Raw genomic sequence first — 451,241 nt, forward strand, 5'->3', positions numbered from 1 at the left:
CGCGGCGGTAGGGAGGGGCGAGTTTGTTTCTGTTTTGTTTAACAGGTACCCTAAATCTTCGTAACTCATGGTGCGACGGCTGGTTTGCGCTAGCTAGAAGCACCGCGTTTTACGTTGGAGACGTGCCAGAGCGGCCGAATGGGGCTCACTGCTAATGAGTTGCCCTCTTAACGGAGGGCCGGAGGTTCAAATCCTCTCGTCTCCGCCATATTTCCGCCCGCGTTCCGAGTTAAATCTCCCTCGGTCCGCGGGCGTTTTTGGCTTTGTTCTGGCCTTATCCCGGCGGATTGCGAATCTGCGCGAGCAGAGTATAAGTAGTGTAATGACAAAATCCGGGCGCTTAGACAAAAACGCATCCACAGTATCGGAGGCGAATGCCTCGGAGTACCCGGCCGGGCAGGATCCCGCCCGGTGGCGCGTGCTCATCGTCCTGCTCGTCGCGATCTTTATGTCGCTGATTAGCGTGTCCATCGTCAACGTGGCCCTGCCGTCCATCCAGGCCGGCCTAGACGCCAGCGACTCCGACGTGCAGTGGGTGCTGTCCGGTTACGCGCTCACCTTCGGCGTGGTGCTGGTGGCCGCTGGGCGCGCCGGGGACTTGGTGGGCCGCGGCGGCATCTTCCTCGTCGGTATCGCTATCTACACCCTGGCTAGTGCCTCCGCCGGTTTCGCGCCGAACGCCGAGTCGCTGAACCTGTCCCGCTTCATCCAGGGCATTGGCGCGGGCCTGCTCAACCCGCAGGGCGTGGGCATGATCCAGCAGTACTTCCGCGGTGCGGAACGCGGCCGGGCCTTCGGCTATTTCGGCTCCACCGTGGGCGTGGCGGTGGCCATCGGGCCGGTGCTGGGCGGCTTCCTCATCCGCATCGGCGGCCCGGACCTAGGCTGGCGCCTGACCATGCTGGTCAATTTCCCGATCGGGCTGTTGGCCATCGTTTTAGGCCTGATGTGGTTCCCGCGCCCGCTGTTTTCCAGGGTGCGCGACAGCGCCGGGGAGAAGGTCGGCGCCTGGCAGGCGTTTAAGTCCCTGGACCCGGTCGGCGCGCTGCTGCTGGGGCTGGCGGTGCTGTGCGTGCTCTTCCCGTTCGTGGAATCTTCGGGCTCGCGGTGGGTCTGGGCCCTCCTGCCCGCCGGGGCGGTCTGCGTGGCCATCTGGGTGGCCTGGGAGCGCCACCACAAGTCCACCGGCCACGAGCCGATGGTGGACCTGGGCATCTTCCAGACCTTTACCTTCCGCAACGGGACCATCATCGCCACGCTGTGGTTCATGGGCATTACTAGCATCTGGGTGCTGGTCGCGCTGTATTTCCAGAACGGGCTGGGCTATTCCGCGCTGGTGGCCGGCTGCGTGGGCCTGCCCTCGGCGCTGCTGAACTCCGTGACCGCCACCCTCGCCGGCAAGAGCGTCTCGGTCTACGGGCGCCGCGTGGTGATTATCGGCATGCTGACCACGCTCTTCGGACTGGTGGCGACCATCGTGGTGATTTGGGGGACCACGCACTGGTCCGTCAGCGAGTGGTGGCTGGTGCTCACCCTGTGCTTCGTCGGCGCCGGCCAGGGCGCGGTGGTCTCCCCGAACCAGACGCTGACGCTGGCCGAGGTGCCCGCCAACTACGCCGGCTCCTCCGGCGCGGTCATGCAGACCGGGCAGCGGATCGGCACCGCGGTCGGGCTGGCGGTGACCACCGCCATCGTCTTCGCCACCCTGGGCAACACCGACGCCGATTGGCCCGGGGCCATCATCATGGGCTTCGCCATGATTACCGCGGTCTGCCTGGCGGCCCTGGGCTTCGGCGTGGCCGACCGGGTGGGGCGCCGGCGCTAGGACCACTTGGGCCGGGGCGCGACCCAGCGGTCCAGCTTTGCGAAGAGCTCCTCGGCGGTGTCCGCCACGATGAGGCTGTCCCGGTCGGTGGCGCGCACCAGGCCTTGCTCCACTAGGTGGTCCAGCAGGTCCACCAGTGGGGCCCAGAAGGCCGCGCCGAACAGGGCCAGGGGCGTGGCGTGCAGGCCCAGCTGCTGGCGGGTCCAGACGTCGAAGAACTCGTCCAGGGTCCCGGCGCCGCCCGGCAGCGCCACGCAGGCCTCGGCCAGCTCGCTCATGCGCTGCTTGCGCTGGTGTATGGTCTCTACCACCTCCAGCCGGTCAAGGCCCGGGTGGGCGATCTCGCCGTCCACCAGGTGCTGGGGAATGACCCCGGTGATGGGCGCGCCGGCGGCGTGGGCGGCGTCCGCCACCGCGCCCATCAGCCCGACCTTGCCGCCGCCGTAGATAAGGCGCACCCCGTGCGCGCCCAGCGCGGTGCCCAGCTCCCGCGCCAGCTCCAGGTTGTGCGGGTCCGTGCCGGTGCTCGCCCCCGTATACACCGCAATGGAGCGTGGGGCCGTTCTCGCCGCCAGCGCCGGGAAGACCTCCTCGGCCAGCAACGGGGCGAGCGGCTTTTGTGGCGCGTGCGGGTTGACCCAGGCCAGCTCGGCGATCTCGTGGCTGGCCTGGGCGGAGACCTCGTAGGGGTAGCTAAAGACCGTGGCGGACACGGCGTGCCCGGCCTCGTTGGCCGCCGGGGCGTCAAACGTGCCGAGCTCCTTTAACGCCGCGCCGGCAAGTTCCACGCCCAGCTCCTCGGCCACCTCGCGCACCGCTGCCGCCCGGGCGTTTTCGCCCGGCTCCGGCTTCCCACCGGGGAACTGGAAGAGTTTGGTGCCGGCCTTGCGGGCGGTGAGCACTTCGCCGGTGCGGTTGCGGAAAATGACGGCGCTGACGTTAATGGTCGGAGTGGGCATGGGCTACAGGCTACACCGCGCCCGCCGGCGGTTAGGCCGGTTGACGCGGTGGGCAGGCGGGAAAATAGACGGTGCTTACTCGGAGGAGATCATCACCTTCATTGCCTGGGTCTCATCCGCGTGGGCGAAGGTCTCCCAGGCCTTTTCCAGCTCGGCGAAGGTGAAGTGGTGGGTGGCCAGTTCCTTCATCGGGATCTGGGTGTTGCTAACCGCCTTGAGCAGCATCTCCGTGGAATCCGCCTTCACCAGTCCGGTGGTGATGGTCAGGTTCTTGATCCACAGGTCGTTCAGGCGGAAGTCGACCGGCTGGCCGTGCACGCCTACCACGGCGATGTGCCCGCCGGGCTTGACGATTTCCTGGCAGGTATCCCAGGTGGCGGGCAGGCCGACGGCCTCGATGGCGGCATCCGCCAGGCGGCCCTCCGTGATGCGGGCGATGGCCTCCTTGGCGTCTTCCTCTGCCGGGTTGACCACGTGGGTGGCGCCGACCTTCTGGGCCAGCTCCAGGCGGGTGGTGTTCATATCCACCACGGTGATGGTGGCCGGGGAGTAGAGCTGCGCGGTAATCAGCGCGCCCATCCCGACCGGGCCGGCGCCCACGATGACGACGTCGTCGCCGGGCTTGACGTCGCTGGACTGCACGCCGATCTCGTGACCGGTGGGCAGCGCGTCGGAGAGGAAGACGGCGATGTCGGTGTCCAGTTCTGCGGGCAGCTTGTACAGCGAGTTATCCGCAAACGGGGTGCGCACGTACTCGGCCAGCGTGCCGTCTATCATGTAGCCCATGATCCAGGAGCCGCCGCCGGTGCAGTGGGCGTAGAGCTGCTTCTGGCAGTTTGGGCAGGAGCCGCAGCGGGATACGCACGAGATGATGACGCGGTCGCCCGGTTGGAAGTTGGTGACGTTGGCGCCGACCTCCTCCACGACGCCGATGCCCTCGTGGCCCAGGATGCGGCCGTTCCACTCGCCGGTCTTTTCCCGGGCGGTGGCCTCGATCTCCGGGTTCTTGCCGTGGGAGATACCCAGGTCGGTGCCGCAGATGGTGGTCTTTTCAATGCGGATGATGGCGTCCGTCGGGTCAATGATCTGCGGCTTCGGGCGCTGTTCGAAGCGGACGTCGTTCGGGCCGTAATAGGTGGCGGCAAGCATGGTGGACATAGGCGGGTTCTCCTCGGTGCGTGTCGGTTGGGATACCCCACAATTTTACCGCGGTACCGGCTTCTTTTCTCCTGCGTACAGCATGAAAATGAGCTTCAATAAACCGGCTGTAGGAAAGGCTGGCGGGCCGCCGGAAGTGTCCGTTGCCCAAATTCCGCACTTTGGGTTTATTCTTAGCAAGGCACGCCGGGAACCCCGGCACCGAACCAACGTCAATCAGTGTGGATATCAAGGGAGGTGGCGGGCATGAGCAACTCGGTAGACGAGGCCATCGATCGGCTAGAGGATTTGCTGCGGACCGAAGGGGAAATCGATCCGAAAGCGGCGCCGGACATGCAAAGGCTCCTGGACACGCCTCCCATCCAGGACATCGTGGCGCTGGTCGAGCGCCAGAACAACGTCCGCGCGGCCGTGGTGCTGCGCCTGTTGCCGCGGGACAAGTCCATCGAGGTCTTCGACGCGCTGGACTCCGCGCACCAGGCCGATATCATCGACGAGCTGGGCAACGCCGACGTCTACGCCTTCTTCGACGAGCTCGACCCGGACGACCGAGTCTCCCTGCTGGACGAGCTGCCCGCCGAGATCGCCGATCGCCTGCTGCGCTCGCTGGACAAGACCGAGCGGGATGTCACGGGCGTCGTGCTGGGCTACCCGAAGGGTTCGGTCGGCCGCCGCATGTCCCCGGAGGTCCCGGAGATCTACCGGGAGATGACCGTGGATGAGGCGTTGGCCAAGCTGCGCGCTACTGCCGATGGCGTCGAGACCATCTACACCCTGCCGGTCACCCGCAAGGACCGCCGCCTGGTCGGCGTGGTCAGCTTCCGCGAGCTCTTCATGGCCCGTGGCAACCGCATGGTCGAGGACCTGATGCGCGAGCCGGTCTTCGCCTACGCCTACGACGACGCGGAGGAAACCGCCCGCTGGTTTTTGCCCCTGGACTTGCTGGCGATGCCGATCGTCGACGAATCCAAGCGCCTGGTCGGCCTGCTGACGTGGGACGACGCCACGGACATCGTGGAGGAAGAGGACTCCGAGGATTCCGCCCGCGCCGGTGGTACGGAGGCCCTGCAGCAGCCGTATATGTCCACCCCGCTGCTGAAGCTGGTGCGCTCGCGCATTGTCTGGCTGTTGGTGCTAGCGGTCTCCGCCCTGCTGACCGTCCAGGTGCTCGACGCCTTCGAGGAGACCCTCGCGGCCGCCGTGGTGCTCAGCCTGTTCATCCCGCTGCTGACCGGTACCGGCGGCAATACCGGCAACCAGGCCGCCACCACCGTCACCCGCGCGCTGGCGCTGGGCGACGTGCGAAAAAAGGACATCCTGGCGGTGATGTGGCGGGAGCTGCGCGTGGGGATGCTGCTCGGCGCGGTGCTCGGCCTGCTCGGCGTCGGCCTGGCTACGCTGGCCTACGGCTTCGACATCGGCCTGGTCATCGGGATCACGCTGTTCTTGGTCTGTTCCATGTCCGCCACGGTGGGTGGGATGATGCCGATCCTGGCCAAGGCCGTGGGCGCGGACCCGGCGGTCTTTTCCAACCCGTTCATTTCCACCTTCTGCGACGCCACCGGCCTCATCATCTACTTCTTCATCGCCAAGGCTGTCCTGGGTATTTAGGGGCCGGGGGAGTCCCCGGGCGTAAACGGGTGTCTGGGTGGCCCCGCGCGGGCCGTTTTCGGGGGTGGCCAAGCGGCCGGGTTGTGGCATATGTGACACAAGTTTTGTAAAGTTCCCCACATTAGGCAACAAAGTGTTGTTTGTTTCCTTACCCCATATGCGCACAGCTAGGCGCTAAATCGCAGAGGCGCTACCTCACCTAGGCGCTATATCTCAGTCTCACAGATTGGTGTTCCCCATGACAACTCCACAGACTCACGAGTCGACCGCCCACCCAGAAGGCGAAGAGGACAAAGGCGTTAAGAAGGGTGAACTGCGCCGCCAGCTCATCGGGATCGTCGGCGGCCTCGCGCTCGCCATCATCGTCTTCTTCATCTTCCCGGCCAGCTCGGTGGAGACCGTGATGAACTCCAGCGGCGCGGATCCGGACGCGGAGTACAGCCACCTGGCCCTGCGCACTGTCGCGGCGGTGACCATCCTGATGGGCGCCTGGTGGATGACCGAGGCCCTGCCGCTGGCCGCGACCGCGCTCATCCCGCTGGCCATCTTCCCGCTGGCCGGGGTCGGTGAGATTTCCGACGTGTCCTCGCCGTACGCCTCGTCCACCATCTTCCTGTTCTTGGGCGGCTTCCTCGTCGCGCTGTCGCTGCAGCGCTGGAACGTCCACCGACGCATGGCGCTGATGGTGGTCAAGCTGGTGGGCACCTCGCCCAAACGCCTCATCCTGGGCTTCATGATCTCCACCGGCTTTTTGTCCATGTGGGTCTCCAACACCGCGACCGCGGTGGTCATGCTGCCCATCGGCATGTCCGTGCTGCAGCTGACCGCCGACACGGTGGGCGGCATGAAGAACCAGAAGCGGTTCGCCACCGCCCTGATGCTGGCGATTGCCTACTCGGCCTCTATCGGTTCCCTGGGTACCCTCATCGGTACCCCGCCGAACCTGCTGCTGGCTGGTTACATGAAGGAAACCCACGGCATTGAGATCGGCTTCGCCCAGTGGATGCTGGTCGGCATGCCGGTGGCCATCATCTTCACCTTCCTGGCCTGGGTCGTGCTGATTACCGTCTTCCCGCCGGAGATGAAACAGATCCCGGGCGGCAAGGAGCTCATCGACCAGGAGATCAAGGACATGGGCCCGTGGACCGCCCCGCAGATCCGCGTCGCCATCATCTTCTCGCTGGCCGCCATCTCCTGGGTCTTCGTCCCGCTGCTCATCAACTGGCAGGGCTGGGGGGTCGGCTACGACGACGCCATCGTCGGCATCATCGCCGGCCTGCTGCTCTTCCTGCTGCCCGCCGACAGCAAGAACGGCGTGCGCCTGCTGGACTGGAAGACCGCCAACGAGCTGCCCTGGGATGTGCTCCTGCTCTTCGGTGGCGGACTGTCGCTGTCCGCCATGTTCACCCAGTCCGGGCTGTCCCTGTGGGTCGGTGAGATGGCCAAGGGCCTGCAGGTCCTGCCGCTGTTCCTCCTCGTGGCCGCCGTCGCCGCGCTGGTGCTGGTGCTCACCGAGTTCACCTCGAACACCGCCACCGCCGCGACCTTCCTGCCGATTATGGGCGGCGTCGCCGTCGGTATCGGCCTGACCGACGCGGCCGCCATCAACGTGATGATCCTGACCGTCCCGGTCGCGCTTGTGGCCACTTGTGCCTTTATGATGCCGGTGGCCACCCCGCCGAACGCCATCGCCTACGGCTCCGGCTACGTCACCATCGGCGAGATGATCAAGGGCGGCCTCTGGCTCAACGTCATCGCCTTGGTCCTGGCGACCCTGGCGACCTATTTCATCGCCGTCCCCGTCTTCGGGATGGTCTTGTAAAAATCCGCCTTAAGAAACGCCGGTTTATACGCAATAAGCTGGCGTTTTGGTACTCGCCCAAAGGGCGGGTATAGTAATTCTTCGTTGCCGAGAGAACAGGAGTTCTTCGAGTTCAGCGACATGCGCCCGTGGCTCAACGGATAGAGCATCTGACTACGGATCAGAAGGTTGGGGGTTCGAATCCCTCCGGGCGCACAAACACGAAGCCCCTGGCTGCGAAAGCGGCTAGGGGCTTTAGCTATGCGCGGGTTGGTTTAGCGGTAGACCATGCCACCGTCGGTCAGGATGGCCTGGCCGGTGATGTAGTCCGCGCCGGGGCTAGCCAGGAAGGAGACCAAGTCGGCGACATCCTCCGGGGTCTGGGCGCGGCCCAGGGCGATTCCCTCGACGTTCTTCTGGTAGGTCTCGCCCAGCGGGGCGCCGGTGAGCTCGTGGAAGCGCTCGTCGATTTCGACCCACATGTCGGTGCCAACAATGCCCGGGCAGTAGGCGTTGACGGTGATGCCGTCTGCGGCGTACTCCTGCGCCGCGGTCTGGGTCAGACCACGCACGGCGAACTTGGTGGCGGAGTAGGCGCCCAGGACCGGGAAGCCGTCGTGGCCGGCGATGGAGGAGGCGTTAATAATCTTGCCGCCGTGGCCCAGCTCCTTGAACTTAGCGGCGGCCGCCTGGATGCCCCACAGCACGCCCTTGACGTTGATGTCGAAGATGGAGTCGACCTCCCCGTCGGCGATTTCCGCGATGGGCTGGACCTGGGCGATACCGGCGTTGTTGACCATGATGTCGAAGCCGCCGAGCTCCTCAGCGGCCTTGTCGATGGCGGCGTAGATCTGGTCGCGGGAGGAGACGTCGGCGCCAATGGCTACCGCCTTGCGGCCGGTCTCTTCGATCTTCGCGACGGTGTCCGCGCACTTGTCGGCGTCCAAGTCCAGGACCGCCACGTTGGCGCCATCGTCGGCCAGTCGCAGGGCGATGGCCTGGCCGATGCCGCGAGCGGCGCCGGTAACGAGTGCGACCTTGTCATCAATGCGTTGGTTTGTCATGAAACTCCCTCCGGTCGGCGGGCGGAAACCCGCGATTATTGGTTCACTATTCAAGTATCCGGGAGAATATAGTTTTCGGCAATGACGTGGGTCACGTGTCCGGCTTGGTGTGGCGTGGGGAATTAGGGGGCGCTGGGAAAATATCGACCTCTGCTCCACACCTGACCGGTCCACCTGGGAAACATGGAAGAAATCGGTCAGAGGTCGATATTTTCCCAGCGCCCCCTAAATCAGTGCCCGCAGGTACCGCCGCGAGGTCAGGGCACGCCGGGCGAGGTCGATCACTGGCCGGGCAAGCCGCAGCCACCAGGTGGCGGGCTCGGAGCGGGCGAGGATGTCCAGGCGGGCGCGGTTTCCGGGCAGGCGGGTCAGGGTGAAGGTTTCGGCGCCGCGCTCGAGGTGGCCGGGGAGTGTTCCGTAGGTGAAACCGCAGCGGTCGGGTTCGTCGATAACGTCGGTGACGCGGCAATAGAACTTCTTCACCAGCGGGCCAAGGCCGAGGCCGAGCTCGACTACCGCGCCGGGCAGGGCCGGGCCGGTGGCGCGGACGCGGAAGAGGCTGGCCTGGACCCGCCAGCCGCGCAGGCCGGCCGCGGCGGTGTCGAAGTCGGCGCCTAACACGCGGCTGGCGCGCAGCTGCGGCAGGCGGTATAACTCCGCGGGTCGGTAGGTCAGCGGCTGGGCGCGCCGGCGGGCGGCGACGCGTTGGGGGGGCGGGCTAAAAGATTTCAATCCGCCCGCCCAGGGACTGGGACTGGCGCAGCAGCGCGACCCAGCCGTGGCCGCCGGGGTGCAGGCGCAGGACCGGGCGGGAGGAGATCTTGATGGGGGAGACCGACTCCTTGCGTGCGCCGGAGCGGGCCTCAATGCGGGTGCGGGCGCGGTAGCCGGCGTCGGCGAGGTCCGCGATGGACGGCTCCGCGGAGGACAGCGAGTCGCGGGCGGCTTGGAGCAGCTCAAGGGACTCGTCCAGGGCGTCGACGAGGGCCGGGGCGTTGGTCTCACACATCTGCTGGACGAGCTCGGGGCGGGTGCCCGCCACGCGGGTGCCGTCCTTGAAGGAGCCGGACGCTAGCGACTGGGCGAGGATGCCGCCGTTGTCGCCCACCACGGCGAGCAGCTCGGCCAGGATGTGGGGCAGGTGGGAGATACGGGCCACGGCCGCGTCGTGGTTGTCCACGGTCACCGGGACGGCTTCCGCGCCGACCATTTGGGTCATGCGGGTCACGTCGGCGAAGAGATCGACCCAGAATTGGCCGATCCGCTCGCCGCGGGCCTCGCATTCCTGGGCGTGGTCGAAGGTGATGGCCCAGGCGGCGCGTTTGAACATGCCGGTCTGGGAGTTGTTCCAGCCCGAGTTGGAGGTGCCGGCCATCGGGTGGCCGCCCACGTAGCGGGTCTCCATCTGGCGTTGCTTGATCAGGTCGTAGACGGCGGTCTTGACGGAGACGACGTCGGTGATGCCGCAGGTCGGGGCGTGTTCAGCGATGGCGTCGAGGACCTCTCCGACGGCCTCCATGGGTACGGCCACGACGATGAGAGCCCCCTCGGCTTCGGCGCGGTGGAGGATGGCCGGCAGATCGTCCGTGACGTCGTAGCCCTGCTTGACAGCGGTGCGGGCGCCGGACGTGGAGTGGTTGTAACCGAAAACGGCGTGCTTACATTCGGTCAAATCGCGCAGGAGAGAGCCGCCGATAAGGCCGAGACCGATAATGCAAATGGGACGTTGGACATCTGAAGAACTCACAGTGACAATCTTCCCACATTGCGACTACTCTCACGAGGTATGAGCGACGCAAATTTTTCCGGGTACTCCTTCGCGGTCACGGTTCACCAAGATAACGGCCGCTGGGTGGTGCGCGAATTCGACGACGACTTTGACGACGCCGCGCGCACCGTGCGGGCCGTGCGGAGCCTGCGCACCGAGGGTGCCGCTTTCGGGATGGTCTGCGTCGACGACGATTATTTCGTCATCATCCGCCCCGTGCCCGGCGGGGTCTATATGCTGCTCTCGGACGCCACGATGGCGGTCGATGATGATTACGCGGCGGACTTTCTGGACATGCGGGACCTGGACGTGCCGGATATCGACCCGGATGATTTGGACGACGTGGACGGCTTCGCCGACGGCGACTTCGACATCCTGGCGGATCTCGGGGTGGGCGAGGACCAGCTCGGCTTCATCGTGGACAACGACGAGGACTGGCCGTCGGATATGTTGCTGCGCATCGCGGGTGATATCGGCTTCGGCGACGAGCTGGAGGAGGCCATCGACAACCTCGACAGCGACAGCGACGACGAGCTCGACTGATGCCCGCGCCCATCCACGGCCTGCCGGACAGTGAGGGGTCGCGCCGGGCAGAAAGCCGCATGTGCCGCGCGCTCGAGGTGGCGGCCGGTACCCCGGCCGGGGACGTGCCGGTCGGTGCCGTGCTTTTCGATGCCGCAGGGCGCGAGCTGGCCACCGGTGTCAACCGCCGCGAGCAGCGCCAGGACCCGACCGCCCACGCGGAGGTGGAGGCCATCCGGGCCGCGGTCAAAGAGCACGGGGACGGGTGGCGGTTAACCGGCTGCGAGCTGGTGGTCACCCTGGAGCCGTGCGCCATGTGCGCCGGGGCGCTGCTGGGGGCGCGGGTCAGCTCGGTGGTCTTTGGCGCCTTCGAGCCGAAGACCGGGGCCTGCGGATCGTGGGTCGATCTGGTGCGCGCGCCGGGCGGGCTGCACGTCCCGCAGGTGCGGGCGGGGATCCTCGAGGAAGAATGCGCCCAGCTTATGGCAGGATTTTTTGAATCACTGCGCTAGTGTGTGAGGTGTGACACCTTTCTGGCGGCGCGGTCGAGTATTCACGCGTATGCTGGGGGCTACCCAAACGAATTCGTTTCTAACAAGGAGGAAAATCATGGCTGATTTCGAGAACGCCAAGGACAAGGTCGTCGGTCAGGCTAAGGAAGCTTACGGCGAGGCTACCGACAACGAACAGGTTGCCAACGAGGGCAAGGGCGAGCAGACCGCTGCTGACGCCAAGGACAAGCTGTCCGACGCCGCTAACAACATCAAGGACAAGGCCTCCGAGGCCCTGGGCAAGCTGACCGGCGACGACAAGTAAGTCGTGGACGCGGTGCGGCGGGGCGCTAACCGGCGATTTTGTTAACGCGGGGCGCCTGCCGTAACCTGTTACGCGGTGGCGTGTCCGAGCGGCCGAAGGTGATCGCCTCGAAAGCGATTGTTGGGTAACCCCCAACCGCGGGTTCAAATCCCGCCGCCACCGCCAACTCAATTCCCTATCTGACCGGCGCATTCCGGTGGGATAGGGAATTTTTTGATCCATAACTTAGACTAGGGCAATACGGCTATGCAGTCCTTACCCTAGATTTTTTAAACTTCCTTCCCGTTTCTTTCCCGCGCAGCGGTGGGAATATTGATGCAGAAAAGGTGTTCACCTCGTGGCTAAACTCCTGTACCGGCTGGGGCATTGGTCCTACCTGAACAAGTGGAAGGTCATCGTCACCTGGCTTGTGCTCCTGGCCGCGACCGCGGGTACGGCCGTGGCACTGATGAAGCCGATGACGAGCGAGTTCTCCATCGCGGGCACGCCGTCCATCGACGCGACCTACCGGACCATGGAGCTCTTCCCCGAGGGCGGCAACCCGGCGAACGCGCCCACGGTGAACCTGGTCTTCCACGCCCCGGAGGGCGAGAAGCTCAGCGACCCGGACAACGCGCAGGCCATCGACCAGGTGGTGGACTACCTCCGGGACAACCTGGACATGGGCGACACCATGCGCTTTGGCAACCCGCTGGAGGTCTCGCCCAAGCTGCAGGAGCAGGTCGTCGACCAGTTCACCTCGATGGGGCTGCCGGAGGAATCCGCCCGCCAGGACGCGGACAACCTGGCAATGGTCAGCGAGGACGGGACCATCGCGTACACGACCTTTGACTTCGACGCCGAGAGCCCCTATTCGGTGGACTCGGAAGACAAGGAGATTGTCAGGGACGCGATGGACCTGGGCCGCGCGGCGGGCCTGCAGGTCGAGGCCGGCGGCGCCGGCTTCGGCGACGATATCCGCGTCAACTCGACCTCGGAGATAATCGGCCTGGGCGTGGCCTTCCTGGTGCTGATCTTCACCTTCGGCTCGCTGGTCTCGGCGGGCATGCCGCTCATCTCCGCGGTGATCGGCGTGGGGCTCGGCTCGCTGGGGTTGATGATCGCCACCCACTGGGTGGAGCTGAACAACATGACCCCGGTGCTGGCCGTGATGATCGGCCTGGCCGTGGGCATCGACTACGCCCTGTTCATCCTGTCGCGCTACCGCGCCGAGCGCGAGCGCATGTCCGGGCCGGAGGCCGCGGGCATGGCCGCCGGCACGGCCGGCTCCTCGGTGGTCTTCGCCGGCACCACGGTCTTCGTGGCGCTCTTCGCGCTGGTGATCGCCCGCATCGGCTTCCTGTCCGCCATGGGCCTGGCCGCCGCCGGCACCGTGGCGATTTCCGTGCTGGTCGCCCTGACCTTGATCCCGGCCCTGCTGGGGCTGCTGGGCGACAAGGCCTTCGCGGGCCGCATCCCGGGCGTGGCCGGCAACCCGAACCGCAAGGGCAAGCGCTCCCGCCGCCGCACCATGGGCAACCGCTGGGTGCGCGCGGTCCAGAAGGTGCCGGGCCTGACCATGGCCGGCGTAGTCCTTTCCCTTGGCCTGCTCTCGGCACCGGTGCTCAACATGGAGCTGGCGCTGCCGGCGGATACCACCTCGAACCCGGATACCACCCAGCGCAAGGCCGCGGACCTGCTCGCGGAGGGCTTCGGCCCCGGCGTGAACGGGCCGTTCTTGGTCATCGTGGACGCGGCCGACGTCAACGAGGACTCCGCCGCGCTCCAGCCGCTGATGTCCGCGCAGGAGGGCAACGACGAACACTCCAAGGCCGCGTTCTCCTCCTTCATGTACGCCACGGATCAGCTCAAGGGCGTGGGCGGGGTCAAGCACGCCCAGCTGGTGGGGCTCAGCCAAGACCAGAACGCCGCGCAGATCATGGTCACCCCGGAGACCTCGCCCACGGAGGAGGCCACCGTGGGCGTGGCCAACGCCCTGCGGGATACCAACTCCCGGATCGAGGACGCGACCGGCACCGAGGTCGGCATGACGGGGCTTACCGCCGTGCAGCTGGACATCACGGAACGCCTCGAGCAGGCCATGCCGCTGTACCTGGGCATCGTGGTGGGCCTGGCCATCCTGCTGCTGCTCGTGGTCTTCCGCTCGGTCTTGGTCCCGCTGGTGGCCGGCCTCGGCTTCCTGCTCTCGGTGGGCGCCGCGTTCGGCGTGACCGTGCTGTTCTGGCAGGAGGGCCTGTGGGGCCTGGTGCCGGCGCCGGGCCCGCTGATTTCCTTTATGCCGATCTTCCTCATCGGCGTGACCTTCGGCCTGGCCATGGACTACCAGGTCTTCCTGGTCACGCGCATGCGCGAGCACTACACGCGCAGCGGCGGCACCTCCCAGCCGGGCTCGCCCTACAACGGGGTCGAAGAGGCCACCATCGTCGGCTTCACCCAGGGCGCGCGCGTGGTCACCGCGGCGGCCATCATCATGATCTCGGTCTTCGTGGCCTTCATCAACCAGCCGCTGCCGTTCATCCAGATCTTCGGCTTCGCCCTGGGCGCGGGCGTGCTTTTCGATGCCTTCTTCGTGCGCATGGCACTCGTGCCCGCCACGATGTTCCTGATGGGCCGCGGCACCTGGTGGATGCCGCGCTGGCTGGACAAGATCCTGCCCACCATCGACATCGAGGGCAACGAGCTGGAAAAGGAATGGGAAGCCCAGGCCACTAAGCAGAGGGAATATACTGACCAGCATGACGCACGCAGGTGACTTGAGCTTTAAGGTCCGTACCCGCCTGGAACAGGAAGGCGCGGGAAAGCACGGCCGCACCGGGGTGATTAGCACCCCGCACGGGGATATCCAGACCCCGGCTTTCATCCCGGTGGCCACCAAGGCCACCGTCAAGACCCTGACGCCGGAGCAGATCCGGGCCACCGGCGCGCAAGCCATCCTGTCGAACGCGTACCACCTCTACCTGCAGCCCGGCGACGACATCGTGGACGCCGCCGGCGGGGTCGCCGCCTTCGAGAACTGGCACGGCCCGACGTACACCGACTCCGGCGGGTTCCAGGTGATGAGCCTCGGCGTGGGTTTCAAGAAGGTGCTGGCCATGGACCTGGCCGACCTGACGGAGCAGGACATTCGCGCGGCCAAGAAGGAGCGCATGGCACAGGTGGATGAAGACGGGGTGGACTTCAAGTCCGTCATCGATGGGTCCAAGCACCGGTTTACCCCGGAAAAATCCATGCAGATCCAGCACGGGCTGGGCGCGGACATCATGTTCGCCTTCGACGAGCTGACCACGCTCGTCGACACCCGCGCCTACCAGGAAGAGTCGGTGGCGCGCACGCACCGCTGGGCGCAGCGCTGCATCGATGAGCACACGCGGCTGACCCAGGAGCGCACCCACCGGCCCAAGCAGTCCCTGTGGGGCGTGGTGCAGGGCGCCCAGTACGAGGACCTGCGGCGCCAGGCCGCCCGCGGCCTGGTGGAGATCTCCGACAAGGCCTGGGAGACCGGCAGCCGCGGCTTCGGCGGCTTCGGCATCGGCGGCGCGCTGGAGAAGGAAAACCTGGGCACCATCGTCGGCTGGGTTTGCGACGAGCTGCCGGAGGACAAGCCGCGCCACCTGCTGGGCATTTCGGAGCCGGACGACCTGTTTACCGCGGTAGAAGCCGGCGCGGATACCTTTGACTGCGTCGCGCCGACGCGCCTGGCCCGCCGCGGCGGGGTCTACACCCTGGACGGGCGGCTGAACCTGTCGAACGCGCGCTTCAAGCGCGATTTCGCGGGCGTGGACGAGGAATTCGGCGGCTACGTCTCCGAGAACTACTCGCGGGCCTACCTGCACCACCTGCTCAAGGCGAAGGAGTACCTGGCCGGGACGCTGTGTACCATCCACAACTTGGAGTTCATGGTCCGCCTGGTGGACACTATCCGCGCCGCCATCGACGGCGGCTACTACGCGGCCTACCGCGACGAATTCCTGGGCCGCTACTACGCCGGCCGCTAACGCGAAGGGCCCGCGCTGTGACGCCTAGGCGGGTGTTACGGTGGCGGGTATGTCTGGAAAGAATTTTCGCGGTGACCGCCGCGCAGGCGGTACTTTAGAGGACCTCGCCAAGGCCTGCCACGGTATAGACGGCGCCGGTTACGGCGCGTACAAGAAGCTGGCCGGCACCTATACCGAGCCCGGCCCGGACGGGCTGACGGTGGCGATCGACAAGGTGCAAAGCGATCCCTTCGCCGCCCCGTCCAAGGTGCGGGTGCGCGTGCCCCGCGCGGTGGCCGACCTGCCGGCCGACGTGGTCACCGATGAGCTCGACAAGGTCGCGGTGGCCGACTTCCTGGCCCGCAGGCTTACGCGCACCGTCGCTGCCATCGGCGGCGGCAAGGGAGGCAAAGGCCGCAAGGGCAGCGGCAAGTCCAACAGCGTGAGCGTCGGGTTCATCGGCCAGGAGGTGCTGGAGCGCAGCGCCGTCGTGGTCACCGACGAGGTCATTGAGGTGCGCCTGCTGGTCGGCCTGCCGGCCCAGGGCCGCCGCGTCTTAGGCCACCGCGCGGCCGGCCTGCTGGCCGAGGACCTGCCGGACGCGGTGGAAGAAGCCGTGCTGGCCGAGGAATTCGACCCGGATGAACTGGCTAGTCACGTCTGGCTCCTGCGCGACCAGGAGGCCCTGCGCGCGCAGCTGGCTACCCGCGACCTGGTCGGCTTCGTGGGTAACGGCGCCATCCTGCCGCGCCGGGCCGGGGATAGCGACAAGCCGATGGACGCGGATACCGCCGCGGCTTTCCTTGCCCCGGAGGAGCTCACGCACAGCTTCGAGCTGCCCAGCGGCCGCACCGTGACCGGCATGGGGGTTCCCGCCGGGCTGACCGTCATCGTGGGCGGCGGCTACCACGGCAAGTCCACGCTGCTGCGCGCCCTGGAGCGCGGCGTCTACCCGCACGTGGCCGGCGACGGCCGCGAATGGGTCATCACCCGGGCGGATGCTACCAGCGTGCGCGCCGAGGACGGCCGCCCGGTCACGGACCTGGATATCTCCCCGTTCATTACCAACCTACCGACCGGGGCGGATACCCGCCGCTTTTCCACCACCAACGCCAGCGGCTCGACCTCCCAGGCCGCCAACGTCGTCGAGGCCGCTGAGGCCGGCGCCACCGCCCTGCTGATCGACGAGGACACCTCGGCGACGAATTTCATGATCCGGGACCGCCTCATGCAGGAGCTCGTCCCCCGCGACCAGGAGCCCATTACCCCGTACGTGGCGCGGGTGAAGGCGCTCTACCAGGACAAGGGCATGTCCACCGTCCTGATTGCGGGCGGCTCCGGCGCCTACCTCAGCCTGGCCGACACGGTTATCGCCATGGACCGCTACCAGCCGCACGACATCACCTCCCGCGCCCATGAGATCGCCGCCGGCTCCCGCCCGCACGAGCTGGCGTTGGAGCCCGGCATGTTCGAGCCGAGCGCCCGCGCCCTGGCCCCGGGCTGCCTCCAGCCCACCGCCGGGCACAAGGGCAAGCCCCAGGGCGCGAAGCCGCGCGGGTTGGAGACCATCAGTTTTGCTAAGAGCGACATCGACCTAAGCGCGGTCTCGCAGCTGGCCGATGCCCCGCAGACCGCCGCCATCGCACTGTGCTTGGAGTGGTTGGGCAAGCACAACGACTCCCGCCCCGTCACCGAGCTGGTCGACGAGCTGCTGGCGACCATCGCCGCCGAGTCTTTGACCGCGCTGACCCCGGGGCGCGCCCACCCCGGGCACCTGTCGCGCCCACGCAAACACGAGATCCTGGCCGCGGTGAACCGTTACCGGAGGTTGGGTATCAAGCGCTAAGCCGGATACCTTACGGGCCTAGGCGCCCGCCCCGCCGGCCACGTAGTTCTCCTTCTTCTTGACCCACTTGATGACCTGGGTGGTCACCGGCAGGAGGACGACCTCGATGAGGGTCTTCCACAGGAAGCCGACGATGACGTAGTTGATGAAGTCGCCGGCGGTGGAGATGCCGATGACGGGCGCCGCGATGGCGCAGAACAGGAGGGTGTCGCCGAACTCGCCCACGACGGTCGAGGCGATGAGGCGGACCGGCAGCTTCTTCTCGCCGTTGCGGCGCTTGAGCACCGACATGACCCAGGCGTTGAGCAGCTGGCCGACGAGGTAGCCGCAGAGGGAGGCCGCAACGATCTGGGGAACCAGGCCCAGGGTAGCGGCGAAGGCCTCCTGGCCCTCGTAGAACTCGGCTTCCGGCAGCCAGATGCCGATGTAGAAGGACAGCACGGCCAGAAGGGCCATGGCGAAGCCGATGTAGATGGCGCGCCGGGTGGACTTAAAGCCGTAGCACTCGGCCAGCACGTCGCCGGTGATATAGGCCAGGGGGAACAGGAAGAAGGCGCCGTCGGTGACTAGGGGGCCCAGCTCGACGCCCTTCGTGGCGTTGATATTCGAGATCAGGAAGGTGACGACGAACAGCGTGACCAGCCACGGGTACAGGCTGGCCTGCACCGGGATGAATCGGATGCTCTCGCCACCGGGGTTGGTGGTTGCGGTTGCCGATTGTTTTGTCATGCACCTTATCGTGCCAGAACGCGGGCGGTACGCTGTAATTTATGAGTTCTGAGACCCTTCCTGCGGCCGGGCGTTACGCGCCCAGCCCAAGCGGTGACCTGCACTTTGGAAACCTGCGCACTGCGCTGCTGGCCTGGCTGTTTGCGCGCTGGTCCGGCCGGAAATTCTACCTGCGGGTCGAGGACGTGGACACCCAGCGTTCCTCGCTGGAATCCGCCGCGCGGCAGCAAGAGGACTTGCAGGCTATCGGCCTGGACTGGGACGGTGAGGTGCTGCGCCAGCAGGACCGTTTTGCGGCGTACGAGGCGGCGCTGGCGCACCTGCCGCACTACGAGTGCTATTGCTCCCGCAAGGACATCCAGGAGGCCGCCCGCGCCCCGCACGCCATTCCGGGCCAGTACCCGGGCACGTGCCGGGACTTGAGCGAAAAAGAGCGGGAGGCCAAGCGGGCGGAGCTGGCCGCGGCCGGCCGCGTGCCGGCGTTGCGCCTGCGCGCCGACCGCGACGAGTACACCGTGCACGACTACCACCGCGGTGACTACACCGGCGAGGTCGATGACTTCATTCTGCGCCGCGGCGGGAACGCCAACCAGCACCAGGATTTCGCCTACAACTTGGCCGTGGTGGTCGATGACGCCTACCAGGGCGTGGACCAGGTGGTGCGCGGCGACGACCTGCTTACCTCCGCCCCGCGCCAGGCGTACCTGGCGCACCTTTTGGGTAAGGCGGCCCCGGAGTACGTCCACGTGCCGTTGGTGCTCAACAGCGACGGCCGGCGCCTGTCCAAGCGCGACGGGGCGGTGACCCTGCGCCAGCTGCTGGAGACCGCCAGCGTCCAGCAGGTGGTGGGGCAACTGGCGGCATCGTTGGGGCTGGCCGGGGCCCGCAGCGCGGAGGAGATCTTAGAGCGCTTCGACCCGGCACGGATGGGCTGGGATCCGGTTTTCTGGGAGCCGGCAGGAAACTGACTGGTGGCTGCGAGCCCCGCGTCCTACACTTAAAACGTAAAGAGAAAAGGCGCGGGGAGAAGGCGTTGTGGAAATAGTCCTAGGGGTAGTGGCGTTGCTGCTGCTCAGCATCATTTCAGTCGCAGTGGGGGAGAAGCTGGGGCTGCCGTGGCCCGCCCTGCTATCGGTGGTGGCGATGGTTATCGTCTTTATCCCAGGTATCCCGGCGCTCCACGTGCCGGCCGATCTCATCCTGCCCATCTTCCTGCCGCCGCTGCTGTGGGCGCTGGCGCGGCGGACCTCCTGGGGAGTTATCCGGCAGCAGTGGCTGACCATCGTGAGCCTGTCCGTGCTGCTGGTGGTGGTGACCACGGCCGCGGTGGGCGCTGCCGCGTACGTCTTCCTGCCCGGCGTCGGGGTGGCCGCGGCCCTGCTGATTGGCGCGGCCATCGCCCCGCCGGATCCGGTCGCGGTGGACGCGGTGGCCGAGCCCGCCGGCATTCCGCGCCGTATCATCTCGGCCCTGCAGACCGAGGGTTTGTTTAACGATGCCGCCTCCATCGTCGTCTTCCACATGGCCCTGTTGGCCGTGACCCGCGGCGCGGAGCTTTCCGTGGGGGAGGGCATCTTAAAGTTCGCCTACTCTGCCGCGGTGGCCAGCGTCATCGGCCTGCTGGTCGGGCGGGTGGCCAGCTGGTTTATCAAGCACGTGCACGATGTCACCGCGCGCAACGCATTGACCTGGGTGATCCCTTTCGCTACCTATATCCTCTCCGAGGAGCTGGGTGCTTCCGGCGTTATCGCCGTGGTCATCGCCGCGGTGGAGCTCAACTCCCGCGCGCCCATTGAGGCCGAGGACCGCGTCAGTGGTCAGGCCTTCTGGTCCACGGTGGATCTGCTGTTTACCGGCCTGGCCTTCGGACTCATCGGGCTGTCCGTCAACGACGCCATCACGCAGGTCGGCTCGGATCTGTGGCACTCGGTCCTGGTGGGCGTCATCCTGTCCCTGGTGGCCTTCGCCGTGCGCCTGGCGTGGATGTATGTCTTCTACCGCATCAACCTGCGGCGCGGGAAGCCCGGCGTGGCCCCGCTGCGCCTGCAAGAGGTCCTGCTGATGACCTGGTCCGGCATGCGCGGACTCGTCACGCTGGCCCTGGTGCTGTCGGTGCCGAGCGGGGCCATCCCGTTCTACAACGAGCTCGCCGTCATCGCCCTGACCGTGCTGCTGGTGACCATGGTGCTGCCTGGCATGCTCCTGCCGTGGCTGATGGGCAAGCTGGATCTGACGGCGGATTCGCAGGCCGCCTCGGACAAGATGCACGCCGAAGTCACGGAGCGCGCCCGCAAGGCCGCCATCGACAGCCTGCGCAAACAGCACGATGACTTGGAACCGGAGGTCGCCGCCAACATCGACGACTGGTTCGACAAGGTCTTCGGCACCGACGACCTCGACGCGGAGGATCAAAAGGCCCGCCTGGAAAAGGCCCACCGCGCCCGCGCCTTCGCGGCCCAGGCCCGCGCCACCGCCTTCCAGGCCTCCCAATCCGTCCTGCTGGAAATGCGCAACGATCCCCGCTACAACCCAGCCCTAGTCGACGAGGTCCTCCACGAGGTCGACCGCATGGTGCTCGCCGCCCGGAAATAAGTTGCCGAAAACCACCGGCGAGCAGACCAGCGGCGAGCAGGCCAGCGCCGGCTAGGATTCGCGGCCGGTCAGCTTGTCGATTTCCCGGCGGATGGGGCTTAAATCAAAGCCGTCTTCGCGCAGCCACTCCACCTGCGGCGGGGTGTTCATTCCCCACTCCGCCCGGCAGAAGACGTAGGCCTGCTCCACCTCCGCGGTGTCGAATCCGCCGTCGGCAAGGTACTGGCGGAACCCGTTGGCGCCGGAGTCTTTAAACCACAGCCACACGAAGTCCTCGAGCGAGTCATCCAGCAAGAAGTCCTCCATCCCGGCCGGGATGTAGCGCAGCTCGTCTTTAATCCGTGCCAGCAGGTCAGAGTCCAAAAACGCGTAGAGGTAGTCCAGCGAGTCTTCTAAACCGGCGTAGGTGAGGGCGTCCATGGGGCCCAGCTTAGCGCCTGCCGTACACCGGCCGCGCACGACCGCGAAACAACCAGTCACCCGCCCGGCATTTGGTACCCTGAGGCATCCGGCAACCGATGCCGCCTTCCGCCAACAAAGGAGCCACCATGGCCACCATCCGCCCTGAGACCCCCGCCGATAGCGCGGGTATCCACCAGCTCGTGGAGGCCGCCTTTGCCCCCGTGGAGCTATCCGATCACACCGAGCAGCACATCGTCGATGCCCTCCGCACAGCAGGCGCACTGACCGTCTCCCTAGTCGCCGAAGACAACAACACCCTGGTCGGCCACGTCGCCGCCTCCCCGGTCACCCTGGGCACCAGCGCCGGAGGCGCGTACGGGTGGTACGGAATCGGCCCCGTCGCCGTCGCCCCGCAGCGCCAAGGCGAAGGAATCGGCAGCGCCCTCATGGAAGCCGCACTAGATCACCTCCGCCAAGCAGGCGCAGCCGGCGCAGTGGTCCTCGGCGAGCCCGCCTACTACAACCGCTTCGGCTTTCACCCCGTACCCGGCCTGGAATACCCCGGCGTACCCGCAAAGTACTTCACCGCCTGCTCCTTCGGACCCGAGATTCCACTCGGTAAGGCGCGTTACCACCCGGCGTTCGGTTAGCCCGGGGCTAGTACCTGGACATCACCAACCAGTAAGTGCCCGGTCAACGGTGTCACCGTGCAGGAAAACGAAAATGAAGGTTTTTGTTTGTTGAGCTTGTCGCCCAGGGTAGGCACCCGCCGCACTTAGCGCGGCGGGCTGAGGTGCGCGCTAGCTGCGGCCTTGGACGTCGATGAGGATTTTTACCTCGGTCGGGTCTTCCTTTAGGGCCTTGTACCCCTTCTCCACGAGATCGTCCATGGGGATCCGGGAGGTGATATACGGCGCGAGGTCTAGGCGGCCGTCCTGGATCATCTTGATTACCTGGGGGTGGTCGTTGTTGTATCCCACGGAACTGCCGATGGAGCGTTCGGGCATGGTCAGATCTCCCACGATGTCGAGATCGAAGTTCCGGTTGTGCAGGGCGATGATTTCGATGTGCGCGCCGGGCCGGGTGACATCGATCAGCTGCTGGAGCACCGCGGGAACGCTGGTGCACTCGAAAGCGACGTCGGCCATGGCGCCGTCGGTGAACTCGCGGACTTTCTCGGCAAGATCCTCGTTCATCGGGTCCACGCCCAAGTCTGCGACCCCGGTCTCCAGGGCCTTCTCGCGCCGGGCCTGCGACGGTTCGGAGATGATGACCTTCACCCCGTAGGCTTTCAGCACCGCGGCGGCGAGCAACCCAATGGGGCCGGCACCGCCGATGACTGCGACTTCGCCGGCGTGGTCGCCGTTGGCGAATCCGGCGTGCGCGATGGAGTGGTGGGACACAGCCAGCGGCTCGATCAGGGCCGCCTGGTCTAGCGGGATATCACCGATGGGGTGGACCCAGCGCTTTTCGACCACGATATGCTCGGCGATACCGCCACCCCGACCGGAGATGCCGATAAAGCCCATGTTGTCACACAGATGGTAGTCGCCACGCTGGCAGGCGTGGCAGGTGCCATCGACCATGAACGGCTCGACCACGACGGACTGACCTGGCTCGAACCCCTCGACATCGGCAGCGACCTCCTCCACCACGCCGGAGAATTCGTGGCCCAAAACGACGGGCAGCGTCTCCCCGGAGACCGGGTGCGGTGCGGTCTCACTGGGTGCTGGGCGGAACGGGCCATCGAAGTAAAGGTGCACGTCAGACCCGCAGATGCCGCTGTAGGCCGGCGCGATCTTTACCGTACCGGGCTGCAGTTGGGGCTCGTCAATGTCATCGATCCGGACGTCTTCCTTGCCGTAAAGGCGGGCGGCTTTCATGGGCGTTCCTTCCTGTCGTGTGCGCTCCTTTAATTCCCAGGATACGTCGTATTTTCAAGTCTTTCCTGGTAACTAGAGGCGGTACGAGAGAAGGCTCACTCGAGTGGCTTATTTCTGGGCAGTACCAATCTCGACTGCGAAAAATTAATGTTATCGCCAGCGTGAGCCGCCTTGGGGATTACATCAATCGTTGCGACCTGGGTTTCACGCCAACCGCGACAGAGGTGAAATGACAAAGAAGAGACAAGGAGAAGTTGAATGAAGGTATCTCTAGCTTTGCTTACGCTAGGGGCGTTGTTCTTTGCCTTTCTTATAGGGTTTGATCAAACGCACAATGCGCTAACTCTTGTGGAAGCCGGGGGCGACCGTGACGAAGCTGTGAGCCGCCAGAAGCAGTGAAACGCAATTTTTCGCTGTGCTCAGGTTCATGGTGATGCCTTGTGTCGTTGGGCTGGGGATGATGGATTTGAACCGCAGCGGGGCACGTAATGACGGTAATCGTTTCGCTTGGCGCAGCGTTTGCTGCTTACGTCTTGGTTCCGAAGTGAACCAAGAGCAAGGAATGAGAAGTGGAGTAGACCAGCTCGCATTCTTTGCCCCTGAGTTAATGGGGAGCAATTCTTTTGAGAACAGGCAGTTCGCTCAGTACAGAGCGGATAGAGCAACTCGTTAGTCTGTTTGAGCAGGGTTTAGCTCGTGGGCTGTTGTGCGGCAGTTGTTAGTGCCTTACCTATGGATCTAATGGTGGCAAAGCTTTCTAGTTGTGTATATTATAAGAAAGATCACAATCGCCAACCTCCCGCCAAGGTATCTTCGCGGGAAGATTGGTAGTAGTAGATGCGTGTTCCTGTGTTTGCCACTGCGGTGGCAACTGCTCTGGTGATTTGTGCTGCCCCAGCTGCGCTTGCAGACGAGGGTATTCCCGACGTGGAGGGCAGTGCCCACTCGGTTGCGGAACTTTCCAAAGGGGAATCGATTACAGTTCCTCACGGATATAACATTGGACTCGTAGAAGACAAGTCTTCCCTTAACCAAAATTTCCGTTCTGCCAACACTGCTCCATCTTGCGTCCAGGCGAAGGTGGAAAAGGTTGCTATACAAGTGTATAACAACTGTGAATCTGGCATGAGGGTCAAAGTTATTATGACTGCTAACACCTCTCCTGTTTTGGGTGCTAAAGATAGTGCCTGTAAGACGGTCGCTGCAGGTACCAGAGCAAACGTCAGATGGATCATCCGTGGACAGGAGAAAGTGGATAGGGTAGAGCAATGCTAAAAAATATGTCTAACACCTTCCGCCGGATTGCTTCTGCTTCCGTCGCTTTTTCGGTGTTGTGTCTTGGCTCATTTCCAGCATTTTCAGCTGAGCGAAAAAATGAACTAGGCATGTATACGGTGAAGTGTCAAGTGGTGAAAAATGCTCCTGGAAACCCAATAGTAGGATTGGTTTATGGTAATCATCCGAAGGATATTAAGAAAGCCAAGGCTGATGCTGACTTGTACACGGATAAATTCGGGAATGATGTACATAAAAGGCACTGTGACACTCAGTTAAGGTACAAAAATTCTGGGGCCTTCACTGTAGACGGTGATCCGATTTAAGATGGGGGCAGAGATTCTTCTTTTTACGACCTATTTCCTCGCTCGGGAGTCCGACCTCAAAAGGTTTCATGAGCAGTATTTAAAGAGGGTAGAAAAGGCTCGAGAAATAACTCAGATCTTGTATGTCTCGGACGAAATTAAGAAGGGGGGCGATGAATTAACTCGCGAAATCATGATGCAAGATTTCCGTCGGGATATGCGAGATCTTGGACATTATCCGTTTGATGAATCTGAATGGGGTTTGTACAGCCTTTCGTGCGTGGCTAGAGATGTTGAAGAGCCTGCTAGTGAAGGCGCTAGCGTATCGAGGCTATGGCATGATTTAGCTTTGGGAGAAGAGACGGTCCCTAGGGAATTTACTAGTTATGTAGAAGCGGTTACTTTGTCGACCGATGGCAAGGGGTCCCCTTTGGGATCTGTTTGTCCCTGATTAGAATCCAGAACCTCAGCGGAGCTTTTGCCTGGAGAATGCGCACGAGGTTTGTTGGGACACGCGCTGCGACTTCGCAGCATGGAGAGGCTTTGGGGGGTGTTTCGCGTAATTTTTGCGGATAATAGGGTCTCTGAAGTTGCCGGAAATTAGGAGAGTGTCTGATGGTTTGTGTGTGGGTATCTAACCCGCATGAGGAGATGGACCAGAATGACTTCTGTGGCGAGACGAGATCCGGCTGATAAGGCCAAGATTGATGCGATTGAAAAGAAGCTTCTTGCTAACCCTGACATCGCGAAACTGATTGATGACCTAGGCACGTCGACGACGGATGCCAACGACCTCGTTCGAGGCATGCTGCAAGCCTCTATTACCAGGGGTTTGAATGCTGAGATGTATGCCCACCTTGGCTACCAGTCTGGCGACAGGAGTGGCAAAGCTGCAGCTGGGACAGACAATTACCGCAACGGGTCCTATCCAAAAACCGTAGATTCTCACTACGGGCCGGTTACTGTTGATGTGCCGAGGGATCGGGCTGGAACATTCCTGCCGACTAAGGTTCCTCAAGGCTCGAGGCGTTTGACTGACGTTGATGACATGATTTGTTAGCTTGTATGCCGGTGGGATGACAATTAGGGGTACCCAGCACCATATGGCAACTGCGATGCGGGCTGCTATCTCTTATGAGACGATTTCTGCGGTTACTGACCCCGTCTTGAACGAGGTCATGGTCTGGCAAAACCGCCAGTTAGACGAGTTCTACCCGGTCATTTTCCTCGATGCGCTGCGCATTAAAGTCCGCGACGGCGGCCGGGTACTCAACAAGAGTGCGTACATGGCAATCGGTGTAGACCTTGACGGTATCAAGCACATTGTAGAATTGTGGATCGCCAAAGAAGAAGGCGCTTCATTTTGGGCGCAAGTATGCGCCACCCTTTCCAACCGTGGGGTCAAAGACGTCTTTATTGTCTGCTGCGACGGGCTGAAAGGCCTACCAGAAGCAGTGGAGGCAACCTGGCCGAATTCTATGGTACACACCTGTATCGTGCACCTGATTCGCGCAGCGAACCAGTGGGTGGCCTACGGGGATCGTCGGGGTGTTTCAGCGGCGTTGAAAAAGATTTACACCGCCGCAGACGAGTCCACAGCCCGTGCTGCTTGAGACGAATTTGAAGCCTCTGAATTGGGAGAAAAGTATCCCCGCTCAGTCAAGGGAAAAGTATCCCCGCTCAGTCAAGGTCTGACAGGATGCGCGGGGGCGGTTTGTCCCGTTTCTGCAGTTCCCACCATCAGCCAGGAAGGTAATCTATACGACGAACTCCATTGAGTCGTTTAACAATGCGCTGCGTAAAGCTACTCGCAATAGGGTGCAGTTCACCAACGATGAATCAGCACTGAAGACGCTGTGGTTGATGATCTGCAATATTGAAGACAAACGAGCTGCAAAGGAGGGCAAAGCAGGGCAAACGAGTCTCAGCGACAGCCGGCAGGCTCATGGAAGGAGCCCGAGTTTCCGGCTGGAAACAAGCCATCAACCAAATGGCCGTGGCCTACCCGACCGCTTCGACAAATACCTATAAACCTAACCCCACACACAAACAACTTGACACGCTCTGAATGCACGAATGTCTCAGTACGCACCCTCGGCTCATTTTAAGTCCAACAATGCATCCGTACATCGAAGGGGCCTGATCTGCGACCTGATCTCGTGAATCGCAATGTTAAAGCACCTAGACCAGGAAAGCCGTGAGTGGCAGATAGTACCGCTGTGCGCACCTGCAAAGGAGGTCAAGTCCGCCGATAGCGCGGGTATCCACCAGCTCGTGGAGGCCGCCTTTGCCCCCGTGGAGCTATCCGATCACACCGAGCAGCACATCGTCGATGCCCTCCGCGCAGCAGGCGCACTGACCGTCTTCCTGGTCGCTGAGGACAACAACACCCTGGTCGGCCACGTGGCCGCCTCCCCGGTCACCCTGGGCACCAGCGCCGGAGGCGCGTACGGGTGGTACGGAATCGGCCCCGTCGCCGTCGCCCCGCAGCGCCAAGGCGAAGGAATCGGCAGCGCCCTCATGGAAGCCGCACTAGACTACCTGCGCCAAAAAGGCGCAGCCGGCGCAGTGGTCCTCGGTGAGCCCGCCTACTACAACCGCTTCGGCTTTCACTCCGTACCCGGCCTGGAGTACCCCGGCGTACCCGCACAGTACTTCACCGCCTGTTCCTTCGGCCCAGAGATTCCACTCGGTGAGGCTCGTTACCACCCGGCGTTCGGTTAGCCTGGGGCTAGTACCTGGACATCTACTACCAGCGAGTGCCCGGTCAACGGTGTCACCGTGCAGGAAACGACAATGAAGTTCTTCCTTTTGTTTGTTGAGCTACTAGCGCTCCTAGTGGCCTGCGTAGCCTTCGCGATGGGGTCCAGCGAGGCCCATAATGCTCTTACGTATGTGCAGATCTACAACGGCGTGGATGAAGCCACCCGGCTGCTTGAGCAAGCCCACGCCATGTTCACCGCAGCCGCAGTCTGCGGGGCGGTCTTCCTAGTCCTCTTCCTAATCCGGCTGTTGAGGTCAGCGAAATAAACCGTGACTAGTACCCCGTCTTGTATTGCAGAATCCCCGGGAACTGGTGTGGAAGGGAGACATATTTCTCGTAATCTGCTGTGGAGTTAAACCGTCGGTAATAGTCATTTGACGTGTTCTTCATATTTGGGACGGAATGAAGTGGGGAAAAGGCATAGGAGTGCGGCAAGGAACAAGAGTGCAACAAGGATGGACAGTGACGCGCTACTAGCATTTGCTAGGGCGGCAAATAATAGCATTCCAGCGGGTACGCCTACCGTGTTCACTATTTGATCGCGTACTGCGAAGCGATTTACCAGCTCTTCTGAGGGAAGATCCTGGCCTAGAACGTCCCAGGTTATTCCGGAGATGGCAGTCATAGCTCCGCTGATAGCTGTAGCGGCGGCGATGATAAAAAGGCTAGGGGATGCGACTAGTGCTACGAGGTGTCCTGCATAAGCAAGACATAGAGCTATCTGCATGAGATTCCAGTGTGCTTTTCTCCAGAAGGAAAAAGACGATGACAAAGATCCCACGAGCGAACCTGCAGCCCCTGTCGCCGCTATCCAGCCCCAGGCAGATTCAGAGAACTTGTCCATAACCGAGGTAGGGGCGGCAGAACCGATGAAGCCAATTGTTAAGGCTACGATAAGCCATGTAATGAGACCGTGGATCACCCATCGGGGGAGCTTTACCGTGGGAACGGGATCTTCCTTCACGGAATTTTCGAGCTTTTCTACCTTCTGCTGTGAAGTGCTACGGACGTTCCAGTAGGCGAGGATGAAGGCTATGGATGCGGCGAACGTGAGCGTGTCTATAGCAAGGACGGCCTTGAAGCCTAGTCCGATTGTTAAAGCGGATCCTAGGATTGGCCCGGCAAGAAAGAGTCCGTCGCCAATCGCGGATAGTAATGAATTCAGTTTGCGCCGTTCTTCCCCATGGAGAAGAGATGCGGTTAGGGAGAATCGGTTCGGGCCGAACCATGGGGCGAATGCCCCATAGATAAGCGATGAAATTACAAGGGCCGGTCCCCAAAAATCTGGAGCAAGAGTGAGATAAAGGAGAAGACCCGCTTGGGCTATAGCCCTGCCGACGTCTGAGACCACCATGAGCCTTGCGGGAAAGCGGGGGGTGGGTACCTTTTCGAGGGCTAGTGAAGAAATGAGCTTTGCTGACCAGAGGGCAATCAGAACGAAGGTCAGCAATCTGCCGCTGGAATCCAACTGAAATGATTGGATTGCGAAGGCTGTGGGGATTAAACCATCTCCGAGAGCAGAAGCTACTACTGCGTAGACGAGGTTTCTGGAGCGCGTTTTAAGCAAAGATCTTCTTTTCTTCAGGTCAATGGATTGAGTAAAAGGCCGGCTTCGTAACCCTTTTGCCAGAAACTAAGCACTTCGTCTAGCGGAAGGCCAGTGCATAAGGAAGCTTCTCGAGCGGAAACGCGAGGCTTCTTATTGAGCAGTGTCAATAGGGGCTCGAAACGGAGAGGTAAGCGTATTCTTACGTTTTCCACTTCAATAGCCACTTGCTTGTTAATGATTGACCAGTTTTTATACGCCAGCGAAAGTCTGGCTCTAGTCTCTGGAGCTACTGGGAAACCTAGCGAGTATGGGAGGCCGTTTCCGTGCCGTGTGGAAAATAGATTTGTGTCGCTTTGGGGCGGGCGATCAAATGCTAGGGTTAAGTGGATAGATAGCTCACCAATTCCTGAAACTTTGTGCGAGTAACCGCGCGGAAAGTAGGAGATGCTTCCGGGGAAATAAGAGAGTCGGTAAAGCTAGGTGATTCGTGCTCCGTCTGCCAACGTTTTCTACCGAATATCTGAAAGATAATGAAAGGGTGATCGTCAGAGTGCATTCCAAATGCGGAATCTGACGATTGCGTTACATATGCTTGGGTCCAGCATATAACTCCAAAGTGGGATTCTACTAGCTCCTTAATGGTTCTAAGCTCTCTGGAGACTTCATGGGCATGATCTACAACTACTGTTCCGCCGGTTTTTAAAATTTGGTCCACTACTCGATTCTTAAGACGAGTGTGTTGGATTAGCCCATCACCAATGCGTGATTCGTAGAATTGCGCTGGGTGAAGATCTTGTCCGTCTTTAATAAGCCGTATTCTTCGATCTGAAGAAGCATCTTCGCTCATACATGACAAAACCCTGTTGGCTAACTCGACTGTTTTGGTGTCATCAATTTGAGTTCGAGAAAAGTGATGGGGATTTTCAAGGTCTTTCTCTGACCATGAAAGAAGGACAGATGAAATTTCTTCATAGAGGTCATGCAAGTTCAAATAGTATTCCTAGTCTGATTAGTTTTACTACCAGTGCTCGAGCGGTTTCTTTATGATCTTGAAGGGCATGTCTGTTCCCGTTGAGTAAGAAAAGCTCCTTTCCGGATAGGGCGATACGGATATTTCCTTTACTGAGGTATCCGTCTTGCGAGTGTTCGATTGCTAAAGGGAGCCATTCCAGATCGCCAGATAGGGCTAGGTTAATAGCTTTAGCCTGAAATATAGGATCGTTAGTGGGAGCCAAAGCATAGTCTATGCCGTTTTGCGATAATACTGAATGATTAATCGTAGTCTGGGGGGTAAAGGATATTCCAAAGAAATATCCAGCTCCGAGAGATTCGAATAAATGGGGAATTTGTGCTGCTATTACGGAACTCTGTCCAGGTGATACTTTCCAAGAACGGGTTCCTGCCATATGTTCTTTCCATGCGAAAGAGATTCCATAGAATGCTGCGGAGCCGTTCTTGATGGCTCCATATTCTGCCCCTTCAGGCCAAGCCGTGATTATTCTGCCTGCTCCTTCTAGGTCGAAGATGCCTGAATGCTCAAAATCAACATGGGCTCCGAACGGGGTGAAACCGCGGTCTGTAGAAATGAATGCATAGAGGTCTTCCACTTTGAAGTTGTCACAACCAAGCGCCTTCTGTAGATGCTTATGATGACTATCAAATAGGTACTTAAGTTCAACGTTCCAGCTCCCTAAAGCGTTAAATGCAAGTACAGCATGACTGCCAGCAATACTTCTTAGCCTCGAGTAGGGAGGGCCGGTGTGGGAGTTCCATTCTTTGGCCACGCGAACGCAGGCGCGGTAGTTTAAGCATCCATTGGTGAACACTCTGAACTGGGGCTCAGAAGTTTGTTGACTAAATGCAGTATTGATAGCACCTGTGGTCGCATGCCTAAGGCGATCTGTGAGCATGTTAGCTAATTTGCTCTCTTAGTGGCCGACGTCTTGACGAGGGCTGAGATCGGGGGTGATGATTTCAACCTCGAAATCACTCGCAGTTTTAGCATCGGTGGCGTCAATCAACGCGTCCATCTGACTCTCCTTTCTCCTTGCAGTTTCAGGGTCACGTCTTCCTGACAAGATGTAATGTAGCACACACGCCGGGATGAAAGTGGGGTAAGACATATTGGTGGTTTACAAACCGCAAGTTAGCGGGTGTATAGTCCTTTGAATAAAATATCCTTTGGTCAATTCACTTGGCTGCTGCTTGCGTTGGTTACGGTGAGGTTTTTGGTAGATATTTTTACGAAAGATCGATAAAGAATGGGCGGAATATAGGTAAGGAAGATTCCCCTCGGCTGGGGTGTAGTGTCGGTGTGGTGGGTGTCAACGCTTACAATCTCCAAGCCGAATCGTTTAACGTTATGCATACGCACCCGCAAAGTCTTTGACAATCTGGTGGTGTGCTGCAGGGTGCATTTTGGGGCTAGGTACGTTCCAGTCCAGCAAAGCGCTGGTTTCAGCGTGTCCATCATCAAGGGGGTGGAGCCACTGATTTTGTGCCATTGGGGTGGCCTAAGAATTCGGTCCAGTTGGTTTAAGCGTTGACCGTGTTTTCATGTTGCCATTGTTCCGCATACTTCCGCGGGTTGAGGTAGCCCAGCGAGGAATGCGGGTGGAAGTCATCGTACCGCTGCGACCACTGGGCCACGAGCATCCGTGCATGTTCGAGATTCTCGATGCTGTTGTCTTCTAAGGGTTGGTCACGCATTCGGTTGTGGAAAGACTCGACATACCCGTTATGCCAGGGCTGGCCTGGCGGGATAAACGCCTGAATCGTTTCATCCTCCCCAGCCCATTCGTTGAGCGCATGAGCGATGAACTCGGGGCCGTTATCCATCCGGATCACCCGCGGGCGCCTGCCTTGGTCACAACAAGCGAGGTCGAGCAGCTCGATCACCGAGTCCGCGTCGATCGTCTTGTCGACCGTGAAGGCGACATGCTCGCGAGTGTAGTCATCGATGATGTTGCAGATCTTGATCGTCTTGCCGTGCCATGTTGAATCGAACTGGAAATCCAGCGCCCACACGTCGTTCGGGTACTGGCCGGCAGGAACATCGCGCTGGCCGTGACCATCGACGCGTTTGCGCTTCTTCCTGGGTAGGACGCGCAGGCCTTCTTCACGCCACATCCTCCGGAAGGTTTCCCGGCATATCCCATACCCCTCGGTGAGGGCGGTCCTCCAGGCGCGCCGGTGTCCCCACCGGCGGTGATCACGCGCGAACTCGTGCATCCACGCCCTTAGGTCCGCGTACTTATCCGGCTTGCCCTGACGGATCCTAGCGCGCCGATAAGCACTACGAGAGAGTCCAACGATCTGGCAGGCACGCCTGTGGCAGTAGCCCAGCCCAACGAGATGCCAGACGGCATCATGACGGCGAGCTGGGCTGAGAAGTTTCCCTCCGATAATTCTTTCCACGCCGCCTTTTCCAGCTCTGCCTGCCCAAGGAGACGTTTGAGGCGCGTGTTTTCCTCGCGCAATCGCTGGAGCTCTTTAGCTTCGCTCTTGGTCATCGCCCCATAGGTTGCCTGCCACCGGTTCAGCGTGGCTTCGCTGATCCCCAGCGCGGTGAGGATTTGAGCCGTGGCCGATCCTGATTCTCTGAGTTCTCGAGCCTTATCCAGCTTGCGAACAATCTGCTCGGGAGTGTGTTTACTGAACTTCTTCACCATTCATCCATTCTCCCCACCCACAGGAAGGGCATCAATGGACAACACTCAAGTCACCCGGACCTAAAAACCTAAGGCACTCCACCATTTGATCGGCGAGTACCAACACCTAACGTACGAATGAGTTTCGAGGGTAGTCCAAGATAATTGCGTCTTAGGTGAAAAAACCGTGATTTAGGAAGTTTTAACCAGTAATAACCCCCGGAATTAGACGCACTTTCGCTACTTAGCCCTTGGTTAACGCAAAGAAAAACGCGCCTCACCGAAGCGAAGCGCGTTATGGCGGAGGATGTGGGATTTGAACCCACGAGGGGCGTGAGCCCCGCACGCGTTCCAGGCGTGTGACATAGGCCGCTAGTCGAATCCTCCGAGAAGAAACTGTAGCAGCCCCGGCAAGTAGCGACAAAATCGGCAGGTCAGATTGGGAAATGGGTGGGTGTTCAAGGGCTATAAAAGTGTCTGCCGGGTAGGTGGGTGTTGGGGCCGGCCGTGGTGGCGCGTGTGGGCGCCTGGGCGGGGAGCGGACTGTTTGGACTATCGCCGGAATCCCGGCTAGAGTATGGGGCAGGATCTCGCGTGGCGTCCATCCTGTGAACTCCCCCAGGGCAGGAATGCAGCAAGGGTCAGCAGGCTCTGACGGGTGCGCGAGGTCCCCTTAATCTTTGTGGCCATCCGGTTAGCGCCGGGTGGCTTTTTCTATGTCTGGTCCGCTTTCGGGTCTTGACGGGGTGGGTAGTCTGGGTTAGGTTTACTACCTAAGTAGTAAACCATGTTGGTAGGTCGGTTTGCTGCGGGAACAACCAAGGAAGGTGACAGGATGGCTATAACGGCTAAGGATCCCCGCCCTATCTACCAGCAGATAGCGGAGGAGCTGCGCGGCATGATCTTGTCCGGGCAGCTGCCCGAAGGCGACAGGACACCGTCGACGCACGAATTAGCAAATTATCATGAGGTGACGCCGACGACGGCATCGAAGGCGCTCACGGCGCTGGCGCAAGCCGGGCTCGTGGAGAGCCAGAGAGGACGAGGGATGTTTGTCATGCCCGGGGCGCGCGAGCGCATCAGGGACCAACGGAAGAAGGCGTTCGCCCAAGACTTTGTCCGCCCCCTGGTGGCGGAGGCCAGTGCCCTGGGCTTGGGGGAAGACGATATTGCCCAGATGATCGCTAAGGAGTTAAGACCATGACCAGCACGCAAGATACTGGGAGCCCGCGGCCCATCATGGGGCTGATCGGGCCGAACGGCTCCGGCAAGACCACGTTTTTCCGCCGGCGCAGCGCGGAGCCCGATGTGGCCTTCGGCCAGGCCAGCGCCGATATTCACTTCTTCGGCGCCACGTCCCGAGACCATTTTCGTGTCGTGCAGCGCGGCTGGCAGGGGCTGGACGTGGGCGAAGCGGAGAAAACGCTGGGCTTCGACCCGACCACGCCGCTGGCCAAGCTAAGCGTGGGCCAGCGCCAGCTGGTCATCGTCGGCAGCGTAGTGGCTGCCGGCAAACCGGTGCTGCTACTGGACGAACCCTTCAACGGCTTGGACGCACCACACCGCAGCCAGGTGCGGGAGCGGCTGCGGCAGGCCGCGGAAACCGCCGAGGTGTGGGTGAGTTCCCAGCACTCGCAGGACTTGGCGGGCCTGGTTGATGCGGTGGTGGTCATGCGTGATTTCCACGCCCAGGACCCCGTGACCATGGATGAACTGCGCGAGGCCCATCCCGTGCTGAGTGGGCCGGCCGAGGTGGTAGCAGAGGTCATCGGCAGCGCGCCGGTGCTATCCGACAAGGCCCTGGGCGGGCACCGTCGGGCGGTGCTGGGGGCCGGACTTTCGGCCTCAGCCCGGGATTTTGCCCAGTCCCGCGGCGTAGACGTGAGGTATCTCGACACCAGTGAGCTGCTGGACGTAGCGGTAGCGGGTGCGCTGGTGCAGGAAGAAGAGGAGGAATAACAATGAAAGCGCCAGTATTTATAGCAAGCCAACCGTGGCTGATCATCGGGTGCATGGCGGTGGCCCTGGGGCTGGCCGCCGGCGGCCGCTTCCTCTTTATGGACGGCGGGTCCTGGACCATCCTGGCCGTCGTGGCCACGACCGTGATTTTCACCCTGGCGGCGGCGGACTCGGCCCACTTGCTCGACTACCAGGTCGCACCCGGCCGCTGGTTGGGTTCCGCGGTCGCGTGCGCAGTAGTCGCAGCCGCGGTGGCCGCGGGCGTGCTTGGTGTGGCGATGTTTGTCATGCAGGATGACTCGCCGTATTACTCCGGTTACGACAGCTTCATCGTCACCTCCGGCCCGGTGGAATGGCTCGATACCAACGGGCAGCCCTATATCGTCCCCGACGCCGGGGTAGGCGGGCGCGAAGTGGTCCTGACCCTCCTGGTGGTCTTCACCATCTTCCTGGCCGCCGCCTTCGTCGGGGTCGGGCTGGGCGCCGTGCGCGCCCGCCGCTCGGCCCGCGCGCAGTGGGTGGTGGTCTTCGCCGGTATCGCTGCTACCGTTGCCGTCGCGTGGCTCATCGACCAGGTGCTGGGCATTTCTGTGTCCGCGCCGCTGCCGGGGGTATTCCTCTTTTGCATCCCGGTAGCCGTCGTGGGGGTAGTGGTGGCCGCCGTGAGTCTCCAGCGGTCCCGCAGGCTGGGCGGGTAGTGCCGATAGGGTTAAACTCGCCCGCAGCTGAGTGCTAAATCACGTAGGCGGCGCTATGCTAGGGGGCCAATAAGCAATCACTGATCTCTCACCTCGGATACCGGAAGGTAGGCAGACTAGCTCCTATGTCTCTTCTAGATTTGGGCGCGGCGGAGCGCGCCGAACTAGCAACTCAGATTCGTGCCGATTACGAAGATTTGAAGGCTAAGGGCCTGAAACTGGATCTGACCAGGGGCAAGCCCTCCAAGGAGCAGCTGGCGCTGTCCGAGGACCTGCTGGAGCTGCCGGGCCGCAACAACTACACCGACGCCACCGGCGCGGATGTGCGCAACTACGGCAACCTGCAGGGCATCGTTGATATCCGCCAGCTGTGGGGCAGGCTGCTGGGCATCAACCCGGACCTGTTGATGGCCGGGGACTCCTCCTCCCTGAACTTCGAGTTCGACGTCATCTCCTGGGCCTACACCTTCGGCACCAACGACTCGGAGCGCCCGTGGAGCCAGGAAGAAACGATCAAGTGGATTTGCCCGGTGCCGGGCTACGATCGCCACCACGGCATCACGGAGCGCTTCGGCTTTGAGATGGTCACCGTGCCCATGCTGGAAGATGGCCCGGACGTGGAGGCCATCCGCGAACTGGTCAAGGACCCGCAGGTCAAGGGCATGTGGGCCGTGCCGATGTTCTCCAACCCGTCGGGCGTTACCTTCACCGAGGAGGTCGTGCGCGAGCTGGCCTCCCTGGACACGGCCGCCCCGGACTTCCGCATCATGTGGGATAACGCCTACGCGGTCCACACGCTGACCGACGAATTCCCGGAGATCATCGACGTGCTGGGGCTGTCCCGCGAGGTGGGCAACCCCAACCGCTTCTTCGTTTTCTCCTCGACCTCCAAGATCACCTTCGCCGGCTCCGGCGTGGGCTTCATGGCTTCTTCCGAGGCGAACCTCGACTGGTTCAAGTCGATCGCCGGCAAGCGCGGTATCGGCCCGAACAAGGTCAACCAGCTCGCCCACGCGGAGTTCTTCGGCTCCGCCGAAGGCGTGCGCGCGGTCATGCGCCGCCACGCCGCGCTGCTGGCCCCGAAGTTCGAGGCCGTGCTGCGCATCCTGGACGAGCGCCTGGGCAAGTACGAGGTCGCGCAGTGGACCAAGCCCACCGGCGGCTACTTCGTCTCCCTGGACGTCATCGACGGCACCGCCACCCGTGTGTGGGAGCTGGCCAAGGAGGCCGGCATTGTGCTGACCCCGGCCGGTTCCTCCTTCCCGCTGGGCCAGGACCCGAACGACCGCAACATCCGGCTCGCGCCGTCGATGCCGCCGCTGGAAGAGGTCGAGGCCGCCATGGACGGCGTGGCCGTCTGCGTCCTTCTGGCCGCCCTCGAGAAGCTGGGGGCGTAGCGCAATTAACAACACGGAAATTGCGTATTGGCTCGATCAGATAATCCCGGCCTCCCTGGAGTTCCGCGACGTCTCCTCCGCTGATGGTGGCAACCGCTGGCGGATCGGTACCGCCGAGCTCGGCGACGGCCAGGCGCTGGCGGTTACCGTGGGCTTTAGCCAGGTTGATACCGGCCTGCAGCGCGCCGACGATGGCGTCGACGTGCGCTGTGAGCTGCTGGCCGTGGGCCGGACTACCCCCGCCACGGTGGCGGCGGCGGTGCAGGCTGCCGCGGATCAGATTGCGGCGGCGGCCGGGGTCATCCCGGCCCAGCCCGGCGTGCTGCTGCCGAACATGGCCGCGGGCAGCGCCCTGGAGCGCGACGAATCCGTCACGGCCCGGCACGGGCTGCTCATCGCCCCCTACCTCTGGGGCGGGCAGACCCCGCAGGTGGCAGAGGACAAACGCCTGACGCTGATCTGCCAGCTGCTGGTGCTCACCGACGCCGAATACTCCTACGCCGCCGACGAAGGCGTGGGGCCTTTCCAGCAGGCGGTCGCCGACGGCGGGATTGACCTGCTCGACTTCTCCCGGGCCGATGGCTAAGCGGTAGGATTTACGGCGTGGCTCTTTACCGGAAATATCGTCCCGCAAGTTTCTCCGAGGTGGTAGGCCAAGAACAGGTCACCACCCCGTTGTCGGCTGCCCTGGACTCGGGGCGCATCAACCACGCCTACCTGTTTTCCGGGCCGCGGGGCTGCGGCAAGACCTCCTCGGCGCGCATCATGGCGCGCTCGATCAACTGCGTGGAAGGGCCCACCTCCACCCCGTGCGGGGTCTGCGAGTCGTGTGTCTCCCTGGCCCCGGGCGGGCCGGGCAACCTGGACGTCACCGAGCTGGACGCGGCCTCCCACAACGGCGTGGAGGACATGCGCGAGCTGCGCGACCGCGCCTACTACGCCCCGGCGGAGTCCCGCTACCGTATCTTCATCATCGACGAGGCGCACATGATTTCCGCCTCGGGCGCGAACGCCTTGCTCAAGGTGGTCGAGGAGCCGCCGGAGCACGTCATCTTCATCTTCGCGACGACGGAGCCGGAAAAGATCATCGGCACCATCCGCTCGCGTACCCACCACTATCCCTTCCGGCTGCTAACCCCGCCGGCGATGAAGGGGCTGCTGCAGCGCACCGTCGCCGCCGAGGGCGTGCAGGTCGAAGACTCCGTCTACCCCATGGTCATCCAGGCCGGCGGCGGCTCCCCGCGTGACACCCTCTCCATCCTGGACCAGCTGCTGGCCGGCGCCGGCCCGGACGGCCTGACCTACGCGCTCGCCCGCCCGCTGCTGGGCGTCACGGACATCACGCTCATCGACGACGCCGTCGCCGCCCTGGCCAGCGGCGACAAGGCCGGGCTGTTCCAGCTGGTCGACCACGTCATTGAGGCCGGTCACGAGCCGCGCCGTTTCGCCGTCGACCTGCTGGACCGCCTGCGCGATCTCATGGTGCTCCAAGCCGTCCCGGACGCCATCTCCGCCGGGCTGGTCGACGCCCCCGCCGACCGCGCCGAGGCGCTGACCGATCAGGCGCAGCGCTTCAGCGGCGACCACCTGGTCTTTCTGGCCGAGACCGTCAGCGAGCAGATCGCCGGCCTGCGCGGGGCGACCTCGCCGCGCCTGCTACTGGAAATCCTCTGCGCTCACCTGGTCTCCGCCGCCCGCCCGGCCGCGGGGCCGACGATGTCGGCCGCCAGCGGTCAGTCCAGCCAGGAAACCCAGTCTGGCCAGCCGCAGCAGCAACAGACTCAGGCCCGGCCCGCCGGCTCCGCCCAGGAGGGCGCGGCAGCCGCGGCGGCCACCGCCGCCCGAATAGCCGCCGCCCGCCGGGAGCGCCAGCAGCAGGGCAACACTCAAAACCGCGATGCCCAAGCCCACGGCAGCCAGGCTCAAAGCGCCCAGGCTCAGGGCAACCATAACCACGGGTCCGAACCGGCAGCTGCACAGGCACCGGCACCGGTCCACGTCGAAAAGCCGGTGCCGGCCGAGCACCCGGGTGAGCAGCCGGCGGAGGGCGCAGCGGCTGAGGCGCAGCAGGAACAGCCCCAGCAGGCGGTGGCCGCCGAGCAGGGGCCGAACGGCGCGGACGCGAAGCCGGCACACGCGCCTCAGCCGCCCGAGCGCGCCGGGCAGGAGGCACCGCAGCCGGACCTGCGGGAGCGTCCAGAAGCGGAGCCCACTGAGCAGGCGGATAACGCCGAGCAGTCCGGGCAGAGCGCAGAATCAGCACCGGAGCAAGCGCAGGATGCCGCGCACGACTCCGAGCCGGGCGCGGAATCTGCACCGGCGGCTCAGGCCGCCGCGGCTGCCGACCCGGAGGAGCTGACCGCGGCTATCCGGAACCAGTGGGCCACGCTGCGCGAGCGCGTGGGCACGACCAACAAGGTCGCCGAGATCATGCTGACCGAGGCGCGCGTGCTGGGCATCCGGGACAACACGCTGGTTATAGGACACACCACCGGGGCGCTGGCGCAGCGCCTGAACGCCCCGGAAAACGCCGGGGACCTGCAGCGGGTCCTGCGCGAGGAATACCAGGTCGAGCTCCGCATCGAGTGCGTGGTAGGAACCGACCCCGTGCAGCAGGGCTTCAACGCCCAGCCGGGCGCCAAGCCGGCCTGGGACCCGCAGAAAAACCAGCGCGAATCCAGCGACGATCAGGAGTCCGAGAGGCCTAGCTCTGCTGCACCCACGCCCGAACCGCAACCCGCGGATAAATCTGGCTGGGGCAGCCCGCGGCCTTTAGGTGGGCCGGAAGAGCCGGAGAAGGCACCGTCCCCGCAGCCCCAACAGGCCCCGCCCGCCGCGCCCACCGCACAGGGGTCCGGTGGGGGTGCAGGCGCGAGCGCCGGCGGTGGGAATGCCGCTAACGCGCGCCCTAGCTGGCAGGACCGCATCCAGCAGGCGGCGGCGCAGGCGAAAAAGCGCGACGCCAACACCTTCAGCAACGGGGTGCCGCTGCCGCCGGATCCGGGCCCGGAGGAAGGCTACGGTATCCCGCCGGAAGACGACTACGTGCCGCAACAACCGGCCGGTCAGCCAGCGGCCCCGCAGCAGGGGCAGGCGCCGCGGCCGGCACCGGGGCAGGGCCAGCCCGGCCCGCAGGACGCGGCGGCGCTGCGGGACGAGGAAGAGCAGATGATGGCGGCCGCGGCCCAGGAGACCGGGGAGCGCGACCACCGCAGTGCTCTGGAAGTGGCGATGGAGCTGCTCAGCGATCAGCTGGGGGCGCGTCGCTTGTAGCGATCAGGGGCACGCAGCCTCTTCAACGCCCGAGTTTTGGCGGTAGACTCGGGCACTGGCGAATTTATCCCTAAATTTTCTTGAGAGAAAGGCATAGCCATGACCCAGCCGGATCAACCCGCAGACATGAATGAACTGATCGCCCAGGCCGCCCGCGTGCAGGCCGAACTGCAGAAGGCCCAGGAAGAAATCCTGGCTTCTGAGGTCGAAGGCACCGCCGGCAACGGCCTGGTGACCTGCACCATGACCGGTGGCGCGGAGCTCAAGGACCTGAAGATCGACAAGTCCGTCGTGGATCCGGAGGACGTGGAGACCCTGCAGGACCTGGTCATCGGCGCCTTCAAGGACGCCCACCAGAAGGCCGGCGAGCTGGCCCAGGAAAAGATCGGCCCGCTGTCCCAGGGCATGGGCGGCGGCGCCCCGGGCGACATGGGCAACCTGATGGGTTAGTCTTGCCCCCGGCTGCGTGACGTAGCCGGCTGTACCGGGCCGCGGTTTGCTTTTGGGAGAAAGCAGGCTGCGGCCTTATTCTTGTTCTCGTTGCCTTTCCCGGAGTAAAGAAAGTAGGTCGGTGCCCGGTGTTTGAAGGACCTTTGCAGGATCTCATCGACGAGCTCTCCCGGCTGCCGGGCGTGGGCCCGAAGAGCGCGCAGCGGATCGCCTTTCACATTCTGCACATGGAACCCGAGGACATCGAGCGTTTGCGCAACGCGCTGGCCGCCGTGCGCGACGGGGTAACCTTCTGCCGGATTTGCTGCAATATCTCCCGGGAATCGGTCTGCCGCATCTGCGTGAACTCGCAGCGCGACCGCAGCACCATCTGCGTGGTGGAGGAGCCGAAGGACATCCAGGTCATCGAGCGCACCGGCGAATACGAGGGGCGCTACCACGTCCTGGGCGGGGCGCTGGATCCGTTGGCCAATATCGGCCCGAAGGACCTGAACATCTCCCAGCTGCTGCAGCGCATCGGCGGCGTGCTGCCCGACCGGGAGCTCGCGGACTCCACGGAGGAGAACCCGCAGTACGACTCCACGCCGGAGATCAAGGAAGTCATCCTGGCCACCGACCCGAACACGGAGGGCGAGGCCACCGCTTCCTACCTGGTGCGCCTGCTCAAGGACTTCCCGGACCTGCGGATAACCCGCCTGGCCTCCGGCATGCCGCTGGGCGGCGACCTGGAATTCGTGGACGAGCTGACGCTGTCGCGCGCCCTGTCGGGCCGCCTGACGGTCTAGGCCAGGCGCTCCGCCCGCAGCTGCTGTACCGCGGGCAGATCCAGCGGAGCCAGGTCCTGGAGCTGCTGGCCGGTGGCGCGGGCCAGCAGCAGGTCGGCCAGCTGCGGGTTGCGGGCCAGGGCCGGGCCGTGCATGTAGGTGGCGATGACGCTGTCCTGGACCGCGCCCTCGCCGACGCGCTGCTGCTTGGCGTCGGGCAGGTCGGCGGTGGCGGCGGCATCGCTGTTGCCGGTGCCGCGCTTGACAATACCCAGGGGCTGGGCCGACGGGCCCAGGATGGTCGCGCCCAGGTGGTTTTCGAAGCCGGTCAGCGGCTCGGTCAGCTCGCTGGTGTAGCCGGCCGCCCAGGGGGTGGACTGGACCTCACCGATGGCGCGTTCCTGCAGGGGAGAGGTGGTCGCGTCCAGCAGGCCGACGCCGTCGACCACGCGCCCGGAGGCGCGGAAGGACTCGCCTAAGACCTGCAGGCCCGCGCAGACGGCAAAAATAGGGCGCCCGGCGTGCGCGGCGCGAATCAGGCCGCCGTCGGAGATGAGGTGCTCCGCGGCCAGGATCTGGGCCGAGTCCTCGCCGCCGCCGAGGGTGTAGATGTCGAGCTGTTCCGGGACCGCCTCGCCTAGCTTGATGGGCACGATCTCGGCGTCGAAGCCGCGCAGGCGGGCGCGCTGGCGCAGTACCAGGGCGTTGCCGTCGTCGCCGTAGGTGCCCAAGACGTCGGGAAGAATCAGGCCGATGGACAGGGTATTAGGCATGGCGGTTCTCCTTGTTCTCCGAGTTGTCTCGCTGTGCATCGGCGTCGCGCTCGAGGGCCTTTTTCAGATCGCGGAAGGCGGTGTAGTTGGCCAGGACCTCCACGCGGCCCGGCGGGCAAGCGTCGATGGCCTGGACCGGATCCGGGATGAGCTCGTGGGTAATGTCCGCGTAGACCAAGCGCACCGCCAGGTCGGTGCCGCGCTCGCCGGCGGCCTTGACGGAAATGCCCTCGAAGTCCTCGAAGCGCACGTCCCACAGCCAGGACATGTCCACGCCGTCGGCCACCTGGCCGTTGGTGGCAATGACGAGGCCGTCCGCGCTGCGGTCCACCATGGACAGCGCTTCCTGCCAGCCGGCCGGGTTCTTGGCCAGCAGCAGGCGGATTTCGTGCTCGCCGCGGGTGATGGTGGAATAGCGCCCGGCCACGTCGTCGATGCTCTCCACGGCGGTCACGGCGGCATCGGTAGCAATGCCGAAGGCCTCCGCGGCGGCGGCGACGGCCTGGGCCGCGTTACCGCGGTTGGCGCGTCCGGGAAGCGCCAGGTTCAGCGGGTAGGTGCCCGCGGGGCTGACGATGCCCTCGTCGCTGACCGTCCACTCCGGCTGCGGGCGGCGGAATTCGCGCCCGTCGGGCAGCTTCTTGACCGCGTACCAGTCCTCCGGTTCGCGGACCACGTGGCCGCCGGTGCGCGGGCAGGTCACGGAATCGCCCAGCCAGCCGGCGCCGGCCGCCACCCAGATGACATTGGGGGCGTCGTAGGCCACCGAGGTCATCAGCACGTCGTCGCAGTTGGCGATGACCAGCATATCCGGGTGGGCCTTAACGCAGGAGCGCAGGGCGCGCTCGATCTTGTTGATCTCGCCCACGCGGTCGAGCTGATCGCGCGAGAGATTCAGCAGCACCAGCGCCTGCGGGTTCAGGTTGTCGGCCACGTGCGGCACGTGCAGCTCATCGACCTCGAGGACCAGGTGGGAGGCGTCCTTGCCCGCCAGCAGGGCGGAGATGATGCCGGCGTCCATGTTGTCGCCGCCGTCGTTGGTGGCCACGGTGTGGCGCGTACGCAGGGCCGCGGCCAGCATCCGAGTGGTGGTGGACTTGCCGTTGGTGCCGGTGACCAGGACGGCCGGGCGGCCGGCGCCCAGGGAGGACATGATGCTCGGGTCGATGGCGTTGGCCACCAGACCGCCGATCATTCCGCCGGCGCCGCGCCCGGTGGCGCGGGAAGCCGTGGTGGCCAGGTTCGCGGCCGAGGTGGCGACGGACGTCCGCACTTTCCTGAGCGTTCTGCGTAGGTTAAAACTCATAGGCTACAGGTTAGTCCGCCGGTGGGCCCGGGCGCGATTGTGCACGCGGGTGGGTTTTTAAGAATTTGCCTGCGGTTTGCTGTTGCGCTGCCCGCCGCGCCCGCCGCGCCGCCGCCCGCCGCGCTTGCGCCGGGAGCCGCGGGAGCCGCCCTGTCCTGCGCCTTCGCCGTTTCTCGGCGACGGCGAGTCGGTTTTCGCCCCCGCCGGATGCTCCGGCGCGGCTGCCGACTGGGTGCTGGAGTTGTGGGCCCCGGAACGGTTCGCCCCGCCGCGGCTGCTGCGCCGGCGCCGCCGCCGGCTGCGGCGCGAGCGGCGCGAGCCGTTGTCCTCGGCCCGGCCGCCGCGGGAGCTGCGTGCGCCCCGGCTGGCGCCGGTGGTGGTGTTCCCCTCGGCCGCGTGCGCCGCGGCGTTGTCCGCGCCGGGCTGCTCGCTGGCGGGAGTGATGCGCTCGACGGCCTCGAGGAAGGCCTGGTCCGACATCAGCGGGATGCCCTTGCGGTGGGCGTGCATGGGCTTGCCCACCAGGTCGGTGGTGACGTTGCAGACCACCAGGGAGGTCTCCCGGCTGAGCTTTTCCGAGTAGTTGAGTTCGTGCCGGGTAATGGCGGCGATGATCTCGTCCGGGTCCGCCGTGATCTCCGGGGCCACGACGATCTCCATGCCCGGCTCCAGCTCGTGCCCGGGCCGGTAGGGGCCGGGGTTCTGGTGGATGCGCGGGGCCTCCTCCGCGTCGACGCGCAGGTGCGAGCGCTGCAGGCCGAATTTATCGCCGCGCACCTCGTCCGGGGTGGTGGTGGCCAGCGGCCCGCGCTCGGCCTGGGCGAGGTAGAGGGCCACGAGAAGCTCGGTGGCCTCGCGGGAGGTCTGCGATTCCGGGACGTTGGCCCGCTCCGTGGTGGCGACCGCGCTCGGGGTCAACACCCCGCAGTGGCGGGCGGTGGTGGCCAGCCGGATGTCGACGAGCTGGGCGCCCTGGCGCCGCGCGGAGGCCAGCGTGTCGATGATCCGCTCCGGGGCCGGCACGTGGCCGACCTTCTGCCGGCGCCGGCGGTTGTTGCCGCGGTTGCGGTTGCGGCTCCGGTTCTGCCGGGCCGCGGCCGTCATGGCGCGCCGGGCTTCGGAGACCACGAAACCCCACGCGAAGGGGGTGTCGTGAACGACCAGGGTGCGGCCGTCCAGGAGGCGGTCCAGGGGCTTGAGGATCCGGGAGAAGCTCTGGCCGGCGGAGACCTCCTCGTGGCTGAGCCCGTGCAGGTGCCTAGGGCCGGGATCGCTGCCGGGGTTGAGGACGGCGTGGAAATCCTGGCCAACTTCCCCGGCGGCGTTGAAGGTCACCGCGTCCAGCGCCACGAGCCGGGCCGTGGACGGGTGGATGCCGGTGGTCTGCACGGTCAGGGCGACGAAGGGGAAGTTGGCAGCGGCGGTGGCGGATTGTTCCGCCGCGGCGTCCTCCGGACGCTGGGCGCGCGGGTCGTGCGGCTTGGGCGGGGTCGCCCCAGCCGCGGGCGCAGATTCTGCCCCATCGCCGGCCCCAGAGCCGGAACCGTTGTTCGGGCGCGCAGGTGAAGTACTCATTGAGGATAGTCTAGTTCACCGTTTTTCCGCTGGGACGATTAGCAGGGCCCCTCCCGCCAAGACCGGCGCGGCGTTTAAGGAGTCGGCTCTACCGGTTCGGTGGAGGGGCTGGCTGTAAAAGTCACCTGGATAGTCGTGGTGGTCTCCGCGCTCCACACGGAAGTGGTTGGCCTCGCCTCCCCAGCCGGCGTCGTGGGCGTCTCGGTGGTCGGGGTGGTTGCCGAAGACGTCGTCGACGTGGTGGGAGCCGTCGGTGTCGTGGGCGTGGTGGAATCCGTGTCAGTCGGATCCTGCGGGACTGTCGGCGCCGTCGAATCCTCTGTCGGCTCCGCGGAACGCGGGCGCCCCGAAGGCCGCGGGCTTTCGGTCGTGGTCTCCGTGGCACGCGTGGGGCGCGCGGTGCTCTTGGCGCGGGTGCTGGGTCCCCGGGTGGCCTGGGGCGTGGTGACGGTGGAGCCGTATGTGGGCTCCGCGGCGGGGGAGCTGCCCTGGCCGATGATAGGGGTGCTGGGGGCACTCAGCTGGGGATCGAAGAAGCCTGCCAGGATCGGATCCGTGAGCAGCGGGAGGATCGGAGCGGCCAGGGCCCGGGCCGGTTCGGGCAGGCCCAGCTGCGCCAGCACCGGCTGGGGCTCGCCGGGATGGCCGGGCTCCGTTGCGGTCGGCGCCGCGATTTGGGCGGCGCGGGTGGTACCCGTGCTGGTGTCAGCGGAGCTGGGGGCCTCGGAACCGGGCCGGTGGGAGCGCGCCGGGGCGGAAGGCCGGCTAGGGGAGGAGGCGGCGATGGTGCGCTCAACGGAGTCGTCCGGCTGGTGTCTCCCGTTCCAGGTCGCGGAGGTGATGGCGAAACCACCCACGGCGACCAGCACGCTCGAGGCCACCGCCAGGGCGGAGGTGCTAATCCCAGTGGCGCTGCCCGCCCCGACCGCGGCGGCGGTGGTTGCGGTAGTCGCAGTGGTCGCGGTGGTGGAGGTGGCCGCGGTGGTGGAGGTGGCCGCCGCGGCCCCGGCGGCCCCGAGACCGGCTGCGCCGGAGGAGCCGGCCGCACCGCTAAAGAAGGAGGCCTCGGCGGTGGAGGCCTCCGCCCGGGCGGCGGCCAGGGCGGTCAGCGCTGCGGCGGCCGCGGACGTGGAGGCCAGCACCACGGTAGCACCGTGGTTGGGGCGGGCATCGGAGCAGGCAAAGACGGTCAGCACCGGCGTGCCGGCGGCGCGGGAGAAATAGCCCCGGGTCACGGCGGTGCGGCCGGAGTGGTTCAGGTGCACCACGGTGCGGGCCAGGCGTTGTGCCTGCGGCCCGGAGAGCTCGCCCACGCGGTGGTCGTCGACGATGACGTGGACGCGGTAGCGGGTCAGGCGCCGCTCGGCCTTGAGGGTGACGAGGACGTGCTGGTCGCCTTCCGGCAGGTGGGGTAGCCCGGCGGCGAAATCGCGCAGCACCAGGCCCGAGCCGCAGTCGCTGCCCGGCAGCATGGCCCAGGGGGTCTCCGGCGGGTTGTTGACCGGAACGCACAGGCCCGGCCGCGGCAGCAGCAGGGAAAACTCCGGCCAGTCCTCCGCCAGGCGGACCTCGGCGGTGACCAGGGGCGACAAGCCGGCCGCCAGGACCCAGTCAAGCTCCGAGTAGGCGTTGGCGTATTCGGGTGCCAGCTGGCCGATGACCAGGCCGTCGACCCGCACGTCGAAGCCGGTGCCGGTGGCGCGGGAGCTCAAGATGCAATCCACCAGGCGCTGGGGGCGGGAAGACAAAAGGTCGGTGAAGACCTCCGGGGATACTCCCTGTACGGGGAGCTTGCGGGTTGTGCCGAAGCCCCGGAAAGGGACCGCGTAGGTAGAGTCCATTCCGCCTCCTGACAAAGAATCCTGTGGTTAAAGCCCGCGCGTGCGGCTGCGCGCGCGTGGGCGCGCCGGCGCTGTTTGTAGTACCAAAGTAATATCTAAGCAGCTATAGGCCAGCAATTGCTAATGCGGGCCCGCGCCCGGCCGTTGCCGTCAGGAGGCACTATGTAGGGAAATGTCGGTAAACCCCAGGGTTTTAGGGGCGAACAAGGCGGGTAGACCAAATAGCGCTCCGGCGCCCCGGGGGAAGGAAAGAATCCTTACTAGGGGGCGCTGCGGGAAGCGCTAGGCCAGCGCGCGGTTGACCGCGGAGTCGATGGCGCGCAGGGAAGCGGTGGTCGTGGAACCGGCGATCCCTACGCCCCAGACCTTGGTGCCGTTGACGTCGGCGGCGATATAGCAGGCGGCCTCCGCGTCGTCGCCGGCGCTGCGGGAGCGCTGCGAGTACTCGATGACCTCGAATTCCAAGCCCAGGGCCTCCAAGGCATTGGCATAAGCCGCGATGGGGCCGTTGCCGGAGCCGCGCACGGTGGAGTTCTCACCGTTGTAGACGACCTCGGCGGTTAACTGCGTGGCGCCGCCGGCGGCCTCCGCGTTGTCGATGGTGACGTGGACCTGCTCCAGCGGCGAGGTGCGATCCAGGTATTCCTGGGCGAAGATGTCCCACATGTTCTTGGAGTTAATCTCGCCGCCCTCGGCGTCCGTGACCGCCTGGACCACGGCGGAGAACTCACTCTGCATGGCCCGGGGCATGTTGATGCCGTGGTCGGTCTTCATGATGTAGGCAACCCCGCCCTTGCCGGACTGGGAGTTGACGCGGATGACCGCCTGGTAGTCGCGGCCCACGTCCTTCGGATCGATGGGCAGGTAGGGCACCTCCCAGGTGGTCTCCCGCAGCTTGTCCCAGGAGACCTCCGTGTTGTTGGCGCCCGGCACGACCTGGTCCGCCATGGCGTCCAAGCCCTTGTTGATGGCGTCCTGGTGGGAGCCGGAAAACGCGGTGAAGACCAACTCGCCGCCGTAGGGGTGGCGCTCCGGGACGCGCAGCTGGTTGCAGTATTCCACCGTCTCGCGGATGGCCGGCAGATCCGTGAAATCAATCTGGGGATCGACGCCCTGGGTCAGCATGTTCAGGCCCAGCGTGATCAGATCGACGTTGCCGGTGCGTTCGCCATTGCCGAACAAGCAGCCCTCGATCCGGTCGGCGCCGGCCAGGTAGCCCAGCTCCGCGGCGGCGATGCCCTCGCCGCGGTCGTTGTGCGGGTGCAGGGACATGATGATGTCGGCGCGCCGGGCGAAGTTGCGGTGCATCCACTCGATGGAATCCGCGTACACGTTGGGCGAAATCATTTCCACCGTGGACGGCAGGTTGATGATCATCGGGTCCTCGGGGCTCGGATCCATGATGTCCACGACCGCGTCGCAGACCTCGACCGCAAATTCCAGCTCCGTGCCGGTGAAGGACTCCGGCGAGTACTCCCAGCGCCAGTTGGTGTCCGGGTAGTCCTGTGCGATGTCACGGATCAACTTCGCGGCGTCGGTGGCCAGCTTCTTGATGGCCGGCTTGTCCTTACGGAAGACCACGCGGCGCTGCAGCTTCGAGGTTGAGTTGTAGAAGTGCACGATGACGTTCTTGGCGCCGGCGCAGGCCTCGAAGGTGCGCCGGATCAGGTGCTCGCGCGCCTGGACCAGCACCTGGATGGTGACGTCTTCCGGGATCTTGTTCTGCTCGATGATCTCGCGGACGAAGTCGAAGTCGGTCTGGGAGGCCGAGGGGAAGCCGACCTCGATCTCCTTGTAGCCCATCTTGACCAACAGGTCGAACATGCGGTGCTTGCGCTCGGGGCTCATCGGGTCGATGAGTGCCTGGTTGCCGTCGCGCAAATCCACCGCGCACCACTGCGGCGCGTGGGTAATGGTCTTGTCTGGCCAGGTGCGGTCCGGCAAGCGGATGTCTTCTACCTCGGTGGCAAACGGCTGGTAGCGGCTTACCGGCATGGAGGAATTGCGCTGCTTATTCCAGGCCGGCTGGCCTTCCCGGCGGGGCCCGGCCGGGGTGGTGATTTCGCGCGGGGCGGAGATGAATGCGTCGTTCGGGCTCATGGTGTGGTTCCTATTCTGCGTGGTCTTCGTGGTGGTTGCTATTAGCTGGTTTGCCTTAATGGGCGGCGGTCGCGGGCTAGGCCGTGCGATCCGTGGCGCGGAGTATGCGCGTGGCGTCACAACCGGGTGGTGGTGATTGGGTGAGCCCTCCGGCGAAGTGCGGGGCGGTCAGCGTGGGGGATAAGCCGGCACGGGCGCGGCGAGGTCGCCGCGGCGGGGCGCTGACCGCAATCTGCCGGCCGGGGGGAATGCAGTGCCTGCATCCTTTACCGTCGGGCAAACCGGGCTGGGGCTAAATCCCGCCGCGGCTGATAAGTAGTAGCATCTGCCGCGAAGTCATGTGGCACAGACTACATGCCATTCCACGGGGTGGCAACTAAATATTCTTTTATTTCATCAGATGGGAAAATCCGGGCTGTGGCGACGCCCCGCGGGGACGGGCCCAGCAGCGCGAGGGGTGTGCTGCGGCTTCCCGTGCGCGCGGCGGGCGGCTACCATCTCCAGACGTGGAAGAAACCAAGAGTGCCGGCGCACCCCGGCTGGACCGCCGCGACTGGGCGGGGGCCGCGGCCGTCGGCCTGGGCGGTTCGGCCCTGCGCCTGGGGGTACTCGCGGGGATGGGGGCGGCCAACGGCGAGCGCCTCGGGGACCTGCTCAACAAGTGGGACGCCGAGTACTACACGCAGATCGCCGCTCACGGCTACTTCGACGCCCAGATAGCCGGCGGCGGCCCGGCCTATGAGAAGACCCTGGCGTTCTTTCCCGGCTTCCCCTTCCTGCTGCGCGCCGGGCACGCGCTGACCGGGGTGCACTATTCCACCCTGGCGGTGGTGCTCAACCTCGCGCTGACCGTCGTGCTGGCCGCCGGGGCCATGGCCTTGGCCAACCGGGTGGCCTTAAGCTGCGGGGCCGCGCCGGGGTGGGGCTACCGGCTGGCAGCGGCGGCGATGGTGACCGGCGCGCCGATGGCCATCGTCTTTGCCATGCCCTATACCGAGGCGCTCTTCGGAGCGCTGGCCATCTGGGCCCTGGTGGCGCTGTGGGACAGGCGTTGGCCGGCCGCGGCGGCGCTGGTGTTCTGCCTGGGCCTGGTGCGCCTGACCGCGGTGGATATGCTCGCCGCCTTCGCCCTGGCCGTGCTGTTCTACGGCCGCCGGCAGTGGTCCGCGTGGGCCGGCTTGGCGGTCTCCGCGGTACCGCTGGTGGCCTACCTGGCCTGGGCGAATTCCCACCTAACCGCGGTGGGTGGGTACTTCGGGACCCAGCAGAAGCACTGGAACTCCGGCTTCGACGGCGGGCTGGCCAGCCTGCGCTGGGTGGCCACGAGCCTGACCAGCGCGGAAAACGCGGGCTTCCTGCTGACCACCGCCGTCATGCTGGCCGCCCCACTGTGCCTGGTCCTGGCGTGGCGCCGGATGGGCTTGGCGCCGTGGTGGTTTAGCGCGGCGCTGATGGTCAACGTCTTGGCCTCCGACGGCATCATGCACTCGCGCCCGCGGCTGCTGCTGCCGGCGGTCATCGTGGTACTGCCGCTGCTGGTGTCCGGCTTCCGCCGCCTGCCCGGCTGGGTCATGGGGCTGCTGGTGGCCCTATGGGTGCTATTCGGCGCCTGGTTTTCGGCTTACATGCTCGCCGTGTTCGAGTGGGCCATCTAGGCGGCTAACGCGGGTTGGCGGCTAGCGCGGTTCGGCGGCTAGTGCGGTTCGCTGCGCGATTGCTCGCCGCTGCTGACGGACTGCTGGGAAAGCACGATGGTGGCCGCGATCATGAGGGCCAGGGCCAGGCCCATCACCGTCCAGCCGGCGGCGGAGGTGATCTGGAATTTCTCGCCCAGGATGGCATAACCCAGTAGGAAGGCCACCATGGGCTCGACGATGGTCATCGCGGGCAGCGACTGCTTGAGCGGGCCCGCGTGGAAAGAATACTGCTGGACCACCGTGCCGGTGGCGGCGGTGGCGATCAGCGCGTAGAACTCCCAGCTGGTCAGGAGCTCTCCCACGCCGGAGTGGGCGAAGATATCCACGACCGCCTTGGATAGCACCGCCACATAGCCGTAAATGCCGCCGCAGATCGTGCCGAGCATCAGGGCGCGCTGGCTGCGGTGGCGCCAGCCGATGGCGGCCAGTACCGCCATGACGGTGATTCCCACCAGCAGGGCTGGCGCCCAGTCGGAGACGGCGGGCTGCGGCTTGCCGGCGCTGGGGCGGCCCAGGATGATGAGCGTGCCCACCGCGACGGTTAGCACCAGGGACCAGCCGATCTCCTGCCCGCTCATGCGGCGGCGGGAATACCAGGCGGCCAAAGGCAGCGTGAACATCAGGGACATGACCAGGATGGGCTGGACGATGAGCAGGGTGCCAAAGCCTAAGGCGATGACCTGCAAACCGTAGGCGGCCAGCGCGGCGAAGGTGCCCACCCACCACAGCGGCTGGGTCATGGCGGTGCGCATGACCGAGGAGGGGGCATCGAGAGCAATCCGGTGCCGTACCACCGTTCCCCAGGCCACGGTGAGGGCCGAGGCCAAGGCAAAGAAGATGGCGACGAGATTGCTTAACACCTACCCAACCGTAGTAAATGCCACGGAATTTCGTGCCCATTGGGGCACCGATGTCGCGCAAAAAGCTCTACCATGAAAGAGGTGCATGTAAATGCTGGCTCCGCGAATTGCGCGGGGTAACATGAGCACTTGACTACCAACTGACAGGTATTCACGAAGACAAGTATTCGCGAAAGGTGGCAACAGCACGTGGCCTTAGTCGTTCAAAAATACGGTGGCTCTTCCCTGGAATCGGCCGAGCGCATCCGCGCGGTCGCAGAGCGGATCGTCGCCACCAAGAAGGCCGGCAACGACGTGGTGGTCGTGTGCTCCGCCATGGGGGACACCACGGACGAGCTGTTGGACCTGGCCGCACAGGTCAACCCCGTGCCCCCGCGCCGGGAGATGGACATGCTGCTGACCGCCGGTGAGCGCATCTCCAACTCGCTGGTCGCGATGGCCGTGGAATCCTTGGGCGCGCACGCGCAGTCCTTTACTGGCTCCCAGGCCGGCGTGCTGACCACGGAGCGGCACGGCAACGCCCGGATCGTGGACGTGACCCCGGGGCGGATCACGGAGGCCCTCGACAAGGGCAAGATCTGCATCGTGGCGGGTTTCCAGGGCGTGAACAAGGAGTCGCGCGACGTGACCACCCTGGGCCGCGGCGGTTCGGATACGACCGCCGTGGCGCTGGCCGCGGCCCTGAACGCCGACGTGTGCGAGATTTACTCCGACGTCGACGGCGTCTACACCGCCGATCCGCGCATCGTGCCGGACGCCCAGAAGCTGGAGAAGCTGTCTTTCGAAGAGATGCTGGAGCTGGCCGCGGTCGGCTCCAAGATCTTGGTGCTGCGCAGCGTTGAATACGCCCGCGCCTTTAATGTTCCGTTAAGAGTTCGCTCGTCTTATAGCAATGACCCCGGCACCCTGATCGTCGGGTCGATGGAGGATATTCCCGTGGAAGAAGCAGTACTGACCGGTGTCGCCACTGACAAGTCCGAGGCCAAGGTGACCGTCCTGGGCATCCCCGACCGCCCAGGCGAGGCGGCCAAGGTCTTCCGCGCTATCGCGGATGCCGAGATCAACATTGACATGGTCCTGCAGAACGTCTCCTCCCTGGACGACGGCCGCACGGACATCACCTTCACCTGCCCGCGCGCCGACGGCCCGCGCGCCATGGAGCTGCTGTCCAAGCTGCGCGGTGAGGGCGACTGGACCAACGTGCTCTACGACGACCAGGTGGGCAAGGTCTCCCTGGTGGGCGCCGGTATGAAGTCGCACCCGGGCGTGACTGCCGATTTCACCGAGGCCCTGCGCGACGTCGGCGTCAACATGGAACTCATCTCCACTTCGGAGATCCGCATTTCCGTGCTGACCCGCGAGGCCGACCTGGACAAGGCGGCCCGGGCGCTGCACGAGAAGTTCCAGCTGGGCGGCGACGAAACCGCCACGGTCTATGCTGGAACCGGACGCTAAAGCGCGCTGCAACAGCACCAACCATACAAGTACGGTACGTACAGGAGACAAGGAGTTTTACAATCATGACCACCGTGGCGGTAGTAGGGGCAACCGGGCAAGTCGGCCGCGTGATGCGGCAGATCTTGGAGGAGCGCAAGTTCCCGCTGGACAAGATTCGCTTCTTCGCCTCCTCCCGGTCCGCCGGCACGGAGCTGGAATTCGCCGGCCAGCAGGTGACGGTCGAGGATCTGGCCGAGGTCACCGAGGACTCCGTCGCGGACGTGGACATCGCGCTGTTTTCCGCCGGCGGTGACACCTCCCGCCAGTGGGCTCCCGTCTTCGCGGCGGCCGGCGCCACGGTCGTGGACAACTCCTCGGCGTTCCGTAAGGACCCGGACGTCCCGCTCATCGTGGCGGAGGTCAACCCGGGCGAGGCCAAGGATCTGCCCAAGGGCATCATCGCGAACCCGAACTGCACCACCATGGCAGCCATGCCGGTGCTGAAGCCGCTGAGCGATGCCGCCGGCCTGCGCCAGCTGCACGTGTCTTCCTACCAGGCCGTCTCCGGCTCCGGGCTGGCCGGCGTGGAGACCCTCGCCGCGCAGGTCTACCAGGTCGGCGAGCACAACGTGGACCTGGTCCACGACGGCTCCCGCCTGGACGGCGAGGACACCGGCCCCTACGTCGCCCCGATCGCGTTCAACGCGCTGCCGATGGCCGGCAACCTGGTCGATGACGGTTCCCTGGAGACCGACGAGGAGCAGAAGCTGCGCAACGAGTCGCGCAAGATCCTGGGCCTGCCGGATCTGAAGGTCGCCGGCACCTGCGTGCGTATCCCGGTCTTTACCGGCCACACCATGACCATTCACGCGGAGTTCGACAAGTCCATCACCCCGGACCAGGCCCTGGAGCTGCTGGGCAACGCCCCGGGCGTGAAGGTCGTGGACGTGCCGACCTCGCTGGCCGCCACCGGCATCGACGATTGCTTGGTCGGCCGCGTGCGCCAGGACCAGACCGTGGACGACAACCGCGGCCTCGTCCTGGTCGTCGCCGGCGACAACCTGCGCAAGGGCGCGGCGCTCAACACCATCCAGATCGCCGAGCTGCTGGTCTAAGCCAGGCATTTACCCAAAGCAAAAGGCTCACCCGCATGGGTGAGCCTTTAATCGATCCGGACGGGCGGGGCTAGGCGCTAGTCCTGCGAGGCGGGGGAGGCGCCGGACTGCGGCGTGGAACCTTTGCCGCCGGCGTTGTTGTCAGCCTGTCCGTCGAAGTCGAGGTCGTTGTCAGCAGACGGAACCTCCGGCTTGGTGTGCTGGACGTAGGTCACGGAAGGATCCAGATCCTCGCGGTCGAAGTCCTCGAGTTCCTCGTCCGCCTCGAGTTCTTCGTAGATTTCCTCGGCGACGGTCTCCTCGAATTCGCCGGTGGCCATGTTGGAGGCCGCGGCCAAGCGGGCGAGCTCGCGCTCGTTCTTCTTGGTGAAGCGCTCGCGCGGGTCCAGCTTGCGCTGCACCAGGGTGCGGGCGCGCATGCGCCGGTCGGACTCGTCCGTGAGCTTGCCGCGGCTGCGGATCCAGGTAACGGACATCACGGCGATCATCAGCAGGCCGAGGTAGCCCAGGATCGGGTAGACGTTGCTGACCAGCTGCTGGAAGCCCACGAAGGACAGCACGAAGCCGATGAGGCAGGCCACGCAGTAGACCGGGTAGAACAGCTGCGGCTTGGAGCGGGTCAGACGCTTGCCCAGCGCGTAGAACATGCCCACCGCGGTGTTGAAGACCATGCCGTAGATGACAAAAGTCATGACGTAGCCCAGGGTTGGGTGGATGGTGTTGATGAGCTCCAGTACCGGCATGTCCTGGCCGTTGACGGTCGGGGCGACGAAGAACAGGGAGAAGACCAGCAGGGCCAGCAGGACCAGGTAGATGATGCCGCCGATGAGGCCGCCCCAGCCGACGGCGCGGTTGTCCAGGAAGTTGCCGCCGATGACGATGGACATCGACACCGCGCACATGACGTTCAGGCCGGTGTAGTTCAGCGCTGAAATCCACCAGTTCGGCAGGGTGGTGTCCACGTTGCTGGTGGTCCACTCGTGCATCTGGTTGAAGTCCACGTCCGCGGTGATGATGGTGTAGCCGGTGGCCAGGACGATGAAGATGACGATGAACGGCGTAATGGTGCCGATGACGGTGGTCACGCGGTCCACGTCGAGCAGGCCGACCAGCAGCACCAAAACCAGCATGACGGTCCCGCCCACCCACACGGGGACGCTCGGGAACTGCTGGGTGATGTTCGAGCCGCCGCCGGCGAACATCACGAAGCCGATGCTAAACAGCGTGGCCAGCGTGGACCAGTCGAGGATCCGGGACGTAATCGGCCCGGAGACCTTCTCATAGACGGCGGTGTGCTCCGAGGCCTGGAAGTAGGAGCCTAACTGCAGGATGGAAATGCCGGTGATCATCATCAGTCCGGCGGCCAAGGCGATGCCGATTAGGCCCCATTCGCCGAATGCCACGAAGTACTGCATGGCTTCCTGGCCGGAGGCGAAGCCGGCGCCGACGACGACGCCGATGAACGCCATCGAGATTGCTATGGCGCGTTTAAACATGGAAGTTAAACCCCAAATCTGTTATCAAAAAAGCAGCGTAGCCCGAGGCGGGCCTTAAACGTACGATTTAAGAACTTACCCGTTTCCGGCCTGGTTTTCCGGGCAAACACCAGATAGACCACCCGGAAATTCACAATGCTAACCGGCCGGCCACGTGTCCCGGCCTGGATGTGCCCAGCTTTTCACGCTTTTGTCACTATTTGGGCACAATCTGGCCCCGGCGCCGGAGGCTTAAGGGTTGGCCTTAGTTTTCTTCCCCTGTACTCGTTTCCAGTAGTCGGTCCTAGCGCGGAACTAGCGTTCGGAGTTCTGGCTGGCCTCGGTGGCGGTGATGAGGTCCTTGCGGGCGCGGGCGACGCGCGAGCGGATGGTGCCGACGCGCACGCCGGTGATCTTGGCGGCTTCCTCGTAGGTATAGCCCAGCACCTGGGTCAGGATGAGGGCCTCGCGGCGGTCGGCGGGGAGGGCGTCGATGAGCGCGCGGGCATCAATCCAGTCGCTCCAGGTGGCGGAGTTTTCCAGGGCGGGGGCCTGGGCGGCGGCGTCTTCGTAGGAGGTGGCGGACTTGCGCGGCCGGGCCATGTCGTGGCGGATGTTGTCCACCCAGGCGCGGCGGGCGAGGGAGAGTAGCCAGGTGCGCGCCGAGGACCGGGCGGCGAAGCGGGGGAGGGCGGAGATGACCCGCAGGTAGGTTTCCTGCGCTAGGTCGTCGGCGTTTTCGGGCCCGGCCAGGTGGGCCAGGAGGCGCCAGACGTCGTCCTGGGTGGCGCGGATGAACTCCGTCAGCGCGCGGCGGTCACCGCGCCCGGCGGCAAGTGCCAGGTCGGTGACGCGCGCGTCGTCGGCTGCGGAGTGGTGTTTCATCATCCTGAATTTACCAGGCGCCGAATCCGGTTTTGGACCTACACTGGGGGCTAGGCAGGGGCTGCACGAACCCTGACTGAGGCAAACCTATCAATAGTTGGAGTTTGTTTGCCACCCGCTATTAAATGGGCTAGACTATAGGCCAACGGCTTTTAATAGCTGACCAATATTGCCACTGAAGGAGGCATACCCCATGACTCAAGATTCTTCTGCAGCAGACCAGATCCTGGGCCGCGGCAACCGCGCCGCTGGCGACGGCCAGACCACCCGCCCGTCCGGCCAGCCGGTGGCGTCCGAGAACCGTTCCATCACCGCCGGCCCGCAGGGCCCAAACGTTCTCAATGACGTTCACCTGATTGAGAAGCTGGCGCACTTCAACCGCGAGCGGGTCCCGGAGCGCACCCCGCACGCCAAGGGCCACGGCGCCTTCGGTGAGCTGCACATCACCGAGGATGTCTCCCAGTACACCAAGGCCAAGCTCTTCCAGAAGGGCACCGTTACCCCGATGGCCATCCGTTTCTCCACCGTCGCCGGTGAGCAGGGCTCCCCGGACACCTGGCGCGACGTGCACGGCTTCGCCATGCGCTTCTACACCGAGGACGGCAACTACGACATCGTGGGCAACAACACCCCGACCTTCTTCATCCGCGACGCCATTAAGTTCCCGGACTTTATCCACTCCCAGAAGCGCCTGGGCACCAACGGCCTGCGTGATGCGGACATGCAGTGGGACTTCTGGACCCGCTCCCCGGAGTCGGCCCACCAGGTGACCTACCTGATGGGTGACCGCGGCACCCCGAAGACCTCCCGCAACCAGGACGGCTTCGGCTCCCATACCTTCCAGTGGATCAACGAGGAAGGCAAGCCGGTCTGGATCAAGTACCACTTCAAGACCCGCCAGGGCTGGGACTGCTTCACCGACGCCGAGGCAGCGGAGATGGCCGGCCAGAACGCCGACCACCACCGCGAGGACCTCTACAACGCCATCGAGCGCGGCGACTACCCGGTCTGGGACGTCAAGGTCCAGATCATGCCCTTCGAGGACGCGGAGACCTACCGCTTCAACCCCTTCGACCTGACCAAGACCTGGTCGCAGAAGGACTACCCGCTGCACGACGTGGGCTACTTCGTGCTTAACCGCAACCCGCGCAACTTCTTCGCGCAGATTGAGCAGCTAGCCCTGGACCCGGCCAACCTGGTCCCGGGCGTGGGCCTGTCCCCGGACCGCATGCTGCAGGGCCGCGTGTTCGCCTACTCCGATCAGCAGCGCTACCGTATCGGGCCGAACTACAAGCAGCTGCCGGTCAACCAGCCGCTGAACGCGGACAAGGTCAACACCTACGAGCACGAGGGACCGATGTCCTTCCTGTTCAACGACCCGCAGGATCCGGTCTACTCCCCGAACCGCTACGACAAGGGCGCAGGCTACCTGGATGACGGTGAGACCTCCAACCAGCACGATGACTTCGGTCAGGCTAGCGATCTCTACGTCAACCCGGACCCGCACGGCACCGACCTGTCGCGCGCCCCGTACGTCAAGCACGCCGAGGATGATGACTTCATCCAGCCGGGCATCCTCTACCGCGAGGTCATGGATGACGGTGAGAAGGAGCGCCTGGCCGACAACATCACCAACGCCATGGCTGGTGTGTCCGAGCAGGTCGAGCAGCAGGTCTACCACTACTGGGATCAGGTAGACGAGAACCTGGGCAAGCGCGTCCGCGAGCTCTTCGCCGAGAAGAAGTAGCCAGCGCGCTGACCCAGCCGTTCCATCCGGCTGGAAATGGCCACAGATAGCTAGTACCCCGCGGGAAACCGCGGGGTACAGTGCTTTTTGCACTGAATTAGCCTCCCCGCGCGCCGCAGGGCGGCAAGCACCCCGGCCCGCCGGTAACCAAGCCGGGAATAAAAATGGCAGCAGTGCGCGAAACGGCGCGCCTTGCCGAAGTAATAGGTGCTGGTAGATATCGTTTCTTAGTATGAACGACGCCCGCCTAGCTAGCCCCGCCAGCCCCTCTGCCGCCGCGGATTCCGCGGACGGCCACCGCCAACCCCACCGCTTCCGGTCCGGGCTGGCGGCTCTGGTCGTTCTGGTGCTGCTCGCCGCCTGCGCCGGCATTGCTGCCGCGGTGGGGATGAGCCCGGAGAAGGCCTGGAACTCCGCCGACTCGGAGGAGGGGGTGACCGGTGCCCCGGCAGCCGATGCCCCCGCTGGCATCGATCCGAACGAGCTGGTCGACGCTCGCCGCGCGACCGGCGAGGCCCAGAGCCAGGCCGGCTTCCTCAAGTCCGGCACGCAGCAGCTGGCCGACGGCACCGGCCAGCTCAAAGACCGCACCGGGGAGATCACCGGCGGCGTGGACCAGCTCAGCCAGGGCACCCAGGAGCTGGTGGACGGCTTGGTGCAGCTGCAGGCCGGCACCGGCCAGCTGGGCGCGGGCGCTACCGAGCTAGCCGACGGGGTCGGCCAGGCCGTCGATCAGATCACCGGTATCGAGGTGGTCCGCGGGCAGATCCTGACCGCCATCGATGGCGCGCTGGGGGATCTGCGCGGCAACGACTCCGCGGACGCGAAGAAGCTGCGCGGTCAGCTCAAAGACCTGCGCGGCCAGGTCGATACCTTCAAGATCGACGAGTCTATTACCGGGGAGCTCAACCGCCTCAAGGACGGCTCCCGCGAGCTGTCCAACCAGCTGGCGGTGCCCGGCTATGCCTACCACGACGGCATCTACTCCGCCACGGAGGGCGCCAAGCAGCTCAACGCCGCCATCGGGGAGCTAGACGGCGGCGCCGACGAGGCCGTCAACGGCATCAACGAGCTGGACGAGGGCGCGCGCAAGATCGACGGGATGGCCGATCAGAACAAGACCAAGGTGGAATCCATCCAGCGCGCCATGCCGCCGGTCCAGTTCGCCGCGGACGGGCAGGACGCCGGCCCCTCGCGGCTGCTGGCCCCGGTGGTGGCCATGCTGATCGCCGCGCTGGTGATGCTGGGCGGTATCGGCCTGGGCTGGCTGTCCACCCAGCGCGGGTGGCTGAGCCTGCTCGGCGGCCTAGTCGGCCTGGTGGCCGCCGGTGAGGTGGCCCTGTTCGTTCTGGCCACCGGCCTGACCGCCGCCGCGGCGGCCATTGGCGCCGGTATCTTTGCCCTCGCCGCGGTCGCCGCCGCGGTGGTTACCCGGGCACTCATGGGGCTGCTGGGCCGCTCCGGCGGCATGATCGCCGCGGCGATCCTGGGCATCGTGCAGGTGGGCGTGGTCGGCTGGTTCTGGAAGTCGGTCGCGGCCAGCGATGCCCCGACCTACTGGCAGGTCATCGCCAACCTGCTGCCGCTGAACTGGGCCACCAACGCCTTGACCGTGGTGGGCAACGGCGGCCAGCAGTCCCTGTTGTGGATGTCGCTGGGCGTGCTCGCGGCCGTCGCCGTCATCGGCGGCGCCGGCGTGTGGTGGGCTAATCGCTCCAGCGTCCGCCCGTCCCGGGCCTAGGCGCTAGCGCGGGGGAAGAATTAGTTGGCCTCGGGGTCCTCGAGGGCCTCGGGCTCGCCGAAGTACTGCTCGGGGATGGGGCGCGGTTGCGGGTTTTGCGCGCGGAAGAGCTGCAGGCGCGGGCGCCAGTTGCGGGGGTCGGTGTCGTACTGCTCGAGCTCACCAGTCTCCCGGTTGACAAACGTCGGCCCCAGCTCCTGGTCCGGGTGGGCCGGGCTGAAAAGCCAGTGGGTGTCGGTCTCGGCCGCGCCGGAGAGCGGACCGCGGTGCTGGTAGGCCTTGGCGACTGCGTCCTGGAATTCCATCATGGTTGTCCAATCTAGCCCATTTCTTGGCCGCGCCGGGACGGTTCTCCTTGCGCCTGCCGGTGTGACGTTTGCCCACCCGGGGCGTGCTCGCGCGGGGCGGCGACTTCCACCCAGATTTTAGGGTGAATGAAAATGCGCAGCATACGGCGGTGATGATTTTGTCAGCTTCATGCCGCAATTGGAGATACCTTAACAGGATTCTGTGAAAGTGCTGGTGAGCTAGGATCTGACACTTCGGGGTGCTAGGCTGGGTCTCGCTCACGTAGTCCGCTTAGGGGGCGGACTAGCGGTTTATATCCGTTGTGAGTGATAGGGAATAGGGGCGGCGCCGCAGCTGTAGGGATGCGGCGCCGTTTCCCTGTATCTAGGGGGGATAACAAGAAAACTCGGCCGTGGTTAGGCCGGGGCGTCAGGGGCCTGGCGCAGGAGGGCCTCGGCCATGGGGAGAAGCTGGTCCACGAGCTCTTCGGTGCTGGCTTCGGCGGTTTCCGAATACTCCATGAGGTAGCGGGTGATCGCGACTCCTAGCAGCATGCTGCCCATGACGGGAAAGAGCGCAATCTGTTCGGGGCTGAAGCGCTCGTGCAGGCTGGGGATCTGTTTGATGGTGTCAAGGAAATTCTTGCTCAAATAATCGCGCAGGCGCTCAGCCGCGAACTCGGAACCGATGCCCGCGCGGACGATAGCGCGCAGCCGCGGGCCGGTGTACGGGTCCTCCCAGTTGCGGAAATAGGTCAGCAGCATCTCCCGCAGATCCGTGCTGCGACTGATGCCCGCCGGCACGGTCAGGAGGGTCTCCACGGCGGCATCGAAAAGCCCGGCCTTGCTCTTGAAGTAGTGCATGACCAGCGCGGGGTCGACATCGGCGGAGCGGGCCACGCCGCGGATGGTGGTGGATTCGTAGCCGACTCGGGCGAAGGAGTTGCACGCTGCTTCCAGGATTACCTCCCGGGTCTCCTCGTTGCCGGGGCGGCGCCCCAACTTCTTGGGCGCGCGCTTGTCTGCCGCGTCTTTAGCTGTTGATTCCTTAGCCATAGATTCCATTCTAGCGGCGATCTTCAAAATCATTTCATCGACCGTTGACATTCAACGCATGTTGAAATACAGTACTCAACGACTGTTGGAATATCTCGCGAAAGGGAATCTCTCATGAAAGGCTGGACGAAGGCGGCTGCGGTTGGCGTGGCCGGGCCGGTGGCCGTGATGCTGTTTATCCTGGCGTTCATCTGGCCGATGGCCACGATGGAGCCGAAAGACATCCCCGTTGCCGTGGTGGGTAGCGAGGAGCAGGTGGCTCAGGTTGAGGAAGCGATCGACGCGCAGAAGCCGGGGCTGCTCGATATCGAGCGCGCTGACACCCGCGAGGACGCCCAGCGGCGCGTCGAGGGGCGCGAGGCCTACGGCGCTATCGTGCTCGGCCAGGAGCCGGAGCTCCTGGTTGCCTCGGCTGCCGGTAGCGCCCAGTCTGCCGTGGTGAAGAATCTGGCTGCTCCCCTGAACGCCATGGCCAACAAGCAGGCCCAGGCGGCAGCGGCGGCACAGGGTATCCCTGCCGACGCCGTGCCGGAGGTGCAGGTGGAGGTCACCGACTTGGCCCCCTTCGGCGCGGACGACCCGCAGGGAATGGGCATGAACTTGGCGGTCCTACCGATTGCCATAGGTGGCCTTTTCGGCGGCGCTATTGCAGCCTTCGCGCTGCGGCGCCCCGGGCACCGGCTGCTGGCCGTGGCTATCCACGCGCCGTTGGCCGGCGTGCTGGTCGCGGTGGTCATGGGGCCGATCTTTGGCCTGTTGCCGGGCGGTTTCTGGGCCTCGGCCGGCGCCTTAACCCTGGGCATCGGTGCCCTGTCCGTCCTGATTGCCGGCCTGCGGACCGTGCTGGGTATCGGCGGCTTCGTGCTCGGCGCCCTGTTTAACATGCTGCTGGCCAACCCTCTGGCCGGCACCATGGCGCCGAAGGAATTCGTGGCCGGCGGCTGGGGCGCGTTGGGGCAACACCTTCCCAACGGGGCCACCGCGACGCTGGTGCGCAGCGTGAACTACTTCCCGGAGGCTCCCATCGGGCAGCAGGTGTGGACGCTGCTGGCCTGGATTGCGGTGGGCGTATGCTTGCTGGGTGTCGGGATGGCCCTCGGCAAGCGCGGCGCGGGTGAGCCGGGCGCTGAACCGGCGGAGGAAAAAGGCGCGGTCGCGCGCCCAGTCTAGGGTCTTGGTGAAGGTAAACCGGCTGAATCGATCCAGAATGGTTTAGGCTGGGTCACATTAACAAAAATGGTGTGACGCACCTGGTGAACTGTCTGGATAAGGAGCCGGCATGCAAACCCCGCTCGGCCTGACCCTCATGGGCCTAGCCATCATCATTATTACCGTGACCATTCTGATCCAGGGGCGGACGACGCCGCTGGTGCCCATGACCATCGTCCCGGTGGTTGGCGCGCTGATCGCCGGGTTCGGGTTCGGGGAAATCGGGGACTTCTTCGAAGAGGGCCTGGGCTCGGTCATGAACGTCGTGGCGATGTTCATCTTCGCCATCATATTTTTCGGGATATTGCAGGACGTCGGGCTATTTAACCCGGTGATCCGGGCGCTTATCACCGCCACCCGGGGCAACGTCGTCGCGGTGACCGTGGGCACGGCCGCCATCGGTATCGTGGCGCACCTGGACGGCTCGGGGTCTACCACCTTCCTGCTGACCATCCCGGCGCTGCTGCCGCTGTATACCGCGTTGCACATCTCCCGCTACGTGCTGGTGACCATCGTCGCGCTGGCGGCGTCCGTGATGAACATGGTCCCCTGGGGCGGGCCGCTGGGGCGCGCGGGCTCGGTGGTCAACCAGGAAACCCATCAGATCTGGATGCACCTGCTGCCCATCCAGGGGGTATGTGCCGTGATGGTCCTGGTCATCGCCGCCGCGTTGGGCGTGTGGCAGAAGCGGCGCATCGCTAAGCTGCGCGCCGCCGGCCAGTTGGAAGGCGAGGACGCGGTCGACGTCGACGCCATCGCCAGCGACTTCATCCGCAAGCAGAAGCAGGAGCAGGAGGACAAGGGCTTCCGCAACCGCACCGGAAAGGTGGTGACCGTCCTGAACGTGGCTGTTATCCTCCTCGTGCTGGTGGCCCTGCTTTCCGGCCTGCTGCCGCCGGCCCCGGCCTTCCTGCTGGCGGCCACCGTCACCCTGCTCATCAACTTCGACTCCCAGTCGGAGCAGACCGACGCCCTGCGCCGCCACGCCCCGAACGCGCTATCCATGGCCGGCATCATCCTGGCCGCCGCCATGTTCCTGGGCGTGCTCAACGGCGCCGGTATGCTGGAGGCCATCGCCCAGCAGCTCATCGCCATCCTGCCGGAATCCGTGGGGCCGTACCTGCACGTCATCATCGGTCTGCTGGGCGTGCCCCTGGACCTGATGACCTCCACGGATGCCTACTACTTCTCCATCCTGCCCATCGTGCAGGAAACCGTCGCCAACTTCGGTATCAGCGGCATGGGCGCAGCCAGCGCCCTTATCATCGGCAACGTCATCGGCACGTTCGTCTCCCCGTTCTCCCCGGCCCTGTGGCTGGCGCTGGGCCTGGCCCGCGCCGACATGGGCAAGTACTTGAAGATCGCCTTCCCGCTGGCGTGGGCGTTCTCCGTTGCCATCGTCCTGGTGGCCTTCGCCTTCGGGATGCTGGCCTAAGGGCAGCAGGGCTAGGCAGAAGAAAACCCCGCTCTCACTGAAAATGAGAGCGGGGTTCGTGTTGGTCGGGATAACAGGATTTGAACCTGCGACCTCCTCGTCCCGAACGAGGCGCGCTACCAAGCTGCGCCATATCCCGGCGACCGTTCTTTGCGGTACCGGAATACTGTAACGCACTTTCTTCCCAACTAACAAAACGCCTGCACATCGGGTATGTATTCGGCGCGTGTCGGGGAGGCGTTGGTTAAGGGGGCCTACTAGGAGTCCCGCTCGGTGATGCGCAGCAGCGTGGCAGAGGGGCGGCAGAAAATGCGCACGGGCGCGTACTTGGAGGTGCCCAGGCCGTTGGACACGTGCATCTTCATCGGCCCGAAGTCGTGCAAGCCCTGGACGCGGGCCCGGTCGATGTCGCAGTTGGTCACCAGCGCCCGGGAGCCCGGCAGGCAGATCTGGCCGCCGTGCGTGTGCCCGGACAGGGACAGCTGGTAGCCGTCCGCGGCGAAGTGCTCCAGCACGCGCGGCTCCGGCGAGTGGAGCAGGGCCAGGCGGAGATCCGAGTCCGGGTTCGGGGCGCCGGCTACCTCCGAGTAGTCGTCCAGATCGTGGTGCGGATCGTCCACGCCGGCCACGGCCAGGCGCACGTCACCCACCTTGAACTCCAGGCGGGCCTGGTTGGCGTCGCGCCAGCCGTGCTCCACGAACGCCGCGCGCATGTCCTTCCACGGCAGGTCCACGTAGGACGGCTCGCGCTTGGCGCCCCACAGGTACTTCAGCGGGTTGACCGGGCGCGGGGCCCAATAATCGTTGGTGCCGAAGACGAACAGGCCGGGCCGCTGAAGCAGCGGGCCTAGGGCGCGCAGGACGTCGGGGACCGCGGCGGCGTCGGAGAGGTTGTCGCCGGTGTTGACCACCAGGTCCGGCCGGAGGGTATCGAGCGCGGAGACCCAGGCGATCTTTGTGTCCTGACCCGGAATCATGTGCAGGTCGCTGACGTGCAGCAGGCGGAATTCCTTGTCCCGGCGCAGCGTGCCCGCCGGCAGCAGGGGAAGGGTGTATTCCTTGAGCTCGAACTTGTCTAGTTCGGTATAGCCCCAGGCCAGGGTCGCGGCCCCGGCGGCGGCGAGGGCGCCGATGCTACTGAGTGCAATCGTCGAATTTTTCACGCCGTCCAGCCTACCTGGCGTATCTTTTTAGGTATGAGCAACCTAAAAGAAACCATCCGTGCCGATCTGAAAACCTCCATGAAGGCCAAGGAAAAGGAGCGCACCAGCGCCATCCGCTCCCTGCTGGCCGCCATCCAGGCAGAAGAGACCAACGGCTCCCGCCACGAGCTGACCGATGAGGACGTCCTCAAGGTTATCGCCCGCGAGATCAAGAAGCGCCGCGAGTCCGCCGACGTCTACCAGGAAAACGGCCGCCCGGAGCTGGCCGACGTGCCCTACTTCGAGGCCTACCAGCCCGCCCAGCTGGACGACGCCGAGGTCGAGCAGCTGGTCGCCGAGTCCGTCGCCGAGGTGGAGAAGGACGCCGGCGAGGCCGCCAGCATGAAGCAGATGGGCGCGGTCATGAAGGCCGCCAACGCGAAAGCCGCCGGCCGGGTGGACGGCAAGCGGCTCTCGGACGCGGTCAAGGCGCGGCTGCAGGGCTAGCGCTGAGCTGTAGGGGGGAGATAAACTACAGCCCGAACAGCCCGCGCAGATCGTTGGTGAAATTATCGATGTCGCGCTGGGAAATCAGCGGCTCGGGGCGGCTCTGACCGCCGCCACCGCCGCCACCGCCGCGGCCGGAGGGGGCATCGTTAGCAGCCGGGGAGGGGCTGGAAGCGCCCGTGCTGTTGGAGTCGGCGGTGCCCGAGGAGCTGCCGCCCCCGCCGGAGCCGTCCGATAGCTGGACGCGGACCGTCGCGCCCTCCTTGAGGCCGGCGGCGCCGGGCACCACGCGCACCACGCGGCCGTAAGGGGTGTCGCCGCCGATGACCTGGGTGGTCTCCACGTTCAGGCCCTTGCCCTCGAGCACGCGGCGGGCCTCGGCCTCGGACTTGCCCCGCAGGCCGTCGAGGACCGCGTCGTTGTTGGTGCCCTCGCGGTACTTCTCGTCGCCTTGCGCGACATTGCCGCCTGCGGCCTGCGGGACCTGGGTGGCGAAACCGAAGAAGGTCTGCGCCGGCTCGTCGCCGCCGTACATGCTGCCGCTGCCGCACTGGCGGGTCGGGCCCGTGCACAGCGGGGAGGTCGAGGTGCCGTCGTTGAAGATATACGGCGCGGCGGCCACGCCGGAGTTGAATCCCAAAAAGGCCGCTGACTGGTGCGACTCGGTCGTACCGGTCTTGGAGGCGGCCTGGCCGGAAAAGCCCATGGAGCTCGCGGCCTCCTCCGCGGTGCCGTGGTCCATATCGGCGGTCATGGCGTCCGCCAAGGCGTCCGCCACACCCTTGTCCAGGGCGCTTTCACAGGGCGTTTCCTCCAGGTAGACCTGGTTGCCCTCCTTGTCCGTGACGCTGGTGATGGGGTTCGGCTCGCACCACTTGCCGCCGGAGGCGATGGTCGCGCCGACGTTGGACAGCTCCAGCGGGTTGACCGCGGTCGGGCCCAGCGTGAACGAACCCATGGGGGCCTCCTTGGCGAAGTCCGCCAGGGCGGCGTCGCCGTAGGTGCCCTCGTCCTCGTAGGAGCGCATGCCCAGATCCACGGCCATGTCCACGATGGCCTCGATCCCGACCTGCTCGGAGAGCTTGATGAAGGTCGTGTTGGGGGACTCGGCCAGCGCGTCCTGGAAGGTCAGCGTGGGCTTGTAGGTGCCCGCGTTTTCCACGCAGTACTTGTTGGCCGGGCAGCCGTCCGCGCCGCCGTGGCCCAGGCCCTCGGCCTCGTAGCGGGTGGGAACGTCGAGCAGGGACTGGGTGCCGTAACCGCCTTTGAGCGCCGCGGCGGCGGTAAAGACCTTGAAGACCGAGCCGGCGCCGTTGCCCACCATGGAGTACGGCTGGGGCAGGATGGTCTCCGCGTTGTCCAGGTCGAGGCCGTAGGTGCGGGAGGAGACCATGCCCAGCACCTTGCGGGAGTCCTGCCCCGGTTCGACGACGTTCATGACCTCGGCCACGCCCGGGGTGGTCGGGTCGGTCTGGGAGTCCACGCTTTCCTTCGCCGCGTCCTGGACCTGCGGGTCCAGGGTGGTGTTGACCGTGTAGCCGCCGTGCTTGAGCTCCTCGGTCGACAGGCCCTTTTCCTCCAGGTACTGCAGCACGTAGTCGCAGAAGAAGCCGCGGTCGCCGGCGCCGATGCAGCCGTTGGCCATCAGGTTGGGGCTCTCGAGCACGCCCAGTGTCTCGCCGGCAAAGCGGTCCGCGTCCGCCTGGCTGAGGTAGCCGTTATCGGCCATGGACTGCAGCACCTGGTTGCGCCGGTCGGTGGCGCCTTCCGGGTTGGTGTACGGGTTGAGGTATTCCGAGGACTGGACCATCCCCGCTAGCAGGGCGGACTGCGGCACGCTCAGGTCGGCGGCGGGGATGCCGAAATAGGTCTGCGCGGCGGCCTCGATGCCGTAGGAGTGGTTGCCGAAGGGCACCAGGTTCAGGTAGTTGGTCAGGATCTGGTCTTTGCTCAGCTCCTTATCCATCTCCGCGGCCATGCGGATCTCCCGCAGCTTGCGGGGGATGGACTGCTCCGTGGCCGCGGCGCGCTCCTCGTCGGTCTGGGCCGCGACCAGTAGGAGGTAGTTCTTCACGTACTGCTGGTTCAGGGTGGACGCGCCCTGGGAGACCCCGCCGGCGGCGAGGTTGCTGGCCAGCGCGCGGAAGTTGCCCTGGAAGTCCACGCCGTCGTGCTCGTAGAAGCGGTGATCCTCGATCGCCACGATGGCGTCCTTCATCGACTGCGAGATCTGATCCGGCTCGACCGGGTGGCGGCGCTGATCGAAAAGGTAGGCCAGGTCCTCGCCCTGGGCGTCCTTGATGGTGGTCACCCCGGGGGCGGCGCCGGCGTTGAGCTCGTCGATGTCGGACTCCATCGTGGCGCCGGTGCGGGCGATGGCGACCGACGAGATGCCTGCAATGGGGGCGAAGGCGACGGCGATGAGCACCCCAACCAGGAGGGTGGCTAGGGCGATCTTTGCCAGAGGTCTAGATGCATTCACGCGTTATACCCTACGTTGCTTTAGCCTGTGGGGAAATACGCAACTCCTGTTGTCGTGGGTAAAGCTGTGGGAAATGGGCGAACTCACAGCGCGCTGTGATCTAGGCGAACACCCCCTAAAGTGTGACCTGTTAGACATCTAATCGGTGCTGTTAATACACTGACCGTAGGCATCACGACGACTGCTAGTCACGCCGCGCAGACGGTGCGTTAGGGCGTGGCAGTAGATGGCTCACCGAAAGGAGTGCATCCCTTCCATGACTTTAAGCCTGCAAGGTTCTGGCCAACGCACGAAAGCTACCGGCACGGCCTCCGGTTTCGAGCGGGGTGAGTGGATTACCCAGGCCAAATGCCGCAACGGCGACCCGGATGCGCTTTTCGTGCGCGGGGCCGAGCAGCGCAAGGCGGCGGTTATCTGCCGCCACTGCCCAGTCATGATGGAATGCCGGGCCGACGCCCTGGACAACCGCGTCGAGTTCGGCGTCTGGGGCGGGCTGACCGAGCGCCAGCGCCGCGCCGTGCTGCGCAAGAACCCGGACGTGAAGAACTGGGCCAACTACTTGGCCGGCGGTGGGGAACTGCACGGCATCTAAGGGCCGGGCGGCGCGCGAGCCATCTGGGTTAAGAAAGAGTGAGAAACTGTGAGAAAACGTCCCGCGAGACCAATGTCTTCGGGGCGTTTCTTCGTCTAAAATGGGCACCATGACTAAATGGGAATACGCGACCGCGCCCGTCCTCACCCACGCCACCAAGCAGATCTTGGACACCTGGGGTGAAGACGGCTGGGAATTGGTGACTATTACTCCCGGTATGAACCCGGAGAACGTCGTTGCATATTTCAAGCGTGAGGTGGAATAACATATGAGTTTTAAGAAGCGACTGGAAGAGCTGGGCTACGAGCTGCCGCAGGTGGCCAAGCCGCTGGCCTCGTACGTGCCGGCCCTCAAGGTGGGCGACCAGGTCTGGACCTCGGGCCAGCTGCCCCTGGTTGATGGCCAGCTGCCGGCCACCGGCAAGGTGGGCGCCGAGGTTAGCCTCGAGCAGGCCCAGGACCTGGCCCGCCGCAGCATCCTCAACGCGCTCGCGGCTGTCGATGCCGAGGTGGGCCTGGACAACGTCTCCCGCGTCCTGAAGGTAGTGGGCTTTGTCTCCTCCGACCCGGACTTTGTGGACCAGCCCGAAGTCATCAACGGTGCCTCGGATCTCATCGGTGAGGTCTTCGGGGACGCCGGCCAGCACGCTCGCTCCGCCGTCGGCGTGGCAGTTCTGCCGAAGAACTCCCCGGTGGAAATCGAGCTCATCGTGGAGATCTCTTAAAGATCGGATAGGGTAGGATTTATGGAGCATCCTGCATATAGCCAACTTCGCCCGGTGACTCGTTCAGCGGGCGTTGTCCTGTGCGACAACCCCAGCTACACGGCCCTCGAGGGGACCAACACCTGGATCGTCCGCGCGGCGGAAGACGCCAAGTCGATCGTCGTGGATCCGGGCCCGGAGGACGAGGGCAACCTCAACGTCATCCGCAACAACGCTGGGGAAATCGGCCTCATCGTACTGACTCACCGGCACAATGACCACGCCGACGGAGCCAACCGGCTGCGCCAGCTGACCGGGGCGCCCATCCGCGCTTTCGACCCGAACTACTGCTCAAGCGGCGTCGAGGCCCTGGCGGACGGGGAGATCATCTCCCTGGACGGGGTTACCCCGCAGCTCGAGGTGGCGCACACCCCGGGCCACACGGCGGATTCCACGTCGTTCTTCGTCTGGAGCGGCGAGCCGCACAACTCCCACCTGGAGGGCATCATCAGCGGCGACACCATCGTCGGCCGCCACACCACGCTGCTCTCGGAGACCGACGGCGACCTGGGGGACTACCTGGAGTCTTTGGCCATGCTGGAAGAGCGCGGCAAGGACGTGCCCCTGCTGCCGGGCCACGGCCCGGACCTGGAGGATACCTCCGCGATGGCGCGCAAGTACATCGACCGCCGCCACTACCGCCTGGATCAGATTCGCACGCTGCGCCAGGAGCACGGTGAGGACATTGAGCTGCAGACCCTCATCGACAACATGTATGACGACGTCGATCCGGTCCTGCGCCACGCGGCCGAGCAATCGACCCGCACGGCGCTGAAGTACCTCGACGCCGAAAAGGACAGCTAAAAGGCCTTCCCGAGGCACTGTCTTCCCCGCCCCCTCACTGGCTCGCGCGAGTCAGAGGGGGCGGGAAGTTTTTTTAAATGCGTGCCCGCGCCGCAGCCGCGGATAAAAATGACCCCGCCCCCGCGGGCGCGGGGTGCGAGGTCGTGGAAAAGTCTGGTCTTAGCGGGCGCGGCGAGCCAGGTGCTCGGTGTCCACGATGATGACGGACTTGCCCTCCAGGCGGATCCAGCCGCGGTGGGCGAAGGTGGCTAGGGCCTTGTTGACAGTCTCGCGGGAGGCGCCGACCAGCTGGGCGATCTCCTCCTGGGTCAGGTCGTGGTTGACGCGCAGGGCGCCGCCTTCCTGCACGCCGAAGCGGTTGGCCAGCTGCAGCAGCGTCTTGGCCACGCGGCCCGGCACGTCGGTGAAGATGAGATCCGCCAGGTTGGCGTTGGTGCGGCGCAGGCGGCGGGCCAGCACGCGCAGCAGCTGCTGGGCGATGGACGGGTGGTCACTGACCCACTGCTTGAGCATCTCCGAGTTCATAGTGGCGGCCTGGACCTCGGTCACACAGACCGCGGCGGAGGTGCGCGGGCCCGGATCGAAGATGGACAGCTCGCCGAACATGTCGGACGGGCCCATCACGGTCAGCAGGTTCTCACGGCCGTCCGGCGCGTGGCGGGCGAGCTTAATCTTGCCCGAGGTGATGATGTAGAGGCGGTCGCCCGGCTCTCCCTCATCGAAAATGGTGGTACCCCGCGGGAAACGAACCGTCTCCATCTGCTCAATCAGGTTGTTAACCGCGACGGGATCGACACCCTGGAAGATACCGGCGCGGGAGAGAATATCCTGAACGCTTTCCACTAATGCTCCTTGGTCACTCAGCTGATGGGGTCGAAGGTGTAAATCTGCAGTGAGTCTCACCGCAGGCACCGGAAAATTTTATGTAACGGCTCTCATCCTACCGTGGAATTGGTCACTTATGGGGTTAAAAGCGCAATTCCTAACAGAAATAGAGCCTGCACACAGGGCACGCGTGCTCGCGTGATGCGTGCGCATGAAAGATAAAAGCCACCGCTGCAACCTCCAGCTCCCGGGGGAGCCGCCAACTCAGTCGTGACAACCGGGCCTTCGGAGAGGCAACCCGGTTGTGGTATCACCAGTTAGCCCGAGGACGCTAGCGTGCTAGTCCTGCAATCTAGGACCTAATGCGGACTAGTCGAGGACGCTTGATTCAAGCTTTTCCATGAACATAGCGAACACGGCAAGCGCGACGGGCGCGACGATGACTAAGACGATCATGGCCCCCATCTTACTAAGCTTTTATTCATGCGCGACCATAAACCCTCGAAATCTGCGAAAAATCTTCGCAAATCCGACTCGCAGCGAGCCGAGACGATCAACAAAATTCTCAGCCGGGAATATCCGGACGCTCGCTGTGAACTGGACTTTCACAACCCGCTGGAGCTCCTGGTGGCCACGGTGCTCTCCGCGCAGTGCACCGATGCGCGGGTCAACCAGGTCACCCCTGCACTCTTCGCAAAATACCCAAACGCCGCCGCCTACGCCCAGGCGGACCCGGCGCAGCTCGAGGAAATCCTGCGCCCGCTCGGCTTCCAGCGGGCCAAGACCAAGCACCTGCTGGGGATAGGCGAGGGGCTTATGGCCCACTTCGGCGGCGAGGTCCCCCGCGGCATAAAGGAGCTGACCAGCCTGCCCGGGGTGGGCCGCAAGACCGCCCTGGTGGTGCGCGGCAACGCCTTCGGCCTGCCGGGGCTGACGGTGGACACGCACTTCCAGCGCCTGGTCACCCGGCTCGGCCTGACGGAGAAGACAACCCCGGTGGCGATAGAAAAGGATATCGCCGGCCAGCTGCCGGAGGAAGAGTGGACCATGTTCTCCCACCGGCTCATCTTCCACGGGCGGGCGGTCTGTCGGGCCCGTGGGCCCCGCTGCGGCGACTGCGTGCTGGAGCACCTGTGCCCGGCGGCTGCGGAATACGGGAAAACTGCGCCGGCCCAGTAGAATGGTGGGGACATGAAAAAGCAGGTTTTCTGGTCCATCGGGGCGGCCGTCGTGCTGACGGTCGCCGTGGTCGCCGCCGCCCTGGCACTCCTGTCTTCCGGGGGCGGCGACGACGGTGCGTCCGGCCCGGGAGCTGACGGCCCGGACGCGGCGGGGGCATCGTCTGCGCCCGGGGCATCGCCGGCCGAGCAGGGCCAGGCCGCCGACGTGCCGGCGCGCCCGGACTGCCCGGCGGGCACGGTCGCCGGCGTCGAGCTGGACTGCCTGGGCGGGCAGGAATCCGCGGCAGAAGCCTCGGCCGATAGCGGGGTGACCATCGTCAACGTGTGGGCCTGGTGGTGCCAGCCCTGCCGGGAGGAGCTACCCCTGCTGGAGGAGGTCGCCACCACCCACCCGGAGTGGGAGGTGCTCGGCGTGCACGCCGATACCAACGCCGCCAACGGCGCCGCGCTGCTGGAGGAGCTGGGCGTGGGCCTGCCCAGCTTCCAGGACTCGGATAATTCCTTTGCCGGCGAGCTCGGCCTGCCGCGGGTCATCCCGATCACCCTGGTGCTCAAAGACGGCGCCGAGGTGGGCCGTTTCGTGCAGGCCTTCGAGTCCACCGCGGAGATTGAGTCCGCGGTCGCGGGGGCGCTGGATGGCTAAAGCTAGCGGCAGGACAGGCAAACGGCAAATGGTAGGGGCGGTGAGGCGCTGATGGGCCTGCACTTGCCGCACCACGGGGACCGGCCCGGCGAAAATGTGACGGTGCGCCCGGCGGCCGCGCCGCGGTGGCTGCGCCCGGCCCTCGGGGTGGATTCGTATCAGATTGAGGCGACCATGGGCCAGCGCCTCGACCGCAACTTCCCGCCGGTGAAGAAGCTGCGCCGGGACGCGGCGGTGCTGGTGCTGCTGGCCGGGGACTGCCTGGACAACGCCCGGGTGCTGCTGACCCACCGCGCGCCGACCATGCGCTCGCACTCCGGGCAGATCGCCTTCCCCGGCGGGCGGGTGGATCCTGACGACGCCAACCTGGTCGACGCCGCCCTGCGTGAGGCCTGGGAGGAAACCGGCCTGGATCGCCGCAGCGTGACCCCCATCGATCAGTGGGAGCGGCTGCGGATCCGGGCCACCGGCAACCCCGTGACCCCGGTGCTGGCCTACTGGCACAGCCTCTCCCCGGTGGGGGTGGCCAGCCCCGCGGAGACGGACGACGTCTTCACCGTCCCGCTGACCGATCTTATCGATCCCGCCAACCGGCTCCAGGTGGGCTGGGGCGCCTGGAGCGGGCCCGCCTTCCGGATCCAGGGCTACGTCATCTGGGGATTTACCGCCGGGGTGCTGGCCACCACCTTGCGGCACGCTGGCTGGGAGCAGCCCTGGGATAACAATTCGGTGCGACCGCTCCGCGCCACCCTCGCCGCGTCGCGCAATCGTGAGAAGATGAACGAACCGCACCAGCACCAACCGGCAACCGAATAGTTGTGTAGCTGTTTAGCAGTTTTGTCGCCGCGCGGTAGTATGCTGGCCTAGCCAAAACAGATTTTTACAGGAAGAACCCTTAATTCAGTGAGCGCATTTTTAGTGGTCGACGCCCTCATCGTGATCGCCGTGCTAGCCGCGGTGTTCACCGGGTGGCGCCAGGGCGTGATGTCTTCCGTGCTGTCCTTCATCGGCATCGTCGCGGGCCTGGTCATCGGCATGGGCCTGGCCCCGCTGGCGATGCGCCTGACGGACTCGGTGGCCCTGCGCCTCTTGCTGGCCGTGGGCGTGATGATCCTGTTGGTCGGCATCGGCCACCTGGCCGGGTCTTCCCTCGGGGCCCGGCTGCGCGATAGGCTGCGGCTGCGCTCGGCTCAGCGCATCGACTCCCTGGCCGGCTCGGTCTTCCAGGCCGTGGCTGCCCTGCTGGTCATCTGGCTGGTCTCCATCCCGCTGGCCAGCGGGCTGACCGGCGCGGTGGGCAAGGGCCTGCGCGAATCTAAGATCCTGGGCGGCATCCACTCGGTCGCGCCGGAGCAGCTGAAGGCCCTGCCGGGCGGGGTGACCTCGCTGCTGAATCAGACTGGCCTGCCGCCGCTGGTGGCGCCCATCGACGGCGACCGCAACGTGGAGGTCGCCGCGCCGCGCATCGAGGTCGAGGACAAGGCGCTGGTCAAGCAGCTGCGCCCGTCGGTCATCCACGTGCTGGGCGACGCGGACTCCTGCAGCCGCCGCCTGATGGGCTCCGGCTTTGTCATCCAGGACGACTACGTGGTCACCAACGCCCACGTCGTGGCCGGGACCAACCTGGTCAACCTGGACACCGTCACCGGCATCCAGCAGGCCGAGGTGGTCTACTACAACCCCGAGGTGGACATCGCCGTTCTGCACAGCGAGAACCTGCAGCTGCCGCCGCTGGACTGGGCGCCGGAGCCGGGAGTGACCGGCGACGACGCCATCGTCATGGGCTTCCCGCAGTCGGGCCCGTTCAGCGCCACCCCGGCCCGCGTGCGCGACCGCATCACGATCGCCGGCCCGGACATCTACAACATGGGCCGCGTCGAGCGCGACGCCTACACCGTGCGCGGCAGTATCCAGCAGGGCAACTCGGGCGGTCCGCTGTTTAACACCGAAGGTCAGGTCTTGGGCATGGTCTTCGGCGCGGCCGTGGATGACACGGACACCGGCTATGCGCTCACCGCCGACGAGGTGATTTCCCACATCGGTAACGTCACGCAGCTGACCGAGCCGGTGCCCACCGGCGAGTGCGTGGTCCGCGACGTCGTCTCCCAGTAGGCAGGAAAGAAGCCGGAGCAGTTCCTAGAGCCGGCGCGCCCAGTCCGCGACGGTCGCGACGAAGTCGGCGGGCTCTTCCACGTGCGGCAGGTTCTTGGCGTGCCGCAGGCTGTGATCGGCAAAGGCGCCGGTGGTGCGGGCGCGTGCGCGGCGGATGATGGGGTTCCACAGGCGCTGCCCGGAGTGGAAAAACAGCACGGGTGCGGAGATGGTCTCCTCGACCCAGCGGCGCGGGACGGCGGCGGTCAGCAGCCGGTGGTTCCACAGGATGCCGCGCACGACGTTGCCGATGGAGGCGGCCTCGAGCCGCAGCTGTAGCAGCCGCTGGAAGCGCTCGCCGCGGAAGCGGCCGGTGGTGTTGAGCAGCAGCTCCTTGCGGTAGACCCAGTCGGAGAGCCCGGGCACGCGCTGCAGGGCCCGGTAGGGCAGGCGGCACAGGCCGGCGCGCAGCCACAGCCAGAAGAAGTCCCAGGGGCGGGCGGCCATGGCGCGCCGCAGGTCCACCGGGTAGGCGCCGGAGATGCTCACGATGCCGGCGACGCGCTCGGGGTGCTCCACCGCCAGGGACCAGGCCACCGAGGCGCCCGTGTCGTTGCCGATGATGATGGCCCGGCGGTGGCCCAGCGCCTGGATGAGCCCGGAAAGATCGCCGGTCATCACGCGGATGTCGTGGCCGATGTCGGCCGGGGGCTTGTCGGACATGCCGAAGCCGCGGGCATCGATAGCCGCGACGTGGAAGCCGCGCTCGGCCAGCGGGGCGATGACGTCGCGGTAGTCGAACCAGCCGCCGTAGGAGCCGTGGACGGCCACGACGAGGGGATTTTGGGGATCCCCGGCCACCGCGGCGTGCAGCCGGATGCCGCGCGTGTGCACCAGCTGGTGCGTAAACGGGCCGTCCAGCTCCACGACGGAGGGCGAGAGGTTGCGTGCCGACACGGGCGATACTCCTCCAGGTTGGGGTCGGTAGAAACTGACAAAACTCCGCCGAACGCGGTGCGTGGGGCGGAGTTAGGGACAGGGAGGGGGCTTTAAGGGCTGGCCTAGGAGTTGGTGAACAGGCCCTTGTTGCCCTCGACCTTCTTCTGGGCCTTGCCCGGGACCAGGTCCTTCATGTCGCTAAAGGAGTTGATGGTCTTTTCCGGCTTCTTGACCTTCTTCACGTTCTGGATACCCACCAGGGCGCAGACGCCGGCGATGACCAGCATGATGAGGAAGACGATAAGGAAGGCGGCCCAGCGGTCCAGCCACTTGGCCAGCAGCTCCGCGAGGAAGAAGAAAAAGAAGAAGGAGCTATACAAAGCGACGGTGCCGGCGACGCCGAAGAAGCCGGCGCCGATGCCGCCCTTCTTGGCGGACGCGGCCAGCTCGGTCTTGGCCAGCTCGACCTCCGAGCGGACCAAGCTGGAGACCTGCTCAGTGGCGTTGGAGACCAAGGTGCCGATGGAAGCCTCACCGGAGCGGGAGGTGTCAGCGTCGCTGAGGGGGATCGCGTTGACCTTCGGGGCAAACTGATTACTGCCGTCGGTGAAAAGTCCGTCGTTGCTCACAGGTTAAACCTTCCTTGGGTGGAAAATATTTCGTAACTTAAATACTACGTGGAAACGTCGTCCGAGCGCACAGCTTCCCGCCACGCGGGTCACAGTCTAAAAAACGACCGGCCGCAGCCCGTCGCCACGTTTGCTAACGCCTATCCTAGTTCATATGGCCGAAAATGACCCGCTATCCCCGCTGTTAAGGGACGAAGAAGTCTCCCGCCTGTCCGGGCGGGCCGAGAGCGCCATCGCGGCGGCACACCGGCGACCTGCGGCTTTACGCAAACCCGAGGTCGTTTCCTCCGAGTCCCTGCTGCGGGGCGCGCGGGCGAGTGCGGGGCTGGTCAGCGGGCGCGTCGCCCGCGACGTGGAGGAAGAATTTAATGCCGACGGCAGCCTGCTGGCCCGCCACATCAGCGCCTATTCCACGCTGGCGCCCGAGCAATTTTCCGCCACCCTGCGCACCTTCACCCGCGCCCCGCTACAGGTTCTGGCCCGCTGGGACGTGGCCGGCGGCGGGACGGGTAAGCCCCAGGCCGCGGCGGAGCGCCTGACGGCGCTGGCCGGCTGGGTCGTGGCCGGTGCAGGTAGCGCGCCGGGGCCGGGCCTGCGCTTGCTGCTGCCGGCGGTGCTGCACGCCGAGGTCGCCGCCCACGGCTGCTTCGGTGAGCGCAGCGGGCTGGTGGGGCGGATGGCCGGGCGGGCCGCCGCCATCGCCACGGGCCTGGATCCGCGCGGTTTCGCGGTGCCGGAGACGTATTTCTCGCGGCACCGGCGACAGTACGTGGAAACGCTGCGGGCCTACCGCGCCGGGGATCCCTTCCCGCTGCTGCGCTTCCACTTGGCTGCCTGGGAGGCCGGCGGCAAGGAGGCAGAGGGCATCGCCCGCGCGGCTTAAGCACAGGATTTAGGCCCGTGCTCAAGCGCAATCCGGTGCTAAGCCGGCCACTTGGCGGGGCCGGGGCGGCCGGCCAGCCAGATGCCGCCGGCGATGAGGGCGGCGATGCCGGCGACCACGCCGGCGCCGATGCCGACCTCCTTGGCCCCGGGCAGGGTGAACAGGGGCTCGGGGTCTTTGAAGGTGCGGATGTCCCAGCCGTGTTCCAGGGCGTGCTTCTTCATGGCGCGGTCGGGGTTGACGGCCACGGGGTTGCCCACCTTTTCCAGCATGGGGATGTCGGTGGCGGAGTCGGAGTAGGCGAAGCTGCGGGGCAGGTCGTAGCGGCCGGACTCGGCGAGGCGGTCGAGGGATTCCGCCTTGGCCGGGCCCTTGCAGTAGTAGAGGACCTCGCCGGTGAACTTGCCGTCCTCGGCGGCGAGCTCGGTGGCCACGACCTGGTCCACGCCGAGCTCGTCCGCGATGAGCTGGACCAGCGGGCGCGCGGAGGCGGAGATGATGATGACCTCGTGGCCGGCGGCCTGGTGGTAGGTAATCAGTTCGCGGGCCTCCGAGTAGATGGCCGGGGTGAGTACGGTGTGCATGGTCTGCTGGGCGATGGCCTCGACCTCGTCCACGGACCAGCCGGTGACCATCTTGGCGAGCTGGTCGCGGGTGGCGTCCATCTGCTGGCTGGACTGCCCGGCCATCATGAAGCTGGTCTTGGCCAGGGACAGCTGCAGGGCCTCGGTGGGGGTAATCAGCCCGTTGTGCATGAACTCCTTGCCGAAGGCGAACGCCGAGGAGGTCGCGATGATCGTCTTATCGAGATCGAAGAAGGCCGCCACGCGGGCGGTATCGGCGGGGAGGTGTTCGGGCTGACGAGTCATATGGCTGAAATCCTGGCGCTAAATCCTGTTACTGAAGTGTCTGTCGTTTCCTGTGTTGCAATTGTTACGTTTGTGTTTAATCTACCGCAGTTTCCGGCGCTTTCCTAGGGGAGCGGGAAAACTACCTACTCCATCGTAGGTTTGGCCTCGATGGTTACACTCCGCCGGCTGCCCCGCAAGGGCGAACACCGGGTTTTCCACACCAGGATGGTGACATGTGTCGCGGGCCACTCATTCGCGGCCGTTTTCGGCGGGGTTGTCCACAGGCGAATGCGGCTGCCCTGGATTGGGCGGGAGGTCCCGGCCAGAGTGAGGGGCATGAACGCACCGATTACCGACTTCATCCTCATCGCGGTCACGGACCCGCTGCTTGTCCCCGAGGCCCAGCACGCCGCGGCGGCCGCCAGCGCGGAGGTCCGGCACGCCGTCGACCCGCGCGAGATTTCCCGGCTGGCGGCCCAGGCTAGGGCCGTGGTGGTCGACGAGACCACCGCCGCCCACGTAGCCAGCCTGCGCGGCCGGGCCCCGGTCTATTTCGTGGGCAACGAGCCGGGCCCGCTCAACTACGAGGCGGCCCTTAGCTGCCACGCGGAGGCGGCATTTATCCTGCCGGCGGAGTCGCGTCAGCTGCTGGAGACCCTGGGCGAGGTCATGCGCGGGCCCGCGGAGGCCAGCGCCGAGCATTGCCTGGTGGCCGTGGTGGGAGCCGGCGGCGGGGCCGGGGCATCGCTGTTGGCGGCCGCGCTGGCCCGCACGGCCGGCCAGCACCCAGTCCCGGGGCGCGGGGCGGTCACGCTGGTGGATGCCGGCGAGTTTTCCGGCGGGCTGGATCTTCTCCTGGGGCTCGAGCAGCAGCCCGGGGCGCGGTGGCCGGAGCTGCGCCTGGGGCAAGGCGCCATCGCCGGGCACGAGCTGCGGGCGGCACTGCCGACCACTGCGGACGGGGTGGCGGTGCTGTCCGCGGCGCGCAGCGCGGTGGCCGATCCGTTCCGCCTCGAGCTGGCCGCCGTCGACGCCGCCGCCGAAAGCGTGCGCGGGCAGGCGGGGTTGAGCGTCTTCGACTGCGACTGGCACCTGCTGCCGCGGCAGGCCCAGCACGTGGTGGTGCTTGCGGCCGCGGAGGTGCGCTCGACCGCGGTGGCCGCCCAGCTGGTGGCCAGGCTGGCCGCGGATAATCGCCGCTGCCACCTGGTGGTCCGGGACCGCGGATGGTCGGGGCTCGGGCTGGGGGAGGTCGAAAAGATCTGCCACGCCGACGCGGTCGCGCAGGTGCCGACTAGCAAGAAGCTAGCGGCGGCCGTGGAGATGGGTGGGCTGCCGCAGCGCCTGCCCCGCGCCATCGACGCCACCTGCCGCCAGATCCTGCAGGCGGTGGGCCACGATGTCTAAGGTTTCCCGGCCCACGCCCACGCCGTCGCCGGAGCAGCTCATCGACAGCCTCCAGCAGTGCGTGGCGGCCGAGCCGGAGCTGCTTAACCGGCCCGCCGAGCTGGCGCGCCGGGTCCGCCAGGAGGCCGGCGTTATCACCGACGTGGAGGTCCTGCGCGTGCTGCGCCAGCTGCGCGACGACACCACCGGACTCGGCCCGCTGGAGCGGGTGATGAACTACCCCGGCATCACGGACGTGGTGGTCAACGGTCCGCAGTCAATTTTCGCGGACACCGGGGCCGGGCTCGAGGAGGTCCCGGTCCGTTTTGCTGACGATGCCGAGGTCCGCCGCCTGGCCACCCGCCTGGCCGTGGGTTGCGGGGCACGCCTGGACGATTCCCAGCCCTTCGCCGACGGGCGGCTGGAGCGCAGCGACGGCACCATCCTGCGCCTGCACGCGGTCCTGTCCCCGCCGGCCGAGGGCGGGACCTGCCTGAGTCTGCGCGTGCTGCGGCAGGCGCAGACCAGCTTCGCGGAGCTCGTCGACAACGGCACCATCGACCCGGCGGTCGCCCCGGTGCTCCGGGACATGGTCGCCGCCCAGGTCTCCTTCCTGGTGGTCGGGGGCACCGGCTCCGGCAAGACGACGCTGCTCTCGGCCCTGCTGGGCGAGGCCGATGCCGCCCAGCGCCTCCTGGTCATCGAGGACACGGCCGAGCTCAAGCCCAACCACCCGCACGTGGTTGGTCTGGTCGCGCGCCGTTCCAACGCGGAGGGGCGAGGCGAAATCACCATGGACGCCCTGCTGCGGCAGGCGCTGCGGATGCGCCCGGACCGGATCATCGTCGGCGAGATCCGCGGCGCGGAGGTCGTGGATCTGCTGGCGGCGCTGAACACCGGGCACGACGGCGGGGCGGGGACCCTGCACGCCAACTCGCTGGCCGAGGTGCCCGCCCGCATGGAGGCCCTCGCCGCGCTGGGCGGGCTGGACCGGGCGGCGCTGCATTCTCAGCTGGCGGCGGCGGTGCACGTGGTTCTCACCACCGAGCGCGGCCGGGACGGGCGCCGCCGGCTGGCCCAGATCGGGCTCCTGGAGTCCAACCCGGTGCGGGCGCGGGTGGTGTGGAGCGCGGAGGCCGGCCCGCGCGAAGGCTTCGCCGAATTCGCCGCCGAGCTTTCCGGGAGGCTGTCATGACGACCGCGCTGTGGTGCTTGGCCGCGGCCGCCGGCGTGTGGGCCACGCTGCCCTCTGGGGCGGCCCGCCTGGGAGGAGCCCGGGGGAAGGCGTCGGGCGGGCGGGGCCCGCTGCGCGCCCCGCCGGCCCTGCTGGCCGGGGTCTTCGCGGTGACGCTGGCCAGCCTGTGGGTGGGCCGGGCCACCGTGGTGGTCGCCGGGGTCCTGGTGGCCGCGACGGCGTGGTGGGTGATCCGCGACGTGCGGCGAAACCGGACCCGACGCGCCGAGCGGGAGGTGCTGGCCGCCTTCCTGGGCACCGTGACCGGTGACCTGCGGGCCGGGGCCACCCTGCCGACGGCGTGGGCGCGCGGGGCGGAGGCCCTGCCGGCGGGCGGCCCGCCGGGGCTGCGCGACGTGTTGGTCAGCGCCGGGGTGGTCGCCGCCCGCGGCGGCAGCCTCCCGCAGGTGCTGCAGGCCAGCCCGCAGCTGCGCGGCCTAGCCCAGCTGTGCGCGCTCAGCGACGACTACGGCATCCCCCTGGCCCGCCTGATGGAAAGCGCGCAGGCGCGCGTCGACGCCGCCCGCCGGCACGCCCAGGCCACCCAGGCGAGCCTCCAGGGCCCGCAGGCCACCGCCTACGTCCTGACCTGCCTGCCACTGGCGGGAATTGCCATGGGCGTGGTGATGGGCGCCGACCCGGTCGGCTTCCTCCTCGGCGGCGGGCTGGGCGGCGTCCTCTTGGTCCTCGGGGTGTTGCTGGCCTGCGCCGGGTTCGCGTGGTCGCGCTACCTCATCGGGAAGGCGGCCGGCTGATGAATGCACTCGCGTTTTCCGTGGGGCTGTCCTTGCTGCTGTTGGCCGGAGCGGTGGCGTGCCTGCCCACGGCGGCTGGCGCCCGGGTGCTGCCGAAGACCCCGCGCGATGGCCCATCGGCGCTCCTGCGGGGGATTTCGGAGCGCCTCACCACGCGACAGGGGCCCGACCCGCTGGATGTTGCCAGCGATGTCGAGCTCTTTGCCGCTTGCCTGCGGGCCGGGCTGTCCACCCAGCAGGCGGCCAGCGCCCTGGCCCGGGTAGGCCAACTATCCGCGCGCTGGGGCGAGGTGGCCGCGCTGCTCGCGGTGGGGGCCCGGGGGCAGCGGGCCTGGGGGCGGCTGGGCATCGATGAGCTCGCCCACCTCGTGGTCATGTCGGGGCAGTCCGGCGCGGCGATCGCGCAGGGCTGTGAGCGTATCAGCCACACGCTGCGGGTTGATGCGCAGTCCCAGGCGACCGCGGCGGCGGAGCGGGCCGGCGTCTTCGTCGCCCTGCCGCTGGCCGTGTGCTTCCTGCCCGCCTTCGTGGTGCTGGGCTTGGTGCCGGTGGTGATAAGCCTCGGCGCGCAGCTGCTCTAACCGGGCGGCTTCGACCTGTTCCTGTTCGCACGACTATCCATCCATATCCATCCGTACCCATCGATTCAGACCAGAACACGACAGCAAGAACACGAAAGGGAAATTCCATGAAAATTACCACCTACCTGCGCAAGAAGGCCTCGGCCCTAGGCAACGAGGACGGGATGTCAACCATCGAATACGCCATGGGGAGCTTGGGGGCCGCGGCCCTGGCGGCGGTGCTCTACATGGTCATCAACAGCGGCGGGGTCTCCGACGCCATCGAGGGCATCATCACCGACGCCCTCTCGAACACCCCGGGCTAGACCATGCGCGATGATTCCGGTTCCGTCAGCATCGAGGCCGCGCTGGCCTTGTCCAGCCTGGTCATCGTGGCCGCTGCCATCCTGGGTGGCATCGCGACGCTGGCCGCGCACCTTGCTGCCGTCGATACCGCCGGGGCGGCCGCCCGCGCCCACGCCATCGGGGTGGACTACGTCCCGCCCCGGGGCGATATCGAGGTCGCGGTCAACGAGTCGGGCGGGCTGGTCACGGCCGAGGCCCGAGTGCCGGCGGTCCTGGGCACGATGAGCCACACCGCGGTCTTCCCGGCGGAGGTCTCCGGTGAATAGCCCGGCCCCAGCCCGCCGGCGGGCAGGCGCGCTCGCCCGGCAGGAGGACGGCTACGCCACCGTGACCGCGGCCGGAATCATCGTGGCCTTGGCCAGCGTCCTGCTGGTCGTGGCGGGGGTTGCCGCGCACGTCATCGCCCGCCACGAGGCCCAGGTGGCCGCGGATCTCGCCGCGGTGGCCGGGGCCTACGCCCTGGCCACCGGCCAGGACGCCTGCCCGGCGGCCCGGCGCACGGCCGAAGACAACGCCGCCCGCCTGGACACGTGCACCGTTTCCGGCCGCGACGTCGTGGTCGGCGCGTCGGTGCGCTGGCGCGGCGCCCAAGCCAAGGCCGGGCCCGCCTAGCCCGCGCAGATTAATCCAGTAACACTCCGAACAAGTATCACTCCGACCCAGCCGTGGAGCCCTGCGTCATCGTGACCAGGGCTCCCAGCAGTTTCAGGGCCCCGGCCTTGTCCAGGGGGTTGTTGCCGTTGCCGCACTTGGGCGACTGCACGCACGACGGGCAGCCCGACTCGCAGCCGCAGGAGCGCACGGCGGCGAAGGTGGCCTCAATCCACTCCGGGAAGCGGCGAAAGCCCTCGTCGGCGAAGCCGGCCCCGCCGGGGTGGCCGTCGTAGACGAAGACGGTGGGCAGCTGGGTATCCAGGTGGCGCGCCGTCGAGACCCCGCCGATATCCCAGCGATCGCAGGTGGCCAGCAGCGGCAACAGCCCGATGGCGGCATGCTCGGCGGCGTGCAGGGTGCCCGGGGTATCGGCCGCCGTGACCCCGATCTTGTCCAACACCAGCGGGTCGATGGTATAAGCCACGGCGCGGGTGCGCAGGCTCTGCTCCGGCATCTCCAGCGGCACCTCCTCGCCCACGGTGCCGTCCGGCAGGCGCACCACGTACCCGGTGACCTGGTTGGTGACCTCGACTTCCACGTTGGCCACCCACAGGCCGGGCGAGTAGTTGATGAGCTCGTCCTCCCCGGCCGCGGACAGGATCCGGATGTCGGTGGTGGAGTGGGCCTGCGTGGAATAGTCCGGCACGTCGGGGCGCGCCAGGGCCACGTAGTCGTCCAGGTCGAGGTCCTCGATGACGAAGGTCTCGCCCTGGTGCAGGTAGACCGCGCCGGGGTGGACCTGGGCGGCGGCCCGGGCGGCATCGACGGTGCCCAGCAGGCGCCCGTCCGAGGCGTCGACGATCATGACCTCCTGGCCCGCCCCGCCGCGCAGGGACACCTGCCCGTGGGCGGTCTCGGGGCGCAACTGGCCGTCCAGCTGCGGGGTGGGGAACCAGCCGCGGGCCCGCTTCTTGATGAGCCCGTCGCGGGCCAGCGCCTCGACGACGGCGGGGGCGAAGGCGGCCTCGGCATCGCTGAGCGGTAGCTCCACGGCCGCGCAGTAGAGGTGGCCGTAGAGCAGGTAGGGGTTGCGCGGGTTAAACACGCTGGCCTCGACGTCGCGCTCCAGCAGGGCGGCCGGGTGGTGGACCAGGTAGGTGTCCATCGGCTCGTCGCGGGCGATAAGCACCACCAGGGACCCCTGGCCGCGGCGCCCGGCCCGGCCGGCCTGCTGCCAGAAGCTGGCGACGGTGCCGGGAAAACCGGCGGTGACCACGGCGTCCAGGGTGCCGACGTCGATGCCCAGCTCCAGTGCCGAGGTCGTGGCCACCCCCAGCAGGCTCCCGTCGTCGAGGCCGGCTTCCAGGGCGCGGCGGTCCTCGGCCAGGTAGCCGGCCCGGTAGGAGGCGATGCGCCGGGCGAAGTCGGCCCGGCCCAGGCGGCCCGACAGCTCCTCCTGGCAGAGCATGGAGACCAGCTCCGCGGCGCGCCGGGAGCGCACGAAGGTCAGGGTACGCGCGCCCTCGGCCACCAAGGCCGCCATGATGTCGGCGGCCTCGGAGGTGGCGGCGCGGCGCGTGTTCTCGTCGAGGAAACCGGGCTCCCACAGCATGATGGTCCGCGCCCCGGTCGGCGCTCCGTCGGCGGTCACGGCCCGCGCCGGCCGGCCGGTAAGCCGCTCCAGGTGGCGGGCTGGATCCCGCATGGTGGCGGAGGCCGCGATGATGGTGGGACTGGCCCCGTAGTGGCGGCACAGGCGCAGCAGGCGGCGCAGCACCAGGGCGATATTGGCCCCGAAGACCCCGCGGTAGGAGTGGCACTCGTCGATGACAATGAACTCCAGGTGCCGCAGAAACCGCGCCCAGCGCTGGTGGGCGGCCAGAAGCGAGACGTGCACCATGTCCGGGGTCGAGAAGACGAACCGGGAATTGTCCCGGATGCCGGCGCGGGCCTCGGCCGGGGTGTCGCCGTCGTAAGGGGCGGGGTTGGCCCACCCGGCCAGGCGCGCGGCGGCCAGCAGCTGATCCGATCCCAGCGCCTTAGTGGGGGTCAGGTACAGCGCGCAGGCCGTCGGGCTCGCCGCCAGCCGGGTCAGGATGGGCAGCTGGTAGCCCAGCGACTTGCCGGAAGAGGTGCCCGTGGCCACCACCACGTCGTGGCCCGCCCACGCCGCCTGAGCCGTGGCGGCCTGGTGGCTGTAGAGCTGGCCGATGCCGGCATCGACAAGCACTTCCTTCAGCTGCGGGTCCACCCAGCCGGGCCAGTCCGCGTACTCGGCCGGGCGGGGCGGCAGCGTGGTCAGGTGGGTGCACTCGGACTCCGGGAAGCGGCGGGTGAGGATGTCCGCGAGCTCCGCGCCCAGCGGGTTCGGGGACTCAGCTACCATCGCGTATACCCCTTTCCGGGTGGAAAAATACCAAGAATTTTAGTCAATAAAGCCTCCCAAGACTATCGCGCGGCGACAAAACGTGTCACACTTACCAGTGGTCGAAGATTTCTTAGCGCAGTGTTTAGATTTAGGTGCTCGTGAAAGATTTTGGAAAACGCGGGCACTTTCTGGCTTAACCAGCCGAGAGGTTCGACGCCTCGACCACTTTTGAAAAAGTTCAACACATCCCTACACACGCCGAAAGAGGTACATAATGGCACAGGGAACCGTCAAGTGGTTTAACGCTGAAAAGGGCTACGGCTTCATCGCTCCGGATGATGGATCCGCAGACGTCTTCGTGCACTACTCCGAGATCCAGGGCGGCGGCTTCCGCACCCTGGAGGAGAACCAGAAGGTCTCCTTCGAGGTCGGCGAAGGCGCCAAGGGCCCGCAGGCCCAGGGCGTCACCGTCATCTCCTAAGGCACTAGCCGCACGCTTTCGCCCCGCCACCTGGTAATCAAGGTGCGGGGCGAAAGCTTTTTCAGGGCCAGGTCGGCCGGCAGGGGAGGGCTGCAGTGGAGTCTCCTAGGGGGTCTCCGCGTAGCCGTTGCGGGTGTCCTTCCAGTCCAGGATCCGGTTTTGCAGCCACTGGATGGCAAAGCCGATGACCACCGCGGCCACGATGCTGACCAGCATGGCCGCCAGGGGAGAATCCGAAAAGGCCATGCCGCCCAGGTAGCCGATGGCTAGGGCCTGGAAGGCCCAGATGGCCACGCCGATGCTGTCGAAGAAGAAAAACAGCGGCCACGGGTAGCGCACCGATCCCAGCAGGATGGTCATGAACAGGCGCGCCGAGGGGATGAAGCGGGCGATGATGATGGCGGCCCCGCCGCTGCGCCGCATGTGGCGCTTGACCCACAGTAGGCCCTCGTAGGCCTTGGACCCGCGGCGCAGGCGCTGCAGGTAGGGCATGAAGCGGGTGCCCAGCAGGAAACACAGGTTGTCGCCCAGGATGGCGGCGAACAGGGCCGTGAAAAACATCACGGTCACGGACGGGACCCCTTGGCTGCCGGCCCAGGCCCCCACCAGGTTCAGGGGGATTTCGGACGGCAGGACGGGGAAGAAGCAGTCGAGGAAGATGAGGCAGCCGATGACCGGGTAGACCCAGTCGGTGGTCATAATCGACTCGATGACCTGCAGGATTGAGTCCACCATGAGGCAGGCCACCTCCGTTTCGCTGTCGGGCCGCGCGCAGTGGCGCGACAAGGGTCAGCGCCCGGCACGGTCCGCGGTTAACAAGTTCAATAGTGCAGGATACACCCACCACCGGCCAACGCTATACCCCATGGGTTATGCCCCCGTTGGGGCGGTAAATGTTGGTTTCGGGGCTGGACAAGTGATAAACAGTTCGGAAGTGGCCCCATTAAATACTGTATTACTCTGTAGCCGGTTTTGGCTCTGTGTAGGCTAGGGGCACTTGGCCTTGCCTGGGTGCGGCGCGCGAAAGCTCGGAAGCTTAAAGCGCGCGGCGCCCCGGGCGGGGCGGACAGCGTAAGTCTCGTGTGAGAAAGCCTCGAAAGGGATGAAGTCGAAGTGGCAGAAGCTTCCGACACGTCGGGCAAGACCCTGGTCATCGTAGAGTCGGCGACCAAGGCGAAAAAGATCCAGCCGTATTTGGGTGACGACTACATAGTCGAAGCCTCGGTAGGCCACATCCGGGATCTTCCCCGCGGGGCGGCAGACGTACCGGCGAAATACAAGAAGGAGTCCTGGGCGCGCTTGGGCGTGAACCCGGAGGACGACTTCACGCCGCTGTACGTGATCAGCGCTGACAAGAAGAAAAAGGTCGCGGACCTCAAAGCCAAGCTGAAGCAGTGCGATCAGCTCTTCCTCGCGACAGACCCCGACCGCGAGGGCGAGGCCATCGCCTGGCACCTGCTCGAGGTGCTCAAGCCCAAGGTGCCGGTGCGCCGCATGGTCTTCAACGAGATCACCAAGTCCGCCATCCTGGAGGCGGCCGAAAACACCCGCGAGCTGGACGAGAACCTCATCGACGCCCAGGAGACCCGACGCATCCTGGACCGCCTCTACGGCTACGAGGTCTCCCCGGTGCTGTGGAAGAAGGTCATGCCGCGCCTGTCGGCCGGCCGCGTGCAGTCGGTGGCCACCCGCGTCATCGTCGAGCGCGAGCGCGAGCGCATGGCGTTCATCGCCGCCGACTACTGGGACCTGGCCGCCGACCTGGACACCGGCAACACCGGATCCGAGGAGCCGCGGACCTTCTCCGCCCGCCTGGCGGCCGTCGATGGCCAGCGCGTGGCCGTCGGCCGCGACTTCGACGACCGCGGGCGCGTCAAGAACGACGACGTCGTGGTGCTGGGCCAGGAGCAGGCCGAGGCCCTAGCCGACGGGCTCAGCGGCCAGTCGGTGAGCGTGGTCAGCGTGGAGCACAAGCCCTATACCCGCAAGCCCTACCCGCCGTTTATGACCTCGACCCTGCAGCAGGAGGCGGGCCGGCGCCTGCACTTTACCTCGGAGCGCACCATGCGCATTGCGCAGCGCCTCTACGAAAACGGTCACATCACCTATATGCGTACCGACTCCACCTCGCTGTCCAAGCAGGGGCTGAACGCGGCCCGCAACGCCGCGACCAGCATCTACGGCCAGGAGTACGTGGCCAGCTCCCCGCGCGTTTACGACCGCAAGGTCAAAAACTCCCAGGAGGCCCACGAGGCCATCCGCCCGGCCGGCGAGTCCTTCGCCACCCCGGGGCAGCTGTCCGGCCAGCTGGACGCGGAGGAGTTCCGCCTCTACGACCTCATCTGGAAGCGCACCGTCGCCTGCCAGATGGAGGACGCGAAGGGCACCTCCATGAAGGTCACGGTGGCCGGCACGGCCGCCACCGGCAACGAGGTGGACTTCACCGCCACCGGCCGCACCATCACCTTCCCCGGCTTCCTGAAGGCCTACGAGGACCCGAGCAACCCGGGCAAGAGCGGCAAGAACGGCAAGAATGACAAGGACGACGCCAGCAAGCGCCTGCCCCAGCTGCGCGAGGGCCAGGGCCTGACCATCGCCGAGCTCAAGGCCGAGGGGCATTCGACCAACCCGCCGGCCCGCTACACCGAGGCCAGCCTGGTCAAGAAGATGGAGGACTTAGGCATCGGCCGCCCGTCGACGTACGCGTCCATCATCAAGACCATCCAGGACCGCGGCTACGTGGTCTCCCGCGGCAACGCCCTGGTGCCCAGCTGGGTGGCGTTTGCGGTCACTGGGCTGCTGGAGAACAACTTCACCGAGCTGGTGGACTACGACTTCACCTCCTCGATGGAGGACGAGCTGGATGCCATCGCGGCCGGCAACCAGGACCGCACCCAGTGGCTGAAGGACTTCTACTTCGGCAACGCGCAGGTGGGCCAGCAGAAGGCGGCATCGGTGGCGCGCCACGGCGGCCTGAAGTCGCTCATCGACGTCAACCTGGAGCAGATCGATGCCCGCCAGGTTAACTCCCTGAAGCTGTACACCGACTCCGAGGGCCGGGACGTGGTGGTCCGGGTGGGCCGCTACGGCCCGTACATCGAGCGCGTCATCGGCCGTGATTCCGAGACCGGGGAGCCGGTCTACCAGCGCGCCAACCTTTCGGAGACCACCACCCCGGACGAGCTGACCGAGCAGCTGGCCGAGAAGCTGTTCGCCACCCCGCAGGGCGGGCGCGAGCTGGGTGAGAACCCGGCCAACGGTCGCACGGTGGTGGCGAAGGAGGGTCGCTTCGGCCCGTACGTGACCGAGGTGGTCCGCGACGACGAGCGCGCCACCGCGGAGGCGGAGGCCGAGGAGGTCGTCGCCAAGGAGCGCGCCGAGGAGGACGCGCAGCGTGCGGCCGAGGGCAAGCGCGCCAAGAACTGGGAGACCAAGACCGCGGCCAAGCAGAAGGAAAAGCGGGTCGCCCAGTACATCGACGAGAAGCTGAAGCCGGGCACGGCTTCGCTGTTTAGCTCGATGGAGCCGTCCGAGGTCACCCTGGACGAGGCCCTCAAGCTGCTGTCCCTGCCGCGCGAGGTGGGCGTGGACCCGTCCGACGGGGAGGTCATCACGGCCCAGAACGGCCGCTACGGCCCGTACCTGAAGAAGGGCACGGACTCTCGGTCGCTGGCCAACGAGGAGCAGATCTTCAGCATCACCCTGGACGAGGCCCGCCGCATCTACGCGGAGCCGAAGCGCCGGGGCCGCCAGGCCGCGCAGCCGCCGCTGAAGCAGCTGGGCGACAACGACGTCTCCGGCAAGCCGATGACGGTCAAGGACGGCCGCTTCGGCCCCTACGTCACCGACGGGACCACCAACGCCTCCCTGCGCAAGGGCGATAAGCCCGAGGCCATGACCGACGCGCGCGCCAACGAGCTGCTCTCGGAGCGCCGTGCCAAGGAGGCCGCCAACGGCGGCGCCAAGGCGAGTAAGAAGTCCAGCAAGAAGGCGGGCAAGAAGTCGACCAGGAAGACTAGTAAAAAGTCCACCAAGAAGTCGACGAAGAAGTCGACCAAGAAGGCCAGCAAGAAGTCGACGAAAAAGGCCGGTAAGAAGACGGCTAAGAAGCCGTCGCCGGGCACTAAGAACGTGGTGAAGGCGGGGTCTCGCCGGTCGAAGTAGGAGCGTTGGCCGCGGCAGATGTGCCGGGCGCCGGCGGCGTGCGGTACTTGGCCGGCAGTTCGGCCCGGCGGGTCGGCCCGTAGGCCAGGCGGCGGTGGGCCCATTCCAGCGGGCCGGGGGCGCCCAGCGCCTCCAATACGCAGGCCAGCACCACGGTGATGACCCAGGTGACAAAGGCCAGGCCCAGCATCTGGGCGGCGCTAAAGTCGGCGCCCACCCCGGCGGTAAACGGGAAGACCAGGGCCAGCAGGATGACGGACTGCATGACGTAGCCGCTCATCGAGCGCTTGCCCAAGGCGCTGAACGGCCACAGCCACCACGGCATCGCCGAGCCGGCGGCCACGGCCTTTTGCACCGGGTTGAGCACGAGTGCCACCGCGGCGAGGATGCCGGGGCCGCTGAGGATGCCGACGGTGAAATTGAGGGCCGAAAAGACCGGGGCGAGGCTGTCTGGCAGCACTCCGATGGCGCACAGCCCCCAGGGCAGGCCGATGAGCAGCACGACGGCCGCGGCGATGCCGGTCCAGGCCAGCAGGGTGCCGCGGTGGGCGTCGACGTCGGCGAGGATGCCCCGGCGTGCCCACACGAAGCCGACCAGCATCACCGGCAGGTACATCAGCATAAACAGCGGGGATGTGGCCAGCTGGCCCAGCATCACGAGGAAATTCCCGCCCAGCATGCCGAGGAAGGTCTCGGCCGGCTCGGTTACCCCCGCGCTGAAGGGATCGGCGCCGGCTACCTCGTCGCGCGCCCAGGCCACCAGGCCGGCGATTGCCACCCCGGCGACGCTGACCAGGCCGAGCAGGCCGTAAGCGATGCGCAGGAGGGCCTTGTCTGTCAGGGACAGCAGGCAGGCGATGAGGACGCCGCACAGGCCGTAGAACATCATGATGTCGCCGCTGAACAGGAAGATGCCGTGGGCCAGCCCGAAGACGGCCAAGAAGCCGTAGCGCTTGGCGATGACGGCCCGGGCGACCGGCAGCGGGAAGCTGCGGCGCCACAGGCTCATGGTGATAAGGCCTACCCCGAAGCCCAGCAGGGTGGAAAACATCGGCAGCCCGCGGTCGTGGGCGAACATCGCGGAAAACAGAGCCGCGGCCTTGTCGGCCGCGCTGTCGCCGTCGATGCCGCCGAACATCCCCGCCGGCCCGGTCCCGTGGGCGAGCCAGGCGGTGGACATGTTGGCGATGCAGATTCCCAGCAGGGCCAGCCCGCGGGCGATGTCGGGCACGACCATGCGGGGCCTATGAGTCGGTTGCGTCATGCCTAACAAGATAACTTAACGGCTCGGGGTGCGCAGGCAGCGGTTGCCGGCGCTCTTGCCGCGGCCGGTGTTGCGGGCCGCCGCTACTGCTCGGCGCGGTCGGCCAGGGTGGCGCGGATGGGCCGGGCCAGCTGGGTCATGCGGCGGCGCCCCCGCAGCTCGATGGACTTCATGAAGGTCCAGCGGGCCTGTTCCGCCTCGTTGGCGGTGCGCAGGGTCGAGGCGTTGGTCAGCACGCGGCCGGGGGTGTCCTTGGCCAGCTCGGTCAGGCGGGCGGCCTCGTTGACGGCGTCGCCGATGACGGTGTACTCGAAGCGATCGGCGCCGCCGATGTGTCCGGCCACCACGTGCCCGGCGGCCACCCCGATGCCGGCCTGCAGCTGTAGGTTGCGCAGCTCCTGGCGCAGCTCGCGGGCCGCCTGCAGGGCCATCGAGGTCGAGTCGTTGACGTTAATGGGGGCGCCGAAGACCGCCAGGGCCGCGTCGCCCTGGAACTTGTTGATGATGCCGTGGTTGCGGTGGACGACGGCCACGACGTGCTCGAAGAACCTGTTGAGCTCCTCGACGACCTTTTCTGGGGAGTGGTTGACCGCGAAGGTGGTCGAGCCGATGACGTCGATGAACAGCACGGCGACCTTGCGGTCCTCGCCGCCCAGCTCCGGGCTTTCCTCCAGGGCGCGCTGGGCGACCTCGGTGCCGACGTACTGGCCGAAGATGTCGCGCACCCGCTGGCGCTCGCGCAGGCCCTTCATCATCTCGTTGAAGCCGGCCTGCAGCACGCCCAGCTCGGATCCGTCGTAGATGTCCACCTCGACGTTCTGCTCGCCGCGGCGCACCCGGTTGATGGCGTCCTGCAGCTCCAGGATGGGATCGACCACGCTCATGATGGCAAAAGAGGTGCCGATGAAACCGGTGCCCATCGCCGTGATCGCCAGGACCAGGATGGCGGGGATGAGGTCGTCGGCATCGGAAGTAAAAAAGCCGGAGCGCTGCCCCAGCAGGAGCAGGACGATGCCCAGCATGGGCACGCCCGCCGTCATCGCCCAGGAGGCGGTCAGGCGGGTCTTGATGGGCGGCTCCAGGGAGGAGTCCTCGAAGCGGCGGGCCAGGGCGTTGGCGGCGACGGGGCGGACCAGGCGCTCGGCCTGCAGGTAGGTCAGCAGGACCACCACCATGCCGGCCAGGACGGTGGACAGCCCCACCACCAGGCCCAGGCGGCCGTCGACGGATCCGGTCAGAATCACCGAGATGACGATGCCGATGGCCCAGACCACGGCCGCCACCCCGGCCTGGTAGACGGGGATGCGCAGCACCAGGTTGCGCACCATGTTCGGATCGTGCGCGTCCGGGTTGCGCTGCCAGTCCAGCACCGGCCTAAACAGCAGGAGGGTCACGGCGATGCCGACGATGACCGCGAAGACCACGTAGAGCACGCCGATCCAGGCCAGGCCCGGAACGCTTTCTTTGAATTCGGCGATCTCCGGCATGGGCAGGAATACCGCGACGAACATCATGATGGCCACGGCCCCGATGATGTTGGCCCCGAGGACGACGGCGGCATAGATCGGCCACTGGGTCTCCAGTAACCATCGCAGTCTCCGCACAGTAGAGCTCATGTCTTAATACTCTAACCGCTCGCCGCCGCACTGTGGGTTAGTAGGATGGAGCGGGTGAGTACTCCAGATGTGGCACAGCGGTTGGCCGACACCCCCGCGGTCCGGGACACCATCCTCCGGGCGGCGGCCGGGGCCCGGGGTTTAAGCGGTGCAGACCCCCGCGCGATGAGTCATTCCTGGCTGTTCACGGGCCCGCCCGGGGCCGGCCGCTCCCAGGCGGCGCTCGCCTTCGCCGCGGCGCTGATGTGCGAGCGGGGCGAAGAACTGGGCTGCGGGGAGTGCGCGTCCTGCCGGGGCATACTCGAGGAGGGCCGGCACACCGACTTGGTCTACCTGCGACCCCAGGAGCTATCGATCGCGGTGGACACGGTCCGCGACATCATCGGCCAGGCGGCCTCGCGCCCGACGGTGGCGCGCTGGCGGGTCATCATCTTCGAAAACGCCGACCGTCTCACCGACGGGGCGGCCAACGCCCTGCTCAAGACGGTCGAGGAGCCCACGGCCAGCACGGTCATCGTGATGCTGGCCCCGTCGGCGGACCCGGAGGACTTCTCGCAGACCCTGCGCTCGCGCTGCCGGCACCTCTACATCCCGGCGCCGTCGACGGAGGCCATCGTGAGCCAGCTGGTGGCCGAGGGCGCCGGCGAGTCCGATGCCCGGCTGGCCGCCGTGACTTCCCTGCGGCACGTGGGCCGGGCCCGGCGCCTGGTCACCGATCCCACGGTCCAGCGGCGCCGCGCCCAATCGATCAACCTGGCCGAGGAAATCTTCCAGGGCTCCCAGGGCTTCCAGGCGGCCGGTGCGCTGATCAAGGCCATCGAGAAGGAATCCAAGGAGGCCGGCGCGGAGGCCGACGAAAAGGAAAAGGCCGACCTGGAAAAGGCCTACGGGGCCGGCGGCAAGGGCAAGGCGGCGGCCAAGGCCCAGCGCGACGTGCGATCGGCGGTCAAGGATCTGGAAAAGATCCAGAAGAAGCGGGCCACCCGCCGGGTGCGGGACCTGCTGGACCTGGCGCTGGTGGATCTGGCCGGCATCTACCGCGACGCGCTCATGCTGCGGGTGGGCGCCGACGTGGAGATGACCCACCCGGACTTTTCCGGCCTGGCCCAGGAGCTGGCCCAGCGTGTCGGCGAAGAGGGGCTGGTCGCCTGCCAGGAGGCGATCGTGACCTGCCGCAACCACATCGCCGTCAACGTCGCCCCCGGCACCGCCTTCGACGGGCTGGTCGGCCGCCTGCGGCGCGCCTGCGGGGCCTGATCCTCGACCTGATTTCTCGATTGGCTACCGGCTAGGTTAAACTTTGCGGTGCTGCACGGTACTGCTTTCGTGCCAGCAGCAGGCCGCTTTAGCTCAGTCGGTAGAGCGTTTCACTCGTAATGAAAAGGTCGCGAGTTCGATTCTCGCAAGCGGCTCTCCAGATAAATCCCCTCTAAGCTGCGAAAAGGCTAGAGGGGGTTTGCTATTTTTGCCTGGCGGGGAGGCAGGTTCTTGCTCCTGTGTGCACAAAATGGGAACACTTTCTGAGTCGGCTCGTTTAGCGCGGCAGCTGGCGGGGTACGACCTTGCCGGTGGCGTTGCGCGGCAGCAGGTCCAGGAAGTGGACGTCGCGGGGCACGGAGTGATCAGCCAGGTTGGCGCGCACGAACTCGCGGATCTTGTCGGCGGTCAGTTCTTTGCCGGCGGGGGAGTCCTCCGGCACCACCCAGACGGCCACGCGGGCGAAGGTCTCCGGATCGTCGACGCCGGCGGAATGCAGCTCGCGGATGCCGTCCATGGTCTCGAGGACCTCGGTGACGGACTGGGGGTGGACGTTCTCGCCGCCCACGATGATCATGTCGTCGGCGCGGCCGACCACGTGCAGGTTGCCGTCGGCATCGATGCGCCCCAAGTCCCCGATGGAGATGAGCCCCTGGGCCCGCTTGGACTGGATGGTGGGGTTGGTGTAGCCGATAAGGGCGGTCGAGTTGGTCAGGTAGATTTCGCCCACCTCGCCGCGGGGGACCTCGTGGCCGTCGCGGTCCAGGATGCGCAGGCGGGTGCCGGAGGCCACCTGGCCGCCGATGGTGGGATCGGCGGCGATCTGTTCGGCGGTGGCGGTGGCGGCCAGGGCCAGCTCGGTGGAACCGTAGATGTTGCACAGGATGGGGCCGAAGCGGTCGATGGTCCGCTGCACGATGGACGGGCTCAGGGCGTGCCCGGAGGAGGCGATGAAGCGCAGCGAGGAGGCATCGTAAGCGCCGTCGGGGTCGGCCTCCACCATGCGCAGGTAGAACACGGGGGAGGACAGCAGCCCGTCGAGGCGGTAGCGCTGGATGTCGCGCAGGCAGGCGACCGGATCGAAGACGCGGCGGGTGACGATGGTGTTGCGGGCGGCCAGCGCGATGTTCAGGCAGGCCCAGCCCCAGGTGTGGAAGATGGAAGCGGTCAGCTGGACGCGCTGATCGGCGCGCCAGGGCATGGTCGACATGATGGAGGCCACCACCACCGGCAGGGTGGGCTCGTTGCGGATGATGCCCTTGGGGATGCCCGTGGTGCCCGAGGACATCAGCACGATGTGGCCGTGGCGCGGTAGGACGGGCAGGCGCAGGTAACCCACGCGCTCCGGGTGGCGGACGATGTCGGCCAGGCGCGGCCAGCGCCCCGCCTTGTCCGCCTGCCCCGACTCGTGGGCGATGATGACGTGGGTGGTCTCATTGACGCCGGCGGGCAGGCGATCGATGAATTCGTCGTCCATGACCAGGACGTTGATGCGGTTCTCGGCGATGACCCCGGCCAGCTGCTCGGCCGAGGATCCGATGTTGAGCAGGAAGATGCTGCCGCCGGCCAGGCCCTTCGCGCCCAGCGGGATGATGATGCCGCGCCCGTTGCGGGCCATCACGCCCAGGCGGATCTCGTCCAGGTTGAGCGAGAGCAGGTGGCGGGCGAAGGTGCGGGCCTGGTCGCGCAGCTGGCGGTAGGTCAGGGTGCCGTCGTCGTCGATGAGCGCCAGCCGGTCGGGGCAGGCGCGGGCGCCCTGCTCGAGCTCGCGGGCCGTGGTGAAGCGGTAGCGGGCCAGGATTCCCGGGGTGGCCGCGGCGGCACGCACCCCTCCGGCGGGGCTAACGATGCCGGTGCGCACCAAGCTGGCAGCCAGCCGCGCGAGCGCCCGGGAGTGGAAGGACAGGGAGTGGGCCGCCGAGGAAAAAGACATAAACACCAATCTAAAAACTACGGGTCCAAAAGCTACGGGGGATGACATCCGGTATATCGCCGCGGGGGTGGCCCGGCGCTACCCGCCGGTAATGCCGGGGTCGTGTGAAGCGATTGATAAGTACCGGTCGTTGTGGCTGTCAATATAGTGTACTTTTGTAGGGGAATGTAGCGGAGAAAGGAAGCTCGTGTCTGTAAATCTACTGAAAAAGCCTGTTCTAGCCGTTTTTGTTTCTGTCTTTACTTTGTTGGCGGCGCTGCTGGCCGCCCCCGCCCCGCAGGTCCAGGCCGCCGAGCGCAACCTGGTCGCCTTCGGTGACTCGGTGCTGGCGGATCCGGACATGGGGACCTACCTGCGCGACCGCATCGGCGGCGCCTTCGACCAGCGCCCGCTGGGGGTTAACTGCCCGAAGGGCAACAACTATGCGGCTCGCACCGGCGCCAAGCTGGGCCTGCCGGTGCGCGACTTCTCCTGCTCCGGGGCGGCCTCCATGTCCCCGGGCCCGCAGATTTCCGCGCAGATCGACACCGCCATCGCCCGCGGGGCGCTGAACCCGTCGACGGCGCGCGTCATCTACGCCACCGGCTTCAACGACACCTACAACAACCCGAACCTGAACCAGGCCCAGATCCGGGACAAGTTCGTCCGCTTCAACCGCCCGCTCATCGACCGCATCCGTGCGGCCGCCCCCAACGCCCGCATCCAGATCGTGGGCTACCCGACCATCGGCGACGGGATCCACTACTGCCTGATCCACGCCGGTTCCTCCTGGGACCGCACCCCGCTGCCGCAGGTCGCCGACTTTGAGAACAAGGCCCAGTGGATGCAGGTCGACCTGGCCCGCGCGACCGGCACCGAGTTCATCGACATGAAGCCCTCCACCCGCGACGCCGGCATGTGCGGATCGGACGGCAACCGCAAGTGGGCCGGCCTGGTGGACTTCAACGCGGGCGGCGGCAACCTGCCGCTGCACGTCAACGCCCGCGGCCACGAGCACATCGCGAACGTGTTGGCGGCGTCGTAGTCGCGCCCAATTCTTTGTGCCTGTTCTTCTGTGGCCGTTCCTTTGCGGCAGTTCCCGGGGAGGAACGGGCGCCTAAACCCCTGGTTGCCACGGCAATTGGGGGTTGTTTTCATTAGCTGCCGGGTGGTGAAAACATGGGTAGGCTCGCGGGTATGAGCGAGAAGAATGAACAGATTGTATCTGGTGTAATCGCCCGTTCTCAGGGCGCGGAAGTCGAGAAGGTCAACATTGTCATCCCGGCCCCGGGCCCGAATGACGTTGTCGTCAAGATCCAGGCCTGCGGCGTCTGCCACACGGACCTGGCCTACCGCAACGGCGACATCGAAGACGCCTACCCCTTCCTGCTGGGGCACGAGGCGGCCGGCATCGTCGAGACAGTCGGCGAGGCAGTCACCCACGTCGCCGAGGGTGACTTCGTGGTGCTCAACTGGCGAGCCGTGTGCGGCGAGTGCCGGGCCTGCAAGAAGGGCGAGCCGAAGTACTGCTTCGACACCTTCAACGCTTCCCGGGCCATGACCCTGGAGGACGGCACCGAGCTGACCCCGGCCCTGGGCATCGGCGCCTTCGCCGAGAAGACCCTGGTCCACGAGGGCCAGTGCACCAAGGTCGACCCGGACGAGGATCCGGCCGCCGCCGGCCTGCTGGGCTGCGGCATCATGGCCGGCCTCGGCGCGGCCGTCAACACCGGCGAGGTCCAGCTGGGTGAGTCGGTCGCCGTCTTCGGTTGCGGCGGCGTGGGCACCGCGGCGGTGGCCGGCGCCAAGCTGGCCGGGGCCGCCAAGATCATTGCGGTCGACCTGGACCAGTCCAAGCTGGACGTGGCCCGCGAATTCGGCGCCACCGACACCATCTGCTCCGCCGGCATGGAGGAGCAGGAGGTCATCGACGCCGTCCGCGAGCTCACTGAGGGCTTCGGCGTCGACGTGGCTATCGACGCCGTCGGCATCCAGCCCACCTGGCGCCAGGCCTTCTACTCCCGCGACCACGCCGGCCGCCTGGTCATGGTGGGCGTGCCCAACCTGACCGACCACGTCGACGTGCCGGCCATCGACCTCTACGGCCGCGGCGGGTCCATCCGCCCGGCCTGGTACGGCGACTGCCTGCCGGAGCGTGACTTCCCGGCCTACGTCTCACTGCACCGCAACGGCCAGTTCCCGCTGGACAAGTTCGTCTCCGAGCGGATCGCCCTGGACGACGTCGAGCGCGCCTTCGGAACCATGCAGGAGGGCAAGGTCCTGCGTTCGGTCGTCGAGCTGTAACCAAGGAGGCTAAACACATGCGGATTGAAAACCTGGTGACTTCCGGCAAGTTCTGCCTCGACGGCGGCTGCTGGGACGTCGACAACAACGTTTACGTGCTGTCGGTCGGCGACGCCGTCGTGGTGGTCGACCCCTCCCACGATCTGGACGCGATCGCCGACCAGGTGGGCGAGCGCGAGGTGCGCGCCATCCTGCTCACCCACGCCCACAACGACCACTGCGAGCTGGCCCCGCGGGCGGCCCGCCGCTTCAACGCCCCGGTCTACCTGCACCCGGACGACGACGTGCTGTGGCAGGAGTCGAACGGCAACGCCCCCTACCTCCACCTCTACGACGGGCAGCGCTTCCTGCTCGAGGGCGAGGAGATCCGGGTGCTGCACACGCCGGGTCACTCCCCGGGCTGCGTGGTGCTCTACCTGCCGGGCGAGGGGACCCTGCTGTCCGGCGACACCCTCTTCTCGGGTGGGCCGGGGGCCACGGGGCGCAAGTACTCCGACTTCGACGTCATCGTGGAGTCCCTGCGCGACGTCGTGTTCTTCCTGCCGGCCGAGACCCGGGTGCTGCCCGGGCACGGCGATGCCACTACGGTCGGGGCCGAGGCCGACCGCATCGACGAGTACGTGCGCCGCGGCTACTAAGCGCCGCCAGCCACTACCGGGAGGGCCGGGCTGGGAGTGACCCGGCCGGGGCCGGGGCCGGGGTGCGGGCGGCCTTGATGCCCACCGCTGCGGCCGCCAGGCCGCTGACGGCGCAGGCCACCCACGCGTCGGGGACGCGGCCGGCCAGGCGTGCGACCCATTCCTGCACGGCGAAGGCCTCCTCGGTGCCCACGGGGCTGGGCAGAAGGATCGTGCCGTGGGAGAGGATAAACAGCACCCCGATGCCCACGAACAGGGCCCCGGCCAGCACCGACAGCGAATTGGTGCGGATGGGCCCCAGCTTTAGGGGGCGCCCGCGCAGCCAGGGCCGGCGGCCCAGATCGAAGCGATCCCAGGCGGCGGCCAGAACGAACAGGGGGATGGTCATGCCGAGGGCGTAAGAGAGCATCGTCAGCGCCCCGTAGCCCAAGGAACCGCTGACGGCGGCCGTGGTGAGCACCGCGCCCAGCAGGGGGCCGGCGCAGAACCCGGCGAAGCCGTAGACGCAGCCCAGCAGGAAGACGCTCACGTAGCCGTCGCCGCGGACCCGCTGGCTGAGCCTGCCCAGCCCCGGGATGGTGAAGCCGCCGCCCAGGGCGATAAAGAACCCGAGGACCACCATGGCGGCTCCGCCGGCGGTGATGACTGCCTCGCGGTGCTGGTTAAACAGGCCGCCGATGCCGCCCAGCCCCGTGCCCACCGGCACCAGCACGACCGCCAGCCCGCAGAAAAACACCCCGGTCCGGGCCACCAGCTGGGTCACCGACCGGAAGGCGTAGGCGAAAAAGGCCGGCAGCAGCAGCGCGGAGCACGGGCTCAGCAGGGACAGGACCCCGGCCAGGAGGGAACCGAGCAGGCCAATTTCCAACATGCGGTGCGTCTTTTCTCCTTCTCCCTATTTGCAGCGGACCTGTGCGGATCTGTGCGGATTTGTGCGGATCTAAGTGGGTCTAAGCGGATCTAAGAGCCCAGCGCGCTGCCTAGGCCGAGCCCGAAGAAAAACCCGGTGCAGGCCAACAGGGCGATAAACAACCAGACGAGCCAGTGGACCTTACGCACCCCGGGACAGCTCCTCCTCGATGACCTGGCGGAAGACGTCTTCGGGCTGGGCCCCGGAGACGAACTGGCTGCCCACCACGAAGGAGGGGGTGCCGGTGATGCCCAGGCTGGCCGCGTAATCGCGGGCATCCTCGACGACCTGGGTGTAGGTGTCGTCGCCGGCCTCCTGGCGGAAGCGTTCGATGTCCTCGATGCCGGCTTCCTCGGCGAAGCGCACGTAATCGTCCATGCCGAAGTTGGGGTGGCCGTCCACGTCGGCGCTGGCGGCGAAGGCGGCCTTCTGGAACTCCGCGAACTTGCCCTGGGCGGCCGCGGCCCGGCCGGCCTTCGCCCCGTCGATGGCGTGGGGGCCGTTGACCGGGAAGTCATTCCACTCGATGCGCACCAGGCCCTTATCGACGTAATCCGCGATGAGGGCGGGCGCCGTCTGGTTGTGGAAGCGGGAGCAGAAGGGGCACTCGAAGTCGGAGAACTCGGAGATGACCACGGGGGCATCGAGGGCGCCGCGGGCGAAGGGATCGTTGTCGGCCCGGCGGTGGACCTTGTCGATGTCCTCGTTGGAGGAGATGGTGCCGGACGGCCCGTACAGCTTGGGATCGCCGTTGGGATCGTCGAAGTTGGTGCCCGGGGCGGCCGGGGTGGCTGGGGCGGCCTGGGCCGACTCGCTTGCTGGCTGGCTGTGGCTGGCGGCCCCGCCGTTGCTGCTATTGCTGCTGTTGGCGTTGCTGGCGGCATCGTCGGCGCCGTTGCGGTCGGCGACCAGGAAGCCGATGACGACGGCCAGCACCACGATGACGGCGGTGAGCACCCACACGACGGCGGGGACGTCGCGGAGGGCGGAGGGCCGCTTCTGTCCCACCAGGGGTTGGTCGTACATTGAGCTATCGGGCACGGGGCCTCCTCCGTCTAGAGCCGTGGGCTGCAAGCATGACAAGATGCAGCGGGAATAAAACCTGCGTCCCGGACAGTCTAGCCCGGGCGGCGCGGTGCGGGGGCGTGCGGTGCGGGGGTGTGCGGTGTGGCTAGTCCTCGGCCGCGGCGCGCAGGTAGGCCCCGTAGCCCGACTTGTCGAGGCCGGCGGCCAGGCGCAGCAGCTGTTCGCGGTCGATGAAGCCCTCGCGGAAGGCGGCCACCTCGGGCGATCCCAGGACGGTGCCGGTGCGCTTCTGGATGACCTCGACGTAGGCGGAGGCCTCGCTCATCGAATCCACGGTGCCGGTGTCCAGCCACACGTCGCCGCGCCGCATGCGCTTGACCGAGAGTTCCCCGCGGCGTAGGTATTCCTCGTTGACGGCCGTGATCTCCAGCTCCCCGCGGGACGAGGGCTGAATGGACCGGGCGATCTCGCAGACCTGGTTGTCGTAGAAGTACAGGCCGACGACGGCGTGGCTGGACTTCGGGTGTTCTGGCTTCTCCTCGATGCTGATGGCCCGCCCGTCGGGGGCGAACTCGACCACGCCGTAGCGCTGGGGATCGGAGACCTCGTAGGCGAAGATGACGCCCCCGTGCGGGGACCGGCACTCGGGCAGGGCGCTGCTGAAGCCGTGGCCGTCGAAGATGTTGTCGCCCAAAACGAGGGCGACGTCGTCGCCGCCGATGAAATCCTCGCCGATGATGAAGGCCTGCGCCAGGCCCTCGGGTCGGGGCTGGACTGCGTAGGAGAGCATGAGGCCCAGCTGGGATCCGTCGCCTAACAGGCGCTGGAAGGAGGCGGAATCCTCCGGGGTGGTGATGATGAGGATCTCCCGGATGCCCGCCTGGATCAGGGTGGACAGCGGGTAGTAGACCATCGGCTTGTCGTAGATCGGCATGAGCTGCTTAGAGATCCCCTGGGTGATGGGGTAGAGCCGCGTGCCGGAACCGCCGGCCAGGATGATGCCTTTCATGCTTTAAAAGTCTAGCTTTCCGCTTCCCCGGCGGCCGGGTACAACGCCAGGTAGAGGGCCAGGGCGGCCCGCCAGTTCTGGGGCCGGAAGCCGGTGGCCTCCAGCTTGCTCAAATCGAGGGTCGACTCGGCCGGGCGCGGGGCCGCGCCGGGCTGGGCGAAGTGATCTGTGGTGGTCGGGTGGACCTCGGCCGGATCGTGCCCTATGCCGATGAAGGTGGCCATCGCCAGCTCGTCGCGCCCGACGGTGTCGCCCGTGTTGGTGACGTTGTAGACGCCGTACTCGGCCCCGGAGTCCAGCAAGTGCTTGATGGCCTTGGCCAGGTCCTCAGCGAAGGTGGGGCGGCCGCGCTGATCGGCAACCACCTCGGGCTCCACCCCGCGCAGGGCGAGGCCGCGCATGGCCTCGACGAAGTTGTTGCCGTCGCCGAATACCCAGCTGGTGCGCACCACGTAATGGCGGGCGGTGGCCTGGGCGGCGGCATCGCCAGCCGCCTTCGATGCCCCATACACGCTCAGCGGGCTCACTTCCTCCTGCTCGGAGTGGACCTTCTCGGTGCCGTCGAAAATATAGTCGCTGCTGACGTGCACCAGGGTCAGGTTGTGGGCGCTAGCGATGCCGGCCAGCCGCGCCACCGCCTGCGCGTTGACGGCCCAGGCGGCCGCGCGATCGCGCTCGGCCCCGTCGACGTCGTTGTAGGCGGCGCAGTTGATGATCGCGGAATAGTCGCGCCAGCGGCGGGCCTCGGCGAGGTGGGGGTCGGTGATGTCGAGATCGGCGCGGGTGGCGAACTCGGCGTGGGGCAGGATCCGCTGGAGGGCGCGCCCCAGCTGCCCGTCGGCGCCGGTGACCAGGACCTTGCGCGGGGGCATCGGGGTCGCCTCGGAAAGTTGCGGGTGGGCCCCGTCCTTGTCGGAGATCTCGGTCGGCTCCAGCGGCCAGTCCACCAGGTCGAGGTTGACGGCCGGGTAAGACGCCTCCGGGGACCAGTGATCGTTGACCAGGTAGGAATAGGCGGTCGGCTCCAGGGCCTGGAAGCCGTTGGCCACCCCGCGGGGGACGAAGACGGCCGTGTCGGGGCCAATCTCGGTGGTGACCAACTCGCCGTAGGTATCGGATCCTTCCCGCAAATCGCACCAGGCCCCGAAGACCTTGCCGTAGGCGACAGAGACCAGCTTGTCCCAGGGCTCGGCGTGCAGGCCCCGGGTCACCCCGGCGGTCGCGTTGAAGGACACGTTGTTTTGGACCGGTGCGAAGTCGGGGAGGCCGGCCGCCACCATCTTCTCCCGCTGCCAGTTCTCCTTGAACCAGCCCCGGTCATCCCCGTGGACGTCCAAGTCCACAATGAGGAGCCCCTCGATGCCCGTGGTGCGAATGTCCATTCTGTCCTTTCGTGGTTCCTGGTTATTAAGTCTGGTCTTGGGTCTGGGTTTTGGATCTACGTTTTAGGCCTGCTTGTTAGACCTGCTTGCTAGACCCTGGCCGATCCTACTGTCCCTGCCGGGCGTAGCCGGCCTCGACGTCCTGCTTGCTGGCCTCCCACCAGTCACGGTTGTCGGCGTACCACGCGATGGTGTCTTCCAGGCCGGCGCGCAGATCCGTGAACCGCGGGGCCCAGCCCAGTTCGGTGCGCAGCTTGGTCGCGTCCATGGCGTAGCGCTGGTCGTGTCCGGGGCGGTCCGCCACGTGGTCGAAGCCGTCGGCCCCCATCAATTCGCAGATGGTTTCCATGACCTGCAGGTTGCTGGTGTCGGGTTGGTCGGCGCCGATGTTGTAGGTCTCGCCCAGTCGGCCGCGTTCCAGGATGTCGATCACGGCCCGGTTGTGGTCGTCGACGTGGATCCAGTCGCGCACCTGCTCCCCGGTGCCGTACAGCTTCGGGCGCAGGCCGGACAGGATGTTCGTGATCTGGCGGGGAATGAACTTCTCGATGTGCTGGTAGGGGCCGTAATTGTTCGAGCAATTCGACACCGTCACGGGCAGGCCGAAGGACCGCGCCCAGGCGCGCACCAGGTGATCGGATCCCGCCTTCGATGCCGAGTACGGCGACGATGGCTGATACGCCGTCGATTCCGTAAACCGCGTGTCGGCCCCAATCTCCAGATCGCCGAAGACCTCGTCGGTAGAAACGTGGTGGAAGCGGGTCCCGCGGGCGCGGGCGGCCTCCAGCAGGGTAAAAGTCCCCACCAGGTTGGTCTGGATGAACGGTGACGGGTCGCGCAGGGAGTTGTCGTTATGGGATTCGGCCGCAAAGTGAACCACCGCGTCAACGTCCCGCATGAGCTGGTTGACCAGTTCCGCGTCCGCGATGTCGCCCTGGACGAAGGAGCAGCGGTCGCCCTCCAGATCGGCGATGTTGGCGCGGTTTCCCGCGTAGGTCAGCTTGTCGAGGACCACCACCGAGTAGTCGGTTTCCGCTAGGGTCAGCCGGACGAAATTGGAACCGATGAAGCCGGCCCCGCCGGTCACGAGCAACGTAGACATAATGGTCACCATCCTACTTCAGCGGTTGCCTCGGAGTCTGCCACCGCAATTTCTCACCACGAGCAGCCCAGTAGACCCAAGCAGCCCAGTAGACCCAAGCTGCACCGAACAGCCCCAAGCAGCCCCGGACAGTGCCGGACAGTGCCGAACAGCCCCGAGGAGCCCCCAAAAGCCTCAGGAGCCGAGGCACGCGTGAATCCCCGCCAGGACACACGGGCGTGCCCTTGGCAGGGGAGGGTGAACAGGGACAACATCTTAACTAAACAACGGAGCCTGGCTGTGCGGGTCTGGCGGGGGAGCCTCGCCGCCCGAGGCGGAACCGGCACGGGGTCCGGGACTAGTGCCAGTGGGTGGAGCACCCCGGTGGCGGACCTTATGGCCGCACGATTGCTGGGCCGCGGGCGATTCGTTGAACCGCAGCGGTTGCCCCGGCCCGGCCCGGTGGCCGGTACGCCTGGTCTCGGGGGACCTGTCGGCGTGGCCCATGTTGTTGGCGCCATCCCGGAAGTCGTTGTTGTCCACGTGGTGGCGTCGGCACCGGAGCGTGAGATTGGAGATGTCGGTATCTCCTCCCAAGGCCCAGGCGATGACGTGGTGGACGTCGCAGTCAACCCAGGCCCGGTTGCAGTCCGGGTGGGTGCACACCAGCTCGGAGGCGGCCAGGGCAATCTTTTGCCAGAGGCTTGCCGTGCGCTTGTTGCGCGCCAGCTCGAGCGGGAAGCCGTGGGGGTCGAGGAGACAGAGGAAGTCGTGCTCGGCGAGCCCCATGCGGAGAAGGTCGAGCGGGCTGACCGAGATTCCCGCGGTCGTCGGGAAGCGGCTCTCGCCGGTCATATTCTCAAGGTCATCCATGGTGAGGGTGACCAGAAGGCCCGCGGCGCCGCCCGTGGACTGGTCCTTGGAGGACAGGTAGCGCCGGCAGATGTAGCGCAGGTGGTCCACGTTGCGCTCCTGGAAGGTGCGCTTGTCCTCTTGGTCCAGCCCGCTTTCCTTCAAAGCGGCGTTGTCCGCGTTGCGTGCGTTCGCCAGAGCGTTCTTGACGAGCGCGGCGGTGGCGGGGTCTAGGTAGCCGCGGACGTGCACGCCTCCGTCGGCATCCGGGTTGGATAGGACTAACCGGCGCTTCTTGTAGGCGGCGTCCTTATCCTTGGTGCCTTCCGGGGTACGGGCGGTGAGGTTGGCGTTCTTAATCTGCTTGCGCAGCCAGTCCCGCAGCGTGTGCAGCGAGGTGTCCTTTGCCTTTTCCAGAGCCTGCTCGCGCAGCTGCTTGTGGCCCGGGGTGGCGTGCCGGTTGAGGTGTTTGAGCTCCGATTCAATCATCGCGAGCACCTTGGCGCTAGTGGTCTGGCCGTCCTCCAGGAGGCGCTTGCGGCGACGCTCCTCAGCTTCCTTTTCCGCCTGTGCCCGACGCTGCGCTTCCGCGTCGGCCGCCTGCTGGCGGGCGCGTTCCTCATCGCTGACAGCCTGGACGTCGTCGGGCAGGGGAGTCGGTTCCGGAGTGGGTGCGGCCTCATCGAGGGGACTGAACAGATCACGGCCGGTCTCGAGCCGATCGCGCGCGGTGGCAAAGTCCAGACCGAGGCGCGCCATGAGGTAGTCGATGGCCTTGGATGAGCCGACCTGGCGGCCGGCGTCGTCGCGTTCAGCGAGGAAGGCGAAGGCGCCATCGATGACGGTCTTGTTGTTGAAGGCGTATTCGAAGGCTTCGAAGCCGCGGTGAAGACGTCCAAACGACAGGTCTTCGGGATTCTTCATCAGGGAGCGTAACCGCTCCATGGAGCCAGAGATTTCTTTGAGCGTTGCTAGGATTTCGTCGTGCTGGTCAGTCATGGCGGTCACCCCCTAAGGAACCGTCGTGTAGAACCTTTATTCGCTTACGTGTTCTAGTATATCGAAGAAAAAGCCCGTGTCAACAGTAAAAAAGAAAATATGTTCGAATTTTTTAAAGTGCCTGTTCGGCAGAGCTGGCTTAGTTTAAGGCGCAACTAAAATAGGTGGCCAACCCAGCCAAATACGACCCAAAGACCCAGCCGTACAAGGCCCAATCAACCAGCTCCCAGCAGCACCAACTACTTCGGGAATCGCGGCAACTCCCGCTCGTTCAGCCACTGATTCCAGAGGCCCTCCACGTCCGCAACAGAAACCCCGGAAGCATCCTTAACAGCCCCCGTCAGAGCCTCCCAGAAGTCCTGCGCAACCACGTTCCCGTGCAGGTTATCGGCGAGGTAGGAGCGGACGAGGGGGAAGAAGGTGGCATCGCCAAGCAGGCGCCGCAGGGAGTGGATGAACAGGGCGCCGCGCTTGTAGACGCGGTCGTCGAACATGTCGCGGGTGCCGGGGTCGGCCAGCAGGAGGTCGTGGGGCTTGCGGGAGAGGACCGAGTAGTGGGAGTGGGCGGCATCGTGGGCCGTGGACTGGCCGGCGTGCTCGCCCCAGAGCCACTCGCAGTAGCAGGCGAAACCCTCGTTGAGCCAGATGTCCTGCCAGCGGCTAAGGCCCACCGCGTTGCCGAACCACTGGTGGGAAAGCTCGTGGAAGATGAGCCGCTCAAAGGCGTGGTCGCCGCGCACGTGGTTGGAGCCAAAGATGGAAATACCCTGCGCCTCCAGCGGGATTTCCAGATCGTCTTCGGTGACGACCACGCGGTAGTCGGGGAAGGGGTACGGCCCGAAGGTCTCGGCCAGGAAATCGAGCATCTCCTGCTGGCGCCCGAATTCCTCAGCCACCTGTTCGCGCAGGTTCGCCGGCGCGTACGCCACGGTGTTAGGGCCCAGGCGGAACTCGCTGAACTCGCCCACCTGCACCGTCGCCAGGTAGGTAGCCATAGGCTTATCGATGCGGTAGTGCCACACCGTCCGCGACGATCCCGCCGTGGCCTTGTCGACCAGCGTGCCGTTGGCGACGACGGTGAAGGGGTCGTCGGCCGTGATGGCGAGGTCGAAGGTGGCCTTCTGGCTCGGGTGGTCGTCGCACGGGAACCAGCTCGGCGCCCCGTTGGGCTGGCTGGCGACCAGGGAACCGGACTCGGTCTCCTCCCAGCCGATTTCCCCCCAGGGGCTGGCGATGGGCCGCGGGTTGCCGCCGTAGCGGATTGCCAGCGTGATTTCTGCCCCCGATGCCACCGGCTCGGCAAACGAAATCCGCAGCTTGCCGCCCGAGGTCTTAAAGCGGGCCACCCTTGGGCCCGCAGGGCAGCTGACGCGGCGTACCGCCATCGCCGGCCCCAGGTCGAGCTGCAGGGCGTTCAGGTCTTCCTCGCCCACCTCGATGGTTAGCGTGGCCTGCGCAGACAGCAGGTTGGGCTCGACCTTGTAGTCCAGCTCCAGCTGGTAGTGACGCACCCGAAACCCCAGGTTGTAGTCAACCTTGGTGTACGGGTCCCGGGTGGCGTTAGGGGCAGACCCTGCGCCAACAACAGCACCGGAGCCCGCAACAGCACCGGAGCCCGCAACAGCACCGGAGCCCGCAACAGCACCGGAGCCCGCAACAGCACCGGAGCCCGCAGGAGAACCAGGACCAGCAGGAGAACCAGAAACAGCAGAAAGGGCGGTAGAAGAAAGCATCATGATAGATGCTAATTCTACCGCCCTTGCAGGAAGCCCCTGGAGCCAGTCCGAAAACCGGCCTTACAGCTCGCGCTTAGAACACCGCGTTAGTTGTAGAAGGCCTGCCAGAAGGTGGCCCAGGACTTCTCCAGGTCCTCGCGCCAGCCGGTCCAGTTGTGGACGCCGGCGTTGCGGAAGTTGTAGGTCGCCGGGATCTTCTGGGAGTCCAGCTTGGCCTTGAGGTTGTGGGTGCAGTGGTTGACGCCGGCCTCGATGACGCCGCCCTCGACCTGGTTGACGGCGGAGCCGACGGCGGCCTCAGCCTGGCTAGCGCCCTTGGACTGCAGGTAGCTGGGCATGGCGGTCTCATCAGCCAGGCCGGAACCGGAGGAGATGTAGAGCTTGGCGCCGCGCAGCTTCTCCGAGTTCATCAGGGCGTCGTTGTAGCGGTTGTTGGCGGAGCCCTGGCGGCCCCACATCTGCTCCGGCTGGCCGCCGCCCCGGTTGACGGTCAGGCGCAGGAACTCGTATTCCATCGGGTAAGCGGTGGCGGCGCAGCCGGCGAAGGAGCCGACGGCGTCGTAGAAGCCCTGGTTGTGCTGGGCCAGCAGCAGCGAGGAGGTCGCGGACATGGACATGCCGGCGATGGCGCGCTTGTTGTTGGCCTGCAGGCGGGACTCGATGGAGCCCGGCAGCTCCTTGGTCAGGAAGGTCTCCCACTTCTGCGGGCCCTGCAGGTACTTGCCGTTCGGGGTCTGCTCCCAGTCGGTGTAGTAGGAGAAGGCGCCGGCCTGTGGGATGACGACGTTGACCTTCTTGTCGGCGTAGAAGTCGACGGTCTGGGCCTTGGACAGCCAGTCCGCGTCCTGCTCGGCGCTGCCGGCACCGTTGAGCAGGTAGATGGTGGGGCGGTTGGGTTCGCCCGCCGGGATGACGGCCAGCGGGATCTGGCGGCCGTCCATGGCCGGAGAGCTAGCCTGCAGCTTGAGTACTCGGTCGTCGTCCTTGTACTGCTTGTACCACTTGGAGTTCGCGACGGCGTCGGTGACCTGCAGGTCGCTAACCTCCGAGGCCGGGGCGCCGCCGTTGACGTCGGCCGGGGTCAGGGTGGCTGCGGTGGCCGCCGGGACGGCGGTGGCCGTGGCAGCCAGAGCTGCGGTGGCCAGGAGGGTACTCAGTCGCTTCATGCTAGCGCTCTCTTTCTGGTTATGTTCTTAGTGTTTTAATTCTCGCCGAAGGCCCGCTCGAAGGTCGGCCAGGACTCGCTGATGTCCTTGATCCAGCCCGGCCAGGAGTGGGTACCGGTGTTGCGGAAGTTCCAGTCCGCCGGGATGGACAGGGAGTCCATCTTGGCCTTCAGGTCGTGGGTGCAGGCGTTCATGGCCGCCTCGATGACGCCGCCCTCGATGGTGAGGGTGGAGGACCCGGCCAGCGCGGTCGACAGGTCGGCGCCCTGGTTCATCAGGTGGGAGACGGTGTCTTCCTTGCCCACCAGGCCGGAGTTGGCGGACACGTAGATCTCGTGGCCGCGGAGCTTCTCGGCGTTAGCCAGGCCGTCGTAGCGGCGGTTCTCGGCAGAGCCGCGGGCTCCCCAGATCTGCTCCGGGGTGGCGCCGCCGCGGTTGACGGTCAGGCCGACGAACTGGTGCGGCAGCACCGTCGAGGTGGCAGCGCAGCCCGAGAAGGAACCGACCGCGTCGTAGAGGTCCGGGTGCTGCTGCGCGAGCACCAGCGCGGAGGTCGCGGACATCGACATGCCGGCGATGCCGCGCTTGCCGTTACCGTTGATGGTCTGCTCCAGCGCGCCCGGCAGCTCCTGGGTCAGGAAGGTCTCCCACTTCTGCGGGCCCTTGAGGTACTTGCTGTTGGGATCCTTCTGCCAGTCGAAGTAGTAGGAGAAGGCGCCGGCCTGCGGGATGACCACGTTGATGCCCTTGTTGACGTAGAAGTCCACCATGTCCTGGGTGCCTTCCTTGGTCGGGTCGACATCCTTGCGGTAGGTCTGCTTGATCCACTCCATGTCCTGGTCCGCGCCGCCGGCGCCGTTGAGCAGGTACAAGGTCGGGCGGGCCTGGTCGAAGTTGCCGTCCGGGGTAATGACCGCCAGCGGAATTTCGCGCCCGCCCATGGCCGGCGAGGTGGCGTTGAAGGCCTTGACGTGCTCGCGGTTGAAGGAGCTGGCCTGGGCGTAGGCCATCCACTGCTTACCGCTGGCCATCTTGGACGGGCTGATGACGCGCTTGCCGTCAGCGTTGGTGGACCACGCCGGGGCGGTCTCCTGTGCCAGGTCGATTTCCGTGATGACGGACTCGCCGGCCGCGGCGGTCTCCGCCTCCTCAGTAGCGGCGTCGGACTGCGCGGACTCGGGAGCGTTCTCGTCGCCTAGGATGGCGTCGGCAATCTCCGGGTCGGCGGCCGGTTCTTCCAGGTCGGCAGCAGCCTTAGGATCGGCGGCCGGGCTTTCGATGGCCGGGCTTTCGACGGCCGGCTCGTCAGCCAAGGCCGGGGAGGCACAGAGGCCGAGGGCAAGGGCAGTGGCGGCGGTGGTGCCAACCAGCGGGCGAATAATCTTCATGAGGTTAACGCTTCCTGAGAGAGGGGCCCTTTTTGCAAAGGGTAGAGAGAGTTTCCTGACTGGTTATCGTAGGCGCAAACAAAGTTGTTAGCAGCTGTCCGTTAGCTGAAATTTTTCAGCAAAGTCCAGCCTAAAACAAACAACTGTCGCTCACAGTGCGAATATAGCTTAGCAGCCGGACACGAAACAGGTGGTGCGCAAGTGAAAGGTGTGTCATAATCCAAGGGGGTTTCCGGCTGCCGATGCCGGCTAGCCGCCCGGAAGTTCCCCTCCGGCGTAACGCGAGCTGGGAATTTTTCGTTAAAACAACCGCACCGCTTAACCGCGTTCGCGCTGTCTCTCCACCGTTTACAGAAGGGTTTTAAAAAATGAACGCTTTCGACACCATCTTGGTTCAGATCAACGAATTCCTGGGCGGCCTCGTCCACGCTGGTTCCTCCACCTCGTCCACCATCGCGCTGGCGCTGGGGATGTTTTAAAAACGGATGTTCTAAAGACATCCGCCCGGGAGGCAATCTCCCGGGATTCCCCGGGGCAATAACCCCGGCCAGACTCCTGTTGCCGCGCTTTGTTTGCCCCTTTGGCAGACAGCGTGGCCAAAGTTACGTATCCTTGGGAACGTGACTAATGAACATTATGACGTTGTAGTACTCGGCGCGGGCCCTGGCGGCTACGTCGCCGCCATCCGCGCAGCCCAGCTCGGCAAAAAGGTAGCCGTGGTGGAGAAACAGTACTGGGGCGGTATCTGCCTCAATGTCGGCTGCATCCCCTCCAAGGCGCTGCTGAAGAACGCCGAGGTGGCCCACACCTTCAACCACGAGGCCAAGGACTTTGGCATCTCCGGTGAGGTCTCCTTCGATTATGGGGCAGCCCACAAGCGTTCCCGCAAGGTTTCTTCGGGCATCGTCAAGGGCGTGCACTACCTGATGAAGAAGAACAAGATCACCGAGGTCAACGGCCTGGGTTCCTTTAAGGACGCCGAGACGATTGAAATCACCGAGGGTGACGACAAGGGCAAGACCCTCACCTTCGACGATTGCATCATCGCCACCGGCTCCGTCGTTAAGTCCCTGCCGGGCGTTGAGATTGGGGGCAACATCGTCTCCTTCGAGGAGCAGATCCTCAAGGAAGACGCCCCGGAGTCCATGGTCATCGTGGGCGCCGGCGCCATCGGCATGGAGTTCGCTTACGTCCTGGCCAACTACGGCGTGGACGTGACCATCGTGGAATTCATGGATCGCGTCCTGCCGAACGAGGACAAGGACGCCTCCAAGGAGATCGCCAAGCAGTACAAGAAGCTGGGCGTGAACCTGAAGACCGGCTACAAGACCACCTCCATCAAGGACAACGGCGACGACGTGACCGTCGAGATCGAGTCCAAGGACGGCGAGAAGACCGAGACTCTGACCGTCGACCGCTGCATGGTCTCCATCGGCTTCGCCCCGCGCACCGAGGGCTACGGCCTGGAAAACACCGGTGTCGAGCTCACCGACCGCGGCGCCATCGCCATCGATGAGCGCATGCGCACCAACGTCGACGGCATCTACGCCATCGGCGACGTCACCGCCAAGCTGCAGCTGGCCCACGTGGCCGAGGCGCAGGGCGTGGTGGCTGCCGAGACCATCGCCGGCGCCGAGACCCAGGAGCTGGGCGACTACCAGATGATGCCGCGCGCGACCTTCTGCAACCCGCAGGTTGCTTCCTTCGGCTACACCGAGGAGGCCGCGAAGGAGAAGTTCCCGGACCGCGAGATTAAGGTCGCCAGCTTCCCGTTCTCCGCGAACGGCAAGGCCGCGGGCCTGAACGAGACCGCCGGCTTCGTCAAGCTGGTTGCCGATGGCGAGTTCGGTGAGCTGCTGGGCGGCCACATGGTCGGCGCCAACGTCTCGGAGCTCCTGCCGGAGCTGACCCTGGCGCAGCGCTTCGACCTGACCACCGAGGAAATCGGCCGCAACATCCACACGCACCCGACCCTGTCGGAGGCTATGAAGGAAGCTGCCGAGGGCATCGGCGGCCACATGATCAACCTCTAAGGAGCCTTCCGCAAGAGTCTGTCCGGATTCCCTGCCCCACCCGTTGGGGTAGGGAATTTCTGCGTTTTATAGACCAAGCGGTTCAAATTTTGTTAGTCTGCACTAGACCGCTTAGTTCACGGGGGCGCCCATGCAGGGCGCGCCGAATAACGCAAAGGACAAACGCATGAAGCTTCGCCGCATTATCGCTACCGTCACCGCCGTGGCCGTCGCCAGCACCGGGCTGGTGGCCTGCTCTAGCTCCGACGGGGAGGGCAAGGACCAGAAGATCGTCGTCGGCACCACCGATGCCGCGAAGAAGGCCTGGACCGCCTTCGAGGAGGTGGCCGAGGACAACGGCTTCAACATCGAGGTCGAGAACTTCGAGGATTATGCCACCCCGAACGTCGCGCTGGCGCAGAGCCAGAACGACATCAACAACTTTCAGACGCTGCGCTTCCTGGCGGAGTACAACGTGGGCAACGACGAGGATCTCGTGCCGATTGTCTCCACGGAAATCGTGCCGCTCGCGCTGTTCTGGAAGGACCACGACTCCCTGGACGGCATCGAGGGCGAAACAGTGGCCATTCCGAACGACCCGTCCAACCAGGGGCGTGCGCTCAACGTGCTGGCTTCTGCCGGCCTGGTCGAGCTGACCGTCGAGGGCAGCCTCTCGCCGACGCCGGCCGACGTCGACGAGGCCAAGTCCAAGGTCAAGGTCACTACCGTCGATGCCGCTCAGACCACCTCCGCGTGGGGCGAGGGCACCCCGGCCGTTATTAACAACTCCTTCCTGGAGCGCGCCGGCATCGACCCGACCACCGCCGTGGCCCAGGACGATCCGGCTTCCGACGAGGCCGCGCCGTACATCAACGCCTTCGTCGTGCGCGCTGAGGACAAGGACAACGAGGTCTACCGCGAGCTCGCGCAGCTCTGGCACGACCCGAAGGTCCAGGCGGCCGTCGACGAGGACTCCCAGGACACCTCGGTCCAGGTCCAGCGCTCCCCGGAGGAGATGAACGAGGTCCTGCAGCGCGTCATGGACGAACTCGAGGCGGAATAGGCGCCAACACCACACGCCGGGACCAAGCGCCGACTAGCAGTGCCGAAGCCCCTAGTACGGCGCCACCGCCGAGCGGTGCGTGTCGATGTCCAACGCCTCGTGGATGGGCGGGAACGCGCGCTGGGCGCAGTTGCTGCGAGGGCAGATGCGGCAGCCGGCGCCAATGGGGGTGGCGCTGGACATGTCGGATAAGTCGAGGCCGGCGGCGTAGACGGTACGGTCGGCGTGCCGCGCCTCGCAGCCGAGCCCGATGGCGAACATCTTGTTGGTATCACCGTAGCGGCCCTGCAGGTACTGGACGGTACGCGCCACCCACAGGTAGTTGCGGCCGTCCGGCATCTGCGCCAGCTGCCGGGAGATGGTGCCGGGCCGGGAGAAGGTCTCGTAGATATTCCACAGCGGGCAGGTTCCCCCGGAATTGGAAAAGTGCACGCCGGTAGCGGACTGGCGCTTGGACATGTTGCCCGCGCGGTCCACGCGCACGAAAGTAAAGGGGATGCCGCGCTGGTTGTCGCGCTGCAGGGTGGACAGCCGGGAGGCGACCGTCTCGTAGCCCACGCCGAAGGACTGGCACAAAAACTCCACGTCGTAGCCGGATTTCTCGGCCTCTGCGTGGATTAAGCCGTAGGGCAGCACGGTCGCGGCCGCGAAATAGCTAGCGATGCCGCGCAGCGCCAACCGGCGCGAGGCCTGGGAGGTAAACGGCTCCTCGTCGGCGGCGTTCGTGATGAGATCTCCGGCCTCCAAAAATCCCAGCTCCGTGGCCATGCGGAAGGCGCGCTGCCCCTCCGTTAGCCGGCTGGCCAGCAGCAGGGTGCCGGCCTCCCGGTCGAGTCGGTGTAGGGTGCCGTCGAGCTGGCCGACGGTCTGGATCTCCAGGTTGTGTTTCGAGCGCAGCCGGTCCGCCAGGGCCCGCTCGGTGTCGCGGATGTGGAAGGGCTCGACGCCCAATTCCCCGGCCAGGTCCTCGGCGTGGTGGTCGAGGCCGTCCAGGTAGTTCTGCCGGGCGTAGAAGAAGTCGCGGACCTCGTCGTGGGGCATCGATAACGCCTGTGCCGAGTCCGTCACGCGGCGCGAGTCCGTGGCCAGGGAGAGCTTGTCGCGGACGTTGCGGTAGCGCCGGTGCATGTCCACCAGCGTGCGCGCGACGGTGGGGTGGTTGTAGACCAGCTCGGACAGCTCCTGCAGCTCCACGGGGGAGGGGCAGAGCTCCTTGTCCTGGATGACGTCCTGGATTTCGGCGAGCAGCCGGGAGTCGTCGTCGCGGGAGAAGAACGTGGCGTCCACGCCGAAGACTTCGGTGATCCGCAGCAGGACCGGCACGGTCAGGGGGCGCACGTCGTGCTCGATCTGGTTCACGTAGCTGGCCGACAGGCCCAGGGTGGACGCCAGGGAGGCCTGGCTGAGGTCTCTTTCGCGTCGCAGCTGCCGCAGCCGGGAGCCCACGTAAGTCTTCGTCATGACGGATAGGTTACCTGCCTAATGCCCCTATAACAGTGTTTTAGCAAATTTTGTGTGAAGGTTCTTAGCGGTGGTGTGAAAGTCGTGCTTAGGGGATAAAAGGTACGAACGTCCGGTTTTGAAAAACGCCCGATCTGGGGGCGACACCTGCGAAAGTATGACACCAATTGGGGTAAGTCATTCACCATTCACTCGCCAGGTGATCAACCTCACAAAAGGCGAGATAATTACACAACACACATGTTTTCTAATTGCGAGTTGCCAAGGTGGCGCCGTATTTCCTCAAACGCAGGTTTGGGCACCCTTGCCTAAAGCTGGGGAACTTCACGGTGAGCGAAAGTTGCCCGCGGCGCTTAAGGCCAGCTCATAACTAGGAGAAAGGCCCATATCCTGCGTAAAGTCTAGGTTGACTATGGAGGTGTCATGACTTTGAAGAAACCTGACCGTGAGGCAATCGCTCACGGTCGTATCAGTGAAGAACCGATTCGCCAGACCCCCGGCGTCCCGTCGTGGGTCCTCAAGCTCATCATGGCGGTTAGCGGTCTCTTGTTCGCGTTGTTCGTCGTCGGCCACATGGCCGGCAACCTGAAGCTGTACTTGCCCGCGCATGACGGCGAGGAAGCCCTGGACGTCTACGGCGAGTTCCTGCGTTCCCTGGGTGAGCCGCTGCTGACGCACGGCTCCGCCCTGTGGATCATCCGCATCGTGCTCATCGTCGCCCTCATCGGGCACATCTACGGTGCAATCGCGCTGCATTCCCGCTCCAAGGCTTCGCGCGGCAGCTTCCGTCGCTCCAACCTGATGGGCGGCCTGGACTCGTTCGCAACCAAGTCCATGCTGGTCACCGGCATCGTGCTGCTGCTGTTCCTCATCTTCCACCTGCTGGACCTGACCATGGGTGTGGCCCCGGCCGCTCCGGACGCCTTCGTCCACGGCGCCGTCAAGGCGAACATGATTGCTACCTTCAGCCGCTGGCCCGTGACCATCTTCTACGTGCTGGCCATGTGCTGCCTGTTCCTGCACCTGACCCACGGCATCAAGCTGGCTGCGTCTGACCTGGGTATCACCGGCTACAAGTGGCGTCAGACCTTCCTGGTGCTGGCCTACCTGATTCCGGCCATCGTCTGCATTGGCAACATCGTTATGCCCCTGTCCGTCGCCTTTGGCTTCGTCAGTTAGTAACTAGGACTGATAGGAATATTTGAACCCATGACTAATACCGAACTGAAGCGAGAGCACCCGGACTTCTCGCACCCAGAGTCCATCGTCGAGGGCGTGCGCCCCGGCAAGATCCTGGAGTCGAACGAGCCCCACGGCGTCCCGATGAAGGACATGTGGAGCTACCAGAAGGACCACATGCAGCTGGTCTCCCCGCTGAACCGCCGCAAATTCGAGGTCCTCGTGGTCGGCACCGGCCTGTCCGCCGGCGCCGCCGCTGCCGCCTTGGGCGAGCTCGGCTACAACGTGAAGGTCTTCACCTACCACGACTCCCCGCGCCGCGCGCACTCCATCGCGGCACAGGGCGGCGTGAACTCCTCGCGCTCCAAGAAGGTCGACAACGACTCGGCCTACCGCCACACCAAGGACACCGTGAAGGGCGGCGACTACCGCTGCCGCGAGTCCGACTGCTGGCGCCTGGCCTCCGAGTCCGGCCGCGTCATCGACCACATGAACGCCATCGGCGCCCCGTTCGCCCGTGAGTACGGCGGCACCCTGGCCACCCGTTCCTTCGGCGGCGTGCAGGTCTCCCGCACCTACTACACCCGTGGCCAAACGGGCCAGCAGCTGCAGCTGTCGACCACCTCGGCGCTGTACCGCCAGATCGGCCTGGGCAACGTGGAGCTGTTCTCCCACCACGATCTGCAGGACATCATCACCTACGATGACAATGGCACCAAGCGCGCCGGCGGCATCGTCACCCGTAACCTGATTACCGGCGAGCTGAAGGCCTTCACCGGCCACGCCGTCATCCTGGGTACCGGTGGCTACGGCAACGTCTTCCACATGTCCACCCTGGCGAAGAACTCGAACGCCGGCGCCATGATGCGCGCCTACGAGCAGGGCGCCTACCTGGCCTCCCCGTCGTTCATCCAGTTCCACCCGACGGGCCTGCCGGTCAACTCCGAGTGGCAGTCGAAGACCATCCTGATGTCCGAGTCGCTGCGTAACGACGGCCGCATCTGGTCCCCGAAGACCGAAGGCGATGAGCGCGACCCGAACTCCATCCCGGAGGAGGAGCGCGACTACTTCCTGGAGCGCCGCTACCCGGCCTTCGGCAACCTCGTCCCGCGTGACGTCGCCTCCCGCGCCATCTCCCAGCAGATCAACGCCGGCCTCGGCGTGGGCCCGCTGAAGAACTCGGTCTACCTGGACTTCCGCGACGCCATCGAGCGCCTCGGCAAGGACAAGATCCGCGAGCGTTACTCGAACCTGATCGAGATGTACAAGGAAGCCATCGGCGAGGACGCCTACGAGACCCCTATGCGCATCGCCCCGACCTGCCACTTCACCATGGGTGGCCTGTGGAGCGACTTCAACGAGATGACCTCCATCGACGGCCTCTTCGCCGCCGGTGAGTGCTCCTGGACCTACCACGGCGCGAACCGCCTGGGCGCGAACTCGCTGCTGTCGGCCTCCGTGGACGGCTGGTTCACCCTGCCGTTCACCATCCCGAACTACCTGGCCGACCACCTCGGTGAGGACAAGCTGGCCGAGGATTCCGAGGCCGCGCAGCGCGCCCTGCAGCGCGCTCAGGGCCGCATCGACCGCCTGATGAACGTCCGGGGCAACGACCCGCACGGCCCGGCCTACTACCACCGCAAGCTGGGCGAGCTCCTCTACTGGGGCTGCGGCGTGTCCCGCAACGTCGAGGATCTGAAGACCACCATCGGCAAGATCCGCGAACTGCGCGCGGAGTTCTGGGCCAACGTCCGGATCCCGGGTTCCGCCGAGGACATGAACCAGGTGCTCGAGTACGGCGCCCGCGTGGCCGACTACCTGGACCTGGGTGAGCTGATGTGCATCGACGCCCTGGACCGCGACGAGTCCTGTGGTGCGCACTTCCGCGACGATCACCTGTCCGAGGACGGCGAGGCCGAGCGCGACGACGAGCGTTGGTGCTTCGTCTCCGCTTGGGAGGCTGGCGAGGGTGAGCACGAGTTCATCCGCCACGCCGAGCCCCTGTACTTTGATTCGATCCCGCTGATGACAAGGAACTACAAGTAATGAAACTGACACTTGAGATCTGGCGTCAGGCCGGACCGACCCAAGAAGGCAAGTTTGAGACGGTCCAGGTCGACGACGCCGCAGAACAGATGTCCATCCTGGAACTGCTGGACCACGTCAACGACGGAATGATTGAGCGCGGCGAGGAACCCTACGCGTTCGCTTCCGACTGCCGCGAGGGCATCTGCGGTACCTGTGGCCTGACGGTCAATGGCCGCCCGCACGGCCCGGGCCAGAACACCCCGGCCTGCCAGCAGCGCCTGTTCCAGTTCAACGACGGCGACACCCTGAAGATCGAGCCCTTCCGCTCCGCGGCCTACCCGGTCATCAAGGACATGGTGGTCGACCGCAGCGCCCTCGATCACGTGATGGAGCAGGGTGGCTACGTCTCCATGGACGCCGGCACCGCCCCGGATGCCGACACCATGCACATCAACCACGAGACCGCCGAGTACTCGCTGGACCACGCGGCCTGCATCGGCTGCGGTGCCTGCGTGGCGGCCTGCCCGAACGGCGCAGCCCACCTGTTCACCGGCGCGAAGCTGGTGCACCTGTCGCTGATGCCGCTGGGCAAGGAAGAGCGCGGTCGTCGCGCCCGCAACATGGTCGACGACCTGGAGCAGAACTTCGGCCACTGCTCGCTGTACGGCGAGTGCGCCGACGTCTGCCCGGCCGGCGTTCCGCTCACGGCGGTCTCCGCGGTCACCCGCGAACGTGCCCGTGCTGCTTTCCGCGGCAAGGACGACTAGACTATAGTCAGTAGAGAAACACCAGTAACAATCGATTCCGGCAGAAAGTTCATCCCTATGAGCACTCATTCCCAGGCAACCGCGGATCACGCGAGCGAGACCTACCCGGAGTTTTCCGGCAAGATCCAGGACAACTACATCGAAGGCTACGAGCCCATGTCGTTCGCCGCGCCGCACTCTTCGCTGCTGCGCACCTCCACCTGGGTGGGCATGGGCCTCATCATGGGCATCCTGCCGGCCATCGGCATCATCACCTGGGGCCTTGCGAACCACCTGTTCCCGAACGGTACCGCCGCGGAGGCGCACGTGGACACCACCATCATCATCGGTGTGGTCCTGACCGTCATCATCTCCATCGCGGCCATCGTGTCCGTGAAGTTCGGGCGCCGCTACTACCACCAGTACCGCAAGGAAACTGGTCGCGTAAACTAGGCTAAACCCCAAGAACACAAGCCGTATCCGCTGCTGGCGGGTACGGTTTTTTCTTGCCTTGCCGGGCTTGACGATGCCGCCCCGCCCTAAGGCCCAGCACCTCGGCACCGGTGGCAGGAAGGCCAGGCCGGCACCGGGGCTGGCCCCGAAATGAGGCAGAATGGTTGGGAGAATCGACACAGCGCATAAACAGCGGCGATTAAGGAGTATTCACGTTGGGCAAGCACAGCACTGCTGCTAGCTACGAGGGGTTTAGCCATGAGGGCGTTAGCAACGCCGGGGCTAGCCACGAGGGCCAGGCGGTAGAAGCCAGCGCCGGTGGCATCGCTAGCCGCCCCGTGCCGGGGCCGTCGCCGGAGGTGGAGCAGGAGCGGCGCCGCACGCTGCGGAACCACAAGATCTTTGTCACCGCGCTGCTGGGCCTGGCGGCCGTCATCTTCTTCGCGTGCTCCTGGTGGCAGAACCAGCCGGGCGGGGCCCCGGTGTGGGTCGGCTACGTGCGCGCGGCCGCGGAGGCCGGCATGGTCGGCGGCCTGGCGGACTGGTTCGCCGTCACGGCGCTGTTCCGCCACCCGATGGGCATCCCCATCCCGCACACGGCGCTCATTCCGCGCAAGAAGGACCAGGTGGGTGAGGCCCTGTCTGAGTTTGTCGGGGAGAACTTCCTCAACGCGGAGCTGATCACGGACAAGGTCTCCCAGGCGCAGCTGCCGGACAAGCTGGGGCGCTGGCTGTCCCAGGAGGACAACGCCGCGAAGGTCTCCCGGGAGGCCGGCAAGCTGACCGCCAACGCTATCCGCGCGCTGGACCCGAAGGACGCGGAGGCGCTCATCCAGTCCCAGATCCTGGACCGGCTGGCCGAGCCCGAGTGGGGCCCGCCGGCCGGGCGGCTGCTGGAGGGCCTTATCGCCGACGGCAAGGTTGAGCCCGTAGTCGATGAGCTCATCGACTACGCCCACGCCAAGGTCGGTCAGATGGAAGAGCCCGTCGTGCGGCTCATCGACGAGCGCATGCCGCAGTGGGCGCCGCGCTTCGCGCGCTCGCTGGTGGGCGAGAAGGTCTACCGGGAGCTGGTCCAGTTCGCCGACGAGGTCAAGGCGGACAAAAACCACCCGGCCCGCCAGTCCATCCGCCGCAACCTGGATAAGTTCGCGGACGACCTGCAGAACGACCCGGGCATCATCCGCCGCGTGGAGGAGCTGAAGGTGGACCTGATGGGCTCGGAGCGCATGCAGCGCGCCCCGCAGGCCATCTGGCGCCAGTCGGCGGCCGCCATCATCGCGCAGGCCGAAGACCCGGACTCGATGCTGCGCGAGAAGATCCGGGACCTCTGTCTGCAGTGGGGCACCAATATCTGCGAGGACCCGCAGCTGCGCGCCAGCCTGGACCGCCGCATCAACGGAACCGCGGCCTTCCTGGCGGACAACTACTCCGGCGAGGTCACCTCGATCATCTCGGAGACCATCGAGCGCTGGGACGCGGAGGAGGCCTCCGAGAAGATCGAGCTCATGGTGGGCAAGGATCTGCAGTTCATCCGCCTGAACGGCACCATCGTCGGTGCGCTGGCCGGCTTGGTCATCTACACTGTTAATCACCTCATATTTGGCGTTTAGGGACGGCGTCCTGGGACTTTCCACCCGGCGCCGAATCCGCCTGCACGACCAGTTTTCACAATCTCATACCGGCACGACCTACGACCCCGAAAAGACAATTATCCGAGGAGAAAAACCATGGCCGAGCACACCCAGCAGCCGAACAACGCAGACAACGACAAGTCCATTGCGGATTCCCTGAAGGAATCCTGGGGCCCGATCAAGGAGGCCGGCGCCTCCGCCCTGGGCGTGGCCAAGGACTTCACGGACCGCTTCCGCGAGGACCGCACCACCCACGCAGCCGATAAGCCGGAGGTCGGCGAGGACGCCTCCCTGGTGGGCAAGGCGAAGGCCGCCGCGAAGGACTACGGCGGATCCCTGCGCCGCGCGGCAGAGGGCACCAAGGACTCCGAGTCCTTCACCGCCGCCAAGGACAACTTCGGCCAGGCCTACAACGCCACCAAGGACGGCGTGAACGAGGCCGTCAACACCGCGCAGGAACGCCGCCGCGCCAACGGGGCCACCGCCGAGCCGGAAAGCACCGGCAAGCACGCCAAGGGCGCGGATTCGGTGGCGGATCCGACGCAAGATATCATCGATGGAGAGGTAATCTCCACCGAGGACAACCAAGAGAAGTAGGTTTAACAGCTAGTGTTCTTTCTCGATAATCCCGTTATTTTCGTCCTGACCGCGATCGAGACGGTGCTGTTCTGGGGCGTGGCCATCGCCGCCATCGTGGGCGCCGTGATGGCCGCCAACACCCGGGAAGACGCGTTCACGGCCGGGGACCGCCAGTCCAAGATGACGTGGGTTGCGATCATGGCCGGTTCGGCCTTGGCACTGCTGCTGAACCTGCCCTTCCTGAAGTGGATCGCGGCGGTCTGCGTGGGCGTCTACTGGTTCGACGTGCGCCCGCAGCTGCGCGCCCTCATCAACGGCGACTACCGCTACTAGGCCAGGCGCCGCTTTGTCGCTCAACGATGCCGAGTGGCTCGCCCAGCGCGTCTACCGCGACCTGACCAGCGCGCCTAGGCCGCAGGTGGAGCGCGCCCTGCAGGAATTCTCCGGCCCCGTGCTGCTTAGCCCGCACCACCTGCCGCAGGCCGCAGCCGGCCACGTCGCCGCCGTCGCGGGCTTTCCCACCGGCCGCCACCACAGCCTGGTCAAGGCCACGGAGGCCCGCCTGGCGGTCCAGAACGGCGCCGCCGAAATCTGGCTGGCTGTCGATGCCACCTTAAGCGATCCCAACGCCCTGCTCACCGATCTGGTCGCGGTCCGCGAGGCCTGCCCCGACCCGGTCGTGCTGGGCGTCATCCTGCCGGCTGCCGATGCCGCCCCGGCCGACCCGACCCTCGTACTAGGTATGGCCGAGAAGGCCGGCTACCAGCGCGCCATCACCCGCGGCGCGCAGGCGCCGGGGGCGGAAGCGACCCGCCTCGAGCAGGTCTACTGGGCGGATGCTGCCTTGGATACCGCGCAGCAGGTGGACGCGCTGGCCGCCGGGCGCGTGGCCATCGCCACGCCTTAGGCCGGCTGCGAGTCCTGCTCGTTGGCGGCCCCGCCGGCGGCGTTCTGCGCCTCGGAGAGGTTGACGTTGTCCCCGGCGACGGTGATTTTCAGCGTGCCGTCCTGGACCTGCACGTCCTCGATGGCCAGCGCGTTCCCGGCCATTTGCTCGGACAGGCCGTCGGACAGCGACTGGGTGATCTGCTCCGTAACCTCCGCGGGCAGCTCCATGCCGAAGAGGGTGGACTTGGTGGCCTCAATCTTAAGGTTGCCGTCGGCGGCGTGCGGGGAAAGCGACAGGGTGGCCAGCCCGCCGCCCAGCTGCACCTCGAGGACGTTTTCGGCGTCCTTGGAGGTGATGTCGGTGACCACGATATCGCCCAGCATGTCCAGGCCGGACTGCTCGCGCAGGCTGTCCTGGAAGGTCTTGAGCAGAAAATCGTCGGGAAGGGTGGTGGTGGCCACCAGGTGCCCGGCGGTCTCGGAGTTCATCTCCAAGTCGGTGACCTCGAGCTGCGCGGCGGGCTGGCCCTTAATACCCGCGTCCGAGATGTCCAGCGTGGAGGGCACGTCCATGTTGATCTGCCCGATGGTGCCGCTGAGCACGCCAATAACCAGCGGGCTGGCGCCGAAGTTCACGGAAGGATCCTCCTGCATCACCACGCCGTCGGCCTCGGCGTTCTCGCGCAGCTGCGTCTTCATTTTGTCGCCGATGAACCAGCGCAGGCCGAATTCGGCCACGAGGACGAGGACGAGGAGGGCGACGAGCACCCCGACGATGATCTTCCAGGCCGTCGATGCGGCAGATTTGTTTTGAGCCATGCTCACCAGTTTCGCGCATAACGGTGGGCTTCGGCAATGCGGGCCGGGAAATTCGCCCTAGGGGGCGACGAATTCCCAGTCAACCGTCAGGTGGTTGTCACGCAGGCGGCGGCGCGTGGGCGCGAAGGGCAGGCCGGCATCGCGAAGCAGGGCCTGGGCCATCCGCCAGCGCACGCGCGGGCCGTGCGGCGCCCAGCCGGCGCAGTGATCCCAGGCGCGGTCCGCGGCCGACAGTAGCTCGTAGATGCCCTCGCCCGGCACGTTGCGATGGATGAGTGCCTTCGGCAGGCGCTCGGCGAGCTGGGAGGGGCGCTCCACGTCGAAGGGATCCCAGGCCAGGGTCAGCGTCTGCGGGCCGGCAGCGTCCAGCAGGATCCAGGTGGCGCGGCGGCCCAGCTCGTCGCAGGTGCCCTCCACGAAGACCCCGCCCGGGGCCAGCCGCGCGCAGACCGTCTCCCAGGCCTCGGGCACTTGGTCGACGTCGTACTGGCGCAGCACGTTGAAGGCGCGCACCAGGTGCGGGCGGTAGCCGGCCAGCTCGAAGCCGCCGAGTTCGAATTCCACGCCGTCGCGCGGCGGCAGGACCCGCTCCGGGTTGACCTCCAGCCCGGTGACCCGCGTGTGCGGGTTGACCCGGCGCAGCCAGCGCGCCCATTCCACGGTGGTGGTGTGGGACGCGCCGTAGCCGACGTCGATGGCGTGCGGGACCGGGTGGCTGCGCAGCAACGAGGCGATGTCCGGGTGGGCGTGCATCCACCTGTCGCAGCGCCGCAGCCGGTTGACCGCGGTGGTGCCGCGGGTGATGACGCCAAAAGGCCGACCCGCGCTGGGGTTAGCCTTCAGGTTATGCGCGTGGTCGGCCATTTAAGGAGTGGGTGTTTTAGAGGTTGTCGGTGATCCACTTGTCGGTCAGGGCGCCCTCGTTGTTGAAGAGCTCCTCGAGTGCCTCGCCCACCTTGGGCTCGATGGCGGCGCCCATCATCGGGATGTTGACGGAGATCTCGTTGGTGTAGGCCAGGGTGGTGGTATCCCCCTCGCCGGTCAGCTTGATCTCGCCCTTGAAGTCCACCGGGGTGCCCTTGACGTCGGCGGTGTAGTTGGCATCGGCCGCGTTACCGTCCAGGTCGGAGGTGGTGAACACGCGCTTGACCTTCAGGTCCTGGGAAACCATGGCGCGCACGGCCTCCGGCAGGAGGGTGGTCGGCAGGATCTCGTACAGGATCGCGGTGTCGTTGGTGAAGTCGTGCACCTGGCCCGGATCCGGCGACAGGTTGGCTACCACGTACTCCCAGTAAGCCTCGGTACGCAGAGCTTCGTGCACCTTCTCGATGGGCTGATTGATAGTCACGGTGTTTTCGCTACGAGTTGACATGGTATACAGACTACCGTGGATAACGTGCCTGAAGAATTATTGACCCAGCAGCTGAATGAAATTGACGGGGTGGAGCTCGATCCACAGGTGACGTTCGCGGACCTGACCACCTTGCGCATCGGCGGCTCCCCGCGGGCCTGCGTGCGCGCCGCGACACCCGCGGCGGCCGCCCAAGCCATCGCTGCTATCGATGCCTCCCGCGCGCCCCTAGTCATCGTCGGCGGCGGCTCCAACCTGGTCGTCGCCGACGGCCAGCTCGACTACGTCGCCGTGCTGCTCGACTTCGACGCCGTGGCCATCGATGCCGAGTCCGGCATCGTCCGCGCCCAAGCCGGCGCCAACTGGGACGCCGTGGTGGCTGCCACCGTCGAGGCGGGCCTGGGCGGCATCGAGTGCCTGTCCGGCATCCCGGGCAACGCGGGGGCTGTGCCCGTGCAGAACGTCGGCGCCTACGGGGCGGAGATTTCCGACGTGCTCACCCAGGTCAAGCTCTACCACCGCGAGAGCGGACAGACCGAGTGGGTGCCGGCTGCCGACCTGGAGCTGGCCTACCGCTACTCCAACCTGAAGTTCACCGGCCGCGCCGTCGTGCTGGAAATCGAGCTGCAGCTGACCACCGACGGGCTCTCCCGGCCCCTGCGCTTCGGCCAGCTCACCGACACCCCGGGCGAGCAGCGCCCCGTCGCCGACGTGCGCGATCAGGTCCTCAGCCTGCGCCGCGGCAAGGGCATGGTCTTAGACGCCAGCGATCACGACACTTGGTCCGCCGGCTCCTTTTTCACCAACCCCATCGTGCCCAGCGCCGTCGCGGATTCCATCCAGGCCGCCACCGGCGAGGACTCCATGCCGCGCCATGTCGTTTCTGGTGAAGACGGCGGAAGTGGCACCCAGGAGAAACTGAGCGCCGCGTGGCTCATCCAGCGCGCCGGCTTCGACAAGGGCTACCCCGGCCACGGGGCCGCCACCCTGTCCACCAAGCACACGCTGGCGCTGACCAACCGGGGCGGGGCCAGTGCGGACGACATCGTCCGGCTTGCCCGCGACATCCGCGCCGGGGTCCAGGAGGCCTTCGGCGTGGAGCTGGTGCCCGAGCCGGTCTGGCTGGGCGTGAGTATCTAGCTACTTGTCTTCTAGCTAGTTGTCTTCGGCCATGACCTGGTCCCACTCGTCCTTCTTGTCCAGGAAGGCGCGGGCGGCTTCCTGCGCGCCCTCGAGGGAGTGGTTGGCACCCCAGCCGCACTGGACCTCGTTGGCGGCCGGGACCTCGGTGGCGTTCAGGATGTCGTTCAGCCCGCCCTCGAGCGCGCGCAACAGCTCCTCGCGGCCCATGCCGTTGGTGATGGCGTAAAAGCCGGTCAGGCAGCCCATCGGGGCAAAGCCGATGAGCTTGTCGGTGTAATTGCGCATAAACTGGGCCATCATGTGCTCGATGGAGTGCATGGCCTTCGGGTCCAGGTGCTCCTTGTTGGGCTGGCAGAAGCGCAGGTCGTACTTGATGACCTCCTTGCCATCGCCCAGATCCGTCTTGCCGGCCACGCGCACGTACGGCGCGGCCACCAGGCGGTGGTCCAGCTCGAAGGATTCGACGTTCGACGGGGTCTTTTCGGAAGCTGTGTTTTGATCAGTCATATCTCCCAGTCTAACGACACCCCGCCGGGGAGGGTGTCCATTTCTTGCGCACCCAGCGGGTGCTTTAAGGTCTATAGCTGTGACTAAGCACGAACCGGCGGACGCTGTACCCGTGGAGACCATCGTCCCCACGGACGGCTCCGACGTGATGCGCGTGGCCGGCCACTCGGAGGACGCCGATCCCCTGGCGCGCAGCAACCGGCTGCGCAAGGACAGCTGGGGGCTGGTCGTGCGGCGCACCTGGCGCGACTTCTTCCACGACGGTTTCTTGGATCGCGCCGCCGCGATGACCTACTTCACCCTCATGGCCTTTGCCCCGACGGTGCTGGCGGCCTATTCCATCGCCACGCTGCTTTTCGCCAGCCGCAAAGAGGAAGTCCTGCGGGTGACCTCCGATTTCATCGACCAATACCTGCCGCAGACCTTCGAGGACCAAGCCAATTCCATCGTCGGCTCCATCATCGGATCGACGGCCGAAGGCACCCTCGCGCTGGTGATCTCGGTGCTCATCTCCCTGTTTTCCGCCTCCGCCTACGTGCGGGCCTTTTCGCGGACCGCGAACCTGGTCTACGGCCGGATGGAGGGTCGCAGCCTCATCCGCACGTGGTCGCTGATGTGGGGGCTGACGCTGGTGCTGGTCATCGGCGCGGTCATCGTGCTCTTTGCCAACCTGCTGCGCGATACCATCGTCACCGGCGCCATCCAGCCCGTCGCGGAGCAGCTCGGGCTCCAGGAGGCCGCCGATTTCCTCATCAGCATCTTCCTGCCGGTGTGGAACTGGCTGCGCTTCCCCATCACGCTGCTAGTCGTTTTGACCCTGGTGGCGGTGCTCTACCACTTCGCGCCCAACGTGCGCCCCGAGCGCTTCCGCTGGCTGACCCTGGGCTCCATCGTCGCCGTCGGGGTCAACGGCCTGGTCTGGTTCGCCTTCAGCCTGTTCGTGCAGTACGTGGCCAGCATGAGCGCCTACGGCGCGATCAGTACCGTCATGGCCCTGTTCGCCGCGATCTGGATCATGAACACGGTGCTCATCGTGGGCATCAAGATCGATGCCGAGATCCTGCGTGCCAAGGAACTGCAGCTGGGCCTGCACTCGGAGCAGCACATCCAGGCCGCCCCGCGCGACGACACCGCCGCCCGCGCCCAACTCGCCGCCCAGGAAGACCTCTGGGCCCGCTCTGAAGGCATCCGCGATGCCGCCGAGGCCGACAGCCCCGAAACCCCGGAGGAGTCCTAGTAGGCCGCTAGCCGGCCAAGGTGTACCGCTGGAGCCGGCTAACCGATAAGCAGGAACGCGAACAAGGTGTTGAGCACCGTCGCGGCGACCATCGGCACGGCGGTGCGCTTGACTAGGCGAACAGGGTTGACGTTGATGGCACCGGAGACGATGATGACCGCGGCGTTGACGGGCGAGGCCTGCCGCATCAGGTTCGAGGTGCCCCAGATTGCGGTGAGCATCTGCGGGGCGTGGATGGACGTGTCGGCGGCCAGCGAGGGAACGACCTCCGAAAAGGCGAAGTAGGGAGCAGTACCAGACCCAGTGAGCGCGGCCATTGCTGCGGTGGCTACCACGAAGATGAGGACGATGACCACGGCGGCGCCGCGCGAACCCTCAGTGGCGCTGATGAGCATGTCGATGACGCCCATCTGCGTGATGCCCTCGATGAGCACTGCCGCCGCGACCAGCAGGGCCACGACGCCAGCTGCACCTTCGCCCATGCCCTTGAAGAAGGACTTGCCGGAGTCGAGCGCGCCATTAATAGAGCGGTGCCGGACCGACTCAATCACCATGGCGATGAGGAGGGAAACCACCGTGACGGGGAGAATGCCGGCCTCGAAGGGGAGGACCCCCAGCCGGTTCAGAGCTGCCGAAATAAGGATAAGTAGTAGCGGTAGTAGGGGCAGCAAGGCGTAGTAGCGCGGGAGCCCCGCGGCGCGCTCGATGGCGTCCCGTGCGGTCTTATCGGAGGCGTCGATAGGAGAGGCATCGTCAGCAGCGGACTTATCCGCGGCGGCCTCCTTCAGGTCGCAGCGGCGTTGCCACCACATGTGGATGAATGCCGTTATGACCAGCGTTGGAACGGTGGCCCAGGCGACCGAACCGTAAACGAATTCAGTGACGGACATGCCGGTGAGATCGGCGCCCTGGATGAGGCCGGCTTCGAGCGGAGTAGGGATGATCGTCGAGGAGGTGACCACTATGGCGCCCACGGTGAGCGGGGTCAAACCCGCGGCGATGAGGGCCGGCAACAGGGTGGCTACCAGGAGCAGCGAGAGGGAGGCGGCCGAGGGAATAACCAGGGAGAGCAGGTTACCTATCAGGAAGCCGACGGGCACGAGCCAGTAGGAGCCCTTAAAACGGCGCAGCGGGCTGGATAATGCGACGACTGTCTTCGCGTCCGCGCCGATGTGGCGCATATAAGACACGAAGCCGAAGAGCACCATGATTGCCATACCGATGCCGGAGAAGCGCTCCTTGAACAGGGCTTCCACGACGAGCAACTGGTCGTAGAAGGCATTACCGGTGGGGTCGATTTCGGTGGCGTGGAACTCGGCGCGGCCGGTGGCGGCGGCGAGCATCAAGAGGATAACGCCGGTGAAAAAGATTGCGGAGGCGGCGTGCACCTTCTTGTAGATGAGGTAAGCCACTGCGGCGATGGAGAGTAGGGAGATGAACAGGTAGAGCATAAGGAGTCCTTTCGCTGGTGGAGAGAGACAGGACTTGTTATAACCACTGCCGTTTTAGAATATCACCATTGCAGACCGGTTACTCGCGAAACGGGAACAGGAATGGGAACAGGAACGAGAATCGTTCCGAAAGGCAGAGCGAGAGCTCCGGGTCAGGCGCGGCCGTCTCATGCCTTCCCGTCCTGGACCCCGTCCTGGACGAGAGTTCCGGGCAAGTTTTCGGCTCGGAGCCTGCCCTGGAGAGCAAAACTTGTCGGGAATTCGCATTGCGGTCGCTGGGTAGGCGCGGGCGCGTGCTGCTGCCGGGATCCGTCGCGGGCAGTCGCGGGCTGGCGCGGGCCGTCGCGGGCCGAAGCCGGGTCATCCCAAGGCAGCCCAGGGCATCTTAGGGCTTCCCGGGCAAGAAACGAGAGTTCCGGGCAAGTTTGGGGCTGGAACCCCGCCCAGGAGGGCAAAACTTGTCCGGAACTCTCGTAGTGGCGCCTAGAGCGGCTAGAGCGCCTAGAGCGGCCAGAGCGGCGCCGGCAACCGGGGAACCTAGAGAACTAGGCCTCCGGGTAGAAGCCGTCCGCGCCGAGGCGCGCGTTCTCGTCCAGGAGCATGGCGGCCTCGGCCTGCTTGGACTCGCCGGGCAGGCGGCGGGACTCGATGACCTCGAACAGCGGGGCGCGGCCCAGCATGCCGGCCTCGAAGTGGGCGTGCCCGCGGGCTAGGCGCTGGTTGGCGCGGGCCAGCCAGGCATCGGCGGCGTCCGGGCCTTGCTGTTGGCGGACCGCGGCGTAGAAGACGCCGGGGTGGGCGTAGACCAGCAGGGCGCCGACGTGCCCGAAGCCCAGGGAGGTCAGCGCCGCCGCGCGGACGGGCTGGCCGCCGGCCGCCAGGTTCAGCGGGCTGCGCAGCCAGACCAGGTTCTTCGCCTTGGGCGCAATCAGCGGATCCACGCAGTCCAGCGACACGTTCGCCGGCAGGACGCCGGTGCGGAAGACGTCGATGAGCCCGCCCGTCTGGAACAGGGCCGCACCCGCCTTGGAGTGGCCGGTCAGGGTCTTCTGCGAGATGACGAAGAGCGGCTGGTCGGCATCGCGGCCGATGGCCGGCCAGAGCAGCGAGTGCAGCTCCGACTCGTTCGGGTCGTTGGCGTTGGTGGAGGTGTCGTGCTTGGACAGCACGCTCACATCGTTGGGGGAAAGCCCCAGCCCGCGCAGCGACTTGGCCAGGCGGGAGTTCTCCCGGCCGCGGCCGGCACCCAGCGCACCCAGGCCCGGGGCCGGGATGGACGTGTGCGCGCCGTCGCCGTAGGAGGCCGCGTGCGCGACCACGGCGTGGACCGGCAGGCCGAGCTCGGCGGCCAGGCTGCCGCGGGCCAGGATGACGGTGCCGCCGCCCTCGCCCTCGAGGAAGCCGCCGCGGCGGCGGTCGTTGGCGCGGGAGATGAACCGGCCGTCGATGCCCTTGTCCAGCATCGCGGCGGTTTCCGCCGTGGCGTTCATGTCGCCGAAGCCGGTCAGGGACTCGACCTGCACGTCGTCGATGCCGCCGGCGATGACCACATCGGCCTTGCCCAGGGCAATCTTGTCCACGCCCTCCTCGATGGACACGGCCGCGGTGGCGCAGGCGCCAATGGGGTGAATCATCGAGCCGTAGCCGCCCACCAGCGACTGCATGGTGTGAGCCGCGATGACGTTCGGCAGCGCCTCCTGCAGGATGTCGCTGGGCCGGTCGCCGCCCAAGAAGCGGGTGACGAAGACCTTGTGCAGGCTCTCCATGCCGCCGATGCCGGTGCCCTGCGTCGTGGCCACCTGGCCCGGGTGCACGGCCTGGAGCAGCTCGGTGGGGCTGAAGCCGGCCTGGGTGAAGGCATCGACGGCCGTGACCAGGTTCCAGACCGCCATGCGGTCCAGCGAGTCCAGCATGTGGTCCGGGATGCCCCAGCGGGAGGCGTCGAAGTTGTCCGGCATCTGGGCCGCGATGGTGCGCGTCAGCGTGGCCTTGCGCGGCACCTGCACGCGCGCGCCCTGAAGGCGGGTGACTTCCCACTCGTCCTCGGCCGGCTGGATGCGGACGAAATCCGGGTCGGCGGCGGCGATGTCGCGGGCGGACTGCTCGTCGGGCACGGTGAAGGTGATGTCGCGGTCCAGGAAGACCTCGGTGAGATCGATGGAGCCCTGGTCGACCAGGTGGTACTTGTCGCTGAGCGTGCGCACGCCGGCGCGCGCGACGACCTCGTCGCGGAAGCGGGAGTAGATCTCCTCCTCGGCGACCTCGTTGCCCTCGGCGTCGAACCAGCCCGGGTGCGGGTCCTCCGACCAGGAGATCAGCCCGGTCATCCAGGCCAGTTCGAGCACGCCCGCGGCGGTCAGCTCGGCGCCGCCGTCGCGGTCCAAGCCGTATTCGGCCTCGAAGCGGGTGCGGCCCGAGCCCCAGGAGCTGACCTCGCCCACGCCGGCGATGACCACCAGGTCATCCAGGTCCGTGGTGACGGTGCCCACGCCTTCGTCCGGGGTGGAGCCCAGCACCGGCTGCTGCGGGCGCGCCGGGGTGGGCAGGGCGGTGATGGTGGCGGGTGCCTCGGCTAACGCGTCTTCCGCGGCCGGCTGGGAGGCGGCGGCCTTCTCGGCCAGCTCGCGCAGGGACACGCCCTCCAGCCCGCCGGTCAGGTCGAGCTCGACCGGGGCCTGGGCGGCGCGCTCGCGGCTGTGCGCGGAAGCCAGGTCCAGCAGCTGCGCGGAGATCTCGGCCGGGGACCAGACGTGGATGCCGGCGGCCTCGGCGGCGGGCACCAGGCCGTCGTTGCCGCCCATCAGGTGCGTGCCGGCCACCCAGCCGATCTTCGCCTGCGCCAGGGTGACGCCGGCCGGCCAGCCGGCTTCGGCGCTCCACTTGGCCAGGATGGCATCGAGGGCGGCCTTGACCTCGCCGTAGGCGCCGTCGCCGCCGAACATGCCGCGGTTCGGCGAGCCCGGCAGCACGACGTGGCAGCGGGTGTCCACGGCCTGCTGCGCTAGGGAGCTCAGGCCCGCGATGGTGCGCTCCAGCGACCACAGCAGCAGGCGGGCTTGGTTCTCGGTGGCGGAGCCGGCATCGGCCAGCGAGCCGGAAACCGAAGGTGCGGCGAAGGGGAAGGCCAGCGTCGGGGTCAGCGCGGGCTTGAGGACCTTGACCTCGTTGCCCACGGACTCGCGCTGCTCGGTGCCGATCCACTCGATGAGCGAATCCACGTCGCGGAAGCTGGACAGGTTGGCCGGTACCAGCCACAGGGCCGCGCCCGGGGCGGCGTGGCGGGCGTAGAGCTGGCGGGCGAATTCCTTGCGGGACTGGCTGACACGGGAGGCGGTCATGATGACCGTCGCGCCCCCGGCCAGCAGGCCCTCCACCAGGGCAGAGGCGATCGAGCCCGGCGCCGCGCCGGTGACCAGCGCGACCTCGCCGGCAAAGTCGCCGGCAGGTTCTTGGCCCGCCAGCTTGGCGATGCCACGTAGGCGCCGTTGGGCAGCCTCCGGCAGGTCGCCGTGCTCGGCCCACCAGGTGGCCTGCTCGGCGACGGTCTGGCCCGCGCCGGTAAAGCGGGCGGTGTCCTGGTCCGCGGTGTCGGCCGCGTCTTCCTCGCCCAGGGCGATGCGGGCGATGTCCTCGCGGGCGCTGGCCCAGCGGTCGTCGAAGAGGACGGCGCGGTTGGCGTCGAAGGACGGGGTGACCAGCTTGAGCCAGCCGGAGCCGAGCTCGGCCTCGACGGCCTCGATGAGCGTGGTGTCCGGGGCCTCGGGCGTGGTCTCCTGCGGGGTCAGGCCCAGCTGGTCGAGCACCTGGCGCGCGGCGGTGGCCAGCACGCCGTTGTCGCCGGTGACGGTCTCGGCGTAGGCCTCCAGCGCGGCGGAGTCCACCACGCCTCCGCCGGCAGCGGAGCTAGCCGCGCCCTTGCTGACGGAAACGGAATGAGCCGCTGCGACGGCCTCGATGGCCTGGTCCAGAAGATCGGTGACCGCGGACTTGGAGCTGGCCGAATCCGGCAGGGTGGCCAGGCTGCCGCCGCGCACGGAGTCCTCCGCGCGGGTGCCCAGGAGTACTTCGGCCTCCACGAAGGCGGTCCAGGACTCGGGCAGGCCCCAGGTGCCGGTGACGTACTCGCCCACGAAGGCCGGCTTCAGGCCGGCGGCGCCGAAGAGCTGGCGCAGGCGGGAGCCGATGGCCTCGGTGAGCACGGAGCCGAAGGCGGCGTAGCCGGGCGCGGCGGTGTTGACGCGTTCGCGCAGGGTGGCGACGTCGGCATCGGCGGCGCCGTCGATGGCGGGCACGCCGATTTCGGCCGACATGTCCATCAGCAGCTGGTTGCGGCGCGAGGACACGCCGTTGGTCAGCTCTTCGACGGTGTCCGTGTCGTTGATCTGGGACAGGCGGATCTTGTTCTGGAAGGCGAAGAGCACCATGATGGCCTGCGCGGCGTCGAAGTTCAGCTCCGGGGCGGCAGCGGCCGGGGCGGCAGGCTGGGCAGGCGCAGCCGGAGCCGGAGCCGGGGCAGCGGCGGGCTCAGCAGCAGCGGCCGGCTCACCCGGCGCAGCAGCGGAGTCAGAGTCCGCGGCCGCGGCCTCTTCCGGCGCCGGGGTGGCCGGGGCGGAGCGCACGTCGGCGAGCATGACCTGGTCCTGGTCGCGCTCGACGTTGAAGACGGGCAGTTCTAGCCCGGCGACGGCGAGGGAGCGCTGCGCCAGGTTGGTCAGCGTCGGGGAGCTGGCCAGGCCGACCTCGATGATCTGGTCGACGCGGCTAAAGAGCAGCTCCTGGGTCTCGATCCAGCGCACCGGGGAGGCGAACTGCCAGGACAACAGCTCGATCATGAGCAGGCGGGCTAGCTGGTTGTCGTCCATGTCGTCCACGCGCAGCCCGTCCAGGCGGCCGGAGGGGGCCAGTGGGGCGACGGCGTCGACGAAGTCCTGGGTCAGCTCGAAGGGGCGGGCTACCAGGTTCGGCACGTAGCGGCCGACCAGGGCGACCAGGTCGAGCTGTTCGGGCAGGAGCTCGTCCAGCTTGTCGGCGAAGGCCGGCACGCCGTCGCGCAGCACGCGGGAGTGGAAGGGCACGTCGATGCCGGGCACCATCACCACGGCGCGGTCCTTGATGGCGTTGGTCTTTTCTAACAGCGCGGCCAGGCCGGCCTTGGTGCCGGCCACGGAGTACTGCTGGCCGGCGATGTTGTAGTTCACGATCTCCAGGAACTCGCCGGTTTCTTCGGCCACGCCGGCGACGTAGTCGGCGACCTCCTCGGCCGGGATGCCCACCATGTTCGGGCGCAGCGCGGCCATGGCGTAGTTGGAGTTGCCCTCGGCATCGCGCGGGACCAGCGAGCCCATGGCGGAGCCGCGGGAGTAGACGATGTCGATAACACCCTCGAGGTCGAAGATGTTGGCCAGGGAGGCCAGGGCGGTGTACTCGCCCAGGGAGTGGCCGGCGTAGTAGGAGCCGGAGGCCAGGGCGTCGGCCTCGCGGAGGCGCTCGGTCTGGGCGTAGGCGACCACGGCCAGGGCGACCTGGGTGAACTGGGTCAGGTGGAGCACGCCCTGCGGGTGGCGGAAGACCTCGCCGCGCACGGTCAGCTCGGTCGGGTTGTCGTCGATGACCTGCTGGATGGAAAAACCGAGGTGGTCGCGGGTGTGCCGGTCGGCGCGGCGCCAGATCTCGCGGGCGGCCGGGGAGGCGTCGCGGTCGCCGCGGCCCATGCCGGGGGCCTGGATGCCCTGGCCCGGGTAGACGTAGGCGGTGCGCGGCTGGGCCAGCAGCGCCTGGCCGACGGAGACGACCTCGCCGTCGATCCGGCAGGTGACCTCCAGGGCGGCGTGGATGCCCTTGCGGCCGACGCGCTCGACGGTGATCTCAATCGCGTCGTTGAGCTGGACCATCCCGAACATGGAGTAGGTCCAGCCCACCACGCGGCCCTGGCGCCCGGCCAGGTGCTGGGCGGTGGCAGACAGCCACATGCCGTGCACCAGCGGGGCGGACAGGCCGACCAGCCCGGCGGCGTTGGCGGAGGTGTGGATCGGGTTGTAGTCGCCGGAGACCAGCGCGAAGGGGGTCATATCCGCCGGGGCGGTGACCACGGCGCGGTCCAGGAAGGAGCGCGGGGTGGTCTCCACCTTGGTGGCGGACTTGCCGCCGCCCCACTCCGGGGCGGGGCTGGGCTGGTTGTGCCCGTGGGCGCGGCCGCGGATGGCAAAGCGCTGCATCTGGGTGGCCACGACCCCGCCGCTTGAGTGGTCGCGCAGCTCCAGCTCGACGGTGACGATCCGCCCGGAGCTGGACTCCTCGATGGCCGAGCACCAGGAGGTCACGTCGATGCGCCGGCCGTCGGCCAGCTCCTCGAGGGGGACGCGCACGTCGATGACGTGGTTGAGGTGGACGGCGTTGAGCAGGCCCTCGATGACCGGGTAGCCGTCGTCTAGCTGGCCGGAGCCCAGGGCGGTGTAGATGGCCGGCCAGCAGGGCCCGACCAGCACGTCCGGGGTCCCGGCGCCGGGGCTTGCCGATGCCTCCTCGGCCGGGGGGCTCACCGGCAGCGCCGCGCCGGTCACGGCGGTGTGGGCGGACAGGAGCGAGGCCGGCAGGTGGAAGGAATAGTGGGCGACGCCGAAGGGGGTCGACTCGGTGATAGAGCCCGGCACGATCTGGGGCATCTCGGTGATCTCGTCGCCCTGCTCGGCGGTGGAGCCAACGCCGGCGAGGCCGGACAGGAGGGCGAAGACGGAGTCGGGCAGGCGCTCGTCGGAGACGACCGGGGAGCCGCCGGTGGCCACGTCTGCCGGCAGGTCCACCGGGACGGTGACCTCGCGGACGTAGAAGGGGCGCTCGGCCTCCGGCAGGTTGTCCCAGTAGGAGTCCGCGGTAATGCGGATGGACCAGTTGCCGTCCTCGTCCTGGATGAGGTCGTAGGCGTCCGGGTCCATCTCGTAGGCGGGGTTGGCCATCAGGTGGCCGTGCCAGACCAGGGTGGGGGCGGCGCGCAGGAAGGCGGCGGCATCGCGGGCGTCGGCCAGGCGGGAAAACGCCTCGGCCGGCTGCTGGCCGGCGGACTCCAGGGTCTCCGTGGTGCCCTGCTCGAAGCGGGCGAGCAGCTCGGCGACGGGCTCGTTGAGCTTGGTGATGCCGGCCACGGCCACCGGGCCCGGGATGATGCGGACCTGGTCGGCGGTGTAGCGATCGTCCTGGGCCTGCCAGAGGGTGTCCTTGCCGAACCAAGTCTTGAGATCGCCATCGATGGCGGGCACCCACGGCATGGGCTTGACGTGCTTGTAGTGCAGGGAGATCCACCAGGCGGCATCGCGCGGCGAGACCTGCACCTCGTGGGCCTCCGGGTAGGCCTCCAGCAGCCGGGCGGCCGCGGCCGGGGCGTCGGCGACGTCCGCGACGGTGGCAAAAAGGGTGTCGATCTCGCCGTGATCGGCGGGGTTCAGGCGCGCCTCGATGCGGTGCAGCAGGTCGAGGAAGCGGTCGTCCCAGCTGGGATCGGCAAAGGGGTGGGCCAGCTCGACGAAGCGGTTGACCCACTCGGCATAGGTCATGGTCTCCACGTCGCCGAAGTAGGGCTTCGAGGTCTTGGCCAGCGCGGCGATGATGTCGTCGCGCCAGGCGTCGTAGTCCTCGATGGGCAGGGAGGTGATCAGCCGGGAGGCCTTGGCGAAGGAGTTGTCCAGGTCGTGGATGTCGGCCAGCAGGTGGGACTGGGAGGAGGCCACGCCGCCGGTGCCCTGGCCGCGGCCGACCCAGCCGCCGTTGTCGTCAGGGGTCACGCCGGGGGTGTCGACCAGCAGCTGCTTGACGGAGTCGGTGGCCTTGGCCTCCTTGGTGGCCATGGCGACGGTGCCGATGAAGACGGCATCGACGGGCATGGCCGGCAGGTTGTAGGCGGTGGACCAGGTGCCGGTCAGGTAGGTCGCGGCGCGCTCCGGGGAGGAGATGCCGCCGCCGACGGCCAGCAGCACGTTGCGGTGGGCGCGGATATCGGCGTAGGTGGCCAGCAGCATGTCGTCCAGGTTGACCCAGGAGTGGTGGCCGCCGGCGTGGCCGTCCTCGACCTGCATGAGGATGACCGAGTCCGGGTTGGTGGCCGCGATCTTGAGGGTGTCCTGGATCTGGCGGGCCGTGCCCGGCTTGAAGGAGACGAAGGGGAAGCCGTCCGCGTGCAGCTGGTCGAGCAGCTCAGTGGCCTCGTCGACCTCCGGGATGCCGGCGGAGACACACACGCCGTTGAACGGGGCGCCGGCCGCGCGGGCCTTGGGCACGATGCGCGCCTGCCCGAACTGCAGGTTCCACAGGAAGCGGTCGAAGAACATGGTGTTGAACTGGGCGGTGCGGCCCGGCTTGAGCTGCGCCTCCAGGTTCTTGCGGTGTTCGGTGAAGACCTCGTCCGAGTACATGCCGCCGCCGGCCAGCTCGGTCCAGTGGCCGGCGTTGGCGGCCGCGGCGACGATGTCCGCGTCCGCCGAGGTCGGCGTCATCCCGCCCAGCATGATGGGGGATAGGCCCGTGGCGGCGGAAAAGCGCGTCTGGGTGTAGACGCCGCCGTCCGGCAGGCGCACCAGGCGCGGGGCGAACTCGGAGTAGTCCGTGCCCTCCGGCAGCGCGGTGCCCGGGGTGGCCAGCGCGTTGCGCGCCGCCGCGGTGGTGGCGTCCACGATGGCCACGCCGGTGCCGGCCACCAGCGGCTGGGTCAGCTTGGTCAGGCCCTTGTCCAGGCTCAGCAAGTAGTCGGCGTCCAGGGCGGCGACGGTGGCGGGCCAGTCGTGCTCGTCGACCAGGATCTGCTGGGCGAGCGTGCGGGCGAAGTCCTGGTCGAGCCCGCACAGGCCCGCGAACTCGACGGTGCGCTCGACGGCGCCGGCCAGGCTGGCGTGGTGGAAGGGCAGGGCCACCGGCAGGTAGTCGAAGACGGGGGCGAGCTCGTCGCCGCCGAATTCGCGGGATTCCAGGCGCTCGTTGAAGGCGGCGGCCGCGGTGGTAATGGCCGTCTGCGTGGCGGCCAGGTCCTCCGGGCAGCCCGCGATGACGACGTGGCGCCGGCCGTTGACCACCGCCACGGCCGCTGAGCCTGCCAGGTGCTTATCCACCTGCGCGCGGTCCAGGCCCCGGATGGAGAGCATGTGGCTGCGGGTGTCGTGCGCGCCGTGGACCTGGGCCGCGGCGGTGCCCATGAGTACGGCCAGCAGTAGGGCGTCCTGCGGGTTGTTCACCGCGGCCGCGCCCAGGGACCCCTGCGAGTGGCCGGCGGTCTGCGCCTTGTCCACGTTCAGGCCGAGGTCCCGCAGCTGGCCCACGGCGGCGATCTGGCCCAGGACGATGCCCGGTACCGAGTAGGCCGGGAAGGCGTCCGCGTCGACGGCCTCGGCCGCCGGCGCGCCGGGCTTGTCCGCGGCCGCGGCCTCCGCGCTGGTGGACTCCGGGCTGTTCAGCAGGGACTCCAGGCGCTCGAACACGCCCGGGCAGGTGGAGGCGATGGCCCGGGCCACCGGCCCGGCGGACACGCGCACCTGGGCGAGCAACCCGGTCAACTGCTCCGCCTGCGGGCTCGCCCCGGCGGCGGCCACTGCCTCTTGCCAGGGGGAACCTTGGCCGGCGAAAAGGAGGGCCGGTGAGGTCTCAGCGGCGTTTAACGTCAACAAGGGAGTCAAAGACATATAGGTGTCTACCTCGATTTTTCTGGATTTGGCAACAACTTGTGCGGCACCAACTTCTCCTGTTGCTGGAAACGATGTGGTTAGCAATAGGAAATCAATGCGGTCTAGACACAGTAACCCATCCCACAGCCGCAGGCGTACCGCCACGCGCGAAATGTGAGTAATTACTCATATTTTGGGGGCGGGTGACTGCCTCGCACACCCGGCCACGGATCCGCCGGGCCTAGCTGCCCCAGCTACTGCGCGGCGGCAGCGCCTAGGCGGGCGACCTCGACGCCTTCTTTAGCGGCGGCGACCAGCAGCGCGCTGCCCATGCCGACCCAGCCGATGAAGGGGTCCTGGTGCAGCTCGATGGGGCGGTGGACGTGGGCTAGCACCCAGGCGTCGTAGCCCAGCTGGGTCAGATCCTCCACGGTCGCCGGCAGGCAGGGCTTGCGGCTGTAGTCGCCGGTCAGGCTGGTGTGCAACACCCCCAGGTGCGGGCCGGGCACGCTGCCCCGGGCCGGGAAGCCGGTAACCACGCTGCGCGGATCCGGATCCTGGGCCACCGCGGCGGTGTGCACGGTCATGCCGTGGTAGCGGAAGGAATGCGGGTGCGCCTCGTGTACTACCACCCCGCGCGGCAGGGTGAGATCGTGGTGGGTGTCGTGGTTGCCGGCGATGAAATGCACCGGGCCGAGAAGCTCCACCGCGCGCTCGAAGAAGGCCGTGACCTCCCCGTAGGTGTCCGCGGTGTAGTGCGCGCGGTCGATGACATCGCCGGCGCAGATGAAGCCTTCCGCGCCCGCCCGCGCGCCGGCCTCCAGCATGCTCACCGCCCAGTCCAGGCCCGGGGCGGCGGGCAGGCCGAGGTGGATATCGCCCAGGACCAGTACACTCATGCCGCCACCCGCTTCGCCCGGCGGGCCTGCCAGAGGTTGGTCAGCACCAGCACGACGGTGGAGGTGCCCACGCCGATGAGCGTCATGGCCATGGCTTCGGCCCGGTGGCCCTGGTCGAACTGGTTCATGATCCACGGCGCCAGCAGGTTGATATTGGACGGCCTAATCAGCGAGGACATCACCAGCTCGCGGATGCCCACGAAGAAAGCCAGGATCCAGCCGGCGAAGAGCCCGGGGGCCAGCAGCGGCAGGGTAATGCGCCACAGCGTCTGCCCGCCGCTGGCGCCGGCCACCTGCGCGGCCTCGTAGACCGTCGGGGAGATCGCCCCCGCGGAGGTCTTGATGTTCTGGACGGCCATGGGCAAAAAGAGCACGCTGAAGGCCATGATCAGGATGACCTGGGTGCCGTACGGCGACCACGGCAGCCGCGGCGAGTTCCACAGCAGGATAAAGCCGATAGCCAGGACGATGCCCGGCACGGTATCCGGCGCGACGGCGAAGAAGTCCGTCACCCGCGCCGGCAGGCGGTGTCGCGAGCGCGCCGCCGCTCGGCCCACCAGCGTGACCAGCAGCGCCAACAGCACCGCCGTGCACGCGCCGATAGCGCCCAGCGTGATGCTGCGCAGCAGCGCCTCCTGGGCCGAGGGTGTGGACAGCACGATGCCGAAGTAGTCGAAGGTCAGGTTGTCCGGTGTGGGCGGCTGGGAGCGCAGGATGGTCATCGCGGACAAGATGATGGCGATGTACGGGATGATGACCGAGCCCGAAAAGACCAGGGCGCAGTAGAGCCAGGCAACAACCTTGCCGGGGCCGGACAGGCGCAGGTGCACCTGCCGGGCCACGCGCCCGCCGCCGGTGAGATCCTTGCGCGCAATCCACTGCTGGAAGGCCCAGGCAGCAACGCCCAGGGCGAAGAGCACGGAGGAGGACGCCGCGGCGGAGGAGAAGTTCAGCGGGTCGATGGTCACGTCCTGGTAGATGGAGGAGACCAGCACCGGGTAGCCGATGGCGTTGCCCAGCGTGACCGGGGTGCCGAACTCGCCGGCGGCCTTGATGAAGACGATGAGCGCGCCCAGCGAATAGGGCCCGACTACCAGGGGAGCGACCACGCGCGTGAACTGCTGCCAGGTGCTGGCGCCGGCGACCTGGGCGGCCTCCAGGTGGGAGGCGGAAATGGAGCTAAAGCAGTTGCGCAGGATGAGGTAGAGGAAGGGGAAGAGCTCCGCGGCCATGATGAAGGCCATGCCGCCGACGGAGTAGATGGCATCGTGAGCCAGCTTGCCCACGGTCTTGCCGAAGAGCAGGTCCGCCACCCCGCCCAGGCGGGTGAAATCCATCCACGCCAGGGCGGAGGCGAACGGCGGGGTCATAAACGGGATGAGGATGAAGACCTCCATCCACTCGTGCTTTTTCAGCGGCGTCCACGCCCGCAGCAGCGCCAGGGGCGCGGCGAATACCGTGGCGAAGACCACCACCAGCACGGACAGCTGCACGGTGTTGAACAGCACACGCAGTGTGTCCGGATCAGCCAGGTCCCCCAGGGCGGAGGGCTCGTCCCGGTAGCCGAAGACCGCGCCGCTTAACACCGCCACCAGCGGCGCGGCCACCAGCACCAGCAGGACCAGCAGCACCGGGTAGATGCCCCAGCCGCCCGCGCGCGACCAGCCGCCCGCACGCGCAGTACCGCCGGCACGACCAGAACGGTCCGCGCTAGCCCGACCCGGCCGGCGGCCTGCCGGCTGGTGTGGCGTGTGGGTGGTGGGTGTCATGTGCTCTGCTCGCTTGGTGAGATGAGTGAATGGGTGCGGTGGAAGGGGGAGAGTGCGCTACCGAAAACGGTGGACCAATTAGAGGAAGCGCTCGACGAATTCGTCCTTGATGTCGCCGGAGGCATCCGCGATAGAGGACCAGTCATCGTCCAGCTGCTTGATGTCGTCCAGGGCCGGGCCGTTCTTCGGCTCGACGTCCTGGTGGGCCGGGATCATGTTCTTGGACGCGGAGATCTCCTGTGCCTCCTCGGAGAACATGAAGTCGACGAAGGCCTCGGCGGCTTCCTTGTTGTCCGTGGAGTTGAGGATCATCACGGGGCGCGGGGTGACCGTGGTGCCCGAGGACGGGATGATGACGTCCAGGGCCTCGCCCTTGTCCTGGGCGGAGTAGGCGGAGTAGTCCACCCCGCCCATGACGATGCCCCGGGACCCGCCCGTGACCTGGTCCAGGGCCTCGCCGTTGGCGCCCTGGATGACCATGCCGTTGTCGAAGAGCTTCTCGAACAGCTCCCAGGTGGCGTCCTTGCCCTTCTCATTGACCATGGCGGTGATGAGATCCGCGGCGGTGCCGGACTCGCGCGGGTCCGGCATGATGACCTGGTCCTTGTATTTTTCGTCGGTGAGGTCCTCCCAATCCGCCGGGGCCTCATCCACGACGTTGTTGTTGACCACCAGCGCCAGCGCGGAGCCGTCGCGGCCGTGGAAGGTGTCGTTTTCCGAGTTCCACTTCGGGTTTGCCTTGTCGATGCCCTCCGGCGCGTACTCTTCCAGCGCCCCGGACTCGTCCTGCTTGGCGGCCGCGGACCAGGACGCCAGGTAGACCACGTCGGCCTGCGGGTTGGCCTCCTCCGCCTTCAGCTTGGCGGTGATCTTGCCGGTGGTGTCCGCGAAGACGTTGACCTTCACGTCGGTCTTGTCCTCGAAGGCCTCCACCAGGGCATCGGTCAGCCCCTGCGGGTTGGCGGAGTAGTAGTCCAGCTCGCCGGACAGGCCCTCCGGGGCCTGCCATTCCTCGGCGCTGGAGGCGGCGTTGTTCTCGGACTCGGTGTTCTCATTGGCGGACTCGACCGAGCCGCAGCCGGTCAGCAGCAGGGCGCCGCCGGTCAGCGCGGCGAGGGCGGAAACGAATTTGGGCTTAAACATGATGGGAATCTCCATGGGTTGTGAATTGGTGGTTCGGGGCAAGCTACCGGTCCGGCAGGGCCAGGTAGATGGTGTCGCCGCGGCGGCAGCGCTCGCGCGCGTAGACCAGCCAGGGCTCCTCCGCGCCGTCGAGGGCGCAGCGCACCTCGTAGCGGCCGCCGACGTAGTGGGCACTGAGCACCGTGGCGGGCAGCCTCCCCGCCCCGACGTCCGCGTCCGGGCTGGTTGATACCTGCACGTCCTCCGGCCGGGTGTCCGGTAGCGACTCGTGCCGGTTCATCACGCCCACGAAGCCGGCGACGAACTTGGTGGCCGGGGCGTCATAGATGGTCACTGGGTCATCGAATTGCTCGACGTTGCCGGCGTTCATCACCACCACCCGGTCCGACATGGCCAGTGCCTCCGCCTGGTCGTGGGTGACGTAGATGACCGTCAGGCCCAGCTCGTAGGCCAGCTGGGTCAGCTCGTTGCGGATCTGGACCCGCAGTGCAGCATCCAGCGCGGAGAGCGGCTCATCCATCAGCAGCACATCCGGGCTGGAGACCAACGCCCGCGCAATCGCCACGCGCTGCTGCTGCCCGCCGGACAGCTGCTGGGGCCGGGCCTGCGCCTTGGACTGGATGCCGACCATTTCCAGCGCCTTGTCCACCGCGGCCTGACGCTCGGCCGCGCCCAGCTTGTTGGCCGCCCCGGCGGTGGTCAGCGGGAATTCCACGTTCCCGGCCACGCTCATGTGCGGCCACAGCGCCAAGTCCTGGAAGACCATCGACAGGTTGCGCTTGTTGACCGGCACATTCACCGAGCCTGAAAAGACCTCGCGCTCGCCGAAGGAAATCGTGCCCGCATCCGGCGTTTCCAGCCCCGCGATGCACCGCAGCAACGTCGACTTGCCGCACCCCGACGGCCCCAGCACGGAGACGAACTCCCCGCCCCCAATCGACAAATCAGTAGCGCGCAGCCCCGTCCCGTCCGCGAACTCGCGGCGCACCCCAGCAAGCCGGATATACGGCTGGAGCTCGGTCTGGGCAGATAGTGGTGAAGCAGTCATAGTCAGGATTCTCATCACTGAAGAGCCGCACCGACCCCTCAGATTGGGCGTGTAAGTACGCGAGAATCTTAAAGTGCTTAGGTTTCGAAACTACTAAGCAGTTATGTAGATAACGTGAACACTAGGTTGCGAGTGTGTTGCTGAAGGTCCCGCCGGCAAGATAATGGCCTTGTGGCGTACAGATGGCCGAGGTATAGGAGGTCTTTCGTGCACTCGGGGGTATGAAGCGAAAGCCATTTGCCTACTGGTATTGGTCGCAGGGAGGCACTTGACCCGACGTCGGTTTAGGTTCAGGCATAATTGGCAAGTATGAGAGGCGACGTAAAGGACATTGTTCGGATATTTGACGGCAACGACACGGAGCTTGTTATCCCCGTCTACCAACGCAACTACGACTGGAGTGAAGAACAGTGCTCTAGATTGTTTGATGACCTTGTTGACGTCATCAAACAGCGGCGTCTAAAACATTTCTTCGGTGCAGTCGTGGGGAACCCGGAGACTAAATTTCGGTGGGTTGTCATCGATGGTCAGCAACGTATCACTACCGTTAGCTTGCTTATCTTGTCTTTGGTGGATGCGCTCGATGCTGAGGACGTCGAATCGGAAGACCCAGAGTTGGCCGCAAGACTGCGGCGTAACTATCTGGAAAACTCCGGCTCCACTGTCGCAGAACCGAAGCTCAAGTTGAAGCCAGTCAAAGACGATATGGATTCTTACCGGCGACTACTGACCGGGCAGGAGTTTAATGAGCGATCTAACGCAACCGCCAACTACCGCTATTTTCGCGAGCGGATCGCAGCCGGTGAATTAAGCGGCGATGAGCTCTGGGAAGCCATCGGGCGTCTACAGGCGATGATTCTCGATCTAGAACCGCACGATGAGCCGCAACGAATTTTTGAGTCTTTGAATTCAACAGGGAAGAGTCTTACCGAGGCGGACAAGATTCGTAACTTGGTCCTTATGGGGCAGCCCGTTGACGAACAAAACCGCCTGTACGAGGACTTTTGGAACCGGATCGAGCATAACGTCTCTTTCGAGACGAATACCTTTATTCGCTTGTACTTGGTGTCCCGCACCCGTCGGACTCCCCGCTTTGACGCGTTGTATGACGCTTTCAAGAAGTTCTTGGCGAATGAGAGGCAGGAAATAGAAGTAACTCTGCGTTTGATGCGCGACTATTCGGAGTACTTCCGAGATCTCAACTCCGCGCAGACAGGGGTGCCCTACGCAGACAAGCGACTGCGTCGATTAAATCTTACGCCGCACGAGGTGGCCATGCCGGCGTTAATGCCATTGTTGGCGGACTATCGGGAAGGGGTTATTTCCGCTGACGACTTTGCTAAGACTGTAGAGCTCATTGATTCCTATATTTTCCGGCGGCTTGTGGTGGGCTTGCCGACAAATGCTCTTAATAAAATCTTTGCCACCCTGTACAGCGAGGCTCGGAGAATTCGACATGGGGACGCTTCCATCGCTGATGTGATTGCGTTCCTTCTCTACCGGCGCGCAAAAACCTCGGGCGAGTTTCCGGATGACGAGAGATTCGCTGAGGCGTTCAAGACTAAGAACTTCTACAACTTCCGCGCTCAGAACCGGAGATATCTCTTCGAGTGCCTGGAAAATGGATTTTCTAAGGATACCGCGGACATCGCGAGCGCACTCGAAAGAGGAGACTTGTCCGTCGAGCACATTATGCCGCAAACGCTCACAAAGGAGTGGCGAACATCCTTGGGCCCGGACGCCGAGGAAATTCACCAGACTTGGCTGCACCGTATCGGCAATCTGACGGTTACTGGGTATAACTCCGAATACTCCAACTATTCGTTCCAGTTGAAGAAGACGGTTGAAGAGGGGTTTGACGCTTCTCCCTACCGGCTCAACCGATCGTTAAAGTCCGAAAACGAGTGGGGCGTGGACCAGATGCGCCGCCGTACCGATGACTTGGTTGAACGCGCCTTGGAGTACTGGCCGATGCCTTCGAGCGAATTCGAGCCAAAGCGGGAACCCCTGCCGCAGATTCCCATGGGGGAGGACACGGACTTTAGCAACCGGAGAATCGTTGCCTACGACTTCGATGAGATGTCTGTGGCTGTTAGCAGCTACAGGGAACTGATGCGCTCCTTGATTAAGTACTTCGTGACGCAGAGAAGGGACGACATCTTCGCGTATGCAGCAGGAGCCTCAGTCGGTTTCACTGCGGGGGCGACGCCTGCCAATAGATACCAGGAAGAAATTGTTCCAGAGCTGTGGGTGACGACTCATAATTCCACTCGTGACAAAATGACGATTCTGCGTAGTCTTTTTGCTCACCTCGACTTGGACCCAGATGAATTGATATTCACTCTGCGCTCGGAAGCCGCTAGGGAAGAAGAAGCCGAGGAAGAAGGGCGTTTCTCCGATGTCATTAAGTACTTGCCGCAGCTCGAAGCGCTAGAGGGGACGGACGCTACCGAAGAGGATATTGCTCCCCTGCGTGATGGGCTTGAAGGTGCAATGGCAAGCCATTTTCCCGAGCCACTACCCACGCGGGATACGGGGAATCTGCTCGCGGAAGCGACTGAGTCAGAGCTTGAGCCGGAGGAAGTCGGGGCGGCTTTCCGGTCGCTGGTTGACGTCGACAAACTGCTCGTAGGGCAGTACCGCAAGGCGGTTGTCAATGGCACTGTATCGGCATTGCTGAGGCAGCTGAAACGATTTAAATAGGTCTAATTACTGCGCCGGGTTCAACGTCTAACTTCGCTATGAACTGAAAAGGGGTAAAGTCCTGATGTTTTTAAGCGGAGAGAGCTCGCAAACTGTGACCTAGCGCTAGTAGAACCCCCTTAACGGGGGTGGCTAATGGTTGATTGGGCGGAAGTATTTATCCACGTCACAGAGCTTTGGAATATCTTGAAACGCCTCTTTGCCGGGTTTTGCTAATTTTCTACGCTATTTTCATGAAACAAGTCACTGTGACTGGCTACACACGGTAGCTTAGAGTGCAACCTCATCACAGGTTAGTCTCATGAAAATGCCGGTGCAGCCCAGTTGCTGTTATCCCGAGTGGCAGGGTTGCATCCAAAGCGTGGAGGTATCTCCCCCTATGACAGTTAAGAAGATCATTGCCACCCTGGCAGCCGGTTCCCTGACCCTTGGGTTGGCTGCTTGTGGGAGTGACGGACCATCCGCCGGAGGCAACTACGTACTTGCAAACGGCACTGAACCACAAAATCCCCTAATCCCAGCAAATACCAACGAAACCGGCGGTGGGCGCATTGTCGATTCCATCTACGCTGGCCTGGTCTATTACGACGCTGAAGGGGAGACTCACAACGAGCTGGCAGAGTCTATTGACGCCAACGACGACAACACCGAGTTCACCATTAAACTGCGCGAGTCGAATTTTTCCGATGGCTCCCCGCTGACCGCAAAGAATTTCGTTGATGCCTGGAACTACGCGGTTGCAAATGATCAGCTCAACGCTTCGTTCTTTAGCTCGATCAAGGGCTATGAAGAGGGTGTTGAGTCGATGGAAGGGCTCGAAATTGTTGACGACATGACGTTTAAAGTCACGCTCAGTCAGCCGGAGGTCGACTTCCCTCAACAGCTGGGATACTCCGCGTTCTATCCGTTGCACAAATCCGCGCTAGAGGACATGGATTCCTTTGGGCAGAACCCGATCGGTAATGGTCCGTACAAGCTTGACCAGTGGAATCACAACCAAGATGCAACCGTCGTCCCGAACGAGGAATACGACGGTGACCGCAAGCCGCAGAATGATGGCGTCCAGTTCATTTTCCATCCGACCATGGATGCTGCGTACTCCGATTTGTTGTCGGGAAATCTCGACGTGCTCGAGACCGTCCCAGACTCTGCGTTTTCCGTGTTCGAGCAGGACCTAGGAGACCGTGCGGTTAATGAACCTTATGCCGGTTTCCAGTCCTTCACTCTGGGCCAGAACCTTGAGCACTTTGATGGCGAAGAAGGAATCTTGCGTCGGCAGGCTATCTCCCACGCCATCGACCGCGAAGAAATCACGGACACCATCTTCAAGGGCACGCGCACCCCGGCGACTGAATTCTCCTCGCCCGTCCTTCCCGGATACGACGATTCCATTGAGGGCAAGGAAAACCTCGAATACGATCCCGAAAAGGCGAAGGAGCTGTGGGCTAAGGCGGACGAGATTAGTGAGTTCTCCTCGCCCAGCTTGGAAATCGCCTACAACTCTGACGGCGGTCACAAGGCGTGGGTAGATGCCGTGGCGAACTCGATCAAGAACAACCTAGGTATCGAGGCTATCGGGCAGCCGTACCCCGACTTCAAGTCTCTACGTGACGAAATTACGAACCGCACTATCGAGAGCGCGTACCGAACCGGTTGGCAGGCCGACTACCCGTCCATTGGCAATTTCTTGTCGCCGCTCTACTACACGGGTGGTAGTTCCAATGACGGTGACTATTCGAGTGAAGAGTTCGACAGCCTGATGGACGAGGCAGCGACCGCTGATAGCAGCGAAGAAGCTCAGAAGAAGTTCAACGAGGCCCAAGAGATTCTCTTGAACGACCTGCCTGCTATTCCTCTGTGGTACCCGAACACCACGGGCGGTTACTCCGAGAACGTCGACAACGTCACGTTCAGTTGGAAGCAGCAGCCGCTGTACTACGAGATCACCAAGCAGTAGTCATTCCGGCACTAGGTAGTTAAAGACAGGCTTTCGTCCCGTCCGAACGGGGCCGAGCCTGTCTTGGCATGTACCTGAACCAGCCACAACGCAAAGGAACATATTTATGTTGCGCTATATCGGGCGACGAGTGCTGCAGATGATTCCGGTCTTCTTCGGGGCTACCTTCCTCATCTACGCGCTAGTCTTTCTGATGCCAGGCGACCCGGTGGAAGCCTTAGGCGGGGATCGCGGTCTCACAGATGCTGCGCGCGCTCGCATTGAAGCCGAGTACAACCTGGATAAACCCTTTATTGTCCAATATCTGCTCTACATCAAGGGCATCTTCATGCTGGACTTCGGAACCACCTTTTCCGGTGTCCCGGTTACGGAAGTCATGGCCAACGTCTTTCCTGTAACCCTCAAGCTCGCGGTGATGGCCATTGCATTCGAAACCATCTTTGGTATCGCATTCGGCGTTATCGCCGGTGTGCGGCGCGGCGGCATCTTTGACTCCACGGTACTAGTGATGTCTCTCTTGGTCATCGCAGTGCCATCGTTCGTCATCGGTTTTGTTTTCCAATTCCTCGTGGGAATCAAATGGGAGCTCTTGCCGGTTACCGTTGGCGCGCGCGAAACGTTTACCTCGCTGCTTATGCCAGCGCTGGTTCTGGGCGCTCTGTCTTTTGCCTACGTCATTCGACTTACGCGCCAGTCAGTGGCAGAAAACCTGCGAGCGGATTATGTCCGCACGGCTCGGGCAAAAGGCCTGGGTGGGACTGCGGTAATGACGCGACATGTGCTGCGTAACTCTCTCATCCCGGTGGTGACCTTCATTGGCGCCGACCTTGGTGCACTGATGACAGGAGCCATTGTCACGGAGGGCATCTTCGGCATCAACGGTGTGGGCGGCACTATGTACCAGGCAATCTTGCGAGGAGAGCCCACCACAATCGTCTCTTTCACCACAGTGTTGGTGGTTATCTACATTGTCGCCAACCTGCTTGTTGACCTTTTGTACGCAGTACTGGACCCGAGGATCCGCTATGCCTAATTTTGATAACACCACTCTGCGGCCCGGCCAAGAGCATTTCATCTCTGATACTGATGAAACGGGACTGGGCGCTGTCGACGCTGTCAAGGATGAGTCTGCTCCTACCTCCCAATGGGGAGAAGCCTGGCGCTACCTGCGCAAACGTCCTCTGTTCTGGATCTCTGCTGTGATGATCCTTATAGCTGTCCTGTTGGCAGTCTTCCCAGGGATGTTCACCAGTGTGGACCCACGTGCCTGTGACCTCACAAAATCCATGGCCGCTCCTGAGTCCGGGCATCCCTTCGGCTTCAACCGTCAGGGCTGTGACATCTACTCACGCGTTATCTACGGCGCGCGAGCTTCGGTTGCTGTGGGCGTTTTGGCCACGGCTCTCGTGGTCATCATCGGCGCAATTGTCGGTTCGATCGCTGGTTTCTTCGGCGGCTGGGTGGACGCGGTTCTGTCGCGAATTACCGATATTTTCTTCGCAATTCCGTTGGTGCTGGCAGCCATTGTTGTTATGCAGATGTTCAAGGAGCACCGCACGATTATCACCGTAGTCTTGGTTCTCGGTCTTTTCGGTTGGGTTTCCATCGCACGTATTACGCGTGGCGCGGTGATGTCGATCAAGAACGAGGAGTTCGTACAAGCAGCAAGGTCTATTGGCGCGTCTTCGTGGCGAATCCTATTTAGCCATATTCTGCCAAATGCCGCTGCGCCGATCATCTCCTACGCGACTGTCGCGTTGGGTACTTTCATCGTGGCTGAAGCGACGCTCTCGTTCCTGGGTATCGGATTGCCGTCCACATTCGTGTCCTGGGGTGGGGATATCTCAGACGCTAAAGAGTCGTTGCGCGTAAACCCGGCTGTGCTGTTCTACCCGGCAGGGGCACTGGGATTGACCGTATTGAGCTTCATCATGATGGGCGACGTTGTCCGCGACGCTCTCGACCCGAAGGCGAGGAAACTGAAATGACGACTCCACTTCTGGAGATGAAAGACGTTCACATCGCGTTTAACTCTTCTACCGGTCTGGTGGAAGCAGTCCGAGGCGTGAATATGACCATCTATCCGGGGCAATCTGTTGCCATCGTGGGTGAGTCCGGTTCAGGTAAATCTACTACTGCGATGTCCATCCTCGGGTTGTTACCGGGCAGCGGACGCGTAACTAGCGGAGAGATCCTTTTTGATGGCGAGGACGTGACCGGGTTTAATCACAAACAGTTCGAAAAACTGCGGGGCGATCAGATTGGTCTGGTTCCCCAGGACCCCATGTCCAACCTGAATCCAGTGTGGCGCATCGGCACCCAGGTCGAAGAGTCTCTCAAGGCCAACAACATCGATGGCGGCAAGGATCGCGTCGTTGAGCTTTTAGAAGAAGCAGGGCTACCGGATGCTGCGCGCCGGGCGAAGCAGTTCCCGCACGAGTTCTCCGGTGGTATGCGGCAGCGTGCCCTTATCGCCATGGGGCTGGCAGCGCGCCCGAAGCTGCTCATCGCGGATGAGCCGACTTCAGCGTCGGATGTGACCGTGCAGAAGACGATCCTTGACCACTTGGATCATCTGACCAAGGAACTCGGCAACGCGGTACTGTTTATTACGCACGATTTGGGTCTAGCAGCCGAGCGCGCTGAGCACCTCATCGTCATGCACCGTGGACGCATTGTGGAGTCTGGTCCCTCCCGGGAAATCCTGCGCGATCCGCAACACCCGTACACACGGCGCTTGGTTACGGCAGCGCCTTCTCTCGCCTCCTCGAGGATCCGCTCTGCTCAGAAAGCTGGAGTGGAAACCACCGAGCGGGTGGCGGGAAACGCAGTCGCTGAGGACTCCGAGCCGTCTCAACCAGTAATCTCTCTGAAGAACCTGACCAAAGAATTCGACATTCGTGGCCAGCGAGGGGAGAAAAAGAAGCTTAAAGCTGTCGATGATGTCTCCTTTGACGTCCGACGCGGCACGACGCTGGCGCTGGTAGGGGAATCCGGGTCTGGTAAGTCGACAGTGGCGAACATGGCACTGGGACTGCTCGAGCCGACGGCCGGAACCATTGAGTTTGAGGGGCGGGATACTTCTACGCTGTCCGGCAAGGAGCTGTTCAAGCTACGTCGCAAGATGCAAGTGGTTTTCCAGAATTCCTACGGCTCGTTGGACCCAATGTTCTCTATCTACAAGTGCATCGAAGAACCACTGGTCTTGCATAAGGTAGGTTCACGCAAGGAACGGGAGCAACGGGTCGCGGAACTTTTGGACATGGTGTCGATGCCGCGTTCGGCCATGCGACGCTATCCCAATGAGCTCTCGGGTGGCCAGCGACAACGCATCGCTATTGCCCGCGCCCTGGCCCTTCATCCGGAGGTGGTTGTCCTCGACGAAGCGGTATCAGCGTTGGACGTGCTCGTGCAGAACCAGATTATTCAGTTGCTCGCGGAGCTACAGCGTGATCTCGACCTGTCCTACTTGTTCATCACCCACGACCTCGCCGTGGTGCGTCAGACCGCCGACGACATCGTCGTCATGAAGAAGGGAAAGGTCGTCGAACAAGGAAGTGCTGATGACATCTTTGAGAATCCTCAAGAGGATTACACGCGAAACCTCATCGACTCCGTGCCGGGGCTCAACATCGAGATCGGCACAGGCGAAAACCTGGGGCTGGCAGAGTAGTTGCCGACGCCGCGGCACGCCTTGTGCAGCGGCGACCAGTCTCCTGGTTCCCCGAGGACACCATCGAAAACACACCGATGGATGTGGACTCCTTACAGGAAGCTTGTGCGCAGTTCAGGTCCAAAACTGGCCCCGAAACTGAGGTTGAGTGAGTCAGGCTGGTGACGTAAGTTAGATGGCAACATGACCGGTTCCGCTACCCACCCCGGTGGGAGTCCAGGGCCGGTCTTCGTCTTCTCAGATGCCGATTGTGGAGTTCATGTTAACGACAGTGAAAGATAGCGCAGTAGCAACGGTCGAAGAGTAGCTCAATTCAAAAGAACCGGATGGGTGATTTCCGTGGATAGTTGGGCGCAGCTTTGAGTACTGCGCGCAGGGTTTGGCGATAAGAAAGATCGCGCTTAGTTCTGTGAGTCGCAACGATGCCCACCTTGGTCGTGCTTGTTAGATACGGTGCAAACCACCGAGTCTATTTTTGGTGCCAAGCTGCACACCTACACCATTGTGGACGCTATCTGGGACGAGAACGTGTTGCCTTCAAGATTGATTTCAATGCCACCATGCGCTCAAAGGTCGCTGACAGTGACGAGATTATGGTTGAAGACATTAACCGCACCGGAGCGTTGAAATCGGAAGAGCGTACGTCTGCGATTGTCAGATACCTTCTCGACCACTTTGGCCAACACACGCTGCATGATTCTAAGTTCCGACATACTGAAAATCTCAAGGCAGACAAAGCCTTACAGGTGTTCGCTAAAGGCTTTGTTGACTTGACGATTCCATACTCCGGTCTGCTGGTGGGCAGCATGATGCCGCCGGTGCGTCGGTTCGGTGCCAAGAAGAACGAAAGCGTTAACCAAAAGCACCGCGTGGTCACCGCCATGAACCGGATTGTGGACACCTACGCAGACTCTGTGAACCCGCAATCGCTGCTGGCTGATGTTTAACTCGGCGGCTAAATAACGCGAGGGGCACGAAACCGGCTGACTGACTGGCTGGGCATTGGTCTTAAGTGTTAGCCCCTTTCATCGCTGCCTATCGTGCGAACAGGCAGCGATGACGGGGGGCTTTTCTCGCGCTGCGCTTAGTGGCCGAGCACGGCGTGGGCGATGAGGGAGTCGATGCGGCGGACGTCCACGTCCCGGCCCAGTTTGATCTTGATGTGGCCGGCGCGCGTCCACAGCTCGACCTCGGCGGTGAAGTCAAACATCTTGCCGGCGTTTTCGCTCGACCACATGTTGATGGCGCTGTAGGGGAGAGAATAGATCTCCACCTTCTTGCCGGAGATGCCCTGGGCGTCGCGGACGATCAGGCGCTTGGAGGTAAACACCGCGGAGTCGCGGAAGGTCTTGAAGGCGGCGTAGGGCTGCTCACCCTCGATGAGCAGGCCGTAGACGTCGTCGGGGATGGGGATTTCGGCGGCGAACATCCACTCGGTAATCGTCGACATTTCCATGGTTATCTCTCTCCTCGTTATATGAGCGGTGAAGTCTGTTTATTTTCCCACACATGTCGCTAGAAAGGCGGGGGATGGCTGTGACTCGTGCCGGGCAGGTGGCCCGGGCTGTCCGCGGCCTGCCTGCTACCTGGGGGTGGGGTATGAGGTGTCATACATTGGTTTGATATTGGCTTCCACCCCTGTACTTTCAGGTAAGGCAAACCTTAATATGTAGGAAATGAACGAGCTAGGGCCGGCTCCACGGAGGTCCTGGCGGCGGGCGCGTTTCGCGTACTGCGTACTGGAAAGGAGAATGGCAATGAGCTCAACTGTCACGATGACTGGGCGTACTAAAGTTGCCCACCCGCTGTCCCAGGCGTTGCGGGACGAGACGGCGCGGGCACACGAGGGCGCGGAAGGCTCGGAGTTTATGACCGCGCTGGTAAGGGGCGAGCTGGACGCGGAGGCGGTGCACGCCCTGACTGGCCAGCTGTGGTTTATCTACGACGCGCTGGAGACCGCCGTGCGGCGGGTGGCACACACCGCGCTGGGTTCCGCAGTGGCGGACCCGCGCCTGGAGCGCCGGCCGGCGCTGGAGAACGACCTGGCGAACATGATGGGCGCCGACTGGCGCGAGAAGGTCCGGATTCTGCCCGCCACCGCGCGCTACGTGGCGCGCCTGGAGTCGTTGGGCGAAGATGAGGCGGCCCGGGTCGTCGCGCACCACTACGTGCGCTACCTGGGGGATATCTCCGGCGGCCAAGTCATCGCGGCGCGGATGGGCACGATTTACGACATCGACGCGGATGCGCTGCGCTTCTACGATTTTGCCGCTATCGGCAAGGTTCCGCCCTACCGGGCGGCCTACCGCCGCCAGCTAGATGAGCTGCCGCTTGCTGAGGGTGAGCGCGAGGCGCTTATTGCGGAGGCCCAAGAGGCGTTCGCCTTCAACACAGCGGTCTTTGCGGACTTAAGCCGGGCACGCGCGGCCCGGCAGCCGCAGCCGGTGCGCTAGGCGCGTGGGGGCATGCGCGCGTGCGTGCCGGAGTGCGTGGGAAATTATCCGCCTTTGACCGTTTCGCCGGTTGGTGAACTGGGGAAACGGTTTTTCGGGGTGACAGGGGTCGATATTTTTTGAATGGTTCGGGGGAAATATCGGCTTCTGCGCGTGGGGTGCGGGTGCGGCCTGCGGGGATGGTTGCGGTGAGTGGTAGGGGTAGATAAATCCCGACGGGGTTCGGTGGGATTGTTGTTCCCCGTCGGGTTGGGGTGTTGCGGGTTTAGCGCTGGAGGAGCTCCAGTAGGTCGGCTTGGACCTCGCGGCGGCGGATCTTGCCCATCTGGTCGCGGGCGAGTTCCTCGAAGTGGTAGAAGGTGCGCGGGACCTTGTAGCGGGTTAGGCGCTGGCGGGCGAAGTCCTGCATGCCCTGCGGGTCCAGGGCGGCGCCGTCGCGGAGGGTCACGCAGGCGACGACGTCCTCGGAGCCGTCCTGGCGGGGCCGGCCCACCACGGCTACGTCGGTGACGTCTGGGTGGGCGAGGATGGTTTCCTCGACCTCCGCGGGGTAGACGTTGAAGCCGCCAGTGATGATGACTTCCTTGATGCGGGCGACCAGGCGGATGAAGCCGTCTTCTTCCATCACCGCCATATCCCCGGTGCGGAACCAGTCCTCGTAGAAGGCCTTCTCGTTGGCCTCCGGATTGTTGAGGTAGCCGGAAAAGACCTGCGGGCCGCGGACGAGGAGTTCGCCTTCCTCGCCGTCCGGCAGGGTGACCGAGGGATCGTCAGGGTCGGCCACGCGGGCCTCAGTGTTGGGGAAGGGCAGGCCGATGTAGCCGGGGCGGCGGTGTTCGTTCATCGGGTTGCCGCAGATGACCGGGGAGGTCTCCGTCAGGCCGTAGCCTTCCACCAGCATGCCGCCGGTGGTCGCCTCCCACTTTTCCACCGTGGCGACCGGCAGGGTGGCCGCACCGGAGAAGGACTTCTTGATGCCCTGGAGGCTCACGCCCTTGTCCTTGGCGGCGTCGGCGAGCTTCTCGTAAAGCGTCGGCACGCCCGGGAACCAGGTGGGCATGTGCTTTTTGACCACGCTCAGGATGAGGTCCATCTTCGGGGCGGGCAGCAGGATGACCTCGGCGCCGACGAAGATGGACATCGTGCACACCGCGGTCATGCCGTAGGCGTGGAACAGTGGCAGGGCGGCCAGGAAGCGCTCGGGTTCTTCGCCCAGGTTGGGCACCCAGGCGATGGCCATCAGGCAGTTGGACTGCAGGTTGCGGTGGGTGAGCACCGCGCCCTTGGGCGCGCCGGTGGTGCCGGAGGTGTAGAGGATAAGTGCGGGGTCGGCCGGGCGGATATCCGCCGGGGTGAGGTTGCGGCCATCACCGCCGATGGCGGAGCTGAGCAGCGTGGACCAGGGGACCGAGCCCGGGGCCGGGGCGGTGAGCTGTTCCCGCTTGGCCTTGATGGGCGGTACCGGCAGCTTGAGGGCTAGCTGCTGCAGGCGCGGCATGGCCTCAGTCATGTCGACGGAGATGATGGTCTCCAGGTCCGTGGTGGAGCGCAGCGGCTCCAGGGTGGCGGCGGCCTTGTCCCAGGCGATGGCCACGCGGGCGCCGTGGTCGCTGAACAGGCCCTCCAGCTCGTAGCTGGTGTAGAGCGGGTTGTGCTCGACCACGGTGGCGCCCAGGTGCAGCACGGCGTGGAAGGCGACGATGTGCTGCGGGCAGTTCGGCAGCACGATGGCCACCCGGTCGCCCGGGCGGATGCCAAAAGCCTTGAGTCCGGCCGCGGCGGCACGGACCTGCTGGTCCAGCTCGGTGTAGGTGAGGGTGCGGCCGAAGAAATAGGTGGCCGGGCGGTCCCCGTTTTCGGAGAGGTTGCGCTGGTAGACGTCCACGAGGGTCTCGGTGCCTATTTCCACTTCCGCGGGGGTCCAGTCGCCGTAGTGCTGGGTCCAGGCTCGGGTCTCATAGGCCGACATACGAGTGCGATTACCTTCCGTAGGGGAACAAAAACTTTTACGGCACGCCAGCCTACCCTAAACATGATTTATCCCTCATGTTTTTGGGTGGAATGGCGAAAAATTCACCCCCGCCGGGGTGGCGGGGGCGCGGCGAGTGCGAGGCGGAGCCGGGTGGGGCCGGCGGGACTGGCGCAAGCGCCGGGGCCGGGCTGGAAGGGCTGGGCTTAGAAAGCGGTTACTTGCGCTCTTGGCCCAGGCGCTGCAGGAGGTCGTCCTGGACCTCGCGGCGGCGGATCTTGCCCATCTGGTCCTTGGCCAGGGCCTCGAAGTGGTAGAAGGTGCGCGGGACCTTGTAGCGGGTCAGGCGCTGGCGGGCGAATTCCTTCAAGCCTTCCGGATCCAGGGCGGCGCCGTCGTTGAGCTCCACGCAGGCTACGACGTCTTCGGAGCCGTCCGGGCGCGGGCGGCCGACGACCGCGATGTCCTTGATGGCGTCGTGGACGCGCAGGGCCTCCTCGACCTCCGCGGGGTAGACGTTGAAGCCGCCGGTGATGATGACTTCCTTGATGCGGCTGACCAGGCGGATGAAGCCGTCTTCTTCCATGACTCCCAGGTCCCCGGTGCGGAACCAGCCGTCGTGGAAGGCGGCGGCGGTGGCCTCCGGGTTGTTGTGGTAGCCCTTGAAGACCTGCGGGCCGCGGGCCAGGATCTCGCCCTCCTGGCCGTCCGGCATGGTCTCGTCCAGGTTATCCGGGTTAGCAATCCGGATTTCGGTGTCCGGGAAGGGGATGCCCACGTACCCCGGGCGGCGGTCGGTGGACATCGGGTTGCCCACGATGATGGGCGAGCACTCGGTCAGGCCGTAGCCTTCCACCAGCAGGCCGTCGGTGTACTTCTCCCACTTCTCCACGGTGTCCACCGGCAGGGTGGCAGCACCGGAGAAGGCGGCGCGGATGCCCTTGATCGGGATGTTTTGCTCCTCGGCGGCTTCCACGATCTTCTCGTAGAGCGTCGGCACGCCCGGCACCCAGGTGGGCGTGTGCTTCTTCATCACGTCCATGACCAGCGGGATCTTCGGTGCCGGCAGCATGACCAGCTCGCCGCCGATGAGCTGGGAGAGCGTGATGTTCATGGTCATGCCGTAGGCGTGGAACATCGGCAGCGCGGTCAGCATGCGCTCTTCCTGCTCGCCCAGGCCTGGCACCCAGGCCTTGCCCTGGAGCAGGTTGGCGAACAGGGAGCCGTGGGTCAGCTCCGCGCCCTTGGGCTTGCCGGTGGTGCCGGAGGTGTAGAGGATGAGCGCGGTGGTGTCGCGCTCAACGCCTTCCGGCTCCTTCAGGTCCTGGCCGTCGCCGCCAATGGCGTTGCCGATCAGGGTGTCCCACGGGACCGTGTTCTGGGCCGGCTGGGACAGCTGCTCGCGCTGCGACTTGAGGAAGGGCAGGCGCAGGGCCGCGCGCTTGAGGGTCGGCATGGCCTCGATCATGTTGACCGAGACCACCGTTTCCAGATCCGTGGTGCCGCGCAGCTTCTCCAGCGTGCCGGCCGCCGAGTCCCAGGCGATGGCGATGCGCGCGCCGTGATCCTGGAACAGGCCCTCCAGCTCGTGGGCGGTATACAGCGGGTTGTGCTCGACCACGATGGCGCCCAGCTTGAGCACCGCCCAGAAGGCGGCGACGTGCTGCGGGCAGTTGGGCATGACCAGCGCGACGCGGTCGCCCGGGCGCACGCCAAAGGCCTTGAGTCCCGCGGCGGCGCGGTTGACCTGGCGGTCCAGGTCCGCATAGGACTGGGTGCGGCCGAAGAACCAGGTGGCGGGCTTCTCGGCGTTGATGGCCAGGTTGTTGTCGTAGATGTCGAGCAGCGTGGTCTCGCCGTAGTCGAGGGAGTGCGGGGTCCACTCGGGGTAGTGCTGGAGCCAAGCCTTGGTCTCGAATGCTGACATGGGTTTAAACCTCTAAGAATCGGGGAAACTTTCGCAAGCGTAGGTTGTACTTCCCCTAGTATAACGACGTGGCAACGCGCGGCCGCACGGCGCGGGCGCCGCCCCAGCATGAGGCGGCGGTCCGGCGCGGGCTTGGCCCCGGCGTCGGCGGCGTCCTGGGAAGCGGTGACGCAGCCACACCGCGGCGGGGAGGGCGCAGGCGGTATTAGACTGGGGCGCCATGCGCGTGGCGATGATTTCAATGCACACTTCCCCCATCGAGCAGCCCGGGACGGGCGACGCCGGGGGGATGAACGTTTACGTGCTCAACACCGCCAAGGAACTGGCGTTGCAGGGCGTGGAAGTAGACGTCTATACCCGGGCGACCCGGCCCAGCCAGGGCGAGGTCGTGGAAGTTGCTGAGCACCTACGGGTCATCAACGTCGTGGCCGGACCCTACGAGGGGCTGGAGAAAGGGGACCTGTCCACGCAATTGGCGGCCTTTGCTGGCGGGATGGTCGAGTACGTCAAGTGCCACGGCCTGCACTACGACATCATCCACTCCCACTACTGGCTGTCCGGCCAGGTCGGCTGGCTGCTGCGGGACTTATGGGGCGTGCCGCTGGTGCACACCGCGCACACCCTCGCCGCGGTAAAAAACGCCTACCGCAGCGACGACGATGCCCGCGAGTCCGAGGCGCGGCGCATCTGCGAGCAGCAGCTGGTGGACAACGCCGACCTCTTGGTAGTCAATACCGTCGACGAGGCCCGCGAGCTAGCCGAGCACTACGACGCCCCGGCCGAGCGGATCGTCACCGTCGCGCCGGGCGCGGACACCAAGCTGTTTACCCCGGGCAGCGACCGCAACACCGAGCGCGCCCGCCGCGAGCTGGGCCTGCCGCTGCACAGCAAGGTCATCGCGTTTGTGGGCCGCCTGCAGAAATTCAAGGGCCCGGAGGTGCTCATCCGCGCCACGGCGGAGATCTTCCGCCGGGAACCGCTGCGCAACCTCCGCGTGGTCATCTGCGGCGGGCCCTCCGGGGCAGGCGCTAGCCCGCAGACCTACGCGGACCTGGCCCGTGAGCTGGGCGTGGACCGCCGCGTCCGTTTCCTAAGCCCGCGCCCGCCGGAGGAGCTGGTGGCGCTCTACCAGGCCGCGGATATCGTGGCCGTGCCCAGCTACAACGAGTCCTTCGGACTGGTGGCCGTGGAGGCCCAGGCCTCCGGCACCCCGGTGGTGGCCGCGCGCGTCGGCGGCCTGCCGATTGCCGTCGAGGACGGCGTGACCGGCCTGCTGGTGGACTCGCACGAGCCGGAGGACTGGGCTGACGCGCTGGAGGAGCTGCTCGATGATGACGAGCGGCGCATTGCCATGGGGGAGGCGGCCGTACCGCACGCCGAGCGCTTTAGCTGGGAGGCCGCGGCCACCGAGCTGGTGGCGGTCTACCAGCGCGCGCTGACCGCGGAGATCCCCGACTGCCATCCGCGTCACGCCACCGGGGGTTAGAATTTAGCGGCGGTGCAGCCGGTTTCGTGGCATGCTGGAGGCATGACTAACGGAAAACTCATCCTATTGCGTCACGGACAATCCCAATGGAACGAGTCCAACCAGTTCACCGGCTGGGTGGATGTCGACCTGACCGAGAAGGGGGAGGCTGAGGCCAAGCGCGGCGGCGAGCTGCTGGCTTCCGAAAACCTCCTGCCTGACGTGCTGTACACCTCCCTGCTGCGCCGCGCTATCCGCACGGCGAACATCGCGCTGAACGCGGCCGACCGCCACTGGATCCCGGTCATCCGCGATTGGCGCCTCAACGAGCGCCACTACGGCGCCCTGCAGGGCCTGAACAAGGCAGAGACCAAGGACAAGTTCGGCGAAGAGCAGTTCATGGCGTGGCGCCGCTCCTACGACACTCCGCCGCCCGAGCTGGCCGATGACGCGGAGTACTCCCAGTCGGAGGATCCGCGCTACGCGGACCTGGACCAGGTCCCGCGCACCGAGTGCCTCAAGGACGTCGTCGCCCGCCTGGTGCCCTACTTCGAGGAAGAGATCCTGCCGCGCGTGAAAAACGGCGAGAAGGTCCTGGTCGCCGCGCACGGCAACTCCCTGCGCGCGCTGGTCAAGCACCTGGATCAGATTTCGGACGAGGACATCGCCGGCCTGAACATCCCGACCGGCATCCCGCTGGTCTACGAGGTGGACGCCTCCGGCAAGGTGGTCAACCCGGGCGGGACCTACCTGGATCCGGAAGCCGCCGCAGCCGGGGCTGCCGCCGTGGCGGCCCAGGGCGGCAAGTAGCATTTAGGTAGGAAAGACAACTATCTAGCCGCGCCCGCGGGAGCCAAAGGATCGTCCACTTCGGTGATCCGCCCCGACCCCCGGGCGCGTTGACAACCGAGGAAGGCGCGCGCGTGGGAAACGTTCTGGCATTTGTGGCCGGTGCAGTGGTCTGCGCACTGGTCCTGCCCTTGGTGCGCTGGGTGCGCGGGCGGATCCAGCGTTTCCGCACGACGGCGACCGCGGAGGCGAACCAAGTCACCACCGTCAGCCAGGTGCTGCACCTGACCATCCAGGGCGCGAATACCGGGGTGGTCGTGGTGGACCGCGGTGGCGAGGTCATCTTGTCTAATCCCGCCGCGCACACCATGTCCCTGGTCCACGACCGCGCGGTGCGCCCGGACGTGTGGCAGGTCGCCCAGGAGGTCTACGAGGACCACGAGGAGCGCGGCCTGGACCTGTCCATCCCGAAGCGGCGCACCGGCAACCGCGTGACCCAGGTGCACGCGCTGATTAAGCCGCTGACCCTGAACGACAACCGGTTCATCACCGTCTTCGGCACCGACGAGTCCGAGCACGTGCGCATGGAAAGCGCCCGCCGCGACTTCGTGGCCAACGTCTCCCACGAGCTCAAGACCCCGGTCGGGGGTATCGCGCTGCTCACCGAGGCGCTGCTGGAGGACCCGGAGGACCCGGAGCACGTCAAGTACTTCGGCGCCAAGGCCCACAAAGAGGCCAACCGCATGGCGGAGATGGTTACCGAGCTGATTTCCCTGTCCAAGCTGCAGGGCGCGGAGGCGCTGCCGGAGATGGAGCCGCTGCGCATCGACGACGTTATCGACGAGGCCATCCAGCGCAACCAGCTGGCCGCCGACAACCACAACATCGACCTCATCCGCGGCGGCAACAGCGGGGTGCTCATATGGGGCGACAAGCCGCTGCTGGTCACCGCCGTGTCCAACCTGATTACGAATGCCATCAACTACTCGCCGGAGGCGCTGCCGGTGTCCATCTCCCAGAAGGTGGTGGGCACCGACATCGTGCACATCCGGGTCACCGACCGCGGCATCGGCATCGCCCCGGAGAACCAGAAGCGCGTCTTTGAGCGTTTTTACCGGGTAGACAAGGCCCGATCCCGGCAAACGGGCGGCACTGGCTTAGGATTAGCCATAGTGAAGCACGTGGTGGCCAACCATGGTGGCAATATTAAGCTATGGTCGCGGCCCGGCACCGGGTCCACGTTCACCATCGAGCTTCCTATTTATCACGAACCTGCCCCGGCGGAAGGTCCGCCGGATACGGACAACAAAAGTGAGAATAAAGCTACGTCGGGCCTGCACAACGCAGTCGCCCGGGTGGCAGCAAGGCGAAAGGATAAAGCATCATGACGACCATCCTCATCGTGGAAGACGAGGAGTCCTTGGCTGATCCGCTGGCGTTCCTGCTGCGGAAGGAGGGCTTTAGCCCGATCGTGGCCCACGACGGCCAGACCGCACTGGACAAGTTCGCCAACAACAGCGTCGACATCGTCCTGCTCGACCTGATGCTGCCCGGCATGTCCGGCACCGACGTCTGCAAGCAGCTCCGCGCCATCTCCTCCGTGCCCGTCATCATGGTCACCGCCCGCGATTCCGAGATCGACAAGGTCGTCGGCCTGGAACTCGGCGCCGACGACTACGTGACCAAGCCGTATTCCTCCCGCGAGCTCATCGCCCGCATCCGCGCCGTCCTGCGCCGCGGGCACGAGAGCTCCGTGGCAGCCGAGGAGCAGGATTTCGACGAGCAGATTTTGGAAGGCGGCCGCGTGCGCATGGACGTCGAGCGCCACACCGTCTGCGTGGACGGGCACCCGGTGCCCATGCCGCTGAAGGAATTCGACCTGCTGGAATACCTGCTGCGCAACGCCGGCCGGGTGCTGACCCGCGGCCAGCTCATCGACCGGATCTGGGGCGCCGATTACGTTGGCGACACCAAGACCCTGGACGTGCATGTCAAGCGCCTGCGCTCTAAGATCGAGGCCGCACCTTCCCAGCCCAAGCACCTGGTGACCGTGCGCGGCCTGGGCTACAAATTCGACCTCTAGCCGAGCGCTCTCGAGCCCCGCTCAGCCTCGCCCCGCGGCCGCGTGCCGCGGGGCTTTCGCCTTGCTTGGGGGCCTGGGGCGCGGGGTCGTTCCTACTGCTTGCGCGCGGCGCTGGCCGGGTGCTGGAGCAGCGGCACGCCGGCCTGGGCGGCCTGCTCGCGGGCGGCGCAGTGCTCGGCGAGGACCTGGTAGTTTTCTGTACCCATGAGCGCGATGAGCTCGGTGCGCTGGGAGCGCCACATCGGCTCCGCGCTGGTGTGGCAGGACGGGTTGGACGAGCAGTACCAGTCGAAGTCCTCGCCGCCGTCGCCCCAGCCGCGGCGGTCGTATTCGCCGATGGTGGTGCGCAAAATCTCCTGCCCGTCGGGGCGGTCCTCGAAGTCCTCGTAGCGGCGCAGGGGCAGCTGCCAGCAGACCTCCGGTTTGACCACGGTGAGCTCCTGGTCGGCATCGATAGCCCACTGGTGCAGCGCGCAGCCGGCGCCCGTGCCCCAGCCGGCCCGGTTGGCGAAGATGCACGCCCCGCCCACCAGCGGGGTCTTCAGCGCCGGCTCCGGCTCGCCGTCGTCGCCGTCGAGCTCGTCCCAGACCAGCCAGGGCTCCAGCTCGTCGTCGGCCGCGCGCTCCTGGCGTGCCAAGTAGGCGTCCGTGTCCGCGGGGCGGTGCTGCCAGTACTTGGCCGGCATGTTCGCCACGGCATCGTAGAGCTGATCGCGGTCCTGCTCATCGGCCATGTAGGCGCCGTGCACGCAGCAGCCGACGTCGGGCTGGTTGCTATCGATGCCGGGGCAGGCCGCGGTGCCGAACTGGCAGGAGTAGAAGGACTCCACCCAGGTCAGGTCGATGGAAAAGACGTGGTAGGGGTCATCGACGTCGGTAAATTCGAACCACTCCCGGGGGAAATCTGGTGCCAATTCGGTCCCCGCTGCGATCGATTTACCGGCTGGTGAGGAGGCCGGAAAACCAAGATAAACTTCACTAGACTTCGGGCGATTCACACTTTAATACCGTAGACCTACTACGCTGGACGTGTGCGATTAGGTGTATTAGACGTGGGAAGCAACACGGTCCATCTCGTGGCGGTCGATGCGCAGACCGGCGGGCGGCCCACTCCCATGAGTGACTGGAAAACTCCCCTGCGCTTGGTGGAGCAGCTGGACAAGGACGGCAATATCCACGCCAAGGGCCTGAAGAAGTTGGTCGCTGCCGTCAAGGAGGCCACCGAGCTGGGTAACAAGCTCAACTGCGACGAGTTCATCCCGATCGCGACCTCCGCAGTGCGTTCGGCTGGAAACTCCGAGCAGGTCCTCAAGGAAGTGGAAAAGGAAACCGGCGTGCGGCTGGAGATCCTCTCCGGCGAGGACGAAGCGCGCCTTACTTACTTGGCGGTGCGCCGCTGGTACGGCTGGTCCGCCGGCCGCATCACCAACATGGACATCGGCGGCGGTTCCCTGGAGCTAACCACCGGCACGGAAGAATTCCCGGACCTGGCCTTCTCCCTGGACCTGGGCGCGGGCCGCCTGACCCACAACTGGTTTGATACCGATCCGCCGGCGAAGAAGAAGGTCAGCATGCTGCGCGACTACATCGACGCCGAGCTGGTTGAGGCCACCAAGCGGATGCGCGACCAAGGCCCTGCCGGCATGGCCGTGGGCACGTCGAAGACCCTGCGCAGCCTGGCCCGCCTGACGGGGGCGGCCCCGTCCTCGGAAGGTCCGTTTGTCAAGCGCACGCTGACCGCGCCGGGCCTGCGCCAGCTGATTAACTTCATCTCCCGCATGACTGCGGCTGACAGGGCCGACCTGGAAGGGGTAAGTTCAGACCGTTCCCACCAGATCGTGGCGGGAGCCTTAGTGGCCGAAGCCTCGATGCGGGCATTAGGCTTAGAGAAAATGGAAATTTGTCCGTGGGCCCTGCGCGAGGGTGTCATCTTGCGCCGGCTGGACAAGGGTCAAGGATAGGAAGACAACACAGACATGGCTGACGATAAACAGTTGACCGTGGCGGAGCTCCTGGCCCGCAACAAGGCGAGCAAGGGTGCCGACTCCGCCGCCGGCGAGGAACCGAAGCGCCGCCGCCGGCGCCGCAGCCTCGACGAGGGCGGCGTCTCCGTGGCCGAGCTGACCGGCAACCTGAGCAAGGTGGACTCCGCCCCGCACGAGTCCAAGCACTCCAGCGTGCCCATGGACACCACGGCACCGGTCATCCCCGCCCCGAAGGACGACAAGGACAGCAAGGACGCCAAGGCCACCAAGGGCTCCACCGCCGCCGACGCACCGGCTGCGAAGCCCCAGCCGGCCCCGACCCCGGCTGCGAAGCCCGCGGCCAAGGCAGAGCCCAAGACCGACGCTAAGAAGCCCGCGGCCAAGGCAGAGCCCAAGGCCGAGGCTAAGAAGCAGGCCTCTGCTGCCGAGACGGCCCACCAGCCCTCCGATGACGCGACCGCCGTCATCCAGAAGGTGACCGATGAGCCGGCCCCGGCCGCGAAGAAGCCGGCCGCCCAGGCCGACAAGGCCGACAAGGCCGACAAATCCCAGCCCGCTGCGGCCAAGGAACCGAAGGATCCGCGGATCGCGGCCGCTAGCGCGGACGAGACCGGCGAGATCCCGGTCGTTGAGGACTCGGCCAAGCCGGCCGCCACGGCTGCGGCCACCGGCGGGGCGACCGCCTTTAGCGCCTCCTCCGCGGCCACCGCGCAGGACAGCGCGGCCGACAAGGAGCTGGCCCGTAAGGATGCTTCCGATGAGGTCGCTGCCGACGGCGAGGACGAGAAGCTCAACCCGGTGGCCGTGGTGCTGCTGGCCGTTATCGGCATCGTGCTGGGCGCGGTGGTCTTCAAGGGCTTCGAGATCCTCTGGGACCGCTTCAACGGCGTCCTAGTCTCCATCCTGGCCGTGCTGGTCACCGTCATCATGGTGGGTGTTGTCCACGCCCTGCGCACCGCCCGCGACGGCTTCTCCATGGGCCTGGCCGCCGTGGTGGGCCTGCTGCTCACCTTCGGCCCGCTGCTCATCCTGGTCCTCTAGCGGACGCTGTTACCTTTTCGCTCCCACACCCCGGGGCGCCGGTTGGAAATCGGTGGCCCCGGGGTGCTGGTCTATCTGGGGAGGGGTTGTTCCCGCGGAGGGGTTGTTCCCGCGGCGGGGCTGGTCCCGCGGCAGGGTGGGAAAGGTGGCCGCGGCCGCGGCGGCTGTGGCAGGCTGGGGACATGACGAAAATTACAGTTTTAGGCGGCGGAAATATCGGCGAGGCCCTCATTGCGGGGCTGGTAGCTAAGGGCTACCAGGGTGCCGATATCACCGCGACCAACCGCAGCAAGGACCGCAGCGAGTACCTGGAAAGCACCTATGGGGTCACCACCACCGCGGACAACTCCGCGGCCGTCAAGGGCGCGGACTACGTCTTCGTGTGTCTGAAGCCCTACGGGATCGTCTCGGTGCTGGAGGAAGTGGCAGACAGCCTGCCGGAGGGCGCCGTGGTGGCCTCTATGGCCGCCGGCGTGACCCTGGAGGCCATGGAGACGGCCGCGGGATCTCAGACCCCGGTGGTGCGCGTGATGCCCAATACGCCCATGCTGGTGGGCAAGGGCATGTGCGCCTGCGCGCCGGGCCGGCATGTCACCGAGGAGCAGCTGGAAGGCGTGCAGGAGCTGCTCAGCGCGGTCGGCGAGGTCGCCACGGTGGGCGAGGACGACATGGACGCGGTGACCGCCCTGGCCGGCTCCGCGCCGGCCTACTACTTCCTGGTCACGGAGGCGCTCGTGGACGCCGGCGTGCAGCTGGGCCTCAAGCGCGACGTGGCGGAGAAGCTGGCGGGCCAGGCCGCCGCCGGCGCCGGGGCGATGCTCGCCGAGTCCGGCGATTCGGCCTCCCAGCTGCGCATCAACGTCTCCTCCCCGGGCGGCACGACGGTGGCGGCCCTGCGCGAGCTGGAGGAGTCCGGCCTGCGCGGCGCCTTCTTCCGCGCGGCCGAGGCCTGTGCGACCCGCTCCCAGGAGCTGGGCTAAAGCAGCGGCGCGCGGGCCGAGTCAGGTCCCTGGGTAGAGTGAGGCGCCTGTTCCTGCGACTATTCCCAGGGAATTACAGGCGTCCCTTTACCTCCCCCGATGTGGGGGTATATATGTAACGCTCGTGACTGGTCGGGACAGCAGTGAACCCTGTTGTGCCGGAGTTTTTCTGGGCGAGAAATAGATTTCTGGGAAAACTTTTCCACTCAAGTCGCACTAGTCACAAGTTTCACGATAGGCTGGTTCAAGCACGTGCGTGTTCGTCCTGTGGGAGGGGAAGCCTACAGCGCGCCACGGGCTGAAGGGTTAGATAAATATGGTTAATGAAGAAAAGGGAACCTTTCTGACGGTCGCTGAGGTCGCAGAGATCATGCGAGTCTCCAAGATGACCGTCTACCGTCTGGTTCACGCTGGCGACCTGCCGGCAGTCCGCGTCGGGCGCTCCTTCCGCGTCCACGAGACCGCCGTGAGCGAGTACCTGAAGTCCTCCACCTACGGAGTCGGCTAAAGGTTGCTCCTCCCGCCACCCGGCGGGCCGGTTGCTTTCTACCTAGCGCAGCACCCTCCTCTTCCTGCCAGCGGGCAGGAGGTGGAGGGCGCTGTCATTTTTGCCGGGCCCAGGCTGCGGGTAAGAGCGGGTGGTTTTGGGTCACCGGCGCACAACCAGTAATATAAGCACCATTCGTGTCGGCTTATTCTCGCCGCCGCCGCGCCGGCTGCCCGGGCTCGTTCCGGTCGGTTCGGTAGGGCAGCCCGTGCAGAGTGCACCTGCGGGGTATGGCAGGCGAGCGTTAACCCGCCGGCAGGTTTAGTACGTACTATCCGCGAAAGTGAGGAAACCAGCAATGGGTTCTGTTATCAAGAAGCGCCGCAAGCGCATGTCCAAGAAGAAGCACCGCAAGATGCTGCGCCGCACCCGCGTCCAGCGTCGTAAGCTGGGCAAGTAAAAATTCTTGCCACTTTGACCCCGCCACCCGGGTTCCCCGGGTCGCGGGGTCTTGGTGTGTCTGGGGGCTTGGTGCGTCAGTGAGCCGTGGCGTGCCTGGGGCTAGCGGCGGGAGGCCTTCCATCCGCGCCAGCCGCGCCACCCGCGCCAGCCGCCCAGGGAGAAGGCGGCGGTGATGAGGGCGGGTAGGCCGTAGGTGCGGATGGCCCGGCGCACGGAGCGGTAGTCGCGGATGAGCCAGCCGCGCTCCACTGCCAGGTTGCGCAGCTTTTTGTCTGGGTTGATGGCCACCGCGGTGCCGACCATGGACAGCATGGGCACGTCGTTGGCCGAGTCGGAGTAGGCCGTGCAGCGCTTGAGTTCTAGGCCCTCCAGCGTGGCCAGGGCGGCCACGGCGTGCTTCTTGCCGGGCCCGTGGAGGATGTCGCCCACCAGGCGGCCGGTGAACTTGCCGTCCTCAACCTCCGCGACGGTGCCCAGTGCCCCGGTGAAACCGTAGCGCTTGGCCAGGATCTGGGCCAGCTGGACCGGAGTGGCGGTGACCAGCCAGACCTGCTGGCCGGCGTTGATGTGCATCTGGGCCAGCTCAGTCGTGCCCGGGTAGGCCTTGCGCAGCAGGGAGTGATCGACAATCTCCTCGCAGAGCTGGGTCAGCTCGTCGACGGAGCGGCCCTTGATAAATTCCAGGGCTTGGCTGCGGCCGGCGGCGACATCGGCGGCGTTTTCCGCCCCGGAGATCCGAAACTTCAGCTGCTTCCAGGCGATAGGGGCGATCTCCCGGAACTTGAAGAAGCGCCGGCGGGCCAGGCCGAGCGCGAAAAGCACCAGGGACGAGCCCTGGATGAGGGTGTTGTCCACGTCGAAGAAGGCGGCCGCCCCGGCGTCTTGGGGGATGTCCGGGTCCGGGGTGGTAAGCCGCAGCCCGCCCGCGGCGTTGAGCGAGCCGCTGACCGAGTCGACCCCGGAGTGGTAGGAATCCAGGTCGATGTCGAAGAACATCTCGACCGCCTGGGAGGCCGCGGCTTCGCCGGCGGCGCGCTGGGAGGCATCGTCCAGCGGGGCGAGCGCGGAGTTTTCCAGGAAGTTACGCAGGTTTCCGCGGCTGGCCGTCCAGTTGGCCAAGAAGTCGCGCGGGTTCAACGGCAAGCCGTTGGCGGGGTCGGTCGGGTGATTCACGGTGGCAGGGTCAAGCTTCCTAGACGGGATGTGATCGCGTAGGGGACGGGGTGGGTAACGTATCTATAGTAAACGCTAGCCCGGAGCTTGTCTTAGTGAAACCAGGGACCGCCCCGCGGCTGGGATTGCCCTAATAATTTAGGGCAAGGTTAGGGCAAGGATTGGTCTAAGGAGTGGGCGCGGTAGTGGCAGAGAAGACGGAACAGGTCGCTGGCTCTGGCCGGCACGTGGTGGAGCTGATGGTGCGCAGCACCTGCGGTTCCTGCGCGCGGGTGCGCGACCAGATCGCCCCGGTGGTTGCCGCCGCCGGCGCGGAGCTGCGCGTGGTGGACGTGGATAGTGCGCCGGAGCTGGCCGTCGAGTTTGGGGACCGCGTGCCCGTGGTCGTGGTCGATGAGGAGGAGTTTTCCTGCTGGGAAGTCGACAACGCGGAGCTGGCGGAGGAATTGGCGCGCTAGGTAGCGGGTTGCACCGAGCGGGTGCGCCGAGCCGTCACGTGCCCCGGCGGGGAGTTGGGAGGCGTCTAACAGGACGCGCGGTTCGTGAATTCCGCGCCCAACAGGTATCCTTTGGTTTGATTTGAATCAATAATTTGGTTGATCGTGGTGAGGGTTCACCACCGAGCGGGGCGAAGGCGCAGAACGCGTGCCCGCCGGCAAGTCTAGTGGAGTGGAGGAATGCTGCATGAGCGTGCTCGTCGTGGGAATGTCCCACCAGTCGGCGCCCGTGGCGCTACTGGAGCAGCTAAGCATGGATGAACAGGTGCAACACAGCGCGTGCGCGAAGTTGGTGGAGGCCAGTTCGCTGTCCGAGGCGATGATTATCTCCACCTGCAACCGGTTGGAGGTCTATACCGTCACCAACTCCTTTCACACCGGGGTGGAGGACGTCATCAACACGTTGCACGCGGTCTCCGGCGTCGAGGTGGAGCGTCTGCGCAGCTACCTCTACGTCCGCTACGCCGACGCCGCCGCGGAGCACCTCATGTTGGTGGCCTGTGGGCTCGACTCCATGGTGATGGGCGAGCAGCAGATCATCGGGCAGGTGCGCACCGCCTACCAGCACGCCGCGGAGCAGGGCACCGTGGGCCCGCGGATCCACGCCCTGGCGCAGTCGGCGCTGCACGCGGGCAAGCGCGTGCATTCCGAAACCGATATCGACGACGCGGGCGCGTCCATGGTCTCCTTCGCCTTCGACCAGGCGCTCACGGCCATGGGGGTCAGCGATCTCCAGGGCAAGACCGCGCTGGTGCTGGGCGCTGGGGCGATGGCCTCCCTGGCGGCCACGCACGCCGGCCGCCTGGGCATCGACAAGCTCATCATTGCCAACCGCACCCGCCAGCGCGCCGAGCGGCTGGCCGGGCACGCCGAGCAGGCCGGGGTTCACGCCGCGGTCGTCGACTTCGCCGACCGGGCTCGAGCCCTGGATCACGTCGACTTGGCGGTCTCCGCCACCGGAGCGGACAACTTCACCATCACGCCCGACGACCTGCCCGCCGGGCGCGAGATGATGCTCGTAGACTTGTCCCTGCCGCGCGATATCGACGACGCGGTGGCCGAAAACGACAACGTCAACCTGGTCAATATCGAGCGGCTGAGCAAGTCGCTGCAGGCCGCCGGCACCGAGGTCGGCGCCGCCCGGGACCCGCACGTGCAGGCCCGCCAGATCGTGGACCAGGAGCTGGCGGAGTACTCCTCGGCGCAGCGCGTGCGCGACGTGGTCCCGGCCGTGTCCGCCCTGCGCCGCCGCGCCGCCAACCTGGTGGAATGCGAACTGGCCCGGCTGGAGCAGAAATCCCCGGACCTGGACGAGCACCAGATGAAGGACGTGCGCTATTCGCTCAAGCGCGTCGTGGACAAGCTGCTGCACGAGCCGACCGTGCGCGCCAAGAAGCTGGCCGCCCAGTCCGGTACCGTCAGCCACGAGACCGCGCTGCAGGAGCTGTTCGGCCTGCAGCTGGAAGGCACCGGCGTGTCCGTCGACGTGGACGACCTGCCGGCGGCGGAGACCATTGTGAACTCGCGAAAGGACGTTTAAGTGACCCAAAAGATTGGCACCCGCGGCTCCCAGCTGGCCACTACCCAGGCCGGCCACGTGCGCGACTGGTTGACCGACAACGGCTACCCGGCCGAGCTGCACATCGTGACCACGGCCGGGGATGTGAACATGGCCCCGGTCGAGCGCATCGGCATCGGCGTGTTCACCCAGGCACTGCGCGAGGCGCTGCAGGCCGGCGAGTGCGACATCGCCGTGCACTCCTTCAAGGACCTGCCCACCGCCCCGGACGAGCGCTTCCGTCTGGTCGTGCCCAAGCGGGAGGACCACCGCGAGGCGCTCATCGCCCGCGACGGCCTGGCCCTGGCCGACCTTCCGGAAGGCGCGCGCGTGGGCACCTCCGCGCCGCGGCGCATCTCCCAGCTGAAGGCCCTGCGCCCGGACCTGGACATCCGCCCGCTGCGCGGCAACATCGAAACCCGCATGGGCAAGGTGACCTCCGGCGAGCTGGACGCGGTCATGCTGGCCTACGCCGGCCTGATGCGCGCTGGCTACGGCGAGCGCGCCACCGAGGTCTTCGCCCCGGAGACCATCATGCCCGCCCCGGCCCAGGGTGCCCTGGCCGTGGAGGCCCGCGTGGATGATGAGGAGGCCGTCGCCGCCATCAACACGCTCCTGGACGCCGAGGCCATGGCCCAGGCAACCGGGGAGCGCACCGTGCTCGCCCGCCTGGAGGCCGGCTGCACCGCCCCGGTGGCGGCCACCTCCCACCTGGCCGACGGGCAAATCACCGTCCGCGGCGGGGTCTTCGCCCTGGATGGCTCCCGCCAGATCCTGGCCGAGGCCACCGGCGAGGTCGAGCGCGCCGCGCAGCTGGGAACAGAGGTCTCCGACTCGCTCTTTGCCCAAGGGGCGGCCGAGATTCTCGGCGAGAGCTAGGGATGAGCTAGGGATTTTAGCGCCCGCGAGTTTTTGATTGCGGGCGCTGATTAATTTAAGGTGTATCTAGCACATGATCATTATGCACTGATGATCCGGCCCCTCGAAAAGGCGTCCCGGGACCTGTGTCCTGGGATTTTTGGCCGTTAAATAGCCTTTCGACGAAGTAAGTTATCCTCCGCCATCCCAACGACACGGCGCAGCGAAATAACGGACTGGTCCTGCCACCACCCCGGCACCGACGGGGATTGGAAAGGTGGCAACGGGCCAGTCTTTCGCCGCCCCGAGATTTTAGAAAAGAACCTTATGAGCAACGCTGTGGGCACGAGCCAGGTAGAAGCGCTGGGCAAGATCATCTTTGTCGGCGCTGGCCCCGGGAACCCGGATCTGCTGACCGTGCGCGCCAGGGAAGTGCTGGCGCACAACTCGATTACCATCACCGATCCGGACGTGCTCGGTGGGGTCCGTGACATCGTGGGCACGGCACTGCCGGTCCCGCCGGAAAAGCTCGAGGCGGCCGAGGAAGAATACGCGCAGATGTGCGCGGACGCGAAGGCCGCGGGCGCGCGCCGCAAGCCGCCGCGCCCGGCCCCGCCGACGGCCGCCGATATTCGCTTGATTCCGGACGACGGCCAGCCCGGCGTCGCCGGCGCGCCCGAGACCAACGCGCAGGTGCTGCGCGCGGCACTGGAAGAGGCGGCCGAGGTCAGCCGGGAAAAGTCCCTGCCGGAGCCCGGCGACGTGGTGCGCCTGGTGGCGGGCAACCCGCTCAACCGCGAGGCCATCAAGGCCGAAATCACCGCCGTGGCGGCGGCCGGCTTGGAGTTCCAGGTCGTGCCCGGCATGTCCCTGCCGTCGACCGTGCCCTCTTTCGCCGGCCTGGCGCTGGGCTCGACCTACACCGAGGCGGATCTCACCGCCGGGGAGATCGACTGGGACAAGCTGGCCGCCGCCGCCCAGCCGCTGGTCCTGCAGGCCACGGCCGAGGACCTGCCGGTTATTGCTGCGCAGCTGACCGACCGCGGGCTGCCCAAGGAGACCGAGGCCTACGTGACCGTGCACGGCACGACCCGCCTGCAGCGGACCTTTGAGACCTGCCTGGGCATGCTGGCCAAGCTGGACGCGGAGCTGCCCGGCCAGCTGGTGGTCACCCTGGGCCGCAGCTTTGACGATCGCTCCAAGTACTCCTGGTGGGAAAACCGCTCCCTCTACGGCTGGCGCGTGCTGGTGCCGCGCACCAAGGCCCAGGCCGGCCCCATGAGTGCCCGCCTGGCCTCCTACGGAGCCATCCCGCAGTCGGTGCCCACCATCTCCGTGGAGCCGCCGCGCAACCCGGCGCAGATGGATCGCGCCATCAAGGGGATCGTGGAAGGCCGCTATAAGTGGGTGGTCTTCACCTCCGTCAACGCCGTCAAGGCCGTTTGGGACAAGATCGCCCAGTTGGGCCTGGACGCCCGCGATTTTGCTGGCGTGCACCTGGCGGCCGTGGGGCAAAAGACCGCTGACGCGATCCGGGCCAAGGGCATGGTGCCGGAGCTGCAGCCCAAGCCGAACGCGCAGAACGCGGAGGGGCTGGTTTCTGTCTTCCCGAACTACGTCGAGGACATCGACGCCGTGGGCCGCGTGCTGCTGCCGCGCGCCGACATCGCCGGCGAGGCCCTGGTCACCGGCCTGGAGGACCTGGGCTGGGAGGTCGACGACGTGGTCGCCTACCGCACCGTGCGCGCCGCCCCGCCGTCGGCGGAGGTCCGCGACATGATCAAGACCGGCGGCTTCGACGCCGTCGCGTTCACCTCCGGCTCGACGGTGCGCAACCTGGTCGGCATCGCCGGTAAACCGCACCAGCGCACCATCATCGCCTGCATCGGTCCGTCTACCAAGGCCGCCGCCGAGGAGATGGGGCTGCGCGTGGACGTGGTCCCCGAGGTCGCCGACGTGCCCTCGCTTATCGATGCCCTGGCCGCCCACGTGGCCAACCTGCGCGCCGCCGGCCAGCTACCGCCGCCGAAGAAGAAGCGCCGCGCCCGCCGCAAGTCCGCCAGCTAGGTAGGCCGGCCGGGGTCGGCCCTCGCCGGTGCTGCCGCGGCCGGGGGCGGGGATCTATGATTGTGGGCATGACTTACGATTTTTCCCGACGCCCCCGCCGTCTCCGTCAGTCGCCTGCGATGCGCGAGATGGTGGCAGAAACTCACCTGCACCCGGCGGATTTCATCCTGCCGATGTTCATCGCGGACGGTATCGATAGCCCGCGGGAAATCCCCTCCATGCCCGGGGTCTACCAGCACACCGAGGACTCCCTGCTGAAGGCCGCCCACGAGGCTCTGGATGCCGGCGTCAAGTGCGTCGACCTCTTCGGCGTCCCGAAGCCCGAGGACAAGGACGCCACCGGCTCCCAGGCCTGGGACCCGGAAGGCATCCTGAACCGCGGCGTGGCCGCCCTGCGCAAGGAATTCGGCGACGACCTGCTCATCATGGCGGATACCTGCCTGGACGAGTTCACCAGCCACGGCCACTGCGGCGTGCTGGATGATGTGGGCCGCGTGGACAACGACGCGACCATCGAGCTCTACCGCGACATGGCCCGCGCCCAGGCCCGCGCCGGCGCGCACATCGTCAGCCCGTCCGGCATGATGGACGGCCAGATCGGCCAGATCCGCGAGGAGCTCGACGAGGCCGGCCACCAGGACGTGGCGATCATGGCCTACTCCGCCAAGTACGCCTCCGCCTTCTTCGGCCCCTTCCGCGACGCGGTCGGCTCCTCCCTGGAGGGCGACCGCCGCACCTACCAGCAGGACCCGGCCAACTTCCGCGAATCCCTGCTGGAGGCCGAGCTCGACATCGACGAGGGCGCCGACTTCGTCATGGTCAAGCCCGCCCTGCCGTACCTGGACGTGCTGTCCGCCATCGCGGAGCGCTCGCCCGTGCCGGTGGCGGCCTACCAGGTCTCCGGCGAGTTCGCGATGATTAAGGCCGCCGGCCAGAACGGCTGGCTGGACGAGCACGCCGTGATGATGGAGGCGCTGACCTCCATCAAGCGCGCCGGCGCCGACCAGATCTTTACCTACTACGCCGTCGAGGCCGCCCGCGCCCTGCGCGGCTAAGACCGCGGCGGGGGAGTACGTCCCCCCGCCGGACATCTCCAGCCCGCCCCGCCCCATCCTCTCACCCGAAAGCACAGGTTTTTAGTGACTGAACCGCACCGCCCGCCCGCTGACCACCACCGGGGGACCAAGGACCCGGCCGGCCAGCCCCGGACCCCGGGCAAGGCCCACCCGCACCGCTCCGAGGAGCCGGGCGGACGCTTCGAGAAGTTCCTGGCCGCCCGCCCGGAGGCGGTCGGGTTGATGCTTCTGACGTGGAGCGTGGCCGTGGCCGGCGAGGCCGTCCACCAAGTGCTCAACGTGGTGATGTCCGTGGTGAACGTGGACGTCATCAAGGCCAACGCCCGGCAGGCGGCCGGCGACCAGCTGGCACAGCTGGAAGCCCTGGGCGAGGGCGCGGTGACCATGGCGACCTTCCTGGCCGTGGGGATCTCGGCGCTGTTTTCAGTCGCCATCCTCGCCCTGCTGATCAGCCTGCTGGTCATGCTGGCCAAGAACACCAAACGCTCCGGGCTGGCGCGCCGCATCTGGTTCGCCTTCTCCCTGTACTTCGGCGTGCGCGTGCTGCTGGTCTTCCTGGCGCGCCCGACGGCCACCGATGTGCCAGACTGGTTGTACGTGGTGGACGGCTCCGTGCAGATCGTGGTCGGGGTCGCCGCCGTGCTGGGCCTCATCTTCAGCCTGCGCAACGAGACCCTGGACTACACCGGGGAGCTGGAGCAGCTGCGCCACATGGAGCAGGAGCTCAAGGAAGAGCAGGAAAAGCGCCGCGAGAAAGCGGAGCAGAAACAGAAGGAAAAGCAGGAAGAAAAGCAGGCCAAAAAGGACCGGAAGACCAAGCAGTGCGAGAAGGAAAACCAGAGCTCATGACCTACGGGACCGAAGGCTATAGCCCCGGACCATTCGACTACAACCGGGCCTCCCGGAAGGATTCGCGCTGGGACGGCACGGTCTGCCCGCCCTCGCTGCGCTGGGCCTACTGGGTCCTGGTGGCCGCCGCGGTGGTCATGCTCACCTCCGGCCTCGTCGCCTTCTTCGGCGGGCAATCCGCCGGGATGCCGGCCGGGGACCAGCTGTTTGTGGCCGTGTCCAACGTGGTCGGCGCGCTGGTCATCTCCGTGGCGGCCGCGCAGCTAAGCGGCGGCAACAAGTGGGCGCGCCGGGTGTGCACCACGGTGGCCGCGCTGTGCATCTTCTTCAACGTCGCCGCCCTGGCCCTCGGCGTGGGCGGGATCGCCCTGCTGCTCATCCCCATCCTCCTGGCCGTGGCGATCCTGTTGATGTTCCGCCCGACCGCCAATGACTTTATCCGGGAGCAGAACTAGCTTTGGCCGGATCCCGCGGATTAGCCGTTCGGCGCAAAGATGAACCATAATGGGGGATTATGATGCGCCGTACCCTGACTGATGCCCCCATCCTCGACGCTGCCTGGGGACGCAGCCCTTCGCGACCCCCGGTTTGGTTCATGCGCCAAGCCGGGCGCTCGCTGCCGGAATACCGGAAGGCGCGGGAGGGAATCGACATGCTCGACTCCTGCTTCATGCCGGAACTACTGGCCGAAATCACCCTGCAGCCGGTCCGCCGCCACGACGTGGACGCAGCCATCCTGTTCTCCGACATCGTGGTCCCGCTCAAGGCCGCGGGCGTGGGCGTGGACATCGTGCCGGGCCGCGGGCCCGTCATGGATCATCCGGTGCGCACGCGCGCCGACATCGACAACCTGCCCATCCTGGACCACGACGTGGAGCAGGTGCAGCAGGGCATTGCCCACATCCTGGAGGAGCTGACCGACTCGCAGGCGCTCATCGGCTTCGTGGGCGCCCCGTTCACCCTGGCCAGCTACCTCATCGAGGGCGGGCCGTCGAAGAACCACGAGCGCACCAAGGCGCTCATGCACGCCGAGCCGGAGACCTGGCACGCGCTCATGCGCCGGATCGTGCCCACGGTGCGGGCTTTCCTGCACACCCAGGTCGAGGCCGGCATCGACGCCATGCAGCTCTTCGACTCCTGGGCGGGCTACCTCAACGAGGCCGACTACCGGGAATTCGTCCTGCCGTATTCGCAGGAGATCCTCGCCGGCGTGGAGGGGATTATCCCGCGCATCCACTTCGGCGTGGGCACCGGCGAGCTACTGCCCGCCATGGCCGAGGCCGGCCCGGAGGTCGTCGGCGTGGACTACCGCGTGGCCATGGACGCGGCGGCGGCCCGCGTGCACGCCGCCCACGGCGCGCACTCCCTGCAGGGCAACCTGGACCCGGCGCTGCTGTTCGCCGGCGACGACGCGGTGCGCGCGGCCGTGCGCCGCATCCGGGACAAAGTCAAAAACGCGCAAGCGGCCGGGCACGCGACCGGCCATATCTGGAACTTAGGCCACGGGGTGCTCCCCACCACCGAGGCAGACGCCATCACTCGCGCCGTGGCCATCATTCACGAGGAAGGCTAGGGATTTTCATGCGCATTGCAATCATCGGCGCCGGGCTGGCTGGGCTGACCGCCGCCTACGAGCTTCGCGGTGAGGACCGCCAGGTCGACGTTTTCGAGGCCGCCGGGCGTATCGGCGGCAAGCTCTACACCGTGCCGTTTAACGACGGGCCCACGGACATGGGCGCGGAGGCGTTCCTGGCACGGCGGGAAGACGCGGTGGAGTTTTTCCACTCGCTGGGCCTGGCCGACCAGCTGGTCACCCCGTCGGGCAAGCGCTCCCTGGTCTATTCGCAGGGCGAGCTGACCACCCTGCCCGCCCCCAGCGTGATGGGCATCCCGGGCAACTCGGAGGTCGTCGCGCACCTGGTCTCGGAGGAGACCTGCCGCAACATCGACAACGAGGAGCCCTTCGAGTGGGAAGTCGGCGGCGATGTCTCCGTGGGCCAGCTGGTGGCCCAGCAGTTCGGCCAGGACCTGGTCGACCGGGTCGTCTCCGCCCTGCTGGGAGGGGTCTACTCCTGCGCGGCCGAGGACCTCGGCCTGCGCGCGACCATCCCGAAGCTGGCCGCCGTGCTGGACGACCAGGCCGCCGCCGGCAAGGTCACCCTGACCGGCGCGGTCGCCGAGTACTTCCAGCGCATGAAGGCCCAGGCGGAGAAGAACCAGCCCGCCGGGGCGGACAAGGACGCTAAGCCGAAGGCGGTCTTCAACACCTTCCGCGGCGGCTACGCGCAGGTCTACGACACGCTGGCGGAAAAGTCCGGCGCGGACATCTACGTCGATAGCTTCATCAGCGCCGTGGAGAAGAAAGACGACGGTTTTTGGCTCACCGGCGGCGGCCAGCCGGCGCAGGAGCCCTACGACCGCGTGGTTATCGCCACCCCGGCGCCGACCACGGCCCGCCTGCTTGCCAAGGTCGCCCCGGCAGCCTCCGAGGCCCTAAGCCCGGTCAAGCTGGCCAGCTCCGTCGTGGTGGGACTGAAATTCGACTCCATCACCGACCCGGAGGGTAACTCGCTGCCGGACAATTCCGGCATCCTGGTCGCCGCGGACCAGCCGGGCGTGCACGCCAAGGCGTTCACGCTGTCTTCTAACAAGTGGCCGCACCTGGCTGAGCGCCTTCACGGCGGGGCCCTGGTGCGCGCCAGCTTCGCCCGCTTCGGCGACGACTCCCTGGTCCGTGCTGAGGAAGACCAGCTGGTGGACTACGCCCTCGACGACTTGCAGTCGATCACGGGCTTCGACGGGCGCGCGGCCGGCGTGGGGGAGATCTTCACCCAGCGCTGGTTCGGCGGCCTGCCGCGCTTCGATGCCACGCACCTGGCCACCGTGGAGGCCGTGCGCGAGCAACTCGCCGACGTCGCGGGCCTGGAGGTCACCGGCGCCTGGGCCGGCGGCGTAGGCGTGCCGGCCGTTATCGCGGATGCCCGCGCGGCCGCCGCCCGCTTGGCCTAAGTTGGGCCAAGCACCGATTTAGTTCACGTCGCGGAAGACGAAAATCGAGGAGAAATCCTTGTTGCCGTGGCCCATGGCCTGCTGCTCCTCGAAGTTGGCGATGGCCGCGGCGACCGCCGGCAGCGGCTTGCGGGAGGTCTGCTCCATCAGCTTGGCGTCCTTGCACAGGGCGTCAACGGTAAAGTCGCCCGGCTCCGGGTTGCGCTCGCCGAGGATGAACGGGGCCTTCATGTTCTTCATGAACGCCAGGCCGGTGATGTCGAGCATCTCCAGAATGACCTCGGGGTTCAGCCCCTCGGACTCGCCCAGGTGCAGGGCCTCGAGCACGCCCTCGGCGGTCACGGCCAGCGCCAGGTTGGCCAGCAGCTTGCCGACCGCAGCGATGGGGGCGGACTCCACGCCGATGAGCTTGTTCTCGCCGGCCCACGGGGTGACCAGGTCCATGACCAGCTCGCGGCGCTCGTCGTCCGGGGTACCCACGTACACGCCCAGCGTGCCCTCGCGGGCCGGGCCCAGGGTGCCCACCACCGGCGCGGCGACGTAGGTCTCCACCGCCGCGGCGAATTCCCGCGCGGCGTCCGGGGAGACCGTCGTGGTATCCACCCAGGGGATCCCCTCCGGGATGAGGTCGGCCTCCACGACGACCTCGCGAATATTGTCCGGCCCGAACAAGGAAGTGAAGACAACCTCCGCGTCAGCCACAGCCTCTTCCGGGCTGGCGGCCAGCTGCGCGCCCTCATCAACGAGCGGCTGCGCCTTCCCAGCAGTGCGGTTCCACACCGTGACCTCGTGGTCCTTCAGCAGGTGGCGGGCCAGCTCCGAGCCCATACGTCCAGTTCCTAGAAATGCAATCTTCATGCCCTCCAGCATGCCAGTTTTAGCGCTCCGCCGTGGGCTGAGGTTTCTTACCGTGAGACTACAAGCATGTGAAGGTGTTTGTCCTTTTGCCGAAAGTCGCCTGCTAGAGGGGGGCCATATGCCGTGCTTTCTAAGTGCGATCCTTCTACGGTTGCAATTTTCCGGTTTATAGAGCGGTGGGGCAAGCCTTGTGTGAAAAAGTTTGGTGTAGGGGTTGCCTATCTTAAAAATACGGAATACCTTTTTGGTATTGGATGAATTTAATAGGAATTCCTCCTGTTGCTCCATCCGATATTTGCTTTCGTCAATCTACTTTCTGGGAAAGGGAGTACCATGAAAAAGGGCTTGCAGATTGCTGCTTCACTCCTGATCTTTTCGTTGCCGACCAGTATGGCTACGGCAGGGGAAAAGACAAAAACGTTGAAACAGTGATGTCTGAAACGGCATTGAAACAAGAGGCTGACTATACTGCTGTATCTCCTGCTTTTGGGCCTGAAGAAGGGGTGCAAGTGCGATCTGCGGAAGGGATTACATCAGCCCCCGGGGCAATGGTGCGCACGTTGGGGTCAATGTTAAAGGCAATGGACTGCACGTTGATAAGGCGCATGTTAACTATTTCACTGGCAGCGAAATTGCCGGATCAAACCCCACTGCGGAGGAATTCGAGCTGACTTGGTATGAGGGAGGTTCTCGGCGGGCTGAGACAAAAGGAACCAGCTCTGGATATCTAGTCGCGTCCCAGACTTGGAACTTCAACAGAAGCATCGATCAAGGGCCAATGTGTGGTCGCGTAAAGATCTCTGGAAACTGGAGCAACTACGCTTGCGTAAATATCAAGCCATAGGGAAAGCAGCGGGACGGAGGAAGGGATTTAAGGATGATTGGAATTGGCCAGATACTGATCATTTCAGTTTTCGCGGTTGTCGCGATAGCTCTACTTGCGTTCCTTATAGTGTTGGGGGGCCAAAGTGCTAAAGGCCCTGAACGTGGTCATCGAGCGCGGTTCTGAGCCTCAGGGAGGTTCTGCGAGCAAGCCCGATAACGGTTAAGGAGAGAAAGAAGGTACTCTGCTGGAGCCACGGTCGAATTAAATCGGCTGTGGCCCTTTTAATCTCCAACCGCAACGACGTGTACGACACCGGTCTCCCCGCTGTCAGTGGCAAACGGCGCCCTTAGCGAGGGCTTTTTCCGTCTAGAGCAGAATGCGCGGCTTGGGAATATTCTTAAGCTACTCATTGGACGGAAGAAATGGCCTAAACTCGTTGTGAGAGGGCTAAGCAGTGGCGAAGTTTGTTTCATAGGTGGGCATCCGAAGAGAGCGTTCCGGTAGAGGAGAAGGCCTTGAAAGCGCAGAGTAGTAAACCTTCAGATTCGGCGATGTTGCGTTCTCCGCGGCTAATCGGCTGGGGGCTGGTCGTAGTTGCTTTTGTTGTTGGGTATCTGATGTGGCTAGTCGGCCGGACATGGTGGTGGCCTTCGGTGATCGTCGCTGGCATTGTTTTGCTGGCCGTCTGCGCGGTTGATTGTTACTTGGCGTTTAAAACCAAGAAATACGACTTGTACGCGGCGGCGCTACTGGCCGTTCTGGCACCGGCAGTTGTTATCAGCATCTCGTTTGGATTCTTTTTCTCCGGTCCGCCGAGCTAGGAACTGAAGTCCAGACTGGAGCTAGAGGTCGGATTAGACGCCAGTAGGCCTCTGTGCGCCAGTTGTGCTAGGACTGGGTGGAGGCTTGCTCACTGCGGGCCCCGGACGAGGGAGCCGTACCCGGGAAGGCGACAAGACGGCCAGAAAGAATCATGGCTTGGTTAATTCTTGTTGTCTCCGGTGCTTTTGAAGCGGTGTGGGCGGTGGCGCTCGACCGCTCGGAGGGGTTTAGCAAACTGGTGCCCACCCTGGTCTTCTTTGTCGCCTGCGCCATTTCCATGGGCGGGCTGGCCTGGGCCCTGAAGACTCTGCCGGTGGGAACCGGCTACGCGGTCTGGGTAGGCGTGGGCGCCGGGCTGACCGTGGTGTATTCCCTCGTGACGGGGCAAGAGCCCTTCTCCGCGCTGAAACTACTGTTCCTGGCGATGATCGTCGGCGGTATCATCGGGCTGAAGGCCATCAGCTAGCTGCTGCCTAGAGGCCCAGAGAACGCTTGACGTCGCGTTCTACCTGCCCCGGCGAAGGGACGTCGGGAGCCGGGATATCGGGGGCCGGGATATCGGGGGAGGGCAGATCCGGTTCGGGGAGATCGGGCACGCGCGGTTTCGGGAGATCGGGGGCGCGGAGTTTTTCCGGCGGGATGTTGGGGATTTTGGGCAGGCCCGGCTCGGAGAAGCTGATCCCGGGCCGCGGTGCTGGTCGGGGCGGGGCGCCGGCCGGTCCGCCGGGCCCGCGCTGGTGGCGTGAGTGCGGCGCGGCGGGGGTGCCCGGGCGCTGCTTAGTGGAGGAGTCCTCGGGGCGGTCGGGCTCTGTGGGGCCGGTGGGGGTCTCGGCACCGTCGGCCGCGGCGGCATCGTGAGCGCCGGGCAGCTGCGGCGCGCGTACCGGGGAGACCTCCCCGCCGAGGGTTGTCGCCTCGGGCGCGTTGGAAGTGGACCCGCTGAGGGCGGAGTCGGAGCCCGGCGACCAGGGGCGCGGGCTGGAGTCCGACTCCAAGGCGCGGCGGGCTTCCTCCGGCGCGGGTTCGGTGGTCTGGCAGGCGGAAAGGCAAAGGGTAGCGGCAATGGCAAAGGCGGCTGTGTGAAAGCGCGGCAGCATGAAAGATTCCCCCGAATGTTTCTCGATAGCTTCGTGTGCGTAGTCGGTGATTCAGTGCGTTGGCTGAGCGTGCTGTGTGCGTGTGCTTTCCCCGAGTAGGTGGCCGGTCCGGGCCACCTAGTTCGCTCCAGCCGCCACCCTAGCGCAGGGCGGCGGAGCACGCAGGGCGGGTGCGGGCGGCTACAACTTTTGTATAGCGCGAAAACCCGTAGAATGTGGGCTATGCCTACTTCTAGCGCCATGACAACGTCCAAGTCCGCCGAGCTTTTCGCACGAGCGGAGAAAGCGATCCCCGGCGGGGTGGATTCCCCGGTCCGGGCGTACGGTTCCGTCGGCGGGCAGGCCCGCGCTATTGCGCAGGGCAAGGGCTCGCAGCTGTGGGACGTGGACGGCAACACCTACGTGGACCTGGTCAGCTCCTACGGGCCGATGATCCACGGCAACGCGCATCCGAAGATCGTAGAAGCCGTGCAGTACGCGGTGGAAAAGGGCCTGAGCTTCGGCGCGACCGCTGAGGCCGAGGTGCAGCTGGCCGAGACCATCGTGGGCCGCACCGCCGTTGACAAGGTGCGCCTGGTCAACTCCGGCACGGAGGCCACCATGTCCGCGGTGCGCCTGGCCCGCGGTTTCACCGGCCGCCCGAAGGTCTTAAAGTTCGAGGGCTGCTACCACGGCCACGTGGACGCCTTGCTGGCCGCGGCCGGCTCCGGCGTCGCGACGCTGGGGCTGCCCGATAGCCCGGGCGTGACCGGCGCGCAGGCCCAGGACACCATCGTCGTGCCCTACAACGACCTGGAGGCCGTCCGTCAGGCCTTCGCCGAGAACCCCGGCCAGATCGCCTGCATCATCGCCGAGGCCGCGGCGGGCAACATGGGCACCGTCGCCCCAGACGAGGGCTACAACGCCGCGCTCAAGGAGATCGCGCACGCCGATGGCGCGCTGCTCATCCTGGACGAGGTCATGACGGGCTTCCGCACCTCCCACCAGGGCTGGTACGGCGTCGACCACGTCGCCGGCGACCTGGTGACCTTCGGCAAGGTGGTCTCCGGCGGGCTGCCCGCCGCAGCCTTTGGCGGCCGCGCCGACGTGATGGACTACCTCGCCCCGGTCGGGCCGGTCTACCAGGCCGGCACGCTGTCCGGTAACCCGGTGGCCATGGCCGCGGGCCTGGCCTCGCTGGAGCTGGCGGACGAGGAGCTCTACCCGCGCCTGCAGCAGCAGGCCGACCGCCTGGAAAAGCTCATCCACCGCGCCCTGGAGCGCGAGGGCGTGGCCCACCACGTCCAGCGCGCCGAGTCGATGCTCTCCATCCGCTTCGCCGAAGGCGAGGGTCGCAACTTCGCCGACATGCAAGCGGCCGAGACCTGGCGTTTCACCCCCTTCTTCCACGCCTTGCTGGAAGGCGGCGTCATGGTTCCGCCGAGTGCTTTCGAGACCTGGTTTGTATCTGACGCGCTTAGCGACAATGATTTCGAGAGGATTGAAAACGCACTTGCCACGGCAGCGAAGGCCGCTGCCGCCGCAACAAAGGAGAACTAGTGACTGCCACCATCGTCCACCTGGTCCGCCACGGCGAGGTCTACAACCCGGGCAAGATCCTCTACGGCCGAATTCCGGGCTATCACCTGTCGTCCCGCGGGCACTCCATGGCGGCGCGCACGGCCGAGGTCTTCCGCGGCCACGACGTGACCTACCTGGCGGCCTCGCCGCTGCAGCGCACCCAGGAAACCGCCCAGCCCATCTCCAAGGTCACCGGCCTGGACGTGGAACTGGACAAGACCATCATCGAGTCGGGCAACCGCTTCGAGGGCCTGCGGACCAAGGGCCTGCGCTCCCAGCTGTGGAACCCGCGCCGCTGGCCGCTGATGCGCAACCCGCTCGAGCCGTCCTGGGGCGAGCCTTTCACCCAGATCGCGGACCGGATGATGAACGCGGTCGAGCGCGCCCGCGACAAGGCCGCCGGCCACGAGGCGGTGCTGGTCTCCCACCAGCTGCCCATCGTGATGGTCCAGCGCACCGTGCTGGGCCTGCGCCTGCCGCACGCCCCGTGGGCGCGGGAATGCGATCTGGCGTCCGTGACCTCCCTGGTCTTCCAGGACGATGAGATCACCGATATCTATTACTCGTCCCCGGCCCACCAGATCTAGCCTTCTGGCCTCGTCTTTAAGTCCTTTCGCCGCCCGGTTATTAATTCAACGGTCTGTTTTCCCGGCCTAGATTTTTTCAGGTGTATATGTCTTCCAAGTTTGTTGCCGCCGCTGCCGCGCTGACCGCGGCGGCGCTGACCCTGTCCGCCTGCCAGCAGTCGGAGGAAAACTCCAAGAACGCCGTCGCCACGGGGGAGACCTTCGAGTTCATCACCCCGGGCGGGCAGACGGAGATCCGCTACGCGCCCGAGGAGCGCAAGCCGCTGCAGGAGTTCAGCGGCGAGGACCTGATGAACGAGGGGGAGACCATCTCCCTGTCGGACTTCGACGACCAGATCGTGGTGCTCAACTCCTGGGGCCAGTGGTGCGCGCCGTGCCGCTCCGAGTCGGACGACCTGCAGCGGGTGCACGAAAAACTCCAGGAAGACGAGGCCGGCACCGTCTTCGGCATCAACGTGCGCGACTACAACCCGCAGATTTCGCGCGACTTCAAAGAAGACAACGGCCTGGAGTACCCGTCCATCTATGACCCGCCGTTCAAGACGGCGGCGGCGCTGGGTGGCGTGCCCACCGCGGTCGTGCCCACCACCATCGTGCTGGACAAGCAGCACCGCCCGGCCGCCGTTTTCCTGCGCGAGATCACGGACCAAGACCTGCTGGAGGTCGTCGAGGAACTAGAGCAGGAGTCCGCCTAGCGTATGGACGCACAGCTTTTCTTGGCCCAGTCGGGGCTGGGGCAGACCTTCGCGGACACCGCCGCGGCCGGGCCCATCCTGTTAGGGATCATCGCCGCGGCCGCCGCCGGCCTGGTCTCCTTCGCCTCCCCGTGTGTGGTCCCGCTGGTGCCCGGGTATATCTCCTACCTGGCCAGCGTGGTCGGCGGGGAAGTAACTTACGATGCCGAGTACGGCGCCCGCGTGGGCAAGCGCCGCCAGTGGGCGGTGGTCGGCGCGGCGCTGCTGTTTATCCTCGGCTTCACCGTGGTCTTCGTGCTGGCGACGGTCTCCGTCTTCGGCGCGATCTCGGTGCTGACCTTAAACGCTGACACGCTCATGCGTGTTGGCGGCGTGGTCACCATCCTCATGGGCGTGGTGTTCATGGGGCTGGTGCCCGCGCTGCAAAAAGACACCCGCCTGTCGCCCAAGCGCTGGACTACCTGGCTGGGCGCGCCGCTTTTGGGCGGCGTCTTCGCCCTGGGCTGGACCCCGTGCCTGGGCCCGACCCTGGCCGCTATTATCTCCGTGTCCGCGGGCACCGAGGGGATGACGGCGCTGCGCGGCACCATCCTCATCATCGGCTACTGCCTCGGCCTGGGCCTGCCCTTCCTGCTCGTGGCGCTGGGCTCGGCCCGGGCCATGCGCACGATTTCCTGGCTGGGCAAGCACTCGCGTACCGTGCAGGTAATTGGTGGCGTGGCCATGATCCTGGTGGGCCTGGCGCTGCTGACGGGCCTCTGGGGAGAATTCATCAACTGGATCCGGCAGTGGACCGTGGAATACGGCGCGACCCTCATTTAGTTAAGGAGCATTCGTGAAACAGATCGGCACCTGGCTCAAGCGGGGCTGGAACTGGCTGACCAGTATGCGCACCGCCTTGGCGCTGCTGTTTTTGCTGGCGGTCGCCGCGATCCCCGGCTCCCTGCTGCCGCAGCGCGACCTCAACGAGGCCAACGTCAACGAGTTCATTGAGACCAACGGCACCATCGCCGAGATCTACGACAAGCTGCAGCTTTTCGACGTCTTCTCCTCCACGTGGTTCATCGCCATCTTCGTGCTGCTGACCATCTCGCTCATCGGCTGCATCCTGCCGCGCTCGTGGGATCACTACAAGGCGTGGAAGACCCAGCCGACCCGCCCGCCCAAGTTCCTGACCCGCATGCCGCTGCACGCCGAGGGCACTTCGGAGCGCGGCATCGAGGAGCTCAGCGACAAGACCCAGGCGATGTTCAAGCGCTGGCGCGTGGCCCGCTACGAGCCGGGCGAGGATCGCGCCGGGGCGCTGTCTTTTTCCGCCGAGCGCGGCTACTCCCGCGAGCTGGCTAACCTGATTTTCCACGTCGCGCTCGTGGCCATGCTGGTTACCATCGCCGTGGGCCGGATGGTCTACTACGAGGGCCAGGTCATCGTGGTCACCGAGTCCGGCAAGCACGTTTCTGCCTCCGATGCCGAGCAGTCCACCGAGTTCTGCAACACCTCGACGTCGAATTACGACTCCTTCCGCGCCGGCCCGCTCTTCGACGGCACGGGCCTGCACCCCTTCTGCCTGGTCGCCCACGACTTCACCGCGGACTACCTGCCGAACGGGCAGGCGGAGATGTTTACCTCGAACGTCTCCTACGCCGAGGGCGAGGACATCTACGCCAGCGAGGATAAGTGGGACGACTACGAGCTCAAGGTCAACCACCCGCTGCGCCTGGCCAATAACCGCGTCTACCTGCAGGGCCACGGCTTCGCGCCCACCGTGACGGTGGAGTGGCCGGACGGGGAAAAGCGCACGCAGACCATGCAGTTCCGCCCGGACGATCTGACCAACTTCCTGTCCTCGGGCGCCATGCGCTTCGACCCGCCGGCCGGCATGTACCCGGACCTCTATGAGCGCCGCCAGAACCAGCTGGCCATCCAGGGGCTGTTCGCGCCGACGGCCAGCTGGTCCGGCGAGAACGGCGAGCTATTGTCCTCGTCCTTCCCGTCCATGATGGACCCGGCGCTGGCTATCGACATCTACCGCGGCGACGCGGGCCTGGACACCGGCACGGCGCAGTCCATCTTCTCCCTGGACTCGACGCTGATGCACTCGGGTGCGCTACAGAAGCTGGAGCGCGTCAACCTGGGGATGGGCGAGTCGGTCACGCTCGACGACGGCACCAAGGTCACCTTCGACGGCGCTAACGAATTCGCCAACTACCAGGTCTCCTACGACCCGATGCAGTTCTGGGTGCTCGTCTCCGCACTGGTCATGCTGGCCTCCCTGGTCGGCTCGCTGGTCATCAAGCGCCGCCGCGTCTGGGTGCGCCTGCGTCAGAACGCCGACGGCACGACTTCCATTGAGATGGCGGGCCTGTCGCGCACGGACCGGGCCGGCTGGTCGGAAGAGTTCCACGTGCTCTACCGTGAGCTGCTGGAGCTGCCCGATCCGGAGGAGACGGAAGAGGAGGAGCTCTTCGAATTCGAAGACAAATAATCCTGTCAATCTAAAGTTGGATTCCCGTGCTGGCCAGGGGTAGTCTAATCTGCGAACGCAATCTGTCAGAGTAGGTGTGTATGCCGGTCGATCAGAACCTGTCGAACTTTTCGGACATCGCGGTACAGACCGCGTTTGTCGTCTATATCGTCGCCCTTTTCATGTCCCTGGTGTACTACGGGCGCATGAAGAGCCTCTTGGAGACCCGCCGCGCGGCTCAGAAAGGTGTGGCGCAGGGCCGCAAGGAAAACAAGGAGCTCGCCGCGGTGGGCGCCGGGTCTAGCGACGCCGCCGCCACCCCCGTCGGGGCGTCGGGCGCCGAGCCCGCCCCGACTGCGGACGAGGTCGCGCACCGCGAGCGCCGCGCCGACAAGATCGGCAACATGACCCAGTCGCTCATCTGGGTGGCCGTGGTCCTGCACCTGGTGGCGATTATCCTGCGCGGCCTGGCCACCGGCCGTTTCCCGTTTGGCAACCTCTACGAGTACGTGCTGATGGTCACCGCCGGCACCATGGTGGTCGCCGCTGTTTCCCTGCAGCGCAAGCAGTGGCGCCCGCTGTGGCCGTGGCTGCTGACCCCGATGTTGGCCCTGCTGTTCTACGGCTCTACCAAGCTGTACGCGGAGTCCGCCCCGGTCGTCCCGGCGCTGCAGTCGCACTGGCTGCCCATCCACGTCACCACGGTCTCCGTGGGCGCGTCCATCGGTATTGTCTCCGGCATCGCCTCGATTTTGTACCTGCTGCGCCGCGCGCAGCCCAAGGGCCAGGAGCATGGCTTCCTGGGCACCATCGCGATGATTTTGCCCTCGGCGAAGAAGCTGGACCAGCTGGCCTACCGCCTGGCGGTTATCACCCTGCCCACCCTGGGGTTAGGCATTGTCCTGGGCGCAATCTGGGCGGAGTCCGCGTGGGGCCGTTACTGGGGCTGGGACCCGAAGGAGACCGTCTCCTTTGCCACCTGGATTCTCTACGCGGCCTACCTGCACATGCGCGCGACCCCCTCGGTCCGCAAGTTCGCGCCGTGGGTCAACATCCTGGCGTTGGCCACCATGATCTTCAACCTGTTCTTCATTAACATGGTGGTCTCTGGCCTGCACTCGTACGCGGGCCTGAACTAGCCGCGAGCTTCCGACTAGCTCACTCCCACTAGCTCACTACTGCCGCGATTGGTGGCGGGAGGTCTACCGAATGGAAAACCGCACTCGTAACAAGCCCGGCAAGCCGGCCGGGGACAACCCGCAGCTGCTGCACTTGGGCGAGTACCTGGCCCGGTGCCGCCGGGAGCGCGGCATCCTGCAGCAACAGCTCGCCGATAACGCGGGCGTGTCCCGCTCGACGCTGCACACCATCGAGCACGGCGGCACGGGCGTGCGGTGGGAAAAGGTCGCGGCCGTGGCCCAGGCGCTGGGCCTGGAGCTCACGTTCAAAGACCAGTCCGAGTAGCCCGGGCCCACACCGGGCCTATATGGGTCTTAGGCCTCGTCCTGCGGGGGCTGCTGCCGGCGCTGGCGTTCCTGCTGGCGGCGCTGCTCGGCCTCCCGAGCCTCCCGCGCGCGGCGCTCCTTGAAGCGCTGCTTCTCAATGTTCCACAGGAACTCTTCGTCATCATCCGGGCCCTTGATTTGCTTGGGGCTTGGGGCGCGGTTATCCGCCTGGATTTCGGAGCGCTTGCCCCACGTGCCGGGGCCGAAGGCCTTCCAGACTAGGATGACGGCGGCAACGATGAGGAGGAGAAGGATGAGGCGTCCCATGCCCTCCATAGTACTTAACCAAAAATTAACCGACTAGCTTAGGCGAAGGTAAAATGTCTGACGTGTCAGCCCACGATAACGAAGCCCAGAATCGCCCCGCGGCGGCCCCGGAACCGACCCCGGAATCGACTCCTCAGTCGGCCCCGGCTCACGATGCCACCCCGGCCACCCCGGCCGGCGCCGCCCGTCCTGCCGGCCAGGCGGGTGCGGCCCAGCCTGCCGATGCGGCCACTGCTGGCGCGGGGGAGCTGGGCGAGCACGAGCCGCCCAAGCCCGACCCGGAGCTGCGCTCTGCCTCGCGCAAGGCGATGGCCAAGTACGGTCTGGCCCGCCTGGTTCTCTTCCTGGTCCTGACGGTGGTCATCCAGGGCCTGGCTATGCTCATTGGCGCCCCGGTGCCGTTGATCTTCTCCGCGCTGTTGGCCCTGTTCCTGGCGCTGCCGCTGTCGATGCTCATCTTCACCAAGTGGCGGCTGGAGGCCACGAATTCGCTGGCCGAGTACTCCCGCCAGCGCAAGGCCCACAAGGCCTGGGTCCAGCGCGAGCTGGCCGGCCGTAACTAGCGGCCGAAGAGGAAGGCTATCACCAGCATCACCGGCAGTGCGGCGAAGGTGGTCAGGAAGACGACGTCGCGGGCAACGGTCTGGCCGCGTTGGAAGGTGGCCGCGTAGTTGTAGACCTGCTGGGCCGTGGGCAGCGCGCAGAGAATAACGGCGGCGTAGGTGGCGTCGGCGCTCAGGCCGAAGATGCTCGCCAGGCCGAAGGCCGCCAGCGGCATGCCCACCAGTTTCAGGAGCGTCGCCGTCGCGGTGGGGCGGCGCGCGGAGGGATCAGAAAGCACCCCGGAGGTCTTCAGGGAGGCGCCGAAGCTCATCAGGATCATGGGGATGGACGCCCCGCCCAGCAGGCCGATGGGCTCCATGATGGGCGCGGGGATTTCCCAGCCGCGCCAGGCCACGATAAAGCCCAGGAAGCTGGCCACCACCATGGGGGAGAGCAGCCCGGTCTTGATCCCGCCCAGCAGGGACTTGCCGCCGAGTGCGCCCAGGATGAGCGGGGTGAACAAGACCATCTGGATAAAGACGACGGGGATGGCGTACGTGGAATCGCCCAGCACGTAGGTGCTCACCGGCAGGCCGATGTTGACGGAGTTGAAGTAGCTGGCCGCGGCCGCGCCGGAGGCGATATCCGGCAGGGACTGGCGGAAGTGCAGGGCCGCGTAGACGGCGGCGACCACCACGGTCGCCCCGATGACTACCAGGATGACCGGGGAGAAGACCACCCCGGGATCCGAGCGCGCCACGGAGTGGAAGAGCAGAGCCGGGGTCGCGGCGTAGAAGGCCACCCGGTTGAACATCAGGCGCTCGCGGTCGGAGCCGATGACCCCGCGCACGGCGAGCACCCAGCCGACGAAGATGACGGCCAGGATGATGGCGAACCCGGTGATAACTCCTAGCATCTAGCGCACCTTTCCTGCAGTCGGTGTTTGTTGCCTAGACGATGACCAGCGCGATGGCCACGACCACGGCCCAGATGAGCATGGCCCGGCCGGCCATGCCGAGGACTGGGATGAGCTGCCGGCCCTGGGCGCCGCGGTTGACGGTGCGCACCGCGCCGAGCGCGAACGGGAAGTAGACCAGGCCCAGCAGTGCCAGCCAGGAGTCGAAGGCGATGCCGATGGTCAGCAGTACCGGCAACAACAGGAGCACGGTAAACAGCAGGCGGGCGCGCTCGTTGCCCAGGGTGACGGCCAAGGTGATCTTGCCGGTGGCGGCGTCCGAGGGGATGTCCCGGATGTTGTTGGCCAGGTTGACCGCGGAGCTCATCGCGCCGATGCCCACGGCCAGGGCGAGGCCGGTCCAGGAGATGCGGCCGGCCTGGGTGAACTCGGTGCCCAGCACGGCCACCAGCCCGAAGAAGACGAAGACGGCGACCTCGCCGAGTCCGCGGTAACCGTAGGGGTTTTTGCCGCCGGTATAAAACCACGCGCCGGCGATGCACAGCGCGCCGACGAGGATGAACCACCAGGCGCCTGCCCACAGGGACAGGATGATGCCGGCGGCACCGGCCACGGCGAAGCAGCCGAAGGCGGCAAACTTGACGTGGGCGGGCTTAGCGAGCCCGCCGCCGGTGAGCCGCTGCGGGCCGGAACGGTCATCGTCGGTGCCACGGATGCCGTCGGAATAGTCGTTGGCAAAGTTGACGCCGATGATGAGCGCCCAGGCCACGACGAGCGCGAGCAGGGCCCGCCCGAGGTGGGCCTGCCCCAGCGAGGCCGCCGCGCCGGTGCCGGCGACGACCGGGGCGAAAGCGTTGGCCCAGGTGTGCGGCCGGGCCCCTTCAATCCAATCCGCGCGGGTGGCGGAGTACTTCTTTCCAGCAGCTGACATACCGCCCATTGTGCCACGCGCTCGGTTAGCGCTTTAACCAACTACCGTCCCGGAGCCAGCCGGAATCCCCACCGCCCCTCCCGAAAGTGCTAGTTCCGACCCGTCGAAGTTAACTTCCCACTTAACTTCCCACTTAACTTCCCACAGTGTTATGTTAAGCGGGAAGTTGAGTGGGAAGCTGGTGTAGCAGTCGGGCTCCACTGTGCTCAGATGCGGCGTCGGGTGTTCTGCCGGCTGCGCCACGCATAGACACCGAGAGCAGCGGCGAAGACGACGGCGTTGGCTACGGTCATGGCGGCGGAGGTGGCAGCCTGGAGGTGGTAGGCGGCCCAGAAGCCGGCGATGGCCGTGCCGGTTGCTACCAGGCAGGCGAGCCCCAGCATGGGCAGCACGCGGTGGGCCAGCAGCCGGGCGGTGATGGCGGGGAAGACCATGAGCGCGATGACCAGCATGGCGCCGGCGGCGTGGAAGGCCGCGGTGGCGCTGAACGCCACCAAGGCCATGAACGCGGTGTGCAGGCCGCGGCCGCCTATTGCCTGGATGCGGCAGAACTCGGCATCGAAGGAGCTAGCCGTCAGCCGCGGGAAAGCCACGGCGACAAAGGCGGCGTTGATGATAAGAACGGTCAGCATGACCCAGAGGTAATTCGGGTTGGCGAAAACCGCCAGGTTGAGATCCCCCACCAGCACGGTGTGCACGTCCAGGTGGACGTGACTCATCTTGGTCGAAATCAGGATGGTGCCGAAGGCGAAGAGGGCGGGGAATACCAGGCCTAGGGAGGCATCGCCGGTGACCAGCTTGGCGCGGCCGAGCCACTCGGTGAGCAGGGCGACGGCCAGCCCGCCGAGCGCGGCGGTCAGCAGGAGCCAGGGGGAGCCGATATCCGCGGTGAACAGGTAGCCCACGGCGATACCGGGCAGCACCGCGTGGCCGATGCCGTCGATGACCATGGACTCGCCCTTTAACACCACGAAAATCCCGGGGATAGCGCAGGCCAGCGAGGTGAGGATGGCCAGCAAGCAGGCGGAGAAAGCGAGACTCATGCGCGCACCTCCTGGCGGCGGTTAAGGCCCGTGCGGGCGAAGGATACGGCCACGAGGGCGGCCTGGACGAGGACGATGACCGGGCCGGTGGGCAGCGGTCCGTAGGCGATGGAGATGTAGCACCCGACCGCGGCGGCCAGCCCGCCGAAGGCGGCGGACAGGGCGATGAACGGGAGCAGGCGGGTGGTCCACTGCCGGGCGGCGGCGGCCGGGGCGATGACCACGGCCACCATCAACACCACGCCGGAGACCTTGACCCCGGAGACCGTGACCACCGTGAGCGCGAGGAAGCTTAACCAGTCCAGCACCCGAACGGGCAGGCCGGCCACCTGTGCAAAGGAGACGTCAAAGACGACGGCAGACTGTTTATCGTGTACCCAAGAAAGAATCAACAATGTGCCGACGCCAATGACGAGTATGAGGCTCACATCGGCGCGCGTGAGGGTGGAGGCATTCCCCAGCAGGTAGTCCTGGATGCCGGCCTTGCCGGGCAGGGGATGGCGGGAAATGTACTGCATCAACAGCATGCCGAGTGAGAAGAATGTGGTTAAGGTGGCCGCCATGGCCGCGTCCGGGCGCAGCGGGGTGCGGCGTACTAGGGCGTTGATGATCGCCACGGCGAGCACCCCGGAAAGCACCGAGCCGACGACGAGCGCCAGCGGGTTACGGCCGTTGAGCCCCAGCATGGTGGCGGCGAGGAAGGCGACGAGCAGGCCGGGTAGGGCGGAGTGCGAAATCGCATCCGCCAGCAGCGACTGGCGCCGCAGGTAAATCAGCGGCCCCAGCGCCCCGGCGCACACGCCCAGGCCCACGGTGCCAACGAGGGCCTGCGTGTAGGTGTAGTTGTCTAAGAGATCTAGCGGGTTCATGCAGGCAGCCCGAACATCTCATTGACCACGGAATCCTGCAGGGCCTCAGCCACCGGGCCGGTGGCCAGCACGCGGCCGTGGCCGAGGGCTACCACGTCGTCGCAGTAGTGGGTGACCTCCGCGAGGTTGTGGTGGACCAGCAGGACCGCGGCGCCGTCGTCGCGCCGGGCGCGGATGATGGACATGATGGCGTCCTGGCTGGCGGCGTCCACGCCGGCAAAGGGCTCGTCCAGGATGAGCAGGTCGGGATCGTTCACCAGGGTGCGCGCCAGAAGCGTGCGCTGGCGCTGCCCGCCGGACAGTTGCCCGATGGGCATGCGCGCATGGCTATCCATCCCGGTTTCTTGCAGAGCCTTCGTCGCGGCCTGGCGGTCCGCGCGGCCGGGCCACTGCCACCAGCGCAGGCGCGGCAGCCGGCCCATGCGCACGACATCGGCCACGGTGGCGGGGAACTGCCAGTCGACGTCCGTGTGTTGGGGCATATAACCCAGCCGCTGGCGGAAGTGGTCGAGGGACTGCCCGTCGAAGGACAGCTCGTCCGCCGCCAACGGCTTGATCAACCCGGTGAGGGTCTTGACCAGCGTGGACTTGCCCGCGCCGTTGGCGCCGACCAGGCCCGTAATCGCCCCGCGGCGCAGCGCGAAGGAGGCGTCTTCCAGAATTGCGTGCCGGCCGTAGCCGGCGGTCAGGTGGCTGACGCGGAGCATCGCCCGGTCGCAGTCGTTGTTGCTGCGTGCCCGCGGCACCTGGTGAAGCGTGGACATTTTAGGACAGCGCCTCCGCAACGGCCTCGGCGTTGTGCTGGAAGGCGCCCAGGTAGGTGTCCGTCGGCGCGGTCGGGCCCAGGGTATCGGCGAAAAGCTCCTGGTCGGAGACGTGAACGTCCCAGCCGCGGGAGTGGACCGCCTCCTTCAAAGAGGTAATGGCCTGCGGATTGGCCTGGTTGTCCTGGAAGATAACCGGCACCTTCTCCTTGGCGATGGTGTCAGCCAGCTCGGAGATCTGCGTCGGCGACAGCGCGGCCTCGGTGGTGACGAAGTCCGTGGCGTGGACCTCGAAGTTGAAGGTCTTGCCGAAGTAGTTGAAGGCGTCGTGGCCGGTGATCAGCACGCGCGGGTCGGCGCCCTCGAGCGCCTTTTCTGCCTTCGAGTGGGCGTCGGCGATCTTGTCTTCGTAAGAGTCGGCGGCCTTTTCGTAATCCGCGGCGTTGTCCGCGTCGATTTCGCCGAGCTTGTCGCCGATTTCGTCGACCACCTGGGACCACAGCTGCGGGCTGTTCCAGATGTGCGGGTCGTAGAGCTTTTCGCCCTCCGGGCCCTGTTCCGGCCAGGGCAACAGGTCGCGCTTGTCGAGCTTCTCGCCGACGCCCAGCTGCTTGTCGCCCAGGGACTCGAGCTGGTCGATCATCTGGGCCTCCAGGTGCAGGCCGTTCCACAGGACCAGGTCGGCGTCGCGCATGGCCTCCATGTCCTGGGTGGTGGGCTGGTAGGTGTGCGGGTCGCCGCCCGGGCCGACCATGGTGGTGACCTCGGCGTCCGGGGCGATGTTGTGCACGGCGTCGGCCAGGTAGCCGGTGGTGGCGAAGACGGTCAGGGGTTTGCCCGCGCTGCCCGCCGATCCGGCGGATTCCGCGGAGTCGGACGAGCAGGCGGTCAGGGTGGCAGTCAGGGTAGCCAACGTCAGGGCCGTAGCGGCCAGGGAAGTGCGACGTTTCACCGTGGGTGCCACCTCCTTTCAAGAATATGGAAATGAATGTCGGAGTTCAACTAGTTGAACACCTAAGACCGTACACAGTGAACCCCGCGGTCTGCAACGAACTAGCTAAAATAGCCCCCATGCATGTCAGCGATCTGCCCGAACGCACGCAGGACTACCTGAAGGTCCTGTGGGACTATGAGGAACGCCACGGCGAGGGCACCCCCATGGCGCTAGGCGAGCTCGCCACCGCGCTGCAGCAGAAGCTGCCCACGGCCTCCGAGGCGGTCAAGCGCCTGGCCAAGCAGGAGCTCGTGGTCCACGAGCGCTACTTCGGCGTGGGCCTGACCCCAGCCGGCCGCGAGCTGGCCGTGGTGATGGCGCGGCGCCACCGCCTGCTAGAGACTTTCCTGGTGCGCACGCTCGGCTACAGCTGGGACGAAGTCCACGCCGAAGCGGACGCCCTGGAGCACGCCACCTCCGATCGCTTCGTCGACGCTATCGATGCCCACCTGGGACACCCGGTCCGCGACCCGCACGGCGATCCCATCCCGCGCGCCGACGGCAGTTCGGAGCCGCTGTCGCCGCAACGCCTTGCCCAGGCAGAACCCGGGGCGCAGGTGATCCTCGAGCAGGTCAACGACTCCGACCCGGAGCTGCTGCGCTACCTCGATCGCTTCGCCGTGCACCCGGGATCGGCCGTGCGCGTGGTCGCCGCCCCCATGGCCGGGCTGCTAGAGGTGGAAACCTCCGCCGGTGCCACCTTCACCGTGGCCGAGGGAGTGGCCCGGGAAATGGTCGTCCGGCCGGCGGATAAAGACAGCTAGACTGGGCGGATATGACTTCCCGCGTAGTTTTAGGCTGTACCTCCATGACCCCGCACTCCTACCCGGATTCCCCGCGCCGGGCGGAGATGGTCGACGTCCTGCGCGGCGCGCTGGAGGCCGGGGTGGATACCTTTGATACCTCGGAGATCCAGGGCCCGTTTACCGGCGAGGAACTGCTGGGCGAGGCCCTGGGCGGCCGGGGCACCGTGGTCACCAAATTCGGCTGGGAGATAGAAGACGGCACCCCGACCGGCCGGCTCAACTCCCGCCCGGAGGTCATCCGAGCCAGCGCCGAGGGATCGCTGCGGCGCCTAGGGAGGGATCGCTTGGACGTCTACCTCCAGCACCGCGTGGACCCACAGGTGCCCATCGAGGAGGTCGCGGGTACTGTCGGCGAGCTCATCCAAGAAGGCAAGGTCGCCCGCTTCGGCCTGTGCGAGGCCGCCCCGGATACCATCCGTCGCGCGCACGCGGAATGCCCGCTAAGCGTGATCCAGCACGAATACTCCCTGTGGACCCGCGGCCCGGAGACCACCGTCCTGCCGGTCGCCCGCGAGCTGGGCCTGGATTTTATGGCCTATTCCCCGCTGGGCAAGGGCTTTTTAGCCGGCTCGGCCCAGCCGAACGATGACTCCTCGTCGCCGCGCCTGCACGCGGAGAACTTCGCGGCCAATAGGCAGCTGGCTCAGGCCCTCTTCGCGCTGGCCGGGCAGTGGGGGATGACCCCGGCGCAGCTCGCGCTAGGCTGGCTGCTAGCCCAGGGCACGGACATCTACCCGGTGGCCGGCAGCACCAACCTGGCGCGCATCCGCGCCAACGCGGCCGCGCAGCCGCTGGACCCGGCCCAGGTCGAGGCCGTCGATGCCGCCGTGGCCGCCCACCCCGTGGCCGGCGCGCGCTACACGGACAAGCACCTGTCGTTTATGGACGCCGGCCTAGAAAACTAAGCCGGCGGCCCAGCCCTAGCCGGCGACGGCGGGTACGGGCTGCCGGGCGGCCTCGGCGTTGCCGGAATCCAGGCGCCGCAGCGCGGCGGCCAAGACCAGCTCGATGGGCCCGCGGGAGAACCGGGCCAGCCACAGGCGGCTAAAGGCCACCAGGAAGGCGCAGATGCCCAGGTAGATGCCCAGCACCCACCAGGTCTGCCCCCGCCCGGAGATGGCGTGGGTGATCCCCAGGCCGAAGTCGTAGAAGATCAGGGACGCCAGAATGTTCTGCAGGATATAACAGGTCAGCGCCATTCGGCCGACGGCTTGGAGGCAGCGGCCGATAAAGCCGGCGTGGTTGTTCTTGCGCACGTAGAACTCCGCCACGGCGGCCAAGATTCCGAAGGCCACGAACGAGGAAGTCAAGTAGCGGGTAATGGCGCTGGCGTCCATGGTGGCAAAGGAGCGCAGCGCCCAGTCCAGGGGCAGGCCGACGCCGAAGGCGAGCAGGAGCACCCGGCGGCGCAGGCGTCCCTGGGCGGGGAGGAAGAGGCCGGCGCGGTAGAGGCGCGCGCCGATGAGGAACAGGGCAATGCCCATGGCGAACATGATGGCCACCTCGTAGCGCCCGCTCCAGAAATTCGCGAGGCGGTCCTGGACCATCGGCCAGTAGTGCGAGGTGTCCGGGAAGAGCTCCTCCCAGATGTTTGCGTCATCGTCCATCGCGTTGAGATCCATGTCGGCCGCGTGCTTGCCCTGCCAGTTGCTCACCGTGATGAGACCCAAGACCACCAGGTGGGCGCTCAGAGAAAGCCCGATGGCCCAGTTCTGGACCTTCTCGCTGCGGGCGAGCAGCCCGGCCACTACCAGCGCGATGAGGCCGTAGCCCATGAGCACGTCGTAGGAGAAGACGAAGATGTAGTGCAGTAGGCCTTCGAGGACCAGAAGGCCCGCGCGCCAGCGGTAGCCGCCGGGCCAGGTGCGGCCGCGGCGCAGCGCGGACTGGCGCTGGATCTCCATGCCTATGCCGAACATGATGGTCAGCAGGCCGAGGAACTTGCCGTCGCTTATCAGGTAGAGAAGGAAGTCGACGAGCAACTCGTCCTTCGGGCCGGTGGCGGAGCCGGTGAACCAGTTTGCGATCTCGCGTGCCATGGTGGAGGTGGAGAGCACGGTGTCGAAATCTCGCGCCAGGTTGGCGAAGATCCAGATATTGGTGAGCAAGGTGCCCAGGATGGCGACGCCGCGCAGGACGTCTAGGGCCACGATGCGAGACGCCGGCAGCGTCCCGTGTCCTTTATTCATTTAGAGCCTTCTTTCTGCTTCGAACTGACTGAGCAGAAACTCTAAACGCGGCGGGTGGAAAGTCACTGGGGCTAGCATGCGTGCTGGCCCTGAAAACGACACCGTTTGTCAGTAGCGTGGCATGGATTAGACATGGCCTTCCCAGCTGGCGGGAAACTAGCTGGGCACAAAGGCGTTCAGCCGGGAGAACGCCGCCAACTAGCCGCGGAAAAGCTGGATGATTTCCTGGCGGTTGACCTTGCCCGGGCCGGTGGTGGGAAGCTCGTCCATCCGGCGCAGATCCTTGGGTAGCTGCCAGCGCGGGGTAGCGGCTTCCTCGAGCGCGTCGATGATGTCCCCGCGGGAGGCCCAGCCGGTGTAGGCGGCCACGATGGCCTGTCCCAGGCGCGGGTGGGGCACGCCGACCACGCAGGCGTCATTGACACCGGGCACGGACTGGATGGCGCGCTCGAGCACCTCGGGGTGCAGCTTCAGCCCGCCCGAGTCGATGATGTTGTCCAGGCGGCCAGTGACCTCCAGCCGGGCGGCCTCGCCCTGGCCGTGGAGGACGCCGCCGTCGGAGGTGGCGAACCAGCCGGGCCGGGCGAAGGCCGGGTGATCTGGCACGTTGCGGTAGCCGTGGGCGATGGTGGGCCCGCCCAGGTAGATGCGGCCGTTATCCACGGTGACCTGGGTGCCGGGCAGGGCCTGGCCGTCGTAGACGCAGCCGCCGGCGGTCTCGGAGGAGCCGTAGGTGGTCACGACGGCGATGTCCAGCTTGGCCGCGGACTCGGCGAGCTGCGGGTGCAGGGCCGCCCCGCCGACCAGGATGGCGTCGAAGGCGCGCAGCGCCTCGATGCCGGCCAGGGAGTCCAGGGCCTTGCCTAGCTGCATGGGGGTCAGGCCGGTGTAAAGGCGATCCCCGGTGTGGGAGAGTTCTGCGGCGGCGTGGGCGAAGGCGTCCACGTCAAAACCGTTGGTCAGATCCAGACACCAGGGATCCACGCCGGCGACGAGCGAGCGGACCAGGACCTGGAGGCCGGCGATGTGGTGGGCGGGCATAGCCAGCAGCCACTGGCCGGGCCCACCCAGGCGCTGGTGGGTGGCGTCCGCGCTGGCGACCAGGTTGACCGCGGTCAGCTGCGCGCCCTTCGGGGTGCCCGTGGACCCGGAGGTGGGTACCACCAGGGCGATGTCGGCGTCGATGGGCTGGCCGCAGCGCTGGGAGTTGGTCAGCACCGTGGTCTTGGCGCGGTCCGTGGCAGGCACGGGCAGAAAAGACTTATGCCCCGCTATCGCCGCCTCCAGGTCGGGGAGGATGGCGGCGGGCCGGTCGGGGTGGACGGCTAGCGGGGCGAGGAGATGAGTCACGGTCACATAGTTTAGCCGCGGGCGGCGCGTTTGCCGAAGAAGATGCGGTCCAGGGAAATCTGGCCGGCGCCAACGGCGACGAAGGCGAGGGCGGCCGCGGCGATAGCGCCGACGAGCTCCCAGCCGCCACCGTCGATGAACAGGCCGGAGGTGAAGTGGTTGGCGAAGATGCCGGCGCCGATCATCTGCAGGACGACCAGGCCGCTGACCCAGCGGGTGAACAGGCCGGCGATGATGAGGATGCCGCCCACGAATTCGATGACGGCTGCCACGACGGCGGCCAGGCCGGCGGCCGGCACGCCCATGGCGTCGAAGGAGTCGGTGGTACCGGCAATTCCCCACTCGCTGAACTTCTGCCAGCCGTGGCCAATGAGGATGATGCCTAAGACAATACGGGAAACAAGGAGGGCGATGGAGCTGCTGATTCTCATGGCCGACACTTTACAGTTTAACTAATCCGCTGTCTACCCCAGAACGAAAATTTGTTGAAACCTCCATAAAATTAGTGCAAGCACACCAAAATTTATTAAGCGTACGGTTGGGCTTATGGCACTTCCGAAGAATATTGGCAACCGTCCCGTAGCAGTCATCGGCGCTGGCGTTTTAGGCCAGCGCATCTCCCTTATGCTTTCCGCCCGCGGCGGAGTCGTGCACCTGTCCGACCCCGTCTCCCCGGAGGCCCTCGATAAGGCCAAGGCCTATATCGACGCCAACCTGGAAGACCACGTGGCCAACTTCAACGAGACCAAGGGCGGCGGCTTTTCCGCCGGCGAGGTCACATACTTCAACGACAACAACGAGGCCGCCCGCGGTGCCTGGCTGGTCATCGAGGCCGTCCCCGAGGTTGTCGACATCAAGAACGACACCTACGAGGGCCTCAAGGACGCGCTGGACGACGACGCAGTGTTGGCCACCAACTCCTCGTCCTACGCGTCGAGCACCTTCGTTGACCACGTCAAGGATCCGACCCGCTTTTTGAACCTGCACTTCGCCATGCCGCCGGTGCAGAACTTTATCGAAATCATGGGCTCCGGCCAGACCGACCAGGAGCTCTTCGATTTCATGCTGGAGCACATGGCCACCTACGGCCTGCAGGTCGTGCCGGTGTACAAGGAGTCCACCGGCTTTGCTATCAACCGCGTCTGGGCCGCCATCAAGCGTGAGGTCCTCACCGTCTTGGGCGAGGGCGTCTCCGATGCGGAAGCTATCGATGCCGCCTTCAAGGAACTGACCCAGGGCACCGTCGGCCCGGTGGAGATGATGGACCGCGTCGGCCTGGACACCGTGCGCAACATCGAGCGCCACTACAACGACGAGCTGCCCTGGACCCCCGACGCCCCGCTGGAGCTGCTGGACCAGATGGTCGACGACGGCAAGCTCGGCCTGAAGTCCGGCGAGGGCTTCTACCGCTGGGAAAACGGCCAGCTGCAGAAGTAGCGGCTAGTAGTAGTAGGGGAAGTCGTCCCAGTTGGGCTCGCGCTTTTCGAGGAAGGCCTCCTTGCCCTCGACCGCCTCATCGGTCATATAGGCCAAGCGGGTTGCCTCCCCGGCGAAGACCTGTTGGCCCATCAGGCCGTCATCGGTGAGGTTGAACGCGAACTTCAACATGCGCTGCGCGGTGGGGGACTTCATGTTGATTTCGCGGCCCATCTGGATTGCCGCGTCCTCGAGCTCGCCGTGATCGGCGACCTCGTTGACCGCGCCCATCTCGTACATCCGCTGGGCGTCGTAGGTCCGGCCCAGGAAGAAGATCTCGCGCGCGTACTTCTGGCCAACCATCTTGGCCAAGTAGGCGGAACCAAAACCGGCGTCGAAGGATCCGACGTCCGCGTCTGTCTGCTTGAAGCGCGCCTCCTGGCGGCTGGCCACCGTCATATCGCAGACCACGTGCAGCGAGTGCCCGCCGCCGGCCGCCCAGCCGTTAACCACGGCGATAACCACCTTTGGCATGGTTCGAATCAGGCGCTGGACCTCCAGGATGTGCAGGCGCCCGCCCTCGACCTTCTCGCGCGCGGTATCCACCGTGGACTCATCCGCCGTGGCGTCATCGTGCGCGTGCTCCGTGGCGTAGCGGTACCCGGAGCGACCACGAATGCGCTGGTCGCCGCCGGAACAAAACGCCCAGCCGCCGTCCTTTTGGCTGGGCCCGTTACCAGTCAGCAGCACCGTGCCCACATCAGGCGTGCGCCGCGCGTGGTCCAGCACCCGGTACAGCTCATCCACCGTGTGCGGCCGGAAAGCGTTGCGCACCTCCGGCCGGTCAATCGCCACGCGCACAATCCCATCCGCCCGGCTATCCCCGCGCAGCCGGTGGTAGGTCACATCCGTCAAGTCCTCGAAGCCGGCAACCGGCGCCCACAGCTTGGCCTTGAACGGGTTGTCCGTGCTGTATTTCCTTTGCTCAGTCATGGTCTCGACTGTAGTCAATCCCGGTGAGGTGGAACGGGTGTGGCCCCGCGGTCTTAGCCACCTTCGGGGAAAGTGACAAATTTTCCTTCAGGTAGGTCGAAGAAATTCCAGATTCTCTAGGTGTGATGAACACAGCCTTGCTGGGTAGACGAGAGCGCACAACTAAAGGGGAGCTAAAGCGGTTGCGAATCGCAGGCGGGGGAAATAGTGTGTGTGGGGCATGTCAAAGAAAGTTATAGGAAATATTGTTTCAGCAGTCATGGTTGCGGTGATGCCTGTGGGGATGGCCGGTGCTGAGGAAGCGGCAGGTTCTTCCCCGGTTGAGCACGAGAGGCTGCATCAAGTTATCGATGGGGGACAAGCTCAGAGTACTGACCCAGCTGCGTACGATTATATTCCGGAGGTGGGCGATAGTCCGTCTGGGAAAATTCAAGATCGGAGTGCTTCTGGGTATGAGCCCATCAACGGGTTTGGATTCACTTTCAACGGTGTGCCTTTTAAAGTGACTACTGGAGAGCTGCAGCACAGGATTATTGGTTCCGGCAACTATATCGAGTCGGAAGGAGTACAGTATCGAGTCCCTTCAACGATTTGTAACTGGCGTGTCGATTATCAGAATCGTAGCGGTGCGCAGATCCACCGCACCTTCAAGGGACAGAATCACGCGGGCTGTGGCTTCGGCGCTGTGGCCGATAATGGTCCCAGAAACGTTCATGTGAAGGCGGAATCTCAGCAGTGCGCCCGTTTGTTTGTGGCAGACAAGTTCCGTGGTGAGCAATGCCATAACATAGGTTAGTCGCATGAAGTTTATCTCTCTGATTATTGAGCTAGGAGCGCTACTGGTTGCCTGCGTAGCATTTTCCATCGGATTTAATGCGACGAATAATGCTTCCATTTATCTGCACCCCGGAACCGGATTAGAGGAAGCAACTCGGCTCCTCGAACAGGCACAAGCAATGTTTACTGCGGCCGCATTTAGCGGAGTGGTTTTCCTAATCTTGTTCGTGATGAGGCTAATTAGGTCTTTCGTACAGAGGACCCAGCGAGACGGCTCCTGACTTGGGTGTTACCTAAATTATTCCGGGTGCTTCTGAGCCTTGGGGCATCCGCTGGCTGCAATTTGAGAAGTAAATGCCATGTTGCCTCCCCGAGGCTCAGTCCCGGTACCTGCCCAGTAGGCTGGGGACATGAATCTTGATGATGTTTTAGACCGCGCTCACGTGGTCCAGCTGCCCATGGCGGTGAAGTTCCGCGGGGTGACCCGCCGGGAGGCCCTGCTCATTGACGGGCCGAAGGGCTGGGGTGAGTTCGCTCCCTTCCTGGAATACGGGCCGGAAGAATCCGCGCACTGGTTGCAGGCCGGTTTGGAGGCCGCCTACCAGGGCTTCCCGGTGCCGCTGCGGGACACGGTTGAGGTCAACGGCACGATCCCGGCGGTGCCGGCGGAGCAGGTCCCGGAGGTCATGCAGCGCTACCCGGGCTGCACCACCTTCAAGATTAAGGTGGCGGAAAAGGGACAGACCCTGGATGATGACATCGCGCGCGTGGCGGCCGTGCGCGAGCACGTCGCGGCCACGGGGGCCACGCCGGTGCTGCGCGTGGATGCCAACTGCGGATGGACCGTGGACCAGGCGGTAGAGGCCGCGCAGCGCCTCATGCCGCTGGATTACATGGAGCAGCCGTGCCAGACCGCCGAGGAACTAGCCGCGGTGCGCAACCAGCTCATGCGCCGCGGTATCTTCGTGCGCGTGGCCGCGGATGAGTCCATCCGTAAGGTCGAGGACCCGTTCCGCGTGGCCGAGCTGAAGGCCGCGGACGTGGCCGTCGTGAAGCCGGCGCCGCTGGGTGGCGTGCGCCGGGTGCTGAGCATCGCCAGCGAGCTGCGCGCTAGGCACATGGACATCACGGTGGCCTCCGCGCTGGATACCTCCGTCGGCATCAGCATGGGCCTGGCGGCCGTGGCGGCGCTGCCCAAGATTGCCGATGACGAGGATATTGACGTCGCCCCGGCCGCAGCGGGGCTGGCGACCGGCTCGCTGTTCCTCGAGGACGTCACCGCGCCCCGGGAAATCGTCGACGGGCGCCTCAAGGTGGATGCCGCCGTGCCGGAGCCGGACCGCTTGGCCGCCTTGGCCGCCCCAGCGGACCGCCGCGACTGGTGGTTCGAGCGCCTGCGCCAGGCCTGGGAGTTCGTGCCTGCCCAGGAAGACTAATAGGGGACTTGTGGTGGGCCGCGCTGCTGTTAGCTTTCTGGACGTAGGCTGGATTGCATGACGGAAGGAATGATTTCGGTCCGGGACGCCCACCTGCACAACCTGCGCCACGTCAACGTGGACGTGCCGCGCGGCAGGTTGGTCGCGGTCACGGGGGTCTCCGGATCGGGTAAGTCGTCGCTGGCGTTTGGCACCATCCACGGCGAGGGCCAGCGGCGGTACTTGGAGTCCGTGGCGCCGTTCGCCCGGCGGCTGATCGGCTCGGCCGTGGACCCGCAGGTCGAGTCCATCACTGGCCTGCCGCCCACGGTGGCGCTGCAGCAATCGACCTCCGGCGGCGGGGCGCGCTCCACCGTCGGCACGGTCTCCGCGATGGCGAATACGCTGCGCCTGTTGTACTCCCGCGCCGGTAACAACCCGGAGGGGCTCTACTCGGATTCCTTTTCCCCGAACACCCCGGAGGGCATGTGCCCGACCTGCCAGGGCCAGGGCGTCGAACACGTCCCGACGGAGGCCTCCATGGTCCCGGATCCCACCTTGAGCATCGAGGACGGCGCCATCGCTGCCTGGCCGGGGGCGTGGGCCGGCAAGAACTTCCACGACATCCTGGAGGAACTGGGCTTCGACCTGGACAGCCCGTGGCAGGACCTGCCCGACAAGGACCGGCAGTGGATCCTCTTCACCGATGAGCGGCCCGTCGTGACGGTCAAGCCGCACCGCGGGGCCGACCAAATCCAGCGCAACTACCAGGGCACGTGGCGCTCTGTGGCCGGGTACCTGAATAAGACCCTGGCCGAGACCGAGTCGGACACCCTGCGCCGGCGCACCCTGTCCTTTATGGAATCGCGCAGCTGCCCCACCTGCCACGGCCGCCGGCTGAACCCGCGGGCACTGAAGGTCACCTACGCGGGCCGGACCATCGATGCCACCAACGCGGTGCCGCTCGACCAGCTGCACGCCGAGCTGAGCGAGCGCGCTCCGGAAGAAAACTCGGCCGAGGACCTGCTGCTCAAGCAGCTGGTGCCGACGCTGGCCTCCGCGGTGGAGCTGGGGCTGGGCCACCTCAGCCTGGATAGGCCCACCGCCACGCTGTCGGCCGGTGAGCTGCAGCGCCTGCGCCTGGCCGGGCAGCTACGCGCCGGGCTCTTCGGCGTGGCCTACGTGCTCGACGAGCCCTCGGCGGGCCTGCACCCGCAGGAGCGCGCCGCGGTGGCGCAGATGTGCCAGCGCTTCCTCGCCGAGGGCAACAGCGTCCTGCTGGTCGAGCACGACATGAACCTGGTGGCCCAGGCCGACTGGATAGTCGATGTCGGGCCGCAGGCCGGCAGCGGCGGCGGGGAGATTGTCTTCTCCGGCCCCGTGGACGAATTCATGGACCAGGCCGACTCGCCGACCGCGCGGGCGCTGCGTCACCGGAAGCGCGAGCCGAAGAACACCCCGCGCGAGGCCACCGGCCAGCTGGAGCTGCGCGGCGTCCAGGCCCGCAACATGGACGACCTCACCTTAAACCTCGGTCTGGGCCAGTTCACCGTGGTCGCCGGGGTATCAGGCTCGGGCAAGTCCACGCTGGTCAGCACCGCTCTGGCCGGCAAGCTGCGCGAGGAACTGACCGCGGTGACGGACACCGAGGAAGATGGCGGGTGGTCCATCGACTCCGTTGACGGGCTCGACCAGCTCAAGCGCGTGGTGCAGATTACCCAGAAGCCCATTGGCCGCACGCCGCGCTCCACCCTGGCCACCTACACCGGCCTCTTCGACGCGGTCCGCAAGCTGTTTGCCGGCACCGACTTCGCCCGCGGGCGCAAGTGGACGGTCAGCCGCTTTTCCTACAACACTAAGCAGGGGCAGTGCCCGACCTGCCAGGGCGCGGGCAAGATCGAGGTCGAGCTGGTCTTCCTCCCCGGCGCCTACACCACCTGCCCGGACTGCGGCGGGGCCCGCTACAACGCTAAGACCCTGGAGGCGACCTGGCGCGGGTATACCATCGCCGACATCCTGGCCCTGACCGTGGACCAGGCCAGCGAGGTCTTCGACGCTGATGATAAGGCCGAGGCCAAGGTGGCGCGTGCCATCGAGACCCTCCAGGCCGTCGGGCTGGGCTACCTGCAGCTGGGCCAGGGCGCGCCGGAGCTGTCCGGCGGCGAGGCCCAGCGCATCAAGCTGGCTACCGAGCTGCAGCGCTCCCGTAACTCGCGCCGCGGCCACACCATGTACCTGCTGGACGAGCCCACCACGGGCCTGCACCCGCAGGACGCCGCGTTGCTGGGCGCCGAGCTCAACCGCCTCGTGGACGCCGGCAACAGCGTCGTGGTGGTGGAGCACGACCTATCCTTTATCGCCCAGGCCGACCGCGTCGTGGAGATGGGCCCGGGCGCGGGCAGCCAGGGCGGGCAGATCGTGGCGGACGCCGCTCCGGCGGAGCTGGCGCAGCTGGATACTCCCACGGGCAAGGCCCTGCGCGCGGCCGTCTAACGGCTCCCGCCCGCCGGGGCGGGGCTGTACTCGGCGCGCCCCGATCCGGTACTAATGGGAGTTATGCCTAATCGTTACGATAATTCCGACGACGAGACGCGCTATATCGGCCGCGTCCCCAACAGTGGCAACCAGCAGCCGCAGGGCGGCCAGGAGCACCCGCGTCAGTACTTCCCGGGCGAATACGACCCGAACCAGCCCCAGACGCAGCAGTACCAGGCCGGCTACCAGCAGCCGGGCCAAGAAACCTACGCGGGGCAGCCCGGCTACCACCAGGACAACTACCAAGGTGGCTACCAAGATAACTACCAGGGCGATTACCAGCAGCCGGTCAGCGACTACGAGCCGCCGCGGGAGAAGAAGTCCGGTTCGGGCCTGGCCGGGGTCCTGGGTGCGCTGGCAGTCCTGGCGCTGGTGGCCGCCGGCGCGCTGTTCTTCCTGTGGCGCAACGCCGCCAGCGAGGCGGACAAGCCCGCGCCGGAGCCGGTGACTGAGACGGTCACCCACACCACGCAGGAACCGACCACCGTCACCGAAACCGAGACCACCACCGATAGCTCCGGCGAGGGCGAGAGCCTCCGGGACCGCGGCCGGGATCTGATCCCGTCGGAGGTGCCGGATGACCTGTTGCCGGAGAACACCGAAGACATGGATGTCGAGGGCTGGCTGCAGGATCTCTTCGGCGAAGGCGGAGCACTGGAAAACCGGTAGAGGCAGCTAGACTTAGCCACTATGACTGGCACGCAAGACAATTCCTCCGCCCGCGCGACCGACGCCACCGAGGTGGCGCGGGCAGTCGCAAGCGAACTAGCTAAACACCTCACCGACGTGGTCATCTGCCCGGGCTCCCGCAACGCGCCGCTGTCTCTGGCGCTGATTGCCCAGCCGGGCATCCGCGTCCACACCCGCCTGGACGAGCGCGCCGCCGCCTTCCTGGCGCTGGGCATGGCGCGCGTCCAACGCCGCGCGGTCGGGGTCGTGATGACGTCCGGCACCGCGGTGGCGCACACGCTGCCGGCGATGATTGAAGCCTCCTACGCGCACCTGCCGCTGGCCGTGATTTCGGCCGACCGCCCCGCGCGCCTGGTCGGCACGGGTGCTTCCCAGACCATCGAGCAGCAGGGGATTTTCGGCCGCTACGCCGAGACCACCCAGGTCACCACGGTCGAAGACGCCGCCGACATCGGCGAGCGCTTCGCCCGCGACCGGCAGGTCCACATCAACGTCGCGCTGGACAACCCGCTGGTGGGCGAGCAGCTGCCGGAGCCGGGCGCTGCCCCCGCGAGCGCGCCGCGGGCATCGAGCGCGGGCTGGGTCGACCACGGCGAGGTGGAGATCGACTTGAGCCGCAACACCCTGGTCATCGCCGGCGACGAGGCCTGGGCCGTGGAGGGTCTGGAAGACGTGCCCACCATCGCCGAGCCCAGCGCCCCGGCGCCGTACCACCCCGTGCACCCGGCGGCGGCGCACATCTTCCGCCGCGCCCAGGTCAGCGCGAACGACTACGTGGTCAACACCAAGGTCGAGCAGGTCATCGTGGTCGGCCACCCGACCCTGCACCGCGCGGTGCTGGCGCTAATCAATGATCCGGACATCGAGCTGGTGACCCTCTCGCGCACCGCGGACTTCACCAACCCGCGCGGGGAGTGCGCCCGCCGCGGCACCCGCGTGAAGGTCACCGGCGAGGTCAGCCGCGAGTGGTACCGCATCTGCCAGGGCGCGGCCGAGGTCGGCGCCGAGGCGGTGCGCTCCGCGCTGGAGAACGAGGACTACGGCTTCACTGGCCTGCACGCGGCGGCCGCCGTAGCCGACACCCTGGCGGTGGGCGACTACTTCGTGGTGGGCGCTTCCAACCCGGTGCGGGACGCCTCCCTGGTGGGGCTGCCCTTCGACGGGGTGGAGACCTACTCGCAGCGCGGGGTCGCCGGCATCGACGGCACCGTGGCCCAGGCCGTCGGGATCGCGCTGGCCGGCCAGTCCCTGCACGCGGACCTGCCGCGGGCCCCGCGCACCGTGGCGCTTCTGGGGGACGTGACCTTCCTCCACGACGCCTCCTCGCTGCTCATCGGGCCGGATAACCCACGCCCGGAAAACCTCACCATCGTGGTGGCCAACGACGACGGCGGCGGCATCTTCGAGACCCTGGAGGTCGGCCAGGAGGGCCTGCGTGGCTCCTTCGAGCAGGCCTTCGGCACCCCGCACGAGGCGGACATCGAGTCCCTGGTCCACGGTTACGGCGCCGACTACCGCCGCGCCGAGACCCCGCAGGAGCTCCTCGACGTGCTGGCTCAGCTGAAGGAATACTCCGCCGGCGTGACCGTGGTCGAGGCCCGCACGACCCGGGAAACCCGCCGCGGCCTGAACGCGGCCATGCGTTCCCACGCCGGCGAATAGGTAGACCCACCCCATGCAGCAGAGACGCCACCGCCCCGCCATCCTGCGCCGGCGCGGCCGCCAGCTCATCCTCGGCGCCTACGCCGTGATGATCGTCGCCTCGATCGCGCTGGTGATAGGCCCCTGGCTCAACGACCGGGAGATCAACCAGAACCCGGGGCGGGCCCTGGCGACCGTCACGGACATCGACTGGCTGCGCACCACCGTCGACTTCCAGGACGAGTCCGGGCTCTACCACTCCCCGGAGACCGGGCTGCTCTACCCCTCCGGGCTGGGCGAGGGGCAGCGCGTGTGGGTGTCCTATTCCACCGCCGACCCGGAGCTGGTCAAGGTGGAGGGCCGCGAGTGGACCCTCTCAGTCATCCCGGCGCTGTCCGTGTGGGCCGTGTCCACGGCGGCGGCTGCCGTATTGTGGTGGTTGTTAAACCGTGCAACCCGGGGTGTTAATAAAAATTAACCTCAAGTTCGCGCCGGGGCCACCAGCGGTTGAGTTTGATAAACAAGGATGAGCGTATGCGAGTAGCCATTGTTGCGGAATCTTTCCTCCCGAACGTCAACGGCGTGACCAACTCGGTCCTGCGCGTGCTCGAGCACCTGCACGCCCACGGGCACGAGGCCCTGGTGGTTGCGCCGGGCGCGCGGGACGGCCAGGAAGAAATCGCAGACTACCTGGGTTTCCGCATCCGCCGCGTGCCCACCGTGCGGGTGCCGCTGGTGGACTCCCTGCCCGTCGGCGTGCCGACCACGGAGGTGCTCGGCAGCCTGCGCGAGTTCCAGCCGGACATCATCCACCTGGCCAGCCCCTTCGTCCTGGGCGCGGCCGGGGCTTTCTCCGCCCGGCAGCTGCGCATCCCGGCCGTGGCGCTTTACCAGACGGACGTGGCCGGCTTTGCCACCAAGTACCACGCCTCCGCCCTGGCGCACGGCGTGTGGGAGTGGCTGCGGATCATCCACAACTCCTGCCAGATGACCCTGGCGCCGTCCACGCCCACCATCGAGGACCTGGAAAAGCACAACGTGCGCAACGTCCGCCGCTGGGGCCGGGGCGTGGACGCGGAACTGTTCCACCCCTCCAAGCGGGATGAGAAGCTGCGCCGCAGCTGGGATGCCAGCGGCAAGAAGAACATCGTCGGCTTCGTGGGCCGCCTGGCCGCCGAAAAGGGCGTGCACCGGCTCAGCGCGCTCAACGACCGGGACGATATCCAGCTGGTCATCGTGGGCGACGGCCCGGAACGCCCCCTGCTGGAGGCCCAGCTGCCCACCGCGGTCTTCACCGGCGCCCTCAAGGGCGAGGAGCTGGCGCGCGCCTACGCGAGCCTCGACCTGTTCGTCCACGCCGGCGAGTTCGAGACCTTCTGCCAGTCCATTCAGGAGGCCCAGGCCTCCGGCGTGCCGACCATCGGCCCGCGCGCGGGCGGCCCGGTCGACCTCATCGACGAGGGCTACAACGGCCTCCTGCTGGACGTGGACACCTTCATCGAGGACCTGCCGCGCGCGGCCGAGGCCCTGCTCAACCCGGAGATCCACGCCGAGATGTGCGCCAATGCCCGGGAGTCCATCCGCACCAAGACGTGGGAGGGGCTGTGCGAACAGCTCATGGGCTACTACGCCGAGGTGCTGGAGGAGACCCGCCGGGTACCGCTGACCATCCTGGGGCAGCGCCCGGAGCTGCCGCGTTGGGCCGCGCGCGCCCTCGGCGCCCGAGTGGCCTAGACTAGACAGCCGTGGCTAAGGCAAATCTGGACAAGCAACCCTTCGACGTCGCGCACATGTTTGACGCGGTCGGGGAGAAATACGATCTGACCAACACGGTCCTGTCCTTCGGGCAGGACGCCGGTTGGCGCAAGCGCACCCGCGAGCGCCTCAATCTGCAGCCGGGCGAGAAGGTCCTCGACCTGGCCGCCGGCACCGCGGTCTCCACCGTGGAGCTGTCCAAGTCCGGCGCCTGGTGCGTGGCCTGCGACTTTTCCCGCGGCATGCTGGCCGCCGGCCGCGACCGCAACGTGCCCAAGGTGGCCGGCGACGGCATGCAGCTGCCGTTCGCGGACAACACCTTCGACGCGGTGACCATCTCCTACGGCCTGCGCAACATCCACGACTTCGAGCTGGGCCTGCGGGAGATGGCGCGCGTGACCAAGCCCGGCGGGCGCCTGGCGGTCGCGGAGTTCTCCAAGCCGGTGGTGCCGGTCTTCGGCACGGTCTACAAGGAGTACCTGACCCGCCTGCTGCCGCCTATCGCCCGCCTGGTTTCTTCCAACCCGGAGGCCTATATCTACCTGGCAGAATCCATCCGCGCCTGGCCGGACCAGGAGGAGCTGGCCCAGGCCATCAACGCCAACGGCTGGTCTAACGCCGGCTGGCAGAACCTCACGCTCGGCATCGTGGCGCTGCACTCGGCCACCAAGCCGGAGGAATAACTCTTTAAGCCGCGTCCCAGAGCGGGGAGCCGCGCCGGGCGCTGGAAACGGTGTGGCCGGCTAGCCGCCAGGCGCGGGCGATGAGATCGCGGTCCTGCTCGGTGACCAGGTTGCCCATTAGGCGTGCGGCCGCCGGCATAAGGGCCCGGCCCACCGGGCCGCGCAGGCCCACCGGGCCGACCACGGGCAGGAACTGCGGATAGGTCAGAAGGCGGGCGGCGGTGCGCGCAAGGACGAAGGCCTCGCCGTAATCCGCGCGCAGCCGGTCCGGCCAGGCCAGGGTGAAGTCCTTTGGGCCCAGCATCTCCACCGCGCTCCGGGCGGTCTCCAGCCCGTAGTCGATGCCCTCGCCGTTGAGCGGGTTCACGCAGGCGGCCGCGTCCCCGATGAGCATCCAGTTGTCGCCCGCCACGTGGGAGACCGCCCCGCCCATGGGCAGCAGGGCCGAGGTCACCGCCTGGGTGGGGCCCAGCTGCCAGTCGGCGCGCTGCTGCTCGGCGTAGTGCTCCAGCAGCTTCTTGGTGTTGATCTTGGCCGGGCGCTTGTCCGTGGACAGCGCCCCGCAGCCCAGGTTGACCTGGCCGGATTCGGCCCCCAGCGGGAAGATCCAGCCGTAGCCGGGCTGGACGGTGCCGTCGTTGTCTTTGAGCTCCACGTGGGAGTGCATCCAGGGCTCGTTCGCAAACGGGCTGTCGCAGTAGGAGCGCGCGGCAATCCCGTAGACCTCCCCACGGTGCCAGGTCCGGCCCAGCTGCTTGCCGAAGGTGGAGCGCACCCCGTCGGCCACGATGACCCAGCGCGGGCGCACCGTCTGCTCGCCTACCCGGAAAGAGTCCACGCGGTTGCCGGCCAGCTGCGGATTGGTGGCCGGCGCGCCGAGCAGGGGAGTGGCGCCCGCGGCGACGGCGGCCTCGAAGACCAGGTTGTCGAAGTCGTGGCGCGGCAGGGCGGAGCCCTCCGCGCACGGGTACGTGCTGGGCCAGGGGGCGGTGACGTGCCCGCCGTAGCCGTGCAGCTTCAGCCCAAGGTTGCGGTAGCCCGGGTTGACCGTGATGCCCAGCTGGTCCAGCTGGTGCATGGCCCGCGGGGTGAGCCCGTCGCCGCAGGTCTTGTCGCGCGGGAAGGAGGCGGTATCGACAAGCAACACCTCGTAGCCGGCGCGGGCGGCGTGGATGGCGGCGGCCGAACCGGCCGGCCCGGCGCCGATGACCGCCACGTCGCAAGTCAGTGGGGAAGATGCGGGGATGTGCTGAGTCTGTGCCGACATGCCCCCTATTGTCGCATGCGCGCTTGCCCGCCGACCCCTCGAGTATGTCTAAAAACGAGTATTGGACTACGGTTGAGGGAGTTAAATTAGAGTATCGACCCCAAGGATCGCCTCCATGACCAACGGCCCGACATCGTCTCACGGCTCCTCGCAGTCCGTGGACTTGGGAGACCCCCAGCTGAACCAGCGCGTGGGGGCAGGCGTGGCAGCCGTCGAAGAATTGCTGCGCACTGAGATTACTCAGGGAGAGGATTTCGTCCACGAAAAGGCTCTCTACCTCGCGGAAGCCGGCGGCAAGCGCTTCCGCCCCGTCATGGCTTTGCTAGCCAGCGAATACGGCCCCGAGCCCGGCTCCGCCCGGGTGGTCAAGGCCGCCACCTCCGTGGAGATGGTGCACGTGGCCACCCTCTACCACGACGACGTCATGGACGAGGCCGAGCGCCGCCGCGGCGTGGAATCCGCCAACTCCCGCTGGGGCAACTCCGTGGCCATCCTGGCCGGCGACGCCCTGCTGGCGCACGCCTCCCGCCTGATGAGTCAGCTGGATACCCACACCGTCGAGCACTTCGCCGAGACCTTCCAGACCCTGGTCACCGGCCAGATGCGCGAGACCATCGGGGCGGGCGAGGCGAACGCCATCGAGCACTACCGCGCCGTCATCGAGGAAAAGACCGCGGTACTCATCGCCTCCGCCGGCTACCTGGGCGCCTACCACTCCGGCGCCGCCCCGGAGCACGCGCAGGCACTCAAGCGCATCGGCAGCGCCGTCGGCATGATCTTCCAGATCGTCGACGACATCATCGATATCTTCTCCGACCCGGAGGAATCCGGCAAGACCCCGGGCACCGACCTGCGCGAGGGCGTGTTCACCCTGCCGGTGCTCTACGCCTTGGAGGAAGACAGCCCCGCGGGCGAGCAGCTGCGCGAGCTGCTCACCGGGCCGCTGGAGGACGACGCCACCGTCGAGCGCGCCATCGACCTGCTGCGCCAGTCCGCCGGCCGGGAAAAGGCCCTGGACGACGTCCGCTACTACCTGGACCAGGTGGATACCGAACTGGGCCGCCTGCCGGACAACTCCGCCACCACGGCGCTGCGGCAGCTGGCCACCTACACCGTCCAGCGCGTGGGCTAAGCCTTAGCCGCAAGACCCCAGCGAGATAGCCCTTTGCCTGCCGATTTGTGTCGGGCAGGGGGTTTCGTAGTAGAGTAACTACTCGCACCAAGGTGCACGCCAGGTTGCCCGAGCGGCCAAAGGGAGCGGACTGTAAATCCGCCGGCATTGCCTTCAGAAGTTCGAATCTTCTACCTGGCACCAACAACAACTCCCCTTCACGAAGAGTGAAGGGGAGTTTTCTCGTGCCCGCGGATCCGGGTCGAGTTCTTCTTCCTAGCGGGAGCCGGCCAGCCCGCGCCGTTCCAGCAGCGGGCGGATATCCTTGTCGTGCCCGCGCCACTGGCGGAAGGCGTCGGTGAAATCGCGGGAGGCGCCCGCGGACAGGATCTGCTCGCGGAAGGCCTGCCCGGCCTGGCGCAGGGACTCCGCGTCGCGGAAGAGCTCGAAGCCGTCGGCGTCGAGGGCCTCTGCCCACAGGTAGGAGTAGTAGCCCGCGGAGTAGCCGCCGGCGAAGATGTGGTTGAAATACGTCGAGCGGTAGCGCGGGGCGATCCCGGTCTCGCCCAGGCCCACCTTGGCCAGGGCCTCCTGCTCGAAGTCGGCGATGGCCTCCGGCGTGGCGACCAGCTTTTCAGCCTCGGCGGACGGCAGGCTGTGCCAGGCCAGGTCGATGACGGCCGCGGCGAGGTATTCCACCGTGGCGAAGCCCTGGCCGAACTCGCGGGCGCGGCCCAGCGCCTCCAGCGTCTTGTCGGGGATGGGCTCGCCGGTGTCCACGTGGAAGGCATAGGCCTTCACCAGGCGGGGATCCAGAGCCCAGTTCTCATTGATCTGGCTGGGGAACTCCACCCAATCCCGCGGCACGTTCGTGCCGGAGAAGGTCGGGTAGCGCACGTCGGAGAGCAGGCCGTGGAGGGCGTGGCCGAACTCGTGGAAGACGGTGTGCAGCTCGTCCTGGCTCAGCAGCACCGGCTGGCCTGCCGGCGGCTTGGACAGGTTCATGACGTTGAGCACCACAGGGCGGGTGCCAAGCAGGCGGGACTGCTCCACAAACGTGCTCATCCAGGCCCCGCCGCGCTTGGACGGGCGGGTGAAGTAGTCCGTCAGCAGCAGGCCCAGGCCGCTGCCGTCGGCATCCACGACCTCCCAGACGTCCACGTCCGGGGCGTAGCCGCCTAAGTCCGGGCGCGGGTGGACCTTGATGCCGTAGAGCATGTGCGCCGCCTGGAAGACACCATCGCTTAAAACCCGGTCCAACGGGAAGTACTTGCGCAGCTCCTCCTCGTCGAGGGCGTAGTCGCGCTCGCGGACCCGGGACTGCCAGTAGGGCCAGTCCGCCGGGCCGAAGTCCGCGTCGTGGAAGCCGGCCTCCTCGCTCAACAGCTTGCCCTCGGCGGCGGCGTTGGCCGCGGCCGCCGGCGCCAGGTCCGCCAGCAGCTGCCGGGCCGCGTCTGCGGTACCCGCGGTCTCCTCCGCGATGACGTAGTCCGCGTGCGTGGCATAGCCCAAAAGCTCCGCGCGCCGGGCGCGCAGCCGCACCATCTCGGTCAGCACCGCGCCGTTGGATTCCGCGCCGCGTTGCTGGGAGGCCTCCCAGAGCTTAAACCGGGATTCCGGGTCCTCCAGGCGCGCCTGCTCTGCCTGCTGGGTGGGCAGCTCCAGCGGCAGCACGAAGCCGGTCCGGCCGGCCTGGGCGGCGTAGTCCCGGGCCGCGGCGACGCGCTGATCCGGCAGGCCGCGCAGCTCCTCGGCGCTGTCGAAGCCCACGGCCAGGCGTTTGGTGTCGTCCAGCAGGTGGCGGCCGAATTTCTCCGACAGCGCGGACAGGCGCTGGTTCAGGCGGGTTAGCTCCTCCTTGCCGGCGGCGTCCAGGTCCGCGCCGCGGCGGGCGAAAGACCGCAGGAGATAGTCCAGCAAGCGCTGGGACTCGGGATCCTCCGGCGCGGTGACCGCCTTAAGCCGGGCGTAGAGATCCTCGTTCTGGTAGACGGCGTCGAAGTGGGCAGAAAGCTCCGGGAAAACCTCGCCGGCCAGCTCCTGCATCTCCGGCGTGGAGTCCGTGCCCAGCAGGTTCGCGAAGTAGCTGACCACCCGCTCGAGGTCGCGGCCGGAGCGCTCCAGCGCTTCCACCGTATTCTGCCAGCTGGGCTCCGCCGCAGCGATAGCGGCTACTTCCGCGTCGTGGCGGCGCAGCGCCTCGTCGAAGGCCGGGCGCACGTGCGCAAAAGAAATCGCGGCGAAGTCCGGCAGCTGGTAATCCAGCTGCGAGGGCACCAGCAGCGGGTTGGCGGCTAGCTCCGCGTTCCCCGCGGAATCCGCGGTTCGAGCCCGGGCCGCGGAGTCAGGTTCGGCTGGGCGGGACGGTTGGTGGGACACAATCTTTCCTTTCTGAGGCGGCGGGGCGGCGAGCGGCCTTGGGCCTGGCACAGCGCCGGGGACCAGGGGCGGCGCTGCAGCCGCAACGGCAAGGCCACCACGCTACGCCTGGCACTAGGGTAGGGGCGCTAAATTACCTCAAAGCTAGCACAGCTGTGACCCGCGCTACACGGACTTCGGGGTGTCACGTCACGCCGCGGCGCGCGCTGGGCGGTGCAGGGATTTCCGGGGCGTGCCTTGGTCCGCGGTCAGCAGTGGCCGGAAGAAGAGCGCAACCAAGACGAAAACGGCCGTCTTTCAAAGCGCTAAAAATGCGTTCTGTGCTGCCGATTTGTGAAAGTTTTAGGAATCGGGTTATTGTTATCAAGGCTTCAACGCGAGAGGGGCGGTAAGAATTACCGCTTGTCTTTAACGAGGCTGTGCCCCCTTAGCTCAGTCGGCAGAGCGTTTCCATGGTAAGGAAAAGGTCGACAGTTCGATTCTGTCAGGGGGCTCTGTTCGTTTCTGGGGTATTATCCAACAGTGCCCTTTAAGGAAGCGGTCACTTGGCGGTGTAGCTCAGTGGTAGAGCAAGCGACTCATAATCGCTGTGTCGCGAGTTCAATTCTCGCCATCGCTACCGGGAACGAAAAGCGCCCTCGGGCGCTTTTTTATTACCGATCTCCACCGAAAATGAGGGCGGTTTATTTATTAACCCGCTACTCTGGTAGGGTAGTCCGTGCTGTTTTAAACGCAGTACGCCTAGGGGCGTGGCGCAATTGGTAGCGCAACGGTCTCCAAAACCGTAGGTTGCAGGTTCGAGTCCTGTCGCCCCTGCCAAACTTATTTTCTAGCGAGGAGTTCAGACGTCGTGAGCGATAATCAGCGTCCAGATGCTGGCGCACAGCGCCCCACCGGTAAGCGTCAACGCTCCGGCGCCTCCACCACTTCCTCCGCTGACTACGCCAAGAAGCATGGCGGCCAGGTCGCTACCGCCAGCCCGCAAGAGGAAAAGCCGGGCAATGGCGTGGCTTCCTTCCTTCCCGAGGTTGTTACCGAGGTCAAGAAGGTCGTTTGGCCGACCGGCAAGGAAATGGTCCAGTACACCCTGGTGACCTTCGGCTTCCTGATTGTGCTGACCGCTCTGGTCTGGAGTGTCGACACGCTGACCGGCCTCGGAGTTGAGTGGGTACTGACTCCTTAGTACACTAGGTAAACAGCAAGCTAGAAAGCTTAGTCCCGCCGCTTCCCGATGATGGGGAGGGCGGGATAATTTATTAGCCCACCGCCTATAATCGGTGGCACGCGAAACCCCAAGGTGAGGAAGAATCCAGTGAGCGAAGACAACAACCTCGAGAACTCCGTCGAGTCGGCCCTGTTGGAAAGCATCCAGGACAAGGCTGCCGACGCCGCCGAGAGCGCTGAGAACGCCGAGGGCGTCGAGGCTGCCGAGAACGCGGACGCCGCCAACAACGCGGACGGTGCCGCTACCGCCGAGTCCGGCGAAGGCGAGGCCCCGGCCGCTGCCGAGGAGACTGCCGGTGAGGCTGAGTCCACCGACGCCGCGCAGGCCGAGGAAGGCGCCGAGGGCGAAGAAGAGGTCGACCCGGAGGCGGACTACCGCCGCCGCCTGCGCGCTTTCACCTCCGAGCTGAAGAAGCGCGACGGCAAGTGGTACATCATTCAGTGCTACTCCGGCTACGAGAACAAGGTGAAGACCAACCTGGACATGCGCGCCCAGACCCTGGGCGTGGAGGACTCCATCTTCGAGGTCATCGTCCCGGTCGAGCAGGTGCTCGAGGCCAACAAGGACGGCAAGAAGAAGATCGTCAAGCGCAAGCTGCTGCCGGGCTACGTCCTGGTCCGCATGGAGCTCAACGACGCGGCCTGGTCCGTGGTCCGCGACACCCCGGGTGTTACCTCCTTCGTGGGCAACGAGGGCAACGCCACCGAGGTCAAGCCGCGCGAGGTTGCCAAGTTCCTGATGCCGAACGACACCGCCGCGAAGACCGGCGAGGCCGCCGCCAACGCCGCCGAGGGCGAGCAGGTCGTGGCCATGCCGGAAAAGGAAGCCAAGAAGAAGATCGCCCACGACTTCCAGGTGGGCGAGGCCGTGACCATCCTGTCCGGCCCGCTGGCGTCCGTGTCCGCGACCATCTCCGAGATCGACGAGGAGACCGGCAAGATGCAGGGCCTAGTCTCCATCTTCGGCCGCGAGACCCCGGTCGAGCTGTCGCCGACCGCTATCGAGCGCATCAACTAACACTCACCCCAGTTTCCCGCCGGCGCGAAACGCCGGTGGGGAGACGGACCGGGATTTGGGTCTGACAGGGCCCGTCCCGTAATATTGACCGGCGTGTGTGGCCAAGTGCCGCATACGCCGTTATTCGTTCATCCCCGGTGGCCGAACCCGAAAGAGGGGAAGCATCCGGACGGTACCCGTTATTCATCGTGGCGGGCGTGCCGGTAACTAGGAAAGAGGTAATTCGATGGCTAAGAAGAAGGTTTCTGGCTTCATTAAGCTGCAGATCGAGGCTGGCGCCGCTAACCCGGCCCCGCCGGTTGGCCCGGCACTGGGTGCCCACGGCGTCAACATCATGGAGTTCTGCAAGGCTTACAACGCCGCAACCGAGAACCAGCGCGGCAACATCGTGCCGGTGGAAATCACCGTCTACGAGGATCGTTCCTTCGACTTCAAGCTGAAGACCCCGCCGGCAGCGAAGCTGCTGCTGAAGGCCGCCGGCATCAAGAAGGGCTCGGGCGTTCCGCACACCGACAAGGTTGGCTCTGTCACCTGGGATCAGTGCAAGGAAATCGCTCAGACCAAGTTCGAGGATCTGAACGCCCGCGACATCGAGAACGGCGCCCGCATCATCGCCGGTACCGCCCGCTCCATGGGCATCACCGTCGACGGCGCGCCGGCCTAAGAAACAACTGCATGTGGTAGGGCCAGCTCCGGCCCGCCAAAGACCACACCACCCTTTATTCAAGAAAAGGACTGCTAATAATGAGCACCAAATCCAAGGCTTACAAGGCCGCCGCGGAAAAGGTTGACTTTTCCCGCCTGTACCGTCCGCTAGAGGCCGCCAAGCTGGCCAAGGAGACCTCCTCCAAGAACTTCGACGCCACCGTCGACGTTGTCCTGCGTTTGGGCGTTGACCCGCGCAAGGCCGACCAGCTGGTTCGCGGCACCGTCTCCCTGCCGAACGGCACCGGTAAGGACGTCCGCGTGGCCGTCTTCGCCGAGGGCGAGAAGGCTACCGAGGCTGAGCAGGCGGGCGCCGACATCGTCGGCACCGAGCAGCTGCTCGAGGCCGTCAACGCCGGCAACCTGGACTTCGACGTGGCCATCGCCACCCCGGACCAGATGGCCAAGGTCGGCCGCGTGGCCCGCGTGTTGGGCCCGCGTGGTCTGATGCCGAACCCGAAGACCGGCACCGTGACCAACGACGTGGCTAAGGCCATCTCCGAGGTCAAGGGAGGCAAGATCTCCTTCCGCGTGGACAAGGCTTCCAACCTGCACGCCATCCTGGGCAAGGCTTCCTTCGACGCGGAGAAGCTGGCCGAGAACTACGGCGCCCTCATCGAGGAGCTCAACCGCCTGAAGCCGTCCGCTTCCAAGGGCATCTACATGAAGAAGATCACCATCTCGACCACCAACGGTCCGGGCATCCCGGTGGATCCGTCCGTGCAGAAGAACTTCGCTGAGTAATTTAGCGAGGCCTTCCGCGGCCACGTAGATTAAGCGTCAAACCCGCCCGCCTCCCGTTTCTGGGAGGCGGGCGGGTTTTGCTCTATCCTCGTCCTATGACACAAAAGCGCGCGGCGGTAGTAGGGGCAGGGCCGAACGGATTAACGGCGGCCGCGCGGCTGGCCCGGGCCGGCTGGGCGGTCACCGTCTTCGAGGCCCAGCCCACCGCGGGCGGGGCGGCGCGCTCGCTCCGCGATGCCCTCGGGCCGGGCACCACCGTGGACTTCGGCGCGGCCGCGCACCCCTTCGGTCTGGTCTCCCCGGCGTTGCGCGAGCTCGGTTTTAACGACTGGGTGCACGCGCCGCTGCCGCTGGCCCACCCGCTGGAGGGAAAGCCCGCCGCGCTGCTGCGGCCAGGGCTCGAGGAAACCGCCCAGGGGCTCGGCCGCGACGGCCAGCGCTGGGAGCTCATCCACCGCCCCATGGTCGAGCACCCGGAGCGCCACGCGGCCAACGTCCTGCGGCCGATGGCGGGGTGGCCCCCGCACCCGGTGGACCTGGCCCGCTTCGGGCTGCGGGCGCCGTGGCCGGCCCAGGCGATGAGTACAACCCTCTTCCGGGAGGAGCCGGCCCAGGTCTTGACGCTGGGCTCGGCCGCGCACGCGCTGTGCCCGCCGTCTCAACCCCTGACTGCTAGCCTCGGCGTGCTTTTCAACGCCTTCGGCATGGCGGGCGGCTGGCCCGTGGCGCGCGGCGGCACCCAGGCCATCATCGACCACCTGCTCGGCCAGCTGCGCGCGGCCGGTGGCCAGGTGCTGTGCGGGAGGCCCATCACGAGCATGGGTGAGCTGGTCGGCGCCGACGGCCGGCAGGAATGGGACGCGGTGGTGCTCGACCTGGCCCCGCGCGGCGTGCTGGGTATCGCCGGGCTGCGCCTGCCCGGGCGGGTGGCGGCCGGCCTGCGCGCCTGGCGCTACGGGCCCGGGGTGCACAAGGTGGACTACCGCTTGAGCGCCCCGGTGCCGTGGGCGGACCCGGCCGTGGGTGGTGCCGGCACGGTGCACGTGTGCGGCGGGGCGGACGATATCGAGCTGGCCGCGCGCCAGGTGGCCGCCGGTCAGCTACCGCAGCGGCCTTTCGTGATGGTCTGCCAGCAGGCGGTGGCGGACCCCTCCCGCGGGCCCGTGCTGTGGGCCTACGCGCAGGTGCCCAACGGCCACCGCGAGGCCTACCCGGGCCAGGTCACCGAGCGCATCGAGGCCCAGATCGAGCGCTTCGCGCCCGGTTTCCGGGACGTCGTCGAGGCCCGGCGGGTCAGCTCACCCGCGCAACTGGCCGCCCATGATGCGAACCTGGTGGGCGGCGACATCGCCGCCGGCGCGATGAGCGGGCTGCAAATGCTCGCCCGCCCGCGCCTGACTTTTGACCCTTACCGCCTGGCCGACGGGGTCTATATGTGCTCGGCGGCCACTCCACCCGGCGGCGGGGTGCACGGCATGGGCGGCTGGAACTGCGCCGGCCGGATCCTGGGGCGGTAGCGAGGGGCTAGATATCGTCCGGCAGGCCGGCCTGGTGGGCCGGCGCGGCAGCCTTGTTTGCGCCGGCCTTAATGTCGGAGTAGGCCGCGAGTGAGGCCTTGCGCGACTCCTGCAGGTCCACGATGGGCTCAGGCCCCAGGGGAGTCAGGTCTTCCGGGGCCCAGCGGCCGACGTACTCGCCGTGCGGGTCGAAGCGCTCGGCCTGGGTGACCGGGTTGAAGATCCGGAAATAGGGCGCGGCGTCGTCGCCGCAGCCGGCAATCCACTGCCAGCCGAAGGGGTTGGAGGCCGGGTCCGCGTCCACCAAGGTATCCCAGAACCAGGACTCGCCCGCGCGCCAGTGGATACCTAGGTTCTTGGTGAGGAAGGAGCCGACCACCATCCGCACCCGGTTGTGCATGTAGCCGGTCTGCCACAGCTCCCGCATGCCCGCGTCCACCAGGCCGATGCCGGTGTGGCCGGCCTTCCACGCGTGAAAGAGCTCGGGCTCTTCCTCGGCGCTGGACCAGGCGAAGGAGTCGAACTGGCGGCGCACGTTCACCGCGTGCAGCTCCGGCAGGTAGTAGAGGCGGTGCCAGGCGAAGTCGCGCCACAGCAGCTCGGTCAGGAATTTCTGCCCGTCGCCGGCCGGGGCCTGGTCGGTGGCCAGTAGCTCGCCGACCGCGGCCCAGACCTGGCGCGGGGATACCTCCCCGAAGCGCAGGTGGGGCGAGAGCCGCGAGGTCGCCTCCTCGGCCGGCTGGTCGCGCCCCGACTCGTAGCCGGCGATGCCCTCTAGGAAAGACTCCAGGCGCGCGCGGGCGCCGTCCTCGCCCGGGGCCCAGGTCTCCCGCAGCCCGCCCGCCCAGTGCGGGTCGGCCGGCTCGCTCATCGGCTGCCGGGCGAAGCCCAAGGCGCCGGTATGATTGGGGATGTCGTCGACGCCGGCGCCGCGCAGCTGGGGGACCGGCAGGGGCTCGTCGTCGCGGACCTGGGCGCGGGCGGCCTTCGAGAACGGGGTGAAGACCTGGTAGGGCTTGCCGCTGCGATTGGTGACCTCCCACGGCTCCACCAGGGTGTGGCCCGGGTGGGAGGCGACGTTAATGCCGCGGGCCTGGAGCTCGGACTTCACGGCGGCGTCGACCTCCCGCCAGGGCTCATGGTAGCGGCGGGACCAGGCCACCGCGTCGATGCCCAGGTCGGCCACGAGGCGGGGGATGAGCTCGCGGGCATCGCCGGCCGCACGCAGCAGCGGCACGCCGTAGGGCTCCAGGGAACGCGCCAGCCGCGCCAGGGAAACCTCGCGCCACCAACCCGCCGCCGCGCCCAGCGGACGGGCTGGGTAGGTAGCCGGCTCGTCTAGGACCACCGCGACCACGGGCCCGTGGTCGTTGGCCCAGTCCAGCGCCCGGTTATCGAGCAGGCGAAGATCGTCGCGAAACCACATTAGGCTAGTCATGGGCCAAGCCTACCAACGCCGCCCGCGCAGACGATTTTTTGATCTGCAGGCCGGGTGCTAGGGTATACAGCGAAGTTTGAACGGGAGTTTTCCCGAGCTCAAGTTTCACCGAAGACCGTTGGTCACCTTCTTGTTAGAAGGTCGAAGGTTTCCCATCCACGGGAACGGCCCACGCAGGAGACACTTGTGCATCACATCCTATGTGTGCGCCCTGTGCTCTTGCACGGGGCTTTTTTGATGCGACAACCGGGCGAGTTAAAACCCGCCCAGGGCAAGCTAGAAAAAGCTCCGGCGGAAAAACAAGAGATGTTTTGGAAGGAGGCGAGAGTTAAGATGGCAAACCCGAAGAACACCGCAGACTTGGCGGAGCTGAAGGGCAAGCTCGACGCTGCTGATGCGTTCGTGCTGACCGAGTACCGCGGCCTGACCGTGGCACAGCTTTCCGAGCTGCGTAACAACCTGGGCTTTGACGTTGACTACTCCGTCGCCAAGAACACCCTCTTCAAGATCGCTGCCAAGGAAGCTGGCATCGAGGGTCTTGACGAGCACCTGGCCGGCCCGACCGCAATCGCCTTCATCAAGGGCGAGGCCGTCGACGCTGCCAAGGTGATGAAGAAGTTCGCCGAGGATAACGACGCGTTCATCGTCAAGGGCGGTTACATGGACGGCAACGCTCTGACTGCCGACCAGGTCAAGGCCATTGCTGACCTTGACAACCGTGAGACCACGCTGGCCAAGCTGGCTGGCGCTATGAAGGGTTCTATGGCGAAGGCTGCCGCTCTCTTCAACGCTCCTGCAACCAAGGCCGTACGTACCGTTGCGGCTCTGCAGGACAAGAAGGAAGCAGAAGCTTAAGAATTCGCGCACAACCTGCGCAACAACTACACCACTACCGAGACGCTATTGCAGCGCTCACATAAGAAAGGATGCTTACCATGGCTAAGCTCACCAAGGACGAGCTCATTGAAGCTTTCAAGGAAATGACCCTCATCGAGCTCTCCGAGTTCGTCAAGGAATTCGAAGAGGTCTTCGACGTTGAGGCTGCCGCTCCGGTCGCCGCTGTTGCTGCAGGCGCTCCGGCTGCCGGCGGCGAGGCTGCTGCTGAGGAGAAGGACGAGTTCGACGTCGTTCTGACCGACGCTGGCGCCAAGAAGATCGGCGTCATCAAGGCTGTCCGCGAGATCGTCTCCGGCCTGGGCCTGAAGGAAGCCAAGGAGCTCGTTGAGTCCGCTCCGAAGGCCATCCTGGAAGGCGCCAACAAGGACGACGCCGAGGCTGCCAAGACCAAGCTGGAAGAGGCTGGCGCTTCCGTCGAGCTGAAGTAGTCTGAACTAGACTCACCTCGGCTTCGGCCTGAGCCTTCTCAAGGCTTTAACCACCTCCGCCTGCCCCGCATCACCGCGGGAGCAGGCGGAGGTCTTTTTATGCCTCCACGCGCGGCGGGGGAGGCTCGCGCGCTAGAAACCGGGTGTTTCGTTATCAACCGGCAATTGCTGGGTTGTAAGATGCTGTACCATGCTGCCCAAATCCCGCATCATCTCCGTGATCGTTCTAGGCCTCGGCATCGCTTTGATCGCCGCTGGCGCGCTCGCGCCTGTCTTCCTAGACTTGCGGGCCAAGCTGCCGCTGGACGCCGAGCACACCACGTTTAGCTTCAGCGACCCGGACGGCCGAGCGCAGACCCTGAGCGAAGAGGGGACACAGCCCTACGAGGGCCCGCTGGCCTACCAGCTGCACTACGACACCGTGGATCCCTCCGGCAAGGAGGACGCTTCCCTGCGGGTCGGGCAGACCACCGTGCGCGGCACCGAGGCCGACGCCGAGGATGTGGAGAACCTGGTCAGCGCCCAGGTGTGGAACTTCCCCATCGACCGCGTCAGCGGCGCGGCACAGGGCAAGGCACGCCTGAACCACACGATCGTCTCGCCGGCGGCGGAGGTGGCCGTGGACGGCTACTGGCTGAAATTCCCCTCCAAGGCGGAAAAGACCACCTACCCGGTCTTCGACCCGACCCTGCGCCAGGCGGAAGACGCCGTCTTCGCCGAGGAGCAGGAGATAGATGGCCGAGAGATCTACCGCTACGACCAGGAGATAGCGCCGGTCAACGTCGCCACGCTGTACGCCGGGATGGGCAATACCACCCAGTTCGAGACCCCCGACGGCGGTACGGAGCCGGGCTACCTGTTCCACTCCGGCAAGCGCAGCATCTACGTCGACCACGCCACCGGCATGGTGGTGGGCATGGATCTGGACATCGACGACTACTATGGCACCCGGGAGGGCGAGCGCCGCGAGGACGCCTTCGTCTTCCAGGCCTCCACCTCTGACGAGGATCGCGCCCAGCTCATTCAGCAGGCCGGCCAGATTCCGGATCCGCAGGCCGCGAACATCGCGCGCTGGATTGGCCTCGGCCTAGGCGTTGTCTTGACCATCATCGGGCTGCTGGGCGTCTTCGGGGTTTTCGGTCCGCGCGGCCAGAAGGTCAAGCGGGCCCTTTAGGTTCGGGCCTGGGGCTGTGTCTGGGCCGCCCGCGCCCGACGAGTGCGAGCAAGAACCCGGGCGGGCACATAGACGATCGCGGGCGTCTTTACAAATCGCCGGATTTGATATAGGCTGTTTCGTTGCGCTGGAATCCGGATCCCCAGTGCACATTTAGCCTTGGCACGTGGTGATGGTAAAGCGACTTGACAAGGTGATTTTGTGCTATCTGAGCCCGCTGATTCCACAGCAGACCGAATGCTAAATCTACCAGCGGTTTTGCTTGCTCGCCCCTCCCAGGCGGGTGAGTGATCCGCGTGAGGTGCTGGAAGGACCCATCTTGGCAGTCTCCCGCCAGACCAAGTCAGTGGCCAATATCCCTGGAGCCCCGAAGCGTTATTCGTTCGCTAAGATTAGCGAGCCGATTGCGGTTCCGGGCCTCCTTGACTTACAACTTGATTCTTTTGCATGGCTCATCGGCACGCCGGAGTGGCGTGAGCGCCAGCAGGCTGAACGCGGCGACGACGCCCGCGTTACCTCTGGCCTGGAGGATATCCTAGAGGAATTGTCCCCGATCGAGGACTACTCGGGCAATATGTCCCTGTCGCTGTCCGAGCCGCGCTTCGAGCCGGTGAAGAACACCGTCGACGAGTGTAAAGAAAAGGACATCAACTACTCGGCGCCGCTCTACGTGACCGCAGAGTTCATCAACAATGACACCCAGGAGATTAAGTCTCAGACGGTGTTCATCGGCGACTTCCCGATGATGACCGACAAGGGCACGTTCATTGTCAACGGCACCGAGCGTGTTGTCGTCTCCCAGCTCGTGCGTTCCCCGGGCGTGTACTTTGACCAGACGATCGACAAGTCCACGGAGCGCCCGCTGCACTCCGTGAAGGTCATCCCGTCCCGCGGCGCCTGGCTCGAATTCGACGTGGACAAGCGCGACACCGTCGGCGTGCGCATCGACCGCAAGCGCCGCCAGCCGGTCACCGTGCTGCTCAAGGCCCTGGGCTGGTCCGAAGAGCAGATCCGTGAGCGCTTCGGCTTCTCCGAGCTGATGATGTCCACCCTCGAGTCCGACGGTGTTGCCAACACGGACGAGGCCCTGCTGGAGATCTACCGCAAGCAGCGCCCGGGCGAGCAGCCGACCCGCGAGCTGGCTCAGTCCCTGCTGGACAACTCCTTCTTCCGCGCGAAGCGCTACGACCTGGCCAAGGTCGGCCGCTACAAGGTCAACCGCAAGCTGGGCCTGGGCGGCGACCACGACGGCCTGATGACCCTGACCGAGGAAGACATCGCGGTCGCGCTGGAGTACCTGGTGCGCCTGCACGTCGGTGAGCGCGAGATGAAGGCGCCGAACGGTGAGATTGTCTCCATCAACACCGACGACATTGACCACTTCGGCAACCGTCGTCTGCGCACCGTGGGCGAGCTGATCCAGAACCAGGTCCGCGTGGGCCTGTCCCGCATGGAGCGCGTCGTGCGCGAGCGCATGACCACCCAGGACGCGGAGTCCATCACGCCGACCTCGCTGATCAACGTGCGCCCGGTCTCGGCAGCTATCCGCGAGTTCTTCGGTACCTCGCAGCTGTCCCAGTTTATGGACCACAACAACTCGCTGTCCGGCCTGACCCACAAGCGCCGCCTGTCCGCGCTGGGCCCGGGCGGCCTGTCCCGAGAGCGCGCCGGCATCGAGGTGCGAGACGTGCACCCGTCCCACTACGGCCGTATGTGCCCGATTGAGACCCCGGAGGGCCCGAACATTGGCCTGATTGGCTCGCTGGCTTCCTACGCCCGCGTGAACTCCTTCGGCTTCATCGAGACCCCGTATCGCAAGGTCGTCGACGGCAAGGTCACCGACCAGGTCGAGTACCTGACCGCCGACGAGGAGGACCGCTTCTCCATCGCCCAGGCCGAGGTCGAGCAGGACGCCGAGGGCAACATCGTTGGCGACCGTATCGAGGTCCGCCAGCGCGACGGCGACATCGCCGTGACCGACGCTTCCGGCGTCGACTATGTGGACGTCTCCCCGCGCCAGATGGTGTCCGTGGCTACCGCCATGATTCCGTTCCTGGAGCACGACGACGCTAACCGTGCACTGATGGGTGCGAACATGCAGCGCCAGGCGGTGCCGCTGGTGCGCTCCGAGTCCCCGTACGTGGGCACCGGTATGGAGCAGCGCGCGGCTTACGACGCCGGCGACCTGGTCATCACCCCGAAGGCCGGTGTGGTCGAGGACGTGACCGCGGACCTCATCACCATCATGGATGACGAGGGCCAGCGTGATACCTATATGCTGCGCAAGTTCGAGCGCACCAACCAGGGCACGAACTACAACCAGACCCCGCTGGTGTCCATGGGCGACCGCGTCGAGGCCGGCCAGGTGCTGGCCGACGGCCCGGGTACCCACAACGGCGAAATGTCGCTGGGCCGCAACCTGCTCGTGGCGTTCATGCCGTGGGAAGGCCACAACTACGAGGACGCCATCATCCTCAACCAGCGCATCGTCGAAGAGGACATCCTGACCTCCGTGCACATTGAGGAGCACGAGATCGATGCCCGCGACACCAAGCTGGGTGCCGAGGAAATCACCCGCGAGATCCCGAACGTGGCCGAGGACGTGCTCAGCGATCTGGACGAGCGCGGCATCATCCGCATCGGTGCCGACGTCCGCCCGGGCGACATCCTGGTCGGTAAGGTCACCCCGAAGGGCGAGACCGAGCTGACCCCGGAGGAGCGCCTGCTGCGCGCCATCTTCGGTGAGAAGGCCCGCGAGGTTCGCGACACCTCGATGAAGGTCCCGCACGGTGAGGTCGGCAAGGTCATCGGCGTGGCTCGTTTCAGCCGCGAAGACGATGACGACCTAGCCCCGGGCGTCAACGAGATGATCCGCGTCTACGTGGCCCAGAAGCGCAAGATCCAGGACGGCGATAAGATGGCCGGCCGCCACGGCAACAAGGGTGTCGTCGGCAAGATCCTGCCGCCGGAGGACATGCCGTTCATGGCGGACGGTACCCCGGTCGATATCATCCTGAACACCCACGGTGTTCCGCGTCGTATGAACATCGGCCAGGTCCTCGAGGTCCACCTCGGCTGGCTGGCTCACGCCGGCTGGAAGGTCGACGTCGACGACCCGGCTAACGCCGACCTGCTCAAGACCCTGCCGGAAGATCTCTACGACGTCCCGGCCGACTCGCTGACCGCCACCCCGGTCTTCGACGGCGCGACCAACGAAGAGATCTCCCGCCTGCTGGCGTCCTCCCGCCCGAACCGCGACGGCGACGTCCTGGTTGACGGCGAGGGCAAGGCCACGCTGTTCGACGGCCGTTCCGGCGAGCCGTACAAGTACCCGATCTCGGTCGGCTACATGTACATGCTCAAGCTGCACCACCTGGTGGATGAGAAGATCCACGCCCGTTCGACTGGTCCGTACTCCATGATTACCCAGCAGCCGCTGGGTGGTAAGGCCCAGTTCGGTGGCCAGCGCTTCGGCGAGATGGAGGTGTGGGCCATGCAGGCATACGGCGCGGCCTACACCCTGCAGGAGCTGCTGACCATCAAGTCGGACGACGTGGTCGGCCGCGTGAAGGTCTACGAGGCCATTGTGAAGGGCGAGAACATCCCGGATCCGGGCATCCCGGAATCCTTCAAGGTGCTGCTCAAGGAGCTGCAGTCGCTGTGCCTGAACGTGGAGGTCCTGTCCACCGACGGCACGCCGATGGAGCTTTCCGGCTCGGATGAAGACGACATGGAATCCGGTTCCTCGCTGGGCATTAACCTGTCCCGCGATGAGGGTTCCGCCGCCGACATCGCCTAGCGACTCTGCTTTAGGTCCGCCGCTGGTTTTCCCAGCGGCGGGCAAGGAAACAAGTTACTTTTTCAAATGCCAACAATTCCTCGTTAGACGAGGATGAAAGGGAGAATTTACGTGTTCGACGTAAACCTCTTCGACGAGCTCCGCATTGGTCTGGCCACCGCTGAAGACATCCGTCGCTGGTCCAAGGGCGAGGTTAAAAAGCCCGAGACCATCAACTACCGAACCCTGAAGCCGGAGAAGGACGGCCTGTTCTGCGAGCGTATCTTCGGTCCGACCCGCGACTGGGAGTGCGCCTGCGGTAAGTACAAGCGCGTGCGCTACAAGGGCATCATCTGTGAGCGGTGCGGCGTCGAGGTCACCAAGTCCAAGGTCCGCCGTGAGCGCATGGGCCACATCGAGCTGGCCGCTCCGGTTACCCACATCTGGTACTTCAAGGGTGTCCCGTCCCGCCTGGGCTACCTGCTGGATCTCGCTCCGAAGGATCTGGAGCGCATCATCTACTTCGCGGCCAACATCATCACCTCCGTGGATGAAGAGGCCCGCCACAACGACATGTCCACCCTCGAGGGCGAGATGCTGCTCGAGAAGAAGGACGTGGAGGACGACACCGAGGCGGAAATCGCCGAGCGCGCGTCCAAGCTCGAGGCCGACCTGGCCGAGCTGGAGGAAGCCGGCGCCAAGGCGGACGCCCGCCGCAAGGTCCAGAACGCTGCGGACAAGGAGATGCAGCACATCCGCGAGCGCGGCGAGCGCGAGGTCGCCCGCTTGGACGAAATCTGGAACACCTTCGTCAAGCTGGCCCCGAAGCAGATGATCATCGACGAGAACATCTACGAAGAGCTCGTCGACCGCTACGAGGATTACTTCACCGGCGGCATGGGCGCGGAAGCCATCCAGACGCTCATCCGCAACTTCGACCTGGAGGCCGAGGCTGAGGTCCTGCGCCAGACCATCAACAACGGCAAGGGCCAGAAGAAGATGCGCGCCCTGAAGCGCCTGAAGGTCGTCGCCGCGTTCCTGCGTTCCGGCAACGACCCGGCCGGCATGGTCCTGGACGCTATACCGGTTATCCCGCCGGAGCTGCGCCCGATGGTCCAGCTGGACGGTGGCCGCTTTGCCACCTCCGACCTGAACGACCTGTACCGCCGCGTGATCAACCGCAACAACCGCCTCAAGCGCATGATCGATCTCGGCGCACCCGAGATCATCGTCAACAACGAGAAGCGCATGCTGCAGGAGTCCGTGGACGCCCTGTTCGACAACGGCCGCCGCGGCCGTCCGGTCACCGGCCCGGGCTCCCGCCCGCTGAAGTCCCTGTCTGACCTGCTCAAGGGCAAGCAGGGCCGCTTCCGCCAGAACCTGCTGGGTAAGCGTGTGGACTACTCCGGCCGTTCGGTTATTATCGTCGGCCCGCAGCTGAAGCTGCACGAGTGCGGTCTGCCGAAGCTGATGGCGCTCGAGCTGTTCAAGCCCTTCGTCATGAAGCGCCTGGTGGAAAACGACTACGCGCAGAACATCAAGTCCGCTAAGCGCATGGTCGAGCGCCAGCGTTCCGAGGTCTGGGACGTGCTGGAGCAGGCCATTTCCGAGCACCCGGTGCTGCTGAACCGCGCGCCGACCCTGCACCGCCTGGGCATCCAGGCCTTCGAGCCGAAGCTGGTGGAGGGCAAGGCCATTCAGCTGCACCCGCTGGCGTGTGAGGCCTTCAACGCCGACTTCGACGGTGACCAGATGGCAGTCCACCTGCCGCTGTCCGCCGAGGCCCAGGCCGAGGCCCGCGTCCTGATGCTGGCCTCCAACAACATTCTGTCCCCGGCCTCCGGTAAGCCGCTGGCTATGCCGCGCCTGGATATGGTCACCGGTCTGTACTACCTGACCATGGACAAGGCCGAGGACGAGATTGGCGGCGAGGGCCGCTTCCACGCCGCGGAGACCGACAAGCCGGCCACCGGCGTCTACTCCTCCTACGCGGAGGCGCTCATGGCGCGCGACCGTGGTGTGGTGGGCCTGCAGGCGCCGATCAAGGTGCGCATCGACCACCTGCGTCCGCCGGAGGACATCGAGGCCGAGCAGTTCCCGGACGGCTGGGAGCGCGGTCAGGCCTGGCTGGCGGAGACCACCATCGGCCGCATCATGTTCAACGAGCTGCTGCCGTGGAACTACCCGTACCTCGAGGGCGTCATGGTCCGTAAGGGCGGGTCTGGCAACAAGGTGCTGCTGGGCGACGTGATCAACGATCTCGCCGTCAAGTACCCGATGATCACCGTGGCTCAGGTCCTGGACAAGATGAAGGACGCTGGTTTCTACTGGGCTACCCGTTCCGGCGTGACCATCACCATGTCCGACGTTCTGGTTCTGCCGAACAAGACCGAGATCCTGGAGTCCTACGAGAAGGAAGCCGAGCGGATCGAGCGCAAGTACTGGGAGCAGGGCGCCCTGACCGAGCGCGAGCGCTACGATCGCCTGGTTGAGCTCTGGAAGGACGCCACCGACACCGTGGGTAACGCGGTGGAGAACCTCTACCCGGACGACAACCCGATCCCGATGATCGTTAAGTCCGGTGCCGCCGGTAACATGCGCCAGATCTGGACGCTGGCCGGCATGAAGGGCATGGTCGTGAACTCCAAGGGTGACTACATCACCCGTCCGATTAAGACCTCCTTCCGTGAAGGCCTGTCGGTGTTGGAGTACTTCAACAACTCGCACGGTTCCCGTAAGGGCCTGGCGGATACCGCACTGCGTACCGCCGACTCGGGCTACCTGACCCGTCGTCTGGTCGACGTGGCCCAGGACGTCATCGTCCGCGATGAAGACTGTGGCACCCGCCAGGGCGTGCGCGTGCCGGTAGGCACTGAGGTCGCCGAGGGCCAGTACGCGGTTCACGAGCTGTGGGAGACCTCCGCTTCCGGCCGCGTGGTGGCTACCGACGTCAAGGACGCCGACGGCAACGTGCTGGCTGAGGCCGGCTCCGACCTGACCGAGAGCCTGACCAACAAGCTGGTCCAGGCTGGCGTGCAGGAGATCAAGGTCCGCTCCGTGCTGACCTGCCAGACCCCGGCTGGTGTCTGTGCTAAGTGCTACGGCAAGTCCATGGCTTCCGGCCACCTGGTCGATATCGGCGAGGCCGTCGGTATCGTGGCCGCCCAGTCGATTGGTGAGCCGGGTACCCAGCTGACCATGCGTACGTTCCACCAGGGCGGTGTCGGCGGCGATATTACCGGCGGTCTGCCGCGTGTGCAGGAGCTCTTCGAGGCCCGTAACCCGAAGAACCGCGCCCCGATCGCCTCCGTGGACGGCACCGTGTCCCTGTCGGACGAGGGCAACTTCTGGACCCTGACCATCACTCCGGACGATGGTTCGGACAACGTGGTCTACGAGAAGCTGTCGAAGCGCCAGGGCCTGGCCCAGGTGCGCCGCCCGATGGAGTCCAACCCGGACGCCATGATCGAGCGTTCCCTGCGCGACGGCGACCACGTCGAAACCGGCGAGCGCCTGATGCGCGGTGCGGCCGACCCGCACGACGTCCTGGAGGTCCTGGGCCGCCGTGGCGTGGAGAAGCACCTCATCGACGAGGTCCAGGCCGTGTACCGGACCCAGGGTGTGGCCATCCACGACAAGCACATCGAGATCATCATCCGCCAGATGCTGCGTCGTGGCACGGTCATCGACGCCGGCTCGACCGAGTTCCTGCCGGGCACCTTGGTGGACCTGTCCGAGGCCAAGCAGATCAACGCGGCGCAGGTGGCCGAGGGCGGCGAGCCCGCACAGCTGCGCAGTGAGATCATGGGTATCACCAAGGCCTCCCTGGCTACCGAGTCCTGGCTGTCCGCCGCCTCCTTCCAGGAGACCACCCGCGTGCTTACCGATGCCGCTATCAACAAGCGCTCCGATAAGCTCATTGGTCTCAAGGAGAACGTGATCATCGGTAAGTTGATCCCGGCCGGTACCGGTATTTCCCGCTACCGCAACATCACTGTGAAGCCGACGGAGGCCGCCCGCAACGCGGCGTACTCCATCCCGACCTACAGCGATACCATCTACAGCGACGACAGCTTCGGTGAGTTCACCGGCGCCTCCGTCCCGCTGGAGGAGGACTTCTTCTAAAGGAAGTACTCCCGCGGTCTAACCGCACACATTCGGTCTGCACAGCGGCCCCGCACCTCCTTCCCGGGAGGCTGCGGGGCCGCTGTCTTTGTGCGTCAACCTTGCCAAGACTTCACCCCCGCTCGGGCACCTGATTTTGTGGTGCGCAGGGGCTTGCTATGCTAATCGCCTGTACAACTAAACAAACGCGGGAGCTGCTGGCGGCAAAGTCCAGCGGCTGAGATGGCCTTGGGGCCGAACCGTAGAACCTGATCCGGGTAATGCCGGCGCGAGGGAGGAAAAATGCCGAATAGGCTTCATTGGCGTGTTGTAGACATCGTGGTTGCATCCATCTTGGGTGTGGCCTGCGGTCTGATTTTCTTGCTGTGGAACACCGTGGGGTACGCGTGGTTCATGGCCATGGATAGCCTCACACCGGGGCTCGGGGGACTGGCCACCGGTATCTGGCTGCTGGGCGGCGTCATCGGCTGCTTGGTGATACGCAAGCCGGGCGCGGCTATCTTCGTCGAGGTGCTGGCCGCGTGTGTCTCCGCGGCGCTGGGCAGCCAGTGGGGTATTGAGACGCTCTACTCCGGACTGGCCCAGGGCCTGGGAGTCGAGATCGTCTTGGCGATTTTCGCCTACCGCAACTTCAAGCTGCCGGTGGCGGCGCTGTCCGGCATCGGCGCGGGCATCGGCGCGTTCATCCTGGAGCTGTTCACGTCCGCCAACCTGGCCAAGTCGCTGGAATTCAACCTCATCTACCTGTCCTGCCTGGTGGTCTCGGGCGCCGTCCTGGCCGGCGTGCTCGGCTACTACCTGGTCCGCGCCTTGGCGCGCACCGGCGCCCTGGACCGGTTTGCAGTAGGCCGGGAAGCCCGTGCCTAGTCCCGCTGCCAGTCACCCGACGGGACTTCACGCGCGGGGATTCGGCTGGCAGCACGCCGGGCGCAACCGGGCGGCGCTTAAAGACATTGAGCTCGACATCGGGCCGGGCGAGCGCGTCCTGCTGTGCGGGGACTCCGGCTCCGGCAAGTCGACGTTGCTGGCCGCCTTCGCGGGCGTGCTGGGCGGCGATGACGAGGGCGAGCAGACCGGCGAGCTGACGCTCTACGACGGGGCCGGCCACCGCGAGGCGCCTGGGCGGACCGTCCCGGTGGGGCTGGTGCTCCAGGACCCGGACGCGCAGGTGATCGCCTCCCGCGTGGGTGACGACGTCGCCTTCGGGTGCGAGAACCTCGGCGTGGAAAGGGAAGAGATCTGGCGCCGGGTGCGCCACGCCTTGGACGTGGTGGGCCTGGACGTCGCCCTTGACCACCCGACGCAGCGCCTGTCCGGCGGGCAGAAGCAGCGCCTGGCGCTGGCCGGGATCATCGCCATGGGCGCGGGGCTCATCCTGCTCGACGAGCCCACGGCCAACCTGGACCCGCAGGGCGCCCGGGACGTTATCGCCGCGGTGCGCGATACCGTCGAGGCCACCGGCGCGACGCTCGTCGTGGTCGAGCACAACTACTCCGGCTGGGAAGACCTGCTGGAGCGTGCGATTATGCTCAGCGATGGGCGCGTGAGCGCGGATTCCACCGTCGCGGAAGTGGCCGCCGCCCGGGCGGTGACTGGTCTGCCGGAAGCCCGGCCGGTTGCCGCGCACGCGCCGGCCGCGATGTTTTCCCGCGACCTGGTCACCCGCTTCGGCCCGCCGCGCAGCTACGAGATCCCGGCCGGGGCCTCTACCGTGGTTACCGGGCCGAACGGCTCCGGCAAGACCACCTGGTTGATGACCATGGCCGGCCTGCTCGCCCCAGTCAGCGGCCAGATCGGCATGTCGGAGGAGGTCGCCCGCGGGCTGCCGCCCACCCCGCGGAAGTGGAAGTCGCGACAGTTGGCGCACCGGATTGGCTACGTCTTCCAGAACCCGGAGCACCAATTCGTTGCCCGCAGCGTGGCCGAGGAGCTGCGCGTGGGCCCAACGGTGATGGGCGAGGAGGTGCCGACCGCGCGCATCGACGAGCTGGTGGAGCGCCTCCGCCTCGGGCACCTGCTGGAGGCCAACCCGTTCACGCTCTCTGGCGGGGAGAAGCGACGCCTGTCCGTGGCCACCGCCCTGGTGACCGCGCCGGCGGTGGTCCTCCTCGACGAGCCCACCTTCGGCCAGGATCCGTCTACCTTCGCCGAGCTAGTCGTCATGCTGCGCGAGCTCGTCGACGCCGGCACCACGATCGCCTCCATCACCCACGACGAGCTATTCATTGCGGCGCTGGGTGATGCCCACATCCGCGTCACGGCCCCCGAGGCCGCGCCCAGCGTGCCAGCGAGCCGCGCCCGCGGACACCGGCGAAGGGAGGGGCGAAATGCCTAATATCCTGGCGACTGTCAACCCGGTGACCCGGCTGGCGCTGATGGTCATCATCACCACGCCGCTGCTGCTGAGCCTGGATTGGGTCAGCGCGACCGTCTCCCTGGGCCTGACGGTGCTGCTCGCCCCGCTGTGCGGGGTGCCCTGGCCCCGGCTGGTCCGGCTGGCCTGGCCCCTGCTGATTATCGCCCCGCTGTCGGGTATTTCCATGCTGCTGTACGGTCGGCCGGGCGGGAAGGAGTACTTCTCCATCTGGCTGGCGGTGGTCACGGAGAACTCGGTCGAGCTGGCCATCGCGGTGATGATCCGTGTCCTGGCTGTCGCCCTGCCCGTGGTGGTGCTGGCGCGCGACATTGACCCGACGGAGCTGGGCGACGGACTGGCCCAGGTGCTGCGGCTGCCCGCGCGCTTTGTCATCGGCGCGGTGGCCGGCGTGCGCATGGCCACGCTCTTCAAGGACGACTGGGCGTCCATGGAGCGGGCCCGCCGGGCTAGGGGGCTGACCGACCGCGGCCGGATTGCGCACATGGCCTCGATGTCCTTCGGCCTGCTGGTCGTGGCCCTGCGGCGCGGCGGCAAACTCGCCACGGCGATGGAGGCCCGCGGTTTTGGCCGCACCCCGCCGCACGGCAGGAGCCGGACCTGGGCCCGCGAATCCCGCCTGCGTACCCAAGACTGGCTGGTCATGGCCGGTGCCGTAGTGCTCGCGGCCGTCCCGGTGGTAGTTTCGGTAATCACGAACTCTTGGCGATTTTTTGGATTGTGATAGCTTCTATGCCCTCTGACCAGCCCGAGCAACCTGCTAGTGGCGTCGCGGACGAGCCCTTGCCGTCCGCGGCGGCGCTAAAACACTTGAGCATCGACCGGCAGCAGGCCTACGTGGTCGCGCGGGTGATAGAGCTCGCCGCCGAGACCAAGCGGCCGATGAAGCCCGTCACCGTGCTCATCGACGGCCCGTCGGGGGCGGGCAAGACCTGGCTCTCGGCCCGTCTGGCCGAGCACGACAACTGCCAGGTGGTGCACCTGGACGAGTTCTACCCGGGCTGGCACGGCCTGGACCGCGGCTCGGAGATGGTCTACGAGCACGTGCTGCGTCAGATGAACCCCGGCTACTGGCGGTGGGACTGGGAGGCCAACGCCCCCGGCGAATGGATGAGCCTGGACGCCCGCGACGACCTCATCGTCGAGGGCGTGGGCTCGGTAACCCCGGAGTCGCTGGCCACCGCCCGTCAGCGCGGCAGCGTCGTGGCCGTCTGGGTCACCGGGCCGCGCGCAGAGCGCAAGGAGCGCGCGCTGAGCCGCGATCCGTATTACGCCGAGTGGTTCGAGGTCTGGGAGGACCAAGAAAAGGTGCACTTCGCAGAACTCGAGGCCGCCGGAATTGAATTCGACGTCCACTGGGACTGGACCCCGGCGCAGGACTAGCGGAGGAAGAAAGCCTGCCGCACCAGCCGCCTAGCCGCGGTAATAGCCCTCGGCGTCGCAGCCGCGGGCGGCCTGGACCACCAGCTCGCATCCCCGCGCCCGCGCCGCGGCCTTAAGCTGCGGCAGGTGGCTTTCCACCACGGAGCCGGGCCAGGAGGTGGTGCGCAGCTGCAGCCCCATGCCGTAAGAGCGGGCGGTCTCCGCGGCGATATCCAGGCTCTGCCACATCCGGTGAGCTACCGCGGAGGTCACCCCGGCCACGGCGGGCAAGTCCCCGGGCAGGCCCTTGACGTCCAGTCCTATCCAGTCCGGCCGGGTGTCCGGATCCGCCAGCAGGCGCCGCAGCCGCGCTGGGCTATAGCCGCTGGTATGCAGCCCCACCGGGAAACCGGCGGCGTGGGTGCGGCGGATGGCATCGGCCAGCCCGGGCACCGCCAGCGGCTCCCCGCCGGAGACGACCAGGGCATCGATAAGCCCCCTGCGCGCCTCCAACAGGTCGAGCACCTCCTCGAAGCCTTGGGCGCCCCCGAAGCCCCGGTCGCCGCCGCCGTTTCCGAGGGGCTGGAGCGCCGGGTTGTGGCAGTAGCGGCAGCGCAGCGGGCAGCCCTGCACGAAGGCCGTGATCGTGAGCTTGCCCGGCCAGTCGCAGGTGGAAAAGGGGATGACCCCCGCGATGGGCAGCGAGGAGCTAGCCGGCCCGGCGGAAGCGCCCGGGGGATTAATGAGCTGGGCCGACATAAGACTCCGCGAAGTACTCGCGCTCGTGGAACTCGCCCTGCTTTCCGGTGTTGAAGCTGGACACGGGCCGGAAATAGCCCATCACGCGGGTCCACATCTCCGTAGCCTCGCCGCACTCCGGGCACTGCGGGTGCTCACCGGAGATATAGCCGTGCGAGGCGCAGATGGAAAACGTCGGCGTGATGGTGATATACGGTAGGCGGAACGTGCTCAGCGCTCGCTTGACCAGCGTGGCGCAGGCGTCGCCGGAGGACATGGCCGAACCCATGTACAGGTGCAGGACGGTGCCGCCGGTGTACTTGGACTGCAGATCCTCCTGGGCGGCCAGGGCGCCGAAGGGATCCGGGGTGTGGGCCACCGGAAGCTGCGAGGAGTTGGTGTAGTAGGGCTGCGCCGCGGTGCCGGCCTGCAGGATGTCCTCGAAGCGCTCCTTGTCCTCGCGGGCAAAGCGGTAGGTGGCGCCCTCGGCCGGGGAGGCCTCCAGGTTGTAGAGGTGCCCGGTGCGCTCCTGGGCCTGGGTCAGCAGGGCGTTGACGTGGTCCAGCAGGCGCGCGACCTGGTCGTGGCCCTGCGGATCGGTGAGATCGTAGGCGTCCTGGGTGAAGTTGCGGATCATCTCGTTGCAGCCGTTGACGCCGATGGTGGAGAAGTGGTTGTCCAGGCTGGGCAGCCAGCGCCGCGTGTACGGGTAGAGGCCGCGGTCCAGGTTTTCCTGGACGAAGGCGCGGCGGCGTTCCAGGGTGTCCACGGCCAGGTCGACCAGTTCGTCCACGCGGGCCAGCAGCGCCTCCTCGTCGCCGCGGTAGAGGTAGCCCAGCCGCGCGCAGTTGAGGGTGACCACGCCGATGGAGCCGGTCAGTTCCGCCGAGCCGAACAGGCCGTTGCCGCGCTTGAGAAGCTCCGTCAGGTCGAGCTGCAGCCGGCAGCACATGGAGCGCACCATGCCGGGATCCAGATCCGAGTTGAGGAAGTTCTGGAAATAGGGCAGCCCGTAGCGCGCGGTCATGGTGAACAGGGCCTGGGCGTTCGGGCTGTCCCAGTCGAAGTCCTCGGTGATGTTGTAGGTCGGGATGGGGAAGGTAAACGGGCGGCCGTCGGCGTCCCCGGCGGACATGACCTCCAGGAAGGCGCGGTTGATAAGGTCCATCTCCGCCTGCAGGTCCCCGTAGCGGAAGTCGACGGGCTCGCCGCCGATAAGAGGGGTGATATCCGCCAGGTCGGCCGGGCAGGTCCAGTCGAAGGTGAGGTTGGTAAAGGGCGTCTGCGTGCCCCAGCGCGAGGGCACGTTGAGGTTGAAGACGAACTCCTGCAGGGTCTGCTTCACCTGCTCGTAGCTCAAGTTGTCCAGCCGCACGAAGGGGGCCATGTAGGTGTCGAAGCTGGAGAAGGCCTGCGCGCCCGCCCATTCGTTCTGCAGGGTGCCCAGGAAGTTGACGGCCTGGCCGCACGCGGACGACAAGTGCTTGGGCGGGGCGGAGCTGACCGTGGCGGGCACGCCTCCGAAGCCTTCCTCCAGCAGCTGGCGCAGCGACCAGCCGGCGCAGTAGCCGGAGAGCATGTCCAGGTCGTGGATGTGGAGATCGCCGGCCCGGTGCGCGTGCCCGGCGGCGGGGGAGAAGACGTGGTTGAGCCAGTAGTTGGCGGTGACCTTGCCGGAGGTGTTGAGCACCATCCCGCCCAGGGAGTAGTCCTGGTTGGCATTGGCGTGGATGCGCCAGTCGGCGCGCTCGAGGTACTCGTCCAGGGTGGACTGCACGTCAATGGTCGTGTGCTGCGCAGCGTGTGCGGAAGGCTGGTAAGCCATGGGTGTCCTTTCGGTTCAGGGAAGTGGTGAAGCCGTCGCGGCAGGGCCGGTGCCGCGAGCCCAGGGGCGGGCTAAGTAAAAAGCGCTTTCGATGGACAACATAGCTGTAATTTCGACGGTGTGAGTTAGCCGAAACTCCATATATTCCGGTGTGGTAGCTCACGAACACAACATGTTGTGGTTTGGGGGAAGAGTTCGCTGCGTGAACCGAAGGCCATGTAGTGGCCGTGACGTCCGCCCCAGCCCGCCGTTTGGCCTACCCCTTTGGAGGGGAGGGGAAAGTTCCGTGGACTTTGTCACTAGACTTTCGGTACGCCGGGCCACAAAATTTTCGGCCCGGCGGTGATTTTTCTTTTTGGCGTGTTATCCGGTAAGGTTCCAAAGGTCTCGTCGTATACGTGCGACGAAGAAGTCTGATCCTTAAACTGGCCGCGGCTAGGGTGAGGTTCTGGACGTGCGGCAGGGCCCCGGAAAAGAGCCCTCATTTTTGCATGTTTAGTCCTCTTATCCGGCGGCCGGCCGTAGAAGTCAACAGAAAGACTGAAAATATGCCAACTATTCAACAGCTGGTCCGCAAGGGCCGCCACAGCAAGCGCGGCGAGGTGTCCACCGCTGCGCTGAAGGGCTCCCCGCAGCGTCGTGGCGTGTGCACCCGCGTGTACACCACCACGCCGAAGAAGCCGAACTCGGCACTGCGTAAGGTCGCCCGTGTTCGTCTGACCTCCGGCATCGAGGTTTCCGCCTACATCCCGGGTGAGGGCCACAACCTGCAGGAGCACTCCATGGTGCTGGTGCGCGGTGGTCGTGTGAAGGACCTTCCGGGTGTCCGCTACAAGATCATCCGTGGCGCGCTGGATACCCAGGGCGTCAAGGACCGTAAGCAAGCTCGTTCCCGTTACGGCGCGAAGAAGGGACAGTAATAAAAAATGCGTAAGAATGCTGCTCCGAAGCGTCCGGTTGTAAAGGATCCCGTTTACCAGTCTGAGCAGGTTACTCAGCTGGTCAACAAGGTCCTTAAGGACGGTAAGAAGTCGACCGCAGAGCGTATCGTCTACGGTGCGCTGGAAATGTGCCGCGAGAAGACCGGTACCGAGCCGGTTGACACGCTGGAAAAGGCTCTGGGCAACATCCGCCCGGATCTCGAGGTTCGCTCCCGCCGTGTCGGTGGCGCTACCTACCAGGTGCCGGTGGAGGTCCGCCCGGGCCGCGCCAACACCCTGGCCCTGCGTTGGCTGGTGACGTTTACCCGCCAGCGTCGTGAGAACACCATGATTGAGCGTCTGGCCAATGAGATCCTGGACGCCTCCAATGGTCTGGGTGCTTCCGTGAAGCGTCGCGAAGACACCCACAAGATGGCCGAGGCCAACCGCGCCTTCGCCCACTACCGCTGGTAATTTCCAGCAGACTGCACGCACATGCCCGAGTAACGACAACCTAGTTTCCGCGCCGTCGCACGGCGCCCATAACTTGATAATCGTTGCTCGGGCATTTGTCTAGCAGGCCACTTTGGGTGTTTTAGGCGCCCATGTGCTGCTAAAGCGGCTTATTAGTGGCACAATTGACCGAGAACTATCCATTTAACGACTATGAGTTGGGGTAAAGACTGTGGCACAAGAAGTGCTTAAGGATCTGAAAAAGGTCCGCAACATCGGCATCATGGCCCACATCGATGCTGGTAAGACCACCACGACCGAACGTATCTTGTTCTACACCGGTATTAACCGCAAGGTAGGCGAGACCCACGATGGTGCCTCCACGACTGACTGGATGGAGCAGGAGAAGGAGCGCGGCATCACCATTACCTCCGCCGCCGTCACCTGTTTCTGGGAAGGCAACCAGATCAACATCATCGACACCCCGGGCCACGTGGACTTCACCGTTGAGGTGGAGCGTTCCCTGCGTGTTCTGGACGGTGCCGTCGCCGTCTTCGACGGCAAGGAAGGTGTCGAGCCGCAGTCCGAGCAGGTGTGGCGTCAGGCTGCTAAGTACGACGTTCCGCGTATCTGCTTCGTCAACAAGATGGACAAGCTGGGCGCTGACTTCTACTTCACCGTGCAGACCATCATCGACCGCCTGGGCGCTAAGCCGTTGGTCATGCAGCTGCCGATCGGCGCTGAGGATGACTTCGACGGCGTCGTTGACCTGCTCGAAATGAAGGCCATCACCTGGCGCGGCAAGGTCGAGACCGGTGCTGAGCCGACCATCGAGGAGATCCCGGACGACCTGAAGGACAAGGCCGCCGAGTACCGCGAGAAGCTGGTCGAGGCCGTCGCCGAGTCTGACGAAGAGCTGATGGAAAAGTACTTCGGCGGCGAAGAGCTGACCATCGAGGAGCTCAAGGCCGGCATCCGTAAGCTGACCATCAACTCCGAGATTTACCCGGTCCTGTGCGGTACTGCTTACCGCAACAAGGGTGTCCAGCCGCTGCTGGACGCCGTCGTTGACTACCTGCCGACCCCGATGGACGTCGGCGAGGTGCACGGCCACGCCGTGGGCAACGAGGACGAGGACATGACTCGTAAGCCGTCCAAGGACGAGCCGTTTTCCGGCTTGGCCTTCAAGATTGCTGCCCACCCGTTCTTTGGTCAGCTGACCTTCGTGCGCGTCTACTCCGGTCGCGTGGCCCCGGGCGACGAGGTCATCAACTCCACCAAGGGTAAGAAGGAGCGCATCGGCAAGATCTTCCAGATGCACGCCAACAAGGAAAACCCGGTGGATGAGGCCGTGGCCGGCAACATCTACGCCATTATTGGCCTGAAGGACATCACCACCGGTGACACCCTGTGTGCCAAGGATGCCCCGATCATCCTGGAGTCCATGGACTTCCCGGATCCGGTTATCAAGGTCTCCATTGAGCCGAAGACCAAGGCCGACCAGGAGAAGCTGGGCACCGCCATCCAGAAGCTGGCGGACGAGGACCCGACCTTCACCGTCGAACTGGACGAAGAATCCGGCCAGACCGTCATCGGCGGCATGGGCGAGCTCCACCTGGACGTCCTGGTCGACCGCATGAAGCGCGAGTTCAAGGTCGAGGCCAACATTGGTAACCCGCAGGTCGCTTACCGCGAGACCATTAAGAAGCCGGTGAAGTCCCTGGACTACACCCACAAGAAGCAGACCGGTGGTTCCGGCCAGTTCGCAAAGGTCATCGTCTCCATCGAGCCGTACAACCCGGACCCGGAGACCCTGGAAGAGGGAGAGAACCCGCAGTACCTGTTCGTCAACGAGGTCACCGGTGGCCGTATTCCGAAGGAGTACATCCCGTCCGTCGACGCTGGTATCCAGGACGCTATGCAGTACGGTTACCTGGCAGGCTTCCCGCTGGTCAACATCAAGGCCACCCTGGAAGACGGCGCCTACCACGACGTGGACTCCTCGGAGATGGCCTTCAAGCTGGCCGGCTCCCAGGTCCTGAAGGAAGCCGTCGCCAAGGCGAAGCCGACCCTGCTCGAGCCGCTGATGGCCGTCGAGGTCGTCACCCCGGAGGAGTACATGGGCACCGTCAACGGTGACATCAGCTCCCGCCGTGGCCAGGTCTACGCTATGGAAGACCGCGCCGGCGCCAAGGTGGTCAAGGCCAAGGTCCCGCTGTCCGAGATGTTCGGCTACATCGGCGACCTGCGTTCCTCGACCGCCGGCCGTGCGAACTTCACCATGGTCTTCGACTCCTACGCTGAGGTTCCCTCCAGCGTGGCCCAGGAGATCATCGCTGAGCGCACTGGCAACGCCAACTAGGGGTATCCACCCCGGCTACCACTTGGGGTTTTCTGACCCCAAAATCCTAGGAAGAGAGCGGGTTTGGTATTCTGCGCTAGGGAATGCCAGGCCCTTCCTAGGGGCTAGGTTGGGTCGGTAGCGGTCGGGCTGAGCCTTGTAATCTCGCAGTGTTGACGCCGCGATAGTGCAGGCTGAGCCGGCCGTTACCGCTCACCTAGGATCCGCAAAGATTCTTGTCGAGAGATAACGTCCGCACTAACTTCCGCGGACAGACTTCCCGCAAGGGCGGTTTGAAATATCCGCGGCATAAATCTAGGATCGTGTAACTGGCACGTAAAGAAAGCGTCATAAGCACGCGGTTACAACCCACGTGCCTATGGCAACTGTCAACCACGTGGCTGCGAAGGTCGTAGCCACCATATAGTCCAGGAGGACATACAGTGGCAAAGGAGAAGTTCGAGCGTTCGAAGCCGCACGTTAACATCGGCACCATCGGACACGTCGACCACGGCAAGACCACCACTACCGCAGCGATCACCAAGGTGCTGGCTGACGAGTACCCGGAAGAGAACACCGCTTTCGCTTTCGACATGATCGATAAGGCTCCGGAGGAGAAGGAGCGCGGTATCACCATCAACATCTCCCACGTTGAGTACTCCACCCCGAAGCGCCACTACGCACACGTGGACGCCCCGGGCCACGCCGACTACATCAAGAACATGATTACCGGCGCTGCTCAGATGGACGGTGCTATCCTGGTCGTCGCCGCTACCGACGGCCCGATGCCGCAGACCCGCGAGCACGTTCTGCTGGCTCGCCAGGTTGGCGTTCCGTACATCCTCGTTGCACTGAACAAGTGCGACATGGTCGATGATGAGGAAATCATCGAGCTGGTCGAGATGGAGATCCGCGAGCTGCTGGGCGAGCAGGACTTCGACGAGGAAGCTCCGATCGTTCACATCTCCGCTCTGAAGGCTCTCGAGGGCGACGAGAAGTGGGTTAAGTCCATCGTCGAACTGATGGATGCCTGCGACGAGTCCATCCCGGATCCGGAGCGCGAGACCGACAAGCCGTTCCTGATGCCGATCGAGGACATCTTCACCATTACCGGCCGCGGCACCGTCGTGACCGGCCGTGTTGAGCGTGGCCGTCTCGAGGTCAACGAGGACGTCGAGATCATCGGTATCAAGGAAAAGTCCATGTCCACCACCGTCACCGGTATCGAGATGTTCCGCAAGATGATGGACTACACCGAGGCTGGCGACAACTGTGGTCTGCTGCTGCGTGGTACCAAGCGCGAAGAGGTCGAGCGTGGCCAGGTTGTCATCAAGCCGGGCGCTTACACCCCGCACACCAAGTTCGAGGGTTCCGTCTACGTCCTGAAGAAGGAAGAGGGCGGCCGCCACACCCCGTTCATGGACAACTACCGTCCGCAGTTCTACTTCCGCACCACCGACGTCACCGGCGTCATCAAGCTGCCGGAAGGCACCGAGATGGTTATGCCGGGCGACAACGTTGAGATGAGCGTTGAGCTGATCCAGCCGGTCGCTATGGACGAGGGCCTGCGCTTCGCTATCCGCGAGGGCTCCCGCACCGTCGGCGCTGGCCGCGTTACCAAGGTCATCGAGTAATCGATACCCTTAACGCGCCGCGCTAAGGCGTAATAGATTGAGCCGCTTCCCCTTTCGGGGAGGCGGCTTTTTCGCGTCTTAGGGCTGGCCGCGCCCTGCGCCCAGGGTGGGCGGGGCGGGCGCATTCGCGCGGTGTAATAGAGTTGGACGGGTGCATGATCCAACCCGTATTGAAAAGACCTTGGGCGCGCTCCAGGAGGCCTGGGAGGGCCGGCCGGAGGAGTCCCTGGCCACCATCTTCGCGCAACTGGCCGAGCGGGGGATTGGCTGGGGCACCAGCGACGAGGACCTGGTTTCTGCGTTGGAGGAGATGTCCCGGCAGCGGCCCGCCCTGCTACCTACCGAGGGCGGGGTGGCGCAGGGCTGCTGGCTGGTGGCCACGCAGGCGCCCACCGCGCGCGTGATGGTCTACCCGGAGCGTATAGTCGTGCGCTCCTTCCGGGACTCAGGCGGGCAGGCGCGCGCCCTGCAGCCGGTGGTCTGGGACTATTCCCGCCTGCGCGCCACCGGGCCCGCCCGGCCGCTGGTGGTGGCCGACGCCGAGGGCATAGAGCACCGCCTGGGCGTGTGCGAGTCCCTTAAGCGGGTGGACGACAAGGAGATTGCCAAGGCGCGGGAACTGCTTTCCTCCGCGACGCGGGAGAAGCCCCTGCGGCGCCGGGACGTCGGCGATGTGGTCTGGGTGATAAAGACCGACCAGGGCGAGACGCTGGTGCTAGGCCACGGCCTGCGGGTCTATTCGGCCGGCCGCCGGGACCTGCAGCAGCGAAGCCTCAAATGGGAGAAGATAGAACAATGCCGCCCGGGTGGGCAGATGGTGGTCTGCTTGCCGGGCGGCCAGGTGGCGCGCTTCGGCGCCATCGAGGACGTGCTCGTCGCGGAGTGCTAGGGCCGGGTGACCGGCCCCAGGGGGCCGCGGCTGGCTAGCGCGCCTTCAGCTTGGAGTAGTGGAGCTTGTACGTGGTGTCCACGTCCATCTCCGGGAAGGCCAGGCGGAAGTCGCTCTCGCACTGCTCGATCTCTGCGCGCAGGTCCGCCAGGGGCTTTTCCGCGCTGCTGATGACGGTGTAGGCGATGGTCGGCCGCTTGCGGTCGTAGGTCACGCGCCGGTCGACGGTCTCCACGCCGTCGAGGTTTTCCAGGGCGCTGGCGATGCCCCCGGCAATCGGGTTCATCGACATGGTCACCTGGCCCTCGTCGTTGGAGGCCGAGGAGGTCAGCTTGTTGAAGCGGTGCGGGCGGGAGTTCGCCACGATGATCCACAGGCCCAGGATGAAGGCCACGACGGCGGTGCCGGCCAGGACGTAGACCCACCAGGACTGCTCGCTGAGGCTGCCCCAGACGTCGTGGTTGACCCATTCGGCGGCCTGGTTAGCGAAGCCGACGTCGAAGTGCATCAGGATGGGCCACAGGCCCAGCACGACGAGGACGACGCCCAGCAGGAAAAACAGTAGACGGTCGACGGTAGCTAGTGCTCTAGACATTGGTTTCGACCTCCTGGACCGGCTCGACGGTCACGCTGACACGCGGGGTGGAAGACAGTTCCTGCAGCGCCTGGCTGACGGCCTCTTCCACGCGCGGGGCCAGTGCCGGGTCTTCGGTGTCGCCGTTGACGGTGATCTTGACGTTCTTGTCCGTGGCCTGGGTGCGGGCGGCGGCAACGCCGGGGGCCTGGCGGGCCACCGCACTCGAGCGGCGGGCCACGTCCACGGCGCGCAGCCAGACCGAGGACCGCTCGGACTCGAGGCGCATGTGGGTCTTCCGGCGCGGCTTGAAGGCCACGATGAGGAAGATTAGCCCCACCACGACCGCGGCTACGCCGGCCCAGACCATCCAGGTCTCCAGGTTCTCCCGGGCCACCAGGTCGGTGACCGGGGTGACCCAGGAGCTGGCGTTGGCGTCCGAGGCCACGAGCCAGGTCTCCCGGCCGGCCACGACGGCCAGCGCGAGCAACAACAGGCCTAGGAAGATGGCCCAGCCGCGCGCGGCGGGGGAGGCCTTGGGCTGCTGGCCCAGGCCGACGATTTCCTTGTTACCGGACTTAGCGGACATCGTAGCCCCCCTTCTGCGGTTGCGGGTGGGACGCCTTCCGGCGGGTATGGAACGGGACGATTTCGGGGCTGCGGACGGTCAGCGGAGTGACCTCGATCTGGCGCAGCGGCTCCGGGCGGGGCGCGTAGACGTGCGCCGGCGACGGATTGGCGGGCCGGATCTCGATCCGGCGCAGCGGCTGGCTGGACGCGGTGCGCACCGGCCGCGGCTGGTGTTCAAAGGCCTCGCCGTGGGCGTGCAAGCGTGCCGGGGCAGGCGCCTGCACCGAGCGCGGGGTGACCGGCTCCGGGGTGACCGGGCTGGTAACCCGTGGCTGGCGCGGCTGCGCAATCTGGCGCGGGCGGAACGGGGAGGCGTCCGCAGACACGGAACGCACCTCCGGCTCGCTGCCGGCGTCGATGGAACGCAGGCGGACCGGCTCAGGGGAGTGGATCTCCGCGAGCTTATCGATGCCGCGGACCGTCTCCGGCTGCCACACGAGGTGCGGGTTGACCTGCGGGCTGAACGCCGCGGCGTGCGGGCGGGCGGCAACGCTGGTCGGGGCGATGCGCTCGCCCGGAACCACGGTGCCCACGGAGACGTTGACCCGGGTGGTCTCGTAGTCCGTGTAGGTGCGCGCGGCCTCGGCGATAGCGGCACGGACCTGCTCCGCCACCTGGGTCACGGGCGCGGGCCAGGTCACCGCGATGGAAGCCTCCACCGCCAGGACGCGGCGGTAGGAATCCACCTGGGTGTGCACGCGCGGGAAACCGCGGCCGGCAATACCGGCGAGCTTCGAGTCCACGTCGCAGGTTCCGGGCACGGAACGGATGGCTGCCGTGACCAACTTGTCGAAAGTGCGGATGGAGATATCCGTCGCGCCAGCGTTATCCGCCCCGGCCCCAGTGGGGTTGTTCGGGGTGTCGGTCATTAGCCTTGGCCCTTGTCTTTGCCGATGATGTTGTACCAGATTTCGGAAAGATTGATGCGGCCATCAAAGTGCGCACCGATGACACCGCCGATGGCGCTGAACAGGATCGTAAGCAGCACCAGGGGCAGGTTGCCCAGAATGATGGCGAAGGCCAAAACAACACCGGCAACGATGCCGTAAGTGGTGTAGTTGTTCATAGGTTTACCCTTCGTTGGGAAGTTAAGAAGTCGGGCGGGTCGCTCGTCTACGAGGCCGGGCCGTCAGCCGGTGGGGCAGCGGAAGAATCCGCGCTTGCTACAGCGGAAGCGTTCGCGACGGCATCAGCGATGCGGACATCCACGCGTTGCAGCTCAGGAACGGTCTCCCGGGCCTTATCGCGCACGCGGTCGGCCAAATCGTGGAGATCTGTGGTGCCGGAGAGATCCGCAACCACCTGGATTTCGATCTGGGTGTCGTCGCGCTGGTGCAGTTGGCGGATACCCGGGACGCGCTGGCCCGGGAAATATAGAGAGACTTCCCCGAAGCGTCCGCCGAAGAGCTCGGCGACGCCGGGAAGTCCTTCCAGTGCTGCAGCTAGCCCTTGGGCCTGGTCTGCCTCTAAGAGGAAGCGAGAACGGGGACTGGGCATGAGTTACTACGCCTGGTTGCCAGCGATGGCCTGCTGCTCGTTGTCGTCGTTATCTTCCTCCGGCAGCTTAACGTCGTGGACGATGACGTCGACGCGGTCAACGTTCAGGCCGGTCATGCGCTCCACGGCGTTCATGATGTTGCGGCGGATGGCCTCGGCCAGCTCGTGGATGGCCACGCCGTACTCGGCGATGATGGCGACCTCGACGGAAGCGGTGCCCTCGGAAACCTCGACGGACACGCCCTGGCGGACGTCCTCGGAAGCGCCGAAGGACTCGCGGATGGAGCCCAGCATGCGAGCGCCGCCGCCACCCAGGGCGGAAACGCCGGAGACCTCGCGGGCGGCGATGCCGGAGATCTTGGCAACGACGTCGTCGTCAATGGTGGTGGTGCCGTACTCGGTCTCCAGGTTGGAGTTCACCTTGCGCTGGGAGACCTCCTCGCCGCCAACCTTCTGGGCCGGGGCGTTCTGGGAAGCGGAATCCTGCACCTTGGTCACGTCGGTCTTGGTCTCGTTAGCCGAGTTGTTGTTGGAGTTCTTGCCGGAGTTTGCAGTGTTGTTAGCCACAGCTATTTCCCTTTCAATAATGGGGTTTTATTTACGACCCAAAGTATACGGAGATTTCACGGGCCCGGCTCGTTATTAATGCAGGGATAGACGAATCTTTATGCAAAGGTGATTTTTAGCACTGTTTGGGCAGTGGTTTGGAAAAAGCGAGTCTACGTGCTTTAATACAAGGGTTGCTTTAACACGGCAGCGTGTCCTTTGGGCTGACGGAAAGGCCGCGGTAGGAAACTACGGCGGCGCTTCCAGAAGGAAGAAGGAAGACGCTGACGCTGGTAAGGCGAACATGACGCTTTCGCATAGGGCCTGCTTCGGCAGGTGCTAACGAAGGTCTAAGGATCGGGCTAGGTCCGCGTTTGAGCAGAGACATCCCGAGAATTAGGACCGGAGAAGGGGCATGGCAAATAAACAGCGGCAGTATAGTAAATCGGTTCGGATTGCCACGTGTAATGCGTGAAAACCGTCCTCGAGTAGCTTGAATTGACTTCGGGTCTTGTACCCCGAAAAGAAGTCGGTGCCTGTTTTGCCAGGCCGAGCACTTCTTCGTCGTCATGGCAGTCAAGACAACTGGCGTTGCGCCCAGGCCCCAGGCCCGGACAACGTTATAGAGAAATCGAGAAGCAAGTTTCCACCGCTTCACGCCCCGGAAGAACCGGGTATGTGAAAGTGGGAAAGCGAGAAAGAGGATAAGCGTGGCGGGACAAAAAATCCGCATTCGGCTGAAGGCCTATGACCACGAGGCTATCGACGCTTCTGCTAAGAAGATCGTCGAAACTGTCACCCGCACGGGTGCCCGTGTCGTTGGCCCGGTGCCGCTGCCGACCGAAAAGAACGTATACGCCGTTATTCGTTCTCCACACAAGTACAAGGACTCTCGCGAGCACTTCGAAATGCGCACCCACAAGCGCCTGATCGACATTCTCGACCCGACGCCGAAGACCGTTGACGCCCTGATGCGCATCGATCTTCCGGCAAGTGTCGACGTGAACATTCAGTGATCGACGAATAGAACTTTGGTGGAGAAAAACTAATGAGTGAAAACGAGATCAAGGGCATTCTGGGCCGCAAGCTCGGCATGACCCAGGTCTTCGACGAGGAGAACCGCGTTGTGCCGGTCACCGTCGTCGAGGCTGGGCCGTGCGTTGTCACCCAGATTCGTACCGTAGAAACCGATGGCTACAACGCCATCCAGATCGCCTTCGGCGACATGGATCCCCGCAAGGCTAAGAAGCCGGCCGCTGGCCACTTCAAGAAGGCTGGCGTGACCCCGCGTCGCCACGTGGCCGAGATCCGCATGGACGACACCTCCGCTTACGAGGTCGGCCAGGACGTGACCGTTGACATCTTCGAAGGCGTTGACTTCGTGGATGTCACCGGCACCACCAAGGGCCACGGCTACGCCGGCGCTATGAAGCGCCACGGCTTCGCCGGCCAGGGCGCTGCACACGGTAACCAGGCTGCTCACCGCCGCGTCGGCGGTATCGGCGGCGCTGCTACCCCGGGCCGCGTCTTCAAGGGTAAGCGCATGGCTGGCCGCATGGGCCAGGACCGCGTTACCACGCAAAACCTGAAGGTTCAGAAGATCGATGCCGAGTCCAACCTGCTGCTCATCAAGGGTGCTATCCCGGGTGCGCGCGGCGGACTCGTCACCGTTAAGACCGCAGTGAAGGGCGGTGCACACGCATGAGCAACCTTAAGCTAGACGTCCAGACCGCTGAGGGTAAGACCAACGGCTCCGTGGAGCTGCCGGCTGAAATCTTTGACACCGAGGCATCCATCGCTTTGATGCACCAGGTCGTCACCGCTCAGCTGGCCGGCGCCCGTCAGGGCACCCACGCCACCAAGACCCGCGGCGATGTCCGCGGCGGTGGCCGCAAGCCGTTCCGCCAGAAGGGCACCGGCCGAGCTCGTCAGGGCTCCATCCGCGCCCCGCACTACACTGGCGGCGGCACCGTGCACGGTCCGCAGCCGCGTAACTACGCGCAGCGTACCCCGAAGAAGATGATCAAGGCTGCTCTCTTCGGCGCACTGTCCGACCGTGCTCGCAACGAGCGCATCCACGTCATCGAAGAGCTGGTTCCGGGCCAGAAGCCGTCCACCAAGTCGGCTAAGGCCTTCCTCGAGCGCCTGACCGACCGCAAGAACGTGCTGCTGGTCATCGGCCGCGAGGACCTGAACGCTCGCCGCAGCGCCAACAACCTGGAAAACGTCCACATCCTGGACGCTGGCCAGCTGAACACCTACGACGTCCTGAACGCGGACGACGTTGTGTTCTCCGTTGAGGCTCTGCATACCTTCGTCAACCGTGTCAACGGCGCTGACGAGGCCAAGGAGGTCACCAATGGCTAAGACCGTTAACCCGCGCGATATCATCATCGCCCCGGTCGTCTCTGAAAAGTCCTATGGCCTGATGGAGCAGAACGTCTACACGTTCTTCGTCGCCAAGGACTCCAACAAGACCCAAATCAAAGATGCCGTAGAGCAGATCTTCGGCGTGAAGGTCGACTCCGTCAACACCGTTAACCGCGAGGGCAAGCTGAAGCGCACCCGCACCGGTTTCGGCCGACGCAAGTCCACCAAGCGCGCCTACGTGACGCTCCGTGAGGGCAGCGACTCCATCGACATCTTCGGCGCTGGCGCCTAAGAGGAAAGTCGAGAAGTAAGGAAGAATTATGGCTATTCGTAAGTACAAGCCGACAACTCCGGGTCGCCGCGCATCCTCCGTGTCTAAGTTCGAGGAAATCACTCGTTCTACTCCGGAGAAGTCCCTGCTGCGTCCCCTGAGCAAGACCGGCGGCCGTAACAACTACGGTCGCATCACCACCCGCCACATCGGCGGTGGACACAAGCGCCGTTACCGTCTGATCGACTTCCGTCGTAACGACAAGGACGGCATCCCGGCAAAGGTCGCTCACATCGAGTACGACCCGAACCGCACCGCAAACATCGCTCTGCTCCACTACGTGGACGGCGAGAAGCGCTACATCATCGCACCGAAGGGCCTGAAGCAGGGCACCATGGTCGAGTCTGGCGCCAACGCCGATATCAAGACCGGTAACAACTTGCCGCTGCGCAACATCCCGACCGGTACCATCATCCACGCTGTAGAGCTGAAGCCGGGCGCCGGCGCTAAGCTGGCCCGCTCCGCTGGTGCTTCCATCCAGCTGCTGGGTAAGGAAGGCAAGTACGCAGTCCTGCGTATGCCGTCTTCCGAAATCCGCCGCGTGGACATCCGCTGCCGCGCTACCGTCGGTGAGGTCGGCAACGCCGACCAGATGAACATCCGTTGGGGCAAGGCCGGCCGTCTGCGTTGGAAGGGCGTTCGCCCGACCGTCCGTGGTGTTGTTATGAACCCGGTCGACCACCCGCACGGTGGTGGTGAGGGTAAGACTTCCGGTGGTCGCCACCCGGTTTCCCCGTGGGGCCAGAAGGAAGGCCGTACCCGCAACCCGAACCGTTACTCCAACAACATGATCGTGCGCCGTCGTCGCCCGAACAAGAAGCGCTAAGAGGAGGTAAAAAATGCCACGCAGCCTAAAGAAGGGCCCCTTCGTCGATGAGCACCTCCTCAACAAGGTAGATGCTCAGAACGAGGCAGGCACCAAGCAGGTCATCAAGACCTGGTCCCGCCGTTCGACCATTTTGCCGGACTTCATTGGCCACACCTTCGCCGTCCACGACGGCCGGAAGCACGTGCCGGTGTTTGTCGACGACTCCATGGTCGGCCACAAACTGGGCGAGTTCGCCCCCACCAAGACCTTTAAGGGTCACGTCAAGGATGACAAGAAGGGACGTCGATAAGCGATGAGTGACACCATCACCAACGCCAGCGCTACGGCCCGTTACGTCCGCGTAACCCCGATGAAGGCGCGCCGCGTTATCGACCTGGTACGCGGTAAGTCCGTATCCGAGGCACTGGCTATCCTGAAGTACGCCCCGCAGGGCGCTGCTAAGCCGGTCGCTAAGGTCGTTGCCTCGGCCGCTGCTAACGCTGAGAACAACTTCGGGCTCGACCCGAAGACCCTGGTCATCTCCGAGGCTTACGCCAACGAGGGTCCGACCATGCGTCGTTTCCAGCCGCGCGCCCAGGGCCGCGCATTCATGATCCGTAAGCGCACCAGCCACATCACCGTGGTGGTCGAGAGCCAGCAGGAAGGGGCCAAGTAATGGGCCAGAAAATCCATCCTCACGGCCTACGTTTGGGCATCACTTCCGACTGGAAGACCCACTGGTACGCCGATAAGGACGACTACGCAAAGTACGTAGCCGAAGACATCAAGATCCGCGAGTACCTGTCCACGGGTCTCGAGCGCGCCGGCATCGCCGACGTCGTCATCGAGCGCACCCGTGACCGCGTCCGCGTCGACATTCACACCGCCCGCCCGGGCATCGTGATCGGTCGCCGCGGTGCTGAGGCCGACCGCATCCGCCGTGGGCTGGAAAAGCTCACCGGCAAGATGGTTGCCCTCAACATCCTCGAGGTCAAGCAGGTCGACGCCAACGCCACCCTGGTTGCTCAGTCCATCGCTGAGCAGCTGGTCAACCGCGTTGCTTTCCGTCGCGCTATGCGCAAGGCCATCCAGTCCGCTATGCGCCAGCCGCAGGTCAAGGGCATCAAGGTCCTCTGCTCTGGTCGTCTGGGCGGCGCCGAGATGTCCCGCACCGAGCGCTACCACGAAGGCCGCGTTCCGCTGCACACCCTGCGTGCGGAAATCGACTACGGCACCGCAGAGGCCCACACCACCTTCGGCCGCATCGGCATCAAGGTGTGGATCTACAAGGGTGACGTTGTCGGCGGCGTACGCGAATCCGAACTGAACGCTCCGGCGCAGGGCCGCGGCCGCGACCGTGGTGGTCGTTCCCGCCGTGGCGGCCAGCGCCGTCAGCGCGCACAGCAGAAGCAGGAGGGCTAATCCATGCTGATTCCTAAGCGCGTCAAGTACCGTCGTCAGCACCGCCCGGGTCGGCGCGGTGTCTCCAAGGGCGGTAACCGCATCAACTTCGGTGATTACGCCATCCAGGCTCTCGAGCCGGCTTATATCACCAACCGTCAGATTGAGGCCGCACGTATTGCCATCAACCGCCACGTCAAGCGTGGTGGCAAGGTGTGGATCAACATCTTCCCGGACCGTCCGTTGACCCAGAAGCCGCTCGGCGTTCGTATGGGTTCCGGTAAGGGCCCGGTCGAGAAGTGGGTGGCTAACGTCAAGCCGGGCCGCGTTCTTTTCGAGATGAGCTACCCGAACGAGGCCACCGCTATTGAGGCTCTGCGCCGTGCCGGCCAGAAGCTTCCGTGCAAGGTCCGCATCATCAAGAAGGAGGACCAGTTCTAATGGCTACCGGTACCCCCGCCCACGAGTTCCGCGAGCTCGACAACTCCGAGCTGGAAAACCGCCTGAAGGATGCGAAGGAAGAGCTGTTCAACCTCCGCTTCCAGAAGGCAACTGGCCAGCTGACCAACAACCGCCGCGTCAGCGTTGTAAAGCGCGACATCGCCCGCATTTACACCGTTCTGCGTGAGCGCGAGTTGGGCCTGTCCGTTGCTCCGGGAGCTGAGGCTTAATCATGAGTGAGGCAAACGTGACTGAATCCAAGAAGCAACCGACTCCGAAGAAGGAGAAGGAAAAGGGCGCCCGCAAGGTCCGCACCGGCTACGTGGTTTCTGACAAGATGCAGAAGACTATTGTCGTCGAGCTCGAAGACCGCAAGCAGCACGCCCTGTACGGTAAGATCATGCGCTCGAACTCCAAGGTGAAGGCGCACGACGAAGACGAGATCGCCGGCGTCGGCGACCGCGTCCGCATCGCCGAGACCCGCCCGCTGTCCAAGGACAAGCACTTCCGTCTCGTCGAGATCGTCGAGAAGGCTAAGTAAAACCTAGCCCTTTCGCGATTACGCGATTAAGGCCCGCAGCAACCATGTGGTTGGCTGCGGGCTTTTTGCATGCCCAGCCTCCGCACCAGCGCAAACTGGTCGGCGGCGTGTTGCAGAATGAAAAGATGAGGGATTTGAGTTAAGGGGCCGGCATGTGGTTGAATATTAGGGTTGCTAAAGGCTTGGTCGGCGCGCGGTGCGTTCCGAACCGCAGCCCCGAGACCCCTCGACATGTTCGTTGTAAGGCTTTAGCTCCAATCATGTAAGTAGACCAGGTGTGGCAAGGACGGAAATCTTGTCGCACGTTAATCCAGGTCAGGAGACCCATAGTGATTCAGCAAGAATCGCGCCTGCGCGTCGCCGATAACTCGGGTGCACGAGAGCTGCTCGTCATCCGCCCACTCGGTGGCTCCGTACGTCGCTTCGCTGGCATCGGTGACGTCGTCGTCGCCACTGTCAAGGAAGCCGTGCCAGGCGGAAACGTTAAAGAAGGTGACGTCGTCAAGGCCGTCATCGTCCGTGCCAAGAAGGAAACCCGTCGTCCGGACGGCTCCTACATCCGCTTTGATGAGAACGCTGCTGTCATCCTGAAGGGTGAGAGCGAGCCCCGCGGTACCCGTATCTTCGGGCCGGTTGCTCGTGAGCTGCGTGACAAGCGCTTCATGCGCATCGTTTCTCTCGCCCCGGAGGTGATCTAGTCTTATGAAGATTCATAAGGGAGATATGGTCGTTGTCATCTCGGGCCCGGATAAGGGTGCCCAGGGGAAGGTCATCGAGGCATACCCGAAGCGCGAGAAGGTCCTCGTCGAGGGCGTCAACCGCATCAAGAAGCACGTCGCCAACTCCGCTACCGAGCGCGGTGCTGAGTCCGGCGGAATCGTGACCCAGGAGGCTCCGATCCACGTGTCCAACGTTGCGATCCTGGACTCCGAGGGTAAGCCGACCCGCGTGGGCTACCGTTTCGACGAAAACGGCAAGAAGGTCCGTATCGCGCGTAGCAACGGGAAGGACATCTAAACATGAGCGAGAACTACACCCCGCGCCTGAAGGCGCGCTACCGCGACGAAATCAAGAACACCCTCAACGAGGAGTTCCACTACGACAACGTCATGCAGATTCCGGGCGTGACCAAGGTTGTCGTCAACATGGGCGTCGGCGACGCTGCCCGTGACTCCAAGCTGATCAACGGTGCACTGGAAGACCTGGCCCTGATCACCGGCCAGAAGCCGCAGCTGCGCCGCGCCCGCAAGTCCATCGCAAACTTCAAGCTGCGTGAGGGCATGCCGATCGGCGCCCGCGTCACCCTGCGTGGCGACCGCATGTGGGAGTTCCTGGACCGCCTGCTGACCATCGCGCTGCCGCGTATTCGCGACTTCCGCGGTCTGTCTGATCAGCAGTTCGACGGCCACGGCAACTACACCTTCGGCCTGTCCGAGCAGTCCATGTTCTACGAGATCGACATCGACAAGATCGATCGCCCGCGTGGTATGGACATCACGGTCGTGACCACCGCTACCAACGACGACGAAGGCCGCAAGCTCCTGCGCGAGCTGGGCTTCCCGTTCAAGTAAGGTAGCCAGCCGAGCTCCCAGCCGAACCAAGGCTAGGAACTGGCGTTAAGCAGGACCCCGGCCGGTACTCACACGAAGTACCGGCCGGGGTTCTTGGCTGTCTTTAGTCTTTGTCTACTCTGTTTTTGCTCTTTAGCTGACGCCCCCATTTAACTGCGGCACGGAGCAGTATCCTGTGCGCTCAGTGGTGTATCCGAGGCACGACGTTGCTGAGAGGGCTTCATCGCCGCCTGCTGCGTGTCGGTGGCTGCTTACGGGCGCTGAGCTGGGCATAGAAAAGCTCCCGTAGTCACCGGGTTGGTGGGTACGGGAGCTTTAGCGTTTCGGCTTCGCGCTACTAGGCGAAGAATTTGCGGCGGGCTACGAAGGCGGCGGCGCCAGCCATGGCGACTACGGCTAGGGCGATGAGGCCACGTGCGACGGTGCTGGAGCCGGTCTCAGCGGCCATACCGCGCGGGGCGGTGGCGGTGTCCTGAGCGGCGCCGGCGCCGGCGTAGGCGGCCTCGTCCAGCTTGCCGCCCTGGGCGATGACCTCGTCCTTGTTAGCGGCCAAAAGCTCCTCGGAGGCGGCCTTTTCTTCTGCAGTCGGCTGATCGTTCACGCGGGACTTGTCCTGGGTGTAGGTCTTGCCGTCCTGCATCAGGTACCAGGTCACGCCGCCGATGATGAGGGCTGCCGGCAGGGCCAGCCATGCCAGCTTGGAGTAGTCCTTTTCTTCCTCTGCCTGCTGCTGGTCGTATTCGGCCAGCATGGCATCGGAAGCAGCGCGCATCTCATCGGTGATCGGCTCGTTGACCTTGGCCGGGTCGTCGACGTAGACGCCCTTGTCCTGGGTGGACTGGTACCAGGTGGTGCCCTCTTCCTCGATGGTGGCCGGGTCGGGGATGCCCTCGTTTTCCTCGGGGGTGGCTTCCTCGCCGGCGTCAGCGGAGTCGCCTTCCGAGGTGAAGCCGTTTTCCTCGCGCCACTCGTTCAGGGCGTTGTCGAGCTCGGTGCCGGTCAGTTCGGTGGCGTCCTCACCGAAGCCGGAGACGTACTTGCCCTCGGCGTTCTTGTAGTACTCCGTGCCATTGACACTGAGGGACATCGGGTTTTCCTGAGCCTGAGCGACGACGGTGCCGCCCAGGGTAAGAGCGGCGGCCATGACGCCGGCGGTCAGGGTGCGGGTGAGCTTCTGCATGAGAGGTTCTCCTTGAGAGTGATGGGACTAGGCGCCAATTTCGAATAGGGGATTATGGCGCCATCGAAATTGAGGTTAGCCCCAAACGCCTCGTTTGTCACAACAAGTAACAATTGTCCCATCTGTAACTTTGAATATTGAGGCGTGTTTTTGCCAGGAAAAGGGTAGACATGGCGGCGGGTCCGGGCTCAGGGCGTTGGTAAATCTCCAGCTAGTTGGTGGATCGGACAACCGTCGGTGTCTTCGGGTTGGATCCTTCCTGCTTAAAGGTATTATTTAAGCTTTTGCGTCTTTGCTGGGGGTAGGTTTTGGGGGTATAGACATTTGTGTCCAGGATGTTAAGTAGCGCGCCGACGGTATCCCGCGGGCGTCCGGGCGAGTATGGTGCTGGGCCATGCCGGCAGGTGCGTTATAGCTAGGCCGAAGCGGGCTCCTTGCCCGGGTAGGGCACGGGCTGGACCTCGTCCGGGGAGACGCGGTCCGGGGCATTGCTGCCGTCGTCCGGGCTGACTACGGATTCCAGTTGCCAGCCCACGACCGCGTTGCGGACGGCCGGCTGCCACAGGTTGGCGGGCTGGATGCAGCTGATGGTCAACAGGCGCCCGGGCTGGGGGCCGTCGCCCCACACGGTGGAGTCGTCAGCTAGGCCGTCCTTGTCGGGGTCGTGGAGGTCGGTCGCAGCATAGACCAGCCAGTCGTCGCCGGAGGCCTCGGTGCGCAGATAGAGCTTGTCGCCCACGTCGACGCGGTGTTCGTCGCTGCCGCCGTCGTAGAGGTTGTCGAAGACTCCGGGCACGCCCGCGCCCGTATGGCCGGCGACCACCACGAGGTCCTCGGCGGTGGTGCCGGGCAGGGAGTAGGGGCGGTCATCCGCGGTGTATGTGCACGCGGTGGCCATATTCTCCGGGTCGATCGCGCCGCCTTTGACCCGGCAAGGCTCCGCGTCGAAATCGGCGTGAATGCCAACCGCCGGGACGTACATCTCCTGCGCCGGCGACGGCGCGATATTCGGGGTCTGACCGGCGTGCGCCGACAGCTGTGGGGCCTCGATGATTTCCTCCGGGGTGTCCACGGTGCGCTGGATGGAGAAGATGAGCGCGACCGTAGCTACGACGCCGACTGCAACACGGACCGCGCCGTTGTTGCTCCACGCGCGGAGCAGGGCGGGCCCGGACTTGGTCTGGCCGGTATCGACTGCTTCGGCAGCTGGCGCGGCCGCGGCCACCTCTTGCTGTGGGAAAGTCGAGGGGCGCTGCCGCGGGGGGATTGTCGCGCTCGGGCGGGGGCGGCGGCGTGGGCTCGCGGCTTCCGGGCGCGGGCGGGGTGTGGAGCGGGAATCCGGGCGGGCAGCGTCGCCCCGGGCCTGTAGGGCGGACCAGGCGCTGGTGTGTGGGTGGCTCGGCATCGGGGTGGCTCCGAAAGGGGTAGGGCTGGGAGAGGGAGGGGCCCGCCGGTGGGGCCGGCGGAACGAATATACACAACCATAGTGCCTGGAGTGACTGGAGTTGCAAAAGACACGGTTGGGATGGCCGAAGACTTTGCCGCCTGATTATGCAACTGCTGTATAGAGCCTTAGAATTCTATGCGTACTAGGCCCGCGTGGCCCCTTCCGCGTAACCGCAGTAAAGGAAATCAATGTCGTTGAATGATTCGGCCGCCGCGGCCGTCAATAAGAAAGTGACCCTGCTGGATAAATCCTTCAGCAGGTTCGCGGGCCGCTCCACCCTGGCGGGCGTCTACCTGACCGTGGGCACCGCCTTCGCCGGCGTCGTGGGCAACTCGGTGGAGCAGCTAGCGCCCGGCCTGGGAACCCCGGTCTTCGCCATGCTGTTTGGCCTGGGCCTGTTCGCCATCGTGGTGCTCGGCGCTGACCTGGCCACCGGCAACATGATGTACATGGTCTACGGTGCGGTCAACAAGCAGGTCTCCTGGGGCAAGGGCCTTTGGCTGCTCATCGTGACCACCTTCTTCAACCTGGTGGGCGTGATCCTTTTCGCCGCCGCCATGGGGATGTCGGCGAAGTTCTCCGGCATGGATCCCACCCACCTCATCGTCACCCTGTCCGAGGGCAAGCTGACCAAGTCCCCGCAGGGCATGTTCGTCGAGGCAATCCTGGCTAACTTCGTGGTCAACATGGCCATCGTGGGCGGCATCTTCGCCAAGGAGGTCGTCTCCAAGTTCTTCATGATCGTGCCGATCATCGCCTGCTTCGTGGGCCTGGGCCTCGAGCACGTTATCGCTAACTTCTGCCTCTTCCTGCTCACCGCCTTCGGCTCGGATCCGCTCCCGGCCGCGCTGACCATCGGCAATGTCGCGCTCAACTGGACCCTGGTCTGGCTGGGCAACCTCGTCGGCGGTGGCTTCCTCATCGGTGGCGTCTACGCCTGGCTGAACAACGGCCCCGAGGAATACCGCGACTAGTCCCCGCCGAGGAATAGGAGACTCAGACTTTCTGGTTCCGCGAGTCTCCGAATTTCGGGAAGTTCCCGCATGCGTGGAACTAGGCCCGCCGGGCATATACCCGGCGGGCTTTAGTGATCTGCAGTTGGCGATCTAGCGCTAGCAATCTGGTGGTGGGTTCGGAGCTAGACCCGCGAGCGGTCCAGCTGGCCGGAGTACAGGTTGAAGCGGTTGCCGCGGGCGAAGCCGACGAGTGCCATTCCGGCCTCGCGGGCGGTCTCGACGGCGAGGGAGGAGGCGGCGGAGACCGCAATCAGCGCGGGGAAGCCGGCCATGGCGGCCTTTTGTACCAGCTCGAACGAGGCACGCGAGCTGACCACGAGCACCAGGTCGTGGGCGGGCAGGCGGCCTTCCAGCAACAGGTGCCCGATGACCTTGTCGGCGGCGTTGTGCCGGCCGATGTCCTCGCGCACGACCACCGGCTCGCCGTCCATGGTGAAGGCGGCCGCGGCGTGGATGCCGCCGGTCTTTTTAAACTGCTTCTGGTGCTCACGCAGGCGGTCCGGGATGTTTGCGATGAGCTGCGGGTCCACGTCCCAGCCGGGGATAGGGTAGGGCAGCTTGTGCTGGAGCTGCTCGATGGAGGAGGTGCCGCAGACCCCGCACGCGGAGGTCGTCAGCCCCAGGCGCAGATCCGATAGCTCGATGACGTTTTGCCGGGCCAGTTCCACGTCTAGCAGGTTGTAGGTGTTTTCCCCGTTGACGGTAGACCCGGCGCAGTAGCGCGCGGTCGTCACGTCGGCGGCAGCCTGGATGTGGCCCTCCGAGTGGAGGAAGCCGTGGGCCAGTTCCACGTCGTGGCCCGGGGTGCGCATGGTGGTCGTAATCGTCTGGCCGTCCACGCGGATCTCCAGCGGTTCCTCGCCCGCGACGGTATCGGCCCGGGTATCGACCTGGGTGAGCTGGCCGTCCTCGTCGAGGCGCACCCGAGTGACGGCAAAGCGAGCGTTAACCCTGTTGGACACTAATCCTCCTGGTCTGGTTTATCTCTGACCTGGTGTTCTCTGGCCTAGGGTCTTACTGACCTGGCTTGCTATGACCTGGCCGGTGCGGCCGGCTTGCTACTGCTCGGCGATCTGGGCGCGCAGCTTTTCGATGTGCTGGCGGGCCTCGTCGGTGTCCTGGGACGCGAGGCCGACTAGGAACGCGGTCAGCGGTGCGGCCGGGCGGGAACGGTTGTGGGCGACGTCGGCGGTCAGGTCGAGCAGCTCCTTGGTCAGGGCGGTGGCATCCGGCTTGTCTAGGCCCAGGTAGCCGGCGGCTTCGACGAGCCAGGCGTGGGCGGACTGCATGGGTTCTTTGTTGTTATCGATCTTCTTCGCATCATCAGACATGGGAACCAGTTTAGGCCCCCGCGCAAAAAGAGGCGTTGGCGCAGGCAGCAAGGTCGGCAGGAGTTTTGTCGCAGCTGTGGGCGTGGGGGCGGGCGGTTGCCAAACGCGGCGGCGGGCGCGGTGCGCGCGGTTGCCGGTTGGGGCGAAGAAGTCGTGAGCAGGAGAAATTTTACAAACGCCCAGCTGGTTGGGTACACTGACCCGTTGGAATAGCGTCCGTCGGGGGTTTTGAACCCCTGACCTGCTTGGCGGGGACCGTAATGGTGCTGCTAAGCCGTGATTTTTGGCGCCTTCCAGGTAAGAATTGAACATCAACTTTGTTGTAGGCCCCTCGCCGATAGAGCGGACCGTGTTTGTATCAAAGGGTGGCGAGCGCCTCGCGGTATTGACCGCGGGGAGCGTGAGTAGCCCGAAATCACACGGAAAACGCGCGTGGTGAGTCCAGTCGAACGGGCAGGCAGTCCCTGCCTGCCGCGCGGCTGGGGTGGGAACCGCAACGAGAAAGGTAACGGTCGTTTAACCATGACCATGACTGATCCTATCGCCGACATGCTGTCGCGCGTGCGCAACGCAAACCATGCGCACCACGACACCGTGTCGATGCCGACCTCCAAGATCAAGGCCAACATCGCTGAGATCTTGAAGCAGGAAGGCTACATCGCTGACTACTCTGTCGAGGACCGCGAGCTGTCCCTCGAGCTTAAGTACAACAACCGTGAGCGCTCCCTGTCCGGTCTGCGCCGCGTGTCTAAGCCGGGTCTGCGTGTGTATGCAAAGTCCACCAACCTGCCGAAGGTCCTTGGCGGCCTGGGCGTGGCCATCATCTCCACGTCCCACGGTCTGCTGACCGATCGTCAGGCTCAGGAGAAGGGCGTAGGCGGAGAAGTTCTCGCCTACGTCTGGTAAGGGAGGTATGACACATGTCTCGAGTCGGTCTAGCACCCATCGCCGTTAAGAGCGGCGTCGAAACCAAGATCAACGGACAGACCATCGAGGTCAAGGGGCCGAAGGGCACCCTGACCGTCGAGGTCCCGGAGCCGATCACCGTCGCCGTGGAGGACAACGAGATCCGCGTCTCCCGCCCGGATGATCACCGCAAGCACCGTGCCCTGCACGGCCTGTCTCGTTCCCTCATCAACAACGCCGTTGTCGGCGTGACCGATGGCTACACCATCAAGATGGAAATCTTCGGTGTCGGCTACCGCGTTCAGCAGAAGGGTTCGAACCTGGAGTTCAACTTGGGCTACTCCCACCCGATCCTCATTGAGGCTCCGGAGGGCATCAGCTTCGCAACTGATGGCGCCACCAAGTTCTCCATCACTGGCATTGACAAGCAAGCTGTCGGACAGATCGCCGCGAACATCCGCCGCCTGCGTAAGGACGATCCTTACAAGGGCAAGGGCATTCGTTACGAAGGCGAGCAGATCCGCCGCAAGGTCGGAAAGACGGGTAAGTAAGCAATGGCAAACACTGAAAACAACAAGCGCACTCCAGTCGGCAAGGACATCTCTAGCCGTCGTCGCGAGGCACGCGCCCGCCGTCACTTCCGTATCCGTAAGACCCTGCGCGGTACCCCGGAGGCACCGCGTCTGGTTCTCCACCGCTCTTCCCGCCACATGCACGTCCAGGTCATCGACGACCTGGCGGGCCACACCTTGGTCTCCGCGTCCACCATGGAAGCGGACATCCGCGCCCTCGAAGGCGACAAGAAGGCTAAGGCTTCCAAGGTGGGTGAGCTGATCGCAGAGCGCGCCAAGGCAGCTGGCATCGAGCAGGTTGTCTTCGACCGCGGTGGTTACAAGTACCACGGTCGCGTCGCAGCTCTGGCTGAGGCCGCACGTGAAGGCGGTCTGAAGTTCTAATGGTCAACGGAAACATCAACGGAAGGAACGCCTAATGTCGGACCGTGAACAGCGTGACGGCGGACGCTCCGCCGAGAACAAGAACAACAACCGCGGTGGCCACAACCGCCGCAACGATCGTCGTAACCAGGACAACGAGCGCGATAAGTACATCGAGCGCGTTGTGACCATCAACCGCGTCTCCAAGACCGTCAAGGGTGGCCGCAACATGTCGTTCACCGCTCTCGTGGTCGTTGGCGACGGCCAGGGCATGGTCGGCGTCGGCTACGGCAAGGCCAAGGAAGTCCCGGCCGCCATCCAGAAGGGTGCCGAGGAAGCTCGCAAGAACTTCTTCCGCGTCCCGATGATCGCCGGCACCATCACCCACCCGGTCGAGGGCCGCGACGCCGCCGGCATCGTCATGATGAAGCCGGCCGCCCCCGGTACCGGTGTCATCGCCGGTGGCGCTGCCCGCCCGGTGCTCGAGTGCGCCGGCGTGCAGGACATCCTGTCGAAGTCCCTGGGCTCCGACAACGCCCTCAACGTCGTCCGCGCTACCGTGGACGGCCTCAAGCAGCTGGTCCGCCCCGAGGAAGTTGCCGCTCGCCGCGGCAAGTCCCTCGAGGAGGTCACCCCGGCCCGTATGCTGCGCCGTCGCGCAGGTCAGGAGGCATAAACAATGGCTCTGAAGATTACTCAAATTAAGGGCCTGGTGGGCACCAAGCCGAACCACCGCGCCAACATTGAGGCCCTGGGCCTCAAGCGGATCGGTCAGTCCGTGGTTAAGCAGGACACCCCGATCATCCGCGGCATGGTTAACAAGGTGCGTCACCTGGTCACCGTTGAAGAAGTGGCAGGGGAGTAGATAAATCATGGCTGATATCATCAAGCTGCACGATCTGCGCCCTTCCAAGGGCGCTAACAAGGCCAAGACCCGCGTCGGCCGCGGTGAGGCCTCCAAGGGTAAGACCGCCGGCCGCGGTACCAAGGGTACCAAGGCACGTAAGCAGGTCTCGGCCGCTTTCGAGGGTGGCCAAATGCCCATCCACATGCGTCTGCCGAAGCTCAAGGGCTTCCGCAACCCGAACAAGGTCGATTACCAGGTGGTCAACGTGTCCGACCTGGCCAAGGCCTTCCCGAACGGCGGCGACGTCACTGTCGCAGACATCGTCTCCGCCGGCCTGGTCCGCGCTAAGCAGCCGGTCAAGGTCCTGGGCAACGGTGAGATCAGCGTCAAGCTGAACGTCACCGCTGACAAGTTCTCCAAGTCCGCTGTGGAGAAGATCGAGGCCGCCGGTGGTTCCACCACCGCGACCAAGTAAGTCTTTTTAAGACCTACTAAACAACAATCCCACCGCCGGGTTCCCGTTTCCGGGACACCGACGGTGGGATTTTTCTTTGTCTTATCTGCCACTACAGCGCTCGCCGCGCTGGTGCGGCAAGCGCCAGGGGAGCGGCGCGATAGGTTACTTGGACTCCTCGGAGGCCGGCGCGGACGGCTCGGTGGAGGAGACGTCGTGCTCGTTCTCGCTGCGGGAGGAGTCGTCGCAGGCGGTGGCGCCGCCCACGGCAAGCAGCGCGGTCAGGGCGACGGCCGCCAGGCGGCGGGTGGGGTGGAACTTAGTGGTAGCCATAGATAGAATTCCTTCCTTGAACGGCTAACGGTTGTCTGTCCTGCCAGCCTAGTCGTTTTTGCGGGTGGCGTTGTGGGCTACCCGATTCCGCAGGGGGATAACGGCGATAAACGCCACGGCCACGACGAGCCAGCCCGCGCCCAGTAGGAGCCCGGCGTTGGCCAGGCGCGGGGCGGTCTCTATATCCCCGGCGCCGGAGAGCATCACCAGGCCGATGACCGCGCCCCAGGTAAATCCGAGCAGGCTGACGGTGATAAGGGGAGCGAAGATCTCGTAGGCGGCCACGCGGGTGAGGAAGCCCGTGCGCAGCCCCATCAGCCGGAGGCTGTGGGTCAGGTCAGCGTTGGCGAAGACCTCGTGCGCTTGGCCCTGCAGGATGGACATCGCCATGATGCAGAAGCCGAAGGAAATGGTCAGGATGATCCCGGTGAAAACGTCGTGGAAAATGATGGAGGCCTCCGGGCTCTCCTGCAGTGCCCGGCTCAGGTCGTCGCCGCCAAAGGGGGAAACGATCATGTAGCCGGCCAAGAGTCCGAAAAGCGAACTCGGCGCGATCCGCCGCCAGGTTGCCCGAGCCCCGGCAGCCACCCGGCGCGAGGCTATGAAGTGCGCGTTAGACCCCAAGGGGCCCGCCAGCCGCGCGCCGACTTGGAGGAAGAGCGGAGCGATGAGGCTCAGAGTGGCGATGAGCAGGAACAGAAATCCGACGACGGTGAGCATAGCCGCCAGGCTGGTAAATAGCTCGAGCAGTTTGATTCCCGCCAACAGAAACACGGCGAGCACCAGGAAGGCCACCGAGCGCCACCAGCGCAGCGCCCGGGGCATCTGCCGGCGAGCTACCCCTAGCGGGCTCACTGCGACCCGCTGCATCCCGGCCAGGGCGGCGGCCAACGCCAGGACGATGAGCGCGGATCCGACGGCCAGGTAGCCCCACCACGGCAGGTAGAGCTCGGTCGGGGAGAGGGGAATCCCCATAAAGGTCAGGGTGGAAAAGGTCGGGACTAGCAGCGCGCTTATAAGCGCCCCGAGCGCGGTGCCGAGCAGTGCGTTGATGCCCGTCTCCAGGACCGTCATGCGAGTGATGTCGCGGGCGCTGAGCCCCACCAGCCGCAGCGCGGCCAGACGCCGCTCCTGCCCGGCCGCGCTGGTCACGGCGGCCTGGGAGATGAGGCCAAACAGGGCAGGCACTAAGAACGCGCAGGCAGTTAGCGCCAAGACCGTCCAGGTGTGGGCGTCCATGCCCGGCTGGGAGGTGTCCAAGTTGGCCTGGAGGTTAGCGTCCTCGCCCCGGCGGTAGAACATGTACGTCCCGCCGGCAACGAGGAAAGCAATCGTCGCGCCCACGGTTAGCGAGCCGAGTGAGAGCAGGGTCAGGGTGCCGGTACCGGTGCGCGAGGACACGGAGGCCCGGAACAGCTGCAGGGCTAAGCCGCCGATGGAAGCGCGCACCGGCGCGGGCCGAGCGCGGCGCACCGTCGTCGAAGAGGTGGGAGTGCTCATCGCGCGGCCCCCAGTAGGCGGTCGTCGTGGATGATGCCGTCGCGCAGCTCGATGCGCCGGTCCAACCAGTCGGCCACCTGCGCGTCGTGGGTGACCAGCACGAGGGTGGAGCCTTGCTGGCGCACCAGCGTGGTCAGCATCTGCATGACGTCGTGCCCGGTGGCCTGGTCGAGCGCCCCGGTTGGCTCGTCGGCGAAGATGACCGCGGGCTCGGTGGCCAGCGCGCGGGCGATGGCCACCCGTTGCGCCTGCCCGCCGGACAGCTGCCCGGGGCGGCGGTCGGCGAACTCGCCCAGACCCAGTTGATCCAGCAGGTGGACGGCGCGGCGCCGGGCCTTCCGGCGGGAGGTGCCGGTCACGGTAGCCGGCAGCGCGATGTTCTCCGCGGCGGTGAGCTCCGGCAGGAGCTGCCCGTCCTGGAAGACGAAGCCGAAGGAGCTAAGGCGCAGGTGCGAGCGGTCGCCGTCGGTGAGTTCGGTCAGGTCGGTCGTTCCGAAATGGACCCGGCCGCTGCTGGGCAGCAGGACCCCGGACATGCAGTGCAAGAGGGTGGACTTGCCGGAGCCGGACGGGCCCATGATGGCTGCGGTTTCACCCGGGGAAAGCTCCAGGGTGATGCCGGAGAGGACATCGGTGCCGCCAAAATTCTTGGTGACGTCGTTGAGTTTCAATGTGGTCGTCATGTTTACCTATTCAACGTGGGAGAACGCTGGCGCAGAAGCGGGGTGGTCCTAGATTTACGGGTAGGGCTGGCCCTACCCCCACCGAGAGTGCAAACGTTAAAGTCAGTCCTTGTGAAACTCCCGTGGAAACATAACCCGCGCGCGGCCGTCAACCCGGCCGCCACCGAGCGCGCGCACGAGCGGGCCCAAGCCCAGCGCCTGGCCGAGCTTACCCGCGCTCGCCGGGCGATCGCGGACGCCTACGAAGTCGAGCGCCAGCGCATCGAGCGGGACCTGCACGACGGCACCCAGCAGTACCTCGTGGCGGCCTCCATCAAGCTGGGCGAGGCCCTGCTGGACCTGGGCGGCACCGAGGCAGAACTGGTGCGCGCGGCCAAGGAAGACATCGATAACGGGCTGGCCAGCCTGCGCGCGACCGTCCGCGGCATCCAGCCGCAGGTGCTCACGGACCGCGGGCTGGTCGCCGCGCTTAACGATGCCGCGGCGGGGCTGGGCCCGCACGTCGCAGTCCGCGCCCCGCACCCGCTGCCGGAGCTGCAACCCAGCATTTTGGCCGCGGCCTATTTCTTCGCCACCGAAGCCATGACCAATGCCGCCAAGCACGCCCCGGGTGCGGCGGTCAGCGTCCTGGTCACCGCCGACGCCAACCTGCGCATCACCGTGGTGGACGAGGGCCCGGGCGGGGCCGAGCTGGCCCGCGGCCGGGGGCTGGCCGGGATGCGCGAGCGGCTGGCGGCTTTCGGCGGCAGGCTGGAGCTGAACTCGCCGGCGGGCGGACCCACGCGGGTGGCGGCGGTCATTCCGTTGCTGTTGGAACGAGGAGAAACGGGGATCGGATAATGCGGATTGTTATCGCGGATGATTCCGCGCTGCTGCGCGAAGGCGTGGCCGGGCTACTGGAGCGCCGCGGCCACCGCGTCGTCGGCCAGGCCAGTGACGCCGACCAGCTGGTCGGACTGGTGCGCGAGCTGGCCGCCACCGGCCGGCTCCCCGAGGTTGTGATCACGGACGTGCGGATGCCGCCGCGCATGGCCGACGACGGCCTGCGGACCGCGGTGAGCCTGCGGCAGGAGTTTCCGGGCCTGGCGGTCGTGGTCTTGAGCCAGTACGTGGCCCCGGCCTATGCCGTGGAGCTTTTCGATAACACCGACGGCGGGACCGGCTACCTGCTCAAAGACCGAGTATCGGAAGTGGCGGACTTCCTTAAGTCCCTGGACACCGTGGCCGCCGGCGGCGTGGTCATCGACCCGACGGTGGCGCAGGCGCTGATGAACTCGGCGCGCAGCGGCATCGGCGAGCTCACCCCGCGGGAGCGGGAGGTACTAGAGCTGATGTCCTGCGGGCTGTCCAACCGGGAGATCGAGACCAAGCTGTTCCTATCGACGGCGGCGGTGGGGAAACATGTGAGCAATATCTTCCTGAAACTGCGTTTGGACCCGGCGCAAGAAAACCGGCGGGTCAAGGCCATCTTGCGCTACCTCGCCCAGCGCCAGTTTCCCGGCTAAGGCGAGCCTAATCACGTTTAGGCCGCTGCTATTGGGGCTAATGCTTTTGCGGCTGGTAGGGTAATGGGGTCAAAACTGTTCATCCCACCCGGAGGGCTCACCAGGCTGCCTTCACCGCGCGCGCCGCGGGCGGCGGCCGGGCCGTGCCCAGCGGGTCAAATGAGTATCCACCTCGAGGCAGTAGAAGGGCACCGGCACGCGCGAGGCGCGGGCGGTATTTTTCTGCGGACGCCCTCGGTAGGCCAGGAGGATTGTGTAGTGTCCGCCATTATCCAGGCATTTAAGGACGCCGATCTGCGCAAGAAGATCATCTTTACGATCGTGATGATCATCGCGTACCGCATCGGCGCGCAGATCCCGTCCCCGGGCGTCGACTACGGCGCCATCGCGGGCCGTCTGCGCGACCTGACGGAAGAATCCGGCAACCTGTACTCCGTCATCAACCTGTTCTCGGGCGGCGCGCTGCTGCAGCTGTCGGTCTTCGCCATCGGCATCATGCCGTACATTACGGCCTCCATCATCGTGCAGCTGCTGACCGTGGTCATCCCGCACTTCGAGCAGCTGAAGAAGGAAGGCCAGTCCGGGCAGACCAAGATGACTCAGTACACGCGCTACCTCACCGTGGCGCTGGCGCTGCTGCAGTCCTCCGGCATCGTCGCCCTGGCCGACCGCCAGCAGCTGCTGGGCCAGGGCGTGGAGGTCCTGGTTCCGGACCGCAACATCTTCGACCTGGTGGTGCTGGTGCTGGTGATGACCTCCGGCGCCGTGCTCGTGATGTGGATGGGCGAGCTGATTACCGAAAAGGGTATCGGCAACGGCATGTCCCTGATGATCTTCGCAGGTATCGCGACCCGTCTGCCTACCGACGGCATGAACATCCTGCAGAACAACGGCGGCCTGGTCTTCGCCATGATCGTCGCCGGCGTCATCGTCCTGGTCATCGGCATCACCTTCATCGAGCAGGGCCAGCGCCGCATCCCGGTCCAGTACGCCAAGCGCATGGTGGGCCGCCGCCAGTACGGTGGTTCCTCCACCTACCTGCCGCTGAAGGTCAACCAGGCCGGCGTTATCCCGGTGATCTTCGCCTCCTCGCTGATCTACATGCCGGTGCTTATCACCCAGATCGTCAACTCCAACAACGCGGTCACCCCGGACAACTGGTGGCAGCGCAACGTCATCTCCTGGCTGCAGAGCCCGGCGTCCTGGCAGTACATCGTGCTCTACTTCGTGCTGACCATCTTCTTCGCCTACTTCTACGTTTCGGTTCAGTACGATCCGGCGGAGCAAGCGGATAATATGAAGAAGTACGGTGGCTTCATCCCGGGCATCCGCCCCGGCCGCCCGACGGCCGAGTACCTGGGCTACGTGATGAACCGCCTGCTGTTCGTGGGCGCTGCCTACCTGGGTATCATTGCTATCCTGCCGAACATCCTGCTGGACTTCGGCGTGGGGCACTCCCAGGGCGGCGGCATGACCGCCTTCGGTGGTACCGCGATCTTGATTATGGTCTCTGTTGCCTTGACTACCGTCAAGCAGATTGAGTCCCAGCTTCTGCAATCGAACTACGAAGGACTGTTGAAATAATGCGTTACGTACTCCTTGGACCTCCCGGTGCCGGCAAGGGCACGCAGGCCGCTATCTTGAGCGAAAAGCTGGGCATCCCGCACATCTCCACCGGTGACCTCTTCCGCGCCAACATCGGTGAGGGCACCGAGCTGGGCAAGGAAGCCAAGTCCTACATGGACGCTGGCCAGCTCGTGCCGACCGACGTCACCGCCCGCATGGTCAAGGACCGCCTCGAGCAGGACGACGCCGCCAAGGGCTTCCTGCTGGACGGCTTCCCGCGCACCGTGGAGCAGGCCGATATCCTGACCAAGCTGCTGGCCGACAAGGGCCTAGAGCTGGACGGCGTGCTGAACTTCGAGGTGTCCGAGGACGTCGTGGTCGAGCGCATGCTGGCCCGCGGCCGCGCGGACGACACCGAGGACACCATCCGCACCCGCCTGGGTGTCTACCGCGATGAGACCTTCCCGCTCATCCAGCACTACGGCGACGCCATCATCCCGATCAAGGCCGAGGGCGAGGTCGAAGAGATCAACGCCCGCGCCATGGAAGCACTGGGGAAGTAGGTTAAGAGCCATTTCCATCTTCTCGCGCCGCAGCAAACGCATCCCCGCCCGCACCCCGGGCGAACTCGACGCCATGCAGGCGGCCGGCGAAATCGTCGGCCGGGCCCTGCAGGCCGTGCGCTTGGCTGCGGCGCCTGGCGTATCTACCCTCGAGCTCGACGCCGTCGCGGAAGAACTCATCCGCGGCGCCGGGGCTCAGCCCACCTTTAAGGGCTACGAGGGCTTCCCGGGGTCCATCTGCGCCTCCGTCAACGACGTCATCGTCCACGGCATCCCCGATAACGAGACGGTCCTGGCCGAAGGCGACTTGGTCTCCATCGACTGCGGGGCCACCCTCGACGGCTGGGTGGGGGACAGCGCCTGGACCTTCCCCGTCGGCGAGGTCAGCGCGGAGGCGGCCAAGCTGAACGATGCCACCGCCTGGGTCCTGTCCGAGGGGCTGCAAGCCATGGTGCCGGGCAACCGACTGACCGACGTCTCCCACGCGCTCGAGTTAGCCACCTGGGCCGCCGAGGAGAAGTTCGGCGTCGAGCTGTTCATCGTCGACGGCTACGGCGGCCACGGCATCGGCCGCACCATGCACGAGGAGCCCTACCTGGCCAACGAGGGCCGCCCGGGCCGCGGGCCCTATATCCAGGAAGGCTCCGTGCTGGCCATCGAGCCCATGCTGACGCTGGGCACCGAAGACTCCGTGGTTCTGGACGACGACTGGACCGTCATTACCGAGGACGGCTCGCTGGCCTCCCACTGGGAGCACACCGTCGCCGCCACCGCCGACGGCCCGCGCATCCTGACCCCGCGCTACGACAAATAGCCCGGCCTTACTAGGGCCAGGCTCCCGAAAGCCCCCCCGGGTAGCGCGCGGCGGCGCCGGGCGGGAATAGCCCGTGCGCGGCTACGATTTGGTAACGTTCGCGCCCGGCTGGGAAATTCCTCGGGCACAGGTCTATAATTTTCAGCATGTCGAAATTCCGCTTCAATGCCGTCCCCCTGGCTTTCCGTCGCGCCGCCCTCGCGCTGGCCGCCACGGTGGCCATGGCCGTCACCCTGATTGGTGGCGTACCGAACGCCCAGGCCCAGCAAATGCCGGACCCGACCCGTTTGTCCTCCCAGGTTCAGTTGAACCAGGGTAGCTCCGAACTGCCGAGCATCGACCAGCTGTCCAAGCAGGTCCAAGACGAGGCTGACAAGTTCTTCGGCGGGGCTCGCGAGCAGGCCTGGAACACCCGCAACCAGATGCTCGACGAGGTCAACAAGCTCAACCCGCAGGCCGCCAACGCCCTGCGCCCGGTCGTCGACAACGTCCTGAACGCTCTGTTCCCGGGCCTGGTGGCCCAGAAGCAGGCCGAGGCCAAGGCCGCCCGCGAGGCCGCTGCCCGCGCCCAGGCTGAGCAGGCCGCCCGCGAGAAGGCTGCCGCCGAGGCCGCCGCCCGCAAGGCGGAGCAGGAGCGCCAGCGCAACGCCTTCAACCGCGGCCCGTGCCCGGCCGACGCCGCCGTCTGCGTCGACCTGGACGGCCGCCGCACCTGGCTGCAGAAGAACGGCGATGTCACCTACGTCGCCCCGTCCATGGCCCCGGGCAAGCCGGGCCAGGAGACCCCGCGTGGCACCTTCCACGTCAACCGTAAGATCAAGGACGAGATCTCCTACGAGTTCAACAACGCCCCGATGCCTTACGCCATCTACTTCACCAACAACGGCCACGCCTTCCACCTGGGCGACCCGGCCTACGACTCCGCCGGCTGCGTCCGCCTGCCGGACCAGGCTGCTATCCGTTACTTCAACGACCTGCAGATTGGTGACAAGGTCTTCATCTACTAAGCGAAGCTTCGACATCTGAAACTTCCCCGGCCCGCCCCGCACCGCCTTTCATGGCGCGGGGCGGGCCTTTTCGCGGGCGCTTGCCGGCTGGGATCCTGCACCAGGGTGGTGGCACGGGTTTGGAATTCGTGTCGTTAACGCGTATGCTCTTTGTTTGGTGTATGTGTGCGGAACTTCCCGCACGTTAAACGCCAGGCAGTAGACAAATACATGCAGTCGCTTTGGTTAGTCGCCAGCGGCTAGAAAAGTTGAGGTTATGGCTAAGGAAGGCGCAATTGAGGTCGAGGGCCGCATCATCGAGCCCTTGCCGAATGCAATGTTTCGTGTCGAGCTAGACAACGGACACAAGGTTCTTGCCCACATTTCGGGCAAAATGCGTCAGCACTACATCCGCATCCTCCCCGAGGACCGGGTAGTTGTTGAGCTGTCTCCTTACGACCTGACCCGCGGACGCATCGTCTACCGCTACAAGTAAAGACAGTAAGCCTCCTTACCCAGGGGCGGCCGCAAGGTCGGTCGCCTTTTTCCACCTCAGGCCACGGTGGCTTGAGCCCCACCACAATTTCGCGCTGGCACCGGCACGGTCCGGACAGCGCGCGAAATGGTAGGGGACGGGTAGGGAGAAAACCACCGTAAAAACCCGAAAGGACAAGCCACATGGCACGTCTAGCTGGTGTTGATCTCCCGCGCAATAAGCGCATGGAGATCGCTCTCACCTACATCTATGGCATCGGGCACACCCGTGCCAAGGCACTGCTGGAAAAGACCGGCATCTCTCCCGACCTGCGTACCGACAACCTGGATGATGACCAGCTGTCGGCACTGCGTGACGCGATCGAGGCTGAGTACAAGGTAGAAGGCGATCTGCGCCGCCAGGTACAGGCCGACATCCGCCGCAAGATTGAAATTGGCTGCTACCAGGGCCTGCGCCACCGCCGTGGCCTGCCGGTTCATGGTCAGCGCACCAAGACCAATGCTCGTACTCGTAAGGGTCCGAAGAAGACGATCGCAGGAAAGAAGAAGTAATTCATGCCTCCAAAGACTCGTTCCGGCGCCCGCCGTTCCGGCCGTCGCGTCGTAAAGAAGAATGTGGCCCAGGGCCACGCGTACATCAAGTCCACCTTCAACAACACCATCGTCTCGATCACCGATCAGACCGGTGCTGTGATTTCCTGGGCATCCTCCGGCCACGTCGGCTTCAAGGGTTCCCGTAAGTCCACCCCGTTCGCAGCCCAGATGGCTGCCGAGTCCGCCGCCCGCAAGGCGATGGAGCACGGGATGAAGAAGGTTGACGTTTTCGTTAAGGGCCCGGGCTCGGGCCGCGAAACCGCAATCCGTTCGCTCCAGGCCGCCGGCCTGGAGGTGTCCTCGATCTCGGATGTGACTCCGCAGCCGCACAACGGCTGCCGTCCGCCGAAGCGTCGTCGCGTTTAAGGGAAGGAAGAGGTAACTAAACTATGGCTCGTTATACCGGCCCCGCTACCCGTGTATCCCGCCGTCTCCGCGTCGACCTAGTCGGCGGCGATATGGCGTTTGAGCGCCGCCCGTACCCCCCGGGACAGGCTGGCCGCAACCGGATCAAGGAATCCGAGTACTTGCTGCAGCTGCAGGAAAAGCAGAAGGCAAAGTACACCTACGGTGTCCTGGAGCGTCAGTTCCGTCGCTACTACGCAGAGGCCAACCGTCTGCCGGGCAAGACCGGTGACAACCTGGTCATCCTGCTGGAGTCCCGCCTGGACAACGTGGTCTACCGCGCTGGTCTGGCTCGCACCCGCCGCCAGGCCCGTCAGCTGGTCTCCCACGGCCACTTCACCGTCAACGGTAAGAACATCAACGTTCCGTCCTTCCGCGTGACGCAGTACGACATCATCGATGTCCGCGAGCGTTCCCAGAAGATGGAATGGTTCGAAGAGGCCCAGGACCGCCTGGCCGACGCCAACGTTCCGGCATGGCTGCAGGTCGTTCCGGAGACCCTGCGCATCCTCGTGCACCAGCTGCCCGAGCGCGCACAGATCGACATCCCGCTGCAGGAGCAGCTCATCGTCGAGCTTTACTCGAAGTAAACTTCGAAAAGTCATCTTTATCCCTCTACCGACGTCATATAGCGGGCGTCGAAAAGGAGAATTTCAATGCTCATTTCCCAGCGTCCTCAGCTCTCCGAGGAGTTCATCGACTCGTCTCGTTCCAAGTTCGTCATCGAACCGCTCGAGCCGGGCTTCGGTTACACCCTCGGCAACTCCCTGCGTCGCACCTTGCTGTCGTCCATCCCGGGCGCGGCCGTGACTTCCGTCAAGATTGATGGCGTTCTCCACGAATTCACCACCATCAACGGGGTCAAGGAAGACGTTTCCGAGATCATCCTGAACATCAAGGGCCTGGTACTGTCCTCCGACTCCGAGGAGCCGGTCGTTATGTACCTGAGCAAGGAAGGCCCGGGCGAGGTCACCGCGGGCGACATTCAGCCGCCGGCCGGCGTGGAGATCCACAACCCGGATCTGCACATCGCCAGCCTGAATGACACCGCGAAGCTGGACATGGAGCTCGTCGTAGAGCGCGGCCGTGGCTACGTGCCGGCCGCCGCTACGTCTGGGGAAATCGGCCGCATCCCGGTCGACCAGATCTACTCCCCGGTCCTCAAGGTTTCGTACAAGGTCGAGGCAACTCGTGTTGAGCAGCGCACCGACTTTGACAAGCTGATCATCGACGTGGAGACCAAGAACTCCATCACCGCTCGCGACGCCCTGGCTTCCGCCGGTGGCACCCTGGTCGAGCTGTTCGGCTTGGCGCGCGAACTCAACACGGCCGCCGAGGGCATCGAGATCGGCCCGTCCCCGCAGGAGACGGAGTTCATCGCTGCCTACAGCAAGCCGATTGAGGACCTGAACTTCTCCGTTCGCTCCTACAACTGCCTGAAGCGCCAGGAAATCCACACCGTCGGTGAGCTCGCCGAGTGCACCGAGTCCGACCTGCTGGATATCCGCAACTTCGGTCAGAAGTCGATCAATGAGGTAAAGATCAAGCTGGCTAACCTGGGTCTGGCTCTGAAGGACACTCCGGAAGACTTCGACCCCACCCAGCTGGAAGGTTACGACGCTGAAACCGGTGACTTTAAGGATCCGGCTGCAGACGATTCCGAGTAAAGAAGCTAGTGCGCCGGCGCAGCCGGCTGCAGCGCTCATTTAAAACGCTAACGAGGAGTACATAATGCCTACCCCGAAGAAGGGTGCCCGTCTCGGCGGCTCCGCTGCCCAGCAAGCTCACCTGCTGAGCAACCTGGCAGTCAGCCTGTTCGAGCACGGCGCTATCAAGACCACCGATGCGAAGGCGAAGATGCTTCGTCCTTACGCTGAGAAGATCATCACCAAGGCCAAGTCCGGCTCCGTTGCCGACCGCCGCCAGGTTCTGAAGCTCATCCCGCACAAGGATGTTGTTGCTTACCTGTTTGATGAGCTGGCCCCGAAGTTCGCTAACCGCGACGGCGGCTACACCCGCACCATCAAGCTGGACAACCGCGCCGGCGACAACGCTCCGATGTCCCAGATCTCCCTGGTGACCGAGGAGACCGTCTCCGCCGAGGCTAACCGCGCCACCCGCGCTGCCGCCTCCAAGCAGGCTGAGGCCGAAGAGGCTGAGGCTGAAAAGGCCGAGGAGACCGCTGAGGAAGCTCCGGCCGAGGAGACCACCGAGGCTCCGGCCGAGGAGGCTTCCGCTGAGGCTGAGGCTGAGACCGAGGCTGAGGACAAGTAAGTCCTTCTTACTCAGTAAACCCGCCCGTCCACTCCGCGCCCGCGGGGAGGCCGGGCGGTTTCTTTGCGCCGTAGCGCCCTCGCCCAATGAGCAACACCGCCCAGCGGGGGATACCGCCCAGCGGGGGATACCGCCCAGCGCGGGTAGCACCGCGCTGAGCGATACGACGGCCGATACAACAACGAACCGCCGGCGGCCCGAAGGCTACCGGCGGTTCGCTGTCTCTGTCTCTCTAAGGTTCCCCAAGCCACTGCTTGAAAAGGAAAACTCCTCCGCGGCCGTTCAAGCCGCCTCTGCGAAGTCCGCCCCGCTTTGGCTGTCACCAGCCGCCCTGCGGGGCGCAAGGACCATCTCTCAAATCCACACCAAGGAAAGGGGATTATCGCCTTCCCTTGGCGCCTGACAATTATTGTGGCAGGTCAGTCTGTAAAGGTGCTGTTAATGCAGTTCCCACGCATTCAGCTATCCCACATAATGCCCGCTAGGTGCCAAGAAATCGGGCCCAAAAATTTTTTTCCGGCCCGGCGTGGCGGTAGCATGTGGGCCTATGAACTCTGCTGAGCAACCCCGCCAGGCCGCCCCGGAGGAAAATGCCAACCCCACCCCCGCTGGGAGCGTGCGGCGCGTGCGTCTGGACGTGGCCTACGACGGCACCGGCTTCCACGGGTGGGCCCGGCAGAAGCCGCAGCAGGGCAGCGAGCTGCGCACGGTGCAGGCGGTGATCGAGGACAACCTGACGATGATCCTGCGCCACCCGGTCGAGCTGACCGTCGCCGGGCGCACCGACGCCGGCGTGCACGCGGCCGGCCAGGTCGCGCACTTCGATATCCCGGAGGAGTCGCTGCAGCAACGCTCCATCGACGGGGACCCGGGCAAGCTAGTCCGCCGCCTGGCCAAGCTCCTGCCGGACGATATCCGGGTCCACGACGTTGCCTTCGCCCCCGCCGGTTTCGACGCGCGCTTTTCGGCCCTGCGGCGGCACTACCTCTACCGGGTGACCACCTCCCCGGCCGGGGCGCTGCCCATGCGCCGGGCGGATACCGCGGTCTGGCCGAAGCCGGTGGACATCGACGCCATGCAACAGACCGCCAACCTCCTGGTGGGCCTCCACGACTTCGCGGCCTTCTGTAAGGCCAAGCCGCACGCCACCACCATCCGCGAGCTGGAGAGCTTCAGCTGGGAGGATATCTCGACGGCCACCGAGCCGAACCTGTACCAGGCGCACGTGGTCGCCGACGCGTTTTGCTGGTCGATGGTGCGCTCCCTGGTGGGCTGCTGCCTGGCGGTGGGGCAGGGGCGCCGGGACGTCGACTTCGCCACGGCGATGCTCGCGGAGAGTCAACGCTCCTCCCAGATCCCGGTCGCCCCTGCCAAGGGGCTCAGCCTGGTGGGCGTGGACTACCCGGCCCCGGAAGAGCTCTCCGCGCGGGCGGAGGCCACCCGGGCCAAGCGCAGCGGTAGCGAGCTGGGCTAAGCCCGGCTACCCTGACGGGCAGCGGCAGAGTTTTGTGCCTGCCGACGGTACGGTTTCTACAGCAGCGATGGGGTGTCGCTGGCTATCCAGGGGGGATAATTTATGGCGCGTCCAGTGCCCACGACGAAAGCGCAAGTATCCGGCCACAAGTTCCTGCGCAGGCGGGTAGAGCACGGCCTGGTCATGGGGGATATCCGCATGATCCATGACCCGCTGTCCACCCGCCGGCGCGCGCTTGTCTTTGGGCTTATCGCCGTGGTGCTGGTGGGCATAGGCTCGGCCCTGCTGGCCTGGTTGCAGCCGGAGCCCAATCCCGGCGAGGCGCCCATCGTGGAGTCCGCGGACAAGCAGCTCTTCGTGCTCGTCGACGGCACCTACCACCCGGTGGCGAACCTGGCCTCGGCCCGCATCATCGCCGGCGAGCCGGCGGAACCGGCCCGCATCGGCACCCGGCACCTGGACGACGCGCAGCTGGGCGTGCCGCTGGGTATTGCGGACGCGCCCGGTTTTATCGCCGCCTCCGGCACCGAAAACGCGGTGGAGTGGTTGGCCTGCTTCGCCGGCGCGGACGCGGCCCAGACCCCCGGCTTCGTCATCACCATCGACGCCGCCCGCGAGTTCAGCGCCGGGGACATCGTGGTCACCGCCAACCAGGGGCACACCCTCCTCGACGGGCAGGCCGCGTGGGTGAAAACGGAGGACACGGACTGGCTGGTGGACGCGCACGGTCGGCGCGAAATCCCGCCGGCGGAGACGACGGAGGGCCGGATCATACGGCGCGCCCTGGGCGTGGACGCGGATACCTTCCGCTGGGAGCTGCCCGCGGAGTTGCTCAACGCGTTCCGGGTGCTGCCTGCCGTCGAATTCCCGGACCCGCTGCCGGCCGTCATCGACACCGGCACCGGGGACCAGGGGCTGTGGGCCCAGGCGGACGAGGGAGTCTTCGCGCTGACCGAGCCGCAGGCCGACGCCCTGGTCGATGCCGGCGCGGATCTGCAGCGCCTGAGCCACGAGGAGGTCGCCGCCCTGCCGGATGCCCCGGCGGCGCAGGAGGCCTTCCAGCTGCCCGAGGCGGCCCCCGAGTTTATCGACCCGGCCCACGGGTGGCTGTGCGCGACGGCCGAGGGCCGCGGGGCCGCCGCGCCGCCGCAGGAGGGCACCATCGAGCTGTCCGGCTCGGCCGTGGCCGACCGCTTCAGCGGCCTGCCCCAGGGCGGGCTAGGGCTAAGCTCCGAGCACGGCTTCCACCTGGTCACCGCGCACGGGCTGCGGCACTCCGTGGAGGACGAGGCCACGCTGGAGGCCCTGGGCACGGGCACCGGCGCCCGGGCGCCCTGGCAGATCCTCCGGCTGCTGCCGGACGGCAGCCAGCTCAGCCGGGAAGAAGCGCTTAAGGCAAGCTACTGAGCGCGCTCGCGCCAGAGCGCGGCCCCGGCCAGCGCGGCCACCAGGGCGGCACCACCCAGGCCGAGTAGCACCAGCTGGGCCCGCCGGGTCGCCGGGCGTACCGCGTCGTCGCTCGGTGCCACGGCCAGCGCCCGTTCGTCCACGGCGTAATCCGCTGGGCGCGCGCTGACGGCCGCCAAAGGATCCACGCCGCCGTGGGAGGGCTCGGCCGCCTGCGCCAGCAGCGCGCGGATCTCCGCGGCGCTGGCGCCCGGGTGGATCTGCCGCAGCAGTGCCGCGGTGCCGGTGATGGTTGGCGCGGCGAAGCTGGTGCCCGTGAACTCGCGCTGCGGGCCGGTCCCATCGGCCGCAACGACCGCCCGGGCCCAGCCCTGCCCGCCGGGGTCGAGGCCCAGCGGCACCGTGCCCGGCGCAGCCAGCGCCAGTCCCGAGTCTGGTTGCGGAATGGAATAGTCCGCGCGGGCCTGCGGGCCAGCCAACGCGCCGACGGAGACGACCGTGGCGGCGTGGGCCGGGTAGACGGTATGGCCTCGCTCGCAGGACTCGCCGGCGTTGCCGGCGGCGGCGACCACCACGGTCCCGGCAGCCTCGGCGCGCTCTAGGGCGGCGTCGAGCCGTCCCGTATCCACGTTGGTGCCGGCGGGCAGGCAGGAGACCACCGAGATGTTGACCACGTCGGCCTCCTCCTCGACGGCCGCTTCGATCGCCTCGGCCAGGGTGTCCAGGTTGCCGGCGGCAGAATCCTCCTGGCCGTTCCCGCCGGCGGCGCGGTAGTGCGCCGAGGTCTGCCGGATGGAGAGCACCCGGGCGCCGGGGGCGACACCGGTGTCGGCGGCGGCGATGACCCCGGCGACCACAGTCCCGTGGGCGTCGCAGTCCTCGAACGGGTTCGGTTCCTCCGGGTCGACGAAGTCGGGGCCCGGGTCCAGCTGGCCCAGCTGCGGGTGCGGGTGGACGCCGGTGTCGATGACCGCGACGGTCACCCCGTCCCCGGTGGCCTGGGCGTGCAGGCGGGCGCGGTAGTCGGCCTGTTCGGCGGTCGGGGCGGGGACCTCCTCGGTGGGCACCGCCACCGCGCAGGCGGTGTCCGGTTCCGCCGCGGCGGCTACGGCAGCCCCGCCCGCGACAAAGCCGCCGGCGAGCAGCGCAGCCGCGCTCCTCGTCGCTATTCCCCCGCGGCGTATCATCCCAACCCCCGCAGGAGGGCGAAGAGCCCGATGAGATGCGCGGCCAGGGGCAGGCAGGTCGCGATGGCAAGCGCCTCGGCGCGCTCCCACCACACGATGGTGGTCGGCTCCGCCGTGGGCACCTTCGCCGCCCACAGCGGGGTGCTCAGCGCGCCCGCCGCGGCGACGCCCGCGACGATGAACATCGCCAGGTGCGGGTCGCCGCCGCTGGCCGGCGCGCTGGCCAGCACCGGGATAAGGCACGCGGTGAGCAAGCTGGCGGCCGCCAACAGGGACAAGCACCACGCGGCGCTGGCCTGCCCGTGCCGCACCGCGTGCATGATAAGAGCCCCGCCGACGCACAGGCACAGCGCCTGGGCGAAGCCGGACCCGTTAAGCTGCGTGCCGAAGGGCCCCTCGTAGACCGGGGTAATGCCCGTGCCGGTCAGCGCCAGCGCCGCCAGCGCGGGCAGGGCGGCCAGCCCGGCCCCCAGGCAGACCCCGGCGTAGAGCTCCTGGGCGCGCCGGGCGCGGGCGTCCACGTCCGGCTGGTGCCCGTCGGAGACCGACAAGTCCTGGCCCGCGGTCGGCAGCTGCGGCACCGACAGGCCCGCCGCCCGCGTGACCACGCCCGGGGCGGCGGCGATGAGGCAGACCACCGTAAGCAGCACCGCGGCGCCGGCGGCGACGAAGGGCGCCTCGCCCGGCATGGCCACGCCACCGGCCGCCACCAACCCCAGCCCGCCCAGGGTGAGCGCGGCGGCCGTGCACTTGGGGCTAGCCACGGCGGTCACGTGGAAGACCAAGACCATGGCCAGCCCGCAGGACAGCGCTGCCAGCAGCGCCCAGGCGGCATCACTAAGCGCGGCAGGAACCACCCAGGACAGGGCGCTGTGCACAACCAGCGCGGGCCCGTCCAGCTGCTGGTTGGCCGCCTGCCACGCGGGCGGGAGGGCCCCACCCGGCGGGGCGACGGCCCACCAGCCGGCCAGCGCCCCGGCGAAGACCAGCGCCGGGACCAAGGGGCGGGTCGTGGGCTGGTAGATAACCAGCGCGGTGCCCAGCGCCAGCGCGATGGCGACCGCGGCGCTGGCGGGCAGAACGACCGCCAGCAGGGCGGCGACGGCGACCAGCCCGATACCCGCCCAGACCGCGGCCAGCCCGTGAAGCTCCGCCGGGCGGCCGGCTGCCACGAGCGCTTCCGCCGAGTCGCGGATAACCGGCGCCGGGGCGTCCTCCTGAGGGTTGAGGATGATGACCGCGCCGTCTTTGACCCGTGTGTCCGACAGCGGCTGGGCCATGTCCAGCCCGCGCCCGCCCGCGGTGCTCGCCCGCCACGGCTTGGACAGCTGGGGCGAGTCGACCAGATAGCCGATATCCTCAATCATCTCGCCCAAGCTGCCGGTCACCGGCAGCGACAGGTCCGCCTCTTTCCGAAAATTACCTGCGTGGACGCGCACCGTCACGCGGACGGTATGCTTGATCGCAGCGTTCACAACACTTCACCCCCGAAGTAGTAGATCCCCGAATTCTCGGGCCGGTGGCTAAAAAATTTTCTTGCCCACCTTGCCCGTCGCGCTCAATTGTGGCTTACTGTGGGCAGCGTGTCCACCGCTAGGGGAGGTGGCCGCCACAAACATTTCGGGGGTGTAACAGCCGTGCTGGATCAGCGCGAGAGTATCCAAGTAATCGAGCCAACAACCTTAACGCAGCGCCAACCGGTGCCGCCGGCGCCGACCGGCACCATCACCGCAGAGGCGGTGCCGGAGGCCCAACGCAAGCAGCCCGTGCCGCTGGTGCGCATCATCATGCCCATCGTCATGGTCGCAGCCATGCTCGGCATGGTCGCGCTCATGGTCCTAAGCGGCGGGCCGGAGCGCACCTTCAGCCCGCTCATGCTGATGTTTCCCATCATGATGCTGGCCAGCATGTTCATGATGTTCGGCCCGTCCACCGGCGGCCAGGACCCGGACGAGACCCGGCGGACTTACCTGCGCCACTTGAAGGCGCTGCGCGAGAAGGCCCTGGACAACGGCGCCGCGCAGCGGGCCCACGAGCTGCACCGCCACCCGCCCGTCGAGCAGCTTCCCGCCTTCGTCCACAACCAGCGGCTGTGGGAGCGCAGCGCGGACGACCCGGACGCCCTGGAGGTGCGCATTGGCGTGGGCGAGACGAAGCTGGCCACGGAGATCCAGGTGCCGGAGGCGGCCGCGGCGGAGGACCTCGACCCGGTGTGCGCGGTCAGCCTGCGTCGGACCATCCAGGCGGTCGAGACCCTGCCGGAGATGCCCGTGGTCATCCAGCTCCAGGCCTTCGGCGTGCTGGGTATAGCGGGCGCGGGCGCGGCGGACCTGGCGCGGGCCATCGTCATCCAGCTGGCGTGCGCGCACGGGCCCGACACCCTGGGCATCTCCGTGCGCGGGGCCGGATGGGAGTGGGTGAAGTGGCTGCCGCACGCCCGCCGGCCGGAGCAGGCGGACTACCGCGTGCTCATCGTCGACGGGGTGGCGACCACCGGGGTGGAAGACTTCCTCGACGAGGAGGGGATAACCACCATCATCGACGTCGGCTCCCGGCGTAACACCGCGCTCGGGCTGCGCGCCGAGCACGAGGGGCTGTGCCTGAGCCTGCGCGACGGGGCGGGCCCGGATGCGGGCACAACGCTGCTGGTCTCCACCGCGGCGGGCGAGGAGGAGCTGGGGCGCGCGGACCAGCTGGGGGAGGACGGCGCGGTGCTCATCGCCCGCCGTATGGCCCGCTGCCGCCGCCCGCTGGCCGAGCCGGGGCCCAAGCTCGGCTCCGGCGGCGGCGACCTGGTGGCCCTGCTCGGGCACCGCGACATCGCCGAGCTGCGGGGAGAAAACCTCTGGCCGGGGCGCGCCGGGTCGCAGCGCCTGCACGTGCCGGTGGGGCTGGACCCGAGCGGCCAGCCGGTCTACCTCGACCTGAAGGAGTCCGCCCAGGGCGGCATGGGACCGCACGGGCTGTGCATCGGGGCCACGGGCAGCGGCAAATCGGAGCTGCTGCGCAGCCTGGTCACCGCGCTGGCGGCCACGCACTCGCCCGAGGAACTGAACCTGGTGCTCGTGGATTTTAAAGGCGGGGCGACCTTCCTGGGCTGCGAGCAGCTGCCGCACACCGCGGCGGTGATCACCAACCTGGAGGAAGAATCCGTCCTGGTCGAGCGCATGTACGACGCCATCTCCGGGGAGCTGAACCGCCGCCAGGAGATCCTACGCCGGGCCGGCAACTTCGCCAACGTCGGCGATTACAACGCCGGCCGCGACCCGGAGCAGTTCCCGCCGCTTCCCGCCCTGGTCATCGTGGTGGACGAGTTCTCCGAGCTGCTAGGCCAGCACCCGGACTTCGCCGACCTCTTCGTCGCCGTCGGCCGCCTGGGCCGTTCGCTGCAGGTCCACCTGCTGCTGGCCTCCCAGCGGCTGGAGGAGGGCCGCCTGCGCGGGCTGGACTCACACCTGTCCTACCGCATTGGGCTCAAGACCTTCTCCGCCGCGGAGTCCCGCCAGGTCCTAGGCGCTACCGATGCCTACCACCTGCCCGCCCAGCCCGGCGCCGGCTACCTGAAGACAAACGGCGACGCCCTGGAGCGCTTCCAGGCCACCTACGTCTCCGGGCCGCTCGCTCGCCCGGCCGACCCAGCCGAAGGGGCAAGCGCACCGCCGGCGCGGGTGTCCGTCTTCGACGGCTGGGACTCTCACGCCGCGGAGGACAACGAGCCGGAGCTTGTCTGGGACGAGTCCACCACGCTGCTCAACGAGGTCGTGGCCGCCGCCCGCGCGGAGGCCGACAACCGCGGGCACAGCGCCCACCGCATCTGGCTGCCGCCGCTGCCCGCCGCGGTCGAGCTGCCCGACATCCTGCACCGGGCCGGCCAGACCACCGACCTGCAGGCCGCGGTCGGGCTCATCGACCGTCCCTACAACCAGCGCCAGGATCCCCTGGTGGTGGACTTTTCCACCGCCGGCGGGCACGCGGCCGTCTGCGGCGGTCCGCAAACCGGCAAGTCCATGGCGCTGCGCACCATCGTCGGCTCCCTGGCCGCGACCCACGGCACCGAGGCCGTCCGCTTCTACGTCATCGACCTGGGCGGCGGGGCGCTAGCCAACCTGGACCGCCTGCCGCACGTGGCGGGCGTGGCCGGCCGCGACGAGCCGGACACGGTCCGCCGCGTCATCGACGAGGTCACCGGCCTGGTCGAGCGCCCCGAGCCCCGCCACACCTTCTTAGTCCTGGACGGCTGGCACCACGTGGGCACCGCCGGCGCGGAGTTCAACGATCTCACCGAGAAGATCACCGCCCTGGCCGCCGACGGCCCCAGCGCCCGCGTCCACCTGGTCTTATCCACGCCGAGGTGGACCACCCTGCGCCCGTCGATTAGGGACCTCATCGCCCACCGGCTGGAGCTGCGCCTAGGGGAGGCCATGGAATCCCTGGTGGACCGCAAGGCCCAGCAGAAGCTGCCGGCCCTGCCCGGCCGCGGGCTCACCGAGAACGGGGAGATGATGCTGCTGGCACGCACCTCCAACCAGGACGTGGCGCACCTGCAGTCCCGCGGCGGCGACCCGGTGCCCCGGCTCAAGACCCTGCCCGACCAGCTGCGCCCGGCCGACTTGCCCCGGCACGCGCTGACCACCGGGCTGGTCTGGGGAATCGGCGGCCGCGACTTGGATCCGGTGGCCTGGGATCCGGCCACCAGCGCCCACCTGGTCTGCGTCGGCGCCAGCGGGTCCGGCAAGTCCACCTTCGTCCGCGCCATCGCTAATGCTGTGGCCGCCCTGACCCGGGAGGACGCCCGCCTGGTGGTCATCGATCCGCGCCGGGCGCACCTAGGCGCGCTCGACGAAAACATGCTCGCCGCCTACGCCGCCACGCCCGCAGCGGCGGAGAAGGCCCTGCGCGATACCGCGGCGACTATGCGCGAGCGCCTGCCGGGGCCGGATATCACCCCGGCGCGCCTGCGCGCCCGCGATTGGTGGGCCGGCCCGGAGATCTACGTGGTCATCGACGACGCGGAGCTAACCAGCGAAGCCGCCCTGCACCCGCTGGTGGAGCTCATCCCGCACGCCCAGGACATCGGCCTGCACGTCATCTTCGCCCGCAAGGCCGGCGGCATAGGCCGCGCCCTGTTCGGCAAGTTCTGCTCGGCGCTCAAAGACACCCAGCCCGCGGTCCTGCTCCTGGACGCCGACAAGGAAGAGGGGCCCATCTTCGGCATGAAGCCAAAGCGCCAGCCGCCCGGCCGCGGCCGCTTCCACGTCCGCGGCGAGGAACTGGGCCTGTGCCAAGTCATCCGCGCCGACGGCGACCAAGAAGACGCCGACGGCGACCAAGAAGACGCACCACCAGGCGCCGAAGACCGAGACGAGAGTAGCCAAGCAGAAAGCAACCGAAAGGACACGCCATGACGACCGCCGCACCCGCTTTGTTGACCATCACCTTCCTGGATACCGCCACCATTTTCGAAGGCCCGGAAACCGTCTACCGCTACGACCTGCCCGGCACCGGGATCGTGGAGGGCTGGGCCCTCGACGGCGCGCTCGAGCAGGCGGAGAAGATCCTGGGCGCCCACTGGCCGGAGGCACCCGTGAAGGTCTGCGCGGACTCCAGCGCGACTGCGGTCTCAGCGGAAGCCGTGAGCATTATCGCCCGGCAGCTCGAAGGCCGGGAGGTGCCGGTGGTAGACACCGCCGAACACGGGGCCACCCACCCGGAGACCGAGGTCTTCGCCCCGCCCGCGCCCGTGGCCGAGTCCGTCAATACCGGCGGGCCAAACCAGGACGCAGCGCGCGCCGAGCCGCTGCGCCCGAGCGCGGACGACTCCAGCAAAGGCGGGTGGTTCCAGCCCTTCTACGTGCTGCTGGCCGTGGTGGTCCTGATCGTGGCCGGCGTGGCCTGGTTCGTGGTCGGCCGCGGCGGCGAAACAAACAAGGAGAGTGCGGGCGATGGGGCAACCGATAACGCGGTGGCGGCCGCTCCCGCCGACGAGGGTGCGGGACCACCGGCGCCCGGGGAGGCGGGCAGCGAGGGGCCGGCAAACGAGCCGCCACCCGCGCCGGAACAGCTCAGCGCGGCGGGCCTGTCGGTGCAGTTGCCGCAGGGCTTTCACGCCGAGGAATCCGCCGAGGACGACGGGCTGGTCACGGCCACGGGGCCGGACCCGGACCTGCGGGTGCTTCTCGCCGCGGATCCGCTGTATTCGGTGCCCGCGGAATACCTGCTGGAAGAGATCCAGGAAGAAATCGCCGGCGACGACGCCCTGTCCCACCCGCAGGAGCACGACGGCCGGCTGACCTACGTGGAAAAGCCGGGCGACGACTCGCACGTGGTCTGGACGACGTGGGTGGACGGCGATCACCAGCTGTCCGTGGGCTGCCACACCCGCCAGCTGCCCAGCGTCGCGCAGAAAGCCGCCTGCCGCATGGCGGAAGAATCCCTGTCCCGGGAGGGCTAAAACTTTTTCAAAAACTCCGGGAACCGAATGAGCCAGAGGGCAGTCCAATAAAGATGAGGAAGGCACCGCGTCGGAAAGAACGCGGCGGCGGGGGACTTCCTCCACCAGTCTGACAAGCAACCGCGACACATCAATCCCGTCACACCACACCGTGACACAAGACCGTGACACCACACTGTCAACCCGTTCGAGGAGGGGCGAACACTATGCACACCACGTTCAAGACCGAAGCCGAGGTCATGCAGGCCACGGCCGGGCATGTCGATTCCACCAATGAGGAAGTCCAGGGCGAGCTGACCCGCCTGCACAACGTCGTGGAAGGCACCCGCGCGAGCTGGGAGGGCCGCGCGCAGCTGTCCTTCGACAACCTGATGCAGCGCTACAACGCTTCCGCCCAGCAGCTGCGCGAGGCCCTGTCCGCTATCTCGGACAACATCCGCAGCAACGCCCGCAACTTCGACGACGTCGAGGCCCAGAACGCGCAGGTTCTCAACAACGTCGGCGGCGCCGGCCTGGCCCTGTAGCCGCCAAAAGCACCCAACGCGGTATCCCACCGCGCCAGCGCACACCAGAAAAACACCAGGAAGGAAAAATTCCCGCATGACCGCTATCAAGTACGAATTCGGCGCCATCGAGGCCGCCGCTGCTGATATCAACTCCACCTCCGGCCGCATCAACGGCCTGCTGGATGAGCTCAAGTCCATCATCGAGCCCATGGCCGCTACCTGGGAGGGCGAGTCCGCGGCCGCCTACCAGCAGGCCCAGCGCAAGTGGGACAACGCCGCCCTGGAGCTCAACCAGGTGCTGATGACCATCTCCCGCACTGTCTCCGAGGGCAACGACGCCATGAGCGACGTCAACCGCCGCGCCGCCGCCAGCTGGGGCTAAACGCACCCACCACACAATCCCGCCTGTCACCCCGCCTTCCCCGCTCAAAGGGGAAGGCGGGTTTTGCGTGGGGCAGGGGAGTGTTGCCGCTGTTGAGCGGCGTTTTGGGATTTCGGGGCGAAACTACTAGAGTAGTAGACCTATGTGTCTGAGCGGCACAGCCCTGCTTTGGGGCTGGACGCGGCGCCTAGTGCAGGTCTCCACCGGCCGCTGTATCTAGGCGCAGTTGAAGGACCATGGCGTTGGCCGGCAGTTCCGAGACAGACTTTCAAGGAGTCATTTTGTCTACTTTCCACCCTAAGAGCGGTGACATCACCCGCAAGTGGTACGTCATCGACGCTACTGACGTGGTGCTGGGCAAGCTCGCTTCCACCGTGGCAGACCTGCTGCGTGGCAAGCACAAGCCGCAGTTCGCACCGAACGTTGACTGTGGTGACCACGTCATCATCATCAACGCTGACAAGATCCACATCTCTTCCAACAAGCGTGACCGCGAAAAGCGCTACCGCCACTCCGGCTACCCGGGTGGTCTGAAGACCATGACCCTGGGTCAGTCTTTGGACGCCAACCCGGTTCGCGTTATCGAAGAAGCTGTCACCGGCATGATGCCGCACAACAAGCTTTCCCGTTCTTCCGCCCGCAAGCTGCACGTCTTTGCAGGCGAGGAGCACCCGTACGCCGGCCAGAAGCCGGAATCCTACGAGCTTAAGCAGGTGGCACAGTAATGACCGAGCAGAACAACATCGATAACAACGTGGCAGACGCTGCCGACATCGCAGCCGCAGCCGCCGCAACCGAAGAGTTCACCAACACCATCGGTGACGTCGTTGCTCCGGAGTCCGCCGAGGAGACCGAGGCTGCTGCCCCGGCCATCCACGAGGGTCCGATCCAGACCGTCGGCCGCCGTAAGCGCGCCGTCGCTCGTGTCCGCCTGATCGCCGGCTCCGGCGAGATCGTGGTCAACGGCCGCACCCTGGATGACTACTTCCCGAACAAGCTGCACCAGCAGGACATCCTCACTCCGCTGACCCTGCTGGACCGCGAGAACCAGTTCGATATCAAGGTTACCGTCAACGGCGGCGGCCCGACCGGCCAGGCCGGCGCTCTGCGTCTGGCTATCGCCCGCGCACTCAACGTCTACAACCCGGCTGACCGCGCCGCCCTGAAGAAGGCCGGCCTGCTCACCCGTGACGCCCGTGCCGTCGAGCGCAAGAAGGCTGGTCTGCACAAGGCACGTCGTGCCCCGCAGTACTCCAAGCGTTAATTCTTCGCTGGTACTTACACTTACGCCGCTTGGGCCCTTCCCTTTCCGGGAAGCCCAAGCGGCGTTTGTGTTATCTGGGCCCCAAAAGCCTGGCCGGGCCTAGGACACCCGGGGCCCTGGCCGGGGCCTAGAACGGTAAGGGTTTAGAAGACCGAGTCGTTCCACCAGCGGCGCTCCGGGGTGCCGCAGCGGGAACCGGTCTTGTCCAGCTTGATGCCCACCACCTGGTGGAGCTGGACGATGTTGTGCTCGAAGCCCCACTGGGAGCCGGCCATGTACATGCCCCACAGGCGGGCGGTCGGCAGGCCGACCAGGCTGACGGCCTCCTCCCAGTTGTTCTTGAGGTTTTCACACCAGGCCGACAGCGTGCGCATGTAGTCGAAGCGCAGGTTTTCCTCGTGGAAGACCTCGAAGCCGTGGTCCTGCATCTTGCGGACGATGGTGCCGGAGCCGGTCAGCTCCCCGTCCGGGAAGATATAGCGGTCGATGAAGGAACCGCGCGGGGTCTTGTGGTTGTCCGGGTAGGTGATGCAGTGGTTGACCATCACGCCGCCCTCGCGCAGCTTGCCGGACAAAAAGTCGAAGTAGCTGGCGTAGTTCTTCACGCCGATGTGCTCCATTAGGCCAATGGAGGAAATGGCGTCGAAGTTTTCCTCCGGCACGTCGCGGTAGTCCATGTAGCGGATCTCGGCCAGATCCTCGAGGCCTTCCTCCAGGATCTTCTTCTGGCCCCACTCGGCCTGCTCGCGCGAGAGCGTCACGCCGATGGACTTCACGCCCCGCCGGGCCGCGTAGCGGACCATGCCGCCCCAGCCGCAGCCGATGTCTAAGTGGTGGTCGCCTTCGCTCAGGTGCAGCTTCTCAAAAACCAGCCGGTACTTGTTGTCCTGGGCCTCTTCCAGCGACGCGTCCGGGCTGGGGTAGTAGGCGCAGGTATAGGTCATGGAATCGCCCAGGAAGAGCTCGTAGAAGTCGTTGCCCACGTCGTAGTGGTCGGAGATGACATCCGCGTCGCGTTCCTTGGAGTGCCGCGACAGGCCCTGGCGCAGCATGCGCTCGAAACGGCCGGCGCGCTCGGACTCCGGCACCGGCTGGACCTGGATAGCCCCCATCGAGGCCAGCGAGCGCACGATCTTCAGCAGCGTGCTGGTATCCGGCCGCTCGAACTTCCGGTACATCTCGTGTAGGGCGTCGAAGATGCCGTAGGGGTGCGCCAGGTGCTCGCCCTTGACCGTAATTCCGTCGGTGATAAACGCGCGGGCCAGGCCGACGTCGCCCGGCGAGGTGGCTATATAGGAAAGCCCCTCTACGCTGTTGATGGACACGTGATACTGGGAATCCGGGTTGCCGGTGGAAGAACCATCGAACGCGGTCCAGTAGAAGGGGTTGGCGGCAGGGACGAGTGCATCGATGATTTCGGCTACCGTCATCGGCTGAAACTTACCGGGCATGGGATAGGGCTTCCTTTCTTTCGTGGTCTTAAGAGTTGTTCACGGTCTTGTCGTAGAGAGTGGGGAAACGGCCCGCCGGGTCGGCCTGCTGCTTCATCTTCTCCGGCAGGTCGCCACCGTAGAGCTCGGCGAACTGCTCCGGGGTATAAAAGGCCTCGGAGTACAGGGACTTGTGCCCGCCCAGCTCGCTGACCTTGGCCTCGATGACCTTGTTGAAGGCGCCCGGCTCCTGCTCCGGGCTGTCGTGGTCGGCCGGGACCCCGGACCAGAAGCCGACGTTTACCCAGGTCGTCCCATGCTTCAGGGGGTACAGCGGCCAGGGCGAGTCCGAGGAGGCGGCAACCTCGCCGGTGCCGACCAGGTCCTCGACGCCGTCGCGCAGCCGGATGGGGCACAGCCACACCGGCTGGATATCGCTGGCGGCAAAGAACCAGTCGAGCCACTGGGCGGTCTTATCGGCGGTGACTTCCACGTCTTGGACCACCCGCTCGGAGGCCGGCAGGCCCTTGGGCTTTTTGAGGAAGTTGTATTCCAGCTGGTACTTGCGGTCCAGGCGCACGATCTTCCAGTAGAAAGAGCTGCGGCGCCACTGGCGCGGCCAGATCTTGCGCACCGTTGGGTTTTGCGCGCCGAAGGCCCGCGAGCACCAGAACCAGTCCGTGTCCCAGCGCCAGATGTAGTCGCGGATGCTCAGCAGGTCGTGGCTCGTGCCGTGGGGGTGTTGCAGGCTGCGGTAGTAGATGGCCTGGCCGGTGTAGTCCGAGGTGTGGGAGGCGGCATCGCCAGCCGCGACCGCCAGCACCAGGTAGGCCTCCTGCGGGCTGAAGGCCACCCCGTCGAGGCCGTGCAGGCGCGTGCCGTCGAATTCTCCGCTGGCGGAGGCCTCGGCCAGGGCGTCCTGGAAGCTGTCCAGGTCGTGGAAGCGCACGGAGCGGACCTCGATGAGGGAGGGGACTTCCTCCAGCTCGATGGTCAGGCGGACCGCGTAGCCCAGCGAGCCGTAGGAGTTGGGGAAGGTGCGGAACAGATCCACGTTTTCTTCCCGCGAGCAGGTCACGATCTGCCCGTTGCCGTCGAGGACGTCCATCTCCAGCACGGATTCGTGTGGCAGGCCGTTGCGGAAGGAGGTGGATTCCACCCCCATGCCGGTGACCGCCCCGCCCAGGGTGATGGTTTTCAGCTGCGGGACCACCAGCGGCGCGAGCCCGAAGGGCAGGGTCGCGTCCACCAGGTCCTCGTAGGTGCACATGCCCTGCACGTCGGCGGTCTTGGCCACCGGGTCGATGGCAATGACCCCGCCCAGGCCGCTCACGTCCAGCCCCGGGGTGGTGGACTCGCGGCCGCGGAAGAGGTTGGAGGTTTTCTTCGCCAGGCGGACCCGCTTGCCGGCGGGGACGGCCTGAAAGCTGTCCAGCAGCCGGCGCACGCCTTCTGCGTGGCGGTGCCAGCCGATGGGTTGGATGTTTTCCGCGTCGACAGTGCGGCCGGGCAACGCGCGTGCTAGCGCATTAGTAGCTCGACCGGTGACGTTAATCAGTGATTCCCTTAAGGTTCCGCCTGCGCTCATATGGGGCCATTTTAAGCGTGTCCGGGCGCGGCGCTATTCGGCGCCGGCGCGGCTACCCCACTTTAGGTGAGTACAGGAAGTGGGAATAGGTCCGGTCCGGTCGCGCGAAGCATAACGGTAGGGGCATAATGTTGGACATGACTCGACTATTTGGCACCGACGGAGTGCGGGGTCTGGCTAACCAGAAGCTGACCCCCATGCTGGCACTGAAACTTGGCCAAGCGGCGGCGGAGGTGTTTACCGCCAACCGGGAATCCTACGAGCGCCGCCCGCTCGCAATCATCGGCCGCGACCCGCGCGTGTCCGGGGAGATGCTCGACGCGGCGATCGCCTCCGGGCTCGCCTCCCGCGGCGTGGACGTGCTGCGCGTGGGCGTGCTGCCGACCCCGGCGATTGCCTTCCTCACCGATGACTACGGGGCGGACCTGGGGGTGATGATTTCCGCGTCGCACAACCCCATGCCGGACAACGGCATCAAGTTCTTCTCCGCCGGCGGGCGGAAGCTGCCGGACGCAGTGGAAGACGACATCCAGCAGGCGATGGACACCCTGAGCGAAGAGGGCCCGACCGGCACCAAGCTGGGCCGTATCATCTCGGAGGCTCCCGATGCCCGCGAGCGCTACCTCAAGCACCTCGCCGAGGTCGTTACCGCCGACCTGTCCGGTATCACCGTCGTGGTGGATACCGCCAACGGCGCCGCCTCCAAGGTTGCCCCGCAGGCTTACGAGGCCGCCGGCGCGACGGTGATCCCGATCCACCACAAGCCGAACGCCTTCAACATCAACGAGGACTGCGGCTCGACCCATATCGAGCAGGCCCAGAAGGCCGTGGTGGAGCACGGCGCGGACCTCGGCCTAGCCCACGACGGCGACGCCGACCGCTGCCTGGCTGTCGATGCCGCCGGCAACGTCGTGGACGGCGATCAGATCATGGCCATCCTGGCCGTCGGCATGCACGAGGACAACGACCTGCGCCACAAGACCCTGGTCGCTACCGTCATGTCCAACCTGGGCCTGACGCTGGCGATGCAGGAGCAGGGCATCGAGGTCGTCCAGACCAAGGTCGGCGACCGCTACGTGGTCGAAGAGCTCATCCGCGGCGACTTCTCTCTGGGCGGCGAGCAGTCCGGCCACATCGTCCTGCCGGACGACTGCACCACCGGCGACGGTACCCTGACCGGCCTGTCGCTCATGGCGCGCATGGCCCGTTCCGGCAAGTCCCTGCAGGAGCTGGCCAGCGTGATGAAGGTCCTGCCGCAGGTGCTCATCAACGTGCCGGTCTCCGACAAGTCCGCGATCATGGGCAACGAGGAGGTCAAATCCGCCATCGCCCAGGCCGAGGAGGAACTCCACGGCACCGGCCGCGTGCTGCTGCGCCCGTCGGGCACCGAGGAACTCTTCCGCGTCATGGTCGAAGCCGCCGAGAAAGAGCAGGCCCGCAAGGTCGCCGGCCGGCTCGCCGCCGTGGTCGCCGGCGTCTAACAACACCCGCGCCACCGGCACCTGAAAGCCCACGAGCGGTTCCAGAAAAATTGGTGGGAACCGCCGGGGACTTCCGGCAGTCCAAAAAGGTGAAGCTGCTCCCGCCCGGGGCGGCTCGGACCTGAAGAGAAGAGACTGCAAGAAAGGGAGTCCCTCGGTGCCGGAAATCGAGTTCGACCACACTGATATTGTCGCTCGCCTGGGACAGGTATCCACCGGCGTGAGCGCGCAGCGCCAGGCGCACCTGCGCCGCGTGCCGGAGTACCCGCAGGCCGCCGCCGGCCGTGATTTCGCCGGCCACGGGCAGCGCATCCAGCAGCTGCTTAACCGCCTGCACGAGCTGGGCGGATGGCGCATCAACAACATGGATAACACCGTGCGCGCCGCGGCCGACCAGTTCACCGCGGTCTACCGCGGCGATGACGCGTTCGGCGCCCGCCTGGGGCAGGGGGATGACCATGAGCAGCACTAGCGCCATGGCCCGCAGCCAATTAGCCGATTATTCCCGCTCGGTGAGCAATTTCCAGCTGGCCAGCCAGGGCGCGTATTCCGGCCCCAGCCTACCCGTCGGGGTGCTGCAGAAGATGGTCGGTTCCGTCGACGGGCTCAGCAGCGCCGACCTAGTGGCGGGCACCCGGGCGGCCGTCGGCGCGGACCGGCCCAACCGCGGCGGCGGTGAGCTGCGCGAATTCCTGCTCGGCGGCGGCTTCCTCGTCGCCGGCGACAAGCTGCTGGACCGCCTGCGTACCCTCAACGACTACCACGAAGACGACCGCACCCAGGCCGACGAGCTCGCCCGCGACGCGGAGGACTGCGCCCAAGCCATCGACGACGTGGTGCATATCTCCGACTCCGCGATCGGGGAGTTGCTCAGCGCCGCCATCGGGCTGCTGGACATCCTGGCGATGGTGCTGCGCCGCCACCCCGTGGCCCAGTTTCTCATCCCGGCCATCTCCGCCATCGGCGGCCGCGTCATCGAGGACACCAACAAGTAGGTCGCCGGCACCTGCCGGGAGCGCGACGAGGCCATCGACAGCTGCTACGAGGAATTCGAGCGCCGCTGCGAGTGCGCCTGCGAGCGCCCCCTACCGCCCGAACCACCGGAAGCCCCCGCAGAACCAGAAACCAAACCCTGCGCCGAGGGCCAATCACAGCCCAAGCCAGATCCGCAGCCCAAACCAGACCCACAGCCGGAACCGCAACCCAAGCCCGCACCCGATGCCGGCACACCACCGACCGAGCCGTCGTCCCTGGGCCCTGCGCCCAAGCCGGCCCCGGAGCCGGAACCACAACCAGGACCAGAAAAACAACCAGAACCGCAACCACGGCCCAAACCGGCGCCGGGCCCAGAGCCTGAGTCCTGCCCAGAGCCCGCGCCAGAGCCAGAGCCGAAGCCCGAACCGTGCCCAGAACCAAAGGACCAACCCGAGCCCAAGCCCGCGCCAGATCCCGAACCCGACCCGGAGCCCTGCCCGGAGCCGGAACCAGTGCCGGAAACCGAGCCGGCCGGACAGCCCGCACCTATACCGGAACCTGCACCAGAGCCGGAGCCGGCGCCAGAGCCTGAGCCGGAGCCCTGCCCGGAGCCGGTGCCGTGCGAGCCCGCGCAGAGCTGCTGCGGTGCCCTTGGGGTCGCCGGAGCTGGCGTAGCGCTCATCGGGGCGGGCCTGCTGCTGGCGGCCGCAGCCGAGTGCCTGGAGGGCATGGAGTGCCCGGAACCGGAACTATTGCCCGAGCCTGAACCGGGACCGGAACCCGCACCCGAGCCCTGCCCGGAACCGGACCCTAAGCCGGGTCCGCCGGACTTAGCAGAGGTGCCTGAGCCGGAACCACCGGCGGGCAAGCTGGCCCATATGGATGCCGCACCGGCAGCAGCTGAGCCGGCGCCTAAACCGGCTCCCGAGCCTGCTGCCCAGCCGGCAGCACCCGAACCGGCGGCACCGCCGGCCGCGGACGCCGGTGGTGGGGCGGGCCCTGCCCCGCAGGAGCCGGAAGTGCCGGCAGAAGATGCTGGAAATGAACCGCAAGAGCGAGCCCGAAAGGCAGGACGATGGTAAACGACTTCGACGAATTTGCCCGGCAGTTCCGCCAGCGCACCGCGGCGCGGCTGCTGGAATTTGAACGCACCCTGGCCAAGGCGCAGGAAGACTTAGAAAAGGCCGCGGACAACGCCAAGAACCAGGCCAGCGCCGAGGTGAAGGCGGCCGGCAAGGCGGCGCGGACGTCGGCGGCGCGCCCCGGGGCGCCGGCGCGGTTGGGGCGGGAGGAACGCAGAAAGCCCCAGCGCACAAGTGCGCCGGGGCAGGTAAAATCCGTGCTGCGGAGGGGCTAGTCGTCGCGGGTGACGCCGGCCTTCTCACTGAGGTCTTCGCCGATGAAGCTCTCCACGTTCTTGCCGACGGCCTCCGGATCGGAAAAATCGGAGTACTTGCTGTCGTTGTTGAGCTGGTGGAGGAAGAAGCCGGTGATAAGCCCGCGGGCGGTTTCCGTGGGGCCGCCCTCAAAAGCCGGGGTGCCGAGCATGAGCTTGGTCAGCCGGTCTTCGCTAAAGCCCTGCTGGGTGCCCTTGGCAATCTCCCGGTAGGAGCAGTCGCCGGCCCAGTTGTAGGCCAGCTTCGCCGGGTTGCCGGCGCTGAAGATGTCGGAACGGCCGGAGCCGATGACCAGGCCGGGGATCTCCAGGCGGCGGGCGGCGCGGGAGGCCGACGGGGCAGTGGAGGCGGGGTAAATGGCCGCGACAGCGCGCACCTTCTCGTTATCGACGCTGGCCAGGACAGCCGCACCGCCGCCCATGCCGTGGCCGACCATGCCGAGCTTGCCCGGGCCGACGGAGATATTGCCCTGGCCGAGCTTCACGCCGGCGGCGATCTGCAGGGCGGTTTCCATATCAGCGGCTAAGTTGCGGTGGTTCGGGTGCACGCCGGTCTCCGTGTCCGGGGCGACCGCCACGATTCCCCACGAGGCCAGGTGGCGCAGCGTGGCGTGGTAGCTTTTCACCTTTTTCATCCAGTCGTGGCCGAAGGCCACGGCGGGCAACGCGTTGCCTTCGGCAGGGGCATACACCTTGCCGTTCAGGCCGGCATAAGACAAATCGCCGACGAGAACCCGGTGCGGGCCGCGCTTGGACAGGGTCGATAGATGCTTCTTCAAATTCGCAGACACATCTACCAGGATAGAGCAAACCTTGGCGCGGTAGCACCTGACCGGGGCCGAAAACTTCGGGCAATTATTGCGGCGAGGTGAATATACAACCTGAATCCGTCGGAGTGCTGGTCGATGCTGTAACATCTGGGGCTATGTGTGGAATCGTCGGATACGTTGGTCAATCGGGAAACGACCGTGAATACTTTGCCCTGGACGTCGTGCTGGAGGGGCTGCGTCGCCTGGAATACCGCGGCTATGACTCCGCCGGCATCGCGATGTACGCGGACGGGGAAATCAGTTGGCGCAAGAAGGCCGGCAAGGTAGCCGAGCTGGATAAGGAGCTGGCCAACCGCCCGGTGCCGGACTCGGTCCTGGGCATCGGCCACACCCGCTGGGCCACCCACGGCGGCCCCACCGACATCAACGCCCACCCGCACGTCGTCGACGGCGGGAAGCTCGCCGTCGTGCACAACGGCATCATCGAAAACTTCTCCGAGCTGCGCACCGAGCTCATCGACAAGGGCGCCCACTTCGCGTCGGAGACCGACACCGAGGTCGCTGCCACGGTGCTTGCCGACGTCTTCCACGGCGAGGCCGAAGGCGATCTGACCCGCGCTATGCAGCTGGCCTGCCAGCGCTTCGAAGGCGCCTTCACGCTGCTGGCCATCCACGCGGATCAGCCGGACCGTATTGTGGCCGCCCGCCGCGACTCGCCGCTGGTCATCGGCCTGGGCGAGGGCGAAAACTTCCTGGGCTCCGACGTGTCGGGCTTCATCGACTACACCAAGTCCGCCGTCGAGATCGACAACGACCGCGTCGTGACCATCACCGCGGACGAGGTCGCCATCACCGATTACGACGGCAACCCGGCCGAGGGCAAGCCGTTTGAAATCATGTGGGACGCCGCCCAGGCGGAAAAGGGCGGCTTCGACTCCTTCATGGCCAAGGAGATCCACGACCAGCCGAGCGCAGTCCGCGACACCCTGCTGGGCCGCTTCGACGAGTCCGGCAAGTTGATCCTGGACGAGCTGCGGATCGACGAATCCGTGCTCAAGTCCATCGACAAGATCATCGTCATCGCCTGCGGCACCGCCGCCTACGCCGGCCACGTGGCCCGCTACGCCATCGAACACTGGTGCCGCATCCCCACCGAGGTGGAGCTGGCGCACGAGTTCCGCTACCGCGATCCGATTGTCAACGAAAAAACGCTCGTGGTGGCCTTGTCCCAGTCCGGCGAGACCATGGACACCCTGATGGCGGTGCGCCACGCCCGCCAGCAGGGCGCGAAGGTCATCGCTATCTGCAACACCCAGGGCTCGTCCATCCCGCGTGAATCCGACGCCGCGCTCTACACCCACGCCGGCCCGGAGATCGCGGTGGCCTCCACCAAGGCCTTCCTGGCGCAGATCACCGCCACCTACCTGCTGGGCCTGTACCTGGCGCAGCTGCGCGGCAACAAGTTCACCGACGAGGTCGAGTCCATCCTGCGCGAGCTGCGTGCCATGCCGGACAGGATCCAGGAGGTCATCGACGGCGAGCAGCAGGTCGCGGACCTGGCTAAGTCCATGCAGAACGCCACCTCCGTGCTCTTCCTGGGCCGCCACGTCGGCTTCCCCGTCGCCCTAGAGGGCGCGCTGAAGCTGAAGGAAATTGCCTACCTGCACGCCGAGGGCTTCGCCGCCGGCGAGCTCAAGCACGGCCCGATCGCCCTTATCGAGCAGGGCCAGCCGGTCTTCGTTATCGTGCCGTCCCCGCGCGGCCGCGACTCGCTGCACTCCAAGGTGGTCTCCAATATCCAGGAGATCCGCGCCCGCGGCGCGGTCACCGTGGTTATCGCCGAGGAAGGCGATGCCGCGGTCGAGGACTACGCGGACTACATCATCCGCATTCCGCAGGCCCCGACCCTGATGCAGCCGCTGCTGGCTACCGTGCCGTTGCAGATCTTCGCCTGCAACGTCGCCGCCGCGAAGGGCTACGACGTCGACCAGCCTCGTAACCTCGCAAAGTCGGTGACGGTAGAGTAGCTTCCATGTCGTTACTCACCACCCGCATCGATTTGGATGCCATCGCCCACAATGTTGCCTACCTCAAGGACAAAGTGGGCCCCGGCACCCGGCTGATGTGCGTGGTGAAGGCGGACGCCTACGGGCACGGAATCGACAAGGTGGCCCCCGTGATGGAGGCCGCCGGCGCGGACGCGTTCGGCGTGGCCACCACCGCGGAGGCCGTGCGCCTGCGCCAGGTCGGCGTCAACAGGCCGATCGCGGCGTGGATCTGGGACCCCAGCGACGATCTCTCGGAGACCCTCGCCCACGGGATCACCGTCGGCGTGCCCTCCCTGGAGCACGCCCGGGCCCTGATAGGCCAGGAGACCCCGGCCAGCGTCATCATCGGGGTGGAGACCGGGATGCACCGTTCCGGTATCCAGCGCGCGGACTGGCCGGAGGCCTTTAAGCTGCTGCGCGACTGCCCCTTCCTGGAGGTCACCGGCCTGATGTCGCACTTCGCGTGTGCTGATACCCCGGATCATCCGCACAATGACTACCAGGAACAGCAGTTCCGCGACGCCCTGGAGCAGGCGCGGTCGATGGGCCTGGAATGCCCGGTCAACCACCTGGCTAATTCCCCGGCCACCCTGACCCGCCCCAGCGCCTACTTCGAGCAGGTGCGCGTGGGCCTGGCCTGCTACGGCCTGGAGCCCATCGCGGGCATGGAGCACGACCTGCGCCCGGCGATGACCTGGGCCGCCACCGTCATCAACGTCAAGCCGATCGAGCCGGGGGAGGCCACCTGCTACGGCCTGACCTGGAGAGCGTCGCAGCCGGGCTACCTGGCCACCGTGCCCGCCGGCTACGCCGATGGCTTGCCGCGTAACTTCCAGGACAAGCTGGAGGTAGGCATCAACGGCCACCTCTACCCGCAGGTCGGCCGGGTGTGCATGGACCAGGTCGTGGTCGACTTAGGCCCCAACCCGCACGGGGTGGCCATCGGGGACGAGGCCGTGCTCTTCGGCACCGGCGGGCGCAGCGCCACCGACCTGGCGAACGCCGCCGGGACCATCAACTACGAGGTGGTCTGCCGGCCCACCGGGCGCACCCAGCGGACCTACCTGCCCCGGCAGGAGGCCTAGGATGCGCAGTGATTTTCCCGCTCGCGGCAGCGAGACCCTCACCACCCGCGAGCAGACCCAGGACTTAGGTGCGCGGCTGGGCCGCGCGCTGGAGGCCGGCGACGTGGTGATACTGGACGGCCCGCTGGGCGCGGGCAAGACCACCCTGACGCAGGGCATCGCGGAGGGCATGGGCGTGAAAGGCCGGGTGACCTCGCCGACCTTCGTCATCGCCCGGGAGCACCGCGCCAAGCAGTCCGGCCCGAACCTGGTGCACGTGGACGCCTACCGCCTGCTGGACGACTTCGGCGCCGGCTCCGGTGATCCCATCGGGGACCTAGACGCGCTGGACCTGGACACGGAGCTGGCCGACGCCGTCGTCGTCGCCGAGTGGGGCGGCGGGCTGGTCGAGCAGCTCAGCGACGACTTCCTGCTCGTGCGCATCGACCGGGAAAGCGCGCGGGCCGACGACGCCCCGCTGGACGAGGACGGCCCCCGCGTCATCTCCTGGCAATGGCACAGCCGCTAGCCGGCCGCGCGCTCAGCTACCGCGGAGGCGCCACACACTCGCGGAACCTGCACGAGGTACCATTGCAGGGCGTAAAAACAATGCCCAAGCCTTATAGGCGCTTAATCCCCATAGAACTAATCCGATAGTCGGGCGTACGACTGTCGCGCAGAAGGAGTCACCATGATGAAACTGTCCAAGTCAGCCGCCGCACTGGTGGCCGTCGTCACCGTCGGCTTCCTCATCGCCATCCTGGGCCTGGTCGGCTGGACCGCCGCCCGCGCCGACGAGCCGGTCGGCCGCGTGGGCCACATCCTGGAAGAGACCAAGAACAAGGGCCTGCACGGCACGGCCCTGTCCCCGGCGGACGTCTACGGCGAGGAGTGGACCGCCGCGGCGTTTGTCTGCCCGGGCGTTTCCGGCGATGAGCTTCGGGAAGCCTTCGGTCTGAACCCGGACGAGCTGGACCTGGTGGACGGCAAGGTCCCGGAGGACACCAACTACCTGGTGGCCCTGGACGATGACCTGAACACCTTCCCGGAGAAGCTGGACCGCGGCGAGGTTGACCTGTGCTCCCAGCAGGTCCCGCCGGTTATCAACGGCTTCTCCCTGCTGCCGTTCATGCAGAACCAAGACGGAACCTGGGTCCTGGCGTCCTAATGCGTGTTCTGTGCATCGACACCTCCACCACGGATCTGGTCACCGGCCTGGTGGACATCGACCCGGCCCAGCCGGGCGACGCGGCTCCCACCCAACCGTCGGCGGTCCAGGACGCGACCGTTAAGGACACCCGGGCCCACAATGAGCTGCTGATGCCCACCATCGACAAGCTGCTGGGCGGGGACTATTCCCAGCTGGACGCGGTCGTGGCCGGCTGCGGGCCGGGGCCGTTTACCGGCCTGCGCGTCGGCATGGCCACGGCCTCGGCCCTGGCGCAGGCGCGCGGCATCCCGGTCTATGGGCTCTGCGGGCACGACGCCATCGCGGTGGCCGCAGCCGCCCAGGACGGCGGCGTCGCAAACACCAGTGGCGCCGCGGAAGGCACGCACACCAGCGGCTCCGCAGAAACCGGCGAGTTCGTGGTGGCTACCGATGCCCGCCGCAAGGAGATCTACTACTCCGTCTACCGCGGCGCCGAGCGCGTCCTCGGGCCGAACGTGGCCCGGCCCGAGGGCGTGGACTTCCCGGAGACCGTCACTGCTGTCTACATCCCGGCGGCGCTGGGGGAGCGGCTGCCGGAGAAGTGGCAGCCCGCCGTGCGCCCGGCGCTCAACCCGCGCCCGGCCGCGCTGGCAGCGGCCGTGGACTTTAGTGCGCAGCCGGAGCCGCTGGTGCCGCTGTACCTGCGCCGGCCCGACGCGAAGGAGCCGGCGCCGAAGCCGCGATCGGCTGCCATCCCCGAGGTCGAGCTGTGAGCCTCGTCCTGCGGGAGCTGGGAGCATCCGACGCGCCCCGGTGCGCCGAGCTGGAAACCGTGCTCTTCCCGGGGGAGACCCCCTGGTCGCAAGAGGTCTTCCGGGCGGAGTTCCGCCAGCCGCACACCTTTTACCTGGGGGTGCAGGACACCGAGGCCGATCTTTTGGTCGGCTACGCGGGCATCGGGCGGATGGGCCCAGCCGATGACCCGGAGTATGAAATCCACACCATTGGCACGGATCCTGCGCACCAGCGCCGCGGCATCGGCCGGATGATGATGGACAATATCTGCTTCATCGCCGACCGCGAGAAGGCACCGATCTTCCTGGAAGTGCGCGTGGACAACGTACCGGCCATCGCCCTGTACAAGGCCTACGGTTTCCACCGGCTGGGCCTGCGCCGCAACTATTACCAACCCTCCGGCGCGGATGCCTACACTTATAAGCGAGACGGCGGGCAGCTCGCCGACGACGAGAATTAGCAAGCAGCGAACGAGCAACCAGACAACTAAGACCAGCCTGGCGCCGGGCCACAGCGCGGCCGGGCGGGGATGACAAGAAACTAAAGAAGGCGAACGGCAATGATCGTATTGGGAATCGAGTCCTCCTGCGACGAGACTGGCGTCGGCATCGTGGAGGTCGACGAGGCCGGGCAGATGCGCGTGCTGGCGGACGCGGTGGCCTCGTCCATGCAGCAGCACGCCCGTTTCGGCGGCGTCGTGCCGGAGATCGCTTCCCGCGCCCACCTGGAGGCCATGCCCCAGGTGATGGAGGAAGCCCTGCGCCAGGCCGGTATTGAGCGCCCCGATGCCGTGGCCGCCACCGTCGGCCCGGGCCTGGCCGGCGCGCTGCTGGTGGGCGCCTCCGCGGCCAAGGCCTACGCCGCCGCCTGGGGCGTACCCTTCTACGGGGTCAACCACCTAGGCGGCCACGTGGCCGTCGCCAATCTGGAGGGCAAGCCGCTGCCGCACGCGGTGGCCCTGTTGGTCTCCGGCGGCCACACCCAGCTGCTCGAGGTAGAGGCCGTCGGCCGCCCCATGCGGGAGCTCGGCACCACGCTTGACGATGCCGCCGGCGAGGCCTACGACAAAGTCTCCCGCCTGCTGGGCCTGGGGTATCCCGGCGGGCCGGTCATCGACAAGCTCGCCGCCCGCGGCGAGCCCACCATCAAGTTCCCCCGCGGGCTCAGCAAGGCGGAGGATCTGCGCGGCGACCACCGCCATGACTTCTCCTTCTCCGGCCTGAAGACCGCCGTGGCCCGCTACGTCGAACAGGCTGAGCGCAACGGCGAGGTCATCTCCGTGGAAGACACCTGCGCCTCCTTCCAGGAGGCCGTCTGCGACGTGCTCACCGCCAAGGCCGTGCGCGCCTGCCAGGACACCGGCGCCGGCGTCCTGCTGCTGGGCGGCGGAGTAGCCGCCAACTCCCGGCTGCGCGAACTCGCCGCCGAGCGCTGCGCCGCAGCCGGCATCGAGCTGCGCGTCCCGAGCTTCAAACTCTGCACCGACAACGGCGTCATGATCGCCGCCGTCGCCGCACAACTCATCACCGAAGGCGCCCAACCCTCCGGCCTCGCCACCGCCACGGACACTCAGCTGGAGGTTGAGACTCCGCTGGTACAGGCGGACTAAGTCTCTGAAGCGGGTCAGCACTGGAAGTGCAGCGGCAGTTTAGTCGCGGAGTTTTCGGAAGGCGAAGAAACTATCGATTATGGAAAGAACTTTACGGGAATCATGGATTCAGTTCATTCTCACTAAGAGTTCTTTAGCTTGGCGAACCTGATGTGTCGTAATCTAAATTATTCTACGGGTTCGAGTTTTTAGAAGGACAGTCTTGTAAAGATTCGGTTTCGGGACGCTGTTGGATCCAGAACCAGCAATAAAAGCACTCTTTTGAAAGGGATACTGAAAACAGTAGGACAAGCGTCTGTGCAATGGGGGGATCCGAATCGAAAAGACCTATAGCAAAGAGTATTACAAATAGGACTATGGCTATTGTAGAATTGAAAGTGGCTTCGAATAAGCGCTGGTAGATTTCGGGCTCTTTATTCATTGAAAGCTCAGAGAGTTTCGTAAATCGAATAAGACATCCGTTTAACAAAGATAATAAAATTAATGATATGCCTGCGACGAACATCCAGCGATCGATAGAGTTTTTACAGGTGAAGTCATCGATGGGGTCTTTGCAGATGAAGTGTTTATAGATGAAGTGTTTAAGGATTAAAGCTATAAGTGTAAAAGAGTACAATGCGGCAAGGGAGAATTGGAGGGAGCCTGCGAGTTGAGGTGAAAATTTACGTAATATCCAATTCTGTACTTTTTCTAAAAAACTAAGTGTTTTTTGGAGAATCTGAGACTTTGTTCCAGTGAAAAATTTTTTGAAGGATAGCACTTTTTGTAGGTTACCATCACGGGAGAAATCGCTGACTGTGTATGTGAGTTTAGTAACATTGGTGGAATAGTCGAGTTGAATGCGGGGCTTAGTGTAGCGGCGGGTTCGGGTAATTTTGGGGCTCTTTAATACTTTTGGTGGAGAGCGGCAATACTGCCGAAGGCCTCACTACCGAAGGCTTCGGTGGGGCGTATTGCATTAGTCCTCCTCTGGAAGGGTCGTGTTTTGGAGGTTTTTCAAAACGGGGTAAGGAAAAGCCGCTACTCTTCGAGGTACTTAGGAAATAGCGTGTTGGAGACTAGAGCGATGGGCTGTCTATTTGATACGGATTCATTGCATGGCTATGGGGCACTCATTTAATAGGAATATTTGGGTGGGGCTGCGGGTTTCTCCAAGGTAAAAAGGAACTGGGTATTACTGTGTAGTTTATCGTAAGGGTGGGATCTGACTTAGTTCTCGGTTCATAGGATGTTAACCAAAAGTTTTCCCTGCTCAGGGTGTGGTTTTCCGGTTTGGCGGCTAGTTTTAGGAATTATGACTATTGGATTCCTTGTCAACCCTGACCTGACCCGTCGCAAGATCACCTTCGAGCTGGAGCACGCCAACCAGTTCCTGGGCGGGGCCACTGAAGACCGCGTGGCGGTGGCCTTCCAGGAAGATGGCTCTACCTACGCTGCGCTGTTCAACCCGGATGCCCGCGCCGAGGGGGCTGAGCCCAACCCGGTGGCATCGCTCGCACGCAATACCGCTGATACTGGCAATTCGGCCTTCCTGCAGGACCCCATCCGGGCGATTTCTGGCGCGGTCATCTTCGTGGGTGCCGAGGGTGACGATATTACTGATGATGTGGTGGAGGGTGTGGAAAACTCCATCCGTGCCGTGCACAACTACCGCGAGGACAACCCGGAGGAATACCAGCTCTGGCGCGCGGCCGTTATCAATACGGACAAGCAGGCGTAGTCGGCGGGTGCGGTACGGCCGCGTCGCGCGACCATGAATCACCGTCCCTTGTGGCAGGGACGGTGATAATTTTTGTGCACTTGTTAAAAGTGGCAGGTGAGAAGCCTGGAAATTTGAGCCAGATGACAACGCTTTTTAGATGTGCCTGACATCGCGTCAACCGTTAGGATGGGCGGTGAGAGGCGGCGCGCCCGGTCGCGATAATTTCTTCGCACCCCTACCTGGTTGCGGCAGGCGCGCGAGCCACGAGTGGAGCAACCAAAAGGAGTACACCATGACCCTGACAGTGACTGACATTTTCAGTATCGGTATCGGCCCGTCCTCTTCGCACACGGTCGGCCCCATGCGCGCGGCCAAGGCCTTCGTGGACTCGCTGTTGGAATACCCGGCGCTGGTGCGCTGCGAGCTGCGCGGATCCCTCTCGGCCACCGGCCTGGGGCATGCCACGGACCGCGCGGTCATCCTGGGCATGGTCGGTTGGACTCCGCTGGACGTGCCGCTGGATGCGGAGCCGGTCGCCGGCACGAACATTCCGCGCGAGGGCAGCGTCACCGGCCCGACCGGCACCATGAACTACAGCCTCGTCTTCGACAACGAGCCCTTCCCGGGCCACCCGAACTGCATGCTGTTCTCGGCCTACGACGCCGACGGCAAGTGTATTGCTGAGGGTGTGCCGTACTTCTCCGTCGGCGGCGGCTTCATCCAGACTCGCGCGGAGCTGGAGGCTTCCAAGCTGGCCGCGGAGAACCCCACGCCCATGCCGGAGAACATGCGCGCGCCCTACGAGTTCGACACCAGCGATGAGCTGCTGGAGCTGTGCGAGAAGCACGACCTGGCAATCTGGGAGATCATGCTGGCCAACGAGGCCTTCCTCCACTCCGACGAAGGCGGCGAGGACTTCGTGCTGGCCCACCTGGACCGCGTCTGGGAGGTCATGCAGCAGGCCGTGTCCCAGGGCATCGAGACCGACGGTATCCTGCCGGGCGGCCTCCTGGTCCCGCGCCGCGCGCCGAAGCTCTACCAGGACCTGCTGGCGCAGCGCGAGGACGAGGACTCCGGCCTGGAGGCCATGGATTGGGTGGACCTTTACGCGCTGGCCGTCAACGAGCAGAACGCCGCCGGCGGCCGTGTCATTACCGCCCCGACCAACGGCGCCTGCGGCATCCTGCCGGCCGTGCTGCACTACGCGCGTGATTTCCAGCGCGGATTCAACAAGCACAGCGTGCACCGCTACCTGCTGACCGCTGGCGCGGTGGCCATCATTATCAAGACGAACGCGTCGATCTCCGGCGCCGAGGTTGGCTGCCAGGGCGAGGTGGGCTCTGCTTCCTCCAAGGCAGCTGCCGGTATGGCCGAGCTGCTGGGCGGCACGCCGCGGCAGGTGGAAAACGCCGCCGAGATCGCGCTTGAGCACAACCTGGGCCTGACCTGCGACCCCATCGGCGGTCTGGTGCAGATCCCCTGCATCGAGCGCAACGCCGTGGGCGCCGTCAAGGCCATCAACGCTGCACGCCTGGCCAAGCGCGGCGAGGGCTCCCACGTTGTCTCCCTGGACAACGCGGTCACGACCATGGCAGAAACCGGCCGGGACATGCTCTCCAAGTACAAGGAGACCTCCCTGGGCGGGCTGGCCAAGACCATGGGCTTCACCGTCGCCCAGGTCTCCTGCTAGTAGCGCGCTGACGGTTTAGAGCGCAGGTTTTCCCTGCGCCCGGCCCTGCCGGTGGCTTGCACGAGCTGCCGGCGGGGCCTTTTTGCGCGTTGGGTTTGGCTGCGGCCGGGGGAGGAGTCGAAGTTTTGGCTTAGGAGGTGTGGCTTGGTGGGGCGGTTGGTCGCCGAGGCCTGGTGGTGCGGGGAGTTGCGGGCGTGTGCGCGGCGGGGGAGCGGTGTTGTTGTCGGTTAGCAGTCGCGCGGGTAGAGTGCTAGATAGGTTGTTTGACCCACAGTTGTTCACCCGCGACGACGGCTGTGCTGGCAATGCATGCAACCGGCACATACAACTCATTGATTCATAAACGGAGGAATCACACCATGGCGAACATCAAGCCGCTGGAAGATAAAGTTCTGGTCCAGATCGTCGAAGCGGAAACCACTACCGCTTCCGGCCTGGTAATCCCGGACTCGGCTAAGGAAAAGCCGCAAGAGGCGACCGTCATTGCCGTCGGCCCGGGCCGCACCAATGACAAGGGTGAAGTCGTCCCGGTGGGCGTCAACGAAGGAGACACCGTTATCTTCTCCAAGTTCGGTGGCACCGAGCTGAAGTACGACGGCCAGGAGTACCTGCTGCTGTCCGCTCGCGACCTGCTCGCCGTTATCGAAAAGTAAAAGGTGGTGTAGCCACTAATGGCAAAACTCATTGCATTTGATCAGGAGGCCCGCGAGGGCATCCAGCGCGGCGTCGACACCCTGGCCGACGCCGTCAAGGTCACCCTGGGCCCGCGCGGCCGCAACGTGGTTCTGTCCAAGGCCTTCGGTGGCCCGACCGTCACCAACGACGGCGTGACCATCGCCCGCGACATCGACCTGGACGAGCCCTTCGCCAACCTGGGCGCCCAGCTGGTCAAGTCCGTGGCGGTCAAGACCAACGACATCGCCGGCGACGGCACCACGACCGCGACGCTGCTGGCCCAGGCGCTGGTCTTCGAAGGTCTGCGCAACGTGGCCGCCGGCGCTAACCCGGTCGAGCTCAACCGCGGCATTGCCGCGGCCGCAGAGAAGACCGTGGAAGAGCTCAAGAAGCGCGCCACTCCGGTCAACTCCGCTTCCGAAATCGCCCAGGTCGCAACGGTTTCTTCCCGCGACCCGGAGATCGGCGAGATGGTCGCCGGCGCGATGGAAAAGGTCGGCAAGGACGGCGTGGTCACCGTGGAGGAATCCCAGACCATGGAGTCCACCGTGGACGTCACCGAGGGTATCTCCTTCGACAAGGGCTACCTCTCCCCGTACTTCGCGACGGAGGAAGAGACCAACCACGCCGTGCTCGACGACGCCCAGATCCTGCTGGTGCGCAACAAGATCTCCTCCCTGCCGGACTTCCTGCCGCTGCTGGAAAAGATCGCCGAGTCCGGCAAGCCGACGCTGATTATGGCCGAGGACATCGAGGGCGAGCCGCTGCAGGCCCTGGTGGTCAACTCCATCCGCAAGGTCCTGAAGGTCGTGGGGGTCAAGGCCCCGTACTTCGGCGACCGCCGCAAGGCCTTCATGGACGACCTGGCCGTCGTCACCGGCGCCACCGTCGTGGACCCGGAGCTGGGCATCAACCTCAACGAGGTCGGCCTCGAGGTTCTGGGCTCCGCCCGCCGCGTGACCGTGACCAAGGAGGACACCGTCCTGGTCGACGGCGCCGGCACCGCCGAGGCCGTCGAGGAGCGCCGCGGCCAGATCCGCCGCGAGATCGAGCGCACCGACTCCACCTGGGACAAGGAAAAGCTCGAGGAGCGCCTGGCCAAGCTGTCCGGCGGCGTGGCCGTCATCCGCGTCGGTGCCGCCACCGAGACCGAGGTCAACGAGCGTAAGCTGCGCGTCGAGGACGCCATCAACGCCGCTCGTGCCGCGGTCGAGGAAGGCGTCATCGCCGGCGGCGGCTCCGCCCTGGTCCAGATCGCGCGCGAGCTGGAGACCTTCGCCCAGGACTTCGAGGGCGAGGCCAAGACCGGCGTGCTCTCCGTAGCCAAGGCGCTGTCGCGCCCGGCCTACTGGATCGCCACCAACGCTGGTGAGGACGGCGCCGTGGTGACCAACCGCGTGGCCGAGATGCCCAACGGTGAAGGCTTCAACGCCCACACCCTGGAGTACGGCAACCTCATCGACAACGGCATCATCGACCCGGTCAAGGTCACCCACTCCGCCGTCGTCAACGCCACCTCCGTGGCACGCATGGTGCTGACCACCGACGCTTCCGTCGTGGAAAAGCCCGCCGAGGAAGAAGAGTCCTCCCAGGGTCACCACCACCATCACTAAAACCGCGTGAGCTCACGCGCGCGGGAGCCAGGCTCCGCCGGGTAACCGGCGGGCCTCCCGCTTGAATAGAGCCCGAGGGCCTCGCCCGGCTAGCCAGCCGGCGGGGCCTTTCATCGTGCTTTAAGCTATGCCTCGTGCCACAACAAGAATTCATCCGGGTCACCGGCGCGCGGGATAACAACCTGCGCGATATCAGCGTCGATATCCCGAAGCGCCAGCTGACCGTCTTCGTCGGGCTGTCGGGCTCCGGCAAGTCCAGCCTGGTCTTCGACACCATCGCGGCCGAGTCCCAGCGGCTGGTCAACGAGACCTACCCCGGCTTCGTCCAGGGTTTTATGTCGCAGACCGCCCGCCCCGACGTCGACCGCCTCGAGGGGCTGACCGCCGCCATCGTGGTGGGGCAGGAGCCGCTGGCGGCCAACGCGCGGTCTACCTTCGGCACGGCCACGGACATCACCGGCATGCTGCGCGTGCTGTTTTCCCGCATCGCGGAGCCGAACGCCGGCGGCCCGGCCGCCTATTCCTTCAACGTGCCTTCCGTGAGCGCGCAGGGCGCCATCCAGGTCGAGAAGGCCGGGGCGAAGAAGGAAGTCACCCATTTCCAGCGCACCGGCGGCATGTGCCCGGAGTGCAGCGGCACCGGCCGGGTCACTGAGCTCGACCTCACGGCTCTAGTGGATGAGTCGCTCAGCCTCGACGACGGCGCCATCATCGTCCCGCGCCTCAAGGTCGGCTCCTGGACCTGGCAGAGCTACGCCCAGTCCGGTCTGTACCCCACGGACGTGCCCGTGGCCGAGTTCACCGAGGAACAAAAGCACGCCCTCTACTACCTGGACGACGTCAAGGTGAAGGTCAACGGCATCAACATCTCCTACCAGGGCCTAGTGCCGAGGCTGGAGAGCTCGACGCTGTCCAAGGACCCGCAGCAGCTGCCCAAGCAGATGCGGGAATTCGTCGAGCGCGCCGCCCGCTTCGTCGACTGCCCGGCCTGCGAGGGCACCCGCCTGGCCGAGCACGCCCGCCGGTCCTATATCGCGGGTGTTTCCCTGGCGGAGGTCTCCCAGTGGGAGCTGACCGAGGTCTCCTCCTGGCTGGAGAGCCTGGAGGATGCCCGCGTGGCCCCGCTGGTGGACAACCTGCGCCAGGCGGTCAACAGCGCGGTGGAGATCGGCCTGGGCTACCTCAGCCTGGACCGGCCCGCGGGCACCCTCTCGGGCGGGGAAGCGCAGCGCACCCGCATGGTTAGGCACTTGGGCTCGGCGCTGACGGATATCACCTACGTCTTCGACGAGCCGACCGCGGGCCTGCACCCGCAGGACATCGAGCGCCTCAACCGCCTGCTGCTGCGCCTGCGGGACAAGGGCAATACCGTCCTGGTGGTTGAGCACAAGCGCGCGACCATCGACATCGCCGACTACGTCGTGGAGCTCGGCCCCGGTGCCGGCACTAACGGCGGCGAGGTTGTGTTCACCGGCCCGGTCGAGGAATTGGTCGAAGCGGATACGGCTACCGCGCGGGCGCTGGCCCTGCAGACCGGCCTTAAGGGCGAGGTCCGCACGCCCACGGGGGCCATCGCGGTGCGCGGCGCGAGCGTTAACAACCTGCGCGACGTCGACGTCGATATCCCCACCGGGGTACTCACCGCCATTACCGGCGTGGCCGGCTCGGGCAAGTCCTCGCTGCTGGCCTGCCTGCCGCAGGAACTCGCCGAGAACGACCGCGTCCTCATGGTCGACCAAGCCACCATCACCGGGTCTCGGCGCTCGAACCCGGCGACCTACACGGGCGCGCTCGAGCCCATCCGCAAGGCCTTCGCCAAGGCGAACGGTGTCAAACCCGCGCTGTTTTCGGCCAACTCCGCCGGTGCCTGCCCGAACTGCAACGGCGCCGGGGTGGTCTACGTGGAGCTGGGCGTGATGACCGGGGTGGACGTGCCCTGCGAGGTCTGCGAGGGTAAGCGCTTTTCCGCGGAGGTGCTGGCGTATACCTTTGGCGACAAGAACATCGCGGAGGTCCTCGAAATGCCCGCCGCGGAGGCCGCCGAGTTCTTCGCCGCCAAGGAAACCCGCGTGCCCGCCGCGGCGAAAATCTGCGAGATCCTGTGCACCGTCGGCCTGGGCTATATCCACCTGGGCCAGCCCCTGAACACCCTCTCGGGCGGGGAGCGCCAGCGGCTGAAGCTGGCCGTGCACATGGCCGATAAGAAGGCGGCGGCCGACGTGCTCATCCTGGACGAGCCGACCACGGGCCTGCACCTGCTGGACACGCAGGTGCTGCTGGAGCTGCTCGATGAGCTGGTCGACAGCGGGCACACCGTCGTCTGCGTCGAGCACCACCCGGCGGTTATCGCCCACGCCGATCACGTCATCGATTTGGGCCCCGGGGCCGGTTCGGCCGGCGGCCGGGTGGTAGCCAGCACGAGTCCGCGCGAGCTCACCGAAGTCGCGGATTCGGTCACCGGCGCCTACCTGGCCCGTTACCTGGCCCACGCGGCTCACGCGGCCCACGAGGCCCAAGAAGGGTAGGAGGCCACAAAAGGAACCACCGGGGCGGCAGGGCGGCAGGCTGCATTATTGGGCAGCACGGTTGCCTGCGCGCCAGTGGCGGTAGGGGTCAAGCCCTAACGGGAAACCGCCTAGGCGGTAACCGGGGCGACCTTGGTGACCTGGGCGCGCTTGTTGCGGGCGCGCAGGGCGTGGGAGCGCTCGGCCTCGGACATGCCGCCCCACACGCCGTAGGGCTCAGCGGACTGGAGGGCGTGCTCACGGCACAGCTCGATGACCGGGCAGGCGTTGCAGATGGCCTTCGCGCGGTTCTCACGCTGCGCGCGGGCACGGCCGCGTTCCCCGTCCGGGTGGTAGAAAACATCCGAGTTCTTCCCGCGGCATGCTCCATGCAGTTGCCATTCCCAAAAATCTGCGTTCGGTCCGGGAAGCAGATGCGGCTGTGACACGACGAAATCTCCTCAATTGGTTAATTCGGGACTTGAAGTATTCCGATTTGGCAGTGTGGCCCGCATGGGTAAACGTTGGGTTGCCAGCTGGTTGCCAGCTGGTTTTCTGATTGTTTCAATCCTCGCGATTAGCCGTCTGGCCAGCTTATATACACAAAGGTTAAAGTTTGGTGAACTTTGTCTACCGCGGCGTGGGCTACTACCTTCGGGGTAGAAAAGCCAGATGAATCGCTCCGCGTCGTGACTAAAAGTAAAATCACGATGATGAATTAGACACCGATCATCGGTATAGTTCTGAGACGGCTAATTTTCGATCTGAGCCGCCCCCGCGCGCCACCGACTGAAAGCGGGTGCCCGGGCCGGCGTGATGCCGTGAAACCTTAAACGAGAAAGTAGAGCCTGAACGTGAGCGATTCCGAAACCGAGCTAGCGGCCCTGGTGCCGTCGGCGGTATCGGGCGATCGGCGGGCTCTGCAAGAGATCATCCGTCTGATCCACCCGCAGGTGGTGCGCTACTGCCGCGCCCGGATTGGCGGCCACCGCCACCCGACGGCCGACGACGTGGCGCAGGAGGTCTGCCTCGCCGTGGCGACCTCCCTGCCCAAGTACGAAGACAAGGGGCGGCCGTTCATGGCCTACGTCTACGGCATCGCCTTTAACAAGGTGGCGGACGCGCACCGCAACTTGGGGCGCGACCACTCGGTGCCCACCGAGGACCTGCCGGAACAGACGGCTTCCGGCCACAGCCCAGAGGAATACGCGCTGGTTACAGACGGAAGTAACAGAGTTCGCGAGTTACTCGATACATTAAGTGAAAAGGCTCGCAACATTGTGATTCTAAGGGTGTTCGTGGGCCTTTCCGCGGAGGAAACAGCCGCAGCCGTCGGTTCTACTCCGGGCGCGGTCCGGGTAGCTCAGCACCGAGCCCTCGGGCAGTTGCGCAAGCGGCTGGCTAAATCTCAATAACAACTAAAAACCAGATTTTTATGTATGTCCTGCACAGCAGGATCGGAAAGGAGGGATGATCATGTCAAAGCGACGTCGGCCCGATGACACTAATGACTTGGCCGATCAGCTGCAGCCCTTAGTTGATGACGATCACTTCCTGACCGATCTATCCGCCGGAAAAGACCCCAGTGACGGCAGCGACGAGCTAGCGGCGTTGCTGCTGGACCTGCGCAACGAGGTCCACCAGCCGCTGCCGCCGGTGCCGGTGGTTGCGCTGGGCGAAGGCGAGGGTACCGAGTCCGCCGAGGACACGGGGAACGCCGCGGGGGCCTCCGTGGCCTCGCTGGCGGATCGCCGCAAGGCCAAGCGCCCGCGCCCGTTCGTCCACGGCCTCATCGGCGCTGCCGCTGCCACCCTGGTCATCGCTGGGGCCGGCGTGGTGGTCTACAACACCCAGGGCATTGGCTCCCAGCACGATCCGCAGTCGGTCGAGCTGGCCGGCAAGCTGGATGAGATTGAGTCCCGCGCCGCCAGCGGCGACTGGGAGGGCGCGCAGTCCCTCCTGGCGGAGGCCCGCAAGATGCTGAACCTGGCGGAAGAGAAGGAAGCCGACGCCGAGGACAAGCAAGACAAGGCCCGCTCGTCGCGGGTGGCCCGCCCGCGCCCGACGGAGACGGTGACCGAGACCGCGCCGCCCGAGCAGGACGCGGAGGCCGAGAAGCCGGCTCCCGCCCCGGAGCCGGCCACGGTGACGGAGAAGGCCACCCAGACCGTGACGGTGACGGTGACCGAGACCGGGCTGCCCAACCCGCTGCCCGCACCGACAGAACCCACGGAGGAGCCGAGCGCTTCCCCGGAGGAAAACGACGGTGAACTCGCTCCGCCGCAGGTGCAGCAGTAGTAGCTAAGTCCTTCTAAGAAAAGTCTTTGCAGAGAACCGCTCTCGGCGGGGTGGGGTCCACCTTTCGCCGGGGGCGGTTTTAGCGTGCGTCGAGCCCGTCCAGGTAGCCCAGGGCGTAGTCCCAGGGCACGTAGCGGTTCGGGTCCGGCTCAGCGCCCGGCTCGTGCACCGGGGCGAGCTCGTCGTTCAAGGTCGCGCGCATATTGGCAGCCATGATGTCCCACTCGTAGAAGTGGTTTTCCTGGCAGTCCTCGCAGTAGAAGAAGATTCCGTCCACTCCGCGGGGCCCGAGCGCGCGGGCGAATTCCTGGACCAAGGCGAGGTCGTGGATCACGGCGGCGCGCTCCTCTTGGCTCAGCGGCTGTGCCTGCTCGTCTTCTTCCAGGAAGGAGGCGGGATCATTGGGGTCGTCGGCAAAAGGGTCGCGGGGCATATTGGCGAAAAAGTTCACAGTTTAGAAGCCTATTTACTCAACCAGACTTAGGCAATTCTCCCCCGGACTCACGATGTAGCGCTAAAAGGCACTACAGTTAGGGTGCATACCACCAAAACTCGGCTTCGCTTTAAGGAGATGGGCACTCAAGATGACTGACAACCGCGTGCAAACTGGGGGAAACGACCCGGATAAGGTCCTGCTCAATGGGCTGACCTTTGATGATGTGCTTCTGCTGCCGGCCGAATCCAATATCGTGCCTTCGGAGGTAGACACCTCGGCGCAGTTTACCCGCAACATCCAGCTGGGCATCCCGCTGTCGTCTGCAGCCATGGACACGGTCACGGAAGCGCGCATGGCTATCGCGATGGCCCGCCAGGGCGGTATCGGCGTGCTGCACCGCAACCTGTCGACCCAGGAACAGGCCGAGCAGGTGGAAACGGTCAAGCGTTCCGAGTCCGGCATGGTCACCGACCCGGTGGTGGCGTCGCCGGATATGACCATCGAGGAAGTCGACGCCCTGTGCGCGCGGTTCCGCATCTCCGGCCTGCCGGTGGTCGATGACAAGGGTGTCCTGCTGGGCATCTGTACCAACCGCGACATGCGCTTCGAACCGGACTTCCAGCGCAAGGTCTCGGACATCATGACCTCCATGCCGCTGGTGGTGGCCAAGGAGGGCGTGTCCAAGAGCGAGGCCCTGAAGCTGCTGTCGAATAACAAGGTCGAGAAGCTGCCCATCGTGGACGACAACAACGTGCTGGTCGGCCTCATCACCGTCAAGGACTTCGTCAAATCCGAGCAGTACCCGAACGCCTCCAAGGATTCCTCCGGCCGCCTGCTGGTCGCCGCCGGCATCGGCACCGGCGAGGAGTCCTACGAGCGCGCCGGCGCCCTGGTCGATGCCGGTGTCGACGTGCTGGTCGTTGACTCCGCCCATGCCCACAACAACCGCGTGCTGGAGATGGTCTCCCGCGTGAAGAAGGACTTCGGCCACCGCGTCGACGTCGTGGGCGGCAACCTGGCCACCCGCGAGGCCGCCCAGGCCATGATCGACGCCGGCGCCGACGCCATCAAGGTCGGCATCGGCCCGGGCTCTATCTGCACCACCCGCGTCGTCGCCGGCGTGGGCGCCCCGCAGATCACCGCCATCATGGAGGCCGCCGCCGTGGCCGGCCCGGCCGGCGTCCCGATCATCGCTGACGGCGGTATGCAATACTCCGGCGACGTTGCCAAGGCTCTAGCCGCCGGCGCCGATACCGTCATGCTGGGCTCCATGTTCGCCGGCACCCGGGAAGCCCCGGGCGACATCGTCATCGTGGGCGGCAAGCAGTACAAGCGCTACCGCGGGATGGGCTCCATGGGCGCCATGCAGGGCCGCGGCCTGAGCGGGGAGAAGCGCTCCTACTCCAAGGACCGCTACTTCCAGGCCGACGTTAGGAGCGAGGACAAGCTGGTGCCGGAAGGCGTGGAAGGCAAGGTTCCTTACCGCGGCGAGATCGACGCGATTACCCACCAGATCATCGGCGGCCTGCGCGCGGCCATGGGCTATACCGGCTCGGCCTCCATCGCGGATCTCAAGACCAAACGCTTCGTCCGCATCACCGCGGCCGGCCTGCGCGAGTCCCACCCGCACGATCTGCAGCAGACCGTCGAGGCCCCGAACTACCGCTAAGCAGCGCGTAGGAAACCCGTTATACGACACGTAGCACTCCCCGCGACGTCGCAACACTCACAGATAAGGAGCAGCACATGCGCGACTACGTAGAAATCGGACTGGGGCGGCAGGCGCAGCGCACCTACGACCTGGACGATATTTCCCTCGTGCCCACCCGGCGCACGCGTTCCTCGAAGGACGTGGACACCACCTGGCACATCGACGCCTACACCTTCGACATCCCGTTCGTCTCCCACCCGACCGACGCCCTGGCCACGCCGGAATTCGTCATCGAGATGGGCAAGCAGGGCGGCCTAGGGGTTATCAACGCCGAGGGCCTGTGGGGCCGGCACGCGGACTTGGAGGCCGCGCTCGAGCAGGTCTATTCCCACCCGGGGGACAACTCCGTCCTGCAGCGCCTCCACGCCGCGGACCTGGACACCGACCTGCTGACCGAGCGCATCCGCCAGGTGCGGGAGGCGGGCGTGACCGTGGCGGTGCGCGTGTCCCCGCAGAACGCGCGCGAGCTGGCCCCAGTGGTCATCGCGGCCGGCGCGGAGCTGCTGTTTATCCAGGGCACCCTGATTTCCGCCGAGCACGTCAGCACCGGCGGCGAGCCGCTGAACCTGAAGGAATTCATCGGTTCCCTGGACGTGCCGGTCATCGCCGGCGGCGTGGCGGACTACACCACGGCCCTGCACCTGATGCGCACCGGCGCGGCCGGCGTCATCGTGGGCGGCGGCGTGAACACCAACCCGGAGACCGTCGGCATCGACGTGCCCCTGGCCACCGCTGTGGCGGATGCCGCGGCCGCGCGCCGGGACTACCTGGATGAGACCGGCGGGCGCTACGTGCACCTGTTGGCCGACGGCGACTTCGTCAACTCCGCCGAAATCACCAAGGCCGTGGCCTGCGGTGCCGACGGCGTCGTGCTGGGCCCGCTTCTGGCCTCGGCCCGCGAGGCCGGCGGTAAGGGCTGGTACTGGCCGGCCGCGGCCGGGCACCCGCGCTTCCCGCGCGGCTTCGTGGACTACGCCGCAGCAATCCCGGGCGACCTGGACGTTGATTTCCTCGACGGCGAGGCCGACCACAACGCCCCGAGCCTCGAGGTCGTTCTGCATGGGCCCTCGAACGAGCCCTTCGGCCAGTTCAACCTGGTCGGCGGCCTCAAGCGCGCCATGGCCAAGTGCGGCTACACGGACCTCAAGTCCTTCCAGAAGGTCAACCTGGCTATCCGCGGCTAAATAGATCAGCGAGGGCAAACGCGCCTGTCCCACGGCCGAGGGCAACAAAGAGGGGGTATCGCCAAGCAGGGCGATGCCCCCTTTATCCTGCCCGGGAGGCGCCGGCGGGGCAGCGGCCTGTGGGGTGGGCAGCGACTAGTTGCCGGTGACGATCTCCCAGGCGGAGACAGCCATGATGACAAGGCCCATGACGAAGACGAAGATGGTGTCGGGGCGTGTGGCGTAGTGCTTGAAGGCGGTGGCCTTGCGGAAAAGCAGCATGGGCACGATATAGACCAGGAAGGCGACGAAGATGCCGCCGACGACGGAGATGAAGTCCAGGATGGACGGGTTGTAGACCGCCACGGCGACCGAGCCGATAAAGACCAAGACGTAGATGACGTAGGTGAGCTTCTTGCCCGTGAGCTTGTCCGCGGTGCGTGGGGCGAGCACGCGGAAGATGTATTTGGTGCCTTCCTCGGTGCCCAGCATGTGCCCGGAAAAGGACGAGGCGATGGCGCAGATGGCGACCACGGGGGCGAGGAAAGCCATGAACGGGGTGTGGGTGACGTTGGCAAAGTAGGACAGGATCGGGATGTTGGCCTCCCGGGCGGCGTCCATGCCCTCGGCGCCCATGGCCATGGAGCAGGACCAGACGAAAAACATCGTGAAGGCCACCAGCAGGCAGGCGGTCAGCAACTCCACGCGGGAGACTTGGCGCTCGGTGCCGGCGACGTCATCGCCGTGCCCGTGCTGGGCATCAAGCGCGAACTGGGACAGTGCCGCCATGTGGCTGAAGGAGAAAACCAACACCGGCAGGATGAGCAGGAGGGACTTCCACAGGGCAGTGTCCGACTCATAGTCGTAGAAGCTGGCCAGGTCCCACTGCGGGATGAGGTAGATGGAGACCACTGCCAGGGCGATAATCAGCGGGTAGACCAGCGCGTTGCCCAGCCACAGCACGGCCTTCTTGCCGGCGGCGAAGGCCGCGGTGAGCACGCCGATGCAGGCGCTGGCCAGCACCCAGCGGTTGATTTCCGGGCCGCCGAGCTGGTTGACAATGAAGCTGTCGACGGTGTTGGTGATGCTGATGCCGTAGATCAGCACGGTGGGGTAGATGGCCAGCCAGTACAGCAGCGCCGTGGCCAGCCCGCGCTTGCGCCCGGTTAGTGCCGTGATGACCTGCAAAACGTCCAGGCCCTTGATGGGGGAGGCGGCCACGATGCGCGCGTAGGTCCGGTGGGAGAAAAAGACCACGGGCCCGATGAAGGCCGTGGCGATGAGCAGCGGCCAGAAGCCGAAGCTGCCGGCGTTGATGGGCAAAAAGAGGATGCCCGCGCCGACCGCGGTGCCGAACAGGGTGATAGCCCACGTCAGGTCGGAGCCGGCGGAGAAGTCTTCGCCCTCTGCCGGGGCTTGGATGTCCTCTTCGTGGATGTGCTCTAAGTCGGATTCCTCGCGCGACTTCGCAATATGCTCCGGGCTATGTTGCTCAGGCAGCTCGTCGCCATGGATGGGAGTGCTCATTACCTCTCCTCCTCGTCTGATGTGAAATATGACACTCTAGCATAGACGAGTGATAAACCGCGGGGCATAGGTTCGGGAGATTGCTTGATTCCTTAACCGGGTGCGAGGCGGGGAGGTTACGGGGGATGGCCAGGCTATAACGCGGGGCCGGCTATGCGTTAAACTGACGGGGTGACTAAGCCTTCCACTACCCCTCGTCCAGTCCTCGTGGTGGATTTCGGGGCTCAGTACGCGCAGCTTATCGCCCGTCGCGTGCGCGAGGCCCAGATCTACTCCGAGGTAGTTCCCAACTCCGCCACCGTAGAGGAGATTAAGGCCAAGAACCCGGCCGCGCTGATCCTCTCCGGTGGTCCTTCCTCCGTCTACGCCGACGGCGCCCCGGCTCTGAAGCCGGAGCTGCTGGAGCTCGGCGTGCCGGTCTTCGGTATCTGCTACGGCTTCCAGGCCATGAACCACGCCCTGGGCGGCACCGTCTCCTCCACCGGGGAGCGCGAATACGGCCGCACCGACCTACACGTGGATGACCAGTCCGGCGTGCTGCACGCCGGCCTGGAAGAGACCCACAAGGTCTGGATGTCCCACGGCGACGCGGTCTCGGCCGCCCCGGAAGGCTTCACCGTGACCGCCTCCTCCGCGGGCGCCCCGGTGGCCGCCATGGAGTGCGTGGCCAAGAAGATGGCCGGCGTCCAGTACCACCCGGAGGTGCTGCACTCGCCGCACGGCCAGGAAGTGCTGACCCGCTTTCTGACCGAGATCGCCGGCCTGGAGCAGAACTGGACCGCCGATAACATCGCCGAGCAGCTCATCGACGACGTCCGCGCCCAGGTCGGCGAGACCGGCCGGGCCATTTGCGGCCTGTCCGGCGGCGTGGACTCCGCCGTGGCCGCCGCCCTCGTGCAGCGCGCCATTGGTGACCGCCTGACCTGTGTATTCGTGGACCACGGCCTGCTGCGCGCCGGGGAACGCGAACAGGTGGAAAAGGACTTCGTGGCCTCCACCGGCGCCAAGCTGGTCACCGTGGACGAGCGCGCTTCCTTCCTGGAGAAGCTGGCCGGCAAGACCGACCCGGAAGACAAACGCAAGGCCATCGGCGCGGAATTCATCCGCTCCTTCGAGCGCGCCGTCGCGGGCGTGCTGGATGACGCCCCGGAAGGCTCCACCGTGGACTACCTGGTGCAGGGCACCCTGTACCCGGACGTCGTGGAATCCGGCGGCGGCGACGGCACCGCGAACATCAAGTCCCACCACAACGTCGGCGGCCTGCCGGACGACGTGGAATTCGAACTGGTCGAGCCCCTGCGCCTGTTGTTCAAGGACGAGGTTCGCGCCGTGGGCCGCGAGCTGGGCCTGCCGGAAGAGATTGTCAACCGCCAGCCCTTCCCGGGCCCGGGCCTGGGCATCCGCATTATCGGTGAGGTCACCGAGGACCGCCTGGAGACCCTGCGCCAGGCCGATCTCATCGCCCGCACTGAGCTGACCAACGCCGGCCTGGACGCCGAGATCTGGCAGTGCCCGGTGGTCCTGCTGGCGGACGTGCGCTCCGTCGGCGTCCAGGGCGACGGCCGCACCTACGGCCACCCAATCGTGCTGCGCCCAGTCTCCTCCGAGGACGCTATGACCGCGGATTGGACCCGCATCCCCTACGACGTGCTGGAGAAGATCTCCACCAAGATCACCAACGAGGTCAAGGAAGTCAACCGCGTCGTGCTCGACGTGACCTCCAAGCCGCCGGGAACCATCGAGTGGGAATAAGCCGGAAAGCTTAACCGGCTTCAGCTGAAGGCACGCGCCTTTCAGCGTAAAAACCCGCCGCCGCTACCAGGACGCGTTCCTGAGGTAGCGGCGGCGGGTTTTGTATTTTCGCGGCTTTAACAGTTCCGGTGGGGCTGTCTATTCGTACCGCAGGGCCTCAATGGGGTCGAGTTTAGCGGCCTTGCCGGCGGGGTAGTAGCCGAAGAACAGGCCGATGGCGAGGGCGAAGAGCAGGGAGATGACCACGGCGGACAGCGGTGGGAAGGCGAGTAGCCCCATCGCGGCGGAGCCGGCCATGCCGGCTAGGGCGCCGAGGATGATGCCGATGACGCCGCCGACCAGGCAGACGATGATGGCCTCGGTGACGAACTGCCAGCGGATGTCCCGGCGGGTCGCGCCCAGGGCCTTGCGCACGCCGATCTCCCGGGTGCGCTCGGTGACGGTAATCAGCATGATGTTCATGACGCCAATGCCGCCGACCAGCAGGGAGATGCCGCCGATGGCGGCCAACCCGATACTCAGCGAGGTGATAACCTGGTTGAAGCTGGCCATGTCCTGGCTAAAGTCCGTGACTTTGGCGTGGTAGGCGTCGTTGTCCGCGTACATCTCGTCCAGGGCCGCGCGCAGGCGATCGGCCGCGGCCTGCTTGTCGGCCGAGTCGGCCACCTGGACCGTCAGGTGGTTGAAAGCCTCGCCGGCGCCGGGCTGCTTCGAATAACTCGCCGCCAGCGGGTAGGGGACCGTCATGCTGAGGTCCTCGCCGCTGACGCTAAGCAGGCCGGCGGACTCCTCCCGCGCCTTCACGCCGACGACCATCAGGTCTACCGCGTTGCCTTCCTCCGGGGTAAATTCCAGGAATTGGCCGAGCGCGTTGTGCGGGTCCGCGCCGAAGAGTTTTTCCGCCAGGTCCGCGTTGAGAACGGCCACTGGGCGGGCGCCGTCGATGTCGGCGGCCTCAATGTCCCGGCCGGCCGACAGCGGGTCGCCGTTAATCAGCGCCATGTCCGGGTTGATGCCGCGGGTGGTCGCGGAGACCTCCTGGGGAACGAGCTGGTTGTCCATAGAGACCTTGCCGAAAGTGGCGGAGTTTTCCCCGACGCCAATCCCGGTGACCATGTCGCCCATGTGCTCCCGCAGCTGGTCGAGCTGATCGGGGCTGATCAGCGAGGCGCTATCGATGTCTCCGCCGGAGCCGTACATGGCAGCCGGGTCCTGGGTGTCTTCCTCCCCGTCGGCGGGGCGGGAGGTGACGTCGACGTTGAGGTTGTTGATGCCCGCGTCGTCCAGGTTTTGCTGGAACTGGTTTTTCAGCGAGGCGCTCAGCGTCATGATGGCGATGACCGCGGCGATGCCGATGATGACGCCCAGCAGCGTCAAAAACGAGCGCATCTTGTTGGTGCGCAGGCTGATCAGCGCCAGGAAGACGGATTCCTTAATGCTCACGGGGCTCCTCCTGCAGGATGCCGTCGCGCATGGTGACGGTGCGTTCGGTCTCTTCTGCCAGTTCCGGGTTGTGGGTGATGAACACGATGGTCTTGCCGTGCTCGCGGTGCAGCGTGTGGAAAAGGTCCATCACGCGGCGGCCGGTGTGCGAGTCCAACGCACCGGTCGGCTCGTCGGCGAGCAGGATGTCGGGGTCGTTGGCCAGCGCGCGGGCGATGGCCACGCGCTGCTTCTGCCCGCCGGACAGCTCGTTGGGCAGGTGGTGGGCGCGGTCGGCCATGCCGACGAGCTCGAGCAGCTCCGCGGCCCGCTGCGCGCGCTGCTTGGCGGGCACGCCGGCATAAACCAGGGGCATTTCCACGTTCTTGGCGGCGCTGATGCGGCCGACCAGGTTGAAGTTCTGGAAGACAAAGCCGATGGCCTGGCTGCGGTAGTGCGCCAGCTGGTCGTCGGTGCTATCGAGCACGTCGATGCCGTCGAGCAGGTAGGTGCCCGCGCTCGGCCGGTCCAGCAGTCCGATGATGTTCATCAGGGTCGATTTGCCGGAGCCGGAGGCGCCGACCACCGCGGTAAATTCCCCGCGGGGGACCTGGAAATCGCAGCCCGGCAGGACGGTCAGCTCCCCTTCGGTGCCGACGTTGAAGCTTTTGACGATGCCGCGCATGTCGATGAGGGCGTGGTTCTCGGTCACTGTTGCCTGCCTTCGAATCCGGCGATGGTGACGTTCTGATCGACCAGGTCCTCGTGATCGCGGGCCTGGGTGAGCACGATCTCGCCCGGTTTGACCTCGGTGCCCTTGAGCTCCGCGGCGAAGGCACTGGTAATGCCCACGGTCACGGGGCGCTTGACCACGCGGTAGCCGTCCTCGTCCGGGTTGTCGCCGGCGGGCTCGGCCACGAGCACGAAGGCGCGCTGCCCCTCGCTGAGAATCGCGGTCAGCGGCACGGTGGGCACGTGCTTTTGTTCGGCGGAGACGATCTTGGTCTTCGCGGTGGAGCCGATGTGCAGGCCCTCGGTGTCGCCGGTGACCTCGATGGTGACCGGGAAGGTCGCCTTGGTGGCCCCGCCCTGCCCGGCCAGCGCGGCACTATCCCCGCCGGCGCCGGCGCCGGCGGCCTCGGGCTGCTGGGCGACCGGGGAGATGCCGGTGACCTTGCCAGCAAATTCCTTGCCCGGGGCGCTCGGGGAGGTAAACGTCACCCGGTTGCCCGGGCGCAGGTTGGGCATGTCGGCCTCGCTGACGGTGGTGCGGATTTCCAGCGTGGAGTCATCTGCCACGGTGGCCACCGGCCCTTCCGCGGGGCTGCCCTCTTTCGCGTTTAAGGCGGTCACGACTCCCTCGAAGGGGGCGGACAGGGTGCCGGCGTTGATGGAGTTTTCCAGCCCGGCGTTGGCCAGGTTGGCCGACTCCTGCGCGGCGGACACGTCCTCCTGGGCGCGGGCCAGGGCGCGCTCCTGGGCGGCGATCTGGGTCTGGATATCGCCGGAGGCAGCGGCGGCGCCGCCCTCCTCGTCCGCGCCTGCGCTCGCGGCCGCGGTCTCCCCGTTGGCGGCGGCGGTGTAGAGGCGGTCGAGCTCTGCCTGGGCGTCGGCCACCTGGTTCTGGGCGGAGCGCAGCTCGGTGCGCTGGGTGGCGCGCTGGCCGGCCAGCTCCTGCTCCTCCGGGGTGGTGTCAATGACGGCCAGGGGCTGCTGGGCCTGGACGCGGTCGCCCACGTGCACGCGCACGCTGGAGACCGGGCCGGTCAGGCGCGTGGACAGCACGGCCTCTTCGCGGGCGGCCACGGTGCCGTTGGCGCTGACCGCGTTGGTGACGTCCCCGCGGGTGACCTCGGTGACGTCGTCGGCCTGCAGGACGCTCCCGCTGGCCACGCTGGCGTACCAGCACCAGGCAAGTGCGCCGAGGACGAGGACAACCACGGCGATGATAGCGCCGATGATGAGCGGCTTTTTGGTTTTCTTCTTAGCGGTAGCGGGCTCAATGGCCATAACAGCTAGTACTCCTTTTGAGTAAAGGCCTCGGGGCAAAGGCAGGATTTCAAGGCTCTGGCACCGCTGGGGTGGCAGACGGGCAAGTTTTGGCAGTTGCTAACTATAGACGCGAAAACCCTCTCCTTAATCCTCCCGGAGAATGATTTCCGGAAAAACCAGAAGCCTTGCGCCAAATCACGTCGGGCTTGCGCTAAATCACGTCGGGGAGGATGAAAAGGGAGAGGGAAAAGGAGCGGGGAGAGGGGAACGGGGAGAAGGGAGCGGGCTGCGCGCCTAGGAATTGGCGCCCGCGGTGGGGTAGTCGATGGTGACGTTGCCAACGCCGGCGTCGACGTGGACGGCGAACGTGGCGTCGGGGTTGTCCTGCTCGCGGCAGTTGCTAGCGCCCACGCCGTCGTCACAGGTCAGGCTGTAGGAGACCCCCTTCGGCAGGACGATGTCGGTGTTGCCGACCCCGGCGTCGATGGTGACCTCGGCGCGGTGGTTGAGCTGGTCCCAGTCGCGGATCTGGCTGAAGTCCACCTTGCCGTAGCCGACGGAGAAGTCGTAGGTCTGCGGCAGGTCCTTCACCGAGGTGGGGGTGTATTCGCGGTCGTCAAAGGCGAAGCCGTCGCTGACGGTCAGCCCGTCGGTGGGGTTGTCGACGTGGCGGACCACCCGGAAGCCCACGGTCGCGGCGATGACCAGGGCGGCGGCCAGGACCACGCCGAAGAAGCTCAAGGCGACGACCAGGAGGGTCTTGACGAGGGAGCGCTTCTTCTTCGGCTCCGCGGCCGGGCGCGGGTCCGGCAGGTGCCAGGTGTCCGGGGCGGCGCCGAGCGGATCCCAGGCCGGCGGGGTGTTACGGCCCGGCGGGAAGGGGTAGCCGTCCACCGGGCTGAACATCGACATGTCCACCTCCGGGTCCGCGGCCGGCTGCGCCTGCTGCGCGTCGGTCTGGGCGAGCTGCCCGGCCGCCAAAAGTCCCGCTGGCGGGGTCGGGCGGTGGCGGTACAGGAAGAACCAGATGAGGCCGGTGAACAGGGCAATGCCAAGCGCCGAGGAGCTAAAGGAAGGGAAGAAGGAGTCTTCCATGATGGTTACCGACCACGCCCCGGAGGTCATCAGGAAGCCGATGAGCAAGGCGATGGCTAGGCCAGACTCGGAAGTCTCCCCGTCCCGGCGGCCGAAGAGGTCTTCGACCGGGGAGGAGGCCTTGGAATAGCGGGGCATCAGCGCCCAGGCCAGGAAGTAGGCCGCCAGCCCGCCGCCGAAGGCGAGGGTAGTGGCCACGAAGGCCACGCGGGGCAGGACCGGGTCGATGCCGAAGCGGGCGCCGATGCCCTCGCACACGCCGGCGATCTTGGCGTTGCCGCCCTGCTCGGCGGGGATGCGCGGCGGGCGGGTGGCCCACATGGCGCGCAGGGTCTTTCCCAGGCCGTCGGTGGGTTTGGAGTCGGGGGAGGCGCCGTAGGGGCGGGCGGCGGCGTCGTTAGCGGAAGCGTCCGGGGGAGGCTCGGAGTGGAACGGGTCGTATGGGGAAGTCATGCTTTAAGTATGGTCTGCGTCTATGCTCCGGCACATCGGGGAGCGCCCTGATCTTTGCCCGGATTAGGTCTCTCAGGGTGATCCCGGATGTGGTCTGCGCGGGAGCGTGGCACGATATTGATCTATGAGTATTCCCCCGTCCGAGCCCGCCGCATATTCCCAGCGGCGCGCGGCACCCTACCCGGCCATGGTACGCCCGCAGCAGGGCAAGATGGTCGCCGGCGTGGCCGGTGGTGTGGCTGAGAACCTGGGCGTGGACATCCTCTGGGTGCGCCTGGCGCTGGCCGGGCTGGCGCTGGTCTCCGGGGTGGGGCTGATCCTGTACGCGGGCCTGTGGATCTGCACCCCGGCCCGCCAGGACGCCCAGGCCCCGACCTCGCAGTGGGAGATCCCGCGCTGGAGCTGGGGGCTGGTGGTGGCCCTCGCGCTGGCGGCCGGGGTCGCAATCGCGACGGTGGTGCTGGGCGTGCCGCCGCAGGTGCTGATGCCGCTGGCATTCGTCGCGGTGGGCGCCCTGCTGGCCTGGCAGGCTTATGACCGCTCGACGAATACGTTGCTCGGCATGGGCAGCCTCGCGGCCGGCTTTGCCCTGGTGCTGGCCGGCACGGTGGTCATGGCGGTCTTCTGGGACCGCGAGCACGGGTTCAGCTCGGCGCTGGTGGCCTCCCTGCTGACCATGCTGGGGCTGGGCGTGCTGGTCATCCCGCTGGTGCTGAAGCTGTGGCGTTCCCTGGCGGAGGAAAAAGCGGCGAAGGCGGCGGCGGACGAGCGGACGGCTATCGCCTCCCAGCTGCACGACTCGGTGCTGCAGACCCTGGCGCTTATCCAGAAACGCGCCGACGATGGCCCGGAGGTCGCGCGGCTGGCGCGTTCCCAGGAGCGCCAGCTGCGGGCCTGGCTCTTCGACGCCGACTCCGCCACCCCGGAGACCATCTTCGGCGCGGTGGAAGCCGCCTGCGCCGAGGTCGAGGACCTGTTCAACGTGCGGATTACCCCGGTGACCGTGGGGCAGGACGCGCCCCTGAGCGACAACACCAAGCTGGCGGTCGAGGCGGCCCGCGAGGTGCTAGTCAACGCCGGCAAGCACGCGCAGGTGGACACGGTCGACGTGTTCTGCGAGGTGCTGGCAGGCGAGCTGACCCTGTTCGTGCGCGACCGCGGCGTGGGCTTCGACCCGGCAGCGGTGGCGGCCGACCGCCACGGGATCCGGGACTCTATCCGGCAGCGCATGGAACGCGCGGGCGGTGTGGCGCGGCTGGATAGCCAGCCCGGGGCCGGCACGGAAGTGGAGCTCACGGTAGCGTTATAGGCATGGTTACTGTCTTCTTGGTCGATGATCACTCCGTCTTCCGCGCCGGGGTGCGCGCGGAGCTGGCCGACAAAGTAGACATCGTGGGGGACGCCGGTACGGTCGCCGAGGCGATCCGCGGTATCAACGAGACCCGCCCGGACGTGGTCCTGCTGGACGTGCACATGCCGGACGGCGGCGGGCTGGCCGTCATCCAGGGCATTGAGCCGGGCCCGAAGTTTTTGGCGCTGAGCGTTTCCGATGCCGCGGAAGACGTCATCGCCCTCATCCGCGCCGGGGCGCGCGGCTACGTGACCAAGAATATCGACGGCGCGGAGCTGGCGCGGGCGGTCGCGCAGGTCTACGACGGGGACGCGTATTTCTCCCCGCGGCTGGCCGGCTTCGTGCTGGACGCCTTCGCCGCCGGCGAGCCGGCCCCGGAACCGGAGGGCGAGCCCAAGCCCCTGCCCGCCCAGGGCGAGGATCCGATAGTCGACGCCCTGACCCCGCGCGAGCTGGAGGTACTGCGCCTGCTGGCGCGCGGCTATACCTACCGCGAGATCGGGCAGAAGCTGTTCATCTCCATCAAAACGGTGGAAACGCACGCCTCCAATATCCTGCGCAAGACCCAGCAGTCCAACCGCTATCAGCTCACCCGCTGGGCGGCCAGCCGCGACCTGGACTGATTAATCCCAGGTGAGGCGGGCACCCCTCGCGCCAGTCGAACGGACGTTTGCATGTGTCCAGGGGAGGGTTCATACTTGAGGGGTGCAGCAAACAAGTGTTCCCCAAGCGGTGGGCCAGTCGGTCGAGGACCGGGTGGCGGCTCTGCGCGCGCAGATGGAAAAGATGGGCGGCGGCTCCGCCCTGCCCGCACGCGGGCCTAAACAGTGCGCTGCACGCTCCACCGAAAGCGGTGCTGAGCGGGGGAATGGCAAAAGTCCCGGGGATTCCGCCGGACAGGCCGCGCCGGCCGGCGGCGTGGCGCCCCGCGGGGCATATGCTGCCGAGCAGCAGATTGAGCTGGGCGGCGCACTGGCCGGTGCCCTCCCGGCGGGCGGCCTGGTGCGCGGCAGCGCGGTGCGGTGCAGCGAGTGTCCGGCCTTCATAATAGAACTGGTGTGCCAAGCCACGGAGGAGGGCTACTACGTGGCCCTGGTCGGCTGGCCGGAGCTGGCCCTGGCCCAGGTGTGCGAGCGCGGGGATATCAGCAAGGTGGTCGCGGTGCCGGACCCGGGCACGGATCCGTGGGCGGTCAGCGCCACCTTGGTCGAGGGCATGGATTTTGTCATCCAGCGCGTGCGCGCGGCCTCCCAGCAGCGGGTGCTCAGCCCCGCGCGGGCGCGCCCGGTGGCGGCCCGGCTGCGGCAGGGGCGCGCGGTGCTCATTACCGTCGGGCAGCACGTGCCGTCCGCGGCGCTGCGGCTGGACGCCCGGGTGGAGTCCTACCCGGGGATCGGGCGCGGGTGCGGGCGCATCCGCGGGGTCGAGGTGCGCGTGCAGGCGTACTCGAAGTACTTGTCGCGCCCGGCGCAGTCCGTGGTGAGGTGCGCATGAGCGCGCCGGCAGTGCGGATTGCTGCGCTCTGGTTTCCCGATTGGCCTATCCAGGCCGCCCGCTACGCCGAGACCCTGCCGGAGGGCGCGGGGGCGGGCAGCCCCATCGGGGTCCTTGCCGGCGGGGCCGTGAAGGTCTGCAATACCGCCGCGCGCCGCGCCGGGGTCCACCGCGGCATGCGGGTGCGGGCGGCCCAGGCGGTTTGCCCGGAGCTTTTAGTCTGGGAGTCCCAGCCGGAGCGCGAGGGCGCCGTCTTCGCCGAAATCGTGGAATCCCTGGACGCGGTAGCCTCGTCCATCGAGGTCATCCGCCCCGGCCTCGTGGTGGTGGACGCCGCCGCGGCCGCCCGCTTCCACGGCGGGGAGGCCATCGCGGTGGAGATGTTGGTCGATGCCGCCGCGCGCCAGGGCTTGGACATGACGGTCGGGGTGGCCGACGAGCTGGCCACCGCCATCATCGCGGCCCGGGACCGCGGGCTCGGCGCGGTGGTGGAGCCGGGGGCTTCCCGGCAGTTCTTGGCCCCGCGCAGCGCCCAGGTGCTAGCCGCGGAGGTAGCGCTGGGCTGCCCGCCGGAGCTGGTCGCCCAGTTCGTGCGGCTGGGCCTGCCCACCTTGGGGGATGTGGCGCAGCTGCCGCTGCACCAGGTCACCAGCCGCTTCGGCAACGCCGGGCGGCGGTGCCACGCCATCGCCAGCGCGCAGCCGGATCGGCGGGTCGCCCCGGAGCTGGCGGGTGCTGAGCTGGACGTGTGGATGCGCCCGGAGGATCCGCTGGAGCGCGTGGACGCCGCCGCGTTCGCCGCCCGCCAGCTGGCCGCCCAGCTGCACCAGCGCTTGAGCGTGGCCGGGCTGTCGTGCCTGCGCCTGCGCGTGAGCGCGCAGTGGGCCGACGGCACGGAGCTGCGGCGGGTCTGGCGCACGCGCGCGGCGCTGAGCGAATCCGCCACCGCGGACCGGGTGCGCTGGCAGCTCGACGGCTGGCTGGTGGGCAACCAAGCCGAGGGCGGGATCGTGGGGCTCGGGCTGGAGCCGCTGGAGGTCGCCCAGCCGGAACAGCACAGCCTGGTGGAATCCGGGACGGGCTCGGCGGCCCGCGCCCAGCAGGTCATCGAGCGCGTCCAGTCTCAGCTGGGCATCGACAAGGTGGTCCAGCCGGTCGACCGCGGCGGCCGCGGGGTGGCCGAGCGGGTGGACTTCGTCCCCTACGGCGAGCGGGTCGAGCCCGCGCCGCCGGGCGCCTGGCCGGGCCGGATTCCGGCGCCGCTGCCGGCCCAGCTGGAGCTCGACCACCCGAGCGCGAACCACCCGGCCGCCCGCATCCGGATGATTAACGCCGAAGGCCACGACGTCTTCGTCACCGAGGAGGCCCTGCTCTCGGCCGAGCCGGCCGGCCTGGCCTGGGGGAAAAACCGCTACCTGGTTACCGCGTGGGCGGGCCCGTGGCCGGTGGACACGGGCTGGTGGACGGCCGCCGGCACGCGCCTAGCGCGGCTGCAGATAGTCGGCACGGATCAAGAAAAGACCCGGGCCTGGCTGCTCAATTGGCAGGCCGGCCGGTGGACGGTCGAGGCCAGCTACGTCTAGGAAAGCCGCCACAGTGCCATGGCGTCTGCGCGGCGTGGGTTAGCGGTCGAGGACGTCGACGACCACGCGCTTCGGGTCGTTGAGGACTTCCACGGAATAGGGCCGGGCCTGGTCGAGGCCGATGATGAACTGGGAGCGGCCCTCGAAGGTGCCGGCGCTGGTGACCTCGGTGATGATGCTTCCGTACCCGGTCATGGTGCCGAGTGCCGGGTCGTCCTTGCCCAGCTCGTAGGGCAGGACGGTGCCGTCGATGTTGACGTTGAGGGCCGTGGCGCCGTAGTAGTTGATGCGCTTGCCGGAGCCCTGCTGGGTGGGCTGGTCCTGGAAATCGACGAACCAGCCGGGCTGGCCCTCGCCCTCCAGGTCGAAGACCACGCGCTCGAAGCCGGGGTGCTGGCCGATGCGCATGTTGGTCACCATCAGCCGGGCGGGCGCCGGCGGGCGCTGGGTCTTCATCTCCTTGTCGGCGTCCCCTAGGGGGCTGGGGCCGGAAACGTTCTGATCCTGCTTGTCGGAGTCCGCCGAGGAAGAATCCGTGGGCTGGGCGTCGCCGATCCCGGCGAGCATGTCCCGGGAGCCGTCCGTAGAGCAGGCAGACAGGCCACACGCAGCAGTGATAAAAATTGCTGCAATTTGGGCCCGGCGGGCTCGGTCAGGGACAGGCATAGTGCCTACGGTAGCGGTTTTTCCAGGGAGAGACAAAATACGAGTTCGATTTCACGCGACGGGAAATAAAATTATTGCAGCGCCTCCGCGAGGGGTTTTGCAGCCGCGGCGGGAGGTAGAATGACGGGCATGTCAACAGCTGAAAAGATCGGGGAAACCGGGGCAACTGAAGCGTTGTGCTCCGATGTGGACGTCGAGCCGCTGGCGGGTTCCGCGAAGCAGGAATCCGTCTATGTCCTTTTCGAGTGGCCCGGCGGGTGGTCCCACGACATCCTGGACGGCGGCACCTTTAGCCCGGAGCTCACCGCCCGGCTGAAGGACAAGCTCGACGGGCAGGCGGGCCTGCAGCTCATCCGCCGGCCCGGCCGGGCCGGCCGCCAGGTCGGCAGCGTGCACCGCTGCTACCTGGTCTGGGCCGAGCGCGGGGTAATGGAAATGCTCCTGCTGGAAGGCCCGGAAGACATCCTCGACCTGGATCTTTCCGGCCCGGGCCGCAACGGCGGCGGTGAGATGGACACGCCCCTGGTGCTGGTGTGCACCCACTCCAAGCGCGATAAGTGCTGCGCCATCAAGGGCCGGCCCCTGGCCGCTCAGCTGAGCGAAATCTTCCCGGCGATCATCTGGGAGACCTCCCACACCAAGGGCCACCGCTTCGCCCCCTCGGTGCTGCTGATGCCGTGGGGCTATTCCTTCGGCCGCCTCAACCTGGAGGCCGCGCGCGAGATGACCAAGCGGGCCTTAAACGGCAGCTATTTCTACCCGGCCAACCGCGGCCGCGGCCTGTATTCCCAGCGCGGGCAGGTCGCCGAGCTGGAGGTCGCCCGCCGCCTCATCGAGGCCGGCGAGGAGGTAAGCTATGCGGATCTGCGCCCCGCGGACGCCGGTTCCGGGCCCGTGCGCGTTTCCCACCGCGACGGGCGGCACTGGGACATCGAGCTGGTCCAGCGCGAATACGACGGCATAGTCGCCTCCTGCGGGAAGGAACCGAAGTCCTCGCTCATCTGGGAAGTCGCCTAAGGCGCATCGTTAGCCCCGGGGCATCGTTAGCCCCCCGGGGCTTGGTTAGCCACCCGGGGGCTTGGCTGGCCACCCGGGGCATCGTTAGCCAGAGGAGGCCCTGGAGATAAACCGACCCCCGGCGGGCACTAGCTCTAGCTGCTAGGTGCTGGCCGGGGGTTGGGGTGTTGTGGCAGGCGGCTGGTTAGCGGCGCATGATCTTGGCCGAGACCCAGTTGCCCAGGAACTGGGCGGCCTGGACCATAACGATGATGATCAGGGTGGCCACGACGGTGACCTGCCACTCGTAGGCGCGGTAGCCGTAGACGATGGCGAAGTCACCCAGGCCGCCGCCGCCGACGTAGCCGGCCATGGCGGACATGTCGACCACGGCGATGAACAGGAAGGTGTAGCCCAGCACCAGCGGGCCGAGGGCCTCGGGGATGATGACGCTGGTGATGATCTTCCAGGGGCTGGCGCCCATCGCGCGGGCGGCCTCGATGACGCCGGGGTCGATGCCCACGAGGTTTTGCTCGACGATGCGGGCCACGGCGAAGGTGGCGGCAAAGGCCATGACGAAGGTGGCGGGCTCGCGGCCGATGGACGAGCCCATCACGGCCACGGTGACCGGCTGCACGAACGCCAGCAAGATGATGAACGGGATGGGCCGGATGATGTTTACCGCGATGTTGAGGATCGTGTAGATAAACCGGTTGGCCAGGATTCCCGACGGGCGGGTGGTGTAGAGGAGGATGCCGAGGATAAGGCCCAGGATGCCGCCGATAATCATGGTCAGCGAGACCATGATGAGGGTGTCGACGACCGCCTCCATGAGGGTGCCGGACAGGCGGTCCCAGTCCGCTGCGGCCAAGATAGTTGTCGTCATCGCTTGATCTCCTGAATGTCGGTGGTCTGGGACATGGTGTGGTAGAACTCCTCGATGGCCTCGCCAGAGCCGTTGAGGCGGACGGTCATCTTGCCGAAGGAGTGCTGCTGCAAGGTGGTCACGCCGCCGTGGACGATGGAGATGGACACGCCGCGCTCGCGCAGCTGGGCGGCCGCGCCGAAGAAGCCGGAGTTTTCCGTCAGGTTGATGGTGAACAAGCGGCCCTCGTGGGCCAGCAGGTCGTCGGCCTCGACGTGGTCCGGGGTGTTGCGCAGGGAGGTGGACACGAAGCGCTGTGCCACCGGGGTCTGCGGGTTGGAGAAGACCTCGTAGATGGAGCCCTGCTCGACCACGCGGCCTTTCTCCATGACGGCGACCTTGTCGGCGATGGAGCGCACGACCTCCATCTCGTGGGTAATGACCACGATGGTGATGCCGAATTTCTGGTTGACCTGACGCAGCAGCTCCAGGACCTCGTGGGTGGTCTGCGGGTCCAGCGCGGAGGTGGCCTCGTCGGCCAGCAGGAGGCGCGGGTTGGTGGCCAGCGCGCGGGCGATACCGACGCGCTGCTTCTGCCCGCCGGAGAGCTGCTCCGGGTAGCTCGAGCCCTTGTCGCCCAAACCGACGAATTCCAGCAGCTCCTGCACGCGCCGCTTGCGCTCGGCCTTGGCCACACCGGCCAGCTGCAGCGGGTATTCGATGTTGCCGGCGGCCGTGCGGGAGTTAAACAGGTTGAACTGCTGGAAAATCATGCCGATGGAGCGGCGCAGGGAGCGCAGCTTCTTCTCCGACATGCCGGCGATGTTGGTCTCGTCCAGCAACAGCTCGCCCTCGGTCGGGGTGTCGAGCCCGTTGATGAGGCGCACCAGGGTGGACTTGCCGGCGCCGGAGTAGCCGATGATGCCCATGATTTCGCCGGGCTCCACGGCCAGGTTGACATCGTCGAGCGCCTGGGTGGTGGTCTTTTTATGCTCAAAGACCTTGGATACGTGGCGGAACTCGACGCGGGTTCCGGTAGTGGGTGATTCGGTCACTAAAAGCCCCTTGGTAGTTGCGTGTGCAGTGGCGGGTTCATTAAACGTGGCACAACCCCGGCAACGCGGTAGCCATTGAGCTGGGCGCGTCGGCGGGGTAGAAGGTGCCGGGGAGGAAGTTTAGAGCTCTTCCTCGAGGCGGTTGAGGATGTCCTGCAGCTCCTGCGGGCTGCGCTCCACGGAAACGGACGTGCCCTTGGAGTCTTCCTGCACGGCTTCCTGGACCTCGGGGGTGTGCCAGATCTTGACGAGCTCCTGAAGGGTCTCGTTGTCGGCGTCCTCCGAGCGCACGGCGAAGACGTTGATGTAGGGCTCGGCCTCCTCGGAGTTCGGGTCGTCCTGGACCACCGCGGTGGTCGGGTCGATGCCGGCGCGCTCCAGGAAGGAGTTGTTGATGACGGCCGGGGTGCCCTCGCTGTAGGCGGAGGTGGTCTGCTCGGCGCCGACCGGGGTGACCTTGACCTTGGAGGCCTTCTCATCGATATCGGCCGGGGTCGGGGTCAAAAGCCCGTCCTGCTTCAGGGTGACCAGGTCCTGCTGGACCAGCAGGTTGATGGCGCGGCCCTGGTTGGTGGAGTCGTTCGGGACGGCGACGGTCTCGCCCTCGATGCCGTCCAGGGAGTCGTGGTCCTTCCAGAACAGGGCCAGCGGCACGATCTCGGTGGCGGCGATCGGCACCAGGTCGGTGCCGTTGCCCTTGTTGTACTCGGCCAGGAATTTCAGGTGCTGGAAGTTGTTGGTGTCCAGCTCGCCCTGCTCCAGGGCCTGGTTCGGGGTGGTGTAATCCGAGTAATTGACGATGTCCAGGTCGAAGCCCTGGTCCTTGGCGGCGGTTTCAAACGCCGCCCAGGCCTTCTTGGAGGCGTCGGTGGTGCCGACGGAGATCTTCGAGTCCTTGGTGATTTCGCCTCCCTCGGAGTCGGAGGAACAGGCGACGAGGCCGGTCGCTGCCACGACGGTGGCGGCGGCTGCGGCAAGGGCGCGGCGGATCTGCATGAGAATGGTCCTTTTCTGTGTGACTTTTATAAGGCCGGGCGGTGTTACGGGGCAGTGCCCGGGCGCCGTCCGGTAGGCGTAATAAAGCGGGTTGCGGGGCGCGCAACCTCGATGGGTTATAACCTAACAGCCTGTATACCGCTTTGTCTATTTACTTGCAGATTTTATGCATATTCACAGACTGCTTGGTTTGTAAGGTTGCTGCAATTAGAACACGGGTTCGTATCTTGCTAGGCTGTCCGGCGTGAGGTTTAACGGCGGACGGGCACTGAGCTGGTCGCGGCTGGAGCGGATCCTTTCCGGCCGCCCGGCGCTCACACCTGTGCCCGTAAACCACAGCGCTGAGCAGGACTTGCCGCGCGAAACAAAGAAGTCCGCGGTGCCGTTTGCGGAGCTGCACGCCGTGTCGAGTTATTCGTTTCTGCAGGGCGCTTCTGAGCCGGAGGAACTGGTCGAACGCGCAGTTGAACTAGGGCTGGAATCCCTGGCGCTGGTGGACAGGGACGGTTTCTACGGCCTGATGAAATTCGCCGAAGCCGCCGCCCGTGCCGGCCTGCCCACGGTCTTCGGCGCCGAGCTGAGCCTGGACGAGGGCGTCCTGACGGTGTTGGTGCGCGGCCCGGAGGGCTACCGGCGCCTGTCGCGGCTTATCGCCCAGGCCAAGATGGCGGCCGGGGAGAAGGACAAGACCGCCTACCCGCCGCTGGCGCAGGTCGTCCGCGCCCTGGGCGAGGAGGTGGTCTACCTCGCCGACGTGGACTGGGTGGACCGGCTAGGCCAGCTGGTGGGCGCCGCCGGGGACAGCAACGTGGTGCTCGAATACGCCAGCACCATGGTGCCGGCGGACGCGGACCGCCACCGCCGGCTGGATAGCGCCCGGGAAGACTGGGGGTTGCGGGCTATAGCGAGCGCCCGCCCGGCGGCGGCGCGGCGTACCCAGGCCCGCCTGGCGGCGGCGAAAAACGCCTTGGCCCACCGGCAGTCCCTGCAGCAGGCGGACCCGGACCAGCACCCGATGGGGGCGAGCTGGCTGCGCTCCGGCGAGGACATGGCGCGCCTGCTGCCCGGGCGCGAGGATCTGCTGGCCGCCGCGGCCCAGCTGGGGCGCGAATGCAGCTTCAGCTGGGACGTTTTGGTGCCCAACCTGCCGCACTTTGACGTGCCGGACGGGCACACGGAGATGACCTGGCTGCGCGAGCTGGTTGACGTGCGGGCGCGCAAGCGCTATGCCAGCCGGCCGGCCGATATCCGCGAGCGCGCGAAAAAACAGATAGAACACGAGCTCGCGGTGGTGGAGCAGCTGGGCTTTCCCGGCTATTTCCTCATCGTCACGGACCTGGTGGATTTCTGCCGCCGGGAAAACATCCTGTGCCAGGGCCGCGGCTCCGCCGCCAACTCCGCGGTCTGCTTCGCGCTCGGTATCACGAACGCGGAGCCCATCTCCGCGGGCCTGCTCTTTGAGCGCTTCCTGTCCCCGGACCGGGACGGCCCGCCGGACATCGACGTCGATATTGAGTCCGGCCGCCGCGAGGAGGTCATCCAGTACGTCTACTCCGCCTACGGGCGCCAGCAGGCCGCGCAGGTGGCCAACGTCAACACCTACCGCCGCAAGGGCGCGACCCGGGACGCCGCCCGCGCCCTGGGCTACCCGCAGGGCAGCGCGGACGCCTGGTCGAAGGGCACCGACGAGCCCCCGGCGGACGTGGTCGCACTCGCCGAGGAATTCCTGGGCCAGCCGCGGCACCTGGGCATCCACTCCGGCGGGATGGTGCTCTGCGATAGGCCTATTGCGGACGTGGTGCCCATGGAATGGGCGCGGATGGAGGGCCGCTCGGTGTTGCAATGGGACAAGGACGACTGCGCGGCCGCCGGCCTGGTTAAGTTCGACCTGTTGGGGTTGGGCATGCTGGAGGCCCTGCACCACATGCAGGACCTGGTGGCCGAATCCACCGGGCGGCAGGTCAACCTCTGGGAGCTGGACCTGGCGGAGGAGGCCGTCTACGACATGCTCTGCCGGGCCGACGCCGTCGGTGTTTTCCAGGTCGAGTCCCGCGCGCAGCTGGCCACCCTGCCGCGGCTGAAACCCCGCGTCTTCTTCGACCTGGTCGTCGAGGTCGCCCTCATCCGTCCCGGCCCCATCCAGGGCGGGTCCGTGCACCCCTACCTGCGCCGCCGCGACGGGCTGGAGGAGGTCACCTACGATCACCCGGTGCTGGAAAAGTCCCTGGGCAAGACCCTGGGCATCCCGCTGTTCCAGGAACAGCTGATGCAGATTGCCGTCGATGCCGCCGGCTTCACCGGCGCCCAGGCTGACGATCTGCGCCGCGCTATGGGCTCGAAGCGCTCGCCAGAGAAGATGGCCGAGCTGAAAGACCAGTTCTTCGCCGGCTTGGCCGCCACCCACGGGATCACCGGGGAGACGGCGGACAAGCTCTGGAACAAGATCGTGGCCTTTGCGGCCTACGGCTTCCCGGAGTCGCACTCCCAGTCTTTTGCCTCCCTGGTGTATTTCTCCGCCTGGTTCAAGCACCACTACCCGGCGCAGTTCTGCGTGGGCCTGCTGCGCGCCCAGCCGATGGGCTTTTATTCCCCGCAGTCGCTCATCCAGGACGCCCGCCGCCACGGGGTGCCGGTGCGCCCGGTCAGCATCAACGCCTCCGGCAAGGAGTCGAGCGTGGAGCCCGTCGAACCCGGCCCGGGCCAGACTGTCGGGGCGCCTTCCTCGGCCGTGGCCATCCGCCTAGGCCTGGGCCTGGTCAAGGGCCTGGGCGACAAGGCGGCCGAGCGGGTGGAGGCCAACGCGCCGTACACGGACATCCCGGACCTGTCGCGCCGGGCGGGGCTGAAGGTCGCCCAGGTCGAGGCCCTCGCCGAGGCCGGCGCCCTGGACTGTCTGGGGCTAAGCCGCCGGCAGGCGCTGTGGCAGGCCGGGGTGGCAGCCACCGAGCGCGCCGGCATGCTGCCCGGGATGTCTGCCATTTCCGCGCCGGCCCTGCCCGGCATGTCCTCCTTCGAGCTGCTGGCCCAAGACATCGCCGCCACCGGGGTCAGCCACGACCGGCAGCCGATGTCCGCGGTGCGCGGGGCCCTGGATGCCGCCGGCATCCTGCGGGCGCGCGACCTGGCCGCGGTCCCGGACGGCACCCGCGTGCGCCTGGCCGGCATCATCACGCACCGGCAGCGCCCGCAGACGGCCGCCGGCCTCATCTTCTTAGGGATGGAGGATGAGACCGGGCTGATGAACGTGATGGTCTCGCCCGGGCTGTGGAAGCGGCAGAAGGTGCTGGCGCGCACGGCCAAGGCGCTGGTTGTCCGCGGTATCGTCCAGAACGCCACGGGCGCGGTCAGCGTGGTGGCGGACAGGCTCGAGCCGCTGGATATCGGCGAGTACTTCAGCCGCGGCTCGCGGGACTTCCGCTAGGCGGGCGAGAGCCGCCGGAGGCGCCGGGAGAGCCCGGCTAGATCCGCTGGTAGAGCTCGCTGGACAGCGGGGTGAACTCGGTGCGGGAGAAGACGGCCTCGACGGGCAGGTCGAAGAACTCGCAGATGCTAAAGGCCAGGTCCAGGCTGGGCGAGTGGTCGCCGCGCTCGAGCGCCCCGATGGACTGGGGGTTCACATCCACGGCCGCGGCCAGCTCGGCGCGGGAGACGTCGCGCTCGACGCGAAGCAGGCGCACGCGGTTGTAGATGGGGCGGCGCGGCTTCTTCTTCGGGGACATGCAAGGAATTATTATATAAACATAACGGCTAGTCAAGGTGTAGTTTTCCGGCGCGAGGCACCTGCCCGGGAGCAACCCCCGGCTATCACCCGGCAGCCGCGCCCAGGATTGTTAGGCTAAAGCGCATGAATGCTGTCGCCCCGCCGGAGCTCAACCCGGTCTCCACAGCCTTGGTCAAGGCCCGCTATATCAATGCCGCGATCTGGCTGATAGCCCTGGCCCTGGGCGTGGTCGCCCTGGGCTTTTTCTGGGCCAGCTGGTGGTACTGGGGCCTTATCGTTATCGCCGCCTTCGGCGCGTGGTTGGCCTGGCTCATCCCTGCCCAGGTGCGCAACATGGGCTGGCTGGAAACCGACGACGAGCTGCTGATCACCCGCGGCAAGCTGTGGCACACCTTCACCGTGGTGCCCTACGGGCGCATCCAGTTCGTGGACGTGACCGCCGGGCCCATCCAGCGCTGGCTGGGCATTAAGACACTGCAGCTGCACACGGCCTCGGCGACCACGGACGCGACCGTCAAGGGCCTGCCGGCCCAGACCGCGGACCAGCTGCGCGAGCGCCTGACCGTCAAGGCCCGGGAGAGGATGAGCGGGCTGTGAGCAAACACCGCCGCGACGCGGACAACGCGGCCGTTGACGCCGACGGTTTCCACCGCGTGCACCGGCTCACGCCGCTGCTGCAGTTCTGGTCGGTCATCCTGGCGATCCTGGCCATCGGGGTGGTCAATATCAACCTCGAGGTCCTAGGGGATGCCACGCGCTTCATCGCCGACGGCCACTGGGGCCGCGGCCTGCGGGACGCCGCCTGGACCGCCGCCGCCTTCATCGGCATCTGCCTGGCCATCTGGTTCCTCTCCGCCATCTGGTGGCGCCGCCTGGGCTACCGGCTGGGCACGGACGAGCTGGCCCTGCGGCGCGGGGTGCTGTCCACGCAGTTGCGCACCGCCCGCTACGACCGCATCCAGGCCGTCGACGTCATCGAGCCGGTCATCGCCCGGATCTTCGGCGTGGCGGCGGTCCGCGTCGAGACCGCCGGCGGGGCGTCCTCCCACATCCAGATCGCCTACCTGAACAAGCCCGCGGCCACCCAGCTGCGCGAGGAGATCCTCACCCGCACCAGCGGCCGCCGCCCACCTACCGGCGCGGAGCCAGCTGCCGCTAACGATGCCGCCGGCAGCGACGCCGGCAACGACGCCGCCCACCAGGAGGCGGTCATCCCGCCCATCCCGACGCGGCGCAGCCTGCTGGGCGCGGCCCTGCGGGTGAGCACTCTGCTGGTGGTGGCGATCGCTGCGGTCTTGATTCTCACCCCGGTGCCGAACACCACCGTGGTGCCGATCCTGGTGGGCCTGGTGCCCAAAGTCTGGGAGCTCATCGACACCTCGTGGCGGTTTAGCTCCCGCCTGGATGAGGACGACTCCGGCCGCGCGTTGCTCATCATCAACTACGGCCTGGCCGACCGGCGCCACCAGTCGGTGCGCCTGGATCGCATCCACGCCGTCCAGGTCCGCCAGCCGCTGCTGTGGCGCCTGACCACGTGGTGGGAGGTCCGCGTGTCCGTGGCCGGCTACGGCTCCGCCGCGGGCAAGGGATCGGGCACTACCCGGGTACTGCCCGTCGGCAGCCGGGAGCAGGCCCTCCGCCTGCTGGAGCTGCTCAGCCCGCTGGATAAGAAGGAGATCGACCGCTACGCCCAGCCGGAGGGCGCCCGTGAGCCGACCTATTCCTCGCCGCGCCGGGCCTGGTGGGTCTCGCCGCTAGACTCCCGCCGGCAGGCCGTGACCCTGGTGGGCGATCACAGCATCACCCACGCCGGGCTGCTCAACCGCCGGGTCAGCGTGATTGCCAACAGCCACATCCAGGAGCTGGCCTACACCGCCGGCCCGATCGCCCAGCTGTGCCGGCTGGCCACCGTCCGCTACGAACTGGTCGCCGGGCCGGTGCGCATGGCCGGCAGCGACCTGGACCCTGCCGACGCGGCGGCCTTGCTCAGTCACCTGCGCGCCCGGCGCCTGCCGGCGGCCCCGAGCGCCAACGCTAACGACGATTCGGGTACGGCCTAGACCGCGCCGTTAAAGCCCAGCTGCCGCCAGGCCTCGAACACGGCCGTCGAGGCCGCGTTCGACAGGTTCATCGAGCGCCGCGCCGGCACCATGGGGATGCGCACCTGCTCGGTGATCCGCTCGTGGGCGAGGTGCTCGGCCGGCAGGCCGGTCGGCTCCGTGCCGAAGAGAAGAACATCGCCTTCCTGGTACTCGATATCGGTAAACCACTTGTCCGTGTGGGTGGTAAACGCGAAGACCCGCGCGCCGGGCAGGGCATCCATGCAGGCCTGGAAGTTGGGGTGGATGGTCATATCGGCCAGGTCGTGGTAGTCCAGCCCCGCCCGCTTGAGGTGCTTGTCGTCGAAGTTGAACCCCAGCGGCTCAATGAGGTGCAGGTGCGCGCCCGTGACCGCCGCAGTCCGAATGGCGTTGCCGGTGTTGGTGGGGATCACGGGGTTGTCGAAGACGATGTGCAGGTTGGTCATGGTTTTAGGGTAGTCGGTGAAAAGGCAGAGGTAGGAGTCGCACCTCTTGTTCTCCCGCTGCCTTTAGAAACCGGTTTCTCTTATTCGTCGGTGACGCGATTATCGCGCTTTTTCCACCTGCACCTACGCACAAGGAAAAACGGCAGGACCAGAAAATAATAGAAGGCAAGGAATTGCGCCGAATAGCCCAATAATCCTTCCGAGCTCACCTCGCTCCACGAGACACCTTCTTCGTTGGGTGAAGCTACGCCGCGCCAGCCGGTCACTTGGCTGATGTAGAAACTTGCTACGACCATGGCTGGTAGGGCAATAAACGAGAACCATGCCGGTGGTACCCACGGTCCACCGTCTTTGCCCGTTCTTTGCAGAGCACCGCCGAATCCCATCGAAGAAACCTCTCTACCTACATCTGTTCACTCAAAGCGCAAGACCTTGCGTACAGGGCCATCTTGCCTGCCACTAGGATGGGGGCCATGGCTGCAACCAAACTAGATGGCAAACTGTACCGCGACGAGATTTTTGAAGACCTCAAGCAGCGTGTGGCTGCGCTGAAGGAGAAGGGGATTACTCCGGGCCTGGCCACCGTGCTGGTGGGGGAGGATCCGGGCTCCCAGTCCTACGTGAAGATGAAGCACCGCGACTGCGAGCAGCTGGGGATTAACTCCATCCGCAAGGACCTGCCGGCCGATATCAGCCAGGAGGACCTGGAGGCGGTCATTGATGAGCTGAACGAGGACCCGGCCTGCACCGGCTACATCGTGCAGCTGCCGCTGCCGAAGCACCTGGACGAAAACCGCATCCTCGAGCGCATCGACCCGGACAAGGACGCCGACGGCCTGCACCCGGTGAACCTGGGCAAGCTGGTGCTCAATGAGGACGCGCCGCTGCCGTGCACGCCGAACGGCTGCATCCACCTGCTGCGCCGCTTCGGGGTGGAGCTCGACGGGGCCAAGACCGTGGTCATCGGCCGCGGCGTGACCGTCGGCCGGCCCATCGGCCTGCTGCTGACCCGCCGCAGCGAGAACTCCACCGTGACCCTGTGCCACACCGGCACGAAGGACCTAGCGGCAGAGACCCGCGCGGCGGACGTGGTCATCGCCGCAGCCGGCAAGGCCCACATGCTGACCGCGGACATGATTAAGGAAGGCGCGGCCATTTTGGACGTGGGGGTCTCCCGCGTGGACGGCAAGCTGGCCGGCGACGTCGCCGACGACGTCTGGGACAAGGCTGGATTCGTCTCCCCGAACCCGGGCGGCGTCGGCCCGCTGACCCGCGCGTTCCTGGTGCGCAACATCGTCGAGCGGGCAGAAAAGGCTCATGGCCTCGCCGATTAATAAGGCGCAGGCCGCATCCGCGCGGCATGGCGCCGGGCTGGATAAGACCTCGCTGGATAATCCCCACGACCGGCACGTAGCGCCGTCGAAGCTGCCGGCCAAGGTGCAGTGGGCGATGATCGGGGCCTTCGTCGCCGTGGTGGTGCTCTCCGGGGTCTTTGCCCTGTTGGAGCACTGGCGCCGGGCGGCGTTTGCCTTAGGAGCGGCGATGCTCTGGCTGGTGGTCGTGCGCGCGACCTGCGACTCCCGCCGAGTCGGGGTCTTTTCGGTGCGCTCGCGCCGCTTCGACTGCATCTTCAGCGCGGTGGTGGGGGCCGCGCTGGTCTTTTTGGCCGTCTCCGTGGACGCGCTGGGCAGCTAGCGGTGTCAGTTAGATGGCGTAGTCGCCATCGGTCAGCCCGCCCGGCAGGTCGAGGCCGTCCGGGGCGGACAGCGTGAGGAAATTGCGCAGCACGCGGTCCATCTGGCGGGTCTCGGTCAAGAAGGCGTCGTGACCGACGGGGGAGACAACCTTGGCCATGGCCAGGAGGTTGCCCAGGTTGCGCGAGAGGTGTTCCTGCTGGTGATAGGGGTACAAGATATCGGTGTCGACGCCGACGACCATCGTCGGCACGGTTGAGGAAGCCAGGGCCTTGTTCAGGCCGCCGCGGCCGCGGCCGACGTCGTGGCGGTTTAAGGACTCGGTCAGCGCGACGTAGGAGCCGGCGTCGAAGCGGTCGACCAGTTTCTTTCCCTGGTATTCCAGGTAGGAGTTGACCGCGAAGCGCTGGTCGCCGGCGCGGTAGGCGCCAAGGGGGTTCTCCCCGCGCTGGGCGGTGGTGCCGAAGCGCTCGTCGATCTCTTGCTCGCCGCGGTAGGTCAGGTGCGCGATCCGGCGCGCGGCGGCCAGGCCGGCCTCCGGGGCAACCCCCAGTTCGTAGTAGTCGCCGCCGTGCCACTGCGGGTCGTTTTCGATGGAGGAAATCTGCGCGGACTGGATCCCGATCTGCCACCCGGAGGCCCGCGCGGAGACCGCGATGACGCAGGCGGCGGTGAGCGCTGCCGGGTACATGATGGACCACTCCAGGGTCCGCGCCCCGCCCATGGAGCCGCCGATGACGGCGTGGACGGTGTTAAGCCCCAGGGCATCGATCAGCAGCTTTTCGGCCTCGACCTGGTCGCGGATGGACACGGCCGGGAAGCGCGAGCCCCATCGCCGGCCGTCCGGGTGCTGCGAGGACGGGCCGGTGGAGCCGCCGCAGCCACCCAGTACGTTGGTGGCGATGACACACCAGTGATCCGTGTCCAGCGCCCGGCCCGGGCCGATGAGCTCGCCCCACCAGTCCGTCACGTCCGAGTCACCGGTCAGGGCGTGCTCGACGATGAGCACATTGTTCACGCCTGCCGGATCCCCGCGGAAGCTGCCCCAGCGCTGGTAGGCGATGCTGACGTCCGGGATCTCCGCGCCGGCCTCCGTGGTGACCGTTCCCACCGGCACGGTGGTGCGGCGACCGGGCGGGGCGAGGCGGGGATAATCGGACATAATCAACTACTTCCTGAGCGGTGGGACAATCGGCGGCGAGGGAAAACCCAGTGCGGGTCGGGCAGGGTTGGGCTGTGCTGTGCTGTGCTGTGCACAGCGGTGCGGCCCGGTGCGGCGCAGCAGGGTTTAGCCCAGCGCCGCGAAGCCCAGCTCGAGGTCGGCGATGATGTCCTTGACATCCTCGATGCCCACCGAGAGGCGGATGGTGGACTGGGCGATGCCGGCCACGCGCAGGCCCTCCTCGTCGGACTGGGAGTGCGTGGTGGTCGCCGGGTGGACCACCAGGGAGCGGGTGTCGCCGATGTTGGCCAGGTTGGAGTGCAGGCGCAGGGCGTCGATGAACGTCCAGGCCTCGTCCTTGCCGCCGTCGATGTCGAAGGAGAGCACCGAGCCGGTGTATTCCAGGCCGAGCTTTTCCTTGATCTTGCGGTAGGGGGAGGACTCCAGGCCGGCGTAGTTGACCTTGGTGACCTTGTCGTGGCCTTCCAGGTACTCGGCGACGGCCTGGGCGTTTTCGTTGTGGCGGCGGATGCGCAGGGTCAGCGTCTCCAGGCCGTTAAGCGCTAGCCAGGCGTTGAACGGGGAGATGGCCGCGCCGGTGTCGCGCAGGATGCCGGCGCGCGCCTTCAGGGCAAAGGCCGGGGCGCCCAGGTCGGCGTACTTGAGACCGTGGTAGGCCGGATCCGGGGTGATGAAGCCGGGGAAGACCGGCTTTCCGTCGCGCTCCACGGTCCAGTCGAACTTGCCGCCGTCGACGAGGATGCCGCCCAGGGCGGAGCCGTTGCCGGTGTAGAACTTCGTGGTGGAGTTGACCACGATGTCCGCGCCCAGGGCCAGCGGGCGGACCAGGGCGGCGGTGGCGATGGTGTTGTCCACGATGAGCGGGACGTTGGCGGCGTGGGCGACCTCTGCGATCGCCGGGATGTCCAGCACGTCGGCGGCCGGGTTGCCGAAGGTCTCGCCGTAGAGCGCCTTGGTGTTCGGCTGGATGGCCGCCTTCCAGGACTCCGGATCGTCCGGGTTGTCCACCAGGGTGAAGTCGATGCCCAGGCGCGGCAGGGTGACCGTGAAGAGGGTGGCGGTGCCGCCGTAGAGGTGCGGGGAGGCCACGATGTGGTCGCCGGCGCCGGCCAGCGTCAGGATGGCGGCGGTCTCGGCCGCCTGGCCGGAGGCGAAAGCCACGGCCGCCACGCCGCCCTCCAGGGAGGCGATGCGGTTTTCCAGCGCGTCCTGCGTCGGGTTGGTCAGGCGGGAGTAAATCGGGCCGGCATCGGACAGGCCGAAGCGGGCCGCGGCGTGCTCGGCGCTGTCGAAGACGTAGGACGTCGTCTGGTAAATCGGCAGGTTCCGGGCGTTGTTCTTGCCGTCCAGGTCCTGGCCCACGTGCAGCGCCCGCGTGGCGATGTCCCAGTTAGCGAAGTTCGGGTTGGATTCGGTGTTGTCGTATTTCGTCGTCATGCCAGAAACCGTACTAAACCGCTCTGTCTATTACGAAGGGCTTTTAGGAAACGCGCAGTTCACGACGGGAATAAAAATAGACAAAGCGGTGTGTTTTCGTGTCCGGCAGCCCACCGGGGTCGTGCCGTCGACTAATCCAGGCAGTCGGCGAGCACTCCTAGGGCGTGGTTCAGTTCGTCCTCCGGGAGGTGCCCGAAGCCGATGACGATGCCGTTGTCGGCTGCCGTGCCGCCCCAGTAGTCGGTCAGGGCGGTCACCGCGAGGCCGCGCTCGGCGGCCGCGGCCACGACCTCGCGGGCCGGCCGGGTGCAGATGACCACGGCGTGCAGGCCGCCGCTGATGGGGCGCACGGCCGGGCCGAGCGCGGAGACCACCAGATCGCGGCGGCGCCGGTAGTCGCGCCGCACGCGCCCGGTGTGCCGGCGCAGCTCCCCGCTGGCTAGAAACTTCGCCAGGGCCGCCTGGGTGATGGCCGCCACCGGCTGCCCGGTGACCGCGCGCACCTGGCGGATGGGGGCGATGAGCCGGTCCGGGACCACTAGGTAGCCGCAGGCGATGGACGGCGAGATGACCGAGGAGAACGTGCCCAGCAGGACGGCCTGTTCCGGGCCCAGCGCGGCCAGGGCCGGCAGGGGCTGGCCGGCATAGCGCAGCTCCGAGTCGAAGTCGTCCTCGACCAGGAGGACGTCGTGGCGGCGGGCGAAGGCGACCAGCTCCGTCCGGCGGGCGGCCGGCAGGGAGCCGCCGTAGGGGTATTGATGGCTCGGGGTGATAAGCGCCAGGTCGAGCCCGCCGTCGGGGAGTCCGCTGGGCACCCGCAGGCCGTGGCCGTCGGTGGGCAGTTCCACGAGCGCATGCCCCAGGGCCGGCGGGATCTGGCGCAGGCTGGGATACCCTGGGGATTCCACGCCGACGCGCAGGCGCCCGCCCACCGCGCGCAGCAGGAGGCCCAAGCCCTCGCGGGCGCCGGCGGTGACCATGATGCGGGCGGGATCCACGTTGAGCCCGCGCATGTGGCGCAGGTGGGCGGCCACCTCCCGGCGCAGCTCCGCCAGGCCGGCGGGGGCCTGCTCGGTGAGCCGGCTGGCATCGGCCGCCGCGGAGCGCCACGCCGCCCGCCAGGCGGGGGTGATAAGGCGCGCGGTATCCGGCAGCCCCGGGGTCAGCTGCAGCAGCCCGGCCTGGCCCTCGGGCGCTGGTTGCGCGGGGGCGGGCCGCGGGGGAGCGGGGCTGAGATCCGGGTGCACGCGGGTGCCGGATCCGTGCTGGCCCACGAGGTAGCCTTCGGCGATGAGTTGCTCGTAGGCGGTGACCACGCTGCCCCTGGCTACCCCCAGTCGGTGGGCCAGGGCGCGGGTGGACGGCAGCTTCTCGTTCGGCCGGTAGACGCCGTGGGAGATCTGCTCGCGCAGCTCAGCGGCGATCCGGGCGGGCAGGGGCAGGGTGTGCATAAAAATCCATAGTAAGTGGTCCAATTCAACACGCCAAAAGTGGCTCTTGTCATAAACCACTTGCGCGGGGTTGGATGTAGGCCATGACTGAAACCCAGAACAACGCTAACCAGAACGCGCAGGCCCCGGCCGGCGCCCAGATTGCCACCACCCGCGTCAAGCGCGGCCTGGCGGACATGCTCAAAGGCGGCGTCATCATGGACGTGGTGACCCCGGAGCAGGCCAGGATCGCCGAGGACGCCGGCGCCAGCGCCGTCATGGCGCTCGAGCGCGTGCCCGCCGATATCCGCGCCCAGGGCGGCGTGGCCCGCATGTCCGACCCGGACCTTATCGACGGCATCGTGGGCGCCGTGTCCATCCCGGTGATGGCCAAGTCGCGCATCGGCCACTTCGTCGAGGCCCAGATCCTCGCGGAGCTGGGCGTGGACTTCATCGACGAGTCCGAGGTGCTCTCCCCGGCGGATTACACCAACCACATCAACAAGTGGGACTTCGACGTTCCCTTCGTCTGCGGCGCCACCAACCTGGGCGAGGCCCTGCGGCGGATTACCGAGGGCGCGGCCATGATCCGCTCCAAGGGCGAGGCCGGCACCGGGGACGTCTCCGAGGCCGTGCGCCACCTGCGCACCATCAAGGGCGAAATCGCCCGCCTGCGCAACCTGGACCGCGACGAGCTCTACGTCGCCGCCAAGGAGCTGCAGGCCCCCTACGACCTGGTCGCCGAGGTCGCCGAGACCGGCTCCCTGCCGGTGGTCCTCTTCGTCGCCGGCGGCGTGGCCACCCCGGCCGATGCCGCCCTGGTCCGCCAGATGGGCGCCGAGGGCGTCTTCGTCGGCTCCGGCATCTTCAAGTCCGGCGAGCCGGCCAAGCGCGCCGCCGCCATTGTCAAGGCCGCCACCGCCTACGACGATCCGGCGGTGCTGGCCGAGGTCTCCCGCAACCTGGGTGAGGCCATGGTCGGCCTGAACGTCGCCGACGTCCCGGCCCCGCACCGCCTGGCCGAGCGCGGCTGGTAAGCCCCACATGCGCATCGGCGTACTCGCCCTGCAAGGCGGGGTGGAAGAACACCTGGAAATCCTGGACGGCCTCGGGGCGGAGACCCGCCGGGTGCGGATGCCGCGGGACCTGGACGGCCTCGACGGGATAGTCATCCCCGGCGGCGAGTCCACCGTCATCGACAAGCTGGCCCGCACCTTCGACCTGGCAGGTCCCCTGGCCGCGGCCATCGGCGGCGGCCTGCCCACCCTGGCCACCTGCGCCGGGCTCATCTACTGCGCCCGCGAGCTGGACAACCCCGCCCCGGGGCAGCAGACCCTGGGGGTGCTGGACGTGACCGTGCGCCGCAACGCCTTCGGCTCCCAGCGCCACTCCGCGGAGCAGGCCGTGCCCGTGGGCGCGGACCTGACCGTCGACGCCAGCTTCATCCGCGCGCCGATTGTCACCCGCGTGGGCGAGGGAGTGGAGGTGCTCTCCCGCGTGCCCGGGCCGGACGGCGAACCCGTGGTCGTGGGCGTGCGCGCCGGGGCCGTCACCGCGTTGAGCTTCCACCCGGAAGAAAACGGCGATGACCGAGTTCACGCGGCCTGGCTGCGGGCCGCAGCGTTAGTCGAGTAATTCAGCAAACACGTGTTCGCGCAAATAGTCCTGAAGATAGGGAAGGGAAAATTTCGCTGTTCCGCGGCCTGCCGTGACCATGTCCGCGTCGACTAGCCGCTTCCGGTAGTTATACGCTTGTTGCACGCTGGCTCGTGAACCAGCTGCCCAAGTTTTTCGAACTTTGGTGAGTCCTTCTCAGGCCGCGGCTTTCGAGATGGTCCCGCCCTCGGTTTTTCGGACGGCCCAGTGCCCGATCAGTTGGATCATGAATGGGTAGCCACCGCAATCTGGCGGTCCTCGCGAATTAGGTGCTCAATTGTGGAGGCAAACTCTGTGATTTCATCGACGTGTGTGTAATGCAGTTCGTCAATGGTCACCATGATGCCCGTGGGCTCCTCATTAAATCGAGTCAGTGAGTCGAGATAGCTAAAGGCATAATTGAATGCACCGCGTAGCGTGGAGGGACGTTGGGTAGTGGCCGGTTGGTCGAGGCGGAACTGCGCAAAGCTCGGGCCTATCGAAATTCCTCGCCTCGATGCCGGGGGCTGGTGGTGGGAAACGTGCGCAAAGAGCTGCTCTCTTAGCTTCTCGGTAAAACCGCGCGTCGCGGTTTCCGCGAACACCCACCACCCTTCCTGGGCAGCGCGGCTTTCCATTTCATTGAGTAGTACGGTCTTAGCAATCCCACGTGCTCTCACCAGCAGCGATACACGCTCGTGGGCGCCAGGTCCGCCCTGCAAAGCATCTGAAAAATCAGAGAGTTCGTTGTGTATTCCCAGCGTCCTGGTGGGCCCGTAGCCAGGCTTAGCTAAAACGCATGCCGTGGGCCTGCAGCGCGCGCAGGTACGGCCGGCCCAGGCCGGTGGCCGGCGTGAGCACGCCGGTGGTCTCGGGCAGATCGTCGGGCTGGGTGGCCAGGGTGACGGCCGCCTCGGCCAGCATCATGGCGGTGGTCTTGTACCCGGGATCGCCTTCGGCGGCCACGCGGGAGGTATACAGCGCGCCGTCGGTGGTCAGCCCCGAGTGGGAGATGACGAAGCCGCCGGCGTCGATGTCGCTCGGGCCCTCGCCCGGCTCCGGGATGAAGCGGGACAGCGGCCGGCGCAGCTGGTCCACCATGATGATGGCGAATCCGGCGGCGGTCACGGCCTTGAGCAGGTTCGCCTTGACCTTGCCGGCAAGGCCCGTGCCCGTGGGGATGACCTCGCGGTAGCGCATGGGCCCGTAGGCGTGCCCCAGCAGGGAGTTGCTGCGGCGGACCACGCGGGTGTTGAACATGGCCATGAAAAACGGCCCGGCCCACTGCTGCAGCAGCTCGTCGAAATCGACCACCAGGTCCGGCTCGGGCCCCAGATCCGGCTCCTGCTTGTGGTCCGGGGACAGCGAGTGCGGGCTGTGGAGGATGGCCCCTCCCTTCGGCATGTCCTTGGCGTCCTTGCTGACCGCGCGCATCGAGTCGATGGTGCCGCCGGACAGCCCGCCCTGGAGGTGCTCGACCGCCATGGTCACCTCCGCGAACTCCGGGTAGCCGGCGGAGCTAAACAGGTGGAACATTCCCATATCGGACGGCACCGAGTCGAAGCCGCACGACGGCACGATCTTCGCCCCGGTTTCCTGGGCGGTGGCGTGCCACTGGTCAATGGTGCGGCGGATGAACAGGGCCTCGCCGCACAGGTCCACGTAGTGGGTGCCATACTGGGCGCAGGCGCGCACGACCTCGTCGCCGTAGCGGGTATACGGCCCCACCGTCGAGATCAGCACCGCGGTGCGTTGGACCATGGCATCGATAGCCGCGGCGTCCTTCGCGTCGGCGACGATGGTCTCCACGCCCAGGTCTAACGCGGCGAGCTTGTCCGCGTTGCGGCCGGCCACGGCGATCTTCAGCTCGGGGTGGTGGTCCACCAGGTAGCGCGCGGTGGTAGCGCCGACAAAACTGGTCGCGCCGAACAGGACGATGTCGAATTCACGGTCGTGGGTGCCTTTATCCATGCCCTTCAGGATAACGACAAAGCCGGCTCCCCGGCAGGGGGAATCCGGCCTGGGAAGCCGGGCGACCCGGTTTCCGGCCCCAAGCATGCGAAAAGCCCCGGGGAGCCCCGGGGCTTAGTGCGCGCTAGGCGGAGAAGGCGAAGTGGTCTACTAAGCCTTCAGGCCGTCGATGATCTGGTTGTACTTGTCGACCGGGCGCATGACGGAGGTGGTCTTGGCCTCGTCCGGCAGGTAGTAGCCGCCCAGATCCGCCGGGGAGCCCTGAACGTCCAGCAGGGCCTGAGCGATCTCGTCGGCCTGCTCGTTCAGCTCCTTGGCGACGGCGGCGAACTTCTCAGCCAGCTCGGAGTCGTCGGACTGGTTAGCCAGCTCGTCGGCCCAGAAGGCGGCCAGGAAGAAGTGGGAGCCGCGGTTGTCGATCTCGCCGACCTTGCGGGACGGGGACTTGCCCTCGTTCAGCAGGCGCTCGGTGGCGCGGTCCAGGGCGGCGGCCAGCACGCCGGCCTTCTCGTTGCCGTTGGACTGCTGCTCGTGGCGGAAGGACTCGGCCAGGGCCAGGAACTCGCCCAGGGAGTCCCAACGCAGGTGGTTTTCTTCCTCGACCTGCTGGACGTGCTTCGGGGCGGAGCCGCCCGCACCGGTCTCGAAGAGGCCACCGCCGGCCATCAGCGGGACGACGGAGAGCATCTTGGCGGAGGTGCCCAGCTCCAGGATCGGGAAGAGATCGGTGTTGTAGTCACGCAGGACGTTACCGGTCACGGAGATGGTGTCCTCGCCGCGGCGGATGCGCTCCACGGAGGTCTTGGTGGCGGCCACCGGATCCATGATCTCGATGTCCAGGCCCTCGGTGTCGTGGTCGCCCAGGTACTTCTCCACCAGGGAGATCAGGTTGGCGTCGTGGCCGCGCTCCGGGTCCAGCCAGAAGATGGTCTTCATACCGGACAGGCGGGCGCGGTTGACGGCCAGCTTGACCCAGTCCTGGATCGGGGCGTCCTTGGTCTGGCAGGCGCGCCAGATGTCGCCGGCCTCGACGTCGTGGGAGATCAGGACGTCGCCGGCGGTGTTGAGGACCTCGATCTTGCCGTCGGCCGGGGACTTGAAGGTCTTGTTGTGGGAGCCGTACTCCTCGGCCTTCTGGGCCATCAGGCCGACGTTCGGGACGGTGCCCATGGTGGTCGGGTCGAAGGCGCCGTTGGCCTTGCAGTCCTCGATGACCGCCTGGTAGACGCCGGCGTAGGAGGAATCCGGGATGACGGCCAGGGTGTCCTGCTCCTCATCGTTCTTGTTCCACATGTGGCCGGAGGTGCGGATCATGGCCGGCATGGAGGCGTCGATGATGACGTCGGAGGGCACGTGCAGGTTGGAAATGCCCTTGTGGGAGTTGACCATGGCCAGGTCCGGGCCGGCCTCGTAGGCGGCGTCGAAAGCGGCCTTGATCTCTGCGCCGTTGTCCAGCTTCTCCAGGCCGTCGTAGATGGCGCCCAAGCCGTTCTCGCCGTTCAGGCCGGCGGCCAGCAGCTCCTCGCCGTACTTGTCGTAGACGTCGGCGAAGAAGGCCCGCACGACGTGGCCGAAGATGATGGGGTCGGAGACCTTCATCATGGTGGCCTTCAGGTGCGCGGAGAACAGAACGCCCTCTTCCTTGGCGCGCGCGACCTGGGCGCGCAGGAACTCGTCCAGGGCCTTGGCGGACATGAAAGTGCCGTCGATGACCTCCTTGTCCTGGACCTTCAGGCCGTCCAGCAGGACGGTCTCGGTGCCATCCGCGGCGGTGTGCTTGATGGTCAGGGAGTCCTCGCCGTCGATGATGACCGACTTCTCGTTGTGGCGGAAGTCGCCGTCGGACATGGTGGCGACGTTGGTCTTGGAATCAGCGGACCACTCGCCCATGCGGTGCGGGTGCTTCTTGACGAAGTTCTTCACGGCCTCCGGCGCGCGGCGGTCGGAGTTGCCCTCGCGCAGCACCGGGTTCACGGCGGAGCCCTTGACGGAGTCGTAGCGGGCCGCGATGTCCTTTTCCTCGTCGGTGGACGGGTTGTCCGGGTAGTCCGGCAGGTTGTAGCCGGCGGCCTGCAGCTCCGCGATGGCCTTCTTCAGCTGGACCAGGGAGGCGGAGATGTTCGGCAGCTTGATGATGTTGGCTTCCGGGCGCTTGGCCAGGGCGCCGAGCTGGGCCAGGGCGTCGTCCTGCTTCTGCTCGTCGGTCAGGCGCTCCGGGAACTGGGCGACAATGCGGCCAGCCAGGGAGATATCCGCGGTCTCGACGTCGATCCCGGCGGTGGAGGCGAAGGCCTCGACGACCGGCTTGAACGAGTAGGTCGCCAGCAGCGGCGCTTCATCGGTGCGAGTCCACATGATTTTAGCCAAGGTAAGTATCTCCTCTTGCGTAGTGTCGGTTATCTAAAGTACAGCTCGCACCAGCTTACCCCGCACCAGCGCCGAATTCTATGGATTTTTAGGAACCCGCCCAGTCGCGGCTGAACATGCCCTGGGCAGCGGGTGGGCGCCTAGCCCCGGATGGGTGATGGACATCACGGGTTCCACCTGCGCGTTGGGAAGTTCACGGGAATATGGCGCTGACGTGCGAATATATTTGCCGCGGCGTACTCTAAGCCCGATGCGCAACCAATCAGAACCCCAGAAGCGACAGCCCGGGCGGGCCCTGCGCCGCCAGCCGAAGCCGCGGCAGACCGAGATCTCCGAGCTCCGCCGCCGCGTGGTCATGGTCGCGCTGGCGCTGGGTGGATTCGGGATCGGCACCACGGAGTTCGTCTCCATGGGCCTGCTGCCGCTCATCGCGGACGACTTCGGCATCACCGAGGACCAGGCCGGCCACGCCATCTCCGCATACGCGCTGGGCGTGGTGGTCGGCGCGCCGCTGATCACCGCGGTCACCGGACGCACGCCGCGCCGCCGGCTGCTCATCCTGCTGATGATCGCCTTCACCCTGGGCAACGCCCTGTCCGTGGTGGCTGCCAACTACCCGCTGCTGCTGGCCGCCCGCTTCATCGCGGGCCTGCCGCACGGCGCGTATTTCTCCGTCGCCGGCCTGGCCGCGGCCTCGATGGCCCCGGCCGGCAAGCGCGGTAAGGCCGTGGCCCTGGTGGGCATGGGGCTGTCCGTGGCGACCGTGGCCGGCGTGCCCGCCGCCCAGGCGCTCGGCGTGGCGGCCGGCTGGCACGCGGCCTACCTCCTGGTCGCGCTCATCGGCGTGGCCACCCTGGTGGCCCTGTGGTTCCTCATGCCGCACATGACCCGCATGCCGGCCACGTCCGTGCGCACGGAGCTCGGCGCCTTCGGCCGCAGCCAGGTCTGGCTGACGCTGGCCATGGGCACCGTCGGCTTCGGCGGCATGTTCGCGGTCTATACCTATATCTCTTGGACCATGACCGAACGCGCCGGCCTGGACCCGTCGCTCATCTGGTTGGTGCTTATGGCCTACGGAATCGGCAATGTGGCCGGCAACTACTTCGGCGGCGCCCTGGCCGACCGCAACCTGGAAAAGGGCATCCTGTTTTCCCTGGTGATGATCGCCGTGGTGCTCGTGGCCTTCTACTTCACCTCCCAGTCGCCGGTGCTGGGCGTGCTGAACTTCGGCATCATCGGCTTCTTCGGCTCCTCCCTGGTGCCCTCGCTGCAGATCCGGCTCATGGATGTCGCCGGCGATGCCCAAACGCTCGCCGCCGCGCTCAACCACTCCGCGCTCAACCTGGCCAACGCCTCCGGCGCCGCCCTGGGCGGGGCCGTGGTCGGCGCCGGCCTCGGCTACGCCAGCCCGGCCCTAGCCGGCGCGGGCCTAGCGCTCAGCGCCATCGTCATCTGGTTCATCACGCAGACCGCCAAGGCCCGCGCCACAAAGGCCAGCTAAAGTCCGCGCGGCTTCGTCGCTAAGGCCATCGCGAAGGCTCGGGCCCGCTCCCCGCGGCCGGTGCCTACTTCTGCTGCCTATCCCACTGTCCGGAAGGAGGGAATTTCCATGTCCCGTTTCCACGTCCCGCAACCGCCCGTGCGCCGGCGCCCGCGGCCGGTCCAAACCGATATCACCCCGGCCCGCCGGAAGGTGGTCATGCTCTCGTTGGCCCTGGGCGCGTTCGCCCTGGGTACCACCGAGTTCGCCGCGATGGGGCTGCTGCCGCTTATCGCCGGGGACCTCGGCGTGACGGAGGACCAGGCCTCCGCGGTGATTTCCGCCTACGCCCTGGGCGTGGTGGTCGGTGCGCCCGGCGTGGCCGCGCTGACGGCCCGGCAGCCGCGCCGGCGCCTGGTCATCGTCCTGCTGGCGGTGATCGTGGCCGGCAACGCCCTGTCCGTGGTGGCCAGCTCCTTCCCGGTGCTGCTGGGCGCGCGCTTTGTTGCTGGCATCCCGCACGGGGCGTATTTCTCCGTGGCCATGCTGTCCATGGCGTCGATGTCCCCGCCCAAGGAGCGCGGCCGGGCGCTCGCCTTCGTGGTCACCGGCCTGACCGTGGCCACCATCTTCGGCGTGCCGGCCGCCCAGGCCGTGGGCGATGCCGTCGGCTGGAAGGCCGCCTTCGGGATCGTCGCCGGCCTAGCCGCGGTGGCCCTGGCCCTGCTGTGGGTGGTCATGCCGCACATGACGCTCATGCCGGCGACCTCCCTGCGCACGGAGTTCTCCGCCCTGGCCAACCGCCAGGTGTGGCTGACCCTGGCCATCGGCGTGGTGGGCTTTGGCGGCATGTTCGCCGTCTACACCTACATCACCTGGGTGATGACCGAGCGCGCCGGGCTGGACGCGGGCTGGATGTGGCTCATCCTCATGCTCTTCGGCCTGGGCATGACCGCCGGCAACTGGCTGGGCGGCCGGCTGGCCGATTGGAACGTCGAGCGCGGCCTGGTGCTCTGCGTCGGGCTGCTGTGCATCTCCCTGCTGGCCTTCTACGTCGCCTCCACCGCGGTGGTGCCGGCCATCGTGACGTTTATGTTCATCGGCGTTTTCGGCATGGCGCTGCAGCCGCCGCTGCAGGTGCGCCTGCTGGATTACGCGGGCAAGGCCCAGACCCTGGCCGCTGCGCTCAACCAGTCCGCGCTGAACACCGCCAACGCGGCCGGCGCCGCCCTGGGCGGGGCCGTGGTCGGCGCGGGGTGGGGCTACGGCTCCCCGGCGCTGGCAGGCGCGGTGCTCGCGGCCATTGCCGTGGGCATCTGGGCGCTCGCGCAGCGCGCGCGTTAAGCTTTGCAGCATGAGCTTTACCATCGCCACCGTCAACGTCAACGGCATCCGCGCGGCCTGCAAACAGCGCAATGAGAACAACCCGGGCATGAACGCCTGGCTGCAAGAAACTGATGCTGACGTGGTGCTGATGCAAGAGGTGCGGGCCTCGCAGGCCCAGGCCGAAAAGGCCCTGGCCCCGGCCCTAGAGGCCGGCTGGCACCTGGCGATGGCCGAGTCCCTGGACCCGGGCACCAAGGGCCGGGCCGGGGTGGGCATTTTGTCCCGCACCCCGCTGCGCGACGTCGTGGTCGGGCTGGGCACCTTCGGTGATTCCGGGCGCTGGATCGAGGCCACCGTCGAGGACCCGGCGGCCGCCGCTGGCGGCAGCGCCCTGCGCGTGGCCTCGCTCTACCTGCCGAGCGGGGACACCGGCACGGCCAAGCAGGACCAGAAGTACCGCTTCCTGGGGCAGTTCTCCGAGGTCCTGGCCGAGCGCGCGGAAACTTACCCGCAGATGGTCATCGGCGGCGACTGGAATATCTGCCACCGCTCCCAGGACCTGAAGAACAACAAGCCCAACGAGAAGGTCTCCGGCCACCTGCCGGAGGAACGCGCCTTCATGGACCACGTCTTCGGCAGCTTCCCGGACGCGAACCCGCAGGACAAGGCCGGCCTGGGCGACTGGCGCGGGGTAGTGGACTACCCGGGCGGCGAGGTCTGGGCCACGGCGCAGGAACCGGCGTGGTTCGACGTCGACCGGCGCCTGCACCCGGACCCGGAGCAGGACGGCCCGTACACCTGGTGGACCTACCGCGGCCAGGCCTTCAACAACAACGCCGGCTGGCGCATCGACTACCAGGCCGCCACCCGGGCCATGCTGGACCGCGCCCAGTCTAGCCGCGTGGACAAGGCGCCCACGGTGGAACAGCGCTGGTCGGACCACTCCCCACTGCTGGTGACCTACGCTTAAGAAACGGCGGGAGAATAGATTGACCCCACTGTTTAGCGTTCTCTACATCATCGGAATCACCGCCGAGGCAATGACGGCCGCGCTGTCCGCCGGGCGGCAAAAACTCGACCTCTTCGGCGTGACCCTGCTGGCCGCCATTACGGCCTTGGGCGGGGGCACGGTGCGCGATATGGTGCTCGACGACTACCCGCTGACCTGGGTGGGTCAGCCCAAATACCTCGTCTTCGTGCTGGTAGCGGCACTTATCACGGTGTGGATGTCGTTTTTGATGCACTACTTCCGGCACCTGTTTTTGATCCTGGACGCGCTCGGCCTGGCGGTCTTTTCGGTGCTGGGTACGCAGGCCGCGCTCAACCTGGGGCACGGCTTCGTCATCGCCTCCGTCGCCGCCATCATCTCCGGCGTCTTCGGAGGCATCCTGCGCGACCTGCTCTCCGACCGCGTGCCGCTGGTCTTTTCCGGCGAGTTCTACGCCTCCATCTCCCTGGCCGCCACGGCGGTCTACATGCTGCTGCTGGAGGCCGGCCTGAGCGTGGAGATCACCGCGATCGTCACCGTCATCTTCGGTTTCTGCGCCCGCCTGTGGGCCATCTACTCCAAGCGCGGCCTGCCGGTCTTCGAGTACAAGGGCGCCGAGCAGCCCATCGACCCGCGCCTGCGCCTGTCCGCCCGCCTGGTGCGCGACGGGGCGCGCTCGATGAAGCGCCGCGCCGGCAGCCTGGCCAGCGGCCGGAGCCTGCGCTTCGACGCCTCCGCCTATACCTCGGTCAACCGCCAGACCGGCAAGCACGCCCGCGGCAACCGGGACCGCGATCCGCAGCAGCAGTGGGTCATCCAGCGCCCCCGCAAGGCCGCCCAGCCCACCCGGCACGCCAAGCCGGACCCGAAGCGCCAAACCGCGGCGCCCAAAAAGCCCAAGCCCAAGCCCAAAGCCAAGTGGCCGCGCCTGCCGAAGGGCGGCCTGCCGCGGCGCAGCCGCCCGGATGAGGGGCAGTGGGAGCAGAACGATTAAGGCAATCTGCGTGCCCGGGTGCTAAACTATGGCACGCACAATATTTCCCGGAAAACTTGGAGTTAATAGAAACTATGGCGCGCGCAATCATTTACTTCGTGCTCGGTGCTGTCTTGCTGGCACTCGGTATCTGGTGGTGGACCGTGATGGGCCCGAGCTTTGCCTTCCTGCTCCCGACCATCACGATGGGCATCGGCGGCGCGTTCATGGTGGCCGGCTGGGCCGTCCTGATGGACGTCAAGAGCCCCACCAGCCGCAAGCTCTAAGCTTTCTAAGCAAGCACCCACCGCCAGGCACCGCGTTGCCCGGCGGTTTTTCATGCCCGGTGGTTTTTCATGCCTGGCGGCGGAGGATTCGCGCCCGGGAGGGGGCGTTGTGACTCGGGCGGGGGTAACAGGGATTACACTTGAGTTATGACTGATCAGAACGCGAACGCGGCCGCGGCCGCGACCACCCGAGTACTATCCGGCATCCAACCCACGGCGGATTCCTACCACCTGGGCAATTACTTGGGAGCGTTGAAGCAGTGGATCGAGCTGCAGAACAACCACGACGCGTTCTACTTCATCCCGGATCTGCACGCCATTACCGTCGAGCAGAACCCGGAGGAGCTGCGCCAGCGCACCCTGGCCGGGGCCGCGCAGCTTATCGCGCTGGGCATTGACCCGGACAAGTCCACCCTCTTCGTCCAGTCGCACGTGCCCGCCCACGCGGAGCTGACCTGGGTCCTGCAGTGCCTGACCGGCTTCGGCGAGGCCTCCCGCATGACCCAGTTCAAGGACAAGTCCGCCAAGCAGGGCTCGGAGCGGACCTCCGTGGGCCTGTTTACCTACCCGGTGCTCATGGCCGCGGACATCCTGCTCTACTCGCCGCACTACGTGCCGGTGGGCGAGGACCAGCGCCAGCACCTGGAGCTGACCCGCAACTTGGCGGAGCGTTTCAACGCCAAGTACGGCGAGACCTTCCGCATGCCGGAGGCCTTCATCCCGGAGGGCTCCGCCAAGATTTACGACCTGCAGGAGCCGACGGCGAAGATGTCCAAGTCGGGCGACAACCCGAAGGGGATTATCAACCTGCTGGATCCGCCGAAGACCTCGGCCAAGCGCATCAAGTCGGCCGTGACGGACGACCTGGGCGTGGTGGCCTTCGACCGCGAGACCCAGCCGGGCGTATCCAACCTGCTGGCCATCCAGTCCGCGCTGACCGGCACGGCCATCGACGAGCTGGTGGGATCTTACGCCGGCAAGGGCTACGGCCACCTGAAGGTGGATACCGCCGACGCCCTGGAGGCGTTCACCACCCCGCTGAAGGCGCGCTTCGACGAGCTGATGGCGGACCCGGCCGAGATCGAGCGGATCCTGGCCCGCGGCGCCGAGCGCGCCTCTGAAGTGGCCCAGCCCCTGGTAGACGACGTCTACGCCAAGGTAGGTTTCCTGCCTGCGCGCCGATAAGCAATTGCGGTTAAGCTGTCAAGACAGCCGCAGGAAATAACTTAGCCCGCAATCAAGCCCGTCCCCCGAACCCAAGAGGAGAGCCCGTCGTGGCAGCCAAGACCACCTCGCGCCGCGAGAACACCGACCAGTACGGCATCGAGCGCACCCGCCAGGATGAACCCGGCGCCGTAGACAAGCTGCGGGACAAGTCCCGGATTGTCGAGCGCACCATGCGCATGCAGGAGCGCTATTCCGCCGAGGGCGGCAACCAGTTCGCCGCCGGCATTACCTACTACTCGGTGCTGGCCATGTTCCCGATCCTCATGCTGGCCATGGCCGCAGTCGCCGCCGTGCTCGCCAACCGCCCGGACCTGTTCGAGCAGGTCCAGGACCAAATCAGCAACGCCGTGGACGGCGACCTGGGCGATACCCTCAACGAGGTCCTGCAGACGGCCGTGGACCAGCGCGGCGCCATGTTCGGCATCGGTGGTATTACCGCCCTGTGGTCCGGCCTGGGCTGGATGAACAACCTCCGCGTGGGCATTTCCGCCATGTGGCGCATCGACGCCACGGAGGGCGGCAACTTCGTGGTCAAGAAGCTCAACGACCTGATTGGTCTCATCGGCCTGCTGCTGGCCTTCGCCGTGGCCTTCGGCGTGACCGCCGCCGGGACCTCCGGCCTGACCCAGAAGATCTTCGAGTGGGTGGGCATCGAGTCCTTCCCCGGCATGAACTTCGTCCTCTTCGCCGCCGGCCTGGTGGTCGGCCTCATCGCCAACTTCCTGGTCATCTGGTGGCTGGTGGTCGTGCTCCCGCGCACCAAGGTCCCGGCCAAGTCGGGCCTACAGGGCGCGCTGCTGGGCGCCATCGCCTTCGAGGTCATCAAGCAGCTGTCCACCGTCATCATGTCCTCGGCCACCGGCTCCCCGGCCGGCGCGGTCTTCGGCCCGGTCATCGTGCTGATGATTGTGATGTACCTGATCTGGCGCGTGGTGCTCTACGTCTCCGCCTGGACCGCGACCACCGATGAGTCGCTGGCCCAGACCCCGCTGCCGGCGCCGGAGCCGGCCGTCATCCGCGTGCGCAACGAGGTCCACGAGGGCCCGAACACCGGTGTTACCCTGGGTGCCGGCGCGGCCATGGGCGCTGCCGCCGCCGGTATACTGGCACTGCTCAACCGCAAGAAATAAGTTTTTAACGAGGTAATTTAAGCGAGGTTTTCCCGGATGGCCACTGCGCACAATCTCTACCAGGCGCACCAACTCGATACCAGCGATAGCTGCCAAGCCCTGGGGATCATCATGGCCGGCCGGGACGCGCGCCTGCAGAGCCAGGGCGAGTCCGAGCAGTCGCCGCAGCGCCGCGAGGCCCAGCTGGTCTTCGCCGTGCTGTCCAACCCGCAGCGCCGCGAGCTCTACGATGCCGCCGTCTCCGCCGGCCGCAGCGTCGACTGGTCCGACCTAGAGCACCTAGCCAACTTCGATCGCTGGCCGGATCCGAACCTCGCCCGGCCGGTCACCCAGGCCGACAACCAGCAGCCGCCGCAACAGCCGCAGCAGGCCCAGCAGTTCTTCCAGCAGCCGCAGCGGCAGGAGCAAACTCAGCAGGGTTCGCCCTACGGGCAGCCGCAGACGCAGTACGCCCCGCCGGCGTCCCCGTACGCGCAGCCCTTTAACCCGCACCAGGTGCCCACCCAGAGCGCGAACCTGCCGGCGGCCCAGCGCTACTCGAATGCGGTGGCGGCCAACCCGGAGGTCGAGCGCATCGCTGCCCGCCCGAGCGCCGGCGGTCGCTTCGGCATGGCCCTGGCCGATGGTTTCATCGCCACCTTCGCCTCCGGCCTGGTCGGCGGTCTGCTGGCCGCCGGCGGTGGGGTGCTCTCCGACGCGATGAGCGGAACGCTGGGAGTTGTGGTCTTCACCCTGCTCTTCATCGCCTATTTCCTAGGCTTTGAGACCTACCTGGGCGGCACCCCGGTCAAGCGGATGATGGGCTATAAGGTCGCCAACGTGGAGACTGGCCGGAACCTGACCCTGGGCGAGTCCGCCAAGCGGCAGTGGTTCCGCGTCGTGCAGATCATCCCCGGCCTGGGTTCGCTGGTCTCCCTGGGTGGTTCTCTGTTCGTGCTGGCTTCTATCAGCCCTTCTAACGAGCTGCGTGGTTCCCACGACCGCTGGGCCGACGCCGAAGTAACGAAAAAGCCGCGGCAGCAATAACGATTACGGCCACCGCCGCCACCGCGGCGATGCCCAGCCAGCCGTCTGATTTCTCGATCCAGCTGGCGCGCTGGTGGGTGCCGGCATCCGCCGGAGGGGCGGGCGTGGGGGTCGCGTCCTGGGCGGCGCTATCTTTTTCCTTGTCGTCCGCTTCCTCTTCGTCGAGGCTGCCGATGCCGGCCCCGGCCGGGACCTCGTAGGCGGCGTGGAGGAGCATCTGGGCCTGCTGCCAGGCCCGCGGGCCGTGCTCGATGGTGGTGTCCAGGATGACGGCCTGCAGGCGGCGGCCGTCGCGGTCGAGGGCGCCGACGAAGGTGTGGTGGGCGTCGTCCGTATAGCCCGTCTTGCCGCCGATTCCGTCCGGATCGTGCATGAACAGCCCGTTGTCGTTGCCCAGCTCGTAGCCGGGGTGATCCTCGTAGCCGGGGAAGTCCACGGACTCGGTGTTGACTATGCGCGCGAAGGTCGGGTTGGCATAAGCTGCGCGGTAGATGCGGGAGATGTCCCGGGCGGACGTCGACATGCCGGGCGCGTCTAGGCCGGAATAGGACGCGGCAAAGGTCGAGGTGGTGCCCAGCTCGCGGGCCAGGGCGTTGACCTTTTCTAAGGCCTTGGTGTCCCCGCCGAGCTCCTGGGCCAGCGCGTGGGCGGCGTCGTTGCCCGAGGCCATGAGCAGGCCCTGGAGGAGCTGTTCGATGGTGTAGCGCCCGCCGGCGCCGATCCCGACCGAGGAGCCGGTGATGCCGGCGGTCTCCTCGTTGGCCACGACCTCCTTGTCGAGATCCAGCTCGTCGATGGCGACCAGCGCCAGCAGGGCCTTGATGATAGAGGCCGGGCGGTAGCGCCCGTCCGGATCCTTCTGCGCAATGATCTCGCCGGTGTCGATGTCGCTTACCATCCAGGCGCTGGCGACGACCTCGGGGCTGAGAGCGAAGCCCTCCGGCGCGGTGACACCGCAGGCAGCGCCCTCCACCGGCGGCAGCGGGGAGGGGGATTCCTGGCCGGGCGCGAGGTTCTCGGAGGTGGTGCTCGGCTTGGCCGGCACGAGGGAGTGCGGGCAGTCGTTGGTATCCGGCGCGGTGGTGCGGATGGAGCTGCTCGGCTCGTCGCCGGTACCGTCGTCCTGCAGGCCCTCGGCGGCCTCAGCGTCGGTCAGATCGGCGGCGGGGTCCTCAAAACCCTCGGGCACCTCGGCAGCCGGATCTCCCGGCCCGGCCTCCTGGGCCTGGGCGGCGACTCCGGCGGGGGAGTGGGCCGCCACGACGGGTGCGGGGGCGACGAGGGCTGCGGCTAGAGCTGCAGTGATAATTCTTTTCATGGCATGACATATCTTAAAGGCACACCTACTATGGCCGGTATGCATGACGCACCATTAATTAGTCCGGAAAACAAAGACGCGGACGCGGACGTTGTCGCCCAGCTGCCGAAGATCACCCTCTTCGAGGAGCTGGGCGCCACGGTCGCGCAGGCCGGCAGCCCGGCGGATCTCACCGCGGCGGTCTCCGCGCACCTGCAGCGGCTGGTAGACGACCACGTGGTCTACGCGGAGCTGCGCTTTAACCCGGCCCGCACCCAGCTCGCAGCGGAAGAGGCGCTGGCCGCGGCCGTGGCCGGGCTGGACGTCGAGGGCATCGATGCCCGGATCATCGTCACCGCCGAGCGCGGCGCACAGGATCCTGTGGCCGTGACCCAGCTGGCCCAGCTCACCGTGGCCCAGCACAGCGGCAAGATCGTCGGCTTCGAGCTCGCCGCGGATAACGGCCAGGAAGGCCATGACGACCAGGCCGCGGCGCCGCTGGCCGGCTTCGCCGAGGCCTTCCGGGCCCTGCGCGAGGCCTACGTGCCGTTCGCGGTGCGGTTGACGGCCGCGGGTCAGGCAGAGGACATCGGCCAGGCGCTGCAGGCGGGCGCGACGCGGCTGACGCTGACGGCCGGCATCATCGATGACTTCAGCGCGACGCTGGAGGGCATCGAGCCCGGCCGGGTCTCGGCCTGGGTGCGCGACCGCCACATCCTGCTGGATGCCGCACCCCGCTTCGAGGTGGACCGCGGCGAGATCGAGGAGCTGGTCGACCACCCGCTGCCGCTGCTGCAGCAGCTGGGCTTTAACTGCGCGGTCAGCTCCGGGGCGTGGGACACCGGCACGATGACCGAGCAACTCAGTGCCCTGGCGGAAACCTTCGGCTACGGGCTGGAGGAATTCTTCGACCTGTCGGTCAACGCGATAGAGCACTCCTTCGCCACCCAGGAGGACCGCCAGCACCTGCTGGAAACGGTGTTCCTGCCGGCCTACGAGGAGCTCTCCGACGCCGAATTCGCCGAGGACCACCACGAAAACGACGGCGCCGAAGACACCCCAGGTGCTGCCGAAACCCCAGGAAAAGAGGTATAAACCATGTCGAAAGTACTGTTCGTAATCTCCGCGGCGCAGGAATGGACGCTGGCCGACGGCAGCACGCGTGAGACCGGCTTCTGGGCCGAAGAGCTCGTCGCCCCGCACCGCACATTTGCCAACGCGGGCTGGGAGATCGCTTTTGCCACCCCGGGCGGGCGCGAGCCCGTCGTGGACGAGGCCAGCCTGGACAGCCTGAACGAGATGCAGCGCGAGTCCCAGGAGGACTACCTGACGGCCATCCACTACGAGCTGTCCCAGCCGCTGGATCTGGCCGAGGTCGACGAGGCCGACTACGACGTCGTCTTCTACCCGGGCGGCCATGGCCCGATGGAGGACTTGGCTGAGGACGCCACCTCGGCGGCCCTGCTGGCCCGCCGCCACGCGGCCGGCCGCCCCCTGGCGTTGCTGTGCCACGCGCCGGCGGCGCTGCTGGCCGTGCCGGCCGAGGAGAATGGCGAGTGGCCGTTCGCCGGCTACGAGATGACCGCCTTCAGCGACGTCGAGGAGGGCGAGGAGACGCTGGCGAAGGCGAAGTGGAGCCTGGAGCAGCGCCTGCGGGAGCTGGGCGCGGACTACCGCGCCGCGGATCCCCTCCAGCCCAACGTGGTCAAGGACCGCCACCTGTTTACCGGCCAGAACCCGGTCTCCTCGGAGCCGCTGGCCCAGCGCATCCTGGCCGCGCTGCGCTAGTCAACAAGCAAAAAGCCAGCACCGAAGATAATCACTCGGTGCTGGCTTTCGCTATGCCGGCTGCCTTTCGCGCCGGTGGCGGGCCTAACCTTGGCCTAAGAATGTGGCCTAGAACTTGGAGAAGCGCTTGACCAGCATCTCCTCGAGCTCCTTCCACGCCTCGGCGTGGTCGTTAAACGGCTTGGACGGCACGTAGCCGGCCTGCTCGGTCGAGCCCAGCATGTAGCCCAGGTAGTCCTGGAAGCGCGGGTGCGACAGGAAGAAGGAGTACACCGAGTCGTCGCCGGCCCAGTCGGCGGCATCCGCGCAGATCTCGTAGCAGCGGTTCATCTGCTGCGAGTCGACGTGCTCCGGGCCCTTCTCGATGTCCCGGGCGATCCCGTTGAAGGTGTACTGGTTGTCCGGGTGGACGGTGACCTCGAGCTCGCCGGCGTTGCCGGCGTTGACGATGTCCTCCCAGGTGGACACGCGGGCCAGGTCGTGGTCGTCGTTCTCGATGACCCAGCGGGCCAGGTGCTTGCCAGTGGGGAAGGTGAAGATCTCGCCCCACTTGCCCAGAAAGACCGGGGAGGAGCCCAGGTAGGTGCGCAGCGTGTACACGGACTTCTGGTCGATGGTGATTTTCACCGGGTCGATGCCGGCGGCCGCCCAGATGGACTTGTCATAAGGATCGGCGGCCTCCTCCTCGGCCTTGCGGGCCGCGGCGGCGTCCTCGCGGGCCTTTTGGGTGGCCGCGGCGGCCGCGGTGATGCGCTGGTCGGCGTCCTCGACCTGCGCGGAGTCGAACTCGGCGCTATCCACCACCTGGGTGTGGGCCTCCAGGTCGTCCAAGACCTCGGCCCAGTTGCCGGCGACCACGCTGCCGACGCCGGTCCACTCGCTCATGCCCTGCGGGCCGGCGTAGTGGTCGGCGCCGCGGGCGACGTTGCGCAGCAGGGAGTGGCTGGCGAAGAAGATCACGGAGTGCTCCGCGCCGGAGACCTCCGCCAGGGACTGGGTCAGCTCGAAGTTGCGGGCCACGGTGCCGACGTTGTCGTGGCTGGGCGCGCCCGCCAGGCGGTTGGGCACGTCCACTAGGTCGTAGACGTCGCGGGTGGCCGGGGTGATGCGGTCCTCGCCGCGGGCGGCGAAGGCCTGCCACTCCGGGTGATCGAGCAGATCGTGTTTGTGGTCGGATTCCACGTAGCACAGCAGCTCGGCGGCGGAGCCGAACAGCAGGACGGATTCGTCATTGCCTAAGAAGGCCTGCCACTCGGAGCCGTCTTGGCGCCATTTCGGGGCCCACAGGGTGAAGTAATCACCGGCGGGCAAACTCAGCTTTACGGGAACGATCGCGCGGGTGCTCATGGCGTTTAAGTCTACCCAAACCTCTCGCCCGGATAGGCGACCCGCCCGGGCTTTAGCCAGTAGGCCGCCAGAATCCGTGGAACTGCATCCCGATGTTGGAGGTGCGCACCGGGTTGACCTGGACCGGATCGCCGGCCTCGACCATCTGGCCGTTGCCGGCGTACATGGCCACGTGCCCGTCCCATACCGCCAGGTCGCCCTCCTGCAGCTCGCTGGCGTCCACCTGCCGGCCAACGGCCTGCTGGTCCGCCGTGCGCGGCAGGTCGACCCCGGCCTGGGCGTAGGCCCACTGGGTCAGGCCGGAGCAGTCGAAGCCGTTCGGGGTCGTCCCGCCCCAGACATAGGGCGTGCCCTGCTGGGACAGCGCGGCCTTCACCGCCGCCTTGCCCGCGGCGTTGCCGCCGTCCTCCCCGCCGGTATCCACCGGGTGGGCGACCGGCTCGACCTCGTTCTCCGGCGCGGTCTCCGGCAGGGCCGCCGGTGTGCTGCCCGCCCCAGTACCCGGAGAGGCCGCGCGCTCCTCGAGCGCGGCGACCGCATGCGCGCCGCGTTCTTCCGACGGCAGGGCGGAGCCTATGTGGGAGGCGGCGATGTCGGCCAGCGGCTGCGCGGCCGCGGCGAGTTCCTCGACCAGCTGGGCCACGCGGGCGCCCGCGCGGGCGACGAACTGCTGGGCCAGGGCCGCCAGCTGGGCGGCCGCCGCGGCGCGGGCCGCCGGGTTGATGGTCAGCATGCCGAGCGCGATGGGCAGGGCCTGGCGCCCCAGCTCCACGGCGATGCCTACGATGTCCCCGCCGGCGGCAAAGACCAGGTCCCGGCCGCGCGCGAGCGCCTGGTGCAGGGATTCATGGTCGCTGGCCAGGGCGCCGGCGGCCGCCAGCACCGGGGTGGCGTCGGTCTGACTGATGCGTGCGAGCGGCTCCACCGCGGCGACGTCGGGGTGGACGGGCAGCTGAGCGCCGGCGGGGAGGTCGGCCGGGCGCATCTCGGAGATGGTCTTGAGGGCCTGGGTGATGACCTGCATTAGGAACCTCCCGCGTGGGCGCTAAAACGGCCGGCGGTGTGTTCGTCGGTGGCGGAAGCCGCCGCGGCCAGGGCGTAGCCGGCCCGGGAAATATGCGCCAGGTCCGCGCGCAGGCGCTCGGTGCGCTGGTTGATATTCGTCACAGCGGCGGCCAGGTGGGCGCCGAAGTCGTGCGTGGCGGCATCCAGGGGGACAACGGGCGGGGCAGGCAGGCTGCCCTGGGCGTTGCGGGCTACGTCGGTGGCTAGTTGGCGGGTCAGGTCTGGGTCAACGTCGAGAATGCTCATGCCTTCTTAGACTGCGCGGGCGCCGACACGGTTCCCGCCACTTTCTGCGTCCCGTCGATGCCCTACGATGGGGGACATGGAAACCTACGTTGTTGATCACCCCCTCGCGGCGTCCCGCCTGACCCTGATGCGCGACGCCCGCAGCGATAACGCGGCCTTCCGCGCCGCGCTGAAGGACCTGGGCACCATGCTGGTCTACGAGGCCGCGCGGAACCTGCCGGTGGAGCACTTCGACTGCCGGACCCCGGTGGACGTGGCGGAGGGCACCCGCCTGCAGGACCCGCCGATCATCGTGCCGATCATCCGCGCCGGCCTGGGGATGATCGACCCCGCGCTGGCGATGATCCCCGACGCCCAGGTCGGCTTCATCGGCATGGCGCGCAACGAGGAGACCCACGAGCCGGTCCCGTACCTGGAGGCCCTGCCGGAGGACCTGTCCGGCCGCACCGTCTTCGTGGTCGATCCCATGCTGGCCACCGGCGGCTCGTTGCTGCACTCGCTGCGGCTGCTGGCCGACCGCGGCGCCACCGATATCACCGCCATCTGCATGGTCTCGGCGCAGCCGGGTGTGGACGCGCTGGCCAACTCGGGCCTGCCGGTGCGCCTGGTCACCGCGTGCATCGACCCGAGCCTGAACGAGGAGGCCTACATCGTGCCCGGCCTGGGCGACGCGGGTGACCGCCTCTACGGCCCGCGCAACATCGACTTCTAAGCTAGGCTTTAAGGCGCACATCATCGAGCGTCTTCCACGGGGGTGGGGAAGTTTTGACTACGGTTGCGCGTCCGGCCTTGAGCTTTTGGAAATCCTGCGGGGAATTATTCGCCAGTAACCTGCGCACAGCGCGGGTGCGCCGCGGCCTGTCCCAGCGGGCGCTGGCGGATATCTCCGGCGTCTCCCGCAACCAGATAGGCAACCTGGAGCGCGCCCGCGCCGCGGATCCGACCGTCTCCACGGTCTACAAGCTGGCCTTGGCCCTGGAGATCCCGCCGGCGGTCTTGCTGCCGTACACCCGGCAGTTTGCGGCCTCGCTGGTGGCCGAGGTCTCCGACGTCGCCGCCTTCTCGCCGGCCTACGTGCGCCAGCGCCGCCGCGAGGCGAGAAGCCAGCCCTTCCCGGCCGCGCGGGCACGTTGAGGGGCCGGCTGTTGGCGCCCGGGGGAGGGGCGGTTATACTGGGCGACTAACTGAACAGCATGGTCTAGTTGTAGACTGTGGCGAGTACTAAACGAGCAGTTGCCTAACGCGGTGAGGAGGCCATTCATGGCAGACCAGACGGGAAACCCGGCGGTCCCACAGTCAATCAGCGCGTTCGTCGGCGCCTGGTTCGAGGAGCACCGGGCGGAGATTCACGGCTGGCGCCGCCACATCCACCGCCACCCGGAAACGGCCAACCGGGAGGTAGAGACCACCCGGTATATCGCCGCCCGCCTGGCCGAGTACGGCGTTAGCGCCCGCCGCTTCCCGGAGACCGGCCTGATGGCCGACATCGGCCCAGAGACTGAGGGCGGGCGCGTGGCCTTCCGCGCGGACATCGACGCCCTGCCGGTCACGGAGGTCACCGGCCTGGAATTTACCTCGGAGGTTAGCGGGGTGGCGCACGCCTGCGGCCACGACGTGCACACCACCGTGGTGCTGGGCCTGGCCTGCGCCATTGCCGACTATGACCGGGCATTCGGCCTGCCGGTCGGCGTGCGGGTCATCTTCCAGCCCGCCGAGGAGGTCTGGGTGGGCGGGGCCACCGACGTCATCGAGTGGGGCGCGCTCAAGGGCGTGCACTCCATCTTCGCGGTGCACGTGGAGCCCAAGCTGCGCGTCGGGCGGATCGGCGTGCGTACCGGCGCCATCACCTCGGCCACCGACATCGTCGAGCTGACCATCAACGGGCCGGGCGGGCACACCTCCCGCCCGCACCTGTCCGCGGACGTGGTCTACGCGCTGGGCAAGGTGATAACGGAGCTGCCGGCGCTGCTGTCGCGCCGGGTGGATCCGCGCACCGGCACGGTCGCCGTCTTCGGCCAGGTCAACTCCGGCTACGCGCCGAACGCCATCCCGGAGACCGGCACGGCCTCGGGCACGGTGCGCACCGCCGATATCGGGGTCTGGCGCAAGATCCAGGGCCTGGTCACCGAGCTCATCGAGCAGATCTTGACCCCCGTTGGCGTCGAGCACGTCCTGTCCTATCACCGCGGCGTGCCGCCGGTGCTCAACGACGACGTGGCCACCGCCCTGCTGGCCAACGCGGCCAGCCACATCGACCCGCAGGCCGTGGTGGAGGCCCCGCAGTCCTCCGGCGGGGAGGATTTCTCCTGGTACCTCGAGCACGTTCCCGGCTCCATGGCGCGCCTGGGCTGCTGGTCCGGCGACGGCGAGCAGTTCGATCTGCACATGGGGGATCTCGTGGTGGACGAGCGCGCCATCGGCGTGGGCATCAAGCTCTTTGGCTCCGTGGTGGAGCAATTCGCGAACTCGGAGGGCGTAGACCTAGGCTAGGGCGGTAGAGTAGGCGGGGAAGTATCTTTATGACACTTGTCTTGTCTCTATTTCCCCGTGACCTAATCGCCTGAAGTTTATTAAAGGAGCTTTTCTACGTGTCTCACCAGTCGCAGCGAATTGTCATCATCGGCGGCGGCCCCGCAGGTTATGAAGCAGCTTTGGCCGGTGCCAAGTATGGCGCCGACATTACCCTGATTGAAGATCAAGGCATGGGTGGCTCGGGCATCCTGCTGGACTGCGTGCCGTCGAAGTCCTTCATCGCGGGCGCCAACATTAAGACCGACCTGCGGCGCGCGGAGGCCATGGGGCTCAACGAGCACCTGGGGCACATGCCGCTGGCACTGCAGGCCCTCAACGAGCGCGTGCAGGCCCTGGCCGCCAACCAGTCGGGCGATATCCAAAACGACATGGAGCGCGCCGGCGTGCGCGTCATCAACGGCCGCGGCTACTTCGGCGAGGATCAGACCGCCAGCGCCAGCGCGTGCCACAAGGTCACCGCGGTGCACAACGACGGCGGCGAGGAAGAGGTCCTGGAGGCGGACCTGGTGCTGATCGCCACCGGCGCGACCCCGCGCATCCTGCCGGGCGCCCAGCCGGACGGTGAGCGCATCCTGACCTGGCAGCAGGTCTACAACCTGCAGGACCTGCCCGAGCACCTCGTCGTGGTCGGCTCCGGTGTTACCGGCGCGGAGTTCGTCTCCGCCTTCGCGGAGCTGGGAGTGAAGGTCACCATGGTCGCCTCCCGCGACCGCATCCTCCCGCACGACGACGCCGACGCGGCCGACGTGCTGGAGACCGTCCTGTCCGAGCGCGGCGTCGAGCTGGAAAAGCACGCCCGCGTGGACACCATCACCCGTACCGAGGACGGCGGCGTGTGCGTCAAGACCTCCGACGGCCGCGAGATCTTCGGCTCCCACGCCCTGATGTCGATTGGTTCCATCCCGAAGACGGAGAACCTGGGCCTGGAAAACGTCGGCGTGGCCACCACCAAGTCCGGCCACATCGAGGTCGACCGTGTCTCGCGCACCAGCGTGGCCGGCATCTACGCCGCCGGTGACTGCTCCGATCTCTTCCCGCTGGCCTCCGTGGCCGCCATGCAGGGCCGCATTGCCATGTACCACGCCCTGGGCGAGGGCGTGTCCCCGCTGCGCCTGAAGACCGTCGCCACCGCCGTGTTCACCCGCCCGGAGATCGCGGCCGTCGGCTTTACCCAGGCCGAGATCGAAAACGGCGACGTCGCCGCCCGCACCATCACCATGCCGCTGAGCACCAACCCGCGCGCCAAGATGCGCTCGCTGCGCCACGGCTTCGTGAAGCTGTTTTGCCGCCAGACCTCCGGCCGCGTCATCGGCGGCGTGGTCGTCGCCCCGACGGCCTCCGAGCTCATCCTGCCGATTGCGGTCGCCGTGACCAATCAGCTCACCGTGAACCAGCTGGCGGATTCCTTCGCGGTCTACCCGTCCCTGTCCGGCACCATCACCGAGGCCGCCCGCCGCCTGGTTGCCCACGACGATCTGGAGTAGGCACTACTCAAACGCCCCCGAGGGCGGCCCCGACGGCACAAATTAAAGGCAGCTGGTCAGACCAGCTGCCTTTTTGCTCCGCTTCCTCCGGGCTTTTGCCGCCCCCGCGGCCTAGGCCCGGGGCAGGAAGAGGTAGGCCAGCAGCGCGATAAAGCCCACGGCCAGGGCCGCCAGGCCCGCCAGGTTAACGGACGCGGTGCCGGTCAGCGCGATGAAGGACCCCACTCCCGCGATGATGAGCGCGGCGCCGAGGCCGCCCAGAATTTTCGGCATCCGCGGCGCCTGCGGGCGAGCCAGGATGGCCACCAGCGATATCACGGCGAGGACAAGCGCCACCCATTCCGTTACGCGAAAGGCGGGCCTGGCCTCCGCAACGAGCAGGGCGACGGCCCCGGCTACGGCCAGCAGGGTGATGGCGGCGGCGGTCTTCGGCAGGCGGGGCGTAATAGTCACGGCGGGCGTCCATCCTTCGCTTTGGGATTATTGTATTTCTGCGATAGCAACACCAAGGTCGTCAAACTCACGTCCGGGCGTCAACCGCTGCAGCGGTGTTGTCCGGGGCGAGCGCCCCGGCGCGGCTAGAACCGCAGTCCATTCGGGCTGGCGTTGAGATCGTGGTGCGCCTCGACGCCGGACTGCGGGAAGGCGCGCTGGGGGCAGGCGCTGCGCGGGCAGGTGGTGCACCCGGGGCCGATGGGGGTGGCGGCGGCCGGGTTGAGGTTGAGGGCGTCGGAGTAGATGAGCCGGTGGGCCTGGGAGATGTCGCAGCCCAGGCCGACGGAGAACTCCTTACGCGGGGTGCCAAAGGGCTGGACCTGGCCCTGGATGTGGCGGGCTACCCACAGGTAGCTGTGCCCGTCGGGCATGGTGGCGACCTGGCGGGTGATGCGGTTGGGGGTCTCGAAGGCCCGGTGGACCACCCACAGCGGGCAGGATCCGCCGGAGCGGGAGAAGTGGAAGCTGGTGGCGGACTGGCGCTTGGAGATATTGCCCGCGCGGTCGGTGCGGATGAAAAAGAACGGCACGCCCTGGGCGCCGGGGCGCTGGAGGGTGGCTAGCCGCTGGGCGGTGGCTTCGAAGCTGGTGCCGAAGGCGGTGCCGAGACGCTCGACGTCGTAGCGGAAGTCCTCGGCCTGCTCGAGGAAGGCGGTGTACGGCATGGTCACGGCGGCAGCGAAGTACTGGGCCAGGCCGTAGGTGGCCAGGTCGCGGGAGTCGGCATCGGCCAGCTCGGAGACCAGGTTGTCGAGCACGTCGCGGTAGGCCAGCAGGCAGTACTGGAGGGCCATCTGGAAGCAGAGCTGGGCATCGGTCAGCCCGTCCTGCAGGTCCAGCTGCCGGGTGTCGGGATCGTAGTGGCGGCGCAGGTGCGGGCCGGCCGCGCGGAAGCGGACCTGCACGCCGAGCTCGCGGTCGAGCAGCGTGGACAGCTGGGTCAGGCGGAACAGGCTGTCGCCCAGCCGGCCGGAGAGCTCCTCGGCCAGGACGTCGAGCTCGTGGATGTAGTTGTTGGCGTCGTAGAAGAAATCGCGCACGACCTCGTAGGAGCCGGCGGGCCGGGACTCGGGCACGCGCCGGGCGATGTCGACGAGCTCCGGCATGAGCTCGGGGTAGCGGGCGGCGATTTCGGAGAGCGTGGACTCGGGCGCCTGGGGGAAGATGGCGCGCAGATCGGAGATGGTGCGCACGTCCTTGACCGGCGAGAAATAGGTCGGGTCCACGCCGAAGCGTTGGGTCAGCTGCATCAGCACCGTCACGGTCAGCGGGCGCTGGTCGTTTTCCAGCTGGTTGAGGTAGCTGGTGGACAGGTCCAGCTCCTTGGCCATAGCCACCTGGGTGAGGCCGCGGGACTTGCGGAGCGCGTGGATCCTTGCCCCCGCGTAGTGCTTGCTCATCGTCTTCAATCTTCCTTTGGTGCCCGTGTACTGCGGGTTTTACAGCTTTTGCGGGAATTGCCGTCATATTCCACTCTATTCCGCAAACTTTACTTGTGGTCTGGGACCGCGGCAACCGCCTAGTGTGATGTGAAACGCAAACAAGTGTTACGGCCCTCACAATGGGGGCCTAGAAAGGCAGGCACGGCAGACCATGATCGAGCACCAAGTACGCACCCACAAGTCCGCGGAGGACTTCCCGCTGGAGGAGCACCTGGCTTACAAGGTGGCGCAGGTCGCCGCGGACCCGGTGGCCGTCGACGACGAGGTCGCGGACATGATCATCAACCGCATCATCGATAACGCGGCCGTGGCGGTAGCCTCCGTCACCCGCCGCCCGGTCACCTCCGCGCGCACCATGGCCGAAGGCCACCCGGTCACCGAAGGCGGCGCCAGCGTCTTCGGCATCGGCGGCACCTACTCCGCCGAGTGGGCCGCCCTGGCCAACGGCACCGCCGTGCGCGAGCTGGACTTCCACGACACCTTCCTGGCCGCCGAATACTCCCACCCCGGCGACAACATCCCGCCGCTGCTGGCCGTCGCCCAGCACAAGGGCCTGGGCGGCAAGGAGCTCATCCGCGCGGTGGCCACCGGCTACGAGATCCAGGTCAACCTGGTCAAGGGCATCTGCCTCCACGAGCACAAGATCGACCACGTCGCCCACCTCGGCCCGTCCGTGGCCGCCGGCCTGGGCACCCTGCTCGAGCTGGACACTGAGACCATCTACCAGGCCGTGGGCCAGGCGCTGCACACCACCACCGCCACCCGCCAGTCCCGCAAGGGCCTGATTTCCTCCTGGAAGGCCTACGCCCCGGCCTTCGCCGGCAAGATGGCCATCGAGGCCGTCGACCGCACCATGCGCGGCGAGGGCGCGCCGGCCCCCATCTGGGAGGGCGAGGACGGCTTCATCGCCTGGATGCTGCACTCCCCGGAGCGCACCTACACCGTGCCGCTGCCGGCTCCCGGCGAGGCCAAGCGCGCCATCCTAGACACCTACACCAAGGAGCACTCCGCGGAATACCAGTCCCAGGCGCCCATCGACCTGGCCATCCGCATGAAGCAGACCTTGGCGGACAAGGGCCTGGACACCGCGGACATCGAGTCCATCGTCCTGCACACCTCCCACCACACCCACTACGTCATCGGCACCGGCGCGAACGACCCGCAGAAGATGGACCCTAAGGCCTCCCGCGAGACCCTGGATCATTCCATCATGTACATCTTCGCCGTGGCCCTGCAGGACGGCGGCTGGCACCACGTGGACTCCTACCTCCCGGAGCGCGCCGCCCGCCCGGACACCGTGGAGCTGTGGCACAAGATCTCCACGGTGGAAGACCCCGAGTGGACCCGCCGCTACCACTCCCACGACCCGAACGAGAAGGCCTTCGGCGCCAAGGCGGTCATCACCTTTAACGACGGCACCGTGGTCGAGGACGAGATGGCCGTGGCCAATGCCCACCCGCTGGGCGCGCGCCCGTTCGAGCGGGACAACTACATTGCCAAGTTCCGCACCCTCGCCGAGGGCCAGGTGGACCCGGCCGAGCAGGACCGTTTCCTGGCCGCCGCCCAGAACCTGCGCGAACTCACCGATTTGAGCGAGCTCAACGTCCGGCTTAACGATGCCGCCCTCGCCCAAGCCCCCAACACCCCGGAAGGACTCTTCTAATGGCTGGCCTGTTTGGTTCCACCGTTACCGACACCGAGAAGCGCCAGGCGCTGCGCCAGGCCCTGGCGGACGAGAACATCACCACGCTACCCGGCGCGTTCAACCCGCTGACCGCGCGGCTCATCCAGGACATCGGCGGCTTTGGCGGCGTCTATATCTCCGGCGCCGTGCTGGCCAACGACTTAGGCCTGCCGGATATCGGCCTGACCACCCTGACCGAGGTGGCCCAGCGCGCCGGGCAGATAGCCCGCGTGACCGACCTGCCCGTGCTGGTCGACGCCGACACCGGCTTCGGCGAGCCCATGTCCGCCGCCCGCACCATCGCCGCGCTGGAGGACGCCGGCCTGGCCGGCTGCCACCTGGAGGACCAGGTCAACCCGAAGCGCTGCGGCCACCTGGACGGCAAGGAGGTCGTGGACACCGACGTGATGGTGCGCCGGATTACCGCCGCCGTCAACGAGCGCCGCGACGAGAACTTCGTCATCTGTGCGCGCACGGACGCCGCCGGCATCCACGGCATCGACGAGGCCATCGAGCGCGCCAAGGCCTACGCCGACGCCGGCGCCGACCTGATCTTCACCGAGGCGCTCTACAGCCCCGCGGACTTCGAGAAGTTCCGCGCCGCGGTGGACACCCCGCTGCTGGCCAACATGACGGAGTTCGGCAAGACCGAGCTGCTCAGCGCCCAGCAACTGCAGGATCTGGGCTACAACGCCGTCATCTGGCCGGTCTCCACCTTCCGCGTGGCCATGGGCGCGACCGAGGACTTCCTCCGCGACATGGCGGATACCGGTCTGCAGACCGAATGGCTCGAGCGCATGCAGCACCGCTCCCGCCTCTACGAGCTGGTCCGCTACGACGAGTACAACGCCTTCGACAACTCGGTGTTCACTTACTCCAAGGACTCCTACCGTCCCACCTTCTAAACCCCACCACCCACCTTCTTAAGAAAGAAAGAGGCATCCACCATGTCTGATACCGCAGCTGATACCAAGAACCAGGAGCCGGAGATCCGCAAGGGCCTCTACGGCGTCGTCGTCGACGAGACCGCCATCTCCAAGGTCGTCCCGGAGACCAACTCCCTGACCTACCGCGGCTACCCGGTCCAGGAGCTGGCCCGCTACTGCTGCTTCGAGGAGGTCGCCTACCTGCTGTGGAACGGCAAGCTGCCCGGCCAGGAATCCCTCATCCGCTTCTCCGCCCGTGAAAAGGCCCTGCGCCACCTGGACCGCCACCTCATCGACCTCATCAAGTCGATGCCGCTGTCCTGCCACCCGATGGACGTTTTGCGCACCGCCATCTCCTATATCGGCGCCCAGGACCCGGAGGCCTATACCCGCGACTCCGAGCACATCCGCCGCACCGCCTTAGAGCTGATGGCCAAGATCCCGACGATCATCGCCCTGGACATCCGCCGCCGCCGCGGCGAGGACTACATCCAGCCGTCCCGCAAGAAGGGCTTCGCCGAGAACTTCCTGTGGATGGTCTTCGGCGAGGAGGAAGGCTCCCCGGCTAACAACCGCGCTGATATCGAGGCCTTCGACAAGTCGCTCATCCTCTACGCGGAGCACTCCTTCAACGCCTCCACCTTCGCCGCCCGCGTGGTCACCTCCACCATGTCGGACACCTACTCCGCCATCGTGGCCGCCATCGGCGCACTCAAGGGCCCGCTGCACGGCGGCGCCAACGAGGCCGTGATGAAGAACTTCCTGGAGGTTGCAGATCCGGCCAAGGCGGAGGAGTGGACCAAGAACAAGCTGGCCAACAAGGAGCTGGTCATGGGCTTTGGCCACCGCGTCTACAAGAACGGCGACTCCCGCGTTCCCACCATGGAGGCCGCCTTCAAGGAGCTGGCCAAGGAGCACGGCCAGGAGCAGTGGGTCGAGATGTACGACACCATGGCGAAGACCATGTACGAAAACACCTCCATCAAGATCCGCCCGAACCTGGACTTCCCGGCCGGCCCGGCCTACCACATCCTGGGCTTCGACATTGAGTTCTTCACGCCCATCTTCGTGATGTCCCGCATCACCGGCTGGACCGCCCACATCGTGGAGCAAAACGAGAACAACTCGCTCATCCGCCCGCTGTCCGCCTACGTCGGCGAGGAGCAGCGCTCGGTCCCGCCGAAGTCCTACTAAGGCGGGCCTGCCCCACAATCCTGATACCACTGGTTCCCAGTACACTAGCGCCGCCGATGCGGCCGGGGTACTGGGAATTTGTGTTGTGGGGGGGGCTAGTAGCGCCGGCGGCCCAGGGCAAAGCCCACGAGGGCGCCGGCCACTACGGCTAGAGTGGCCCAGCCGGCGGCGGCCCAATCCCAGGCCACGACGAAACCGGTCGGCCCCAGCACCAGGTGTACGACGGCCAGGCTCAGCGATGCCGCCAGCACCCCTCCGGCGACCGCGGTCAGTGCGGTCCCGCCGAGGAGGGTGGCGAGGATCCGTCTGTCCCAGCGGCTCGTGATCCCCAGCTCAAAAAGCACTAGGCGCAGCCGGCGCAGGCTAACCTGCAGGGATCGGGAGTAGGCGATACCAGCGAAGGCCGCGGTGAACACCGCCGCGAGAATGCTGAGCACGAAACTCTTCGGCGTTTCTTCCGGGGCAGCGGTAGCCGTGTACACAGCGTGTGGGGGAAGCCCCGCCCGGGCGGCGGCGCCGGGGAGGGCGGAGAGTTGGGCGTCGGTGAGCTGGGAGTACACCGCCTCCGTTTGTACCGGATCCAGGTTCAGGGCGCGCAGGTTTTCCACGGTGGTGATACCTCCTATCCGGGCGGCCCAGTTGTCATCCATCTCGGTGGCGCGGGCCGGCAGCAAGGCGCCGGGGCCGGAAGCTGTGGGCTGGAGCCTGGCGCGCCCGTCGGCGATGAACTCTGCGGAGCGCACTAGGAGACCGCCGCGCGCTAGTTCGTCGCGCTCTTCCGGGGCCAATGCTCGCCCCAGGAGGGGTTCGATATCTGCGGCCTTGTCGACCGCATAGAGCCCGAAAGCCCCGGAGCTGTTGGCGGGCGGCACCAGCGCGGTGGGTGCTACCCGCAACAAGACCGGGGAGCTCAAGCCCAGTTCCTCCTCGACGCCTGCGAGCTCTTCGACGCGGATAGTGTTTTCCTCCAGGGGTCCGATCGAGGCTTGGTCGGCGCGCACCGTGGAGACCGCGCCGGCGTTGGTCGTGGCCGTGAAGCTGGCGGCTAGGCTTCCGCTAAACATCGTGGAGCCGACCGTGGCGGCCAGCAGGGCAAAGCTGGTTAGGCATAGGGTGCGACGTTGCGACAGGATGCGCAGTGCGAGCCGGCCCGGGCCGGTGGGGGAGGCGGCAGGCAGGCGCAGGGTGGAGAACCCGAGCGCAACTGCGGCAATCCCAAAGATTACCGATAGTGGTGCCCAGAAGGTGAAAATCTCGGGCCCAAAGACTGCCGCGGAAACCGGGATGGCCACCGCCAACGCCATGCACGCGGCGGCCACGGCTAGCCGAGCTGGGCGCGAAAGAGCCCGCCGGCGGGCCTGGGTGGTGCGCCGCGGAGGGCCAAGGCGGAGTCTCCAGACGGAAGCCAGCGCTGCGGCCGCCTGCGCGAGGAGTGGCAAGACAGTGACCGCAATGATTGCCGCGACCCATTGTCCCGGGAAGAACCAACCGCGTTCTGGCGTGTTGGTGAGGGAGCTGAAGAAGGGATCGGCCGCGTTGGCAAGCCCTACTCCGGCCGCGGTTGCCCCCAGGAGTCCGGCCGCGATGAGGCCGAGTTCGATAGCGCTGAGGCGCAGCACGGAAGCCGGCCTGGCGATGCCCAGTTCCTCAAGGCCGCGGAAGGCGGCGGCGAACCGTCGGCGCGCGGTAAGCAGAGCGATGGCAGCCATCAAGGGGGGAAGGAGCAGGGCGAAGACCGCGAAATAGAACGAGTACCGATCCGCGAAACTGGCGGGCGGATCCGCCTGGAGCTCGGCTGCGGTGACGCGGGATAGTTCCACGTCTTGCGCATCCTCGAAAGCCCGAAACGCCCGTTGGTAATCCACCAGGGTCGTCCCTGCGGAGGAATCGTAGACCACTGGGCGGGCGACGTAATCAGCAAACCGCGTGGAATCCACGCCGTCTGCGGTCGCCCAGGTGCCCGGTGCGGCATAGATATTGGCGCTTTCCGGGCTCCAGCGGTTGTCCGCCACCCCAGCCACCGTCAGGGGCAGCGAGCCGCCGAAGGCGCTGAGGCGATCGCCCGGGCGCCAGTCTTTGCCGGGTGGAACCAGCACCTCACCCGGGTGCCTGGGCCAAGACCCGGCACGCAGATCGATGCCAAAGTCCTCGCCTTCGTGTTCCCAGTCCGACTCGGCGAAGAAGTAATCACCGGCCGGGTCCTCGTCGACAATGAAGTCGCGGGTTTGTAGCTGTAGGTGCCAGCCGGGTTCAGCCAGCGCCGTTTGCTGGTTGTTAGGGATTTCTTGCCCGATATCCACGGTGGTGGGAACGTCGATGCGCTGGGCGTAGGGGCCCAGGTTCTTCGCCACGAACTGCTCCGGGGACAAGACCGTCAACCCGGCAGCGGTGACGGTGAAGATGAACAGAAAAACCACCCCAACCAGGGCGAGGGCTAGGCCAAGCAGGCCGGTATCGCGGCGAAGCGCGCGGAGCATCAATTTATAGTTCACTGGCGCTACCTCACGCCGGCTGCTCGTGCGCGGTTAATTTGCCATCCCGGATGTTAAGGGTTCGATCGCAGTAGTCATGGACCAGCTCGTCGTGGCTCGCGACCACCACCGTGTGGCCGCGGGAACTCAGATCGGCGAATACCTCGAAGACCGCCCGGGAATTTTCGCTGTCCAGGGCGGCCGACGGCTCATCCGCGAGGATGATGTGGCGGTTACCGCTAATGGCGCGGGCGATGCCCACGCGCTGGCACTGCCCGCGGGACATTTCGTGGGGGAGGCGGTCGGCCAGATCCGCGACGCCTACCTGTTCTAGGCAGCGCAGGGCTTCCGCGCGGGCGGTGGCTGCGTCGGCGCCGGCCGCGGTGAGCACCAGCAGGAGGTTTTCGGCGGCGGTGAGCTCGTCGAGCAAAAGGTCTTCTTGGTGCACGATGCCCACCGTCTCCCGGCGAAGTTTGAGGATCTCTTTTTCGCCGGCCACCTCGACCCGGACACCAGCCACCTCGACCGTTCCCGCGTCCGGCCGCAGCAACCCGGCGATGGTGCGCAGCAGGGTCGTTTTGCCAGAGCCACTCTTGCCGGTCAACGCGACGAATTCGCCCGCACCCGCCGTCAGGGAGCAGTCCCGCAGCGCCGTCGTTGCGCGGGGCCCTAAACCCAGGGTGGTGGACACGTGTGAAAGTTCTATTGTTTTCATTCTGAAAAATGGAGCGGGGTAGCCAGCGGTTGAACGGAGTTTAGTATATGTGAATAAAAATACGGGCGAGGGGGGAGTGAGGTTGGAGGGAAAATGGGCGCTTAACTGGTCGGTGCCCCGGGGGCCGTGCCAGGCGGCTTAGCTTCACCTCGGCGGGTTACCGAGTTTTCCCTGAACTACCTGCTTTACAAGCTTTGCAGGAATCCCGTTGCAACTGTGTGAATCTTTGCATTAGAAATCGCCCCTAAAACGGTTGGGGACGAACTAAGATGTAAGGTGCATCACTCACTGAACTGAAAGGAAAACTCGTGGTTCAGACTGCTCCCGCCTCGTTCTCGAAGGTGCTTGTCGCTAACCGCGGCGAGATTGCCGTGCGTGCTTTCCGCGCGGCCTTTGAGACCGGGGCCACCACCGTTGCTGTTTATCCCCGGGAGGACCGAAACTCCTTCCACCGGGCTTTCGCGGACGAGGCCGTGCGTATCGGCACCGAAGGCCAGCCGGTGAAGGCCTACCTGGATATCGAGGAAATCATCCGGGCGGCGAAGAAGTCCGGCGCGGACGCCGTCTACCCGGGCTACGGCTTCCTGTCCGAGCGCGCGGATCTCGCGCGGGCGTGCCAGGACGCCGGCATCAAATTCATCGGCCCGACCCCGGAGACGCTGGATCTGACCGGCGACAAGGCGGCCGCCGTGCATGCGGCCGAGGAGGCCGGGCTGCCGACCCTGAAGGACTCCGCCCCGTCCACCGACGTCGACCAGCTGGTCTCTTATGCCGAGGACTTCCAGTTCCCGGTCTTCGTCAAGGCCGTGGCCGGCGGCGGCGGGCGCGGCATGCGCTTCGTCGAGACGCCAGGTCAGCTTAAGGAAAAGGCGGCGGAGGCCTCCCGCGAGGCGGAGGCGGCCTTCGGCGACGGCAGCGTCTACCTGGAGACCGCCGTCATTAACCCGCAGCACATCGAGGTCCAGATCCTGGCGGATTCCCAGGGCAACGTCATCCACCTCTTCGAGCGCGACTGCTCCGTGCAGCGCCGCCACCAGAAGGTCGTGGAGATCGCCCCGGCGCCGTTTTTGGACGCCGAGCTGCGCGACCGCATCTGCCAGGACGCGGTGAAGTTCTGCCGCCACATCAACTACGAGGGCGCCGGCACCGTCGAGTTCTTGGTCGACGAGCGCGGCAACCACGTCTTCATCGAGATGAACCCGCGCGTGCAGGTCGAGCACACCGTGACCGAGGAGGTCACGGGCGTGGACATCGTGAAATCCCAGATGCAGATCGCCGCCGGCGCCAGCCTGGAGGACCTGGGCCTTAACCAGGAGGCCATCCACTTGACCGGTTCGGCGCTGCAGTGCCGTATCACCACCGAGGATCCGAACAACGGCTTCCGCCCGGACACGGGCACGCTGACGGCGTACCGCTCGCCGGGCGGCGCCGGCGTGCGCCTGGACGGCGCGACCGCGGTCGGCGCGGAGATCTCCCCGAACTTCGACTCCCTGCTGGTGAAGATGACCTGCCGCGGCAAGGACTTCCAGCAGGCGGTGGCCCGCGCCATCCGCGCGCTCAACGAGTTCACGGTCTCCGGCGTCTCCACCAACATCGGCTTCCTACGCGCCCTGCTGCGGGAGCCGGACTTCACCGCGCACCGCATCGACACCGGCTTCATTGCCAACCACCCGGACCTGCTCAAGGCCCCGCCGGCCAGCGACGAGCCGGGCCGCATCCTGGACTACCTGGCCGAGACCACCGTCAACCGCCCCAACGGCGAGCGCCCGACGCCGCTGCGCCCGTTCGACAAGCTGCCGGAGCGCTCCCACCGCGACTCCGATCTGCCGCGCGGCTCCCGCGACGAGCTGCGCGAGCTGGGGCCTAAGGGCTTCGCCGAGAAGCTGCGCGCCCAGGAGGCCCTGGCGGTTACGGACACCACCTTCCGCGACGCGCACCAGTCGCTGCTGGCCACCCGCGTGCGCGGCACCACCCTGGTGTCTGCCGCCGAGCACGTCGCGCGCCTGACCCCGAACCTGTACTCCGTGGAGGCCTGGGGCGGGGCCACCTTCGACGTGGCCATGCGCTTCCTCCACGAGGACCCCTGGGTACGGCTGGACATGCTGCGCGAGGCCATGCCGAACGTCAACATCCAGATGCTGCTGCGCGGCCGCAACACCGTCGGCTACACCCCCTACCCGGACAAGGTCTGCCACTCCTTCGTGGAGGAAGCCGCCCGCTCCGGCGTGGACGTCTTCCGCATCTTCGACGCCCTGAACGACGTCAGCCAGATGCGCCCGGCCATCGATGCCGTCCTCGAGACCGGCACCACCGTCGCCGAGGTCGCCATGGCCTACTCCGGAAACATGACCTCGCCGAAGGAAGACATCTACACGCTGGACTACTACCTGCGTCTGGCCGAGCAGATCGTCGAATCCGGCGCCCACGTGCTGGCCATCAAGGACATGGCCGGCCTGCTGCGCCCGGACGCGGCCAGCAAGCTGGTCATGGCCCTGCGCAAGAACTTCGACCTGCCGGTGCACGTGCACACCCACGACACCGCGGGCGGCCAGCTGGCCACCTACTACGCGGCGGCCCTGTCCGGCGCCGACGCCGTCGACGGCGCCTCGGCCCCGCTGGCGGGCACCACCTCGCAGCCGTCCCTGTCGGCCATCGTCGCGGCCCTGGCGAACACCAGCCGGGACACGGGCATCGACCTGCAGGCCGTCTCCGACCTGGAGCCCTACTGGGAGGCCGTGCGCCAGGTCTACGCCCCGTTCGAGAACGGCATCCCGGGCCCGACGGGCCGGGTCTACAAGCACGAGATCCCGGGTGGCCAGCTGTCCAACCTGCGCGCCCAGGCCTCCGCGCTGGGCCTGGCCGACCGCTTCGAGGTCATCGAGGACACCTACGCCGCCGTCAATGAGATGCTGGGCCGGCCGACCAAGGTCACCCCGTCCTCGAAGGTCGTCGGCGACCTGGCGCTGCACCTGGTGGGCGCCGGCGTCGACCCGGCGGATTTTGCCGCCGAGCCGACCAAGTACGACATCCCCGACTCCGTCATCGCCTTCCTGCGCGGCGAGCTGGGCACCCCGTCCAGCGGCTGGCCGCCGCTGCGCGACAAGATTCTGTCCGGCCGCGCGGGGGAGAAGGAGGGGCCGCAGATTTCTGAGGTCCCGGCCGACCAGGCCCGCCACCTGGACTCGGAGGATTCCACCGAGCGCCGCGAGGCGCTCAACCACCTGCTCTTCCCGAAGCAGTTCGAGGAGTTCAAGGAGTTCCGCCGCCAGTACGGCAACACCGAGGCGCTCAACGATGCCGAGTTCTTCTACGGCCTTTCCGAGGGCGAGGAGAAGATCGTCCACTTCTTCCCGGAAAACAGCACGGAGCGCGAGTCGCTCAACGCCATGGTCGTGCGGCTGGACGCGGTCGGCGAGCCGGATGAGAAGGGCATGCGCTCGGTCATCCTCAATGTCAACGGCCAGATCCGCCCGATGAAGGTGCGCGACCACTCCGCCGAGTCGACCGTCGCGACGGTGGAGAAGGCCGACCCGGCCAACCCGGGCCACGTGGCCGCCCCGTTCGCGGGCGTGGTCAACCCGACCGTCAAGGTCGGCGACGAGGTCGAAGAGGGCGATCAGGTCGCCGTCATCGAGGCCATGAAGATGGAGGCGTCCATCTCCGCCACCCAGTCCGGCACGGTGGAGCGCCTGGCCATCGGCCAGGCCACCAAGGTCGAGGGCGGCGACCTCATCGTGGTGGTCAGCTAGCTTACAAAGGCTAGAAGTAGTAAATCATGGTCCCCGGTTCGCCGCCGGGGACCTCCAGCGGGGTGAAACCGGCGGCATCGTAGAGCCGGCGGGCCCGCTCGTTGCGCGGATCGACCCACAGGGAGATAGCAGGCGCGGTCTGCTCCCGGGCGAGGTCGCAGACGTTGCGCAGCAGGCGCTTGCCCAGGCCCAGGCCGGCGTAGCGCCGTTCGACGGCGATGCACAGCTCGGGGATGTCTTCCGGGTCGAATTCCGTGGCCCACTGGCTGTCATCGTGCGGATCGGCGTCCGGGCGGCCGGTGTAGGCCACGCCCTTGTGTTCGCCGGTGAAATAGCGCAGCCAGGCCCCGCCGGCCGGGACCTCGTACTCGGAGATGGCGATGACCCCGCCGTCCACGCGCGGGGACCATTCGCCCACGTAAGCGCCGATGTCGCGCAGGTGCTCCTCGCCCAGCGCGGCCGTCTCATCGCCTAGAACGTCGGTGAGGTAGAACAGGCGCGACAGGTAGGTGCGGTCATCGTCCTGAGCCAGCCGCAGCCGGATCCCCGTGTCGTTGACGTCGGGGTGCAAGGGGGTGCGGCGCTCAGCGGGGGAGTGGGCATTATCAGTCATGCCCACCAGCCTAGCTACTTGATCTCCAGCATGGGGTTGCCCTTGTTGATCTGGGCGCCGGTCTCCACGGCCAGGCCCGTGACGACGCCGGCCTTGTGGGCCTTGACCGGGTTTTCCATCTTCATGGCCTCGAGGACGATCAGCACGTCGCCCTCGGCGACCTCCTGGCCCTCCTCGACGGCGACCTTGATGACGGTGCCCTGCATGGGCGCGACCACCGCGTCGCCGGACACGGCCGCCTTGGATCCGCCGCCGCGGCGCTTCTTGGACTTCTTCTTCGGCGCCCCCGCGCCGGCACCCAGGACCAGGTCGCCCGGCAGGGCCACCTCGACGCGGCGGCCGTTGACCTCCACGACGTACTTCTGGGCCGGCAGGGCCTCGGCGTCCTCGGCCTCGGTGGCCTCCGGGTCCTGGTAGGCCGGCAGGTCGCCGGACCACTCTTCCTCGATCCACTTGGTGTAGACGTCGAAGGACTCGCCGTCGCCGCGGAAGGCGGGGTCGGCCACGATGGCCTGGTGGAAGGGGATGACCGTCGGCAGGCCGGTGACGGTGAATTCTCCCAGGGCGCGGGCGGAGCGCTGCAGGGCGGTCTCGCGGTCCGGGCCCCAGACGATGAGCTTGCCCAGCATGGAGTCGAACTGGCCGCCGATGACGCTGCCGGCGCGCACGCCGGAATCCACGCGCACGCCCGGGCCGGTCGGCTCGCGGTAGTCCACCACGGTGCCCGGGGCCGGCATGAAGCCGGCGGCGGCGTCCTCGCCGTTGATGCGGAACTCGAAGGCGTGGCCGCGCGGGGTCGGGTCCTCGCTAAAGGGCAGCTCCTCGCCCTGGGCGATGCGGAACTGCTCGCGCACCAGGTCCAGGCCGGTGGTCTCCTCGGAGACCGGGTGCTCGACCTGCAGTCGGGTGTTGACCTCGAGGAAGGAGATGAGCCCGTCGGAACCGACCAGGTATTCCACGGTGCCGGCGCCGTAGTAGCCGGCCTCGCGGCAGATGCGCTTGGCCGAGTCGTGGATGGTGGCGCGCTGCTCGTCGGTCAGGAAGGGGGCCGGCGCCTCCTCGACTAGCTTCTGGAAGCGGCGCTGCAGGGAGCAGTCGCGGGTGCCGACCACCACGACGTTGCCGTGCATGTCGGCCAGGACCTGGGCCTCGACGTGGCGGGCCTTGTCCAGGTAGCGCTCCACGAAGCACTCGCCGCGGCCGAAGGCGGTCACGGCCTCGCGGGTGGCGGACTCGAAAAGCTCCGGGATCTCCTCGTGGGTGTAGGCGACCTTCATGCCGCGGCCGCCGCCGCCGAAGGCCGCCTTGATGGCCACCGGCAGGCCGTTTTCCTGCGCGAAGGCCTCGACCTCGGAGGAATCCGCCACCGGGTCCTTGGTGCCCGGGGCCATGGGGGCGTCGGCGCGCTCCGCGATGCGCCGGGCGGTGACCTTGTCGCCCAGGGCCGCGATGGCCTCCGGGGAGGGGCCGATCCAGATGAGGCCGGCGTCGAGGACGGCCTGGGCGAAGTCGGCGTTCTCGGACAGGAAGCCGTAGCCGGGGTGGATGGCGTCGGCGCCGGACTTGGCGGCGGCGTCGAGGATCTTGTCGAAGACCAAATAGGACTCGGCAGAGGTGGTCCCGCCCAGCGCGAAGGCCTCGTCGGCAAGATCGACGAAGGGGGCGGTGGCATCGGGCTCGGCGTAGACCGCTACGGAGCTGATGCCGGCATCGCGCGCAGCGCGGATGACGCGAACTGCGATCTCACCACGGTTGGCGATGAGCACCTTGGTGATCTTCTTTTGTTCAACTGCCACAGCAGGAATCCTCCTGAAAAACTAGTATTGGATCGCTTACTATTCTTGCACATCAAAACATGAGAAAACCGTCAGGTTCTAAAAATTATGCAAAAAACATTCCCGTACCAGGTTAGATACGGGAATTTCTCCGGCGTGTTACACCCAGCTCGGCTTAGACACTAGGATTCTAGCGCTCGATGGGCATGCGAACCATATTGCCCCACTCGGCCCAAGAGCCGTCGTAGGTGCGGACGTCTTCGACTCCCAGCAGGAATTTGAGGACGAACCAGGTGTGCGCGGCCTGTGCGCCGACGTGCGAATAGAGGATGGTTGGATCTCCGGCGTTGAGGTTGCCGTAGTTGACCCGCAGCTCCTCCAGGGAGCGGAAGGTGCCGTTCGGGTAGATCGCGCGGTCCCACTCCAGGTTGGTCGCGCCGGGGATGTGGCCGTGGCGGATGGTGGTGCCGTAGGCGGAGTTGCCTTGCGGGGAGGCGCTGGTCGGCTGGCCGGCGAATTCCGCGGGGCTGCGGGTGTCCACGATGACGGCGTCGGTGGTGCGCAGCTCGTCGACGAAGACGCGGTGCGGGGCGTCGTCGCGCTCGACGGCCGGGTACTCGGAGGCCGGAAATTCCGGCACGGCGAAGGAGGTGTCGCGCTCCTCGGCCATCCAGGCGTCGCGCCCGCCGTCGAGCAGCCGCGTGTCCGGGTGCCCGTAGAGCTCGAAGACCCACAGGGCGTAGGCGGCCCACCAGTTGGACTTGTCGCCGTAGAAGACCACGGTGTCCTCGCGGCTAATGCCCTTGTCCTGCATGAGCTGCTGGAAGGCCGTGCCGTCGATGATGTCGCGGGTGGTCGGATCCAGCAGTTCCTTCTGGAAGTTGATGCGGCTGGCGGTGGGGATGTGCCCGATGTCGTAGAGCAGGGAGTCCTCGTCGACCTCGATGACTCGCAGACCTTTCACCCCGAGCCGGGCGGACAGCCACGGCGCGGAGACCAAGCGGCCGGGGTGGGCGAAGTCCTGGAAGGGCGGGTGCGGGTCGAATTCGGTCATGCTCTTTGAAACCTTTCGTCGGAATGTGGTGCGCGCCGTATGCCAAGGCGGGTAGGGGGTTGTGCGGCGCGATCCGAAAAGCGTTGACCCAGCCGCCGGGGCCGAGGCCGGCGCGGCTGAATCACGGTTGAATCTTCGTATAACTTTTACTGCCACATACCTTACCGCGCGGAAAACGATTGGTCACTTCCCCGCGACGGGTGTGGTATTCAATACATTCCGCTGCCCGGCGATGCCCCCTCTCCCGGCCCCGCGCCGCCCCGCCTGGGCGCTGGTTATAACAAGTGTGCTGGTAGGGCGGCCGCGGGCTTCTCGCCGGGCCGAATAAACCCCCAAAAACCCCGCTTAAAGGTGGGATAGAGGGGGTAATTCCCGGCGCGCGCGGCGGCGGTAAGTCCGATAAATTATAGGGTGTGGGAGCCGCCAGAAATCCGGTGCCCCAGACGTGACCGATGCCCCCTTTCCCGAAAGGTTTCACCCATGCACAAAGCCATCGTCGTCTTCGAGGTTGAAGGCGGATCCGACAAGCAGTTCAACGGCCACCGCAAGGACACCATGCCCATCGTCGAGTCTTTGCAGGAGGCCGGCTGGCACTCCGAGGTCGTCTACTTCCGCCCGGAGTGGTCCGAGGATCTGTTCGACTACGTCTCCACCAACTTCGACGCCTACATCTCCCGCGTGAATCCGGGCAACATCCCGGGCGGGGAGAAGGGCTACTTTGACCTTCTGACCAAGCTGTCCGAGGCCGGCCTGGTGGGCATGTCCACCCCGGAGGAGATGATGGCCTACGGCGCCAAGGACGCCCTGGTCAAGCTGAACCAGACCGACCTGGTCCCGGAGGACACCCAGGCCTACTACGACGTCGAGAGCTTCCACGAGACCTTCCCGCAGACCCTGTCCTACGGCGAGCGCGTCCTCAAGCAGAACCGCGGGTCCACCGGCTCCGGCATCTGGCGCGTGCAGCTCAAGGACAAGGAGCTGGCCGCCAGCGTCGAGCCGGGCACCACCCTGCCGCTGGACACCGAGCTCAAGTGCACCGAGGCCGTGGACAACCACACCGAGGAGCGCCAGCTGGGCGAGTTCATGGACTTCTGCGACCAGTACATTGAGGGCGACAACGGCATGCTGGTGGACATGCGCTTCATGCCGCGCATCGTTGAGGGCGAAATCCGCATCCTCCTCGTCGGCGCGGAGCCGGTTTTCGTGGTCCACAAGAAGCCGGCCGAGGGCGGCGACAACTTCTCCGCCACGCTGTTTTCCGGCGCGAAGTACACCTACGACTCCCCGGAGTCCTGGCAGGATCTGGTCGACATGTTTGCCGAGGCCCGCCCGGTCATCGCGGAGAAGCTCGGCGGCGACAACATCCCGCTGATCTGGACCGCCGACTTCATGCTCGCCGACGGCGAGAACGGCGAGGACACCTACGTCCTGGGCGAGATCAACTGCTCCTGCGTGGGCTTCACCTCCGAGCTGGACATGGGCATCCAGCAGAAGGTGGCCGCCGAGGCCATCTCCCGCGTCGAGGCCAAGCACGGCGCCGCCTAAGACCGAAACACCAAACCGGCAGAGAAAACCGCCCCGGGACTGAACAAGAGTCTCGGGGCGGTTGTGGTCTATCAGCCGGCTTTAGCCAGCCCAGCCAGCCCAGTTAGTCCAGCAGGGCAGCGACCGACTCCGGGTCGGCGTCGCTGAGCATCTGGCGCAGGCGGTCGTACTCGTCCTGCTCGCCGATGGCCTGGGCCGCGTGCGCCAGGGCCGCGATGGCGCGCAGCACGCCCTGGTTCGGCTCGTGGGAATAGGGGACCGGGCCCCAGCCCTTCCAGCCGTTGCCACGCAGGCGGTCCAGGCTGCGGTGGTAGCCGGTGCGCGCGTAGGCGTAGGCGGTGATATACGCGGTCGGCAGGGCCTCGTCCGCGCGCAGCCGGGCCAGCTCCTGCTCGGCCAGGGTGGCCCACAGCAGCGGCGAGTCGGGGTGCTCGATGATGCCGGTGGGCAGGTCCTGCGTGGACTCCGCGCCGGGATCGGCCGGCAGCTTAATCGGGTTGGGGGCAAGCATGTCTTTCATCTCCATGGCATGCCAGTATAGTCGCGCCCACCCGGTCCTGTCTGCGGCGTTTGGCGTCCTTGAAGCTAGTCCCAGAAATCCGCCACGCGCAGCCCGAAGGAGTACAGCGCCCGGCGCACCACCGGCAGGGACAGGCCGATAACGGAGGAGGGATCGCCCTCGATGCCGTCGATGAACCAGCCGCCCAGGGCCTCCAGGGTGAACGCGCCGGCGCATTCCAGCGGCTCGCCGGTGGCCGCGTAGGCGTCGATGTCGGACTCCTCGGCCGCGGCGAAGTGGACCGCCGTGCTGGCGGTCTCCACGAATTCCTCCCCGCCGAAGATCACGCAGTGCCCGGTCAGCAGGTGGGCGGTGCGCCCGGCCTGGGCGCGCCAGCGCCCCACGGTGGCCGCGCGGGTGTGCGGCTTGCCTTGCAGCTGTCCGTCCAGCAGGAGCATGCTGTCGCCGCCGATGACGACGTCGCGGGCGAAGTCCGCGGCGTGTTTTTCGGCCACGGCCTGGGCCTTGGCGCGCGCCAGGGCGGCGACGACCTCGGCGGGGGTGGCGTCCGGCAGGCTAGCCCGGATGGCCTCCTCGTCCACCCCGGCGGGGGCGAGCACCGGGTCAATCCCGCCCGAGCGCAGGATCCCGGCCCGCGACGGCGACTGGGAGGCCAGGACGATGCGCGGCCGGCGTCCCGCCGCAGAGTTGGTCGTCGCAGAGTTCTTCGTCGCGGTGTTCTGCGCGGCGGTGTTCTGCGCCGCCGCGTTGTTAGCAGCGGGCATCGTTAGTAGTAACGCACGTTGCGGAAGGCGTTCGGGTTGTATTCCACCCGGCCCGGCAGGCCGCGCCGGCCGTAGTCGCGCGCGCCCCACAGGTTGCGCTCGCCCGTGCCGGCGCCGGCGGCGGCCGCGCGGGCCTGGGCGGCGAGCTGGGTGAACACGGCGGTCAGGGCCGCGATCTCGGTGTCGCTGGGCTGGCCCTTGACTACCCGGAACAGGGGCTTGGATTCGGGCACTGCTTCGGGCACTGCTTCGGACACGGTATCGGACACTGCGGGTGGCTCCTCACGGTAGGTGGTAACTGGCACGGGCGGGGCGGGCGTTAGAGCGTTATATTACCGTGCTTTTTCATGGCGGGCTGGGAAATCTTGCGCTCGAGCAGGCGCAGCCCCTCCACCAGGTGGCCGCGGGTGGTGGCCGGCTCGATGACGGCGTCGACCAGCCCGCGCTCGGCCGCGGCGTAGGGGTGCAGGAACTGCTCGGCCAGCTCTGCTTCCTGCTCGGGCGTGGCCGCGTCGCCGTAGATGGCACGGGCCGCCTGGGAGGCCTGGGTGACCGCGATCTGGGCGGTGGGCCAGGCATAAGCCAGGTCGGCGCCCAGGTCCTTGGAGCCCATGAAGACGTAGGCCGGGCCGATGGCCTTGCGGGTGATAACGGTCAGCTTGCCGACGCTGGCCTCGGCAAACGCGAAGGCCAGCTTGTTGGCGCGGCGCAGCAGACCAGCCTGCTCCTCGGCCGGCTGGGGCAGGAAGCCGGGCGAGTCGACGAACTCGACGATGGGGGTATTAAACGCGTCGCAGGTGCGGATGAACCGGGCCGCCTTGTCGCAGGCCGCCCCATCCAGGGTGCCGGCCAGGGCGAGCGGCTGGTTGGCCACGATGCCCACGGCGCGGCCCTCGATGCGCGCGAAGCCGGTCACGACGTTGCCGGCGAAGTCGGCCTGGATTTCGAAGAAGGAATCCGGATCCATCACGGCCGCGATGACCTCGGTGATGTCGAAGGCGCCGGTCTCCTCGTCGGGGACGATGGAGTCCAGGGCGCGGGCGGTCTCGTCGACGTTGTCCGCGATGGATCCGTGGGAGATCTCCGCGTCGGTGCGCGGGGCTTCGGCGCGGTTGTTGACCGGCAGGTAGGACAGGGCGCTGCGCGCCAAGTCCAGGGCCTGGGCGTCGGTCTCCGCGATGAGGTGGGCGGTGCCGTTGGTGGCCAGGGCATCCGCGCCGCCCAGCTCCTCGGCGGTCATCTCGGCGCCGGCGACCTCCTGGACGACGGCCGGGGCCGCCTGGTGGAGCGCGCCGCCGCGGGCCACGATGACCAGGTCGGCCAGGGCCGGGGCGAAGGCGGCCATGCCCTCGTTGTCGCCGACCACGACGGCCACCTGCGGGATGAGGCCGGAGGCGCGCGTGACGGCGGCCATGATGCGCGCGTGCATGCTCAGGCTGACGATGCCCTCCTGCACGCGCGGGCCCGCCGACTCGTGGATGCCCACCATGGGCACGCCGGTCTTCAGCGCCAGGTCGTAGAGCTTGCAGATCTTTTCCCCGGTGACCTCGCCCAGGGTGCCCTCGAAGACGGAGGCGTCCTGGCTGAAGACGCAGACGCGGCGGCCGTCGATGGTGCCGTAGCCGGTCACGACGCCGTCGGTGTAGGGGCGGTCGTGCTCGCGCCCGAAGTCGGTGGAGCGGTGGCGGGCCAGGGCGTCCGTCTCGACGAAGGATCCCTCGTCCAGCAGGTCGAGGACCCGCTGTCGGGCGTCGGTCGGGCCCGCAGCGCCGGTGGGCTGGCGGGACTCGCTCAGGCGGTTGTCCAGATCGGTGATCTTGCCGGCAGTCGTTTTCAGATCCGGTTTATCTGTCATAATCGCTTAGTCTACAACCTCTAAAAATAAAACAAACTCGCAGCCTGTGCTCTGCGGGCGGCGCCGGAGGCGCCCTCGGTCCGCCCGGCTGCCTGGGTACTCCCTTTTAGTCGGCGCCCGCCCCTTTTCTGTTAACACCTCGTGACGCCTCGGCGACGTCCACCCGGCACCGCGCCGGCGCCCAACCACTACGGCGGCGCCGCCCAAGCGGGACCGCGCCGGCCCCCCAACTCGCACCGCGCGGGCACACCTAAAAGACACCGTAGGGACAGTCTTCGGACAGCTTTTTGCCATGGCATTGAAGCGGAAACGTTATCTGGAATCCTGGTGGCCCATGTCATAATGGGGCCGTATCCAGGAGTCTAGACAAGTCTAGGAGTAGCAATGTCCACCATGCGAGGAATACTAGCCACCGGTATCGCCGGCGCCGTGTTTGCGCTGGCCGGATGCTCGGGCCTGAACGCAGACAACGCCGATAACGAGTCCGCCCCCGCCAGCGAGGCCTCCGTGGCCTCCGTCGCGGAGACCGACCCGGTCAAGGCCAACGAACAGCAGGACAAGGGACAGAAAGAAAAGGGACAGCAAGACCAGGCACAGCAGGGCCAAGCCGCCGCGGGCGGCGAGAACGCGAACAACGCTGCGGGCGCCAACGGCGCCGCAGGGGAGGAGGCCGCGCCGGCGCCTGACCCGCAGGCCGGCGGCCAGTGTGGCGAGCCGGACGCCCACGCCGCGGTCGCGGCCAACGTGGGGCAGCTCGCGCCCAACCTGGAGTGGAACCCGGACACCGCCATCGCGGATTACGATCCGTGCGCGGATCTGTCCTGGGCAGCCGTCACCGTCACCGGGGCGACGGCCTCGTCGCCGTACCACATCATGCTCTTCCACAAGGGTGGGTACCTGGGCACCGCGACCGCGCAGCCCTACGGCTTCGCCCCGGAGATTAACCGGGCCTCGGGCCGGCAGATGGATGTCACCTACCGCTGGCCGCAGGACGGCGATGCCAACGCCAACCCGACGGGCAGCTCGTTCGCGTCGTTCGCTTGGAACCCGGTAACGGTAGAAATTGAGATGGCCGGCAACGTGCCGCCGGCCTAAGCGGGAACCCTGCCCTGCAAACCCCCGCAGTCCCCGCAACCGCCACAGCCCTGAGCTCTAGCCCGTCCCACCCCGGGGCGGGCTACAGCGGCATGTTGCCGTGCTTGCGGCTGGGGCGCGGCACGGACTTGTCGGCGTAGAGGCGCAGGTTCTTGGCCACCATGGCGCGGGTCTCGGAGGGCAGGATGACGGCATCGATAAGCCCGCGCTCGGCGGCCTTGTATGGGTTGAGCATGTGGTCTTCGTACTCGCGCTCGAAGGACTTGGCCAGGGCCTGCTCGTCGACGCCCTTCTCGCGGGCGGCCTTGAGCTCCTTGCGGTAGATAAAACCCACGGCGCCGGCCGCGCCCATGACGGCGATCTGGGCCGTCGGCCAGGCAAGATTGACGTCCGCGCCCAAGCCCTTGGAGCCCATGACGCAGTAGGCGCCGCCGTAGGCCTTGCGCATGGTCACCGTGATCTTCGGGACGGTGGCCTCGCCGTAGGCGTAGAGCAGCTTGGCGCCGTGGCGCAGGATCCCGTCGTGCTCCTGGGACGCGCCCGGCAGGAAGCCGGGGACGTCGACGAGCATGACGATCGGGATGTTGTAGGCGTCGCAGGTGCGCACGAAGCGGGCGGCCTTCTCGGAGGAGTCGATGTCCAGGCAGCCGGCGAAGACCTGTGGCTGGTTGGCCACGAACCCGACGGTCTGCCCCTCGATGCGCCCGAAGGCGATGACGACGTTCTCGGCGCGCTCGGCCTGGATCTCCAAGTACTCGGCGTCGTCGGTCAGGGCGGCGATGACGTCCTTGACGTCGTAGGGCTGGGTGGGCGAGTCCGGGATGATTTCGTCCAGGGCCAGGTCGTCGACGCTGGTCTCGGTGACCGGCTCGAAGGGCTCGACGGGGCTGCGCTGCTGGTTGTTGGACGGCAGGTAGCCCAGTAGATCGTGGACCCAGTCGAGGGCCTCCTCGTCGGTGGCGGCGGTGTAGTGGGAGTTGCCCGCCGAAACCATGTGGACCCCGGCGCCGCCGAGCTCTTCCTGCGTGATTTCCTCGCCGGTGACGGTCTTGATGACGTCGGGGCCGGTGACGAACATCTTGGACTTCTTGTCCATCATGACCACGAAGTCGGTTAGGGCGGGGGAGTAGGCGTTGCCGCCGGCGCAGGCGCCCATGATGACGGAAATCTGGGGCACGACGCCGGAGGCTTTGACGTTTTGGTAGAAGGTCTGCGCGATCCAGTCGAGGGAGACCGCCCCGTCCTGGATGCGCGCGCCCGCGCCTTCGTAGAGGCCCACGAGCGGGCGGCCGGTGGTCACGGCCAGCTCCATGATCTTGACCATCTTTTCGCCGTAGACCTCGCCCAGGGCGCCGCCGAAGACGGTGCCGTCCTGGCTGAAGATGCACACCTCGCGCCCATCGATGGTGCCCCAGCCGGTAACGATGCCGTCCGTGGTCGGCCGCTTGGCATCCATCCCGAAGTCGGTGGTGCGGTGCTTGGCCAGCATGTCGGTCTCGACGAAGGATCCCTCGTCCAGCAGGTAGTCCAGGCGCTCCCGGGCGGTCAGGCGCTCCTGGGAGTGGACCTTCTCGAAGGCCTTCTGGCCCAGGGGTGCCTCGGCCTCGGCGCGGCGGCGTTTGAGCTCGGCGATCTTGCCGGCGGTGGTGTTGGCGTCGTTCAAGCTGTCTAGTTCCGTCAAATGTGAGGAAATGGTCATGTTTAGGGATGGTAGTGCGAAAAGTCCCCTCTATTCTAGACCCAAGAGTCGATAATTTTGCATGAGAAACGAAATTCGCAGCTCGCGCGTTAAATATGAGATTGTCCTCACGTTTGTCGCGGGCTTTAGGCCTGCCCCCATTAGGGGGAATCGGCCGCCGCTGTCGATGCCGCCCCGCCGCTGCTGCCGATGCCTCAGCTCGCCGCCCGTCGCCCTCCCGACGTTCTGCCGCCCGCTGCCTGCCGCCGGAACGCTCCGTTTCAGCACGTGGTTTCCGCCCGGCCTTGCGCAGGGGCTTCCTGGAAGCTTAAAATCTTCGTATAGTTCAGTGAAGGGGTCTTGGGCCGCACTCTCAAGACAAGGAACCCTTAAAGTGCACGCACCCAAGGCGCTAACCGTAGGGAAGAAGGGCTGGGCACGAGCAGCCGTCGCCATCGTCGCGGCGGCACTGGTCCCGCTGGTGGCCAGCCCCGCAGTTTCGGCACGGGCCGTTCCGCCCATGCCGCAGGGCTACCCTATTGCCAACCTCTACAAGTCCTGCGATGCCGCCGGCAAGAACACCCCGGAGCCCGAGTGGCGCTTCGGCGAGACCGGGCGTCGCTACTTAAGCGACGGCACGCTGCAATTCACCAACACCACCGATCAGGAAGTCCCCTACACCGCCGAGGTGGAAACGGGCACCAACCACGAGATCGATGCCAACTCCAAAGCCAAGCTGCCCAACGGCTGGGACACGACCGCCAAGTCCGATATCGGCCTGAAGATGACCAACGGCTGGCGCGACACCGAGACCTTCGGCCCGGTCAAGCTGGCCCCGGGTGAATCCTTCCGCGTCGAATACGGCGTCATCGAGAAGGACTTCATCTCCATGTTCGTCAGCTGCAACGACGGCCGCCTGGAAAACACCCCGGGCGCCAACGTCGTGCGCGGCACCGGCCCGGCCGAGCGTTACGCGTTCGCCTACATCATCCGGGCGGACGGCACGGTCTCCGATCTGGCTATGGAGATCCCCTCCCGTTCCCCGGGCGCCAACAGCAAGCCCATCGACGGCACCTATACCTCCGTGTCCGGTCCCAGCCTGGAAAAGATCGCCGATCCGGCCCGCGACGAGGTCGTCGAACCGACCACCGAGCCGCAGCGCGAGGCCGACTGGCCCAACGAGGGCGATACCTGCCAGGCCGGCACCCGCACCTGGTACCCGCTGGATATCACCGCCGTCCAGCCGACCTACCGCAAGCCGGGCTATTCCACCGACTTCCTCAACTGGTCGAAGAAGGATTACGAGTACGCCCCAGTCACCGACTTTGTGGTCGGCGCCGAGCACCACCCGTACACCAACTGGCAGGGCAACCGCGGCGACATCCCACGCGGCTGGCTCGAATCCGTCGGCGCCGTCAAGCGCGCCTACATGCCGGTCGGCACGGAGCTGGGCCACGTGGACCTGGCCGCAGGGGAGCGCGTGCGCGTCGAGTACGGCACGACGATGACCCGCATCAACTACCGCGAGATCACCTGCGGCAAGGACGGCAAGTACAGCCTGACCTCGAACTACAAGCAGACCTCCGCGCCCAGCGGTTTCTGGGCCGAGGCCACCATCACCAGCCCGGGCGGGGCCAAGCGCACCGTCGACGTCACCCCGGAGGAGTACCGGTCGCTGCCGGTGCCCACCCAGGCTTCCTACTAACCCCCAACCACATACTTCAAGGAGTTCCCTCATGCACGCATTGAACGCAATCTCTTCCCGCGCCCTCGCCGGCCTGACCGGCCTGGCCCTGGCCGGCGGCATCGTCGCCGCCGCGTCTGTCACCCCGGCCGCCCAGGCCCTGCCGGCCCGCGACCTGGGCCCGGCCAACCCGACCGTCATCGGCCAGCAGTGCGCCAACCCGGGCGATACCGGCCAGACCGTCGACATCAAGCGCACCTACTTCGACGGCTCCGCCGGCACCTGGACCGTGTCCAACTACAACGACGAGCCGCTGCCGGTGACCCGCTCCATCAAGGAGACCAAGACCAAGACCTGGAACGTCTCCGCCGGCATCGACTTCAAGCTGCTGGATCTGATCAACATCAGCTTCTCATCCAGCTACACCGACAGCCAGTCCTACGAGGTCGGCGAGCAGGTCGGCCCGTACAACATCGCCCCGGGCAAGACCGCGGTGCTCAAGGCCGGCTGGGTTGTCTCCGACTTCGAGGGCCAGAAGACCGTCTGCGGCTCCGACCACACCTGGCAGGCCAACGGCGGCAAGTTCACCGCCACCCTGCCGAAGGAGCGCCACGTGCAGGTATCCACCCGCGACAACACTGATTGGGGCGCATAAACATGGCGGGAAAGCGGCGCGCCGGACTCGCGGCGCTGTGCCTGCCGGTGGTGGTGGCGCTGGGCTACCCGGCATCGGCAAGCGCGGTCTCCCCGGCGGCGGATTTCGAGCTGCCGCAGCGCTGGAACGATGACTACGCCCCGGGGTCGCACTGCGCGACGCCCGGCTTCACGGGCACCTACGTCACGGCGCAGCGGCGCTGGTTCAAGCAGACCGATGCCACCAGCGTGGCCAACAACACCGACGGCCCCGTGCCGGTCAGTCACACCGTGACCCAGGCGCGCACCCAGACCATCGAGGTCAGCGCCGGGGTCACCGGCGAGGGCGAGCTGGCCAAGGTGCTGACCCAGACCTACGGCTTCAACTACGTCTCCGAGCAGCACTGGAAGCTGAAGCAGAAGGTCGGCCCGTACACCCTGCCGCCGCAGTCGCAGGGCCAGCTGGTCTGGGGCTTTACGATGCTCGACGTCGACGCCCAGGACGTGCGCTGCAGCACCGACCAGGTCTGGGAGCCGGCCGGCAAGCCCTACCAGGCCAGCGCCCCGGAGGCGAAGTACTCCGAGCTGCGCCTGGGCGATGCCCCGGAGTGGGGATAAAACCCCAGCGCGGGCCTAGCGCCTAGACCGCGGTGTAGCCGCCGTCGACCAGGTAGTAGGCGCCGGTGACGAACGAGGCCTCGTCGGAGAGCAGGAAGCGCACCAGGGCGGCGACCTCCTCCGGGCGGCCGGTGCGGCCCAGGGTGTGCTTGGCGGCGAGCCCGGCCTGCACGTCCTCGGGCAGGGTGTCCTGCAGCGGGGTCTTGATGTAGGCCGGGCCGACGGCGTTGACGCGCACGCCGGTCTCGGCCAGCTCGGCGGCGGCGTTCTTGGCCACGCCGTTGAGTCCGTGCTTGGCGGCGGTGTAGGCGGCGTTATCCATGATGGCCACGGAGCCGTGGATGGACGACATCATCACCACGGCGCACTCGGCCGGGTTCTCCTGGCTTAAGAAATGCTTGAGCTGGTAGTGCAGGCCGTAGACGTTGCCGTTCAGGTCGAGCTGGATGGTCTTGTCCCAGGCGTCCAGGTCCATGGCCGACAGCGGGGCGCCCGGCCCGGCGATGCCCGCGTTGTTGACCGCCAGGTGCAGCGCCCCGTAGGTTTCGACGGCGAAGTCCACGGCGCCGCGGTTGTCCTCGCGGGTCGAGGCGTCCATGTGGAAGGCGGCGGCCTGCCCGCCGGCCTCCTCGATTTCCCCGACGACGCGCTGGGCGCCCTCGTAGTTCAGATCGGCGGCGACGACCTTGGTGCCCAGGGAGGCCAGGTCCTTGGCGATGGCCTCGCCCAGCCCGGAGGCGGCACCGGTCACGAGGGCTACCTTGTGGTCGAAGCCGCCGCGGGCGGCCTCGGCGGCGCGGGTTTCAATAGAATTGTCAGTCATGGCTGCGTTCCTTCCCATCCCAGCGCTTCTGCCCGGCGCCAGGGCGCGGCGGGGGATGCACATAGTTTTAGGCTCGTTCGGGGCTGTGAAGGCGCCGTGTGGCCCAGCCTAACGGAACGCGCGGGTCCGCCGCCGCGGGCGAGAGCTAGCTCAAGTCTTCGACCGGCAGCCAGCTGTAGCCGTACGGGCCCAGATCGACCGGGCCCAGATCCACCGGATCGGCGGAGAAGTTGTGCAGGCACAGCAGCCCGCCGCGCTGGAAGCCCAGGACCGCCTCGTGGCCGGTCTCTACTGCTTCGAACTCGGCCGTGCCCAGCTCGGGGTGGGCGTGCCGGGCGGCCACCATGCGGCGCACCGTGTGCAGCAGCGAGTCCTCGTTGTTGGCCTGCGCGGCCACGGAGGCCCCGCCGACGACGGCCCAGCGCTGCGGGACGCGGGTGCTGAAGCCGGCGTGCTCGGTCTCGTCCCACTGCATCGGGGTGCGCACGGCGTGGCGGTCGGGCAGGGCCGGGTTGTCCAGCATCCCGATCTCGTCGCCGTAGTAGATGAATGGGGCGCCGGGCAGGGTGAACAGGAGCGAAAACATCAGCTCCACCTTGCGGCGGTCTCCGCCCATCAGCGGCATCAGCCGGCGGGCGATGCCCAGGTGGGCCCGCATGGCATCGTCCGGCAGGTAGGCCGCGTACATCTGTTCGCGCACGGACTCGTCGACCATCTCCAGGGTCAGCTCGTCGTGGTTGCGCAGGAAGGTGCCCCACTGGCAGCTGGCCGGCAGGGAACCGAGCTCGTCCATGATCTCGTAGACCGGGGTGGCCGAGTTCAGCGCCAGCGCCTGGTAGAGGCGCGGCATGACGGGGAAGTTGAAGACCATGTGGAAGCGGTTGCCGGCGCCGAAGAACTCGCGCGTTTCGGCCGGCGGCTGGTTGGCCTCGGCGATCATGACGGCGCCGGGGAACTCGGCATCGATAAGCGCGCGGATCTCCTCGATGAAGGCGATGGTCTCCGGCAGGGACTCTCCGCCCAGCCCGTCGCGCTCGTAGAGGTAGGGGATGGCGTCCAGGCGGAAGCCGTCGATTCCCTTGCCCAGCCAGAAGCGGATGACGTTTTTGACCTCCTCGCGCACCGCCGGGTTGTCGTAGTTGAGATCCGGCTGGTGGGAGTAGAAGCGGTGGAAGTAGTACTGCTCGCGCACCGGGTCCCACGCCCAGTTGGACTCCTCGACGTCGGTGAAGATGACGCGGATTTCCGGGTAGCGGTTCGGGTCGTCGCCCCAGACGTAGTAGTCGCCGTAGGGCCCGTGAGGGTCCTGCCGGGAGGCCTGGAACCAGCGGTGATCGGAGGAGGTGTGGTTCAGCGCCAGGTCGGTGATGATGCGCATGCCGCGGGCGTGGATGGCGGCGATGAGCTCCTCGACGTCGGCCATGCTGCCGTAGACCGGGTTGACCTCGTAGTAGTCGGCGATGTCGTAGCCGTCGTCGCGCAGCGGGGAGGCGTAGAAGGGAGGCAGCCACAGGCAATCGATGCCCAGCCACTGCAGGTAGTCCAGCTTCTCCGTCACGCCACTCAGCGTGCCGATGCCATCTCCCTTGCCGTCCTTAAAGGCGTGCACCAGGGCTTGATAGAAAACGGCGTTGTGGTACCAGCTCATGCTCGGTCTTTCTGTTGGGGAGGGGTGTTTCGGGGATGGGTGTTGTGCGGCGCCGTGTTGTGCGGCGCCGTGTTGTTGTTGGGCACCGTGTTGTTGGGCGCCGTGTTGTGGGCCGCCGTGTTGTGGGCCGCCGTGTTGTGGGCCGCCGTGTTGTGGGCAGGGGTGCGCGGCTGCGCGCTCGGGCCGGTCCGGGCCAGGTGCGCGCGCTTGGCACGGTAGATCCCGTACAGCGCCAAGCACAAAACCGCTGCCAAAAGTCCGGGCCAGAGGGCCGGCGCGGGGCGGAAGAGGTTGACCACGGCCTGGATGAGGGCCAGGGCGGCGAAGAAGCCGCAAAACCCTAGGGCCGTGTCCCAGAGGAGGGCGTAGCGCATGCCGCGCCTAGCCCTTGACGCCGCCGGCGGTCAGGCCGGCGACGATCCGGTGCTGGAAGATCAGGACCATGATGATGAGCGGGATGGTCACCAGGGCGCCGGCGGCCATGGTGGCCGCGTATGGGTACTCGAAGGCCGAGGGCCCGGAGAAGCGCGCGATGGCCACGGTGACCGGCTCGGTGTCGGTGGAGGACAGCTGGCGGGCCAGCATGAACTCGTTCCAGGTGGTGATGAACGCGATGATGGCCGTGGTGAACAGGGCCGGGGCGGCCAGGGGCAGCAGGATCATGCGGAAGGCCTGCGCCTTGGTGGCGCCGTCGACGCGGGCGGCCTCCTCCAGCTCCCAGGGCAGCTGCCTAAAGAAGCTGAGCAGGGTGTAGATGGTCAGCGGGAGGGCGAAGGAGATATTCGGGATGATCATGGCCCGGTAGGTGCCAATCCAGTCCAGGTCCCCGAAGAGCTGGAAGAGCGGGGTGACCAGCGCGATGGCCGGGAACATGGAGGCCGCCAGGATGACGCCGGTGACGATCCCCTTGCCCGGGAACTCGTAGCGCGCCAGGGCGTAGGCGGTGAACACGCCCACCAGCACGGCCAGGGCGGTGGTGACTAGGGAGATGACCAGCGAGTTGGTCAGGGCCCCGAGGAAGTCGTTGCCCTTGTCGGTGGCCAGGGCGTCCCGGAAGTTGTCCAGGGTCAGGTGGGTCGGCCACGGGGTCGTGTCAAAGGTGTGGTCCTTGTGCCGCAGGGCGGTCACGACCATCCAGTAGAAGGGCGCCAGCCCCCAGAAGATGATGAAGAGGATGCCGGCGAAGTGGCCCACGGCTCCCCAGGAGATGCGCGATTTCATTACTTGGCCTCCTTGTTGGACTCGGCAGAGGCGGGGACGGCGGAGGCAGGTACAGCAGAAGCAGGCACTGCCGATGCCCCGGCGTCCTCAGCCGGGGACTTGCCCGGGGTCTTGCCCGGGGACTTCTTCCCGACCCAGGGAAGGTGTCGGCGTTTGCGGGGCTCCTCGGTCGAGCCCGCGATATTGGCTCCCAGGAAGCGGATGAGGATGAAGGCGACGAAGAAGATGAGCAGGAAGATCAGGGTCGACAGCGCGGAGGCGGAGTTGAAATTGCCCTGGCGCATGTCCTCGACGACCAGCTGGGAGATGGTCGCGGTCGGGGAGTTCGAGGAGCTGGAAATCATGATGACCGGCAGGTCGTACATGCGCAGCGCGTCGAGGGTGCGGAAGAGGATGGCCACCATCAGGGCCGGCCGGACCAGCGGCAGGGTGATGCGGGTAAAGATTTGCAGGCGGCTAGCGCCGTCCATGCGTGCGGCCTCGTAGACGTCCTTCGGGATCATCTGCAGGCCGGCGAGGATGAGCAGGGCCATGAACGGGGAGGTCTTCCACACGTCGGCGATGATGACGGCCAGGCGGGCGTAGAAGGGGTCGGTGGTCCAGGCGATGTCGGTGCCGAGCAGCGAGTTCACCACGCCCTGCGGGGCGAACATGAACTGCCACAGCTTGGCGGTTACGGCGGTGGGGATGGCCCAGGGGATGAGGACGGCGGCGCGCACGAAGCCGCGGCCGCGGTAGTTGCCGTTCATGATAAGAGCCATGGCCATGCCCAGGATGGTCTCGAGGCCCACGGTCACGACGGTGAAAAACAGCGTGATCTGCACGGCCGGCCAGAAGTCGGTCGCGATGACCCCGGGCGGGCAGGTGGCGGCCACGCCGGACGGCGACATGCACTGGTTGGTGATCCAGTACAGGTAGTTGTCCAGCCCGGCGAACTGGCCCTCGACGAAGAGCCCGGTGGTCGGGTCGAGCTGTCGGTTGCCCTTGAACGACAGGATGATGGCCCGGATGACCGGGTAGCCGATCACGATCGCCAGCACGATGATCGCGGGCGCAATGAGCCCGGCGGGCACCCAGGCCCGAGACTTGGGCGCGGGGCGGCGCCGGTGGGCGGTTTTCTCGGTCACGCGCATGGCCTTTCTGATGCTTGCTTTACTGCTCTGATGCTTGCTGTGGTGTTCTGTGCTTACCGCTGCTGTGCGGCGTGCAATGGTTTGCACCGAGGATGGCACTGATCATAACGCACGGCGCGGACGCAGCCTCGAAACTCGCCGCGCCCACAAAGAAGCGAACGATGCCACCTCGCCGCGCGGGAAGGGGCATCGTTCGCTGGGTCGGGCTTCAGTCCTGGGACGTCTTAGGCCTGGGAGGCAGACTCGATGGCGGCCTTCATGTCCTTGGTGGCGTCGTCGACGCTCTTGCCGTCGGTGATGGCGGCGTAGGCGTTGTCCTGGATGGCCTTGGAGATAGCGGAGTAGAACGGGGAGACCGGACGCGGGGAGGCGGCCTCCAGGGACTCCTTCAGGGCCGGCAGGTACGGGAACTTCTCGATGAGCTCCGGGTCATCGTAGATGGAGGCCAGCACCGGCGGGAAGGAGGCTTCCGCGAAGGAGGTCTGGTTCTCCTCGTTGATGATGTACTCGATGAAGTCGCGGGCCGTGGCCTTGTACTCGGAGTTGATGTTGATGCCGTTGTTGTAGCCGCCCAGGGTGGACACGCCCACGCCGTCCTTGGCGACCAGCGGCTGGACCTCGAACTTGCCCTGGGTCTCCGGGGATTCCTCGGCGTTGGTGTACATGTACGGCCAGTTGATGGCGAAGGCGGACTTGCCCTCGGTGAACGCCAGGTTGGTCTCCTCCTCGGTGGCGGCGGTCGAGTCCGGGGAGATGGTGCCGTCCTCGTAGGCGTCGACCAGGGCCTGCAGGCCCTCCTTGGCCTCGGCGGAGTCGACGGTGATGGTGCCGTCGTCGGCCAGGACCTTGCCGCCCCAGCCCTCGATGAAGCCGACGGTGTTGACGGTCAGGCCCTCGTACTGCTTGAGCTGGGTGGTCAGGCAGTCGGTGTCGTCCTTGAGCGCCTCGCAAGCGGACTTGACGTCGTCGAAGGTGGAGACCTCCTCGGGGGCGAGCTCCGTGTTGCGGTAGAGCAGCTGGCCGTTGGTGTTCTGCGGCAGGGCGTAGAGGGTGTCGTTGTAGGTGGCGGACTCGACCGTGGCCGGCAGCAGGCCGTCGGTGTTGACGGCCAGGTCCTCGGTCAGCGGGGCCAGCCACTGGTTGGCGGCGAAGTCGGCGGTCCAGACGACGTCGAGGGCCATCACGTCGTAGTCGGAGTTGCCGGCCTGCAGGGACTGCACGAGGGTCTCCCGCTGGGCGTCGGCCTCACCGGCGAGCTCTTCGAGGGTGACCTTTTCCTCGGGGTGCTCCTCGTTCCACTTTTCGATGATGGGCTGGATCTTGTCCGTGTCGTTCTTGCCCATGGCGAAGGTGATGGGGCCACGGCCGTCGGTGTTCTCGGTGGCAGATCCGTCGGCGTTGGAGCTGCCGGAGTCGGAGCTGCACGCGGAAAGCGCCAGGGCGAGGGCGGCGGTGCTGGCGATGACGCCGTTGCGCACGGTGCGCCGGGAAGGTGACTGCATCATAGTGATTTACCTTTCGGGAAACAGTAGGTGTATTTCAGGTTATATTCACCAACGTCCGGAAGAATAGTTTTTTGGGTTCTAGCCCCCACGCCGGGGGTAGCGGGCCCGGCGGCGCTCGCACCCACAGGGCAGGTGGGTCCGGCGGGTATTGTTTGGGTTATGACTGAGCGAAACGAAACTGAGCGAAACGAAACTGAGCACAACGATGCCGCGCACAACGATGCCGTGCACAACAGCCGCGATCTCGACCTGGACCGCATCCGCGCCGCACTGTCTGGCCTTTACAGCACCGTTGACTACAAGGAACAGACGGGATCCACGAACACGGATCTGATGGGGGCTAACGATGTCGCCGACGGCACCGTCCTCCTCGCCAACGAACAGGTCAGCGGCAAGGGCCGCCTGGGCCGCAGCTGGGTCGCTCCGGCGGGCAAGCAACTCATCCTTTCGGTCCTGCTGCTCCCGGACTCCCTCGAGCACCTGGGCACCCTGCCCCTGGCGGGCGGCCTGGCGGTGACCGACACCGTCGAGGGATCCGTCCTGAAGTGGCCGAACGATGTCCACATCGACGGCAACAAGCTCTGCGGCATCCTCGCCGAGGCCGGCCCGGTCGGCGCCGCCTTCAAGTCGGGCGGTTTCAAGACCGGCGAGTTCAAGGGCGGGGAGTTCAAGTCCGGCAAGGCCGCCGGCGAGCTGAACAAGACTGAGCTGAACCAGACCGAGCTGAGCAAGGCGGAGGTCAACAAAGCAGAGCTGAGCAAGGCGGAGGTCAACAAAGCAGAGCTGAACAAGACCGAGATCAACAAGGCCGAGGTTGCCCCTAAGACCGAGGCAGCCCCCAAGACCGAGGCTGGCGCCGCCCCGAGCGCCCGCGTCGTGCTGGGCATGGGCCTGAATGTCACCCTGACCCGGGAGGACCTGCCGATTGAGAAGGCGACATCGCTAGCGCTGGAGGGCCGCAACACGGACCGCACCCAGCTGGCGATTGACCTGCTGACCAATCTGCGCCGACGCATCGCCCAGTGGCAGAACCAGGATCCGCAGCTGATGCGGGACTACCGCGCAGTGTGCTCGTCGATTGGCCAGGAGGTGCGCCTGGAGGCGCCGACGGGGGATGTGGAGGGCATCGTCGAGGGCGTTGCCGACGACGGCCGCATCAACGTCGGCGGCGAGTACTACTCGGCCGGCGACGTGACCCACCTGCGGCCGCAGCGCTAGAAACCTCCACCGCCCCTTCGCCGCCGATGCCATCCCGGGTAAGCTTTAGGGCGCTATGGGATATATGACGATGGGGCCCGGTGAGGCCAAGCGGGTCGACGTGACCGCGCCTTTCCGCACGCTCGTCTTCCCGCTGCTGGAGCTCATCCTGATTACGGGGGTGTGCTGGATAGCCATCGGCTGGCTGGACGCGCAGGGGGCGGACCTGCGCCTGCGCAACGCGCTGGTCGTGCTGTGGGGCGCGCTCAGCGTGTGGCGCTTCGTGCTGCCGGTCATCCGTTCTCGCCGGAAGCGTTTCATCGTCACGGACCGGCGGGTCATCGCCCGGGCGGCCCGGCTGGGTGGCCGGCCGGATTCGATCCCGCTGCGCGACATCGTGGGGGCGCGGCGTCGCCGGGGCGGCATTTCGCTGGCGATCCGCGGCTACGACCAGGCGCTGTACTTCCCGGACGTGCCGAAGACCAAGAAGGTCGAGGCGGCCATCGGGGATCAGCTGCGAGCGCTGCGGTCTCCCATCTGGCGCTAGCGGTCGGGAACCAAGCGAGGCCCGGAGCAACCCCGCCCGGAGCAACCCAGCCCGGAGCAACCCAGCCCGCTACTAGCAAATTGGGGTACCGTCATGCCCGGTTTCCTGGGGTGACGCGCGAGCCGCCGGCGCCGCGCTAGGATTGAAAACGTGAGTGAACAAGCTGGAAATCCCCAAGCCCATGCCCCCGGTATGCCAGTGGTCACCGTCATCGGTGACGGTCAGCTGGCGCGGATGATGCAGACCGCCGCCATCGAGCTGGGGCAGTCGCTGCGCCTGCTGGCGGGCAGCCCTGATTCGTCGGCCGCGCAGGTCTGCGTCGACGTGGTGGTGGGCGACTACACCGATTACGACGACCTGTTGCGGGCCGTCGAGGGCGCGGACGCGGTCACTTTCGACCACGAGCACGTCCCGAACAAGCACTTGGAGGCCCTCATCGAGGCCGGCTACAACGTGCAGCCGGTGCCGTCCGCCCTGGTCAACGCGCAGGACAAGCTCGTCATGCGCCGCCGCCTGCGGGAGCTCGGCGCCCCGGTCCCGGAGTTCGCCGAAATCACCAGCACTAACGATGCCTCCTCTTTCTGGTCCGCCACCTCCGGCCAGGTCTGCCTGAAGGCCCGCCGCGGCGGCTACGACGGCAAGGGTGTTTGGTTCCCCTCCACCGAGGAGGATCTGGTCAACCTGGTTAGCGAGCTGCTGGAGGCCGGCACCCCGCTGATGGCGGAGAAGAAGGTCGCCCTGACCCGCGAGCTGTCCGCCCTGGTGGCGCGAACCCCGTCGGGGCAGACCGCTTCCTGGCCGATCACAGAGTCGGTCCAGCGCGACGGCATCTGCTCCGAGGCGGTCGCCCCGGCCCCCGGGCTCAGCTCCGCCCTCGAGTCCCGCGCCTCCCAGCTGGGCGTCTTGATCGCCGAGTCGCTCGGCGTCACCGGCGTCCTGGCGGTCGAGCTCTTCGCCTTTACCAACGATGCCGGCGAGGAGGACGTCGCCATCAACGAACTGGCGATGCGCCCCCACAACACCGGCCACTGGACCCAGGATGGCTGCGTGACCTCCCAGTTCGAGCAGCACCTGCGGGCCGTCATCGACTACCCGCTCGGCTCTACCACCCCGACCGCCCCGGTCACCGTGATGGCCAACGTCCTGGGCGCCGAGGAGGATCCGGAGATGCCGATGGCCCAGCGCGCCGTCGAGGTCCACCGCCGCTTCCCGCAGGCCAAGATCCACCTCTACGGTAAGGGCCACCGCCCGGGGCGTAAGATCGGCCACGTCAACCTGACCGGCCAGGACGCGGAGCAGACCCGGCACGAGGCCCGCCTGGCGGCAGGCTTCCTGGTCAACGCCCGCTGGGACGACTAGCCACCGCGGCCCGGCAGCTTCCTCCGGGCTCGGCGTACCTTCACCTCAGCCTTCGGAACCTGCCCCCAGGATCCAGCACCGCAGAACGCGTAGCCCCAGCACCCAACGGCCGTAACCTCAGCACCCAGCGGCCGTAACCCCAGCACCCAGCAGCCGTAACCCCAACGCTCAGAACCCAAAACTCACAAAGGAGTGCCCCACAGCATGACCGCTACCCCAGAGAACGCAGCGAACACCGAGAACACCCAGGCCCGCGTCGGCATCATCATGGGTTCCGATTCCGACTGGCCCACCGTCGAACCGGCCGCCCAGGTGCTGGCCGAATTCGGCGTCCCCTTTGAGGTCGGTGTCGTCTCCGCCCACCGCACTCCGGAGAAGATGCTCGCTTACGCCAAGCAGGCCCACACCCGCGGCTTGCAGGCCATCATCGCCTGCGCGGGCGGAGCGGCCCACCTGCCGGGCATGGTCGCGGCGGCCACCCCGCTGCCGGTCATCGGTATCCCGCGGGCCCTGAAGGAGCTCGACGGTCTGGATTCCTTGCTGTCCATCGTCCAGATGCCGGGCGGGGTCCCGGTCGCCACCGTCTCTATCGGGGGAGCCAAGAACGCCGGCCTCCTGGCGGTTCGGATCCTGGGCGCGGGCGACCCCCAGCTGATCGAGAAGATGAGCAAATACCAGCAGGACATGGCAGATTCCGTGGAGGAAAAGGACGCAAACCTCCGCCGGAAACTGCTGGGTGACTAGCACGGATCTCACTGACCTTGCCGCGGGCAGGATCCACTTCCAGTATCCACTACCGGCATTCGCTACCGTTTTAACTAGGCCGTCTTAACTACGCCGCTTTAACTAGCGGCCGCGGTTTGCCGTCGGAGCTTATACCCGGCGGCCTCTTGAGCGGCGACTGATTCATTGCATTCGACGTCGCTACTTCCGGGCCTGACGAACCCGACCCTTCCGCTTCTCGGATCCCTGGCCGCATGGCCCATGTTTCCTCTGCCATCTTGTCTGTCGTTGTTGTTGACGTGATGGGAGCGGCATAACAAGGTCAGATTGTGTATGTCGGTGACCCCGCCGTAGTACCAGGCCTGCAGGTGGTGGACATCGCAAGCATTGGCGGCCCGGTCGCACCCGGGGTGGGAACACACCAGCTCGGAGGCAATCAGCGCCAGCTTCTGCATGAAGCTCGCCGTCCGCTTCGAGCGCCCCAGCGCCAGCGGCTGGAAGTCCTCGCAGTCCATGATGCAGAGGTAATCACTAGCCGCGGCCCCGAGCCGGATAATGTCCAGCGGGGTCAGCGAGTGCCCGGTGTTGGTCGGCAGCAGGGAATCCGCCTTGAGGTTCTCGAAGTCATCGACCGTGCCGGAGATGATGATGGAGCCCAGGCCGGGGTGCGCCTTCTCGCGCGAGCCGAGGTACTCCTGCAGAATTGCGGTGAACTGGTCTGCCATCCGCTGACGGTAGTTGCGCTTGTCCTCCTCCGGCGGCAGGTCCGGGGTGCCCGGACGCGTGGCGGGTGCAAACGCCTGGCTCATCAGCGCCGCGGTGGCGCCATCCAGGTAACCGCTCACGTGCACGCCACCGTCGGCGTCCGCGGGGCTGAACTCCAAATGACGCTTGCGGGTGGCGGCAAACCGGTCCCGGTTGCCGAAGGGATCCCGGCTGCGGGCATTCGCCGCACGGACCTCGCGGCGCAGCCACTGGGCGAAGTCCTTGAGGTTCCGCTTCTTCGCCTCGTCGATGGCCTTGTTGCGCAGCTCGTTCGGCCCCGGGGTGGCGTGGGCGTTGAGGTGCTTGAGCTCGCGGTCAATGATGGCCAGGTAGCGGCCGCGGAGCGCTTCCTTCTCCCGCAGCTTGCGCTGCGCCTCAGCGCGGGCCCTTTCCTCGCGCTCCCTGCGGAGACGAGCCTCTTCTTCGGCCTTCCTGCGGCGCTCCTCGGCATGCTTTCGGCGTTCTTCTGCCGCCTGAGCATCCTCCGCGGAATCCCCAGTTTCCCCAGTTTCCCCAGTTTCCCCAGAATCCCCAGAGTCTGCAGCATCCTCCTGCGGATCCTGCAACGGCGGCGGATCTAACAGGGGAGCGGTCCCGAAGATGGTCTGCCCGTTGCGGAGCCGGTCCTTCGCCTCCCCGTAGGACAGCCCCAGCCGGTTCATCAGGTAGTCCATCACCCGCGTGGAGTTGACGTGGCGGCCAGCGTCGTCGCGTTCGGCGATGAACGCAAATGCGGCATCGATAGTAGTGATGGTGCCGGAGAGGGCAGCGAGCTTCTCGAAATAAGGGTAGATCTCACCAAAGTACACCGAGTCCACCTCCGTGACGGCGGCGTGCAGGCGTGAGTATGCCTGTTCGATTTCGGCTACACATTCGGCAATGGATTGAGTTGCTTTGGTCATGATCTTCACCCCCTTGAGGTGCTCGAACCTTTGTTCCTTACGCCTTCAATCCTATTCAACCAACCACCCCACGCAACCCCTAAAGCACAACTTTGTTCTAGATGGTTACATTGTTAGTAAAACGGGGGTAACCTCTGGCAGCAATAGGCATATACGGCGCCGAACAGGACGGCTAATGCCCTCAAGTATCCTAATTCTTATGTTCAGAAACGACGGCGGAAAAGCCTCCGGGCGACCCACGCTTGATCCGACGGCCCCCATCGTCGTCCTTGGCTCGCGCACGACCGCCGGCCGCCCCGAACCGCTGCTCCGCGCACGTCTCATCACCGCCGCCCGCCTCGCCCAAGCGCACCCCCAAGCCCCCATCGTGGTCAGCGGGCACGGGGAAGCGCTCCCGATGCACAACTACCTCACCGCCCACGGCATCAACCCGGAGCGCATCCTCCTCGAACCCCTGGCCACCAGCACGAACGAAAACCTCGAAAACTCCGCGCGCTTGCTGCCCCCGGGCTCGACGATGACCGTCGTCACCAGCAACTTCCACATCTTGCGCACCCGGCTCTGGGCCTGGCACCTCAAAATTCCCATCCACACGGTCGCCGCCCCGACCCCGCACGGCCACAAACTACAAAACTATGCCCGCGAGCTCGCCGCGACGCCGCATTCCGCGCTGCGCATCGCTTGGCGACGCCTCCGGCACCGCCTCGAGGGCCGCCCCGACTAACCCTGAACGGCCCCAAACGGCCCCCAAACGGCCTTCAAGCGGCCCCCAAGCAAGCCCCCAAAAACTAGGCCCCAGAACCCGCGCCCGGACTGCCGCGCCGGCGTCCGCTGCGACGACGTCCCCCGCGTCGCCCGCCCCGACGCCGCTTATTCCGCGCGCCAGAGCCTGAACCAGCCCCGGACCTAGACCTAGAACCAGCACCAGAGCCACCAGCACCCCGCGTCACCGACTCGGGCAGGCGCGACGCCGCCCGCTTGTGGGCGTCCTTCGCGGCTTCCTGCAGGGCCTTATCGATGCCCTCCGCCAGGGTGTCGCGGACCTCCTTTTGGCGGTAGGCGATGGCGCGCAGCCCCATGATGGCGATCTTGTCGGCGGCGCGGTTGAGGGGGTCGCCGGAGTGGCCCATGACGCGCCGGAAGGTGATGCTGCGCTGCCCCTGGTTGTCCTTCCAGGCCTGCTGGAAGCGGGAGAGCGCGCCCGGATGGATGCCGCGCCAGCGCTTGCCGAGTTTGCCCTGGCCGGTGATGTAATCGACGGCGCGCAGGGCGGCCTGGCTGTCGCTCTCGATGAGGACGTCGGTGGCATCGGTGTGCACCAAGTACTTCAGGGCGAGGGTGAGGGCCTCGAGCTCCAGCTCGTCGGTGGAGGCCTTCGTGCGCCGAGTGAGTAGCTGGTAGTCGCCGTTGCTGGCGACGAAACAGGACGCGCCCTTGATGTTGGTGTCGGAGGAGGCATCGGTGGCGATGCGGGTGGGGGCGGCATCGTTAGCGTTAGAAAAGTCGGAGAACTGCGGCCACCAGTGGGCTTCCGTGGCGGGCGGGGGAGTGGGCTTGCGCTTGGGGGACTGGCCGTTGCGCTTGCCCTCGCGCTTGGCCTTGGTCTCCTCGACGGTGCGTAGCTTGCTGGCTCGGGGGCAGGCGCGGTTGTACTCGGAAAAGCTGCCGGTGACCAGGTAGCCCTGCTTTTCTAACTCTAGGCGCAGCGCCCCGCGCCGGCGGCCGACGTTGCACCAGACCTTCTTCTTGGCCCCGTTAAAGCTGCGGATGCCGCTGATGGCGTCATTGAGGTCGCGCATCACCGGCCCCACGGTGTCTTCCTCCGTGGTCCGCCCGGTGCGCACAAACCGCGGGCCGGGCTTGGCATCCACGGCAATGACCCACCCGTTGAGCTTGCCCTCCGCAGCGGACTTCCAGGGGATGTCCCACATGGCGATGGCCACGTGCACCGGCGCGTTGTGCATCTGCGGGGTGACCTTTCGCGATCGGTAAGTGCGTGATTCTGTACCTACCAGCGCGGCGAGATCGACGGGTTCCATGCCTACTAGTAAACCGTACCGGCATCCGGGCCCGTTCCCCGGGGCCCACCAACAGCCACCAGCAGCCCACCAACAGCCACCAGCAGCCCACCAACAGCCACCAGCAGCGACCCAGCCCACCGACAGCCGCCCAGCCCACCAAACAGCCACCCAGCCCACCAACAGCCGCCTCCCCCGGGCTACCCACGATGCCCACGGGGCTAGGCGGGTGGGGTTCGCCTTTACATATTGTTCAACAACCCCCTAAGATGATGCGCATCACAAACCCGTGTGACCTATATCGCGGAGGGAAAATAATGAGTGCACAGACACCCGAATCCACTTCTCACGCCGGCTCTAACCCAGGCCGGGACTCCAACCAGGGCCCCGCCCCCAGCAACCAGAGCGCCAGCCCGGCCGACAGCCAGGGCCCCGCCCAGGGTTCCGCCCAGGCCGCAGGCACCGCCCAACCGGCTGCCGATGCCGCAGCTTCCCCCTCGGGCGCCAAGAAGAAGTCTCCGGCCTCGAAGGGGATCGGCGCCATGGCCGGCGCCATGTTCCTCATGGCGACCTCCGCCATCGGCCCGGGCTTTTTGACCCAGACCTCCGTCTTCACCGTCCAGATGGGCGCGGCCTTCGCGTTCGCTATTGCGGTGTCGATCCTCGTGGACATCGCTATCCAGCTCAACGTCTGGCGCGTGCTGTGCGTGTCCGGCATGCGCGCCAACACCCTGGCCAACACGGTCCTGCCGGGGCTCGGCTGGGTGCTGGCCGCCTTCGTCTTCTTCGGCGGCTTGGTCTTTAACATCGGCAATATCGCCGGCGCCGGCCTGGGCATGAACGCCATGCTGGGCATGGACGCCCGCTGGGGCGGCCTCATCGCCTCCGCCATTGCCATCTTCATCTTCCTGTCCAAGCGCGCCGGCATGGCCCTGGACCGTCTGGTGGCCGCCCTGGGCGCCATCATGATCCTGCTCATGCTCTACGTCGCGATTGTCTCCCAGCCCCCGCTGGGCGAGGCTCTGAAGAACACCGTGGCTCCGGAGACCATCGACCCGTTTGTCATCACCACCATCATCGGCGGCACCGTGGGCGGCTACATCACCTTCGCGGGCGCGCACCGCCTGATTGACACCGGCTACTCCGGCGTGGAGAACGTCAAGAGCATCACCTACACTTCGGTCTCCGGCATCATCATCACCGGCATCATGCGCGTGCTGCTCTTCCTGGCCGTCCTGGGCGTGGTGGCCACCGGCGTGACCCTGTCGGAGGACAACACTGCTGCCGATGCCTTCCAGCACGCCGCCGGCGAATTCGGCCTCCGCGCCTTCGGCGTGGTCCTGTTCGCGGCCGGCCTGTCCTCGGTCATCGGCGCGGCGTACACCTCCGTGTCCTTCGTGACCTCCCAGCAGTCCAGCGATAGGGTCCGCAACTTCGCCACCGTTGCCTTCATCGCCGTGTGCGCCGTGGCCTTCGTGGTCCTGAACTCCGCCCCGCAGACCCTGCTGATCTTCGCCGGCGCCATCAACGGTCTCATCCTGCCGATTGGCTTCGCCATCGTGATGTGGGTGGCCTGGCGCCGCCGCGACCTGCTGCAGGGCTACAAGTACCCGGCTTGGTTGCTCATAATCGGCATCCTGGCCTGGTTCCTGACCATCTTCATCGGCGTGATGGCCTTCAGCGGCATCGCCGCCCTCTGGTCCTAGGCCCCGGTACCCCAGGGAACCCACCAACCCAAGGACCACAAACCTAGAGCAACGAACCCAGAACAACCAGCCCAGAGCAACCAGCCCAGAGCAACCAGCCCAGAGCAACCAGCGCAGAGCAACCAGCGCAGAACAAACAGCGCAACGGAAAGACTCAGAAGGAAGGCCGCCCCATGGCATCGGATCGCCCCCAGCTTAACCCGAACTCGACCCCGGCCCAGGTGCGCGCCTTCGCCCGCCACCACCAGCTGCCGACGACCTCCGGGCTGGCCCGCGGCTATATGCAGGCCAACCTGCTGGCCGTGCCCCAGGAATACGCCTTCGACTTCCTGTTGTTCGCCCAGCGCAACCCCAAGCCGTGCCCCATCGTGGGCGTGCTGGAGGCCGGCCAGCACTCCTCGGACCTGCTTGCCGGCGGGGACATCCGCACCGACATCCCGGGCTACCGCGTCTTCGAAAACGGCGAGCTAACGCAGGAGACTGCCGATGCCACCTCCTTCTACACCCCGGACATGGTCAGCTTCCTCATCGGCTGTTCCTTCACCTTCGAAACCGCCCTGCTGGACAACGGCGTGGAAATCCCCCACATCGCCCAGGGCAAGAACGTGGCCATGTACCGCACCAACATCGCCACCACGCCGGCCGGGGTCTTTAGCGGCCCGCTGGTGGTCTCCATGCGGCCCATCAAGGCCTCCCAGGTCGCCGATGCCGTGCGGATTACCTCGCGCTATCCCGGCGTCCACGGGGCTCCGGTGCACGTGGGGGACCCGGCGGCGATTGGCATCGATAGCCTGGCGGAGCCGGACTTCGGCGAGGCCATCGAGGTGCCGGCCGGCTATATCCCGGTCTTCTGGGCCTGCGGGGTGACCCCGCAGGCGGTGGTGATGAACTCGGCACCCCGCCTGGCCATTACCCACGCGCCGGGGCAGATGCTGGTCACCGACGCCCGCGACCTGGGCTACCAGGTGCCCTAAACCGCGGCTTTAAACCACAGCCAGAATCTTGTCGCAGGTGGCGCGCAGCGTCGCGTGGGAGTAATCGGCGGCAGCGCGGCGCTCGCCCCGGGCGATAAGGCCCGCGAGCTTCACGTTGCCGTCGATGTGATCGGCGTGCAGCAGCGGGTAGCGGGGGATGACCAACAGGAAGGTCAGGCGCATGCGCGCGAGCAGGTTGCCCATCTGCTCGTCCAGCGTCGGCGAGCCGAGCGCGGCTACCAGCGCCCGGTGGAAGCGCTGGTTGATATTGGAGACCTCCTGGTGCTCGCCGCGGGCGGCGAAAGCGCGGGCGGACTCGGTTAGCTCGACCAGCGCGTCCGCGTCGGGGAAATCGCCCCAGGCCACCCCGGAGGGCTCGATGGCTGCCCGGGCGCGGAAGAGATCCTGGATATAGGCGCGGTCCGGGGTGGCGATGAAGACCCCGCGGTTGGGGATGCGCTCCACCAGCCGCTCCGCGGTCAGCCGCGCGAAGGCCTCCCGCAGGGTATTCCGGGAGCACTCGAAGCGCGCGGCCACCTTGACCTCGCTGAGCTGCTGGCCCGGCTGGTACTCGCCCCGGGAGATGGCGTCCCGGAGGCCCGCCGCGACGGTCTGAGAAAGCATGCGTAACACTCTAGTGCCGCGCCCCGGCTTACAGGGCACTTTGGCCAAACCAGCTTGCCGGTGCCGCCTCCGAGACGAAAGCAGCACCTGCGCGCGCCGGGGGGATGCGGCGGGGGAGGCGGTTAGTTGATGGTGGCGATGACGTCGTCAGGGGTGACGCGCTCGCCGGCGTCGACCTTGATGGAAATCGTGCCGGCGTTCGGCGCCTTGACGGCGGATTCCATCTTCATGGCCTCGATGGTGGCGATAGCGTCTCCCTCGGCGACCTCGGCGCCGTCCTCGACCTTCCACTCGACCAGGTTGGCCTCGAACGGGGCGGTCACGGCCCCGGCGGAGCCGGCCTTGGCCTCGCCGCCGGCAGGCGCGGCGGAGCTAGCGGCCCCGGCGGGCGCCTGGAAGAACTCGACGGGCAGGCCGATGTTCATCAGCTTGCCGTCGACCTCGATGGCCACGGTGCGGCGCTGCGTGTAGATGGCTTCTACCTGCTCGGTCTGGTGCCCGGCGGACGGGCGGTAGTTGTGGTCCACCCAGTCGGTGTAGAGCCCCAGCTCGTCGCCGGTTAGTGCCGGGTTGTTGACCATGTCGCGGTGGAAGGGCAGCACGGTGCGCACGCCGGAGACCGTAAACTCCTGCAGCGCCTGCTGGGCGCGGCGCAGGGCCACCTGGCGGTTAGGCCCCCAGACCACCAGCTTGGCAATCAGGGAGTCGTAGTACGGCGGCACGATGGACCCGGTGCGCACGGCGGCATCGACGCGGATGCCGGGGCCCGTCGGCGGTTCGAAGGCCACGATGGTGCCCGGGCAGGGGGCAAAGCCGTTGAGGATGTCCTCGGCGTTGATGCGGAACTCGAAGGCATGGCCGTGGGATTCCGGATCCTCCGCGATGGAGATCTCCTCGCCGGCGGCGATCCGGAACTGCTCGGCGATGATGTCCACGCCGGTCACGGCCTCGGTGACGGGGTGCTCGACCTGGACGCGGGTGTTGACCTCCAGGAAGGAGATGGTGCCGTCCTCGGAGACGATGAACTCCACGGTGCCGGCGCCGGTGTAGCCGACCTTCTGGCAGATGGCGCGGGAGCCCTCGATGATGCCCTGGTACTGCTTCTCGGTCAGGTTCGGGGCCGGGGCCTCCTCGATGAGCTTCTGGAAGCGGCGCTGCGTGGAGCAGTCGCGGGTGCCCAGCACGCGCACGTTGCCGTGGGTATCCGCCAGCACCTGGGCCTCCACGTGGCGCGGGTGGACCAGGAACTTCTCCACGAAGCACTCGGCGCGGCCGAAGGCCTCCATGGCCTCGCGGCCGGCGGAGTTGAACGCGCCCTCGATCTCTTCCATGGTGTCCACGACCTTCAGGCCGCGCCCGCCGCCACCGTAGGCGGCCTTGATGGCGATCGGCAGGCCGTGCTCCTCGGCGAAGGCGCGGGCCTCCTGCCAGTCGCCGATTGGGTCGGAGGTGCCCGGGGCCAGCGGGGCGCCGACCTCCTCGGCCACGCGGCGGGCGGCGATCTTGTCGCCCAGCAGGTCGATGGCGTCCGGGTCCGGGCCGATCCAGGTCAGACCGGCGGCGCTGACGGTGCGGGCGAACTCGGAGTTTTCCGATAGGAAGCCGTAGCCCGGGTGGATGGCGTCCGCGCCGGCGCGCACGGCGATGTCCAGCAGCGCCGGGATGTTCATGTAGGTCTCGCCGGCGGAGTTGCCCGGCAGGGCGTAGGCCTCGTCGGCCACCACGGTGTGCAGGGCGCCGGCGTCGGCCTCGGAGTAGACGGCGATGGAGCGGATCCCCAGGTCGCGGGCGACGCGGGCGATGCGCACGGCGATCTCGCCGCGGTTAGCAATAAGTACAGCAGAAATGGCCATGGTTAGTTGACTCCTGAGACTAGTTCGAAGCGGACCCGGGCCCCGGGCGGGAGCTGGGCGGCAATATCAATATCTTCTTCCAGGACGGTGGCGACGACGGGGTAGCCGCCGGTCACGGCGTGGTCCCGCAGGAAGACCACGGGCTTGCCGTTCGGCGGGATCTGCACGCTGCCGGCCACCATGCCCTCCGAGGGCAGCTCGCCGTCGACGACGCGCTCGATGGTGGCATCCCCAGCCAGGCGCAGGCCGACGCGGTTCGAGTCCGAGGTGACGGTCCACTCGGTGTCCAGGAACTGCTGGACGTTCTCGCCGAACCAGTCGTCGCGCGGGCCCAGCGCGCAGCGCAGCACGCCGGTGGTGGTGCCGTTGTCGTCGCGCACGCGCAGCGGGTTGGCTAGCTGGGCGTCCGTCATGGCGTTCGAGCGCGGCAGCACGCCGATGACCTCGCCGGCGCGCACCGGGTCCGGGCCCAGCCCGGAGAGCACGTCCGTGGCGGACGAGCCCAGCTCCGTGTCGGCGATGATGCCGCCGCGGATGGCGATGTAGGAGCGCATGCCGGTAATCGCCGGGCTGACGGTCAGGGTGGTGCCGGCCGTGACCAGGATGGGGCGGGCCAGCTGCAGCGGGTATTCGCCCACGCGCACCACGGCGGTCGCGCCGGTGACGCAGATGACCGTGTCGGTCAGCGCCTTGAGCTTGATGCCGCCGATGTTTTCCAGCACCGTCGCATTGCGCGGATTGCCCACCGCGATGTTGGCGGTGGCGGCCGCCGCGCGGTCCGCCGCGCCGGAGGGGGTAACGCCCAGGTCGCCGCGGCCCGGCCGGCCGAGGTCCTGGTACAGGGTCAGCAGGCCGGCGTCCTCGACCTCCATGCGGGGCAGCCGCGCCGGGGACTTCTTGGCCCCGTCGTGGTCGCGGGTCAGCTCGGGCAGCTCGCGCACCGCGTTGTAGCGCACCCGGTCGCCGGGCTGGACCAGCGCCGGCGGCTCCGCGTGGGATTCCCACATCGGGGTGTTCGTGGTGCCGATGAGCTGCCAGCCGCCGGGGGAGACGCGCGGATAGACCGCGGAGAAATCGCCCGCGATGCCGACTGCTCCGGCCGGCACGGCCGTGCGCGGGTCGGGGCGGCGCGGCACGGCCTTGGCCTGGGCCGGGTCCTCCGGCGCGCAGTAGGTAAACCCGGGCGCGAAGCCGCCGAAGGCGGCGGTCCAGGTGGTGGAGGTGTGCCAGTCGATGAGCGCTTGCTCCGACATGCCGAGCAGCTCCGCGACATCGGCTAGGTCCTCGCCGTCGTAGCGCACGTCGATGTCGACGGTGCGCGGCTCGCGCCGGCCCGCCTTGGTGGGCTGGAACTCGGCCAGCTGCTCGGCGGCGAGCTCGGCCGCGCGCGGGGCGTCGAAGGTGACCAGCAAGGTGGTGGCGGCCGCGATGCAGTCGACCTGGTGCGGCAGCGGGTGCGCGGACAGCTCCGCGTGCCAGCTCATGACCTGGTCGAGCCCGTCCAAGTCGATGAGCATCGCGCGCGTGCCGACCGGGTGGATGGTGGGGTTAGACATCGAGGAAGCTCCGAATCTCCACGCCTTCGCGGCCCAGTAGGTCGACGACGCCGCGCAGCAGCTCGACGGCGCCGGGGGAGTCGCCGTGGGTGCACACGGACTGGGCATCGACGGCCAGCTCGGTGCCGTCGTAGGCGGTGATAGAGCCGGTGCGGGCCACCTGGAGGACGCGGTCGGCCACGGCCTGGGGCTCGTGCATGACCGCGTGCGCCTCGCGCCGGGAGACCAGCGTGCCGTCGGCGTTGTAGTTGCGGTCGGCGAAGGCCTCGCGCACCACGGTCAGCCCCTGGTCCTCGGCCATGTCCACGGCCACACCGCCGGGCAGCAGCATCAGCGGCAGGTCGCCGAAGGCGCGCACGCCGTCGATGACCGCCTGGGCCTGGGCCTTATCGTGGACGATGGTGTTGTAGAGAGCCCCGTGCGGCTTGACGTAGCGCACGCGGGTGCCGGCCGCGCGCGCCAGGGCCTCCAGCGCGCCGATCTGGTAGGTAATCTCATCGGCCAGCTCCGCCGGAGCGTAGTCGATGAAGCGGCGGCCGAAACCGGCGGCATCGTTATAGCCCACGTGCGCGCCGATGACCACGTCCGCGCGGGCCGCGGCCTGGACCGTCTGCGCAATTGAGTGCGGGTCCCCGGCGTGGAAGCCGGTGGCCACGTTGGCGGAGGAGACCAGCTCCAGCATGGCCGCGTCATCGGCCACGGGGTTGCCGGCGGTCGTCTCACCCAAATCTGCGTTGAGATCAATGACAAGCGAAGACATCAACACCATCCCTAAAATTGTTGAACAATCTGATGGATCTAGTGTAGCGCGCATCACTTCAATTTGTGAATAGGGTTACGTTCACTGGATTTCACGGCTACCCCCACAGCTGCGGCGGGCTAAGATTCTAAAGATTTTGTTCTTACAGGAAGGACCTGCGCAATGGGTTTCGGAAAAGCGCTTCTGGGCGTGGGCGGGGTGGCCATCGCCGCGGTCGCCGGGGTGGCCATCATGGGCGGCGGGGAAGAAGAAACCACCGTCAACCGCGTCATCGACGGCGACACCATCGACGTGCACACCGCCGACGGCGACAAGCGCGTGCGGCTGCTCAACATCGACACCCCGGAGCTCGCCCGCGACGGCCGCCCCGCCGACTGCCTGGCGGAGGCCGCCCGGGATTTCCTGGCCGATCTCCTGCCGGCCGGCACCGCCGTGCGCCTGGAATACGACGTCGAGCACCAGGACAAATACGGCCGTGAGCTCGCCGGCGTCTTCCTGGACGACGAGCTGGTCAACGCGCGCATAGCCGAGGAAGGCTTCGCCGCGGCCATGGTGGTTGGCGACAACCGGAAGTTCTATCCGCCTGTCCAAGAGGCCGTCGATGCCGCCCAGCAGGCCCGCCGTGGCATCTTCGACGTGGATCCCGAGTGCTTCGCTGCTGACGGTGGCCCCGCGGCCACTGCGCTGAGCTCGTCGCCGACCACGACCTATGGTTCCGGCGACGAGGTGGCTGCCATCGACAAGCTGTTGGCCGGCACCGCCGCCCGCCGTGCGGATCTGGACGCCATCGAGGGCGGCGCCCGCAACGCCTTCTACGGCACCTACCTGGTCGATCGCCTCAACACCTTGCTAGCCGAACGCCGCGCCGAACTCGACGAGGCCGAGGAGCACCTCCGCGACGAGCGCGCCGACGCGGTCGAGCAAGCCGAGCGCGACAACAAGCGGCAGGAAGAGGCCAACCGCCCGGCCGGCGAGGCCGTCAGCCCCGACGGCGCCGATTACCCCGCGCCGGCTAACCCTGCCCCGGCTAAGCCCAACCCGGCTAACGATGCCCCTGCCGCACCAGCCCCCGCCGCCCCCGCGCCGGATACCTACACCGGCTGCCGCGCCTACGGCGGAAACTACGCGCTGACCTCCGTGGACAACCAGGGTCGGCCGTACGCCAAGATTGATTGCTCGACCAAGGTGCAGATTGGCTAGGGGCTTCTAGGTAAAGAGACCGGCGACCTGGGTGATGCACAGGTAGACGAACGCGACGGAGATGACAGCCATCAGGGTGTTGACAATCCAGCCGTTGCGCCAGCGCTTCGGCGTGAGCTTCGTGTTGAGTAGTACCAGGAGGGTCAGCCCCAAAAACGGCATGAACAACGCGCCGAGGACCCCGTAGGTGATGATGAGGCCGGTGGGCTTGCCCAGCAGTAAAAGCAGCATGGGCGGGAAGGTCAGCCACACCAGGTAGGCGCGGTAGTACTTACCGCCGGTCTTGGTGGAAGGATCATCCTGCGGCAGCTTCTTGAGGTGGCCGATGTAGTCGGCAAACATCAGGGACACCCCGTTCCACACACCCAGGCAGGACGAGAACGCGGCGGCGAAGAAGCCGACGATGAAGCCCTTGGACAGGACGGTCCCGTAGCGGGCCTCCAACACGTCGGCCATGTCGACCAGGCCCTCGTCGTTGTCGGAAACCGCCACATTGGCGCTGTAGAGGAGCTCGGCGCCCAGCACCAGCATGGCCAGTACGAAAATACCGGTGACGATATAGGCCACCGAGTTGTCCAGGCGCATGACCTTCATCCACTTCGGGGTGTACCACTTCTTCTCGCGTAGCCAGTAGCCGTAGGCGGCCAGGGTAATAGTGCCGCCCACGCCGCCGGCGATAGAGAGCACGTAGACGAACGATCCGTCCGGGACCGTGGGGACCAGCCCGGCGATGATCCCGGGCAGATTAGGTGCGGTGATCGCGGCAACGCCCACGACGGTGACGAACATGATGCCCACCAGCACCGCGGAGATCTTCTCAAAGAGCTGGTAGCGGCCCAGCCACGTCAGCGCGAAACAGACCAGCCCGGTGCCGATGGCCCACATGTTCAGGCTCGTGCCGGGGAAAAGGGCGGATAGCGCCAAGCCGGTGCCCGACATCGCCGCGGCCCCGTAGACCAGCCCCCAAATCACGATGTAGGGGGCGAAGTACCAGGCCGTCCACGGCCCCAGCTCCCGCCAGCCGTGGAAGATAGTATTCCCCGTGGCCAGGCTGTAGCGGCCAACGCCCTCCACGAGCACGATCTTCATGAACGTGCCCAGAATGACCGCCCACAGCAGCGCAAAGCCGTAGCGCTGGCCCGCAATCATCGTGGCCACCATGTCCGCCGCGCCCACGCCAGTGGCCGCCGCCACCAGGCCAGGCCCCACCAGGGTCCAGCGAACCTTCTGTTGTCCTTCATCAGCGGCGGCTCCAGCGACCGGCGAGCTACCGGACGCACCAGCCGGACGAGCAGCAGGGTCAGATTCCATGACGCACTCCTTCACAGGCGACACTAGGGGGGAACAGTGGTGGAAGTCACTGTACCCCGATGTGCGGTGCGTCACGTTAGTTTTCGGAAGAAAGTTAATTTTTCTTTTCCTGACACAGTGAGTGGCCGGATGGGCTCTTCGGCCAGGTCACGGCGCTAATTTCCCGTCAAGAGAAGAATTCTCGCAGCTTAATAGAGATTTTTGCTGGTTCTGGGATTTCGTTTCTCGGCGGAATATCGCTACATTAGTTTGGGTGAAGGAGAAAGATGAGTATGCGGTAAAGCAAGTACGGGGACCGTACGTGAAGCTTCCGTCGCACCCTGCGCACTGTGAAACTGAGCAGGAGCTTATTGACTACTGTGCGGGGCGCCGTGCCGAGGGTGCCATCTTGGGAATCGATTTGTTTTGCGGCGCGGGCGGACTCAGTCAGGGGCTGACCGATGCCGGCATCGAAATGGTGGTAGGAGTTGATCACTACCAATATGCGGTAGAAACCCACGACGCCCGCTTTCCCGGAATGACCGTTTCATGGGACATGTCATCCAAGGAGAGCGTGGAGCGAATTGGCTCCCTCATGAAGGAGGCGGGGATTGAGGTACTGGCAGGCGGCCCGCCCTGCCAGCCATTCTCTAAGGCCGGCCGCAACGGCATCCGCAACCTTATCGAAAAAGGCCTGCGCGATCCGGAGGATCAGCGTCGTAACCTGTGGCGCGCCTATCTGGAAGTCGTGCAAATCGCGCAGCCGCGTGCCGTGATTATGGAAAACGTTCCAGACATGGCTTTAGACAGTGAAATGTTCATCATCCGAAGCATGATCGAGGAACTAGAGCAACTCGGGTACAGCGTGGAAGAGCGCGTGCTCGACGCGTGGCGCTACGGCGTGCCGCAGTTCCGTCAGCGTTTAATTCTGGTCGCGCTGCGAGGAGGGGTCGAGTTCACGTGGCCGGCGGAGGCCTCGAAGAAGGTCTCCGTCTGGAACGCCATCGGGGATATGCCGTCCGTCGAAGGTGGGTGGCGTCCGGAAGGAGGTGCTGAGGGGTGGATCGAATACGACGGCCCGCGTACAGACTTTCAGAAATACATCCGCAGGAACGTACCGGCGGAAGAAGCGAACCGGCTCTACGACCACATCACTCGTCCGGTCCGCGAAGATGATCGGGTCGCCTTCGAATTGATGACGTCGGAAACAAAGTATTCGGATCTTCCCGAGCACCTGCAGCGCTACCGCTCTGACATATTTAACGACAAATACAAGCGGCTGGACGAAAACGATCTGTCGCGGACCATTACCGCCCACATTGCTAAGGACGGGTATGGGTTCATCCATCCCCGCCAGCCCCGCACGCTAACGGTCCGGGAGGCCGCACGCCTCCAGACTTTCCCAGACGATTTCCGTTTTAGCGGTCCTCCCAGTGCCGCCTTCAAGCAGATTGGTAACGCTGTACCGGTCCGTTTGGGGACTGCGGTGGGCACCGCTGTCTTGGACTCGCTAGCCGCTGACAACCGCGTGGAGTGGTCGTCGAAGGACACCTCAGCCGCGCTCGCCGATTGGTACCGAAACACAAGTGAACGGGACCTGACGCAGCCATGGCTTCGCTCGGGGAACCGATGGCTCGTCTTGTTAGGAGAAATCTTCCTGCAACGAGCCCAGATGACCGAGATCCGAATGCTGTGGCCGCTTATGGAATCTCTTCCACAGTGCACCAAGGAAACAGTCCCTCCGGAGACAACGATTGAGACCATCTGCGATGTGTTCCGTGGGCCGCGATACGAGGTGCGCCGCAAGAAATTCCGCTCGGTATGCGAGGAAATTTCAAAAAACCTTACTGAGTTCTGGGCGCCTGAGATTGATGCATCGCTATTCCCGAGCCTGAAGCCGGTTGAGCGCTCCACGCTAGAGTTAGCTGGCAGCGAGCGAACCGCTGAGGAGCGAAGCAGTGAGGCAGTAATCGTCGCTAAAGGCGTGCTGCGTGTTACCGGGCGTTTCCAGGGCTATGACGCCGAGACTCGGAACAAGCAGTCGGACGGGCGACTAAGTATTGCCCGCATGTTGGGGCTGAACACGGATTCGCGCGATGCCATCTTGGGGCTGTACGAGCTGGCTCGGACGGTGTGCACTACGGAAACCCCACGGTGCTTCGATTGCCCCTTGCAGAAGTGGTGTGAGTACGAGAAGGCGTACGCACCGGCCACCTTGTACTAGTTAAACCCTAGGTATTCCGCTACTTCGGGAGCTTCCTTTTTAAGGAGTTCGAAGACCTCGTTGAGGGCCTTAGCGTGTCCGGTTCGAGCGGCTGCAGCGCGGAGGTTGAGGCCGATTGTTTGGCCGGCCTCGTAGCCGCCGAAATCGTGCTTCTGCATCTGCTCGAGTGGTTCGGGCTTCACTTGGCGAGCTTCGCTCTTGCGGTAGGCTGCATCAGCGGCGATGCACAGCTCGTTCACTGGGCGAGTCAGCATCTTTTTGAGCTCGCTGGGCAAAGTGACGCGCATCTTCGCGACGTTGATGTTGAACGCCTCGTCAAGAGGCGTGTCGAAGTCCAGCGAAGCGCGGGCAAGCTTCAAGTGCTCGTCGATAGTGCGGATGCCGCTCCAGCCGCCCCACTGCACAAGGCGGTCGGCGCGGTAGATATAAAGGCCCTGCTGCTTGTTCCACTTGTCTACGCCGGAAGCGTCGTCGAAGGCCTGACGCGAAGAAAACTTGTCGCGTTGCGGCAGCAGGAAACGACGGAGCTTGACGGTTCCGAGGCTATCGCCGTGCTCGAGCTCGAATTCATTGGTCTCGAACTCGGAGGTTTCCTCTTCGTGCCGGACGAAGGGATCCCACGGCTGCAGCGATTTGCCATTGACCGAGATAGTGACCCGTTTGAAGGCTTCGCCAGACAAGAAGCGGTGGAACACCATGGAGAGGTACTTCTCCAAGCGGGGGCCGAGGTTCTCGATGCGACGGCGGCCCCATCCGCTCTCGGGGGACTTCACTGGCAGAAGGCGGTCCAACTTCCGCCAGGTGATAACGGTGCCAGTGGAGTATGCGAAGCGTTCTAGCGCTTCCGCAGTTTCTTCCTCATCTGTGTAGTCCAAAATCGACCACTGGTCGGTTGATTGCAGGTAGTCGAGGTCGAGGACGCGGCTTTCGCCTTCTCCCTCTATCTTCCGGCTCACTACCTCCACTCGCTTGCATTGGGAAAGAGACGCGGTTTTCAGCCCCAAGCCGTAGCGGCCGAGATCACTGCGTTGGTAGCTCCGGCGAGTACCAAATCGCATTGCCTCGTTCAGCTCATCGCCATTCATCCCGTTCCCATTGTCGGTAATGGTGAGGTAGGAATTCCGTCCTTCGAAGAAGATATCGACGTCGACCTGGGTGGCTTTAGCTGCGATCGAGTTGTCGATGAGGTCTGCCACGGCAGATTCAAAGCTGTAACCGATGTCTCGCAGGGAGCGGCTCAATCGGCTGGCAGAGGGGGCTACAGAAACCTTTGTGCTCATGTGTTTGTCTGATGTACTTCTAACTACTCGACTGGGAGGCGACAAATTGCTCGCACGATTGGCGAGCAATATCGCTAAACAGTGTAGTTAACTCTTCTTCCGTAAAGTATTCGAAGTTCAAAAGGGGTAGGTGCTTGCGAACGTTGAGAGAGATCGCTCGCATCAGCTCGGACCGGGGCTGATCACCGAATTCTTTGGCTACGTCCAAGAATGACTGGGCGATGGCTCGGGCGACGAGAGGATTACCGGAAAGACCCGGACGTTCCATGAGGGCGACGGCTTCGTCCTCACCGAGTTGTCGGTTGAGTTTGCTGCCTAGGGTCACTTCCCGCCACCAAAGTTTGCGGAAGACGTTGCGGTCGGTGCCGAGCCAACGCTCAAAGGTGAGCTTTTTAGCGTCATTCGGATAGCGCCATGCCGCGATATCCGGCATGACAACTAGGGTGAGAAAATTCCAGATTTCTCGGTTAGCTGCCTCAGCGGGCAGAAGATCCATTGATTCATCGAGGACCTCGGACACCCGTTGATCGAAGGTGCGCCGAGCATTCTTAGAGGATTGCCCGGGAAAGCCTTGTGCTTGGGCAACCGCCAGAACTTTGGAGCGCAGCTCTTGGAGTTCCTGGCGGGTCACATAGCTCGTAGCTACAGCGTCGTGGAAGGCCATCTCATGGTCGAAAGCCACCAACGACTGAATGCCGTTGATGCTCTCCAGGTTGTTCATCTCAGTGATGATTGTGATGGCTACGGCATCCGTAAGGCGCGGGTAGTAGGAGATTGCCATTATTTGAGCTCCTGGAAAATGAAGGCTTGGACAGTCGCGGTCAAGCGCGAGAAATCACTGGGAATCTCGCTAATGGATTCCCCGGGGAAGAGGGCGTGGGCCAAGTTGAAGATCGTTTCCGCGGTAGAACCGGGGAACAACGCATCCTCTTGGATTTCTGCATATTCGGGCAGCTCGCTGCACCGCAGCAACAGCTGGGTCAAGATATCGCTTTGCAGGTGAGCCTCCCAGAGGGCCTTCTCTTTCGCCGGCGCCTTTTCTAGCATTCTTAAGCTCAGCGGGTTGTTCGTGTTGATGAACACGCGAATGCCAGCCTGCACCGGAATTAGCAGGGAGCCATCGATCTGGATACGCCATGGCGCGTGAGCCGGTTCGATGACCTGTTCCTTGAAGTCAACCGGAGAGATCGTCATCTGCGCGGCGTCGCCCTCTAAGCGGGCGCGGTAACTCGCACTGCTCCACACGCGGGCGCCACGTTGCTCGGCGGTGATCGCGTTGTTCAGCGGCGTGCCTGGGCGTTCCAGGCTGATTAGAATCTGGCACTGCAGCTCCCCGCCGAGGAGCAGATTGTCCATCTTGAAAGATACTGAGTTAGAGCCATCCTTCAGGGGGAGTGCCGGACTCGCACCTTTCTGCTTCGTTTTGCCGCAGAACCAATACAACTGGCTATTAAAGACAGGCCTCTGCGCAGCCTCGGCGGACGGGTCGAAGCCACATGCCTTAGTGAACTCGTCTAAGTCCACCTCGAAGGTTGCCTGGACCTCAACCTCTGACTCGTAGTTCCAGTGGGTGGCGCTGGGGTCGGATTCCTCGTACTGGTCTCCGTCAATATAGAAATCGAGGTTGAGGAGATCTACGGACTCCTGAGGAGGGCGAAGGTAACCAAAACTAGTTTGCTTCGACATCGCCGGTCTCCTCCCCGTCCGTGCCAATCTGGTATTCGAAGTCAGTGTTCAGCGAGACTGCCGTGTTAGCAGGCTGATAGATCTTCACGTAGAACGTCGTGTCTGTCTCTCCAAGAACCTTACTTGTCCAGTCGGAGTCAGTCTCTATCAGAAGCCCGGTCTCGCCGGCATCGCTCGCGATGGATTGGATATAGGGCGTGTCAGCACCCACCTCCACGAGTCTGTCGAAGATGTTGCCCCTGTCGGAGTCGACAGTTGGCTTGAAAAAGATCTCCGCCGGAAGCAGACGCTTCGGCACGGAAACTTCTACTTTGAAGGTACAGACGGTCTGGCCATCGATGTTATCCAAGCCTGCGACCGTGACATCCGTCGAAGCCTTGTTCCGCGACTGCGTCGGTTTGCCAGTGGGCTTTTTCTTTGGCTGCTTGAACTTGGTGCGGGCGCCCGAACCGCCTTGGGCGTTGGCGATGAGCGAACCAAAAGAATCTGCCAGCTGCGACGTGGCTTTGAAGTGCCGAGCCTTGGAAGCGTTGGGACCGGACAGCTCAATTTTCCGAGTTAGTTCCTTGAGTCGGGTCTGGAAGACACGGACTGGGTTATTGGTACTCTTCCAAAACTCGCGGAGCAAGTCGTAATCGTGCGCGATCGTTTCTGGGTTCCACTGGTGGTGAGCAGCCGGCTCGCTGCGCGCGAAGATCTTGTCGGCTTCGGGATCCGCGATGAAAACGCCGCAGTAGGCAGCCCCGTCCGGGGAAACGGAAGCCGGATAGTACTCGACAACCATTCGCGGATTTCGGATAGTGGCGATGTGGTGGGAGATTGTTTCCTCCACGATGGTTTCGGATTCCTCAACTGGCGAATGCAGGTTGATAGTGGACAGAATTCCGAGAGTTTTCTTCGGTTTCTTGCCAGCTAAAGTGGTAATTCGTCCGCGGAAGTGTTTGTCCCATTCGTTGACCGTGGGGTGCTGTGCACTGATTGCTTCGATGTATGCCTCAACGAATTTCGAGAGGCCTCTGTCGGATTGAGGGTCTACCAACGGAATTGCCGAGCCGTTGTGGTTTACCCGGAATTCAATTGGATCCAAGCCGGTGTCAATGGAGAGCATGTGCGGCCACGCCCACCGGGTCAGCGAGCGCGAGATTTGCTGCATGACGGTCTCCGTTGTAGACCCGCCATCGGGTACCGGAGTGTCCGTCGACATATCCGGACTGAGGATCATGATGGACGTGCCAGAGGGACGATCATCGCTAAAATACGTATCCAGACCAAGGCGTTTCGCTAGAGCATCGGCGTGCTCCCCGACGAAGGGCTCTGCGAACTCAGTGTGGTCCTTCCCTGTGTCCTCGCAGGCGCGCACGCCCCACCAGTGGCGGCCTGTGTAGGCCACGCCGTTGTAGTGGAAGTCGTCCGAGTTGGACATGGCGATTAGGCGACTTACTGGGCGATTGTTCTCGTCAACCGTGCGAGTATAGACGACAATCGTGTTTGCCTCGCTCACGATATAGAAGACGCCTTTACCGAAGCCGTAGGTACCACCGGCCAGCTCCTTGGAATCACTACGGCCGATGTTGCGCACGAATGAGTTGAAATCGGTCGGCCCCTGGGAAGCACTGGTAGCACGGCTCGGGCCGCGTAGCCCGTAGGTGCCGGCGTCGCTGACACACAGGGCCGAAAGGGAATCCCCCCGGAAGGCATTTTCTAGGCTCGGGATGCCGATGAAATCGTTGCCGAAAACATCGTTGCGCAGAGTAGCTACTTGGTCTGGTTCAAGATCGCGGTAGTCGATGGCGAAGGTGACACCGTCGTCGTGAGATTCCTGATCGCGAGCATCCCAGCTATTTTGCAAGGTCTCACGGGTGAACATATCCCACGCGGATAGAGACTGGCTCTTCATAGTTCGCGTGACGGAGTTCGCGTAGACGTCGCCGGAAGGGTCGAACGGCTTTTTGTGGTGGAAAGGGGCGGTAGTCATTAGATAAGAGTCGTATCCTCGTGACCGGGTAAGGACTTGGGGTCGGAGAGATCTAGAGTGAACTGGAGATTAGCGATCCGGTTTTCGGCTTTTTCTAGATTAACGTGTGGAAATTCGTCAGTGACTTCAAATTGGAACGAGTCGATTGGGTTGAATGAGAAAAACGCTTCCGTCTCTCGGAGCGAGGCATAATCGATCCCGAGATTGTGCAGTTTCTGCCAGAAAAGATCCACTTTCATCTGCGGATGCTCAGCAAGATGTTTGACAAGTACTGGGACGGATAGTGTGCCGTCTGGGTCCCGCTGGTAGCGGCGGAACAATAGATGGAGCGACTTATCTTGGGTCCGCTCTAGCTGCGATGCGCCATGGATAGTGGTCTGCATTTGGTTGACGGACGCGGATGCCTTGCACTCAATTGAATACTCTGGGAATTCGAAGTCGTGTTGGGCGTTTTCTGGGCCTACCCAGCGGTCGATGGCTAAATGGTTGCCTTCGTCTAGCAGCTTGTGGAGAACCTCGAGCTCACAGAGAAGCCCCAGCTGCTCTTCCTGCGACAGGGCTCGGACGGGAGCAGGTGAGAAGAACCTACGCCACCGCGATAATAGCGCCGCGACGTCTGCGATGACGGCATGTGGAGTGGTGTCCAAGTACGCCAAGACTTCGTCCGCGAAGGCGTAGAACATCTCGGCCTGTGATGGATCGTGGAGATCAAGCTTCGCAGACTTCGAGCCACGATGGTCCGGACCCTTGAGGTTTAACAAGGAAAGGTGGATGGCCTTGCTGCGCGTATCAGGACTGAAATACTCCATCTCCTGCTGGGTAAGAGGGATGACTAGTCCGATGCGACCGTCAGGAAACGAGCAACAGCTAACTTCCCCTGCCTCGACGAAGACGCCTGAACCGAACAGAGTTAGGTCGTCGCTTTCAGGGATCGTTCGGAAAAGGCTTTTTGCGTTGGACAACTGTGCCATTTATTCAGTCTCCTGCTCGGGCATAACGTCGAGCTCTTCTTCGGCTTCCTGGATCCGCTGGTAGGTTTCGTCGTCACGGTATTCGGGTGCCTGAACGTAGTTTACCTCGGCTTCCGGACCCGACGAGGTCGGGAAAAAGATACCGAGACCGATGGGTACGTCCACGGCATCGAGATCCTTGCGTCGGTAACTGGGGCTGATCAATTGGCCAGCCTTAGCGCCAGACTTGTGCTCGTAGTCTTCCGGCTGGGAGGTCTTCGATTGCGGGTCGATGGAGTAAAGCACGAGGTGCGCGATGTCGGAGCCGCGGTAATCCTCTTGGACTTGCAGGTAGGCGTACTCTGCTGCGCTGTCATTGTCCTTGCGGATCTTCTTCACGGCCTCATTCCGCTGCTGTGAGTCGATTTCCAAGGAATTCAAGCGATCGAGCGGGCCCACCAGGGTCTTGATATTGGCTACTTCCGGCTTGGAGTTGAGCGTCATCTGAGAACGGGTGACGAGGTTCAGCGGCTGCTCGAGCCCCAACTCGATGCTGTGCAATGGGGAAGAATCAGAAGGCTTCTTACCGTAGAAAGAGATATCCCATTTACGGATAGAGCCCGACTCGTGTTCGCCGCTAATGTACTTGCGTAGGAGCTCCGCGTTGTTCTTGCCTAGGTCGGATTCTTCATAGATGGTGTACCGGTCTAGGAAGTCCTCAATCACTGAAGGATCTGCCTCCCGGAACACTGAGGTGCCGTTGGGTTTTTGGACCTCTTGCAAGCCAGCTTGCTTCAGATCGTGAACAAGCCCGCGCGCGGCGTCGATATTGTTTTGAAGCCACGCAGAGTTTTTGTGGCGGAACAGGATTGTTTGGACCTTCTGCCCCGAATAGCTGATGCTTGCTGGGCGCGAGGCCTGCTGCTTCGCGCGTGCGGTAACTAACATGGACGGGTGCGTGCGGATGCGCGCTTGGAAGTCAAGGGGAGTGATGCCCTCGCGCGCGTAGCGGGATAGGTCGGACCGCAGGTCTGCTTCCACGAGCGCTAGATCCCGGAACCAGCTTTCGAGTTCTTCGGTCATCCAGATGCGGGGCAAGTCTTCGTAGCCCTTGCGGAAACCGAACCAACGACCCATCTGCAGGAGCGTGTCATACGCCGTCGCGTTGCGAATGAAGTAGCTGGACACCAGACCTTCGAGCGTGAGTCCACGAGCCAAGGTATTGCCGCCGACGGCGATTACGGTCTGTGGGTCGTTGTCTGAGTAAGAAAGTCGCTCGTCAGAAACCCCGTTGTCCATGATGACCTTTACGTCATCCATGACCTGCGGCAGGTACTGGGCGACTTCCTCGAAGGGTTGCTGAGAGGTGCTTCCCTCGGAGTCGGTGACTAGCTGTACTTCCTGAATTTCGGCGTCCCAGAGCCTACGGAATTCTTCTCGGTTCTTCCCGGACTTGAAGTGAGTCTTCAAGATGCGCACATGCTCATCGAGCATGTCTCGGAGCATTTCGTGGGCAACCGTCCGTACAGCGGTGTGGACCAACATGGAGGAGTGCTTGGACTTTCCGTCGCGGGCTCGGCGGGCTGCGGTTGCTAGGAAGAACCACTTGATTGCGGTGTCTAGGGAGTCAGAGACATACGGTTCCCACTCGCTTAGAGCGTTCTTGCGGGTAGGTGCTTGGGTGGCTGAGACTTCCGCTTCGGGGATGGTCCGGATCATTTTAAGCCCGTCGTGGACCTCGTCGTCCTCACCGTGTAAGAGGGAGCGCCCGAAGACGTCCTCTGTGCCGAAATATCCCTTGGGCTTGGGTAAAACGTGGATGAAGTCCTTGGGGTAGAGATCATCCGAGACGTTTGGGTTGACCAGAATATTGGCGAACGGGGTGGCGGTATAGGCCACGTAGGCTGTCTTGCGGTTACGCAGGAGCTGCCGAATCTGCGCGTTGATCTTCGAGGCTTCCTCCTTGGCAGAAGGGGAAACGTTGATGCTGGCCTGATCCGACTCGTCGTCGATAATCAAGATTGGTGTCTCGTTGGTGACCTTGCCACCGCTCTGGAGGTACTCATTCAGCGAGCGCAGAATGTGACCGTTTTTCTTGACGATAGCGATGGAGCGCATCTCTTTGCTGGAGAGAATTGACTGAGCGTTTTGGAGGTTGGCCTTGGCGCGCGCCGCGTCGAAGTCGTTGTCCTGATCTGTCAAGCGGTGCCAGCTCTGATCATCGATGAGCTGCTCGTCCAAGCGTTCTTGCGTTTGTTTGCGCAGGTTGTCGGTCATACCGGCGAGAACGATGATGAGTCGATACCCGACGTCGGCGGCCTTGGCGATAAGCGAGATGAAGTTGGTGGTTTTACCGCTCTGGACGTAGCCAAGGACCAAGCCGCGTACGTCGAACTCATCCTCTCCGGGAGGACGCAGGGAAGCTAGAACGGTGCCGGATGCGGCATCCACCTCTTCGAGGGCGTCACCTAGCTTTGGGCGCAGAATCTCTCGGACATGAGGCCAATAGACATGGTGCTCTTCGTCGACCCCTGCGTACCAGGTGCCGTGGTCGCGTTCGTTAGTGAGGAGAGTGTCCATGGGGGCGTACCTCGCGACGCGCCCGACCGACATGAGGTACCGGCTCTGGGCTTCCTCGAGGATATCGTCGGGCGGCGCGGCGTACGGGTTACGGCGAATCAAATCGGCGATCGCCGGGATTGAATAACCAGAATTAGATTGTCTACGGAACTCTTCAACGAAATACTCGATGTCGTTTTCGCGTTTCTGGTCCTCAATGTTCAAAAGCTGGCCTTCCGTCGGTAAAAACTTGTATCAAAAACTATACCGGCGACCGTGGACGTTAGCGCGTTATTAATTCGAACAAAAACACCCAAAAACAATCAGACATCGGTTATTTTCACGCGAAATGCCTGGTGGGCGCTAATGTTGATGCCGCTTTTTCTGGTTCGGAGTAGGCTTGCTGGTGAGCACATTCAGAAGTTTACGTTGGATTCCAACGTGCTGGACTTAAGGAGAAAACCAATGTCTGCTCAAGCTACGGAACGCGTAGAAAACGGCAAGGTCGCCCTGATGATCGGCGGCGGCCAGGGAATTGGTGAGGCGGCTATCAAGCGCCTGCACCGGGATGGCTTCCGCGTCGCGGTGGGGGACCTGAACCTGGACACCGCTAGCAAGGTCGCGGAAGACCTGGGCGGCGAGGCCGCAGGTGCCATCGCCATCGAGGTCAACGCGGCGGACCGGGACTCGGTCTACGCGGCGGTGGACCAGACGGTGGAAAAGCTCGGCGGCTTCGATGTCATCATCAACAACGCCGGCATCGCGCCGCAGATCGATATCCTCGACGTGACCGAAAAGGACATCGACACCATCTACGACATCAACGTCAAGGGTGTTATCTGGGGCATCCAGGCGGCAGCCAAGAAGCTGCGCGAGCTGGGCCACGGCGGCAAGATCATCAACGCCGCCTCCCAGGCCGGCGTGAAGGGCAACCCGGGTATCCCGCTGTACACCTCCACCAAGTTCGCCATCCGTGGCCTGACCCAGACCACGGCCCAGGACCTGGCTGACGACGGCATCACCGTCAACGCCTACGCCCCTGGCATCGTCCGCACCCCGCTGATGGAGAAGCTCGCCCAGGACCTGGCGAAGAGCAACAACCAGCCGGAGGAGTGGGGCTGGGAGCAGTTCACCAAGAACATCACGCTCAAGCGCCTGTCCGAGGTCGAGGACGTCGCCAAGGCGATTTCCTTCCTGGCCGGCGAGGACTCGGACTACGTCACCGGCCAGACCCTAGTGGTCGACGGCGGTATGGTCTTCCACTAGAAGGCGACGCCACTGCGGAAAATCGCATTAGCAAACGGGGTGGTTTCCCCGGTGCGCACGATGAACCGGCACTCCGCGAGCCGGTTCTTCAGTGTTTCGTGAGTGGTCTCCCGGACGGGCACGTTCGGGAGTAGCTCGCGGATTTCGCGTGGGGTGCTGTCGGCAATCGCGACGGCCTCCACCACCACCTCGTTGAGGACGGCGCGGGCGACGTCCGCGAAGCTCGGCACGCCGAAGACGAGGCTTAAATCGATGACCTTCACGCCGTCCGGCAGCGGCAGGCCGCAGTCGCCGATGGCGAAGGTATCGGTGTGGCCCAGGCGGCTAATCGCCCAGGTCAGCTCGGGGTTTAGAATTCCTTGTTTACGCATGTTTTTATACCTGTGGTAGTTCCGCGTCCAGGCCGGGGTAGGACGGCTGGGCGCCAGCGGACAGGGCGGCAAAAGCGCCGACGCGGGCGGCGTGCCGGGCGGCATCGTTAAGCGATGCCCCGGCCAGCAGGCGGGCCACCAGCGCGCCCGTGAAGGCGTCGCCGGCGCCGGTGGTATCCACCGCGTGGATGCGCGGGGTGGGGATGTCCGTCAGACCGGAGGCGTCCCCGACCAGGGCGCCCTGGGCGCCCAGCGTCAGCACGACGCTGGCGAAGCCGACGCCCAGCAGCGCCTGCACCAAGTCGTGCGGATCCGCCGAGGCCACCGGCGCGCCCAGCTGGGCCAGCACCAGGTCGGCCTCGTGTTCGTTGACCACCAGCGGGTCCGCGCGCAGCAGGCTGGCGCGGTCGACCTCAATGACCGGGGCCAGGTTGACCACCAGGCGGTGGGCGTGGCGGGCGGCGGCAGCAAAGCCTTCCGCGGGAATTTCGCCTTGGAGCAGGACGATGTCGGCCGCCGCCACCGCCGCCGAGTGCGCGTCGACGTAGCCGCCGTCCACGGTGGCGTTCGCGCCGGGGATGACCACGATGGTGTTCTCCCCGTCGGCGCTGACCGTGATAACCGCCAGCCCCGTCGTCGTGGAGGAACGGGTCGCTACGTGCTCCAGGTTCACGCCGCTGCTTTTCAGGTGGCTCATCGCCGGGGCGGAGTAGGGGTCGTCGCCCACCGCGCCGACGAAGTCCACCTGCGCGCCCTGCAGCGCGGCGGCCACGGCCTGGTTGGCGCCCTTGCCGCCGGCCAGGATGCCGCCGCCGCTGCCCAGGAGGGTCTCGCCCGGGTGCGGGTGGCGGTCCACGCCCACCATGAGGTCGGCGTTGATGGAGCCCACGACGGCCAGGCGGCCGGTGTGGGCGGCAGCGGTGGACGGGGTGCTGGTCGGTTCAGTCATTATTTGTACTCAGCTACGTTCTGCTCGGTGACGGTGACAACTTCGACCGGGATTTCGGCTTCCGGGTCCTCGCCGTTCAGGATAGCAGCGGCCTGCTCCACGGCCTTGGCGCCGAGCTCGTCCGGCAGCTGGGCGATGGTGCCTTCCAGGGTGCCGTCCTCGATGGCCTTGATGCCGTCCTCGGTGCCGTCGAAGCCGAAGACCTTGACCTCCTTGCCGGCCTTGGCGCCCAGGGCCTCGATGGCGCCGAGGGCCATCTCGTCGTTCTCGGCGAAGACGGCCTTCACGTTCGGGTGGGCCTGCAGCAGGTTGGTGGTCACGTTCAGGCCCTCGGTGCGGTCGAAGTTCGCGGTCTGCTTGGCCGCGACCTTGATCTTCGGGTACTTCTTTAAGCCCTTCTCGAAGCCCTCGCCGCGGTCGCGGGAGGCCGAGGAGCCGGAAATACCCTGCAGGACGAGGATCTCGCCCTCCTCGCCGATGGATTCAGCCAGGGCATCGGCGGCCTGCTCGCCGCCGGCGACGTTGTCGGAGGCCACAAAGGAGGCGACCTCGCCGGCGTTGGAGGAGCGGTCCACCGCCACGACCGGGATGTCCGCGGCGTTGAGCGACTGGACGGCCGAGCCCACGGCGTCAGAGTCCGTCGGGTTGACAATCACGACGCCCGCGCCGGAGGTCTCCGCGTTTTTCAGCTGGTTGGTCTGGGTGGACGCGTCGTCGGAGGCGTCCTGGATATCCAGGTTGATGCCCAGCTCGTCGGCCTTTTCCTGGGCGCCGTCGCGCAGCTCGACGAAGAAGGGGTTGGTCTGGGTCGACAGCGCCAGGGTGACGTTCTCGCTGGCGGCCTCGCCGCGGTTGCAGGCGGCGACCGACAGGGTCAGCGCGGCGACGGAGGCCACGGCCAGGGACTTGCGGACAAGGGTGCGGGTCCGGGATGCAGACATGAGGTGTTCCTTTACTTGTTCTGCGGCGGCGGGGTTGGTTTCCGCGCGCCGCCGGGGGAGGGGGAGGGGGAGGGTATTTAGTTAGCGGTCTTGTTACGGATGACGTCGAAGCCCACGGCCAGTGCGATGACCAGGCCGATGACAATCTGCTGCCAGAAGGAGGAGACGTTGAGCAGGTTCAGCCCGTTGCGGATGACGGCTAGCAGCAGCGCGCCGACCAGGGTGCCGGTGGCCTTGCCGGCGCCGCCGGCTAGCGATGCCCCACCGATGACCACCGCCGCAATCGCGTCCAGCTCGTAGCCCACGCCCGCCTGCGGCTGCGCCGAGGTCAGCCGGCCGGCCATGACCAGGCCGGACAGCGCGGCGAAGAGGCCGGACAGGCCGAAGACGGCGACCTGGATCTTGCGGACCGGCAGGCCGGACAGGCGCGCGGCCTCCAGGTTGCCGCCGATGGCGTACATGGAGCGCCCCAGCACGGTGCGCTCCAGGATGAACCAGCACACCAGGCCGGCGATGACCATCATGACGATCGGGATGGGCACGCCGGCCACGGTCGAGCCCATCCAGTTGACGGCGTCGGAGGTGGGCATGGGCGAGCCCTGGGAGATGACCAGGGTGGCGCCGCGGGCGATCGACATCATGGCCAGGGTGGCGATGAACGACGGGATCTTGCCCCAGGCCGTCGCCATGCCGCAGATGACGCCGGCCAGCAGGCCGGTGAGCAGGCCGAGGATCAGCGTGACCCAGCCCGGCAGGCCGGTGTTGACGAAAAAGGAGGCCGAGACCATCGCGCCCAGGGCGGCGACCGAACCAACCGACAGGTCGATGCCCGCGGTGATGATGACAAACGTCATGCCGAAGGCCAGGATGGCCACGGTGGCGGCCTGGATGCCGATGTTGACCAGGTTGTTAACGGTCAGAAAGTGCGGGGTGGCGATGAAAAGCGCCACGCACAAGGCGATCAGGCCGACGAGCGCGCCGTTGTTCATCATCCAGTTGGATACCCGGTGCCAGCGGTTGGGCCCGGAAGGGGAGCCGGCGGGCGCGCTGGCGGCGGTAGCGGTGGTGGTCATGAGGCGATCTCCTCAAAGTCGTGGGGGTTTTCGGTAATCGTGCTGGTGACGTTGGATACGGCGAGGGTCATGACCTCGTCCTGGGTGGCGGTCGGCGGCAGCTCGCCGGCGATCTTCCCGCCGGAGGCCACCAGCACCCGGTCGGACATGCCCAGCACCTCCGGCAGGTCGGAGGAAGCCATCAAAACGGCCCCGCCGGCGGCGGTGACCTCGTTGATGATGCGGTAAATCTCCACCTTGGCGCCGACGTCGACGCCGCGGGTGGGCTCGTCCAGCAGCAGCACGCGGGAGCCGGCCAGCACCCAGCGGCCGAAGACGGCCTTTTGCTGGTTGCCGCCGGACAGGTCCCGGATGGGCTGGTCGATGTCGGCCATGCGGATGCGCAGCTTCTCGGCCACCTCGCGGGCGCGGGCCTTCTGGCCGCGCCGGTCGGCGAGCCCGGCCTTGCTGGTCTTATTCAGCGTGGCCAAGCCGAGGTTCTCGCCGATGGTGGCGTCCAGGATGAGCGCCTGGGACTTGCGGTCCTCGGGCACGTGCCCGATGCCGGCGCGGATGGCGGCGGCGATATCGCCCAGCTTGAGCGGGCTGCCGGCCACGCGGACCTCCCCGGAATCGACCTTGTCCGCGCCGGCGATGGCCCGGATGATCTCCGTGCGCCCGGCGCCCACCAGCCCGGCTAGGCCGACGACCTCGCCGGCGTGGACGTCGAAGCTGACGTCTGCGAAGCTGCCCTGCGTGGAAAGCCCCCGCACGCTGAGCAGGGCCTCGCCGGGTGCTTCCGCCTCGCGCGGGTACTGGTTGTCGATGTCGCGGCCGACCATCAGGCGGACCAGCTCCGCCTCCGGGGTGTCCGGGCCGACCTCGGCGACGACGTTGCCGTCGCGCAGCACGGAGATGGAATCCGCGATCCGGGCCAGCTCCTCCAGGTGGTGGGAGATGAAGACCATGCCGACGCCCTTGGCGCGCAGGTCCTCGACCACGGCGAAGAGCTGGTCGACTTCCTTGCCGGTCAGGGCGGCGGTGGGCTCGTCCAGGATGAGCAGGCGCGCGTTCATCGACAGAGCCTTGGCGATTTCCACCAGCTGCTGGCGGGCGATGCCCAGCTCGCCGACGGGCGTGTCCAGGTTGACGTCCAGGCCGATGAGCCGCAGGGCGGCCGCGGCCTCGTTGCGCAGGTACTTCTTGTTGACCAGCCCGAAGCGCGACGGCGTGCGGCCCAGCATGATGTTTTCGGCCACGGACATCGTCGGCACCAGGTTGAGCTCCTGGTGGATGGTGGCAATGCCCAACGCCTCCGCCGCCTTCGTGTTCGGCAGCTGGACCTCCGCGCCGTCGACGAGGACGCGGCCGGTATCCGGCTGGTAGACGCCCGACATCATCTTGATGAGCGTCGACTTGCCGGCGCCGTTTTCGCCCAGCAGCGCGTGCACGTGGCCCGCGCGCACGTCAAGGCTGACGTCGCGGATGACGTTGACGGGTCCGAAGGATTTGTTGATTCCTTCTAGCCGCATGATGACCGGGTGGTTCATCGCGGCACCTCCTGGAGATAGTGTTCGGTGGATTGACGGGTGATAAGCCGGGTCGGCAGGGTCACGTCCGGCGGGGAGATGCCGGACAGGGCGGCGACCAGGGCATCGGCGGCGCGGTAGCCCAGCTGGGTCACGTCCTGGTCGATGACAGACAGCGGCGTGGGCTGGACCCGCATATAGTCCAGGTCGTCGAAGCCCACCAGCGCCAGCTGCTTGCCGATGCGCACCTTCTCCCGGTGGCAGTACTCCAGCGCGCCGAGGGTCATCATGGAATCGCCCGCGATGACCGCCGTGCACCCGGCCTCCCGCAGCTGCTGCGTGCCGGTAATGCCCTGCGAGACCTCGAAGCCGCCCTGGAAGACGTGCTCGCCGCCGATGCCCACGCGGTCTGCCGCCGCACTAAAGGCCGCCCGCCGCTCCGCGCCGGTGGACAGCTCCTCCGGGCCGGCCAGGTAGCCGATGCGCCGGTGCCCGCGCGCGTGGAGCAGCTCCACCGCCGCCGTGATGCCGGGCTCCGGGTCGGAGACCACCGTCGGCAGGTCGGATCCGGCAAGGGAGCGGTCGATGAGCACGACCGGCGTGCCCGCCGCCTTGACCGTGCCGAGCAGGGAGCGCGCGTCCGCGGTGGGGACGACCAGCATGCCGTCCACGTTCTGCTGCGACAGCGTGGTCACCGCGTCGCGCAGCCGGCTCGAGTCTTCCGAATAGGAGGTGATGATAGTGGCCAGGCCGTTGGCGGTCGCGCGGGCCTGGACCGCGTCGGCCATCGTGGCGAAATAGGGGTTGAGCAGGGTGGGGATGGCCAGGCCCAGCGTGTAGGTGCGCGCGGTGCGCAGCCCGCGGGCCTGGATATTCGGGTGGTAGTTGAGCGCCTGGGCTGCCCGCTCCACGCGCTGGCGCGTGGCCGCGGAGATGGAGTCCTTGCCGGCCAGCGCGCGGGAGGCCGTGGACACCGAGACTCCCGCGGCCAGGGCGACGTCTTTCAGGTTGGCGCTGTGGGCAGGCATGTAGGGGTGAACCTTCTTCCCGGTAGGAGGGGAGGAGTGCAAACGATTGCTGCAAACGTTTGCATTGGGCTGTGCGGCTAAATTTACGGCGTCGGGCCTCGCCCCGTCAAGTGCTCCTACTCACCCTTTGCCGCTGGCGCAGGTCGCGCCACTAAACTCGGGAGAATGACTAGCAGTTCCTACCACGTCGTCATCATGGGCGTGTCCGGTTCCGGCAAGACCACCGTCGGCCACAACGTCGCGGCGCTGACCGGCAACGCCTACCGCGACGGCGATGACATGCATCCGGCCGAAAACATCGCCAAGATGTCCGCGGGCACCCCGCTCAACGATGCCGACCGCTGGCCCTGGCTCACCGCCATCGGCACCTGGCTGGCCGATCAGCCTAGCGGCACCATGGTCGGCTGCTCCGCGCTCAAGCGCTCCTACCGCGACCTGTTGCGCGAGCACTGCCCCGATGTCGTGTTCGTGCACGTGGCCGGGGAATTCGGCGTGCTGGCCGAGCGCATGCAGCACCGCGCCGGCCACTTCATGCCGGCCTCGCTGTTGCAGTCGCAGTTCGACACGCTCGAGCCGCTAGAGGCCGACGAGGCCGGCGCCGTCTTCGACGTCGACCAGCCGGAAGAAGAAATCGCCCGCCAGGTGGCGGACTACCTGGCTGCTTGAACGCAGCCAGTTAAACGCAGCCAGCCGCACACCGCGGGATTTCCCCGACGCGTTAGAACGCCGCGGCGACCCCGAAGAGCACCAGCGCGAAGGCAAAGCCGATCACGCTGATGAGCATCTGGTTGACGGTCCAGGTGCGCAGGGTGGTGGCCACGTCCATGCCCATCAGGCGACCGACCAGCCAGAAGCCCGAGTCGTTGACGTGGCTGCCGAAGACCGAGCCAGCCGCCGTCGCCAGCACGATGAGCGCGAGCTGGACCTCGTTGAAGCCGCCGGCCTCGACCGCCGGGACCATCAGCGCGGCGGCGGTGGTCAGCGCGACCGTCGCCGAGCCCTGCGCCAGGCGCAGTGCCACGGCGATGAGGTAGCAGGCCAGAATCACCGGGATGCCGATACCCGACAGTGAATCCGCCAGCGCATCCCCGATACCGGAGGTGCGCAGCACCCCGCCGAACATGCCGCCCGCACCGGTAATGAGCACCACCGAGCAGATGGGCCCCAGCGAGGACTCCATGGTCTTTTCGATGACGTTCTTGTCCACCCCGCGGCGCAGGCCCAGGATTGCCATCGCGGCGAAGGTGGTAATCAGCAGCGCGATGGGGGTCTGGCCCACCATGATGAGCACCTGCGCCCAGGTGGCCTCGCCATCGATGGTGCCGGCCGCCGCCAGCGTGCTCAACCCCGTGTTGCAGAAGATCAGCACCAGCGGGATGAGCAGCACCGAAATCACCGCCGCCGGGGAGGCCGGGCGGTTGGGCATCTCGGCTTCCTGCACGGCCGGGCCGGTGAGCATATCGGTCACGCCGAAGGGGAATTTCTTACCCAGAAACAGGCCCAGGCGGTAGCCGGAGAAGTACCACGTCGGGATAGCGATCAGCAGGCCCAGCGCCAGAATAAGCCCGATGTCCGCGTTGAAAAACTCCGCGGCCGCGACCGGGCCCGGGTGCGGCGGCAGGAAGACGTGGGTGACCGAGAAAGCGCCGGCGGCCGGGATGCCGTAGGCCAGCACCGGGCCGTTGAGCCGGCGCGCCACCGCGAAGATGACCGGCAGCATGACCACCAGGCCGGCGTCGAAGAAGATGGGGAAGCCCATGATCAGCGAGGCGATGCCCAGCGCCAACGGCGCGCGGTCTTCGCCGAAGCGGGCTACGAGGGCATCGGCCAGCGATTTCGCGCCGCCGGAGGCCTCCACCAGCCGCCCGATCATCGCGCCCAGGCCGACCAGAAGCGCCACCGATGCCAGCGTGCTCCCGAAGCCATCCGTCATCGTCTCGACCACCCCGGCGATGGGCAGCCCCGCCGCCAAAGCCGTGAGCGCCGACACGGTCACTAGCGTGACGAAAGCGTGCACGCGGAAATAGATGACCATCACCAGAATCAGCGCGATGGCCGCCACCGCGATGCCCAACAGCGGGCCCGCGCCCAGCGTCGGCTCCCAGGTGTCCATAGTCTCCATAGGGACAAACCTCTTTTCTTTTGTGGTTTGTGTCGTTAGGGGGAAGGCTCCGCTCGCTGTGGGCGGGCATGGGGCCAATAACTCAAGTTAACACGCACACCCCCGCGTTTAGGGTGTCGGTGAGCTTGGGAAACAACACACCTGCGGGATTTGCTTTTTGAGTCCGCGGCGTGCGGGTTGCTAAATTCAGGTGTATCTACCGCAGGGCGGCGCCCTAGTTGAGACCTAGTTGACGCTGAAGAATTTTCAAGTAAACCGAGGAGAGAGCATGTCCAAACTAGGAGCCCTACTCGCGCCCGGGGCCGTGGAGCTGGACGCGCCTGCCGCGGACTGGCGCGCCGCTATCACCCGCGCCGGCCGCCTGCTGGAGGCCAGCGGTTCCGCCACCGCCGACTACACCCAGGCGATGATCGAGACCGTGGACAACAACGGGCCCTATATTGTCGTCGCGCCCGGCTTCGCCTTCGCCCACGCCCGCCCCTCGGAGGCGGTCCGACACACCGCGATTAGCTGGGTGCGCCTGGCCGAGCCCGTCCGCTTTGGCCACGGCACCAACGACCCGGTCACCCTGGTCGTTGCCCTGGCCGCCCGCGACGACTTCGCCCACACCCGCGCCATGAAGGAACTGGCCCGCGTGCTCGGCGATGCCGACAAGCGCGAACTCCTCGACGTCGTCACCTCCGAAGGGCAGCTGCGCAACGTCCTGGACGGCTACGTGCCCACCGCCGCCGCGAACGCCATCGCCATGCGCCGCGAGCGCGAAGCCCGCGAGGCCCAAGAAGCCGCCGCGTCCGCCGGGGACTCCGCAACCGGCACAGCGGGCTCGGCCGCCGCAACCGCTGGCCCCGCCGAGCGCCCTGCCGGCGCCGTCGAGAGCAAGGGCAAGATCCTCACGGTCTGCGGCAACGGGCTGGGTACCTCGCTGTTTTTGAAGAACACGCTGGACGGCGTGTTGGGCGAGTGGGGCTGGTCGCCGTATTTCACCGTCGAGGCCACCGACACCATCTCCGCGAAGGGTCGCGCCAGCGAGGCCGACGTGCTGCTCACCTCCGGCGAGATCGCCGCCGCCTTAGGCGATGTGGGGGTGCCGGTCTACGTCATCGACAACTTCACCTCTGCCGCGGAGATCGACCGCGCGCTCCGCGAAATCTATGACCTCTCCGCCGCACAGGAAGGCCGGTAAAAGCACATGAACATCCTGGTAGACGCCGCTAACTTCGTGGTCAATGAGATCCTGGCCGTGCCGGCGTTCCTCATCGGCATCATCACCGCCATCGGGCTGTCCGCGCTGGGCCGGGGCATCGGCCAGGTGATGGGCGGGGCGATTAAGGCCACGCTCGGCTTCCTGCTCATCAACGCCGGCGCCGGGCTGGTCACCGCCTCCCTGGAGCCGCTCGGCGTCATGATCACCGGCGCGACCGGCGCGCACGGGGTGGTGCCGACCAACGAGGCCATCGTGGGCATCGCCCAGCAGCAGTTCGGCAGCCAGGTCGCCTGGGTGATGATCCTAGGCTTCGTGGTCTCCCTGCTGCTGGCGCGGTTCACGCCGCTGCGGTACGTCTTCCTAACCGGCCACCACGTGCTGTTCATGGCCACCCTGCTAACGATGGTCTTCGCCCCCGCCGGCTACCCCGCCTGGGTGGTCATCGTCTTCGGCGCCGCCCTCCTGGGCATCCTGATGGTCTCCCTGCCGGCCATCGCGCACCCCTGGACCCGGCGCATTACCGGCGACGACTCCGTGGCGATCGGCCACTTCGGCACCGCCGGCTACGTCGCCGCCGGCGCGGTCGGCAAGCTGGTCGGTGGCAAGCGTAAACCGTCCGCCTCCACCGAGCAGTTCCACCTGCCGGAGGGCCTGCGCTTCCTGCGCGACTCCATGGTCGCCACCGCGCTGTCGATGGCCCTGATGTACATCGTGCTCGCCCTGCTGTTTCTGGCCCGCGCCGGCGACGAGGCCTTCGCCGCCTTCGAGAATGGCGCGACCGGGGTGGGCAACTACCTGATGCAGTCGCTGACCCAGGGCCTGCAGTTCGGCGTAGCAGTCGCCGTCATCCTGTTTGGCGTGCGCACCATCCTGGGCGAGCTCGTGCCCGCCTTCCAGGGCATTGCTGCCAAGGTCGTGCCCGGCGCCATCCCGGCGCTGGATGCCCCCATCGTCTTCCCGTACGCCCAAAACGCCGTCCTGGTCGGCTTCCTGACCTCCTTTGCCGGCGGGCTGGTCGGCCTGGCGGTCCTGTCGCTGTGGCTGGGCCCGGCCTTCGGGGTCGCACTCATCCTCCCCGGTCTCGTCCCGCACTTTTTCACCGGCGGCGCCGCGGGTGTCTACGGCAACGCCACCGGTGGGCGCCGGGGCGCGGCCGCCGGCGGCTTCGTCAACGGCCTGCTCATTACCTTCCTGCCGGCCTTCCTGCTGGGCGTGTTGGGCTCCTTCGGATCGGCGAACACCACCTTCGGCGACGCCGACTTCGGCTGGTTCGGCATGCTCATCGGCTGGGCGTCCGCGCCCGGCGGGGTAGTGGGCCTCGTCCTAGTCGGCCTCGTCGGTTTGGCCGTGCTGGGGCTCGGATGGTTCTGCCAGGTCCGGCTCGTCGACGCCCACTGGGACCCCACCCCGCACCGCCCCGCGCCAACCGCGCACGACGAGGCCGGCGCAGGCGCCGGCGACGGAGCCGAATCCCGCCGCGGCACCTGGCGGCACTACCCGCGTATCACCCCGCCGGCGGGAGCGCCGAAACCACCCGCGCCCCGGAACTAGCCCCGTTCTAACCCCCTCCTTACTTGCGGGGGTGTTCCGGCGGGCGTGCAATTAAAGGCATGAGCCTCGACGTCAATACCGCCCTGATCGATCGCGTGGCCGCGGCCAGCGATGCCTCCCACTTCCTGTTCACCCCACAAGCCGTCATCGAAGCCAAAAACGCCGATGACGTCGCCGCAGCCTTCCGCGCCGGGCGCGCCAACCACATCCCCGTGACCCTCCGCTCCGGCGGCACCTCCCTGGCCGGCCAGTCCGCCGGCGACGGCTACCTGGTGGACGTGCGCAAGCACTTCCGCGGCATCGAGGTCCTCGATGGCGGCGAGCGCGTGCGCGTCCAACCGGGCGCCACGGTCCGCCAGGTCAACGCCCGCCTGGGACTGTACGGCCGCAAGCTGGGCCCGGACCCGGCCAGCGAATCCGCCGCCACGGTGGGCGGCGTGATCGCCAACAACTCCTCCGGCATGGCCTGCGGCACGGAGCTAAACACCTACCGCACCCTGGAGTCGATGACCCTGGTCCTGCCGTCCGGCACCGTCCTGGACACCGCCCGCCCGGACGCCGACCAACAGCTGGCCCAGCAGGAGCCGGAGCTTTTCGAGACCCTCCAGCGCCTGCGCCGCCGCGTGGTGGACAACCCGGCGTCGGTGGAGAAAATCACCAAGCACTTCAGCCTGAAAAACACCATGGGCTACGGCCTGAACTCCTTCCTGGACTATGAGAACCCGGCGAAGATCCTGGAGCACCTCATCATCGGCTCGGAAGGCACCCTGGCCTTTATCGCCGAGGCCGTCTTCCGCACCGTGCCGATTGCCCGCCTGACCACCACCTCCGTGGCCGTCTTCCCGGACGTGGACGCCGCCACCCGCAGCCTGCCGGACCTGCTGGATACCGGCGCGGCCACCCTGGAGCTGATGGACTCGGCCTCCATCCAGGTGGGGCGCACCTTCGACAAGGTCCCGGAGGCGATTACCGGCTTCGACGTCGACTCCCAGGCCGCCTTGCTCATCGAGTACCACGCCGACAGCGAGGACGAAATCAACGCCAAGGAGCAAGCCGGCTCCAAGCTGCTGGCCGAGCTCAACCTCCAGTCCCCGGCGCAATTTTCCGCCGATGCCGCCACCCGCACCGCCGCCTGGAACTTCCGCAAGGGCCTCTACGCCCAGGTCGCGGAGGCCCGCCCGTCGGGCACCACGGCGCTGCTGGAGGACATCGTCGTGCCGGTCGCCGACCTGGCGGACGCCTGCGCCGGCCTGCAGGACATCTTCGCCCGCTACTCCTACGACGACGCCGTCATCTTCGGCCACGCCAAGGACGGCAACATCCACTTCCTGCTCACCGACCGCTTCGAGGGCGACGAGGCCATCGGCCGCTTCAACAACTTCAACGAGGACATGGTCTCCCTGGTCCTGGAAGCCGAGGGCAACCTCAAGGCCGAGCACGGCACCGGCCGCGCGATGGCGCCGTATGTGCGCCGCCAGTACGGCGACGAGCTCTACGCCGTCATGCAGGAGCTCAAGCGCGCCTGCGACCCGGGCAACACCATGAACCCGGGCGTCATCCTCGACGACGACCCGGACGCCCACGTCAAAAACATCAAGCTCAACCCGACCGTCGAGGAAGAGATCGACCGCTGCGTGGAGTGCGGCTACTGCGAGCCGGTCTGCCCGTCGCGGGATCTCACGCTCACCCCGCGCCAGCGCATCGTGGTCCGCCGCGCCCGCCAGCGCGCCGAGGAAGCCGGTGATAGCGCCACCGTCGCCGAACTCGACGAGGCCTACCAGTACGAGGGCATCGAGACCTGCGCCGTCGACTCCATGTGCCGCACCGCCTGCCCGGTGGGCATCGACACCGGCAAGTTCATCAAGCGCCTGCGCCGCGAGCAGGCCCAGCCGGTCCTGCAGGCCGGGTGGAAGGCCGCGGCGAAGGGCTGGCCGGTGGTCAGCGAAGGCGCATCGGTGGCGCTGACCGGCGCCCACTTCCTGCCGACCTCCCTGGTCAAGGCCGTCACCGACGTCGGCCGCCGCCTGGTCGGCTCCGACGTCATGCCGCAGTACCAGCCCGAGCTGTCCAAGGGCGGCAAGCCGCGCGCCCGCCTGGGCCGCCGCGTCGGCGACAACCGCGCCGCCGTGACCGGCATCTTCCTGCCCGCCTGCGTGAACACCATGTTCGGCCCGCAGGGCGACGGCCCCGGCGCCACCGATGCCTTCGTCAACCTCCTGGAGCGCGCCGGGCTGGCGCTGGAGGTGCCCGGTGGCATCGACAAGCTCTGCTGCGGCACCCCGTGGTCGTCCAAGGGCCTCAGCGAGGGCCACGACGTGATGGAAAAGCGCGTCGTGGACACCGTCGTGCCGCTGACCGACGGCGGGAAGCTGCCCGTTGTCGTCGACGCCTCCAGCTGTACCGCCGGCTTCCGCGACCTGCTGGAAGCCCACGGCGTCACCGTTATCGATGCCATCGCCTTCACCGCCGAGCACATCCTCCCGGCCCTAGATGTTGCGCACCCCGCCGAGTCCGTCACGCTGCACCCGACCTGCTCCGCCTTCCAGCTGGGGCTCATGCCCGACCTGGAAAAGGTCGCCGGGGCCGCCGCGCGCGAGGTCAACGTGCCGACCGCCTGGAACTGCTGCGGCTACGCCGGCGACCGCGGCATGCTCCACCCCGAGCTGACCGCGTCCGCCACCCGCGCCGAGGCCGCCCAGGTAAAGGAATTCGGCGCCCAATACCACGCGTCGACCAACCGCACCTGCGAGCTGGGGCTGATGCGGGCGACCGGCGCCGACTACCACCACATCCTGGAGCTGCTGGACAAGGCCAGCCGCTAGCGCGCGGAGTTTCGGCGTAGGCTGGCTCCGTACGTTCTAGTGAACCGGAAGGAGCCAGCCCATGGCAGTAGGGGACATCGTTAGCGGCTACGACGGGATTCGGGAGAAGCAGGAGGCGCTGTACGTCGACCTGCACCAGCACCCCGAGCTCAGCATGGAAGAGGAGCGCACCCGCGGGATCATCGCGGACAAGCTGCGCGAATTCGGCTACGACGTCGTGGAGGTCGGCGGCGGTGTCGTCGGCGTTTTAGAAAACGGCGACGGGCCCACCGTGATGCTGCGCGCCGACTTCGATGCCCTGCCCATCCAGGAGGACACCGGCCTCGAGTACGCCTCCACCGTCGACGGCGTCATGCACGCCTGCGGCCACGACTCCCACGTCGCCGCGCTCATGGGCGTGGCCGCCCTCATGAAGGACGCCACCGATGCCTGGTCCGGCACCCTGGAAGTCCTCTTCCAGCCCGGCGAGGAAACCGCCGAGGGCGCACGATCCATGGTGGACGCCGGCGTGGTGGACCAGGTCGCCAGGCCGGACGTCATGCTGGGCCAGCACGTTTTCTGCAGCGTCGTGCCTGCCGGCAGCGTGGCCATCAAGCCGGGCCCGGTGCTCTCGACGGCCACCAGCGTGACCGTCAAGGTCTTCGGCGCCGGCTCCCACGGCTCCATGCCGCACTTAAGCGTCGACCCGGTCGTGCTGGCCAGCTCCATTGTGATGCGCCTGCAGACCATCGTCTCCCGCGAGCTCAACCCGAGCGAGTTCGGCGTGGTCACCGTCGGCTCCGTCCAGGCCGGTTCCAAGGCCAACGTCATCCCCTTCGACGCCACGCTGAAGATCAACATCCGCGCCTACGACGAGGACGTCCGCGACAAGATCATCGCCGCCATCGAGCGGATCGTGAAGGCCGAGTGCGAGGCCGCGCGCTCGCCGAAGGAGCCGGAGTTCAGCTTCTCCGACCGTTACCCGCTCACCGACAACGACGCCGAGGTGACCGCCCGCGTGCGCGAGGCCCTCGAGGAACACCTGGGCAGCGACCGCGTCCAGGACGCCGACCGGTTCACCGCCTCCGAGGACTTCTCCGTGGTCGCCGACGCCTTCGGCACCCCGTACTGCTACTGGATCTTCGGCGGCGGCAAGGAGGGCGAGGAGATGCCGAACCACAGCCCGTTCTTCGCGCCCGTCCAGCAGCCGACGCTGCAGACCGGCACCGAGGCGCTCATCGCCGCCGCTTATGCCTGGTTGGGCAAGTAGTTGCCCCGCCCCGGTTGCGGGGTGGTGGGGTCTGTCTTAGTGTGTGGGGCATGACATCGGGGGATTGTTTTTCTAGGTTTGTGGCTGCCGTGACCCAGCCCGGTATCGAGATCGTGGAGGGGGCTTGGCACGCCGACTGGGATGCCGAGCGCGCCGCCGCCGGCTCCGGCCGCGACGAGCTGGAGCGCCTCTTCGACCTGGCCGGGGTGTTTTTCGGCCCCGTCAGGCACGCCCGCCGCCAGCGGCGGGTGCGCGCGAATGCCGCCCGCCACGGCCACTGCCTGCCCGTGCTGGATGTGTTGCGCGGGGTACTGCGGCGGGTGAAAAACAAAAACGATGCCTGGCGCATCATGGAGGAGCTGTCGGCCCAGCCGGTTGATGCCAAGGAGATGGCCGCCACGGCCCGCCGCAAAATCCAGGAGGCCCGGCCTGCTCCGACGCCGCAGCCGGGGGTGATCTACCGCCGTTCGGCTGAGGGGTTGTGGTCGATGCGCCTTATCGCCGACGCCGGCCTCGTCGCCGATATCAAAGCCCAAGTCCGCACCGTCGAGGATGCCCGCGCGGTCTTCACCAGCGGCGACGGTACCGGTGCTGGTGTCGGCGGTAGGCGCCGCGGCGGGGTGCGCGCGTCGGTTGTCACCAATGTGGTACTCAATCTCAAGGATTTCGGGCACTTGGTTGGCGGCAAGGATGCCGCGGATATTACCGTGCAGTTGACCAACGGTGCGGTGATTAGTGGTGCGGAGTTGGTGACCCGGGCGTTTGAGCAGGTCGGCTACGTCGGGGTTTTCGATCCGGTGGCCGGGCCGGTTAATTGTTATCGGGATGAGCGTTTGGCGTCGTGGAAGCAGCGGCGCTTGGCGTTGATGGAGCATCCGGTGTGTGCGTGGCCGGAGTGTTTGGCCGGCGCGGATGAGTGCCAGGTCCATCACCTGGAGTCGTGGGATTCGGGTGGTCCGACGAACGCGGCGAACCTGGCGACGTTGTGCCCGCACCATAACGGTGCCAACGAGGATGGGCCGGGCCCGGCGCAGACTAGGGGCCGGATGGCTAGGGTTGGCGGCCGGGTGGTGTGGATACCACCCGAACGCGTGCCGGCCTAGTCCGCCTAGCGGCCCACCCTGCGGCCAACACCTCGCAGCCAGCCTGCGGCTTACCTAGCAGCCAGCCCGGCTGCCACTTCGGCAACGGCAAAACAAGCCGGCGGTCGATCTGGTGGCAGACGCGCAGCAAACACCAGGAACACGCGAGTAGGCGTCCACGGTTTAAGACCGTGAACGCCCATTCAGCGTGCCTACTCGGCGCGCCTAGTTTGCACGCCTAGGGGTGCGCACCCAGGTTGCGCGCCTGGGTCGTGCACCGGGGTGGCGCACCTGGATGGTGTACCCAGGTGGTGCGACCGGGTGGCGCGCCTGGGTAGGTCGCCTAGGAGCTAGTAGGCGACGGCGTCGGTGGAGTTGGGGTGCTTCGCCAGCGGGGTGACGTGGATCTTCATGTACTTGTACATGGGGAAGCCGGCGAAGATGTCGTGGAGGGCATCGTTGTCGGGCGCGTCGTAGATGGAGTAGTTGGAGTACTCGCCGACCACGCGCCAGATGCCCTTCATCTTGCCGGCGGCCTGGAGCGAGCCGGAGTACTCCTTTTCGCGGGCCTGGAAATCGGCGACCTCTTCGGGGCTTAGGTGATCGGGGAAGGTGACGTCCATTCGGGCAAGAAACAGCATGGTATACAAGTCCTTTCCTGGTAGGTCCAGTGTGTAGTTCAAGGGGCAGGTTGCGGGTGGTCTATTTAATTGTCGGGGCCCGCGTGCGCGAGGGCACGCGGAAGTTCGTTGCGCGAGCGGATCCCGAGCTTCCGGTAGACCCGCGTCAGGTGGTACTCGACGGTCTTGGTCGACAGGTAGAGCTCCTCGGCGACTTCGCGGTTGCTGGCGCCGTCGGCGACGGCCTTGGCGATCTCCTCCTCCTGCGGGGTCAGCCCGCCGGCGCCGGTGGTGCGCCGCCCCAGGCCGCTGGCGCGGCGCTCCTGGTTGCAGCGCTCGACGAATTCGGGCGCGCCCATCGCGGCGTAGACCTCGCCGGCGCGGCTGAAGATCTCGTCGGCGTGGCGCCGCCGGCCCAGCCGCCGCAGGATGCGCCCGTACTCGAACAGGATGCGCGACTGGTAGAAGGGCAGGGGGCGCGACTCGATCATCTCGACGGCATCGGCGAGCTTTTTCAGCCCGGCGGAGGTTTCGCCGCGCTGGATGAGCAGGCTCGCGCGCGGGACGGCCAGTTTGGCGGCAACGGAGAGGATGTCGCTGCCGGCGGCGCGCTCCTCGGCGCGGGAGGTGACCTCCTCGGCGAGGGCGGCATCGCCGGCGTGGAGGAGCTGCTGGGCCCAGATGTCCTCCCAGGGCCAGTACCCGGGCTGGCCGATGTCGACCAGCCGGCCCATCTCGTAGAGCGAGCGCCCGAAGCGCACCGCGGCGGGGAAGTCCTTGTTCATGGCGGCCGAGTGCATCTGCGTCATCGCGGACGGGATGCGCTGAATCAGAAACGCGTCCTGGCTCAGGGTGAGCCGGTTGGTGTAGTCGCGACCCAGCTCCCGGTCGCCGCGGTAGTGCGCGACGATGGACCCGGTCCACAGCAGCACCGGCTCCAGCACCCTAATGCCGAACTGCTCGGCCCGGGACAGGCCCCGCTCGACGATGCCCAGCGCCCCGTCCAAGTCCCCCATCAGCAGCAGGGCGCGGGCGTGCCAAGCGTCCATCCACAGCGCGATGCGCTCGGAGCCCTCCACGTGGTAGGTGGTGCGCAGCAGCTGGCTGGCGGTGACGGGATCGTCGTGGACGACGGACAGCCAGCCCTGCGTCATCGCGCGCCGGTGGGCCAGGGCCGGGGTTTCGTGCGGCAGGGCGGGCCCGGCGTGGTCGGTGTCGGTCTGGATGGCGTGGGCGAAGGAGGATAGGTAGCGGGCTTCGGCGCTGGGGGCATCGTCGGCGGGGGACCACTGGGCGGTGGTCTGGGCCCAGTCGAGGACCTGCTCCGGGCGCCATTCGTGGAGGTAGTACAAGGTGTGGCGGGCGGCGACGGTGGCGCGCAGGGAGCGGTCCGGGGTGTCGTCGCGCTCGAGTTTCGCCCAGGCGCGGTCGAGGACGCCGCGGGCCGCGGTGCGCCGGCCCTCGTGGAGGGCGAGGTAGCCGCGCACGGAGTCCACCCGTGGGTCCGCGCCCGCGGAGTTGAGCAGCGCCGTGTACAGCTTGGCTTGTCGGATGTCGGAGCCGGCGATGAGCGCCTCGATGGCCAGCAGCGTATAGCTTGTCGATGCCTCCTCGCCGTCCGCCAGGTGCGCCGCCAGCCGGTAGGAGTCCGCGGCCGCCCGCCAGCGCCCCGCCTGCCCCAGGGCGGCGCCGCGTTCGGCCAGGTCCTGCGGGGCCGTGGAGCCGGTGGGGTGGCTGAGGGCGCGGTGGAAGGTGGCGGCGTCGATGTCGTCGCGGGCGGCGTAGTAGTCTGCGGCGCGGGCGTGGAGGCGGCGCGCGCGGGCGGGATCTGTGGTGGAGCGGACAACGGCGCGGTCGGTGGGGTGGCGGAAGTAGACGCTGTGCTGGTGGTCGTTGGTGGCCAGCGTGAGGATGCCTGCCTCCAGCGCGGGTTCCAAGTTGGTGGCGGC

General features: G+C 66.2%; 404 protein-coding genes, 10 tRNA genes, 1 other RNA gene, 1 pseudogene and 1 riboswitch (1 of these 417 running past the window's edge). Of the genes and pseudogenes, 255 read left to right on the forward strand and 161 right to left on the reverse strand.

All coding sequences use genetic code 11. From position 1 onward, the window contains the following. Positions 1–116 precede the first annotated feature (116 nt). Positions 117–208 (forward strand) — tRNA-Ser (locus QQS53_RS00650). Positions 209–322: 114 nt separating this feature from the next. Further along, positions 323–1,825 (forward strand): MFS transporter, encoded by a 1,503-nt coding sequence (locus QQS53_RS00655; protein WP_472774073.1) that lies wholly within the window; start codon positions 323–325, stop codon positions 1,823–1,825. On the opposite strand, the gene QQS53_RS00660 is transcribed toward QQS53_RS00655, so the two are convergent. Beyond that, a complete protein-coding gene (locus tag QQS53_RS00660; protein WP_472774074.1) occupies positions 1,822–2,784 on the reverse strand; it encodes a TIGR00730 family Rossman fold protein in 963 nt (320 codons plus the stop codon). The two genes, QQS53_RS00655 and QQS53_RS00660, sit on opposite strands and share 4 nt — an antisense overlap. Positions 2,785–2,859: 75 nt before the next feature. Further along, the gene (locus QQS53_RS00665) at positions 2,860–3,942 is read right to left on the reverse strand and encodes a zinc-dependent alcohol dehydrogenase family protein (RefSeq protein ID WP_472774075.1); all 1,083 of its coding nucleotides are present in this window, start codon (positions 3,940–3,942) and stop codon (positions 2,860–2,862) included. Positions 3,943–4,188: 246 nt separating this feature from the next. On the opposite strand from QQS53_RS00665, the gene mgtE reads away from it, so the two are divergent. The 3 genes from mgtE (at position 4,189) to QQS53_RS00680 (ending at position 7,570) form a co-directional block, all read left to right on the forward strand. Then, positions 4,189–5,553, forward strand: a complete 1,365-nt coding sequence (gene mgtE / locus QQS53_RS00670; RefSeq protein WP_070768583.1) for a magnesium transporter — start codon at positions 4,189–4,191, stop codon at positions 5,551–5,553. 238 nt (positions 5,554–5,791) lie between these two features. Then, positions 5,792–7,375 (forward strand): SLC13 family permease, encoded by a 1,584-nt coding sequence (locus QQS53_RS00675; protein ID WP_472774076.1) that lies wholly within the window; start codon positions 5,792–5,794, stop codon positions 7,373–7,375. Between the two features lie 122 nt (positions 7,376–7,497). Then, a tRNA-Arg gene (locus QQS53_RS00680) sits at positions 7,498–7,570 on the forward strand. Between the two features lie 59 nt (positions 7,571–7,629). Here the strand turns inward: QQS53_RS00680 and QQS53_RS00685 are convergent. The 3 genes from QQS53_RS00685 to QQS53_RS00695 all read right to left on the reverse strand — a co-directional run bounded on the left by QQS53_RS00685 (position 7,630) and on the right by QQS53_RS00695 (position 10,165). Further along, a complete protein-coding gene (locus QQS53_RS00685; protein ID WP_472774077.1) occupies positions 7,630–8,418 on the reverse strand; it encodes an acetoin reductase in 789 nt (262 codons plus the stop codon). A gap of 225 nt (positions 8,419–8,643) precedes the next feature. After that, a complete protein-coding gene (locus tag QQS53_RS00690; RefSeq protein WP_472774078.1) occupies positions 8,644–9,150 on the reverse strand; it encodes a DUF1990 family protein in 507 nt (168 codons plus the stop codon). Continuing rightward, a complete protein-coding gene (locus QQS53_RS00695) occupies positions 9,137–10,165 on the reverse strand; it encodes a prephenate dehydrogenase (RefSeq protein ID WP_472774079.1) in 1,029 nt (342 codons plus the stop codon). The genes QQS53_RS00690 and QQS53_RS00695 overlap by 14 nt, the downstream gene beginning before the upstream one ends. Positions 10,166–10,204: 39 nt before the next feature. On the opposite strand from QQS53_RS00695, the gene QQS53_RS00700 reads away from it, so the two are divergent. The 7 genes from QQS53_RS00700 to QQS53_RS00730 all read left to right on the forward strand — a co-directional run bounded on the left by QQS53_RS00700 (position 10,205) and on the right by QQS53_RS00730 (position 17,344). Beyond that, positions 10,205–10,729 (forward strand): tRNA adenosine deaminase-associated protein, encoded by a 525-nt coding sequence (locus QQS53_RS00700; RefSeq protein ID WP_472774080.1) that lies wholly within the window; start codon positions 10,205–10,207, stop codon positions 10,727–10,729. Positions 10,730–10,788: 59 nt separating this feature from the next. Then, a complete protein-coding gene (locus QQS53_RS00705; protein ID WP_472774494.1) occupies positions 10,789–11,220 on the forward strand; it encodes a nucleoside deaminase in 432 nt (143 codons plus the stop codon). 97 nt (positions 11,221–11,317) lie between these two features. Next, positions 11,318–11,524 (forward strand): CsbD family protein, encoded by a 207-nt coding sequence (locus tag QQS53_RS00710; protein WP_472774081.1) that lies wholly within the window; start codon positions 11,318–11,320, stop codon positions 11,522–11,524. A gap of 74 nt (positions 11,525–11,598) precedes the next feature. Beyond that, a tRNA-Ser gene (locus QQS53_RS00715) sits at positions 11,599–11,689 on the forward strand. A gap of 172 nt (positions 11,690–11,861) precedes the next feature. Continuing rightward, the gene (locus QQS53_RS00720) at positions 11,862–14,276 is read left to right on the forward strand and encodes an MMPL family transporter (protein ID WP_472774082.1); all 2,415 of its coding nucleotides are present in this window, start codon (positions 11,862–11,864) and stop codon (positions 14,274–14,276) included. Then, positions 14,260–15,519 carry a tRNA guanosine(34) transglycosylase Tgt gene (gene tgt / locus QQS53_RS00725; RefSeq protein ID WP_472774083.1) on the forward strand — a complete coding sequence of 420 codons (1,260 nt, stop codon included), beginning with the start codon at positions 14,260–14,262 and terminating at the stop codon, positions 15,517–15,519. Before QQS53_RS00720 ends, tgt begins: the two co-directional genes overlap by 17 nt. A 49-nt stretch (positions 15,520–15,568) precedes the next feature. Next, positions 15,569–17,344, forward strand: coding sequence for an ABC-ATPase domain-containing protein (locus QQS53_RS00730; RefSeq protein ID WP_472774084.1), 1,776 nt, complete (start codon positions 15,569–15,571; stop codon positions 17,342–17,344). 18 nt (positions 17,345–17,362) lie between these two features. Here the strand turns inward: QQS53_RS00730 and QQS53_RS00735 are convergent, their stop codons facing one another. Next, positions 17,363–18,073 carry a queuosine precursor transporter gene (locus QQS53_RS00735; RefSeq protein ID WP_472774085.1) on the reverse strand — a complete coding sequence of 237 codons (711 nt, stop codon included), beginning with the start codon at positions 18,071–18,073 and terminating at the stop codon, positions 17,363–17,365. 41 nt (positions 18,074–18,114) lie between these two features. Here QQS53_RS00735 and gluQRS point away from each other — a divergent pair, with 41 nt between their 5' ends. Together gluQRS and QQS53_RS00745 are read left to right on the forward strand one after the other, a co-directional pair. Beyond that, entirely contained in the window at positions 18,115–19,041 is a 927-nt protein-coding gene (gluQRS, locus tag QQS53_RS00740) for a tRNA glutamyl-Q(34) synthetase GluQRS (RefSeq protein ID WP_472774086.1), read from the forward strand. A 67-nt stretch (positions 19,042–19,108) separates the two neighbouring features. Next, entirely contained in the window at positions 19,109–20,665 is a 1,557-nt protein-coding gene (locus QQS53_RS00745; protein WP_472774087.1) for a cation:proton antiporter, read from the forward strand. Positions 20,666–20,716: 51 nt separating this feature from the next. On the opposite strand, the gene QQS53_RS00750 is transcribed toward QQS53_RS00745, so the two are convergent. Then, positions 20,717–21,085 carry a cupin domain-containing protein gene (locus QQS53_RS00750; RefSeq protein ID WP_290224257.1) on the reverse strand — a complete coding sequence of 123 codons (369 nt, stop codon included), beginning with the start codon at positions 21,083–21,085 and terminating at the stop codon, positions 20,717–20,719. A 128-nt stretch (positions 21,086–21,213) separates the two neighbouring features. Here QQS53_RS00750 and QQS53_RS00755 point away from each other — a divergent pair, with 128 nt between their 5' ends. Beyond that, positions 21,214–21,717: a GNAT family N-acetyltransferase gene (locus tag QQS53_RS00755; protein ID WP_472774088.1), complete on the forward strand. Its 504-nt coding sequence runs from the start codon at positions 21,214–21,216 to the stop codon at positions 21,715–21,717. 150 nt (positions 21,718–21,867) lie between these two features. Here the strand turns inward: QQS53_RS00755 and QQS53_RS00760 are convergent, their stop codons facing one another. Further along, entirely contained in the window at positions 21,868–22,950 is a 1,083-nt protein-coding gene (locus tag QQS53_RS00760) for a 2,3-butanediol dehydrogenase (RefSeq protein WP_472774089.1), read from the reverse strand. 1,280 nt (positions 22,951–24,230) lie between these two features. On the opposite strand from QQS53_RS00760, the gene QQS53_RS00765 reads away from it, so the two are divergent. From QQS53_RS00765 to QQS53_RS00780, 4 genes and pseudogenes are all read left to right on the forward strand, one after another. Next, positions 24,231–24,551, forward strand: coding sequence for a hypothetical protein (locus tag QQS53_RS00765; protein ID WP_472774090.1), 321 nt, complete (start codon positions 24,231–24,233; stop codon positions 24,549–24,551). 640 nt (positions 24,552–25,191) lie between these two features. Continuing rightward, positions 25,192–26,561 (forward strand): annotated as a pseudogene (locus QQS53_RS00770) (IS256 family transposase). A 138-nt stretch (positions 26,562–26,699) separates the two neighbouring features. Then, positions 26,700–27,254 carry a GNAT family N-acetyltransferase gene (locus QQS53_RS00775; RefSeq protein ID WP_472774091.1) on the forward strand — a complete coding sequence of 185 codons (555 nt, stop codon included), beginning with the start codon at positions 26,700–26,702 and terminating at the stop codon, positions 27,252–27,254. A gap of 72 nt (positions 27,255–27,326) precedes the next feature. After that, positions 27,327–27,560, forward strand: a complete 234-nt coding sequence (locus QQS53_RS00780; protein WP_472774092.1) for a hypothetical protein — start codon at positions 27,327–27,329, stop codon at positions 27,558–27,560. Positions 27,561–27,664: 104 nt separating this feature from the next. Here the strand turns inward: QQS53_RS00780 and QQS53_RS00785 are convergent, their stop codons facing one another. The 6 genes from QQS53_RS00785 to QQS53_RS00810 form a co-directional block, all read right to left on the reverse strand. Next, positions 27,665–28,861, reverse strand: a complete 1,197-nt coding sequence (locus QQS53_RS00785) for an MFS transporter (RefSeq protein ID WP_472774093.1) — start codon at positions 28,859–28,861, stop codon at positions 27,665–27,667. A gap of 361 nt (positions 28,862–29,222) precedes the next feature. After that, positions 29,223–29,828: a JmjC domain-containing protein gene (locus QQS53_RS00790; protein WP_472774094.1), complete on the reverse strand. Its 606-nt coding sequence runs from the start codon at positions 29,826–29,828 to the stop codon at positions 29,223–29,225. Next, positions 29,821–30,753: a hypothetical protein gene (locus tag QQS53_RS00795; RefSeq protein WP_472774095.1), complete on the reverse strand. Its 933-nt coding sequence runs from the start codon at positions 30,751–30,753 to the stop codon at positions 29,821–29,823. Before QQS53_RS00795 ends, QQS53_RS00790 begins: the two co-directional genes overlap by 8 nt. 625 nt (positions 30,754–31,378) lie before the next feature. After that, the gene (locus QQS53_RS00800; RefSeq protein WP_472774495.1) at positions 31,379–32,188 is read right to left on the reverse strand and encodes an IS3 family transposase; all 810 of its coding nucleotides are present in this window, start codon (positions 32,186–32,188) and stop codon (positions 31,379–31,381) included. Beyond that, complete coding sequence (locus QQS53_RS00805; RefSeq protein ID WP_472774096.1) at positions 32,083–32,514, reverse strand: transposase; 432 nt, start codon at positions 32,512–32,514, stop codon at positions 32,083–32,085. The genes QQS53_RS00800 and QQS53_RS00805 overlap by 106 nt, the downstream gene beginning before the upstream one ends. Before the next feature lie 277 nt (positions 32,515–32,791). Further along, positions 32,792–32,880 (reverse strand) — tRNA-Ser (locus QQS53_RS00810). Between the two features lie 194 nt (positions 32,881–33,074). Between QQS53_RS00810 and ffs the strand changes: the two genes are divergently transcribed. The 9 genes from ffs to recR all read left to right on the forward strand — a co-directional run bounded on the left by ffs (position 33,075) and on the right by recR (position 41,055). After that, positions 33,075–33,173: signal recognition particle sRNA small type (gene ffs, locus QQS53_RS00815), an RNA gene on the forward strand. Positions 33,174–33,328: 155 nt separating this feature from the next. After that, complete coding sequence (locus QQS53_RS00820; RefSeq protein WP_472774097.1) at positions 33,329–33,697, forward strand: GntR family transcriptional regulator; 369 nt, start codon at positions 33,329–33,331, stop codon at positions 33,695–33,697. After that, positions 33,694–34,452: an ATP-binding cassette domain-containing protein gene (locus QQS53_RS00825; protein ID WP_472774098.1), complete on the forward strand. Its 759-nt coding sequence runs from the start codon at positions 33,694–33,696 to the stop codon at positions 34,450–34,452. The genes QQS53_RS00820 and QQS53_RS00825 overlap by 4 nt, the downstream gene beginning before the upstream one ends. A 2-nt stretch (positions 34,453–34,454) precedes the next feature. Then, positions 34,455–35,150: a hypothetical protein gene (locus tag QQS53_RS00830; protein WP_472774099.1), complete on the forward strand. Its 696-nt coding sequence runs from the start codon at positions 34,455–34,457 to the stop codon at positions 35,148–35,150. Positions 35,151–35,275: 125 nt separating this feature from the next. Continuing rightward, entirely contained in the window at positions 35,276–36,547 is a 1,272-nt protein-coding gene (locus tag QQS53_RS00835) for an aspartate aminotransferase type Ic (protein WP_472774100.1), read from the forward strand. A 148-nt stretch (positions 36,548–36,695) separates the two neighbouring features. Further along, on the forward strand, positions 36,696–37,133 hold the full coding sequence (locus tag QQS53_RS00840; RefSeq protein ID WP_472774101.1) for a suppressor of fused domain protein: 438 nt from the start codon (positions 36,696–36,698) through the stop codon (positions 37,131–37,133). Positions 37,134–37,150: 17 nt separating this feature from the next. After that, on the forward strand, positions 37,151–39,820 hold the full coding sequence (locus QQS53_RS00845) for a DNA polymerase III subunit gamma and tau (RefSeq protein ID WP_472774102.1): 2,670 nt from the start codon (positions 37,151–37,153) through the stop codon (positions 39,818–39,820). 99 nt (positions 39,821–39,919) lie between these two features. Continuing rightward, positions 39,920–40,270, forward strand: a complete 351-nt coding sequence (locus QQS53_RS00850; protein ID WP_290224277.1) for a YbaB/EbfC family nucleoid-associated protein — start codon at positions 39,920–39,922, stop codon at positions 40,268–40,270. Positions 40,271–40,398: 128 nt separating this feature from the next. Beyond that, positions 40,399–41,055, forward strand: coding sequence for a recombination mediator RecR (recR, locus tag QQS53_RS00855; protein ID WP_290224279.1), 657 nt, complete (start codon positions 40,399–40,401; stop codon positions 41,053–41,055). Here the strand turns inward: recR and QQS53_RS00860 are convergent. The 5 genes from QQS53_RS00860 to leuA form a co-directional block, all read right to left on the reverse strand. Next, positions 41,052–41,807, reverse strand: coding sequence for a type 1 glutamine amidotransferase (locus QQS53_RS00860; RefSeq protein WP_472774103.1), 756 nt, complete (start codon positions 41,805–41,807; stop codon positions 41,052–41,054). The two genes, recR and QQS53_RS00860, sit on opposite strands and share 4 nt — an antisense overlap. Continuing rightward, positions 41,800–43,113 carry a MurT ligase domain-containing protein gene (locus QQS53_RS00865; protein ID WP_472774104.1) on the reverse strand — a complete coding sequence of 438 codons (1,314 nt, stop codon included), beginning with the start codon at positions 43,111–43,113 and terminating at the stop codon, positions 41,800–41,802. The genes QQS53_RS00860 and QQS53_RS00865 overlap by 8 nt, the downstream gene beginning before the upstream one ends. A gap of 57 nt (positions 43,114–43,170) precedes the next feature. Further along, complete coding sequence (locus tag QQS53_RS00870) at positions 43,171–44,688, reverse strand: DNA polymerase III subunit epsilon (RefSeq protein ID WP_472774105.1); 1,518 nt, start codon at positions 44,686–44,688, stop codon at positions 43,171–43,173. Between the two features lie 74 nt (positions 44,689–44,762). Beyond that, entirely contained in the window at positions 44,763–46,529 is a 1,767-nt protein-coding gene (locus QQS53_RS00875; RefSeq protein WP_472774106.1) for a hypothetical protein, read from the reverse strand. 282 nt (positions 46,530–46,811) lie between these two features. Continuing rightward, entirely contained in the window at positions 46,812–48,629 is a 1,818-nt protein-coding gene (gene leuA, locus QQS53_RS00880; RefSeq protein ID WP_472774107.1) for a 2-isopropylmalate synthase, read from the reverse strand. A gap of 506 nt (positions 48,630–49,135) precedes the next feature. Here leuA and QQS53_RS00885 point away from each other — a divergent pair. Beyond that, positions 49,136–50,284, forward strand: coding sequence for a mannosyltransferase family protein (locus QQS53_RS00885; protein WP_472774108.1), 1,149 nt, complete (start codon positions 49,136–49,138; stop codon positions 50,282–50,284). A gap of 38 nt (positions 50,285–50,322) precedes the next feature. Here QQS53_RS00885 and QQS53_RS00890 read toward each other — a convergent pair whose 3' ends face one another. Further along, positions 50,323–51,186, reverse strand: coding sequence for a DMT family transporter (locus QQS53_RS00890; RefSeq protein ID WP_472774109.1), 864 nt, complete (start codon positions 51,184–51,186; stop codon positions 50,323–50,325). A 189-nt stretch (positions 51,187–51,375) separates the two neighbouring features. Between QQS53_RS00890 and QQS53_RS00895 the strand changes: the two genes are divergently transcribed. Then, entirely contained in the window at positions 51,376–52,641 is a 1,266-nt protein-coding gene (locus QQS53_RS00895) for an aspartate kinase (RefSeq protein WP_472774110.1), read from the forward strand. A 65-nt stretch (positions 52,642–52,706) separates the two neighbouring features. After that, positions 52,707–53,738 (forward strand): aspartate-semialdehyde dehydrogenase, encoded by a 1,032-nt coding sequence (locus tag QQS53_RS00900; protein ID WP_472774111.1) that lies wholly within the window; start codon positions 52,707–52,709, stop codon positions 53,736–53,738. A gap of 77 nt (positions 53,739–53,815) precedes the next feature. Here the strand turns inward: QQS53_RS00900 and QQS53_RS00905 are convergent, their stop codons facing one another. Next, positions 53,816–55,234, reverse strand: coding sequence for a YkvI family membrane protein (locus QQS53_RS00905; RefSeq protein WP_472774112.1), 1,419 nt, complete (start codon positions 55,232–55,234; stop codon positions 53,816–53,818). A gap of 294 nt (positions 55,235–55,528) precedes the next feature. Continuing rightward, positions 55,529–56,098, reverse strand: coding sequence for an RNA polymerase sigma factor (locus QQS53_RS00910; RefSeq protein ID WP_472774113.1), 570 nt, complete (start codon positions 56,096–56,098; stop codon positions 55,529–55,531). A gap of 193 nt (positions 56,099–56,291) precedes the next feature. Between QQS53_RS00910 and QQS53_RS00915 the strand changes: the two genes are divergently transcribed. Together QQS53_RS00915 and QQS53_RS00920 are read left to right on the forward strand one after the other, a co-directional pair. Beyond that, positions 56,292–57,845, forward strand: a complete 1,554-nt coding sequence (locus QQS53_RS00915) for a catalase (protein ID WP_472774114.1) — start codon at positions 56,292–56,294, stop codon at positions 57,843–57,845. A gap of 232 nt (positions 57,846–58,077) precedes the next feature. Then, on the forward strand, positions 58,078–59,586 hold the full coding sequence (locus tag QQS53_RS00920) for a hypothetical protein (RefSeq protein WP_472774115.1): 1,509 nt from the start codon (positions 58,078–58,080) through the stop codon (positions 59,584–59,586). 20 nt (positions 59,587–59,606) lie between these two features. Here QQS53_RS00920 and QQS53_RS00925 read toward each other — a convergent pair whose 3' ends face one another. Further along, the gene (locus QQS53_RS00925; protein WP_472774116.1) at positions 59,607–59,894 is read right to left on the reverse strand and encodes a peptidase M23; all 288 of its coding nucleotides are present in this window, start codon (positions 59,892–59,894) and stop codon (positions 59,607–59,609) included. A gap of 396 nt (positions 59,895–60,290) precedes the next feature. Continuing rightward, on the reverse strand, positions 60,291–60,929 hold the full coding sequence (locus tag QQS53_RS00930) for a TetR/AcrR family transcriptional regulator (protein WP_472774117.1): 639 nt from the start codon (positions 60,927–60,929) through the stop codon (positions 60,291–60,293). A 114-nt stretch (positions 60,930–61,043) separates the two neighbouring features. Between QQS53_RS00930 and QQS53_RS00935 the strand changes: the two genes are divergently transcribed. Both QQS53_RS00935 and QQS53_RS00940 read left to right on the forward strand, forming a co-directional pair. Then, entirely contained in the window at positions 61,044–62,099 is a 1,056-nt protein-coding gene (locus QQS53_RS00935) for a hypothetical protein (RefSeq protein WP_472774118.1), read from the forward strand. A 109-nt stretch (positions 62,100–62,208) separates the two neighbouring features. Continuing rightward, positions 62,209–63,573 carry a citrate:proton symporter gene (locus QQS53_RS00940; protein WP_472774119.1) on the forward strand — a complete coding sequence of 455 codons (1,365 nt, stop codon included), beginning with the start codon at positions 62,209–62,211 and terminating at the stop codon, positions 63,571–63,573. A gap of 62 nt (positions 63,574–63,635) precedes the next feature. On the opposite strand, the gene QQS53_RS00945 is transcribed toward QQS53_RS00940, so the two are convergent. Together QQS53_RS00945 and QQS53_RS00950 are read right to left on the reverse strand one after the other, a co-directional pair. Beyond that, positions 63,636–63,712 (reverse strand) — tRNA-Pro (locus tag QQS53_RS00945). Between the two features lie 118 nt (positions 63,713–63,830). Further along, positions 63,831–64,736: a metallophosphoesterase gene (locus QQS53_RS00950; protein ID WP_472774120.1), complete on the reverse strand. Its 906-nt coding sequence runs from the start codon at positions 64,734–64,736 to the stop codon at positions 63,831–63,833. Positions 64,737–64,769: 33 nt separating this feature from the next. Between QQS53_RS00950 and QQS53_RS00955 the strand changes: the two genes are divergently transcribed. Then, the gene (locus tag QQS53_RS00955) at positions 64,770–65,222 is read left to right on the forward strand and encodes a GatB/YqeY domain-containing protein (protein WP_472774121.1); all 453 of its coding nucleotides are present in this window, start codon (positions 64,770–64,772) and stop codon (positions 65,220–65,222) included. A gap of 25 nt (positions 65,223–65,247) precedes the next feature. On the opposite strand, the gene QQS53_RS00960 is transcribed toward QQS53_RS00955, so the two are convergent. Further along, complete coding sequence (locus QQS53_RS00960) at positions 65,248–67,704, reverse strand: transglycosylase domain-containing protein (protein WP_472774122.1); 2,457 nt, start codon at positions 67,702–67,704, stop codon at positions 65,248–65,250. Positions 67,705–67,960: 256 nt separating this feature from the next. Between QQS53_RS00960 and QQS53_RS00965 the strand changes: the two genes are divergently transcribed. The 4 genes from QQS53_RS00965 (at position 67,961) to QQS53_RS00980 (ending at position 69,863) form a co-directional block, all read left to right on the forward strand. Next, positions 67,961–68,296: a WhiB family transcriptional regulator gene (locus tag QQS53_RS00965; RefSeq protein WP_070768883.1), complete on the forward strand. Its 336-nt coding sequence runs from the start codon at positions 67,961–67,963 to the stop codon at positions 68,294–68,296. 109 nt (positions 68,297–68,405) lie between these two features. After that, on the forward strand, positions 68,406–68,561 hold the full coding sequence (locus QQS53_RS00970) for a DUF4177 domain-containing protein (RefSeq protein ID WP_168166954.1): 156 nt from the start codon (positions 68,406–68,408) through the stop codon (positions 68,559–68,561). A 3-nt stretch (positions 68,562–68,564) separates the two neighbouring features. Further along, a complete protein-coding gene (locus tag QQS53_RS00975; protein ID WP_472774123.1) occupies positions 68,565–69,020 on the forward strand; it encodes a RidA family protein in 456 nt (151 codons plus the stop codon). A 21-nt stretch (positions 69,021–69,041) separates the two neighbouring features. Then, positions 69,042–69,863 carry an MBL fold metallo-hydrolase gene (locus tag QQS53_RS00980; RefSeq protein ID WP_472774124.1) on the forward strand — a complete coding sequence of 274 codons (822 nt, stop codon included), beginning with the start codon at positions 69,042–69,044 and terminating at the stop codon, positions 69,861–69,863. Positions 69,864–70,022: 159 nt separating this feature from the next. Here the strand turns inward: QQS53_RS00980 and glxR are convergent, their stop codons facing one another. After that, on the reverse strand, positions 70,023–70,706 hold the full coding sequence (glxR, locus tag QQS53_RS00985) for a CRP-like cAMP-activated global transcriptional regulator GlxR (protein ID WP_070768258.1): 684 nt from the start codon (positions 70,704–70,706) through the stop codon (positions 70,023–70,025). 465 nt (positions 70,707–71,171) lie between these two features. On the opposite strand from glxR, the gene nth reads away from it, so the two are divergent. The 4 genes from nth (at position 71,172) to QQS53_RS01005 (ending at position 74,624) form a co-directional block, all read left to right on the forward strand. Then, positions 71,172–71,867, forward strand: a complete 696-nt coding sequence (gene nth / locus QQS53_RS00990) for an endonuclease III (protein ID WP_472774125.1) — start codon at positions 71,172–71,174, stop codon at positions 71,865–71,867. Between the two features lie 12 nt (positions 71,868–71,879). Further along, on the forward strand, positions 71,880–72,512 hold the full coding sequence (locus tag QQS53_RS00995) for a TlpA family protein disulfide reductase (protein WP_472774126.1): 633 nt from the start codon (positions 71,880–71,882) through the stop codon (positions 72,510–72,512). A gap of 51 nt (positions 72,513–72,563) precedes the next feature. Beyond that, positions 72,564–73,328 (forward strand): NUDIX hydrolase, encoded by a 765-nt coding sequence (locus QQS53_RS01000; protein ID WP_472774127.1) that lies wholly within the window; start codon positions 72,564–72,566, stop codon positions 73,326–73,328. Between the two features lie 87 nt (positions 73,329–73,415). Then, entirely contained in the window at positions 73,416–74,624 is a 1,209-nt protein-coding gene (locus tag QQS53_RS01005) for a MarP family serine protease (protein WP_472774128.1), read from the forward strand. Positions 74,625–74,648: 24 nt separating this feature from the next. Here QQS53_RS01005 and QQS53_RS01010 read toward each other — a convergent pair whose 3' ends face one another. After that, positions 74,649–75,560 (reverse strand): alpha/beta fold hydrolase, encoded by a 912-nt coding sequence (locus QQS53_RS01010; protein WP_472774129.1) that lies wholly within the window; start codon positions 75,558–75,560, stop codon positions 74,649–74,651. Between the two features lie 104 nt (positions 75,561–75,664). Continuing rightward, positions 75,665–76,171 (reverse strand): phage holin family protein, encoded by a 507-nt coding sequence (locus QQS53_RS01015; protein WP_070768264.1) that lies wholly within the window; start codon positions 76,169–76,171, stop codon positions 75,665–75,667. 154 nt (positions 76,172–76,325) lie between these two features. Here QQS53_RS01015 and QQS53_RS01020 point away from each other — a divergent pair, with 154 nt between their 5' ends. Further along, on the forward strand, positions 76,326–77,054 hold the full coding sequence (locus QQS53_RS01020) for an oxidoreductase (RefSeq protein WP_472774130.1): 729 nt from the start codon (positions 76,326–76,328) through the stop codon (positions 77,052–77,054). A gap of 38 nt (positions 77,055–77,092) precedes the next feature. On the opposite strand, the gene QQS53_RS01025 is transcribed toward QQS53_RS01020, so the two are convergent. Beyond that, entirely contained in the window at positions 77,093–77,923 is an 831-nt protein-coding gene (locus tag QQS53_RS01025; RefSeq protein WP_472774131.1) for an HAD family hydrolase, read from the reverse strand. A 318-nt stretch (positions 77,924–78,241) separates the two neighbouring features. On the opposite strand from QQS53_RS01025, the gene ssd reads away from it, so the two are divergent. The 7 genes from ssd (at position 78,242) to QQS53_RS01060 (ending at position 82,818) form a co-directional block, all read left to right on the forward strand. Next, positions 78,242–79,312 (forward strand): septum site-determining protein Ssd, encoded by a 1,071-nt coding sequence (ssd, locus tag QQS53_RS01030; protein WP_472774132.1) that lies wholly within the window; start codon positions 78,242–78,244, stop codon positions 79,310–79,312. Further along, entirely contained in the window at positions 79,305–80,486 is a 1,182-nt protein-coding gene (locus tag QQS53_RS01035) for a TadA family conjugal transfer-associated ATPase (RefSeq protein WP_472774133.1), read from the forward strand. The genes ssd and QQS53_RS01035 overlap by 8 nt, the downstream gene beginning before the upstream one ends. Further along, positions 80,483–81,280, forward strand: a complete 798-nt coding sequence (locus QQS53_RS01040; protein WP_472774134.1) for a type II secretion system F family protein — start codon at positions 80,483–80,485, stop codon at positions 81,278–81,280. Before QQS53_RS01035 ends, QQS53_RS01040 begins: the two co-directional genes overlap by 4 nt. Continuing rightward, positions 81,280–81,861 (forward strand): type II secretion system F family protein, encoded by a 582-nt coding sequence (locus QQS53_RS01045; protein WP_472774135.1) that lies wholly within the window; start codon positions 81,280–81,282, stop codon positions 81,859–81,861. Before QQS53_RS01040 ends, QQS53_RS01045 begins: the two co-directional genes overlap by 1 nt. A gap of 107 nt (positions 81,862–81,968) precedes the next feature. Next, positions 81,969–82,166, forward strand: a complete 198-nt coding sequence (locus QQS53_RS01050) for a DUF4244 domain-containing protein (protein WP_472774136.1) — start codon at positions 81,969–81,971, stop codon at positions 82,164–82,166. 3 nt (positions 82,167–82,169) lie between these two features. Then, positions 82,170–82,472 carry a hypothetical protein gene (locus QQS53_RS01055; protein WP_472774137.1) on the forward strand — a complete coding sequence of 101 codons (303 nt, stop codon included), beginning with the start codon at positions 82,170–82,172 and terminating at the stop codon, positions 82,470–82,472. Further along, positions 82,465–82,818 (forward strand): Rv3654c family TadE-like protein, encoded by a 354-nt coding sequence (locus QQS53_RS01060; protein WP_472774138.1) that lies wholly within the window; start codon positions 82,465–82,467, stop codon positions 82,816–82,818. Before QQS53_RS01055 ends, QQS53_RS01060 begins: the two co-directional genes overlap by 8 nt. Positions 82,819–82,855: 37 nt before the next feature. Here QQS53_RS01060 and QQS53_RS01065 read toward each other — a convergent pair whose 3' ends face one another. Then, positions 82,856–85,186 carry a DEAD/DEAH box helicase gene (locus QQS53_RS01065; protein ID WP_472774139.1) on the reverse strand — a complete coding sequence of 777 codons (2,331 nt, stop codon included), beginning with the start codon at positions 85,184–85,186 and terminating at the stop codon, positions 82,856–82,858. A gap of 256 nt (positions 85,187–85,442) precedes the next feature. Here QQS53_RS01065 and QQS53_RS01070 point away from each other — a divergent pair, with 256 nt between their 5' ends. Next, a complete protein-coding gene (locus tag QQS53_RS01070) occupies positions 85,443–85,649 on the forward strand; it encodes a cold-shock protein (protein WP_472774140.1) in 207 nt (68 codons plus the stop codon). 105 nt (positions 85,650–85,754) lie between these two features. On the opposite strand, the gene QQS53_RS01075 is transcribed toward QQS53_RS01070, so the two are convergent. Next, entirely contained in the window at positions 85,755–86,384 is a 630-nt protein-coding gene (locus QQS53_RS01075) for a DedA family protein (RefSeq protein ID WP_070767985.1), read from the reverse strand. A gap of 378 nt (positions 86,385–86,762) precedes the next feature. On the opposite strand from QQS53_RS01075, the gene topA reads away from it, so the two are divergent. Further along, on the forward strand, positions 86,763–89,813 hold the full coding sequence (topA, locus tag QQS53_RS01080; RefSeq protein ID WP_472774141.1) for a type I DNA topoisomerase: 3,051 nt from the start codon (positions 86,763–86,765) through the stop codon (positions 89,811–89,813). Here topA and QQS53_RS01085 read toward each other — a convergent pair. Continuing rightward, positions 89,773–91,077, reverse strand: coding sequence for a DUF418 domain-containing protein (locus QQS53_RS01085; protein ID WP_472774142.1), 1,305 nt, complete (start codon positions 91,075–91,077; stop codon positions 89,773–89,775). The genes topA and QQS53_RS01085 overlap by 41 nt on opposite strands. Before the next feature lie 83 nt (positions 91,078–91,160). Further along, positions 91,161–92,693: an adenylate/guanylate cyclase domain-containing protein gene (locus QQS53_RS01090; RefSeq protein ID WP_472774143.1), complete on the reverse strand. Its 1,533-nt coding sequence runs from the start codon at positions 92,691–92,693 to the stop codon at positions 91,161–91,163. 45 nt (positions 92,694–92,738) lie between these two features. Between QQS53_RS01090 and QQS53_RS01095 the strand changes: the two genes are divergently transcribed. Both QQS53_RS01095 and QQS53_RS01100 read left to right on the forward strand, forming a co-directional pair. Further along, positions 92,739–93,950, forward strand: coding sequence for a DNA polymerase III subunit delta' (locus QQS53_RS01095; RefSeq protein WP_472774144.1), 1,212 nt, complete (start codon positions 92,739–92,741; stop codon positions 93,948–93,950). Between the two features lie 82 nt (positions 93,951–94,032). Then, positions 94,033–94,105: transfer RNA gene (locus tag QQS53_RS01100), tRNA-Thr, on the forward strand. Positions 94,106–94,227: 122 nt separating this feature from the next. Here QQS53_RS01100 and QQS53_RS01105 read toward each other — a convergent pair. Then, the gene (locus QQS53_RS01105) at positions 94,228–95,883 is read right to left on the reverse strand and encodes an AMP-binding protein (protein ID WP_472774145.1); all 1,656 of its coding nucleotides are present in this window, start codon (positions 95,881–95,883) and stop codon (positions 94,228–94,230) included. Between the two features lie 187 nt (positions 95,884–96,070). Between QQS53_RS01105 and QQS53_RS01110 the strand changes: the two genes are divergently transcribed. From QQS53_RS01110 to QQS53_RS01120, 3 genes are all read left to right on the forward strand, one after another. Further along, on the forward strand, positions 96,071–96,907 hold the full coding sequence (locus tag QQS53_RS01110) for a GDSL-type esterase/lipase family protein (RefSeq protein ID WP_472774146.1): 837 nt from the start codon (positions 96,071–96,073) through the stop codon (positions 96,905–96,907). A gap of 152 nt (positions 96,908–97,059) precedes the next feature. Beyond that, complete coding sequence (locus QQS53_RS01115) at positions 97,060–98,166, forward strand: S-(hydroxymethyl)mycothiol dehydrogenase (RefSeq protein ID WP_472774147.1); 1,107 nt, start codon at positions 97,060–97,062, stop codon at positions 98,164–98,166. 17 nt (positions 98,167–98,183) lie between these two features. Then, on the forward strand, positions 98,184–98,804 hold the full coding sequence (locus QQS53_RS01120) for an MBL fold metallo-hydrolase (protein WP_472774148.1): 621 nt from the start codon (positions 98,184–98,186) through the stop codon (positions 98,802–98,804). A gap of 13 nt (positions 98,805–98,817) precedes the next feature. On the opposite strand, the gene QQS53_RS01125 is transcribed toward QQS53_RS01120, so the two are convergent. The 9 genes from QQS53_RS01125 to QQS53_RS01165 all read right to left on the reverse strand — a co-directional run bounded on the left by QQS53_RS01125 (position 98,818) and on the right by QQS53_RS01165 (position 110,353). Next, the gene (locus QQS53_RS01125) at positions 98,818–99,675 is read right to left on the reverse strand and encodes a cytochrome c biogenesis CcdA family protein (RefSeq protein WP_472774149.1); all 858 of its coding nucleotides are present in this window, start codon (positions 99,673–99,675) and stop codon (positions 98,818–98,820) included. Between the two features lie 180 nt (positions 99,676–99,855). Then, on the reverse strand, positions 99,856–100,740 hold the full coding sequence (locus QQS53_RS01130; RefSeq protein WP_472774496.1) for a DsbA family protein: 885 nt from the start codon (positions 100,738–100,740) through the stop codon (positions 99,856–99,858). A 145-nt stretch (positions 100,741–100,885) separates the two neighbouring features. Beyond that, positions 100,886–101,749 carry a glucose-1-phosphate thymidylyltransferase RfbA gene (gene rfbA, locus QQS53_RS01135; protein WP_472774150.1) on the reverse strand — a complete coding sequence of 288 codons (864 nt, stop codon included), beginning with the start codon at positions 101,747–101,749 and terminating at the stop codon, positions 100,886–100,888. An 11-nt stretch (positions 101,750–101,760) separates the two neighbouring features. Continuing rightward, positions 101,761–103,131: a dTDP-4-dehydrorhamnose reductase gene (rfbD, locus tag QQS53_RS01140; protein ID WP_472774151.1), complete on the reverse strand. Its 1,371-nt coding sequence runs from the start codon at positions 103,129–103,131 to the stop codon at positions 101,761–101,763. Between the two features lie 106 nt (positions 103,132–103,237). Next, positions 103,238–104,236: a dTDP-glucose 4,6-dehydratase gene (gene rfbB / locus QQS53_RS01145; RefSeq protein WP_472774497.1), complete on the reverse strand. Its 999-nt coding sequence runs from the start codon at positions 104,234–104,236 to the stop codon at positions 103,238–103,240. Positions 104,237–104,488: 252 nt separating this feature from the next. Then, the gene (locus QQS53_RS01150; RefSeq protein WP_472774152.1) at positions 104,489–106,063 is read right to left on the reverse strand and encodes a DUF222 domain-containing protein; all 1,575 of its coding nucleotides are present in this window, start codon (positions 106,061–106,063) and stop codon (positions 104,489–104,491) included. 239 nt (positions 106,064–106,302) lie between these two features. After that, on the reverse strand, positions 106,303–107,799 hold the full coding sequence (locus QQS53_RS01155; RefSeq protein ID WP_472774153.1) for a M1 family metallopeptidase: 1,497 nt from the start codon (positions 107,797–107,799) through the stop codon (positions 106,303–106,305). A gap of 86 nt (positions 107,800–107,885) precedes the next feature. Further along, on the reverse strand, positions 107,886–108,965 hold the full coding sequence (locus tag QQS53_RS01160) for an alpha/beta hydrolase (protein WP_472774154.1): 1,080 nt from the start codon (positions 108,963–108,965) through the stop codon (positions 107,886–107,888). A gap of 35 nt (positions 108,966–109,000) precedes the next feature. Beyond that, entirely contained in the window at positions 109,001–110,353 is a 1,353-nt protein-coding gene (locus QQS53_RS01165) for an alpha/beta hydrolase (protein WP_472774155.1), read from the reverse strand. 620 nt (positions 110,354–110,973) lie between these two features. Here QQS53_RS01165 and lpdA point away from each other — a divergent pair. Then, positions 110,974–112,386: a dihydrolipoyl dehydrogenase gene (gene lpdA / locus QQS53_RS01170; RefSeq protein WP_472774156.1), complete on the forward strand. Its 1,413-nt coding sequence runs from the start codon at positions 110,974–110,976 to the stop codon at positions 112,384–112,386. Positions 112,387–112,552: 166 nt separating this feature from the next. Continuing rightward, a complete protein-coding gene (locus QQS53_RS01175) occupies positions 112,553–113,428 on the forward strand; it encodes a MetQ/NlpA family ABC transporter substrate-binding protein (protein WP_472774157.1) in 876 nt (291 codons plus the stop codon). Positions 113,429–113,479: 51 nt separating this feature from the next. Here the strand turns inward: QQS53_RS01175 and ramB are convergent, their stop codons facing one another. After that, positions 113,480–114,889, reverse strand: coding sequence for an acetate metabolism transcriptional regulator RamB (gene ramB, locus QQS53_RS01180; RefSeq protein ID WP_472774158.1), 1,410 nt, complete (start codon positions 114,887–114,889; stop codon positions 113,480–113,482). 423 nt (positions 114,890–115,312) lie between these two features. On the opposite strand from ramB, the gene QQS53_RS01185 reads away from it, so the two are divergent. From QQS53_RS01185 to QQS53_RS01220, 8 genes are all read left to right on the forward strand, one after another. After that, on the forward strand, positions 115,313–116,068 hold the full coding sequence (locus QQS53_RS01185) for a succinate dehydrogenase cytochrome b subunit (protein WP_472774159.1): 756 nt from the start codon (positions 115,313–115,315) through the stop codon (positions 116,066–116,068). 30 nt (positions 116,069–116,098) lie between these two features. Beyond that, positions 116,099–118,114 (forward strand): fumarate reductase/succinate dehydrogenase flavoprotein subunit, encoded by a 2,016-nt coding sequence (locus tag QQS53_RS01190; protein ID WP_472774160.1) that lies wholly within the window; start codon positions 116,099–116,101, stop codon positions 118,112–118,114. Then, positions 118,114–118,863 (forward strand): succinate dehydrogenase/fumarate reductase iron-sulfur subunit, encoded by a 750-nt coding sequence (locus QQS53_RS01195; RefSeq protein ID WP_070768890.1) that lies wholly within the window; start codon positions 118,114–118,116, stop codon positions 118,861–118,863. Before QQS53_RS01190 ends, QQS53_RS01195 begins: the two co-directional genes overlap by 1 nt. A 57-nt stretch (positions 118,864–118,920) precedes the next feature. Continuing rightward, a complete protein-coding gene (locus tag QQS53_RS01200; protein ID WP_472774161.1) occupies positions 118,921–119,295 on the forward strand; it encodes a hypothetical protein in 375 nt (124 codons plus the stop codon). A gap of 323 nt (positions 119,296–119,618) precedes the next feature. Further along, entirely contained in the window at positions 119,619–120,908 is a 1,290-nt protein-coding gene (locus QQS53_RS01205) for a DUF445 domain-containing protein (RefSeq protein ID WP_472774498.1), read from the forward strand. Between the two features lie 117 nt (positions 120,909–121,025). Beyond that, positions 121,026–121,526, forward strand: coding sequence for a CGLAU_01105 family protein (locus QQS53_RS01210; RefSeq protein ID WP_472774162.1), 501 nt, complete (start codon positions 121,026–121,028; stop codon positions 121,524–121,526). Between the two features lie 36 nt (positions 121,527–121,562). Further along, positions 121,563–121,841, forward strand: a complete 279-nt coding sequence (locus QQS53_RS01215; protein WP_409338398.1) for a DUF2516 family protein — start codon at positions 121,563–121,565, stop codon at positions 121,839–121,841. Between the two features lie 13 nt (positions 121,842–121,854). After that, entirely contained in the window at positions 121,855–122,415 is a 561-nt protein-coding gene (locus tag QQS53_RS01220) for a deoxyribose-phosphate aldolase (RefSeq protein WP_472774163.1), read from the forward strand. Here QQS53_RS01220 and QQS53_RS01225 read toward each other — a convergent pair. The 3 genes from QQS53_RS01225 to QQS53_RS01235 are packed head-to-tail and all read right to left on the reverse strand — an operon-like array spanning position 122,412 to position 124,587. Further along, entirely contained in the window at positions 122,412–123,215 is an 804-nt protein-coding gene (locus QQS53_RS01225) for an LmeA family phospholipid-binding protein (protein ID WP_472774164.1), read from the reverse strand. The two genes, QQS53_RS01220 and QQS53_RS01225, sit on opposite strands and share 4 nt — an antisense overlap. Positions 123,216–123,272: 57 nt before the next feature. Then, the gene (locus tag QQS53_RS01230) at positions 123,273–124,079 is read right to left on the reverse strand and encodes a class I SAM-dependent methyltransferase (protein ID WP_472774165.1); all 807 of its coding nucleotides are present in this window, start codon (positions 124,077–124,079) and stop codon (positions 123,273–123,275) included. Between the two features lie 16 nt (positions 124,080–124,095). Beyond that, positions 124,096–124,587 (reverse strand): DUF2505 domain-containing protein, encoded by a 492-nt coding sequence (locus QQS53_RS01235; RefSeq protein ID WP_472774166.1) that lies wholly within the window; start codon positions 124,585–124,587, stop codon positions 124,096–124,098. A 24-nt stretch (positions 124,588–124,611) separates the two neighbouring features. Between QQS53_RS01235 and QQS53_RS01240 the strand changes: the two genes are divergently transcribed. Next, positions 124,612–125,706, forward strand: coding sequence for a UDP-N-acetylmuramate dehydrogenase (locus QQS53_RS01240; RefSeq protein WP_472774499.1), 1,095 nt, complete (start codon positions 124,612–124,614; stop codon positions 125,704–125,706). Positions 125,707–125,721: 15 nt separating this feature from the next. Here QQS53_RS01240 and QQS53_RS01245 read toward each other — a convergent pair whose 3' ends face one another. Next, positions 125,722–126,216 carry an S-ribosylhomocysteine lyase gene (locus tag QQS53_RS01245; protein WP_472774167.1) on the reverse strand — a complete coding sequence of 165 codons (495 nt, stop codon included), beginning with the start codon at positions 126,214–126,216 and terminating at the stop codon, positions 125,722–125,724. Between the two features lie 79 nt (positions 126,217–126,295). Between QQS53_RS01245 and QQS53_RS01250 the strand changes: the two genes are divergently transcribed. Then, complete coding sequence (locus QQS53_RS01250; protein ID WP_472774168.1) at positions 126,296–127,453, forward strand: YihY/virulence factor BrkB family protein; 1,158 nt, start codon at positions 126,296–126,298, stop codon at positions 127,451–127,453. A 38-nt stretch (positions 127,454–127,491) separates the two neighbouring features. On the opposite strand, the gene dcuC is transcribed toward QQS53_RS01250, so the two are convergent. The 6 genes from dcuC to QQS53_RS01280 all read right to left on the reverse strand — a co-directional run bounded on the left by dcuC (position 127,492) and on the right by QQS53_RS01280 (position 143,404). Beyond that, a complete protein-coding gene (gene dcuC / locus QQS53_RS01255; RefSeq protein WP_472774169.1) occupies positions 127,492–128,904 on the reverse strand; it encodes a C4-dicarboxylate transporter DcuC in 1,413 nt (470 codons plus the stop codon). A 545-nt stretch (positions 128,905–129,449) separates the two neighbouring features. Beyond that, the gene (locus QQS53_RS01260; RefSeq protein ID WP_472774170.1) at positions 129,450–138,563 is read right to left on the reverse strand and encodes a fatty acid synthase subunit beta domain-containing protein; all 9,114 of its coding nucleotides are present in this window, start codon (positions 138,561–138,563) and stop codon (positions 129,450–129,452) included. Positions 138,564–138,799: 236 nt separating this feature from the next. Continuing rightward, entirely contained in the window at positions 138,800–139,444 is a 645-nt protein-coding gene (locus QQS53_RS01265; RefSeq protein ID WP_472774171.1) for a metallophosphoesterase family protein, read from the reverse strand. Continuing rightward, a complete protein-coding gene (locus tag QQS53_RS01270) occupies positions 139,441–141,213 on the reverse strand; it encodes an ABC transporter permease (protein ID WP_472774172.1) in 1,773 nt (590 codons plus the stop codon). The genes QQS53_RS01265 and QQS53_RS01270 overlap by 4 nt, the downstream gene beginning before the upstream one ends. 78 nt (positions 141,214–141,291) lie before the next feature. Continuing rightward, positions 141,292–142,356, reverse strand: a complete 1,065-nt coding sequence (locus tag QQS53_RS01275; protein WP_472774173.1) for an ABC transporter substrate-binding protein — start codon at positions 142,354–142,356, stop codon at positions 141,292–141,294. 43 nt (positions 142,357–142,399) lie between these two features. Beyond that, positions 142,400–143,404, reverse strand: a complete 1,005-nt coding sequence (locus QQS53_RS01280) for an ABC transporter ATP-binding protein (RefSeq protein ID WP_472774174.1) — start codon at positions 143,402–143,404, stop codon at positions 142,400–142,402. Positions 143,405–143,713: 309 nt separating this feature from the next. Between QQS53_RS01280 and QQS53_RS01285 the strand changes: the two genes are divergently transcribed. The 6 genes from QQS53_RS01285 (at position 143,714) to QQS53_RS01310 (ending at position 152,684) form a co-directional block, all read left to right on the forward strand. Continuing rightward, positions 143,714–146,107 carry a DUF262 domain-containing protein gene (locus tag QQS53_RS01285; RefSeq protein ID WP_472774175.1) on the forward strand — a complete coding sequence of 798 codons (2,394 nt, stop codon included), beginning with the start codon at positions 143,714–143,716 and terminating at the stop codon, positions 146,105–146,107. 379 nt (positions 146,108–146,486) lie between these two features. Continuing rightward, positions 146,487–148,064: a peptide ABC transporter substrate-binding protein gene (locus QQS53_RS01290; RefSeq protein WP_472774176.1), complete on the forward strand. Its 1,578-nt coding sequence runs from the start codon at positions 146,487–146,489 to the stop codon at positions 148,062–148,064. Between the two features lie 106 nt (positions 148,065–148,170). Continuing rightward, on the forward strand, positions 148,171–149,097 hold the full coding sequence (locus tag QQS53_RS01295) for an ABC transporter permease (protein ID WP_472774177.1): 927 nt from the start codon (positions 148,171–148,173) through the stop codon (positions 149,095–149,097). After that, on the forward strand, positions 149,090–150,052 hold the full coding sequence (locus QQS53_RS01300) for an ABC transporter permease (RefSeq protein ID WP_472774178.1): 963 nt from the start codon (positions 149,090–149,092) through the stop codon (positions 150,050–150,052). Before QQS53_RS01295 ends, QQS53_RS01300 begins: the two co-directional genes overlap by 8 nt. Beyond that, complete coding sequence (locus tag QQS53_RS01305) at positions 150,049–151,737, forward strand: dipeptide ABC transporter ATP-binding protein (RefSeq protein WP_472774179.1); 1,689 nt, start codon at positions 150,049–150,051, stop codon at positions 151,735–151,737. The genes QQS53_RS01300 and QQS53_RS01305 overlap by 4 nt, the downstream gene beginning before the upstream one ends. Before the next feature lie 560 nt (positions 151,738–152,297). Beyond that, complete coding sequence (locus tag QQS53_RS01310) at positions 152,298–152,684, forward strand: hypothetical protein (RefSeq protein WP_472774180.1); 387 nt, start codon at positions 152,298–152,300, stop codon at positions 152,682–152,684. Positions 152,685–152,821: 137 nt separating this feature from the next. On the opposite strand, the gene QQS53_RS01315 is transcribed toward QQS53_RS01310, so the two are convergent. Then, positions 152,822–153,193 (reverse strand): PH domain-containing protein, encoded by a 372-nt coding sequence (locus QQS53_RS01315; RefSeq protein WP_472774181.1) that lies wholly within the window; start codon positions 153,191–153,193, stop codon positions 152,822–152,824. Between the two features lie 301 nt (positions 153,194–153,494). Here QQS53_RS01315 and QQS53_RS01320 point away from each other — a divergent pair, with 301 nt between their 5' ends. Next, positions 153,495–154,190 (forward strand): biliverdin-producing heme oxygenase, encoded by a 696-nt coding sequence (locus QQS53_RS01320; RefSeq protein ID WP_472774182.1) that lies wholly within the window; start codon positions 153,495–153,497, stop codon positions 154,188–154,190. Between the two features lie 265 nt (positions 154,191–154,455). Here the strand turns inward: QQS53_RS01320 and QQS53_RS01325 are convergent, their stop codons facing one another. Then, positions 154,456–156,210 (reverse strand): long-chain-fatty-acid--CoA ligase, encoded by a 1,755-nt coding sequence (locus QQS53_RS01325; protein WP_472774500.1) that lies wholly within the window; start codon positions 156,208–156,210, stop codon positions 154,456–154,458. 166 nt (positions 156,211–156,376) lie between these two features. Next, complete coding sequence (locus QQS53_RS01330; protein ID WP_472774183.1) at positions 156,377–158,086, reverse strand: long-chain-fatty-acid--CoA ligase; 1,710 nt, start codon at positions 158,084–158,086, stop codon at positions 156,377–156,379. A gap of 220 nt (positions 158,087–158,306) precedes the next feature. On the opposite strand from QQS53_RS01330, the gene mshA reads away from it, so the two are divergent. The 4 genes from mshA to QQS53_RS01350 all read left to right on the forward strand — a co-directional run bounded on the left by mshA (position 158,307) and on the right by QQS53_RS01350 (position 162,423). Next, entirely contained in the window at positions 158,307–159,572 is a 1,266-nt protein-coding gene (gene mshA / locus QQS53_RS01335; protein WP_472774184.1) for a D-inositol-3-phosphate glycosyltransferase, read from the forward strand. 42 nt (positions 159,573–159,614) lie between these two features. Further along, a complete protein-coding gene (locus QQS53_RS01340; RefSeq protein WP_472774185.1) occupies positions 159,615–160,361 on the forward strand; it encodes a phosphoglyceromutase in 747 nt (248 codons plus the stop codon). 113 nt (positions 160,362–160,474) lie between these two features. Then, positions 160,475–161,728: a sensor histidine kinase gene (locus tag QQS53_RS01345; protein WP_472774186.1), complete on the forward strand. Its 1,254-nt coding sequence runs from the start codon at positions 160,475–160,477 to the stop codon at positions 161,726–161,728. Continuing rightward, entirely contained in the window at positions 161,725–162,423 is a 699-nt protein-coding gene (locus QQS53_RS01350) for a response regulator transcription factor (protein ID WP_472774187.1), read from the forward strand. The genes QQS53_RS01345 and QQS53_RS01350 overlap by 4 nt, the downstream gene beginning before the upstream one ends. Before the next feature lie 92 nt (positions 162,424–162,515). Here QQS53_RS01350 and QQS53_RS01355 read toward each other — a convergent pair whose 3' ends face one another. Then, positions 162,516–163,421, reverse strand: a complete 906-nt coding sequence (locus tag QQS53_RS01355) for a DUF3109 family protein (protein ID WP_472774188.1) — start codon at positions 163,419–163,421, stop codon at positions 162,516–162,518. Between the two features lie 33 nt (positions 163,422–163,454). Between QQS53_RS01355 and QQS53_RS01360 the strand changes: the two genes are divergently transcribed. From QQS53_RS01360 to QQS53_RS01380, 5 genes are all read left to right on the forward strand, one after another. Then, complete coding sequence (locus tag QQS53_RS01360) at positions 163,455–164,384, forward strand: Ppx/GppA family phosphatase (RefSeq protein ID WP_472774189.1); 930 nt, start codon at positions 163,455–163,457, stop codon at positions 164,382–164,384. A 15-nt stretch (positions 164,385–164,399) separates the two neighbouring features. Continuing rightward, positions 164,400–165,449: a tripartite tricarboxylate transporter TctB family protein gene (locus tag QQS53_RS01365; RefSeq protein ID WP_472774190.1), complete on the forward strand. Its 1,050-nt coding sequence runs from the start codon at positions 164,400–164,402 to the stop codon at positions 165,447–165,449. Between the two features lie 182 nt (positions 165,450–165,631). Beyond that, on the forward strand, positions 165,632–166,429 hold the full coding sequence (gene proC / locus QQS53_RS01370; protein ID WP_472774191.1) for a pyrroline-5-carboxylate reductase: 798 nt from the start codon (positions 165,632–165,634) through the stop codon (positions 166,427–166,429). 316 nt (positions 166,430–166,745) lie between these two features. Continuing rightward, a complete protein-coding gene (locus tag QQS53_RS01375; RefSeq protein ID WP_070768923.1) occupies positions 166,746–166,937 on the forward strand; it encodes a helix-turn-helix domain-containing protein in 192 nt (63 codons plus the stop codon). A 337-nt stretch (positions 166,938–167,274) separates the two neighbouring features. Then, on the forward strand, positions 167,275–167,376 hold the full coding sequence (locus tag QQS53_RS01380; RefSeq protein WP_003855542.1) for a 30S ribosomal protein bS22: 102 nt from the start codon (positions 167,275–167,277) through the stop codon (positions 167,374–167,376). Positions 167,377–167,477: 101 nt separating this feature from the next. On the opposite strand, the gene QQS53_RS01385 is transcribed toward QQS53_RS01380, so the two are convergent. Beyond that, positions 167,478–168,551, reverse strand: coding sequence for an HAD family hydrolase (locus tag QQS53_RS01385; RefSeq protein WP_472774192.1), 1,074 nt, complete (start codon positions 168,549–168,551; stop codon positions 167,478–167,480). A 239-nt stretch (positions 168,552–168,790) separates the two neighbouring features. Here QQS53_RS01385 and QQS53_RS01390 point away from each other — a divergent pair, with 239 nt between their 5' ends. The 9 genes from QQS53_RS01390 to QQS53_RS01430 all read left to right on the forward strand — a co-directional run bounded on the left by QQS53_RS01390 (position 168,791) and on the right by QQS53_RS01430 (position 178,465). Next, positions 168,791–169,009, forward strand: coding sequence for a glutaredoxin family protein (locus QQS53_RS01390; RefSeq protein WP_472774501.1), 219 nt, complete (start codon positions 168,791–168,793; stop codon positions 169,007–169,009). Positions 169,010–169,235: 226 nt separating this feature from the next. Next, on the forward strand, positions 169,236–170,588 hold the full coding sequence (locus QQS53_RS01395) for a glutamyl-tRNA reductase (protein ID WP_472774193.1): 1,353 nt from the start codon (positions 169,236–169,238) through the stop codon (positions 170,586–170,588). Then, a complete protein-coding gene (hemC, locus tag QQS53_RS01400; protein WP_472774194.1) occupies positions 170,589–171,485 on the forward strand; it encodes a hydroxymethylbilane synthase in 897 nt (298 codons plus the stop codon). It begins immediately after the preceding gene. Positions 171,486–171,791: 306 nt separating this feature from the next. Next, positions 171,792–173,531: a uroporphyrinogen-III synthase gene (locus QQS53_RS01405; RefSeq protein WP_472774195.1), complete on the forward strand. Its 1,740-nt coding sequence runs from the start codon at positions 171,792–171,794 to the stop codon at positions 173,529–173,531. Positions 173,532–173,599: 68 nt separating this feature from the next. After that, complete coding sequence (hemB, locus tag QQS53_RS01410; RefSeq protein ID WP_472774196.1) at positions 173,600–174,586, forward strand: porphobilinogen synthase; 987 nt, start codon at positions 173,600–173,602, stop codon at positions 174,584–174,586. 84 nt (positions 174,587–174,670) lie between these two features. Further along, complete coding sequence (locus QQS53_RS01415; RefSeq protein ID WP_472774197.1) at positions 174,671–175,456, forward strand: hypothetical protein; 786 nt, start codon at positions 174,671–174,673, stop codon at positions 175,454–175,456. Beyond that, positions 175,453–175,911 carry a tellurium resistance protein TerC gene (locus QQS53_RS01420; RefSeq protein ID WP_472774198.1) on the forward strand — a complete coding sequence of 153 codons (459 nt, stop codon included), beginning with the start codon at positions 175,453–175,455 and terminating at the stop codon, positions 175,909–175,911. Before QQS53_RS01415 ends, QQS53_RS01420 begins: the two co-directional genes overlap by 4 nt. 59 nt (positions 175,912–175,970) lie before the next feature. Then, positions 175,971–177,029, forward strand: a complete 1,059-nt coding sequence (hemE, locus tag QQS53_RS01425; RefSeq protein WP_472774199.1) for a uroporphyrinogen decarboxylase — start codon at positions 175,971–175,973, stop codon at positions 177,027–177,029. Between the two features lie 8 nt (positions 177,030–177,037). After that, positions 177,038–178,465 carry a protoporphyrinogen oxidase gene (locus QQS53_RS01430; protein ID WP_472774200.1) on the forward strand — a complete coding sequence of 476 codons (1,428 nt, stop codon included), beginning with the start codon at positions 177,038–177,040 and terminating at the stop codon, positions 178,463–178,465. 18 nt (positions 178,466–178,483) lie between these two features. On the opposite strand, the gene QQS53_RS01435 is transcribed toward QQS53_RS01430, so the two are convergent. Continuing rightward, a complete protein-coding gene (locus QQS53_RS01435; protein WP_472774201.1) occupies positions 178,484–179,335 on the reverse strand; it encodes an NAD(P)-dependent oxidoreductase in 852 nt (283 codons plus the stop codon). A 242-nt stretch (positions 179,336–179,577) separates the two neighbouring features. Here QQS53_RS01435 and QQS53_RS01440 point away from each other — a divergent pair, with 242 nt between their 5' ends. From QQS53_RS01440 to QQS53_RS01450, 3 genes are all read left to right on the forward strand, one after another. Next, entirely contained in the window at positions 179,578–179,994 is a 417-nt protein-coding gene (locus QQS53_RS01440) for a hypothetical protein (protein ID WP_472774202.1), read from the forward strand. Between the two features lie 670 nt (positions 179,995–180,664). Further along, positions 180,665–180,970 carry a hypothetical protein gene (locus QQS53_RS01445; RefSeq protein WP_472774203.1) on the forward strand — a complete coding sequence of 102 codons (306 nt, stop codon included), beginning with the start codon at positions 180,665–180,667 and terminating at the stop codon, positions 180,968–180,970. 79 nt (positions 180,971–181,049) lie between these two features. Then, positions 181,050–181,115: riboswitch (guanidine-III (ykkC-III) riboswitch) on the forward strand. Positions 181,116–181,122: 7 nt separating this feature from the next. Beyond that, positions 181,123–181,437, forward strand: a complete 315-nt coding sequence (locus tag QQS53_RS01450) for a DMT family transporter (RefSeq protein WP_472774204.1) — start codon at positions 181,123–181,125, stop codon at positions 181,435–181,437. Positions 181,438–181,444: 7 nt separating this feature from the next. On the opposite strand, the gene QQS53_RS01455 is transcribed toward QQS53_RS01450, so the two are convergent. Beyond that, the gene (locus QQS53_RS01455; protein ID WP_472774205.1) at positions 181,445–182,068 is read right to left on the reverse strand and encodes a hypothetical protein; all 624 of its coding nucleotides are present in this window, start codon (positions 182,066–182,068) and stop codon (positions 181,445–181,447) included. Positions 182,069–182,281: 213 nt separating this feature from the next. Between QQS53_RS01455 and hemL the strand changes: the two genes are divergently transcribed. The 7 genes from hemL (at position 182,282) to QQS53_RS01490 (ending at position 188,838) form a co-directional block, all read left to right on the forward strand. Next, entirely contained in the window at positions 182,282–183,607 is a 1,326-nt protein-coding gene (hemL, locus tag QQS53_RS01460; protein ID WP_472774206.1) for a glutamate-1-semialdehyde 2,1-aminomutase, read from the forward strand. Next, positions 183,607–184,215 carry a histidine phosphatase family protein gene (locus QQS53_RS01465; protein ID WP_290224551.1) on the forward strand — a complete coding sequence of 203 codons (609 nt, stop codon included), beginning with the start codon at positions 183,607–183,609 and terminating at the stop codon, positions 184,213–184,215. Before hemL ends, QQS53_RS01465 begins: the two co-directional genes overlap by 1 nt. Positions 184,216–184,301: 86 nt before the next feature. Then, the gene (locus QQS53_RS01470; protein ID WP_472774207.1) at positions 184,302–184,910 is read left to right on the forward strand and encodes a TlpA disulfide reductase family protein; all 609 of its coding nucleotides are present in this window, start codon (positions 184,302–184,304) and stop codon (positions 184,908–184,910) included. A 3-nt stretch (positions 184,911–184,913) separates the two neighbouring features. Then, positions 184,914–185,732 carry a cytochrome c biogenesis CcdA family protein gene (locus QQS53_RS01475; protein WP_472774208.1) on the forward strand — a complete coding sequence of 273 codons (819 nt, stop codon included), beginning with the start codon at positions 184,914–184,916 and terminating at the stop codon, positions 185,730–185,732. 64 nt (positions 185,733–185,796) lie between these two features. Then, positions 185,797–187,395 carry a cytochrome c biogenesis protein ResB gene (locus QQS53_RS01480; RefSeq protein ID WP_472774502.1) on the forward strand — a complete coding sequence of 533 codons (1,599 nt, stop codon included), beginning with the start codon at positions 185,797–185,799 and terminating at the stop codon, positions 187,393–187,395. Positions 187,396–187,475: 80 nt separating this feature from the next. Continuing rightward, positions 187,476–188,513 carry a c-type cytochrome biogenesis protein CcsB gene (gene ccsB, locus QQS53_RS01485; protein WP_472774209.1) on the forward strand — a complete coding sequence of 346 codons (1,038 nt, stop codon included), beginning with the start codon at positions 187,476–187,478 and terminating at the stop codon, positions 188,511–188,513. A gap of 70 nt (positions 188,514–188,583) precedes the next feature. Continuing rightward, positions 188,584–188,838, forward strand: a complete 255-nt coding sequence (locus QQS53_RS01490; RefSeq protein ID WP_472774210.1) for a helix-turn-helix domain-containing protein — start codon at positions 188,584–188,586, stop codon at positions 188,836–188,838. Between the two features lie 29 nt (positions 188,839–188,867). On the opposite strand, the gene QQS53_RS01495 is transcribed toward QQS53_RS01490, so the two are convergent. Continuing rightward, the gene (locus QQS53_RS01495) at positions 188,868–189,146 is read right to left on the reverse strand and encodes a hypothetical protein (protein ID WP_472774211.1); all 279 of its coding nucleotides are present in this window, start codon (positions 189,144–189,146) and stop codon (positions 188,868–188,870) included. A 308-nt stretch (positions 189,147–189,454) separates the two neighbouring features. Here QQS53_RS01495 and QQS53_RS01500 point away from each other — a divergent pair, with 308 nt between their 5' ends. Then, positions 189,455–189,709: a DUF4229 domain-containing protein gene (locus QQS53_RS01500; RefSeq protein ID WP_472772549.1), complete on the forward strand. Its 255-nt coding sequence runs from the start codon at positions 189,455–189,457 to the stop codon at positions 189,707–189,709. On the opposite strand, the gene QQS53_RS01505 is transcribed toward QQS53_RS01500, so the two are convergent. From QQS53_RS01505 to QQS53_RS01530, 6 genes are all read right to left on the reverse strand, one after another. After that, on the reverse strand, positions 189,706–190,605 hold the full coding sequence (locus QQS53_RS01505; RefSeq protein WP_290224564.1) for an AEC family transporter: 900 nt from the start codon (positions 190,603–190,605) through the stop codon (positions 189,706–189,708). The two genes, QQS53_RS01500 and QQS53_RS01505, sit on opposite strands and share 4 nt — an antisense overlap. Before the next feature lie 34 nt (positions 190,606–190,639). Then, entirely contained in the window at positions 190,640–191,536 is an 897-nt protein-coding gene (locus tag QQS53_RS01510) for a 1,4-dihydroxy-2-naphthoate polyprenyltransferase (protein WP_472774212.1), read from the reverse strand. Positions 191,537–191,742: 206 nt separating this feature from the next. Further along, a complete protein-coding gene (locus QQS53_RS01515) occupies positions 191,743–192,579 on the reverse strand; it encodes a metal ABC transporter permease (RefSeq protein WP_472774213.1) in 837 nt (278 codons plus the stop codon). Next, the gene (locus QQS53_RS01520) at positions 192,576–193,448 is read right to left on the reverse strand and encodes a metal ABC transporter permease (protein ID WP_070768147.1); all 873 of its coding nucleotides are present in this window, start codon (positions 193,446–193,448) and stop codon (positions 192,576–192,578) included. Before QQS53_RS01520 ends, QQS53_RS01515 begins: the two co-directional genes overlap by 4 nt. After that, complete coding sequence (locus QQS53_RS01525; protein ID WP_472774214.1) at positions 193,445–194,212, reverse strand: metal ABC transporter ATP-binding protein; 768 nt, start codon at positions 194,210–194,212, stop codon at positions 193,445–193,447. The genes QQS53_RS01520 and QQS53_RS01525 overlap by 4 nt, the downstream gene beginning before the upstream one ends. Position 194,213: 1 nt before the next feature. Beyond that, positions 194,214–195,164 (reverse strand): metal ABC transporter substrate-binding protein, encoded by a 951-nt coding sequence (locus QQS53_RS01530; protein WP_472774215.1) that lies wholly within the window; start codon positions 195,162–195,164, stop codon positions 194,214–194,216. 119 nt (positions 195,165–195,283) lie between these two features. Between QQS53_RS01530 and QQS53_RS01535 the strand changes: the two genes are divergently transcribed. After that, positions 195,284–195,970 (forward strand): metal-dependent transcriptional regulator, encoded by a 687-nt coding sequence (locus QQS53_RS01535; RefSeq protein WP_472774216.1) that lies wholly within the window; start codon positions 195,284–195,286, stop codon positions 195,968–195,970. 11 nt (positions 195,971–195,981) lie between these two features. Continuing rightward, entirely contained in the window at positions 195,982–196,917 is a 936-nt protein-coding gene (locus QQS53_RS01540) for an aldo/keto reductase (protein ID WP_472774217.1), read from the forward strand. 15 nt (positions 196,918–196,932) lie between these two features. Here the strand turns inward: QQS53_RS01540 and QQS53_RS01545 are convergent, their stop codons facing one another. The 3 genes from QQS53_RS01545 to QQS53_RS01555 form a co-directional block, all read right to left on the reverse strand. After that, positions 196,933–198,201 (reverse strand): DUF418 domain-containing protein, encoded by a 1,269-nt coding sequence (locus QQS53_RS01545; RefSeq protein ID WP_472774218.1) that lies wholly within the window; start codon positions 198,199–198,201, stop codon positions 196,933–196,935. A 198-nt stretch (positions 198,202–198,399) separates the two neighbouring features. Continuing rightward, positions 198,400–199,551 carry an o-succinylbenzoate--CoA ligase gene (gene menE / locus QQS53_RS01550; protein ID WP_472774219.1) on the reverse strand — a complete coding sequence of 384 codons (1,152 nt, stop codon included), beginning with the start codon at positions 199,549–199,551 and terminating at the stop codon, positions 198,400–198,402. 11 nt (positions 199,552–199,562) lie between these two features. Next, positions 199,563–199,982, reverse strand: a complete 420-nt coding sequence (locus tag QQS53_RS01555; RefSeq protein ID WP_472774220.1) for a DoxX family protein — start codon at positions 199,980–199,982, stop codon at positions 199,563–199,565. 115 nt (positions 199,983–200,097) lie between these two features. On the opposite strand from QQS53_RS01555, the gene QQS53_RS01560 reads away from it, so the two are divergent. Next, positions 200,098–200,988 carry a 3-hydroxyacyl-CoA dehydrogenase family protein gene (locus QQS53_RS01560; protein WP_472774221.1) on the forward strand — a complete coding sequence of 297 codons (891 nt, stop codon included), beginning with the start codon at positions 200,098–200,100 and terminating at the stop codon, positions 200,986–200,988. 3 nt (positions 200,989–200,991) lie between these two features. Here QQS53_RS01560 and QQS53_RS01565 read toward each other — a convergent pair whose 3' ends face one another. Next, positions 200,992–201,960: a 1,4-dihydroxy-2-naphthoyl-CoA synthase gene (locus tag QQS53_RS01565; RefSeq protein ID WP_472774222.1), complete on the reverse strand. Its 969-nt coding sequence runs from the start codon at positions 201,958–201,960 to the stop codon at positions 200,992–200,994. A gap of 220 nt (positions 201,961–202,180) precedes the next feature. On the opposite strand from QQS53_RS01565, the gene QQS53_RS01570 reads away from it, so the two are divergent. From QQS53_RS01570 to QQS53_RS01605, 8 genes are all read left to right on the forward strand, one after another. Then, positions 202,181–202,756 carry a hypothetical protein gene (locus tag QQS53_RS01570; RefSeq protein ID WP_472774223.1) on the forward strand — a complete coding sequence of 192 codons (576 nt, stop codon included), beginning with the start codon at positions 202,181–202,183 and terminating at the stop codon, positions 202,754–202,756. A gap of 391 nt (positions 202,757–203,147) precedes the next feature. After that, entirely contained in the window at positions 203,148–204,173 is a 1,026-nt protein-coding gene (locus tag QQS53_RS01575; protein ID WP_472774224.1) for an o-succinylbenzoate synthase, read from the forward strand. A 57-nt stretch (positions 204,174–204,230) separates the two neighbouring features. Beyond that, a complete protein-coding gene (locus tag QQS53_RS01580) occupies positions 204,231–206,645 on the forward strand; it encodes an excinuclease ABC subunit UvrA (protein ID WP_472774225.1) in 2,415 nt (804 codons plus the stop codon). A gap of 63 nt (positions 206,646–206,708) precedes the next feature. After that, complete coding sequence (locus tag QQS53_RS01585; RefSeq protein WP_472774226.1) at positions 206,709–207,356, forward strand: hypothetical protein; 648 nt, start codon at positions 206,709–206,711, stop codon at positions 207,354–207,356. Positions 207,357–207,377: 21 nt separating this feature from the next. Then, entirely contained in the window at positions 207,378–209,039 is a 1,662-nt protein-coding gene (gene menD / locus QQS53_RS01590; RefSeq protein WP_472774227.1) for a 2-succinyl-5-enolpyruvyl-6-hydroxy-3-cyclohexene-1-carboxylic-acid synthase, read from the forward strand. Between the two features lie 13 nt (positions 209,040–209,052). Beyond that, entirely contained in the window at positions 209,053–209,496 is a 444-nt protein-coding gene (locus QQS53_RS01595; RefSeq protein ID WP_472774228.1) for a DUF3592 domain-containing protein, read from the forward strand. 56 nt (positions 209,497–209,552) lie between these two features. After that, positions 209,553–210,752: a glycosyltransferase family 4 protein gene (locus tag QQS53_RS01600; RefSeq protein WP_472774229.1), complete on the forward strand. Its 1,200-nt coding sequence runs from the start codon at positions 209,553–209,555 to the stop codon at positions 210,750–210,752. Between the two features lie 11 nt (positions 210,753–210,763). Next, positions 210,764–211,456, forward strand: a complete 693-nt coding sequence (locus QQS53_RS01605; RefSeq protein WP_472774230.1) for a demethylmenaquinone methyltransferase — start codon at positions 210,764–210,766, stop codon at positions 211,454–211,456. Positions 211,457–211,460: 4 nt separating this feature from the next. Here QQS53_RS01605 and QQS53_RS01610 read toward each other — a convergent pair whose 3' ends face one another. Continuing rightward, entirely contained in the window at positions 211,461–212,723 is a 1,263-nt protein-coding gene (locus tag QQS53_RS01610) for a geranylgeranyl reductase family protein (protein WP_472774231.1), read from the reverse strand. 115 nt (positions 212,724–212,838) lie between these two features. Between QQS53_RS01610 and QQS53_RS01615 the strand changes: the two genes are divergently transcribed. Further along, positions 212,839–213,855 carry a polyprenyl synthetase family protein gene (locus tag QQS53_RS01615; RefSeq protein WP_472774232.1) on the forward strand — a complete coding sequence of 339 codons (1,017 nt, stop codon included), beginning with the start codon at positions 212,839–212,841 and terminating at the stop codon, positions 213,853–213,855. A 98-nt stretch (positions 213,856–213,953) separates the two neighbouring features. Beyond that, positions 213,954–214,038 (forward strand) — tRNA-Tyr (locus QQS53_RS01620). Positions 214,039–214,110: 72 nt separating this feature from the next. Here the strand turns inward: QQS53_RS01620 and QQS53_RS01625 are convergent. Next, on the reverse strand, positions 214,111–216,111 hold the full coding sequence (locus QQS53_RS01625) for a M3 family metallopeptidase (protein WP_472774503.1): 2,001 nt from the start codon (positions 216,109–216,111) through the stop codon (positions 214,111–214,113). A 523-nt stretch (positions 216,112–216,634) separates the two neighbouring features. Here QQS53_RS01625 and QQS53_RS01630 point away from each other — a divergent pair. The 8 genes from QQS53_RS01630 to QQS53_RS01665 all read left to right on the forward strand — a co-directional run bounded on the left by QQS53_RS01630 (position 216,635) and on the right by QQS53_RS01665 (position 221,421). Further along, positions 216,635–216,707, forward strand: a tRNA-Thr gene (locus tag QQS53_RS01630). 53 nt (positions 216,708–216,760) lie between these two features. Further along, positions 216,761–216,832 (forward strand) — tRNA-Met (locus QQS53_RS01635). Positions 216,833–216,956: 124 nt separating this feature from the next. After that, positions 216,957–217,032: transfer RNA gene (locus QQS53_RS01640), tRNA-Trp, on the forward strand. A 31-nt stretch (positions 217,033–217,063) separates the two neighbouring features. Continuing rightward, on the forward strand, positions 217,064–217,396 hold the full coding sequence (gene secE / locus QQS53_RS01645; RefSeq protein ID WP_472774233.1) for a preprotein translocase subunit SecE: 333 nt from the start codon (positions 217,064–217,066) through the stop codon (positions 217,394–217,396). A 129-nt stretch (positions 217,397–217,525) separates the two neighbouring features. Next, positions 217,526–218,455 (forward strand): transcription termination/antitermination protein NusG, encoded by a 930-nt coding sequence (gene nusG / locus QQS53_RS01650; RefSeq protein WP_472774234.1) that lies wholly within the window; start codon positions 217,526–217,528, stop codon positions 218,453–218,455. A gap of 226 nt (positions 218,456–218,681) precedes the next feature. Next, positions 218,682–219,119 carry a 50S ribosomal protein L11 gene (gene rplK, locus QQS53_RS01655; RefSeq protein WP_290224617.1) on the forward strand — a complete coding sequence of 146 codons (438 nt, stop codon included), beginning with the start codon at positions 218,682–218,684 and terminating at the stop codon, positions 219,117–219,119. Between the two features lie 80 nt (positions 219,120–219,199). Beyond that, positions 219,200–219,904 carry a 50S ribosomal protein L1 gene (gene rplA / locus QQS53_RS01660; RefSeq protein ID WP_296206649.1) on the forward strand — a complete coding sequence of 235 codons (705 nt, stop codon included), beginning with the start codon at positions 219,200–219,202 and terminating at the stop codon, positions 219,902–219,904. Positions 219,905–219,999: 95 nt separating this feature from the next. Continuing rightward, positions 220,000–221,421 carry a phytoene desaturase family protein gene (locus QQS53_RS01665; RefSeq protein WP_472774235.1) on the forward strand — a complete coding sequence of 474 codons (1,422 nt, stop codon included), beginning with the start codon at positions 220,000–220,002 and terminating at the stop codon, positions 221,419–221,421. Positions 221,422–221,428: 7 nt separating this feature from the next. Here QQS53_RS01665 and QQS53_RS01670 read toward each other — a convergent pair whose 3' ends face one another. Then, the gene (locus QQS53_RS01670; RefSeq protein WP_472774236.1) at positions 221,429–222,859 is read right to left on the reverse strand and encodes a cryptochrome/photolyase family protein; all 1,431 of its coding nucleotides are present in this window, start codon (positions 222,857–222,859) and stop codon (positions 221,429–221,431) included. A gap of 333 nt (positions 222,860–223,192) precedes the next feature. Between QQS53_RS01670 and rplJ the strand changes: the two genes are divergently transcribed. The 9 genes from rplJ (at position 223,193) to QQS53_RS01715 (ending at position 237,018) form a co-directional block, all read left to right on the forward strand. After that, a complete protein-coding gene (rplJ, locus tag QQS53_RS01675; protein WP_472774237.1) occupies positions 223,193–223,714 on the forward strand; it encodes a 50S ribosomal protein L10 in 522 nt (173 codons plus the stop codon). An 80-nt stretch (positions 223,715–223,794) separates the two neighbouring features. Further along, positions 223,795–224,184, forward strand: a complete 390-nt coding sequence (rplL, locus tag QQS53_RS01680) for a 50S ribosomal protein L7/L12 (protein ID WP_070768237.1) — start codon at positions 223,795–223,797, stop codon at positions 224,182–224,184. A gap of 190 nt (positions 224,185–224,374) precedes the next feature. After that, positions 224,375–225,358, forward strand: a complete 984-nt coding sequence (gene pgfA, locus QQS53_RS01685; RefSeq protein ID WP_472774238.1) for a cell envelope lipid trafficking protein PgfA — start codon at positions 224,375–224,377, stop codon at positions 225,356–225,358. Positions 225,359–225,659: 301 nt separating this feature from the next. After that, complete coding sequence (gene rpoB / locus QQS53_RS01690) at positions 225,660–229,157, forward strand: DNA-directed RNA polymerase subunit beta (RefSeq protein WP_472774504.1); 3,498 nt, start codon at positions 225,660–225,662, stop codon at positions 229,155–229,157. Positions 229,158–229,268: 111 nt separating this feature from the next. After that, positions 229,269–233,261 (forward strand): DNA-directed RNA polymerase subunit beta', encoded by a 3,993-nt coding sequence (locus QQS53_RS01695; RefSeq protein WP_472774239.1) that lies wholly within the window; start codon positions 229,269–229,271, stop codon positions 233,259–233,261. 282 nt (positions 233,262–233,543) lie between these two features. Then, positions 233,544–234,128 (forward strand): ECF transporter S component, encoded by a 585-nt coding sequence (locus QQS53_RS01700; protein ID WP_472774240.1) that lies wholly within the window; start codon positions 233,544–233,546, stop codon positions 234,126–234,128. After that, entirely contained in the window at positions 234,121–235,596 is a 1,476-nt protein-coding gene (locus QQS53_RS01705) for an ABC transporter ATP-binding protein (RefSeq protein WP_472774241.1), read from the forward strand. The genes QQS53_RS01700 and QQS53_RS01705 overlap by 8 nt, the downstream gene beginning before the upstream one ends. Then, complete coding sequence (locus QQS53_RS01710; protein ID WP_472774242.1) at positions 235,589–236,359, forward strand: energy-coupling factor transporter transmembrane component T family protein; 771 nt, start codon at positions 235,589–235,591, stop codon at positions 236,357–236,359. The genes QQS53_RS01705 and QQS53_RS01710 overlap by 8 nt, the downstream gene beginning before the upstream one ends. A gap of 8 nt (positions 236,360–236,367) precedes the next feature. Beyond that, a complete protein-coding gene (locus QQS53_RS01715) occupies positions 236,368–237,018 on the forward strand; it encodes a hypothetical protein (protein ID WP_472774243.1) in 651 nt (216 codons plus the stop codon). A gap of 30 nt (positions 237,019–237,048) precedes the next feature. On the opposite strand, the gene QQS53_RS01720 is transcribed toward QQS53_RS01715, so the two are convergent. Further along, a complete protein-coding gene (locus QQS53_RS01720) occupies positions 237,049–237,756 on the reverse strand; it encodes an anaerobic ribonucleoside-triphosphate reductase activating protein (protein ID WP_472774244.1) in 708 nt (235 codons plus the stop codon). Further along, a complete protein-coding gene (locus QQS53_RS01725; protein ID WP_472774245.1) occupies positions 237,737–239,560 on the reverse strand; it encodes a ribonucleoside triphosphate reductase in 1,824 nt (607 codons plus the stop codon). Before QQS53_RS01725 ends, QQS53_RS01720 begins: the two co-directional genes overlap by 20 nt. Before the next feature lie 548 nt (positions 239,561–240,108). Here QQS53_RS01725 and rpsL point away from each other — a divergent pair. From rpsL to QQS53_RS01750, 5 genes are all read left to right on the forward strand, one after another. Further along, complete coding sequence (rpsL, locus tag QQS53_RS01730; protein WP_070768184.1) at positions 240,109–240,480, forward strand: 30S ribosomal protein S12; 372 nt, start codon at positions 240,109–240,111, stop codon at positions 240,478–240,480. Between the two features lie 6 nt (positions 240,481–240,486). Next, positions 240,487–240,954: a 30S ribosomal protein S7 gene (gene rpsG, locus QQS53_RS01735; protein WP_070768185.1), complete on the forward strand. Its 468-nt coding sequence runs from the start codon at positions 240,487–240,489 to the stop codon at positions 240,952–240,954. A gap of 211 nt (positions 240,955–241,165) precedes the next feature. Next, positions 241,166–243,295 (forward strand): elongation factor G, encoded by a 2,130-nt coding sequence (gene fusA, locus QQS53_RS01740; RefSeq protein WP_472774246.1) that lies wholly within the window; start codon positions 241,166–241,168, stop codon positions 243,293–243,295. A 422-nt stretch (positions 243,296–243,717) separates the two neighbouring features. Then, positions 243,718–244,908, forward strand: coding sequence for an elongation factor Tu (gene tuf / locus QQS53_RS01745; protein ID WP_448871560.1), 1,191 nt, complete (start codon positions 243,718–243,720; stop codon positions 244,906–244,908). Between the two features lie 151 nt (positions 244,909–245,059). Further along, positions 245,060–245,797: a hypothetical protein gene (locus QQS53_RS01750; protein ID WP_472774247.1), complete on the forward strand. Its 738-nt coding sequence runs from the start codon at positions 245,060–245,062 to the stop codon at positions 245,795–245,797. A 34-nt stretch (positions 245,798–245,831) separates the two neighbouring features. Here QQS53_RS01750 and amaP read toward each other — a convergent pair whose 3' ends face one another. The 6 genes from amaP to QQS53_RS01780 are packed head-to-tail and all read right to left on the reverse strand — an operon-like array spanning position 245,832 to position 248,987. Next, positions 245,832–246,392 carry an alkaline shock response membrane anchor protein AmaP gene (amaP, locus tag QQS53_RS01755; protein ID WP_472774248.1) on the reverse strand — a complete coding sequence of 187 codons (561 nt, stop codon included), beginning with the start codon at positions 246,390–246,392 and terminating at the stop codon, positions 245,832–245,834. Continuing rightward, on the reverse strand, positions 246,385–246,960 hold the full coding sequence (locus QQS53_RS01760; protein ID WP_472774249.1) for a DUF6286 domain-containing protein: 576 nt from the start codon (positions 246,958–246,960) through the stop codon (positions 246,385–246,387). Before QQS53_RS01760 ends, amaP begins: the two co-directional genes overlap by 8 nt. Further along, on the reverse strand, positions 246,950–247,870 hold the full coding sequence (locus QQS53_RS01765) for an Asp23/Gls24 family envelope stress response protein (protein ID WP_472774250.1): 921 nt from the start codon (positions 247,868–247,870) through the stop codon (positions 246,950–246,952). The genes QQS53_RS01760 and QQS53_RS01765 overlap by 11 nt, the downstream gene beginning before the upstream one ends. Beyond that, on the reverse strand, positions 247,870–248,067 hold the full coding sequence (locus QQS53_RS01770; protein WP_472774251.1) for a hypothetical protein: 198 nt from the start codon (positions 248,065–248,067) through the stop codon (positions 247,870–247,872). Before QQS53_RS01770 ends, QQS53_RS01765 begins: the two co-directional genes overlap by 1 nt. 47 nt (positions 248,068–248,114) lie before the next feature. Next, positions 248,115–248,498 (reverse strand): hypothetical protein, encoded by a 384-nt coding sequence (locus tag QQS53_RS01775; RefSeq protein ID WP_472774252.1) that lies wholly within the window; start codon positions 248,496–248,498, stop codon positions 248,115–248,117. A gap of 6 nt (positions 248,499–248,504) precedes the next feature. Then, positions 248,505–248,987 (reverse strand): Asp23/Gls24 family envelope stress response protein, encoded by a 483-nt coding sequence (locus QQS53_RS01780; RefSeq protein WP_448871610.1) that lies wholly within the window; start codon positions 248,985–248,987, stop codon positions 248,505–248,507. Positions 248,988–249,754: 767 nt separating this feature from the next. Here QQS53_RS01780 and rpsJ point away from each other — a divergent pair. The 14 genes from rpsJ to rplE all read left to right on the forward strand — a co-directional run bounded on the left by rpsJ (position 249,755) and on the right by rplE (position 256,507). Continuing rightward, on the forward strand, positions 249,755–250,060 hold the full coding sequence (rpsJ, locus tag QQS53_RS01785) for a 30S ribosomal protein S10 (RefSeq protein WP_003848085.1): 306 nt from the start codon (positions 249,755–249,757) through the stop codon (positions 250,058–250,060). A 32-nt stretch (positions 250,061–250,092) separates the two neighbouring features. Further along, positions 250,093–250,749 (forward strand): 50S ribosomal protein L3, encoded by a 657-nt coding sequence (gene rplC / locus QQS53_RS01790; protein WP_472774253.1) that lies wholly within the window; start codon positions 250,093–250,095, stop codon positions 250,747–250,749. Then, positions 250,746–251,411, forward strand: coding sequence for a 50S ribosomal protein L4 (gene rplD / locus QQS53_RS01795; protein ID WP_472774254.1), 666 nt, complete (start codon positions 250,746–250,748; stop codon positions 251,409–251,411). Before rplC ends, rplD begins: the two co-directional genes overlap by 4 nt. Next, the gene (gene rplW / locus QQS53_RS01800) at positions 251,404–251,706 is read left to right on the forward strand and encodes a 50S ribosomal protein L23 (RefSeq protein ID WP_070768196.1); all 303 of its coding nucleotides are present in this window, start codon (positions 251,404–251,406) and stop codon (positions 251,704–251,706) included. The genes rplD and rplW overlap by 8 nt, the downstream gene beginning before the upstream one ends. Positions 251,707–251,734: 28 nt before the next feature. Then, positions 251,735–252,571 carry a 50S ribosomal protein L2 gene (gene rplB, locus QQS53_RS01805; protein ID WP_368520780.1) on the forward strand — a complete coding sequence of 279 codons (837 nt, stop codon included), beginning with the start codon at positions 251,735–251,737 and terminating at the stop codon, positions 252,569–252,571. Positions 252,572–252,584: 13 nt separating this feature from the next. Then, the gene (gene rpsS / locus QQS53_RS01810; RefSeq protein WP_040084843.1) at positions 252,585–252,863 is read left to right on the forward strand and encodes a 30S ribosomal protein S19; all 279 of its coding nucleotides are present in this window, start codon (positions 252,585–252,587) and stop codon (positions 252,861–252,863) included. Between the two features lie 3 nt (positions 252,864–252,866). Then, the gene (gene rplV / locus QQS53_RS01815; protein WP_070768198.1) at positions 252,867–253,229 is read left to right on the forward strand and encodes a 50S ribosomal protein L22; all 363 of its coding nucleotides are present in this window, start codon (positions 252,867–252,869) and stop codon (positions 253,227–253,229) included. Further along, positions 253,229–253,975 carry a 30S ribosomal protein S3 gene (rpsC, locus tag QQS53_RS01820; protein ID WP_070768199.1) on the forward strand — a complete coding sequence of 249 codons (747 nt, stop codon included), beginning with the start codon at positions 253,229–253,231 and terminating at the stop codon, positions 253,973–253,975. Before rplV ends, rpsC begins: the two co-directional genes overlap by 1 nt. A 3-nt stretch (positions 253,976–253,978) precedes the next feature. Further along, complete coding sequence (gene rplP, locus QQS53_RS01825; protein ID WP_290224696.1) at positions 253,979–254,395, forward strand: 50S ribosomal protein L16; 417 nt, start codon at positions 253,979–253,981, stop codon at positions 254,393–254,395. Further along, positions 254,395–254,625, forward strand: a complete 231-nt coding sequence (gene rpmC / locus QQS53_RS01830) for a 50S ribosomal protein L29 (RefSeq protein WP_070768201.1) — start codon at positions 254,395–254,397, stop codon at positions 254,623–254,625. The genes rplP and rpmC overlap by 1 nt, the downstream gene beginning before the upstream one ends. Positions 254,626–254,627: 2 nt before the next feature. Then, positions 254,628–254,936 (forward strand): 30S ribosomal protein S17, encoded by a 309-nt coding sequence (gene rpsQ, locus QQS53_RS01835; protein WP_070768202.1) that lies wholly within the window; start codon positions 254,628–254,630, stop codon positions 254,934–254,936. 329 nt (positions 254,937–255,265) lie between these two features. Beyond that, positions 255,266–255,634, forward strand: coding sequence for a 50S ribosomal protein L14 (gene rplN, locus QQS53_RS01840; RefSeq protein ID WP_070768203.1), 369 nt, complete (start codon positions 255,266–255,268; stop codon positions 255,632–255,634). A gap of 4 nt (positions 255,635–255,638) precedes the next feature. After that, on the forward strand, positions 255,639–255,953 hold the full coding sequence (rplX, locus tag QQS53_RS01845) for a 50S ribosomal protein L24 (RefSeq protein WP_070768204.1): 315 nt from the start codon (positions 255,639–255,641) through the stop codon (positions 255,951–255,953). 2 nt (positions 255,954–255,955) lie between these two features. Then, positions 255,956–256,507 carry a 50S ribosomal protein L5 gene (gene rplE / locus QQS53_RS01850; RefSeq protein WP_070768205.1) on the forward strand — a complete coding sequence of 184 codons (552 nt, stop codon included), beginning with the start codon at positions 255,956–255,958 and terminating at the stop codon, positions 256,505–256,507. Between the two features lie 337 nt (positions 256,508–256,844). Here the strand turns inward: rplE and QQS53_RS01855 are convergent, their stop codons facing one another. Further along, positions 256,845–257,687, reverse strand: a complete 843-nt coding sequence (locus QQS53_RS01855) for a hypothetical protein (protein ID WP_472774255.1) — start codon at positions 257,685–257,687, stop codon at positions 256,845–256,847. Between the two features lie 415 nt (positions 257,688–258,102). Then, on the reverse strand, positions 258,103–259,092 hold the full coding sequence (locus QQS53_RS01860) for a hypothetical protein (protein ID WP_472774256.1): 990 nt from the start codon (positions 259,090–259,092) through the stop codon (positions 258,103–258,105). A gap of 230 nt (positions 259,093–259,322) precedes the next feature. On the opposite strand from QQS53_RS01860, the gene QQS53_RS01865 reads away from it, so the two are divergent. Next, the gene (locus QQS53_RS01865) at positions 259,323–260,108 is read left to right on the forward strand and encodes a formate/nitrite transporter family protein (protein WP_472774257.1); all 786 of its coding nucleotides are present in this window, start codon (positions 259,323–259,325) and stop codon (positions 260,106–260,108) included. A gap of 164 nt (positions 260,109–260,272) precedes the next feature. Here the strand turns inward: QQS53_RS01865 and fdhD are convergent, their stop codons facing one another. Both fdhD and QQS53_RS01875 read right to left on the reverse strand, forming a co-directional pair. Beyond that, positions 260,273–261,112, reverse strand: a complete 840-nt coding sequence (fdhD, locus tag QQS53_RS01870; protein ID WP_472774258.1) for a formate dehydrogenase accessory sulfurtransferase FdhD — start codon at positions 261,110–261,112, stop codon at positions 260,273–260,275. Between the two features lie 96 nt (positions 261,113–261,208). Continuing rightward, positions 261,209–261,481 carry a DUF6457 domain-containing protein gene (locus QQS53_RS01875; RefSeq protein ID WP_472774259.1) on the reverse strand — a complete coding sequence of 91 codons (273 nt, stop codon included), beginning with the start codon at positions 261,479–261,481 and terminating at the stop codon, positions 261,209–261,211. A gap of 522 nt (positions 261,482–262,003) precedes the next feature. Here QQS53_RS01875 and rpsH point away from each other — a divergent pair. From rpsH to rplO, 6 genes are read left to right on the forward strand one after another with little or no spacing between them, the layout of a single operon-like run. Continuing rightward, positions 262,004–262,387 (forward strand): 30S ribosomal protein S8, encoded by a 384-nt coding sequence (rpsH, locus tag QQS53_RS01880; RefSeq protein ID WP_472774260.1) that lies wholly within the window; start codon positions 262,004–262,006, stop codon positions 262,385–262,387. A gap of 14 nt (positions 262,388–262,401) precedes the next feature. After that, positions 262,402–262,938, forward strand: a complete 537-nt coding sequence (rplF, locus tag QQS53_RS01885; RefSeq protein WP_448232554.1) for a 50S ribosomal protein L6 — start codon at positions 262,402–262,404, stop codon at positions 262,936–262,938. Between the two features lie 3 nt (positions 262,939–262,941). After that, entirely contained in the window at positions 262,942–263,343 is a 402-nt protein-coding gene (rplR, locus tag QQS53_RS01890; RefSeq protein ID WP_070768213.1) for a 50S ribosomal protein L18, read from the forward strand. Between the two features lie 34 nt (positions 263,344–263,377). Beyond that, entirely contained in the window at positions 263,378–263,998 is a 621-nt protein-coding gene (gene rpsE, locus QQS53_RS01895) for a 30S ribosomal protein S5 (RefSeq protein WP_472774261.1), read from the forward strand. Between the two features lie 3 nt (positions 263,999–264,001). Next, positions 264,002–264,187, forward strand: a complete 186-nt coding sequence (gene rpmD / locus QQS53_RS01900) for a 50S ribosomal protein L30 (RefSeq protein ID WP_070768215.1) — start codon at positions 264,002–264,004, stop codon at positions 264,185–264,187. Between the two features lie 7 nt (positions 264,188–264,194). Beyond that, the gene (gene rplO / locus QQS53_RS01905; RefSeq protein WP_070768216.1) at positions 264,195–264,644 is read left to right on the forward strand and encodes a 50S ribosomal protein L15; all 450 of its coding nucleotides are present in this window, start codon (positions 264,195–264,197) and stop codon (positions 264,642–264,644) included. Positions 264,645–264,788: 144 nt separating this feature from the next. Here the strand turns inward: rplO and QQS53_RS01910 are convergent, their stop codons facing one another. Genes QQS53_RS01910 through QQS53_RS01920 form a run of 3 tightly spaced genes read right to left on the reverse strand, consistent with a single transcriptional unit; the run spans position 264,789 to position 267,139 of the window. Continuing rightward, positions 264,789–264,956 carry a hypothetical protein gene (locus QQS53_RS01910; protein ID WP_472774262.1) on the reverse strand — a complete coding sequence of 56 codons (168 nt, stop codon included), beginning with the start codon at positions 264,954–264,956 and terminating at the stop codon, positions 264,789–264,791. A gap of 48 nt (positions 264,957–265,004) precedes the next feature. Further along, entirely contained in the window at positions 265,005–266,456 is a 1,452-nt protein-coding gene (locus tag QQS53_RS01915; RefSeq protein WP_472774263.1) for an FtsX-like permease family protein, read from the reverse strand. Then, complete coding sequence (locus QQS53_RS01920) at positions 266,453–267,139, reverse strand: ABC transporter ATP-binding protein (protein ID WP_472774264.1); 687 nt, start codon at positions 267,137–267,139, stop codon at positions 266,453–266,455. The genes QQS53_RS01915 and QQS53_RS01920 overlap by 4 nt, the downstream gene beginning before the upstream one ends. Positions 267,140–267,337: 198 nt before the next feature. Here QQS53_RS01920 and QQS53_RS01925 point away from each other — a divergent pair, with 198 nt between their 5' ends. From QQS53_RS01925 to eccB, 14 genes are all read left to right on the forward strand, one after another. Continuing rightward, positions 267,338–267,979 (forward strand): sensor histidine kinase, encoded by a 642-nt coding sequence (locus tag QQS53_RS01925; RefSeq protein WP_472774505.1) that lies wholly within the window; start codon positions 267,338–267,340, stop codon positions 267,977–267,979. After that, the gene (locus QQS53_RS01930) at positions 267,979–268,644 is read left to right on the forward strand and encodes a response regulator (RefSeq protein WP_472774265.1); all 666 of its coding nucleotides are present in this window, start codon (positions 267,979–267,981) and stop codon (positions 268,642–268,644) included. The genes QQS53_RS01925 and QQS53_RS01930 overlap by 1 nt, the downstream gene beginning before the upstream one ends. A 258-nt stretch (positions 268,645–268,902) precedes the next feature. Beyond that, positions 268,903–270,228, forward strand: a complete 1,326-nt coding sequence (gene secY, locus QQS53_RS01935; protein ID WP_472774266.1) for a preprotein translocase subunit SecY — start codon at positions 268,903–268,905, stop codon at positions 270,226–270,228. Next, complete coding sequence (locus tag QQS53_RS01940; RefSeq protein ID WP_290224745.1) at positions 270,228–270,773, forward strand: adenylate kinase; 546 nt, start codon at positions 270,228–270,230, stop codon at positions 270,771–270,773. Before secY ends, QQS53_RS01940 begins: the two co-directional genes overlap by 1 nt. A 16-nt stretch (positions 270,774–270,789) precedes the next feature. Continuing rightward, positions 270,790–271,587 carry a type I methionyl aminopeptidase gene (map, locus tag QQS53_RS01945; protein ID WP_472774506.1) on the forward strand — a complete coding sequence of 266 codons (798 nt, stop codon included), beginning with the start codon at positions 270,790–270,792 and terminating at the stop codon, positions 271,585–271,587. Between the two features lie 146 nt (positions 271,588–271,733). Beyond that, positions 271,734–272,594 carry a L,D-transpeptidase gene (locus QQS53_RS01950; protein ID WP_472774267.1) on the forward strand — a complete coding sequence of 287 codons (861 nt, stop codon included), beginning with the start codon at positions 271,734–271,736 and terminating at the stop codon, positions 272,592–272,594. A gap of 256 nt (positions 272,595–272,850) precedes the next feature. Next, the gene (infA, locus tag QQS53_RS01955; protein WP_004566852.1) at positions 272,851–273,069 is read left to right on the forward strand and encodes a translation initiation factor IF-1; all 219 of its coding nucleotides are present in this window, start codon (positions 272,851–272,853) and stop codon (positions 273,067–273,069) included. Between the two features lie 182 nt (positions 273,070–273,251). Further along, a complete protein-coding gene (rpsM, locus tag QQS53_RS01960) occupies positions 273,252–273,620 on the forward strand; it encodes a 30S ribosomal protein S13 (RefSeq protein ID WP_472774268.1) in 369 nt (122 codons plus the stop codon). Between the two features lie 3 nt (positions 273,621–273,623). Next, on the forward strand, positions 273,624–274,028 hold the full coding sequence (gene rpsK, locus QQS53_RS01965; protein ID WP_070768225.1) for a 30S ribosomal protein S11: 405 nt from the start codon (positions 273,624–273,626) through the stop codon (positions 274,026–274,028). Positions 274,029–274,051: 23 nt separating this feature from the next. Next, on the forward strand, positions 274,052–274,657 hold the full coding sequence (gene rpsD, locus QQS53_RS01970; RefSeq protein WP_070768226.1) for a 30S ribosomal protein S4: 606 nt from the start codon (positions 274,052–274,054) through the stop codon (positions 274,655–274,657). Between the two features lie 66 nt (positions 274,658–274,723). After that, complete coding sequence (locus tag QQS53_RS01975; RefSeq protein WP_070768227.1) at positions 274,724–275,734, forward strand: DNA-directed RNA polymerase subunit alpha; 1,011 nt, start codon at positions 274,724–274,726, stop codon at positions 275,732–275,734. A 64-nt stretch (positions 275,735–275,798) separates the two neighbouring features. Next, on the forward strand, positions 275,799–276,341 hold the full coding sequence (gene rplQ, locus QQS53_RS01980; protein ID WP_472774269.1) for a 50S ribosomal protein L17: 543 nt from the start codon (positions 275,799–275,801) through the stop codon (positions 276,339–276,341). 547 nt (positions 276,342–276,888) lie between these two features. Further along, positions 276,889–277,815: a tRNA pseudouridine(38-40) synthase TruA gene (gene truA, locus QQS53_RS01985; protein WP_472774270.1), complete on the forward strand. Its 927-nt coding sequence runs from the start codon at positions 276,889–276,891 to the stop codon at positions 277,813–277,815. Between the two features lie 114 nt (positions 277,816–277,929). Then, positions 277,930–279,222, forward strand: coding sequence for a type VII secretion protein EccB (gene eccB, locus QQS53_RS01990; protein WP_472774271.1), 1,293 nt, complete (start codon positions 277,930–277,932; stop codon positions 279,220–279,222). Here the strand turns inward: eccB and QQS53_RS01995 are convergent. Next, a complete protein-coding gene (locus tag QQS53_RS01995) occupies positions 279,216–280,409 on the reverse strand; it encodes a S8 family serine peptidase (protein ID WP_472774272.1) in 1,194 nt (397 codons plus the stop codon). The genes eccB and QQS53_RS01995 overlap by 7 nt on opposite strands. Further along, complete coding sequence (gene eccD / locus QQS53_RS02000) at positions 280,406–281,884, reverse strand: type VII secretion integral membrane protein EccD (RefSeq protein WP_472774273.1); 1,479 nt, start codon at positions 281,882–281,884, stop codon at positions 280,406–280,408. Before eccD ends, QQS53_RS01995 begins: the two co-directional genes overlap by 4 nt. Before the next feature lie 312 nt (positions 281,885–282,196). On the opposite strand from eccD, the gene eccCa reads away from it, so the two are divergent. The 6 genes from eccCa (at position 282,197) to rpsI (ending at position 289,012) form a co-directional block, all read left to right on the forward strand. Then, positions 282,197–285,814, forward strand: a complete 3,618-nt coding sequence (gene eccCa / locus QQS53_RS02005) for a type VII secretion protein EccCa (RefSeq protein WP_472774507.1) — start codon at positions 282,197–282,199, stop codon at positions 285,812–285,814. Continuing rightward, positions 285,811–286,860 carry a type VII secretion-associated protein gene (locus QQS53_RS02010; protein WP_472774274.1) on the forward strand — a complete coding sequence of 350 codons (1,050 nt, stop codon included), beginning with the start codon at positions 285,811–285,813 and terminating at the stop codon, positions 286,858–286,860. Before eccCa ends, QQS53_RS02010 begins: the two co-directional genes overlap by 4 nt. Before the next feature lie 206 nt (positions 286,861–287,066). Further along, positions 287,067–287,384, forward strand: coding sequence for a WXG100 family type VII secretion target (locus QQS53_RS02015; RefSeq protein WP_368520803.1), 318 nt, complete (start codon positions 287,067–287,069; stop codon positions 287,382–287,384). A 76-nt stretch (positions 287,385–287,460) separates the two neighbouring features. Then, positions 287,461–287,748 (forward strand): WXG100 family type VII secretion target, encoded by a 288-nt coding sequence (locus QQS53_RS02020; RefSeq protein ID WP_472774275.1) that lies wholly within the window; start codon positions 287,461–287,463, stop codon positions 287,746–287,748. Positions 287,749–288,029: 281 nt separating this feature from the next. After that, positions 288,030–288,473 carry a 50S ribosomal protein L13 gene (gene rplM / locus QQS53_RS02025; RefSeq protein ID WP_070769166.1) on the forward strand — a complete coding sequence of 148 codons (444 nt, stop codon included), beginning with the start codon at positions 288,030–288,032 and terminating at the stop codon, positions 288,471–288,473. Continuing rightward, positions 288,473–289,012, forward strand: a complete 540-nt coding sequence (gene rpsI, locus QQS53_RS02030; RefSeq protein WP_070769167.1) for a 30S ribosomal protein S9 — start codon at positions 288,473–288,475, stop codon at positions 289,010–289,012. The genes rplM and rpsI overlap by 1 nt, the downstream gene beginning before the upstream one ends. 143 nt (positions 289,013–289,155) lie before the next feature. On the opposite strand, the gene QQS53_RS02035 is transcribed toward rpsI, so the two are convergent. Together QQS53_RS02035 and QQS53_RS02040 are read right to left on the reverse strand one after the other, a co-directional pair. Beyond that, complete coding sequence (locus QQS53_RS02035) at positions 289,156–290,463, reverse strand: class I SAM-dependent methyltransferase (protein ID WP_472774276.1); 1,308 nt, start codon at positions 290,461–290,463, stop codon at positions 289,156–289,158. A 28-nt stretch (positions 290,464–290,491) separates the two neighbouring features. Continuing rightward, positions 290,492–292,030 carry an FAD-binding oxidoreductase gene (locus QQS53_RS02040; protein WP_472774277.1) on the reverse strand — a complete coding sequence of 513 codons (1,539 nt, stop codon included), beginning with the start codon at positions 292,028–292,030 and terminating at the stop codon, positions 290,492–290,494. Positions 292,031–292,167: 137 nt separating this feature from the next. Here QQS53_RS02040 and glmM point away from each other — a divergent pair, with 137 nt between their 5' ends. The 4 genes from glmM to QQS53_RS02060 all read left to right on the forward strand — a co-directional run bounded on the left by glmM (position 292,168) and on the right by QQS53_RS02060 (position 295,843). Continuing rightward, positions 292,168–293,511, forward strand: coding sequence for a phosphoglucosamine mutase (gene glmM, locus QQS53_RS02045; protein WP_472774278.1), 1,344 nt, complete (start codon positions 292,168–292,170; stop codon positions 293,509–293,511). A 157-nt stretch (positions 293,512–293,668) separates the two neighbouring features. Continuing rightward, on the forward strand, positions 293,669–293,983 hold the full coding sequence (locus tag QQS53_RS02050) for a hypothetical protein (RefSeq protein ID WP_472774279.1): 315 nt from the start codon (positions 293,669–293,671) through the stop codon (positions 293,981–293,983). Further along, positions 293,970–294,506 (forward strand): hypothetical protein, encoded by a 537-nt coding sequence (locus tag QQS53_RS02055; protein WP_472774280.1) that lies wholly within the window; start codon positions 293,970–293,972, stop codon positions 294,504–294,506. Before QQS53_RS02050 ends, QQS53_RS02055 begins: the two co-directional genes overlap by 14 nt. Positions 294,507–295,561: 1,055 nt before the next feature. Further along, positions 295,562–295,843: a hypothetical protein gene (locus QQS53_RS02060; protein WP_472774281.1), complete on the forward strand. Its 282-nt coding sequence runs from the start codon at positions 295,562–295,564 to the stop codon at positions 295,841–295,843. Here QQS53_RS02060 and QQS53_RS02065 read toward each other — a convergent pair. Next, a complete protein-coding gene (locus QQS53_RS02065) occupies positions 295,840–296,673 on the reverse strand; it encodes a poly(ethylene terephthalate) hydrolase family protein (RefSeq protein WP_472774282.1) in 834 nt (277 codons plus the stop codon). The genes QQS53_RS02060 and QQS53_RS02065 overlap by 4 nt on opposite strands. 134 nt (positions 296,674–296,807) lie before the next feature. Here QQS53_RS02065 and glmS point away from each other — a divergent pair, with 134 nt between their 5' ends. From glmS to QQS53_RS02125, 12 genes are all read left to right on the forward strand, one after another. Beyond that, positions 296,808–298,679 (forward strand): glutamine--fructose-6-phosphate transaminase (isomerizing), encoded by a 1,872-nt coding sequence (gene glmS / locus QQS53_RS02070; RefSeq protein WP_472774283.1) that lies wholly within the window; start codon positions 296,808–296,810, stop codon positions 298,677–298,679. Between the two features lie 5 nt (positions 298,680–298,684). After that, a complete protein-coding gene (gene alr, locus QQS53_RS02075) occupies positions 298,685–299,785 on the forward strand; it encodes an alanine racemase (protein WP_472774284.1) in 1,101 nt (366 codons plus the stop codon). 1 nt (position 299,786) lies between these two features. Further along, positions 299,787–300,293, forward strand: a complete 507-nt coding sequence (gene tsaE, locus QQS53_RS02080; RefSeq protein WP_472774285.1) for a tRNA (adenosine(37)-N6)-threonylcarbamoyltransferase complex ATPase subunit type 1 TsaE — start codon at positions 299,787–299,789, stop codon at positions 300,291–300,293. A gap of 162 nt (positions 300,294–300,455) precedes the next feature. Further along, entirely contained in the window at positions 300,456–300,932 is a 477-nt protein-coding gene (locus QQS53_RS02085; protein ID WP_472774286.1) for a hypothetical protein, read from the forward strand. Beyond that, the gene (gene tsaB / locus QQS53_RS02090; RefSeq protein WP_472774287.1) at positions 300,932–301,687 is read left to right on the forward strand and encodes a tRNA (adenosine(37)-N6)-threonylcarbamoyltransferase complex dimerization subunit type 1 TsaB; all 756 of its coding nucleotides are present in this window, start codon (positions 300,932–300,934) and stop codon (positions 301,685–301,687) included. Before QQS53_RS02085 ends, tsaB begins: the two co-directional genes overlap by 1 nt. Further along, positions 301,684–302,169, forward strand: coding sequence for a ribosomal protein S18-alanine N-acetyltransferase (gene rimI / locus QQS53_RS02095; RefSeq protein ID WP_472774288.1), 486 nt, complete (start codon positions 301,684–301,686; stop codon positions 302,167–302,169). Before tsaB ends, rimI begins: the two co-directional genes overlap by 4 nt. A gap of 99 nt (positions 302,170–302,268) precedes the next feature. After that, positions 302,269–303,318, forward strand: coding sequence for a tRNA (adenosine(37)-N6)-threonylcarbamoyltransferase complex transferase subunit TsaD (tsaD, locus tag QQS53_RS02100; RefSeq protein ID WP_472774289.1), 1,050 nt, complete (start codon positions 302,269–302,271; stop codon positions 303,316–303,318). A gap of 1,294 nt (positions 303,319–304,612) precedes the next feature. Next, on the forward strand, positions 304,613–305,038 hold the full coding sequence (locus QQS53_RS02105; protein ID WP_472774290.1) for a hypothetical protein: 426 nt from the start codon (positions 304,613–304,615) through the stop codon (positions 305,036–305,038). A 274-nt stretch (positions 305,039–305,312) separates the two neighbouring features. Continuing rightward, complete coding sequence (locus QQS53_RS02110; RefSeq protein WP_472774291.1) at positions 305,313–306,710, forward strand: L-serine ammonia-lyase; 1,398 nt, start codon at positions 305,313–305,315, stop codon at positions 306,708–306,710. Between the two features lie 359 nt (positions 306,711–307,069). Further along, positions 307,070–307,363 (forward strand): co-chaperone GroES, encoded by a 294-nt coding sequence (gene groES / locus QQS53_RS02115; RefSeq protein WP_070769183.1) that lies wholly within the window; start codon positions 307,070–307,072, stop codon positions 307,361–307,363. A gap of 18 nt (positions 307,364–307,381) precedes the next feature. Then, on the forward strand, positions 307,382–308,998 hold the full coding sequence (groL, locus tag QQS53_RS02120) for a chaperonin GroEL (RefSeq protein ID WP_290224835.1): 1,617 nt from the start codon (positions 307,382–307,384) through the stop codon (positions 308,996–308,998). Between the two features lie 134 nt (positions 308,999–309,132). Further along, positions 309,133–311,523 carry an ATP-binding cassette domain-containing protein gene (locus QQS53_RS02125; protein WP_472774292.1) on the forward strand — a complete coding sequence of 797 codons (2,391 nt, stop codon included), beginning with the start codon at positions 309,133–309,135 and terminating at the stop codon, positions 311,521–311,523. A gap of 110 nt (positions 311,524–311,633) precedes the next feature. Here QQS53_RS02125 and QQS53_RS02130 read toward each other — a convergent pair whose 3' ends face one another. Continuing rightward, on the reverse strand, positions 311,634–311,951 hold the full coding sequence (locus QQS53_RS02130) for a WhiB family transcriptional regulator (RefSeq protein ID WP_472774293.1): 318 nt from the start codon (positions 311,949–311,951) through the stop codon (positions 311,634–311,636). 405 nt (positions 311,952–312,356) lie between these two features. Here QQS53_RS02130 and QQS53_RS02135 point away from each other — a divergent pair, with 405 nt between their 5' ends. Continuing rightward, a complete protein-coding gene (locus QQS53_RS02135; RefSeq protein ID WP_472774294.1) occupies positions 312,357–312,917 on the forward strand; it encodes a sigma-70 family RNA polymerase sigma factor in 561 nt (186 codons plus the stop codon). 61 nt (positions 312,918–312,978) lie between these two features. After that, positions 312,979–313,800, forward strand: a complete 822-nt coding sequence (locus QQS53_RS02140; protein ID WP_472774295.1) for a hypothetical protein — start codon at positions 312,979–312,981, stop codon at positions 313,798–313,800. Between the two features lie 79 nt (positions 313,801–313,879). Here the strand turns inward: QQS53_RS02140 and QQS53_RS02145 are convergent, their stop codons facing one another. Next, positions 313,880–314,251, reverse strand: a complete 372-nt coding sequence (locus tag QQS53_RS02145; protein ID WP_472774296.1) for a DUF5319 domain-containing protein — start codon at positions 314,249–314,251, stop codon at positions 313,880–313,882. Positions 314,252–314,384: 133 nt separating this feature from the next. Between QQS53_RS02145 and guaB the strand changes: the two genes are divergently transcribed. Continuing rightward, complete coding sequence (gene guaB / locus QQS53_RS02150; RefSeq protein ID WP_472774297.1) at positions 314,385–315,905, forward strand: IMP dehydrogenase; 1,521 nt, start codon at positions 314,385–314,387, stop codon at positions 315,903–315,905. Between the two features lie 77 nt (positions 315,906–315,982). Further along, entirely contained in the window at positions 315,983–317,131 is a 1,149-nt protein-coding gene (locus tag QQS53_RS02155) for a GuaB3 family IMP dehydrogenase-related protein (RefSeq protein ID WP_472774298.1), read from the forward strand. A 135-nt stretch (positions 317,132–317,266) separates the two neighbouring features. Here the strand turns inward: QQS53_RS02155 and QQS53_RS02160 are convergent, their stop codons facing one another. Beyond that, positions 317,267–318,637 (reverse strand): amino acid permease, encoded by a 1,371-nt coding sequence (locus QQS53_RS02160; protein ID WP_472774299.1) that lies wholly within the window; start codon positions 318,635–318,637, stop codon positions 317,267–317,269. A 171-nt stretch (positions 318,638–318,808) separates the two neighbouring features. Here QQS53_RS02160 and guaA point away from each other — a divergent pair, with 171 nt between their 5' ends. Next, on the forward strand, positions 318,809–320,389 hold the full coding sequence (gene guaA, locus QQS53_RS02165; protein WP_472774300.1) for a glutamine-hydrolyzing GMP synthase: 1,581 nt from the start codon (positions 318,809–318,811) through the stop codon (positions 320,387–320,389). Positions 320,390–320,527: 138 nt separating this feature from the next. Here the strand turns inward: guaA and QQS53_RS02170 are convergent, their stop codons facing one another. The 4 genes from QQS53_RS02170 to QQS53_RS02185 form a co-directional block, all read right to left on the reverse strand. Beyond that, positions 320,528–321,832, reverse strand: coding sequence for an ABC transporter permease (locus QQS53_RS02170; RefSeq protein ID WP_472774301.1), 1,305 nt, complete (start codon positions 321,830–321,832; stop codon positions 320,528–320,530). Beyond that, on the reverse strand, positions 321,822–322,496 hold the full coding sequence (locus QQS53_RS02175; RefSeq protein WP_368520845.1) for an ABC transporter ATP-binding protein: 675 nt from the start codon (positions 322,494–322,496) through the stop codon (positions 321,822–321,824). The genes QQS53_RS02170 and QQS53_RS02175 overlap by 11 nt, the downstream gene beginning before the upstream one ends. A gap of 23 nt (positions 322,497–322,519) precedes the next feature. Next, complete coding sequence (locus QQS53_RS02180; protein WP_472774302.1) at positions 322,520–323,821, reverse strand: efflux RND transporter periplasmic adaptor subunit; 1,302 nt, start codon at positions 323,819–323,821, stop codon at positions 322,520–322,522. Positions 323,822–324,097: 276 nt separating this feature from the next. Then, positions 324,098–325,351 (reverse strand): PspC domain-containing protein, encoded by a 1,254-nt coding sequence (locus QQS53_RS02185; protein ID WP_472774303.1) that lies wholly within the window; start codon positions 325,349–325,351, stop codon positions 324,098–324,100. Between the two features lie 124 nt (positions 325,352–325,475). On the opposite strand from QQS53_RS02185, the gene QQS53_RS02190 reads away from it, so the two are divergent. From QQS53_RS02190 to QQS53_RS02205, 4 genes are all read left to right on the forward strand, one after another. Then, positions 325,476–326,660, forward strand: a complete 1,185-nt coding sequence (locus QQS53_RS02190) for an ATP-binding protein (protein ID WP_472774304.1) — start codon at positions 325,476–325,478, stop codon at positions 326,658–326,660. 2 nt (positions 326,661–326,662) lie between these two features. Next, a complete protein-coding gene (locus QQS53_RS02195) occupies positions 326,663–327,325 on the forward strand; it encodes a response regulator (protein ID WP_472774305.1) in 663 nt (220 codons plus the stop codon). A gap of 82 nt (positions 327,326–327,407) precedes the next feature. After that, on the forward strand, positions 327,408–328,196 hold the full coding sequence (locus tag QQS53_RS02200) for a hypothetical protein (protein ID WP_472774306.1): 789 nt from the start codon (positions 327,408–327,410) through the stop codon (positions 328,194–328,196). Then, positions 328,193–329,779, forward strand: a complete 1,587-nt coding sequence (locus QQS53_RS02205; protein ID WP_472774307.1) for a Y-family DNA polymerase — start codon at positions 328,193–328,195, stop codon at positions 329,777–329,779. Before QQS53_RS02200 ends, QQS53_RS02205 begins: the two co-directional genes overlap by 4 nt. Before the next feature lie 39 nt (positions 329,780–329,818). Here QQS53_RS02205 and QQS53_RS02210 read toward each other — a convergent pair whose 3' ends face one another. Then, positions 329,819–330,445: an AMIN-like domain-containing (lipo)protein gene (locus tag QQS53_RS02210; protein WP_472774308.1), complete on the reverse strand. Its 627-nt coding sequence runs from the start codon at positions 330,443–330,445 to the stop codon at positions 329,819–329,821. A gap of 129 nt (positions 330,446–330,574) precedes the next feature. On the opposite strand from QQS53_RS02210, the gene QQS53_RS02215 reads away from it, so the two are divergent. Continuing rightward, on the forward strand, positions 330,575–331,462 hold the full coding sequence (locus tag QQS53_RS02215) for a sucrase ferredoxin (RefSeq protein ID WP_472774309.1): 888 nt from the start codon (positions 330,575–330,577) through the stop codon (positions 331,460–331,462). 184 nt (positions 331,463–331,646) lie between these two features. Here QQS53_RS02215 and QQS53_RS02220 read toward each other — a convergent pair whose 3' ends face one another. The 3 genes from QQS53_RS02220 to QQS53_RS02230 form a co-directional block, all read right to left on the reverse strand. After that, on the reverse strand, positions 331,647–332,327 hold the full coding sequence (locus tag QQS53_RS02220; protein ID WP_472774310.1) for a methionine ABC transporter permease: 681 nt from the start codon (positions 332,325–332,327) through the stop codon (positions 331,647–331,649). Beyond that, the gene (locus tag QQS53_RS02225) at positions 332,324–333,361 is read right to left on the reverse strand and encodes a methionine ABC transporter ATP-binding protein (protein WP_472774311.1); all 1,038 of its coding nucleotides are present in this window, start codon (positions 333,359–333,361) and stop codon (positions 332,324–332,326) included. The genes QQS53_RS02220 and QQS53_RS02225 overlap by 4 nt, the downstream gene beginning before the upstream one ends. A gap of 120 nt (positions 333,362–333,481) precedes the next feature. Further along, entirely contained in the window at positions 333,482–334,357 is an 876-nt protein-coding gene (locus tag QQS53_RS02230; RefSeq protein ID WP_472774312.1) for a MetQ/NlpA family ABC transporter substrate-binding protein, read from the reverse strand. 244 nt (positions 334,358–334,601) lie between these two features. Here QQS53_RS02230 and QQS53_RS02235 point away from each other — a divergent pair, with 244 nt between their 5' ends. Further along, a complete protein-coding gene (locus QQS53_RS02235) occupies positions 334,602–337,778 on the forward strand; it encodes an error-prone DNA polymerase (protein ID WP_472774313.1) in 3,177 nt (1,058 codons plus the stop codon). A 37-nt stretch (positions 337,779–337,815) separates the two neighbouring features. Here QQS53_RS02235 and QQS53_RS02240 read toward each other — a convergent pair whose 3' ends face one another. Next, a complete protein-coding gene (locus QQS53_RS02240) occupies positions 337,816–338,076 on the reverse strand; it encodes a helix-turn-helix transcriptional regulator (protein WP_070769203.1) in 261 nt (86 codons plus the stop codon). Between the two features lie 125 nt (positions 338,077–338,201). Between QQS53_RS02240 and QQS53_RS02245 the strand changes: the two genes are divergently transcribed. Beyond that, a complete protein-coding gene (locus QQS53_RS02245; RefSeq protein ID WP_472774314.1) occupies positions 338,202–338,675 on the forward strand; it encodes a PH domain-containing protein in 474 nt (157 codons plus the stop codon). Beyond that, a complete protein-coding gene (locus QQS53_RS02250; RefSeq protein WP_472774315.1) occupies positions 338,672–340,138 on the forward strand; it encodes a PH domain-containing protein in 1,467 nt (488 codons plus the stop codon). The genes QQS53_RS02245 and QQS53_RS02250 overlap by 4 nt, the downstream gene beginning before the upstream one ends. On the opposite strand, the gene QQS53_RS02255 is transcribed toward QQS53_RS02250, so the two are convergent. Further along, entirely contained in the window at positions 340,135–340,605 is a 471-nt protein-coding gene (locus QQS53_RS02255; protein WP_070769206.1) for a tRNA (cytidine(34)-2'-O)-methyltransferase, read from the reverse strand. The two genes, QQS53_RS02250 and QQS53_RS02255, sit on opposite strands and share 4 nt — an antisense overlap. An 80-nt stretch (positions 340,606–340,685) precedes the next feature. Further along, positions 340,686–340,991 carry a hypothetical protein gene (locus QQS53_RS02260; RefSeq protein WP_472774316.1) on the reverse strand — a complete coding sequence of 102 codons (306 nt, stop codon included), beginning with the start codon at positions 340,989–340,991 and terminating at the stop codon, positions 340,686–340,688. Positions 340,992–341,078: 87 nt separating this feature from the next. Here QQS53_RS02260 and QQS53_RS02265 point away from each other — a divergent pair, with 87 nt between their 5' ends. Beyond that, positions 341,079–341,939, forward strand: a complete 861-nt coding sequence (locus QQS53_RS02265) for a bifunctional methylenetetrahydrofolate dehydrogenase/methenyltetrahydrofolate cyclohydrolase (RefSeq protein WP_368520054.1) — start codon at positions 341,079–341,081, stop codon at positions 341,937–341,939. Beyond that, complete coding sequence (locus QQS53_RS02270; RefSeq protein ID WP_472774317.1) at positions 341,923–342,300, forward strand: DUF3017 domain-containing protein; 378 nt, start codon at positions 341,923–341,925, stop codon at positions 342,298–342,300. The genes QQS53_RS02265 and QQS53_RS02270 overlap by 17 nt, the downstream gene beginning before the upstream one ends. 9 nt (positions 342,301–342,309) lie before the next feature. Here QQS53_RS02270 and metX read toward each other — a convergent pair whose 3' ends face one another. The 3 genes from metX to pdxR form a co-directional block, all read right to left on the reverse strand. Next, positions 342,310–343,461 carry a homoserine O-acetyltransferase MetX gene (metX, locus tag QQS53_RS02275; RefSeq protein WP_472774318.1) on the reverse strand — a complete coding sequence of 384 codons (1,152 nt, stop codon included), beginning with the start codon at positions 343,459–343,461 and terminating at the stop codon, positions 342,310–342,312. Between the two features lie 126 nt (positions 343,462–343,587). After that, on the reverse strand, positions 343,588–344,919 hold the full coding sequence (locus QQS53_RS02280; RefSeq protein WP_472774319.1) for an O-acetylhomoserine/O-acetylserine sulfhydrylase: 1,332 nt from the start codon (positions 344,917–344,919) through the stop codon (positions 343,588–343,590). A 131-nt stretch (positions 344,920–345,050) separates the two neighbouring features. Further along, positions 345,051–346,370 (reverse strand): MocR-like pyridoxine biosynthesis transcription factor PdxR, encoded by a 1,320-nt coding sequence (gene pdxR, locus QQS53_RS02285; protein WP_472774320.1) that lies wholly within the window; start codon positions 346,368–346,370, stop codon positions 345,051–345,053. 83 nt (positions 346,371–346,453) lie between these two features. Between pdxR and pdxS the strand changes: the two genes are divergently transcribed. Then, positions 346,454–347,386 carry a pyridoxal 5'-phosphate synthase lyase subunit PdxS gene (gene pdxS / locus QQS53_RS02290; RefSeq protein WP_472774321.1) on the forward strand — a complete coding sequence of 311 codons (933 nt, stop codon included), beginning with the start codon at positions 346,454–346,456 and terminating at the stop codon, positions 347,384–347,386. Between the two features lie 7 nt (positions 347,387–347,393). Then, the gene (gene pdxT, locus QQS53_RS02295; RefSeq protein WP_472774322.1) at positions 347,394–347,984 is read left to right on the forward strand and encodes a pyridoxal 5'-phosphate synthase glutaminase subunit PdxT; all 591 of its coding nucleotides are present in this window, start codon (positions 347,394–347,396) and stop codon (positions 347,982–347,984) included. A 245-nt stretch (positions 347,985–348,229) separates the two neighbouring features. Here pdxT and QQS53_RS02300 read toward each other — a convergent pair whose 3' ends face one another. The 3 genes from QQS53_RS02300 to QQS53_RS02310 all read right to left on the reverse strand — a co-directional run bounded on the left by QQS53_RS02300 (position 348,230) and on the right by QQS53_RS02310 (position 352,322). Then, positions 348,230–348,622, reverse strand: a complete 393-nt coding sequence (locus QQS53_RS02300; protein ID WP_472774323.1) for a hypothetical protein — start codon at positions 348,620–348,622, stop codon at positions 348,230–348,232. Between the two features lie 148 nt (positions 348,623–348,770). Continuing rightward, positions 348,771–349,955: a saccharopine dehydrogenase family protein gene (locus QQS53_RS02305; protein ID WP_472774324.1), complete on the reverse strand. Its 1,185-nt coding sequence runs from the start codon at positions 349,953–349,955 to the stop codon at positions 348,771–348,773. A 150-nt stretch (positions 349,956–350,105) separates the two neighbouring features. After that, positions 350,106–352,322, reverse strand: coding sequence for an NADP-dependent isocitrate dehydrogenase (locus QQS53_RS02310; RefSeq protein ID WP_472774325.1), 2,217 nt, complete (start codon positions 352,320–352,322; stop codon positions 350,106–350,108). 250 nt (positions 352,323–352,572) lie between these two features. Here QQS53_RS02310 and QQS53_RS02315 point away from each other — a divergent pair, with 250 nt between their 5' ends. The 8 genes from QQS53_RS02315 to QQS53_RS02350 all read left to right on the forward strand — a co-directional run bounded on the left by QQS53_RS02315 (position 352,573) and on the right by QQS53_RS02350 (position 360,759). Further along, positions 352,573–353,823 carry an MFS transporter gene (locus QQS53_RS02315; RefSeq protein ID WP_472774326.1) on the forward strand — a complete coding sequence of 417 codons (1,251 nt, stop codon included), beginning with the start codon at positions 352,573–352,575 and terminating at the stop codon, positions 353,821–353,823. A gap of 108 nt (positions 353,824–353,931) precedes the next feature. Continuing rightward, positions 353,932–355,146, forward strand: coding sequence for an MFS transporter (locus tag QQS53_RS02320; protein WP_472774327.1), 1,215 nt, complete (start codon positions 353,932–353,934; stop codon positions 355,144–355,146). 10 nt (positions 355,147–355,156) lie between these two features. Then, on the forward strand, positions 355,157–356,098 hold the full coding sequence (locus QQS53_RS02325) for an exodeoxyribonuclease III (protein WP_472774328.1): 942 nt from the start codon (positions 355,157–355,159) through the stop codon (positions 356,096–356,098). A gap of 19 nt (positions 356,099–356,117) precedes the next feature. Next, a complete protein-coding gene (locus QQS53_RS02330; protein ID WP_472774329.1) occupies positions 356,118–357,110 on the forward strand; it encodes a trimeric intracellular cation channel family protein in 993 nt (330 codons plus the stop codon). A 74-nt stretch (positions 357,111–357,184) separates the two neighbouring features. Next, positions 357,185–357,376, forward strand: a complete 192-nt coding sequence (locus tag QQS53_RS02335; protein WP_070769226.1) for a hypothetical protein — start codon at positions 357,185–357,187, stop codon at positions 357,374–357,376. A 147-nt stretch (positions 357,377–357,523) separates the two neighbouring features. Continuing rightward, on the forward strand, positions 357,524–358,561 hold the full coding sequence (gene trpS, locus QQS53_RS02340) for a tryptophan--tRNA ligase (protein ID WP_472774330.1): 1,038 nt from the start codon (positions 357,524–357,526) through the stop codon (positions 358,559–358,561). 89 nt (positions 358,562–358,650) lie between these two features. Then, entirely contained in the window at positions 358,651–359,733 is a 1,083-nt protein-coding gene (locus tag QQS53_RS02345; protein ID WP_472774331.1) for a YhjD/YihY/BrkB family envelope integrity protein, read from the forward strand. 36 nt (positions 359,734–359,769) lie between these two features. Then, positions 359,770–360,759 carry an RDD family protein gene (locus tag QQS53_RS02350; protein WP_472774332.1) on the forward strand — a complete coding sequence of 330 codons (990 nt, stop codon included), beginning with the start codon at positions 359,770–359,772 and terminating at the stop codon, positions 360,757–360,759. Here the strand turns inward: QQS53_RS02350 and QQS53_RS02355 are convergent. Further along, entirely contained in the window at positions 360,689–362,077 is a 1,389-nt protein-coding gene (locus QQS53_RS02355) for a D-alanyl-D-alanine carboxypeptidase family protein (protein ID WP_472774333.1), read from the reverse strand. The two genes, QQS53_RS02350 and QQS53_RS02355, sit on opposite strands and share 71 nt — an antisense overlap. Before the next feature lie 39 nt (positions 362,078–362,116). On the opposite strand from QQS53_RS02355, the gene QQS53_RS02360 reads away from it, so the two are divergent. Together QQS53_RS02360 and QQS53_RS02365 are read left to right on the forward strand one after the other, a co-directional pair. Then, positions 362,117–363,151: a hypothetical protein gene (locus tag QQS53_RS02360; RefSeq protein ID WP_472774334.1), complete on the forward strand. Its 1,035-nt coding sequence runs from the start codon at positions 362,117–362,119 to the stop codon at positions 363,149–363,151. A 3-nt stretch (positions 363,152–363,154) separates the two neighbouring features. Beyond that, entirely contained in the window at positions 363,155–363,844 is a 690-nt protein-coding gene (locus tag QQS53_RS02365) for a type 1 glutamine amidotransferase domain-containing protein (protein WP_472774335.1), read from the forward strand. A gap of 108 nt (positions 363,845–363,952) precedes the next feature. On the opposite strand, the gene QQS53_RS02370 is transcribed toward QQS53_RS02365, so the two are convergent. From QQS53_RS02370 to QQS53_RS02380, 3 genes are read right to left on the reverse strand one after another with little or no spacing between them, the layout of a single operon-like run. Continuing rightward, positions 363,953–365,191, reverse strand: coding sequence for a hypothetical protein (locus tag QQS53_RS02370; RefSeq protein WP_472774336.1), 1,239 nt, complete (start codon positions 365,189–365,191; stop codon positions 363,953–363,955). Between the two features lie 52 nt (positions 365,192–365,243). Beyond that, positions 365,244–366,215 (reverse strand): C40 family peptidase, encoded by a 972-nt coding sequence (locus QQS53_RS02375; RefSeq protein WP_472774337.1) that lies wholly within the window; start codon positions 366,213–366,215, stop codon positions 365,244–365,246. Then, positions 366,215–366,502, reverse strand: coding sequence for a transducer protein Htr23 (locus tag QQS53_RS02380; RefSeq protein WP_472774338.1), 288 nt, complete (start codon positions 366,500–366,502; stop codon positions 366,215–366,217). The genes QQS53_RS02375 and QQS53_RS02380 overlap by 1 nt, the downstream gene beginning before the upstream one ends. Before the next feature lie 76 nt (positions 366,503–366,578). Here QQS53_RS02380 and upp point away from each other — a divergent pair, with 76 nt between their 5' ends. The 4 genes from upp to QQS53_RS02400 all read left to right on the forward strand — a co-directional run bounded on the left by upp (position 366,579) and on the right by QQS53_RS02400 (position 370,518). Beyond that, on the forward strand, positions 366,579–367,214 hold the full coding sequence (gene upp, locus QQS53_RS02385) for a uracil phosphoribosyltransferase (protein WP_472774339.1): 636 nt from the start codon (positions 366,579–366,581) through the stop codon (positions 367,212–367,214). 77 nt (positions 367,215–367,291) lie between these two features. Then, positions 367,292–367,636, forward strand: a complete 345-nt coding sequence (locus tag QQS53_RS02390) for a helix-turn-helix transcriptional regulator (protein WP_472774340.1) — start codon at positions 367,292–367,294, stop codon at positions 367,634–367,636. Between the two features lie 126 nt (positions 367,637–367,762). Next, positions 367,763–368,992, forward strand: a complete 1,230-nt coding sequence (locus QQS53_RS02395; protein ID WP_472774341.1) for an amidohydrolase — start codon at positions 367,763–367,765, stop codon at positions 368,990–368,992. A gap of 98 nt (positions 368,993–369,090) precedes the next feature. Continuing rightward, positions 369,091–370,518 carry an NAD(P)H-quinone dehydrogenase gene (locus tag QQS53_RS02400; RefSeq protein ID WP_070769238.1) on the forward strand — a complete coding sequence of 476 codons (1,428 nt, stop codon included), beginning with the start codon at positions 369,091–369,093 and terminating at the stop codon, positions 370,516–370,518. 111 nt (positions 370,519–370,629) lie between these two features. Here the strand turns inward: QQS53_RS02400 and QQS53_RS02405 are convergent, their stop codons facing one another. Both QQS53_RS02405 and QQS53_RS02410 read right to left on the reverse strand, forming a co-directional pair. Beyond that, the gene (locus QQS53_RS02405; protein ID WP_472774342.1) at positions 370,630–370,971 is read right to left on the reverse strand and encodes a hypothetical protein; all 342 of its coding nucleotides are present in this window, start codon (positions 370,969–370,971) and stop codon (positions 370,630–370,632) included. Between the two features lie 125 nt (positions 370,972–371,096). Then, positions 371,097–372,413, reverse strand: a complete 1,317-nt coding sequence (locus tag QQS53_RS02410; protein WP_472774343.1) for a short-chain fatty acyl-CoA regulator family protein — start codon at positions 372,411–372,413, stop codon at positions 371,097–371,099. Positions 372,414–372,606: 193 nt separating this feature from the next. On the opposite strand from QQS53_RS02410, the gene prpD reads away from it, so the two are divergent. From prpD to QQS53_RS02425, 3 genes are read left to right on the forward strand one after another with little or no spacing between them, the layout of a single operon-like run. Next, a complete protein-coding gene (prpD, locus tag QQS53_RS02415) occupies positions 372,607–374,118 on the forward strand; it encodes a 2-methylcitrate dehydratase PrpD (protein WP_472774344.1) in 1,512 nt (503 codons plus the stop codon). Continuing rightward, entirely contained in the window at positions 374,118–375,044 is a 927-nt protein-coding gene (gene prpB / locus QQS53_RS02420; RefSeq protein ID WP_472774345.1) for a methylisocitrate lyase, read from the forward strand. Before prpD ends, prpB begins: the two co-directional genes overlap by 1 nt. 42 nt (positions 375,045–375,086) lie before the next feature. Continuing rightward, a complete protein-coding gene (locus QQS53_RS02425; RefSeq protein WP_472774346.1) occupies positions 375,087–376,259 on the forward strand; it encodes a bifunctional 2-methylcitrate synthase/citrate synthase in 1,173 nt (390 codons plus the stop codon). 95 nt (positions 376,260–376,354) lie between these two features. Here QQS53_RS02425 and QQS53_RS02430 read toward each other — a convergent pair whose 3' ends face one another. After that, positions 376,355–378,751: a hypothetical protein gene (locus QQS53_RS02430; RefSeq protein ID WP_472774347.1), complete on the reverse strand. Its 2,397-nt coding sequence runs from the start codon at positions 378,749–378,751 to the stop codon at positions 376,355–376,357. 10 nt (positions 378,752–378,761) lie between these two features. Beyond that, positions 378,762–379,421, reverse strand: a complete 660-nt coding sequence (locus QQS53_RS02435) for an ABC transporter ATP-binding protein (RefSeq protein ID WP_472774348.1) — start codon at positions 379,419–379,421, stop codon at positions 378,762–378,764. Between the two features lie 332 nt (positions 379,422–379,753). On the opposite strand from QQS53_RS02435, the gene QQS53_RS02440 reads away from it, so the two are divergent. Further along, positions 379,754–383,194, forward strand: a complete 3,441-nt coding sequence (locus QQS53_RS02440; protein ID WP_472774349.1) for a pyruvate carboxylase — start codon at positions 379,754–379,756, stop codon at positions 383,192–383,194. Positions 383,195–383,204: 10 nt separating this feature from the next. Here the strand turns inward: QQS53_RS02440 and QQS53_RS02445 are convergent, their stop codons facing one another. From QQS53_RS02445 to QQS53_RS02455, 3 genes are all read right to left on the reverse strand, one after another. Continuing rightward, positions 383,205–383,807, reverse strand: a complete 603-nt coding sequence (locus QQS53_RS02445; protein WP_472774350.1) for a GNAT family N-acetyltransferase — start codon at positions 383,805–383,807, stop codon at positions 383,205–383,207. A 14-nt stretch (positions 383,808–383,821) separates the two neighbouring features. Next, positions 383,822–385,603: an acetyl/propionyl/methylcrotonyl-CoA carboxylase subunit alpha gene (locus QQS53_RS02450; protein WP_472774351.1), complete on the reverse strand. Its 1,782-nt coding sequence runs from the start codon at positions 385,601–385,603 to the stop codon at positions 383,822–383,824. A gap of 169 nt (positions 385,604–385,772) precedes the next feature. Continuing rightward, entirely contained in the window at positions 385,773–386,636 is an 864-nt protein-coding gene (locus QQS53_RS02455; RefSeq protein WP_472774352.1) for a sulfurtransferase, read from the reverse strand. Between the two features lie 480 nt (positions 386,637–387,116). Between QQS53_RS02455 and QQS53_RS02460 the strand changes: the two genes are divergently transcribed. Next, positions 387,117–388,181 (forward strand): Cj0069 family protein, encoded by a 1,065-nt coding sequence (locus QQS53_RS02460; protein ID WP_472774353.1) that lies wholly within the window; start codon positions 387,117–387,119, stop codon positions 388,179–388,181. 103 nt (positions 388,182–388,284) lie between these two features. On the opposite strand, the gene QQS53_RS02465 is transcribed toward QQS53_RS02460, so the two are convergent. The 4 genes from QQS53_RS02465 to QQS53_RS02480 are packed head-to-tail and all read right to left on the reverse strand — an operon-like array spanning position 388,285 to position 391,320. Then, positions 388,285–388,707, reverse strand: a complete 423-nt coding sequence (locus QQS53_RS02465; protein ID WP_472774354.1) for a DUF3151 domain-containing protein — start codon at positions 388,705–388,707, stop codon at positions 388,285–388,287. 59 nt (positions 388,708–388,766) lie between these two features. Next, complete coding sequence (locus QQS53_RS02470) at positions 388,767–389,465, reverse strand: nucleoside triphosphate pyrophosphatase (RefSeq protein WP_472774355.1); 699 nt, start codon at positions 389,463–389,465, stop codon at positions 388,767–388,769. A gap of 2 nt (positions 389,466–389,467) precedes the next feature. Then, positions 389,468–389,734 (reverse strand): acyl-CoA carboxylase subunit epsilon, encoded by a 267-nt coding sequence (locus QQS53_RS02475; protein WP_472774356.1) that lies wholly within the window; start codon positions 389,732–389,734, stop codon positions 389,468–389,470. A gap of 50 nt (positions 389,735–389,784) precedes the next feature. Next, positions 389,785–391,320: an acyl-CoA carboxylase subunit beta gene (locus QQS53_RS02480; RefSeq protein WP_472774357.1), complete on the reverse strand. Its 1,536-nt coding sequence runs from the start codon at positions 391,318–391,320 to the stop codon at positions 389,785–389,787. Between the two features lie 384 nt (positions 391,321–391,704). Here QQS53_RS02480 and QQS53_RS02485 point away from each other — a divergent pair, with 384 nt between their 5' ends. After that, a complete protein-coding gene (locus QQS53_RS02485; RefSeq protein ID WP_472774358.1) occupies positions 391,705–392,415 on the forward strand; it encodes an LppP/LprE family lipoprotein in 711 nt (236 codons plus the stop codon). Positions 392,416–392,497: 82 nt separating this feature from the next. Here the strand turns inward: QQS53_RS02485 and QQS53_RS02490 are convergent, their stop codons facing one another. Then, positions 392,498–394,114 carry an acyl-CoA carboxylase subunit beta gene (locus tag QQS53_RS02490; RefSeq protein ID WP_472774359.1) on the reverse strand — a complete coding sequence of 539 codons (1,617 nt, stop codon included), beginning with the start codon at positions 394,112–394,114 and terminating at the stop codon, positions 392,498–392,500. A gap of 499 nt (positions 394,115–394,613) precedes the next feature. Here QQS53_RS02490 and QQS53_RS02495 point away from each other — a divergent pair, with 499 nt between their 5' ends. The 3 genes from QQS53_RS02495 to QQS53_RS02505 are packed head-to-tail and all read left to right on the forward strand — an operon-like array spanning position 394,614 to position 397,028. Continuing rightward, positions 394,614–395,798: a hypothetical protein gene (locus tag QQS53_RS02495; RefSeq protein WP_472774508.1), complete on the forward strand. Its 1,185-nt coding sequence runs from the start codon at positions 394,614–394,616 to the stop codon at positions 395,796–395,798. Positions 395,799–395,829: 31 nt separating this feature from the next. Continuing rightward, on the forward strand, positions 395,830–396,432 hold the full coding sequence (locus QQS53_RS02500) for a hypothetical protein (RefSeq protein ID WP_472774360.1): 603 nt from the start codon (positions 395,830–395,832) through the stop codon (positions 396,430–396,432). Positions 396,433–396,434: 2 nt separating this feature from the next. Further along, the gene (locus QQS53_RS02505; protein WP_472774361.1) at positions 396,435–397,028 is read left to right on the forward strand and encodes a hypothetical protein; all 594 of its coding nucleotides are present in this window, start codon (positions 396,435–396,437) and stop codon (positions 397,026–397,028) included. 22 nt (positions 397,029–397,050) lie between these two features. Here QQS53_RS02505 and QQS53_RS02510 read toward each other — a convergent pair whose 3' ends face one another. The 6 genes from QQS53_RS02510 to QQS53_RS02535 all read right to left on the reverse strand — a co-directional run bounded on the left by QQS53_RS02510 (position 397,051) and on the right by QQS53_RS02535 (position 403,355). Next, a complete protein-coding gene (locus tag QQS53_RS02510) occupies positions 397,051–397,851 on the reverse strand; it encodes an SDR family NAD(P)-dependent oxidoreductase (RefSeq protein ID WP_472774362.1) in 801 nt (266 codons plus the stop codon). Between the two features lie 145 nt (positions 397,852–397,996). Continuing rightward, complete coding sequence (treS, locus tag QQS53_RS02515; RefSeq protein WP_472774363.1) at positions 397,997–399,499, reverse strand: maltose alpha-D-glucosyltransferase; 1,503 nt, start codon at positions 399,497–399,499, stop codon at positions 397,997–397,999. After that, positions 399,496–399,873, reverse strand: coding sequence for a hypothetical protein (locus tag QQS53_RS02520; RefSeq protein WP_472774364.1), 378 nt, complete (start codon positions 399,871–399,873; stop codon positions 399,496–399,498). The genes treS and QQS53_RS02520 overlap by 4 nt, the downstream gene beginning before the upstream one ends. Positions 399,874–399,880: 7 nt before the next feature. Then, positions 399,881–400,720, reverse strand: a complete 840-nt coding sequence (locus tag QQS53_RS02525) for a carbohydrate ABC transporter permease (RefSeq protein ID WP_472774365.1) — start codon at positions 400,718–400,720, stop codon at positions 399,881–399,883. Next, positions 400,720–401,853: a carbohydrate ABC transporter permease gene (locus QQS53_RS02530; protein WP_472774366.1), complete on the reverse strand. Its 1,134-nt coding sequence runs from the start codon at positions 401,851–401,853 to the stop codon at positions 400,720–400,722. The genes QQS53_RS02525 and QQS53_RS02530 overlap by 1 nt, the downstream gene beginning before the upstream one ends. 224 nt (positions 401,854–402,077) lie before the next feature. Then, positions 402,078–403,355, reverse strand: coding sequence for an ABC transporter substrate-binding protein (locus QQS53_RS02535; protein WP_472774509.1), 1,278 nt, complete (start codon positions 403,353–403,355; stop codon positions 402,078–402,080). A 162-nt stretch (positions 403,356–403,517) separates the two neighbouring features. On the opposite strand from QQS53_RS02535, the gene QQS53_RS02540 reads away from it, so the two are divergent. The 4 genes from QQS53_RS02540 (at position 403,518) to purE (ending at position 407,205) form a co-directional block, all read left to right on the forward strand. Further along, positions 403,518–404,576 carry a biotin--[acetyl-CoA-carboxylase] ligase gene (locus QQS53_RS02540; RefSeq protein ID WP_472774367.1) on the forward strand — a complete coding sequence of 353 codons (1,059 nt, stop codon included), beginning with the start codon at positions 403,518–403,520 and terminating at the stop codon, positions 404,574–404,576. A 55-nt stretch (positions 404,577–404,631) separates the two neighbouring features. After that, positions 404,632–405,102 carry a hypothetical protein gene (locus tag QQS53_RS02545; protein ID WP_070769259.1) on the forward strand — a complete coding sequence of 157 codons (471 nt, stop codon included), beginning with the start codon at positions 404,632–404,634 and terminating at the stop codon, positions 405,100–405,102. Positions 405,103–405,252: 150 nt separating this feature from the next. Further along, positions 405,253–406,461, forward strand: a complete 1,209-nt coding sequence (locus QQS53_RS02550; protein WP_472774368.1) for a 5-(carboxyamino)imidazole ribonucleotide synthase — start codon at positions 405,253–405,255, stop codon at positions 406,459–406,461. 204 nt (positions 406,462–406,665) lie between these two features. Next, a complete protein-coding gene (gene purE, locus QQS53_RS02555) occupies positions 406,666–407,205 on the forward strand; it encodes a 5-(carboxyamino)imidazole ribonucleotide mutase (protein WP_472774369.1) in 540 nt (179 codons plus the stop codon). A gap of 98 nt (positions 407,206–407,303) precedes the next feature. Here the strand turns inward: purE and QQS53_RS02560 are convergent, their stop codons facing one another. Further along, complete coding sequence (locus QQS53_RS02560) at positions 407,304–408,851, reverse strand: HNH endonuclease signature motif containing protein (protein WP_472774370.1); 1,548 nt, start codon at positions 408,849–408,851, stop codon at positions 407,304–407,306. A gap of 199 nt (positions 408,852–409,050) precedes the next feature. Between QQS53_RS02560 and QQS53_RS02565 the strand changes: the two genes are divergently transcribed. After that, positions 409,051–409,575 (forward strand): YdcF family protein, encoded by a 525-nt coding sequence (locus QQS53_RS02565; RefSeq protein ID WP_472774371.1) that lies wholly within the window; start codon positions 409,051–409,053, stop codon positions 409,573–409,575. A gap of 64 nt (positions 409,576–409,639) precedes the next feature. On the opposite strand, the gene QQS53_RS02570 is transcribed toward QQS53_RS02565, so the two are convergent. Further along, on the reverse strand, positions 409,640–410,890 hold the full coding sequence (locus QQS53_RS02570) for an RNase H family protein (protein WP_472774372.1): 1,251 nt from the start codon (positions 410,888–410,890) through the stop codon (positions 409,640–409,642). A gap of 521 nt (positions 410,891–411,411) precedes the next feature. On the opposite strand from QQS53_RS02570, the gene QQS53_RS02575 reads away from it, so the two are divergent. Next, complete coding sequence (locus tag QQS53_RS02575) at positions 411,412–412,575, forward strand: NRAMP family divalent metal transporter (protein ID WP_472774510.1); 1,164 nt, start codon at positions 411,412–411,414, stop codon at positions 412,573–412,575. Positions 412,576–412,748: 173 nt separating this feature from the next. Next, positions 412,749–413,549 (forward strand): putative hydro-lyase, encoded by an 801-nt coding sequence (locus QQS53_RS02580; RefSeq protein WP_472774373.1) that lies wholly within the window; start codon positions 412,749–412,751, stop codon positions 413,547–413,549. A 9-nt stretch (positions 413,550–413,558) separates the two neighbouring features. On the opposite strand, the gene QQS53_RS02585 is transcribed toward QQS53_RS02580, so the two are convergent. The 4 genes from QQS53_RS02585 to QQS53_RS02600 all read right to left on the reverse strand — a co-directional run bounded on the left by QQS53_RS02585 (position 413,559) and on the right by QQS53_RS02600 (position 418,342). After that, positions 413,559–414,173, reverse strand: coding sequence for a GntR family transcriptional regulator (locus tag QQS53_RS02585; RefSeq protein ID WP_472774374.1), 615 nt, complete (start codon positions 414,171–414,173; stop codon positions 413,559–413,561). A gap of 122 nt (positions 414,174–414,295) precedes the next feature. Further along, positions 414,296–416,026 (reverse strand): acetyl/propionyl/methylcrotonyl-CoA carboxylase subunit alpha, encoded by a 1,731-nt coding sequence (locus QQS53_RS02590; protein ID WP_472774375.1) that lies wholly within the window; start codon positions 416,024–416,026, stop codon positions 414,296–414,298. A 2-nt stretch (positions 416,027–416,028) separates the two neighbouring features. Beyond that, positions 416,029–417,582, reverse strand: a complete 1,554-nt coding sequence (locus tag QQS53_RS02595) for a 5-oxoprolinase subunit B/C family protein (protein WP_472774376.1) — start codon at positions 417,580–417,582, stop codon at positions 416,029–416,031. Beyond that, positions 417,575–418,342, reverse strand: a complete 768-nt coding sequence (locus QQS53_RS02600) for a LamB/YcsF family protein (protein WP_472774377.1) — start codon at positions 418,340–418,342, stop codon at positions 417,575–417,577. The genes QQS53_RS02595 and QQS53_RS02600 overlap by 8 nt, the downstream gene beginning before the upstream one ends. A 162-nt stretch (positions 418,343–418,504) precedes the next feature. Between QQS53_RS02600 and QQS53_RS02605 the strand changes: the two genes are divergently transcribed. Beyond that, on the forward strand, positions 418,505–419,542 hold the full coding sequence (locus tag QQS53_RS02605; RefSeq protein WP_472774378.1) for a thermonuclease family protein: 1,038 nt from the start codon (positions 418,505–418,507) through the stop codon (positions 419,540–419,542). A 6-nt stretch (positions 419,543–419,548) separates the two neighbouring features. Here QQS53_RS02605 and QQS53_RS02610 read toward each other — a convergent pair whose 3' ends face one another. Further along, positions 419,549–420,853, reverse strand: a complete 1,305-nt coding sequence (locus QQS53_RS02610) for an Nramp family divalent metal transporter (protein ID WP_472774379.1) — start codon at positions 420,851–420,853, stop codon at positions 419,549–419,551. A gap of 253 nt (positions 420,854–421,106) precedes the next feature. On the opposite strand from QQS53_RS02610, the gene QQS53_RS02615 reads away from it, so the two are divergent. Continuing rightward, positions 421,107–423,056, forward strand: a complete 1,950-nt coding sequence (locus QQS53_RS02615) for a DNA cytosine methyltransferase (protein WP_472774380.1) — start codon at positions 421,107–421,109, stop codon at positions 423,054–423,056. Here the strand turns inward: QQS53_RS02615 and QQS53_RS02620 are convergent. The 6 genes from QQS53_RS02620 to QQS53_RS02645 are packed head-to-tail and all read right to left on the reverse strand — an operon-like array spanning position 423,053 to position 431,731. Then, the gene (locus QQS53_RS02620; protein ID WP_472774381.1) at positions 423,053–424,336 is read right to left on the reverse strand and encodes an ATP-binding protein; all 1,284 of its coding nucleotides are present in this window, start codon (positions 424,334–424,336) and stop codon (positions 423,053–423,055) included. The genes QQS53_RS02615 and QQS53_RS02620 overlap by 4 nt on opposite strands. 19 nt (positions 424,337–424,355) lie before the next feature. Further along, positions 424,356–425,117 (reverse strand): DUF6339 family protein, encoded by a 762-nt coding sequence (locus QQS53_RS02625; RefSeq protein WP_472774382.1) that lies wholly within the window; start codon positions 425,115–425,117, stop codon positions 424,356–424,358. Beyond that, positions 425,117–426,022, reverse strand: a complete 906-nt coding sequence (locus QQS53_RS02630; RefSeq protein WP_472774383.1) for a hypothetical protein — start codon at positions 426,020–426,022, stop codon at positions 425,117–425,119. Before QQS53_RS02630 ends, QQS53_RS02625 begins: the two co-directional genes overlap by 1 nt. Beyond that, the gene (locus QQS53_RS02635; RefSeq protein ID WP_472774384.1) at positions 426,006–427,997 is read right to left on the reverse strand and encodes a hypothetical protein; all 1,992 of its coding nucleotides are present in this window, start codon (positions 427,995–427,997) and stop codon (positions 426,006–426,008) included. Before QQS53_RS02635 ends, QQS53_RS02630 begins: the two co-directional genes overlap by 17 nt. Next, on the reverse strand, positions 427,997–428,968 hold the full coding sequence (locus QQS53_RS02640; protein ID WP_472774385.1) for a PD-(D/E)XK motif protein: 972 nt from the start codon (positions 428,966–428,968) through the stop codon (positions 427,997–427,999). The genes QQS53_RS02635 and QQS53_RS02640 overlap by 1 nt, the downstream gene beginning before the upstream one ends. Next, positions 428,969–431,731, reverse strand: coding sequence for a Z1 domain-containing protein (locus QQS53_RS02645; protein WP_472774386.1), 2,763 nt, complete (start codon positions 431,729–431,731; stop codon positions 428,969–428,971). 240 nt (positions 431,732–431,971) lie between these two features. On the opposite strand from QQS53_RS02645, the gene QQS53_RS02650 reads away from it, so the two are divergent. After that, positions 431,972–432,772, forward strand: coding sequence for a (S)-acetoin forming diacetyl reductase (locus tag QQS53_RS02650; protein ID WP_472774387.1), 801 nt, complete (start codon positions 431,972–431,974; stop codon positions 432,770–432,772). Here QQS53_RS02650 and rbsD read toward each other — a convergent pair. From rbsD to QQS53_RS02680, 6 genes are all read right to left on the reverse strand, one after another. Next, positions 432,769–433,143: a D-ribose pyranase gene (gene rbsD, locus QQS53_RS02655; RefSeq protein ID WP_472774388.1), complete on the reverse strand. Its 375-nt coding sequence runs from the start codon at positions 433,141–433,143 to the stop codon at positions 432,769–432,771. The genes QQS53_RS02650 and rbsD overlap by 4 nt on opposite strands. Positions 433,144–433,147: 4 nt before the next feature. After that, on the reverse strand, positions 433,148–434,092 hold the full coding sequence (locus tag QQS53_RS02660) for a ribokinase (protein WP_472774389.1): 945 nt from the start codon (positions 434,090–434,092) through the stop codon (positions 433,148–433,150). After that, positions 434,092–435,033 (reverse strand): D-ribose ABC transporter substrate-binding protein, encoded by a 942-nt coding sequence (locus QQS53_RS02665; RefSeq protein ID WP_472774390.1) that lies wholly within the window; start codon positions 435,031–435,033, stop codon positions 434,092–434,094. The genes QQS53_RS02660 and QQS53_RS02665 overlap by 1 nt, the downstream gene beginning before the upstream one ends. Positions 435,034–435,110: 77 nt before the next feature. After that, a complete protein-coding gene (locus tag QQS53_RS02670) occupies positions 435,111–436,025 on the reverse strand; it encodes an ABC transporter permease (protein WP_472774511.1) in 915 nt (304 codons plus the stop codon). A 77-nt stretch (positions 436,026–436,102) separates the two neighbouring features. Further along, positions 436,103–437,635: a sugar ABC transporter ATP-binding protein gene (locus QQS53_RS02675; protein WP_472774391.1), complete on the reverse strand. Its 1,533-nt coding sequence runs from the start codon at positions 437,633–437,635 to the stop codon at positions 436,103–436,105. Further along, a complete protein-coding gene (locus QQS53_RS02680) occupies positions 437,632–438,642 on the reverse strand; it encodes a LacI family DNA-binding transcriptional regulator (protein WP_472774392.1) in 1,011 nt (336 codons plus the stop codon). The genes QQS53_RS02675 and QQS53_RS02680 overlap by 4 nt, the downstream gene beginning before the upstream one ends. Before the next feature lie 165 nt (positions 438,643–438,807). Here QQS53_RS02680 and QQS53_RS02685 point away from each other — a divergent pair, with 165 nt between their 5' ends. Next, positions 438,808–439,308 (forward strand): gluconokinase, encoded by a 501-nt coding sequence (locus QQS53_RS02685; RefSeq protein ID WP_472774393.1) that lies wholly within the window; start codon positions 438,808–438,810, stop codon positions 439,306–439,308. A gap of 52 nt (positions 439,309–439,360) precedes the next feature. On the opposite strand, the gene QQS53_RS02690 is transcribed toward QQS53_RS02685, so the two are convergent. Then, positions 439,361–440,755, reverse strand: coding sequence for a GntP family permease (locus QQS53_RS02690; RefSeq protein WP_472774512.1), 1,395 nt, complete (start codon positions 440,753–440,755; stop codon positions 439,361–439,363). 277 nt (positions 440,756–441,032) lie between these two features. Between QQS53_RS02690 and QQS53_RS02695 the strand changes: the two genes are divergently transcribed. From QQS53_RS02695 to QQS53_RS02715, 5 genes are all read left to right on the forward strand, one after another. Next, a complete protein-coding gene (locus QQS53_RS02695) occupies positions 441,033–441,947 on the forward strand; it encodes a PTS sugar transporter subunit IIAB (RefSeq protein WP_472774394.1) in 915 nt (304 codons plus the stop codon). A 6-nt stretch (positions 441,948–441,953) separates the two neighbouring features. Continuing rightward, positions 441,954–443,519 (forward strand): PTS ascorbate transporter subunit IIC, encoded by a 1,566-nt coding sequence (locus QQS53_RS02700; RefSeq protein ID WP_472774395.1) that lies wholly within the window; start codon positions 441,954–441,956, stop codon positions 443,517–443,519. Between the two features lie 59 nt (positions 443,520–443,578). Further along, entirely contained in the window at positions 443,579–446,341 is a 2,763-nt protein-coding gene (locus QQS53_RS02705) for an FAD-binding and (Fe-S)-binding domain-containing protein (protein ID WP_472774396.1), read from the forward strand. A gap of 61 nt (positions 446,342–446,402) precedes the next feature. Continuing rightward, a complete protein-coding gene (locus QQS53_RS02710; RefSeq protein WP_472774397.1) occupies positions 446,403–447,590 on the forward strand; it encodes an amidohydrolase in 1,188 nt (395 codons plus the stop codon). Positions 447,591–447,679: 89 nt separating this feature from the next. Further along, complete coding sequence (locus QQS53_RS02715) at positions 447,680–448,693, forward strand: HNH endonuclease signature motif containing protein (protein WP_472774398.1); 1,014 nt, start codon at positions 447,680–447,682, stop codon at positions 448,691–448,693. 329 nt (positions 448,694–449,022) lie between these two features. Here QQS53_RS02715 and QQS53_RS02720 read toward each other — a convergent pair whose 3' ends face one another. Both QQS53_RS02720 and QQS53_RS02725 read right to left on the reverse strand, forming a co-directional pair. Beyond that, entirely contained in the window at positions 449,023–449,313 is a 291-nt protein-coding gene (locus QQS53_RS02720) for a muconolactone Delta-isomerase family protein (protein ID WP_290225087.1), read from the reverse strand. 65 nt (positions 449,314–449,378) lie between these two features. Then, positions 449,379–451,241, reverse strand: partial view of a helix-turn-helix transcriptional regulator gene (locus QQS53_RS02725; protein ID WP_472774399.1) — the 3' portion only. The gene runs 795 nt beyond the window's last position; only the last 1,863 of its 2,658 coding nucleotides appear in the window; its start codon lies off the right edge, out of view; its stop codon occupies positions 449,379–449,381.

The organism is Corynebacterium sp. 2571A (genome assembly GCF_055700935.1).

What these genes read in the sequence shown, in the direction of transcription:
- QQS53_RS02635 (WP_472774384.1), bottom strand. Translation starts at nt 427,997, where the DNA reads ATGACTACCGCCCCTTTCCACCACAAAAAGCCGTTCGACCCTTCCGGC.
- QQS53_RS02325 (WP_472774328.1), top strand. Translation starts at nt 355,157, where the DNA reads ATGAGCTTTACCATCGCCACCGTCAACGTCAACGGCATCCGCGCGGCC.
- QQS53_RS00665 (WP_472774075.1), bottom strand. Translation starts at nt 3,942, where the DNA reads ATGTCCACCATGCTTGCCGCCACCTATTACGGCCCGAACGACGTCCGC.
- QQS53_RS02490 (WP_472774359.1), bottom strand. Translation starts at nt 394,114, where the DNA reads ATGACCATTTCCTCACATTTGACGGAACTAGACAGCTTGAACGACGCC.
- QQS53_RS01765 (WP_472774250.1), bottom strand. Translation starts at nt 247,870, where the DNA reads ATGACCGACACCCCGAACAACCCCACTGGGGCCGGGGCGGATAACGCT.
- QQS53_RS02585 (WP_472774374.1), bottom strand. Translation starts at nt 414,173, where the DNA reads ATGCTTTCTCAGACCGTCGCGGCGGGCCTCCGGGACGCCATCTCCCGG.
- QQS53_RS02245 (WP_472774314.1), top strand. Translation starts at nt 338,202, where the DNA reads ATGAATGCTGTCGCCCCGCCGGAGCTCAACCCGGTCTCCACAGCCTTG.
- QQS53_RS01000 (WP_472774127.1), top strand. Translation starts at nt 72,564, where the DNA reads ATGGGCCTGCACTTGCCGCACCACGGGGACCGGCCCGGCGAAAATGTG.
- QQS53_RS01470 (WP_472774207.1), top strand. Translation starts at nt 184,302, where the DNA reads ATGTCTTCCAAGTTTGTTGCCGCCGCTGCCGCGCTGACCGCGGCGGCG.
- QQS53_RS00825 (WP_472774098.1), top strand. Translation starts at nt 33,694, where the DNA reads ATGACCAGCACGCAAGATACTGGGAGCCCGCGGCCCATCATGGGGCTG.
- QQS53_RS01770 (WP_472774251.1), bottom strand. Translation starts at nt 248,067, where the DNA reads ATGAACAACTACACCACTTACGGCATCGTTGCCGGTGTTGTTTTGGCC.
- QQS53_RS02630 (WP_472774383.1), bottom strand. Translation starts at nt 426,022, where the DNA reads ATGTCGAAGCAAACTAGTTTTGGTTACCTTCGCCCTCCTCAGGAGTCC.
- QQS53_RS01035 (WP_472774133.1), top strand. Translation starts at nt 79,305, where the DNA reads ATGTCTAAGGTTTCCCGGCCCACGCCCACGCCGTCGCCGGAGCAGCTC.
- QQS53_RS01555 (WP_472774220.1), bottom strand. Translation starts at nt 199,982, where the DNA reads ATGAGAATCAGCAGCTCCATCGCCCTCCTTGTTTCCCGTATTGTCTTA.
- QQS53_RS02650 (WP_472774387.1), top strand. Translation starts at nt 431,972, where the DNA reads ATGTCTGCTCAAGCTACGGAACGCGTAGAAAACGGCAAGGTCGCCCTG.
- QQS53_RS01715 (WP_472774243.1), top strand. Translation starts at nt 236,368, where the DNA reads ATGCCCTCTGACCAGCCCGAGCAACCTGCTAGTGGCGTCGCGGACGAG.
- QQS53_RS02110 (WP_472774291.1), top strand. Translation starts at nt 305,313, where the DNA reads ATGACCCTGACAGTGACTGACATTTTCAGTATCGGTATCGGCCCGTCC.
- tsaB (WP_472774287.1), top strand. Translation starts at nt 300,932, where the DNA reads ATGCGTGTTCTGTGCATCGACACCTCCACCACGGATCTGGTCACCGGC.
- QQS53_RS00870 (WP_472774105.1), bottom strand. Translation starts at nt 44,688, where the DNA reads ATGAGTACTTCACCTGCGCGCCCGAACAACGGTTCCGGCTCTGGGGCC.
- groES (WP_070769183.1), top strand. Translation starts at nt 307,070, where the DNA reads ATGGCGAACATCAAGCCGCTGGAAGATAAAGTTCTGGTCCAGATCGTC.
- QQS53_RS02315 (WP_472774326.1), top strand. Translation starts at nt 352,573, where the DNA reads ATGCGCAACCAATCAGAACCCCAGAAGCGACAGCCCGGGCGGGCCCTG.
- nth (WP_472774125.1), top strand. Translation starts at nt 71,172, where the DNA reads ATGCGCGACCATAAACCCTCGAAATCTGCGAAAAATCTTCGCAAATCC.
- QQS53_RS02015 (WP_368520803.1), top strand. Translation starts at nt 287,067, where the DNA reads ATGCACACCACGTTCAAGACCGAAGCCGAGGTCATGCAGGCCACGGCC.
- QQS53_RS01160 (WP_472774154.1), bottom strand. Translation starts at nt 108,965, where the DNA reads ATGAAGCGACTGAGTACCCTCCTGGCCACCGCAGCTCTGGCTGCCACG.
- QQS53_RS01545 (WP_472774218.1), bottom strand. Translation starts at nt 198,201, where the DNA reads ATGAATAAAGGACACGGGACGCTGCCGGCGTCTCGCATCGTGGCCCTA.
- QQS53_RS02395 (WP_472774341.1), top strand. Translation starts at nt 367,763, where the DNA reads ATGGCAGACCAGACGGGAAACCCGGCGGTCCCACAGTCAATCAGCGCG.
- QQS53_RS01155 (WP_472774153.1), bottom strand. Translation starts at nt 107,799, where the DNA reads ATGATGCTTTCTTCTACCGCCCTTTCTGCTGTTTCTGGTTCTCCTGCT.
- QQS53_RS00780 (WP_472774092.1), top strand. Translation starts at nt 27,327, where the DNA reads ATGAAGTTCTTCCTTTTGTTTGTTGAGCTACTAGCGCTCCTAGTGGCC.
- rplV (WP_070768198.1), top strand. Translation starts at nt 252,867, where the DNA reads ATGAGTGACACCATCACCAACGCCAGCGCTACGGCCCGTTACGTCCGC.
- QQS53_RS01500 (WP_472772549.1), top strand. Translation starts at nt 189,455, where the DNA reads ATGGCCAAGTACGGTCTGGCCCGCCTGGTTCTCTTCCTGGTCCTGACG.
- QQS53_RS02010 (WP_472774274.1), top strand. Translation starts at nt 285,811, where the DNA reads ATGACGACCGCCGCACCCGCTTTGTTGACCATCACCTTCCTGGATACC.
- QQS53_RS01040 (WP_472774134.1), top strand. Translation starts at nt 80,483, where the DNA reads ATGACGACCGCGCTGTGGTGCTTGGCCGCGGCCGCCGGCGTGTGGGCC.
- QQS53_RS01265 (WP_472774171.1), bottom strand. Translation starts at nt 139,444, where the DNA reads ATGAGTGTACTGGTCCTGGGCGATATCCACCTCGGCCTGCCCGCCGCC.
- QQS53_RS00765 (WP_472774090.1), top strand. Translation starts at nt 24,231, where the DNA reads ATGTCTAACACCTTCCGCCGGATTGCTTCTGCTTCCGTCGCTTTTTCG.
- QQS53_RS02265 (WP_368520054.1), top strand. Translation starts at nt 341,079, where the DNA reads ATGGCTGCAACCAAACTAGATGGCAAACTGTACCGCGACGAGATTTTT.
- QQS53_RS01995 (WP_472774272.1), bottom strand. Translation starts at nt 280,409, where the DNA reads ATGATACGCCGCGGGGGAATAGCGACGAGGAGCGCGGCTGCGCTGCTC.
- QQS53_RS01065 (WP_472774139.1), bottom strand. Translation starts at nt 85,186, where the DNA reads ATGGTAGCTGAGTCCCCGAACCCGCTGGGCGCGGAGCTCGCGGACATC.
- rpmD (WP_070768215.1), top strand. Translation starts at nt 264,002, where the DNA reads ATGGCTCTGAAGATTACTCAAATTAAGGGCCTGGTGGGCACCAAGCCG.
- QQS53_RS01525 (WP_472774214.1), bottom strand. Translation starts at nt 194,212, where the DNA reads ATGTCCACGCTTCACCAGGTGCCGCGGGCACGCAGCAACAACGACTGC.
- pdxR (WP_472774320.1), bottom strand. Translation starts at nt 346,370, where the DNA reads ATGCACACCCTGCCCCTGCCCGCCCGGATCGCCGCTGAGCTGCGCGAG.
- QQS53_RS01775 (WP_472774252.1), bottom strand. Translation starts at nt 248,498, where the DNA reads ATGCCCAGTCCCCGTTCTCGCTTCCTCTTAGAGGCAGACCAGGCCCAA.
- rplO (WP_070768216.1), top strand. Translation starts at nt 264,195, where the DNA reads ATGGCTGATATCATCAAGCTGCACGATCTGCGCCCTTCCAAGGGCGCT.
- QQS53_RS01930 (WP_472774265.1), top strand. Translation starts at nt 267,979, where the DNA reads ATGCGGATTGTTATCGCGGATGATTCCGCGCTGCTGCGCGAAGGCGTG.
- pdxT (WP_472774322.1), top strand. Translation starts at nt 347,394, where the DNA reads ATGCGCATCGGCGTACTCGCCCTGCAAGGCGGGGTGGAAGAACACCTG.
- QQS53_RS02360 (WP_472774334.1), top strand. Translation starts at nt 362,117, where the DNA reads ATGCATGACGCACCATTAATTAGTCCGGAAAACAAAGACGCGGACGCG.
- tsaD (WP_472774289.1), top strand. Translation starts at nt 302,269, where the DNA reads ATGATCGTATTGGGAATCGAGTCCTCCTGCGACGAGACTGGCGTCGGC.
- QQS53_RS02300 (WP_472774323.1), bottom strand. Translation starts at nt 348,622, where the DNA reads ATGGAAAGCCGCGCTGCCCAGGAAGGGTGGTGGGTGTTCGCGGAAACC.
- QQS53_RS00940 (WP_472774119.1), top strand. Translation starts at nt 62,209, where the DNA reads ATGCAAACCCCGCTCGGCCTGACCCTCATGGGCCTAGCCATCATCATT.
- QQS53_RS01295 (WP_472774177.1), top strand. Translation starts at nt 148,171, where the DNA reads ATGTTGCGCTATATCGGGCGACGAGTGCTGCAGATGATTCCGGTCTTC.
- QQS53_RS00995 (WP_472774126.1), top strand. Translation starts at nt 71,880, where the DNA reads ATGAAAAAGCAGGTTTTCTGGTCCATCGGGGCGGCCGTCGTGCTGACG.
- QQS53_RS01495 (WP_472774211.1), bottom strand. Translation starts at nt 189,146, where the DNA reads ATGGGACGCCTCATCCTTCTCCTCCTCATCGTTGCCGCCGTCATCCTA.
- QQS53_RS00700 (WP_472774080.1), top strand. Translation starts at nt 10,205, where the DNA reads ATGAGCGACGCAAATTTTTCCGGGTACTCCTTCGCGGTCACGGTTCAC.
- QQS53_RS01020 (WP_472774130.1), top strand. Translation starts at nt 76,326, where the DNA reads ATGGCCGAAAATGACCCGCTATCCCCGCTGTTAAGGGACGAAGAAGTC.
- rplF (WP_448232554.1), top strand. Translation starts at nt 262,402, where the DNA reads ATGTCTCGAGTCGGTCTAGCACCCATCGCCGTTAAGAGCGGCGTCGAA.
- QQS53_RS01150 (WP_472774152.1), bottom strand. Translation starts at nt 106,063, where the DNA reads ATGACTGACCAGCACGACGAAATCCTAGCAACGCTCAAAGAAATCTCT.
- mshA (WP_472774184.1), top strand. Translation starts at nt 158,307, where the DNA reads ATGCGCGTGGCGATGATTTCAATGCACACTTCCCCCATCGAGCAGCCC.
- QQS53_RS01320 (WP_472774182.1), top strand. Translation starts at nt 153,495, where the DNA reads ATGAGCTCAACTGTCACGATGACTGGGCGTACTAAAGTTGCCCACCCG.
- rfbD (WP_472774151.1), bottom strand. Translation starts at nt 103,131, where the DNA reads ATGGACATTCGCACCACGGGCATCGAGGGGCTCCTCATTGTGGACTTG.
- QQS53_RS01105 (WP_472774145.1), bottom strand. Translation starts at nt 95,883, where the DNA reads ATGTCTTTTTCCTCGGCGGCCCACTCCCTGTCCTTCCACTCCCGGGCG.
- QQS53_RS01535 (WP_472774216.1), top strand. Translation starts at nt 195,284, where the DNA reads ATGCATGTCAGCGATCTGCCCGAACGCACGCAGGACTACCTGAAGGTC.
- QQS53_RS02710 (WP_472774397.1), top strand. Translation starts at nt 446,403, where the DNA reads ATGGCAGTAGGGGACATCGTTAGCGGCTACGACGGGATTCGGGAGAAG.
- QQS53_RS00655 (WP_472774073.1), top strand. Translation starts at nt 323, where the DNA reads ATGACAAAATCCGGGCGCTTAGACAAAAACGCATCCACAGTATCGGAG.
- QQS53_RS00750 (WP_290224257.1), bottom strand. Translation starts at nt 21,085, where the DNA reads ATGGACGCCCTCACCTACGCCGGTTTAGAAGACTCGCTGGACTACCTC.
- QQS53_RS02140 (WP_472774295.1), top strand. Translation starts at nt 312,979, where the DNA reads ATGTCAAAGCGACGTCGGCCCGATGACACTAATGACTTGGCCGATCAG.
- QQS53_RS01125 (WP_472774149.1), bottom strand. Translation starts at nt 99,675, where the DNA reads ATGTTGGAAATTGGCCTGCTCGGTTCCCTCCTGGCCGGGGTCCTGTCC.
- QQS53_RS02320 (WP_472774327.1), top strand. Translation starts at nt 353,932, where the DNA reads ATGTCCCGTTTCCACGTCCCGCAACCGCCCGTGCGCCGGCGCCCGCGG.
- QQS53_RS01520 (WP_070768147.1), bottom strand. Translation starts at nt 193,448, where the DNA reads ATGAACCCGCTAGATCTCTTAGACAACTACACCTACACGCAGGCCCTC.
- QQS53_RS01710 (WP_472774242.1), top strand. Translation starts at nt 235,589, where the DNA reads ATGCCTAATATCCTGGCGACTGTCAACCCGGTGACCCGGCTGGCGCTG.
- QQS53_RS02510 (WP_472774362.1), bottom strand. Translation starts at nt 397,851, where the DNA reads ATGACTGACAATTCTATTGAAACCCGCGCCGCCGAGGCCGCCCGCGGC.
- leuA (WP_472774107.1), bottom strand. Translation starts at nt 48,629, where the DNA reads ATGAGCCCGAACGACGCATTCATCTCCGCCCCGCGCGAAATCACCACC.
- QQS53_RS01455 (WP_472774205.1), bottom strand. Translation starts at nt 182,068, where the DNA reads ATGCTGCCGCGCTTTCACACAGCCGCCTTTGCCATTGCCGCTACCCTT.
- QQS53_RS01600 (WP_472774229.1), top strand. Translation starts at nt 209,553, where the DNA reads ATGCGAGTAGCCATTGTTGCGGAATCTTTCCTCCCGAACGTCAACGGC.
- truA (WP_472774270.1), top strand. Translation starts at nt 276,889, where the DNA reads ATGAACTCTGCTGAGCAACCCCGCCAGGCCGCCCCGGAGGAAAATGCC.
- QQS53_RS02595 (WP_472774376.1), bottom strand. Translation starts at nt 417,582, where the DNA reads ATGTCTAACCCCACCATCCACCCGGTCGGCACGCGCGCGATGCTCATC.
- QQS53_RS01585 (WP_472774226.1), top strand. Translation starts at nt 206,709, where the DNA reads ATGCCTAATCGTTACGATAATTCCGACGACGAGACGCGCTATATCGGC.
- QQS53_RS01095 (WP_472774144.1), top strand. Translation starts at nt 92,739, where the DNA reads ATGGAGCGGGTGAGTACTCCAGATGTGGCACAGCGGTTGGCCGACACC.
- rplJ (WP_472774237.1), top strand. Translation starts at nt 223,193, where the DNA reads ATGGCAAACCCGAAGAACACCGCAGACTTGGCGGAGCTGAAGGGCAAG.
- QQS53_RS02255 (WP_070769206.1), bottom strand. Translation starts at nt 340,605, where the DNA reads ATGACCAACCTGCACATCGTCTTCGACAACCCCGTGATCCCCACCAAC.
- rplB (WP_368520780.1), top strand. Translation starts at nt 251,735, where the DNA reads ATGGCTATTCGTAAGTACAAGCCGACAACTCCGGGTCGCCGCGCATCC.
- QQS53_RS02190 (WP_472774304.1), top strand. Translation starts at nt 325,476, where the DNA reads ATGAGTATTCCCCCGTCCGAGCCCGCCGCATATTCCCAGCGGCGCGCG.
- QQS53_RS02525 (WP_472774365.1), bottom strand. Translation starts at nt 400,720, where the DNA reads ATGAAATCGCGCATCTCCTGGGGAGCCGTGGGCCACTTCGCCGGCATC.
- QQS53_RS01975 (WP_070768227.1), top strand. Translation starts at nt 274,724, where the DNA reads ATGCTCATTTCCCAGCGTCCTCAGCTCTCCGAGGAGTTCATCGACTCG.
- QQS53_RS02185 (WP_472774303.1), bottom strand. Translation starts at nt 325,351, where the DNA reads ATGACTTCCCCATACGACCCGTTCCACTCCGAGCCTCCCCCGGACGCT.
- QQS53_RS02305 (WP_472774324.1), bottom strand. Translation starts at nt 349,955, where the DNA reads ATGGATAAAGGCACCCACGACCGTGAATTCGACATCGTCCTGTTCGGC.
- QQS53_RS01120 (WP_472774148.1), top strand. Translation starts at nt 98,184, where the DNA reads ATGCGGATTGAAAACCTGGTGACTTCCGGCAAGTTCTGCCTCGACGGC.
- QQS53_RS02160 (WP_472774299.1), bottom strand. Translation starts at nt 318,637, where the DNA reads ATGAGCACTCCCATCCATGGCGACGAGCTGCCTGAGCAACATAGCCCG.
- QQS53_RS00660 (WP_472774074.1), bottom strand. Translation starts at nt 2,784, where the DNA reads ATGCCCACTCCGACCATTAACGTCAGCGCCGTCATTTTCCGCAACCGC.
- eccCa (WP_472774507.1), top strand. Translation starts at nt 282,197, where the DNA reads ATGCCCATCGTCATGGTCGCAGCCATGCTCGGCATGGTCGCGCTCATG.
- rplA (WP_296206649.1), top strand. Translation starts at nt 219,200, where the DNA reads ATGAGCACCAAATCCAAGGCTTACAAGGCCGCCGCGGAAAAGGTTGAC.
- QQS53_RS02035 (WP_472774276.1), bottom strand. Translation starts at nt 290,463, where the DNA reads ATGCCCGGTAAGTTTCAGCCGATGACGGTAGCCGAAATCATCGATGCA.
- QQS53_RS02560 (WP_472774370.1), bottom strand. Translation starts at nt 408,851, where the DNA reads ATGACCAAAGCAACTCAATCCATTGCCGAATGTGTAGCCGAAATCGAA.
- QQS53_RS02625 (WP_472774382.1), bottom strand. Translation starts at nt 425,117, where the DNA reads ATGGCAATCTCCTACTACCCGCGCCTTACGGATGCCGTAGCCATCACA.
- rfbA (WP_472774150.1), bottom strand. Translation starts at nt 101,749, where the DNA reads ATGAAAGGCATCATCCTGGCCGGCGGTTCCGGCACGCGGCTCTACCCC.
- QQS53_RS01560 (WP_472774221.1), top strand. Translation starts at nt 200,098, where the DNA reads ATGGCACTTCCGAAGAATATTGGCAACCGTCCCGTAGCAGTCATCGGC.
- QQS53_RS00970 (WP_168166954.1), top strand. Translation starts at nt 68,406, where the DNA reads ATGACTAAATGGGAATACGCGACCGCGCCCGTCCTCACCCACGCCACC.
- QQS53_RS02180 (WP_472774302.1), bottom strand. Translation starts at nt 323,821, where the DNA reads ATGGCCATTGAGCCCGCTACCGCTAAGAAGAAAACCAAAAAGCCGCTC.
- infA (WP_004566852.1), top strand. Translation starts at nt 272,851, where the DNA reads ATGGCTAAGGAAGGCGCAATTGAGGTCGAGGGCCGCATCATCGAGCCC.
- QQS53_RS01305 (WP_472774179.1), top strand. Translation starts at nt 150,049, where the DNA reads ATGACGACTCCACTTCTGGAGATGAAAGACGTTCACATCGCGTTTAAC.
- QQS53_RS02480 (WP_472774357.1), bottom strand. Translation starts at nt 391,320, where the DNA reads ATGACAGATAAACCGGATCTGAAAACGACTGCCGGCAAGATCACCGAT.
- hemB (WP_472774196.1), top strand. Translation starts at nt 173,600, where the DNA reads ATGACTTACGATTTTTCCCGACGCCCCCGCCGTCTCCGTCAGTCGCCT.
- pgfA (WP_472774238.1), top strand. Translation starts at nt 224,375, where the DNA reads ATGCTGCCCAAATCCCGCATCATCTCCGTGATCGTTCTAGGCCTCGGC.
- QQS53_RS02465 (WP_472774354.1), bottom strand. Translation starts at nt 388,707, where the DNA reads ATGGAGATGAAAGACATGCTTGCCCCCAACCCGATTAAGCTGCCGGCC.
- rplE (WP_070768205.1), top strand. Translation starts at nt 255,956, where the DNA reads ATGAGCGAGAACTACACCCCGCGCCTGAAGGCGCGCTACCGCGACGAA.
- QQS53_RS00675 (WP_472774076.1), top strand. Translation starts at nt 5,792, where the DNA reads ATGACAACTCCACAGACTCACGAGTCGACCGCCCACCCAGAAGGCGAA.
- QQS53_RS01365 (WP_472774190.1), top strand. Translation starts at nt 164,400, where the DNA reads ATGGCTGACGATAAACAGTTGACCGTGGCGGAGCTCCTGGCCCGCAAC.
- rpmC (WP_070768201.1), top strand. Translation starts at nt 254,395, where the DNA reads ATGGCTACCGGTACCCCCGCCCACGAGTTCCGCGAGCTCGACAACTCC.
- QQS53_RS00925 (WP_472774116.1), bottom strand. Translation starts at nt 59,894, where the DNA reads ATGATGGAATTCCAGGACGCAGTCGCCAAGGCCTACCAGCACCGCGGT.
- QQS53_RS00755 (WP_472774088.1), top strand. Translation starts at nt 21,214, where the DNA reads ATGGCCACCATCCGCCCTGAGACCCCCGCCGATAGCGCGGGTATCCAC.
- QQS53_RS02425 (WP_472774346.1), top strand. Translation starts at nt 375,087, where the DNA reads ATGTCTGATACCGCAGCTGATACCAAGAACCAGGAGCCGGAGATCCGC.
- QQS53_RS01435 (WP_472774201.1), bottom strand. Translation starts at nt 179,335, where the DNA reads ATGCTGGAGGGCATGAAGATTGCATTTCTAGGAACTGGACGTATGGGC.
- QQS53_RS02230 (WP_472774312.1), bottom strand. Translation starts at nt 334,357, where the DNA reads ATGCAGATCCGCCGCGCCCTTGCCGCAGCCGCCGCCACCGTCGTGGCA.
- QQS53_RS01190 (WP_472774160.1), top strand. Translation starts at nt 116,099, where the DNA reads ATGACTAATACCGAACTGAAGCGAGAGCACCCGGACTTCTCGCACCCA.
- QQS53_RS02700 (WP_472774395.1), top strand. Translation starts at nt 441,954, where the DNA reads ATGAACATCCTGGTAGACGCCGCTAACTTCGTGGTCAATGAGATCCTG.
- QQS53_RS01270 (WP_472774172.1), bottom strand. Translation starts at nt 141,213, where the DNA reads ATGACACCCACCACCCACACGCCACACCAGCCGGCAGGCCGCCGGCCG.
- rplL (WP_070768237.1), top strand. Translation starts at nt 223,795, where the DNA reads ATGGCTAAGCTCACCAAGGACGAGCTCATTGAAGCTTTCAAGGAAATG.
- dcuC (WP_472774169.1), bottom strand. Translation starts at nt 128,904, where the DNA reads ATGCTCTACCTGTTCATCTCCCTACTCTCCATCGCCGCAGTGGCTTAC.
- guaB (WP_472774297.1), top strand. Translation starts at nt 314,385, where the DNA reads ATGACTGACAACCGCGTGCAAACTGGGGGAAACGACCCGGATAAGGTC.
- QQS53_RS01285 (WP_472774175.1), top strand. Translation starts at nt 143,714, where the DNA reads ATGAGAGGCGACGTAAAGGACATTGTTCGGATATTTGACGGCAACGAC.
- rpsE (WP_472774261.1), top strand. Translation starts at nt 263,378, where the DNA reads ATGTCGGACCGTGAACAGCGTGACGGCGGACGCTCCGCCGAGAACAAG.
- QQS53_RS00830 (WP_472774099.1), top strand. Translation starts at nt 34,455, where the DNA reads ATGAAAGCGCCAGTATTTATAGCAAGCCAACCGTGGCTGATCATCGGG.
- rpsD (WP_070768226.1), top strand. Translation starts at nt 274,052, where the DNA reads ATGGCTCGTTATACCGGCCCCGCTACCCGTGTATCCCGCCGTCTCCGC.
- QQS53_RS02060 (WP_472774281.1), top strand. Translation starts at nt 295,562, where the DNA reads ATGGTAAACGACTTCGACGAATTTGCCCGGCAGTTCCGCCAGCGCACC.
- QQS53_RS01115 (WP_472774147.1), top strand. Translation starts at nt 97,060, where the DNA reads ATGAGCGAGAAGAATGAACAGATTGTATCTGGTGTAATCGCCCGTTCT.
- QQS53_RS02105 (WP_472774290.1), top strand. Translation starts at nt 304,613, where the DNA reads ATGACTATTGGATTCCTTGTCAACCCTGACCTGACCCGTCGCAAGATC.
- QQS53_RS01430 (WP_472774200.1), top strand. Translation starts at nt 177,038, where the DNA reads ATGCGCATTGCAATCATCGGCGCCGGGCTGGCTGGGCTGACCGCCGCC.
- QQS53_RS02695 (WP_472774394.1), top strand. Translation starts at nt 441,033, where the DNA reads ATGTCCAAACTAGGAGCCCTACTCGCGCCCGGGGCCGTGGAGCTGGAC.
- QQS53_RS02680 (WP_472774392.1), bottom strand. Translation starts at nt 438,642, where the DNA reads ATGCCTGCCCACAGCGCCAACCTGAAAGACGTCGCCCTGGCCGCGGGA.
- rpsH (WP_472774260.1), top strand. Translation starts at nt 262,004, where the DNA reads ATGACCATGACTGATCCTATCGCCGACATGCTGTCGCGCGTGCGCAAC.
- prpB (WP_472774345.1), top strand. Translation starts at nt 374,118, where the DNA reads ATGGCTGGCCTGTTTGGTTCCACCGTTACCGACACCGAGAAGCGCCAG.
- QQS53_RS01615 (WP_472774232.1), top strand. Translation starts at nt 212,839, where the DNA reads ATGACCAACGGCCCGACATCGTCTCACGGCTCCTCGCAGTCCGTGGAC.
- QQS53_RS02215 (WP_472774309.1), top strand. Translation starts at nt 330,575, where the DNA reads ATGTCAACAGCTGAAAAGATCGGGGAAACCGGGGCAACTGAAGCGTTG.
- QQS53_RS01050 (WP_472774136.1), top strand. Translation starts at nt 81,969, where the DNA reads ATGAAAATTACCACCTACCTGCGCAAGAAGGCCTCGGCCCTAGGCAAC.
- QQS53_RS02575 (WP_472774510.1), top strand. Translation starts at nt 411,412, where the DNA reads ATGGCCGGCGCCATGTTCCTCATGGCGACCTCCGCCATCGGCCCGGGC.
- QQS53_RS02085 (WP_472774286.1), top strand. Translation starts at nt 300,456, where the DNA reads ATGATGAAACTGTCCAAGTCAGCCGCCGCACTGGTGGCCGTCGTCACC.
- QQS53_RS02520 (WP_472774364.1), bottom strand. Translation starts at nt 399,873, where the DNA reads ATGCGCTACGCCCTCCTCTGGGACACGGCCCTAGGGTTTTGCGGCTTC.
- QQS53_RS01300 (WP_472774178.1), top strand. Translation starts at nt 149,090, where the DNA reads ATGCCTAATTTTGATAACACCACTCTGCGGCCCGGCCAAGAGCATTTC.
- QQS53_RS02530 (WP_472774366.1), bottom strand. Translation starts at nt 401,853, where the DNA reads ATGCGCGTGACCGAGAAAACCGCCCACCGGCGCCGCCCCGCGCCCAAG.
- QQS53_RS01165 (WP_472774155.1), bottom strand. Translation starts at nt 110,353, where the DNA reads ATGAAGATTATTCGCCCGCTGGTTGGCACCACCGCCGCCACTGCCCTT.
- QQS53_RS02175 (WP_368520845.1), bottom strand. Translation starts at nt 322,496, where the DNA reads ATGCGCGGCATCGTCAAAAGCTTCAACGTCGGCACCGAAGGGGAGCTG.
- QQS53_RS01910 (WP_472774262.1), bottom strand. Translation starts at nt 264,956, where the DNA reads ATGGCTACCACTAAGTTCCACCCCACCCGCCGCCTGGCGGCCGTCGCC.
- QQS53_RS01760 (WP_472774249.1), bottom strand. Translation starts at nt 246,960, where the DNA reads ATGTCCGCTAAGTCCGGTAACAAGGAAATCGTCGGCCTGGGCCAGCAG.
- QQS53_RS01950 (WP_472774267.1), top strand. Translation starts at nt 271,734, where the DNA reads ATGTCGAAATTCCGCTTCAATGCCGTCCCCCTGGCTTTCCGTCGCGCC.
- QQS53_RS00795 (WP_472774095.1), bottom strand. Translation starts at nt 30,753, where the DNA reads ATGCTCACAGATCGCCTTAGGCATGCGACCACAGGTGCTATCAATACT.
- QQS53_RS01075 (WP_070767985.1), bottom strand. Translation starts at nt 86,384, where the DNA reads ATGGTGGACTCAATCCTGCAGGTCATCGAGTCGATTATGACCACCGAC.
- QQS53_RS01315 (WP_472774181.1), bottom strand. Translation starts at nt 153,193, where the DNA reads ATGGAAATGTCGACGATTACCGAGTGGATGTTCGCCGCCGAAATCCCC.
- QQS53_RS02545 (WP_070769259.1), top strand. Translation starts at nt 404,632, where the DNA reads ATGGGATATATGACGATGGGGCCCGGTGAGGCCAAGCGGGTCGACGTG.
- QQS53_RS02705 (WP_472774396.1), top strand. Translation starts at nt 443,579, where the DNA reads ATGAGCCTCGACGTCAATACCGCCCTGATCGATCGCGTGGCCGCGGCC.
- treS (WP_472774363.1), bottom strand. Translation starts at nt 399,499, where the DNA reads ATGAGCTGGTACCACAACGCCGTTTTCTATCAAGCCCTGGTGCACGCC.
- QQS53_RS02675 (WP_472774391.1), bottom strand. Translation starts at nt 437,635, where the DNA reads ATGAACCACCCGGTCATCATGCGGCTAGAAGGAATCAACAAATCCTTC.
- QQS53_RS01395 (WP_472774193.1), top strand. Translation starts at nt 169,236, where the DNA reads ATGAGCGTGCTCGTCGTGGGAATGTCCCACCAGTCGGCGCCCGTGGCG.
- QQS53_RS01085 (WP_472774142.1), bottom strand. Translation starts at nt 91,077, where the DNA reads ATGACGCAACCGACTCATAGGCCCCGCATGGTCGTGCCCGACATCGCC.
- QQS53_RS00905 (WP_472774112.1), bottom strand. Translation starts at nt 55,234, where the DNA reads ATGTTTAAACGCGCCATAGCAATCTCGATGGCGTTCATCGGCGTCGTC.
- ssd (WP_472774132.1), top strand. Translation starts at nt 78,242, where the DNA reads ATGAACGCACCGATTACCGACTTCATCCTCATCGCGGTCACGGACCCG.
- QQS53_RS02685 (WP_472774393.1), top strand. Translation starts at nt 438,808, where the DNA reads ATGACTAGCAGTTCCTACCACGTCGTCATCATGGGCGTGTCCGGTTCC.
- QQS53_RS02600 (WP_472774377.1), bottom strand. Translation starts at nt 418,342, where the DNA reads ATGTCTTCGCTTGTCATTGATCTCAACGCAGATTTGGGTGAGACGACC.
- rpsG (WP_070768185.1), top strand. Translation starts at nt 240,487, where the DNA reads ATGCGTAAGAATGCTGCTCCGAAGCGTCCGGTTGTAAAGGATCCCGTT.
- metX (WP_472774318.1), bottom strand. Translation starts at nt 343,461, where the DNA reads ATGTCCGATTATCCCCGCCTCGCCCCGCCCGGTCGCCGCACCACCGTG.
- QQS53_RS01540 (WP_472774217.1), top strand. Translation starts at nt 195,982, where the DNA reads ATGACTTCCCGCGTAGTTTTAGGCTGTACCTCCATGACCCCGCACTCC.
- QQS53_RS02055 (WP_472774280.1), top strand. Translation starts at nt 293,970, where the DNA reads ATGAGCAGCACTAGCGCCATGGCCCGCAGCCAATTAGCCGATTATTCC.
- QQS53_RS01310 (WP_472774180.1), top strand. Translation starts at nt 152,298, where the DNA reads ATGCGCTCAAAGGTCGCTGACAGTGACGAGATTATGGTTGAAGACATT.
- QQS53_RS00850 (WP_290224277.1), top strand. Translation starts at nt 39,920, where the DNA reads ATGACCCAGCCGGATCAACCCGCAGACATGAATGAACTGATCGCCCAG.
- prpD (WP_472774344.1), top strand. Translation starts at nt 372,607, where the DNA reads ATGATCGAGCACCAAGTACGCACCCACAAGTCCGCGGAGGACTTCCCG.
- QQS53_RS02670 (WP_472774511.1), bottom strand. Translation starts at nt 436,025, where the DNA reads ATGATGAACAACGGCGCGCTCGTCGGCCTGATCGCCTTGTGCGTGGCG.
- QQS53_RS02365 (WP_472774335.1), top strand. Translation starts at nt 363,155, where the DNA reads ATGTCGAAAGTACTGTTCGTAATCTCCGCGGCGCAGGAATGGACGCTG.
- rplW (WP_070768196.1), top strand. Translation starts at nt 251,404, where the DNA reads ATGGCTAAGACCGTTAACCCGCGCGATATCATCATCGCCCCGGTCGTC.
- QQS53_RS00965 (WP_070768883.1), top strand. Translation starts at nt 67,961, where the DNA reads ATGACTTTAAGCCTGCAAGGTTCTGGCCAACGCACGAAAGCTACCGGC.
- QQS53_RS02195 (WP_472774305.1), top strand. Translation starts at nt 326,663, where the DNA reads ATGGTTACTGTCTTCTTGGTCGATGATCACTCCGTCTTCCGCGCCGGG.
- QQS53_RS00775 (WP_472774091.1), top strand. Translation starts at nt 26,700, where the DNA reads ATGTTAAAGCACCTAGACCAGGAAAGCCGTGAGTGGCAGATAGTACCG.
- QQS53_RS02040 (WP_472774277.1), bottom strand. Translation starts at nt 292,030, where the DNA reads ATGAGCGCAGGCGGAACCTTAAGGGAATCACTGATTAACGTCACCGGT.
- QQS53_RS01390 (WP_472774501.1), top strand. Translation starts at nt 168,791, where the DNA reads ATGGTGCGCAGCACCTGCGGTTCCTGCGCGCGGGTGCGCGACCAGATC.
- QQS53_RS01570 (WP_472774223.1), top strand. Translation starts at nt 202,181, where the DNA reads ATGTCAAAGAAAGTTATAGGAAATATTGTTTCAGCAGTCATGGTTGCG.
- glmS (WP_472774283.1), top strand. Translation starts at nt 296,808, where the DNA reads ATGTGTGGAATCGTCGGATACGTTGGTCAATCGGGAAACGACCGTGAA.
- QQS53_RS00820 (WP_472774097.1), top strand. Translation starts at nt 33,329, where the DNA reads ATGGCTATAACGGCTAAGGATCCCCGCCCTATCTACCAGCAGATAGCG.
- QQS53_RS01855 (WP_472774255.1), bottom strand. Translation starts at nt 257,687, where the DNA reads ATGCAGAAGCTCACCCGCACCCTGACCGCCGGCGTCATGGCCGCCGCT.
- QQS53_RS00860 (WP_472774103.1), bottom strand. Translation starts at nt 41,807, where the DNA reads ATGCCTAATACCCTGTCCATCGGCCTGATTCTTCCCGACGTCTTGGGC.
- QQS53_RS01515 (WP_472774213.1), bottom strand. Translation starts at nt 192,579, where the DNA reads ATGAGTCTCGCTTTCTCCGCCTGCTTGCTGGCCATCCTCACCTCGCTG.
- QQS53_RS02350 (WP_472774332.1), top strand. Translation starts at nt 359,770, where the DNA reads ATGGCCACTGCGCACAATCTCTACCAGGCGCACCAACTCGATACCAGC.
- QQS53_RS01275 (WP_472774173.1), bottom strand. Translation starts at nt 142,356, where the DNA reads ATGTTTAAGCCCAAATTCGTTTCCGCCCTCGCCGCGCTGACCGGCGGC.
- QQS53_RS00735 (WP_472774085.1), bottom strand. Translation starts at nt 18,073, where the DNA reads ATGACAAAACAATCGGCAACCGCAACCACCAACCCCGGTGGCGAGAGC.
- QQS53_RS01940 (WP_290224745.1), top strand. Translation starts at nt 270,228, where the DNA reads ATGCGTTACGTACTCCTTGGACCTCCCGGTGCCGGCAAGGGCACGCAG.
- QQS53_RS02535 (WP_472774509.1), bottom strand. Translation starts at nt 403,355, where the DNA reads ATGCAGTCACCTTCCCGGCGCACCGTGCGCAACGGCGTCATCGCCAGC.
- QQS53_RS01580 (WP_472774225.1), top strand. Translation starts at nt 204,231, where the DNA reads ATGACGGAAGGAATGATTTCGGTCCGGGACGCCCACCTGCACAACCTG.
- QQS53_RS02720 (WP_290225087.1), bottom strand. Translation starts at nt 449,313, where the DNA reads ATGCTGTTTCTTGCCCGAATGGACGTCACCTTCCCCGATCACCTAAGC.
- glmM (WP_472774278.1), top strand. Translation starts at nt 292,168, where the DNA reads ATGACTCGACTATTTGGCACCGACGGAGTGCGGGGTCTGGCTAACCAG.
- QQS53_RS02220 (WP_472774310.1), bottom strand. Translation starts at nt 332,327, where the DNA reads ATGACGACAACTATCTTGGCCGCAGCGGACTGGGACCGCCTGTCCGGC.
- ccsB (WP_472774209.1), top strand. Translation starts at nt 187,476, where the DNA reads ATGCCGGTCGATCAGAACCTGTCGAACTTTTCGGACATCGCGGTACAG.
- QQS53_RS00980 (WP_472774124.1), top strand. Translation starts at nt 69,042, where the DNA reads ATGGAGCATCCTGCATATAGCCAACTTCGCCCGGTGACTCGTTCAGCG.
- QQS53_RS00685 (WP_472774077.1), bottom strand. Translation starts at nt 8,418, where the DNA reads ATGACAAACCAACGCATTGATGACAAGGTCGCACTCGTTACCGGCGCC.
- alr (WP_472774284.1), top strand. Translation starts at nt 298,685, where the DNA reads ATGTCGTTACTCACCACCCGCATCGATTTGGATGCCATCGCCCACAAT.
- rpsS (WP_040084843.1), top strand. Translation starts at nt 252,585, where the DNA reads ATGCCACGCAGCCTAAAGAAGGGCCCCTTCGTCGATGAGCACCTCCTC.
- rplC (WP_472774253.1), top strand. Translation starts at nt 250,093, where the DNA reads ATGAGTGAAAACGAGATCAAGGGCATTCTGGGCCGCAAGCTCGGCATG.
- rplP (WP_290224696.1), top strand. Translation starts at nt 253,979, where the DNA reads ATGCTGATTCCTAAGCGCGTCAAGTACCGTCGTCAGCACCGCCCGGGT.
- QQS53_RS02270 (WP_472774317.1), top strand. Translation starts at nt 341,923, where the DNA reads ATGGCCTCGCCGATTAATAAGGCGCAGGCCGCATCCGCGCGGCATGGC.
- rbsD (WP_472774388.1), bottom strand. Translation starts at nt 433,143, where the DNA reads ATGCGTAAACAAGGAATTCTAAACCCCGAGCTGACCTGGGCGATTAGC.
- QQS53_RS02380 (WP_472774338.1), bottom strand. Translation starts at nt 366,502, where the DNA reads ATGAGCATTCTCGACGTTGACCCAGACCTGACCCGCCAACTAGCCACC.
- QQS53_RS01475 (WP_472774208.1), top strand. Translation starts at nt 184,914, where the DNA reads ATGGACGCACAGCTTTTCTTGGCCCAGTCGGGGCTGGGGCAGACCTTC.
- QQS53_RS01510 (WP_472774212.1), bottom strand. Translation starts at nt 191,536, where the DNA reads ATGTCAGCTGCTGGAAAGAAGTACTCCGCCACCCGCGCGGATTGGATT.
- QQS53_RS01055 (WP_472774137.1), top strand. Translation starts at nt 82,170, where the DNA reads ATGCGCGATGATTCCGGTTCCGTCAGCATCGAGGCCGCGCTGGCCTTG.
- trpS (WP_472774330.1), top strand. Translation starts at nt 357,524, where the DNA reads ATGACTGATCAGAACGCGAACGCGGCCGCGGCCGCGACCACCCGAGTA.
- ramB (WP_472774158.1), bottom strand. Translation starts at nt 114,889, where the DNA reads ATGACGAAGACTTACGTGGGCTCCCGGCTGCGGCAGCTGCGACGCGAA.
- QQS53_RS01565 (WP_472774222.1), bottom strand. Translation starts at nt 201,960, where the DNA reads ATGACTGAGCAAAGGAAATACAGCACGGACAACCCGTTCAAGGCCAAG.
- QQS53_RS01915 (WP_472774263.1), bottom strand. Translation starts at nt 266,456, where the DNA reads ATGAGCACTCCCACCTCTTCGACGACGGTGCGCCGCGCTCGGCCCGCG.
- QQS53_RS02570 (WP_472774372.1), bottom strand. Translation starts at nt 410,890, where the DNA reads ATGGAACCCGTCGATCTCGCCGCGCTGGTAGGTACAGAATCACGCACT.
- QQS53_RS01280 (WP_472774174.1), bottom strand. Translation starts at nt 143,404, where the DNA reads ATGACTGCTTCACCACTATCTGCCCAGACCGAGCTCCAGCCGTATATC.
- QQS53_RS01860 (WP_472774256.1), bottom strand. Translation starts at nt 259,092, where the DNA reads ATGCCGAGCCACCCACACACCAGCGCCTGGTCCGCCCTACAGGCCCGG.
- QQS53_RS01610 (WP_472774231.1), bottom strand. Translation starts at nt 212,723, where the DNA reads ATGTCGGCACAGACTCAGCACATCCCCGCATCTTCCCCACTGACTTGC.
- QQS53_RS00930 (WP_472774117.1), bottom strand. Translation starts at nt 60,929, where the DNA reads ATGGCTAAGGAATCAACAGCTAAAGACGCGGCAGACAAGCGCGCGCCC.
- QQS53_RS01185 (WP_472774159.1), top strand. Translation starts at nt 115,313, where the DNA reads ATGACTTTGAAGAAACCTGACCGTGAGGCAATCGCTCACGGTCGTATC.
- rpsC (WP_070768199.1), top strand. Translation starts at nt 253,229, where the DNA reads ATGGGCCAGAAAATCCATCCTCACGGCCTACGTTTGGGCATCACTTCC.
- QQS53_RS01380 (WP_003855542.1), top strand. Translation starts at nt 167,275, where the DNA reads ATGGGTTCTGTTATCAAGAAGCGCCGCAAGCGCATGTCCAAGAAGAAG.
- menD (WP_472774227.1), top strand. Translation starts at nt 207,378, where the DNA reads ATGACTGGCACGCAAGACAATTCCTCCGCCCGCGCGACCGACGCCACC.
- QQS53_RS02020 (WP_472774275.1), top strand. Translation starts at nt 287,461, where the DNA reads ATGACCGCTATCAAGTACGAATTCGGCGCCATCGAGGCCGCCGCTGCT.
- QQS53_RS01670 (WP_472774236.1), bottom strand. Translation starts at nt 222,859, where the DNA reads ATGACTAGCCTAATGTGGTTTCGCGACGATCTTCGCCTGCTCGATAAC.
- proC (WP_472774191.1), top strand. Translation starts at nt 165,632, where the DNA reads ATGACGAAAATTACAGTTTTAGGCGGCGGAAATATCGGCGAGGCCCTC.
- QQS53_RS01070 (WP_472774140.1), top strand. Translation starts at nt 85,443, where the DNA reads ATGGCACAGGGAACCGTCAAGTGGTTTAACGCTGAAAAGGGCTACGGC.
- QQS53_RS01420 (WP_472774198.1), top strand. Translation starts at nt 175,453, where the DNA reads ATGACCTACGGGACCGAAGGCTATAGCCCCGGACCATTCGACTACAAC.
- tsaE (WP_472774285.1), top strand. Translation starts at nt 299,787, where the DNA reads ATGCGCAGTGATTTTCCCGCTCGCGGCAGCGAGACCCTCACCACCCGC.
- QQS53_RS00900 (WP_472774111.1), top strand. Translation starts at nt 52,707, where the DNA reads ATGACCACCGTGGCGGTAGTAGGGGCAACCGGGCAAGTCGGCCGCGTG.
- QQS53_RS02155 (WP_472774298.1), top strand. Translation starts at nt 315,983, where the DNA reads ATGCGCGACTACGTAGAAATCGGACTGGGGCGGCAGGCGCAGCGCACC.
- QQS53_RS02470 (WP_472774355.1), bottom strand. Translation starts at nt 389,465, where the DNA reads ATGCCCGCTGCTAACAACGCGGCGGCGCAGAACACCGCCGCGCAGAAC.
- purE (WP_472774369.1), top strand. Translation starts at nt 406,666, where the DNA reads ATGACCGCTACCCCAGAGAACGCAGCGAACACCGAGAACACCCAGGCC.
- QQS53_RS02210 (WP_472774308.1), bottom strand. Translation starts at nt 330,445, where the DNA reads ATGCCTGTCCCTGACCGAGCCCGCCGGGCCCAAATTGCAGCAATTTTT.
- QQS53_RS00915 (WP_472774114.1), top strand. Translation starts at nt 56,292, where the DNA reads ATGACTCAAGATTCTTCTGCAGCAGACCAGATCCTGGGCCGCGGCAAC.
- QQS53_RS02410 (WP_472774343.1), bottom strand. Translation starts at nt 372,413, where the DNA reads ATGAGCAAGCACTACGCGGGGGCAAGGATCCACGCGCTCCGCAAGTCC.
- tgt (WP_472774083.1), top strand. Translation starts at nt 14,260, where the DNA reads ATGACGCACGCAGGTGACTTGAGCTTTAAGGTCCGTACCCGCCTGGAA.
- QQS53_RS01025 (WP_472774131.1), bottom strand. Translation starts at nt 77,923, where the DNA reads ATGACTCGTCAGCCCGAACACCTCCCCGCCGATACCGCCCGCGTGGCG.
- QQS53_RS00955 (WP_472774121.1), top strand. Translation starts at nt 64,770, where the DNA reads ATGAGCAACCTAAAAGAAACCATCCGTGCCGATCTGAAAACCTCCATG.
- QQS53_RS00710 (WP_472774081.1), top strand. Translation starts at nt 11,318, where the DNA reads ATGGCTGATTTCGAGAACGCCAAGGACAAGGTCGTCGGTCAGGCTAAG.
- gluQRS (WP_472774086.1), top strand. Translation starts at nt 18,115, where the DNA reads ATGAGTTCTGAGACCCTTCCTGCGGCCGGGCGTTACGCGCCCAGCCCA.
- QQS53_RS01210 (WP_472774162.1), top strand. Translation starts at nt 121,026, where the DNA reads ATGGCCGAGCACACCCAGCAGCCGAACAACGCAGACAACGACAAGTCC.
- QQS53_RS01340 (WP_472774185.1), top strand. Translation starts at nt 159,615, where the DNA reads ATGACTAACGGAAAACTCATCCTATTGCGTCACGGACAATCCCAATGG.
- QQS53_RS01350 (WP_472774187.1), top strand. Translation starts at nt 161,725, where the DNA reads ATGACGACCATCCTCATCGTGGAAGACGAGGAGTCCTTGGCTGATCCG.
- mgtE (WP_070768583.1), top strand. Translation starts at nt 4,189, where the DNA reads ATGAGCAACTCGGTAGACGAGGCCATCGATCGGCTAGAGGATTTGCTG.
- QQS53_RS02370 (WP_472774336.1), bottom strand. Translation starts at nt 365,191, where the DNA reads ATGAGCACCCGCGCGATCGTTCCCGTAAAGCTGAGTTTGCCCGCCGGT.
- QQS53_RS02280 (WP_472774319.1), bottom strand. Translation starts at nt 344,919, where the DNA reads ATGACGACGAAATACGACAACACCGAATCCAACCCGAACTTCGCTAAC.
- QQS53_RS02500 (WP_472774360.1), top strand. Translation starts at nt 395,830, where the DNA reads ATGCACGCATTGAACGCAATCTCTTCCCGCGCCCTCGCCGGCCTGACC.
- QQS53_RS01130 (WP_472774496.1), bottom strand. Translation starts at nt 100,740, where the DNA reads ATGTACGACCAACCCCTGGTGGGACAGAAGCGGCCCTCCGCCCTCCGC.
- QQS53_RS01450 (WP_472774204.1), top strand. Translation starts at nt 181,123, where the DNA reads ATGGCTTGGTTAATTCTTGTTGTCTCCGGTGCTTTTGAAGCGGTGTGG.
- QQS53_RS00760 (WP_472774089.1), bottom strand. Translation starts at nt 22,950, where the DNA reads ATGAAAGCCGCCCGCCTTTACGGCAAGGAAGACGTCCGGATCGATGAC.
- QQS53_RS01480 (WP_472774502.1), top strand. Translation starts at nt 185,797, where the DNA reads ATGCGCACCGCCTTGGCGCTGCTGTTTTTGCTGGCGGTCGCCGCGATC.
- QQS53_RS00910 (WP_472774113.1), bottom strand. Translation starts at nt 56,098, where the DNA reads ATGAAACACCACTCCGCAGCCGACGACGCGCGCGTCACCGACCTGGCA.
- rplK (WP_290224617.1), top strand. Translation starts at nt 218,682, where the DNA reads ATGGCTAAGAAGAAGGTTTCTGGCTTCATTAAGCTGCAGATCGAGGCT.
- QQS53_RS02610 (WP_472774379.1), bottom strand. Translation starts at nt 420,853, where the DNA reads ATGGAATCTGACCCTGCTGCTCGTCCGGCTGGTGCGTCCGGTAGCTCG.
- rplR (WP_070768213.1), top strand. Translation starts at nt 262,942, where the DNA reads ATGGCAAACACTGAAAACAACAAGCGCACTCCAGTCGGCAAGGACATC.
- QQS53_RS02590 (WP_472774375.1), bottom strand. Translation starts at nt 416,026, where the DNA reads ATGGCCATTTCTGCTGTACTTATTGCTAACCGCGGCGAGATCGCCGTG.
- QQS53_RS01045 (WP_472774135.1), top strand. Translation starts at nt 81,280, where the DNA reads ATGAATGCACTCGCGTTTTCCGTGGGGCTGTCCTTGCTGCTGTTGGCC.
- QQS53_RS02240 (WP_070769203.1), bottom strand. Translation starts at nt 338,076, where the DNA reads ATGTCCCCGAAGAAGAAGCCGCGCCGCCCCATCTACAACCGCGTGCGC.
- QQS53_RS02665 (WP_472774390.1), bottom strand. Translation starts at nt 435,033, where the DNA reads ATGTCTGCATCCCGGACCCGCACCCTTGTCCGCAAGTCCCTGGCCGTG.
- QQS53_RS01260 (WP_472774170.1), bottom strand. Translation starts at nt 138,563, where the DNA reads ATGTCTTTGACTCCCTTGTTGACGTTAAACGCCGCTGAGACCTCACCG.
- rpsL (WP_070768184.1), top strand. Translation starts at nt 240,109, where the DNA reads ATGCCAACTATTCAACAGCTGGTCCGCAAGGGCCGCCACAGCAAGCGC.
- QQS53_RS00875 (WP_472774106.1), bottom strand. Translation starts at nt 46,529, where the DNA reads ATGGACTCTACCTACGCGGTCCCTTTCCGGGGCTTCGGCACAACCCGC.
- rplX (WP_070768204.1), top strand. Translation starts at nt 255,639, where the DNA reads ATGAAGATTCATAAGGGAGATATGGTCGTTGTCATCTCGGGCCCGGAT.
- QQS53_RS02445 (WP_472774350.1), bottom strand. Translation starts at nt 383,807, where the DNA reads ATGACTGATAATGCCCACTCCCCCGCTGAGCGCCGCACCCCCTTGCAC.
- QQS53_RS01200 (WP_472774161.1), top strand. Translation starts at nt 118,921, where the DNA reads ATGAGCACTCATTCCCAGGCAACCGCGGATCACGCGAGCGAGACCTAC.
- QQS53_RS01720 (WP_472774244.1), bottom strand. Translation starts at nt 237,756, where the DNA reads ATGTCGGCCCAGCTCATTAATCCCCCGGGCGCTTCCGCCGGGCCGGCT.
- QQS53_RS01290 (WP_472774176.1), top strand. Translation starts at nt 146,487, where the DNA reads ATGACAGTTAAGAAGATCATTGCCACCCTGGCAGCCGGTTCCCTGACC.
- QQS53_RS00920 (WP_472774115.1), top strand. Translation starts at nt 58,078, where the DNA reads ATGAACGACGCCCGCCTAGCTAGCCCCGCCAGCCCCTCTGCCGCCGCG.
- QQS53_RS02260 (WP_472774316.1), bottom strand. Translation starts at nt 340,991, where the DNA reads ATGGGATTCGGCGGTGCTCTGCAAAGAACGGGCAAAGACGGTGGACCG.
- QQS53_RS02505 (WP_472774361.1), top strand. Translation starts at nt 396,435, where the DNA reads ATGGCGGGAAAGCGGCGCGCCGGACTCGCGGCGCTGTGCCTGCCGGTG.
- QQS53_RS01225 (WP_472774164.1), bottom strand. Translation starts at nt 123,215, where the DNA reads ATGGCTCAAAACAAATCTGCCGCATCGACGGCCTGGAAGATCATCGTC.
- QQS53_RS00705 (WP_472774494.1), top strand. Translation starts at nt 10,789, where the DNA reads ATGTGCCGCGCGCTCGAGGTGGCGGCCGGTACCCCGGCCGGGGACGTG.
- QQS53_RS01230 (WP_472774165.1), bottom strand. Translation starts at nt 124,079, where the DNA reads ATGGCCGACCACGCGCATAACCTGAAGGCTAACCCCAGCGCGGGTCGG.
- QQS53_RS00730 (WP_472774084.1), top strand. Translation starts at nt 15,569, where the DNA reads ATGTCTGGAAAGAATTTTCGCGGTGACCGCCGCGCAGGCGGTACTTTA.
- QQS53_RS00865 (WP_472774104.1), bottom strand. Translation starts at nt 43,113, where the DNA reads ATGAGTTTTAACCTACGCAGAACGCTCAGGAAAGTGCGGACGTCCGTC.
- QQS53_RS01490 (WP_472774210.1), top strand. Translation starts at nt 188,584, where the DNA reads ATGGAAAACCGCACTCGTAACAAGCCCGGCAAGCCGGCCGGGGACAAC.
- QQS53_RS01865 (WP_472774257.1), top strand. Translation starts at nt 259,323, where the DNA reads ATGTCGTTGAATGATTCGGCCGCCGCGGCCGTCAATAAGAAAGTGACC.
- QQS53_RS02660 (WP_472774389.1), bottom strand. Translation starts at nt 434,092, where the DNA reads ATGACTGAACCGACCAGCACCCCGTCCACCGCTGCCGCCCACACCGGC.
- QQS53_RS00935 (WP_472774118.1), top strand. Translation starts at nt 61,044, where the DNA reads ATGAAAGGCTGGACGAAGGCGGCTGCGGTTGGCGTGGCCGGGCCGGTG.
- QQS53_RS01665 (WP_472774235.1), top strand. Translation starts at nt 220,000, where the DNA reads ATGACACAAAAGCGCGCGGCGGTAGTAGGGGCAGGGCCGAACGGATTA.
- QQS53_RS02460 (WP_472774353.1), top strand. Translation starts at nt 387,117, where the DNA reads ATGCACAAAGCCATCGTCGTCTTCGAGGTTGAAGGCGGATCCGACAAG.
- QQS53_RS02690 (WP_472774512.1), bottom strand. Translation starts at nt 440,755, where the DNA reads ATGGACACCTGGGAGCCGACGCTGGGCGCGGGCCCGCTGTTGGGCATC.
- hemE (WP_472774199.1), top strand. Translation starts at nt 175,971, where the DNA reads ATGATGCGCCGTACCCTGACTGATGCCCCCATCCTCGACGCTGCCTGG.
- rpsM (WP_472774268.1), top strand. Translation starts at nt 273,252, where the DNA reads ATGGCACGTCTAGCTGGTGTTGATCTCCCGCGCAATAAGCGCATGGAG.
- QQS53_RS02565 (WP_472774371.1), top strand. Translation starts at nt 409,051, where the DNA reads ATGTTCAGAAACGACGGCGGAAAAGCCTCCGGGCGACCCACGCTTGAT.
- QQS53_RS00805 (WP_472774096.1), bottom strand. Translation starts at nt 32,514, where the DNA reads ATGGTGAAGAAGTTCAGTAAACACACTCCCGAGCAGATTGTTCGCAAG.
- QQS53_RS02640 (WP_472774385.1), bottom strand. Translation starts at nt 428,968, where the DNA reads ATGGCACAGTTGTCCAACGCAAAAAGCCTTTTCCGAACGATCCCTGAA.
- QQS53_RS02540 (WP_472774367.1), top strand. Translation starts at nt 403,518, where the DNA reads ATGACTGAGCGAAACGAAACTGAGCGAAACGAAACTGAGCACAACGAT.
- QQS53_RS02495 (WP_472774508.1), top strand. Translation starts at nt 394,614, where the DNA reads ATGCCGCAGGGCTACCCTATTGCCAACCTCTACAAGTCCTGCGATGCC.
- QQS53_RS01175 (WP_472774157.1), top strand. Translation starts at nt 112,553, where the DNA reads ATGAAGCTTCGCCGCATTATCGCTACCGTCACCGCCGTGGCCGTCGCC.
- QQS53_RS01595 (WP_472774228.1), top strand. Translation starts at nt 209,053, where the DNA reads ATGCAGCAGAGACGCCACCGCCCCGCCATCCTGCGCCGGCGCGGCCGC.
- QQS53_RS02355 (WP_472774333.1), bottom strand. Translation starts at nt 362,077, where the DNA reads ATGAAAAGAATTATCACTGCAGCTCTAGCCGCAGCCCTCGTCGCCCCC.
- QQS53_RS02620 (WP_472774381.1), bottom strand. Translation starts at nt 424,336, where the DNA reads ATGAGCACAAAGGTTTCTGTAGCCCCCTCTGCCAGCCGATTGAGCCGC.
- upp (WP_472774339.1), top strand. Translation starts at nt 366,579, where the DNA reads ATGGAAACCTACGTTGTTGATCACCCCCTCGCGGCGTCCCGCCTGACC.
- hemL (WP_472774206.1), top strand. Translation starts at nt 182,282, where the DNA reads ATGTGGGCTATGCCTACTTCTAGCGCCATGACAACGTCCAAGTCCGCC.
- QQS53_RS01505 (WP_290224564.1), bottom strand. Translation starts at nt 190,605, where the DNA reads ATGCTAGGAGTTATCACCGGGTTCGCCATCATCCTGGCCGTCATCTTC.
- QQS53_RS02580 (WP_472774373.1), top strand. Translation starts at nt 412,749, where the DNA reads ATGGCATCGGATCGCCCCCAGCTTAACCCGAACTCGACCCCGGCCCAG.
- pdxS (WP_472774321.1), top strand. Translation starts at nt 346,454, where the DNA reads ATGACTGAAACCCAGAACAACGCTAACCAGAACGCGCAGGCCCCGGCC.
- QQS53_RS01235 (WP_472774166.1), bottom strand. Translation starts at nt 124,587, where the DNA reads ATGTCAACTCGTAGCGAAAACACCGTGACTATCAATCAGCCCATCGAG.
- QQS53_RS01440 (WP_472774202.1), top strand. Translation starts at nt 179,578, where the DNA reads ATGAATTTAATAGGAATTCCTCCTGTTGCTCCATCCGATATTTGCTTT.
- rpsQ (WP_070768202.1), top strand. Translation starts at nt 254,628, where the DNA reads ATGAGTGAGGCAAACGTGACTGAATCCAAGAAGCAACCGACTCCGAAG.
- groL (WP_290224835.1), top strand. Translation starts at nt 307,382, where the DNA reads ATGGCAAAACTCATTGCATTTGATCAGGAGGCCCGCGAGGGCATCCAG.
- QQS53_RS01195 (WP_070768890.1), top strand. Translation starts at nt 118,114, where the DNA reads ATGAAACTGACACTTGAGATCTGGCGTCAGGCCGGACCGACCCAAGAA.
- rpsK (WP_070768225.1), top strand. Translation starts at nt 273,624, where the DNA reads ATGCCTCCAAAGACTCGTTCCGGCGCCCGCCGTTCCGGCCGTCGCGTC.
- amaP (WP_472774248.1), bottom strand. Translation starts at nt 246,392, where the DNA reads ATGTCTAGAGCACTAGCTACCGTCGACCGTCTACTGTTTTTCCTGCTG.
- rpsI (WP_070769167.1), top strand. Translation starts at nt 288,473, where the DNA reads ATGACCGAGCAGAACAACATCGATAACAACGTGGCAGACGCTGCCGAC.
- rplD (WP_472774254.1), top strand. Translation starts at nt 250,746, where the DNA reads ATGAGCAACCTTAAGCTAGACGTCCAGACCGCTGAGGGTAAGACCAAC.
- QQS53_RS01700 (WP_472774240.1), top strand. Translation starts at nt 233,544, where the DNA reads ATGCCGAATAGGCTTCATTGGCGTGTTGTAGACATCGTGGTTGCATCC.
- QQS53_RS01245 (WP_472774167.1), bottom strand. Translation starts at nt 126,216, where the DNA reads ATGACTGATCAAAACACAGCTTCCGAAAAGACCCCGTCGAACGTCGAA.
- QQS53_RS01375 (WP_070768923.1), top strand. Translation starts at nt 166,746, where the DNA reads ATGGTTAATGAAGAAAAGGGAACCTTTCTGACGGTCGCTGAGGTCGCA.
- QQS53_RS02205 (WP_472774307.1), top strand. Translation starts at nt 328,193, where the DNA reads ATGAGCGCGCCGGCAGTGCGGATTGCTGCGCTCTGGTTTCCCGATTGG.
- QQS53_RS01920 (WP_472774264.1), bottom strand. Translation starts at nt 267,139, where the DNA reads ATGACGACCACATTGAAACTCAACGACGTCACCAAGAATTTTGGCGGC.
- QQS53_RS01330 (WP_472774183.1), bottom strand. Translation starts at nt 158,086, where the DNA reads ATGTCAGCATTCGAGACCAAGGCTTGGCTCCAGCACTACCCCGAGTGG.
- QQS53_RS02455 (WP_472774352.1), bottom strand. Translation starts at nt 386,636, where the DNA reads ATGACCGAATTCGACCCGCACCCGCCCTTCCAGGACTTCGCCCACCCC.
- QQS53_RS02605 (WP_472774378.1), top strand. Translation starts at nt 418,505, where the DNA reads ATGGGTTTCGGAAAAGCGCTTCTGGGCGTGGGCGGGGTGGCCATCGCC.
- QQS53_RS01725 (WP_472774245.1), bottom strand. Translation starts at nt 239,560, where the DNA reads ATGGCTTACCAGCCTTCCGCACACGCTGCGCAGCACACGACCATTGAC.
- QQS53_RS01090 (WP_472774143.1), bottom strand. Translation starts at nt 92,693, where the DNA reads ATGAGCTCTACTGTGCGGAGACTGCGATGGTTACTGGAGACCCAGTGG.
- QQS53_RS00975 (WP_472774123.1), top strand. Translation starts at nt 68,565, where the DNA reads ATGAGTTTTAAGAAGCGACTGGAAGAGCTGGGCTACGAGCTGCCGCAG.
- QQS53_RS01875 (WP_472774259.1), bottom strand. Translation starts at nt 261,481, where the DNA reads ATGTCTGATGATGCGAAGAAGATCGATAACAACAAAGAACCCATGCAG.
- QQS53_RS02485 (WP_472774358.1), top strand. Translation starts at nt 391,705, where the DNA reads ATGTCCACCATGCGAGGAATACTAGCCACCGGTATCGCCGGCGCCGTG.
- QQS53_RS00835 (WP_472774100.1), top strand. Translation starts at nt 35,276, where the DNA reads ATGTCTCTTCTAGATTTGGGCGCGGCGGAGCGCGCCGAACTAGCAACT.
- QQS53_RS01575 (WP_472774224.1), top strand. Translation starts at nt 203,148, where the DNA reads ATGAATCTTGATGATGTTTTAGACCGCGCTCACGTGGTCCAGCTGCCC.
- QQS53_RS02335 (WP_070769226.1), top strand. Translation starts at nt 357,185, where the DNA reads ATGGCGCGCGCAATCATTTACTTCGTGCTCGGTGCTGTCTTGCTGGCA.
- QQS53_RS01405 (WP_472774195.1), top strand. Translation starts at nt 171,792, where the DNA reads ATGAGCAACGCTGTGGGCACGAGCCAGGTAGAAGCGCTGGGCAAGATC.
- rplQ (WP_472774269.1), top strand. Translation starts at nt 275,799, where the DNA reads ATGCCTACCCCGAAGAAGGGTGCCCGTCTCGGCGGCTCCGCTGCCCAG.
- QQS53_RS02375 (WP_472774337.1), bottom strand. Translation starts at nt 366,215, where the DNA reads ATGCAGGTCATCACCCAGGCCCTCAAGACCATCTCCGAGATGCGCCCG.